388 protein-coding genes, 7 tRNA genes and 1 riboswitch (2 of these 396 only partly in view) are annotated in these 461,373 nt (G+C 43.0%); of the genes, 156 read left to right on the top strand and 239 right to left on the bottom strand.

Annotated elements, in window-relative coordinates; all coding sequences use genetic code 11:
• From PQ469_RS03940 to PQ469_RS03760, 37 genes are all read right to left on the bottom strand, one after another.
• Window positions 1-105 carry the beginning of a glycosyltransferase family 4 protein gene (locus PQ469_RS03940; RefSeq protein ID WP_274211811.1) on the bottom strand. 990 nt of this gene lie to the left of the window's left edge, so the window shows 105 of its 1,095 coding nt (coding positions 1-105); it begins with the start codon at window positions 103-105; the stop codon falls past the left edge of the window.
• A 42-nt stretch (window positions 106-147) separates the two neighbouring features.
• Complete coding sequence (locus PQ469_RS03935; RefSeq protein ID WP_274211810.1) at window positions 148-855, bottom strand: acyltransferase; 708 nt, start codon at window positions 853-855, stop codon at window positions 148-150.
• Window positions 852-1,829, bottom strand: coding sequence for a hypothetical protein (locus PQ469_RS03930; RefSeq protein ID WP_274211809.1), 978 nt, complete (start codon window positions 1,827-1,829; stop codon window positions 852-854). Before PQ469_RS03930 ends, PQ469_RS03935 begins: the two co-directional genes overlap by 4 nt.
• 227 nt (window positions 1,830-2,056) lie before the next feature.
• On the bottom strand, window positions 2,057-2,965 hold the full coding sequence (locus PQ469_RS03925; RefSeq protein ID WP_274211808.1) for a glycosyltransferase family 2 protein: 909 nt from the start codon (window positions 2,963-2,965) through the stop codon (window positions 2,057-2,059).
• A gap of 7 nt (window positions 2,966-2,972) precedes the next feature.
• Window positions 2,973-4,271, bottom strand: coding sequence for a lipopolysaccharide biosynthesis protein (locus tag PQ469_RS03920; RefSeq protein WP_274211807.1), 1,299 nt, complete (start codon window positions 4,269-4,271; stop codon window positions 2,973-2,975).
• A complete protein-coding gene (locus PQ469_RS03915) occupies window positions 4,256-4,876 on the bottom strand; it encodes an acyltransferase (RefSeq protein ID WP_274211806.1) in 621 nt (206 codons plus the stop codon). The genes PQ469_RS03920 and PQ469_RS03915 overlap by 16 nt, the downstream gene beginning before the upstream one ends.
• A gap of 4 nt (window positions 4,877-4,880) precedes the next feature.
• Window positions 4,881-5,771, bottom strand: coding sequence for an NAD-dependent epimerase/dehydratase family protein (locus PQ469_RS03910; protein ID WP_274211805.1), 891 nt, complete (start codon window positions 5,769-5,771; stop codon window positions 4,881-4,883).
• Window positions 5,772-5,774: 3 nt separating this feature from the next.
• Complete coding sequence (locus PQ469_RS03905; RefSeq protein ID WP_274211804.1) at window positions 5,775-6,311, bottom strand: dTDP-4-dehydrorhamnose 3,5-epimerase family protein; 537 nt, start codon at window positions 6,309-6,311, stop codon at window positions 5,775-5,777.
• Window positions 6,311-7,612: a lipopolysaccharide biosynthesis protein RfbH gene (rfbH, locus tag PQ469_RS03900; RefSeq protein ID WP_274211803.1), complete on the bottom strand. Its 1,302-nt coding sequence runs from the start codon at window positions 7,610-7,612 to the stop codon at window positions 6,311-6,313. The genes PQ469_RS03905 and rfbH overlap by 1 nt, the downstream gene beginning before the upstream one ends.
• 52 nt (window positions 7,613-7,664) lie before the next feature.
• Complete coding sequence (gene rfbG, locus PQ469_RS03895) at window positions 7,665-8,741, bottom strand: CDP-glucose 4,6-dehydratase (protein WP_274211802.1); 1,077 nt, start codon at window positions 8,739-8,741, stop codon at window positions 7,665-7,667.
• Between the two features lies 1 nt (window position 8,742).
• Window positions 8,743-9,513, bottom strand: coding sequence for a glucose-1-phosphate cytidylyltransferase (rfbF, locus tag PQ469_RS03890; RefSeq protein ID WP_274211801.1), 771 nt, complete (start codon window positions 9,511-9,513; stop codon window positions 8,743-8,745).
• Window positions 9,514-9,542: 29 nt separating this feature from the next.
• Window positions 9,543-10,583, bottom strand: a complete 1,041-nt coding sequence (locus PQ469_RS03885; RefSeq protein WP_274211800.1) for a ferredoxin--NADP reductase — start codon at window positions 10,581-10,583, stop codon at window positions 9,543-9,545.
• Window positions 10,584-10,766: 183 nt separating this feature from the next.
• Window positions 10,767-13,187: a GumC family protein gene (locus tag PQ469_RS03880; RefSeq protein ID WP_274211799.1), complete on the bottom strand. Its 2,421-nt coding sequence runs from the start codon at window positions 13,185-13,187 to the stop codon at window positions 10,767-10,769.
• A 108-nt stretch (window positions 13,188-13,295) separates the two neighbouring features.
• Window positions 13,296-14,192 carry a polysaccharide biosynthesis/export family protein gene (locus PQ469_RS03875; RefSeq protein ID WP_274211798.1) on the bottom strand — a complete coding sequence of 299 codons (897 nt, stop codon included), beginning with the start codon at window positions 14,190-14,192 and terminating at the stop codon, window positions 13,296-13,298.
• 92 nt (window positions 14,193-14,284) lie between these two features.
• Complete coding sequence (locus tag PQ469_RS03870; RefSeq protein ID WP_274213807.1) at window positions 14,285-14,596, bottom strand: DUF3467 domain-containing protein; 312 nt, start codon at window positions 14,594-14,596, stop codon at window positions 14,285-14,287.
• Between the two features lie 226 nt (window positions 14,597-14,822).
• Entirely contained in the window at window positions 14,823-19,112 is a 4,290-nt protein-coding gene (gene rpoC, locus PQ469_RS03865) for a DNA-directed RNA polymerase subunit beta' (RefSeq protein WP_274211797.1), read from the bottom strand.
• Between the two features lie 154 nt (window positions 19,113-19,266).
• Complete coding sequence (rpoB, locus tag PQ469_RS03860; protein WP_090642973.1) at window positions 19,267-23,070, bottom strand: DNA-directed RNA polymerase subunit beta; 3,804 nt, start codon at window positions 23,068-23,070, stop codon at window positions 19,267-19,269.
• A 224-nt stretch (window positions 23,071-23,294) separates the two neighbouring features.
• Entirely contained in the window at window positions 23,295-23,678 is a 384-nt protein-coding gene (gene rplL / locus PQ469_RS03855; protein WP_073405423.1) for a 50S ribosomal protein L7/L12, read from the bottom strand.
• Window positions 23,679-23,741: 63 nt separating this feature from the next.
• Window positions 23,742-24,260 carry a 50S ribosomal protein L10 gene (rplJ, locus tag PQ469_RS03850; protein ID WP_090642968.1) on the bottom strand — a complete coding sequence of 173 codons (519 nt, stop codon included), beginning with the start codon at window positions 24,258-24,260 and terminating at the stop codon, window positions 23,742-23,744.
• 2 nt (window positions 24,261-24,262) lie between these two features.
• On the bottom strand, window positions 24,263-24,961 hold the full coding sequence (rplA, locus tag PQ469_RS03845; protein WP_090642963.1) for a 50S ribosomal protein L1: 699 nt from the start codon (window positions 24,959-24,961) through the stop codon (window positions 24,263-24,265).
• A gap of 108 nt (window positions 24,962-25,069) precedes the next feature.
• Entirely contained in the window at window positions 25,070-25,510 is a 441-nt protein-coding gene (gene rplK, locus PQ469_RS03840; RefSeq protein WP_090642959.1) for a 50S ribosomal protein L11, read from the bottom strand.
• A gap of 188 nt (window positions 25,511-25,698) precedes the next feature.
• Complete coding sequence (nusG, locus tag PQ469_RS03835) at window positions 25,699-26,241, bottom strand: transcription termination/antitermination protein NusG (RefSeq protein ID WP_076374894.1); 543 nt, start codon at window positions 26,239-26,241, stop codon at window positions 25,699-25,701.
• 16 nt (window positions 26,242-26,257) lie between these two features.
• Window positions 26,258-26,452 carry a preprotein translocase subunit SecE gene (gene secE / locus PQ469_RS03830; protein WP_090642955.1) on the bottom strand — a complete coding sequence of 65 codons (195 nt, stop codon included), beginning with the start codon at window positions 26,450-26,452 and terminating at the stop codon, window positions 26,258-26,260.
• Between the two features lie 18 nt (window positions 26,453-26,470).
• A tRNA-Trp gene (locus tag PQ469_RS03825) sits at window positions 26,471-26,541 on the bottom strand.
• A gap of 76 nt (window positions 26,542-26,617) precedes the next feature.
• On the bottom strand, window positions 26,618-27,805 hold the full coding sequence (tuf, locus tag PQ469_RS03820; protein ID WP_090642950.1) for an elongation factor Tu: 1,188 nt from the start codon (window positions 27,803-27,805) through the stop codon (window positions 26,618-26,620).
• Between the two features lie 67 nt (window positions 27,806-27,872).
• Window positions 27,873-27,944, bottom strand: a tRNA-Thr gene (locus PQ469_RS03815).
• A gap of 94 nt (window positions 27,945-28,038) precedes the next feature.
• Window positions 28,039-28,111, bottom strand: a tRNA-Gly gene (locus tag PQ469_RS03810).
• 93 nt (window positions 28,112-28,204) lie between these two features.
• A tRNA-Tyr gene (locus tag PQ469_RS03805) sits at window positions 28,205-28,285 on the bottom strand.
• 66 nt (window positions 28,286-28,351) lie between these two features.
• Window positions 28,352-28,424 (bottom strand) — tRNA-Thr (locus PQ469_RS03800).
• Window positions 28,425-28,673: 249 nt separating this feature from the next.
• Window positions 28,674-29,021 (bottom strand): ribosome hibernation-promoting factor, HPF/YfiA family, encoded by a 348-nt coding sequence (hpf, locus tag PQ469_RS03795; protein ID WP_090642946.1) that lies wholly within the window; start codon window positions 29,019-29,021, stop codon window positions 28,674-28,676.
• 14 nt (window positions 29,022-29,035) lie between these two features.
• Complete coding sequence (locus PQ469_RS03790; protein ID WP_337993754.1) at window positions 29,036-29,983, bottom strand: tyrosine-type recombinase/integrase; 948 nt, start codon at window positions 29,981-29,983, stop codon at window positions 29,036-29,038.
• A gap of 48 nt (window positions 29,984-30,031) precedes the next feature.
• Window positions 30,032-30,226, bottom strand: coding sequence for a 30S ribosomal protein S21 (rpsU, locus tag PQ469_RS03785; protein WP_090642938.1), 195 nt, complete (start codon window positions 30,224-30,226; stop codon window positions 30,032-30,034).
• A 133-nt stretch (window positions 30,227-30,359) separates the two neighbouring features.
• The gene (locus tag PQ469_RS03780) at window positions 30,360-30,767 is read right to left on the bottom strand and encodes a hypothetical protein (protein ID WP_274211796.1); all 408 of its coding nucleotides are present in this window, start codon (window positions 30,765-30,767) and stop codon (window positions 30,360-30,362) included.
• Between the two features lie 239 nt (window positions 30,768-31,006).
• Window positions 31,007-31,630: a hypothetical protein gene (locus PQ469_RS03775; RefSeq protein WP_274211795.1), complete on the bottom strand. Its 624-nt coding sequence runs from the start codon at window positions 31,628-31,630 to the stop codon at window positions 31,007-31,009.
• A 226-nt stretch (window positions 31,631-31,856) separates the two neighbouring features.
• On the bottom strand, window positions 31,857-33,035 hold the full coding sequence (locus PQ469_RS03770; RefSeq protein ID WP_274211794.1) for an acyl-CoA dehydrogenase: 1,179 nt from the start codon (window positions 33,033-33,035) through the stop codon (window positions 31,857-31,859).
• A 727-nt stretch (window positions 33,036-33,762) separates the two neighbouring features.
• On the bottom strand, window positions 33,763-34,290 hold the full coding sequence (locus tag PQ469_RS03765; protein WP_274211793.1) for an adenine phosphoribosyltransferase: 528 nt from the start codon (window positions 34,288-34,290) through the stop codon (window positions 33,763-33,765).
• Window positions 34,287-35,153 carry a ComEA family DNA-binding protein gene (locus tag PQ469_RS03760; protein ID WP_274211792.1) on the bottom strand — a complete coding sequence of 289 codons (867 nt, stop codon included), beginning with the start codon at window positions 35,151-35,153 and terminating at the stop codon, window positions 34,287-34,289. Before PQ469_RS03760 ends, PQ469_RS03765 begins: the two co-directional genes overlap by 4 nt.
• A gap of 74 nt (window positions 35,154-35,227) precedes the next feature.
• Between PQ469_RS03760 and PQ469_RS03755 the strand changes: the two genes are divergently transcribed.
• Window positions 35,228-36,982 (top strand): bifunctional lysophospholipid acyltransferase family protein/GNAT family N-acetyltransferase, encoded by a 1,755-nt coding sequence (locus PQ469_RS03755; RefSeq protein ID WP_274211791.1) that lies wholly within the window; start codon window positions 35,228-35,230, stop codon window positions 36,980-36,982.
• A 113-nt stretch (window positions 36,983-37,095) separates the two neighbouring features.
• Here PQ469_RS03755 and PQ469_RS03750 read toward each other — a convergent pair whose 3' ends face one another.
• The 11 genes from PQ469_RS03750 to rpsT form a co-directional block, all read right to left on the bottom strand.
• A complete protein-coding gene (locus PQ469_RS03750; RefSeq protein ID WP_143065384.1) occupies window positions 37,096-38,013 on the bottom strand; it encodes a hypothetical protein in 918 nt (305 codons plus the stop codon).
• On the bottom strand, window positions 38,013-38,696 hold the full coding sequence (locus PQ469_RS03745; protein WP_143065383.1) for a hypothetical protein: 684 nt from the start codon (window positions 38,694-38,696) through the stop codon (window positions 38,013-38,015). Before PQ469_RS03745 ends, PQ469_RS03750 begins: the two co-directional genes overlap by 1 nt.
• Before the next feature lie 141 nt (window positions 38,697-38,837).
• Window positions 38,838-42,089, bottom strand: coding sequence for a TonB-dependent receptor (locus PQ469_RS03740; RefSeq protein ID WP_274211790.1), 3,252 nt, complete (start codon window positions 42,087-42,089; stop codon window positions 38,838-38,840).
• Window positions 42,090-42,193: 104 nt separating this feature from the next.
• Window positions 42,194-42,739 (bottom strand): Mpo1 family 2-hydroxy fatty acid dioxygenase, encoded by a 546-nt coding sequence (locus PQ469_RS03735; protein WP_274211789.1) that lies wholly within the window; start codon window positions 42,737-42,739, stop codon window positions 42,194-42,196.
• Between the two features lie 65 nt (window positions 42,740-42,804).
• Entirely contained in the window at window positions 42,805-44,370 is a 1,566-nt protein-coding gene (gene rny, locus PQ469_RS03730) for a ribonuclease Y (RefSeq protein WP_274211788.1), read from the bottom strand.
• A gap of 231 nt (window positions 44,371-44,601) precedes the next feature.
• The gene (locus PQ469_RS03725; protein WP_090642882.1) at window positions 44,602-44,892 is read right to left on the bottom strand and encodes a cell division protein ZapA; all 291 of its coding nucleotides are present in this window, start codon (window positions 44,890-44,892) and stop codon (window positions 44,602-44,604) included.
• Between the two features lie 21 nt (window positions 44,893-44,913).
• A complete protein-coding gene (locus PQ469_RS03720) occupies window positions 44,914-45,204 on the bottom strand; it encodes a hypothetical protein (protein ID WP_090642877.1) in 291 nt (96 codons plus the stop codon).
• A 121-nt stretch (window positions 45,205-45,325) separates the two neighbouring features.
• Complete coding sequence (gene pheT, locus PQ469_RS03715) at window positions 45,326-47,725, bottom strand: phenylalanine--tRNA ligase subunit beta (protein ID WP_274211787.1); 2,400 nt, start codon at window positions 47,723-47,725, stop codon at window positions 45,326-45,328.
• 110 nt (window positions 47,726-47,835) lie between these two features.
• Window positions 47,836-48,246 (bottom strand): hypothetical protein, encoded by a 411-nt coding sequence (locus PQ469_RS03710; RefSeq protein ID WP_274211786.1) that lies wholly within the window; start codon window positions 48,244-48,246, stop codon window positions 47,836-47,838.
• Between the two features lie 64 nt (window positions 48,247-48,310).
• A complete protein-coding gene (gene radC / locus PQ469_RS03705) occupies window positions 48,311-49,009 on the bottom strand; it encodes a RadC family protein (protein WP_274211785.1) in 699 nt (232 codons plus the stop codon).
• 86 nt (window positions 49,010-49,095) lie between these two features.
• The gene (gene rpsT, locus PQ469_RS03700) at window positions 49,096-49,350 is read right to left on the bottom strand and encodes a 30S ribosomal protein S20 (protein WP_090642860.1); all 255 of its coding nucleotides are present in this window, start codon (window positions 49,348-49,350) and stop codon (window positions 49,096-49,098) included.
• Between the two features lie 498 nt (window positions 49,351-49,848).
• Between rpsT and PQ469_RS03695 the strand changes: the two genes are divergently transcribed.
• The 3 genes from PQ469_RS03695 to PQ469_RS03685 all read left to right on the top strand — a co-directional run bounded on the left by PQ469_RS03695 (window position 49,849) and on the right by PQ469_RS03685 (window position 52,518).
• Window positions 49,849-50,607: a class I SAM-dependent methyltransferase gene (locus tag PQ469_RS03695; RefSeq protein ID WP_274211784.1), complete on the top strand. Its 759-nt coding sequence runs from the start codon at window positions 49,849-49,851 to the stop codon at window positions 50,605-50,607.
• 264 nt (window positions 50,608-50,871) lie between these two features.
• Entirely contained in the window at window positions 50,872-51,729 is an 858-nt protein-coding gene (locus tag PQ469_RS03690) for a zinc dependent phospholipase C family protein (protein WP_274211783.1), read from the top strand.
• Between the two features lie 96 nt (window positions 51,730-51,825).
• Complete coding sequence (locus PQ469_RS03685; RefSeq protein WP_274211782.1) at window positions 51,826-52,518, top strand: TapB family protein; 693 nt, start codon at window positions 51,826-51,828, stop codon at window positions 52,516-52,518.
• Between the two features lie 162 nt (window positions 52,519-52,680).
• Here the strand turns inward: PQ469_RS03685 and PQ469_RS03680 are convergent, their stop codons facing one another.
• A complete protein-coding gene (locus PQ469_RS03680; protein WP_274211781.1) occupies window positions 52,681-53,334 on the bottom strand; it encodes a DedA family protein in 654 nt (217 codons plus the stop codon).
• A 309-nt stretch (window positions 53,335-53,643) separates the two neighbouring features.
• Between PQ469_RS03680 and PQ469_RS03675 the strand changes: the two genes are divergently transcribed.
• Window positions 53,644-54,111, top strand: coding sequence for a hypothetical protein (locus PQ469_RS03675; protein ID WP_274211780.1), 468 nt, complete (start codon window positions 53,644-53,646; stop codon window positions 54,109-54,111).
• A 531-nt stretch (window positions 54,112-54,642) separates the two neighbouring features.
• Here PQ469_RS03675 and PQ469_RS03670 read toward each other — a convergent pair.
• The 5 genes from PQ469_RS03670 to PQ469_RS03650 all read right to left on the bottom strand — a co-directional run bounded on the left by PQ469_RS03670 (window position 54,643) and on the right by PQ469_RS03650 (window position 62,943).
• Window positions 54,643-56,454: an AAA family ATPase gene (locus PQ469_RS03670; protein WP_274211779.1), complete on the bottom strand. Its 1,812-nt coding sequence runs from the start codon at window positions 56,452-56,454 to the stop codon at window positions 54,643-54,645.
• 669 nt (window positions 56,455-57,123) lie between these two features.
• Window positions 57,124-58,470, bottom strand: coding sequence for a sigma-54-dependent transcriptional regulator (locus PQ469_RS03665; RefSeq protein WP_274211778.1), 1,347 nt, complete (start codon window positions 58,468-58,470; stop codon window positions 57,124-57,126).
• 170 nt (window positions 58,471-58,640) lie between these two features.
• Window positions 58,641-61,775: a hypothetical protein gene (locus PQ469_RS03660; RefSeq protein ID WP_274211777.1), complete on the bottom strand. Its 3,135-nt coding sequence runs from the start codon at window positions 61,773-61,775 to the stop codon at window positions 58,641-58,643.
• Window positions 61,776-62,138: 363 nt separating this feature from the next.
• Complete coding sequence (locus PQ469_RS03655; protein ID WP_090642816.1) at window positions 62,139-62,342, bottom strand: YqaE/Pmp3 family membrane protein; 204 nt, start codon at window positions 62,340-62,342, stop codon at window positions 62,139-62,141.
• A gap of 61 nt (window positions 62,343-62,403) precedes the next feature.
• Window positions 62,404-62,943 (bottom strand): acyl-CoA thioesterase, encoded by a 540-nt coding sequence (locus tag PQ469_RS03650; protein WP_274211776.1) that lies wholly within the window; start codon window positions 62,941-62,943, stop codon window positions 62,404-62,406.
• A 382-nt stretch (window positions 62,944-63,325) separates the two neighbouring features.
• Here PQ469_RS03650 and PQ469_RS03645 point away from each other — a divergent pair, with 382 nt between their 5' ends.
• The 4 genes from PQ469_RS03645 to PQ469_RS03630 all read left to right on the top strand — a co-directional run bounded on the left by PQ469_RS03645 (window position 63,326) and on the right by PQ469_RS03630 (window position 66,414).
• Window positions 63,326-64,225, top strand: coding sequence for a LysR family transcriptional regulator (locus PQ469_RS03645; protein ID WP_255369793.1), 900 nt, complete (start codon window positions 63,326-63,328; stop codon window positions 64,223-64,225).
• Window positions 64,226-64,300: 75 nt separating this feature from the next.
• On the top strand, window positions 64,301-65,311 hold the full coding sequence (locus PQ469_RS03640; protein ID WP_274211775.1) for an NAD(P)/FAD-dependent oxidoreductase: 1,011 nt from the start codon (window positions 64,301-64,303) through the stop codon (window positions 65,309-65,311).
• Between the two features lie 2 nt (window positions 65,312-65,313).
• Entirely contained in the window at window positions 65,314-65,622 is a 309-nt protein-coding gene (locus PQ469_RS03635; protein WP_274211774.1) for a 2Fe-2S iron-sulfur cluster-binding protein, read from the top strand.
• 69 nt (window positions 65,623-65,691) lie between these two features.
• A complete protein-coding gene (locus tag PQ469_RS03630) occupies window positions 65,692-66,414 on the top strand; it encodes a hypothetical protein (protein ID WP_274211773.1) in 723 nt (240 codons plus the stop codon).
• An 80-nt stretch (window positions 66,415-66,494) separates the two neighbouring features.
• Here PQ469_RS03630 and PQ469_RS03625 read toward each other — a convergent pair whose 3' ends face one another.
• Together PQ469_RS03625 and PQ469_RS03620 are read right to left on the bottom strand one after the other, a co-directional pair.
• Window positions 66,495-67,712 carry an MFS transporter gene (locus tag PQ469_RS03625; RefSeq protein WP_274211772.1) on the bottom strand — a complete coding sequence of 406 codons (1,218 nt, stop codon included), beginning with the start codon at window positions 67,710-67,712 and terminating at the stop codon, window positions 66,495-66,497.
• A gap of 207 nt (window positions 67,713-67,919) precedes the next feature.
• Complete coding sequence (locus tag PQ469_RS03620; RefSeq protein WP_274211771.1) at window positions 67,920-70,436, bottom strand: TonB-dependent receptor; 2,517 nt, start codon at window positions 70,434-70,436, stop codon at window positions 67,920-67,922.
• A gap of 233 nt (window positions 70,437-70,669) precedes the next feature.
• Between PQ469_RS03620 and PQ469_RS03615 the strand changes: the two genes are divergently transcribed.
• The 3 genes from PQ469_RS03615 to PQ469_RS03605 all read left to right on the top strand — a co-directional run bounded on the left by PQ469_RS03615 (window position 70,670) and on the right by PQ469_RS03605 (window position 72,221).
• On the top strand, window positions 70,670-70,891 hold the full coding sequence (locus PQ469_RS03615; protein WP_274211770.1) for a YdeI/OmpD-associated family protein: 222 nt from the start codon (window positions 70,670-70,672) through the stop codon (window positions 70,889-70,891).
• A 326-nt stretch (window positions 70,892-71,217) separates the two neighbouring features.
• On the top strand, window positions 71,218-71,412 hold the full coding sequence (locus tag PQ469_RS03610; RefSeq protein ID WP_274211769.1) for a DUF6438 domain-containing protein: 195 nt from the start codon (window positions 71,218-71,220) through the stop codon (window positions 71,410-71,412).
• Between the two features lie 5 nt (window positions 71,413-71,417).
• Window positions 71,418-72,221 (top strand): MBL fold metallo-hydrolase, encoded by an 804-nt coding sequence (locus tag PQ469_RS03605; RefSeq protein ID WP_274211768.1) that lies wholly within the window; start codon window positions 71,418-71,420, stop codon window positions 72,219-72,221.
• A 15-nt stretch (window positions 72,222-72,236) separates the two neighbouring features.
• On the opposite strand, the gene PQ469_RS03600 is transcribed toward PQ469_RS03605, so the two are convergent.
• Together PQ469_RS03600 and PQ469_RS03595 are read right to left on the bottom strand one after the other, a co-directional pair.
• Entirely contained in the window at window positions 72,237-72,797 is a 561-nt protein-coding gene (locus PQ469_RS03600) for a GNAT family N-acetyltransferase (RefSeq protein ID WP_090642767.1), read from the bottom strand.
• A gap of 39 nt (window positions 72,798-72,836) precedes the next feature.
• Entirely contained in the window at window positions 72,837-73,277 is a 441-nt protein-coding gene (locus tag PQ469_RS03595) for an RrF2 family transcriptional regulator (protein WP_090642764.1), read from the bottom strand.
• A 135-nt stretch (window positions 73,278-73,412) separates the two neighbouring features.
• Here PQ469_RS03595 and hmpA point away from each other — a divergent pair, with 135 nt between their 5' ends.
• On the top strand, window positions 73,413-74,624 hold the full coding sequence (gene hmpA / locus PQ469_RS03590; RefSeq protein WP_274211767.1) for an NO-inducible flavohemoprotein: 1,212 nt from the start codon (window positions 73,413-73,415) through the stop codon (window positions 74,622-74,624).
• A 365-nt stretch (window positions 74,625-74,989) separates the two neighbouring features.
• On the opposite strand, the gene PQ469_RS03585 is transcribed toward hmpA, so the two are convergent.
• Together PQ469_RS03585 and PQ469_RS03580 are read right to left on the bottom strand one after the other, a co-directional pair.
• Entirely contained in the window at window positions 74,990-76,213 is a 1,224-nt protein-coding gene (locus PQ469_RS03585; RefSeq protein ID WP_274211766.1) for an MFS transporter, read from the bottom strand.
• Window positions 76,214-76,370: 157 nt separating this feature from the next.
• Window positions 76,371-77,813 (bottom strand): aminotransferase-like domain-containing protein, encoded by a 1,443-nt coding sequence (locus PQ469_RS03580; protein ID WP_090643965.1) that lies wholly within the window; start codon window positions 77,811-77,813, stop codon window positions 76,371-76,373.
• A 93-nt stretch (window positions 77,814-77,906) separates the two neighbouring features.
• Here PQ469_RS03580 and PQ469_RS03575 point away from each other — a divergent pair, with 93 nt between their 5' ends.
• The 3 genes from PQ469_RS03575 to PQ469_RS03565 all read left to right on the top strand — a co-directional run bounded on the left by PQ469_RS03575 (window position 77,907) and on the right by PQ469_RS03565 (window position 81,637).
• Window positions 77,907-78,368 (top strand): GNAT family N-acetyltransferase, encoded by a 462-nt coding sequence (locus tag PQ469_RS03575; RefSeq protein ID WP_274211765.1) that lies wholly within the window; start codon window positions 77,907-77,909, stop codon window positions 78,366-78,368.
• 136 nt (window positions 78,369-78,504) lie between these two features.
• Window positions 78,505-79,704, top strand: a complete 1,200-nt coding sequence (locus PQ469_RS03570) for an aminotransferase class V-fold PLP-dependent enzyme (protein WP_274211764.1) — start codon at window positions 78,505-78,507, stop codon at window positions 79,702-79,704.
• A gap of 70 nt (window positions 79,705-79,774) precedes the next feature.
• Window positions 79,775-81,637, top strand: a complete 1,863-nt coding sequence (locus PQ469_RS03565; protein WP_274211763.1) for an LTA synthase family protein — start codon at window positions 79,775-79,777, stop codon at window positions 81,635-81,637.
• Between the two features lie 219 nt (window positions 81,638-81,856).
• Here the strand turns inward: PQ469_RS03565 and PQ469_RS03560 are convergent, their stop codons facing one another.
• The 5 genes from PQ469_RS03560 to PQ469_RS03540 form a co-directional block, all read right to left on the bottom strand.
• On the bottom strand, window positions 81,857-84,148 hold the full coding sequence (locus PQ469_RS03560) for a S9 family peptidase (RefSeq protein ID WP_274211762.1): 2,292 nt from the start codon (window positions 84,146-84,148) through the stop codon (window positions 81,857-81,859).
• Window positions 84,149-84,214: 66 nt separating this feature from the next.
• A complete protein-coding gene (locus PQ469_RS03555) occupies window positions 84,215-86,014 on the bottom strand; it encodes a DUF885 family protein (RefSeq protein ID WP_274211761.1) in 1,800 nt (599 codons plus the stop codon).
• Between the two features lie 171 nt (window positions 86,015-86,185).
• Window positions 86,186-87,088, bottom strand: coding sequence for an AraC family transcriptional regulator (locus tag PQ469_RS03550; RefSeq protein WP_274211760.1), 903 nt, complete (start codon window positions 87,086-87,088; stop codon window positions 86,186-86,188).
• A gap of 419 nt (window positions 87,089-87,507) precedes the next feature.
• Complete coding sequence (locus tag PQ469_RS03545) at window positions 87,508-88,893, bottom strand: SusD/RagB family nutrient-binding outer membrane lipoprotein (RefSeq protein WP_274211759.1); 1,386 nt, start codon at window positions 88,891-88,893, stop codon at window positions 87,508-87,510.
• A gap of 25 nt (window positions 88,894-88,918) precedes the next feature.
• Window positions 88,919-91,942 carry a SusC/RagA family TonB-linked outer membrane protein gene (locus PQ469_RS03540; protein ID WP_274211758.1) on the bottom strand — a complete coding sequence of 1,008 codons (3,024 nt, stop codon included), beginning with the start codon at window positions 91,940-91,942 and terminating at the stop codon, window positions 88,919-88,921.
• Between the two features lie 332 nt (window positions 91,943-92,274).
• Between PQ469_RS03540 and PQ469_RS03535 the strand changes: the two genes are divergently transcribed.
• The 6 genes from PQ469_RS03535 to PQ469_RS03510 all read left to right on the top strand — a co-directional run bounded on the left by PQ469_RS03535 (window position 92,275) and on the right by PQ469_RS03510 (window position 100,794).
• On the top strand, window positions 92,275-94,644 hold the full coding sequence (locus tag PQ469_RS03535) for a glycoside hydrolase family 127 protein (protein ID WP_274211757.1): 2,370 nt from the start codon (window positions 92,275-92,277) through the stop codon (window positions 94,642-94,644).
• A gap of 3 nt (window positions 94,645-94,647) precedes the next feature.
• Window positions 94,648-97,053: a glycoside hydrolase family 127 protein gene (locus tag PQ469_RS03530; RefSeq protein ID WP_274211756.1), complete on the top strand. Its 2,406-nt coding sequence runs from the start codon at window positions 94,648-94,650 to the stop codon at window positions 97,051-97,053.
• Window positions 97,054-97,255: 202 nt separating this feature from the next.
• Window positions 97,256-97,858, top strand: a complete 603-nt coding sequence (locus tag PQ469_RS03525) for a hypothetical protein (RefSeq protein WP_274211755.1) — start codon at window positions 97,256-97,258, stop codon at window positions 97,856-97,858.
• Window positions 97,859-98,322: 464 nt separating this feature from the next.
• Window positions 98,323-98,925, top strand: coding sequence for a hypothetical protein (locus PQ469_RS03520; protein ID WP_274211754.1), 603 nt, complete (start codon window positions 98,323-98,325; stop codon window positions 98,923-98,925).
• An 82-nt stretch (window positions 98,926-99,007) separates the two neighbouring features.
• On the top strand, window positions 99,008-99,610 hold the full coding sequence (locus PQ469_RS03515; protein WP_274211753.1) for a DUF1684 domain-containing protein: 603 nt from the start codon (window positions 99,008-99,010) through the stop codon (window positions 99,608-99,610).
• Between the two features lie 23 nt (window positions 99,611-99,633).
• Window positions 99,634-100,794, top strand: a complete 1,161-nt coding sequence (locus PQ469_RS03510) for a M20 aminoacylase family protein (RefSeq protein WP_274211752.1) — start codon at window positions 99,634-99,636, stop codon at window positions 100,792-100,794.
• 84 nt (window positions 100,795-100,878) lie between these two features.
• Here the strand turns inward: PQ469_RS03510 and PQ469_RS03505 are convergent, their stop codons facing one another.
• Together PQ469_RS03505 and PQ469_RS03500 are read right to left on the bottom strand one after the other, a co-directional pair.
• Window positions 100,879-101,502, bottom strand: a complete 624-nt coding sequence (locus PQ469_RS03505) for an alpha/beta hydrolase (RefSeq protein WP_274211751.1) — start codon at window positions 101,500-101,502, stop codon at window positions 100,879-100,881.
• A 2-nt stretch (window positions 101,503-101,504) separates the two neighbouring features.
• Entirely contained in the window at window positions 101,505-102,440 is a 936-nt protein-coding gene (locus tag PQ469_RS03500) for a ring-cleaving dioxygenase (protein WP_274211750.1), read from the bottom strand.
• Window positions 102,441-102,772: 332 nt separating this feature from the next.
• On the opposite strand from PQ469_RS03500, the gene PQ469_RS03495 reads away from it, so the two are divergent.
• The 5 genes from PQ469_RS03495 (at window position 102,773) to PQ469_RS03475 (ending at window position 108,268) form a co-directional block, all read left to right on the top strand.
• On the top strand, window positions 102,773-104,488 hold the full coding sequence (locus PQ469_RS03495) for an IlvD/Edd family dehydratase (protein WP_274211749.1): 1,716 nt from the start codon (window positions 102,773-102,775) through the stop codon (window positions 104,486-104,488).
• 9 nt (window positions 104,489-104,497) lie between these two features.
• Window positions 104,498-105,268, top strand: coding sequence for an SDR family NAD(P)-dependent oxidoreductase (locus PQ469_RS03490; RefSeq protein ID WP_274211748.1), 771 nt, complete (start codon window positions 104,498-104,500; stop codon window positions 105,266-105,268).
• A gap of 9 nt (window positions 105,269-105,277) precedes the next feature.
• Window positions 105,278-106,153, top strand: coding sequence for an SMP-30/gluconolactonase/LRE family protein (locus PQ469_RS03485; protein ID WP_274211747.1), 876 nt, complete (start codon window positions 105,278-105,280; stop codon window positions 106,151-106,153).
• Window positions 106,154-107,225: 1,072 nt separating this feature from the next.
• Entirely contained in the window at window positions 107,226-107,513 is a 288-nt protein-coding gene (locus tag PQ469_RS03480; RefSeq protein ID WP_274211746.1) for a DUF6922 domain-containing protein, read from the top strand.
• Complete coding sequence (locus tag PQ469_RS03475; RefSeq protein ID WP_274211745.1) at window positions 107,510-108,268, top strand: nucleotidyl transferase AbiEii/AbiGii toxin family protein; 759 nt, start codon at window positions 107,510-107,512, stop codon at window positions 108,266-108,268. The genes PQ469_RS03480 and PQ469_RS03475 overlap by 4 nt, the downstream gene beginning before the upstream one ends.
• A 7-nt stretch (window positions 108,269-108,275) precedes the next feature.
• On the opposite strand, the gene PQ469_RS03470 is transcribed toward PQ469_RS03475, so the two are convergent.
• Both PQ469_RS03470 and PQ469_RS03465 read right to left on the bottom strand, forming a co-directional pair.
• Window positions 108,276-108,431 carry a hypothetical protein gene (locus PQ469_RS03470; protein ID WP_274211744.1) on the bottom strand — a complete coding sequence of 52 codons (156 nt, stop codon included), beginning with the start codon at window positions 108,429-108,431 and terminating at the stop codon, window positions 108,276-108,278.
• Entirely contained in the window at window positions 108,421-108,627 is a 207-nt protein-coding gene (locus PQ469_RS03465) for a hypothetical protein (RefSeq protein WP_090642664.1), read from the bottom strand. The genes PQ469_RS03470 and PQ469_RS03465 overlap by 11 nt, the downstream gene beginning before the upstream one ends.
• A 485-nt stretch (window positions 108,628-109,112) precedes the next feature.
• Here PQ469_RS03465 and PQ469_RS03460 point away from each other — a divergent pair, with 485 nt between their 5' ends.
• A complete protein-coding gene (locus PQ469_RS03460) occupies window positions 109,113-113,255 on the top strand; it encodes an NACHT domain-containing protein (protein ID WP_274211743.1) in 4,143 nt (1,380 codons plus the stop codon).
• A 514-nt stretch (window positions 113,256-113,769) separates the two neighbouring features.
• Here PQ469_RS03460 and PQ469_RS03455 read toward each other — a convergent pair.
• The 3 genes from PQ469_RS03455 to PQ469_RS03445 form a co-directional block, all read right to left on the bottom strand.
• Complete coding sequence (locus tag PQ469_RS03455; protein ID WP_274211742.1) at window positions 113,770-115,212, bottom strand: DUF1593 domain-containing protein; 1,443 nt, start codon at window positions 115,210-115,212, stop codon at window positions 113,770-113,772.
• Window positions 115,213-115,224: 12 nt separating this feature from the next.
• Window positions 115,225-118,905: an alpha-L-rhamnosidase gene (locus PQ469_RS03450; protein WP_274211741.1), complete on the bottom strand. Its 3,681-nt coding sequence runs from the start codon at window positions 118,903-118,905 to the stop codon at window positions 115,225-115,227.
• A gap of 228 nt (window positions 118,906-119,133) precedes the next feature.
• Window positions 119,134-120,039, bottom strand: coding sequence for a glycoside hydrolase family 16 protein (locus tag PQ469_RS03445; protein ID WP_274211740.1), 906 nt, complete (start codon window positions 120,037-120,039; stop codon window positions 119,134-119,136).
• A 166-nt stretch (window positions 120,040-120,205) separates the two neighbouring features.
• On the opposite strand from PQ469_RS03445, the gene PQ469_RS03440 reads away from it, so the two are divergent.
• The 3 genes from PQ469_RS03440 to PQ469_RS03430 all read left to right on the top strand — a co-directional run bounded on the left by PQ469_RS03440 (window position 120,206) and on the right by PQ469_RS03430 (window position 123,369).
• Window positions 120,206-121,693 carry a M1 family aminopeptidase gene (locus PQ469_RS03440; protein ID WP_274211739.1) on the top strand — a complete coding sequence of 496 codons (1,488 nt, stop codon included), beginning with the start codon at window positions 120,206-120,208 and terminating at the stop codon, window positions 121,691-121,693.
• The gene (locus PQ469_RS03435) at window positions 121,683-122,948 is read left to right on the top strand and encodes an aminotransferase class V-fold PLP-dependent enzyme (protein WP_274211738.1); all 1,266 of its coding nucleotides are present in this window, start codon (window positions 121,683-121,685) and stop codon (window positions 122,946-122,948) included. Before PQ469_RS03440 ends, PQ469_RS03435 begins: the two co-directional genes overlap by 11 nt.
• A gap of 211 nt (window positions 122,949-123,159) precedes the next feature.
• On the top strand, window positions 123,160-123,369 hold the full coding sequence (locus PQ469_RS03430; RefSeq protein WP_274211737.1) for a hypothetical protein: 210 nt from the start codon (window positions 123,160-123,162) through the stop codon (window positions 123,367-123,369).
• A 221-nt stretch (window positions 123,370-123,590) separates the two neighbouring features.
• On the opposite strand, the gene PQ469_RS03425 is transcribed toward PQ469_RS03430, so the two are convergent.
• The 3 genes from PQ469_RS03425 to PQ469_RS03415 form a co-directional block, all read right to left on the bottom strand.
• The gene (locus PQ469_RS03425) at window positions 123,591-123,722 is read right to left on the bottom strand and encodes a hypothetical protein (RefSeq protein WP_274211736.1); all 132 of its coding nucleotides are present in this window, start codon (window positions 123,720-123,722) and stop codon (window positions 123,591-123,593) included.
• Window positions 123,723-123,830: 108 nt separating this feature from the next.
• On the bottom strand, window positions 123,831-124,676 hold the full coding sequence (locus tag PQ469_RS03420; RefSeq protein WP_274211735.1) for a universal stress protein: 846 nt from the start codon (window positions 124,674-124,676) through the stop codon (window positions 123,831-123,833).
• Window positions 124,673-124,840, bottom strand: coding sequence for a hypothetical protein (locus PQ469_RS03415; protein ID WP_274211734.1), 168 nt, complete (start codon window positions 124,838-124,840; stop codon window positions 124,673-124,675). Before PQ469_RS03415 ends, PQ469_RS03420 begins: the two co-directional genes overlap by 4 nt.
• Before the next feature lie 258 nt (window positions 124,841-125,098).
• Here PQ469_RS03415 and PQ469_RS03410 point away from each other — a divergent pair, with 258 nt between their 5' ends.
• The 4 genes from PQ469_RS03410 to PQ469_RS03395 all read left to right on the top strand — a co-directional run bounded on the left by PQ469_RS03410 (window position 125,099) and on the right by PQ469_RS03395 (window position 129,959).
• Window positions 125,099-126,814, top strand: a complete 1,716-nt coding sequence (locus tag PQ469_RS03410; protein ID WP_274211733.1) for a GMC oxidoreductase — start codon at window positions 125,099-125,101, stop codon at window positions 126,812-126,814.
• A gap of 401 nt (window positions 126,815-127,215) precedes the next feature.
• Window positions 127,216-128,511, top strand: a complete 1,296-nt coding sequence (locus PQ469_RS03405) for a site-specific integrase (protein ID WP_274211732.1) — start codon at window positions 127,216-127,218, stop codon at window positions 128,509-128,511.
• A 12-nt stretch (window positions 128,512-128,523) separates the two neighbouring features.
• On the top strand, window positions 128,524-129,564 hold the full coding sequence (locus tag PQ469_RS03400; RefSeq protein WP_274211731.1) for a PDDEXK nuclease domain-containing protein: 1,041 nt from the start codon (window positions 128,524-128,526) through the stop codon (window positions 129,562-129,564).
• A gap of 62 nt (window positions 129,565-129,626) precedes the next feature.
• Window positions 129,627-129,959, top strand: a complete 333-nt coding sequence (locus PQ469_RS03395; RefSeq protein WP_274211730.1) for a hypothetical protein — start codon at window positions 129,627-129,629, stop codon at window positions 129,957-129,959.
• A 157-nt stretch (window positions 129,960-130,116) separates the two neighbouring features.
• Here PQ469_RS03395 and PQ469_RS03390 read toward each other — a convergent pair whose 3' ends face one another.
• Genes PQ469_RS03390 through PQ469_RS03380 form a run of 3 tightly spaced genes read right to left on the bottom strand, consistent with a single transcriptional unit; the run spans window position 130,117 to window position 132,874 of the window.
• Window positions 130,117-130,824, bottom strand: a complete 708-nt coding sequence (locus PQ469_RS03390) for a Cthe_2314 family HEPN domain-containing protein (protein WP_274211729.1) — start codon at window positions 130,822-130,824, stop codon at window positions 130,117-130,119.
• Window positions 130,824-131,897 carry a restriction endonuclease gene (locus PQ469_RS03385; protein ID WP_274211728.1) on the bottom strand — a complete coding sequence of 358 codons (1,074 nt, stop codon included), beginning with the start codon at window positions 131,895-131,897 and terminating at the stop codon, window positions 130,824-130,826. The genes PQ469_RS03390 and PQ469_RS03385 overlap by 1 nt, the downstream gene beginning before the upstream one ends.
• Entirely contained in the window at window positions 131,894-132,874 is a 981-nt protein-coding gene (locus PQ469_RS03380; protein WP_274211727.1) for a hypothetical protein, read from the bottom strand. Before PQ469_RS03380 ends, PQ469_RS03385 begins: the two co-directional genes overlap by 4 nt.
• A gap of 131 nt (window positions 132,875-133,005) precedes the next feature.
• On the opposite strand from PQ469_RS03380, the gene PQ469_RS03375 reads away from it, so the two are divergent.
• Both PQ469_RS03375 and PQ469_RS03370 read left to right on the top strand, forming a co-directional pair.
• Window positions 133,006-133,488 carry a GNAT family N-acetyltransferase gene (locus PQ469_RS03375; protein ID WP_274211726.1) on the top strand — a complete coding sequence of 161 codons (483 nt, stop codon included), beginning with the start codon at window positions 133,006-133,008 and terminating at the stop codon, window positions 133,486-133,488.
• Window positions 133,489-133,714: 226 nt separating this feature from the next.
• Window positions 133,715-133,975: an XRE family transcriptional regulator gene (locus tag PQ469_RS03370; RefSeq protein ID WP_274211725.1), complete on the top strand. Its 261-nt coding sequence runs from the start codon at window positions 133,715-133,717 to the stop codon at window positions 133,973-133,975.
• A gap of 157 nt (window positions 133,976-134,132) precedes the next feature.
• Here the strand turns inward: PQ469_RS03370 and PQ469_RS03365 are convergent, their stop codons facing one another.
• The 12 genes from PQ469_RS03365 to PQ469_RS03310 all read right to left on the bottom strand — a co-directional run bounded on the left by PQ469_RS03365 (window position 134,133) and on the right by PQ469_RS03310 (window position 140,778).
• Window positions 134,133-134,585 carry a macro domain-containing protein gene (locus tag PQ469_RS03365; RefSeq protein WP_274211724.1) on the bottom strand — a complete coding sequence of 151 codons (453 nt, stop codon included), beginning with the start codon at window positions 134,583-134,585 and terminating at the stop codon, window positions 134,133-134,135.
• A 4-nt stretch (window positions 134,586-134,589) separates the two neighbouring features.
• Complete coding sequence (locus tag PQ469_RS03360; protein WP_274211723.1) at window positions 134,590-134,781, bottom strand: hypothetical protein; 192 nt, start codon at window positions 134,779-134,781, stop codon at window positions 134,590-134,592.
• A 23-nt stretch (window positions 134,782-134,804) separates the two neighbouring features.
• Window positions 134,805-135,629: a PRTRC system ThiF family protein gene (locus PQ469_RS03355; protein WP_274211722.1), complete on the bottom strand. Its 825-nt coding sequence runs from the start codon at window positions 135,627-135,629 to the stop codon at window positions 134,805-134,807.
• Window positions 135,626-136,360: a PRTRC system protein B gene (locus tag PQ469_RS03350; RefSeq protein ID WP_274211721.1), complete on the bottom strand. Its 735-nt coding sequence runs from the start codon at window positions 136,358-136,360 to the stop codon at window positions 135,626-135,628. The genes PQ469_RS03355 and PQ469_RS03350 overlap by 4 nt, the downstream gene beginning before the upstream one ends.
• The gene (locus PQ469_RS03345) at window positions 136,341-137,447 is read right to left on the bottom strand and encodes a hypothetical protein (RefSeq protein ID WP_274211720.1); all 1,107 of its coding nucleotides are present in this window, start codon (window positions 137,445-137,447) and stop codon (window positions 136,341-136,343) included. The genes PQ469_RS03350 and PQ469_RS03345 overlap by 20 nt, the downstream gene beginning before the upstream one ends.
• Before the next feature lie 64 nt (window positions 137,448-137,511).
• Window positions 137,512-137,730, bottom strand: a complete 219-nt coding sequence (locus PQ469_RS03340) for a PRTRC system protein C (RefSeq protein ID WP_274211719.1) — start codon at window positions 137,728-137,730, stop codon at window positions 137,512-137,514.
• A gap of 2 nt (window positions 137,731-137,732) precedes the next feature.
• Window positions 137,733-138,323: a PRTRC system protein E gene (locus PQ469_RS03335; RefSeq protein ID WP_274211718.1), complete on the bottom strand. Its 591-nt coding sequence runs from the start codon at window positions 138,321-138,323 to the stop codon at window positions 137,733-137,735.
• Window positions 138,324-138,330: 7 nt separating this feature from the next.
• Window positions 138,331-138,570 carry a hypothetical protein gene (locus tag PQ469_RS03330; protein WP_274211717.1) on the bottom strand — a complete coding sequence of 80 codons (240 nt, stop codon included), beginning with the start codon at window positions 138,568-138,570 and terminating at the stop codon, window positions 138,331-138,333.
• 18 nt (window positions 138,571-138,588) lie between these two features.
• The gene (locus tag PQ469_RS03325) at window positions 138,589-138,837 is read right to left on the bottom strand and encodes a hypothetical protein (protein WP_274211716.1); all 249 of its coding nucleotides are present in this window, start codon (window positions 138,835-138,837) and stop codon (window positions 138,589-138,591) included.
• A gap of 12 nt (window positions 138,838-138,849) precedes the next feature.
• Window positions 138,850-139,227, bottom strand: a complete 378-nt coding sequence (locus PQ469_RS03320; protein ID WP_274211715.1) for a hypothetical protein — start codon at window positions 139,225-139,227, stop codon at window positions 138,850-138,852.
• Window positions 139,228-139,276: 49 nt separating this feature from the next.
• Window positions 139,277-140,341 (bottom strand): DUF932 domain-containing protein, encoded by a 1,065-nt coding sequence (locus tag PQ469_RS03315; RefSeq protein ID WP_274211714.1) that lies wholly within the window; start codon window positions 140,339-140,341, stop codon window positions 139,277-139,279.
• Between the two features lie 59 nt (window positions 140,342-140,400).
• The gene (locus PQ469_RS03310; protein ID WP_274211713.1) at window positions 140,401-140,778 is read right to left on the bottom strand and encodes a single-stranded DNA-binding protein; all 378 of its coding nucleotides are present in this window, start codon (window positions 140,776-140,778) and stop codon (window positions 140,401-140,403) included.
• 669 nt (window positions 140,779-141,447) lie between these two features.
• On the opposite strand from PQ469_RS03310, the gene PQ469_RS03305 reads away from it, so the two are divergent.
• Window positions 141,448-143,688 carry a histidine kinase dimerization/phosphoacceptor domain -containing protein gene (locus PQ469_RS03305; RefSeq protein WP_274211712.1) on the top strand — a complete coding sequence of 747 codons (2,241 nt, stop codon included), beginning with the start codon at window positions 141,448-141,450 and terminating at the stop codon, window positions 143,686-143,688.
• A gap of 48 nt (window positions 143,689-143,736) precedes the next feature.
• Here the strand turns inward: PQ469_RS03305 and PQ469_RS03300 are convergent, their stop codons facing one another.
• The 8 genes from PQ469_RS03300 to PQ469_RS03265 form a co-directional block, all read right to left on the bottom strand.
• Entirely contained in the window at window positions 143,737-146,082 is a 2,346-nt protein-coding gene (locus tag PQ469_RS03300; RefSeq protein WP_274213805.1) for a sensor histidine kinase, read from the bottom strand.
• 166 nt (window positions 146,083-146,248) lie between these two features.
• Window positions 146,249-148,219, bottom strand: a complete 1,971-nt coding sequence (locus tag PQ469_RS03295; protein ID WP_274211711.1) for a sigma 54-interacting response regulator — start codon at window positions 148,217-148,219, stop codon at window positions 146,249-146,251.
• A 10-nt stretch (window positions 148,220-148,229) separates the two neighbouring features.
• Window positions 148,230-150,476 (bottom strand): tetratricopeptide repeat-containing sensor histidine kinase, encoded by a 2,247-nt coding sequence (locus tag PQ469_RS03290; RefSeq protein WP_274211710.1) that lies wholly within the window; start codon window positions 150,474-150,476, stop codon window positions 148,230-148,232.
• 456 nt (window positions 150,477-150,932) lie between these two features.
• Window positions 150,933-151,769, bottom strand: a complete 837-nt coding sequence (locus PQ469_RS03285) for a sensor histidine kinase (protein WP_274211709.1) — start codon at window positions 151,767-151,769, stop codon at window positions 150,933-150,935.
• 229 nt (window positions 151,770-151,998) lie between these two features.
• The gene (locus PQ469_RS03280; RefSeq protein ID WP_274211708.1) at window positions 151,999-152,226 is read right to left on the bottom strand and encodes a hypothetical protein; all 228 of its coding nucleotides are present in this window, start codon (window positions 152,224-152,226) and stop codon (window positions 151,999-152,001) included.
• Between the two features lie 111 nt (window positions 152,227-152,337).
• Window positions 152,338-153,060, bottom strand: coding sequence for a hypothetical protein (locus tag PQ469_RS03275; RefSeq protein ID WP_274211707.1), 723 nt, complete (start codon window positions 153,058-153,060; stop codon window positions 152,338-152,340).
• 64 nt (window positions 153,061-153,124) lie between these two features.
• A complete protein-coding gene (locus tag PQ469_RS03270) occupies window positions 153,125-153,337 on the bottom strand; it encodes a hypothetical protein (protein ID WP_274211706.1) in 213 nt (70 codons plus the stop codon).
• A gap of 240 nt (window positions 153,338-153,577) precedes the next feature.
• Window positions 153,578-155,707 (bottom strand): sigma-54 interaction domain-containing protein, encoded by a 2,130-nt coding sequence (locus PQ469_RS03265; RefSeq protein ID WP_274211705.1) that lies wholly within the window; start codon window positions 155,705-155,707, stop codon window positions 153,578-153,580.
• A 308-nt stretch (window positions 155,708-156,015) separates the two neighbouring features.
• Here PQ469_RS03265 and PQ469_RS03260 point away from each other — a divergent pair, with 308 nt between their 5' ends.
• The 7 genes from PQ469_RS03260 to PQ469_RS03230 all read left to right on the top strand — a co-directional run bounded on the left by PQ469_RS03260 (window position 156,016) and on the right by PQ469_RS03230 (window position 161,229).
• Entirely contained in the window at window positions 156,016-156,840 is an 825-nt protein-coding gene (locus PQ469_RS03260) for an MBL fold metallo-hydrolase (protein ID WP_274211704.1), read from the top strand.
• Window positions 156,841-156,949: 109 nt separating this feature from the next.
• On the top strand, window positions 156,950-157,690 hold the full coding sequence (locus PQ469_RS03255) for an SDR family oxidoreductase (RefSeq protein ID WP_274211703.1): 741 nt from the start codon (window positions 156,950-156,952) through the stop codon (window positions 157,688-157,690).
• Between the two features lie 6 nt (window positions 157,691-157,696).
• Window positions 157,697-158,893 carry an MFS transporter gene (locus tag PQ469_RS03250; RefSeq protein ID WP_274211702.1) on the top strand — a complete coding sequence of 399 codons (1,197 nt, stop codon included), beginning with the start codon at window positions 157,697-157,699 and terminating at the stop codon, window positions 158,891-158,893.
• 24 nt (window positions 158,894-158,917) lie between these two features.
• The gene (locus PQ469_RS03245; protein WP_274211701.1) at window positions 158,918-159,508 is read left to right on the top strand and encodes a TetR/AcrR family transcriptional regulator; all 591 of its coding nucleotides are present in this window, start codon (window positions 158,918-158,920) and stop codon (window positions 159,506-159,508) included.
• 140 nt (window positions 159,509-159,648) lie between these two features.
• Window positions 159,649-160,434, top strand: a complete 786-nt coding sequence (locus tag PQ469_RS03240) for an alpha/beta hydrolase (protein ID WP_274211700.1) — start codon at window positions 159,649-159,651, stop codon at window positions 160,432-160,434.
• Between the two features lie 10 nt (window positions 160,435-160,444).
• A complete protein-coding gene (locus tag PQ469_RS03235) occupies window positions 160,445-160,804 on the top strand; it encodes an EthD domain-containing protein (protein ID WP_274211699.1) in 360 nt (119 codons plus the stop codon).
• Window positions 160,805-160,809: 5 nt separating this feature from the next.
• Window positions 160,810-161,229 (top strand): hypothetical protein, encoded by a 420-nt coding sequence (locus tag PQ469_RS03230; protein WP_274211698.1) that lies wholly within the window; start codon window positions 160,810-160,812, stop codon window positions 161,227-161,229.
• 82 nt (window positions 161,230-161,311) lie between these two features.
• On the opposite strand, the gene PQ469_RS03225 is transcribed toward PQ469_RS03230, so the two are convergent.
• Both PQ469_RS03225 and PQ469_RS03220 read right to left on the bottom strand, forming a co-directional pair.
• Window positions 161,312-162,346, bottom strand: coding sequence for a zinc-dependent alcohol dehydrogenase family protein (locus tag PQ469_RS03225; protein WP_274211697.1), 1,035 nt, complete (start codon window positions 162,344-162,346; stop codon window positions 161,312-161,314).
• Between the two features lie 14 nt (window positions 162,347-162,360).
• Window positions 162,361-163,503 (bottom strand): alkene reductase, encoded by a 1,143-nt coding sequence (locus PQ469_RS03220; RefSeq protein ID WP_274211696.1) that lies wholly within the window; start codon window positions 163,501-163,503, stop codon window positions 162,361-162,363.
• Between the two features lie 244 nt (window positions 163,504-163,747).
• Here PQ469_RS03220 and PQ469_RS03215 point away from each other — a divergent pair, with 244 nt between their 5' ends.
• Window positions 163,748-165,178 carry an aminotransferase-like domain-containing protein gene (locus PQ469_RS03215; protein WP_274211695.1) on the top strand — a complete coding sequence of 477 codons (1,431 nt, stop codon included), beginning with the start codon at window positions 163,748-163,750 and terminating at the stop codon, window positions 165,176-165,178.
• 77 nt (window positions 165,179-165,255) lie between these two features.
• Here the strand turns inward: PQ469_RS03215 and PQ469_RS03210 are convergent, their stop codons facing one another.
• The 3 genes from PQ469_RS03210 to PQ469_RS03200 are packed head-to-tail and all read right to left on the bottom strand — an operon-like array spanning window position 165,256 to window position 167,894.
• Complete coding sequence (locus PQ469_RS03210) at window positions 165,256-166,377, bottom strand: alkene reductase (protein WP_274211694.1); 1,122 nt, start codon at window positions 166,375-166,377, stop codon at window positions 165,256-165,258.
• Between the two features lie 27 nt (window positions 166,378-166,404).
• Window positions 166,405-166,782 (bottom strand): hypothetical protein, encoded by a 378-nt coding sequence (locus tag PQ469_RS03205; RefSeq protein WP_274211693.1) that lies wholly within the window; start codon window positions 166,780-166,782, stop codon window positions 166,405-166,407.
• A 2-nt stretch (window positions 166,783-166,784) separates the two neighbouring features.
• The gene (locus PQ469_RS03200; RefSeq protein WP_274211692.1) at window positions 166,785-167,894 is read right to left on the bottom strand and encodes an alkene reductase; all 1,110 of its coding nucleotides are present in this window, start codon (window positions 167,892-167,894) and stop codon (window positions 166,785-166,787) included.
• Window positions 167,895-168,165: 271 nt separating this feature from the next.
• On the opposite strand from PQ469_RS03200, the gene PQ469_RS03195 reads away from it, so the two are divergent.
• A complete protein-coding gene (locus PQ469_RS03195) occupies window positions 168,166-168,858 on the top strand; it encodes an alpha/beta fold hydrolase (RefSeq protein ID WP_274211691.1) in 693 nt (230 codons plus the stop codon).
• Between the two features lie 7 nt (window positions 168,859-168,865).
• Here the strand turns inward: PQ469_RS03195 and PQ469_RS03190 are convergent, their stop codons facing one another.
• Window positions 168,866-169,183 (bottom strand): hypothetical protein, encoded by a 318-nt coding sequence (locus PQ469_RS03190; RefSeq protein ID WP_274211690.1) that lies wholly within the window; start codon window positions 169,181-169,183, stop codon window positions 168,866-168,868.
• A 536-nt stretch (window positions 169,184-169,719) separates the two neighbouring features.
• Here PQ469_RS03190 and PQ469_RS03185 point away from each other — a divergent pair.
• From PQ469_RS03185 to PQ469_RS03175, 3 genes are all read left to right on the top strand, one after another.
• On the top strand, window positions 169,720-170,124 hold the full coding sequence (locus tag PQ469_RS03185; protein ID WP_274211689.1) for a nuclear transport factor 2 family protein: 405 nt from the start codon (window positions 169,720-169,722) through the stop codon (window positions 170,122-170,124).
• Window positions 170,125-170,138: 14 nt separating this feature from the next.
• Window positions 170,139-171,041 (top strand): MBL fold metallo-hydrolase, encoded by a 903-nt coding sequence (locus tag PQ469_RS03180; RefSeq protein WP_274211688.1) that lies wholly within the window; start codon window positions 170,139-170,141, stop codon window positions 171,039-171,041.
• Window positions 171,042-171,397: 356 nt separating this feature from the next.
• The gene (locus PQ469_RS03175) at window positions 171,398-174,397 is read left to right on the top strand and encodes a lantibiotic dehydratase (protein WP_274211687.1); all 3,000 of its coding nucleotides are present in this window, start codon (window positions 171,398-171,400) and stop codon (window positions 174,395-174,397) included.
• On the opposite strand, the gene PQ469_RS03170 is transcribed toward PQ469_RS03175, so the two are convergent.
• Both PQ469_RS03170 and PQ469_RS03165 read right to left on the bottom strand, forming a co-directional pair.
• The gene (locus tag PQ469_RS03170; protein ID WP_274211686.1) at window positions 174,394-175,140 is read right to left on the bottom strand and encodes a LytR/AlgR family response regulator transcription factor; all 747 of its coding nucleotides are present in this window, start codon (window positions 175,138-175,140) and stop codon (window positions 174,394-174,396) included. The genes PQ469_RS03175 and PQ469_RS03170 overlap by 4 nt on opposite strands.
• Entirely contained in the window at window positions 175,137-175,766 is a 630-nt protein-coding gene (locus PQ469_RS03165; protein ID WP_274211685.1) for a sensor histidine kinase, read from the bottom strand. Before PQ469_RS03165 ends, PQ469_RS03170 begins: the two co-directional genes overlap by 4 nt.
• Window positions 175,767-176,318: 552 nt before the next feature.
• On the opposite strand from PQ469_RS03165, the gene PQ469_RS03160 reads away from it, so the two are divergent.
• The 18 genes from PQ469_RS03160 to PQ469_RS03075 all read left to right on the top strand — a co-directional run bounded on the left by PQ469_RS03160 (window position 176,319) and on the right by PQ469_RS03075 (window position 191,019).
• Entirely contained in the window at window positions 176,319-176,504 is a 186-nt protein-coding gene (locus PQ469_RS03160) for a hypothetical protein (RefSeq protein WP_274211684.1), read from the top strand.
• Window positions 176,505-176,599: 95 nt separating this feature from the next.
• Window positions 176,600-177,766 (top strand): hypothetical protein, encoded by a 1,167-nt coding sequence (locus PQ469_RS03155; protein WP_274211683.1) that lies wholly within the window; start codon window positions 176,600-176,602, stop codon window positions 177,764-177,766.
• A gap of 107 nt (window positions 177,767-177,873) precedes the next feature.
• The gene (locus PQ469_RS03150) at window positions 177,874-178,707 is read left to right on the top strand and encodes an RteC domain-containing protein (protein ID WP_274211682.1); all 834 of its coding nucleotides are present in this window, start codon (window positions 177,874-177,876) and stop codon (window positions 178,705-178,707) included.
• 153 nt (window positions 178,708-178,860) lie between these two features.
• Complete coding sequence (locus PQ469_RS03145) at window positions 178,861-179,436, top strand: hypothetical protein (protein ID WP_274211681.1); 576 nt, start codon at window positions 178,861-178,863, stop codon at window positions 179,434-179,436.
• Window positions 179,437-179,443: 7 nt separating this feature from the next.
• Window positions 179,444-179,785 carry a DUF4134 domain-containing protein gene (locus tag PQ469_RS03140; protein WP_274211680.1) on the top strand — a complete coding sequence of 114 codons (342 nt, stop codon included), beginning with the start codon at window positions 179,444-179,446 and terminating at the stop codon, window positions 179,783-179,785.
• A 10-nt stretch (window positions 179,786-179,795) separates the two neighbouring features.
• Window positions 179,796-180,209: a hypothetical protein gene (locus tag PQ469_RS03135; RefSeq protein WP_274211679.1), complete on the top strand. Its 414-nt coding sequence runs from the start codon at window positions 179,796-179,798 to the stop codon at window positions 180,207-180,209.
• Entirely contained in the window at window positions 180,209-180,523 is a 315-nt protein-coding gene (locus PQ469_RS03130; protein ID WP_274211678.1) for a DUF4133 domain-containing protein, read from the top strand. Before PQ469_RS03135 ends, PQ469_RS03130 begins: the two co-directional genes overlap by 1 nt.
• A 2-nt stretch (window positions 180,524-180,525) precedes the next feature.
• On the top strand, window positions 180,526-182,979 hold the full coding sequence (locus PQ469_RS03125; protein WP_274211677.1) for a TraG family conjugative transposon ATPase: 2,454 nt from the start codon (window positions 180,526-180,528) through the stop codon (window positions 182,977-182,979).
• A 13-nt stretch (window positions 182,980-182,992) separates the two neighbouring features.
• Entirely contained in the window at window positions 182,993-183,367 is a 375-nt protein-coding gene (locus PQ469_RS03120; RefSeq protein ID WP_274211676.1) for a hypothetical protein, read from the top strand.
• A 62-nt stretch (window positions 183,368-183,429) separates the two neighbouring features.
• Window positions 183,430-184,113 (top strand): conjugal transfer protein TraI, encoded by a 684-nt coding sequence (locus tag PQ469_RS03115; protein WP_274211675.1) that lies wholly within the window; start codon window positions 183,430-183,432, stop codon window positions 184,111-184,113.
• A complete protein-coding gene (locus PQ469_RS03110) occupies window positions 184,100-184,792 on the top strand; it encodes a hypothetical protein (RefSeq protein WP_274211674.1) in 693 nt (230 codons plus the stop codon). Before PQ469_RS03115 ends, PQ469_RS03110 begins: the two co-directional genes overlap by 14 nt.
• A gap of 10 nt (window positions 184,793-184,802) precedes the next feature.
• Window positions 184,803-185,447, top strand: coding sequence for a TerB family tellurite resistance protein (locus PQ469_RS03105; protein ID WP_274211673.1), 645 nt, complete (start codon window positions 184,803-184,805; stop codon window positions 185,445-185,447).
• A 10-nt stretch (window positions 185,448-185,457) separates the two neighbouring features.
• Entirely contained in the window at window positions 185,458-186,645 is a 1,188-nt protein-coding gene (gene traJ / locus PQ469_RS03100; protein WP_274211672.1) for a conjugative transposon protein TraJ, read from the top strand.
• Window positions 186,646-186,666: 21 nt separating this feature from the next.
• The gene (gene traK / locus PQ469_RS03095) at window positions 186,667-187,284 is read left to right on the top strand and encodes a conjugative transposon protein TraK (RefSeq protein ID WP_274211671.1); all 618 of its coding nucleotides are present in this window, start codon (window positions 186,667-186,669) and stop codon (window positions 187,282-187,284) included.
• 4 nt (window positions 187,285-187,288) lie between these two features.
• Window positions 187,289-187,630, top strand: coding sequence for a hypothetical protein (locus PQ469_RS03090; protein ID WP_274211670.1), 342 nt, complete (start codon window positions 187,289-187,291; stop codon window positions 187,628-187,630).
• A gap of 5 nt (window positions 187,631-187,635) precedes the next feature.
• Window positions 187,636-188,745 carry a conjugative transposon protein TraM gene (locus tag PQ469_RS03085; protein ID WP_274211669.1) on the top strand — a complete coding sequence of 370 codons (1,110 nt, stop codon included), beginning with the start codon at window positions 187,636-187,638 and terminating at the stop codon, window positions 188,743-188,745.
• Window positions 188,746-188,750: 5 nt separating this feature from the next.
• Window positions 188,751-189,782, top strand: a complete 1,032-nt coding sequence (locus PQ469_RS03080; protein WP_274211668.1) for a hypothetical protein — start codon at window positions 188,751-188,753, stop codon at window positions 189,780-189,782.
• Window positions 189,766-191,019, top strand: coding sequence for a hypothetical protein (locus PQ469_RS03075; protein WP_274211667.1), 1,254 nt, complete (start codon window positions 189,766-189,768; stop codon window positions 191,017-191,019). The genes PQ469_RS03080 and PQ469_RS03075 overlap by 17 nt, the downstream gene beginning before the upstream one ends.
• Before the next feature lie 146 nt (window positions 191,020-191,165).
• On the opposite strand, the gene PQ469_RS03070 is transcribed toward PQ469_RS03075, so the two are convergent.
• Genes PQ469_RS03070 through dinB form a run of 3 tightly spaced genes read right to left on the bottom strand, consistent with a single transcriptional unit; the run spans window position 191,166 to window position 195,515 of the window.
• Entirely contained in the window at window positions 191,166-191,399 is a 234-nt protein-coding gene (locus PQ469_RS03070; protein ID WP_258141281.1) for a hypothetical protein, read from the bottom strand.
• A gap of 11 nt (window positions 191,400-191,410) precedes the next feature.
• A complete protein-coding gene (locus PQ469_RS03065; RefSeq protein ID WP_274211666.1) occupies window positions 191,411-194,353 on the bottom strand; it encodes a DNA polymerase III subunit alpha in 2,943 nt (980 codons plus the stop codon).
• A 4-nt stretch (window positions 194,354-194,357) separates the two neighbouring features.
• On the bottom strand, window positions 194,358-195,515 hold the full coding sequence (gene dinB, locus PQ469_RS03060; RefSeq protein WP_274211665.1) for a DNA polymerase IV: 1,158 nt from the start codon (window positions 195,513-195,515) through the stop codon (window positions 194,358-194,360).
• Window positions 195,516-195,660: 145 nt separating this feature from the next.
• On the opposite strand from dinB, the gene PQ469_RS03055 reads away from it, so the two are divergent.
• Window positions 195,661-196,149, top strand: coding sequence for a hypothetical protein (locus tag PQ469_RS03055; RefSeq protein ID WP_274211664.1), 489 nt, complete (start codon window positions 195,661-195,663; stop codon window positions 196,147-196,149).
• A gap of 3 nt (window positions 196,150-196,152) precedes the next feature.
• On the top strand, window positions 196,153-196,956 hold the full coding sequence (locus PQ469_RS03050; RefSeq protein WP_274211663.1) for an SOS response-associated peptidase: 804 nt from the start codon (window positions 196,153-196,155) through the stop codon (window positions 196,954-196,956).
• Between the two features lie 36 nt (window positions 196,957-196,992).
• Here the strand turns inward: PQ469_RS03050 and PQ469_RS03045 are convergent, their stop codons facing one another.
• From PQ469_RS03045 to PQ469_RS03035, 3 genes are all read right to left on the bottom strand, one after another.
• Window positions 196,993-197,958 carry a hypothetical protein gene (locus PQ469_RS03045; RefSeq protein ID WP_274211662.1) on the bottom strand — a complete coding sequence of 322 codons (966 nt, stop codon included), beginning with the start codon at window positions 197,956-197,958 and terminating at the stop codon, window positions 196,993-196,995.
• A complete protein-coding gene (locus PQ469_RS03040) occupies window positions 197,945-199,882 on the bottom strand; it encodes a hypothetical protein (RefSeq protein ID WP_274211661.1) in 1,938 nt (645 codons plus the stop codon). The genes PQ469_RS03045 and PQ469_RS03040 overlap by 14 nt, the downstream gene beginning before the upstream one ends.
• A gap of 204 nt (window positions 199,883-200,086) precedes the next feature.
• The gene (locus tag PQ469_RS03035) at window positions 200,087-200,989 is read right to left on the bottom strand and encodes a DUF72 domain-containing protein (RefSeq protein ID WP_274211660.1); all 903 of its coding nucleotides are present in this window, start codon (window positions 200,987-200,989) and stop codon (window positions 200,087-200,089) included.
• A 69-nt stretch (window positions 200,990-201,058) separates the two neighbouring features.
• Between PQ469_RS03035 and PQ469_RS03030 the strand changes: the two genes are divergently transcribed.
• The 3 genes from PQ469_RS03030 (at window position 201,059) to PQ469_RS03020 (ending at window position 202,542) form a co-directional block, all read left to right on the top strand.
• Window positions 201,059-201,289 (top strand): hypothetical protein, encoded by a 231-nt coding sequence (locus PQ469_RS03030; RefSeq protein WP_274211659.1) that lies wholly within the window; start codon window positions 201,059-201,061, stop codon window positions 201,287-201,289.
• A gap of 14 nt (window positions 201,290-201,303) precedes the next feature.
• On the top strand, window positions 201,304-202,077 hold the full coding sequence (locus PQ469_RS03025) for a DNA-formamidopyrimidine glycosylase family protein (protein ID WP_274211658.1): 774 nt from the start codon (window positions 201,304-201,306) through the stop codon (window positions 202,075-202,077).
• Window positions 202,078-202,227: 150 nt separating this feature from the next.
• Complete coding sequence (locus tag PQ469_RS03020; RefSeq protein ID WP_274211657.1) at window positions 202,228-202,542, top strand: hypothetical protein; 315 nt, start codon at window positions 202,228-202,230, stop codon at window positions 202,540-202,542.
• 250 nt (window positions 202,543-202,792) lie between these two features.
• Here the strand turns inward: PQ469_RS03020 and PQ469_RS03015 are convergent, their stop codons facing one another.
• From PQ469_RS03015 to PQ469_RS03005, 3 genes are all read right to left on the bottom strand, one after another.
• The gene (locus PQ469_RS03015; protein WP_274211656.1) at window positions 202,793-206,164 is read right to left on the bottom strand and encodes a DEAD/DEAH box helicase; all 3,372 of its coding nucleotides are present in this window, start codon (window positions 206,162-206,164) and stop codon (window positions 202,793-202,795) included.
• A complete protein-coding gene (locus tag PQ469_RS03010) occupies window positions 206,161-207,030 on the bottom strand; it encodes a Hachiman antiphage defense system protein HamA (protein WP_274211655.1) in 870 nt (289 codons plus the stop codon). Before PQ469_RS03010 ends, PQ469_RS03015 begins: the two co-directional genes overlap by 4 nt.
• Before the next feature lie 68 nt (window positions 207,031-207,098).
• Window positions 207,099-208,565 (bottom strand): alpha/beta hydrolase, encoded by a 1,467-nt coding sequence (locus PQ469_RS03005; protein ID WP_274211654.1) that lies wholly within the window; start codon window positions 208,563-208,565, stop codon window positions 207,099-207,101.
• Window positions 208,566-208,731: 166 nt separating this feature from the next.
• Between PQ469_RS03005 and PQ469_RS03000 the strand changes: the two genes are divergently transcribed.
• Genes PQ469_RS03000 through PQ469_RS02975 form a run of 6 tightly spaced genes read left to right on the top strand, consistent with a single transcriptional unit; the run spans window position 208,732 to window position 214,915 of the window.
• Window positions 208,732-209,361, top strand: a complete 630-nt coding sequence (locus PQ469_RS03000) for an RNA polymerase sigma factor (protein ID WP_274211653.1) — start codon at window positions 208,732-208,734, stop codon at window positions 209,359-209,361.
• Complete coding sequence (locus tag PQ469_RS02995; protein WP_274211652.1) at window positions 209,358-209,960, top strand: hypothetical protein; 603 nt, start codon at window positions 209,358-209,360, stop codon at window positions 209,958-209,960. Before PQ469_RS03000 ends, PQ469_RS02995 begins: the two co-directional genes overlap by 4 nt.
• On the top strand, window positions 209,960-210,997 hold the full coding sequence (locus PQ469_RS02990) for a PD-(D/E)XK nuclease family protein (RefSeq protein WP_274211651.1): 1,038 nt from the start codon (window positions 209,960-209,962) through the stop codon (window positions 210,995-210,997). Before PQ469_RS02995 ends, PQ469_RS02990 begins: the two co-directional genes overlap by 1 nt.
• Complete coding sequence (locus tag PQ469_RS02985; RefSeq protein WP_274211650.1) at window positions 210,936-213,323, top strand: argonaute/piwi family protein; 2,388 nt, start codon at window positions 210,936-210,938, stop codon at window positions 213,321-213,323. Before PQ469_RS02990 ends, PQ469_RS02985 begins: the two co-directional genes overlap by 62 nt.
• A 3-nt stretch (window positions 213,324-213,326) precedes the next feature.
• Complete coding sequence (locus PQ469_RS02980) at window positions 213,327-213,770, top strand: hypothetical protein (RefSeq protein WP_274211649.1); 444 nt, start codon at window positions 213,327-213,329, stop codon at window positions 213,768-213,770.
• Window positions 213,767-214,915, top strand: coding sequence for a hypothetical protein (locus PQ469_RS02975; RefSeq protein WP_274211648.1), 1,149 nt, complete (start codon window positions 213,767-213,769; stop codon window positions 214,913-214,915). The genes PQ469_RS02980 and PQ469_RS02975 overlap by 4 nt, the downstream gene beginning before the upstream one ends.
• Here PQ469_RS02975 and PQ469_RS02970 read toward each other — a convergent pair.
• The 5 genes from PQ469_RS02970 to PQ469_RS02950 all read right to left on the bottom strand — a co-directional run bounded on the left by PQ469_RS02970 (window position 214,907) and on the right by PQ469_RS02950 (window position 223,005).
• Complete coding sequence (locus tag PQ469_RS02970; protein ID WP_274211647.1) at window positions 214,907-216,988, bottom strand: HRDC domain-containing protein; 2,082 nt, start codon at window positions 216,986-216,988, stop codon at window positions 214,907-214,909. The two genes, PQ469_RS02975 and PQ469_RS02970, sit on opposite strands and share 9 nt — an antisense overlap.
• 106 nt (window positions 216,989-217,094) lie before the next feature.
• Window positions 217,095-218,714, bottom strand: coding sequence for a DNA polymerase (locus PQ469_RS02965; RefSeq protein ID WP_274211646.1), 1,620 nt, complete (start codon window positions 218,712-218,714; stop codon window positions 217,095-217,097).
• Window positions 218,711-221,182 (bottom strand): RNA-directed DNA polymerase, encoded by a 2,472-nt coding sequence (locus tag PQ469_RS02960; RefSeq protein WP_274211645.1) that lies wholly within the window; start codon window positions 221,180-221,182, stop codon window positions 218,711-218,713. Before PQ469_RS02960 ends, PQ469_RS02965 begins: the two co-directional genes overlap by 4 nt.
• Window positions 221,183-221,190: 8 nt before the next feature.
• Entirely contained in the window at window positions 221,191-222,270 is a 1,080-nt protein-coding gene (locus PQ469_RS02955; protein WP_274211644.1) for a ComEC/Rec2 family competence protein, read from the bottom strand.
• A 435-nt stretch (window positions 222,271-222,705) separates the two neighbouring features.
• Complete coding sequence (locus PQ469_RS02950) at window positions 222,706-223,005, bottom strand: helix-turn-helix domain-containing protein (protein WP_274211643.1); 300 nt, start codon at window positions 223,003-223,005, stop codon at window positions 222,706-222,708.
• 83 nt (window positions 223,006-223,088) lie between these two features.
• Between PQ469_RS02950 and PQ469_RS02945 the strand changes: the two genes are divergently transcribed.
• Window positions 223,089-223,679, top strand: a complete 591-nt coding sequence (locus PQ469_RS02945; protein WP_274211642.1) for an RNA polymerase sigma factor — start codon at window positions 223,089-223,091, stop codon at window positions 223,677-223,679.
• 301 nt (window positions 223,680-223,980) lie between these two features.
• Here PQ469_RS02945 and PQ469_RS02940 read toward each other — a convergent pair whose 3' ends face one another.
• Window positions 223,981-225,753 carry a hypothetical protein gene (locus PQ469_RS02940; RefSeq protein WP_274211641.1) on the bottom strand — a complete coding sequence of 591 codons (1,773 nt, stop codon included), beginning with the start codon at window positions 225,751-225,753 and terminating at the stop codon, window positions 223,981-223,983.
• A 419-nt stretch (window positions 225,754-226,172) separates the two neighbouring features.
• On the opposite strand from PQ469_RS02940, the gene PQ469_RS02935 reads away from it, so the two are divergent.
• The 4 genes from PQ469_RS02935 to PQ469_RS02920 all read left to right on the top strand — a co-directional run bounded on the left by PQ469_RS02935 (window position 226,173) and on the right by PQ469_RS02920 (window position 233,833).
• Window positions 226,173-227,288 (top strand): FecR family protein, encoded by a 1,116-nt coding sequence (locus tag PQ469_RS02935; RefSeq protein ID WP_274211640.1) that lies wholly within the window; start codon window positions 226,173-226,175, stop codon window positions 227,286-227,288.
• A 162-nt stretch (window positions 227,289-227,450) separates the two neighbouring features.
• Window positions 227,451-231,002: a SusC/RagA family TonB-linked outer membrane protein gene (locus tag PQ469_RS02930; protein WP_274211639.1), complete on the top strand. Its 3,552-nt coding sequence runs from the start codon at window positions 227,451-227,453 to the stop codon at window positions 231,000-231,002.
• A 1-nt stretch (window position 231,003) separates the two neighbouring features.
• Window positions 231,004-232,392, top strand: a complete 1,389-nt coding sequence (locus PQ469_RS02925; RefSeq protein ID WP_274211638.1) for a RagB/SusD family nutrient uptake outer membrane protein — start codon at window positions 231,004-231,006, stop codon at window positions 232,390-232,392.
• Window position 232,393: 1 nt separating this feature from the next.
• The gene (locus PQ469_RS02920; RefSeq protein WP_274211637.1) at window positions 232,394-233,833 is read left to right on the top strand and encodes a TlpA family protein disulfide reductase; all 1,440 of its coding nucleotides are present in this window, start codon (window positions 232,394-232,396) and stop codon (window positions 233,831-233,833) included.
• Window positions 233,834-233,878: 45 nt separating this feature from the next.
• Here the strand turns inward: PQ469_RS02920 and PQ469_RS02915 are convergent, their stop codons facing one another.
• The 9 genes from PQ469_RS02915 to PQ469_RS02875 form a co-directional block, all read right to left on the bottom strand.
• The gene (locus tag PQ469_RS02915; RefSeq protein ID WP_274211636.1) at window positions 233,879-234,157 is read right to left on the bottom strand and encodes a hypothetical protein; all 279 of its coding nucleotides are present in this window, start codon (window positions 234,155-234,157) and stop codon (window positions 233,879-233,881) included.
• A 162-nt stretch (window positions 234,158-234,319) separates the two neighbouring features.
• The gene (locus tag PQ469_RS02910) at window positions 234,320-234,769 is read right to left on the bottom strand and encodes a MauE/DoxX family redox-associated membrane protein (RefSeq protein WP_274211635.1); all 450 of its coding nucleotides are present in this window, start codon (window positions 234,767-234,769) and stop codon (window positions 234,320-234,322) included.
• 11 nt (window positions 234,770-234,780) lie between these two features.
• Window positions 234,781-237,399, bottom strand: a complete 2,619-nt coding sequence (locus PQ469_RS02905) for a lanthionine synthetase LanC family protein (RefSeq protein ID WP_274211634.1) — start codon at window positions 237,397-237,399, stop codon at window positions 234,781-234,783.
• Between the two features lie 245 nt (window positions 237,400-237,644).
• A complete protein-coding gene (gene mobC, locus PQ469_RS02900; RefSeq protein WP_274211633.1) occupies window positions 237,645-239,591 on the bottom strand; it encodes a conjugal transfer protein MobC in 1,947 nt (648 codons plus the stop codon).
• Window positions 239,592-239,600: 9 nt separating this feature from the next.
• Window positions 239,601-240,842, bottom strand: a complete 1,242-nt coding sequence (locus PQ469_RS02895) for a relaxase/mobilization nuclease domain-containing protein (protein ID WP_274211632.1) — start codon at window positions 240,840-240,842, stop codon at window positions 239,601-239,603.
• Window positions 240,809-241,219 carry a plasmid mobilization protein gene (locus tag PQ469_RS02890; RefSeq protein WP_274211631.1) on the bottom strand — a complete coding sequence of 137 codons (411 nt, stop codon included), beginning with the start codon at window positions 241,217-241,219 and terminating at the stop codon, window positions 240,809-240,811. Before PQ469_RS02890 ends, PQ469_RS02895 begins: the two co-directional genes overlap by 34 nt.
• Before the next feature lie 171 nt (window positions 241,220-241,390).
• On the bottom strand, window positions 241,391-241,645 hold the full coding sequence (locus PQ469_RS02885; RefSeq protein WP_274211630.1) for a hypothetical protein: 255 nt from the start codon (window positions 241,643-241,645) through the stop codon (window positions 241,391-241,393).
• 190 nt (window positions 241,646-241,835) lie between these two features.
• A complete protein-coding gene (locus tag PQ469_RS02880; protein ID WP_274211629.1) occupies window positions 241,836-242,441 on the bottom strand; it encodes a ParA family protein in 606 nt (201 codons plus the stop codon).
• A 37-nt stretch (window positions 242,442-242,478) separates the two neighbouring features.
• Window positions 242,479-242,820 (bottom strand): helix-turn-helix domain-containing protein, encoded by a 342-nt coding sequence (locus PQ469_RS02875; protein ID WP_274211628.1) that lies wholly within the window; start codon window positions 242,818-242,820, stop codon window positions 242,479-242,481.
• Window positions 242,821-243,100: 280 nt separating this feature from the next.
• Between PQ469_RS02875 and PQ469_RS02870 the strand changes: the two genes are divergently transcribed.
• Window positions 243,101-243,616: a hypothetical protein gene (locus PQ469_RS02870; protein ID WP_274211627.1), complete on the top strand. Its 516-nt coding sequence runs from the start codon at window positions 243,101-243,103 to the stop codon at window positions 243,614-243,616.
• A gap of 225 nt (window positions 243,617-243,841) precedes the next feature.
• On the opposite strand, the gene PQ469_RS02865 is transcribed toward PQ469_RS02870, so the two are convergent.
• A tRNA-Asn gene (locus PQ469_RS02865) sits at window positions 243,842-243,915 on the bottom strand.
• 86 nt (window positions 243,916-244,001) lie between these two features.
• Between PQ469_RS02865 and PQ469_RS02860 the strand changes: the two genes are divergently transcribed.
• Complete coding sequence (locus PQ469_RS02860) at window positions 244,002-244,916, top strand: PfkB family carbohydrate kinase (protein WP_090643953.1); 915 nt, start codon at window positions 244,002-244,004, stop codon at window positions 244,914-244,916.
• A 101-nt stretch (window positions 244,917-245,017) separates the two neighbouring features.
• Here PQ469_RS02860 and PQ469_RS02855 read toward each other — a convergent pair whose 3' ends face one another.
• The 6 genes from PQ469_RS02855 to PQ469_RS02830 all read right to left on the bottom strand — a co-directional run bounded on the left by PQ469_RS02855 (window position 245,018) and on the right by PQ469_RS02830 (window position 249,603).
• A complete protein-coding gene (locus PQ469_RS02855) occupies window positions 245,018-245,272 on the bottom strand; it encodes a cytochrome b5 domain-containing protein (protein ID WP_274211626.1) in 255 nt (84 codons plus the stop codon).
• Window positions 245,256-245,948, bottom strand: a complete 693-nt coding sequence (locus PQ469_RS02850) for a lycopene cyclase domain-containing protein (RefSeq protein ID WP_274211625.1) — start codon at window positions 245,946-245,948, stop codon at window positions 245,256-245,258. The genes PQ469_RS02855 and PQ469_RS02850 overlap by 17 nt, the downstream gene beginning before the upstream one ends.
• Complete coding sequence (locus PQ469_RS02845) at window positions 245,945-246,490, bottom strand: hypothetical protein (protein WP_274211624.1); 546 nt, start codon at window positions 246,488-246,490, stop codon at window positions 245,945-245,947. Before PQ469_RS02845 ends, PQ469_RS02850 begins: the two co-directional genes overlap by 4 nt.
• 155 nt (window positions 246,491-246,645) lie before the next feature.
• Entirely contained in the window at window positions 246,646-247,182 is a 537-nt protein-coding gene (locus tag PQ469_RS02840; RefSeq protein WP_090642614.1) for an RNA polymerase sigma factor, read from the bottom strand.
• Between the two features lie 266 nt (window positions 247,183-247,448).
• Window positions 247,449-248,468 (bottom strand): UDP-N-acetylmuramate dehydrogenase, encoded by a 1,020-nt coding sequence (gene murB / locus PQ469_RS02835; protein ID WP_274211623.1) that lies wholly within the window; start codon window positions 248,466-248,468, stop codon window positions 247,449-247,451.
• 151 nt (window positions 248,469-248,619) lie between these two features.
• A complete protein-coding gene (locus tag PQ469_RS02830) occupies window positions 248,620-249,603 on the bottom strand; it encodes a glycosyltransferase (RefSeq protein WP_274211622.1) in 984 nt (327 codons plus the stop codon).
• 230 nt (window positions 249,604-249,833) lie between these two features.
• Here PQ469_RS02830 and PQ469_RS02825 point away from each other — a divergent pair, with 230 nt between their 5' ends.
• Both PQ469_RS02825 and PQ469_RS02820 read left to right on the top strand, forming a co-directional pair.
• Entirely contained in the window at window positions 249,834-251,126 is a 1,293-nt protein-coding gene (locus tag PQ469_RS02825) for a sugar MFS transporter (RefSeq protein ID WP_274211621.1), read from the top strand.
• Between the two features lie 77 nt (window positions 251,127-251,203).
• Window positions 251,204-251,791 (top strand): hypothetical protein, encoded by a 588-nt coding sequence (locus tag PQ469_RS02820; protein ID WP_274211620.1) that lies wholly within the window; start codon window positions 251,204-251,206, stop codon window positions 251,789-251,791.
• A 256-nt stretch (window positions 251,792-252,047) separates the two neighbouring features.
• On the opposite strand, the gene lpdA is transcribed toward PQ469_RS02820, so the two are convergent.
• On the bottom strand, window positions 252,048-253,451 hold the full coding sequence (lpdA, locus tag PQ469_RS02815; protein ID WP_274211619.1) for a dihydrolipoyl dehydrogenase: 1,404 nt from the start codon (window positions 253,449-253,451) through the stop codon (window positions 252,048-252,050).
• 474 nt (window positions 253,452-253,925) lie between these two features.
• On the opposite strand from lpdA, the gene PQ469_RS02810 reads away from it, so the two are divergent.
• Window positions 253,926-256,571 carry an MBG domain-containing protein gene (locus PQ469_RS02810; RefSeq protein WP_274211618.1) on the top strand — a complete coding sequence of 882 codons (2,646 nt, stop codon included), beginning with the start codon at window positions 253,926-253,928 and terminating at the stop codon, window positions 256,569-256,571.
• A gap of 246 nt (window positions 256,572-256,817) precedes the next feature.
• Here PQ469_RS02810 and PQ469_RS02805 read toward each other — a convergent pair whose 3' ends face one another.
• Entirely contained in the window at window positions 256,818-257,816 is a 999-nt protein-coding gene (locus tag PQ469_RS02805) for a phosphotransferase enzyme family protein (protein ID WP_274211617.1), read from the bottom strand.
• Between the two features lie 182 nt (window positions 257,817-257,998).
• Here PQ469_RS02805 and PQ469_RS02800 point away from each other — a divergent pair, with 182 nt between their 5' ends.
• The 4 genes from PQ469_RS02800 (at window position 257,999) to PQ469_RS02785 (ending at window position 263,261) form a co-directional block, all read left to right on the top strand.
• The gene (locus PQ469_RS02800) at window positions 257,999-258,610 is read left to right on the top strand and encodes an XAC2610-related protein (RefSeq protein WP_274211616.1); all 612 of its coding nucleotides are present in this window, start codon (window positions 257,999-258,001) and stop codon (window positions 258,608-258,610) included.
• Between the two features lie 103 nt (window positions 258,611-258,713).
• Window positions 258,714-260,384 (top strand): M1 family metallopeptidase, encoded by a 1,671-nt coding sequence (locus PQ469_RS02795; protein WP_274211615.1) that lies wholly within the window; start codon window positions 258,714-258,716, stop codon window positions 260,382-260,384.
• Window positions 260,385-260,602: 218 nt separating this feature from the next.
• Window positions 260,603-262,279 (top strand): M1 family metallopeptidase, encoded by a 1,677-nt coding sequence (locus PQ469_RS02790; protein WP_274211614.1) that lies wholly within the window; start codon window positions 260,603-260,605, stop codon window positions 262,277-262,279.
• A gap of 244 nt (window positions 262,280-262,523) precedes the next feature.
• On the top strand, window positions 262,524-263,261 hold the full coding sequence (locus PQ469_RS02785; RefSeq protein WP_274211613.1) for a head GIN domain-containing protein: 738 nt from the start codon (window positions 262,524-262,526) through the stop codon (window positions 263,259-263,261).
• A 146-nt stretch (window positions 263,262-263,407) separates the two neighbouring features.
• Here PQ469_RS02785 and PQ469_RS02780 read toward each other — a convergent pair whose 3' ends face one another.
• Both PQ469_RS02780 and PQ469_RS02775 read right to left on the bottom strand, forming a co-directional pair.
• Window positions 263,408-264,133: a DUF2490 domain-containing protein gene (locus PQ469_RS02780; protein ID WP_090642582.1), complete on the bottom strand. Its 726-nt coding sequence runs from the start codon at window positions 264,131-264,133 to the stop codon at window positions 263,408-263,410.
• Between the two features lie 93 nt (window positions 264,134-264,226).
• A complete protein-coding gene (locus PQ469_RS02775) occupies window positions 264,227-265,258 on the bottom strand; it encodes a lipid A deacylase (protein ID WP_274211612.1) in 1,032 nt (343 codons plus the stop codon).
• A 171-nt stretch (window positions 265,259-265,429) separates the two neighbouring features.
• Here PQ469_RS02775 and PQ469_RS02770 point away from each other — a divergent pair, with 171 nt between their 5' ends.
• Entirely contained in the window at window positions 265,430-265,894 is a 465-nt protein-coding gene (locus tag PQ469_RS02770; protein ID WP_274211611.1) for a DinB family protein, read from the top strand.
• A 94-nt stretch (window positions 265,895-265,988) separates the two neighbouring features.
• On the opposite strand, the gene PQ469_RS02765 is transcribed toward PQ469_RS02770, so the two are convergent.
• From PQ469_RS02765 to PQ469_RS02740, 6 genes are read right to left on the bottom strand one after another with little or no spacing between them, the layout of a single operon-like run.
• Window positions 265,989-267,110 carry a hypothetical protein gene (locus PQ469_RS02765; RefSeq protein WP_274211610.1) on the bottom strand — a complete coding sequence of 374 codons (1,122 nt, stop codon included), beginning with the start codon at window positions 267,108-267,110 and terminating at the stop codon, window positions 265,989-265,991.
• Complete coding sequence (locus PQ469_RS02760; RefSeq protein WP_274211609.1) at window positions 267,091-268,740, bottom strand: FAD-dependent oxidoreductase; 1,650 nt, start codon at window positions 268,738-268,740, stop codon at window positions 267,091-267,093. Before PQ469_RS02760 ends, PQ469_RS02765 begins: the two co-directional genes overlap by 20 nt.
• 13 nt (window positions 268,741-268,753) lie before the next feature.
• Entirely contained in the window at window positions 268,754-270,262 is a 1,509-nt protein-coding gene (locus PQ469_RS02755) for a polyamine aminopropyltransferase (protein ID WP_274211608.1), read from the bottom strand.
• A gap of 5 nt (window positions 270,263-270,267) precedes the next feature.
• Window positions 270,268-270,453 carry a hypothetical protein gene (locus PQ469_RS02750; protein ID WP_274211607.1) on the bottom strand — a complete coding sequence of 62 codons (186 nt, stop codon included), beginning with the start codon at window positions 270,451-270,453 and terminating at the stop codon, window positions 270,268-270,270.
• The gene (locus PQ469_RS02745) at window positions 270,453-271,877 is read right to left on the bottom strand and encodes a DUF4178 domain-containing protein (RefSeq protein WP_274211606.1); all 1,425 of its coding nucleotides are present in this window, start codon (window positions 271,875-271,877) and stop codon (window positions 270,453-270,455) included. Before PQ469_RS02745 ends, PQ469_RS02750 begins: the two co-directional genes overlap by 1 nt.
• Window position 271,878: 1 nt before the next feature.
• Window positions 271,879-272,232, bottom strand: a complete 354-nt coding sequence (locus PQ469_RS02740) for an S-adenosylmethionine decarboxylase family protein (protein WP_274211605.1) — start codon at window positions 272,230-272,232, stop codon at window positions 271,879-271,881.
• A gap of 218 nt (window positions 272,233-272,450) precedes the next feature.
• A riboswitch (SAM riboswitch) is annotated at window positions 272,451-272,564 on the top strand.
• A gap of 119 nt (window positions 272,565-272,683) precedes the next feature.
• Here PQ469_RS02740 and PQ469_RS02735 point away from each other — a divergent pair.
• From PQ469_RS02735 to PQ469_RS02715, 5 genes are all read left to right on the top strand, one after another.
• Window positions 272,684-273,256, top strand: coding sequence for a peroxiredoxin family protein (locus PQ469_RS02735; RefSeq protein WP_274211604.1), 573 nt, complete (start codon window positions 272,684-272,686; stop codon window positions 273,254-273,256).
• Window positions 273,257-273,671: 415 nt separating this feature from the next.
• The gene (locus tag PQ469_RS02730; protein WP_274211603.1) at window positions 273,672-276,854 is read left to right on the top strand and encodes a SusC/RagA family TonB-linked outer membrane protein; all 3,183 of its coding nucleotides are present in this window, start codon (window positions 273,672-273,674) and stop codon (window positions 276,852-276,854) included.
• A 5-nt stretch (window positions 276,855-276,859) separates the two neighbouring features.
• Window positions 276,860-278,299 carry a SusD/RagB family nutrient-binding outer membrane lipoprotein gene (locus PQ469_RS02725; protein ID WP_274211602.1) on the top strand — a complete coding sequence of 480 codons (1,440 nt, stop codon included), beginning with the start codon at window positions 276,860-276,862 and terminating at the stop codon, window positions 278,297-278,299.
• A gap of 124 nt (window positions 278,300-278,423) precedes the next feature.
• Window positions 278,424-278,496 (top strand) — tRNA-Cys (locus tag PQ469_RS02720).
• Window positions 278,497-278,519: 23 nt separating this feature from the next.
• On the top strand, window positions 278,520-279,461 hold the full coding sequence (locus PQ469_RS02715) for a PIG-L family deacetylase (RefSeq protein ID WP_274211601.1): 942 nt from the start codon (window positions 278,520-278,522) through the stop codon (window positions 279,459-279,461).
• 7 nt (window positions 279,462-279,468) lie between these two features.
• Here PQ469_RS02715 and PQ469_RS02710 read toward each other — a convergent pair whose 3' ends face one another.
• Window positions 279,469-281,196 carry a glycosyltransferase family 39 protein gene (locus tag PQ469_RS02710; protein ID WP_274211600.1) on the bottom strand — a complete coding sequence of 576 codons (1,728 nt, stop codon included), beginning with the start codon at window positions 281,194-281,196 and terminating at the stop codon, window positions 279,469-279,471.
• A gap of 211 nt (window positions 281,197-281,407) precedes the next feature.
• Between PQ469_RS02710 and PQ469_RS02705 the strand changes: the two genes are divergently transcribed.
• Complete coding sequence (locus PQ469_RS02705) at window positions 281,408-281,680, top strand: DUF4242 domain-containing protein (protein WP_090642539.1); 273 nt, start codon at window positions 281,408-281,410, stop codon at window positions 281,678-281,680.
• A 381-nt stretch (window positions 281,681-282,061) separates the two neighbouring features.
• On the opposite strand, the gene PQ469_RS02700 is transcribed toward PQ469_RS02705, so the two are convergent.
• The 11 genes from PQ469_RS02700 to PQ469_RS02650 all read right to left on the bottom strand — a co-directional run bounded on the left by PQ469_RS02700 (window position 282,062) and on the right by PQ469_RS02650 (window position 294,254).
• Window positions 282,062-283,000 carry a DUF1735 domain-containing protein gene (locus PQ469_RS02700; RefSeq protein ID WP_274211599.1) on the bottom strand — a complete coding sequence of 313 codons (939 nt, stop codon included), beginning with the start codon at window positions 282,998-283,000 and terminating at the stop codon, window positions 282,062-282,064.
• Window positions 283,001-283,027: 27 nt separating this feature from the next.
• Window positions 283,028-284,464, bottom strand: coding sequence for a SusD/RagB family nutrient-binding outer membrane lipoprotein (locus tag PQ469_RS02695; RefSeq protein ID WP_274211598.1), 1,437 nt, complete (start codon window positions 284,462-284,464; stop codon window positions 283,028-283,030).
• A gap of 26 nt (window positions 284,465-284,490) precedes the next feature.
• On the bottom strand, window positions 284,491-287,724 hold the full coding sequence (locus PQ469_RS02690) for a SusC/RagA family TonB-linked outer membrane protein (RefSeq protein WP_274211597.1): 3,234 nt from the start codon (window positions 287,722-287,724) through the stop codon (window positions 284,491-284,493).
• A gap of 620 nt (window positions 287,725-288,344) precedes the next feature.
• Window positions 288,345-289,226 carry an ATP synthase F1 subunit gamma gene (gene atpG, locus PQ469_RS02685; protein ID WP_274211596.1) on the bottom strand — a complete coding sequence of 294 codons (882 nt, stop codon included), beginning with the start codon at window positions 289,224-289,226 and terminating at the stop codon, window positions 288,345-288,347.
• 125 nt (window positions 289,227-289,351) lie between these two features.
• On the bottom strand, window positions 289,352-290,926 hold the full coding sequence (gene atpA, locus PQ469_RS02680) for a F0F1 ATP synthase subunit alpha (RefSeq protein ID WP_090642524.1): 1,575 nt from the start codon (window positions 290,924-290,926) through the stop codon (window positions 289,352-289,354).
• Between the two features lie 33 nt (window positions 290,927-290,959).
• The gene (gene atpH / locus PQ469_RS02675) at window positions 290,960-291,508 is read right to left on the bottom strand and encodes an ATP synthase F1 subunit delta (protein ID WP_090642521.1); all 549 of its coding nucleotides are present in this window, start codon (window positions 291,506-291,508) and stop codon (window positions 290,960-290,962) included.
• Between the two features lie 133 nt (window positions 291,509-291,641).
• Window positions 291,642-292,133, bottom strand: coding sequence for a F0F1 ATP synthase subunit B (atpF, locus tag PQ469_RS02670; RefSeq protein ID WP_274211595.1), 492 nt, complete (start codon window positions 292,131-292,133; stop codon window positions 291,642-291,644).
• 104 nt (window positions 292,134-292,237) lie between these two features.
• Window positions 292,238-292,480, bottom strand: coding sequence for an ATP synthase F0 subunit C (gene atpE, locus PQ469_RS02665; RefSeq protein WP_274213861.1), 243 nt, complete (start codon window positions 292,478-292,480; stop codon window positions 292,238-292,240).
• A 54-nt stretch (window positions 292,481-292,534) separates the two neighbouring features.
• Window positions 292,535-293,605, bottom strand: coding sequence for a F0F1 ATP synthase subunit A (gene atpB, locus PQ469_RS02660; protein WP_337993753.1), 1,071 nt, complete (start codon window positions 293,603-293,605; stop codon window positions 292,535-292,537).
• Window positions 293,606-293,637: 32 nt separating this feature from the next.
• Window positions 293,638-294,024 carry a hypothetical protein gene (locus PQ469_RS02655; protein ID WP_090642510.1) on the bottom strand — a complete coding sequence of 129 codons (387 nt, stop codon included), beginning with the start codon at window positions 294,022-294,024 and terminating at the stop codon, window positions 293,638-293,640.
• Window positions 294,021-294,254, bottom strand: a complete 234-nt coding sequence (locus PQ469_RS02650; RefSeq protein WP_274211594.1) for an AtpZ/AtpI family protein — start codon at window positions 294,252-294,254, stop codon at window positions 294,021-294,023. Before PQ469_RS02650 ends, PQ469_RS02655 begins: the two co-directional genes overlap by 4 nt.
• A 78-nt stretch (window positions 294,255-294,332) precedes the next feature.
• Between PQ469_RS02650 and porW the strand changes: the two genes are divergently transcribed.
• From porW to uvrC, 3 genes are all read left to right on the top strand, one after another.
• Window positions 294,333-297,374, top strand: a complete 3,042-nt coding sequence (porW, locus tag PQ469_RS02645) for a type IX secretion system periplasmic lipoprotein PorW/SprE (protein WP_274211593.1) — start codon at window positions 294,333-294,335, stop codon at window positions 297,372-297,374.
• Window positions 297,375-297,379: 5 nt separating this feature from the next.
• On the top strand, window positions 297,380-299,632 hold the full coding sequence (locus PQ469_RS02640; protein WP_274211592.1) for a transglycosylase domain-containing protein: 2,253 nt from the start codon (window positions 297,380-297,382) through the stop codon (window positions 299,630-299,632).
• 218 nt (window positions 299,633-299,850) lie between these two features.
• Entirely contained in the window at window positions 299,851-301,662 is a 1,812-nt protein-coding gene (gene uvrC, locus PQ469_RS02635; RefSeq protein ID WP_274211591.1) for an excinuclease ABC subunit UvrC, read from the top strand.
• A 191-nt stretch (window positions 301,663-301,853) separates the two neighbouring features.
• Here the strand turns inward: uvrC and porN are convergent, their stop codons facing one another.
• From porN to PQ469_RS02595, 8 genes are all read right to left on the bottom strand, one after another.
• Window positions 301,854-302,834 (bottom strand): type IX secretion system ring subunit PorN/GldN, encoded by a 981-nt coding sequence (gene porN / locus PQ469_RS02630; RefSeq protein ID WP_274211590.1) that lies wholly within the window; start codon window positions 302,832-302,834, stop codon window positions 301,854-301,856.
• Between the two features lie 6 nt (window positions 302,835-302,840).
• Window positions 302,841-304,355 carry a type IX secretion system motor protein PorM/GldM gene (porM, locus tag PQ469_RS02625; protein ID WP_090642496.1) on the bottom strand — a complete coding sequence of 505 codons (1,515 nt, stop codon included), beginning with the start codon at window positions 304,353-304,355 and terminating at the stop codon, window positions 302,841-302,843.
• Between the two features lie 37 nt (window positions 304,356-304,392).
• Window positions 304,393-305,202, bottom strand: a complete 810-nt coding sequence (gene porL / locus PQ469_RS02620) for a type IX secretion system motor protein PorL/GldL (RefSeq protein ID WP_274211589.1) — start codon at window positions 305,200-305,202, stop codon at window positions 304,393-304,395.
• A gap of 48 nt (window positions 305,203-305,250) precedes the next feature.
• Window positions 305,251-306,564, bottom strand: a complete 1,314-nt coding sequence (gene porK / locus PQ469_RS02615) for a T9SS ring complex lipoprotein PorK/GldK (protein ID WP_274211588.1) — start codon at window positions 306,562-306,564, stop codon at window positions 305,251-305,253.
• 252 nt (window positions 306,565-306,816) lie between these two features.
• Entirely contained in the window at window positions 306,817-307,581 is a 765-nt protein-coding gene (locus PQ469_RS02610) for a uroporphyrinogen-III synthase (RefSeq protein WP_090642486.1), read from the bottom strand.
• A gap of 12 nt (window positions 307,582-307,593) precedes the next feature.
• Entirely contained in the window at window positions 307,594-308,571 is a 978-nt protein-coding gene (locus PQ469_RS02605; RefSeq protein ID WP_274211587.1) for a DUF4271 domain-containing protein, read from the bottom strand.
• Window positions 308,572-308,780: 209 nt separating this feature from the next.
• Window positions 308,781-308,972: a DUF8506 family protein gene (locus tag PQ469_RS02600; RefSeq protein WP_274211586.1), complete on the bottom strand. Its 192-nt coding sequence runs from the start codon at window positions 308,970-308,972 to the stop codon at window positions 308,781-308,783.
• The gene (locus PQ469_RS02595; protein WP_274211585.1) at window positions 308,950-309,540 is read right to left on the bottom strand and encodes an ATPase; all 591 of its coding nucleotides are present in this window, start codon (window positions 309,538-309,540) and stop codon (window positions 308,950-308,952) included. Before PQ469_RS02595 ends, PQ469_RS02600 begins: the two co-directional genes overlap by 23 nt.
• A gap of 146 nt (window positions 309,541-309,686) precedes the next feature.
• Between PQ469_RS02595 and PQ469_RS02590 the strand changes: the two genes are divergently transcribed.
• The gene (locus PQ469_RS02590) at window positions 309,687-312,191 is read left to right on the top strand and encodes a mechanosensitive ion channel family protein (RefSeq protein WP_274211584.1); all 2,505 of its coding nucleotides are present in this window, start codon (window positions 309,687-309,689) and stop codon (window positions 312,189-312,191) included.
• An 88-nt stretch (window positions 312,192-312,279) separates the two neighbouring features.
• Here PQ469_RS02590 and PQ469_RS02585 read toward each other — a convergent pair whose 3' ends face one another.
• Both PQ469_RS02585 and PQ469_RS02580 read right to left on the bottom strand, forming a co-directional pair.
• Entirely contained in the window at window positions 312,280-312,543 is a 264-nt protein-coding gene (locus PQ469_RS02585) for a hypothetical protein (protein ID WP_274211583.1), read from the bottom strand.
• Window positions 312,544-312,555: 12 nt separating this feature from the next.
• Window positions 312,556-317,142, bottom strand: coding sequence for a T9SS type A sorting domain-containing protein (locus PQ469_RS02580; protein WP_274211582.1), 4,587 nt, complete (start codon window positions 317,140-317,142; stop codon window positions 312,556-312,558).
• A gap of 756 nt (window positions 317,143-317,898) precedes the next feature.
• Between PQ469_RS02580 and hemW the strand changes: the two genes are divergently transcribed.
• From hemW to PQ469_RS02560, 4 genes are all read left to right on the top strand, one after another.
• Window positions 317,899-319,020: a radical SAM family heme chaperone HemW gene (hemW, locus tag PQ469_RS02575; protein ID WP_274211581.1), complete on the top strand. Its 1,122-nt coding sequence runs from the start codon at window positions 317,899-317,901 to the stop codon at window positions 319,018-319,020.
• Window positions 319,021-319,200: 180 nt separating this feature from the next.
• Window positions 319,201-319,749, top strand: coding sequence for a fasciclin domain-containing protein (locus tag PQ469_RS02570; RefSeq protein ID WP_274211580.1), 549 nt, complete (start codon window positions 319,201-319,203; stop codon window positions 319,747-319,749).
• A gap of 231 nt (window positions 319,750-319,980) precedes the next feature.
• Window positions 319,981-320,862, top strand: a complete 882-nt coding sequence (locus tag PQ469_RS02565) for a cupin-like domain-containing protein (RefSeq protein WP_274211579.1) — start codon at window positions 319,981-319,983, stop codon at window positions 320,860-320,862.
• Between the two features lie 195 nt (window positions 320,863-321,057).
• Window positions 321,058-321,612 (top strand): hypothetical protein, encoded by a 555-nt coding sequence (locus tag PQ469_RS02560; RefSeq protein ID WP_274211578.1) that lies wholly within the window; start codon window positions 321,058-321,060, stop codon window positions 321,610-321,612.
• A 100-nt stretch (window positions 321,613-321,712) separates the two neighbouring features.
• Here PQ469_RS02560 and PQ469_RS02555 read toward each other — a convergent pair whose 3' ends face one another.
• Window positions 321,713-322,690 carry a phytanoyl-CoA dioxygenase family protein gene (locus PQ469_RS02555; protein WP_274211577.1) on the bottom strand — a complete coding sequence of 326 codons (978 nt, stop codon included), beginning with the start codon at window positions 322,688-322,690 and terminating at the stop codon, window positions 321,713-321,715.
• Window positions 322,691-322,814: 124 nt separating this feature from the next.
• Between PQ469_RS02555 and PQ469_RS02550 the strand changes: the two genes are divergently transcribed.
• Window positions 322,815-323,675: an AraC family transcriptional regulator gene (locus PQ469_RS02550; protein ID WP_274211576.1), complete on the top strand. Its 861-nt coding sequence runs from the start codon at window positions 322,815-322,817 to the stop codon at window positions 323,673-323,675.
• A gap of 281 nt (window positions 323,676-323,956) precedes the next feature.
• On the opposite strand, the gene PQ469_RS02545 is transcribed toward PQ469_RS02550, so the two are convergent.
• The 3 genes from PQ469_RS02545 to PQ469_RS02535 form a co-directional block, all read right to left on the bottom strand.
• Window positions 323,957-326,683 (bottom strand): PAS domain S-box protein, encoded by a 2,727-nt coding sequence (locus PQ469_RS02545; protein WP_274211575.1) that lies wholly within the window; start codon window positions 326,681-326,683, stop codon window positions 323,957-323,959.
• 260 nt (window positions 326,684-326,943) lie between these two features.
• On the bottom strand, window positions 326,944-327,936 hold the full coding sequence (locus PQ469_RS02540; protein ID WP_274211574.1) for an AAA family ATPase: 993 nt from the start codon (window positions 327,934-327,936) through the stop codon (window positions 326,944-326,946).
• A 58-nt stretch (window positions 327,937-327,994) separates the two neighbouring features.
• Complete coding sequence (locus PQ469_RS02535) at window positions 327,995-328,414, bottom strand: YybH family protein (protein ID WP_274211573.1); 420 nt, start codon at window positions 328,412-328,414, stop codon at window positions 327,995-327,997.
• A 154-nt stretch (window positions 328,415-328,568) separates the two neighbouring features.
• On the opposite strand from PQ469_RS02535, the gene PQ469_RS02530 reads away from it, so the two are divergent.
• The 6 genes from PQ469_RS02530 (at window position 328,569) to PQ469_RS02505 (ending at window position 335,264) form a co-directional block, all read left to right on the top strand.
• Complete coding sequence (locus PQ469_RS02530; RefSeq protein WP_274211572.1) at window positions 328,569-329,447, top strand: carbohydrate kinase family protein; 879 nt, start codon at window positions 328,569-328,571, stop codon at window positions 329,445-329,447.
• 226 nt (window positions 329,448-329,673) lie between these two features.
• Complete coding sequence (locus PQ469_RS02525) at window positions 329,674-330,771, top strand: vWA domain-containing protein (RefSeq protein ID WP_090642439.1); 1,098 nt, start codon at window positions 329,674-329,676, stop codon at window positions 330,769-330,771.
• Between the two features lie 154 nt (window positions 330,772-330,925).
• Window positions 330,926-332,431 carry a sigma 54-interacting transcriptional regulator gene (locus PQ469_RS02520; RefSeq protein ID WP_274211571.1) on the top strand — a complete coding sequence of 502 codons (1,506 nt, stop codon included), beginning with the start codon at window positions 330,926-330,928 and terminating at the stop codon, window positions 332,429-332,431.
• A gap of 18 nt (window positions 332,432-332,449) precedes the next feature.
• Entirely contained in the window at window positions 332,450-333,730 is a 1,281-nt protein-coding gene (locus PQ469_RS02515; RefSeq protein WP_274211570.1) for a metallophosphoesterase, read from the top strand.
• Between the two features lie 27 nt (window positions 333,731-333,757).
• Window positions 333,758-334,645: a UbiA prenyltransferase family protein gene (locus tag PQ469_RS02510; RefSeq protein ID WP_274211569.1), complete on the top strand. Its 888-nt coding sequence runs from the start codon at window positions 333,758-333,760 to the stop codon at window positions 334,643-334,645.
• A gap of 1 nt (window position 334,646) precedes the next feature.
• The gene (locus PQ469_RS02505) at window positions 334,647-335,264 is read left to right on the top strand and encodes a class I SAM-dependent methyltransferase (RefSeq protein WP_274211568.1); all 618 of its coding nucleotides are present in this window, start codon (window positions 334,647-334,649) and stop codon (window positions 335,262-335,264) included.
• A gap of 223 nt (window positions 335,265-335,487) precedes the next feature.
• Here PQ469_RS02505 and PQ469_RS02500 read toward each other — a convergent pair whose 3' ends face one another.
• From PQ469_RS02500 to PQ469_RS02490, 3 genes are read right to left on the bottom strand one after another with little or no spacing between them, the layout of a single operon-like run.
• Complete coding sequence (locus PQ469_RS02500; RefSeq protein WP_090642429.1) at window positions 335,488-336,180, bottom strand: response regulator transcription factor; 693 nt, start codon at window positions 336,178-336,180, stop codon at window positions 335,488-335,490.
• 3 nt (window positions 336,181-336,183) lie between these two features.
• On the bottom strand, window positions 336,184-337,827 hold the full coding sequence (locus PQ469_RS02495) for a sensor histidine kinase (RefSeq protein WP_274211567.1): 1,644 nt from the start codon (window positions 337,825-337,827) through the stop codon (window positions 336,184-336,186).
• Window positions 337,828-337,832: 5 nt separating this feature from the next.
• Complete coding sequence (locus PQ469_RS02490) at window positions 337,833-339,722, bottom strand: alpha/beta hydrolase family protein (protein ID WP_274211566.1); 1,890 nt, start codon at window positions 339,720-339,722, stop codon at window positions 337,833-337,835.
• 153 nt (window positions 339,723-339,875) lie between these two features.
• Here PQ469_RS02490 and PQ469_RS02485 point away from each other — a divergent pair, with 153 nt between their 5' ends.
• Entirely contained in the window at window positions 339,876-341,681 is a 1,806-nt protein-coding gene (locus PQ469_RS02485; protein ID WP_274211565.1) for a tetratricopeptide repeat protein, read from the top strand.
• A gap of 155 nt (window positions 341,682-341,836) precedes the next feature.
• Window positions 341,837-342,139 (top strand): DUF4286 family protein, encoded by a 303-nt coding sequence (locus PQ469_RS02480; RefSeq protein ID WP_274211564.1) that lies wholly within the window; start codon window positions 341,837-341,839, stop codon window positions 342,137-342,139.
• Window positions 342,140-342,359: 220 nt separating this feature from the next.
• On the opposite strand, the gene PQ469_RS02475 is transcribed toward PQ469_RS02480, so the two are convergent.
• The 22 genes from PQ469_RS02475 to PQ469_RS02370 form a co-directional block, all read right to left on the bottom strand.
• Window positions 342,360-343,166 (bottom strand): OmpA/MotB family protein, encoded by an 807-nt coding sequence (locus PQ469_RS02475; RefSeq protein WP_274211563.1) that lies wholly within the window; start codon window positions 343,164-343,166, stop codon window positions 342,360-342,362.
• Between the two features lie 23 nt (window positions 343,167-343,189).
• Window positions 343,190-343,852 carry a DUF2461 domain-containing protein gene (locus tag PQ469_RS02470; protein WP_274211562.1) on the bottom strand — a complete coding sequence of 221 codons (663 nt, stop codon included), beginning with the start codon at window positions 343,850-343,852 and terminating at the stop codon, window positions 343,190-343,192.
• The gene (locus PQ469_RS02465) at window positions 343,830-344,234 is read right to left on the bottom strand and encodes a DUF983 domain-containing protein (protein WP_090642405.1); all 405 of its coding nucleotides are present in this window, start codon (window positions 344,232-344,234) and stop codon (window positions 343,830-343,832) included. The genes PQ469_RS02470 and PQ469_RS02465 overlap by 23 nt, the downstream gene beginning before the upstream one ends.
• Window positions 344,235-344,397: 163 nt before the next feature.
• Window positions 344,398-344,679, bottom strand: a complete 282-nt coding sequence (locus tag PQ469_RS02460) for a hypothetical protein (protein ID WP_090642402.1) — start codon at window positions 344,677-344,679, stop codon at window positions 344,398-344,400.
• A gap of 870 nt (window positions 344,680-345,549) precedes the next feature.
• Window positions 345,550-346,125 (bottom strand): DUF420 domain-containing protein, encoded by a 576-nt coding sequence (locus tag PQ469_RS02455; protein ID WP_090642399.1) that lies wholly within the window; start codon window positions 346,123-346,125, stop codon window positions 345,550-345,552.
• A gap of 5 nt (window positions 346,126-346,130) precedes the next feature.
• Window positions 346,131-346,829: an SCO family protein gene (locus tag PQ469_RS02450; protein ID WP_274211561.1), complete on the bottom strand. Its 699-nt coding sequence runs from the start codon at window positions 346,827-346,829 to the stop codon at window positions 346,131-346,133.
• Entirely contained in the window at window positions 346,829-347,173 is a 345-nt protein-coding gene (locus PQ469_RS02445) for a cytochrome C oxidase subunit IV family protein (protein ID WP_090642393.1), read from the bottom strand. Before PQ469_RS02445 ends, PQ469_RS02450 begins: the two co-directional genes overlap by 1 nt.
• A gap of 13 nt (window positions 347,174-347,186) precedes the next feature.
• Window positions 347,187-347,909 carry a cytochrome c oxidase subunit 3 gene (locus PQ469_RS02440; RefSeq protein ID WP_090642390.1) on the bottom strand — a complete coding sequence of 241 codons (723 nt, stop codon included), beginning with the start codon at window positions 347,907-347,909 and terminating at the stop codon, window positions 347,187-347,189.
• A 21-nt stretch (window positions 347,910-347,930) separates the two neighbouring features.
• Window positions 347,931-348,515: a cytochrome c oxidase subunit 3 gene (locus tag PQ469_RS02435; protein ID WP_255369781.1), complete on the bottom strand. Its 585-nt coding sequence runs from the start codon at window positions 348,513-348,515 to the stop codon at window positions 347,931-347,933.
• A gap of 4 nt (window positions 348,516-348,519) precedes the next feature.
• A complete protein-coding gene (cyoE, locus tag PQ469_RS02430) occupies window positions 348,520-349,401 on the bottom strand; it encodes a heme o synthase (protein WP_274211560.1) in 882 nt (293 codons plus the stop codon).
• Complete coding sequence (locus PQ469_RS02425) at window positions 349,398-350,459, bottom strand: COX15/CtaA family protein (RefSeq protein WP_274211559.1); 1,062 nt, start codon at window positions 350,457-350,459, stop codon at window positions 349,398-349,400. Before PQ469_RS02425 ends, cyoE begins: the two co-directional genes overlap by 4 nt.
• 300 nt (window positions 350,460-350,759) lie before the next feature.
• Window positions 350,760-352,559 carry a cytochrome c oxidase subunit I gene (locus PQ469_RS02420; RefSeq protein WP_090642381.1) on the bottom strand — a complete coding sequence of 600 codons (1,800 nt, stop codon included), beginning with the start codon at window positions 352,557-352,559 and terminating at the stop codon, window positions 350,760-350,762.
• Window positions 352,560-352,681: 122 nt separating this feature from the next.
• Window positions 352,682-353,875: a cytochrome c oxidase subunit II gene (locus tag PQ469_RS02415; protein WP_274211558.1), complete on the bottom strand. Its 1,194-nt coding sequence runs from the start codon at window positions 353,873-353,875 to the stop codon at window positions 352,682-352,684.
• 47 nt (window positions 353,876-353,922) lie between these two features.
• Window positions 353,923-355,185, bottom strand: a complete 1,263-nt coding sequence (locus tag PQ469_RS02410) for a quinol:cytochrome C oxidoreductase (RefSeq protein ID WP_274211557.1) — start codon at window positions 355,183-355,185, stop codon at window positions 353,923-353,925.
• Between the two features lie 13 nt (window positions 355,186-355,198).
• The gene (locus tag PQ469_RS02405) at window positions 355,199-355,774 is read right to left on the bottom strand and encodes a c-type cytochrome (RefSeq protein WP_337993752.1); all 576 of its coding nucleotides are present in this window, start codon (window positions 355,772-355,774) and stop codon (window positions 355,199-355,201) included.
• Window positions 355,767-356,303 (bottom strand): DUF3341 domain-containing protein, encoded by a 537-nt coding sequence (locus PQ469_RS02400; RefSeq protein WP_090642371.1) that lies wholly within the window; start codon window positions 356,301-356,303, stop codon window positions 355,767-355,769. Before PQ469_RS02400 ends, PQ469_RS02405 begins: the two co-directional genes overlap by 8 nt.
• Window positions 356,304-356,305: 2 nt before the next feature.
• Entirely contained in the window at window positions 356,306-357,778 is a 1,473-nt protein-coding gene (gene nrfD, locus PQ469_RS02395; protein ID WP_090642368.1) for an NrfD/PsrC family molybdoenzyme membrane anchor subunit, read from the bottom strand.
• A gap of 27 nt (window positions 357,779-357,805) precedes the next feature.
• Window positions 357,806-360,862 (bottom strand): TAT-variant-translocated molybdopterin oxidoreductase, encoded by a 3,057-nt coding sequence (locus PQ469_RS02390; protein WP_274211556.1) that lies wholly within the window; start codon window positions 360,860-360,862, stop codon window positions 357,806-357,808.
• A gap of 37 nt (window positions 360,863-360,899) precedes the next feature.
• On the bottom strand, window positions 360,900-362,162 hold the full coding sequence (locus PQ469_RS02385) for a c-type cytochrome (protein ID WP_274211555.1): 1,263 nt from the start codon (window positions 362,160-362,162) through the stop codon (window positions 360,900-360,902).
• A 251-nt stretch (window positions 362,163-362,413) separates the two neighbouring features.
• A complete protein-coding gene (locus PQ469_RS02380) occupies window positions 362,414-363,394 on the bottom strand; it encodes a deoxyhypusine synthase family protein (protein ID WP_090642359.1) in 981 nt (326 codons plus the stop codon).
• Between the two features lie 377 nt (window positions 363,395-363,771).
• Window positions 363,772-364,626, bottom strand: coding sequence for a UDP-2,3-diacylglucosamine diphosphatase (locus tag PQ469_RS02375; RefSeq protein WP_274211554.1), 855 nt, complete (start codon window positions 364,624-364,626; stop codon window positions 363,772-363,774).
• A gap of 258 nt (window positions 364,627-364,884) precedes the next feature.
• On the bottom strand, window positions 364,885-365,415 hold the full coding sequence (locus PQ469_RS02370; protein ID WP_274211553.1) for a DinB family protein: 531 nt from the start codon (window positions 365,413-365,415) through the stop codon (window positions 364,885-364,887).
• Window positions 365,416-365,539: 124 nt separating this feature from the next.
• Here PQ469_RS02370 and PQ469_RS02365 point away from each other — a divergent pair, with 124 nt between their 5' ends.
• From PQ469_RS02365 to PQ469_RS02355, 3 genes are all read left to right on the top strand, one after another.
• Complete coding sequence (locus tag PQ469_RS02365) at window positions 365,540-366,727, top strand: hypothetical protein (RefSeq protein ID WP_274211552.1); 1,188 nt, start codon at window positions 365,540-365,542, stop codon at window positions 366,725-366,727.
• A 118-nt stretch (window positions 366,728-366,845) separates the two neighbouring features.
• The gene (gmd, locus tag PQ469_RS02360; RefSeq protein ID WP_090642347.1) at window positions 366,846-367,982 is read left to right on the top strand and encodes a GDP-mannose 4,6-dehydratase; all 1,137 of its coding nucleotides are present in this window, start codon (window positions 366,846-366,848) and stop codon (window positions 367,980-367,982) included.
• A gap of 27 nt (window positions 367,983-368,009) precedes the next feature.
• The gene (locus PQ469_RS02355; RefSeq protein ID WP_274211551.1) at window positions 368,010-369,596 is read left to right on the top strand and encodes a gliding motility protein RemB; all 1,587 of its coding nucleotides are present in this window, start codon (window positions 368,010-368,012) and stop codon (window positions 369,594-369,596) included.
• A 136-nt stretch (window positions 369,597-369,732) separates the two neighbouring features.
• On the opposite strand, the gene PQ469_RS02350 is transcribed toward PQ469_RS02355, so the two are convergent.
• Together PQ469_RS02350 and PQ469_RS02345 are read right to left on the bottom strand one after the other, a co-directional pair.
• Window positions 369,733-371,310 (bottom strand): hypothetical protein, encoded by a 1,578-nt coding sequence (locus PQ469_RS02350; RefSeq protein ID WP_274211550.1) that lies wholly within the window; start codon window positions 371,308-371,310, stop codon window positions 369,733-369,735.
• A gap of 5 nt (window positions 371,311-371,315) precedes the next feature.
• Window positions 371,316-372,188, bottom strand: a complete 873-nt coding sequence (locus PQ469_RS02345; RefSeq protein WP_274211549.1) for an ABC transporter ATP-binding protein — start codon at window positions 372,186-372,188, stop codon at window positions 371,316-371,318.
• A 199-nt stretch (window positions 372,189-372,387) separates the two neighbouring features.
• Between PQ469_RS02345 and PQ469_RS02340 the strand changes: the two genes are divergently transcribed.
• The 6 genes from PQ469_RS02340 (at window position 372,388) to PQ469_RS02315 (ending at window position 379,963) form a co-directional block, all read left to right on the top strand.
• On the top strand, window positions 372,388-373,377 hold the full coding sequence (locus tag PQ469_RS02340) for a glycosyltransferase family protein (protein ID WP_274211548.1): 990 nt from the start codon (window positions 372,388-372,390) through the stop codon (window positions 373,375-373,377).
• A 99-nt stretch (window positions 373,378-373,476) separates the two neighbouring features.
• Window positions 373,477-373,929, top strand: a complete 453-nt coding sequence (locus tag PQ469_RS02335; protein WP_274211547.1) for a nuclear transport factor 2 family protein — start codon at window positions 373,477-373,479, stop codon at window positions 373,927-373,929.
• Window positions 373,930-374,162: 233 nt separating this feature from the next.
• Window positions 374,163-374,723 (top strand): aminoacyl-tRNA hydrolase, encoded by a 561-nt coding sequence (pth, locus tag PQ469_RS02330; RefSeq protein WP_274211546.1) that lies wholly within the window; start codon window positions 374,163-374,165, stop codon window positions 374,721-374,723.
• A 105-nt stretch (window positions 374,724-374,828) separates the two neighbouring features.
• Window positions 374,829-377,267, top strand: a complete 2,439-nt coding sequence (locus PQ469_RS02325; protein WP_274211545.1) for a TonB-dependent receptor — start codon at window positions 374,829-374,831, stop codon at window positions 377,265-377,267.
• A 9-nt stretch (window positions 377,268-377,276) separates the two neighbouring features.
• The gene (locus tag PQ469_RS02320; RefSeq protein WP_090642325.1) at window positions 377,277-377,627 is read left to right on the top strand and encodes a Spx/MgsR family RNA polymerase-binding regulatory protein; all 351 of its coding nucleotides are present in this window, start codon (window positions 377,277-377,279) and stop codon (window positions 377,625-377,627) included.
• A 332-nt stretch (window positions 377,628-377,959) separates the two neighbouring features.
• Entirely contained in the window at window positions 377,960-379,963 is a 2,004-nt protein-coding gene (locus PQ469_RS02315) for a M1 family metallopeptidase (RefSeq protein WP_274211544.1), read from the top strand.
• Window positions 379,964-380,192: 229 nt separating this feature from the next.
• On the opposite strand, the gene PQ469_RS02310 is transcribed toward PQ469_RS02315, so the two are convergent.
• Complete coding sequence (locus PQ469_RS02310; protein WP_274211543.1) at window positions 380,193-381,326, bottom strand: BamA/TamA family outer membrane protein; 1,134 nt, start codon at window positions 381,324-381,326, stop codon at window positions 380,193-380,195.
• A gap of 347 nt (window positions 381,327-381,673) precedes the next feature.
• Window positions 381,674-383,605 carry a 1-deoxy-D-xylulose-5-phosphate synthase gene (gene dxs, locus PQ469_RS02305; RefSeq protein WP_274213859.1) on the bottom strand — a complete coding sequence of 644 codons (1,932 nt, stop codon included), beginning with the start codon at window positions 383,603-383,605 and terminating at the stop codon, window positions 381,674-381,676.
• A gap of 200 nt (window positions 383,606-383,805) precedes the next feature.
• Between dxs and PQ469_RS02300 the strand changes: the two genes are divergently transcribed.
• Complete coding sequence (locus PQ469_RS02300; RefSeq protein WP_090642309.1) at window positions 383,806-384,552, top strand: segregation and condensation protein A; 747 nt, start codon at window positions 383,806-383,808, stop codon at window positions 384,550-384,552.
• 197 nt (window positions 384,553-384,749) lie between these two features.
• On the top strand, window positions 384,750-385,478 hold the full coding sequence (locus PQ469_RS02295; protein ID WP_274211542.1) for a YjjG family noncanonical pyrimidine nucleotidase: 729 nt from the start codon (window positions 384,750-384,752) through the stop codon (window positions 385,476-385,478).
• A gap of 74 nt (window positions 385,479-385,552) precedes the next feature.
• Here the strand turns inward: PQ469_RS02295 and PQ469_RS02290 are convergent, their stop codons facing one another.
• The 13 genes from PQ469_RS02290 to PQ469_RS02230 all read right to left on the bottom strand — a co-directional run bounded on the left by PQ469_RS02290 (window position 385,553) and on the right by PQ469_RS02230 (window position 396,492).
• Window positions 385,553-385,996, bottom strand: coding sequence for a type II toxin-antitoxin system VapC family toxin (locus PQ469_RS02290; protein WP_274211541.1), 444 nt, complete (start codon window positions 385,994-385,996; stop codon window positions 385,553-385,555).
• Window positions 385,996-386,244 (bottom strand): hypothetical protein, encoded by a 249-nt coding sequence (locus PQ469_RS02285; protein WP_274211540.1) that lies wholly within the window; start codon window positions 386,242-386,244, stop codon window positions 385,996-385,998. The genes PQ469_RS02290 and PQ469_RS02285 overlap by 1 nt, the downstream gene beginning before the upstream one ends.
• 145 nt (window positions 386,245-386,389) lie before the next feature.
• A complete protein-coding gene (locus tag PQ469_RS02280; protein ID WP_090642297.1) occupies window positions 386,390-386,953 on the bottom strand; it encodes a DUF3109 family protein in 564 nt (187 codons plus the stop codon).
• A gap of 8 nt (window positions 386,954-386,961) precedes the next feature.
• The gene (locus PQ469_RS02275) at window positions 386,962-387,738 is read right to left on the bottom strand and encodes a DUF3108 domain-containing protein (protein ID WP_274211539.1); all 777 of its coding nucleotides are present in this window, start codon (window positions 387,736-387,738) and stop codon (window positions 386,962-386,964) included.
• Window positions 387,739-387,886: 148 nt separating this feature from the next.
• Window positions 387,887-388,402 carry a DUF2480 family protein gene (locus PQ469_RS02270; protein ID WP_090642291.1) on the bottom strand — a complete coding sequence of 172 codons (516 nt, stop codon included), beginning with the start codon at window positions 388,400-388,402 and terminating at the stop codon, window positions 387,887-387,889.
• Between the two features lie 261 nt (window positions 388,403-388,663).
• Complete coding sequence (locus tag PQ469_RS02265) at window positions 388,664-390,775, bottom strand: peptidylprolyl isomerase (protein ID WP_274211538.1); 2,112 nt, start codon at window positions 390,773-390,775, stop codon at window positions 388,664-388,666.
• A gap of 125 nt (window positions 390,776-390,900) precedes the next feature.
• Window positions 390,901-391,485, bottom strand: coding sequence for an LPS export ABC transporter periplasmic protein LptC (lptC, locus tag PQ469_RS02260; protein ID WP_274211537.1), 585 nt, complete (start codon window positions 391,483-391,485; stop codon window positions 390,901-390,903).
• A 4-nt stretch (window positions 391,486-391,489) separates the two neighbouring features.
• Window positions 391,490-392,806 (bottom strand): BamG family beta-barrel-assembly machinery protein, encoded by a 1,317-nt coding sequence (bamG, locus tag PQ469_RS02255; protein ID WP_274211536.1) that lies wholly within the window; start codon window positions 392,804-392,806, stop codon window positions 391,490-391,492.
• Complete coding sequence (locus tag PQ469_RS02250; RefSeq protein ID WP_274211535.1) at window positions 392,799-393,542, bottom strand: type III pantothenate kinase; 744 nt, start codon at window positions 393,540-393,542, stop codon at window positions 392,799-392,801. Before PQ469_RS02250 ends, bamG begins: the two co-directional genes overlap by 8 nt.
• Entirely contained in the window at window positions 393,542-394,234 is a 693-nt protein-coding gene (purQ, locus tag PQ469_RS02245) for a phosphoribosylformylglycinamidine synthase subunit PurQ (protein ID WP_274211534.1), read from the bottom strand. Before purQ ends, PQ469_RS02250 begins: the two co-directional genes overlap by 1 nt.
• Before the next feature lie 127 nt (window positions 394,235-394,361).
• Complete coding sequence (locus PQ469_RS02240) at window positions 394,362-395,348, bottom strand: DUF6427 family protein (protein WP_274211533.1); 987 nt, start codon at window positions 395,346-395,348, stop codon at window positions 394,362-394,364.
• Between the two features lie 75 nt (window positions 395,349-395,423).
• Complete coding sequence (locus PQ469_RS02235; protein ID WP_274211532.1) at window positions 395,424-396,032, bottom strand: hypothetical protein; 609 nt, start codon at window positions 396,030-396,032, stop codon at window positions 395,424-395,426.
• Window positions 396,016-396,492: an RNA polymerase sigma factor gene (locus tag PQ469_RS02230; protein ID WP_274211531.1), complete on the bottom strand. Its 477-nt coding sequence runs from the start codon at window positions 396,490-396,492 to the stop codon at window positions 396,016-396,018. The genes PQ469_RS02235 and PQ469_RS02230 overlap by 17 nt, the downstream gene beginning before the upstream one ends.
• A 182-nt stretch (window positions 396,493-396,674) precedes the next feature.
• On the opposite strand from PQ469_RS02230, the gene PQ469_RS02225 reads away from it, so the two are divergent.
• The 3 genes from PQ469_RS02225 to PQ469_RS02215 all read left to right on the top strand — a co-directional run bounded on the left by PQ469_RS02225 (window position 396,675) and on the right by PQ469_RS02215 (window position 398,818).
• Window positions 396,675-397,028 carry a YciI family protein gene (locus PQ469_RS02225; protein WP_090642264.1) on the top strand — a complete coding sequence of 118 codons (354 nt, stop codon included), beginning with the start codon at window positions 396,675-396,677 and terminating at the stop codon, window positions 397,026-397,028.
• Window positions 397,029-397,075: 47 nt separating this feature from the next.
• Window positions 397,076-398,311 (top strand): RNA polymerase sigma factor, encoded by a 1,236-nt coding sequence (locus tag PQ469_RS02220; protein ID WP_274211530.1) that lies wholly within the window; start codon window positions 397,076-397,078, stop codon window positions 398,309-398,311.
• A gap of 150 nt (window positions 398,312-398,461) precedes the next feature.
• The gene (locus tag PQ469_RS02215) at window positions 398,462-398,818 is read left to right on the top strand and encodes a TfoX/Sxy family protein (protein ID WP_274211529.1); all 357 of its coding nucleotides are present in this window, start codon (window positions 398,462-398,464) and stop codon (window positions 398,816-398,818) included.
• 181 nt (window positions 398,819-398,999) lie between these two features.
• Here PQ469_RS02215 and PQ469_RS02210 read toward each other — a convergent pair whose 3' ends face one another.
• Window positions 399,000-400,043 (bottom strand): helix-turn-helix transcriptional regulator, encoded by a 1,044-nt coding sequence (locus PQ469_RS02210; RefSeq protein WP_274211528.1) that lies wholly within the window; start codon window positions 400,041-400,043, stop codon window positions 399,000-399,002.
• 5 nt (window positions 400,044-400,048) lie between these two features.
• Window positions 400,049-400,360, bottom strand: coding sequence for a hypothetical protein (locus PQ469_RS02205; protein ID WP_274211527.1), 312 nt, complete (start codon window positions 400,358-400,360; stop codon window positions 400,049-400,051).
• A gap of 123 nt (window positions 400,361-400,483) precedes the next feature.
• Here PQ469_RS02205 and PQ469_RS02200 point away from each other — a divergent pair, with 123 nt between their 5' ends.
• Window positions 400,484-401,269, top strand: coding sequence for a hypothetical protein (locus PQ469_RS02200; RefSeq protein WP_274211526.1), 786 nt, complete (start codon window positions 400,484-400,486; stop codon window positions 401,267-401,269).
• Between the two features lie 38 nt (window positions 401,270-401,307).
• Window positions 401,308-401,529, top strand: a complete 222-nt coding sequence (locus PQ469_RS02195; protein ID WP_274211525.1) for a hypothetical protein — start codon at window positions 401,308-401,310, stop codon at window positions 401,527-401,529.
• A gap of 937 nt (window positions 401,530-402,466) precedes the next feature.
• On the opposite strand, the gene PQ469_RS02190 is transcribed toward PQ469_RS02195, so the two are convergent.
• Window positions 402,467-403,624 carry a beta-1,2-mannosidase gene (locus PQ469_RS02190; protein WP_274211524.1) on the bottom strand — a complete coding sequence of 386 codons (1,158 nt, stop codon included), beginning with the start codon at window positions 403,622-403,624 and terminating at the stop codon, window positions 402,467-402,469.
• A gap of 412 nt (window positions 403,625-404,036) precedes the next feature.
• Between PQ469_RS02190 and PQ469_RS02185 the strand changes: the two genes are divergently transcribed.
• The 6 genes from PQ469_RS02185 (at window position 404,037) to PQ469_RS02160 (ending at window position 412,033) form a co-directional block, all read left to right on the top strand.
• Complete coding sequence (locus PQ469_RS02185) at window positions 404,037-405,068, top strand: IS110 family RNA-guided transposase (RefSeq protein ID WP_274211337.1); 1,032 nt, start codon at window positions 404,037-404,039, stop codon at window positions 405,066-405,068.
• 418 nt (window positions 405,069-405,486) lie between these two features.
• The gene (locus PQ469_RS02180; protein ID WP_274211523.1) at window positions 405,487-406,899 is read left to right on the top strand and encodes a 3' terminal RNA ribose 2'-O-methyltransferase Hen1; all 1,413 of its coding nucleotides are present in this window, start codon (window positions 405,487-405,489) and stop codon (window positions 406,897-406,899) included.
• A 302-nt stretch (window positions 406,900-407,201) separates the two neighbouring features.
• Window positions 407,202-409,763: a polynucleotide kinase-phosphatase gene (locus PQ469_RS02175; RefSeq protein ID WP_274211522.1), complete on the top strand. Its 2,562-nt coding sequence runs from the start codon at window positions 407,202-407,204 to the stop codon at window positions 409,761-409,763.
• A gap of 113 nt (window positions 409,764-409,876) precedes the next feature.
• On the top strand, window positions 409,877-410,629 hold the full coding sequence (locus tag PQ469_RS02170; protein ID WP_274211521.1) for a nucleotidyltransferase domain-containing protein: 753 nt from the start codon (window positions 409,877-409,879) through the stop codon (window positions 410,627-410,629).
• The gene (locus PQ469_RS02165; protein WP_274211520.1) at window positions 410,626-411,696 is read left to right on the top strand and encodes a DNA polymerase beta superfamily protein; all 1,071 of its coding nucleotides are present in this window, start codon (window positions 410,626-410,628) and stop codon (window positions 411,694-411,696) included. The genes PQ469_RS02170 and PQ469_RS02165 overlap by 4 nt, the downstream gene beginning before the upstream one ends.
• Before the next feature lie 43 nt (window positions 411,697-411,739).
• Entirely contained in the window at window positions 411,740-412,033 is a 294-nt protein-coding gene (locus PQ469_RS02160) for a hypothetical protein (protein ID WP_274211519.1), read from the top strand.
• 98 nt (window positions 412,034-412,131) lie between these two features.
• Here the strand turns inward: PQ469_RS02160 and PQ469_RS02155 are convergent, their stop codons facing one another.
• The 7 genes from PQ469_RS02155 to upp form a co-directional block, all read right to left on the bottom strand.
• Window positions 412,132-416,286, bottom strand: coding sequence for a hybrid sensor histidine kinase/response regulator (locus PQ469_RS02155; protein WP_274211518.1), 4,155 nt, complete (start codon window positions 416,284-416,286; stop codon window positions 412,132-412,134).
• Window positions 416,287-417,027: 741 nt separating this feature from the next.
• Window positions 417,028-417,624 (bottom strand): hypothetical protein, encoded by a 597-nt coding sequence (locus PQ469_RS02150; protein ID WP_274211517.1) that lies wholly within the window; start codon window positions 417,622-417,624, stop codon window positions 417,028-417,030.
• Window positions 417,621-419,765 carry a xanthine dehydrogenase family protein molybdopterin-binding subunit gene (locus tag PQ469_RS02145; protein ID WP_274211516.1) on the bottom strand — a complete coding sequence of 715 codons (2,145 nt, stop codon included), beginning with the start codon at window positions 419,763-419,765 and terminating at the stop codon, window positions 417,621-417,623. Before PQ469_RS02145 ends, PQ469_RS02150 begins: the two co-directional genes overlap by 4 nt.
• Window positions 419,762-420,238, bottom strand: a complete 477-nt coding sequence (locus PQ469_RS02140) for a (2Fe-2S)-binding protein (RefSeq protein WP_274211515.1) — start codon at window positions 420,236-420,238, stop codon at window positions 419,762-419,764. Before PQ469_RS02140 ends, PQ469_RS02145 begins: the two co-directional genes overlap by 4 nt.
• A gap of 152 nt (window positions 420,239-420,390) precedes the next feature.
• Window positions 420,391-421,965, bottom strand: coding sequence for a Na+/H+ antiporter (locus tag PQ469_RS02135; protein ID WP_274211514.1), 1,575 nt, complete (start codon window positions 421,963-421,965; stop codon window positions 420,391-420,393).
• 144 nt (window positions 421,966-422,109) lie between these two features.
• Entirely contained in the window at window positions 422,110-422,679 is a 570-nt protein-coding gene (locus tag PQ469_RS02130) for a hypothetical protein (protein ID WP_274211513.1), read from the bottom strand.
• A 115-nt stretch (window positions 422,680-422,794) separates the two neighbouring features.
• A complete protein-coding gene (gene upp / locus PQ469_RS02125) occupies window positions 422,795-423,439 on the bottom strand; it encodes a uracil phosphoribosyltransferase (RefSeq protein WP_274211512.1) in 645 nt (214 codons plus the stop codon).
• Between the two features lie 269 nt (window positions 423,440-423,708).
• On the opposite strand from upp, the gene PQ469_RS02120 reads away from it, so the two are divergent.
• From PQ469_RS02120 to PQ469_RS02110, 3 genes are read left to right on the top strand one after another with little or no spacing between them, the layout of a single operon-like run.
• Window positions 423,709-425,034, top strand: a complete 1,326-nt coding sequence (locus tag PQ469_RS02120) for a glycoside hydrolase family 2 TIM barrel-domain containing protein (RefSeq protein ID WP_274211511.1) — start codon at window positions 423,709-423,711, stop codon at window positions 425,032-425,034.
• Window positions 425,031-428,018 (top strand): glycosyltransferase family 2 protein, encoded by a 2,988-nt coding sequence (locus PQ469_RS02115; protein WP_274211510.1) that lies wholly within the window; start codon window positions 425,031-425,033, stop codon window positions 428,016-428,018. The genes PQ469_RS02120 and PQ469_RS02115 overlap by 4 nt, the downstream gene beginning before the upstream one ends.
• A 5-nt stretch (window positions 428,019-428,023) precedes the next feature.
• Window positions 428,024-429,712 (top strand): glycoside hydrolase family 26 protein, encoded by a 1,689-nt coding sequence (locus PQ469_RS02110; RefSeq protein ID WP_274211509.1) that lies wholly within the window; start codon window positions 428,024-428,026, stop codon window positions 429,710-429,712.
• 181 nt (window positions 429,713-429,893) lie between these two features.
• On the opposite strand, the gene PQ469_RS02105 is transcribed toward PQ469_RS02110, so the two are convergent.
• From PQ469_RS02105 to PQ469_RS02095, 3 genes are all read right to left on the bottom strand, one after another.
• On the bottom strand, window positions 429,894-430,283 hold the full coding sequence (locus PQ469_RS02105) for a nuclear transport factor 2 family protein (protein ID WP_274211508.1): 390 nt from the start codon (window positions 430,281-430,283) through the stop codon (window positions 429,894-429,896).
• A gap of 67 nt (window positions 430,284-430,350) precedes the next feature.
• Complete coding sequence (locus PQ469_RS02100) at window positions 430,351-431,190, bottom strand: MBL fold metallo-hydrolase (RefSeq protein WP_274211507.1); 840 nt, start codon at window positions 431,188-431,190, stop codon at window positions 430,351-430,353.
• Window positions 431,191-431,323: 133 nt separating this feature from the next.
• The gene (locus PQ469_RS02095) at window positions 431,324-431,905 is read right to left on the bottom strand and encodes a Crp/Fnr family transcriptional regulator (RefSeq protein ID WP_274211506.1); all 582 of its coding nucleotides are present in this window, start codon (window positions 431,903-431,905) and stop codon (window positions 431,324-431,326) included.
• 509 nt (window positions 431,906-432,414) lie between these two features.
• Between PQ469_RS02095 and PQ469_RS02090 the strand changes: the two genes are divergently transcribed.
• Both PQ469_RS02090 and PQ469_RS02085 read left to right on the top strand, forming a co-directional pair.
• Window positions 432,415-435,345, top strand: coding sequence for an ATP-binding protein (locus PQ469_RS02090; RefSeq protein WP_274211505.1), 2,931 nt, complete (start codon window positions 432,415-432,417; stop codon window positions 435,343-435,345).
• Between the two features lie 302 nt (window positions 435,346-435,647).
• Window positions 435,648-437,309: a glycoside hydrolase family 28 protein gene (locus PQ469_RS02085; RefSeq protein ID WP_274211504.1), complete on the top strand. Its 1,662-nt coding sequence runs from the start codon at window positions 435,648-435,650 to the stop codon at window positions 437,307-437,309.
• A 39-nt stretch (window positions 437,310-437,348) separates the two neighbouring features.
• Here PQ469_RS02085 and PQ469_RS02080 read toward each other — a convergent pair whose 3' ends face one another.
• The 5 genes from PQ469_RS02080 to PQ469_RS02060 all read right to left on the bottom strand — a co-directional run bounded on the left by PQ469_RS02080 (window position 437,349) and on the right by PQ469_RS02060 (window position 440,811).
• The gene (locus PQ469_RS02080; protein WP_274211503.1) at window positions 437,349-437,807 is read right to left on the bottom strand and encodes an SRPBCC family protein; all 459 of its coding nucleotides are present in this window, start codon (window positions 437,805-437,807) and stop codon (window positions 437,349-437,351) included.
• The gene (locus tag PQ469_RS02075) at window positions 437,788-438,129 is read right to left on the bottom strand and encodes an ArsR/SmtB family transcription factor (RefSeq protein ID WP_090642197.1); all 342 of its coding nucleotides are present in this window, start codon (window positions 438,127-438,129) and stop codon (window positions 437,788-437,790) included. Before PQ469_RS02075 ends, PQ469_RS02080 begins: the two co-directional genes overlap by 20 nt.
• A gap of 327 nt (window positions 438,130-438,456) precedes the next feature.
• Complete coding sequence (locus PQ469_RS02070; RefSeq protein WP_274211502.1) at window positions 438,457-438,870, bottom strand: hypothetical protein; 414 nt, start codon at window positions 438,868-438,870, stop codon at window positions 438,457-438,459.
• A 300-nt stretch (window positions 438,871-439,170) separates the two neighbouring features.
• Window positions 439,171-439,767, bottom strand: coding sequence for a hypothetical protein (locus PQ469_RS02065; protein ID WP_090642191.1), 597 nt, complete (start codon window positions 439,765-439,767; stop codon window positions 439,171-439,173).
• A 462-nt stretch (window positions 439,768-440,229) separates the two neighbouring features.
• Complete coding sequence (locus PQ469_RS02060; RefSeq protein ID WP_090642178.1) at window positions 440,230-440,811, bottom strand: hypothetical protein; 582 nt, start codon at window positions 440,809-440,811, stop codon at window positions 440,230-440,232.
• A gap of 672 nt (window positions 440,812-441,483) precedes the next feature.
• On the opposite strand from PQ469_RS02060, the gene PQ469_RS02055 reads away from it, so the two are divergent.
• From PQ469_RS02055 to PQ469_RS02040, 4 genes are all read left to right on the top strand, one after another.
• Complete coding sequence (locus PQ469_RS02055; protein WP_274211501.1) at window positions 441,484-444,513, top strand: ligand-binding sensor domain-containing protein; 3,030 nt, start codon at window positions 441,484-441,486, stop codon at window positions 444,511-444,513.
• A 52-nt stretch (window positions 444,514-444,565) separates the two neighbouring features.
• On the top strand, window positions 444,566-445,192 hold the full coding sequence (locus PQ469_RS02050; RefSeq protein ID WP_274211500.1) for a response regulator transcription factor: 627 nt from the start codon (window positions 444,566-444,568) through the stop codon (window positions 445,190-445,192).
• A 130-nt stretch (window positions 445,193-445,322) separates the two neighbouring features.
• Window positions 445,323-447,125: an IPT/TIG domain-containing protein gene (locus PQ469_RS02045; RefSeq protein WP_274211499.1), complete on the top strand. Its 1,803-nt coding sequence runs from the start codon at window positions 445,323-445,325 to the stop codon at window positions 447,123-447,125.
• A 415-nt stretch (window positions 447,126-447,540) separates the two neighbouring features.
• A complete protein-coding gene (locus tag PQ469_RS02040; protein ID WP_274211498.1) occupies window positions 447,541-448,053 on the top strand; it encodes a hypothetical protein in 513 nt (170 codons plus the stop codon).
• A gap of 21 nt (window positions 448,054-448,074) precedes the next feature.
• Here the strand turns inward: PQ469_RS02040 and PQ469_RS02035 are convergent, their stop codons facing one another.
• Window positions 448,075-448,284, bottom strand: a complete 210-nt coding sequence (locus PQ469_RS02035) for a hypothetical protein (protein WP_274211497.1) — start codon at window positions 448,282-448,284, stop codon at window positions 448,075-448,077.
• Window positions 448,285-448,775: 491 nt separating this feature from the next.
• Here PQ469_RS02035 and PQ469_RS02030 point away from each other — a divergent pair, with 491 nt between their 5' ends.
• The 6 genes from PQ469_RS02030 (at window position 448,776) to PQ469_RS02005 (ending at window position 455,285) form a co-directional block, all read left to right on the top strand.
• A complete protein-coding gene (locus PQ469_RS02030) occupies window positions 448,776-449,273 on the top strand; it encodes a GNAT family N-acetyltransferase (RefSeq protein WP_274211496.1) in 498 nt (165 codons plus the stop codon).
• 10 nt (window positions 449,274-449,283) lie between these two features.
• Complete coding sequence (locus tag PQ469_RS02025; RefSeq protein ID WP_274211495.1) at window positions 449,284-449,775, top strand: MarR family winged helix-turn-helix transcriptional regulator; 492 nt, start codon at window positions 449,284-449,286, stop codon at window positions 449,773-449,775.
• A gap of 161 nt (window positions 449,776-449,936) precedes the next feature.
• Window positions 449,937-451,961 carry an excinuclease ABC subunit UvrB gene (uvrB, locus tag PQ469_RS02020; protein WP_274211494.1) on the top strand — a complete coding sequence of 675 codons (2,025 nt, stop codon included), beginning with the start codon at window positions 449,937-449,939 and terminating at the stop codon, window positions 451,959-451,961.
• A gap of 203 nt (window positions 451,962-452,164) precedes the next feature.
• Window positions 452,165-452,413 (top strand): DUF4834 family protein, encoded by a 249-nt coding sequence (locus tag PQ469_RS02015; protein WP_274211493.1) that lies wholly within the window; start codon window positions 452,165-452,167, stop codon window positions 452,411-452,413.
• A gap of 6 nt (window positions 452,414-452,419) precedes the next feature.
• Complete coding sequence (locus PQ469_RS02010; protein WP_274211492.1) at window positions 452,420-452,707, top strand: hypothetical protein; 288 nt, start codon at window positions 452,420-452,422, stop codon at window positions 452,705-452,707.
• 91 nt (window positions 452,708-452,798) lie between these two features.
• Window positions 452,799-455,285 carry a YfhO family protein gene (locus PQ469_RS02005; RefSeq protein WP_274211491.1) on the top strand — a complete coding sequence of 829 codons (2,487 nt, stop codon included), beginning with the start codon at window positions 452,799-452,801 and terminating at the stop codon, window positions 455,283-455,285.
• A 62-nt stretch (window positions 455,286-455,347) separates the two neighbouring features.
• Here PQ469_RS02005 and PQ469_RS02000 read toward each other — a convergent pair whose 3' ends face one another.
• Window positions 455,348-456,109 (bottom strand): glycosyltransferase family 2 protein, encoded by a 762-nt coding sequence (locus PQ469_RS02000; protein WP_274211490.1) that lies wholly within the window; start codon window positions 456,107-456,109, stop codon window positions 455,348-455,350.
• A complete protein-coding gene (locus PQ469_RS01995) occupies window positions 456,106-457,365 on the bottom strand; it encodes a glycosyltransferase family 4 protein (RefSeq protein WP_274211489.1) in 1,260 nt (419 codons plus the stop codon). The genes PQ469_RS02000 and PQ469_RS01995 overlap by 4 nt, the downstream gene beginning before the upstream one ends.
• 188 nt (window positions 457,366-457,553) lie before the next feature.
• Here PQ469_RS01995 and PQ469_RS01990 point away from each other — a divergent pair, with 188 nt between their 5' ends.
• Window positions 457,554-458,060 carry a serine acetyltransferase gene (locus tag PQ469_RS01990; RefSeq protein WP_274211488.1) on the top strand — a complete coding sequence of 169 codons (507 nt, stop codon included), beginning with the start codon at window positions 457,554-457,556 and terminating at the stop codon, window positions 458,058-458,060.
• Between the two features lie 16 nt (window positions 458,061-458,076).
• Entirely contained in the window at window positions 458,077-458,832 is a 756-nt protein-coding gene (locus PQ469_RS01985) for a class I SAM-dependent methyltransferase (RefSeq protein WP_274211487.1), read from the top strand.
• A gap of 21 nt (window positions 458,833-458,853) precedes the next feature.
• On the opposite strand, the gene PQ469_RS01980 is transcribed toward PQ469_RS01985, so the two are convergent.
• The 3 genes in view from PQ469_RS01980 to PQ469_RS01970 are tightly spaced (at most 56 nt apart) and all read right to left on the bottom strand, a layout consistent with a single transcriptional unit that may run on beyond the window.
• The gene (locus PQ469_RS01980; RefSeq protein ID WP_274211486.1) at window positions 458,854-459,771 is read right to left on the bottom strand and encodes a glycosyltransferase; all 918 of its coding nucleotides are present in this window, start codon (window positions 459,769-459,771) and stop codon (window positions 458,854-458,856) included.
• Window positions 459,772-459,786: 15 nt separating this feature from the next.
• Complete coding sequence (locus PQ469_RS01975) at window positions 459,787-460,560, bottom strand: class I SAM-dependent methyltransferase (protein ID WP_274211485.1); 774 nt, start codon at window positions 460,558-460,560, stop codon at window positions 459,787-459,789.
• 56 nt (window positions 460,561-460,616) lie between these two features.
• Window positions 460,617-461,373: the 3' portion of an oligosaccharide flippase family protein gene (locus PQ469_RS01970; protein WP_274211484.1), read on the bottom strand. Its footprint extends 740 nt past the window's final position; the window shows 757 of its 1,497 coding nt (coding positions 741-1,497); the start codon falls outside the window, past its right edge — the gene reads right to left on this strand; the stop codon is at window positions 460,617-460,619.

The following is a 461,373-nucleotide window of genomic DNA, read 5'->3' as shown; positions in this document are numbered from 1 at the left end:
TACGTTATGCTCCCGGGCAGCAAAGGCATGAGCCATCATCCAGGCGTGTATCCGACCGCCAGAATAGGTATCTCTAAAATTCTTGCCAAGAAAAGCAACTTTCATACAACTTTAATTAATATAAATCCAAATGATTTATCGCCATTTTTAAAATTTGGAAAAACCCTCATGATCCCAACTTTTAATTTGTCGGCGTTCTGCAGCCGGCGTTCCGCCAACAATCATGTTAGTTTTGTGAAACTTTTTACTCACAGTAGTGTTCGCAGCAACAATACACCCGTCTGCAATATCAGCCCCTTTCAAAATAAGTGATCTACACCCTATCCATACGTTATTACCAACAACTACCGGTACCGGATAATTGCTCACATTTCCATCGAGATCGTATATCTTATGTAGATCAGTATCCATTATCAGTATATCCCAGGAGAGCAGACAATTTTGTCCGAAAGATATTCCTTTTTGACAGACAATAGCTGATTCTGCATTTAAAATAAAATTGTCCCCAAGAGATAAAATCGAATTAGAGCTCACTGAAATCCTGGCACCATGGCCAATTTTAGCAGTTCCTTCAAATACAACGGTTCCTTTTACCCCCCAGATTGTTCGTGATCTGTGTTTATCAAAAATCCCCACATCACCGTATCCTATTCTGATCATCCCTGGTTGTAACCTTGATTTAATTTGTATTCTACCTTTTACACATTTCAAATGCGTTTTACGACTTATATATACCGGCAATAAAATAGCCTGACTAAATGGCAAATATTTAAAATTAAAAAAAAGTGTATTAATGTTAAGATATTGAATTAATACCCTTATCCCTCCCTTGATATCTTTTAACTTATTCATCATTGTAATTCCAAAGTATTGTTTGCATCAACTTTACTCACCTCCCTCTCATAACTCTTTTTATTTATCAGATATAGTACAGATGCAAACAAAATAATACCAGGCCCGTGCCCGAAAGGCCAGCTTATTACATAAAAAAGAGTGATGGCAATCAAGTATGAATTCAATACCGGGTCAACTTTACGACTGTGCTTAATAGCCCGGTACAGCAGCACGCATACAATCAAAAAATAAAAAATTCCAAACCTTACAAACTCACCAATAAAGCCAATATCCCCTAAATAAAATCCCAAATTTTCTCCGATATTTTGAATCTGTATTCCATATTGTGAATGTGAATCTGATACTCCATTTCCGAACAACCATGTAGGAACATCTACGTTATAGGTTGTGAGGTAAAAAGCCGCTGCAGGGATCCTAATATAATCTTCCCCTTGCTGTAAATCGTTTTTTGTTTTTTCGGTAATTGAACTGGTATATTCCTTAGGCAAAAACAGGATAAATGACACCAAAAATACGCCTACGATGAATACCTTTAATCCAAAGCTCAGCGCCTTTGACTTATAACCAGTAAGGCCAATACTAATGGCCGTTATTACCAATAAATACCTAGATCCTGAAAGGAAATTAACCACAACAGCCAATAGAAGCAGCGGATAAAATTGCACCTGTTTATTTAATAGTTTATTAAAAGCAAACGCCGCCAGGAAAATTAGAAACTCAAAACCATCAACCCTGAAGCGAAATGTTGAACGCTCTATCAGAACTTTAGGATAGTAAAATACATCGGCCGGGTACAAAAGAAATTGCAATAAATACATTGAGCCAAAAAATATTGCCACATATTTTATCGCTTTCTCAACATTTTGACTGGATACATTTAACGCAGCAAGTGCAAAATATACCAGGTAAAAATACATGAAACGTTGTTCTATAAGCGTAGTAACAATGTCTTGGCCATGATATGCAGCGGCCATAATAGTACTCAAAGCAACCGCGATAAAAATAAAAATGATTTCCCTTTTAAATAAGAGCGGTATCTTGGGCTTGTATGTAAAAGTTAAATAAGCGAGTACAATAACACTTATTGCCTGAAATGTTACAGAAACTTCAAGTGGAATAGAGCCTATTCGCCAAAAACCAACCCCTAATAAAAATAGGATTGCAATAAATTTTGTGTTATTTACCGATTTCTTTTTTGTCATCAATCCTTATTTAAGTGCAATAAAAAGATACCTGTGAAATATCCCTTCATCATCAATCTGATCTTTGTGAAGTTTTTCTCATGCAAATAAAATTTAGCCAAATTCTTAGCAGCAACCTTAATTGATTTAAGTAGCCCGTAGGTAAAGTTTAGCCCATTACCATGCTTTTTTATCAAATAGAAATAGTTCCGGGCCGTGTAAAACACTGCATGGTTACTTGGCAACCTCGCTGCTGCCGTCAAGTAAATATGTTCGTGCCAGCATTGGGTGCGTGTAGTTGATATGATATCATATCCGGCTTTTTTTACACGAATAAAAAGATCCGACTCATCACCGTACATAAATATTCTTTCATCATACAAGCCAGTTTCTTTGAAAATGTTGGTTTTCATCATGTAATTCCCACCACAAACAAAATCAACCTGCAAATCTTGGGGTATACTATTATCTAAGACCTTGTCCTTATAAAATTTATCTACCGTAAAGTCTTTTTTATTAATATTTCCCCCGTGTTCGCGAATGATATTTGAACGGTTTTCATAAAGATTAACAGCCGCTACTACTCCGTTTTTTTCTGAGGATAACAATAAGTCCTTTAATATCGTTACACCACCTTTAGGGATGTACATATCCTGCATCATAAACAAAATCACATCTGCATCTGTATGTTCTATTACATATTTTATTCCCTCGTTAAACCCTCTCGCAACACCCAAATCTTCATCTTGCCACAAAATTGTAGCATCTGTAAAGTGCTCCCTAATTTTCTGTCTATAAGTTTCGTTTGAATTGTTCTCAACTATAATGTGGTAGCTTATTTCATCCTTATAAGCTTCATAATGCGTGAGCCAATTGTCAAACTGATAATCTTCATTGTGTGAAGTGGTAATTGCTGCTATTTTCGCCATCACTTTGTTATTTTAGTTTTTTTATGAACCGTAATGACCATGTTACTACATATATCGATGGTATAACTGTCCCAATGATATTACCGGTAACAATACCAATCATTCCAAATTTTATACCGCCAATAATTGCAAACGACAATGATAAAAAAGCATTACAAATGGCTGCTCCCATAAACGTGGTTGCTCCTGTAGCTATGATTGAACTTGCGTGTGCATTATGATGGGCATATATTACCCCTAACAGTAACATTAAACCAAATAATGGACTTCCTAAATACCCGCCTTTGCCTAACCATAACGGTACGATATAAGGTGCGAGTAATAATGATGGCAAAGCTATAGCGATACCAATACAAACCGATACAAGCACATTTCTGTAATATAACTTCCTCAAGCTGTTAAAATCTCTGGCGGCAAATTTTTGCGCTATGAACGGATAAATTAATTGCGTAGCTAAACTGCTAACGGCAATGGTAATGTATACAATCCGGGAAAGACCTGAATAGTAAGGAATTATTTTCAGCCCTGCCAATCTTTCAATAATAAAAATGTCAGATTGCATTACAAAAAATGATGTTAAGCTAAGAACCAATATTTTTCCTGACTCTTTAAAAAAATACTTCAATTGTGATATAACAGGCTTCCCTATGCGTTTGATAAACAATTGATTATTGAATCTTTCAAATAAAAACCATGAACATATATAAAACAATACACTGGAAACAAGAAACGACAGCCCTAATGCCTTAAAACCCCAGTTCATTTTCAACACAATGTAATACCCCAATAACGTGGTTATTGAAACCAGGATCTTAACAACTTTATCCCAGCCCACTTCCCCTAATCCATTTATTACATGCAAATATTTGATACCATATATTCTTAAAGCATTGCCGAGACTTAAAAATATCCAACAATACGTACCTTCAACTAGGAAGTTATTTTTGATAAGTACAGTTTTTATATAACTAAAATATAAAACTGTACAGATGAGCAATACAAGAAAAGTTGCAAACAAAAAGGAGTGAGTAATATTTGACCAGATGTTATGATAAAATTCACTTTTTTCCTTCCTTTCCTTTATTTCGGCGCTCAAGCGTATAACAACCGGCGCTAAGCCGGCTTGGCCAAGCAATACGATGCCGGTAAATGACATGAAGAAAACCCAAAGCCCCGCAATATCTTTAGGTAAAAACCTTAACAGCAAAGGCAAAATGGCCAATCCTACAAGGCTGTCTATTACCAAACTAATGGACCCTGTAATAAAGCCAAAAGAAACCTTTTTTAATATTATACTTTTTCCCATAGTTTGGATTCGAAGTTGTACTGTTTAATTACTTTAGCGGGGTTTCCAACTGCTATAGAAAATGATGGTATTATACCTGAAACAACACTATTAGAGCCAATTATTGATCTTTTACCTATATAAGCCCCTCCTAACACACACACATTTTCACCCAACCAAACCCCATCTTCAATAGTTGTAGATCTGAATTTTAATGGTTGTCTCAGATACAAATCTCCCTCAGGATCAATACCATGATTGTTATCCGTTATCATGCAGCCGCTGGCAATAACTACACCTTCCCCAATGGTAACTGAATTGGCACAATAAATATGCACTGCATGTTGCAAAGATGTAAAAGAGCCCATCGCCAGTTTCGGTGCCAATATTTGCCCATTATAGTTGTTGTATGACTCTATTCGGCAATAAGGTCCAATTGAACACTTTGTACCTATAAAAATATTTTGACCCCCTACCAACCAGATTTTACCCTTTATAGAAGCCCCTTTGCCAAGTGTACCAAACTTATTTTTATATAAAAAATAATAGAATCTTCTTTTAAGTCCGTTCGTTAATTTTCGTGGGTTAAAAATTACGCCCGCTATATTTTTAAAGCTATCCGGCATAACATCACTTATCTTCTAAAAAAAACTTCACGCCCTGACTCATGCTTACCTGGCTCGACCATTTTAAAACATCGTTTGCTGTTTTAGTATCAGCAACAGCATACATTACATCAGAAGGCCTATAAGATTTCCCCCCCCAGTTTATGTTTATTTTCTTTCCAGTTGATGCTTCAATTTCAGCTGCTAATTGTTTAATAGTAACGCCCTTACCTGTACCTAAATGAAACACCGAGTTATCAGGTACAGCAGCCTCCTGCTGAATTAAGGTTTTATAAAACTCAACTACATCACGTATGTGGATAAAATCAAGTACCTGTTCGCCGGGAGAAAGGTCAACAGGGGCAACACCCCCAATCGAATCATATATTATATCGATAATTTTCCTTTGGGAGTCCTTTCCTCCATAGATGGTATATGGTATGACCGTAGTTTTTCTAAATCCATAAACATTGCTGTAGTAGTCAAGCAATGAACGGCTTGCGGTTTTTGTAGCCGCGTACAAATATGCAGGCATTAAAACACCATCACCTTTAAAGTATTCAGCAAAGGTTCCCGTATTAATAAATAACCGCAAACCTGCTTCTTTCAAGGCATCTAACAAATTGCAGAAAAAGACAATATTGGCATCAATCAATTTCATCATACTGCCATAATCATCTGCTGAAGTAAGGAAAGAGGCAAGATGTATTACCACCTCTGGCTGAAAAGAATTTAAAGCTATTCTTAAGTCTTCCTGGTCACCGTTAAGGTGATGCTTTTGTGTTGATGAACCATACAATTTCTCAGAAGTTGTTAAGTTTCGAGTAAGTTCCAACAGCTGATGCCCTTCGTTTAAAAGTTCAGGTATCAAATGGCGCCCTACAAATCCTGTTGATCCGGTTACAACAATTTTCATAATTTAAAATATATCTTTATATGATCCTGCATCTGGAAACAGATTATCTCTTTGAGATATTATAGGAGACGTAACCCCCCAATCCATACCGAACGTATCCCATTTGATTCCTTTATCGCAGGTCTGGTTATAAACTGAGGTTTGCAGATACGAAACAATCGTGTTGTCTTCTAACGAAAGAAAGCCATGAGCGCACCCTACAGGTATGTAAACAAGCTTAGGCGCTTCTGATGAGATCTCTGTTTGATAAAACTTACCAAAAGTCGGCGAGCCTGTTCTTATATCTAACACTACATCCAATATTCTACCTTGATTAACATATACCACTTTTGTATGCTCAGCTGGAGGTGTCTGAAAATGCATGCCTCGGATGACGTTTTTATGAGAAACCGAAAAGTAGTTCTCCTTAAAATCAGTTGTTAGAGCATTTTCAACAAAAAAATCTTCGTTGAAAATTTTTGTAAACGCCCCTCTGTTATCTTTGAACAAATTCAAGTTGACAATGAAAAGGCCGCCAATAAAGGTTCTCTCCAGCTCCATTAATTTAAATAATCTTTAATTACATCAGCCATATAATCATAATGATCTTCGTTTAGCCCAGGCCAAACACCCAACCAAAATGATCTGTTCATAATAATATCTGTGTTCGTAAGATCGCCCACTACGCGGTGTTTAATATTGGCGTAAGCCGGCTGACGTAACAAGTTACCGGCAAATAATAAACGAGTGCCTATTTTACTTTCCTCAAGGTGTTGAACCAACATGTGCCTGTCTGCAGCATCACCTTCTCTCAATGTCAATAGAAAGCCAAACCAAGATGGGTCACTGTTTGGTGTAGGCTCTGGCAGTATAAATATATCTTCAAATTGCTTCATCCTTTCATATAAAGCCTTATAATTTTCGCGCCGTTTTTGAACAAACGTATCTACCTTTTTTAGTTGAGATACACCAAAAGCTGCCTGCATATCAGTCACCTTTAAGTTAAAACCGACGTGCGAATATGTGTATTTATGATCGTAGCCATATGGTAACGAACCTAATTGTTGCGAAAACCTGCACCCGCAGGTATTATCTTTACCGGGTTCGCAATAACAATCCCTTCCCCAATCTCTGAAGCTTTCGGCCAGTTTAGCCAATTCCGGATTATTTATAAGTACCGCACCACCCTCGCCCATTGTGATATGATGCGCAGGGTAAAACGAAAACGTGGAGATATCGCCAAATGTGCCCGTCTTTTTACCCCGATAGGTAGCGCCTAATGAATCACAATCATCCTCAACAACCCACAGGTTATATTTTTTTGCCACTCGCATAACCTCGTCCAAATTAAACGGGTTTCCTAATGAATGGGCTATCATGATTGCTTTGGTTTTATCAGAAACCGCAGCTTCAATCAAGTCGGCATTTACGTTGTGTGTCGCAATATCCACATCTACAAAAACCGGCACAGCGCCGAACTGAACGATAGGATTTACTGTTGTTGGAAAACCTGCTGCAACTGTAATCACCTCATCACCAGGCAAAATTGCACGCTCGCCCAATTTAGGTGAAGTAAGCGCATAAAAAGCAACCAGGTTTGCAGAAGACCCTGAGTTGACCAACAAGGCCTTATGAGCCCCAAAATATTGCGCAAAATCTGCTTCAAATTTATTTGCAAAGCGACCGGTAGTTAACCAACCATCCAACGCTGCCTCTACACCGAATAAAATATCATCTTCGTCTAATACTTTACCTGTTACCGGAATGTAATTTTTCCCCGGGATAATGATCTTCTCAGTTTGTGCTTTTGCTATAGCCCTCAGGCTTTTTTCCAACGCTGGGTCGTTTATATTTTTCAACATCTCGAAGTAGTTTTTATATCTTATTTTATCTGGATATTACGTTTTACTTAACTCAATTTACAAAATCTATTATTTGCTTTTCGGTAAACTGATTGATATCATCAGGGTTACTGAAATAATATTTATACCAGTCTATCGTCTTTTTTATTGTCTCTAAAGCCTGGTATTTAGGCTTCCAATTTAGATTATTCACTGCCTTGCTTATATCCAGTTTTAACAGGCCAGCCTCATGAGGCTGCTTATCTGAATTAAATATCTCGACCTCGCCACTACCCCAGTTCCGAATAGCCAATTCAACCATTTCATGTACGGGCAACGCATCACTCAGTCCAGGGCCAAAATTATAAGCGTCGGCAAAAGTCACCGGTTCGGCCACCATTCTGCTTCCCAATAACAGATAACCAAGCAAAGGTTCCAATACATGCTGCCAGGGCCTTACCGAATTAGGATTACGTATAATTATTTTTTGTTCCTTTGACAAGAACCTAACTATATCTGGTATTAACCGGTCTTTTGCCCAATCGCCACCACCAATTACATTACCCGCCCTTGCAACCGCAATAGATTTAAGGTGAGCTGAGTAAGTTGCTGTATTAAAAAAAGAATTTCTATAAGAGTCAATAACCAATTCGGCACAGGCTTTACTGGCACTATACGGGTCATATCCCCCCAGCCTATCTGTCTCGCGGTAAGGGTAAACCCATTCATTGTTATGATAAACCTTATCAGTTGTGATTAATACTACCTGACAGGCTTTATCCAGCATTCGAACACCGTCGAGAACATTGGCGGTACCGATGGCATTTACTTCGAAGGTTTCTGCAGGTATATCATATGATAATCTCACAAGCGGCTGCGCTGCTAAATGAAAAACAAAATCCGGCTGAAATTCAACAATAGCCGCTGTCAACTTTGCCTTATCCCGAAGGTCCCCAATTATCGAATTGGAAATTTTGTCGCCTTCAATTAAATAAAACAAATCAAAATCATTTTCCGGTGCAAGCGCATAGCCCGTGGTATGGGCACCCAGCATAGTTAAAATTTTCAACATCCACGACCCTTTAAATCCGGTGTGTCCTGTTAAAAAAACTTTCTTCCCTTTGTATATAGCTTCTAATTCTTTAAACATATTACCAGGTTTTCCATTTTGCCTTACGTTGTGTCCAGTCTTCCTCAAGTTCTTGTTTATCACGCAGCGTATCCATTGGCTTCCAAAATCCGTCGTGATTAAACGCAACCATTTCACCAGCTTTTGCAATTTCTTCCATGGGTTCTCTTTCCCATATCGTACTGTCACCTTCTATATAATCAAAAACAGCAGGTTCACATACAAAAAAACCTCCGTTTATCCAGGCACCATCACCTTTGGGTTTCTCCATAAATGAATGCACCGAATTATCATCGTTAAGGTTAATTGCACCAAACCTACCTGAAGGTTGAACAGATGTCACTGTACAAAGCTTGCCTTTTTCTTTATGAAATTTAACCAGTTCAGTTATATTAACATTGCTTACACCATCGCCATAGGTAAGCATAAAGGTTTCATTACCAACATGGGGTTTTATGCGTTTAATACGGCCGCCTGTCATAGATTCATTGCCGGTATCAACCAAGGTTATCGTCCATGGCTCTGCCTGGGTATCATGAACCTTTATGGAATTGTCTTTAAGGTCAATTGTTACGTCTGACTTGTGCAGAAAGTAATTCGCAAAATATTCCTTTATTACATACCCTTTGTAGCCTAAACAAATAACAAAATCATTAAATCCGTGCGACGAATATATCTTCATGATATGCCATAAAATTGGCATTCCACCAATTTCAACCATAGGCTTCGGCCTTAAAACTGTTTCTTCGGATAAACGGGTTCCTAACCCGCCAGCTAGTAATACAACTTTCATCTATATTTTCATTAAGTTAAGTAGTGCCATTAAATACTAACTTGGACATCATCTGTCACAGGATAGCTACAACATAACAGACATTCACCGGGGAGTAATTTTTCATACTCTTCGGCAGGCTTGGGCATTTTCACCTCGCCTGTCAAAAGTTTTGCTCTGCAAACCAAACAACTTCCTGTTTGGCACGAGTAATCTATATCAATACCGGCATCAAGTCCCGCATCTAATATGCTCTTACCCTTTACAACTTCCACCTTATTAAAGACCCCATCTTTCTTCACCTCAACAACTTGTGTAGTTATATTTTCAAAGTCTTTTTGATTCAAAACAACCTCAAAATCCTCTGAAAATATTTGATGAGGTTCCACTTTCATATCTTTCAAAACCTCTTTAACTGATTCTTTTAAACCAGCCGGGCCACATATATAATGAACAGTACTTTGCAAGTTCACCTCTTGCTTCATTATAGCAAGCACCTTTTTAGGGCTTATTCTTCCCTCGATTACATCAGGATTAGTTTCGGATATTTTTAGTTTCGAATGAAAATGCCAAGTCTTAAAATCCTGATAATGTTTCTTCCTTAACTCATTTATCTTATCTCCAAAAATTACTGACTCTGAATTTCTATTACCATAAATTAAACTCACTTTATGGCCTGTTTTATGATTCAATATGTATTTAGCAATTGATATCAACGGTGTTATACCACTACCCGCCCCCCACAAAATAATATGCTTATCGTTGCTAATTACCGCTGGATCAAATATAAAATCGCCCATTGGCTGCAGAACTTCCACCACATCACCAATTTTAAGAAAATCAACAATATGGTTTGATACAATACCCCCGCTTACCCTTTTTATAGTAACTTCTAAATGAGGATCGACCCCGGGAGCAGACGAGAACGAATAAGGACGATTATACTTGCGGCCATTTATCCTAAAAACGAGCGTAAGATATTGGCCAGGCAAATATTTGATCTTTTTTAAACCCGGTTGTTTCAAACAAAGTGTAACAACATCCGAAGTTTCCTGCCTAATATCCAGAACCTGTAAAGTAAAATAAAACATTACTGATTAAATTTTTCTAAAACAATATTTATCTTAATCTACAACCATAAAACAAACAACCTTTTCTAATTACACATAAACCAGAATTATATAGTCACAATCGTTTGTTATTAATATAATAACTTTTCTATGAAAAAATCCAAGCCAGGTCCTTCTTACTTAAGAAAGTGAACCTATTATAAACTATTTTCGAAACAAATTGAATAACCAGTTACCTTTAGGCCTTGAATCCTCAACATAGCCATAACCAGCACCATAACCATACCCGTAACCATAACCATAGCCATAGCCATAGCCACCAGACCCATAGTAACCTGCAGATTTAGAGTCAATATCATTTATTACTAAATAAACTTTACGTAACCTGTTAGTCTCTGCCAAATCATTAACTATATCCAACTGCATTTTTAGGGTATATCGTTGACGAACAATGTACAGCGATAAGTCCACATATTTCTCTATCAACAACGCATCAGAAACCAGCCCTATTGGTGCGCTATCTATTATAATGTAATCAAATCTCTTTTTTAATTCACTAATTAAAATTCCAAGTTTATCATTCAACAATAATTCAGAAGGATTTGGAGGAATAGGTCCGGAACTGATTACAAAGCAATTTTCGCTAAAAAACGTTGGCTTTATAATCGAGTTGATATCCATATTATTTGACACCACATAGTTAGAAAAACCAATAGTATTTTCCATACCTAAATTTTGGGATAATTTAGGTTTGCGAAGGTCAAGTTCAATAAAAACCACCTTCTTTCCACTTAATGATAGCACGCTACCAATATTAAGTGATATAAAAGATTTGCCTTCGCCACTCATGCTAGATGATACAAGCATTACCTGGGGCTTTTCATCCGCCAATATATATTGCAAATTTGTCCTCAAAGCCCTAAATTGCTCGGAAATAATCGTACGTGATTTATTATCAACCACTAAATTATCTCCTGATTTATTGTGACTAATCTCTCCTACTACTGGAATCTTGGTATTTTCTTCAACATCAAGTTTTGTGATAATCTTCACATTCAATATCTCTCTTACACTGAGATAAGCTATTGGTGCTAAAAATCCAAATAGTATAAAAAGCACAACTACCAAATTGATTTTAGATTTATCTGGTTGATAATCGCTTTTTGCATGATCTACTACCCTGGCTGTCGAAATCGTTGAGGTTTTTGATATAGCCGTTTCCTCTTTTTTCTGTAATAAGAAGACGTACAGATCTTGTTTAACAGTTTGTTCTCTTGTATAATCTAAAAATATTCTTGCCTGAGACGGAACAGTCTCGATTTTACCATTGAAACTCTTATTCTGACTCTCAAGGTTTTCTTTGCTTACTTGCAGTCCTTTCAGGTAAGAGTTTATATTCTTTAAAATTATAGTTCTGTAACCGTCAATCTGCGTATCTAATGATTGGATATATGGGTTACTATCCGTACTAACCATACTTTGCCTATCACGCTCTAATAGCAACGTGTTGTACTGGTTTATTGCATCACTAAACCCCTGGTTATCAGTCCCAACTGCACCAGCGGGTATTATCTTCTTATTTTTAGGATCGTTCAGGTACTTTAGCAAATCATGAACAACAGAAATTTGCACGTTTATAGTACTCAATTGTTTCTGAAAATCACTGGAAGCTCCAATCAAAGCTTTTGATTGTTCATCTACGTCCGCAATTTTATTTGCCTTTCTAAACTGCTCAAAGTTCTTTTCTACTCCCGAAAGCTGCGTGCCCACCAGTTTTAGTCTATCATCAATAAATGCCAGTGTACTGTCGGCAATCTGAACTTTTATCTCTCTGTCTGCCTTTAAATAAATCTCCATCAATTTATCTAAAATTGCCTCTCCTTTTTTTGCGTTGGGATATTCCAACGAAAGATTAATTGTCGTGGTAGTCTTGCTTGATAAACTGATACTCATTACCTTGGACAAGCTTTCAACTGTAGACTCAGTGGAGTTAATTGCAACCGAATACCCCCTCGGATCAATTGGCTTATTTTTCTTTACAAAAATCAAGCTGTATTGGGGTAGGTTTACACTACGACCATATTTTGTTCTAATATCAATATTGGTTTGGCTATCTTTAATACTGATAGTATCGCCATTAATTCTTACATCATACTGACTGGCAATAATTGAATCTGTTTTTGCGGCGACGATAATATCAAACGGGGCTTCGTTGAAAAGCTCAACATTTTTTATTCGTCCTTTACCAGATACAACAACATTTAACTGAAGAGCATTTACAACACTATTCAATAGTGTTCTTGATTTTAGTATCTCTACTTCATTTTCCGCGTTATTAGGTATTCCAAATAACGATGATATATCAGTAAGTCCGCTTAATCCGCCCATTGCACCACCACCAGACGATTTATCGTCCGGCTGAACCAGCATCATTGCGTTAACTTTGTAATTAGCGGTCCCATATCGTTTATATGCAAAACCTATAATAGAAAATGCAATTACGCTTACCACAAATAAGGGCCAGTTAGATACAATTTTTGATACAAATTTCTTATAATCAAAACCTTGTTCTTCCTGAGTGTTCTTAAAGGATTGATTTCGAGCGGTAGGAACTTCTATACCCATTATAAATTAAATATTTTTGGATTAAAACAATTTAAATAACAAACTCCACAAGTCATACCATTTGTGTAAATATGCAAGTTTGTCTTAAAAGCATTGTACAAACAATTTTTATCGCCTGGTGGCAATTATGATTAATATCGACAATACGGATGCTGCTAACGATATATACTTAGCCTGCGACGCATCTGTTGCGTCAGACTTAGCCATTCTTGGCTCAACATAGATAACATCGTTTTGACGGAGATAAAAAAACGGCCCCGACATAAATTCACTTTTCTTCAAGTTAAATCTATAAGGTGTCTTGGTACCATCTGCGTTCTCTCTTATTAAAAGTACGTTTTCCCTTTTCCCAAAAATAGTTAAATCACCAGCCAGTGCTAAAGCGTCTATTATACTCACCCTTTCATTAGGCATTACATAAACCCCGGGCTTAAGTACCTCACCGGTTACACTTATTTTGAAATTTGCAAAACGAACTATAACTGTGGGGTTCTTATAATATTTTAAAGCCGCTTCATTTATAATTGTTGTCGCCTCCGAAGTTGTATGCCCTGCAACTAATATTTTTCCTAAAATAGGCAAGGTAATAAATCCGTCCTTATCTACCAGGTATCCTGAAGATTGCTGACTTGCGGCACTCAGGCTCGGCGAGCTCGCCGAACTTGCCGAAACTCCAACACTTGATACGGGGATATTTCCCAAATTTATAACAGCAGTATTTTGAGGATCGATAGTTTGAACTACTACAGTTAAAATATCGTCAGTCTGTATCACAGGCGGAGTATATTCGGCCTTTGCAATAGCTTTTAAAGCGCCTGAATCTGGAATATCCTGATAGTATTTAACCTTCTGTGTTGATGAGCAGGAAAACAATCCTACTGAAATGAATAAAATGAAGAGTATTAAATATGAATTTAAAAAGTAGGCTTTTCTCATTGGATTACGTTTCTCATATTTTGTAGGTGCAAGTTTTAAAACATGTGCAATATATGCACAGTTTTTCACAACTCCAATAGATAATTATTATTTTTTTTATAAATAGCCCTTTAACATAACTTTTTTTTAACTAAAAGTGCGTTTTAATGTAATAATCAAAATTATGCCTGCCCCATTGTGCCGCCAAAATTCATCGGGAACCCCGATGGATCCTGTTGAATTTTGATGCGTCCATTCAATGTTTCAAACTTTTCGATATTCTCATCCAATGCTGCTAAAAGGCGTTTGGCGTGCTCAGGCGTTAAAATTATCCTTGATTTCACTTTAGCTTTAGGTACCCCGGGCATAACCCGGATAAAATCGAGCACAAACTCCGAACTGGAGTGGGTAATGATGGCCAGGTTTGAATAAATGCCTTCGGCAATTTCTTCAGAGAGCTCAATATTGAGCTGGTTTTCGTTTTGTTCTTCCATGCTACTAAAATAACAAAAAGACGTACTTTTCATCGTAGTCTCTTTTGTTAGTGTAATTACTTTGTTCTTTTCCCTTTGTTTTAATACCAAGATGCATGCAACGTTCAAAACAAGTTCAGCTTAAACAGGTGTTTGCCTCTTTTGTTTTAACTAATTAAAATTATTTCAAAAAAAAGTCCCCCGGGGTATAAAACCCGGGGGACTTGGATAGTATAAATAGTTTAAACTATGCTTCTACTTCTTCAGCTTTTGAAGCCATTAAGCGGTCAAACTCTTCCTGTGAGCCTACACGGATATTTTCGTATTCGCGTAAACCTGTACCGGAAGGAATAAGGTGACCAACAATAACGTTTTCTTTCAAGCCAAGCATGTTGTCTTTTTTACCTGCTATAGCTGCTTCGTTCAGTACTTTGGTAGTTTCCTGGAACGATGCTGCAGAGATAAACGATTTGGTGCCTAATGAGGCCCTTGTAATACCTTGCAGTATCGGGCTTGATGTAGCAGCGATTGCATCGCGTACTTCAACCAATTTCAAATCTTTACGTTTTAAAATCGAGTTCTCATCGCGTAACCTCCTTAATGATACTATCTGACCAGCTTTTAATGTTGTTGAATCGCCTGGCTCAACTACAACTTTCTTGTCAAATATCTCATCGTTCTCGTTCATGAAATCCCAGCTGTCAACAGCTTCACGCTCCAAGAAACGGGTATCACCTGCATCCTCGATAGCTACTTTCTGCATCATCTGGTGAACGATAACCTCAAAGTGTTTATCGTTAATTTTCACACCCTGCAAACGGTAAACCTCTTGTATACCATTTACCAGGTACTCCTGCACTGCAGCCGGGCCTTTAATAGCCAGGATATCTGCCGGAGATATGGAGCCATCTGATAACGGCATACCAGCCTTCACAAAGTCGTTATCCTGTACAAGGATGTGTTTTGACAATGGAACAAGGTATTTCTTGATCTGGCCATCTTTTGATTCGATGGTCATTTCGCGGTTACCACGTTTAATACCGCCTAAGGTTACCACGCCATCAATTTCGGTTACTACAGCCGGGTTAGATGGGTTACGTGCTTCAAACAACTCGGTTACACGTGGTAAACCACCGGTGATATCGCGGGTTTTACCAGTTGAACGAGGGATTTTAGCAATAACCTGCCCGGTTTGTAGTTTTTCGCCTTCTTCAACGGCAATGTGAGCACCTACAGGAATGTTATATCCTTTTATTACGTTACCTTTTGTATCAGTTATCTGGATAACAGGGTTTTTAGTTTTATCCCTGGTATCGATAATTACTTTTTCGCGGTGACCGGTTTGCTCGTCAGATTCTTCACGGAAAGTGATACCTTCTAATACAGCTTCAAACTGGGTTAAACCTGCAAATTCAGATATGATAACCGCATTGTAAGGATCCCATGAACAAATCCTGTCGCCTCTGGTGATTTTGGCACCATCTTTAACATACAGGTATGAACCGTAAGGGATGTTGTTGGTAACAATAACTTTATTGCTTCCCTGTTCAACAATCCTGAACTCGCCAGAACGACCTAACACCACATCAACTTTACCTTCTTCGGCGGTATTAAATTCAACAGTACGTACGTTTTCAAATTCGATGATACCATCAAACTTAGCGTTGATCTGTGACTCAGCCGCGATGTTTGACGCGGTACCACCCACGTGGAATGTACGTAACGTTAACTGTGTACCTGGCTCACCAATTGATTGTGCAGCAATTACACCAACAGCCTCGCCCTTTTGCACGCGTTTACCGCTTGCAAGGTTACGGCCATAGCATAATGCACATACACCTCTCCTGCTTTCGCAAGTTAATACCGAACGGATTTCAACACCTTCTAAAGGAGAGTTTTCAATTTTCTTGGCAACTTCCTCTGTCAGATCCTGTCCTGCAGATGCCAGCAATTCGCCTGTGATAGGGTCATGAACATCATGCAAGGTAGTACGGCCTAAAATACGATCGTATAATGGCTCAACAATATCTTCGTTATCTTTTAGCGCAGTTGTATAAATACCCCTTAAGGTACCGCAATCCACTTCGCCTACAATCATATCCTGGGCAACGTCATGCAGCCTACGGGTTAAGTAACCAGCATCAGCTGTTTTTAACGCCGTATCCGCCAAACCTTTACGTGCACCGTGGGTAGAGATAAAGTACTCCAATACCGACAAACCTTCTTTAAAGTTTGAAAGAATCGGGTTCTCGATAATCTCGCCACCTGAACCAGATTTTTGAGGCTTAGCCATCAAACCACGCATACCTGCAAGCTGACGAATCTGCTCTTTAGAACCACGCGCTCCGGAATCAAGCATCATATACACTGAGTTAAAGCCCTGGTTATCGTTGCTCAGGATGTCCATCACATTCGCGGTTAAGCGGTTGTTGATACGGGTCCAGATATCGATAATTTGGTTATAACGCTCGTTGTTGGTAATGAAACCCATGTTGTAGTTACCCATAACCTCTTCAACCTGTTTAGAGGCTGTTTCGATCAGTGTAACTTTTTCAGCAGGGATATTGATATCCTTCAGGTTAAATGATAAACCACCCTGGAATGCCATCTTGAAACCTAACTCCTTAATATCATCAAGGAATTGTGCTGCACGCGCCATACCGGTAATTTTCACCACCTCGCCAATAATATCACGCAGTGATTTCTTGGTAAGCAGTTCATTGATATAACCTACTTCAACAGGTACATGTTCGTTAAACAACACGCGGCCTACAGTAGTATCAATAATTTTGCTTACAATATTGCCTTCACGGTCTTTTGTCAAAGCTTTAACTTTTATAAAGGCGTGCAAATCAATTTTACGTTCGTTGTAAGCAATAATAACTTCTTCGGATGAGTAAAAAGTTAAACCCTGGCCTTTTACAACACGTCCATCATCAGTTTTACGGCCTTTGGTTATGTAGTACAAACCAAGCACCATGTCTTGTGATGGTACTGTAATAGGCGTACCGTTGGCGGGGTTCAAAATGTTGTGTGATGCAAGCATCAATACCTGGGCTTCCAAAATTGCCGCGTTACCAAGTGGTACGTGAACGGCCATCTGGTCACCGTCAAAATCCGCGTTGAAGGCCGTACATGTTAATGGGTGCAATTGAATCGCTTTACCTTCAACCAGTTTAGGCTGGAACGACTGAATACCCAACCTGTGCAGCGTAGGCGCACGGTTTAGCAATACAGGGTGTCCTTTCAATACGTTTTCCAAAATATCCCAAACTAATGGGTCTTTACGGTCAACAATCTTTTTAGCAGATTTTACTGTTTTAACCACACCACGCTCAATCATTTTGCGGATGATAAATGGTTTAAACAGCTCGGCAGCCATATCTTTTGGTAAACCGCACTCGTGTAATTTAAGGTTTGGCCCTACAACAATTACCGAACGGGCAGAGTAATCCACACGTTTACCTAATAAGTTTTGACGGAAACGGCCTTGTTTACCTTTCAGGATATCCGAAAGTGATTTCAAAGCACGGTTACCTTCGGTTTTAACCGCGTTAACTTTACGTGAGTTGTCAAATAACGAATCTACAGCTTCCTGTAACATACGCTTTTCGTTACGTAAGATAACTTCCGGCGCTTTAATCTCGATCAAACGTTTTAAACGGTTGTTACGGATAATTACACGGCGGTAAAGGTCATTCAAATCTGAAGTAGCGAAACGACCGCCTTCCAAAGGCACTAACGGACGCAATTCAGGAGGGATAACCGGAACGATTTTAACAATCATCCACTCTGGGTTATTTTCAATCCTGGTTTTTGCGTCACGGAAAGCCTCAACAACCTGTAAACGTTTTAAAGCTTCGTTTTTACGTTGTTGTGAAGTTTCGTTTGCTGCCTGGTGGCGTAAGCTAAATGAAAGCTCATCCAAATCAAGGCGTTTTAACAGTTCTTCCAAAGCCTCGGCACCCATTTTGGCAACAAATTTCTGAGGATCTTTGTCGTCAAGGTACTGGTTTTCTTTCGGAAGAGTATCTAATACGTCAAGGTATTCTTCTTCAGTCAAGAAATCCATTTTGTTGATTCCATCTGCTTCTTTAATACCTGGCTGTATAACTACGTAACGCTCGTAGTAAATAATTAAGTCTAAGCGTTTTGTTGGCAAGCCCAGTAAGTAACCAATTTTATTTGGCAACGAACGGAAGTACCAGATGTGCGCAACAGGAACTACAAGGTTAATGTGGCCCATGCGCTCGCGACGAACTTTTTTCTCGGTTACTTCAACACCGCAACGGTCGCAAACTATACCCTTGTAACGGATACGTTTGTATTTACCGCAATGGCACTCATAATCTTTAACCGGACCAAAAATACGCTCGCAGAATAAACCATCACGCTCAGGCTTATAGGTCCTGTAGTTGATGGTTTCTGGTTTTAAAACTTCACCGCTTGAACGCTCAAGAATGGACTCGGGAGAGGCCAGGCTGATAGTAATTGTGGTGAAATTACTTTTGATTTTATTATCCTTTTTGTAAGACATAGTCTCCTTGTTTTTTTAATGATTGAATTAGTGAGTTAGTGAATTAGTGATTTAAGCAACCTGCCAAACCATTCACATTATTCTTGAATTAGCGAGTTAGCAAATTCTGATCGACTTTATCAATCACTAATTCACTAACTCACTAAATCACTAATTATTCCAGAGTGATATCTAAACCTAAACCTCTTAATTCATGAACCAATACGTTGAATGATTCAGGAACTGATGGTGTTGGCAGGTTTTCACCTTTAACAATAGCCTCATAAGTTTTGGCACGGCCGATAACATCATCCGATTTAACGGTTAATATCTCCTGCAGGATATTGGCAGCACCAAATGCTTCCAATGCCCAAACCTCCATCTCACCAAAACGCTGACCACCAAACTGGGCTTTACCACCCAATGGTTGTTGTGTAATTAATGAGTATGGCCCGATAGAACGTGCGTGCATCTTATCATCAACCATGTGACCAAGTTTCAGCATGTATATGATACCTACTGTGGTTTGCTGGTCAAAACGGTCGCCTGTTAAGCCATTGTATAAATAGGTACGGCCAGATTCTGGTAAGTTTGCCTTTTTAACCCACTCCTCAACTTCGGTATGGCTTGCACCATCAAAAATTGGGGTAGCGAATTTAATGCCTAACTCTTTACCTGCCCAACCTAATACGGTTTCGTATATCTGCCCTAAGTTCATACGTGAAGGTACACCCAGCGGGTTCAACACAATATCAACCGGTGTTCCGTCTTCAAGGAAAGGCATATCCTCATCACGTACAATACGTGCAACAATACCTTTATTACCGTGACGACCGGCCATTTTATCACCCACTTTAAGCTTACGCTTTTTAGCAATGTAAACTTTAGCCATTTGAACTATACCTGATGGCAGTTCATCGCCCACACTGATAGCGAATTTATCACGACGGTAAGCGCCCAGTTCTTCATTAACCTTGATATTGTAGTTATGAAGTAAGGTTTTTATCTGGTCGTTTTTATCATCATCAGTTGTCCATTTAGTTGGGTTAATGTTCTCGTAATTAAGCTCAACTAAAATTTTCTGGGTGAATTTTACACCTTTAGGCACATGAAGCTCTTTGTAAACGTTGTAAACACCTTGCGATGTTTTGCCGTTCACAATCTCAAATAACTTTTCAATCAAAGTGTTTTTAAGATCTTTTACTGCTTTATCATGTTTGTTATCCAGTTTCTCCAACTGTGCTTTTTCTTCGGCTTTCGAAGTTTTCTTAGCACGGCTAAACAATTTGGTATCTATAACCACACCGGCAATTGACGGTGGAGTTTTTAAAGATGCATCCTTAACATCACCCGCTTTATCACCAAAAATGGCGCGTAACAGTTTTTCTTCCGGTGATGGGTCAGATTCGCCTTTCGGAGTAATCTTACCAATCAGGATATCGCCTTCTTTAACCTCGGCACCTACACGGATAATACCGTCTTCGTCAAGGTCTTTAGTAGCTTCTTCTGATACGTTAGGGATATCTGGTGTTAATTCTTCTTCACCACGTTTGGTATCACGTACTTCCAATTCAAACTCTTCAACGTGAAGTGAAGTGAAAATATCCTGTGATACAACACGCTCAGAGATCACGATAGCATCCTCAAAGTTGTAACCTTGCCAAGGCATGAAAGCCACCTTTAAGTTACGGCCCAGGGCAAGCTCGCCTGCCTGTGTTGCGTAACCTTCGCAAAGCACTTCGCCTTTTGATACCCTTTGGCCTTTTTTAACAATAGGCTTAAGGTTCATGGTAGTACTTTGGTTGGTTTTCTTGAACTTGGTTAAACGGTAGCTTTTTGAATCGCCATCAAAAGATATCAGGCGGTCAAGCTCGTTACGGTCATATTTAATCCGGATTTCGTTAGCGTCAACATATTCAACTACACCATCGCCTTCGGCATTGATTAGTGTACGTGAATCTTTTGCCACACGACCTTCCAAACCGGTACCAACAATCGGCGCCTCAGGGCGTAACAAAGGCACAGCCTGGCGTTGCATGTTCGATCCCATCAAGGCACGGTTAGCATCATCATGTTCCAAAAACGGAATTAATGAAGCTGCGATAGAGGTGATCTGGTTTGGAGCAATATCCATTAAATCCAGCCTTTCAGGCTCGATGATCGGGAAGTCACCTTCAAAACGTGCTTTTACTTTCGGTAATGCAAATACACCTTTATCATCGTAATGCGCGTTTGCCTGGCCTATAGTTTTACCATCCTCGTCCTCAGCAGATAAGTAGATAACCGGCTCATCAACCTGCACTTTACCATCAACCACACGTTTGTACGGTGTTTCGATAAAGCCTAAGTTGTTAATCTTGGCGTGTACGCAAAGCGACGAGATCAAACCAATGTTCGGTCCTTCAGGAGTTTCGATAGTACATAACCTACCGTAGTGGGTGTAGTGTACGTCACGAACCTCGAAACCTGCACGCTCACGTGACAGACCACCGGGCCCAAGGGCTGACAGACGACGCTTGTGCGTAATCTCTGCCAGTGGATTGGTTTGGTCCATAAACTGTGATAACTGGTTAGTTCCGAAGAACGAGTTGATCACAGATGATAGTGTACGTGCGTTAATCAGGTCAGTAGGTGTAAATACCTCGTTGTCGCGGATGTTCATACGCTCGCGGATGGTACGGGCCATACGGGCCAAACCAACACCAAACTGGGCATATAATTGCTCGCCCACTGTACGAACACGACGGTTTGACAAGTGGTCAATATCATCCACCTCGGCTTTTGAGTTGATCAGTTTGATCAAATATTTTACGATGGCGATAATATCCTGTTTGGTTAATACCTTAGTTTCATCAGAGGTATTTAATTTCAATTTACGGTTGATGCGGTAGCGGCCCACATCGCCCAGGTCATATCTTTTATCCGAGAAGAACAAACGATCGATGATACCACGTGCAGTTTCCTCATCAGGTGGTTCGGCGTTACGTAATTGACGGTAGATATGCTCAACCGCTTCTTTCTCAGAGTTCGAAGTATCTTTTTGTAATGTATTATATATAATAGTATAATCACCGCTGGTTGAAGCATCTTCCTTGTTCAGGATGATGGTTTTAACGCCAGCATCAATGATCATATCAATATGGTCATCTTCTAATACAGTTTCACGCTCAAGGATAATTTCGTTACGGTCGATAGATACCACTTCACCGGTATCCTCATCCACAAAATCTTCTACCCATTTTTTAAGTACCCTTGCAGCAAGCTTACGGCCAATGAATTTCTTCAGGCCCGATTTGCTAACTTTTACTTCGTCGGCCAGTTCAAATAACTCTAATATATCTTTGTCAGAGTCATAACCAATAGCACGAAGCAACGTGGTAACCGGGAATTTCTTTTTACGGTCAATGTAAGCATACATCACGTTGTTAACGTCTGTAGCAAACTCAATCCATGAACCCTTGAAAGGAATAACACGGGCAGAGTATAATTTTGTACCGTTGGTATGGCGGCTTTGGCCAAAGAATACACCAGGTGAACGGTGTAACTGCGATACAATTACACGCTCGGCACCGTTAATAACAAATGTACCTTTAGGTGTCATATAAGGGATAGTACCCAAATAAACATCCTGTACAATTGTTTCAAAATCTTCGTGCTCCTCATCATTACATGACAGGCGAAGCTTGGCTTTTAATGGTACGCTATAAGTTAATCCGCGCTCGATACACTCCTGTATATCATAACGTGGCGGATCAATAAAGTAATCCAGAAACTCTAAAACGAAGATGTTCCTTGAATCTGAGATAGGAAAATTTTCAGCAAACACTTTAAACAAACCTTCTTTATAGCGGTTGTCTGAGGTGGTTTCCAATTGAAAAAATTCCTGGAAAGATTGTAACTGAACATCCAGGAAATCGGGGTAATCAAGTACCTTTCTACTGGTTGCAAAGTTTACTCTTTGATTAATGTTGTTTGCCAAGGTGTTTAATTTTTAGTTTATTAATAAACTTTTGTAGATGTGAGATTTGAGATGTGAGATTTGAGACCGAATATGTTGCAGAAGGCTGGTAGTTAAAAGTTTAACCGCCAAAAATCTCATATCTTACATCTCATATCTGGCATCTAATATCCAAACCTTTATAAACAGCAATAGACCCCGACCAAAATAGGTCGGAGTCTCATGCTATATTTTATTGGGTTAACTTATTTAACCTCAACTACTGCTCCAGCTTCTTCTAATTGTTTTTTCAAAGATTCAGCTTCTTCTTTAGTTACACCGGTTTTAACTTCTTTTGGTGCACCATCAACAAGATCTTTAGCTTCTTTCAAACCTAAGCCAGTTAAGTCTTTTACTAATTTAACAACTGCTAATTTAGCGCCACCTGCTTCTTTCAGGATAACGTCAAATGCAGTTTGTACTGCTTCAGCAGCAGGAGCGTCATCGCCACCAGCCGGAGCAGCAGCAACAGCAACAGCTGCAGCAGCAGGCTCAATACCATACTCGTCTTTTAAGATCTGAGCTAATTCGTTTACTTCCTTTACTGTTAAGTTTACCAACTGTTCAGCAAACGCTTTTAAATCCGCCATTTTATTTAAATTTTACTTTTAATGCTTTTTGTTTATTGTTATCTAACTTTATTGAGGTGTTAGTTAACCTCTTTCTTGTAATGTTTTTACCAAACCTGCGATAGTATTTCCGCCTGATTGCAGTGCAGAAATAACATTCTTGGCTGGTGATTGCAATAATCCGATAACTTCGCCTATCAGCTGCTCTTTTGATTTCAACTTGATCAACGTATCGATCTGGTTGTCGCCAATAAATATTGCTGAATCAATATAAGCTGCTTTTAAAATCGGTTTGTCACTTTTTTTCCTTAATTGTTTAATCAACTTTGCCGGGGCAGTTGCTGATTTTGAAAAAAGGATTGATGATGAACCTTTTAATACATCAAATATTGGAGTGTAATCGCCACCTGCAGCTTCCATAGCTTTTTTAATCAAGCTATTTTTTGCCACTTTCATTGTGATTTCGCTTTGGAAACACTGACGACGGATATCGTTGATCTTTGCAACTGTTAAATTAGAGGTATCAGTAATATAGAAATTACCGTACTCTTTCATTTGCTCAGTAAGGGCAAGAACAAGGTCGTATTTTTCTTCTTTATTCATGATTAGATCCCCGCTACTGATTTAGTTTCAACTGTTATTCCAGGAGACATGGTTGAAGAGATGTGAATGCTCTTGAAATATGTTCCTTTTGCTGCTGATGGTTTTAATTTTGAGATAGTTTGCAATACTTCTAATGCATTCTCATAAATTTTATCTGCAGGGAATGATGCTTTTCCTATTGAGGTATGGATGATACCTGTTTTATCAACCTTGAAGTCGATTTTACCGCCTTTTACCTCAGTTACAGCTTTTCCAACTTCTGGAGTTACTGTTCCTGATTTAGGGTTTGGCATAAGGTTACGCGGGCCTAAAATTCTACCCAAACGACCTACCTTAGCCATTACACTTGGCATAGTGATGATAATATCAACGTCAGTCCATCCGCCTTCAATCTTGGCAATATATTCATCCAAACCTACGTAATCCGCACCTGCATCTTTAGCTTCTTGTTCCTTATCAGGAGTACAAAGCACCAATACACGTACAGTTTTACCGGTTCCATGAGGTAATGTTGCAATACCACGTACCATTTGATTGGCTTTACGCGGGTCAACACCTAAACGAACGTCTATATCAACTGATGAATCAAATTTAGTTAAGGTTAATTCCTTTACCAAAGCTGATGCAGCTTCTAATGAATACGATTTGTTTGCCTCAATTTTGGAGAGTGCCGCTTTTTGATTTTTTGTTAATCTAGCCACTGTCTTAAACTGATTTTGTATAAATTAATAATTTTTGATCCGAGATCTGAGATCTAAGATTTGAGATTTTAAAAATCCGAAATCGAAAATCCGAAATCCGAAACCAATTTAGTTCCAGGGAGCCGTACCTGATACGGTGATTCCCATACTACGGGCAGTACCTGCCACCATTTTCATGGCTGATTCTACAGTAAATGCATTTAAATCTACCATTTTATCTTTGGCTATAGTTTCAACCTGCTCCCAATTTACATTGGCAACTTTTTTACGGTTGGGTTCAGCCGAACCACTTTTTAAACCTGTAACTTCCAATAACTGGATTGCAACAGGAGGGGTTTTGATGATAAATTCGAAAGATTTGTCAACATAAACAGTAATCAAAACAGGCAACACTTTTCCAGCTTTATCCTGGGTACGTGCATTAAATTGCTTGCAAAACTCCATGATGTTCACACCTTTTGCACCCAATGCAGGGCCAATTGGAGGTGATGGGTTTGCGGCGCCGCCTTTAACCTGCAGCTTTACCATTGCACCGATCTCTTTTGCCATTTTAATTTACTTTAATTATAACTCAATGTTAGTAAGTGGAAGCTAAGTAACATTTAAGGATGTTTAATGACTGAATTATTGAATTAGTGAATTATTGATTTCAGCTTACCCAATTAAAAAGCCACTTATATTTTTTAAACTATCTCCAACTGATAAATCAATAATTCAATAAATCAGTAATTCAATAATTATTCTTTCTCTACCTGCATGTAATTCAATTCAAGCGGCGTACGGCGCCCAAATATCTTTACCATAACTTTTAATTTCTTTTTTTCTTCGTTAACTTCTTCGATAACACCGCTGAAGCCATTGAAAGGCCCGTCCATTACTTTTACGTTTTCGCCTATGTAGTAAGGTACGTTCATTGTTTCGCCCTGGGCACTCATTTCATCAACCTTACCTAAAATACGGTTAACTTCGGCCTGGCGCAGTGGGATAGCATTACCGGCTTTATCGCCTAAAAATCCTATAACACTGTTTATATTTTTGATGATGTGTTCGGTTTCGCCATCTAATACAGCTTCCATCAATACATAGCCCGGAAAGTAGTTACGCTCTTTAGCAATCTTTTTTCCATCGCGCATTTGATAGTACTTTTCGGTTGGTATTAATACCTGTGGTACCAAATGGGTAATGCCCAAACGACTAATTTCGGCATCTATATATTGTTTAACCTTTTTTTCTTTACCACTTATGGCCCTAACTACATACCACTTCAATTGATCACTCATCGCTATCTCCTAAATATTATGTAAGTGAACTATAAAATGCTTTAAGCAAATAAGCTATGATCTGGTCCATACCTAAAATAACCAAGGCAATGATAATTGCAGCAACCAATACCAATATGGCACTGCTTTGCAACTCACGCCAGGTTGGCCAGGTTACCTTCTCAGTTAACTCGATGTATGATTCTTTAATATATTCAGTTACGTTAGCCATTTTTAAACTTTGCTTATGCACGGGAACAAGGATTCGAACCCTGATCAAAGGTTTTGGAGACCTCTATTCTACCGTTGAACTATTCCCGTGTATATTTTATAATAAGAAAACATAAGTTTACTTTTTACAGTAAACTTATGTTTCCAATTAACCTTTTTGAAATTCTTATTTCAAAATTTCAGTTACCTGGCCAGCACCTACTGTTCTGCCACCTTCACGGATAGCGAAACGTAAGCCTTTTTCCATAGCGATAGCGTTGATCAATTTTACAGTGATGGTAACGTTATCACCTGGCATAACCATTTCTACACCTTCGGCCAATGAAATTTCACCGGTTACGTCAGTTGTACGGAAATAGAATTGCGGGCGGTATTTGTTGAAGAATGGAGTGTGACGGCCACCTTCTGCTTTTGATAATACGTATACTTCTGCTTTAAAGTCGGTGTGTGGAGTTACTGAACCTGGTTTGCAAATAACCATACCACGACGGATATCAGTTTTTTCAATACCACGTAACAATAAACCTACGTTGTCACCAGCTTCGCCGCGATCAAGGATCTTACGGAACATCTCAACACCAGTTACAGTTGATTTCAAGTTTTCGGCACCCATACCAAGGATGTCAACTTGCTCACCTGAGTTGATTACACCACGCTCAATACGACCGGTAGCAACAGTACCACGACCAGTGATTGAGAATACGTCTTCAACAGGCATTAAGAAAGGAAGATCTGTCAAACGTGGAGGGATAGGGATAAAGTTATCAACAGCATCCATCAACTCCATGATTTTACCAACCCAGGTAGGATCGCCGTTAAGACCACCTAATGCAGAACCCTGGATTACTGGGATATCATCACCTGGATATTCGTAGAATGATAATAATTCACGAATTTCCATTTCTACTAATTCTAATAATTCCGGATCATCAACCATGTCAACCTTGTTCATGAAAACAACAAGTGCAGGTACACCTACCTGACGTGCCAACAGGATGTGTTCGCGGGTTTGTGGCATCGGACCATCAGTTGCAGCAACTACAATGATTGCACCGTCCATCTGAGCAGCACCTGTAACCATGTTTTTCACGTAATCCGCGTGACCTGGACAGTCAACGTGAGCGTAGTGACGGTTAGCAGTTGAGTACTCAACGTGCGCGGTGTTAATTGTAATACCACGTTCTTTTTCTTCAGGAGCTGAGTCAATTGAATCAAATGAACGAGCTTCTGATAAACCTGCATCAGCTAAAACTTTAGTGATAGCTGCAGTAAGGGTTGTTTTGCCGTGGTCAACGTGACCGATTGTACCGATGTTTAAATGCGGTTTACTGCGGTCAAACTTTTCTTTTGCCATGATTTATAATTATTTGTAGGTTAATTTATACTTAAAAATGTACTCTTTATTATGTTTTATTCTGTTGAGCCAACAATGGGATTTGAACCCATGACCTCTTCCTTACCAAGGAAGTGCTCTACCCCTGAGCTACGTCGGCTTATTTTTTTAGTTTGCAGTTATCAGTTGTTAGTTTGCAGTTGCTAGTTAATAATAACTGTAAACTGCCCACGGCCAACTGCCTACTGTAACCGAGCGGAAGACGAGGTTCGAACTCGCGACCTATAGCTTGGAAGGCTATCGCTCTACCAACTGAGCTACTTCCGCTTGTTTTTAATTAGTGAATGAGCGATTTAGTGAATTGGTGATTTTAGCATTCACTAAATCACTAACTCAATAAATCACTCATTCAAAAAAAAGTGGGGAGAGAAGGATTCGAACCTTCGTAGCCGAAGCAGCGGATTTACAGTCCGCCCCATTTGACCGCTCTGGTATCTCCCCAGTTGTTGTTTTCGGATTTGTGCTGTCCAAGATTGAAGCTAAACATCACACCTCCGAAAAAAACAGAGCCTCCTATCGGGATCGAACCAATGACCTACTGATTACAAGTCAGTCGCTCTACCAGCTGAGCTAAGGAGGCTTATCTTTTATTTTACTCTTTCAATTACCGTAACCCAGGGGTTCCGTTTATCGAGCGGCAAAACTAATAAGTTTTTTATATTTTAAAGAACATTCTTTACAAAAATTTACAAAGTATTTTACTACGCTGGCACCTCTCTGAAAGGGATTGCAAATCTACAAAAAAATACCCCGCTGCAAAATTTTTTATCAAAAAAAATCGACGGGCTATAAACCCGTCGATTTTAACCATAAAATGGCCTTTTTTATATTAAAATCCTTCTTCTACCTCGGTTAGTATTACCTTTTTGGCAGCAGCATCGGCTATTGCTTTCTTCTGTTTATGCTTCTCAATCTGCTTGCGCAGGCTCTCAACCGCCAAATCCGTTGCTTCTTCAAAACTTTTGCACTTCTCTTTGGCAAAAATCTGGTTACCCGGCAATAATAATTTAATCTCGGCAATTTTATTTGCCTCATCTTCCACATTCTCAAGCTTTAAGTAAACCTCGCCACTTATAATATGGTCATAAAACGTATCCAGCTTATCAGCTTTCTTCTGAATAAAATCTAATAATTTCCTGTCTGCGGTAAAATGAATTGATTGCACTGTAATTTTCATGTTTCCTCCTTTAATTACGCCTTTGGATGGGCTTGTTTGTAAATAGACTTTAATCGTTCAACTGAATTGTGTGTATAAATCTGGGTAGCGCTAAGGTTAGCGTGCCCCAAAAGTTCTTTAATGGAGTTCAGGTCGGCCCCATTGTTGAGTAAGCTTGTAGCAAATGTGTGCCGCAGCACGTGCGGGCTTCTTTTTGTTTGGGTTGATATGTTAGAGAGGTATTTTTGCACTATCAAATAAATTAGTTGCCGATAAGCGTCGGTACCTTTACTTGTAACGATTAACATTACCGAAATGTTATGAAAATTTTGATTTTTCTTTAACTCCAGGTACCGCCCAAGTAATATCCGCAGTTCGGTATTGATAGGTATAATGCGTTCTTTATTACGTTTGCCCAATACTTTTAAAGTGCCTTCATAATCGTTAATGTCGCTATCTTTCAGGCCCAACAACTCGGCAAGGCGTATACCGGTGCCAAACAATAATTCAACTACAAGTTTGTTGCGCATGCCTTCAAAGTCATCGTCGGCAACAATATCGTTATCCAGCATTTGAGTAAGGCTTGTGCCCTCAACTACTACCGGCAAGTGCTTAGGTATTTTTTGCGAACGAATTTTTGATGCGGGGTTTTGCGTAATAACGCCCTCCTGCAATAAAAATTTAAAATACTTGCGCAGGGTGGCCATCTTGCGGTTAACCGACCGGCCGGTTAATTTATGGTCAATCATGCTCACCATCCAGTTGCGGATGTCATGATACGTAATTTGGTTGGGATGGGTAATTATGGGTTCGGGAACAACGATGGCATCACCAGGGTTGTTGAGGAAGAGCATAAACTGATCCAGGTCTGATTGATAGGCCGATACGGTATGTGAAGAGTACCGTTTTTCGAACTTAATATATTGGATAAAACGCTCTAAAAACATAAAAACTATTTGAACATCCAGAGATTGAATGTACAAATAGTTTTAATATAGTGTTAAGAAAACTGAAAAATTCTTTTGACAGAATTAAACAGTGGTTTCTAAGTTCATATTTTGCTTGTAGATGGCATGTTTAACAACATGACGACGGGTTACAGATTTTTTTTCAAAAGCCTGACGACTGCGAAGCTCTCTTAAAACACCTGTTTTTTCAAATTTCTTTTTGAAGCGTTTCAATGCTTTGTCTAATGATTCGCCGTCTTTTACGTTAATAATGATCATAATTTCCTAAATACCTCCTTTCAAGGGAGGGCAAAGTTAACTATTTGGTTTTGAATATCAAATAGGGAAGTTGAAATAGTTGATTGGGGTAATGCCTTTATCTACAATATGGTTAAATGTGAGTTACCAATGATTAAAATTTTTTCTTGCCATTAAAAAGGTTATCCGGCCTGCGTGCTTTAATCAAAATGCCAATAAGTTTATCATTAATACCGTAATCTCGTTTTAATTCTTCTGCGGTAAGTAGTGTTAAAGCCAAAAAATTATCGTTATCGATCAAAGCAAGATTACCTGCAAAGTCGCCCTTCTGTATTTTATCATTCACTACATATTGAAAGGTAGTATCGGTATTAGTTGCTTTATAAACACTATCATATTGGGCAGATACCTTTCTTAAAAATCTTATATACCGTTTTGTTGCGAATTTTTTTGACTCTATTAAAACAACACCATCGATAGCTTCTTGTCCATATCCATTTATTGCATCGGAATCGGTGAGTACATGAACTAAGGTAACCTGCTTAGCATCATAGTCCATCATTTCCTGCTTAGATACGCGTACGCTATCTATTATGTAGATAGGATTTGCTCCTAATTTCTTAATTGCTTTTTTGGGTCAAGCCTGAGCAAAAAGGATAAACGGGCTTATACAAAATACAAGTGTCAGTAAACGAAATGACATATAAATTAATAAGCTAACAGGCACTAATATACATTATATGTTTTAATCTAATGCCTTTGGCAAACAGCCTGTTCAACTTTAATTAAAGCATTAACGAACTACCTGCTTTTTTTAGCCTTCCACTGCGAAACCATTACATAATTAGACCATATTATATGCTGGTTTGTCGGTGCAATTGAACTTAGCAACACCTCATCCTTAAGCAAACTGTTAACGAATTTCCTCTGCACCGCCATTCCTATTTTAAAAATTACAGATGCCATTTCTTTGGGAACCAAAACGATAATGTTCCTTATTACAAACTGATGAGGCGGTACCAAACAAGTTATAGGCGAATTTTTATAACAGATATTCGGTGAAAAAACATTTATATTTTGATTATCTGTTCTGTAAATATCCCACCAGGAACATGACATACTGAGATATCGTAAAGTATCGGCAGATGTATTGGTTAACTTTACAAGCACTTGAACATAATATTCTCTTGCGCCATCATAAAGGGGCCCGTGGAGCACTTCTACCTTGGTTTGATCTACAGATAATACAAAACTTTCAATGACAGGACGAGAAGCTGTAAAATAGGTGACACTACTATTTTTACGCAGTGAATCTGCGGCAGTTAACTTTGTTAGAATACGCCGAGGCTTAAAAGTTAAATCCTGGGCATATCCACAATTAACGGCCATCGATAAGATAAAGGTTATGACAAAATGCTTTTTCAATCTTTAAATATAAAGTTTTGAAAAAGCATTTTTTATTTACGAATGTTATTTATTGTTAAATGTAATCTCTTCTGAATCAGAATTTTCAGAATTGCCTACCTTGTCCGCCAATTTCTCACAACTCACAACTCACAACTCACAACTCACAACTCACAACTCACAACTCACAACTCACAACTCACAACTCACAACTCACAACTCACAACTCACAACTCACAACTCACAACTACCTCGCCACCTCCCTGCTTATCACAATCTTCTGGATCTCGCTCGTCCCCTCGCCTATGGTGCATAGCTTGGCATCGCGGTAATATTTTTCAACCGGGAAATCTTTGGTGTAGCCGTAGCCGCCAAAAATCTGTACCGCCTCGGTGGCTGCGCGTACTGCTGTTTCTGATGCAAAGTATTTGGCCATGGCCGATTGTTTGGTAACCGGCTGGTGACGGTTCTTCAGGTCGGCGGCTTGCATAATCAATAATTCAGACGCTTCAATTTCGGTAGCCATATCGGCCAGTTTAAAGGCAATGCCCTGGAAATTGCTTATCGGCTGCCCAAACTGCCTGCGTTCTTTAGAGTAAGCTACGGCTGCCTCGAAGGCGCCTTTGGCTATGCCTAATGATAAAGCTGCTATAGAAATTCGGCCACCATCCAAAACCTTCATGGCTTGTTTAAAGCCTTCGCCTTCGGCGCCCAGCAGGTTTTCTTTAGGTACGCGGCAATTGTCAAATATCAGTTCGGTAGTTTCAGATGCGCGCATGCCCAGTTTGTTTTCTTTTTTGCCGTGGGTAAAACCGGGCGTACCTTTTTCAATAACCAGCGCCGAAATGCCATGCGAATCGCCTTTTGCCCCGGTGCGCACCATTACCACAGCCACATTGCTGCTTTTGCCATGGGTAATCCAGTTTTTTGATCCGTTTACTATGTAGTGGTCGCCATCTAAAACGGCGGTAGTATTCATTCCCAAGGCATCGCTGCCGGTGTTGGCTTCTGTTAAACCCCAGGCACCTAACCACTCGCAGGTGGCCAGTTTGGGCAGCCATTTCATTTTTTGCTCTTCGCTACCAAAGGCCAGGATATGACCGGTGCAAAGCGAATTGTGCGCGGCCACTGATAACCCGATAGAACCGCAAACTTTGGCAATTTCAGCAATAACGGTTACATATTCAAAATAGCCAAAGCCAGAACCGCCGTATTGTTCAGGAACCAACACACCCATCATGCCCAATTCGCCTAATTGCTTAAACAATTCAATGGGGAAATGTTGCGCTTCGTCCCATTCCATTACATGGGGTTTAATGTGGCGCTCGGCAAAATCTTTGGCCATCTGGCCCACCATACGTTGATTTTCACTGGTAGAGAAGTCGAATCCATGCATTGCCGGATCGTCTGTAAATAAGGTTTCCATACTAATTTATATAACTGGTTATACAAATAAACGATTAAAGTATGGGTAAAGTTTCATCCAAAACACCGGGTAATCATAGTACAAAATGGTATACGGTATGAATAATAGGTTTAGTTTGAATAGGATAGTTTTTAGGTAAGAAAAGGCGGCGAAAATATTTTTCAGAAAAATTCAATTCCGTCCTTGCGGGGGTTCCTATACTATTAAATTAAGAGAAGCAGAAGTGTAAAATAATATCGAACACTGAATTTCGAATATCCAACACTGAAGTTTTTCCTTCATTATCCGAAATTGGATATTCGGTGTTCGATATTAAATCGGCCTTAATTTAATAGCATTAGAGAGACCCTCAGTGGGGACAGCAACCACAAGTCAACCGGGATTGTCATTTTTTATTACTTTCTTACAATTATTTGTAGCTTTCTTTAGGTAAAAAAGTCTTGATACTCGATACTAACTACCTGATACTTAATAAGGGCGTTGCCTGTGGCCGGGCTCTTTGCTCATACTGCACAGGCCTTAATCACGCTGGCCGGTATCCGCGCCGATCCCTAACGCAAGAATTTGTCTGAACCAAAATTCACCGAATTAAAGAATTTTCAGAATTTTAAAATTCGGCTAATTCAATTAATTCTAAAAATTCAGTTCAGGCAAAATCATCTGCACATCTGGAATCTGCACATCAAAAAATCTTGATACTTGATACTAACTACCTGATACTTTAAAGTTAATACCCCGCCAATACCACCAACGTATCGCTTATCGGCGCTATCCGCTCGCGGCCTTTCAGAAAGCCCAGTTCAACTACAAACGAGAAGCCGGCTACTATGCCCCCCATCTCTTCAATAAGCTCGCTGGCTGCAGTTACAGTACCGCCGGTAGCCAGCAGGTCGTCATGAATCAGGATGTGCTGGCCGGGTTCAAAAGCATCGGTATGGCACTCAATTACCGCTTCGCCATACTCCAGTTTATAGGCCTTGCGCTTTATGGTATACGGCAGCTTGCCTGCCTTACGTATTGGCACAAACGGAACGCCCAATTTAGAAGCCAGCGTAAGCCCGAATAAAAACCCGCGACTTTCTATCCCGGCAATCACATCTATTTTGGCACCCTTCAATTGCTCCACAAAAGCATTAATAATACTATCGCACAGGGCGGGGTCTTTTAAAATGGGGGTTATGTCCTTAAATATTATCCCCGGCTTCGGGAAATCAGGAATATCGCGGATGGCTTTCTTTATTTGCTCGGTAATCATTTAAAAACTAAATAAGGCCCAATTTTACGCAAAATTCCGTCATCAAGTATGGCAATATTTTTCATATCAGCTATCGATTCATAATCGCCGTGCTGGTTGTGGTACTCTATTATCGCATTTATCTGCTTAAAGCTCAAGTATGGGAAGCGCCGCAGTTGGTCGAAGGTGGCTTTATTGATATCAAGCATGGTAATATGGCTGTTGTTTACAGCAATGCCGTTTTTAATTTCGCCATACTTGCTATCATCTATACCAAATACCTCTTTCAGCTGTTCTTTGCTGTAAAAACCGCCAAGCCTGTCCCGGTACCTGATAATACGCCTGGCGAATGAAGGCCCAATGCCCCTGATCATCGTCAGCTTAGCCGAGTCGGCACTGTTTATTTCTATAATTTCACCGGGCGCTGCTTTCTTAGTGTAATTATCGCTGGCCGGCAGGTTAATGTAGGGTTCCAGCCGTTTGTAGTCAGCATCGGTTATAGCGTATATCTTTTTAACATCGGTTTTGGCATAAAACCGGCCGCCTTTGGCCTCGTAGTTTTTTATTACTTTAACCTGATCTGCGCTCAGCCCCAGTTTTTCCCATTCTGCCTCGGGTAAATTGTTGGGATTAAATGCAAATAGCGCAGCTTTCAGGGAGCTCCTGCTGCTTGCCGGGCCACTTGCTGCGGTGCCTGTACTATCTGCTTTGCTTAGCATTGCAGCGGCTTTATCAAACTCTTTAAAATTTATTGTATTATCTTTGCGGATGGTTAGATACGCGTATGGCGCAGCTAAAATCAATGCTATTAAAATAATCAACACTACCATTCCGTTCCATTCTTTTTTGGTTACCGAAAGATAGTTTTTTACAGGTGTTTTCATTTACAGCATTATCAACCGTAAATTAATAAAAATTTCAGGATACCTATTTGACAATTAATTCATCTATCTAAAAAATGAAAGTAATAACCACCGAAGAGTTTGCCAAAGCCACTAAACTTGATAAGCTGAAAATGCCTGGCCTGGCCGCTTTATTGATGGAAATAATGAAAATTAACCAGGTTAATGAACTGTTTGCCCAGGCACAGCCCAAACAAGGCATCGAGTTTATTGACGCTATATTAGCAGGATGCGGCATCGATATTGAATTTGACGAGCGCGACCTGAGGCACATTCCCAAAACCGGCAGCTTTATTGCCATAGCCAATCACCCCTACGGTGGCATTGAGGGCCTGGTGTTGTTAAAAATGTTATTAACGGTAAGGCCGGATGCTAAACTGATGGCCAACTTCCTGCTTAAAAAAATCCCCAACCTGAGCGATTTTTTTATTGCTGTAAATCCGTTTGAAAATGTTGAGCACTCCTCAAGCATCAGCGGCCTGAAAAACACGCTCGAGCTGTTAAACAATGGTACGCCGATAGGCATATTCCCGGCCGGCGAGGTATCTACCTTTAAAGTAGAGCAACAACAGGTAACCGACCGTTTATGGCACCCCGTAGTAGGTAAAATTATCGCGAAGGCAAAAGTGCCTGTTATCCCAATCTACTTCCATGGCAACAACGGCTTATTGTTTAATCTGCTCAGTATGATACACCCAGCCCTGCGCACGGCCAAACTACCGTCGGAGTTATTTAACAAGCAAGGCCATACCATTAAACTACGCATAGGCAAACCCATTAATGTATTGGATGTGCCCGATTATAATAATAGCGCCAAACTGCTGAATTTTTTACGCGCCCGTACCTATGCTTTGGGCACCGGATTGGAGGAAGAAAAGAAGATTTTTAGCCCGCGTAACCTTTTCAAAATAAAACGGCAGCCAAAGGATATAGTGCCCGAAATAAGCGTGGATATACTTGAAAAAGAGGTTGCCCCGTTGCGCGATAACTATAGAATATGGATAGAAAAGAACTATGAAGTATTTATAGTACCAACCTCGGTGATCCCGAATGTAATCCGCGAGATTGGCCGTCTGCGTGAAATAACCTTCCGCGAAATTGGCGAAGGCAGCAACAAAGCTATCGACCTTGACGAATACGACATTTATTACAACCACCTGTTTATATGGGATTTTGAGGCCAAACTTATAGTTGGCGCTTACCGTATTGGTTTGGGCGATGAGATATTTTACAGCGTAGGCAAAACAGGCTTTTACCTTAACGAATTGTTTAAGTTAAAAGCTCAGTTTACCCCGGTGCTGCGTAAAAGTTTGGAGCTTGGGCGTTCATGGATCCGCAAGGAATACCAAACTAAGCCACTGCCCTTGTTTTTACTTTGGAAAGGCATCCTCAAATTCCTGATTGATAACCCCAGGTACCGCTATTTGATAGGGCCGGTAAGCATCAGTAATTCATTTTCTAAATTCTCCAAATCGCTCATCGTAGATTATATCAACCGCAACCATTTTGATCATGAACTGGCGCAATATGTAAAACCGCGCAAAAAATTTAAAGTTGATTTTTCGAGCATCGATACCGACTTGCTGATGGCCGGCGAAGATAGTTTTAAGGGGCTTGATAACCTGATATCGGAAGTAGAAACGCGCAATATGAAAGTGCCGGTATTGCTACGCCAGTACATCGCGCTTAATGCCAAAATCATCAGCTTTAACATCGACCCTAAATTTGCCGATTGCCTTGATGGCTTCCTGGTGCTCGACCTGGAACAGGTACCACAGGATATATTGGAAAAACTGGGTAAAAATTTATAATGTTAAGTCAGCAGTACTAAGTCTTAAGTTCTAAGTCGGAAGTTCTAAGTCAAAAAAATCAACTTAAGACTTAGAACTTAAGACTTAACAACACTACAAGCATTTTCATATTGTTATTTCCAATCCAGGTATTTTACACCTGCATATCCGGCAAAGGTTTTGTTATTATCCTTAATATCGGTATCCAAATAAACTGCGCCTATTAAATGACTTCCCGAATCATCATCAAACGCTCCAAGCATATATTTAATATTGCTTTGGTAAGCAGGTGTACTTATGGAATTAAAACCTAATTTATAAGTTGGGTACTGGGCCATATTATCAAACAGGTAAACGTTTGATACATCATCACCAGGCCCCTCGAAACCGAGTACCATATCCAGGCCGTTAGCAGCAAAATTAATGGTAGCCATAGGCGGCAAACCCGACTCCTCGGCCCTGTAAAAAACAGGATCGCCGCCGCTTGCCTTTCTTATTACCATTTCGTACTGATCCAATGCATCAAAGTTATATTTGCGCAGCAGGTACACGAGATCGCCGTTTTTTGATACAGCGGCTGATATGAAATTGTAATAGCCGGTAAAATAAATTACACCGGGCACTTTCATGGCCGGCCCGTAAAATGCTACATTATCGCTATTGATGATGTACAGTGTTTTATCATCGGCGCTCCAGTCAAAATTGCGAATATCATTATATTGCGTTAATGATGCCAGCAGTTTACCCGTTTTATCAACTATATCAATAGATCCCGCTAAGTTTTTGTAAGCAAATTTCGTATGATCATGCGACATCCTGATAAACTTCTTAGTCGATCCGTTGTTCGTGATTTTCTGTGGTTTGCTTGTAAAATCAGCTAAAAAGTAAACTTCATTATTGTAAATAAAAGCAACATTTTTTATAGCCGGGTGCCGTATACTATCAATTTTATCAACCTGCGCTTTGGTAATATATGGGTTAACATCTTTTTGGCAGGAGGTAACGGCTGTAATCAACAACGCAATAAAAACCAGGTAAATATTTTTCATCATTAAAATTTATAAATTAAGCCAGCGCCGGTTGATATTGATTTATATAAAGTGCCGGTACGTGAGTTATAGTATGTTTGCCCGGTAGTAGCAAAAAAATTATACGAACCCTGGATATTAAGCTGCAGGTTTTCGCCAAAACTAAGGTTTATACCGGCCTTGGGGGCTCCGTAGAGTTCCTGTTCGTTAATATCCTCGGTCTTATCAAAAGCAGCATCAACCGAATGGGAGAAAAACTTAGTTGCATAAGCCCCTAAATTTACGCCGGCAAAAACCCGGAAGCCATCACTGATTTCAAAATTGTAGGCACCACCCAAATAAAGCATATAGCTCCTGAAGTTGCCATAAGTAGCGGTTCCATAATCGTTGTCGCCCACGGCATAATAAAAAACATCCTGTTTAGGCTTATAAACACGATAGCCGGCGCTTACGTTGGCAGTCCAGTTTTCATTAAAAATATAAAAGCTTGCGCCGTAAGCAGGAGCGGCTTTATAAGTGTACTTGAGGCTGCCCGCGGGCATATCATAGTCGGCATTAATGCCTACGCCAAATTTTTGAGAGCTTTCGCCGTATGAAAACTGGGCCTTTGCGGCAAATGAATTAAGGATAAAAAATAAAAACAGGAGTTTTGGAAAGCGGGGAATAATTTTGGAGTACCGGCGATAACGGCAATAGTTTAAATACATATGTTGTAATAAGGTTTCGGGCCGAAAATATAAATAATTTTCGGTGTTTAAAAAGTATGCCCGCAATTTTAACAAAATGAAAAACGTCCCTGCCGGGTAAACCGGCAGGGACGTTTTAATATTAACTATGTTGTTTGGTTATTAAAATCCGTAACGGATACCAAACTGCATTTGCCAGCGTGAAGCAAACAAATCAACCGAGTAAGGCAATCCAGGATCCTGGAAAGTATATTTAGGATAAGTTGTTGCCGCATTAGCAAACGATGGTGTAGTTTTTGGCGCTAAACCAATGCTTGAAGTTGAGTTAAATGTATTGGCCGAGAAGTAGTACTGACCCCATTTTTTGTTCAGCAAGTTGGTAAGGTTAACAATATCGTAGGTAAAAGTAATAACCTGTTTGTGCTTGCCACCAAATTTAAAGTCTTGCGAAAAACGGAAATCCAACTGATTATTCCATGGCGTAAAGGCTGCATTACGTTGTGTAAAGTTACCACGACGTGACGACAGGTAGCTATTTTTATCGATGAAAGCATCAAAAGCAGCTGCTTGCTGAGCGGCAGTTTGCCCGCCAACTATATCACTAAAGAAATTAACAGTTTCGCCTTGTTTAGGGATGTAAGCTAAGCTAACTTGTTGTCCTGTTCCGTCGATAGCGCTTGGGTAAAAACCGTAAGTGTAAGGGTTACCAGATTGTGCACTAAAGAAGAAGGTAAAGTTTGCAGTATAGTTTTTAGCAGCATCCCAATCGTGCCTTAAGTTAAGGTTTGATACGATACGGTGACGGATATCAAAGTTTGAATTGGCTAAACCCGGGTTGTTAGGGTTTAAAGCCTGGTTTAACTGCCAGTTTGACTCCATTGAGTTACGGATACCATTGGTAACATCTTTTGAATGACCATAAGTATAAGCAACATTACCACTTAAGCCAAACGGAAAGGTTTTACCAACCTGCGCTGTAATGCTGTAACGGTAGCCAAGGCTTGTGTTTGATAACTCATAAGCATTGGTATATGATGAGTTAACTTTTTGATTAACAAATATTGGTTGTTGTTTTTGAGTATCGTAAGTATAATAAGTTACGCTATCCTTGGTATTTACTTGTTGGAATTTCAGGTCATGGATGGTTTTGGTATAAATACCCTCCAAAGTAAATTTCCACTGATCGTCGGTTGTATAATCAAAAGCTAAGCTGCTTCTCCAAACCTGTGGCATTTTAAATTTATTATCAATTAAATCCACCTGGGTTGCACCGGTAGATGCAGTATTAAAGCCCTGCGCGTTAACATAATCTAAACGGCCATTTGCAGAGGTAGAAACCGGGTTAGTATTTGGCTTTTGAGCCGCTTTGCTGTCATAAGCACCGTACGTTGCGCCGTTATTATAAAACGCATAGCCAAACCATGCAAACGGTACACGGCCGGTAAAGAAACCGCTACCGCCACGAATAATCAGACTCTGATCGCCATTTACATCATAATTAAATGATACACGTGGATTTATTTCAACGTTGTTCAAATAATTTTGTTTGATATCGCGGGGCTTGGTATAGGTAAATGTGTTGCCGTAATTCAAGTCAACTTTAGCGCCTGTTGTTTTATCGCTTAATGGTTGTTTGTTAGGTATGCCGGCATAATCAAAACGTAAAGCGGCGGTCAGTTTAAAATTGTCAGTAACCTGAATTTCATCCTGGCCATATAAGCTTAACAGGTTAACGTTAAATTTAGCGGATGGGTTAGCTAATATATAATCGCGGCTGTTGTCGGTATAGTTAAAGTTAGCGCGAACGCGTGACGGAACGTTATTAATAAAGTTCTCGATGCTGCTGTAAGCAACACGACCGTTCCATGAGTTAACAAAGTTATAAGTGATGTTATAAAACTCGTTGTGTGTACCAAATGTAAAAGTATGTCTGCCTTTGGTTAAGGTAAAGTTATCGGTAAACTCAGCAGTTTTTTGGTGCATATCAAATATAGCAGCTTCGCGGTCGGTACCCATAAAAATGGTGGTACCAGGAGTGCGGCCAGTAATTTCTATTTGCGGCAACGATGGATCTGAAGTAGGATCGCGGTAATCATGCACGTTTGAGTAACCAATAACCAGGCTATTGCTGGCACTGTTTGAAAACCTTGATTTTAACTCGGCAACGGTTGAAGTGGAATTGTTATGAGATACATAGTCAATACCACCAAAACGGAAGTTTTGCTGATCGCGCTCTAAGTTTGTAGCTGTTGAACTAATGGTATTGTTACGGATTGTTAACTGGTTGTTTTCGTTGATATTCCAATCCAAACGGTTAAAGAATTTGTTTGATTTGGAGTAGATAGAAGTATTTTGGTAGGTACCAGGGCTTAAACCTCCTGTAAAGCTTTTGAAAGCAGTAGTAAGGTTCTGAGCATCTTGTAAGCTCAGGATCTGGCTCGAACCGCTTGCATCGGCACCGCGGATAACCGGATCGGCACGGCGGGCGATTTCTTCGTTGGTAAAGAAGAATAATTTATTTTTGATGATAGGGAAGCCCACACGGATACCTGTTTGGTAATCATGGAAGCTTGTTGGCAGTTTTGAACCATCGCCACCGGCAGCAGCCGATGCATTGTTGGGGCCTACCAGGAAAGCGCCACGGCCATAACCGTAAATTGCTCCTGTGAGGTCGTTTGTACCGCTGCGGGTTACCGCATTTATACTACCACCCAATACGTTACCAATTTTAATGTCATAAGGTGCAACCAATACCTGGATGTCCTGGATAGCATCTAACGATACCGGGCTTGTACGGGTACTGCTGCCAACCTGGCCCGAAGCATTGTTTTGGCCTCCTAATGAAGGGCTAAAACCAATTGCATCATTATTGATGGCACCATCAAGCGTTACGTTATTGTAACGATAGTTGGTTCCCTGGAATGAGTTGTTATTGCTTTGTGGTGTTAACCTGGTTAAATCCTGCAGGCTTCGGTTAATTGAAGGCAGGTTTTTAATCTGGTTTTGATTAATGCGGGTACTTGCACCTGTTTTGGTGCCACCTGCCGTGCCCTTAATTTTCACTTCCGATAAGGTTGTTGTTTCATCAGCAAGGGCAAAGTTTAAGGTTGTTGTACCTAAACTTAAGGTAATATCAGTTCTTTCATCTTTTTTAAACCCGATAAAAGAAGCAGTGATGGTGTAGGGGCCACCCGGGTTAACGTTGGCAATTGTGTAACGACCATCGCCGTTGGTTTGTGAGCCGTAACGTGTACCGGTACTTGTGTTAAGCACGGTAATGGTTACACCAGGCAAGGTAACGCCTTTTTGGTCGGTAACTTTTCCGCTTACTAACGAGGTGGTAATTTGCGCATTGGCAACATTAGCAACTCCAATAATGAGCAGTGATAAAAGGATAAAGTATAACTTTTTCATTTGTGTTTATTTTGAACACAAAGGTTGCGCTACAATATTACCCCAATGTTAACACAAGATTATATTTATACCCAGCTGTTAACATTAACTATAATTTAAATATATCAGCTATTAATACCAAACTTCTTTAAAAGTATATACACAAGGTAAACAGGGGCTATAGGTAACAGCTTTAAATTAAACCCATATTGCGCGAAAGTTTTTTCGCGGGTGTTACCAATTAATACCAGGCATGCCGAGGGAATAAAAATAATAAGGCACACCAGCCACATTGCCGGGCCGCCTGTTGTTTGCCAGCTTAACAACGTCATGATAACATAGCTAAACCCTAACAATACAAACAGCATGGTGTACGAAATAAGCGGCGATATACGCAGGTAATAATAAACCGCTATCGCGATGGCAAATGACGCCCAGTTAAAATACCCGTTATATGTTCCTAAAAATTTAAAGTAGGGAAAAGGAATAGCCCAAAGCAACCCAAATACGCTAAACATTAACAAGGGCACACATATATAATGTATCACCTGGTTAGCTGGATCCTGGTGACTTAGTGCATACCTGTTAATGTATTGCCGGGCAATACTTTCGTTAGCTTTGGCATCGGCTTGCGCCCTGCCTTTATCGTTTGCTGTTTTTTTGCTGGCCACGGTACAAATATAAAACCCTTCCGGGTATAAGCCGAAAGGGTTTGCATTGATTTTTTTTATTAAAACTATTTAGCAAACGCCACCGAGCGGGTTTCCCTGATCACGGTAACCTTTATCTGGCCGGGATAAGTCATCTCCGTTTGGATACGGTTTGAAATATCTGCCGCTAACACTTCTGATTGTGCATCGCTTATTTTTTCGCTTTCAACAACCACACGCAGTTCGCGGCCGGCCTGGATAGCAAATGTTTTTTCGACACCGGGGTATGATAGCGCCAGTTCTTCCAGTTCTTTCAGGCGTTTGATGTAGCTTTCAACCACCTCGCGGCGTGCACCGGGGCGGGCGCCTGAAATAGCATCACAGGCCTGGATAATCGGCGACAGCATCGAGGTCATCTCGATCTCATCGTGGTGAGCCCCAATGGCGTTACAAACTTCCGGATGCTCTTTATATTTTTCGGCTAATTGCATACCCAAAATAGCGTGTGGCAGTTCGGGGTTATCATCAGGTACTTTACCAATATCGTGCAATAAGCCGGCACGTTTTGCCATCTTCACGTTCAAGCCTAACTCGGCAGCCATCGTTGCGCAAAAGTTAGCAACCTCGCGCGAGTGCTGTAACAGGTTTTGACCGTATGATGAACGATAACGCATCCTACCAACCATACGGATAAGCTCAGGATGTAAACCATGAATACCAAGGTCTATAACGGTGCGCTCGCCTATTTCAACAATTTCTTCTTCAATTTGCTTTTTGGTTTTGGCAACCACCTCTTCAATACGTGCCGGGTGTATACGGCCATCGGTTACCAAACGGTGCATAGCCAACCTTGCAATCTCGCGCCTTACCGGGTCAAAGCCAGACAAGATGATGGCTTCCGGGGTATCGTCAACAATAATTTCGATACCTGTAGCGGCTTCCAAAGCACGGATGTTACGGCCTTCGCGACCGATGATACGGCCCTTGATCTCGTCATTTTCGATATTAAATATCGATACCGTGTTTTCAATAGCACTCTCGGTAGCGGTACGCTGAATGGTTTGGATAACTATCTTTTTGGCTTCTTTAGTAGCAGTAAGCTTAGCTTCGTCCACAATATCCTTAATCTGGATCATGGCCTTGCTGCGGGCTTCCTCGCGCAGATTATCAACCAACTGGTTTTTAGCTTCCTCGGCCGATAGGCCGGCAATGGTTTCCAACTGTTGCAGGTGGGAGTTTTTCAGGATATCAACCTCTTCTTGTTTTTTTACAACAATTTCGGTTTGTTTCTCCAGGTTTTTGCGGGTATTATCCAGCTCACTTTCCTTGCGGTTCATATTCTCCAGGCGCTGGTTTAATGATTGCTCTTTTTGTTTTACACCATTCTCGCGCTGGTTAATGTTGTTATTTTTGTTGGTTACTTCCTGCTCATGTTCTGCTTTCATTTGCAAAAACTTTTCTTTGGCTTCCAGTAACTTGTTTTTCTTCAGGATCTCGGCGTTGTTTTCGGCATCCTTCAAAATCTTTTTCACTTTATTTTGTGCCGATGTTTCCTGGTCTTTAAAAAGCTTCCGTAACAGGAAGCGCCCGATGACTATCCCGAGGCCGAGGCCCACGAGTAGTCCGATAATAACGTATAGTAATATGTCCATTTTAGGTTTATTGGGTATGTATGTATATAAAAAAACCGCAACTAATTTTTAAGTATCATGTATTGAAAAACCTCATTTCGACGTTGGGATCGGGACTACGCTGGTACGTATAGCAACGCATGCCCCACATGATCCGCTCATATTGAAGCGTTAAGTTTTTAATAGTGAAACCTAAAATTTAACTGCGGTTAAATCTTAAATGTGCTCTGTATGTTATGTAAAGAACGTTTATTACTTCGAAAAAAATTCGTTCAGCATGTGGTCTAACTGGTAAACCTTTTCGGCAACATCGGTATCTTCGTTGTTCACCTTCTTCTCTGCCTTTAACGAGGATGTGGCATAATGCAACACACACATCGAAAGCAAGTCCTGCTTATCCCTCACCGCATAATTTTCCTGATATTCCTTTATCCGATCATTAATTAGTTTAGCCGCCCTGCGTATTATTTCTTCTTCCTCCATGTTTACCTTTAAGGGGTAAACTCTGTCAGCAATATTTATTTTTATTGAGATTTCTCCCATTTGAGCTTTTCACTTTTTGTACTATTTTTTTAATAATACAATACACTTATCTATTTCTTGCACAAAGTCGTTAATTTTTTGCTTAATGTCAACACTTTTTTCATTTGTTTCTGAAAATGATTTTGCAAGTTTCAATACACGAAGCTTTTCTTCCAGGTCTTTCGTCTTATTTTTACTTGCATCAAGTGCAACAGTAAGCGCCTCACTCTCCAGCTTCAACAGGTCATTCTCCTCCTGTAAAGCAGCACAAAGCTCAATTAACCTTTCGGTTTTATCAACTATTATGTTTAACTGTTCTGCTAATGAAGGCATGTTTTAATTAGTGAATTAGTGAGTTAGTGAAGTTTTAATTGGTGAGTTAGTGAATTAGCGATTTAGTGAATAGCAAAACAAATTTTAAAATCACTAATTCACTAACTCACCCATTCACTAATTACTTCCTTATCTCCGCTCCTGCTTCTTTTCCTAAATTATAAATTAATTTCTGCATTACCGAGTCGATGGCCTTATCGGTAAGCGTTTTTTCAATGTCCTGGATGATAAAGCTCAGCGCGTACGATTTTTTACCGGCGGGCAGCTTATCGCCCTGGTAAACGTCAAATGCACTTACTTCCTTCAAAAGCTTACGCTCGGTACGCTGGGCAATTTGCTTTAACTGACCAAACGAAACCGACTTATCTATCAGCATTGAAAGGTCGCGCCTTACGGCAGGAAATTTAGAAACCTCCTGGTAAACGATCACATTTTTACGCACTGCACTCAATACCAGGTCGAAGTTAAAGTCGGCATAAAAAACCTCTTTATCTACGTCGGTTTTTTTTCGGGCAGTGCCGCCAACAGGGCCAAACTTAACCAGTTGTTTACCATTCAGCATGTATTGTAAGCCGAAGGCCAGTTTGCTGCAGGTAGCATCTTCAACCACAAAATCGGTAATGTTCAGGCGTTGTAAAATACCATCAACAATTGCTTTTAAGTTATAAAACGAAACCGGCTGTTGCTTTGCGTTCCATTGCTCGGCTGCATCGGCGCCGGTGATGAATACCGAGAAGCGTTGTACCTCGCTATATTTATCATCCTTAACGCTGTATACTTTACCAAATTCATAAAACTTTAAATCGGCAGCACGGCGGTTTTGGTTGTAGGCGATAGCTTCTAATCCTGAAAACAGCAGGCTTTGGCGCATTACATCCAGGTCGCTGCTTAGCGGGTTCAGGATTTTTACAGCCACATCCAGGTTATCTGAGTAGGCCGATTTGGTTAACGAGTTTGAAAGTATTTCATTGAAACCATTGGCTGTCAGCAAATCCGAAATCTGGTTTTGAACCGTATCCTTCTCCTTTTTTTGCGAGTTGTTAAGTGATGCCCTGATTTGGGTTGGGATATGAATATTGTTATACCCGTAAATGCGAAGGATCTCTTCCACAATATCAACCTCGCGGGTTACATCAACACGATATGGAGGAACTTCCAATGATAGCGAGTCCGCAGTTTCACCCACTATCTTAATGTCAAGCGCCTCGATGATCGCCTTGATCTCGCCATGCGTAATTTGCTGGCCGATGAGCCTGTCGATATTTTTATATGTAACCTCGAACGCAAAAGGCGCGACCGGGGCCGGGTAATGATCAGAGATTTGCGACGATACTTTGCCACCTGCAACCTGCTGAATAAGCAAAGCGGCGCGCTTTAAAGCAAACACAGGCATATCCGGGTCGGTACCACGCTCAAACCTGAACGATGCATCCGTTTTTAAACCATGACGCTTGGCCGTTTTACGTACCGATACCGAATTGAAATAAGCGCTTTCTAAAAAGATATTTTTGGTAGATTCCTTAACACCAGATTTGGCACCACCAAAAACACCGGCAATACACATAGGCTCGTCGGCGTTGCCTATCATCAGGTCGTTTTCTGATAGTTTGCGGTCAACATCATCCAGCGTTTTAAAAACTGTTCCTTCGGGGTAGTTTTTAACCAGCACTTTGCCGCCGGTTATTTCATCAGCATCAAACGCGTGCAGCGGCTGGCCCAATTCATGCAACACATAGTTGGTAACATCCACAATGTTGTTGATAGAACGCAGGCCTATTACAGCCAACCGTTCTTTTAACCATTTTGGCGAATCTTTAACCTCAACACCGCTGATAGTTAAGCCGGCATAACGCGGGCTTGCCTGCTCATTCTCAACCACAACCTCAATGGTGCGGCTGGTATCGTCAACCTTAAATGCGCTTACATCAGGTTTCCTGATCCCTATTTTCAAAAACGCGGCAATATCGCGGGCAGTACCCAGGTGCGATACGGCATCGGCACGGTTAGGCGTTAAACCTATCTCGTACATATAATCGTCGTGCAGCTTAAAATAGTTTTTAGCTAACGATCCTACTACGGCGTCATCATCCAGTACCATGATGCCGGCATGGTCGGTACCTAAACCAATTTCGTCTTCGGCACAGATCATCCCTTCGGACAACTCACCACGGATCTTCGATTTCTTTATAGCGAATGGTTCGCCTACGGTTGGGTATATTGTAGTACCTACAGTGGCTACAACCACTTTTTGTCCTGCGGCCACATTGTGGGCTCCACAAACAATTTGCAGGTCTTCGGGGCCGCCTACATCAACTTTAGTAACATGCAGGTGGTCTGAATTGGTATGGGCAACGCTCTCCTTTACAAAACCAATAACCAGCCCTTCCAGGCCACCGGGAATGGGTTGTACTTTCTCCAGGCTCTCCACCTCCAAACCGGTGCCGGTAAGGATGATCGAAATTTCCTGCGGAGTTTTATCGGTATCAATAAATTCTTTAAGCCAGTTATACGATATCTTCATTATTCAGAAATGATAATCGGCAAAGATACAATTTAGGGTGAATAGTGATGTGCAGATATGCAGATTTCAGATGTGCAGATGCAAGGAAACAAAAAAGATACTAAAGGCGATTACTTTGCATTATTCATCCTTTCTTTAAATTCATTTTCTGAAATCATCCCAACTCGACTTAAGGCCATGGAATAATAAGGCTCTAAATCAAGCGTTTCAGTATGATGCGATAATTCGTTTAATACTGTCACTACATCTGAATTACTTTTAAACAAATGTATCCGCTTCAGCGCCGCAAGTTTTATACTTTTATCCAGATCGTAAAAAACAACCCATTTTAATAAATAGAAGTATTCTTTGTTACCAGATTCGCCGTACTTTATAATACTTCTCATTCTATCTACCGGCGTTAACCTCACAAAGTCACGTACAAGTTGCTCTTCCGTTTCGCTCGCATCAAGCAGGCCCGGCACGTCATAAACACGCATTTGATTATCCTTAAATAGTTTTCTTAAAAAATCAAAATTCATAACCTTTGCATATCTATAGTCAAAAGCATCTGCACATCTATCATCTGAAATCTGCACATCTGCCTTACATCATCTCCGCATCTCCCAAACTCATGTATCCATTGTCGGTAATAATCAGGTGATCAAACACGCTTATGTCCAGCATCCGGCCTGCGGCAGAGAGCTTTTTAGTAAGCAAAATATCTTCCTGGCTTGGCTTCAGGTTACCCGATGGATGGTTGTGCACCAATATAATACCACTGGCCTGGTATTGCAGGGCCGCGTGGAAAATTATTTTAGGATCGCACACGGTGGAGGCTAACCCACCCTTGCTAATCAGTTCCTTACCCAGTACCTTCTGCGAACGGCCTAATAAAATTATCCAGAATTCTTCGTGATTCAGGTCCATCAAATGGCGGCGCATAATATTGTAGCCATCTCTGCTGGAGTTGATATAATCGGGCGCCTGGCTTTCGGTATCGTTGCGGCGCCGGCCAATTTCAAGGGCGGCGATGATGGAAATAGCCTTGGCCTCGCCTATCCCTTTAAACTTAGAAAGTTCTGATATAGAAGCTTTTCCAAGCTTATTCAAATCATTTTCGTAATGGTGCAGGATGCGTTTACTAAGTTCGACAGCCGTTTCGTTGCGGCTGCCCGAGCCAATAAGGATGGCAATCAGTTCGGCATCGGTAAGTGCCCGCCTGCCCTGGCCACTGAGTTTTTCGCGCGGACGGTCGGCCTCGGCCCATGATTTTATGCCGATCTTGTTTTCGTAGTTTTCCACGGCATTAAAGTATGAAAAAGCATGGAAACTAAAAAAGGATCATACCGCTGGTATGATCCTTTTTTTATATCGTTAAAAGCTAAGATTTAGCTTAAGCCGTTTACAAATTTAGTAAGCTTCGATTTATTATTTGAAGCTTTATTTTTGTGAATAACATTCTTTTTAGCTAAACGATCAAGCATAGAAATCACTTTACCTAACAATGCAGCTGCATCAGCTTTAGTAGTAGTGTTTCTTAATTTTTTAATAGCGTTCCTGGTTGTTTTTGCCTGGTACCTGTTGCGCAGACGCTTCGCAGCGTTTGACCTGATTCTTTTTAAAGATGATTTATGATTTGCCATCGTATAGCTTGTTATTCTTTTTTATACTTATTTTAAGGACTGCAAATATAGGGCGATAATTTGATTATTGCAAATGCTATTTTAAAAAAGTTTATTGGTTGATTAGGTTAGATTTGGTTGATTAAGTTGGGGTTAGATGGCAAATTAGTTGATTGGTTGATTGGGTTAGATTAGGTTGATTAAGTTGGGGTTAGATGGCAAATTAGTTGATTAGTTGATTGGGTTAGATTAGGTTGATTAAGTTGGGGTTAGATGGCAAATTAGTTGATTGGTTGATTGGGTTAGATTAGGTTGATTAAGTTAGGGTTAGATGGCAAAGTTTTTAAAACATTTCGTACCAATGGCATATTGTTTAGTGTATACAAATCATGGTAATAACTCAAACGAATCAACTTAATCTTAACTCAATCAACTTAATCTTAACTCAATCAACTTAATCTTAACTTAATCCAACTCAATCAACTTAATCTAACTCAATCCAACCCAATCAACCTAAAAATGACCAACAACAGCACAACCAGGTTTAGCAACCGGGTAAACGATTATGTAAAGTACCGGCCACACTACCCCAAAACAATTGTGGAATTTTTGGAAGACGATTACGAGCTATCCGCCGACAAACTCATCGCCGATATTGGCGCGGGTACCGGCATATCCACCGCCCTGTTCCTGGATGCCGGATACAAAGTGATCGCCATTGAACCCAACCAGGAGATGCGTGCTAAATCGTTTGAGCTACTGGGCAATTATCCCGGCTTCAAAGCCATGAATGGCACCGCCGAAAATACCGGCCTGGAAACTGGCAGCATCGATTTCATTATAGCCGGCCAGGCTTTCCATTGGTTCGACCGGGAAAAATCAAGGGCGGAGTTTAAGCGCGTACTAAGGCCTGCCGGGATTGTGGTGCTGATTTGGAACGAACGAAAAACAAGTTCGGACTTTGAGATTGAATATGACCAACTCATCGTTGCCCACGGTAACGATTATGTGAAAGTTGATCACCGGAATATTAATGATGAGCAGATAGGCGCCTTTTTTGCGCCCGAAACTTTCCGGCTCAAAGTATTTGCAAACAAACAGGTTTTTGATTTGGAAGGATTAACGGGGCGCCTGCTGTCGTCATCATATATGCCCACCCGCGAAGAGGCCGGGTATGAGGCTATGATGAACGACCTCAAAATCCTTTTCGCCCGGTATCAGCAGGATGGTTTTATTACCATTAATTATGACACGAAGGTTTATGTGGGGAAGTTGTAATTATTTATCGAAATTATAGCTGATCGTTTTCCCGGATTTCAATTGTTCGATAGATTCCCCCAGGCGTTCCCTGTTTGCTGATGTTGATAGTAGGTGATCTGTTTCGCTTAAAGCGTTACTTTTTCTAAAAATCGAGATAATCAATTTTATTTTTTTCAGCAGATAGCTTGATAACAACTTCATGTTTATTTCTATAAAAGGCAATTTAGCTAAAAAACTAAAATCCACCCAAAAAAACCAAAACTTAAACCCATATTTACCCTCATGAAGCGGGCCATCGTTTTAAGCTTATCGGGTATCGGGTTAATATTACTGTGCTCCTCCTGGGGTTTCTTCGCGCATTACCGCATCAACAAACTGGCCGTTTATACGCTACCTAAGGGTATGATTGGGTTTTACAAGTCAAATATCGATTATATCGTGGAACATGCCGTAAGCGCCGACAAACGCCGTTACGTAGACTCCACCGAAGCCCCCCGCCATTTTTTTGATGCCGACTATTATGGTAAAAAACCATGGGCCGCCATGCCGCAAAAATGGAAGGACGCCGCCAAAAAATATACCGCCGATACCTTAAACAAGTACGGCACCGTTCCCTGGACCATTCAATACCAGTACTATAAACTGGTAAGGGCATTTAAGGCTCACGACACCTTGGCTGTCCTGAATACTTCGGCCAACCTTGGGCATTACATTGCCGATGCCCATGTACCCTTGCACCTTACCATCAACTACAATGGGCAATTTACCAACCAAACCGGCATCCATGCCCTATGGGAAAGCCGCATCCCCGAGCTTTTTGCCGATAAGTACAATTTAAAGGCAGGTAAGGCCCGCTATATAGAAAACCCGTTAGCCGAGGCCTTTCGGATTTGCAGGGCATCATTTAAAAGCGCAGATACAGTTTTGCGTTTCGAAAGGATATTAAACAAAAGCTATCCTCCCGGTAAAAAATACAGCATGGTGCTGCATGGCAAAAAAGAGATTAAAGACTACTCGGAAGCTTACAGTCTCGCCTATCAAAAAGCGTTGAAAGGCATGATCGAGCGGCAAATGCGGGCATCCATACTTTCGGTGGGCAGTTTCTGGTATTCGGCCTGGGTGGATGCCGGGCAGCCATAGCCCCCGGCCCCCTGAAGGGGGAGTTAAAATACATATGGGCTCATATCCACAATATCGCAATGGTTTTGTAGTTTTAATGTTCAACAAATCAATTCCATGAAAAAAATAATTCCTGCTATAATTTTTATTACATCTTTTGTTTGCCAGGTATCGGCACAAAACTGCAGTCCGTTCATTAGCAATGTAAACGGCAAAAAATTCACATACGTTAACCAGGGCGGCGATAGCAAACCCATGGGATCGATGGTGTGCAATACCAACAGGAAAGATGCCGCCACCGTAAACGCCCGGATAGAACTTTTTGATAAAACCGGCAAATCAATGGGTTCCGGAAATTCTGAAATTATATGTACCGGGCAGGCTATAAAAATTGACATGAAAACATTTATCCCGGCGGCTTCATTAAGGCAATTAGGAAACATGGAAATGACCGGCGATACTAAATACCTGAGCTACCCCATAAACCTGAAAGCCGGGCAAAAGCTTGACGACGGAGCCCTTAACATTAACGTTGGCAGCAACGGCACGCAAATGGGCCAGGTACAATTAAATATTAATAACCGCAAAGTCGAAAAGCAGGAGAAAGTAACAACCAAAGCCGGCAGTTTTGATTGTTTTAAAATAACCAATGATATCGTTTTCAGGATTAGTATGATGGGCACATCCATCCCTTTTCAAATAAAAGTTATTGAATGGTTTGCACCAAAGCTGGGCCGTTTTGCCAAATCAGAAACCTATGGCAAGGATGGTAAACTGGTGGCTACAACCTTGCTCGATTCGGTGAATTAAATTCAGGTTATTAATCAATCCGGGGGGTAAGATCCACGGATTCTGAAGGGGAAATGGCAACGATTTAATCCCCAATGTCATGCCGAATTGTTTCGGCACCCCACATGCTAAGTGTGTTTCATGCGGGTCACCTGTCCTGTGGGATGCTTTAAAAGTATTGTATTACCCGGCTGTATTCTTATCCGTTTTTGCTTTTATAGCAGCATAAACAGGCGGCACTACCGATACCAGGATAATTACCATTACCACAATGGTAAAGTTTTCTTTAATCACCGGGATATTACCAAAAAAGAAGCCTATCATTAAAAAACTAAGCACCCAGGCAGCCCCGCCCACAATATTATATAGGCTATAACGCAAAAATGGCATATGGCCAACACCGGCTACAAACGGCGCCACTGTGCGGATGATGGGCAAAAAGCGACTAAAAATTACCGCTTTACCGCCATGTTTGTCAAAAAAAGCTTTAGTTTTAAGGTAATAATCAAGCTTCAGTATCTTATTTTGTTCCTTAAACACCTTGGGGCCAAGGTAGCTGCCCAACAGGTAGTTTACAGTATTGCCCGCAAATGCAGCAATCACCAGGATAATTGCCAGTAAATAGATATCAAGTCCCGATTTGCCGCCGGCTATAAGGGCGCCTGCCGCAAACAGCAGCGAATCGCCGGGCAAAAATGGGGTAACAACAAAACCGGTTTCAGCAAAAATAATGGCAAACAGGATCAGGTATGTCCAACCCTGGTAGGCGCTGGTTATTTGTACCAGGTGCTTATCTATATGCAATATAAAATCGATGATGCTTTTTATTACTTCCACTTTTTTAAATTTTGCCCAAAAATAGGAATATAAACATAAAAGCCCCATTGCAATTGCTTTTAAACTTTTGCTGGTGACGCAAATGGTTGTTATAGGGTAACAGGGTAAATTTATTTTACGCAAAGAGAATTAGCAGAATGGTATTGAATAAATACGTTGGCCGACTCCTTCGGCTTCACAGCAAAGCTGAAAATGAAACCATGTTGTTGCACAAATTAAACACTCGCGGCAGCGATTGGCAGATGAGGGTACTTTAACAAAAAACTCCTCAACTGTATCAGCAGCATCTGTTTGTGCGTAATTATCAATATGAAAACAAAACTTACCCTTATCAAAATTTTCAGCCTTTTAACTGCTGTTTTAGCATTTGCCTTTTCTGCCTGTAAAAAGGATGCAAGCGGGACCATTAATATTACCGGGAAATGGGCTATCCTGCAATTCCAGGGAATTCAACAATATGAATTCAAAAATGGCAACCAGTTTCAATACGATATTATAGCCACAGATTCGGTTACCAAAAAAATAATAGGATACCGCTTTAGAAGCACCGGGAAATATAGCATCAAAAATGATTCGTTAATCATGTTCGACCAGGTAAATTATTCAAACTCCAAAAACAGTTACGGCCCGGTAACCGAACTTACCCCCGTTGACGGCCCCAAAACCGCTGCTTACGGCCTGTCGCTCAACGGGCCTAAAAATAAACTTTCACTTTACTTTACCTGCCCATTTAATGCCAGTTGCGTTGCTTCACCCATGGTTTTTGATAAGCAGTAGGAAAATTGAACGCTGTAGGGCTTTACAGTTCAGTTGAAAGCTGAAACCAGTTTAGCCGAACTCCCGCGAGGTTAGCGTAGCGTAACTCGTGGGTAAGCGGGTTGAAGCCTTTGGCTTCACAGTTCAGTTGAAAGCTGAAACCAGTTTAGCCACAGGTTAAAACCCCGCCGCAGCTGGAACGGCCCGTTGTTAAGTTGATCTTTTTTGTCTGAACCTTGATTTTTAGGATTAAAGGATAGCCAGAATTTTAGTTGCGCTGTTTTGTCTTGCTACTTGATACTAACTACTTGCTACTAAAAGGGCGTTGCCTGCGGCCCACGCTTTCCGCTTATACTGCACGGGCATTCGGCGCGAGGCCGGTATCCGCTGCAATCGTTAACGCGAATTCACCTTAATACAAAAACAATGGCTTCTTTGAAGCCACAAGCCTACTATTAACCCCTATATTTCCCGCAAGACATACGCGAAATAAGTCAATATCGACGAATAAATACTACGGATATACTCAGAAGTAAATAATGTTGTTCAGATTTAAACCTTTTCAACAATTTCCCTGATAATAACGGCTAAATCCGGCGGCGGAGTTCCAATATTATAAATTAGGGCATTACGCAGTTGCTCATATTTCAATTGATTGTTGCGACAAAACTCTTTGAGAACGTCCCTGCCTTTGCATTTTTGCTTCCAAGAACCATCTTTTAAGCATTGTTCCATTATCACTTTAGAATTATTCATCAAGGATTCGAAATGAATTTTTTCAATATTTTTAAGATCTTCAAACTTTCCCTGGAAAATGAGATTTTTTGCATTTTCCGCTTGGGCATAAATTTGGCTATCCAACAAAGATCTTGTATATGATCTTAAATGCTGGTCTGACATAACTGCCTCGTGGAGTTTCGCCGTAACATCCGCAACGGTTTCTACTGCAGATTTGGCACCCAAAAGCATTCGGCAAACCTTTAGTATGCAAACTTCTTCTAACAGATAATTTTCCACATGATAAACGGGCAACTTGAAAAGACGGTCCGTGGCCTGATGTCTGTTTTCGATGTCCCCATCAATAATACAATAGAACTGCTGAAACCCGTCACCCTGTTCTAATAAGTAGAAAACCTTGTCTGAAACTGCTTTAAGCATTGTTGAATCCCCGGCTGGTACAAAGGTAGTGTTGTATTGGTTAGCCGGGAATAATTTACTATAAAATTCAACATCTGTCGAGGCGGATTCGCCCTCAATAAATATAATTTTGCGATTCAGACTCACAAAACCACTGGTTCCCATGACTTCCGTTAATGCCTGATGAAGTTTTTCATTGCCAGAAACCTGGACAAATTGATTTTCATTAATGTCTTTCGGAAATTTAATAACGGTGTACAAAGCCTCGGAACCAGCGGCTGCCATCATTTCGGGTGAATGAGTTGTGAGCATAAGCTGATTACCTTGTCCAATGTTTTTTAAAACTTCAAGGTAACGCTTCTGCAACTCGGGATGCAAATGAGCATCCGGCTCGTCCATTAATATAATAGAACCTTTGGTTGCCAATTGATGAAAATGAATATAGGTATTAAGTATTTCTTTCTCTCCTGAACTTAAGTCATCAATATCGATTGAGCCCGCCGGCGTTTCAATCTCGAAATAAAAAGGCGTTCTATCAATGTACACGTCATTGAAGCGCATTGGTGAAAATATTCCGTTAAAAAAGACGCGAATCTCCTTAAGGGAATCAAAGCTTTTTATTTCGCCAGCAAGCTGGCTCCGCTGTAAGTTTTGCAAGTCTCCCATTTTCAACGCGGAGAGATAATTTTTAACCTGGCTATACTTATTGGAACCATTGTCCAAATTCCCATAAACATTTTGAGCATTGGTTGAAGCAGGATTCCACAAACTTATTTCTGTTCGCTTGTTTTCCCGATGTGCACTGAAATAATCAAAAAATCCGGAATCCTTCGATATACCAGTCAGCGTGTTTATTGTAAAGTTATTAGGCTCTGTTACAATACTGGAAGCTCCGTTTTTGGCTATTGTCAGTTTTATAGTGAATTTTTTTTTATTCTTTGCTTGAAGATGAGGAGCCATCCCGCTATTAGTTTCAGTAATTTCCTCTTCAGGTAGTTCAATATTTAATTCGACTTCACTCTGATGCGCGTGGCCTGATACGTAATTTTTATAAACATTGGCGTCTGCCTTATTGGAGGCTGTGCGTTTTGCTGCCATTATCGCCTCAAGAATTGAGCTTTTTCCTGAGCCGTTACTCCCGCAAATAACAAGGAAATCAGGCACATCATCACATTTGGCAAAGCGGATATTTTTGAAATTGCGAATCGTAAAACTTTTAATTTTCATGATAAAGCGGCTTATAGTTTCGCAAATTACAGCTTATATTGCCGAAAACAAATAAAGCTCGTTTCATAACTACAACCTCAACATTATACCCTCTAACTTTTTTAAACAACCTTTTACGTAAGAAACCCTATAGCAACAAAAGCAGCCTTCCCCTTTTCGCGCAGTCTTGTGTAAAGAACTAGGCTAGGGACTTGTGATCGTTTCTTTACGAAATATCTTACCCCTCCCCGTCAGCAGAACAGCTTCGGGTGAAAACGGGCAAAACAATGCGGGACTATGCTGCTGCAGGGCATAGGAAGTTTTGCCCGTACGTGGGGCTAAGCGGCATTACAGCAGCAACCTTAAGTTTCATATCGGAGCAATACGAAAAACGCAAAAATCATGGTTAACACATGTTAACCATGATTTTATTATAAGTCATTTATTATAAATCACTTAAGCAAAAATAAATCGAAATTATGTTAACCGTGTTTGCAAGTTCAGCTGAAAGCTGAAACCATGTTTTACCACGAGTTTAAACTCGCGGCAGCGGCGCGGCAAGTTTCATTTTCTGTCATCCTGAGCGATAGCGAAGGATCTATTGTACGCCATGCACAACCACCAGCAAAGTTCGCGAATAGATGCTTCGTACCTCAGCATGACAGTGGGCAGACGATAGTTTTCCTCCCCTTATTCCAACCCATACTCCTTCAACTTTCTATACAACGTAGCCACCCCAATATTTAACAAATTGGCAGCCTCGGCCCGATTGCCATGGGTGTGGTTGAGTACCCGCTGAATATGGAGTTTCTCTACAGATGAAAGATCAAATGCCGAGATAGGTGCCCCGGCCTTTACCTGTTGCTGCTGAATTTCGTAAGGCAGCAGGCTCTCGTCCAGAATATTATTATCGGTAAGTATTACGGCGCGTTCAATTACGTTTTTAAACTCCCGGATATTGCCGGGCCAGTTATAGGCTTCCAATTTGCTTACAAACTCGTCGCTAAGCTGGTTTACCTGCTTTTTAACTTTCAGGGCAAAGTATTGCATAAAATACTCGCCCAGTAACTTGATGTCTTTTTTACGCTCGCGCAATGGTGGCAGCGTGATCTGGAAAACGGATAAACGGTAAAACAAATCCGACCGGAAATGGCCGTCGTTAATTTCGGTTTGCAGGTTGCGGTTGGTGGCCGCCAGTATGCGCACATTAACCTGGGTAGGTTTGGTATCGCCAATTTTTAAAAACTGCTGTGATTCCAGCACACGGAGCAGTTTGGCTTGCAGGTCGTGGTCAAGCTCGCCAATTTCATCTAAAAATATGGTACCGCCCGATGCTTCCTCAAACAATCCTTTTTTATCCTTAACAGCGCCGGTAAATGAGCCGGCTTTATGGCCAAACAGTTCGCTCTCCAGTAACTCTTTGGTAAAAGCACTACAGTTTACCGCCACAAACGATTTGGTATTACGGTTACTGGCCTGGTGAATGGCCTCGGCAAAAATCTCTTTCCCGGTACCGGTTTCGCCCAATAGTAAAACAGTGGTATCGGTTAAGGCTACTTTTTGGGCCAGCTTAATAACATCGCCGATGGCTGTTGATCTGCCTATCAGCCTGTCGAACCCAAATTTATCGTTCAGTTTACTTTGCAGTTCCAGTACCTTTTGCTGCAGCAGGGCCTTATCCATGGCTTTACTTACCAGCGGGATTATCTTTTCGTTATCATCGCCCTTGGTAATATAATCAAAAGCGCCCGCCTTAATGGCCTTTACGCCATCGTTGATGGTGCCATAGGCCGTAAGTACAATAACCTCGGTAGATGGGTATGCTTTTTTAATGGTATCGGTAAGCGTAATACCATCGGTATCGGGCAGCTTAACATCGCTCAAAACAACCTGGATATTCTCCTGCTGTAATTTACGCAGCCCTTCTTTGCCTGTACCTGCGGTAATTACCTCATGGCCTTCCAGTTGCAAAATGCGGGCCATCAGGTTACGCAGGCGTTCCTCATCGTCAATAATTAATAGCTTACCTTTTTGCATCGGGGCAAATATGGGAATTTTTGGTGAATGGTTGATTAGGTTGGATTAAGTTGATTGAGTTGGATTGGGCTTAAACCTTGCGTGTGCGATGGGGCTTTTTTTCCAAACCGGCTGTAAAACACAAAAGCCGACCTTACGGCCAGCCTTTGCACCTGATAAAGCTATCTCAATCAGGGATATACCCTGATCTCGCAGATCTTATCGTCCTGTTTTTCGTTTACAAACACCGCTATCGTCCAGCGCTCTTTGCAGGCGCGGGATACCAGTTCGCCAACAGATTTTTCGGTGCATTTAAATAAATGCGGTCTGGTACAGCATTTATCCAGTGCAAAACCCTCCAGGTCGCCAAAGCAACTGTAAACAACTTCGCTTACCTTGCCGCGGTACTCCACCAGTTTTTCGTGGACAGCTATTTTGGTTGGCACACCATCCAGCGATGGTTTAACAGATACCGAATTGCCGCCAAAACCATCAACGCGCATGGCAACATCCCTAACGTATCTTTCCAGCACGGGGTACCAGCGGTTTTGTTGCGGCATGTTTTCCAGCCTCCATTTTAAAATGGCCAGCGTATTTTCTTCGGGGCCAAGCAGGGCTTTATCGGTACCTACCGGTATTTTAACCTGGAAGGTGCCGGTAATATATCGCCAGTTGCGCATGGGCTTGCCCCTGCCGCCAACGTTAATGGCCCCGTGGCTCTCTTTGAGTACGGTAACAACATTAATTTGCTCGGGCTTGCGCGAAGTTACACGGCGCACCTTGATGTTAAATTCCTGGCCAACTGTTATCCCTTGCGGTAAATCGAGCGTAAACAGGCCGGCAAAATTTTTGCCCGTGCCAACCGGAATTGGGATGTAGGTAACACCCTTGGTAACCTGGCATTTAATGGTGTTGGCATCGGCTGCGGCTAATAAATGAGTGCTGTACAGCGTTGATGCCAGCTGCAGCACATCGGCACTGTTAATTTGCGGCCAGTAAAGGCTGGCTACGCTGCCATGCGGCGTATTGCCCCAGTCAATCATCAGTTCGTCGGGATAATCAAGCAGTAAGCCGGGTGTGGTAGCAACGGCCTCGCTTGCGCGCATATCAAAAGCCTGCGGGATACGATGTGTTTCGGGATAACTTGGATTGCCCGATGAAGTGATCTGCAAATTGCGCTGTGCCAGTTTATCTGAATTTTCGGGGCTCATGGTTACCCCGCCTGAGTTGATGATAGGCGCATCGTCATAAGCAATCTCGGCTACAATACAGTGGTGTGTTCCGGGGAATTTGGCTTGATTGCCGGCATCATATACATCCAGGTAGCAGCCAAAATAGGCCCAGGTTTTATTGTGCCCCGCCGGGATAACTATATTGCGGATATTAGCGTTGGCTACCGACGAATCGTAATCATGTGTACCGGCGGCATCCGTAGCAAAAAAGGGAATAGTTTTAACGGCCTGGCCCGATGGATCTGTTATACCATCGCCCGACGCTAACGGGAATATGGGCTTGCCATTATCGGCCCCGCTGGTTCCCAATGTACTTTTGTAAGTAGTTGCAGGCTGAAAATCGGTATCAAATGAGGGGGCTACAAAAAGCCGGAAAAACACTCTTACGTTATCGGCAGAGGCTAATGCGGCATCCTGTAAGCGTACCCGGGCGATGGCAAAATTGTAATTTTTTTGCGACGCCCCATCCAAAGGTGTAACCGACGAATCGCCGGTTTCGTAACCCGACTGGCCCGGCAGGGCATTCAAAGGATCAGCCGCACCCGGATTGGTAAAGGATGTGTTTGAATTTAAAAATCCTAAAAAGTTTTGAATGGAGGTGTACGGATCACTGGTAAATGCCGGCGCGCCCGAAACCGGGCTATGGCCCGCGCTTACCGAAAACACCCGCAGGTCCTGGCTCAGGTAAAATACATCATGGGTATTTGAAGGATCGAGGTTAGTGAAATATGGATCGGCGCCCGATACCAGCTCAAATAAAGTGATGGCGCTTAACGTATTCCCCTCAATAGTTATAGTGGCATTCAACTGCTCAAATATGGGGGCCGAGCCTACAGCAGGGAACATACTTGTTGATGTGAATGTTACATCAAAAGGGTACCTGATGCGCTGTGGGGTATACAAATCCGCAGGGTCCTCATACTCCACATTAGCCGGGTTTGGCGTAATAGTAACACCGGCAAGGCTATTAAATGCTCCCGACAGGGCCGGATGAAGGGCCGATGGCTGATCTTTGGTAACCTGGTCTTTGGTAAAACCTTCGAGCACCAGCCAAAATGCATCGGTAAATTTACCGCCGGCTGTCGAAATTACGTCGGCTACTTCGTCTTTACCATAGGTGCTTTTATCGGTTACAAAATACATGCCTTGCGTTACACCCCGGTAATACAAATAAACTTCGCCCGCGGGGCTATCGTTGCTTACAATTACGCATTGCTGGCCGTTATCCGTTACGCTGTTATCGGCCAGCCAATTGATGTTAGCTTCCACATCGGTTACCGGCGAATTGGATGTTCTTAGCTTTATTTCGATATCGTAAAAGGCTGTCAAATCGGTATCCGGATAATCAGAAAATGCCGAAAATCCGTAACATTCAAGGGTTTCATTGGCCCATTTAAGCTCGTCGATACCGGTAACTGTTAAGTCGGCAGTTGGATTGCCAATAAATGACGACTGGTAATCACATGTACCGCCCGATTGCCCTGTTAAAGTCATCACTCCCTGCAATTCATCGCCGGGGTTTACATTTACCAATGAGCCATGTAAAGCAAGGCCGCCCTGCCCATCAACATACCAATTGGTAATTGCCCAGTTGCTGCCGCCGCCGGCCGGCGAATTGCCCCATTGTAAAACGGGCTGGAGGATAAACGGCCCCGAATTGGTTTGCTGGATGCCATTAAAAAGATAAACAAGCTGCCCGTTATCTGTAGCAGGCGCCGGCGGAACAACCCATTTTGAGCTGAAGTAGCTTATCGGGTTGCCGGTAGTATTAGTCCATTCGGAATTTATTATCCAGCCATCGGTTATAGGGCCTGGCGTAGCGCCACCACCTAACTTATTTAAAGGCTTTGCCCTAACTACCCGGCTTTCTGATTGCTTATTATGTTTGGGTATTTCGCCAAAATCTTTAACCACTTTGGCAGTGGCCGTGTGGATCATTTTTAACCGGCCGCCTTCGCTGCTAACATGATGCCCCGGTTCAATATAATGAACCATTGATTTTGGACGTGGCCCGCCCGGCGTAATAACCATTTCTTCATCGCCGGCATTTTGTTGTACACCTGTTTTGCCGGCGTTTGTGTGGATCTTTCCCATAAGATAGATAATTTGGTGCCTACTCTAATTCCCTTTTCGGCTCACGGGTGCTACTCTGTTTAATGATGTATTACAGGTACAATTAACATCAAGGGATTTTTGCTTACTCCTGGATTATTTACGGGGTAAAATTAGGAGGCAATACAAAGCACGAAAAGAGGGGCACTACCTAAGTACACAGGTAGTAATACTAATTATTAGTTAAGTATAATTACGTAAAGGAATTTTTATTATCAAAAAGAAAATAAAAAGGAATAGCCAGCAAAGCAGGAAAATATCCCGATAAAATACAACAAGCCAGGGCAGCCTGTTTAAAACATATTAAAAACCACTCAGCTCATCAACCATTCACATGAAACCCAATTACCAATATCGTGCCCTGCGTGTGGCGCGCATTAACTGGCGGTGCCTGCGCGCATCATAATAATCGCTGGTGACCAGTATGGAGTGAATTACGCCGGGGATCCAGAAAAACAGGGTTAAAAATATATTGAGTATAAATGCGCCAATGCGGCCGGTTGTTAAAATGGCCAGCGGCGGAAATAAAAAGCACAGAAAGTATCTCATGGCCGGTTAATTTTTAAGTTGATATCCTTTTGACTCAGCCGGGCCGCAATTGTTACTAAAATTAATCTTTCAAATTCAGGGGCAATTGCTCGCCAAAAAACAAGGCTTTCAGTTCGGTTGCGTCGTTGGCCTGCATTTTGCCACCCAGTATTAACCGCAGCTGGCGGCGGCGAAGTGCGCCTTCGTACAAAGCTATTTCTTCGTCAGTTTCGGGCAATGATACCGGCACCTGGGTTTTTTGTCCGTCGTTATCTAAGGCTACAAAAGTATAATAGGCCTCGTTGCTTTTAACTTTGGTCCCCGATGGTATATTTTGCGCCCAAACATCCATTCTCACTTCAACCGATGTGGTAAAAGCGCGGGTTACCCTGGCTTCAATACTAATTACATCGCCCAGTTTAACCGGCGCCTGGAACGAAACATTATCAACCGAGGCCGTAACCACAATACGGTTACAATGCTTTTGTGCCGATATGGCCGCCGCAATATCCATCCAGTGCAGCAGGCGCCCACCCATCAGGTTGTTTAATGTATTGGTATCATTGGGCAATACCAGTTCATTCATGATGGTATATGATTCTTTGGGCGATTTTCCTGTCATGGTGCAAATATAGGGAGAAGAGCCAAGAGTTAAGAATCAAGAGTTAAAGTGCGGTTGAAATTGAGCGCAAAGGCAGGGATGGGTTTCGCCGCACAACAGATTACAAGGCGACCTGACCGCCTGATTTAACCCCTACCTCCCCTTTGCAAGTGAGGAATCGTGCTATTCCCTTGCTCTTTTTAATATTTTAAAATCCAACAATTGCAGGTGTACCTGGGTGTTTCACCCCGTACCAGGGTGTTTCAGGGCGTACCAGGGTGTTTCAGGGTGTACCAGGGTGTTTCAGGGTGTACCAGGGCGTCTCAGGGCGTACCAGGGTGTTTCATCCCGTACCGGTACACACAGTTTCCCGGTTAAAAATTAAACCCTTACCTTTAACCCAATGATCTTCGATTTTCGGTTAAAGGTATTTTATACGGTTGCGCAGCGGCTTAGCTTTACCAAAGCGGCTAACGAGCTGTTTATTACCCAGCCTGCCGTTACCAAGCATATTAAGGAGCTGGAGCAGCAGCTTAATGTGCAGCTGTTTAAGCGCAACGGAAACAACATTGTGCTTACTACGGCCGGCAAAGTATTGGTGCACTACGCCGATAAGATTTTTCAAACTTACAGCGCTCTTGAAACCGAACTGGCGCAGCTCAACAACATCGAGGCGGGAACCCTGCACATCGGGGCCAGCACTACGGTAGCCCAAACCATTTTGCCCAAAATATTGGCGCTGTTCAAGAAAACTTACCCCGAGATCACCTTCAACTTCATACAGGCCAATACCGACCAGGTTTCGCAAATGATTATGGACGAGAAGCTGGACATTGCCATCATCGAAGGCTCGTCCCACTCACCCCAGCTGGCCTATTCGCCATTTGCCAAGGATGAGATAGTGTTGGTAACCAGGGCAAACAATAAGTTATCAAAAAAGGCCGAAATAAGCCCGAAGCAGTTATTGGATATTCCCCTTGTTTTGCGCGAGGCCGGATCGGGTACCCTGGATGTAATCTACGACGCACTGGCAAGTGTACAAATCAGCCCCAAAGATCTGAACATTGAGATTCAGCTGGAGAGCAGCATCGCCATAAAACAATACCTTTTATACTCAGATACAGCTACTTTCCTGTCTATCCAATCGGTAGTAAGCGAGTTGAAGTATAACGAACTGAGCATTATCGATATAAAAGGGCTCGAGATTTTCCGCACCTTCCAGTTCATCCAGCTCCATGGAAAAAACAGCAAACTGATTGAACTTTTTAAACGTTTCTGCCTGGCCAATTATAACTTAAAGTAATCGGATATTACTTTATATCATTTGTTTGTCACCCGCTTTACAGCCACATTTGAGTGCTGAATTAAAGAGCAGGTTATGGAACATATTGATACTGATATTTGCATTATTGGCGCAGGGCCGGTTGGTTTATTCGCGGTTTTTGAAGCCGGGCTTTTAAAAATGCGCTGCCACCTGATTGATGTACTACCCCAGGTAGGTGGCCAGCTTTCTGAAATTTATCCGCACAAACCTATATACGATATCCCCGGCTACCCCGAAGTTACCGCGCAGGAATTGGTAGACAGGTTGATGGAGCAGATAGCGCCCTTCCATCCCACCTTTAGCCTGGGCGAACGGGTTGAAACTGTTAACCGGAACCACGACGGCTCATACACTATCCAAACCAACGATAATACCACCGTACACTGCCAGGTAGTAGTAATAGCCGGCGGCCTGGGCTGCTTTGAACCCCGCAAGCCGGAGATTGATCGCCTGCTTGATTTTGAAGGCAAAGGCGTGGCCTACATGGTAAAAAATCCCGAACTGTTCCGCGACCGTAAAGTAGTTTTGGCCGGTGGTGGCGATTCTGCGCTGGATTGGGCGATATTCCTCGCCAACGTAGCCGAACGTGTTACCCTGGTTCATCGTGGTGATACCTTCCGCGGTGTGCCCGACTCTGCCGAAAAGGTTTTTGAACTGGCCCGCGAAGGCAAGATAGACCTTATCCTGAAATCAAACGTAGTAGCCTTAACCGGCGAAGGCCATTTGCAGGAAGTAACCCTGCTCGACAGGAACAACGAGGTAAGCCATATAGCTGCCGATCACCTGATCCCGCTGTTTGGCTTGAGCCCCAAACTGGGCCCGATTGCCAATTGGGGCTTAAACATTAGCTTTTCGGCTATTGAGGTGAACACCAGGGATTACAGCACCAACGTGGAGCGCATTTATGCCATCGGCGATATCAATACCTATCCCGGTAAACTAAAACTGATCCTTTGCGGTTTCCACGAAGCAGCGTTGATGGCCCAAAGCGCCTTCAAGTACGTTTACCCCGAGCAAAAACTGAGTTTTAAATACACCACCGTTTACGGCGTAACCGAATTTTAACCATGATCAACTTAATTATTGAAGACCGCCACGGCGCCCGCCAGCCTGTTGAAATCCCCGAAGGCATCAACCTGAGCCTGATGGAGGTTTTAAAAGCATCCGAATACGATGTGCTGGCCACCTGCGGCGGCATGGCCCTTTGCGCCACCTGCCACGTACAGGTACTTGGAGGCCCCGAACAATATTTTCATGCCACAGATAATGAGCTCGATATGCTGGATACCCTGCCCAACGCCGACGAACACAGCCGCCTGGCCTGCCAGATGCGGGTTACCGAAGAAATGGATGGACTGGTGGTAAGATTAAAGTAGCAAGTAGTTAGTATCAAGTAGCAAGACAGAAAAATTCTTGCGTTATACATTCTAATACAAACCTTATCTATGGATATAATTAAAGTGATCCAAGAAACCGCAACGTGGATAGAAAAAGTCAATAATAACTTTAATACCAACCTGTTTCGTTCAGAGGAATTATCGCCGCATTACTTTTATCCTGAAAATTCGGATAGTGAAAAGTCTGCTGTTATTGACAAGATTATTTCAACACGGTCGGCCTTGTTAGTTGAATCTGGAGTGGAATTGATTCCTGTTTCTGAATTGCACCATTATGGCCGGATTATGATATTCGACCCGGATTCAACAGTTGTTGATGGTGCACCCGAAGCCGAAAGCGCAGGATATGTTGATGGTGGCGATGCCCCGCCATGGGATACCTGGATGGCACTTGGATGGCAATTGAGCATGATACAGTTTTATGATTATGGGCACGATATAGGTCCTGGCTTTTTAATAGCCTGGGTTCCTGAATCACATTACTTTTATGCCAATGGTGCGCTGGAAGTTGCTTGTATGGATAACTTCGCATGGCCTTCAAACGAGTTTATACGTAGCAGATATGATTCCATAAAGGAATTATTTAGCAAGCCCGTTATTATAGAGCCGGGTGCTCATCTTTTAAATTATGGCAAAACGCATGACGAACATAACGTTATGCACCAGGAATTAGAGCGAAACTCCAAATTATATTATGGCGATATCAAGACCCAACATGAGGTTAAAAAATCATTTTGGAGTAAGCTGGCCATTTGGAAATCGAAAAAATGAACTTGTACTTTTGTCTCCTGGCGGAGCCCCACCCAAACCCTCCCCGGAAGGGAGGGCCCCAGAAAATCAAAAAGTCTCCCCTACCGGGGGAGGTTTAGAGGGGCGCTGAAGGGGTTTCTTTTATAAAAGAGCCAAACCGCCATCCCCAGCCCTATCATCACCATAACCATACTAAACGGAAAAATATACATCAACCCGAACTGGCTGGCCACAAAGCCCACCAACGGGCCGGTTAAGCCTAACGACATATCGATAAACAGGCTGTAGCCGCTAAGTGCCGCACCTTTATTAGATGCAGGAACCAGTTTAACCGCCTCGACACCAAGGGCCGGGAATACCAGCGAAAAACCAAGCCCCGTAATACCAGCACCTATTACAGCCAGGTATGGCACAGGGGCCAACCACAGCACCAGTAAACCAATCACTTCTACCGAAAGGCAAACAAGGCTGGTTTTCATACCGCCATATTTGTTGATGGCTTTTGAAAAAACCAAACGCCCCAAAATAAACATACCGCTAAAGGCCGACAGGCACAATACCGCGCCCTGCCATTTAAGGGCCATGTAATATAGTGTTATAAAGGTTGATATGGTACCAAACCCCAGGCCGCCAAGCCCCATAGCGATACCATATGGCGATACTTTTTTTAATACCTGTAAAAACCCCTGGCGGGGCGCTTTGCTGCTGCCTTGCAGCGCCGCTTTGTTTTTGGCATATAAAAAGCCGCCAAAGGCAAGCATTGCAATCAGCAAACTTATGGCACCTAAACCAAAGCTATTGCTAATAATTACCCCAAGCGGCGCACCAACGGCGATACCTCCGTAGCTGGCTATGCCGTTAAATGATATTGCTTTAGCAGTGTGCTCGTCGCTGGTTGCAAATATGGCCCAGTTAATAGGGCTCGATCCTACAAAACCTTCGCCAATGCCGGTTACCAGGCGGGTAATTATCAGCATGCCCAGGCTTATCAGCGGCATGTCGCGCAGCAGCCAGGCAAAAAGCAGCATTATGCCGCTTGCGGTAAAAGCAGCCATGCCCATGGTAACCGCAGGCTTCGGCCCCCGCTTATCTACCATATTACCGGCAAACATGCGGCACAAAAAAGTAGTGATATATTGCAGGCTGATTACTATGCCCGCCACCACAGCGCTAAACCCCAGTTTTTGATGAATAAATACCGGCAGCACAGCCAGCGACAACCCGATGGAAACGTAGGCAATAAAAGTGAATGCTACAAAGCCTATAATAGTTAAGCTGACCTTTGATGATGTAGTATCCGCGCTAATTTCTGCCTCCATGCGTATTTGATATTGTTAACGGCGCAAATTTAAGGATATGAGGGCCATCAGGCTAATTTAGTTGGTGTGTTTTTTACACTTTACATTGATATAACATTTTCAGGTCAAGTTCTAAGTCATAAGCACTTAGTCGTAAGTCCTAAGTTTGAATTGTCATTTTTGACTTAAAACTCAAGACTTTCGACTAAATACTTGTCCCTGCATCCTTTAAAACTTAATACTCAGGCTTAACGTTCCGCGTGTTGGGTTTTGCGGCGCCAACCGGAACGACCAGTATTTTTCATTCGTCAGGTTATCCAGCTTAAATCCTACGCGGTATTTGGGCTTATCGTAAAATACGGTGGCATCAATGGTGATATATGACGGGATAACAAATTTAAAAGTTTGTGTATTGGTTTGGTACGATTGACTGCCGTAGTTGCCCCCCACCCCTGCACCCAGGCCCTGCAAGCCGCCGTTGGTAATACGATAGCTCATCCACAGGTTTGCCAAACGCGCCGGGCCGGCATTAGCCGGGCGTAAACCCTGCAGGCCGGTACCTGCAGCGGCATTGGTTATTTTACTATCATTATAGGCAAAACCTGCAACAATATTAAAGTCCTTAAACGGATTGGCAATTAACTCCGCTTCGATACCCTTGCTTAGCTGCGTGCCTGCCTGGGTCGAAAAGCCGGCGTGCGCAGGGTCGTCCATGGTGGTATTGGTTACCGAAATATCGTAATAACTCACGGTCGAGCTGATTTTATGATCCCAGGCATCAACCTTTACGCCGCCTTCCCACTGGTTGGCATATTGCGGCTTAAATGGGGTATTATCAAAACTGGTGGCACTTACGTTGTTAAACCCATTCATATAGTTACCAAATAACGATACCTGCCCTTTAACCAGTTCGTAAACCATACCCAATTTTGGCGACCAGGCCGTTTGCTTAAAATTGCCGGTTATTTTGCCATCAGCCGGGGTATAAGCGCCTTTGTTATCAAACCTGTCAATACGGATGCTGGCCATGGCGTTTAGCCTATCGGTAATATTAAATACATCCGATACATAGGCCGCGTATGAGCTTTGGTTATTCTGAACGTAATCGCTGGCTTTAGGCGTAGCTGCCGCAACCAGTGCCGAAAGTTTATCGGCAGTAAAATTATTGTACGCCGCTCCGGGGTCAAGGTAGCTTATAGCGGGCATGGTTACAGTAACATTGGCATTATTGCTTTTTTGGTTATAATACTCTACCCCGGCCACAATACGGTTACGGAACTGGCCGATTTTGAAATCGCCTATAAAATTTTGCTGAACGTTGGTAATGTAGTAAGGGTAATCTTCTTTGGTAGCCTGCTGTTTAATCTTCTTTACACTATCAACCAGGGTTAACAGGGTAACAAAGCCCTTGGTGCTCGAGTAGGTTTTGTTAAACATGGTTTGCGATTTCCAGTTATCTGATATCTTGTATTTTATCAGCCCGTAAACGTCAATTTGCCTGCTCAGGTAGTCGACATTGTTATTGGCGAAGGATCGTTTGTAATCAATCCCCAGGTCTTTAACATTATATATTTTCCCCTTGGTATCAGGTGCCAGGCGATAGGCCGATGTAGCATTTGAATTGCCTATTTCTAAATTTAAATCAACCGATAAACGATCGTTTACGATATAGGTAATGCTGGGGGCCACAAAAAAGCTGCGGTTAAAACCGGCATCCTGAAAGCTGTGCTCGTTATGCAAGGCGGTGTTAATCCTAAACAATACGGTTTTATCTGTATTTAAGGGCAGGTTAACATCGGCGGTAAGCCTGTTAAGGTCAAAGCTACCGGTTTGGTAGGTAATTTCGGTGCGGGCGGTTTCAAAGGGTTGTTTGGTAACCCGGTTAAACAAACCGCCAAACGATGCAAGGCTGCTGTTAAATAAGGTACCGGTGGGGCCTTTAATGGCCTCTATTTTTTCAATATCTGCCGGATCGATACTGTTAAAGTTATAACCGGCAACACTATTACGGATAAAATTGCCGGTTACAAAACCGCGCGACAGCAAGGTTGTACGCCCGTTGTTATATACCAGCGGAACGCCGGTACCCGGGATATTTTTGAATCCATCTACATAGCTGGTTACCACCTGCTCTTTCATCAGTTCGCTGGTAACTACGCTGTAAACCTGCGGGTTCTCAAGATTTTTGAGAGGCAGGCGGGCAACATCTTCGGTTTCTTTTTTCAAAAACTTGTTATGCTTGGCGCTTTGTATGTAAACTTCCTGCAATTGCTTGCCGCCTTCGCTTAATACAAAGTTTATAGTAGTGGTCTCGCCAGCGGTTACGGCTACCTGCCGTGTTTGGGTTTGCAGACCAATAAAACTGGCTACCAATGTGTAGTTGCCTGGTTTAATGCTTTTAATCAGATAATGACCACTTTGCGTGGTAACCGCCCCCTGGCTGGTTTCGGTAATGGTAATATTTACATATTCGGCGGCTTTACCGTCGGCTGTTTTTACTGTTCCTTTTACAGCTCCGTTTGATGCAACCTGGGCAGATGCCTGGCAAGAGACAATAAGGAGCACAAATAAAGAGGCGAGTTTTATACCATTGAATACTTTTAATAAAACGGGGCGGTATTTAACGAATGTTGAGGGGCAAGTAGCGGTAAAATGCATAGTTTTACTTAAATAATAAATTTTAACAGGTTTGTTATTTGCCCGGTATGAAGTTTGGCGACCAAGTGCCGGGCTATTTTTTTGCAAAGTTATTTTTATTTAGATTAATTACAAATAATAAGGGCTACAGCCGCCTATTATTTTATTACTGAATCTATTCTCGGATGCGGATATTCTCAACTTTTTAAACGCCGTTTGCCAAACCTTAATCTGGTATTTTTACAGCGACTATTTTTATTGAAATTGAAATGAATTAGTTAGCTTTAAGGATTGGCCAGCTACTTTTAGCTTCCAAATAACTTTTACAAACACAAAAATTCATGTTAAAAAAAGGCGAACACATTGAAGGTACCCCAACCGAGCTACAGGTACTGCTTGACCAGGAACCCGCAGCTATGGAGTTTTTTGAAAGCCTGTCCAAATCATACAAGCAGGGCTATTGCGATTGGGTAGGCTCGGCAAAGCAGGAAGACACCCGTAAAGTGCGGGCCGATAAGGCAATGATCATGTTGCGAAATAAGCAAAAAACGCTGAAGACTTAAGATGCTACCATCTTTGACGAGCTGCCTGTTGAAAAAGCGTTAACATTCTTAAAAATAAATAAATGAGGTATTTGGTATTCCGGCTAAGGTGTTGCTTTTTGATTACTCTCTTTATAACTGCCTTCACATTTAGTTGCCAACAAAAGTCAGTCGAGGGCCGCTCCATCGTTAAAATCGAATCAAATTTGAGCAATTTCGGCGTGGAATCAGATGATTACCCATCAATCCATTGCCTTATAAACCTGGCTGATAATTCAAGTAATTGTAAAAAATGGTACTATAGCCCTAAACATAAAGATTCTGCTTATTCGTTAAGTAATAACGAAATGAAGCAAATTTATAAGATACTTCAGCGCGCTGATTTAAAAAATCTCAAAAGAAAATATACTGTTAACATGTCAGATCAGCCCAAATCAACCATAACATTTTATACCAATACCGGCAAAATTGTAATTGAAGATTATGGATTACAGGGAGAATATCCTTTGCAGGACTTATATAAAATAATTTACAAGCTCTGACCAATATGCCACTTATACCCTATATCTGCACTACTTGCGGCGTACAATACCCTCCATCTGCCACGCCACCATTAGCCTGCAAAATTTGCGAAGACGATCGCCAGTATGTAAACCCCAAAGGCCAAAGCTGGATTACGCTTGCCGGTTTAAATCAGCAATATAAAAACAAAATTGAGCAGGTTGCCCCAAATTTGTATGCCATTTATACCAAGTCTGCTTTTGGCATAGGCCAGCGTGCCCACCTGCTGATAACTCCAGGCGGTAATGTTTTATGGGATTGCATCAGCAATATTGACCAGAAAACTATTGCCGAAGTGAATAAACTTGGTGGCATCAAAGCCATCGCCCTATCGCACCCGCACTATTTTACCACAATAGTGGAGTGGAGCAAAGCCTTTGGCAATGCACCTGTTTACATTAATGCACTGGATGAAGAGTGGCTTTGCCGGAGGGATGCATCATTACATTTATGGGAAAAGCAGGAAATTACCTTGTGGGACGACATTAAATTGATATGCAGCGGCGGTCATTTCCCAGGCGGCAGCGTTTTGTACAGCCCGCAAAATGATGGCTTATTATTAGTTGGCGATGTGATACAGGTAAGCCCCGACCTTAAATCGGTATCATTTATGTATAGCTATCCTAATCTTATCCCACTATCCAAAAAGGATATTTTGCAAATACAGCAATCTGTCAGTCACCTTAAATATCAAGCTATGTATGGTGCCTTTGGTCGTTATATTTTAAAAGGCGCTATGGCGGTGATGGATTTTTCGGTAAGCAGATACCTGCGCATTTTTGAAGCGTAATGTTTTAAACCAGCCTTATTTCTCAAACCTATATTGCAGGTGCTCGTACATATCCCCCACAAAAAACCGCTCGTCCACCACCTTAAAACCCTTGCTGGTATACATAGATTTCGCCCCGGGATTACTTTTGCTAACCAACAGCCCGGTTGTAAAATATCCTTTATCAGCCGCGTGTTCAATAAGTGCCCCAATCAGTTTTTTGCCTATCCCCTTACCCTGGTGACCGGGCAACACGCTTAAGCAATCAATATAATATTCGCCGGGCTGGGTTTCGTCTTCCACAGATTGCTCAAATCCATAAGTCGCTTTAATGTATTTTAAAAACGGCTTTCTTAAAGTAGCCAGCTTAGCGCCATCATACCCAGTGATCATGCCGCAAATGCCGCTTTCATCTTCGTAAACTAAAGCATTCTCATAACTGTATTGATTGCCTGTTTTACCGGCGAACAACTCAAAAAGGGAACAGGCCTCGCTTTCATCTCTGCCGTTTACAAATTTTGGGGCAAGGTTGCCCATAGCCAGGATAATGAGCTTACTAAGCAAGATCGCGTCAATTGGTAATGCCTGGCGTATCATAAGCGGTTTGGTAAAATGTTAAATAGGCCGACTGGAGTTTTATTTCTTTAAGGACAATAAACCATCTATCAACTCTGTGTTAAACTCGCCTATGGTGGTAGTATTTAACAACACGAATATCCGGGTCCTGATATCTTTAAATTCATTGTGCAGTGGGCAGGGCTTAATTTCCGAACATTGCTTAAGCCCTAAACCGCAGCCATGAAACAAACTGTCGCCATCAACAGCCTCTACAATATCACTCAAGGGCCTTTTTAATGCGGCCGGTTCAATAAAAAAACCGCCATGCGGGCCTTTAGCCGAGCTAATAAGACCTTTTCTACTCAAATCCTGCAATATTTTGCCTAAATACAACTCGGGCGAATCAATTCCGGCAGCTATATCCTTGATACCTACCCTGCTGCCGTCGGCCACCGTTTTATGAGCTATATAAAACACGGCCCTTATTGCATACTCACATGTTTTTGAAAAAATTGCCATTGTTAAAAACAAAGATAATAAATTAATAAAGGATATTTTTGTCTTTTATTAATTATAAACTTAGATTTGCCCCGTTGAACTATTTATCAGTCTTAAACAATTCAATTTAATATAAAAAGATATTAATATATTATTATGACAAACGATCAAAAAGCGCTCATCCTTGCCACAGTTCCAATCTTGAAAGAACATGGCGTACCACTAACTACTCATTTTTATACCAGGATGTTTAAACACAATCCCGAGTTAAAAAACATGTTTAACATGGGAAACCAGCAAACAGGTAAACAACAAACCGCCCTGGCCATGGCCGTACTTGCTTATGCAGAAAATATTGCCAATCCATCTGTAATGTTACCCGTGGTTGACAGGATTGGCCAAAAGCATATCAGTTTAGATATCCGGCCAGAGCATTATGCCATAGTGGGCAACCACCTGCTGGCATCTATCAGCGAGGTTTTAGGCGATGCTGCTACCCCCGAAATTTTAGAAGCCTGGAAAGTAGCTTATAACCAGTTAGCCGCATTAATGGGCGGCCATGAGGCAAATTTATACCAGGACCAGGTTTTAAAACCGAACGGTTGGACAGGCTGGCGCTTATTTAAAGTAGGACGCAAAGAAATGGAATCGGCAGAAATATGTTCTTTTTACCTATACCCTGCCGATGGCGGGAAAGTTCCGCACCACAAACCGGGGCAGTACATCAGTATCAAGTTGTTTCTTCCGCAGCTAAATATAAGCCAGATACGCCAATACAGTATTTCAAGTGCGCCAAATGATGATTATTACCGCATTTCGGTAAAACGGGAAGCAGGTGCAAACGTTGATGTTAATGGCATGATAAGCAATTTATTGCATGACGAAATTACCGAAGGCAAACAGGTGGAACTTACCTCGCCGGCAGGTAATTTTACCCTGCCCGATAATTTAGATACGCCGGTAATGTTTATTAGTGGCGGTGTTGGCTTAACCCCCTTAATGAGCATGGTACAGCACTTAACCCAAAAAGGAACAAAACAGCCCATCACCTGGCTTCATGGCTGCCGTAATGAATCGGTACATGCTTTTAAAGACAATATCAATGAGCTGGCAATTAATAATTCAAATTTTAACCAGCATATTTTTTATGATGCACCATCGCCCGAAAACATAGCCGAAGATATTCATGACGGGTATTTAGATATAAAAAGGATTGAAGATCTGCAGCACCATCCACAAACCCGTTATTATTTGTGCGGGCCATCGTTTTTTATCCAAAAACAGTTTAATGACCTGAGAGAATCGGGAATAAATGCCGATAAGATATTTTTTGAAGAATTTGGGCCGCAGCTATTACAGTTAAATTAAATCTGTTAGAAGCTGTCTAAACTTAAAAAACAGGCCATCACTGCATGGTACCTACCTATACCTAAATGTAACTTACATAAACGTTAGTTTGAATGTATGCTAAAACTCACCCGGTTGAGACGAAGCCCATCCCTCTCTTCACCTGCGGGTGCAGGGAGGGATTTCTAAATCAGGCTTTTACATTCGATTAGTAGCGACCCCACAGTCCACAAACCCTATCCCCCGCTTTCCCAGGGAAGGAATAACACATCCTCCGCTTTTTATAATCTTCCGAACAGCTATACCTCCTACACCTGGTTGATTGATTTGAAACAGTGCAGATTGTTGCGTAGGCAGGTTATAATCACTGGCACCATGACTCTTACTTATACCCCTTCGCTCAGCAGTTCCTTCTTCATTTTTAATATCAGCATCACTATAACCGATAGCACGATCAGTATAAAATAGCTGTATCCCAGGTTATGTTCATCTTTAGCGGGCAGCAGAAAAACAATGCCATAGCTAAAAAACGATACGATAACGTAATTTATCCCGCCCGAAAGTCCGCTGGCTATACCGGCGTTTTTTGGGAAGCGGCTTAAGCAATAGGTAAAAAAGTTATTAAAAGTAAACCCTGCCGCTATATGGATTATAAAAGCGAAAAATATAATGGTATATAAATTGGCTATATACCTCATGCTTATCAGCATAACTATTACAAATATTACCTGCAGGGTAAGGTTAACCACCATGCGGTTAAAAAATGGTTTGTTGATGGTGGCTTTACCAATAAGCCCACCAATAAGCCAGGCTATGCCCAGCACCAGGGAGCTATAACCCGCTACAACAGGCGATAGATGCAAAGTATGTTCTATGATAAAAGGGCCCGTCATGTTATAGATCATCACCATACAGTATGCAAGCCCCAACATAATAAGACCGAGGGTAAAACTGGTGGTTTTTATCATGTCGGCATAAATGCCACCGATCTTTTTGATATGGAATGTCGAAAAGTTTTTCAAAGTTTCACCGCTGAAGATCAGCTCCAAAACCACAAATACTGCTGCAAATATGGCCAGGAGGTAAAAGTTTGATTTCCAACCGTAACCGGTTTGAAGGTATCCGCCAATAAAAGGCGCTACAATTGGCCCGGTAGACCAGATGATAGAAAACATACTAAGATAATGCTTCAGCTTTTCGCCCGAAAAAAGATCGATAAAGTAAGCGCGCTTGGAAACAATTACACCAGCTACGGTAATACCGTGTACTATCCGCATGAGGTATATTACATAAATATTGGTAGAGGTGGCTATAACAATACTGGCAACCGCAAAAAGCACCAGGCATGCCAGGCTTATGTTGTATCGGCCAAAACTATCAAGCACGCTGCCAATAAATAGTTGGGTAACGCCGTAGCTTATTAAAAACAAGGTTAAAGTAAGCTGCACCTGGATACTGCTCACATGCAATTCGGCAGCCATGGTAGGTAACGACGGGATGTATATATCAGTTGCAAAGCCCGAAAGCGGTATTAATGCAAAAGCCAGTAAATTGGCAATACCCTGGTGCCGTTGTTTAATTGTTTTTGGCACAGAAAGCGTTGAGTACATATTAATTAAATTTACTGAACGGGTGGAAAGGGCTATCCAAAGCTCTTTTTTCCGGTCAATTATTAAATAAGTCGCAAAGATACCCCGTTTGTGTAAGCGGTTATATATTTACCGTTTTTTATGATCTTTTGACGACAGTTGAAACCGGGGTAGCATTTCATCCCAATTGCCTTATCAAATCTCCTAAAACTTTAAAGCTATTTTCCACTGCGCCATCAAAGGTTAAACCAAAACTAATGCGGATAAAATTGGTGAAGCGGGCATCGGTGCTGAAAATTTGACCGGGCGCAATGCTGATGTTTTGGGCAATGGCAAGCTGGTAAAGCTCAAATGCATCAATATTTTTATCCAGCTCAATCCACAGGGCATAGCCTCCCTGGGGCTGGCTTATTTTGGTGCCTGGCGGGAAATGAGTAGCAATAGCCTGGGTATAACGCAGGCTTTGGGTGTACAATGTTTTACGCAGGTTGCGCATATGCAGATCATACCGGCCTGTTTCAAAAAAATGAGCAACAGCTGCCTGGGTTGGCGTGGCCGAGCTGATAGTATGCATCATTTTGATATTGATAACCTGGTCCTTAAACCTGCCCGGTATGCACCAGCCTACCCGGTAGCCCGGCGCAATTGATTTGGAGACTGATGAGCATAACAGCACCCAGCCTTCGGTATCATAGCTTTTACAGGTACGCGGGCGACTTTTGCCAAAATAAATTTCACCGTAAATATCATCCTCAATCAAAGGGATCTGCCTTTTTGTTATTAGTTTAACCAATCGCTGTTTACTATCATCGGGCATGCAGCTGCCTACCGGGTTACTAAAGTTGGTTACAAACAGGCATGCTTTAATATCCACTTTATCCATAGCCTCGGCCAGGTAATCAATGTCGATACCTGTATCAGGATTAACCGGAATCTCCAGCACCTTCAGATCAAGGCTGAGCATTATATTAAAGATCCCGAAAAAGGTTGGGCTCTCAATGGCAACCGTATCGCCCGGTTTGGTAAGCGCCCGCAGGCAAAATATCAGGGCTTCAAGGCAACCCTGCGTGGTTACCACATCGTCCCCGGTAATGTTGCCGCCCCAATTAAAAGCGTTTTTGGCCACATGCTTGCGTAACGAAATATTACCCTGCAAATTTTCATAATTGATATTACCCGTGGGGCTTTTACGGATAGATTCCATCATGGATTTACTGAGCTTAGCCATAGGGATAAGGCTTAGCGGCGGCGATGAGCGCGACAAACGTATAACACTTTCCTCGCTCATGTTTTGGTAAACCATCGCGATCATCTGGGTAACAGTGGCCTGCTCTATTTTTTTCAGCGGAGGTTTGGTTTCGGGCGCTTTGGTTAACCTTGCCGGTGAAAACTTAACGTAATAGCCCGATTTGGGCCTGGCCTCTATCATGCCCATGTTTTCCAGTTCTACATAAGCTTTGTATGATGTGCTGATGCTGATACCCTGCTCAAGGCTTAATGCCCTTACAGATGGCAGCTTATCACCGGATTTTAACAGATTCTGTTTTATCTGTGTTTCAATACGGGCAGCTATCTGCGCATATAAAAAATCATCGTTAACCCCGGCAATCAATTTCTCCATTTTAAAATCTGTTATGGTCAAAATTAACAAATCTGAATCTGTTTTGCTATACGCAGATGCTTTTACTTTGTAATGATCAAAATTTTATTAAAAATGGAACTTCAATTAATTGATTATCAGCCAAAGTATCAGTCGTACTTTGAAAAATTCAACAAAGCATGGCTCGAAGAATTTTTTGTGGTTGAGCCGCTGGACAAATGGGTTTTGGAAAACCCCGACGAAGCCATGCTAAAACAAGGTGGTAAAATTTATTTTGCAGCCGCAGGCGATACTATTATTGGTACAGTAGGACTGCGCTTTATTGAGGATGGCGTTTATGAGCTTACCAAAATGGCTGTTGATAAGGCTTATCATGGTGGTGGTGCCGGTCAGTTTTTATGCCAGGCTGGTATTGATAAAGCCAGGGAAATGGGTGTTAAAAAACTCATCCTTTTTTCGAGCCGCATACTAAAAAACGCTGTTCACATTTATCACAAATTAGGCTTTACAGAAATCCCGGTTACGCCAGGCACTTATGGCCGCGCCGATATTATGATGGAGATAAATTTTCAATAACTATTAGTCCCCTCAGGGTCTCTCGAAGCGGGCCCTGAAATAGCACGCAGGACTTAGCAGGCGCCCTCAGGGTCCCTTTTCAAGGAGACCCTGAGGGTACAGCGATAACATACTTTACACACCAAACTAAAACACGATGCAAGTTAGCCCTATAAGCGAACAGGAAATACAGCAACTACGTGCCGAAACCAACGGCACAACTCAAAAAATTCATTTCAATAATGCCGGGGCTTCTTTTAACCCCGATGTGGTGGTTGATACTGTAATTAACTACCTACGTGAAGAAGCCACCCTTGGCGGCTATGAAATTGAAGATAAATACCGGGAGCAATTAAATAATACCTATAGCCTGGTTGCCAAACTCATTAACGCCGATGCTGACGAAATTGCCATTGTTGAAAATGCAAGCACCGCCTGGGGCATCGCCTTTAACGGTATTGATTTTAAACCCGGCGACGAGATTATTACCTGCGAAATGGAATATGTAACCAATATCATCGGCTTTTTGAACGCTCAAAAAACGCTGGGTGTAAGCCTTAAAATAATATCGAACAATGCGCAGGGCAATTTCCCGCTGGATGTTTTTGAACAAGCAATATCACCAAAAACTAAATTGATAGCCATGACGCATATCCCTTCAACTGCAGGCGGGATGATCCCGATTGTGGAGATTGGGAAAATAGCCCGCCGACACAATATTTTATATTTGGTTGATGCCTGCCAAAGTGCCGGACAAATCCCGCTGGATGTAAAGGAGATTGGTTGCGATATGCTATCGGTAACCGGCCGTAAATATCTGCGGGCACCAAGAGGTACAGGCTTTCTGTTTGTGCGTAAGGAAATCCAGGACTCGTTGAAGCTCTTGTTTATGGATGGCTACAGTGCGCCAACCGTAAGCCTGCATGATTTTAAACCACGAAGCGATGCCCGCCGATTTGAGCTGTACGAGAAAAATCGCGCCCTTACCCTCGGGATTGGTAAAGCGGTGGACTATGCCTTAAACATCGGCGTAGACAGGATTTGGGAGCGCATACAGTATTTAGCCACGCTGTTGCGCCGTGAACTGGCCGCGATTGATGGTATTACCGTTCATGATTTTGGCGCGCAGCAATGCGGTATAGTAACTTTTTCGGCAAAGGGATTAGAGAGCGCGTTTGTAAAAAATAAACTGGCCGAAAAAAATATCAATGTATCTGTTGGCAAAGCCATATCCACCCTTATTTATATGGATAAAAACCATTTGCAAAGCAATGTAAGGGCTTCGGTGCATTATTATAACACGGCGGCCGAGATACAGGTACTATGTACCGAGCTAAAAAGCATGCTTGTCAGCTAAAGTCCATATTACGTTTACCTTACATTAAAGGCTTCTTAACATCAGGTTTAAATAGTTATTTTTGAAACCGATGTTGAGAAGCCTGTTTAGTTTTTGCCGCTTTTTTATTTTCTGGATCATACTGGCCCTCATTACCCGTGTGGTATTCGAAGTCTATTTTCGCAACAAACTTAGTGGTGCCAGTTTTTCGGAGATAGCCCAAACCTTTCAATACGGCCTCCTGATGGATGCCTCGGTTGCAGCATACATCAGTTCTGTCCCCCTGCTGGTATTTTGCGTTAACTGGTTCACCAAAAGGCATATTGGTAGTAAATGGCTCAGGTTTTACGTTTACCTGGCTGTAGTTATCATCGCTATAGTAACGGTTGTTAACCTCAATATTTTCCGCGAATGGGGTACCAAGGTAAATTTCAGGGCATTTGATGTTTTCTTTAACGCGCCATCTGAGGCTTTTGCCGCATCAAGTTCGTCACCACTGTTTTTAACTTTTGTGCTGTTTGTGGCTTTGATAGCCGGAGGTGTTTTTCTGTCGAAATACATTATCGATTTTGATTTTAAAAAGCCCAACGCGCCACTGATTGTAAAGCCCGTTATCGTTGTTTTGTTGCTGGGCATAACCCTGCTGATTATCCGTGGCGGCCTGCAGGTAGCGCCTATAGCCCAAAGCAATGCCTATTTCTCGCCAAAACCCATCCTTAACCAATCAGCATTAAACACCGAATGGAACCTGATCCAGAACGTAGTAGAAAACCTGGAATCGCCGGGTAATCCTTACGTGTTTATGCCTGCCGAAAAGGCTTCGGCGATGGTTGATAGTATGTACGCCGTAAAAAAAGACAGCACTTTACATATCCTAACAACCAACCGCCCAAACGTGGTTATTTTTCAACTGGAAAGTTTTACTGCCGATTTAATTGAATCATTAGGCGGCGAAAAGGGCGATGCACCCAACTTTGAAGATTTTATAAAACAAGGCGTTTTGTTTGATAGCGTATATGCGGCCAGCGACCGTACCGACAAAGGCATTGTAGCCATTATGAGCGCTTTCCCGTCGCAGGCCACGCGCACAATTATCATTGATAACGAAAGGCAGGAACGCCTGCCGGCACTATCCACTGTTTTTGCCGACCAGGGATACCGAACATCCTATTTTTACGGCGGCGAAAGCGAGTTCATGAACTTTAAGGCCTACCTGTTAAGCCACAAAATAACCGACCTGGTAGATAAAAGAGATTTTGAAGCCAAAGAAATGAACTCCAAATGGGGCGCACACGACGATATTTTATTCAGGCGGAATATCAGCTACCTGAACAAAGTACAAAAGCCGTTTTTTAGCTACGTTCAAACGCTAAGCAACCACGAGCCCTTTGAGCTTCCCGTTCCTCCGCATTTCCCCGGCGATGATATGGGCAACAAATTCAGGAGCACGGCCTACTATACCGATGCCAGCCTGAAACAATACTTTGATGCCGCAAAAAAACAAAGCTGGTACAAAAACACCCTGTTTATTTTAGTGGCCGATCATGGGCACCGCTTACCGCTCGATAAATCGGAACCTTACGAACCACGTAAATATCATATCCCCATACTGTTTTTCGGCGATGCTATCAAACCAGAATACCGCGGCCTAAGGATAAAAAAGCTGGGCAACCAAACGGATATAGCCGCCACCCTGCTGGCACAATTAAACCTGCCGCATCAGCAATTCAAATGGTCGAAGGATTTACTGAACCCCTATAGCCGCGATTTCGCGTTTTTTGACTGGGATAACGGCATGGGCTTTATGCTGCCCAACCAGGCTGTTACTTACGATAACGCAGGCCAAACGGTTAGCTATATCCAAAACAAAAACGCTCCAAAAGCTTATACTGATAAAACGTTGGATTATGCCAAGGCTTTTATGCAACAAGTGTTTTCGGATTATTTGAAGTAACAGAGTTTCAGCTGTTTCTTAAAGATTGTAAGGATTAAAAAGCTTCTACCTGCAATCCTTTTAAAATCCAGGGTGTTATGTTAAATCGCTGACCAAACCTGGTGCTTACTACCTGATCCTGGTTGACAGATTTAAATCTCTCCGGTACCTGTTTTGGCCGTCAACAGGCACAAAAAGTGGATGCGTTTTATGCCCTGTCTCTTCCACCCGGCCTTTGCGTTAATTTACACTCAATGTTTCGCCACTATTCCGGGCGGGCGGCTCGGCGTTTAAGAGATGTTTAACAAAGAAATCGCGCTTTTTTTGACGGCCGTAAACACCGCCATCGCCGTGGCCCATTCCCGGCACGGTAAGAAAATCAAAAAACTTATTGTTTTTTATCAGCGCATCAGCAAAACGATAGGTGGACTCGGGAGGTACGTTGGTATCGGCCTCGCCCACTATCAGCATTAAATTGCCCTGTAGTTTTGCAGCATTGGTAATGTTTGATTGTTCGGCATAATGCGGGCCTACAGGGTAACCCATCCATTGCTCGTTCCACCACTGCTTATCTATGCGGTTATCGTGGCAGCCGCAGGCAGATACCGCCGCTTTATAAAACTCGGGATGAAACAATACCGCACCGGCCGAATTTTGCCCGCCTGCTGATGTGCCATAAACGCCCACCCTGCTGATATCAGCTTGCGGGTATTTTGCCGCCAGCGCTTTCATCCATAAAATACGGTCGGCAAAACCTGCATCAGCAAGGTTATGCCAGCATACATCATGAAAAGCTTTGGAGCGGTTTGCTGTGCCCATGCCATCAATTTGTACCACAATAAAGCCAAGCTGGGCTATGCTTTGCATTTCGTTAACAGCTGCAAAGTTTTTAGGCACAAATGAATCTTGTGGCCCGGCGTAAATATTTTCAATTACCGGGTAGCTTTTAGCGGAGTCCATATTGGCAGGGCGATAAACTACGCCCCATATATCGGTTACCCCATCGCGCCCCTTTGCTACAAACACTTCGGGCAATTTTATGCCGGTATTTAATAAGGGCGCTATATCAGGATGTTCCAGTTCCATAACAGTTTTCAGCGTAGCTGTATTTTTGAGCACCATACGCGGCGCAATATTTACCTCCGAATAAGTATCGATATAATATTTCCTATCAGGTGAGAAAGTAAGCCGGTGATTCCCTTTTTCCGGGGTAAGGTCAACCATGTTCTTACCATCGAGGCCTATACGGTAATAGTGAATAAAATAAGGGTCTTCGCCCGCGTTTTTGCCGCTGGCAGTAAACCATAGCTGCCTTTTATTTACGTCAATGCTATCAATATCACGTACTACCCAATTGCCTTTGGTAATTAGCTTTTCTTTGCTGGTGAACTCATCAACCAGGTAAACATGCCGCCAGCCATCTTTTTCGGTTATCCATACTACTTCATGGGTTTTGGGCAGATAATGCGTATATAGCCTTTGCTCGTAAATAAAAGTATTCGTTTTCTCGTCGATGATGTTGCGGGTTTTGCCTGTTTGTACATCAACCTCAATAACCCTGAACCGCTGGTGTCCCCTGTCAACTTTTTCATAAGTGTAAAAGCGGCTGTTAACATCGCGCCAGTGCAGTATGGGCGCCCCAAAAAAATCAATCTTTTCGGCATCAACGGGCAGTTTACTTTTATCGGCAATATTAAAAACAAAAGGCTGGTACGATGTAAATTCATCGCCCGGCTGGTCGTACTCATGCGATTCGAGCTGGCCCCTTGTAGTGCCGGGTACCGAACTTAATACATAGTATACCTTTTTTGTTTTTTTAGGATCGGTAAGGTAAGCCACTAAATGCTTACTATCCGGCGACCATGTGATTTCGGCATACGGCTTATCATTAGTACCGTCAGTTGTAAACTGTATTTCGGCAGAGCCCTTTAAGGCCCTGGCATACAAATTCCCGTTCCTGATAAAAGCCGTCCATTGCTTATCGGGAGAAACCGAATCGGTAACATTAGCCTCCCAGCGATAGGTGCGTTTTTGCAGCGGGGCGGTTGGGTCGAAATCCTTAAAAACGGTATCGGTAGTTTTTTCGCAATGGTAATTACTTAAATCGCATTTAAGCCAGTTTTTGCCGGTTTTAAAAGTAATCTGCTTTTCATCGGCGCCATAAAACATAGCCGTGATGCGCAGTTTATTTGCGGGCACAGGTTTCCCTAACGCGGCAGCCACTGCATTGGCCATTTGTTTGGTATCAAAGGCCTGGTGTTTGGTTTGCTTTTCGGCATTAACAAAGTAATATTCAGTAGCATCGGCCCCGGCACGCTTGTCATACCAAAATTGCTTGCCGTTTGCCTGCCAGTTGGGCCTGATGTTGGTTACAACCGGGATCTTTTTCCAGGCAGAATCCAGCCTGTCGGCATTGGCATAGGCCTGCAGCATTTGTTGATGGGTTGGCAAATATGGTGTAACCGCCGGTTTTTGGGCGTAGCTAAAGTTAGCTAAAAAAACCAGCAACAAACAAAAACGAGTGTATCGCATTTAGAGACAGATGAAAATTGATGAATGTTTTTAATGCAGCCCGGCGCTAAAACCAGGCCGCATTTGTTATTTATTAAAATCGTAAAACTTCCAGCTGGTGGTAAAATCCCTGGTTAATGGCTGGTTGATAAATGTGGCCCGCATCATTTCAATAGGGATAAGATTCTGCTTCATAAACGTATCATGAAATTGCTTGTAGCTCATTTTACCACTATCAACCATCTCCTTTTTAAGCTCCATTATTTGCAGACCGCCCAGCAGGTAGGCTACCTGGTAAAGTGGGCTGTAGCCACCTTCAAAAGAACGCCTTACTTCACCGGCGGCATTGGCTTTTTCGTGCCCTACACGGTCAATCAAAAAGTCGATACATTGCTGCGGCGTCCATTTACCCAGATGGTAATTGAGCGAGAAGATGATTCTTGCGCAACGGTGCATGCGCCAAAATAGCATCCCAACCCTTTCTTCGGGAGTTTTGGCAAAGCCCTTATCATACAGTAATAACTCCCAGTATAACGACCATCCCTCTACCCCAAATGGCGTCACAAAATCCTGCCTATAGGCTTTGTACCGGCTGTTCATGAAGTATTGCAGGTTATGGCCGGGTATTAATTCATGCTGAACTGTGCCTCTTGAAAAATAAGGGTTATTGCCACGCATGCTCATGAGCTTATCCTGCGCTTCCATACTATTGGTTGGGTACGATATCATGATCTCTTTACCACCCAAAAAGAACGGGTTAACCAATTGTCGCTCGGGCGACATCATTGTCATGCCCCAGGTTTCTTCGGCCAATGGCGGTATCGTAATCAGGTCACGTTCTTTGATAAAACTGATGGCATCGTTATATAATTTCACAATCAGTTCCGGCTGATGGCCTACTGGTACATAGCTGTTTTTTACCTTCTCCAAAGCTTTTTTCCAATCGGTACCGAAACCCATTTCCTGCGACGCCTTTAACATTTCCTTATCGCACCAGGCAAATTCTTTATTGGCCAGCTGGATCAGTTCTTCGGGTGTGTAGGGGATCATTTCGGCCTGTAGCTGGCTTATTAGGGCATCGCGGCCAATAGGCACGCCCTTTATACCGCTGCTATCGGGCTTTTGGGTTGTAATTACTTTGCCTTTGCTTAATGCCATATCGCTGTACTTGCCAAGGGCGGCATCAAGGGCTTTATAGGGCCCGGGCACCCACCATGTAAAGGCAGGATCGTATGTATTGTAAAAGCTATAAAAGTCTCTTAGGCGCCCCTTAAGGCCTGCCAGCGCTTCTTTGGTAATTCGCGCCAGGGGCATATCCAGGCTGGGCAGTTTATGATATGCCGCGGTGTCGGCTTTTAGCTGTTTCAGTATAGCAGTTAACTCGGTTGCCACTTTTTCGCCGTCCATAAAATCGCCGTGGCGGCGTCTCTTTTCCAGGGCGTAAATACCATCGGCACATGACAGGTATTTGGCAACCTGGTTATACTTTTCCTCTTCATTTTTCAGGTCGTTCAGATCGAATTTTATCCTTTTTTTTAGCAAAATATAATCTACTTTGCCATAAATACTCATCGATTCAAAATCGGCCTGTTGCAATTGCTTCAGGTAATCGTTGTCAATTTCAACCAGCCTTTTGCGCTGCTCGGGCGAGTTAAGCACATTCATTTTATACTCATCCTCGTTATGCTCGTTAACATAATAAGGCGAGTAAAAATCTTTAATGGCATTAATATCCTGCCCATAACGAATAATGGTGCCCGCCATTTCGCTGGTTTGCTCATAAAGGGCATTGTTAGCGGCAGCTGTTTGTGCCTTGCCCGCCAATGAGCAGGTGGCTAAACAAAGTACAGCGAAAAAGGTGGTGGTTGTTTTTGTGGTAGTGAACACAGGTTGTTTTTTTAGATGGTAAGTTTGAAAGCCTAAAGCAGAAAGCGCAAAGCTTAAAGCTAAAGAGTTGTTGATTTATTGACAAGTTTAAAAGCTTAAAGCTGAAAGCGCAATGCTTAAAGTTAAAAGGGGTGTGTGATATTGAATTAAATGACACGGCCTGGCGGCATATTAACTTGCCGCCCTGCTCAGGCTTACCAGGTTATTGTTATATGAATCGAGGTAGCCGCGGGGCGAGTTACCTATTACAAATTTAAATACCCGGTTAAAATTGGTGATACTTTTAAAACCACATTTGTAAGCCACGGTATTAATACTCTCAAACTTGTGGGCTATCAGTTTTTTGCAGGCCTCGTTTACCCGTATCTCGTTTAAAAAGGATATAAAGGTATGCCCGGTATGCTTTTTAAAATACCGGCAAAACGATTCGGGCGTCATAAAGGCTACTTTGGCAACATCTTCCAGCGTTATTTGCTCGCTATAGTGCTGCATAATAAAATTGTAAATATTGCCTATCCTGATCCCCTCATTCTCGGTAATGCCCGGCAGGTTACCATAGGTTGATAAAGGATCCAGCTTTACTTTCATATTGACTAACGCCTTAAGCAGGTTAAAAAACTGAACAAGCTGATCTGTGCCACCGGCATTTCGTAAAGCTATCATGGTTTGCGATACCTTATCAGCAGCACTATGGGGTATTTTAAAACCCTGCTGGTGTTGCTGCAAAAACATCTTGCTCGATTTTAGCTCGGGTAAATCAAACAGCGGGGCAAGGGTTCCTTCGGGGTTAAAAAAAATAGATATGGCCTCAATCTGCTTATCGCCCCCGTTTACAAAATATTCGGGGTTGCTTTTAAACACATGCGGTAAATTGGCGCCCAGTAAAAAAATGTCGCCCGATGAATAATCGTGCATGTTGTTGCCGGCAATCAGGGTTCCTTCTCCTTTCTGGATCCAGGTAATCTGTATTTCTTTATGGCGGTGCAGATAAGGATAATGGTATGGAAGAGAAACTTTTTCTGCTATCACACTCTTATCATGGGGTACAGGGATAGTAAATTGTAAAACTTTCATATGAACGATTGTTAATGTTCCCTGAATTTACAATTACTTAACTCTAAAAACCAACAATCGGCCCTAAACGGATAAAATGCTGCTATCATCTGTTAATTTCATGCAGATGGAGCGATGAAAACTTTAGCCATTAATGCCTTTTTGGACCATTTCAATACTAACATTAAATGTTATTTATACAATAATAAACCATTCCTTATAACTATCCTTCACGTGTTTACGCGCATTATTTTATAAGTTAATTGTACCGTGAACAATTAAAATAAATTTGACAGAAACGACCTCTTTTGGGAAGAATTTAAAAAGGTCAGGCATTTTTGATAACCCTGCCCCAAAAAAAATCCCCAGGGAAAAAAAAACCCGCATCCTGTTAAGGAATACGGGTGTAATAGTTATGCTATTAACAAGGGGGTGGCAAATTATTTAACATCCCACCAAACCCTGTCGGTAAGCTTAGCTGTTTGCTGTGGCTGTGGATTTGATGTTATTTCAGCCTGCGGGTATAATACCCTCCGTGGTATGGCCGACAACGCGTTTGGTACGGCGGGCAAAACAGGATAACCGGTGCGTCGGTAGTCCGTAAAATTTTCCAGCGAGAGGAAGTTGGCAATACCTTTTTCTTCGATGATCAATTGCTCGGCATTGCTGGCGGTTAAGGTTCTTGAGGCCAGGTAAGCGTTGGCTTTGTCTGTACTAACACCAAGCTTTGTCATGTGCGATAAAACCGCGCTTTGGTAAACAGGCGCCGCGCTTGTATAGCCCGATGTTATCAGTGTAGCCTCGGCCTTTAAAAACAATGCTTCCGAATAATTTACAATGTAATTGGTGGCTCCGGTGGCGCCATAAAAGTCGCCGGGACGTGAGTAGTCTTCCAACTGGCCAATTGTATTTAGGCCCTGTCCCAGCCCGGTGTAAAGGCCCGTTGCTGTAGCCGGAGCTACCATAGCACTTAAGCGTGGATCGCTACGGGTTGAAAAACCATTAACAAAAGTACTACCCAAAACAACCGTACTGGCCGATATAAAGTTTTGCTGCCATGGATTTTCGCCACCAGCCGCGCCTGTATAAGCCATTTTAAAGTCATCATCGTTTGATTGCATGCCTTTTTCCAAAGCTGTAAGTGCCAGCTGAGCCTGCGTTGAGGCGGTGTAACCCGGCGCTTTAGTTAGGTGCATATAATAACGCGCTTTTAAAGTGTAGGCCAATTTTGTCCATTTACTCATATCGCCGGCGTAAAAAAAGTCGTCGCCGCCAGGTTTTACCGTACCGTTTTTGGCAATATCGGCAATACCGGCGTCCAATAAACTTTGTATCTGGGTATAGATATCTTTTTGGGCATCATATACGGGCGTAAACTCAGCGCTTCCTTTAAAGGCCTGCGAATAAGGCATATCTCCCCACAAATCAGTTCCGGTACCCAGGCAATATGCTGTTAATATTTTAGCTATACCTGCATAATTTGATTTACCATCGGCCGTAGCTTTCTGATTTAGCGTTACCAGGTTATTCAGGCAGGTTACATACAGGTTGCCCCAGTCGCCATCCATATCCGAGTTATACATTAGGTACGTGCCTGCATTGGGTGCTACCTGGTTAAGGGCAGCAACCTGCATGTATTCCTGTACAATTACGGCCACGTTACCCGCATACAGGCTTGATGATATATCCAGTTCAACCGGCGCCAGGATCTGGGCCTCGGCCACGTCAATGGGCTGATTGGGGTTTTGATTTACATCGATATATTTTTTACACCCCGAAGCACTTATCAGGATACATGATATTAAAATCATTGATATTTTTTTCATGATACTTTTTTGTTTGATAAATGGATTAAAGTGTGAATTTTAAGCTAAAGTCGATTGAACGGGAAGTTGGGGTAGAGAAGGAATAAATACCCTGTGCACCGTTTGACGCGCCAAATGAGCTTACTTCCGGATCGCCGCCGGTAAAGTGCGGCGCATAAATCCACAGGTTACGACCGGTTACACTAAAATTAAGCGTTTTAAAAGGTGTGCTTTTTAACCACAACGGTTTTACAGTATAGCCTACACTCACATTCCTCAATTTAATATAGGTACCATCCTGTATTACCGATTCGGTGATGCCGTTTATACGCTGGTAATATGCCTGGCCGTTAACAGAGATAGTATTTGGCTGGCCTGTTACAGCGCTTATACCGTCAACCACTCTCGGGCCGCGGTTTTCGGTAACTTTGGGCGTACCATAAAAGTATCCGTAGCCATCAACATTGTTCTGAATATCGCCGCCTTTTTTCACATCAAAAAAGAAGCTCAGGTTAAATTGTTTATAACGCAGATTACTGCTGAAACCGCCGGTCCAATCAGGATTGGTGTTACCAATTATACCCTGTGTATCGTCGGCATAAGGCAGGCCACCGGCATCAATCAATAATTTACCCTGTGCATTACGTGCATAGCGTGTGCCGTATATAATACCATAAGGCTGACCTACAATAAGTGAGGTAAAACCGTTGCCCAGTTGTTGCAAATCGCCATAAAGGTTTAACACCTTATTACGGGTACGGGTAAAGTTCATGGTTACCGACCAGTTAAAGTCCCTGGTTTTAACGGGCACCACAGTAAGCAACAATTCAATCCCCTTGTTTTGCATTACACCGGTATTTACCGTTGTACCGCTATAACCGGTAGAAGGGGCTATACTTACGCCTGGAATAATACCGTCTACGGTCTTCTTAGCAAAATATGATGCTTCCAGGCTTATCCTGTTGTTAAAAAAGCCTGTTTCGAAACCTGCTTCAAACTCGTTTATCCTTTCGTTTTTCAGGAAAGGGTTACCCAATGTCGAACTTAGCAAGAATCCAGACTGGCCCTGGTAAGGGAAGGTAATATTGCGGATGGTTTGGCTATAGTAAGGTGTAGTAAGTGAATAAGCACCTACGTTACTGCCACCAACTGTTGCATACGAAACCCTGAATTTACCCAGGTTCATCACATCCTGGAAATCTTTGGAGAAAAATTCCGAAAATATAAAGCTGGCTGCTGCCGATCCGTAAGGATAAAAATTATTGGATGTTGAAAGTACCGAACTTCCATCATACCTGCCGGTAAGAGAAAGTATCAGGAATTTTTTATAATCGATGTTGGTTTGCAGGTAAAAACCTATTCTGCGCACCAACGCATGGCTTTCAGAATAACTTACCGTAGATGCCGAACTGATGTTATCTAAATCGGCCACCGAAAGACCAACGCCGTTGGCATATGAATTTTCGGTATACTGCGAAAAAATATTGTTTCCCAAAACACCATCAATGTTAAAATCGCCAAACTGATGGTTACCGCTGATGATCAAATCGTTATTAATCTGCCTGAAATTGGCGTTATTAACTACAATACGGCCGTTGGGGTTAGATACTGAGTTGGCAGATTCATGGTATTTATCCTGTTCAACGTATACATCGGCACCAAAACGCTCAGTTACGGTAAGCCATTTTAAAGGCTTGTAATCTGCGGTAAAAGTTGGCATAAAGCGGTTTACCCCAGATTTGTTCGAGATATTATTTAATACCCAGTAAGGATTGTTCCTGGAGTAACGGTACAAGCGCTGCGTTCCGTCGCCATTTTCATAAGGTAACAGGTTGTACGATATGGGGGCAGTAAAAATTGTCCATACCGGGCTCTCTAAAGCCCATCCTTCGGGCAGCCTGTCGTTTTGCGAATTGGAATAATTTAACTGGAACGTGGTGGTCAGGTTAGGCAGAATCTTTGCACCATACTTTGCAAACAACGAATTACGGATAAACGAGGTAGTTGGTACCGTGCCTTGCTGATTAAAATTAGAATACGATATATAGTAGTTTGAAGCTTCACCGCCGCCATTAATGCTCACCACATTATTATAGGTATGGCCGGTTTTAAAGAACAGGTCTGATTGATTATATTTTTTTGCAGCCTGGCCGTTTATCTTCAGGGTATCCATCAGCGGCCCCCAGGAGGTGCTGGTTTTTAAAGTTGTACCATCATAAAACTGTCCGTTTGTTCCCTGGGCATATTTGCTCTGGATTTGTGGCAGTAAAGGATTTTCCGACGAAAAATCAGACGAGAAACTGACGGTAGCTTTTTTGCCGGCCGACCCGGTTTTGGTGGTAATGATAATAACACCATTGGCACCCAGCGAACCATATAATGCAGTTGCAGCCGCACCTTTTAGCACGTTGATGCTTTCAACAATGTTAGGGTCCAAATCGGCAATCCTGCTTGTACCCGGGCCGGAGTTAAGGTTACCTGTTTCGCTGTTATCAATCGGGATACCGTCAATAACCATCAGCGCGTTGTTATCGCCATAAAATGACGATGCGCCCCGAACTACAATACGGGTAGAGCTGCCCGGGTTACCCGATGAACTGGTAATTTGCACACCAGATACTTTACCGGCAATGTCGTTAACAATGTTAGGATCTTTTCCCTGAACCAGCTCGGCGCCTTTTACTTCCTGGCTGCTGTAGCTTAGCACCCTTTTATCGCGTTTTATGCCAAGTGCCGTAACCACAACTTCGCTAATCGCCTGGTTGTCTTCGGGCAAAACAACATTAATCTCGGTTTGGCCGGTAAGCTTAATTTCTTTGGGGATATAGCCAATGGCCGAAAAGTTAAGCGTGCCGGTACCCGGGTAGCTGATGCTGTAGGCACCATTAATATTGGTACTTACACCTTTGTTGGTGCCTTTTAATCTGACGGTGACGCCAGGCAGGGGTAAGCCTTTATCGTCAGATACTTTTCCTTTTACTGTAACTGTTTGTGCATTAGCATTTAAGCAAAATACAAACAAGGCTACTAAAGGCAAAATGAACTTTTTTAGTAATTGTTTCAACTTCATAAATTAAAGTTTTGGGGTTAAAATCTATTTATTTACAACCTGATTTTCAGATATGTAAATCTATTTGCCCCCAACACTGCATTTTTTACAAAATTTTGCCAAAGCTGCCCGTATATTAACTTTCTTATTACAATGGCATTAATAAATTGTAATTATTGCATAAAGCCCGGCAATAATGGCTACTTTACTGTTAACATTAATAAAACCTCAAAAACGCCAATACCGCAAAAAAAGAGCTAATATCCGGCTAAAACCTGCCAATTATTATCCATAAACATTCATTTCATCCCGGTAATTTTATAAATTGAATTTATAGTGTTAACCTTATGCTAATGTTTGTAAACAAGTATTTTAAAATAAGCTGCTATGCCGTTGCATGCTTTATTGCTGCCGAAAAAACGCAGGCGCAATCTTACGTACCTGAATGGAACGATACCCGCTTTAAAGTAAAACCTGTTGTTCCGGTTAAGGCCTATAGCTTTGACTTAAAAGATGTACAACTTTCAGAAAGTCCCTTCAAAAAGGCTATGCAGGTTGACGCCGCTTATTTATTAACTATCGAGCCAGATCGATTACTGTCGGGTTTCCGTTCTCACTCGGGCCTACAGCCTAAAGGGAAAATATACGAAGGCTGGGAAAACTCGGGCCTGGCCGGGCATACTTTGGGGCACTACCTATCGGCCATTGCCATGCACTATGCATCAACCCGCGACCCAGAGTTTTTGAAACGTACAAACTATATAGTAAGCCAACTGAACGAATGCCAGGTGGCGCGTAAAAGCGGCTATGTTGGCGCTATACCCAAAGAAGATACCATTTGGGCCGAAGTAGCCAAAGGCGACATCCGTTCCCGCGGGTTCGATTTAAATGGTGGCTGGTCGCCGTGGTATACTGTACATAAGGTTATGGCCGGGCTTTTGGATGCCTATTTATATACTAACAATACACAGGCCCTCAAAATATGCCAGGGCATGGCCAACTGGACAGGCGAAACCATCAAAAACCTTGACGACGACAAGCTGCAAAAAATGCTGCTTTGCGAATACGGGGGCATGGCCGAAACCCTGACCAATTTATACGCCATTACCGGCGACAAAAAATACCTGGATCTATCGTACAAGTTTTACGATAAGCGCATATTAGATCCGCTTGCCCAAAAGAACGATATATTACCCGGCAAGCACTCTAATACCCAGATACCTAAAATAATAGCCAGCGCCCGCAGATATGAACTTACCGGTGATGGAAAGGACAAAGCCATAGCTGATTTCTTTTGGGAAACCGTTACCGGCTTTCACTCCTACGCAACCGGCGGTAACAGTAATTACGAGTACCTTACCGAGCCGGGCAAACTAAATGACAAGCTTACCGAAAACACTACCGAAACCTGCAACACCTATAATATGCTAAAGCTTACCCGCCATTTATTTGCGGTTGAGCCTTCGGCAAGGTTGATGGATTATTACGAAAAGGGCTTATACAACCACATCCTGGCATCGCAAAACCACCAAACAGGCGGGGTATGTTATTTTGTGCCTTTGCGCATGGGCGGTAAAAAAAGCTACAGCACCCCCTTTGATGATTTTACCTGCTGCGTAGGCTCGGGTATGGAAAACCATGTAAAGTATAACGAAAGCATCTACTTCAGGGGTGCCGATGGGAGTGTTTATATCAACCTGTTTATTCCGTCGGTATTAAACTGGAAGCAGAAAGGCCTGAGCATTAAACAGGAAGGTAATTTGCCTTCGGCAGATCGGATGGCTTATACTATCACCCTTGCAAAACCGTCTACATTTGCTATCCGCATCCGCAAACCCAAATGGACAGGCAACCCTACAATCAGTATCAACGGAAAAACACAACAGCTTACTCCTGATGCGGAAGGCTATTTTGTATTGAACCGTAAATGGCGCAATAACGATAAAGTAACGTTTACTACGCCCGAGAGTTTATATACCGAGGCCATGCCCGATAATGCCAACAGGCGCGCTATATTCTATGGCCCGGTTTTGTTAGCCGGCGTTTTGGGCAACACCGAGCCCGACCCGTTAAAAGGAGTACCAGTTTTTGTAACCAGCGAAACCGACCCTAACAAATGGCTGCAAATGGTTGATAAAACCCAGTTAAGCTTCCGTACCGAAAAAGTTTCAAAACCCGAAGAGGTGAAGCTGATCCCCTTTAACCAAACCAAAGATGAATATTACTCGGTTTATTGGGATGTATTTACACCGGATGCCTGGGTAGTACAACAAAAAGCCTATGATGAGCAAAAGAAAAAACAACAGGAACTGGAAGCCCACACTACCGATGTTTTACGCATAGGCGAAATGCAACCCGAGCGCGACCATAATTTTGCCGGCGAGAACACCACCACCGGCGAGGACCATCAAAAGAAATGGCGGTCGACAGAGAACGGCGGCTATTTTACCTACGATATGAAGGTTGATGCCAATACCCAAAACACACTCATTAACACGTATTGGGGTATGGATAACCGCGGCCGCACATTTGATATTATGATAGATGGCACCAAAGTGGCAACCGAGGATTTAAACAAGTACAAAGAGAGCCGTTTCTACGACATCAGCTATCTGATCCCCATTGAGTTAACCAAGGGCAAGCAAAAAGTAAGCGTTAAATTATTACCTAAAAAAGATAACAGTGCCGGCCCCGTATATGGCAGCCGCATGGTAAAAAACTAAAATATGATGACCAGTAAAATTAAAATAGCCTGCCTGTTGTCGGCATCGGTATTAGGTTTAAGCAGCAACTTATTTGCCCAGCAAAAGGATTATCCTATTCAACCTGTAGCATTCACCAATGTGCAGGTAAACGATAAATTCTGGCAGCCTAAAATGGCGGTAAATGCCAATGTAACTATCCCGTATGTACTTGCCCAGTGTAAAAAGAACGGCCGCATGGATAACTTTTTACGCGCCGCCAAACAATTAGATGGCGATAAGCTAAGTGAGTTCCCGTTTGACGATACCGACGTGTACAAAGCCATTGAAGGGGCATCCTATTCCATGCAAAACAAAAAGAACCCTACGCTGGATAGATATATCGATACGCTCATTGGTATTATTGGGGCCGCGCAGGAACCGGATGGTTACCTGTATACCTTCCGCACGGTACACGCCAAAAAACCTCATGAATGGATAGGCGACAAGCGCTGGGTGAATGAAGAAGTATTAAGCCACGAATTGTATGATTGCGGGCATTTATACGAAGCCGCCGTAGCACATTACCAGGCTACCGGCAAACGTACTTTGCTTAACATCGCCATAAAAAATGCCGATCTTTTGGTAAAAACCTTCGGGCCGGGCAAAATTGAAGAGTATCCCGGTCACCAGATTGTGGAGATAGGCCTATCCAAAATGTACCGTGTTACCGGCAAAAAAGAATACCTTGACCTGGCCAAATTCTTTTTGGATGTACGCGGCCCCAAAGGCGAATCATACAACCAGGCCAATAAAAAAGTGGTTGACCAGCACGAGGCCGAAGGCCACGCCGTACGTGCAGCCTACATGTATACCGGTATGGCCGATATTGCTGCCTTAACCGGCGATACCAAATACCTGAGCGCAATTGATGATATCTGGGGCGATGTGGTTAACAAGAAATTATATATAACCGGCGGTATTGGCGCAACCGGCAATGGCGAGGCTTTTGGTGATGCTTACCAGTTGCCCAACATGTCGGCCTATGCCGAAACCTGTGCGGCCATTGGCAATGTATACTGGAACAACCGGATGTTTTTACTTCATGGCGATGCTAAATATATTGATGTGCTGGAACGGACGCTGTACAACGGCCTGCTTTCGGGCGTTTCACTGAGTGGCGACCGCTTTTTTTACCCCAACCCACTGGCATCCATGAACCAGCACCAGCGCAGCGCCTGGATAAGCTGCGCATGCTGCATCAGTAACATGACACGCTTTTTACCATCGTTACCCGGCTATGTTTACGCCAAAAACAAAAACGACCTGTATGTTAACCTCTTCATGAGCAATACCAGTAACATTAAGCTAACATCGGGAAATGTAAACATTGTACAAACCACCGATTACCCCTGGAAAGGCAAGGTTGATATTACCGTTAACCCGGCAAAAGCAACAGTCTTCACCTTAAGGATACGCATCCCCGGATGGGCCAAACAGAAGCCTGTTCCCGGCGATTTATATTCATTTATGAATAATGTACAGCTGCCTGTTGTACTATCTATCAATGGCAAAGCAACCTCATTTGTAACCGAAAAAGGGTACGCCGTACTAAAACGCAGCTGGAAAAAAGGCGATAAGGTAAGCCTTAACCTCCCTATGGAAACTGAAAAGGTATTAGCCAACCAAAAGGTAAAAGACGACAGGGATCGTTTTGCCTTTGAGCGCGGCCCTATTGTTTATTGCCTGGAAGGCCCCGATAACCGCGACAGCCTGGTGCAAAACATCATGATAGATAAAAACGCCATAGCAAACGCCAATTACCAGGCCGACCTCTTGAACGGCGTAGATGTTATTAATGCCGAGGGCAAAAGCACCAAAAGGCAACTCAACAGCGATAAACTGACCGAAACCAGCCAACAGGTAAAGGCCATCCCCTACTACGCCTGGGCTAACCGCGGGCCAAGTGAAATGACGGTTTGGATCCCTTATGAGGCATCAGCTTCAAGGCCGCAGCCGGCACCTACCATTGCAAGTACCAGTAAAGTAAGTGCATCATTAAAAAATAAAAAGATGTTTGCATCTATAAAAGACCAGTATGAACCGGCCAGTTCAAACGATAACAGCTTTCCCTTTATGCACTGGTGGCCAGCTAAGGATACCAGCGAATTTGTTCAGTACGATTTTGACGCGGCACATACCGTAAGCGAATCAAAAGTTTATTGGTTTGACGATGGACCCTGGGGTGGTTGCCGCATCCCGGCATCGTACAAAATATTGTATAAAAAAGATGGGCAATGGGTACCGGTAAAAAACACAACGCCTTACACCATCAGCAAGGATAGCTTTAATACGGTAAGTTTTGAGCCGGTAAGTACTACCGCTTTACGGATGGAAATTCAGCTTCCGGTTGATAATTCGGCCGGTATCCATGAATGGGCGGTCAAATAACATTGAATAATATTCCAGCCCCCCTTTAATCATTAAGAAATATTTGTGCCCGAAACGGAACATTGCAATTGTAAATCAATTGCAATGTTCCGTTTTCTTTTCACACTTTATTTACAATTTAATCGGAAACTAACCAAAATAACATCGCGACTAAAATTCGATGTTAAACTTGTCTCTTCATTATTATGAAAGGTGGAGAGATATGGACAAAAGAATTTACCATACGGCTATCCCGGGCATCAGGACAGCCCTATTTATCATCGTTGGCTGCCAATGGTTTATGGCACATGCCCAAACACTTAAAACGGGTTCTCTTAAATACCTAATGGCCTCCAATGGATTCAATGGCTGCATTGCTTTGGGCAAAGCTATCGGCACACTGCCATACGGTAAATTAACATACCTCGACGGAGATAGCCGCATTGATGCCGACAGTTGCATAAAATATGCCTATAACGAGCCTTATGCTTTTACCCTTGGCGATAGCATAGACCTTGACATGGTAGCTGTCCGTGCCTATAAAGATAGCATAGTGAACATTTACCTGTTTTTTAAACTTTCGGATGCATATAAAGTATTAAAAAAATTCATCAGCCTATATGGCCAGTTTACCGAGAAGCCAGATAACTACTCGGATATTTATAACTGGAATTCAAGCCAAGTAAGCCTTTCGTTACGCTACCAGTGTAAGGCCGATTTGGGAGTTGCCATTTTTACATGCAAAAAGCTGGAAACCGAAATAGAGGCCGATAAACAAAGAGCAATCAGGCGGTATTATAAACAGGCATTATCCCTCAATTACTAAACCGCTTTTTTCATTCAGTTCGGCTTTAGGCATTGTACTTATATATTGTCATTAACTATTAAGGCATGTATTGCCTTAAATATATCTTACTGAAATTCACGCTACCGGCAAGCCGATGGAACTCCCCGGTTTACAAAAGCATTTACCTGTCGCAAAATCCAATATTCAGCAATTATTTGTTTCTGCTTTTACCCATGACCCCAACAGACAGAACCCAATAGCGGCGGCCGGCACATCATTTATCAACGGGCGGTTAAATAGGTGCTGAATATTATTTTGTACAGTATTTAACCCACTGTAAACCAGTGTACAAAAAACCAAACAAGGCAAATGAACAGAAAAACGCCTGTTTATTTCATTTTTTATAAATAAGTTTATTAATTAATCAAAAGTTAATAAAAATAAATACCGATTAAAGTTCGGTATTAAACTTGTCTCTCCAACATTATGCAAGGTGGAGAGATATGGAAAAAAGAATTTACCATAGGGCTATTTCAGGGATTAAAATAGCGCTGTTTGTCATTATTAGCAGTCAGTGGTTTATGGCAAATGCCCAGGCGCTTAAAACAGGCTCCATATCGTACTTAACATTAAATAACGGACCCGGCAACAATGTTGTTTTAGGCTCTGATATCAAAGACCTCCAGGCTGCCAACTTATCCTACCTTGATGGCGATAGCCGTGCTGACGCCGACAGTTGCTTAAGATATGCCTACACTGACCCAAATGTGTTGGACCTGGGCGATAGTTTAAACCTTGATATGGTGGGCATCCGTGCCTATAGGGATAAAATTGTGAACATTTACCTGTTTTTTAAAATGACAGATGCATATAAAGTTTTACAAAAATTCATCAGCATGTATGGCCAGTTTACTGACAGGCCCGATAACTATTCGGATATTTATAACTGGAATTCGAGCCTGTTAACCCTTTCGTTACGGTACCAGTATAAGGCCGACCTGGGTGTTGCCATTTTTACCAGCAAAACGCTGCAAAACGAGATAGCTGCTGATAAACAAAGAGCGATAAGCCGGGATTACAGCCAGGCATTATCGCTTAATAATTAAACAGTATCGTTCGTTTCATTCGGCATTAAGTTTTGTAATTTATATATTGCCATCAACTAATAAGGCAATAGTTATAAAACTTATGAGATACCTCCTGATCCTGATATTAATGACCGGCTTTAACTGTTTTGCGCAGGACTATAAAGCGCAAATAGATCAGTTTCGCCAGGGCTATATGAACGATTTTTTAACGGACACTCATTCGCCCTTAAAAAAGGATGACCTCAAAAACCTGCGCTTTTACGATGCCGACAGTACTTACAGGGTTACCTGTAAAATAACACTGCTGAGCAACGAAACCAATTTTATAATGCCCGTTTTTCATGGTACAGGCAGCCAGTACGTTAAATATGCCCTGCTGAAATTCACATTGCAGGGCAAACCGATGGAACTTACGGTTTACAAAAGCATCTACCTGTCGCAAAATCCAATGTTCAGCAATTATTTGTTTTTGCCTTTTACTGATGACACCAACGGGCAGGAAACTTATGGCGGCGGCCGGTACATCGATCTCAAAACAACCGATTTTAAGGAAGGCAGTCTTATTGTTGATTTTAACAAGGCTTATAACCCATATTGCGCATTCAGCCCCAATTACTCCTGCCCCAAACCGCCCGGCGAAAACAAGCTGAGTATTGCCGTAAAAGCCGGCGAAAAGCAGTTTGCGGGCGGCACCAATCATTAACCTGCTTTCATCCACATCAAAAAATGAGCAGCTTAAATATGCAAGCTTTACGTGCAGAGATGTGTTCCTGGCGACAGGAATTACACCAACACCCCGAATTTGGTTTTGAAGAAAAACAAACCGCCGCTTTCATAGCCGCCAAACTACGCGAATTTGGCATGGATGAAGTAACCGAAGGCATAGGCGGCACCGGTGTAGTTGGAACGCTAAAAAAAGGCATCGGTACAACATCCATAGCGTTGCGTGCCGATATGGATGCGCTACGCATAACCGAGCAAGGCAATTATCCATACAAATCAAAGAACGATGACGTAATGCATGCCTGCGGTCACGATGGGCATACCAGCATGCTTTTAGGCGCTGCCAAATGGCTGGCAACCGAAAGCACGTTTAACGGCACCATATATTTCATTTTTCAACCAGCCGAAGAATGGGGCCAGGGGGCGCTGGCCATGCTTAACAATGGCCTGCTTCAACGCTTTCCGTTTGATGCTGTTTATGGCCTCCACAATTGGCCGGGCTTGCCCATAGGCCATTTTGCTACCTGCGCAGGGCCGCTTATGGGTGCCGAAGACCTTTTTGAAATTACGTTAACCGGCATTGGCGGCCATGCATCCCGCCCGCATGCGGGGCGCGAAGTTTTGGTAGCCGCAAGTTCGCTGGTGATGGATTTGCAAACTATCGTTTCCCGGCGGATAAGCCCTGCCGATATAGCCGTTGTATCTGTCACCGAGTTTATTACCAATGGTACCCGCAATGCTTTGCCCGGCCAGGCAATATTAAAAGGCGACGCCCGCAGCTTTTTGCCCGAAGTGAGCCATACTATCCAAACCGAAATGAGGCGGTTGGCAGTCGGTACCGCCCTGGCTTATGATTGCATCGTCGACGTAAAATACACCCACGAATTTATCCCGCTTATTAACGATGAGCAATGCACAAAAGCTGCGTTACAAGCAGCTGCCACCGTATTTGAGTCAGATAATATTGATAGCAACATTAAACCGGTAACCGTATCTGAAGATTTCGCGCGGTTTTTAAAGCATGTTCCCGGCAATTTTGCTTTGATTGGCAATGGCGAAAAGTCGATGCCGCTGCATCATCCGGCTTATGATTTTAATGACGAAGCTTTAATTTACGGCGCTAAATATTTTAAAGCACTGGCCGAATCGGTATTAATTGCATAGATAAAGCTTGATTATAGCCATGCCACGTTAAACTTCCGGCGTATTAAAACGCGGAAGTTTAACGTGGCTATTCACTATCGCTAATTATTTAAACACAAGCTGGTTGGCCAGGTCAATCTCCTGTTGAGTTATGGTATGGGGCCTGCCAGGATATACTTTAAGGGTTACATCGGCACCAAGGTTTTTGATGATGGCAACACTTTCCTCAACCCTTGTTAAAGGTACATGCGGGTCGGGGTTACCGGTGGTGATCAGTATGGGTGTTCCGTTAAAGTTACCCTGGTAATTGTTAAGATCGAGGCCATCACCTATCAGGCCGCCGGTGAACGCTACAGCACCGCCGTATGTTTTGGCATGGCGGGTAATATAATCCAGCGTTAAACAGGCACCCTGCGAAAAACCGAGGAAATAAATTTTCTCTTCGGGGATGCCATCAGCTTTAATCTGTTGCACCAACTGGTCTATCGTATCCAGGGCCGAGTTTAAAGCCGGCTGGTTCATTTTATCGCCTGCCATAAAGCTATAGGGGTACCAGCTATTGTTAGTGGCCTGTGGGGCGCAAATAGCCATGCCCTGCACATTTAAGCTATCGGCCAGGCTGGCAATGTTTTGGGCGGTGCCGCCGCGACCGTGAATCATGACCAGAGCTGCCCCGGCTTCGGTTGCCGGGGCGCCTGTGGTTATATAATTTTTTTGATGTGTGTACATGATCAATATAATTGAGGTAATGTTTTCTCTAAAGTGCTGCGGAACCTTTCGTGTTGTGCAGGCAATTTTAAATGGGTACCCAATTCGTCAACCGGTTCGTCAACAGCAAAACCGGGATTATCGGTAGCCAATTCAAACAATACACCGCCCGGTTCGCGGAAGTACAGCGAGTAAAAATAGTTCCTGTCTATTTTATCGGTAGTGTGCAAGCCAAGGGCGGCAATTTTTTCGCGGTATTGCATCAATACTTCCTCGTTTTTAACCCTAAACGCTACGTGGTGAACCGATCCGCCGGCCACATGGCCGGCAACTTCGCCGGCAACCTCAACCAGGTCAACAATGGCTGCGTTTTCAACCGCATCGGTAATAAAGCGGTAACGGTTTACATGCTGCTCCAGCAAGCGGTAGCCAAATACGCCGGTTAAAATATCGGCAGTAGGCTGCATTTTGTTGGTAGTGATAGTTACACTGTGGAACCCTTTGGTAGCATTTTCGGCCTTTACATCGGCTGTTTCCCATGGCAAGCGGTTATCGGCAGTTTTTGAAGCTATCAATTCCAATTTTAAACCGTCGGGGTCTAAAACGGTAAGGTATGGTTCGCCAAATTTTTCAGATACTTTATTGTAGATGATATTGTTGGCATCAAAACGTTTTAGCCAAAAATCAAAACTGCCTTCAGGAACCGAGTAACCAATTTCGGTAGCCTGGCGTGCGCCCCTGCGGCCAGCAGTAATACCTTCCCAGGGGAAAAATGTAAGGATAGTACCAGGCGTACCTTCTTTATCGCCATAATATAAATGGTAAGTTTCAGGATCGTCGAAGTTTACTGTTTTTTTAACCAGGCGTAAACCAAGTACGTTGGCATAAAAATTATAATTGCGTTTGGCATTGCCTGCTATTGCTGTAATGTGGTGAATGCCGTTTACTGTATTTTCCATGATGTTGATTATTTTATGTGTTGCTGTTTTATTTACATCAAAAGTAAGGCGCTATTCGCCGGGGAAACTTGACCTACAACAAGAAATAAAAAGGCACGCATTTTTTTCCGTAGAGACGCATAATTGCGTCTCCCGCAGGATATTAAAAACATGCAAGTTCGAATCTGCATTTTGGCAACCCTGCAAATCTTAAGCCTAAACGCGGTAGACGCAATTATGCGTCTACAAAAGAAAAAAACAACAAACGAATGCGCACCCATAATTAAATTTTGCGGTTATATTTGTTCAACACCAATTGTAAATGCCCCCGGGCTGCAAAACTATATCAACCAATGGACCAACAAGAACTACGAAGCAGGGCATGGTTTGGCCGTAAAGGCAAGGATGGCTTTATTTACCGCGCCTGGATGAAAAACCAAGGCATTCCCGACTATGAATTTCAAGGCAAGCCGGTAATAGGCATCTGCAATACATGGAGCGAGCTTACCCCCTGTAACGCTCATTTTCGCGAGCTTGCCGAATCGGTAAAACGGGGCATTTTAGAGGCGGGCGGTTTCCCGGTCGAGTTCCCGGTAATGTCGCTTGGCGAAACTTTAATGAAGCCCACGGCTATGCTTTATAGAAACCTGGCAAGTATGGATGTGGAAGAATCTATCCGCGCCAACCCATTGGACGGGGTAGTATTACTTTGCGGCTGCGATAAAACAACACCATCGTTGGTAATGGGTGCCTGCAGCGTAAATATCCCCACCATCGTGGTAAGTGGCGGGCCGATGCTTACCGGCAACCACCGCGGCAAACAAATAGGTACCAGCGACGTTTGGCGCTATCATGATGATGTACGCTCGGGCAAAATCATGGAAGAGGAATTGCTCACCATCGAGGCGGCCATGTGCCGTAGCCAGGGGCATTGCGCGGTTATGGGCACAGCTTCATCCATGGCTTGTATGGTTGAGTCATTGGGCCTTTCGCTGCCGGGCAACGCAGCCATCCCTGCTGCCGATTCCAGGCGGAAAGTGTTGGCTCAGCTATCGGGCTTACGCATTGTGGAGATGGTAAAGGAAGATTTGAAACTTTCGGATATACTTACCCGGCAGGCTTTTGAAAACGCCATCATAACCAATGCCGCCATAGGCGGATCAACCAATTTTGTGATCCATTTGCTGGCAATTGCCGGCCGCATTGGCGTACCGCTCGAACTGAAGGATTTTGATCCCTTATCTAAAAACATCCCTCTAATAGCCAACCTGCAGCCTTCGGGCCAATACTTTATGGAAGATTTGTTTTATGCCGGCGGCCTGCCTGTTGTTTTAAAGGCACTGGATGGCATACTTCACCGGGATGCCATCACGGTAAACGGTAAAACCATTGCCGATAATTACAGCAATGCCGTGGGTTATAACAGCAACGTTATTACCACGGTTGATGCGCCCTTTAATACAGCCACCGGCCTGGCTATTTTGACAGGTAACCTGTGCGAGTCGGGCGCGGTTATCAAGCCATCGGCGGCCAGCGGGCATTTAATGCAGCATACAGGCAAAGCCGTAGTGTTTGAAAACATTGAAGATTTTAAAGCCCGTATTGATACCGACGAACTGGAGGTTGATGAAAGCAGCATTTTGGTATTAAAAAATGTAGGGCCGAAAGGCTATCCCGGTATGCCCGAGGTTGGCAATATGGGCATCCCTAAAAAGCTATTGGAAAAGGGAATTACAGATATGGTGCGCATATCCGACGGACGCATGAGCGGAACCGGCTTTGGCACCGTGGTATTGCACGTATCACCAGAGGCAGCGGCAGGCGGCAATTTTGCCCTGATAAAAACCGGCGACCTGATTACGCTTGATGTGCCCAACCGCACGTTAAATGTAGCTATCAGCACCGAAGAGTTTGCCGAACGAAAACGACAATACGTCCATCCGGATCCGGTTACCAATCGTGGTTATGTAAAACTGTATCTTGATCATGTGCAGCAGGCACACCTGGGGGCCGATATGGATTTCCTGGTAGGTGGTTCGGGCAGTAAGGTTTTAAGGGATTCACATTAAGTTTATATCATGAGTTTTAAAAATAAAGTAGCCATAGTTACCGGTGCAGGCCAGGGCATAGGGTTCGAAATTTGCCGCATGCTGGCCCAAAAAGGCGCTACCGTAATATTGAATGATATAGATATCGGTTTAGCAAAAAAAGCGGAAGACCTGATCAACCAAAACCACCCGGAAAGTTGTTTGGCCATGCCCGGCGATTCAAGCGACGTGGGTTTCATCAATACCATGGTAGATACTGCGATAAAGCAATACGGCCGACTGGATATTGCGATAGCCAATGCCGGCATTACCTTATATGGCGATTTTTTTGCCTACACCAAAGAAGCATTCTCCAAAGTATTGGATGTAAACCTTGGCGGCTCATTTTTCCTGGCGCAGGCGGCAGCCAAACAGATGAAGGCGCAGGCCAATGGCGGGGCAATACTTTTTACCTCGTCGGTAGTGGGGCACCAGGCGCTCAAAAGCCTTGCCGCCTATGCCATGACCAAAGCCGCTTTGGAGATGCTGGCCAAAAACCTGGTCATCGAACTTTCGCAGTACCGCATCAATGTAAATACCGTTGCGCCGGGCGCTACCTTAACCGAACGTACTATGGAAGAAGCGGACTATGAACGGGTATGGTCGAACATTACCCCCATGGGCCGGCCGGCTTATGTTACCGACATTGCCAACACGGCACTGTTTTTAGTATCCGACGAGGCCAAACACATTACCGGCCAAAGTTTAATTGTTGATGGCGGCTGGACATCGGTAAGTACTTTGCCCGATGGCATTAAATAACACAACACAATGGTACAAGTAGCAGTTAACCACGCCAGCTTTTTGGGCGAAGGGCCCGTTTGGGATTGGCGCAGTAACATTTTATACTGGGTTGATATTATGGGCGGCCATATCCACGAATACAATCCCGAAAACAAGAATTTCAGAACCATTGATGTTAAGCAGATGGTTGGCGCGGTAACTATTTGCAACGATGGGCAATTACTTGCCGCATTAAAAAACGGCCTGGCCATAGTAAACCGCGAAAGCGGTCAACCGGCATTTTTTGCTCACCCCGAAGCTCACCTCCCGCAAAATCGTTTTAACGATGGCAAGTGCGACCCGGCCGGCAGGTTCTGGATTGGATCCATGGCTGTTGACGAAACCCCGAACGCCGGGAATTTGTATATGCTGGATGGCAACCTGCAAATCACGCCCAAAATACATGGTACCACCATATCCAACGGAATGGCATGGAGCCCCGACCACAAAACTTTTTACTATATCGATACACCGACCATGAACGTGGTGGCTTATGATTTTGATGTACACAGCGGCACCATCTCCAACAAAAAAACGGTGATCACTATCAACGAAAAAGATGGTTACCCCGATGGCATGACCATTGATACCGAAGGCATGCTGTGGATTGCCCACTGGAACGGCTGGCAGGTAAGCCGCTGGAACCCGCGCACCGCAACCAAATTATTTACCCTGCCCCTCCCCGTAGCCAATGTAACCTCCTGCACATTTGGCGGCCCCAACCTAAGCGACCTGTACATCACCACCGCCCAAAAAGGCCTTACTGCCAACGAACTGATGCAGCAGCCACTTGCAGGCATGCTGTTTGTTTGGAACGATTGCGGATACCAGGGGGCGAGGGCTTTTGAGTACAAAAGCAAATGATTTGAAACACGCTAAAAACGTTTTAAAAAAATAAGCGATTTGTACAAACGAACAGGCTATGGGCTATCCGCAGCGGTGAGGATAAATCTGATGCAATTTGCACTCCGTGATATGCTGTAGTGCAAATTGTATAAAATTCTTTTTCGCCCCTCGCCCGGTACCGTAATATTTACCCGATGGGGTACGAATGGGATTAATTGCAAGTGTGTGTACCGGTACGGGATGAAACAGGGTGACACGCCCTGACACGGGGTGAAACGCCCTGAAACACCCTGGTACACCCTGGTACGGGGTGGTACACTACCAATGGTTAATATTTTTAACCCGGGAAAAATTCCGGATTGGAAATATTGCACAAGTGGTGGCGCAAAGGGTGACTGGTGATCAAAAAGCAAAGTACCGAAATAATGGTTTATTATGGTAAATGATTAAATCAGTGAATCAAAAAGCGCACGGGTAAACGCCGGACCATGTTTTTGAGTGATAAAATTTCACCAACCATGTTGTATAATGGGCTGTCATGGTGAGCCTGTCGAACCATCGCGGGCAAAGGCCTCTCCACGCAACCCTTCTACAGGCTCAGGGTGGTACGCCTGCACAATGACTTGTCATGCTGACGAAGGAAGCTATTAACGAACTCTTCTACCACCCGAAAACAAAGAAAATAATTGCATCCTTACCTACCGAACATTTTTGTCTTGATTCTTGACTCTTGATTCTTAACGTCTTTTCCCGCCGTTGCCTGCGGCCCGCGCTTTACACTCATACTACACAGGCCTTAGCCGCCTGGCCGGTATCCGTTTCAATCGCTAACGGGGGTTGCGGGAATTGAGGGGTTGGGGGTTACAACAAAATTGTGATTTGCGTGTGAGGCACATGTGAGATGTGTGCGCCAGCTTCGGGGTTAGAGTCCACAACAAGATTTGTGATTTGCGTGTGAGGCACATATGAGATGTGTGCGCCTGCTTCGGGTTAACCGTACGTAAACATAGCAATTTAGCTAAACTTTAATTGAATTACTGGCATAACGCTATTATTAAAATAGCTCAATAGATTTGTATATTTGTATACCATGATAAGAAATATCCATATAGATGAACTATTTCCAAAGCATCTGTTTTGGGATGTGGATATGTCATGCCTCGACATTGATAATGATCGCGATCTCATTATTCCAAGAGCATTAATGGCAACCACGCCATTAACATTTACAAATGATATTGCTAAACTTGAAGTGCTTTATCCCAAAGCAGTTATCGCTCGCGAACTAAAAACCACAAAGGAAAGGGTTAGTAATCAAATTTGTCGCTTAGTTGCAAGACGTTATCACGTTAAACAATTCGCCCGTTTTTCTAAATGAAAGCCGTTTCCGATAGCCTACTTGAAACTATTCTTGAACTTCAACAACTTCCTTCCCTATCTTCAAGCAGCCTGGGTGGTGGAACGAACCTGGCAATTCGTTACGGTCATCGCAGATCCTACGATATAGATCTATTCTTTCCAGGCATCATTGGAAAACGGGGTTATGAGCTTATCAAAGAAGAAGTAATTGCTTTTTACGGTAATGACGTTTTCGCTATAGACTATCCATGTGATGAAGATGACCAGCTTTTATTTCAACGTTTTTTTGTCCGTAAAGGCGAAACGGCTATTAAGGTAGAAATACTGCAGAATATGCAAACGCATCTCGAACCTGAAATTATTAATGGCGTCAAGTTGATGAATGTATATGACATTGCGTCATTAAAATTAATGAGTGCTTCCAATAGAGCTAATCATAAAGATATCTATGATTTGGATTATCTTACAGATCATATAGTACTCGACGAATTGATGGCTTTACTTAAAACCAGGCAACAAACTTACAATCAACAAGAGCATCAAAATATTTTCGATCAGGATGGCGAGTTTAGTCCCATCGATAATCCGGATTTGTTATTAAAGTTTGAAGAGCCGATGAAAGGCAGTTCTTCGCGGCCTGGCCACTCCAATCCTCGTGTCGACTTTATTGAGGGAGGAAAGAATTGGGCAGTAGCAAGAAGTAGCTGGAGGCGCAAAGTCAGAGCATATTTTAGGAGTATAGATAAGGACTTTCCAAGCGCACAACCCTCGTGATAACACATTATTCGCACTCATTACCAAATGCAGTTCCCTGGGTAGGTTTTTTTTTAAGAGTGGTGAGTAATAATGAAAAGTCGGCCTTAAGCGATGGGTACTTTTTTGCCAGTCGCTTTAACTCCTTTTCAAACTTAGGAATAAATTTTACCCTATAACTCATTTAGCAAATCATCGGCGTTACGGGCTTCTAACTTACCTGCCAAAACCAGGTTCAATTCGTCAACGGCCTCTTTAACGCCTTCCAATACTTTAGCTTTATAAGGCGTAAGGGGTTTTGTCTTTACGTAAGGCAAATCGTTAAGTAACGCCAATAGCGCAGCTGCCTTACTTTCTTTAACTTCCAATACAAACTTCATAATAACAAAAATACAATATTATTACTGCTGTTACTTATATAACAAGAATATAAAAAGCACTTATTTCCCCAGCCCCACTTACAGAATATCACATATCCGTCTTGATTCTTAACGTCTTTTCCCGCCGTTGCCTGCGGCCCGCGCTTTACACTCATACTACACAGGCCTTAGCCACCTGGCCGGTATCCGTTTCAATCGCTAACGGGGGTTGCGGGAATTGAGGGGTTGGGGGTTACAACAAAATTGTGATTTGCGTGTGAGGCACATGTGAGATGTGTGCGCCAGCTTCGGGGTTCCTAACGAATTTAGCGAAGTAACAAACTTAAGCGTGAAGCCTTAGCAATTGATTGGCAAGTAAATGGTTTTTTGTAGATAATGTAATAATTTAAGGCCATTTCGTTACCGAATATTTCTCCAGGCGAACAATTGCCATATCCAAAATTTTTAGCAAAATTTACATACCGTTACTTATCACGGTTTGCTACATGGAAAAAACGCTACTTGACTGGGATTTTATCAGCTGGGAAGATTTTGAAACTCTAACCGTTTACCTTGCTCAAGACTTTTTTAAAAAGCCTTTTTTCGAAAAATACCTTAGGCCCGGCAATAAACAGCGCGGAATAGATATACGGGACACCAATCCGGATACAAACCAACCAATTTATCTTCAGTGCAAGCATGAAAAATTAAACACAAATAAACTGGAAACACTACTTGAAAAGTTTACTAAAGAGCCTCAGTGGGAAAAGCCATGCCAGTTTATTTTAGCTACTACATGCAATCTGCAAACAGAAGAAATTCAATTATTTATTGATAAGCAAAAACAGTTGCTGAGCAACCAGTTGGAAATTGATTGGTTTGTATGGGATGTGCATTTTCTTGAACAAGAACTGCGCAAACAGTTTCGGCTCGTCCAACGCTATTTTAGTCTCGAAGTTGCACGTCGTCATTGTCTGCCACCAAATGCTCAACTTATAGAGTACAATCCTTACCCTAACTTTATTCCCCGAAAAGTGAGCCTTTCAGCAACGTGGGGAGCACCCAAAAATCCATATGGCATAAGAGAGCCTCAAGATACATTTACACTCATGGAACTGTTATCTGACCCTGTAGCATCAACAACTCAAATATGTCTGATAGCCGACGCTTATGAAGGGAAATCGATTCTTTTAGATCAAACTGCTTATGAGCTGACACAAAGCGAATCCCGCCTTGTTCCACTTTTAATTCGTTTAAAAAATACGGCTATTGAGCCTATTGAATCTTTACTGGAAAATACATTTGATGGTTGGTTATCTATTCCGTCCCAGCAGTTAGTAATTATTATCGATGGTTTAGATGAAGTTCCCGGAGACCGTTTCATTGATGTAGTAAATAATCTCAATGTTTTTGTTCGCCGCTACAGCCATATACGTTTATTATTTGCATGCCGCAAACTATTTTACAATCAATATGAACTTCCTAAACGCCTTACAGGTATACGATTTTACGAGCTTGAGCCGCTTAATATGCGTCAAACCAATGAATATCTTCAGCAACATTTAGGTAGCAGAACAGATGAATTTTATAAAGGGATCAGGCGACTGGATTTAGAGCCATTTTTAGCCTATCCATTCTACCTTTTGAATTTAGTAAAATGGTACTCAGAAGGAGTATCATCTATGCCTGGTAGCAAGATCGATGTTGTTAATCGTTTTATCACTGAGTCTTTAGATACGTCAGCACAACGCCGTTTGTCAGCAGGAGTTGACCTAGACCAGCGCCGGGATCGTTATAAAAGACTAATCCGTCAATTCGCGCTGGCGTTACAACTTTCCGGTACTAACGCCTTGCACTATGAAACTCTCCAGCAATTATTTGAACCAGCTGACTTAGAATTGTTACAAGCCGGCTCCATACTGTCCATAGAGGATCGATTCTGGTCGTTTAGTAATGCAATATATCAAGAACAATTAGCGGCATTAGCGCTTAAGGACTATCCTACAGATACCATTGTGGGAATTGTCTCTATCGGTAAAAAACTTCGAAAAATACGTCTTAAATGGGTGCAAACCTTAGCTTCTTATATATCGCTACTACCTGAAGAAGACCCAGGCCGTGAAGCCGTTATCCAATTGATAGAGCAAGATAATATTGAATTACTTACTGTTAGTGACGGTAGCAAGTTCAGTACCGAATTCAGGCTTGACGTATTTCGCAAAATATTTGAAAAATACATTCGAATGAGTGCAAGGCCAATATTGGCAAGTGACACTATGCTGGGTGCATTTTCTCGCAATGATGCTGCAATCATTTCTTATTTATTTGAACTTCTGCAAAATGATATTCCCGAGGCACTTAAAGTCACGGTTTGTCGAACACTATCTAATATTAGATTAAGCAGGCGACAAACTATTGAGTATGGAGAAATTGCTTTTAACCAGTTGCAATCACTTTTAAACCCATACTATGCTGAACTCCTAATGGATCATATGGGTTTACAACGTTTGGGTTCTGCGGAATTTACTGAATTAATATTTAGCCGAAAAGATATGCTTCAATTACAGGAGTATCGTGATGGCGTTTACAAATATCTGACTGCTCATGAAGAGGTAGACCGTTATTATGATTTCGGACTGGAAGGGCTCAAAGTTTTGTATTTACACAATAAGGATACCAATCATTTTGGGTCTGAGCTAGATTTGCAGGATTTTTTGCTTTCAACTAAAGATCCTAAAAATTTAAAGAAGCTGTTTGGGGAACTTTCAGAAAGTGGCTGGCAGGAATTTTATCAGTATAAAGCCAGCGAAACCACACGATTTTTGAACCGGTTGACTAATATTGCTATAGATTGTTATTATAAAGATTCTTCCATACTAGCAGATATTGTAAAATTTGTACTGGCTCTTGGCCGTAATCATCTTAAGGAAGAATTTAGAAATATTGACCGATTCTTTTTTGAAACCGGTACTAATAGGGAGGCTTTAATAATATATCTTGATCTGGATCGGCAGAGGCTTTATAGCTGGGAATTAGCCGACCTGATTACACCTGATTGTTTTTCATTACTTATCGATTATGTAAATAACAAAAGGCTCACGAAGGATGATTTAAGGTCATTTATCGGTGGTCTTTATTATCGCAGAAAGCACACTGAAGCGAAAGAATTGCAAACCTTAACTGATGATACATTTGGAAAAGAGCCGATAAATGAAAACTCGCCCGCAAATCTTTGGCATCGCGCAGAGGAAAGTCGCAAATTAAATGACCAACGTTATATTCAGTCAGTAGATGCGTTTCGTGAGGGGATTGTTAAATATTTTCAGGCTTTTGGAAGGCAGGAAATTGAGGAGGACGAGCTTTATTTAGAGCCTGAAGATAAACCCAACCTTATTGATGTTGATTCTTATTTTGTCCAGAGCTATCTCCGAAGAAGCAGGGAAGAAGAGCAGCGAATTTATCTTAGCGAAGTTCTTAGGCTATTGGGGGGGCCGAAAGATTTTTTCTATTGGCGGGCGGAAAAATTGCTACACTATGAATTTAAGGGGCTCTCAGATGATTCTATTTTACTTACAATTTTAGAAGAATATTATAATGAACATATAAGCCATGCTGTATTTGAAAATGCCTATTACTTCGATGAGTCTGGTCAACCAATGAGGAAACGAATGGAATATCAGCTTTGTGAAATCTGGAAAAAGCACAGTTTTAAAACTCCTGATGAAATCTTGTTAGAAATGACTTGGATGGAAATAGGTGGAATACGCGGTGTTGAACACGACCAGCTTAACAAACGTACTTCACTTTCTGAATTATTGCTGGAACATTTTGCTGACCGACCAGCATTACTCGCCGAACGTATTATTGCCCATCTTAGATTGGAAATTAGCCATGATAATGTTTTGGCCTCTCATATTGGATTTTGCAAATATTTGAAATTGTACGAATCGGTAACAACGATTTTGGATATAATATTGATCGATCGTTTTGACCATTATTTTCAATACCAGGCAATTGATGTATATGTTGCACTTGATGGGGATAAGCGTAATTTATTGGATTATCTAGTCGATTTTAAAGATTATAACGATTACGTTTTTATTCATTTAATTAAACTTTTACGTGCTGATTTTCCTAATGAGGTAACCCAATTAATGTTACCTGCGATTAATTACATTAATACCTCACCAGAACGTAAAATGGACTTAGCTCAACAGCTATCAAACAGCGGAGTCATAGAAGGTTTTGATTATATCATAACTGAATTGGAAAAACGAAGTGTTGCACCACTTCATATACAGCATTCAACCATAATATGGCAAGTGGATACCTTGACCGCTTTAAATCGATTAAAAGCGGTTGCTCATATGCTTGTTGATCCTGCGTTTGATCATAATCAATTTTGGGAATCACCTAAACAGTTTATTATAGAACTATTGTTCGGCTTCTCAAAGAAAGGAGAGGATGATTTGCTGCTGGTGGAAGATTTTATGCATCGAACCGCGGAGCAATTTTTATCTGATTTTCCGGTGCAGTCAGCTCATCTTTTATGGCACGCGGAAAGAGCAATAGATCAATTTCGGGAAAGTCAGCAAGCTGGTTTTTCAGTATCATTCATACGGCAATTATTGAAAGAGCAAATTGCATAAACTATGCTACAAACCAAATGAGATACAAACCCTTGCTCTCTTTTGGTTATTCAATATAACCTTTACTAAAGATCCTCAGTAAAACAGATTATCAACTATTTATTCCCTCGAAGCAAATCAGTTACATATTTAACGATAGTTATCTATTTATTATCAATTATCTAATAGGTGTCTACTAAAAAATCTTAGTAATTTATAGTTTGAAAGTTCTTTATAGTTAGATCTTCCCTCGCTACCGCAAGGGCCCTTGTGGTCCGCATGCTAAGTATACGCCATGCATAGCCACCATGCACAGCCCGGAGATTGCTTCGTACCTCGCAATGACATGGTGGAGATAGGCACCGTTAAAACCTTGTCCGCCTATCCAACCACACCCAACTCAACCGGGCGAACGGAGACCGCACAAAACAAAAGGCCGCATTAACCGCGGCCTTTGGATGCAAGCTGAAATGAAATTTTTCGCCCTCGCCTTTTTAACTGTTATTGGTTGTAAAAAATGTCCTGTTGTTATTGTTTATTGCTTTGGAAGAATGGTTACAATTACTCTTTTGTACCGGGTTAGCCGGGGCGTTCCTTTATCGGTAACCTTCAAAATGAAGTGAGTAGTTTGGCGACTACTTACCTCCGGCGCTTTTAGTTCCGGAATGACAGACATGTTTTCTGCCGGAGTAACCGCTATTGTATCATGCAACGTTCCCGCTTCCCGGTACTGAAACCAGTGAAAACTCAGGGCATCTCCATCAGGATCATAGGATGCACTGCCGTCAAGACTAAATGTCTCGCCGGATTTTACCGTAAGCTGTTCGGGCATATTGAGTTTGGCAACCGGTGGGTGATTGGCAGCTTTATAATCCGTATTGCACCAGGCCATTCTTGCCGCAAAATCATGCTGGATTTCTTCTCTCCATCTCCAAATGGTTACATGGTTGTCTTTGTATGTGCCTGTGTCTTTTACAATGGCACGCCCCCATTTGCCCTGTACCCAGGGTGTATATTCGTCTTCGGCATTTGTCCAAAATGGTCTCGTCTCTTCTTCCAGCGGAACAATCCATTTCAGCTTGGGGTCAAAGGGCGGTTTGTAAAATTCATAACGTCCGCCCCAACCTCCCCAGTTTGGATGCTCGGGGTTGTTCAGTCCATTGGGAATCAGCGAGAGCCAGGACGGGGTATCACCTTCCATGCCAAAAGACACATCCGGATAGATTGCCCCCAGCGGCCCATGTCCCTGCTGGATATTTCGCATAAGCCAATCATTGCTCACAACTTCGTTGTTGGCGCCGGGAAATACCCTCAAGATGGCCGACCATGTAGCCGCATAATAATTTCCCGGGCTTGCGATGTAGAACAGGCCGGGGAAATTCCTGCGTATCCATGGCCCCGAATTATCCTGGTCCGAAATCGTGTATACCCTGAGCTTGCTTATCAACCTTTTTGCTTCCCCTTCGCTTTTAGTCTCCCTGATTTTCCAGAGTGCCTGCGCCAGTACATTCGGGCCGCCCCAAACAGTCACCCATAAAGGGCGGCTGTCATTCTTTTCAAGCATTTTGATCACCCAGTCCGACCCTTCCGAATCTTTGCCTTTTCCTACGCCTTCCATCCCATAAACCGGAAGACCTTTTTTTACCAGGCTTAATAATTTTTGCGCTGTTGGAAATCCGGGTTCGTGTTTTAGAAGATTAGGTTGCACCTTCTCATAACTACGAATAACTTTTTCAATGAGTTGCGGGCTAACTTTTTTTGATTGATGAATGGATGTTGAAGCGATGAGCCCTTCGATGTCGATTTGATTTGTGTATAGCATTAACCGGACCATCGACATAAAATCATCAGGCTCGTTTCCGATGTCGGTAATTACAATCAGGCGATGTTTGGCAATTGTTTGTGCAGAAGCCGTAATCTGTGTTGCCAGTATAATACTTAATACAACTTGCGCAACCAGCATTAGTTTTGTTTTCATTATTTCCCTCCTCTATTTCCCCACGCTAAACACATAACTCCCGGATGCCAGTTCATAAACAGCCTTCCCATCGGCATACTTTAAAAATTTGATGCCTTTTGCTTTTGCAGCGGGTTTGCCGCTTTCGGTTACCGCCGAAGCTGACGGAGCGGGCAAGTATAAAGTAGCTTTGGTATTTGCCGGTACGGTTGCGGTATAAGTTAGGGTATTCCCTGCCGTTTTCCAGCTGCTGTTTATCCTGCCGTAGGGCGAATCGTAGTAGCCTTTGGCGTAGGTCATCTGGCCGGTTGGGTCGGGCTCGGGTTGCAGGATAAAGTTTTTAAAACCAACCTCGCCGCGCTGGATGCCCAGTGAGTAGGCCATCATCCACTGGCCAATGGCACCAAAGGAATAATGGTTAAAGGAGTTCATGCTGTTGTTGCCGCCAAAGCCGTTTTCAACCGTGTAACCATTCAAACGTTCCCATATGGTGGTTGCACCCTGGTCAATGGCGTATAGCCATGAGGGGTAATGGTTGTTTTGCAGCACCTTGTAGGCAAGGTCGGTATGCCCGTAATCGGATAGCGATTTGCTGATCCAGGCCGTACCGATAAAGCCGGTCATGAGGGAGTATTTAGGGCGGGTAATACCGCCATCGTCCTTGTTTTCGCGTTCTACAACTGCCTGCAGGTTCTTGGCCATATAAGGAATGTTCTCGTCGTTAAAAACCCCTAACGACAAACCGACAGCATATGCAGTTTGTATATCGGCTACTTTAAATTCCTGTTTGGTACCCGGCGGGTCAAACGCTCCACGACCAACAAGTCCCATCGCTTTTTTATCGGCATTAATAAAGGTTTTGTTAAAAAAGGCTTTGCGCTCAAGATACCTTTCCTGGTATTTTACAGCGTCGTCGGGCTTGTTTAAAGCGATGGCAACCTTTACCATAATACCCAGGTCGAAAATATGGTAAGCCGTTACCAGGTAATCGGTACCCAGCTGGTTATTTTGAGGACCAAGCCAATCGCCTAATTGCGAATCGGAACTGAGGCCTGTTTTTTTGCTGATGGTGGAGTCGATAAAGCTCATGTACCTGGCCATGGCCGGGTAATGCTCTTTCAACAAGGCTACATCCTCATATTGCTGATATGCTTCCCAGGGGATAGTAATACCCGCGCTGCCCCAGAGTACGCCGCCAAAGCCGCCGCCCACGGGAGCAATATCCGTAAATTTTCCGTTGGGCATTTGCAAATCGCGCAGAGCAAAAAGGTGCCGCCTCAAAAACTGGTCGCTGTTGGACAGGTAGGTAGCCGTACGCGAAAAAATACTGATATCGCCCGACCAGCCCATGCGCTCGTTACGCTGCGGGCAATCGGTAGGGATGGTTAAAAAGTTATCGATATTTGACCAGGTAAGGTTCGACCACAACTTGTTTACTTTAGGGTTCGAAGTCACGTAGTCGGCCGTTAGCTTGTGGATAGAGCTCATGGCTAACCCCTGCACGGCGCTTAACGGCAGCGGTTCATCAACCCCGGTAACTTCAATATATTGATACCCGTGCGATGTAAAGTGCGGCTGAAACGTTTGCCCGCCATCCTTCATGGTATACACATCCTGGCTCAGGGCCCCGCGGTAATTCTCGGTCATGATCATCCCCACATTCTTACCCGATTCTTTGAGGGCCGGGTATAAAACTTCGGCATAACGCAACAATAACTTTTTACCGGCCTTGCCATTTTTGATATAGATTTTGGGCACGCCCACCATATTTTGCCCCATGTTGTACACATACACGCCTTTGCGTACTTCTTGCATACTTTGTGCGGTAAGTGTTTTGTAAATGCCGGCGGGCTGGCCAATTTGTCCAATCAGCGATAGCTTATCGTAATTAAGATCGTCCTTATGACCAAAAAAGTCATAGGATATACCCGAATAGGCGGTACCGTCTACCGGTACCTTAACCGCTTTTTGCCATGCGTTATCGTTATAATTAACGGTGCTCCAGTTGCTGATACCGGTTTCTAATGATGCATCATAAACTTCGCCCATATCCAGGCTGCTGTAAACTATGGGCCCTTTGTTGTAATATTTCCAATCCTTATCGTTGGTAGTAATTACTTTTTTTGAACCATCGGTGTATTTAATCACCAGCTTGGCTAAAAGCGATTGCCTGTCGCCAAAGTGGTTCCAGATGGTGCCGTAGCTTAACAAACCGCTCCACCAGCCTTCGCCCAGCATAGCGCCTATGGCGTTTTGCCCGTTGTTTACCATGGTGGTAACGTCATAGGTTTGGTACAGGTGGGTAATGTTGTATTGCGTTAAACCGGGATTGTAGTAATCGTTACCTACGCGTTTGCCATTCAGGTAAACTTCGTAAATACCACGAGCGGTAACATACAGGCGGGCGCTTGCAATTTTTTTGCTGTTTGTTTCAAATTGGGTACGTAGCATGGGCATGGAGTTATGGCTTGGGTCGGCCACCGCAAAAACACCCTGGCTACCGCCCGAAACCAGGAAGCGGTTGTTTTTTATACTGATGTCACCGCTGCCTATGAAAGATTTATAAATACCCGCATAATTTTGTGCCGACAAGTCCTCTTTAAACAAGGTATTTCCCGGTTTGCGCGCGTTGGATACCTCCAGCCCCGAAAATGCGGCCTGCTGCCCGGCATCCACGGCATAACCAATATCGCAAAGCAAACCGAACGAGATTACATCACGCGCGCCCAGCGGGTTAAGGGTTATTACCGCCCGGTGCGGCCCGCGGGGCGGAAAAACAGGCTGGGCGGCGGCAGGGGTTTTATCATTATCTACCAGGAAATCATAGTCGCCGTCTACGCTAAAGGTTAAAGTGCCCATTTCGTTATTGATTGCAAAACGGTGCTCTTTGTTTTTATTGCCTTCGTTAATTACGCTTGTTTTAATATCAAACGATTTAAGTACACGTGTAGCGGTATCATTGCCGGTATAACCGCTACGGTATATGTTAATTTTGGCGTTACCCGTACCGGCGCTGCCCACCTTTGAAATATCCAGCTCGATTTTAAAATAACTCTCGTCCTTTTTATTCTCAACCTGGAAAATATTTTTGTTTTTATCCATTAACCGGGCATCATTGGCACCCATGATGATGCTTGCACGGGTGCTGCCGGGCGCAATGGCCAGTTTGTAATTCATATTAAAAACAGGCAGGTATTTGGAGTATAAAACCAAATCGTTGTTGCCGCCGCCAATCCAGGTGGCGCCATCCCAGGCCGATAATTTAGGGTTGGGATCCATTAAGCCCGTTTCAAACCAGGATGTATTGGTTAACATGGCACCTGTTTGGTCCCAAACGGTAACTTTCCAGGTGTAACGGGTGGCAGCTCTAAGCTTTTTGCCCGCATATTCAATACCCGATGATTTGCTGCTGTTTATCTTCCCGCTGTTCCAAACGGGTTTGCCTGCGCCATCTTTTACTTCAAGCTGGTACGATAGCTGCACATAGCCCCTTGCCCCTGCCGGTGCTTTCATTTGCCAGCTAAAGCGCGGTGTTTCCACATCAATACCGATGGGTTTATCTGTATACTCTACCTGCAGGTTATCAACGCCGGCCGCGGGATTGGCCTTTAACGGCACGGCCAATGCGGCTGCATTATTAACAGGATAAATGAAAAAAAACAAGGCGAAAACAAGCGTAATACTTTTAACAGCGAACAGGCAACTCTTTTTCATGAAGGGGTATAAGTTATACTAAGGTTAATAATGTCAAAAATAAAACCACCCGTTTGGTTTGTACACACCAGCATAACCTATCGCAACCATTGCGGCCCCGATAGCCATGTATCAACCCAATTAAAATGCAGACTGTGGTTTTATAATTATTTACACAATAATACGTGTTGAAACGGTGAAACCGTCATGAACTGTCTTGTATATTGATAAAGCTGGTTATCCGGCTTTTTATTTTTGATACACGCGCACATAATCAACCTCAAACCGCTTTGGAAAAGTGGTTGCCGATGGTTCGCCGCCGTTATCGCCGCCAATGGCCAGGTTTAGGAGGATGTAATGCGGCTGCTTAAACGGATTAAAGTTGCTGCCGTCCTGGTTAACCAGGTTTTTTAAAGCCACATGGTTAAGTAATATGTCATCAACATACAGGCTAATAGATGTTTCGTCCCAATCCATTCGCCAGGTATGAAAGCGCTGGTTCCAGCCGGGCTCAAATTCATCGAGTTTTTTGATATTGCTGTACCATTTGGCCTGGTAGGGTACATCGGTGCCACAAGCTATGTTGGCCAACAGTTTATCCTGGTAAAATTCCATAATGTCAATTTCGCCGTTTGATGGCCAGGGCTTGTTAAGGCCTAAGGTCCAGAAAGCCGGCCATAAGCCGGCATCGGTATTTATCCGGCCGCGCATAATCAGCCGGCCATATTGCCAGCTTTGCAGGCCACCGGTATTCATACAGGCCGATGTATATTCAATAAACGGTCGGCTGGTCTGCCAGTCGGTACTGTTAGGCACATACGCAGGGTTGGGCAGGTGCACCTTTTTAGCTTCTATTACCAGCAACCCGTTGTGGCAGGTGGCATTGCCGGCCTGGTACCATTGGTCTTCATGGTTGCGTACAAAACCCTGCTCAAACTTCCAGTTGGCGGGGTTTGGCGCCCCCTCGTTATTAAATTCATCGGCCCAAACCTGCTTATACCCGCCAACGGTATCAGGCTGAATTTGCTGGCCTTGTGCTATTAAAGGTACCAGGAATGCTAAGCTTAACACCATCCGTTTCATCGCAACAAAAAGAACACTTGCTTTATGGTAATGCTTAGTGGTAAAAAGCGTTGTATTCGGGGCTATTTCCATCGTATTATTTTTATTGTTCAATATCGGGTTTTATATCTGTAAGCTCCTAATTTATGGGCAGCCAATGAGGACGGGGTTGTTTACGACTCCCCCCTACCTCTCCAATGAGCTGTGATTTTAATGCGGTGCAAATTTTATATATTGTAGCCAGATATTGAAACAGCCCATGACCCGATTGCTACCGGTAATTTATCTTCTTTGCAGCGCTCCCCTTTTTTTAAAAGCACAAAATAAAAACACTGCACCGCCATTAGCCTATCATCTTGGCTGGGACGGAAAATCGGCCATACTGCAGGTAAGCCTCGACTATATGCCCGCAAACAAAGATAGCACCGTATTTATTTACGGCGACCTCAATTTTGGCGGCCAAAAGGAGATTTTTAACGTGCTGCAAAACATAAACACTAAAGACAAAATAAAGCTTACACCACGCGAAAGGAAAATAACGGTTTACCATACCGGCGCGGGGCCAACTAAAATAAGCTACACCATTAACGGCCAATTGGTTGGCAACCCCAAACGGGCAACAGTTGATGAATTGTTTCGCCCGCTGATAACGCCCAATATATTATACCTGGTGCCCCAGTTTTTTATGATAAACCCGGTGGGGCATCCGGCCAGCGAGGCAAGTATCCAATGGGATACATTTCCGGCGGGTTTACCTTATTTTATGTCGACCGCGGCCGGCGCCGGCCCGGCTGTTAAACAAACCATTACGCTTAAACAGGAGCAGGACGTATTGATGCTGATGGGCGCCAACCTGGTTATTAACACCTACAAAGTACACGGCATCCCCTATTATTCCATTACATCAAAAAGCGATACCATTAACAACTTAAAAGCCGAGCTTAAACCCTTTTTCGAGCTCTATTTTCCGGGGCTGCGCGATTTTTGGAAGGACAACGAAGCGCCTTACTATTACATCAGCGTGCTGCCGCTTTTATCAATTGACAAGCCATGGGCTACCGGGTACAGCCAAAAGCATGGCTTTGTTATGCGTTATTCGGGAAAATTTGACGACGATAAAAAGCGGGTGCTGGCCCATGAAACCTCGCATTCATGGATTGGCAATAACATGCAAATTGGCAACGATGAATTTGACAACCAATGGTTTGGCGAAGGGTTTAATGATTACGTGACAATGATTAACCTGGTAAAATCGGGCATACAGGATAAGGCCGCCTTTTTGGGCTATGTGAATAAAAACAATTTGCACGACCATTATAGCAGCCAGGTAAAAAACGCGCCAAATGACTCCATCGCTGCCAAATTCTGGATTGATAAAAACTACCAGACCCTGCCTTATAAAAGAGGTTTCATTTATGCCTTTTACTTCGATAACCAAATCCGGCTGGCCTCGGGCGGCAAACTTTCTATCAGGGATTTCCTGCTGACTTTATTTAAAAGAAACCGGCAGATTCATGCCGCAAACCCGGCCGCCAATTTAACTTTGGACGATTATATTGCCGCGGCATCAAAATTCATCCCCAAAAAGCAGGTACGTAACGAAATACAAACCTACCTGATTAAAGGCAAACCGCTCGACTTTAAAACCATCCGGCTGATTGATGGCTTTAAGATGAATTACCACGATAGCATACCGGTGTTATCAATAGGCAAAACAATCAATTTAAAAAAAATCTATGCCCAATAATTACAGCCCATCGCGCAGGAGCCTGCTTTCTATTTTGGGCGTGCTACCCTTTGCACCGGGATTATTAAACAGTTTGGCCAAAAACCAGGCTGACGAGCCAGGCACCGGGTTAGTAAACGACAACCCACTCCCCGCCAGGGATCAGTTTGCAATTAAAGGAACATTTTTAAACGCTGCTTATACCCACCCTATGAGCATTGGCAGTGCCAAAAACATCAAAAGCTACCTTGATTTAAGGTTGGCAAACGGAAAAGCAACAGATACGATTGACCAGGACAGAAACACCGCCCGCACCTTATTTGCCCGCCTGATAAATGCCGATGCCGACGAAATTTCATGGGTGCCCAGTACCATGGCTGGCGAAAACCTGGTGGTAAATGGCCTTGGCTTACCAGGAACAGCTGCCAGGATAGTTACCGATGCTTACCATTTTGATGGTTCGTTGTACTTATACTCGGAAATGGCCAGGCAGGGTGCAGATGTAAAAATGGTTATGCCCAAAAACAATAAAATTGAACTGGCCGATATGGATGCCGCCATAACACCGGGTACAAAATTGGTAGCCGTTTCGCTGGTATCGATGATTAACGGCTTCCAGCACGATTTGAAGGCGCTTTGCGATATAGCCCATGCCAGGGGAGCCCTGGTGTACGCGGATATTATACAGGCAGCAGGCGCGGTGCCTATAGATGTGCATGCCATTGGTGTTGATTTTTGTGCGTGCGCCACCTACAAATGGCTAATGGGCGATTTTGGCGCAGGTTTTTTATATGTGCGAAAAGACAGACTACCGTTAATTAAACGCAGCCAGTTTGGCTACCGCCAGCTAAAAGATATGCAATCGCACGTTTTCCCTTTTGATACTGCCGGAAATGCCCCGTTTGAATTTGTGCAGGGCGACAAAACCCGCAATTATTTTGAAGTGGGTACACTGGGCAATGCCGCCGTGCCGGCGCTTATATACTCCCTAAACTACCTGCTGCAAACCGGCGTGGATAACATACAAAAGTACCGCCAGCCCCTGCTTGATAAACTGCAACAGGAATTGCCTAAGCTGGGCTACCAACCCATGACGCCAACTGAATCAACATCGCCGATAGTAAGCTTTGCCCTGCAAGGTGCCGAAAAAAAACTGCACCAAAAACTGGCTGCGGCCGGTATTAACATACAGCTTTATGAAAACCGGTTCCGGGTATCGCCGTCGGTATACAATACCATGGGCGATATTGAGCACCTGGTTCGCGTACTTTCCTGATTTAGGCGAACTGTGCTTATTGGCTACCGGCACCAATGGTTATGGTTGCTTATTGGCCATAACAAACGCTGCTATTGCATATCGCTGAATTATGTAACCAAAAAATTGGCCAAAAGCTTCATTATTGGTGATCAACATCAAGGGGAATAATGATACTAATCATCCATTGAACGCCTTAAATTCAATTACTTTACTTGTAAAAATCCAGACGATGACCATCAAAAGAAATGGGGATATGCCGCTGCCCACAGAAGCGCCCGCAGTACAACCACAACCCGAAGTAAAACCTCCGGTTGAGCCCACACCACCACCCACTCCGGCGGAGGACCCATATGCTCAACCCGAAGAAAGGCCACAGGAAATATCGCCTTATGATTTACCGCCTCCGGGTGACGGCTTTTTCCCGGAAATTTTTGATTGAGGGAACCCGTCCCGTCAAGTTAAACTGGCAATGTCCTGGAAAAAAATATATCACTAATAAAGGTGCGCATTGCGCAACAGGGCATGTTCCTGATCTTTGTTCTTTTTCCTGCCTGGTTCGGCCTTGTTTTTATTTTCCTGCTGCTCAAAAGGGAATGGTGGCTATAAAGATTTTACGGCCCGTCGCCGTTATCGTCCGGCTTTGTCGCCCAGGTATACCTGTTAAAAAACCTGGTTCCGAAAAATAAAATGGAACACCATAAATAGGATAATCATGACCACCGCTACCAGGATCAGGAAGGGATACGGATTAATTTTCCCGTCGGCTCTTCTTATCTTTACTAACCTTTTCATAGCCGGTAATTCGTCATTCCTTGTTTTAAATTATTCATTTTTGAATAAATGCGCCTTTTCGTCAGTTATTAAAATGATCGGAGTAAATCCGTCGTCATGCTGCCGGGCTTATTTAAAACCGGGTGGGAAAACCAGCACCGCCAGTCGCTGATCAGCGATCATCGCCCGGGACTCGCTATGGCCGAACATCCTGGCAATGAAAGAATGTTCTCCATGAGACATGGCTAACAGGCTGGCACCGTTTTCCTCGCAGTAATGCTGTAACCCCTTGTGTACATCTGTTTCCTGCACCTGGTTGTAGCTGAGCTCATGGCGAACCAGGTAATTTCGAAAGGCAACCTCGGCACCGATCCCGGTTACTACTTCATTACGAGGGATGATATGAACAATATCCAGGTAGAAACCCAGCCGCACTGCCAGATTATGCAGAAAGCTTACTGCCGGTATATCAGATGTTCCAAAATCGGTGGCAAAAACAACCTTTTCCGGCACGTTTACAATTGCATTCATGGGGATGATAAGTACCGGTTTCCGGGCCTTCCGGATAACAGCAGCGGTGTTGCTGCCAGTGATCAGATGTTCCAGTGCGCCCCCGGATCTGCCTCCCATAATCACCATTTCAATGTCCGGTTCTTCGGTAAGGTCCCCGATGACGTCGCCAAGGCTGCCCTCACCGTTTCTTTCTTCAATGTACAGGCAATGGCCCATTACCATTACCGAAACCTCTCTTAATTTGTCAGCCTCCTGGATCAGGCGTTCTTTGCTATCCTCAAAGAGCATGTTGGCCGTTTCGGCCACATACGGGCCGCCGCTATCGCCGGGTATCAACGGAATATAAGGCAAGGTATGGTATAAACAGATGCCAGCATCCATCTTGGCGGCAATACGGAGCGCCGCCGCCGCCGCGTGCGAGGCATTGGCTGTAAAATCGGTGAGTACGAGTATTTTTTTCATTTACGTTTCTCTTTTAATGCGTGCCATAGTTTAAGCGCTTCGCTTTGCAATTTTCGCATGCGTTCCATACAACGGGCCTGCTCATCTTTTTCAGAAAGCGGAATCTCCGTTTCCAGCGGACGCCGGCCGCCGGCAGAAGGGCCCGGGTTATTCCTGTTAATCATAACCTTTGTATTTGATACCTTCAAAAGTATTTAAAGAGCTGGCATTAAAGAATGATAAATAGCACCCAAATAATTGATGTTAAACACATTAACCAGGCATAAACTGCAGGCGATATAGAAAGCCAAATTCATTTGCTTTAACGTTTAGGAGGATAAAGTAAAATGGGAAACAGGAGGCAGCGCAAATCTACATCGGCAAAAACGGTGTTCCATTTTATGCATTCCGTTATTATCTTGCATTGACAAACTTAAGTCACCATGGCGAACGTAAATTTTAATGAACTTCCGAATAACGCTTTTGATGCAATTGTCATCGGTTCGGGCATCAGTGGCGGATGGGCTGCTAAAGAACTTTGTGAGCAGGGCCTCAAGACCCTTCTGCTGGAAAGAGGTAAAGACGTAGTACATATCAAAGATTACCCTACTGCAACCATGAACCCCTGGGATTTTCCGCATCGCGGACGTTTGCCACTTCAGATAAAAGAAAGTAACCCTATTGCAGAGCGTTGTTATGCTTTCAGCGAAGCAAGTGAGCATTTTTTTGTTAAAGATGCAGAACATCCCTATGTGCAAGATAAACCATTTGATTGGATACGGGGTTACCAGGTAGGTGGCAAATCATTATTATGGGCGCGTCAAACACAGCGCTGGAGCAAATTCGATTTTGAAGGTCCAGCCCGGGATGGGTTTGCTGTTGATTGGCCGATCCGTTATGAAGATATTGCTCCCTGGTATAGCCATGTTGAGCACTTTGTTGGTATAAGCGGGAATCATGATGGCCTCGAAACACTGCCTGATGGCGAGTTTCTGCCAGCCTGGACCATGAATGTGGTTGAGAAGGAGATACAAAAACGGATAATGTCTAATTACAGCGACCGGAATGTGATTATAGGTAGATGTGCTCATCTGACACAACCCAAAGAAATTCATTTACAACAAGGCAGAGGACAATGTCAGGCACGTAGCCTATGTGAGCGGGGTTGCCCGTTTGGAGGCTATTTTAGCTCTAATTCATCAACCATACCTTGGGCCAGTAAAACAGGAAAATTAACGCTCCGGCCAGATTCCATTGTTCATTCCATCATTTATGACGAAAGCAAGCAAAGAGCAATAGGTGTTCGCATAATTGATGCTCATACTAACAAGGCTGTGGAATATTTTTCTAAGATTATATTCGTGAATGCATCTACGTTGAATACTAACCTTATTTTACTCAATTCTACTTCTAAGCGTTTTCCTGACGGATTGGGGAATGACCACGGCCTGTTGGGTAAATATATTGCATTTCATAATTATAGGGGTTCGATGACGGCAAGTTTTGACGGCCCCATGGATAAGTATTATTACGGACGTAGGCCAACCGCAGTGATGATGCCAAATTTTCGAAATTTGTACAAGCAAGAAACAGATTTTTTAAGGGGTTATATGGTTTTTTATACGGCTACCCGTGCTGCTTGGGGACATAATACGGATGGACCAACAGTGGGGGCAGGGTTTAAAGAGGCAATAAGTGAGCCCGGGCAGTGGAACGTTTTTATGATGATGCAAGGCGAAACCATTCCTAAGGTTAACAATATGGTGCAATTGAGCAGCAATCTCAAAGATAAATGGGGCATACCGCTATTGCGAATTTCAGTTGGCTATGATGACAACGATGTGCGATTATTAAAAGATTTTTTAATACAAGGCGCGGAAATGTTGGATAAAGCGGGGTGCAAAAACATTATTACCGCCGACAGTGGGCAAAATCCAGGACTTGATATTCATGAAATCGGCGGGGTAAGAATGGGTAAAGACCCTAAAACATCAATGCTCAATAAGTGGAACCAGCTACATACCTGCAAGAACGTATATGTAACAGATGGTGCCTGTATGACTTCAACCGGTACACAAAATCCTTCGTTAACGTTTATGGCACTAACTGCCCGTGCGGCCAATCATGCGGCAGCAGCGTTACAACGCGGCGAAATATAGTTATTATTTAGGCCACCATGCCCGACGGAAAGCATAGTATTTGATAACCATACGAAATGTGAATTTTTCAAAAATTGTGCGAGAAAAAAAAAATCCCCACTCGCCAGAGTGGGGATAAATCATTGATTTTGTGGCTCCTGAGGCTGGGCTCGAACCAGCGACCCTCTGATTAACAGTCAGAAACATATCCTTTTCAATGTTTGCTTTTTTCTATTTACTTATTGATAATCAGTATTTTATTAATTTTGAACATTTCGATATTTGTCGATTTTTACCGTTATTTATGTCCAAAATATGCGAAAAGTATGCGAAAGTTTTTTACCAAAAAGTGCATTTTTAATATCATTATGCCTATTTTTGTACTGTGAAAATAAAAATAGTATGCGAAAAAACGTTGAAATATGGAAAAGATAACGAAGAAGGCGGTAATTTCATTATATCACGATACTAGAAAACCAAATGCGGATGGTTTATATCCAATAAGAATTCAGGTTTATTACGGTAAACAAAGGTATTTCCCAACCAATATTCGCCTGTCTAAAGAAGACTTTGAAGACTCCTATAAAACACAAAAACCAAAGGGAGATCGCCTTAAAGATTTAAAGATTGAGCTTAATTCAATTGAATCAAAAGCGAATGAAGTTGTTGACGAGTTAAAGATATTCACTTTTGAAAAATTCGAGAAACTATTGTTTGCGACAAAAATATCCTTAACCAATATCATTGATCATTACAATAATTACATAAAAGTTCTGGATAAAAATGACCAAACAGGCACTGCTTCCAGCTATTCATGCAGCATTAATTCTATTAAGGAATATATTAATTCCAGCCGAAAAAATCCGATTGAGGTTATTACGTTCGACATGATCACTCCGGATTTTCTTAATAAATATGAAAACTGGATGATTGCACAGGACAACAGCAAAACAACTGTTGGTATTTATTTGCGGGCGACCCGAAAGATCTTTAATCAAGCAATTGAAGATGGCTTAATTGATAAAGAAATCTATCCTTTCAAGAAGTACAAGATTCCAACAGGCAAAAACACAAAGAAGGCAATTGAGTCTCCCGATCTGAAAAAACTCTTTAACGCCGATACAAAAGGAAATATATTCCAAGAAAAAGCGAAAGCATTCTGGTTCTTTAGTTACCAGTGCAATGGTATGAACATCAGGGATATTTCTGAACTCAAGTTCAAGGACCTGCATGGCACTTACTTCTCCTTTCTAAGGCATAAAACTATACGTACTACTAAAGAGGATCCCAAACCGATTATCGTACCCATGACTGATTATGTCAAATGGGTAATAGAAAAATATGGAAATAAAAAGGGCAGGCCGAATGATTATGTATTCCCCATTTTCACTCCTGGCATGGATGCTAAAGAACGTCATCGAGTAAACCAGAACTTCGTTCGCTTTATCAATCAGCACATGAAAAAACTGGCCAATAGTGTTGGCATGGACATTAAAGGAACCATGGAGGCCCGACATTCTTTTACAACGCAGGTTACGAGGAAACAGGGAATGGAATTTGCTCAGGAAGCTTTGGGGCACACTACACTTAACACCACTCAAAATTATTTTGCTGGCTTTCAAAACGAAACCAAAAAAGAAATGGCAGATATGCTAATGAAATTTGAAGAGCCTAAAACAAAAGGAAGGCCAGCACGCCGTAAACAAGTTGCGGCTTAAATCCCGAAAAGTATGGATAATGATCAAAGTTATTTATCGCTATTAAGCAAGCTTAAAACTGATATAGCTGACGCACGGCTAAAAGTTGCCTTTACTGTTAATGAGCAGTTGCTCGAATTGTACTGGAAAATTGGTAACAATATCCAGAATCAAAGAAATAATGAGGGTTGGGGAACCAAAATTATAGACAAGCTTTCTAATGATCTTAAGCAATCTTTTCCAGATATGAAGGGGATCTCTCCACGTAACTTAAAGTACATGCAATCATTTGCAGAGGCATATCCCTTATTTTTGCAAGCACCACTTGCAAAATTAGAATCCACATCGTCAATTTTGCAAGTGCCACTTGCAAAATTGCCCTGGTACCATCACATCACTTTATTGGATAAAGTTAAGGACGGTAATGAAAGGCTATTTTATATCGAACAATCAGTCAAAAATGGATGGAGCCGGAATATGTTGGTTAACCAGGTTGAAAGCAATTTATATCTTAGAAAGGGTAAGGCAGTCACCAATTTTTCTACTACCCTTCCTCCGTCACAAAGTGATCTTGCAAAGGAAATTTTTAAAGATCCTTATAAATTCGACTTCTTAAACCTGGCCGATAATCATTTTGAAAAAGAGTTAGAAGATGGGCTTGTTGGCCATATGACCAAGTTTCTTCTGGAACTTGGAAATGGTTTTAGTTATGTTGGCAGACAATATCCACTGGAAATTGGCGGCGAAGATTTCTATATAGATCTTTTATTTTACCATTTAAGACTGCGTTGTTATATTGTAATAGAACTCAAAGCAGGGAAGTTCATACCGGAATTTGCTGGCAAATTGAACTTTTACTTAAATGCCGTAGATGGAATTTTAAAGCACCAGCATGACCAGCCGACTATCGGAATCTTAATTTGTAAGGAGAAAAACAAAATTGTGGCCGAATATGCACTTAAGGGTTTAGAGAAACCAATCGGAGTATCTGAGTATAATTTAACGAAAGCGATACCATCAAACTTAAAAGGTAGCCTGCCATCTATTGCTGAAATTGAAAAAAATCTTAAATAGTATATTGGCAACAAAGATTTTATCATTGAATATCATTAATAAACGGTTTATTATATTTGAAAATGAAACGAAACTTTCAAAAATTCCCTTATCTCAATGTTGAAATCGCACTGGAGCCGGTTGCTGCTTCAAAGGATTTTGCGGTTGTTTTAAAGAAGCACGTTTTGGATAATCAATCAGCCGCCTTTATCTTACAACGACTAATTGATAGCGGACGCAAAGCCGGTGTTCAAGTTTTTCTCACAGTTGAACATCCTGAAAGTGCCCTACCGGAAGCCCATCGTCTAACCAGTGCCATACTATCATTACCCTTACAAGACGATATATATTTTACACCACAAACCACCAATTATCAACCAAATAAGTTTTATAGTTTGTTCGGACTTGAGTTTTAATAATAATGTTCAAAGAACAAGCCTAAAACCTGTTTAATAGGGCAATCGCAGATTAGAAAATCCGCAAAAATGTAAAGTCCCAATCACTGATTGGGATTTTGGCAAGTTTTCGAATTTGATCTTCATTGTGTAAGTTCATTATATTTAGGTTGCAGAATCAGGGTAATCTGGAGAGTGAATTTAAGATCGGATTAAATTCTTCTTCCAAAGCTAACAATAGTATAATAACTGCCTGCTTCAGTATTCCCTGGTTCTTTTCAAAGACTTCTGCTTTGCTAATCATGATTCTAAGGCGCATTTCATAAACGTCATTATCGTATGGCGCTAACTGGTACGATGTCAGCATGGTCATATCTGAATCTGCTAAATCGCCCCGGTGGGCAATTGTATCACGAAGCGGTTTGATCCTGGCAAAAGCTTCTTCAAAATAATCCAGGAAAAGATAGAGTTTTTTATTTTGAACTACCGGGTGGGCACGTACCTTCTTTTCCAGGCCCTGAGATTGTGATAACCCCATTCGGAAAACCTTATTCAGCAATTGCAGCACCTGGTCTTTTAATTTCGGCAGGCGAAAAAAGTAATTCTCGAAATGGTACTTTATATAATCGCCGCGATCAGCCTTCGTCATTTTAAATGATTTAATTTTTGGATGAGCAAAACGGATCAACTTAATGGTTAATGTAATATCATCAAAACTCTGGCTGATGCTGGTCATAATGTCGTTAAGATCTTGCAGGTATAGCGCGTATTCACTGGTCCGTTCATGTTTTTTCAAATACATGTCGGTAATGAATTGTTGCACTATCCTTCCAACGGGCGTTGTATAGAGGGAAAGTGTATTGAAATCTATATTTGTCTCATTCATTATTTGATCTTTGGAAATACTGTTTGCTTGGAACGGTCCAGATCCCATTCTATAAAGGCATTATTTTTATTGCCCTGAAATTTATAGTAGATCTCTTCATAAGGCATTCCATCGTGATCAAACAAACAAAATAAATGAGGGCAGGACGTCATTTCATCTCCATCAGGAATAAAGGCGGCAATACCTGAATAAGGAATCCTGCCAATACATTTAACAGGTACTACCTTGTATAAAGGGCTTTTTAACCGTTCATCATCAGAACTGCGTATAGGTTCCCAATACCCATCTTTGTCCATAATGATATCGGCCCCTATCGCAGCGGAAAGGTGAAGCTCTATGCCATTATGGTAAGTATCGTAAAAGAACGAACGAAACCAGGGACTGATTTTAGCCTTTTCCTTTTCGGGCATTTTGGGATAGGTGCGGTCATCTACTGAACGGATGTAAACGTCTTCACTGATAAATTTCAGGCTGGGATCTTTCGATATTCTGGCCCTGTTTGCCGGGTCTTTTATGGCTTTATGATTAATGATCGCTTTGAGCAATTTTTCTTTTAATTTCAGTCCTCTGATAACTTGCCGGGCGTTGGCTTGCGTTGTTTTTTCTTGCGCCGGATCATGACCAAACGCGATGGCTTTGATTTTCGGATGAGCATATAAAAATGACTCCAGGGTGGTAGCTGTCCAAATAATTAATTCAGGTACACCGAGGCTTGTGCAATAGGTATTAATATAATCATATTTAGCTCTCGTAAGGTCACAGGACACGATTAATAAAATGACATCAGGCATCCGGTAATTGGTGATAATTTTATCGACCATGGATTTCAATTCGCCCTGGCTGACCCTGGCATGGCGCTTACATTGGATCAGCCAGCTTTCCTTTTTGCCGCCGGGTTCTAATTTTATTCCCTTAATATCGACCCCACCATCTGTTCCTGTCCTGCCGATATGTATCAGTTCATGCCAGGTGTACATGGCTTCAAGGAGCATAAAGGAAATATCTTCGAAACGAGATGAATCAAGATCGGAAAAGTGGGGTCTGTTAGTGGTTTGCGTAGGTTTAATATTCATGGCTTATAATCCGGGACACTGGTATAACGACACTCAACGGCATCTTTTGAACGATAATCTGAAGGAAGCTGAAACTTAAAGGTTGTCCCTTCCGGTTTAATTTTCCATGAGTAGTTAAAGATAAATAATTGCAGACAGCACTTTGTCATTTCAGCTTTTTGGACCAATATATCCAAATTGAAATTGGGCCAATCAGCCGGGTAAACCAGTCGCAGGTAATTATGCTCTTCCCCTAACTGAGACATAAAGGGCATGACATTCTCCGTAAAACCCGGCATCATAATTCCATGGGTAGTTTTCACCGTCCCTTTTTTTAACCCTGCTGCAATACTCAGGTTATCATAAACGGACAGATAAGGCGACATTTCCCCGGCTTTGTCTTTCGCAACCTGCTCAGCGTTAAAAATATTCCCAAAGGGCCGCATTGCTACGGAAAGGCCGTGCTTATACTGGTTATAAAAAAATTCATAATCTTTATAAAACTGCACAAGTTCTGCCATATAACCGGTTAAACGTTCGGCCCCGTCGAAATACTTTTTCTGATCACTTTCCTTGTCATAAGGCAGGTTATCGGGAAAATGGAAGGCATTTGCCACGTATTTTCTTTCTGCCTTAAAAGTTTTAATAAAGTTGGTTACTTCGCCCGCTTTGTATGTTATGATGTTTCGTATAAAAAATTCCGGTTGTTTGGAAGCCCGGATCAGGGCGAACAGATCCTCAATATACTGAATACATTGCGCGATAGCATCGAAATATAAGCCATTTTGGATCTCCTGGGCAATGGTAGCTTCGCCAGTATCGTCCCGGTTACTTTTAACCTTGCTGGTAAGATCTGCATAAAACTCATACCGGTTATCGATAAGCTTCTGAAGGGTCAATACTTTGGTATACCGCCATTCTGAATAATAATTGTTCAGGTATGTTAAAGTTAAATCTACAGTAGCTAATCTTCTTTGCTCATTGGTTAGTTTAGGCATATTCCGATTCCAGGACAGATAATTCCTGTCTGTAAAAATAAACGATTTCGATTGGCGATCGATGCTTTGTTATCCACAAAAGATATATGGAATAAATATAAGCCTTACCTTGTAATTGAATTAATCAATCCATGAGCGATCACGTAATCCAGTTACTATCCCCGGCCGAATGTTCCAAAGAACAATTGGCAGCCTTTTATGAATTGGTCCTTTCGGGAAAACAGGTCGATCCGGAAGGGCTGGAAGATCGGATAGCCCGGGCCGATACGCTTGCTTTTTTTTATATCGGCGGTCAGGTGGCGGGTGTTGCCTCTGTTAAAAATCAAAAACGAAGTTATATAACCGGGATCTTTTTAAAAGCCAAAGTTCCGGGGATGGCGGAAAGCTACCGGTACGAAATAGGTTATGCAGTTACGCACCAGGATTTCAGAAGACTTGGCATCAGCACGAAATTAGTTACCGCATTGCAGGCCGGAAAGCCTGGTGTTAAATTATACGCAACGACAAAAAACGATGACATGCGTGATCTGCTGGTGAAATCCGGTTTTACGCAAGCAGGCAGTTCCTATAAAAACGCCAAAGATGAAAATTTGAGCTTATTTGTTTCTGCCTGATATTCCCTTATTTTCAATCCCTGCATAAGCAGTCTCAACCGGTGGTTTAAGGTTTTAGTTTAACAAAAAGTCCCGTGCACTCGCTGCCGGGACTTTTAACCTAAACCTTATCACAATTAGTGGCAGGAATGCCACTGTTAGATGGCCAAAATTACTGAATAATGTTCACAAAAGAACCATCTTTAAAGGGGTACCAGGATTCCATAACGTTCTTTAATTTCCGGGCATGATTTCAAACCAATTCAATATTATCGACGGAGTTGACCCCCAGGTTGATGCGCTCAAAAAATTAGGTAACCGGATTAAGACGCTACGAATGAAAGCAGGCCACCATCATTATGAAAGGTTCGCTTTTGAAAATGACATCGGCAGAATCCTGCTTCGCCGTGTAGAACTTGGCGGTAATGTGAAGTATAATAGCCTGCTAAAGATCATTGCAGCATTGAGAGTAACGCCAGCAGAATTTTTCAGCGAAGGTTTTGATTGAGGGAAATCCCGCCCATTTAAATCAGTCGGTCAGGACAGAAGCAGTTTTAGCAATGGAGCGCCCCGTATTTTCACCAAAGTTATCAATGATATGAAAATACGGGGCGAAACGGGGCTCCCCGGTTTGCCGGGGAGCCCGCCGGGCGTTTTGGCTGGTATCAGGCTGGTTCGTAAACAATGATCTCCATTGATAATTCGGACAGCATACCGGTAAGCATGGGCTTGATAACTTGCCAGTCCAACCCGCCATTTCCACAGCCTAAGGCGGGTAAAGCAATACTTTTGAGCTTACTTTGTTTCAGGTAAGAAAGCAGTTCGATTAGTCCCGAAGCGATATATTCATTTTTCGCCGGGTTTCTCCAATCCTGCTTGGTAGGAAAGTTGATAATCGTTTTTTCACCTGTCAGCAGGTTGCTGTCTTTAACTACAAGCAATTTGCCTGTGACCAGTTCGCCTTTCCTACACGCTTCTTTGTATTTTTTATAATTAAAGGGGAACGCCTGTTTGAATTGCAGGGCGATTCCTTTCCCCATTACCCCAACAGTATTGACCGTATTTACCAACGCTTCAGCGCCCGATTCCAGTAAATTGCCTTTTGTGAAACGTATCATTGCCCTAACTCCCGCTTTTTATTTCTGTGTCCAATAATAACAGTTTTTGATAAATATCTTCCCAATATTTATATAAATACAAATCATATTCAGAGGGCTTGCTTACCCGGTAGTGGCGGAAATCATCCGCCTGCAAAACGGCTATCGGCAAATCAGTTACTATAATTTCCTTGCCATCCAAATCTATAATTTTCATCACTTGGTTCTTTTGATATGAAATCAGGCCACTTTCAATGGCTGTGTTTTAAACTCCTTTAAGTTCAGGAAAAAGCCCCTGTTGAACAGTATGCCCTCCCGGAATACCTGCCATAAGAGGGAAGCGCCTAAATTGGCTAATGCAGAATTAATAAATAAATCCTGTTTGGTCAGGGCTTCGGCTAAAGAGCAGCTTGGCGTATTGTCCGTACTTTCCGAGGTTTCCAATAATTCTCTGAATTCCGAAGTAACCATAGGCAGTGTTTCCACCACCCTGAACTTTTTGCTTTCGGGTTGCTTGATGTCTGTCAGCGTTGACAGGATAACCTGTCCCGTATCCCTGCTGTTCCCGAAATCCATCCAGTAAAGCGGACGGTTACGCATATAGGTAACCCGCTCATCCAAATTGAGCAGTAATTCCGCAATCTCGAAACGTGCGGATACGGTATCAACACAGGATATGGTGAACTCCGCCATTCTTAAATCGGGGGAGACTGCAATCGTTTCCTTATTGTACTTATCGGTGATGGCTTTCCAGTTCGTTCCGAAAAACAGGTTAATCCGGTTGACCAGTGCCACTGCCTTGTACATACCCAATTCAGCAGTAGCGAACAGTTGCCTGCCGAGGTTCGCAACCTCAACCATATCATCATCAAATACCCGCACCATTAAACCGGGATGATGCAGTGCGATCAATGCGTGGTTCATTCTGCCTAAAGCGGTAAGGAACTGGCTTCCTGTTCCCCCTGCACCAATTAAATTAATCTGTATCGGGTTATAAGGGTTGAGCAATGTTTTTTCTACGATATGCACGCTCGGCCTGACGGCTTTTAATTTTTTCGTTTTCATGTCATTAAGCTTTGTAAGGTGTCATTGGTGGATTTCAACAGGTGAGTTGGAAAGGCATTTTCTGATTTAACCAGTGTTTGCCATAACTGGACGATGTTTTCGGTTACCGGGTTAAAGTCATCCATCAGGTGGCTGAAATAGCTGTTCCAAAAGTAATTTTCCCATTGTGCCATGAAATCTTCCAAACGGGCGGACTCGCTGATATTGATTTTAACCGTCCCCATACAAACCCTGCCTGTACGGTAAATATTAAAGAATGGTGCATGGAACAATTTGGTGTTGCCTGTTGGTTTTTTACCGGCTTTCAGGGCAAATACTGCTAATTCTTCCCGGCCTGCTTTCCAAAGCATTGCCGGGACTTTCCCCCTCCCTGATTTAATTCCCAAAGCGGATGCGAAATATAACGGCACTTCCTGCGGTGGGGTAAACCAAACTGCATACCCGCCCTGTTGGGGATTAACATACAGCACCTGATTAGGTATGATGCCCCTGCTTCGCAGGAAGCCCGTTTTCATTTCCTCGGCGGCTTGAAACAAGCCGCTTAATTGCAGAGTTTCCTTAAAGGTAAGCGGGTGGGCGTTTATCGGCTTTCCGAATTTGCCAATATCATAGCTTTCCACGTAAATATTGCTTTCTTCCCCGCCATCTTCAACAGTTGTTTGTTTCTGACAAATCAGCAGGGCTTTAACCGGCTGATAGGAATTACAAAAGTTATTCGTTAGGTTCTTCATAATCGTAATCATTTAATATTTCAGATAGTCGGTCTATCAGTGATAAAATCCTCGGTTCAAAATCGAAAACATGGCAGGGCTTTTCCTGCGGGCGGTCAAACCATTGCATGGTTACGGGTTCTTCCTGGTAACCCATTTCCTGAAATTCATCGTTTATCATCCTGAACAGCATTTTTGCAAGCCTGTCTTCCCCGCTCCAGTAAAAGGAAATATACTGTTCCCAATAAATGGTATTGTTATCCTCCGGCTCATCCTCGTAGTACATGCTTTCCCTTAATGCCCGTTTAGGGTAGTCCTTAATCAATTTGATAAACTCCGTAACCAACTCCGTCAGGTATTTATCAGCCCCCCCCGTATTTTGGTATTTAAGGCAAAGCCGTTCCAAATCTTTCAATTGGAATTGCTTTTGAATTTCAGACTGTAGTATCTTCCCCGCCTGCTCCAATATTTTCAATTCGTTGACTTGCTGATTTCTGTAAATAACATCTTCTTCATCCTCGTCACCATCGACCTCTTCCAGCCAGTTTTTAATCGTGTCATAATTACTGTCAACCGTTCCCGGTTCATTAAAGAACGGCACTCCTGCAACCTGATAGAGGTAGGCGAAAAGCACAATAAATAATTGGTACCGGGGACGCTCCGCCTCTATGTCCCGCATTTTCCAAACCGGCCTCACCGGGATATAAAATAAGTGATAGCCTGTATCAAATGATTTCAGGGTGGTCATGCAACAGGCATGTTGTTTATCCTGTCCGATTTTAACCTGTAAATCGAAGTTGCGTGTTTGCTGTTCAGTAACCTTATTATAAGCTTCCCTGATATTTTCGGGAAAGGACAGGCCGGAAACATCCGGCTTTGTCCATCCGTAGAGTCTGCACAGGTTTTCGACGGAAATAAAAAACTCCTGTTCAGCCTTTTGCCAGTCATTAAAGGCTACACCCCAAACAGGCTGAAAGGCATGGTTCAAAAAACCATTCCGGTGCATTCCTGCGGTGCGCTCCTTAACGGGTTTTGCTGTACCTCTCTTGCGTCCGGCAAGCGGTCTAACCGCTCGGTGAACTGACCGAATAGCTGATGTATTTTCCATTGTTTACTGTGTTCTATGACGGTTACTTTTCTTTTTTTGATTAGCTTTTCCATGGTGAATCGTTTTAACCCTTAGTACCCATTGTGCTTTCAAAGCGGTACTGTACTTCATCATTCCTGATTTCAGGCCCGATAATCCGTGCGTTGGTCAATACCGGATATGTACTCGCATAAAAGTTGAGTACCATATCGGGGTCGAATGTTTTACCGGGGTCGGTTAAGCGGACTTCCTGCCCGTTCTCCTTATGGATAAAAATCCTTTCTAATTGCGTTGTCTGTAACATGGCTAGTCTTGATTAAATAGTTGCAGGGCTTTGTCCATTTGTTCTTTTTTCCGGGTCAGGTCGGTTTTTCGCTTGTTCAGTTCCTCCGCCTTTTCAGGGTAGTCGGTCACGGATGGTAAAACATCCAAGGCTTCTGCATATTTACATGCATCGTTCAGTAACACGACTTTTCTGATAGCTTCCGTATAAATTCTCTTTTTTTCCTCGGCTGAAACTTTCGGCTCGGTAACCTCCAAATCATCCTCACCGTCTTCGTCACCCTCTGATTTCACCTTGGCGGGCTGACTTTTATTATTTTGCGCCAGTTTCTTTTTAGCACCCTCTAAAGATTTACGGTAAGCATCAAGATTGCTGTATAAACCTGCGGTTTCCTGTACGGGCTTTTCAATGGCTTCAAAAAAGCCCTCATCCATTTCTGTAGCAGTTCCCTTGAAAATCAGGGGGGCTATGGTTTTCAGGGCAGGGTCGTTATTTTCGGTTGGCGCATAAAGCGCAGACACTACAAAACGCCCGTTTTCGTCATTTTGGATGCCTATTTTCCAAATGCCCGGGGCATTCAGACTGGCTATATTTTCAAAGAAATTCGTTTTCATATTTTGATTATTTAAAGATTAAAAGGAATGCACCTGCAAGAATGGCCAACACGGCTAACAGGTTAAACAGGCTTTCTATCCGTGTGGTAATCCACCATTTTTCATAGGATGAAAATTGCTGCAGACCTGCTACACCCCTGCGGTTGAACCTGCGCCTGCTGATTAGGTAGCGGATAGCCAAGCCTATGCCTATCAGGCTATAAGCATGCAGGCTCGTGTTATTCAGATGAATGATTAATAGTTCCATTGTCGTATACTTTAATGATTATAAAAACAGGGATAAATTTTGCGCCTCCTTGCGGTTGTCTGGATGATACGGAACGCTTTCCTCTCTTAATTTTAAGATAATAGCGTACCAAATAATCTTGGCGAGGCGGTAATCATCCCCTGATTCCCTTTCCACATCGATTGCCCCGCTGTCTACCGCTTTTTGATATAACCGTTCGATTTGGCCGGACAGGTCATATTCCGTCAGCAGTTCATCAAAACGTTTTTTTAGCAATTGCTTTTCCATTTTCTGCGTGTTTTAAGGATTAAAAAATAATTCGACGGCTGTTTTAAATTTGGGATCGGTATGCTTGCCATGTTCGGTGTAGGTGGTCAGGCAGTGATTCAGGTATAATGCGCTGTAGCCGTCAAATAACTGGTCACTGAATACCGCACTGCTCTTTTCCAGTTGCCTGCCGTATTTTTTGATTTTGCGGTCTGCCTCGTCGGCTAACTGAAACCAAAAATCCACCCCGAACAATTGGTTAACCCAAACCCTGCGCACTTCATCGGGGTTCTCCCGCATATAGGTGCTTAACTGTTGGGTATAGATTAAAAATGCGGGTATCTCGTGCATCAGTAAAGCGTGTAATAATCTTGCTTTCTGTACATTGTTCATGGCTCTTAAAGGTTGCATGATGTTAAATTTTGAGTTGGAAAATAAGGGGGATTGCTCCCCCGTTAATTTATTTGATTTGGTTCAGCGCATTCACGCCATGACGGGCGAAGTCACGGCAGAGGTCAAAAGCTACCTGCCCGCGTTGTTTGCCTGTGCCGTCCATGATCGATTTAAATTTGGCTTCCTCATTCCCGTATTTACGCACGTTTTGAAAATACCCGGTAATGGCATTGTAAGCGCCAAATACTGTACCTGCGGTAGTGTCCATTTGCTGGGTGGGATTTCCCAAAGCATATTCGTAAACACTATCGACGATATTGGTATAGGTAGTTGACAGCTTATCCAGTAAGCCCAGTTCCAGATTGGTGATGACTTCCTTATTTGGAGCCATAGCCACCTGTATCAATTTTTTCACCTGCATGTCGGTGATACGCACCTGCGACCAATGGTTAAAAATATCTTCCAGTTCGTTTGCCATCGTACCGCTGATACCCATTAAAGTATGCGCCTGTTTCAGGCGGTCATTAGCTGAAGCGGTATGCCTTATTTTAATAGAATTGCTATGGTTTCGCATGGCAGCGTTCAGGGTATTGTTGCAGACAATGCGGATGGGGGTAAATGCTGCGGTGATACTGCCGAAACCATCGTGCGAGGTGGTTAAAAACAGGTATTGCTCAATCATATCCTGTCTGCCTACCCTGATATAGCCCGGTAGTTTGGCGGTGATAAAAATACGTTCGCCTTTGCCCAATGCCCCGGCAGTTTCGTATAAAATGCCATCCCCGCCACCTACAATGGCGTCGAAGAATTCAAAGGCGTTCACATTCTGCACTACCTCATAATCTTTGCCGACTACACCCAACACCTGTTCGGTGTCATTACGGATAGTAGCGAAATAATTGGGTACTTCGATTTCAGGGATTAGAATATCATTGTCCGGGTCGCCTGTATGGTTCTCGGTATCATAGGTAAACAGCGGGCGCTTTTCCACGAAATAATCCAAACCCGCATATTTTATAGCTTCTGCGCTTGTGGGGTACTGTTCAACAATCTGACCTAACCCGTGCCATGCTTTTTCCTTTACACTGAAAAAGCTGTGTTTCCCGTTTGCTTCATTGATGTTATGTGACATGACTTTAATTTTTTAAGTGATTACTGAATTGCTCTCGGTTATATATTATGTTTCCGCCCTCAAAAAGGCAGGTCGTCGTCTTCCGGTGCATTGCTTTTGCTTTTTTCCGGCTTTGCGGAGGTGCTGTTTGATGAGCCGCCCAAAAATTTAAGGTTGGAGATATTGCAGGTTAAATAGCTTATAGCATCCCCATCCTTGTTGACCCATGCACGGCTACCCAAACGGCCACCTAATTGTACCAATAAGCCTTTTTTAAGGAATTGCCCTACTTTCGGGTTAATCCAGTAAGCACATTCCACATAGGTGGTCAGTTCCACCCGTTCACCATCTTTGGGTTTGTAGCTGTCGTTAATAGCGATACTGAAATTCACTACTTTTTTTCCTCCCTTAACCTCGCTAACCTTAGCATCAGAGGTTAATCTTCCTGTTAGTTCCATTGCGTTTTTAATTTTTAATTGTTTAAAAAATCTGTTCTTCAAAGACCATTTCGACGGAACCCTCATTTGGCCTTTGATAGAGGCAAAAAACTTGCGCGGGGGGCGAGCGGGGCAAGGCTGCCGCAAAAAATACTACCCGAAGCGCAGCGAGGTGTGGAGATTTTTTAAAGCGGCATTCACATGGCCTTGACCGCTGAAGAGGGGTAAATTTGCCTCAAGCAAAGGCTAAATGAAAAGGAATTAAAACCTGACAGCAATCCGGGGACTGCGATGGAGAAAAGCTTCAGCATAATTATGAAATTGATTTCAACCGGCTGAAGGGAAACTGCCCATCCGGCTACTGTTGCCGGACGAGGCACCCGCAGGGCCTGGTTATTCCTTCGGCCTGGTCGATTGCAATAACTTTTTTGGTTTAAATGCATATCAGGAACCTAACCAAAAAGCTTTCACCGGAATCGGGTAGTCTGGTTCATCAGAATCTCCGGCCTAATACCTAATTCAACTATCTGGATAAGTCAAAAGAGAAATTGGTTATATTTAACAAGCTTTTCCGTCAAGCATTTTTTTACAGGCTATAAATGAACAAGTTAAAACTGGCATTAGATTAGCTTAGTTACTGCAACTAACAGGCCCCATACAAATACGCTTCCTTTAAGACTATATTCCAAAATGAAAAAAATACTCGTCTGCCTGTTCTTGCTTAATTGGGTATTTACAGTCAATGGACAAGTTACATCCCGCCAAAAGGCAGATTCCCTATTGAAATTGGTACCAGGCCTCACTGCGTCAACAACCGGAGCGGGCACTGCTTTGAATTTGGCAGATTTTTATATAAGAAAAGAAGGTTCATCAAAGCAAGACCTTGATAGCGCCGCTTACTTCATTAATAAAGCAAAGAAGTTGCATCCACGGTTCGGTTCGCCATGGACGGATGGTTACATTCTACTTGTAGAAGGCCGTTTAGCAGATAAGAATGGAAAGAAAACAGAAGGAATGTCGCTGGTAGCAAAAGCGGTGGAACGTCTTAAATTCACCGGGGACACGATATTTTTCGGTAAGGCCTGTTATGAATTATCACGCTACTATACAGACCTGACCAATCAACCCCAGTTAGCTATCAGGGTATCCCTGGTGGAGAAAGCAATTGCTCTGCTCAGGCAATCTCCAGACCGGGCTGACCTCGCTGCGGATATGCTCATGCTCGCCGACCTGTATCAGCAACAAGGAAAATTCACGAAATCTCTTGAAGCTGCAAAACTGGCATTGGCTCACTTAAAATCGGCGCATCAACAGCTGCAGGGTATTTATATTTTAATGTGTACGGATGAGCTTTGGTTAGGCAACTATCAGCAGGCGCTCACTTACGGCCTTTGGGCAATAACCGCCAGTGAGCAGGTGCATGAAGAAACCGGCCCGCAACGATTGCAAATTGAAAATACGGTTAGTGTGGCCTATTACTTCCTGCGTAATTGCCCTAAATCTTTAGAGCATGGCAAAACGGCAATGGCAATCGCCGTGCAAGCTCGCGATACCTCAGATACCTATATGATAGCCCAAGGTTTATGCAGAACTTATTTGTCCATGCATCAGCCTCAGCTGGCCATCAATCTACTAAACCAAACTATCGCTCAATATTCAAGCTTTGCGGACTTCGACGTTAACTATAATAATCAGATCATCTATTTGCAGGCATATCTTCAAGTGAAGGATTATAAAAAGGCAAGCCCATATTTCATTTCCAATAAAAGACTCCTTAATGATCCAAGATTAAATGATTTTAAAAAAGCGGGCATTTACCTTATGTTAGAAACCTACGAGAAAGCTTTGCATAACTACGCAGCAGCTTATGTCTATCTGCGTACTTTTTCAGCGTACGCCGAAAAAGAGCATAATAATTTCTACCGCCAAAATAGTTACGGCGAACACGCCAAATTGGATTCTCTTACCCATGACTACAGGTCAGCTTACTTTTACACGATCCGATTCAGAAAATTATCCGACTCTCTTCTCAATTTAAGCAAAAACAAGCAACTCCAGGAGCTGGAAGTTGTTTATAAAACTAAAGAAAAGGATAACTCGATCGAATTGCTACATCAAAAAGCTAAACTTCAGGATGCGGAATTAGGTAAAAGCAGGCGAACAATCAATGAAACAATTGCAGGTATCTGCGTTCTTTTGATCGGTGGTGGTTTTTTCGTTCGTCACTATAATATACGGCAAAAAACGTTTCGGATAATTGGGAAGCAGCACGCTGTGATCACGACTAAAAATGAAGAGATTCTAATAAAAAACAAGGAACTGGAAGGCCTTATTCAGGAAAAAGAGTACCTGCTCATAGAAGTTCATCACCGGGTAAAAAATAATTTGCATACGGTACTCAGTTTCCTTTCGCTTCAGTCGAAATATCTTAAGGGTGAGGCATTAGCAGCAATAAAGATCAGCAGGCAAAGAATCTATGCCATGTCCCTGATCCATCAGAAACTTTATATGGCAGAAGACATAAAAACGATCGACATGAAGTCTTACCTGGAAGAATTCGTTGGCTACTTTCTTGATAGCTTCAGTCCCGACCTCCAAATCAAATTTTCAACGAATATAGAGTCTCTGCGCCTTCCGGTAAATAAGGCTATTCCCGTAGGGTTGATCATAAATGAAGCGATCACTAATTCTGCAAAATATGCGTTCCCTGCGAATACAGAACCTAAAATCACCCTAAGCCTTCGCCAAAAGGAAGAACGAATAGAGTTGATCATCAAAGATAATGGGATCGGGATACCGGGAGATGTCAACCAGGCCACTTACGATTCTCTTGGGATAAAACTGATCAAAGGGCTTTGTAATGACCTGGATGGAACATTATCATTTGAGTCTGCCACCGGCACCATGATCACTATTTTGTTCCGCATATAAATTTTGAATTTCACGCCATTCCACTGCTGCTGTCGTAAAAACAGACCATCAATTCACGATCTCTTCGTGAATACTCCTTTTCACTTTGAAATTAAAGATCAGGCTGGTTCCATTTCGTCTGTCTATCGTAAATTCCCCTTCCAGTTGCTCGCACAAACCCTTCATTAAATTCAATCCCAGCGTATTTGTAGCTTTTTGCTCTGAAGATTCCGGTATCCCGATCCCATCATCGTTGACTTTAAGAATATATGTATAATCAATCATTGCTGTAAGTATAACATCGACATTTCCTGTCCGGCCATCGGGAAAAGCATATTTAATCGCGTTGGTTACCGCCTCGTTCACAATTAGACCTATTGGAACGGCTTCAGCTGCATCTAAGGTCAGCTCTTCTATCCGTAAATTGAAGGAGATATTTCCGGCACCATTAAAACTTTGCTTCAGATAACTGATCAATTCCCTGATATATATATCCATATTTATATACGCGACAGTGTCGGATTGATACAATTGCTGATGGATCAGGGACATTGCCTGCATCCTGTGTTGGCTGCTCCGGATCGCGTCAAGCGCGGCATCATTGTCGATATAATTCGACTGCATGTTCAGCAGACTCATCGTTGTCTGGAGGTTATTTTTCACCCGGTGATGTATCTCCCGGAGCAATAGTTCCTTTTCAGTTAATAATACGGTTTGCTTATGATTCAGTAATTGAAGGGAGTGGTTTTGTTGATCAATCTCTTCTTTTTGAAGTTTCAAAAGGTTGTTGCTTTTTTTATTAAAGTGATAGCGGTTATAGATCATAAATATCACAAATAACAAAATAACTATGGCTGAATAAGTTATTCTCCGGGTGGTCGCTGCCCGTTGTGTTGCCAGTTGGCTTTGAGCCGTAAGCAATTGGATATCTTTTACTTTCTGCCCTGTTTCATATTTTATATTGAGTGTCGTTATCTCCTTATTTTGATTTTCTGAAAATATAGAGTCCTGAAGGGATGAATATTTATTTAAATTATTAAGCGATGATAAGTAATTCCCTGAAACAGAATCGATAATATGCAAAGAAAAGTATGTATGCATCAATGTTTCCTTGTTGGCAAATGTTTTATAAGGTTCGGTTATAATCTTTGAAAGATAAATTTTACCTTTCCTGTAATTTTTAATTTTGACATAAAAACGCCCCAGGCGATATAAGATATTTATATTATCTATCCCGCCCTTTAACATCGGATTGTACTTTTGCAATGCTTCCGCTTTAGCGTAATAGCTTTCGGTGGCTTTATAATCTTTTAAAAGTTCATAGCCGTGCCCCAGGGCAAGATAGGCGAATTGCTGGTCGACGGCATTAGCGGGTGGGTTTTTCTTAATCGCCGTTTTTATTAAACCAATCAGCTCCGCGCCGGATTGATCATTGGGATCTGTCTGTGCAATATCGATGAGCACCGGGTAAAGTTCTGTACTGGTGCCGTGCCTTGCGTATTCCTGGAGTGCCTTTTCTTTCCATTTTTTACTTTCGCTGCTATTTTTTAGAATAGAGTAAGATAGTGCTACTTTCGAATAGAAATTTCCAAGCGCAAGACTATCCCGGGTAAGCTCGGCGCAGTTGATAGCAGCAAGTGCATAGGTTAATTGTTTACTGAAATCGGCCCTTAAGTCCATCAGATAAGCTAAAAGATCATAGGTGTATTGACTATTGGCAAAGTGATAGGCTTTTTGCAAATACAAGGATGCGTTAGCTGCGCTTAGCGCGTCATTTACTTTTTGATTGGCAAAACTTAAATACGCGGTGTTCATCAACGTATTTATTTGGTTAGCAGTATCAGCAAGCTGTTGGTAGAGATGTAGTGCTTTGCTGAGGCATTCCAGCCGGTAGCCTGTAGTATTAGCTAAAAAAGGACAGTACATACCTTGATAGTTAAACGATTTCGCTTGTAATGCCGGGTCAACGTTTTTTTGATCAGCAACCCATTGAAACCATTTTTTACCGGCAGCAATGTCATTCCGTTTATAGTAACATTTTCCTAATAAAATGGCGCATTGTGATGACCATTGTGGTTTATTTAACTCGTCGCATATGCTCTTAGAAAAAGAAAGAAAAAAGATGCCGCTGTCAATGTATTTGGTCCGGAAGCCGGGATAAAACGCGTAGTAAGCGCCAAGCAGCAAGGAAAGCCGAGCCTTGTCATTTTTATTTTTTATCCGGCCCAGGCTTTTTTTAACACTATCCACATTGCCATTATCCATCCACCCGCAGTTTTTTAAGGAATAAACAGGCTCTATGCCTTCTGCAATTACCGGAACACGGCTCAGCCTAAAAGACTTACTGGTTATCGATAAGCTACTGTCCAGGTCTACCGTTGCATTTTTTGCAACGGTGTAATACCCCGAACTCACTTCTAACAAGGTCAGTGTATTCGGTTTAGCTCTTTGCGCAAAGGAGACGCAGGGATACAGTAAACAGAAAAAGAATCCTGCAAGAGGTACCGCGCTTTTTACAACGCAATGTAATAGCCGTTTATATTTTAAACCCATCACGGGTTAGTTAATTGTAACTTCTTCATTATTCAAAATCCTTTAAAATGCCTAATTTCTTAATTCTGGCAAACAACGTATTGGCCGGCATATCCAATAATTCAGCAGCCCCACCGACTCCGGACACTTTTCCATTACAATAGTGCAGTGTTGATATGATATGTTCCTTTTCGAGTTCCCTGATAGTTTTGATCCTGCCGGAAAGCTGCTGGGTCTGTTTTTCTGTATTCTGATTTTGAGGCGCTTCGATTTGTTCAATAATATCCCCCCTGTTAAATACAAGGCTGCGCTCAATGATATTTTCCAGTTCGCGGATATTGCCCGGCCAGTCGTAAGCCACGAGCGCTTTTAATGCGTCCTCTGAAATATCCTTTGCACGCCTGTCCATTTTTTTGGAAAGATTAGCTACAAAATAGCGTGACAGCGCGGGAATGTCTTCCTTTCTGTCCCTCAGAGGCGGCATGGTTATAGGAAATACATTGAGGCGGTAATATAAATCCAAACGGAAGCGCCCTTCTGCAATGGCTTTTTCAAGATTTTGATTAGTAGCCGCAATGACCCTTACATCTGTTTTTATGACCTGGTTTCCCCCTAATCTCACAATTTCTTTCTCCTGCAAAACGCACAATAACTTAACTTGCAGGTCCATAGTCAGCTCACCTATTTCATCTAAAAAAATTGTCCCGCCAATTGCCTGTTCAAATTTACCTATCCTGCGGTCTATTGCACCAGTGAATGCTCCACGCTCGTGGCCAAACAACTCAGATTCGATCAGCGTTGCAGGAATCGCAGCGCAGTTAACTTTAATGATGGGTTTTAAAGCCCGTGAAGATAATTTGTGAATAGCCTGGGCTAATCTTTCTTTACCAGTCCCGCTTTCTCCTAAAATGAGCACCGAAATATCAAAGGGGGCAATTGTGGCCAATTGTTCTTTTATTAGTTTAAAACATTGGCTTTCGCCGATTAAACCCAAACTTAACCCATCGGGCTTTTTATCAGCAATTGAATCTGCAACTGACGGTTTCAGTACCAGGCTGACCCGATCTAATGGCTGGTCTGATTGTTTTTCAACAAATTGCTGGTATGTTGGTATATTATCAAGCAATTGAATTAAAAGCAAGCTTAGCCGGTCCAGTAATATTGTTTGATTTTGATTAAAACCTGTTTTGCTATGACTATAAAATGAAAAGTTAATTTCGCTGGATCCATTACCCGGGAATGTTTTTATCAAAGCGGACTTCAGGTCAAACGTGCGGCCCAGAAATTGGTCGAATGAATGCGTTCGGCATAAGCCTGCGAAGTCATGCTCAACAAAAATCTTTGTTTTTGACGACGGGGTTGAGAATTTTTTAATTGGTTCGAGTTCGCTTTTATCTTTCCCGGCTTTTTCTAAAAGACTGGCATTACCGATTGGCTTAATCTCTTTATCCAGGTTTTTAACAAACCCCTGACCGCCCTGAACCTTTGTTTTTGGATCAGTCCAGCTAACATAAAAAAAGTCAAAAGGTATTTGAGATAATATTGCTGAAACGATTTTTACGCCCTTATCTTCTTTGGTGCCGGTATCAGCGAGGATTTTCACCACTTCATCCTGCAACTTTATTTCGCTGAGGATTTTTGATTCAATATCGTGCTCATACCTGTATTTGGCAATATCAAAGGTAACCAGCACGTCTTTTTCCCGAAAAGGCTTTACTAAAAATCCGTAGGGCTTTGTAGCCTTCGCTGCTTCCAGGATGCTTTGATTGGAGTTTGCGGAAACATAAACAAATGGAATGTTCATTTCTACCAAGTGTTTGGCCAGGTCAATACCCGTAAGTGTCCCTGATAAATAAATATCTAAAAACACCCAGACGGGCCTTTTTAAATTGATTATTTCCAGTGCCTTGGCAACTGAAGGAGCAATTCCTGCAATTTCATAGCCCGCCCCTTCCAAAATAATGCGAAGATCACTAGCTATAATAAACTCGTCTTCAACAATTAGTATTTTCCCGTCCATAACACAATGATTAAATTAAAACCTCTTTTGGTGCAGCAAATTCGTGTTCCAGTATATCATGATACTGAGCCTCAATCATCACGCAGGTACCATGATCATTATTCAGGAAAAAATCGCCCTGTAACTGATCACTAAGCCCTTTCATTAATTTTATTCCGAGGGAATTGATGCTTGAAATATCAAAAGAATCAGGTAGCCCGATTCCATTATCCGTTATTGTTAGCCTAAAACGGTTTTCCTTAGTTCGATTCAGCGAAATCGCTATATTGCCTTTCATGCTTTTTGGGAATGCATATTTAATAGCATTTGTAATAGCCTCATTAATAATAAGCCCCAGGGGTACCGCCTGCGCCACATCAAGTTCGATTGATTGTATTTGTAATTTAAAGCTGATATTTCCTGTTCCTTTGAAGCTTTCTTTCAAATAGTTGACCAACTCGTGAATATAAACATCCATGTTTATATAGGTTAAGTTACAGGACTGATAGAGTTTTTGATGGATCAGGGACATGGCATGCATGCGCCGCTGGCTGCTCCGGATAGCTTCCAGGGCATCTTCATTTGATATATAAGAGGACTGCATGTTTAGCAAGCTCATCGTGGTTTGCAGGTTATTTTTAACCCGGTGGTGTATTTCACGCAGCAGCCAGTCTTTTTCACCGATTAAGCTTTGAAGCGCCAGGTTCTGTTTGTTGATTTCAAATTGTTTCACCTCTAACTTCAGGTTACTTCGTCGTTTGTTCCGGTAACCATTATAGGCCAATGCCGCTATAATTAACAACATGACGATCCCTATAAATGTTATATTCCTTTGCAGGTTTGCCTTTTGCAATTCGGTCCGCTGAACCAGGCCCCTGCTTTCCAATGCCGCAATAGATTTTTCCTTTTGGGCGGTTTCGTATTTTATCCCCAGCTCCGCTACTTGCTTGCTTTTTGTAGCGTTAAATAAGGAATCATTTACTTTTTTATATAGTTCAAAGTGCCCGATAGCAGAAAGGTAGTTACCAGAAGCTGAATCAACTTTAAACCTCATCAACTCAATTTCGCGTAAGTTTAATGGGCCAATCAGGCTGTTCGGAAAACCCTGTAGTTTTTTCAAATAGAAAGCTGCTTTTGTAAACTGCTGAGTAATTATATAAAAATTAGCTACTGTTTGGTATTGTGTTTCGTCGGCGAGGGCTTCATTTATTTTTAGCATTGCCACGTAATATTTTTCAGCCAGGTCATATTGTTTGAGGGCTGTGTAGCAGTTTCCGAACAGCTTAAATAAAACCCTCTTTTGATCCAGATTCAGTAAATCACCCGGTTTAAAATTTTGTTTCAAAAGGCGAAGCGCTTCCTGGCTTCTATTTGTTAATATTAAATCCTTGGTCAGCCATGATAATTCATTTATGAAATATGCACTTTTACCCTTTTTCGAAGTGCCTAGTGCCTTGTAACAATAGAATTCTTCTTTATCGTGCATTCCTAAGTCGGCATAAACCAATACAGCTCTCAGGTAAAAATATTCCCTCCCGGAAGGGGGTATCGTAGCTTCAGCGTATTTTATAGCCTCTAATTGATAATACAATCTTTTTTGCAGTTCCCCTTTTAAATTATATAAAGATGCAAGCAGATCATAAGTGTATTGCAATTTTTGGTAATGAATAGCCTTTAACTGGCCCAGTACATCAAATAATTCCTTTTCGGAAAGGTCAAGTTTGCCCTGATTAAGGTGCATATCCGCCGCGTTTTTCAGCATTGTGATGACACTTAATTTGTCATTAAGTGTTCTGAATAAAATTCTCGCACGGCCATAGCAAAATGCTTTGTCATCTAAAAGATTTGGAAAACCGGGAATATTGTCACCTAATCTGACCCAGCTCTCCGCTTCCAGTTTCATTTGACCGGTTTTGTGATAATAGTTAATCACCTGCATAAGGCAAGCCTTTCCGGATTTAATATCATTCCCTTCCAGGAAACAATTTCCTTTAAGGATCAAAGCGGCATTTTGCCACTTTATAGAATTTAGCACGGTACTTAACTGCATGGCCTGGGTAAAAAAATTAAGAGCGCTGTCCAGGTCATTTTTATATTCACCAGATTTAAAAAGGTAGTAACTTCCCAATTGCAATTGGAGCTTAACCCTGTTCGTGTCCGGTTTGCTTTGTTGAATAAGCGCCATTATAGTGCCGGGCGAGTCTTTTGGTTGTGACCGGGCCGTAACCCACCCGGTTAGCAAAAAAAAGATCAGGCATATTGTTAGTGTCCTAAGCATAACCGACTTCCATATTAAATCAATGATTTACAATTCCCCTATAAAGATACCGTTAAACTATTCGTTAAATGATATTTAAACTAAAACCTCATTTGATGCTGCAAACTTATGTTTCAGTATATCATGGTATTCAAAGTCGACCATTTCGTGAGTCCCATGAGTAATTATTTCTCCAATCAATAAGCGTAAATCATCGCTCAATTTCGGTACCTGGTTTAAAAAGGAAAGCCGCCTAAATCCTTTTATCGTCGTTGGGCTTATCAATATTATATCCGCTTAATTGCAACCTTAGTTTAATTCTATTGGTATCTGGCTGGCTTTTTTTACTATGCATGATTTGAATACCCCGGGGAATTACCTGGTAGCGGCTGGGCATAACCCATTCAAGTGAAAAAAATAAAGCATATTATCAGTAATTTAACCATAACCAGCTTTTATTGGGGGGGGACAAAAAAATCATTTACTATTCAACAATTTAAAAACGATCGATAACTGTGTCCCGAAATTATTTTCCATTATCAGTTCACCCTGCAATTGATCCGACAACCCAATTATCAAATTCTTTCCCAGTGTATTATTATTGTCATTGAAAAAGTCGGGTAACCCAACGCCGTTGTCTTTTATGATCAATGTTATATTTTTTTTCTGATCCCGTTCTAATCTGATCATAATCTTCCCCTTCTTTGTGACCGGAAATGCATACTTAATCGCGTTGGTAATTGCTTCGTTGATAATCAGTCCTAAAGGTATTGCCCTGGTTAAGTCAAGCATTATAGGCTCGGTTAATAATTCAAATTCGATAGCATTTTGTACATTGAAAACATCCCTTAAATAAATAACAAGTTCCCCGATGTACTCCTTCATATTAATCGCCGATGAACCATCAGAGCCGTTACGCTTTTTATTAATTAATGAAATCGCATATATACGCCGCTGAATATTTTTTATTGCCTCAGACGCGTCCTCATTGGAGACATATACTGATTGCAGATTAAGTAAGCCCAGCGTTGCCTGAAGATTATTGTTTACCCTATGATCTATTTCGTTATGTAACCATTCATTTTCAGAAAGCAGCCGGCTTTGCTCATTATTCAGGTGCTTTAATTGTTCTTCTATTTTAAGAATGGAAAGATCTTTAGCATCAATTTCTAACTGATGCCTGTTAATTTCTGCTTTGCAGCGCTGTTTATTAAGGTAACGGCACCGAAAAGTTCTTACTAAAAAATAAGCAATAACTAAACCGGATATGATTACAACACCAGCCAAAACATTATTTTGTGCGAACTCAAACATTAACTTGTTTTGGTTTTTAAATTAGGCCTGCATATTTATATGCAAGGCATTGGGCTATTACAATGCCAATTTGCAAATGCCTGGCTTACAGAAATTTGATGCTAAACTCCCCGGTTTTTGTTGTTTTATATCGCTATTTTACCAAGGCTAATGAATAAACCGGGTGGAAAATGAGCGTTGGAGGCGAGATGAATAAAATGGGGCTTAGCCTGGAGTATTGAATTCAACATCATTTGTATATTAAAAGAAAAACATCTTGCACCATCAGGTAGATAGTAAAACCACGCTTCCATAATTGCACAAAAAATTGTTTTCCGGACGCCTGGAAGTTTTTACAATCCTCTTTACGGACGGCAAACGGTAAATGAATTCCGTTTATCCATGGCCGGGGCGGCTGATCATTTTGTTTGCAAACAAGGAATGTATCCTTACTGCCAAAAGATCTAATATCCTTCATGACTTCTGATTTTAATACGCGAACGATTAATTCTAATTAATTCAACCAGGGTTTGATAGTGAAATAAATTGCCACTTAATAGAACCCTGATCGAACACTTGATGCGTTACCTTATTTATCATTAAAATTGGTTTCCCCCATATCAATTGCAACCAACAATGGTTCTTTAACCACTATATGATCTCCTTGATAAGCATAAACACGGCGCGTAGCAGGGACAATTATTCCATTTATATCGCGGTAATCTGCGGCATAATTAGCGCCGGTAGCCCCGCCGAGTATATCAACCTTGTAGTCATGACGGCGAAGTAACCCATCCGGCCCAAAAAAGGAAATCTGTTCACGGCTGTGACTGGATATATAATCGGGGAAAGTTACTTTTAACCGTCTCCAGGTTTCCCCGCTTTCCTGCCATGGCTCAATCTCCTCCGTTACAAAACCCGGATAAGCGTACAGAAACGGTATGGTTAAATAGGTCCACAATGCTTCCCCACTAAAATAAGCAACGTGTACATCTTCCCACGCCGTTTCTCTGGTGTGTCCGGCAAAGGAAGAAATTGGATTTTCCCATGATTCTAAAACGCTGCCATCGCTTTCTGCAATGGAGATAAGTTTTGGTTCAAAAATTGTCTTTTTGTTTTGGCCTGGAAAATCCATAATCAGCTTTTCATTTTGGGTTTCAGCATATACGGAAATATTTTTAAGTACATCCGGCCTTCCTTTAACATACCAAACGCCGCCGGTTATTGATGCCTGCACATTTACGGATTTAATCTGGTTCCAGCGGTCCATGCCGCCATGTGCCGATATAGCGAGTTTTAAAAGATCATTCATTGTGTTTAATTTATTTAGTTCGATGAGTTAATGATGTTGATTTTATATAAATATCAAGTGAATATCAGCCGATAAATAAGGCCAGCAGGCTGCATGCCACGCGATAAAAGGAATTGGTGGAAAATTGGGGCGGCCCGACTTTTTTTCTCCCGGCAACCGGGAAAGAAAATGTCCGCCGTTTCTCGCGGATAGGATCAGGTATTGATATCGAAGCGTAGACGATGGCTATTGCACAAGCGGCCATCATGGTGTGCGTAAGTACAAAGACTGTTTCCATAGCGTTGTGATTTGAACGATGGAATGCCAAACAAGTGCCAATGTAATAATGTCCTGTATATCAATTGTTTAATAATTTTTATTTTTGATTCCCTATTTTATATCGTCAATTACCGATGGTGGGCGTTAATATGGGATAATAAAAAGGATAGGATCGCTTTTAGCCAGGTGATGGGCTTGTGTTAATGGAGAGGAGGTTGATTGAATTTAAAAAAAAGATTTTGATGCTGGTACCGATTATCTAACGGCTGTTATAGGCGCGTTTGATGTTGAGGCGCCTCATTTTGGAGTTTAAAGTAGAAGCTGGTATTTGCAAAACATCTGCAGCTCCTCCGATCCCGGCGACCTTATTGCTGCATTTCTTCAACACCATCATAATATGCGCTCTTTCAATCTCATCTATCGTCCTTATACGCATATCAGGTACACCATCGCCCATATTTTCCGCATCTGTTAATACAACCGGAATTTGGTTGATGACAGGCCCGCTGGCCATCAGTACGCAGCGTTCAATCAGGTGTTCCAGTTCCCGAATGTTGCCGGGCCAGTTATAAGCGCCGAGCTGCTTTAGCACCCTGGAAGAAAAGCCGGTAATCCGGCGTGTCGCCTTTTTCTTATGCTTCTCTAAAAAGTGACTGGCAAGCAACGGGATATCCTCCTTGCGTTCCCTAAGCGGAGGTAGTATGATTGGAAATACATTCAGCCGGAAATAAAGATCACTCCTAAAATTTCCCGCATGTACTTCCTCCAGGAGGTTTCGGTTAGTGGCCGCAACTATCCTGACGTTTACTTTTATTACGGCGGTCCCGCCGATGCGTTCTATTTCGCGCTCCTGCAGGGCCCGGAGCAGTTTACCTTGTAAATCCATTGGCAATTCGCCAATTTCATCGAGGAATAAGGTGCTGTTATTGGCGAGTTCAAACTTTCCAATCCTCCTGTCTGTCGCACCTGTGAAACTGCCTCTTTCATGTCCAAATAATTCGCTTTCTATCAGGTTTGCGGGCAACGCGGCGCAGTTGATCTTTACCATCGTTTTCTTTTTTCTGGAAGAGGTATTGTGCAGTGCCCTGGCGATCAGTTCCTTTCCAGTACCCGTTTCACCTAAAATAAGTACTGAACTCATTGTGTCGGCGACCTGTGAAACCATATGAAAAACTCGTTGCATTATCGGGCTCAGGCCAACGATGTCATTGTAGTTAAAGGCAGTGGCTATTTCTTCCTGAAGGTAATTGTTTTCAGTCTCCAGCTGTTGTTTATATCGTTTGATTTCGTCAAACTGGTCTTCGATTTTTTCGCTGGTAATGACGTTGTTTAAGGCTACTGACAATTGCTTTGCTATCTCCCTAATGCCCTCTGCAAATAATAATGGGATTTCAAATGAGTCTTTAAGAAAAAATAGCAATAGCCCCGTATTTCGGTTCTTGCTTTCCAGTAATGCGAAAACAACTTTCGTCCAGCCCTGGTTTAGCAAATTATTAAACAATTTCGGCGCATTTCGTTTACCTGCCAGTTCATTCAGTGACAAAGTAATCGGACTTGATGCAGATAAGCTGCGATCAAACCAGTTTTCCGCGAAAAGCAATTCTTCTTCGCTGAGTATATCCGAATCAGATGAGCCATTTACCGGCTGGTATGACTTTCCGCCATTCTCCGTTCTTAAGATCAGTATTGCCAGTTCCGGAAACAGGGTCTTAATTTTTTGCTGAACCAGTTTATTCAGATCCTCTTTATTATGTGTTGCTGCAATGTCGTTGCTAAAGGCAAACAATTCCAGTTTTAACAGGTCAAGGCCTGCTGTTGTGAGACCGTTGGTTTTGGCGAGCGCGCTTCCTCTTAGTAAAGTATCCAGTTTAGGCGCCAGTAATTTTCCTGTCAGGGTTAATACATCCTGGTCAGCAAGGCTAAATCCATCCGGCTTGTTCGTTCTGAATTGAAAAAATCCGGCAAGAACCGTTTGCTGAAAAAAAGGAATATAAAAAGTGTATTTATATTCTGTTTCCTTTTTAAAAAAAAGGGACGCTTCAGGCACGCTATTTATCCAATAGGACCCGGCCATCTGTCTTGATAATCCGGGCAGAAACAGGCTGTTTAAAGTGGCCCTCCCCTGGGCGGAAAAGAAATGCGGATCTGTTACACCTGCAAATTCATATAATTTCCTGTTTTTGAAGGTGTATCTTGATTGCGTCGCTGTTGCATCGTCATTAAAAATGAAAACGTCCGCTGCTTCAAAATCTACAATCTCCTGTAGTTCTCCAGCCAACAATTTAAACGTTTCTCCGATGCCGGCCAGTGGCCAGACCGCGATAGAAAGATTCAGCAGCCGGGCAGCATAGCTGTTATCCTTTTCTATTTCGGTAAGATGCTTTTCCATTTCAATAAATATACGGCTTAAATCTTATTTACCACATTAATCTACGATACTTCACCAGCCTTTGGCCGGTCGATCTCTGCACTCATTTCCATTTTAATGCCTGGATATAATGAACTGATAATCTATGCGTTAACAAAGTAATGAATTAGTTTATATGTTTTATTTCGCGGATTTACCAAAACTGTATATGAATGCATTAATTGATAATCAAATAGCTCTTTCGGTAACGTCATTCATCAAAATGACGAAATAAAACAGCAGATAGTTTTCAAACCCACAACAAGTATTTGATTACCAAATACATAACAATGGGCATGCAAATGGCATTTGCTGTGAAAATTAATCATATGAATGAGTTAAAAATAAAAACGTCTGTTCAGGTTATTTACCTTGGCGGCCCGACCGTCATTTTTGAGATCGGCGGTTTGCGTATCATGACAGATCCAACGCTTGATCCTCCCGGAGATTTTCCCGCCGGGCCTGATTACATTATCAAAAAGCTATCAGGGCCGGCTCTTCAAAACATTGGCGAGATCGACCTCGTTCTCCTGAGTCACGATCAGCATGACGATAATTTAGATAAAGCTGGTCGTCAGCTCTTAAGTATTGTACCTCAGGTTCTGTCTACGCCAGCCGCTGCCCAACGACTTGGAGGCACAGTCAAAGGAATGGAACCATGGCAAAAAATAACTATTAACGCACCTTCGGGCGATGAAATCACCATTACAGCAACGCCTGCAAGGCATGGTCCAGCCGACGTTGAAAAACTTGCAGGAGACGTTACCGGTTTTATAATTACGATCAACGGTGATAAAGATTCGGGTATATACCTGACAGGAGATACCGTTTTTTACCAGGGTGTCACCGAAGTAGCCGGGAGATTCAAACCAAAATATGTTTTTGTATTTGCAGGGGCAGCTAAACCACGCACACCATTCAGTCTGACCATGGACAGCAATGACGTCGTAGATACCGCTGCGGCCTTTCCTGATGCTATGATCATTCCTGTCCATTATGAGGGCTGGTCACATTACTCTGAAGGTGGCGATCTTTTAATAGGCTCCTTCGGTGCACTTGGAATCGCTGAACGCCTTAAAATTCTCTTGCCGGGTGTCGCAACATTACTTTATTAACATCTCTCGCTCAATTGCAATTAACAGGTCATATAAGCTTACAATAGACTGAATAGTCTAAATAACAAACTATTTAGTCCATTTTCGCAACACATTTTTAAATTAAATCATGAAAGATCAAAGAATAGCCCTGATAACCGGATCAAATCGCGGTATTGGGTTTGAAACCGCCAAACAACTTGGTGAAGAAGGTATCACTGTAATACTTACTGCACGCCAACTGGACGTTGCACAGCGCGCAGCAAGGGACCTGATCGGTCAGGGTATTGATGCATACGGTATACAGTTGGATGTAACCAACGAGGACGAGCGCAAAGCTGCCGCCTTATACATCGCGGAAAAATTTGGAAGACTGGATATTCTCATTAACAATGCAGGTGTTGCTCCGAAAGAGTCTCTTTTCGTAAGCAAAACGCTTGAAACTTCCAAAGAAGAATTTGCACACATCTATGAAACTAATTTTTTCAGTGTAGTTTATCTTACCAGGGAATTGTTACCCCTGATTAAAAAGAGCACTGCCGGCCGGATCGTCAACTTATCCAGTATCCTCGGTTCATTAACTATTCACTCACAGCCGGAAAGTCCTATTGCAGGATTCCGGGTGCTTTCCTATAATTCTGCAAAGGCCGCGCTGAATATGTTCACTATCCAGCTTGCTGATGAACTTGCTCCGCTGGGGATAAAAGTCAATTCAGCACATCCCGGATGGGTTCAAACAGAACTGGGTGGTAATGATCAGGCTCCAATGAGTATTACCGATGGCGCAAAGACGAGTGTAGGCCTGGCGCTGCTTGGAGAGGACGGACCGACCGGGAAAATGATCCATATGGGTGAAGAAATGCCATGGTAATCTAAGGTGAGAACATTTGAAAAAGAACATCAGGGAGTAAGCACGGTGCTTGCATTTGCGCTTATTCCCCTTTCGGGTTTTGCCACAGATATTTATATCCCTTCTCTGCCTGCCATGGCACATAGCCTTGGGGTAAAATCTACCGATGTGCAGCTCACCTTGATAATCTTTATGGTTACTTCCGGACTAGCCCAGCTCTTTGTCGGCAGTTTGCTGGATAGCTTTGGCCGTTACCGGCTTGGGCTTATTTCACTGGCTGTATTTACCCTTGCCAGCTTCGGCATTGCATGTACAACTTCGATTACGCTGATATACGCAATGCGGGCAATTCAGGGTATAACCGTCGCCTTAATCGTGGTTGGTAAACGTGCTTATTTTATAGATCTCTATTCCGGAGCAAAATTAAAAAGTTATACAAGCTTATTTTCAATTGTATGGGCAGCATCTCCGATCATCGCTCCGTTTCTGGGTGGTTACCTGGAATCCTGGTTTGGCTGGAGAAGTAATTTCTGGTTTTTAGGAATTACAACAACGCTGATACTTGTTCTGGAAATACTATATGGTGGCGAATCATTACAGACGAGGAATCCATTCCGGTTTCAAAATATATTGAACATATACTTTGAAACATTAAAGGCCCGCGACTACATGCTTGGCTTGCTGATGATTTCGATCAGCTATGCCATGCTGGTGGTTTACGGAATGGTTTCTCCGTTCATCATCGAGCATGTTTTTCACCTGCAACCTGTTGTCACCGGATATTGTTCACTGATTTCCGGGCTTTCGCTGATGACCGGCGGTATTATATCCAGGTCATTGATCAGCAAACCATTGAACCAAAAACTACCAGGTGGGATAAGCATCCAGCTTTTGCTTGCATTGCTCATGGTTGCCAGCAGCTATGCTTATAACAGTCTAATAATTCTCGTGCTATTTACCGCACTCATCCACCTTATATCCGGGTTTTTATTTAACAATGTATTCGCCTATTGTCTGGGTAGATTTTCTTCATACGGAGGAATAGTAAGCGGTATAACCGGCGGCGGCCTCTTTATTTTAACTTCACTGATCAGCTACGGTACGGTCAATCTCATTACGATCAGGAATGAAACCTGGCTGGGCGGAACTTTTTTGTTTTTTGCTTTGATTTGGCTGACCATTTATCTATGCTTTGCCAAAATCGTAAAAAAACAAACCGTTTAGTCTATATTTGTACGGTAAATTACAATGGGAAAATCGGAACAAAAAAGGCAATTGATTGTCAGTAGGGCAGCCGTGCTGTTTAATGAAAAAGGTATCGCCGGTACATCCGTGGATGATATCATCGAAGCTACCGGCACCTCAAAGGGCTGTTTTTACGGACACTTTGAAAGTAAGGAAGCTTTATCTTTTGCTTCAGTCGACTATTTACTGGAAAAACTTACTGAGCGTCGGCATACCGCGCTTAATAAACATACGAAAGCATTTGACAGGATCTGTTCATTTATGGAAATGATCAAAAATCCATTAAAAAGCTACTTTGACGGCGGATGTCCAATAATAAATCTGTCTACGGAATCCGATGACACCAGTCCTGTCATTAAGAAAAAAATGAAAAAGATGATCAATGGTGCGATCAGTGAATTCACGGAGGTGCTTAGTTCAGGAATAGCCACGGGAGAGTTTTCAGCGTCACTCGATGCGAACGAATTTGCAACTAAAATGTTCCTCGGAATCGAGGGCGCGAATGCAATATGCAGAGTGCTCGGCACCGCTGCCCCTATGCATACGTTGACCAGCAGTCTCAGAAAAGAGCTGGCAGGCCATCTTAACGGTTGACAGGTTGGTGGATTAACGAAATAAAACGGGTCAATCCTGAAGAAAAATCATAAAATATTGAATATCAAATACATGCAGTTTGGTATCGCTCTTGTATTTCGTGTTTGAATAAATATTTAATAAAACTTAAAAAATCAAACATGAAAACAGAATTCTTCAAAAAGGAAACGGCACGAGCGTTATTAACGATTGCCATCATCTTCTTCTCCGGATTACTTTTCGGTGAAAGCGCTTCAGCGCAGGTTAAAAACATTGTACTTGTACACGGTGCCTGGGCCGATGGTTCGGGATGGTCAGGGATTTATAAATTACTGACCGCTAAAGGATACCATGTAGATATTGTGGCCAATTCCAATCTGACCTTTACCGATGATGTTGCGGCCGTTAAAGCCGTGCTGGCCAGGCAGACCGGACCGGTGATCCTCGTCGGCCACTCTTATGGCGGAGCAGTGATCACGGAGGCGGGTGACACATCCAGCGTCGCCGGCCTGGTTTATGTATCAGCATTCGCTCCTGATGCCGGGGAGTCTTTACTCGGCCTTTTAAAGGCAGGCCCTCCAAACCCCGAATCAGGGATTGTGCTTCCGCCGGTCAACGGACTGGTGTGGTATGACGTAGCAAAGTTTCCTAAAGATTTTTGCCCGGACCTTCCAGCAGCACAAGCAGACTTTATGGCTCACGCGCAAACCCCATCCGGCCTGGCCACATTTACGACTGTGCTGACAAAAGCTGCCTGGCGTAACAAACCAAGCTGGTATATCGTGTCAACCCAGGACAGGATGATTCCGCCTGATGCTGAACGTTTCATGGCCAAAAGAGCTAATGCAAAAGTTACGGAGATAAAGGCGAGCCATGTGGCTTACATGACGCATCCTGAAGAGGTTGCAGCAGTGATCGAAGCCGCGGCAAAAGGTGCGGCAAAATAAGTATTGGGCCATGATCAAACTATCCATACTTGTCCCGCGAAGGTCAGACCTTACGCTCGAAGAATTCAGCGCACACTGGAAAAATATTCACGGCCCTTTGTTTTCAAGCCAGCCGGAGGTTAAACAATATGTTAAAAAATATATCCAGGTGCATAGTACAGGCGCGCACCTGGATCAGTTCCCGGTAGCGCCCTTTGACGGCATTGCTGAGATCTGGTTTGAAAAAATGGAGGACATCAACCAGGTTTTCGGCACCGAAAACTACCTGAAGAATATAGCTCCGGATGAAGCCAAATTTATTGACAGAGCGCATATTCTTTGGATATATGCTACCGAAAACGTAGTCATCGATCTTAAAAATCAGCAATAAACATCATGACAGATCAACTATTAACAGATCAGAATAAGGCATTGGTGCATAGTTTTTATGCAGGCGGTACAAACAGCGAAGCCAAGGAATATGGGGAGATTTTTCACCCTGAATTTAAAGTGACCGCTCCCGATTATCTGCCCTGGGGCGGCACAAGCAATCTCAAAACCTACCTGGAAGATGTATTGCTGCAGGTAACAGCAGTGCTTGATTTTAAGCGTTGCGAAATCATTTCACTTATCGGTGAAAATGATAACGTAGTTATTGTAATTGATATCGGGATCATGGATACACCACATACCGTAAGAATATCTGAGCACTGGTCGATCCAAAAGGGCAAGGCCATTAATTTGTGGGTAGCTTATTTTGAGCCTCAAAACCTTATGGACTTGATTGAAAAAAGTGCCACCACACGCACTATCTAAAAAGCTCATAACTTAGCTGTTAAAATAAAAAAAGGAACGAGGCCAAAGCTTCGTTCCTTTTTTATTCCTATAGTCTGCTTGCTTAGATAGTAACCACGATCTTCCCTATCTGCTCGTTGGATTCCAGGAAGCGGTGCGCTTCAACAATCTGCTCAAAAGGAAATACCTTGGCAATTACGGGTTTAAGAAAGCCTTCCGCAAGTCCCTTAAAAATAAATATCCGGGCTTTTTCCACACGTTCCGGGTCCTTAGTTGTATCCCAAACCGTATGGCCGCGAATCACGGGAATCTTGTTCAGCACCTCTATCAATGGCAAGGGCGTAACCTCATCACTTAGGGCGCCATATAAAAATATTTGACCGCCACGAGCTAATGATTCCAGCAATTTGGCAAACACAGGCCCGCCTACCGGGTCGAAAATGACCTCAGCACCTTTGCCATTCGTAATCTTCATTACTTCGGCTACTATATCCTCCTCCTCCGTTGCGATCACGTAGGTTGCACCTGCAGCTAACAATCTTTGTTTTTTTGAACCGGAACGCGTTATGGCAACAGGCACTGCTCCTACCATATTGGCTACCTGGATCGCAGCAAGCCCCACGCTGCTTGAAGCAGCCGGAATCAACACAAACTCTCCTGCGGAAAGTTTAGCTACATCAATAAGGGCGCTGTATGAAGTAATAAAGGGATTCCAGATAGCAGCAACCTGCTCAAAAGCAAGCAAAGGCGGATTTTTGATAACAGCATGCTGCGGCATCAAAATTAACTCCCCATATACGCCATAATCATTTTGTGAAAAAGCCGGGATGGTGCCCACTTCATCGCCTGCCTTTAAATGTTTTACATCACTTCCTACAGCATCTACAATACCCGAGGCATCATAACCCAAACGGGCCGGCAATACCGGGGCTTCAATATAATTCCCTGACCTCCACATGGATTCGGCACGGTTCAGCCCGATGGCTTTAACCCGTATCCTGACCTCATGACTTGCCGGAGCCGGAATTTCCAAACTCTCGATCTGAAGTACTTCCGGGCCGCCGGTTTTACTAAAACGTACTACCCGGGCTATTTCCGTCCCACTTGTTGCGGATCCTGATTTATCTGTTGTTTTCATTTGAATCGGGTCCATCAGGCTGAAATTGCTTCTTCTTTGTAAAACGGATAATCGTTATACCCGTGTGCATCGCCTCCGTAAAACGTATCCCTGTCATAAGGATTAAGCGGCAGGTTATTTTTAAGACGGAAAACCAGATCGGGGTTGGCAATAAAATGCCTTCCGAAAGCTACCAGGTCAGCGTTCCCCTTTTGAAGGATATCATTGGCTTTTTCGCCGTCAAAACCGCCGGCGGCAATAATGGTGCCCTTGAAAATTTGACGCAGGTGCATTGCCGCTACAGGCTCCAGGTCTTCTACTTCTTCAACAGAACCTTTAACACGCGGTTCGATCAGGTGCAGATAAGCCAGCCCAAATTTGTTAAGCTGCTCTGCTGCATAGCTGAACAACGCGATAGGGTCGCTGTCGAACATGGAAGCAAATGTTCCGCTTGGCCCTAAACGTACTGCGACACGATTGGCACCCCAAACCTCCACAAGTGCTTCAACAATCTCCAGCATAAAACGTATGCGGTTTTCAATCGACCCACCATAGCTGTCTGTACGTTGATTAGATCCATCCTGAAGAAACTGATCTACCAGGTAACCATTCGCGCCGTGTAATTCCACGCCGTCAAACCCGGCCTCTTTAGCTTTTATAGCCGCTTTCCGGTAATCTTCTACCATAGCCTTTACTTCTTCCGTGGTCATCGCCCGGTTCAGGTCGGCGGGGACCCAGCCGGTGGGGGTATACACAAAATCTTCAAATTCAATAGCAGATGCGCCTACTGGCTGACCGCCATTTGGCTGCAGGCTACGGTGTGATTGACGGCCAACATGAAAAAGCTGATCGAAAATAATCCCGCCCTTGTTATGTACTGCGGTAGTTACTCTTTTCCAGCCTTCTACCTGCTCATCGGTGTAGATGCCAGGAGCACCATAATAGCCATGACCGGTTTCGGAAATGACTGTACCTTCGGCCACGATATACCCGCCCGGGGTAGCGCGCTGGGTATAATGCTCAACCAAAAGATCGTTAGGAACAAAATCAGCGGCTGTGCGCATACGGGTTAAAGGAGCCATAACTACACGGTGAGTAAGCTGGTATGGCCCTAATTGAACAGGTGTAAACAGATCTGTACTACTTACAGCTGTTTCAGTATTATTATTTGTTTGCATTTTTAAATGAATAAATTTTACACATTGATCAATCGAAATAACCTGACTATTTCGATTGATCTTCGGGTCAAAGTTCGGGTTTAACAGGGCACACAAAAAGATACAGTTGGCATCAAAAAAAAGAGATCAGTTGCATATTTGATCCTTATTTTTAAAACTGTTAACTAATTGCCATATTCCTGCTCAACAGGCCACCCTCCCGTTTATAAGGCGTATTTTTGTTACGTATTTATAGAAATCTCTAATGAGTCACAAAGCATTCCGCTATGAACAGGTAGTTCGTAAATTAGAAGAAACAATTATCGGGCTAAGGCTGCAACCGGGAGATAAACTTCCCTCGGTACGTAAGGTGAAGGATGAACTAAAGGTTAGTTTAACCACCGTAAACCAGGCTTATGCTATCCTGGAAGCAAAGGGAGCCGTTATTTCAAGGCAGGGTTCGGGTTATTACGTCAACTCTTTTAACAAAAACCCGTTGGCCAGAGCGGCGGCCAACAATTTCGTCCCGCTGCCCGAAATTGTTGAAGTAAGCAGCATGGCTGCGACCATGGTAAAAAATACGGCCAAACATAGCGTGATCAATTTTTCTTCACTTGCCCCTATCAATGAGTATCTTCCGATTACCAAACTCAACAAGGCCATGCAGGCTTCGGCAAAGGAGGAAAAAGATATTTTTCAATACTCCTTTTTAGAAGGCCATCCCCGCTTACAGAAACAGATAGCGTTACAGTCATTTGAATGGAAAACAAGCATCAAACAGGAAGAGATCCTGATAACCAACGGGTCAACAGAGGCCATTGGGCTTTGTCTTGATGTACTGACCAAACCCGGGGATATTGTTGCCGTTGAATCGCCAACATACGCCGGCCTCCTGCAATGCCTGGAAAGTAAAGGCCTAAAGGCTTTAGCCATTAGCATGGATCCCGTTACCGGGCTAAACCTTGATGAACTGGAAACCGCATTAGCTACCAATAAGGTTGCCGCTTGTTTGTTTATGCCGGTTTGTCAAAATCCGTACGGCTGCTCGATGTCAGAAGAAAGCAAAATAAAGCTGGTAAATATGCTGGGTGAAAAAGGCATTCCCATGATTGAAGATGATACCCTGGGCGAGCTTAACTTTGCCAGATCAAGACCCTTACCTGCCAAAGCCTATGACAGTTATAACAACGTGCTCTATTGTTCTTCGTTTTCCAAATCACTGGTTCCCGGGTTCAGAATTGGGTGGGTAGCCGGAGGCAGGTATCATGCCGAAATTGAAAAGCTCAAGTTCTCGGCCAATATTTCAACCAATGGCCTGTTGCAGGATACCATTGGCCGATTTTTAGAGAGCGGCAATTATCACGCCCATATTAAAAAGCTGCGCGAGTTTGCGCAAATTCAAATTATAAAATACAGGAATGCTATACAGGAGTATTTTCCGGATACTGTAAAAATAAGCTGCCCGAAAGGAGGCTACAGTTTATGGATAGCGCTGCCCGAAAACTTAAACGCGCTGGTACTACAGCGCGAAGCCCTGAAATATGGTATCGGGTTTTGCCCCGGCCAAATCTTTTCGGCTTCAGACCGTTATAAAAATTGCATCCGTATCAATTGCTGCCCTTTGTGGGGCAATAAAATAGCCGATGCCTTAAAAACACTGGGAAAATTGGTTCATGCGTTGTCTGACACAAATTGATCATACCGCCTCCATAAAAAAAAATTACCATTGTGCCGTAAAGGCGCAATGGTAAATAAAAGACCGTTTGCGGCTTGTTATGCATCGGCATACGCTTCGTAAAATGCGTAGTCTGTATATCCTTTTTCGTTTCCGCCGTAAAATGTTTCCCTGTCATATGAAGCGAGCGGAATACCGTTCTTAAACCGGAAAACCAGATCCGGGTTGGCAATAAAATGTCTCCCGAAGGCGACCATATCGGCATATCCTTTTTCGAGAATGTCTTCTGCTTTTGCCTGGTCAAATCCCCCGGCGGCGATCATTTTGTTTTTAAAGATCCCCCGCAGATGCATTGATGCAACGGGCTCTAAGCCATCAGCTATCTCGATATTACCATTTATTCTTGGTTCAATAAGATGCAGATAAGCCAGGTCAAGCTCGTTCAAACGTTCTGCAGCATATCCAAACAACGCTATGGGATCACTGTCTGACATAGAATTAAAGGTACCGCTTGGCCCCAATCTTATCCCAACAGCGTCCGATCCCCAAACATCAACCATCGCTTCCAAAACTTCGATCATCAAACGGACCCGGTTTTCCATACTACCGCCATACGCATCCGTTCTGTGGTTAGTACCGTCCTGCAGGAACTGATCAATCAGGTAACCGTTTGCCCCGTGCAGTTCAACGCCGTCGAAACCCGCCTCCATGGCACGTAACGCTGCCTGGTGGTAGTCTTTAACCAAGGCTTTTACTTCTGCGGTTTCCAGTGCGCGGTTTGGTTCTGCCGGAACCCATCCCTGCTGCGTAAATACCAGGTCTTCATGTGGAATCGCCGATGCACCGATGGGCTCCGCACCATTCGGCTGCAAGCTGCGGTGAGACTGGCGTCCCACGTGGAAAAGCTGATTAAAGATAATGCCTCCTTTTTCGTGAACGGCCGCCGTTACCTTTTTCCATCCTGCTACCTGCTCATCGGTGTAGATACCGGGTGCGCCATAGTAGCCATGGCCTGTTTCGTTGATCACCGTACCTTCAGTAACCAGAAAACCTCCTTTGGTCGCACGCTGCGAATAATATTCCACCATCCAATCGTTGGGAATAAACCCGTTGACCGTACGCATTCGCGTAAGCGGCGGCAGCACGATCCGGTGCGCAAGCTCGAACTTGCCCAGCTTAACAGGGGTAAATAAGGTTACTTTTTTTGATTGATTTTCCATATATGATTGTTATTTAATTGTTTCATTTCATCGGGCACCAAGTGAATGATAGAACACCGCGGCAGCAGTAGATAGCCGGGCCGCAACCCTCGCCAGCCCCGCTTCCCTTCTGAGTACATTGTCATTTGTTAAAACTAATTCGAGATAAGCTGCCAGCTCGTTTCGAAATAGTAGTTGTCCATCAGTGCTGGCATTTAGTGTTATCGCAGTGCAAGTATTTGCAAACTTGTGCTGCCCGCTTAGTTTATCACAGCTGATAAATTCCTCTGATACTTCTCTGACGACCATATAGACAGCTTGCCGGTAATTAATGACCTGCTGTTCCCGGCTGACATCGGCAATCTCATCTTGTATGCCCGTTTTCTTTTGTTGAAGTACCGGTTGCATATTGCATAGTCTTTTCATGATCATTGGTTATATCGTGGGAAATCAATGTAATCAGTTTCGTTTCCACCCCAGAAAGCTTCGCGGACATAAGGGTTTAGTGGAAGGTTTTGCTTAAGACGTTCCGGCAGGTCAGGATTTGATGTAAAATATCTCCCGAAGGCGACCAGGTCGGCATCCCCTTTTTGGAGAATAGCTTCGGCGCCCTGCCGGTTGAATCCACCGGCAGCAATGATCGGACCTTTAAACACTTGTCGCAGAAAAGAGGACGCAACAGGCGGCAGGCTTTCATCTATGGTTTCTGTTCCCATTACCCTTGGCTCTATAATGTGCAGGTAAGCCAAATCATAGCTATTCAGTTGCTGAGCGTAATGCCCAAACGTGGCTTCCGGGTTTGAATCAGATATGGAGCCCCATTTTCCACTCGGAGAAATCCTGACGCCGACCCTGCTTCCTCCCCAGACAGATACCAGGGCTGCTACGAGGGCCAACGAAAATGCCGCCCTTTTTTCAATCGTTCCCCCATAAGCATCAATTCGTTTATTAGTGCCGTCCTGCAAAAAGGTATCGGCGAGGTAGCCATTGGCGTTATGCAGTTCGACTCCGTCGAAACCAGCTTCTTTCGCACGTTCCGCTGCTTTGCGGAACTGTTCGATAAGGCCCGGAACTTCACCGGCATCAAGAGCCCGGTGAGGTGAAACGGGAACCCAGCCATTCGCAGTGAATGAGAGTCCCTCAAATGGAACTACTGATGGGGCGATTGGCGCTTTTCCTCTGCTTAGATCGACATGGGACTGCCGGCCGTCGTGTGAGAGCTGCATAAATATATAAGCGCCTTTTTCGTGAACAGCATCCGCCAGTTTCTTCCAACCGGCAACGTGGTGATCTTCATAGATACCAGGCGCGCCAAAATAGCCGCGGCTTTCATAGGAGGGATGCACCGATTCGGTAATCATGAAACCACCTGGGGATGCCCTTTGGCGATAATATTCAATCATGATATCGCTGACACTATCGTCGGGGTTAGCTCTGAGCCGGGTAAGCGGCGGGTGTACCACACGATGGCTGAGCGGCAAATCCCCAAGCCGGAAGGGGGAGAAGAGCAGCATCGAATTTGTTTTTGAAGTTCCCATTTGTTTTGCTTTTGCAGGCTGGGTTGCCACTTTGATGCCACTGATTAAATGTTTGTTTATCAGATATATACAGATTACCTTAAATAGTTATCCCGTTTTATTTCGCTATTCTCCTCACTATGCTTTTTAATTTTGCACCGGAAATCCATCAGTAAAATGACGATATAAGACTACTTTTCTTAATGAATCCATCAACAAATCCCTGATTCCAAACCATTTGCAATACGGCTCGCAGATTGCAACGGTCAGGCAAAGCTTAAATGATTTTATTATGAAACAAAAATTGAATGTGGTGCTGGTACACGGTGCCTTTGGTGATGGCTCACACTGGAAAAAAGTTATTCCGCTACTGGTAGCCGAAGGCTACAATGTGAGAGCGGTACAATTGCCGCTAACTACTCTGGAAGATGATGTGAAAAGGGCTGGCGACATGGTAGCGGCAATGGATGGGCCGGTCTTACTGGTAGGACATTCTTACGGCGGTGCGGTTATTACGGGCGCCGGTAACCAGGAAAATGTGGTTGGCCTGGTCTACATAGCGGCTTTTGCGCCTGATGCGGGCGAATCTGCCGGAGGGCTTTTGAGCCTGCGTGAAGCGCCTGCGGGTATTGCTTTTGTAAAACCTGATGCGCAGGGTTTTCTTTACGTAGATCCGGAACACTACCATGATGTATTTTGTCCGGGTGTATCGGACGAGGATGCGCTTGTAATGGCGCTTTCGCAAAAACCTATCAACGGAGCTGCTTTCGGCGGGCCGTCAGGTGCCCCGGCATGGAAATATAAGCCAAGCTGGTACCAGGTATCGGCCAATGACCAGATGATCCCCCCGGAAACAGAAGCGATGTTTGCCGAACGGATGAAAGCCCGCAAAACAATAACGCTTGCTGCCGGCCATGCCTCCCTTGCTTCACATGGTGCCGAGGTGGCTGCCTTCATTTTAGAAGCAGCAGCAAGTTTATCCTAATTGCAGATCAACGCATTGCATACAGAGAATGGCGATCTGTCCCAGGACAGTCGCCATATCCTTTATAATGGTTTAATGTCAATATACCGTCCGTTAACAGGATCCCTTTTTCACCGCTGCCCGTTTCAATGGTATGCAGGTATTTGAAGGAATGACTCAGGCAATCGTATTGCTGGTCTTCTAACCGAAACGCCACCCCTGCCATATCATAATATTTATCCGTTTGAATACATACCAGCAGATTATCACCTGCAAACCGGAAGTCCTGTTCATACCCATGTTCATGCAGGGCAATGATTTTTTTGGTTAAAAATGCGTTTGTCATTACTTTGTTTTTTAGGTGATCATATGGTGAAATTGAATGGGATATAAAAGGTGAAGCGGGTGATAAGCTAAGGGAATATTAAAGCCAGCTATCGCTATCCTCCCTTGATTTGAAACGCAGAGGCCTTACATTATAAAACAGTGTGACAATGCAGCAAAATGAAACAGCCTTGGTAATCAAAAAGATAAATGTTCCCATAATGAATTGAATTAATGATTTATCTGGTTGTTCCAAAACTCATTCCTTTTCGCAATGCATTGATAATCAACACATAATAAATACTCTTAATCTTTCCCTGGCGATATATCGCTGATTAACAAGGTTATTTGCCAAAGCCTTCCGCCAAATAAGATTAGGAACGGTATAAACCCGTACCATTATAAAAGACGGAGCATGACCATCATTGTCTGACTTTGTCGCGTCGGGAACGCTTGGTAAAAAAATGATATATCAAGACATTACTTATTGACTATATGTATATATAATTGAAAATCAGTAAATTAATACAATGGCATCTCGATTGCTTTACCTATAACATGGAAAAGACAATTGAAGAAAAGAATAAATCATTGGCTCTTGAAGCTTTTGATGCGGCATTTAATAAGCGTGATAAAGCGGCTTATGAACGCTATTGGTCACCGGATTATATTCAGCACAGTGCGCATATTTCTCCTGGCCGGGATGGACTTAAAGAGCTGATCGCATCGGCTCCAGCGAACATGAGGTACGAGCCGGGGTTAGCAATCGCAAAAGGAGATTTCGTGATGATCCATGGCCGCTTTACCAATATTGGTCAGCCTAAAGCCTGGGTTGTTGTAGACATTTTGCGCATCGAAAACGGCTTGTTAGCGGAGCATTGGGACGTAATTCAGAATGAAGCAACAGCAGCAGAATCAAGGAGCGGAAAACCAATGTTTGGAGATCAATTTAGCGAGGTTTAAAAATCTTTATTATTATGAAAACAATCAAAGTAAAATTAATACTGGCAATTGTTGTGACGGGTCTCAGCTTCACGGTGGGCGCTCAGGAAATCAAAACTATCGATACCGCCCCTTTAAAATTGACCTATTATAATGCCCCCGAGTCTGCATTCGGAGTAACCTCCGTTCTTGTTTCCGGAAAATCAGATGCCATATTAATTGATGCCCAGTTTACGCTACCCGATGCTGAAAACGTGGTTAAGGAAATTAAGAACAGTGGTAAGAATCTAAAGGCCATTTTTATCAGTTATGGGGATCCGGATTTTTATTTCGGCCTGGAAGTATTTAAAAAGGAATATCCTAACGTGCCAATCTATGCTACTGCAACTACGATAGAACATATTAAGGCAACCTATAAAGGAAAATTGGCTTATTGGGGGAGCATATTTAAGGACGTTATCCCAAAGACAATCGTCATTCCCAAACTACTGACCGGAAACTCCCTGACATTGGAGGGAAAGACCCTATCTCTGATTGCTGTTCCAAATGCTCCGGCCCGCAGCTTTATATGGATACCATCCATCAAAACAGTTGTTGGTGGCATCAATGTTTTTGGAAATAATTTCCATTTGTGGATGGCTGACGATGCAACTGCTACAAAAAGAGCATTGTGGACAGCGGCACTTAATAAAGTCATCGCCTTGCACCCCGCTATAATCATCCCGGCTCACTTTCGGAAAGGAGCGGACCTCACGGTCGTTTCTGCCGAATACACCAAAACTTATATTGAAGCCTATGAAAACCGGTTAAAAAAGGATAAGACCTCCGCTGCGTTAATAAGCGACATGAAAGCTAAATACCCAAAAGCGACTTTTCTGACCGCGCTTGAACTTGGGGCGAAAGTGAATACAAGAGAACTGCAGTGGCCTTTAAACTAAAAGATTATGAACATACTGATTGTACTTCTGTAAATCAACCTGATATTTACAGGATCATTAAACCCGGCAAACCAAATGATAATAAGATCAAGCCCGTCTCTTGATTGCCGAAACGGTTGGTGGTCCTTAAATAATGGTTGATCGAAACAAATAGTCCGGAGTGATAAATTCCGCTTAGAATACATTATGATAAACGGCATTTGTTTAGTAAAAGATTGAGTTGACACGGATTCGAAGAAAACCGGCTCCGCTAATGGTAAATTATTACATCGGCATAGCATTTCTTTTACCGAAATCCGGTTTCCTGAAAGGAACAAATACTAAATTACCGTTTCAACATCTATCTGAACTTATCCATGCGTTATACCTTTGCAAACCACCTGCTTTTGCGGATGCCTGTTAAAAATCAGGAAGACTATATTGGTGACACTCAATTGTTTTTGGATGATTTACACTTCAGGAGTGCCGTTTTCCTGGCGAGCCCCGCGTTTTACGAAACACTCGAGAAACAACAATTTGTAACCATAAAATTATCGGCGAGAGAAGAAGGCACGCTTAAAAGATATATTAATCGCTACTGTTTTCGACCCACACCCTTCGGTATGTTTGCATCGGTTTCCCTTACCGAATGGAAGACCGATTCGGTTCAGCCATTATTTGAAACCCAGGCTTATCAGACCCATCTTTATACCGACCAAACCTACCAGGCGAAAATTAGCCAAATACTGCTCAATGGAGCAATGAAGACGAAAGCCAGGTTCGAGAGCAACCCTTCGTTATACCGGGTTCTGAATGAATACCGTTTTTTCCGAACGGGGATTGACGAAAGCTTTAAGCAGCGGGAGTATCTCCTGCAGGCCATCGCCTTTTCCAAGTTATTGAAAGACTTGATCGCTTTTTGTATTAAGGGGCGTACACTACCGGAAATCACAGGCCATATCAGAAATTCCGCTGGTTGCTCATTGACCGAAGCAATCGAATATGCCGATTTTCTGATCGATTCACAACTGCTTGTGAACTGTTTGCGGCAGCATATTACTGGTCCTGATTATCTGGACAGCTTACTTAAACAGCCGCAATTCTTAGCGTCTGAAAGAGGGCTTCAGCTGCAAAAAGAGTTGCACTCCCTTTCAGAAATTTTACCAAATCCTGATAATATTCAATGGCTTAACAAGCAGCTTCAGGCCTTCCTGCCAAGAGAACAGGCATTACCGCAAACAAACAATTTCAGTGCAATTCTCCAGAAAAAATCTAATGTGACAGGACCCGCCATTCGGTGGCAGGAGATGTTAAGGGATGGGATTTATGCCCTGGATCTACTCGCCCCGATTGACCAGTTGCCTGCGATGGATCATTTTATGAATTCCTTTCAGCAACATTTCGAAGGTCAGTCCCTGCCATTACTTATCGCGCTTGACCCGGAAGCCGGTATCGGCTACCAGCAGGAAGCCCCGGATAAGCGTAATCCCTTATTGGAAACGCTGCATATTCATAACAAACCAAAACCAGGACCATCGCCGGGATGGACGCCTGCCCAGGGATTGTTGTTAAAATCTTGGCTTAGGGCTAAGCAGGAGCCGTTGCCCGTCATAGAATTGAATACAGCGGAATTGCAGGAGCTCCAAACATCCGAAGGACAACAAACGACCGGCATGTCGGTGTTGTTCCGGATATATGGTGATCAACTATTTATAGAAAGTGCCGGCGGCAGCAATGCTCCCGCGCTAATAGGAAGATTTACCGTGATCGATGAAGCCATCTTCGAAGCGGCCAGAAATATGGCGCAACATGTGGAACGACAAAACCCGCAATTGCTTTTCGCGGAATTGCTGCATCTATCAGATCCGCACGTAGATAATGTGAATCGAAGAAAAAACATTTACAGCTACGAAATACCGGTAACTGCTGCTTCGTCACTTCAAAAAGACCACCAACTGGAACTGGCAGACCTTTACATCCGTGTTGTTCAAAATAAAGTGGTGCTCTTTTCAAAAAAACATGGCAAACAGGTTATACCAAGGCTTAGCTCTGCCTATAACCACAGTTTGAATAAGCTCCCCCTATTCCGGTTTTTAGCAGATCTTCCATACCAGTATGGCCGGTTCAATCTCAGCCTCGATCTCCGGCAATATTTCCCCGGTCAGGAGTTTTACCCCAGGGTGGTTTATCGAAACACAATCCTTTACCTGGCCACCTGGGTGCTTACCAAAGATGAGATAGCGGCTTTACAACAGGAGAGTTTTGGTAAAGCCTTAATGGCGTTCCAACAACTTAGCAAAAAAGTCAAGCTATGCCGAACCTTTTCGCTGGTGGAGGGCGACCAGCAACTTGTTTTTGACCAGGAAAGTGAGGACGAGATTGCTTTCTTTTGCAGTTGTATCCGGCAAAAGACAGAGGTGATTTTAAAGGAATTTATACCACAGCCGGAAATAAGGCAATACAATGCGTTCGTTCTTCCGGCGGAACCATTAGCCTCTACGTATGGGGAAATAAAGCAATCCGGTCAACGAATTAAGATCAAAAGAAAGTATCTACCAGGCTCCGAATGGCTTTACCTGAAGATATATGCGCCCCGCCCAGGAGCCGCCGGCCTTTTGCTGCGATTGCAACCATTGCTTAATAAACGATACAGCCACGGAAAAATCAGTAAATGGTTTTTTATCCGGTACGATGACCACGCACCACATATCCGGCTCCGTCTGAAAGTAGCCCCGGAGGACATCAGCGAGGTACTCCTTGCGTTCAAAGCCAAACTGGAGGACCGCATCCAGCAACACGTTATCCGGGAGTACCAGATCGAAGTGTATACCCGTGAACTGGAACGTTATGCTGAAGCCGGCATAGAAAAAACAGAAGACTTTTTTTGGTCGAGCAGTGAATTGGTATTATATTTTTTAAAAAAGAACCGTTATGATATGGCAGGCACCGCCCACCATTTTGCCATTGTCACCGTGCAGTCAATGATCAAAGTATTCCTTACTCGTCCTGACGATCAGTTGGCCTTTACCCTGGAATCCTACCAGCAGTTCCTTCCCGAATTCGCGGAGGGCAAAGTAAAAGTAGAACTGGATAAAAAGTACCGGGAATTGTCAGGAGGCATCTATTCTGCATTGAATGCGAATGATAAGGGGCTTCTAAGTGGATCACTCAGGGCAGGACAAAGATTTATATCCATCGTTAAAGAGATCAATGAAATTTTATCACGGGACAACAGCGACAAACTCAATTATCTTCGAAGCGTCATTCATATGCATCTTAACCGCCTGTTTACAGATGAACCGCGCAAGCAGGAAATGATTACGTATTACCTGATTTACAAATATTTGCTCTCCCTTAAAAGCCGGAGTAAAAACTAATCGTCCTTATCCGGCTTACGGTTTGTTTTAATCAAATATGCATCCATCAGATCCAGGAAACGTTGTTTATAATTATCGCCCATGTCCAGGGACTCACCGTTTTTTAGTTTGATCTGCCCGCGTTCGGTCACCTTCACAAAATTGACATTCACGATAAAGGAACGGTGAATTCTGGCAAACAACGGTTTGGGAAGGTGATGCTCAATCTCCTTCATGGTCAAATAGGTCATGTGCTTGCCGTCGGTAGTATGGATCTGAATATAGTTAACCGCGCCCTCGATGTACATCACCTCGTCAAAGGTGATCTTCACCATTCTGCCCTTGATTTCGCTTTTGATATTAAAAAAGTCCTCCCTGATCGGATAATCGTTTTTAGCGGCTTGTTTTCTTTTACGTTTTGCATGCTGGATACATTTCAGGAAGCGATCATAGGTTATGGGCTTTAATAAATAGTCAAACGCTTCCTTTTCAAACGCCTGAACAGCGTACTGCGGGAATGCCGTGGTAAATACAACAGTGGTATACAGATTTACCATACCCGCGAGATCAAGACCCGATAGCAGGCGCATATCGACATCAACAAAGGTAATATCCGGCGCGTTTACACCCGTCAGGTCATCAAGGGCTTCAACGGGATTGAGCGAAGTTCCTACCAATTCTAACTCCGGAGTTTGTTCTATGTATTCCTCCATTAAAGCAATCGCACCTGATTCATCATCTACGACATAGCAACTGATACTCATAAGTCTGTTAAAGTTAAGGTAACGGTAAATAAATCCTCCACATCCCTGGTCAGCATGGTGTATCGTTCATGGTAATAATTGTTCAATCTTTTTTTAATATTCTTCAACCCGAGTCCGCCTTTAGGGTACAGATTTGTATTTCGTTTCCGGTTACGCGTTTCAAAAAACAGGGTGTTTTCCTTTATCTCCAGTGTAATCCTCGCCGGCACTTTCTTTTCTCCGAGATCACCATGTTTCATCATATTTTCGACCAGGGTAATGAGTATAAGCGGTATGATGCGAATGCCGCCCAGCTTACCCTTTTTCCTGAACCGGAGATAAAACTGCTCACCAAAACGCATGCGGCACAATTCCACCAGGTTTTCCAGCTGCGCTATTTCCTCGGACAGGGATACCGTGCGGGTATCGTCGGCGCTTACCAGCGAATAGCGCATCAGTTCGGATAAGCGTGCTACACCCTGACCCGCATTTTCAGATAGACCGCGTACAGTGGTATAGATAAAGTTCAATGAGTTAAACAGTAGATGGGGGCTGATCTGATTTTGCAGGTAAGCATTCTCCACCGACATATACTTATTCTCCAGCTCGAGATTCTTTGCCAGCGTTTTCAATTGCGCTGTTTCCATCAAATGGTTGCGTTCCTTGAACCTGACCATATAAAGCATAGACCAATAAGCAATACTAAACCCTATAAAATATACCCCCCGCCAAATATTAGTGAGGACATATTTCTGATCTCTTTTGATCTGTAAAATAAGTGTGGTTTTAGGGTCTGCTATTACATAGTCAATTAAAAACTTAATAATTAAGTAGGCAACGATTTCAATTAATATTAAGGCAATTGAAATCAAATATGGTTTGGAAGTTTTGAAAAAAGCGAAATCCAGAATGATATGTGCATTACAATAAAACAGGCAAATGTTCAAACCGTAGAAAATCACAAAATCCAAAATATTCGAGTGTATTCCTACCGTAAATTTCACGTAGGCGATCTCATAGCTAATAAAAATCAGCCAGATGAGCACGTGAAGAAAAATGGTTGGTCTCTTTACCAAAATCAGGATTTTTATGTCACTTGAATATCATTCTTAATTTTCTACATATACCAAATGCCTCCCGGCGTAACAAAATTCACAGACTTCCTATCGCGAAATAGTTTTGACCAAAAATCAAATGCTATGAAAACGACAAAATCAAAAAAACTCAACAGGAGCATCAGTACGATTTGTGATTTCAATGATGTTTATCCGAAGAATTTTTCCGGAGAAACTGATCCACCAACAGGTACTGATCCAACCAATACAACGATAACAATTATCACTACAGTCAATACGCATTTTGGCAACCAAAAGTTAACGGCGTAGTTAAATCCCATCTATGGAATTAACTAAAAATGCCCTTTCAGTCAATTAAATGCATATTTAATTATTAACTAAATGTTAATCAACTTGTTTGCATTTTGCTTAAATCAGCATTATACCGGCTTGAAAAACTCATTGGAGAAGTCCTGAAGAATTTCAGGACCACTACTGACCCTGACAACTTTAAACGGTTGCCGGACCAGGTAAAGTCCGTCCAAACGTTATCTGCGGAAATAAAGGAAAAATGGGTGCACGAGCTTTTCAGCTCCGCCAAAGAACATGTAATCACAAGGTATGTACAATACCACCAGGCCGGTATCACTCAGCTATCTAATCAAATCAGCCGAATCATACCGGTTGGTGGTGCTCATTCGAAGAACGCAACCGGCCCAGATCCTTTTGAGCAAATTTTAAGCGAGCTTGAGCAGCTTTTGAATTTCCTCCGCCATCAATGCTACCATTATTTTGATCTGGATTACAAAATAACTATCCATTCCTGCCGCCGGCAGTGCGCCCAAATAGACGAATTCAGGAAGGAATTGCTCTCCTATTCAGGTAAAGAGATAGCAATCCCGCTGGTAGAAGTGATCGGTATTTCCGTACAGGAAATGACCGATGACGCTGTACAATCCGGGATATCATACCGGCAGACGGAACAAACACTGAACCTGCTTCGAATGGTACAGCAGCTTATGTATACGATTCATGGTATAACAACGAATCGTTTAGCCCAGGCACTTTACCGGCAAAACCTGAACACGAAGTGGTTTTTAAACTGGTATCGTGAGCATATCCTGCTTCAATTCAATAAAATATCCGGTAAACGGGAACAGACAATTTTTATCAGTCAGCAAATTAAAATGTTCACAGGGATGTTTGTGGACCCTGAAAAAGCATTTGAACCGGAACTTCCTTCTGCCGATCTTGTATTGCTGCCCTGGCTCTATGAAAAAAGCGGGAACCAGGATAAAACTATACGGGCAATCAACAAATCCAATATTCCGATCCAGCTTCCGCTTAATCTTTCCGTACCACAATTTGCCTTGTTTATCCGCATCTTTTCAAAGGCAGGATGTTTCCCGGATACGAATGTCTCGAAGATCACCAGGTTCTTTACTCAATACTTTACCACTAAAAAACAAATCCATATTTCACGTGAAAGCTTTAGAAAGGCCTTTTACAGTCTCGATCAGGCAACGGCAGCAATCGTAAGAGACTACCTGCAAAAGATGATCAACTATCTCAATAAAACCTATTTTCCCTGAACTAAAACCGAAAGGGCTGCTATGAAAAACTGATACAATTAAGGCTTTGTTTGCGACACCGGTTTCGGCTAACCGGTGGCAAAGCCATTTATCAAAAAGGTAACAAGATGATAACTAAATTTAGCGACCGGCTATACGCGGACCTTAACAAAGATCTTAACGCACTGACGCTCGAAGAAGATCAGGTAATAAAAAGGCTGGAAAAATCCATTCACGCCTGCTTGAAATACCTCCGGAAATTAAAAGACTATTGCAAGCTTAATGATCCTGGCACACCAGCTGAAGAAATTGTTTTTTTTAAGCACATCAAACCCAAATTTAAGTCACAACTCATTTTTTACCAATCGCTGCTGAATATGGAGATCAGGAAGCCTATTGGTGACGGCAAAGTGGTATCGGATTATTTCGCCAATGAAATTAAGATCCTTTATCATTTTTTTGAAAGTAATCTCTCCTTTTACCAGTATGTACGTACCCAGGCAACCTACCTTGATGAATACTATTTTGTCCGGGGCAACTACGATGTACATCTTGACCCGGATCAATGCGTCATTGACTTTGATCCAACTTTTAGTACCACGCATGATCATAAACTTGCCCAGGTATTAGCCAGCGAACTGATGCAGGAACACCTGGAACACGCTATTCAGAAGATCAGTCAGAGAGACGCCATTATACAAATTGATACTGAGTTCCGGGATTTTGACTGGAAACAAACCAAATGCGCCCTGATCGAGCTGATCTATTGCTGGCATGCCACAGAAGCGTTCGGCAAAAAAAACCTGAAAAGCATCGTCAAATTCATTGAAAAGTCCTTTAATATTTCCCTTGGGAATTTCTATGATACCTACGACTGGCTTTGCGGCCGCCCCAGTCCGACGGTTTATATTGACGAAATGAAAAGCGCCTTTTTACTCCGGATTCAAAAAAAGCTCAGGTAGAAACTTTGTTTAAAGCGGCTAAACGCCGCTTTTTTCATTTTTATAAAAAAAGTTGCTATCCGAGTCGGACAAACTCGGATAAGATTGAAAGCCCATCTTCGGAATTTTGTCCTGTCGCCGTCAGTAATTAAGCAGGCGGATAAATTAAAGATTATGCTTCATTCAATTTCATGGTTCAATTATGGGTCAGCAGTAATTTTTATAGCGATCGCCTACTATGGTTATGTAGGCCTGACCTTTTACAGATCGGAACTTCAGGCAGCGATCTACCGCCTGACAGGAAAAAAGCCCGCAGTAAATCAATTTGCCGGCGGAGATTTCCAGCTACCGGATTACTCGATAACAGGGTCAATAAAACCGGAAGGCATAGATTTCGTGGCGCAGGAAGAATTATCTTTTGGCCCGACGGATGAAAATGAGTCGCCTGTAATACCTCATCCCTCAGCAACTATTAGCAGCAATCCAACGGATACCCATCTGCTTGGTGATTTTTCAGAAATGATCTCTGAGGTTAAAACGTTGATCCGCGTCATCAATGAATCCAGCGAATCAAAGGAAAATTTTGAAATGCTTTTTCGGCTGATCGTCCAAAAATACGCTTCGCTGACGGGATCCATGTATGAAAACCAGATCAACGATTACCTGATCAACGAAGGTGCTGATGAGTTCCCTTTTCCCCTGGCTTTAACCGAACTGCAATCTTACTGGAATAACGACAACGATAAATAAAACGGATATGAAAACGAACCTATTAAAATTCAAAACACTTTGGACAAAACAGGCAAAGTGGATCTCAGCGGTAATCAGCTTGCTGATATGGAACCTACAGTCCGCACAGGCACAGGATGGCAATGCCGGGATCAACCAGGCAACCTCACAGGTAAAGAGTTATTTCGATACCGGGACGAACCTGATGTATGCCATCGGGGCAATTGTGGGACTGGTGGGTGCAATCAAAGTATTTAAGAAATGGAACGATGGAGAACATGATACGGGCAAGGTCGCATCCAGCTGGTTCGGCAGCTGCATCTTCCTGGTAGTGGTTGCCACTGTCTTAAAATCATTTTTTGGAGTATAAAAATTAAATCATGGCGGATCACAAAACATCAAAAGGCATGGCGCGCAAGCTGCCTGAATATGTAATCGGCGGTACACTGTTCACTGTGGATGCACGTATTTACGAGTTCCGGGAAACAGCAGCTCCCTGGAATATAATATCTATGAAGGATTTTTGGGAAGATGATTCTACGGTTATTCCTTTCGATAAAGAGAAAAAGAATATTTACGACGGTAATATAAAAGCCGGCGAACGTCCCGAAAACGTCGAAATAGTTACTGTTCCACCGATCATCGAACTGGACCCGATCGGCTTGGCCCGCCACTATAACCTGCCTGATGGAACCTTCATTTCAAAGGAAAACCGGGAAAAGACTTTGTCGGAACAGTTAATCGGTTTGCAGCAAAATACCAGGACACGAAAAAATGGAAGGGGGGTCAAGTAATGCCGGTATATCAAATCAATAAAGGGATCAATAAACCAATAGAGTTTAAGGGCCTTAAAGCACAATATATCGGCTACCTCGCCGGTGGATTGGTTGGATTGCTCGTCCTGTTCGCAATCATTTATATCATCGGTTTTCCGGTCTATCTCTGCATTATCATCATCAGCCTCCTTGGCACTGGCCTGTTTATGCAGGTCTATAAACTCAGCCATAAATACGGCCAATACGGTTTGATGAAGCGCGGTGCGAAAAATTACCTGCCGGGTTACCTAAAATTCCGTTCACGCAAATTGTTCACCCGATTAATTAAATAAAGATGTCAGTATTCAGTAACGCGGAAAAAATTTTCCCGATCTACAAAGTTGAACATGATTGCATGGTTTCGGTCCACGGAGATCTTACTGTAGCTTATCAGGTTTTCTTACCGGAGATATTTACTTTATCAGAGGAGGATTATGAAGTTTATCATCAATCCTGGGTACGCGCGATCAGGGTTTTACCCAAGCATAGTATCTTACATAAACAGGATATATTCATCCGTAATTCCTATAAGGGCGCAGGTGGACTGCCCGAGAATTTTTTGACGGCAGCGGCAGACCGGCATTTCCGTGGCCGCCCCTTCCTTGATCATTCCTGCTACCTGATGCTCACGCAAAAGGCAGCTGACCGGAAACAAGCCAGCAGCGCCTTTTCGGGTATTCTCCGGAAGAACGTGGCTCCAAAGCAAACTACCGATGAACGGATGTTACCTGAGTTCCTTGAAAAAGTCGGGCAGTTCGAAAGGATCCTGGGCGATTGCGGACTGATCAAATTAAGCCGCCTAAAAAATGATGAACTGGCCGGTACCGAAGTTAGACCTGGCATTTTGGAACAGTACTGTTTTTTGCTATCTGCCAAAGATCGTCCGATGATCAAGGATATCCATCTGAAAGACAGAATCCAGGTTGGTGACCAGCACGCCCAGCTGTTTTCGCTTGGCGATACGGAAGATCTGCCGGCGCTTTGCGGCAGCCGGATGACCTACGACAAATACAGTTCGGATAAGACTAAATTTCCAATAGGTTTCACCACACAGCTGAATCTGTTATTGAATTGCAATCATATCTACAATCAATATCTTTTTATAAGCGATACCGGGAAAACCCTGAAAGCCCTGGAGGCCAAAAAGCTCCGGCTGCAATCCCTATCCGCCTATAGCCGGGAAAATGCAATCAGCCGTGACGCAACCAATGATTTTCTGAATGAAGCGATAAGCCAGCAAAGGCTGCCCATAAAAGCCCATTTCAATGTACTGGCCTGGACGGACGATAAAGATGAATTACAGGACATCAAAAACCAGGTAGGTTCCGCAATGGCACAAATCGGCGCGAGTTGCAAACAGGAGTCGGACGGGGCCGCACAGGTATGGTGGGCGGGCATACCGGGCAATGCCGCAGATTTTCCGGAAAATGACACCTTCGATACTTTTTTGGAACAGGCCGCTTGCTTTTTAAACCTGGAGGGGAACTATCGAAGTGATCCACCTGCGGAGGGCATCCGATTCTGTGACCGGCTTACGGGAAAACCGGTTTTTATAGACCTCTTTGACGCACCCCGGAAAACAGGGATCACCTCCAATATGGGCATGCTGGTTTGCGGCACCTCAGGTGGCGGTAAAAGCATGACGGTAAACCATATCTTAAGAACATTATATGACCAGGGTGCGCACTGTGTCACCGTGGATATAGGCGGCAGCTACAAGGGTTTATGTGAACTGGTTGGCGGTTATTATTTTACCTATGAGGAAAGCAATCCTATCCGATTTAACCCTTTTTACCTGCCAGCGGGACAATCTTTAGATACGGAAAAAAAGGAAAGCCTGAAGGCACTGCTGGTCACACTCTGGAAACAGGAAAACGAAAGCTTTATGCGCAGTGAGTACGTCGCGCTTTCCAATGCATTACAGGGGTATTTCCAATTCCTGGAGACCAACCGTAAGGTTTTCGCCTGCTTTAATTCCTTTTATGAATACCTGCAAAAAGAATATGTACAGATCCTGAAGAACCATAACGTAAAGGACAAGGATTTTGACATCGATAACTTCTTATATGTCCTGCGGCCCTACTACAAAGGAGGTGAGTTTGACTATTTATTGAATGCCACGGACAACCTGAACATCCTGGAGCAGCGATTCGTGGTCATAGAGTTGGACAATATTAAAGACCATCCCATACTTTTCCCGGTAATTACGCTTTTGATTGCAGAACTTTTTCTTTCCAAGATCAGGAAATTAAAAGGCATCAGAAAAGTGCTGACGATTGACGAAGCATGGAAAGCGATTGCAAACTCTGGGATGGCCGGATTTATCCAGTATGCCTTTAAGACTATCCGGAAATTCAATGGTATACCTAATGTAGTTAGCCAGGAACTGGACGATCTGATCAGTTCGCCTGTAATCAAGGACGCTATTATTAACAACGCGGACATCAAGATCCTGATGGACATGCGCAAGTTCATGAATAAGTTCGATAAGCTGCAGGATGCACTTGGGATGTCTGATAAGGGAAAAACACAGGTCTTGTCCGTGAACAAGGACAACCGGGAGATCTATATCGACCTCGGAGGTCAGGTTATGAAAGTCGTTAAAAATGAACTTTGCCCGGAGGAATATTATGCCTATACGACTGAAGGAAAAGAGCGGGTCAAAGTTCAGGAATATGCCGACAAGTTCGGCAGCGTGGAAAAAGGCATTGCCGCACTGGTCCAGGAATTAAAAGAAAAAGTAGCTTAATAAATCACATAACATGAAAACTATCAAATTGCTCATTCTTATTTGCTGTGCAGCAATCGATACTGCCTGCAATAACAGTAAAAACCCCGCTTTATCTGGCGTTTATATTAATCAGTCTCAAAGTGAATATAGCATGGCCTTTGACACACTGATCATTGATGCGGTAAATCTCACTGCCAAAACGTATAGTATTGAATCCAGAACTGGGTTTCAAAAGATCAGGAACGGTCAAAAACTGCCCATGCAGTTCAAGAAGGAAACCTGGCAGGCAGTCTGGAATTCAGAACAACAAATGCTGTCGGAAGGTGAATATGGCAGGCAGATCCGTTTGTCACCGGATACACCCGGAGTATTAATAAAAAAGACCCTGTTCCGGAAGATCCGGTAAGTCTTAATCGTAAATTTTATTTGGATTGACTTCCGCTTTTTAGCGGGAGAAGGGAGATTATTATGAAAAAAATAAAGCTAATACTGCCTGTAATGATCTTGTTTTTGGTCATGAGTATTCATCCGCAACAAGCCAAGGCTCAGTTTGTGGTTGGCGACATCATCAAGCTAACGGTGACCAAGGTAATCAAGGCGATTGACCTCAAGGTACAGCGGATGCAAAATCAAACCATCTGGTTGCAGAATGCACAAAAGGCGCTGGAAAACGAACTGTCTAAATTGAAACTGTCGGAGATATCCAGCTGGTCAGGTCAACAGCGCCAGCTTTTCGGCAGCTATTACGACGAGTTATGGAAAATCAAATCAACGATTGTCTATTACCAGCGAATTAAGGATCTAACGGTAAAACAAGTCGCACTTGTCACGGAATATCAACAGGCATGGTCGCTGATGAAACAGGATCAGCACTTCTCTGCTGCTGAGCTGCTCCAGATGGAATCTGTATATACGGGCATACTTACGGCAAGCGCGAAGAACCTCGATCAGATCATGATGATCGTGAGCAGTAACCAAACCCAGATGTCCGATGAGCAGCGCCTGGAACTCATCAACCGTGCCGGGGACAAGCTGGATGACAATTACAGTGATATGCGCCGGTACAATACAGAGAACGAAATGCTGAGCCTACAGCGCAGTAAAGATTTAGGAGATACACAAACCACAAAAGCATTATATGGAATCAATTGATCAATCACTCAGAAATTCCTGCTGGCTGAAGGGCAGGTCGAGATCGTTGCTGGTGTTTGCACTTTTTACTGCGATCTATTCCGGAATGGCGGCAACCGTCAAAGCACAAACTTTTGGCGAATGGTTCCAGCAAAACAGTACGCAAAAAAAATACCTTTTACAGCAGATCGCCGCTTTACAGGTCTTTTCTACCTATCTGAAACAGGGTTACAGGGTTGCCCATAACGGGCTGGGCTCGATCTCCGGTTCTTTAGGTTCTGAAAACAGCCTGCATGCCGCTTATTATAACCGTATGGAAATTGCCGGCGCACCGGTAAAAAATGACGGACAGGTAAAAGAGATACTCAGCTGGCAAAAAGATATCCTGACTATACTGGAGGTCATAGACCAGATCGATGGCCTGACCAATGAGGAAAAAAGATACCTGTCCGGTGTTCGCAGCGCGGTATTGAAGGATTGTGACCAGCAGATCAGCACGCTTCAAAGCGTGGTCACTGATGGCAAAGTAAAAATGAGCGATGCAGACCGCATCGTCCTGATCGGTAAGATACACGCCGCCATGCAGGAGAATTATCATTTCGCTACCGGGTTTACCAAACAGGCCAAAGCTTACGCTCTACAGCGAAAACAGGAACAAAAAGACGTTTTGGTCGCCAAACAAATGAACGGAGTTAATTAAATAGGATGTTATGAAAACTGCCTCCAGATTATTACTGATCGCCGCTCTATCCGTAGGGGGCCTTTTGAAAACTGTTTCCTGCAAGGCACAAGCGCAGGAAATGCAGCAGCTTATCCTGGATATTGAGAAACTGACCCAAATGAAAAGTATCCTCACCGATATGAAGACCGGGTACCAGATCTACCAGCAGGGATATGGCAGCATCTCATCTTTATCAAAAGGTAATTTTGACCTGCATGATTTATACCTGACCGGGTTGCTGGCCGTAAGCCCAGCTGTACGCGACTACGGACGTATTGCCGATATCCTCCTGATGCAGGCGAGTTTGATTAAACAATACAAAACTCAAACCAGCCTCTTTCACCAGAGTGGCAGCTTTTCCGTTGCAGAGCTAAGCTACATGAGCGACGTTTATACCAGGCTGGTCAGTCAGACGCTGGATGATATCGGGGACCTGACCAATATTATAACGGCAGGTAAACTGCGAATGTCGGATGCGGACCGCATTAAAGGCATAGACCGGATCTATTCGAGCAGTTCAGATCGGTTACAGTTTCTGCAATCCTTCGGTAACCAGGGTATCACCCTGTCCCTGCAACGCAGTAAAGACGCTGCAAACACCCAAACACTTAAACAACTCTATGGAATAAATTAAAACAACTGCTATGAAAATACAATTCATCAAGACTACGATTTTAATGCTGGCGATCGCATTTATCCCGTCGTTATCTCATGCCGCGGGACTGGCTGACGATATTAAAGGGCTACAAGGCACATTGGATGGGGTATACAACGACATGCTGCCCATGTGCAGCCAGTTGATTGGTGTCGGACAGGGTATCGCCGGTTTTGGGGCGCTATGGTATATAGCAGTAAGGGTTTACCGCCAGATCGCCAGTGCAGAACCCATCGATTTTTACCCGTTGATGCGTCCCTTTGGTTTAGGCCTTGCCATTTTATTATTTCCAACGGTTATCTCCGTGATCAACGGCGTCATGCAACCGACGGTAAGCGCTACGGGCGGAATGGTCCAAAATTCTGATGCGGCCATCGCCCGGTTATTACAGGCTAAGGAAGCGGCTGTTGAAAAAACCGATACCTGGCAAATGTACCAGGGGGCAGATGGTGATGGCGATCGTGAAAAATGGTACAAATATACCCACCCGAATGATCCTACAGGTGACAAGGAAGGCATGCTGGCCAGCGTGGGTAACGATATGAAATTTGCCATGGCCAAGGCTTCCTATAATTTTCGCAATACGGTAAAGCAATGGATGTCAGAAGTATTACAGGTTTGTTACGAAGCGGCAGCACTTTGTATCAACACCATCCGGACATTCTACCTGATCGTGCTGGCTATTCTCGGGCCGCTGGTAATCGGTCTTTCCGTATTCGACGGCTTCCAGCACACGTTGACTTCCTGGCTGGCCAAGTATATCAATGTCTTTCTCTGGCTTCCGGTAGCAAACATCTTTGGAGCCATCATCGGAAAGGTGCAAGAGAACATGCTGAAGATCGACATCTCTCAGGTTCAGAATTCTGGCGATACTTTTTTCAATTCCACAGACACAGCTTATCTCATATTCCTGATTATCGGCATTATCGGCTATTTCACGGTGCCGAGCGTTGCCAATTATATCGTTAACGCCGGAGGCGGCCATGGCTTACTTCAGAAAGTAAATACAATGGTCATCAGCACAGGGAATACGACAATGAACGCCGCTTCAACTGTAGGTGGCCGGATGGAACAAGGTGCATCGAATATCCGGAATATGCCATCCGACTTCATGGCCGGTTACAATGGAGCCGGTAAATCCGCAGATTACCAGGAAAAGAAATTATCAGGAAAATAAACATTTATTAAAACGAAGAACATGTTCACACAACTTAAAAACATAGACACTGCATTTAAGCATATCAAACAGTTCAGCATTTTTCTTATTATCGGCAATGTGCTGACGATGTGCTTTTGCATTTACAAAAGTACCCAGGCAGTTAGCCTGGCACATAACCAGGTACACATCCTATATAACGGAAAACTACTGGAAGCGATTGCCGCTGAACGTAAAACAAATCTGCCGGTAGAATTACGGGATCATATTAAAACGTTCCATGAGGATTTTTTCGACCTGAGTCCGGATGATAAAGCTATCCAGGCCAATGTTGGCAAGGCGCTTTATCTCGCAGATGAGTCCGCGAAAAGGCAATATGATAATTTGCGGGAATCGGGGTACTATAACAACCTGATCTCCGCAAACATCTCTCAGGAGATTTCCGTGGATAGCACACGACTGGAAGGAAATCAATGGCCCTATATTTTTACCTGTTATGCGACCGAAAAACTGGTGCGCTCCAGCGGAACGGTTTACCGGAAACTGGTAACCCAGGGAGAGGTAAGGGATATAGCGATACAAACCGACAATAATCCACATGGATTCCTCATCCAGCATTGGGAAATATTGGCAAACCGTGATACCGTCGTTCAAAAATAAGGTTATGCAATTCCTAAACAAAAAACGAGAAGAGGGTGATCCGGGCGCAGAACGAATCGCCGCCCGCATTGCTGCGCAGATCATCAGGTGGCAAATTTCTGTTGTCACAACAATCAACCGCAGGGTAAACCGGTATACCAAAGCCGGGCAACGAAAATTCCTTTGGATGTTTTGCGCGGTATGGATAGCGGTCATCTGCTTCAACTTCTTTCATGCACAGCAAACAACAACGATAGGCAAAGTGAGACCAGATTACCTGCCGATTCATATCGGGCAACCATCCGATATACCTGAACCGGACAAAAAACCTATCCTAAGAACAGATTCATTAACCATTAAAAAGTAAATACAATGGAAAATCAAAACCAAGGCGGACAATTCCCGCAACATTCACCCGAATTTCAGAAGAAAAGGAAGTTCTATATGGCCATTCCCGTTCTAATCATTCCATTTCTGACTATGGCTTTTTGGGCGTTAGGCGGAGGTAAAGACGGGTCAAAGGCCGTCGCTGCAGCACCGCAGAAAGGAATCAACCTGGCGTTGCCTTCTGCCCAGTTCAAGGAAAAAACGGCACCAGATAAAATGGGCATTTATCAATCTGAAAAGAAAGACAGCACCCATACCAAAGATGGTGTGAGCAAATCATTCATGCAGGCCATGGGCTTTGACCCTAACAAGGCAGATAGAGATTCCGCACAGGTGAGAAAGCCGGCGACACCTCGATACGCCAATAACGCCGATCAGCAATCCGCCAAGATACAGGAGAAGCTGGCACTAATCAACCGGCAGATCAGTCAGCCGCAACCGCAAAGCTATACACCGGCCCCGCCGGATCCGGAGGTGAAAAGGCTGAATAAAATGATGCAGGCGATGAATTCTTCGGGCGGAAATGATCCCGAGATGAAACAGTTGAATGATATGCTGACGAAGATCCAGGCCATTCAAAACCCGCAATCAGTTAAAGAAAAACCTAAAAATAAAACCGAAGACACTGCTTTCAAAGCAATCCCTGCAATCATTGACGGCAGGCAAAAAGTAATGAACGGCGGAACGGTTCGGCTTAAACTAACCGATTCGGTGATATTAAGAGGCGTCACCCTTCCTAAAGGACAGTTGTTGTTTGGAGCCTGCCAGGTCACCAACCAGCGGCTATTGCTGAATATCCAGAACATCAGGATCGGTAAGGACATCCTGCCGGCCGACTTGACGGTTTTCAGTTTGGACGGGATGCCGGGTATCCCTGCGCCAGAGGCGGAGCTATCGGGTGCGGCGGGCGATGGTGCAAACTCAGCGGTTGAAAGCATGCAGTTTTTGAGTATGGACCAATCGCTGGGCACACAAGCGGCGACGGGTGGCATCAATGCCGCAAAGGAACTGTTTAGTAAAAAAGTAAAAAAGATCAGAGTTAAGCTGAAGGATAATTTTGCTGTGCTCCTGCGAGATAATACCCGTAAACGATAACAGTCATGGAAAAAGCAGCGAACCGTGTTCTCCTGGCATTTAAAAGCTGGGAAGACCGCAAAAAAGAAATCGAACCCCTGCTCAAGGCGGGCACAATCGATGTAACTGTATTATCACGCCTGCAGCTTGACCACTTGCGGCTTGCCGCCCATCGTTTACGCTCAACTGCTAGACCCGATGAAAAGCCATTTATGCTATTGCTGAACAACCAGATTATCAGGCTTGAAAAGCAGTTATTTCCCAACCTGTTACGGAGGATCTTTTCTCAACTGAAAGACCGGCTTTTTGACGGCCCGGCTTACCTAAAGAAAGATCAGCTGCAGCGGGACAACAATATGGCAACTCTCAAAGTACAGTTGAAGGAAGCCGGACTCGGTTCCTTCGCCGGGCGGCTGGAGCAACACCTTGACCAGGATCAAAAGAATATCCGCGTACCACTGGATTGCCAGCTTGGGCCGGAAAAGCGGGTGAGTCTCGATCTTCATTTTGAAAAGGACCCTTATGGTAATTTTCAGCTGAACCGTATTGGGGGAAGTTTGGTGCAGAACGGCAAAATTACCAAAGCCCAGGAATTTGAACTCAGCGACTGGCCCAACCTTAAAACCAACCAGATCTGGAGCCTGCTGGAAGGACGTGCGATGAAGCAGCAATACACCGACGCCTCCGGGCACGAAAACCACAGGTGGGTTGAACTCGGTCCAAACGGGGTACAGCACTACGACCCGGCACACGCTTTTGACATTAAAACCGCGCTGGCCGGTATGCCAGCTATCATCCGCAACAAGGAAGAGCTCACCCGCTACCTGGAAAACGGCCAGCAAATCCCGACCTATTGGAAGCAGGGTAAACAATATCAAAATATTTATGTCCAGGCTGATCCTGCCAACCGTTGCATCAAATTGCTGGATGATAAGCTGCGTCCGATCACCGCTGAAAAGCTGAATCAGAACCTTGCAAGGCAAGGGTTCAAAGTCAAGACGCTGGACACAACCGCGCAAAAAACAAGAAGGAGGGTCAAAAATGGACAGCATCAATAACCGGCCGGCAAGCAGGGATGCAGGCATTAACTTCTATGAATTGAAAACCCAGCTAGCTGATCTTGGCTTTGTCAAACCGGAACTCGTGGACCGTCTGCGGGAAATTGTCCTAAGTGACCGGTCACAATTTTCTATTCAGTACCGCGAAGTTTTCGAGCGTCTTGCGCTTGACAGCTGGTTCAGCCTGTATCGTAAGGACGCTGATGGACCCATCGTGCTCGATCACTATGACACCGCTTTATATCAACAAGGTACGATGAACATCAGCTACCGCGCTTTTGAGCCGGATATCCCTAAAGAAATAGCCTGCCAGGTACTGGCAAAACAGCTGGCCCAACAATTACCGGGAAGCATGACTATACCCTGGACGCTTGATAAAGTATCGGCTGTTGCATACCTGACCGAAAATAATCCTCAGCAAATCGATTTTTTCAATCAATTAAATTTCAATAATATGAACACACAGAATTTAGATTTCTTAAAGAAAAGCCTGCTGAATCTTGGATTTGGCGAACAGGTAAATGAAGCGTTAGAAAAAAACATCAATAAAAAAGTACCGGAATTCAACCTGATGGCCAAGCATGAGTTTAACCAGCAAAAGGTGGATTACAACTTGCATTTTAAAGCCGGGGATAACCAGGATATGTATTTCTTCAACAAGTTCGACGCCACCATGAATAAGGGAAAAGAAAAAGAAATGAATCAAACCTTTTATATTAATAAAGGCAATGGGATCACCGCGAAAGAAGCTTTCAACCTGATGGAAGGGCGCGCCGTACATAAACAGCTGTTTAACAAGGATGGTGAGAAATACCAGGCCTGGCTGCAACTGGATAACGATAACCTGACCCAAAACGGCAACAAGGAGATCAAACGATTCAGCGAAAACTATGGGTTTAAGCTGGAAGATGTGCTTGCTGGCAAAGGCATTAAAGAACTAAATACCCCGGAAGGTACCGAAAGTCTGTTCCGCTCTTTAAAAAAAGGTAATACCCAACAGATCACGGTTGAGCGTAACGGTGAGGAAAAGAAATATTTTATTGCCGCCAGCCCGCAATTCAAAACCGTTGACCTTTTTGATCATCAGCAGAAAAAGATCAAACGGGAAGAGCTGCTCAACCCGGAACAGAAACAAAGTAGCAGTCAAAAGCAGAATGATAACCAAAAACAAGGAAAGCAGCAAAAGGAGGAGCTGCCCGGAAAAAAGCAAGGGAGTAAACGTAAAATGACCGTCTAAAATGAAATTAATACCTAAATACCTCAAATAGTTCATATTCTTATCTGCCATGGTGATAAGGTTTAGTTTGGAGTCCTCTTGCAGCAAGTGCGAGGGGACTCCTTTTTTAATGCCATTTCCAATGTATTATTAAGACTGCCGAAATATCACATGACTTGTTTTCTCAAATGTTCGGCGATCACCTGCAGATCCTCTGCGTTATAATAAGAGGTGCCTATTGGCTGATAACCACCATTCTTTTGCCTGGCTATATAGCCTTTAAAGCAGCCATAAGCGGATATCATAAAACACGGCCCGGCTTCACCGGGCATGGCTTTTTTGTCAAATTGCAGGTCCAGTTCCTGGCCCTCAACCGCGCATTTAATATTGATTCTATCCATGTTTTAGAGGTTTAAGAAATTACGGGATTTGGTAAGATTGGCAGCTTAGCAAACTTAAGAACTTCAAGGCTGGCAAAACCGAACTCGGCGACAACCTTACCGAGTATCAGGTAGCAGCCTGCGCCACGGAAAGGATACATGGGTGTGTTATTGGGAAAATGTACCGTATCAAAAGTATTGCCTTCGACATCCAAGAAATTGCCGAACCACATCTTTTGATTGTTTTTGGTAAGTACTGTCTTCTCGCATACATACTGTCCGACCATCCTAACCACTTGTCCCACATGATTGATCAGGTCATTGGCACCCACTTCGCCGCGATAATCGGTTTGCAACAGTTCGAACATAGTCATACTTAAGGGAAAGCCGAGCAATTCCAGTTCATGGTAGGCATTCTCCAATTGGGTATTGACCAGTACAGGCAGGGAATAGTTCTTTGCCTCCAGGCAAAATAGTTCCGCATTATTGTTGGGCTTTGCCTTAGCTCCGAATAAAAGATGTATGCCCCACAATAATTCCTTTTTGCTCTTTCCGGTAAACCGCAGTGCACCCACGCGAATAAGCGTGATGGCCTGCTCCAAACCAATGCCGGTTCTTTTGATAAAATCCTCCAGGCTATGGTAAATACCGTTCTTTCGGCGTTCTTCAGGGATCAGTTCAATGAAAGTTTCATTTAAACCATGAATACCCACGAAGCCGAGGTAAACATCTACGCCAATGATATTAACAATGCTATCGCTGTTGTTCACACATGGCAGATGTACGATTCCCCCTGAGCGCTGCAACTCCTGCACATATAGCGCCCGGTTATAAAATCCCCCGTAATTGTTTAACACTGCCACCATAAATTCCCGTGGGAAGTAGGTTTTCAGGTACAGACTTTGGTAGCTTTCCACCGCGAAGCTGGCAGAATGCGCTTTGGAGAAACTGTAACCCGCAAAGGAAGACACCTGACGCCATACTTCCTTCACGATATCTTCCGGACGACCTAATGCAATCGCTTCCTGATGGAATCTTTCCACCAGTCTCTCAAATTCCTTTTTTGAGCGGTACTTGCCGCTCATGCCCCGCCGTAAAATATCGGCGTCCGTTCCATCCATTCCCGCAAAATGGATACAAACTTTGATCACATCTTCCTGGTAAACCATCACGCCATAAGTTTCCTTTAATATTTCTTCCATGACCGGGTGCAGGTATTGCACGGTATCCGGGGCATGGTGATATTTGATATAAGTGCCCATCATTCCGGAACTGGCCACACCGGGCCGGATGATAGAACTGGCGGCGACAAGTATCAGGTAGTTATCGCAACCCAGTTTCCGGTTGAGCTGGATCATTGCCGGCGATTCGATGTAAAAGCAACCCTTTGTATTCCCTATCCTTAGATTGGCATTGACCGCCGGGTCTTTCATGAAGTTCTTGACCTGGTGGATATCGATCTTGCGCTGCTGGTTTTCTTCGACCAACTTTACCGCCATCTTGATATGTCCAATACCCCGCTGGCTAAGAATATCGTATTTATCAAAGCCGATCTTTTCGGCTTCATACATATCCCACTGTACGGTCGCCATTCCCTTTGGCGGCAGATCAAGTGCTGTATAATAAGTGATCGGGTCTTCGGTTATCAATACTCCACCGGCGTGGATGGAGCGTTGGTTCGGCATATTCGCCATTCGTTCATGGATGGCGACGATCTTTCTGAATGTATCGTTGTTTTGATTAACCGCCGCCCGCGTCTGATCAGTAAAGCCGTCGATCTCGGACTTAGGCAACCCCATGACCTTACCGATCTCGCGAATAATGCTGCGATCCTTAAAGGTAGACATGGTTCCCAGCAAAGCGGTGTGTTGACTGCCGTAGCGTTTAAAAATATAATCCTGCACATCTTCCCGCTCATCCCAGGAATAATCAATATCGAAATCGGGCGGTGAAGTTCGCTGTGCATTCAGGAACCTTTCAAAATATAAGTCCAGTTCAATAGGGTCAACATCCGTTATTTTCAGACAGTAGGCCACAATGCTGTTCGCCCCGGAACCCCGGCCCACATGATAATAGCCTTGCGAGCTGGAGTAGCGGATAATATCCCAGGTAATCAGGAAATAAGCACAGAAATCGAGTTCGCAAATAACTTTAAGTTCATGTTTAACCCGGCGCAGCGCTTCTTTATTGGATTTGCCGTAGCGATACTCCATACCGCTGATAGCCAGTTTTTCCAAAAGCTCCCGGTCATTTTTCTTATTGCCGGTAAAGGTTTTGCGGTTTAAATTAACCCTGCCTTTGGGATAATCCATCACACAGCGGTTCATCAGGTTCCGGGTATTGTCCAGTATAAAGGCATACCTGGAAAATTTAGCTTCCAGTTGGCCGGGTGCTAAAAATTTATCGGTGGAGGCACATTTATCTTCAGTGGTTACTTCTGTCAGTACCACGTTCAGATCAATGCCCCGCAAATATTCATGTAAGCGGTATTCAATTTTATCAGCGATAAAGACCGGCTGCAAAGCCAGCAGTTTTTCCCTGACAGCGCTAAGGTCTTTGTTAAATAAGCTGTTAAGCTGACCATAACGGATGCCCAGGTATTCGTTTTCCTTCAGCGGCGGCTCATGCCCGTAGGGATAAACAATAAAAGCATTTGCAAAAGCCGGCGCGAGATCAGGTAATGGCTTTTGTTCCAGGTTATGCTCCGTCAGGAAATCATTTAATTCCTTCATGCCCTCCTTATTGCGGGCGATGCCAAAGTAAAGCAAGCGTTTATCCCGTCTGAATTCCAGGCCTGCAATGGGCTTAATACCTTTTTCGTCGCACTCCCGCATAAATTCCATGATGCCGGTGGAATTGTTGATATCCGTGAGTACCATCTGGGTTACACCGCAGGCAATAGCTTCCTCCACCAATGCCGGGATTGACATGGTGCCAAAGCGAAGGCTATATTGGGAGTGAACGTTGAGGTACATGGCATTAAAGATTAAGATTGATACCGGAAGCCAGTTTAATGGAATCAGGGCCGAAGCGCCGACGTATTTTATCCATTGCCTGGCAAAGACTGTATTGCTCCTCGGATTCCGCATAAAGGTCGATCTGCTCAAAACCATTGACCAGGTTGGATAAGCGAACGCCCACCAATCGGATCAGTAATCTTTTTTGATAAGCCGCCTTGAATAATTCTTTGACCTTTTTAATGAGCGGTCCATCTAAAGCCGTATAAGGAATAACAGCCTGTTTAGTAACGTCTTCCCTGGTGGAATAGCGGACCGTCACGGTGATACAGGCTGTTTGTTTCTTTTTTTGGCGCAGTTCAAAGGCCAGCTCCATGACCATGGAAGTTAATAAGTAATTGATGGCTACGAGATCAATGCTGTCATTTTTGAAAGTTGTTTGTGTACCAATGGATTTTTGCTCCTGATAGGGAATAATCGGCGAATCATCTATTCCTTTGGCTTTTTGTAGCAGCCAGATTCCATTCTTCCCAAGAATACTGTTCATATATTCAGGGTGAACCTGTGAAAGTTCATAGATCTTCTTAATGCCCATGTCGCTCAGCTTGATAAAAGTTTTCTCTCCTAAGCCGGGAATTTTGCGAATAGACAAGGGGTTCAGGAAGGGCTGTACAACCGCTTTTTCGATATTCAGTTCGCCATTTGGTTTACATTCGTTAGTCGCCATTTTGGAAACCGTTTTATTGACCGAAAGACCGAATGAAATTGGCAACGCCGTTTCCCGCATGACTTTGGCTCGCAATTCCCTGGCATAAAGCAGCGTACCAAAATGTTTATCCATGCCTGACATATCAATATAGTGTTCATCGATGCTGGCCTTTTCAATGAGCGGCACATTTTCTTTCAGGATTTCCGTGATCTCGTGCGAAGCCTTGGAATATTCATCCATGTTGCCCCTGATCCAAATGCCGTGCGGGCAAAGCATACGCGCCATACGGGCTGGCATAGCAGAATGAACACCGAATTTACGCGCCTCGTAACTGCATGACGCCACCACCCCGCGATCCGACAGGCTGCCTATGATCACTGGCTTTCCAGTTAGTTCCGAGTTTTTACGGACTTCAACGGATACAAAAAATGCGTCCTGATCCATGTGAATGATCTGGCGGTCTGCGCTCATTATGCCTTCGGATTAATTAGTAAAATGAACAATTTTTTATCTCATCATTTTTTGCTTTTATTCGTTCAGAAAACGGATAACAAAACTAATACTAAAAATATTAGCATTTTGTTTATATTTGAAAATAATTTTAGAGCAGAGCTAAATGACTGATAGCTTGTTTTATAACCCATTTCTGCGCATAAAGGAAGACACCCTGAAGAAACTCATGGGGGTAGGCAAGCCTTTTGTGGTTATCCAGCGCTTTCAATGGCCGGGCCAGCCATTACAGAAAACCTTTTTACTGTCTGCTTATGCTGATCAACAGGAAGCACGTCACCATGAACAGGAATTACGGCCCAACGAGGGTAAAGCGCAGAACCTGCTTGATCTGAACCAGTACCAAGCGATTGTTAAACTCTTAAAAAACGAATCCGGCATAACGATGTTCTTTAATGGAACAATAGATGCCCGTCACGAAAAAAGGCTTCAAAAAGCCTATGTCAAAAGTGTTTCTGCGTATATTCACTATATCCGCATGAAAAAAGAAGATCACTATGATGTGCGTATATTTGTGGAGCATGGGCGTTTAAAAGCAGAGATCACCTCCGGTGAACAAAGCCATACCGCCCTTTTTTATGATATGATCAAATAGCTTATGTGCAGAGATATCAGCTTTCATTCAGAAATTCAAATCGTAACGCAGGACTTTAAAGGCATCCAACTTGCCCCGAATCTGGCTCATTATCCTAATAATATGGTGCACGTGACCTGTGAGATATTGCCTACACACCCGATTGTGGTTAACAGGAAAGCATTAGTACTCGCCAATATGAGCTGGGGGGTAGTTCCTACTTATATCGATGATCCGCGAGAACGGCAGTTACAGCGATCCAATATGGTCAATGCGCGCTCGGAAAGAATCATCGGCGATAAAAAATCGTATTGGTACAGGTTGCGCAACAATCGTTGCCTGATACCTGCTACCGGGATCTATGAACACAGGGAAGTAAAAGGCTTTAGGAATAAGATCCCGTATCATATCAGCCTGGAAGGCCGCAAGGGTTTTTATGTTCCGGCACTCTACCAGGTCAGCCAGGAAGTGGACCAGGACACCGGCGAGATATTTAATTTTGCCTCATTTACTATGATTACTCGCCATGCTAACGATAAAATGATGTGGATACACAATTCCGGTGACAATAAGCATCGAATGCCGCTGTTCCTGACGCCGGAAATGGAACATGCGTGGGTACTGGATGATCTGAGTGACGATGATATGGAGGAGTTTTTTCATTTTGAAATGCCTTCGGATAACATCGCGCATTACCCGGTATATTCCATTCGCAGCCGTAAACCGGTACCTGAAGGCATAGTACCGGACGCTTATTATGACTGGGGCAAAAAGTTGCCGGTGTATGGTCAGGAAGAACCGCCAGCCGAACAAGTGAGCCTTTTTTAGTTTAAAAACACTTTATAACAATAGCTATTCGCTCAATTATGGTGTCGGCTTCTTTTTGATCAGGCCAAGCTCCAAGCCGATATCCCGGTAAAGTTTGGACAGCGGGCGCTTGTGGAGTTCATCGTTCCCTGCATAGGCACCCAGGATCATACGGTCGATCTCGTCTTCCGCCAGCCCCAACCCTTTGTACCTTTTCTCCAGGGACCGTTTATAGTGCGGTGGATATTTTGTTTTGTCTTTATAAACCAGTTCGGCAACATGGTCGGTATGCAGGGAATAGAATTCTTCCAGTTTAAAAACCGATAAATGCTCTTTTTCCTGCCTGGCGAAACTCAGCGTATAAGCACCTTTTGCTAAAGCTTTTCCGATATGCGCCGGGTTAATGCCATAGGTAAACTGAAAATGCTGATCCTCGATCTGGTAAGGATTGATCAGTGCTGTTTTGGCGTCCAGCGGATCGCTTTTGCTCTTGCAGTCGAAACCGTTGCAGGTCTGGCAGGCCGGGATCAAGTTGTAATAATTAAGTCCCAGGAACGGGTAAAGATGCTGCGGATAGAAGTGATCGATCTGCGGTTTAACGATCCCGGATTTATCGACCGCGTAGATATAATTACGGTTACAGTAAACGCAGGTATCGAGGTTCAGCCTTTTAATAAATTTAAGTTTATCAAAAGGCGTATAGCCTCTTTCCAAAAAGATGTATTTAATGATCCGGTGCGTGCTCTTCCTTTTGTTTCGGAAACTGCCGACATCTTTTTTAAAGTCTTTGATCAGGTCTTCCAACTCATCGGCCGGGGTAATGATGTATTTCTTCAGCTCACCCGGCTGCTGTAGTTTTTTTAAAAAGGTCAGCAGGTCCGGCTCTATTTTGCGTCGCCGCCTGCGCCCGTGTTTAGGCAGGCCCCCGGCATTGACGATGCGGCTGATCTCGGCGGAAAGTTTAGTGCTGATCTGGTCGTAATGCTGCCCGGCCAGGGTATCGTCCCGTTTAATTCCGATCATTGCCCTTATTGTTTAAACGATCCATTTCCTGCTGCAGTTCCGCCAGCCGCCTCCGGCGCAGGGTATCATCGTTCATTTTTTCCTCGTATAGATCGGCCAGCTTTTCCCGTAGGAAGGGTTCGCCCACATTCGCGATCAGCTCCCTTATGGCCCCCGGCTCCATCGGCGGCTCACCGGGTGCGCCATTAAGGATATTGATTACATTCTCAATTTTCCGGGCGGCAAACTCACCGATGAACCCCTTATCAAAAAAGAAGCTGTCGTTCAGCAGGTCGTAGATATTTGCCCCAAAGGTCGGCAGATCAACCTCCTGCGGTTCCGCTTTATTATTGGCATTTGTCTTCATGTAAAGAATGTTGGCACGCGGTATATCGGAAAGGATGAACGGCGAATGGGTAATAAATGTAAAATTGATACACTTGATGTTCTCCAGTTCGGTTTTCTCGATGATCTCCAACATGTCATTCACATAGGTTCGCTGCAATTCAGGATGGTAGTAAAGTTCGATCTCATCCATCAGGCAGTTGATATGCCTGTATTTGTATTCGACCGTATCAGCCACAGAATCCAGGTTGAGTAGATGGTATACAACCGAATAAGTGCTGTAGATCTTTTGCTTTTCGCCGGAACTAAGCTCGTTGAAGCTACCGTTATCGAAATAAATGTCGGTTTTCAAAAATGACGGAGGCAGCAGGTCCATGACGTCTTTTTTATAGAGATTGCTCCAGTTAATAATGTCGATACTCAGCTGTTCTATACTTATCTCCTGCGCACCACCTTCTTTTGGCAGGAAATTATAGGTCAGGAAATTTACTGCCCTCCGTAATTTGAATGTGATATGGCTGGTATCTGTTTGAAGATCATTCAGGTAGTCCCGCAGGATCAGTCGCCTTCTTTCATTAGCGCTAACGGTGAGCGGCGAGTTTAGTGCCGTATCATCGATAAAGGCCTGGCTATATTTATAATAGCGGGCGTAAGTACGGGTGATGTTCCGCAGTTTACCCATAATATACCGTTGGGCAACCTGGTTCCAAGGTTTCTCCTCCGGCACAAAATATCGGTCATCAAGCAAAAACTCGTATACCTCATCCAAGAACTGCACATCTTCAAAACCCGGGTCCACCGGCTGGCTCCATCCCTCGCCAGACTTCTGAAACTTGGATTCATTCAGCTGAAGCTCCAGGTGCCGGGCCGTTTTATTAGGTGCAAGCGTGCGCAGCCGATGTTCAGGGTCTTTTTTAGAGCGCCTGAGCAGACTATATAAAAGCCGTGACTGCACTAGGTCATCCTCAATATTGATATCAATGATGCCCCGGTCGCGGAACGGGTTGATCACTACCGGTGTCTGGTAATTATCGTTCTTGTGAAATAAGGCCCCCAGCCACTCGCCCTGGTCTTTGGTATTCAATGCATACAGCGAATAATTGATAATGATGGAATAAAAGAGGGTGATGTCTTTTAGCGCGATCGGCTCCGCTTCCAATATAAAGATCAACGCCCCGTCAGCGACCGGCGAATAACGGCGGGCGGTTATCTCCTGGCCCTTGAACTGCACCAGGAAAATATGCTGGTCCAGTTTATACCATAGGTCGAATATGACCCCTTCAGGCGGTTCAGGTATCTCGTCTTCCGGTTGTTTGAGAATATTTTCTGAAACGGAAAGATTGTACAGCCCGGCAAACAGCAGGTCGAATAAGGTACTCTTGCCTGAGCCGTTCCTGCCGGCAATGGCTGATACATGGACGGCCAGGCCGCCGGCATTAAAAAGTTCCTGGGGATAAGTTGGTGTAAAAGTGATCTGCCCGTCACCGAGTTCAAAATCCTTACAGAGCTGGTAGATTTTACCGCCGATCAGTGTTTTAAGGAATTTCTGATTGCATTTCAGCCCCGGTCGGATAGCAATAATTTTAAAATCGTGATTCATGGTTTGAGGTACATTACCAGCGCCAAGATAACAGCAAAAAACCGATTTATAAAACTATGAATCCGTAGTGAATCTCTGTTTATTTAAAGGGCTGACTATTTTAAAGCTTCTTCTTCGGTTAGCGGTGGTAAACCCTTTTGCGCACGGGTTTTGTTCATCAGCTCAAGTATTTTAGGAGAGATAGACTAGCGCTATATCCGCCCGTTATAAATTTTCCGTCAGAAACCTGGGCCTGGCAATAGTTGTTCCTAACTTATCGTTCAGTTGTTTGATCAGATAATCGCACGCTTCAGGCACAAATCTTTCGTTGTTCTGATGCATAAAGAACCACACCGCTTTCAGACCCATGGATTTCCAGACTTTTAGTCTTTCCACCCACTCATCCATTCTGGTGTAATCGCTTGGCGCCAGATCGTTGCCGACAAAACGTATGAAGGCTTCGTTGGTGGTCAGTTCCATATGTACAACATCCCTTCTTCCGGATGTGTCCGATATGACCGTGCCTATGTTCAGGTTATGGAGCAATTGAAACAAATCGTTACGGCTTGACTCGATGCTAAACCAATCTTTATGACGTACTTCTACACTGACTTTAATAGACGGCGGTAATGCCTCCAGGTAAGCTTTGAGGTTTGGTAAGCTTTTCGGCGAGAAATTCTCCCCCAACTGCAGCAGCAAGGGTCCCAGGTGGTTCCCGAAGCCTGCCAGGCTTTGATAAAACTTAGCCGTTTGTTCTTCCGCATTGGATAGCCTGCGTATATGAGTGATGTTCTGCGGAAACTTCGGACAAAACTTAAAAGCCGGCGAATCATTTACCTGCTGCACCCACCGTGTAAGTTCATCTGCGGTGTAGATATTATAGAAAGTGGGACCAAATTCAACGGTATTAAAGTTCTGACTATAGAAGGGAAGAAGGGCATTGTCGGGCGTTTTTTTAGGATAGATTTTGCCGATCCAGCTTTTCTCACCCCACTTCGAGGCACCTATAAATACCTGTAGTTCGTCATTAGGGCTGGCTGCTTTAAGTGTGCGCTTTGTTCTTGCTGTATCCGGGGGCAATGAAAAATCAATATCGGCAATTGCGTCTTGAACGTGTCCAAATTCCATTTCGTAAAATTAAAGATTAAGGCAGTTCTTTAGCACAACTTCTTATTTTAAATGTTTTATTTTGTAACGATGGATGACATGGAACACCCAGTGATCGGGTTCGGCTTAGCCTATGGTAACCAATTGATCTATTGTGAAGCCGTGATGAAAGATAATCAATATGACATTCTGTTCGACGGTCTTTGGGTGGCATCTATTGCGCATAATGATGACTGGGACTGGATGCAGGCATCCGGTGTGATCCTGACTGAGGATATTATCGCCGAAATCGGTTTAAGAATAGAAAGTCATTACCAATAACTACCAAAAAAGATATGCCTGAAATACCCGACCTAAATATATTCAGCAGCAACCTTGCCAAGCGGCTTGTTGGCAAGACGCTAACCACTATCGGCATCCTGGTTCCCCGAAAACTCAAAGAACCCGAGGCTGCTTTTAAGGCAGCCCTTGAAGGATTGCAACTGACGGCGATCAACCGGGTTGGCAAGCAATTGTATTTTGCTTTCGGCAATAGGCACGTCTTGGGCCTTCATCTGATGCTTTACGGGTCGATGCATTGGTATGAGAGCAAAAACGAAAACAAGTTTACCATCGCCGAATTGCTGTTTTCGGATGGAACGGGCCTTGCCATTACGGATTGGCAGAAATCAGTGATGCTGATGCTCGACCCGGAGATATCAAAGGTACCTGACGCCATGGAGCTACCTGCAAACTATTTGGAAACAGCGCTGAAGAAAATTGGCCGCCCGATCAAAACGGTACTGACCGATGGAAAGGTAGTTCAGGGTATCGGTAATGCTTATGTTGACGAGATTCTTTACGCCGCGAAAATCTCGCCGTTTTCCATAGCCAACAAAATCCCTGAAGAGAAAATTAATATCCTGACCTATGCGATCAAACAAGTGTTAATGGATGCTGAGGCACATATCCTCAAAAACTTCCCGGATACCATTACTGAGAAGGAACGGGATTTTCTAAAGGTCCACCTGCCTAAACAAAAGCTGACACCAAATGGCGAAGCTATTCTCGTAGCAGAGATCGCTTCGCGAAAAACGTACTACACCGAAGGCCAACAATTATTTGAATGAGTCGGAGCATAGTAAGACGACATTCAACAAAGTATTAACATTATAATCCAGTTGGTATAGCTATTCTTCGCCAGCTGTGTTAATGAAATATTAGCGACAGAGATTATCCTGGGCACAAGGAAATCAAAAAGTTCACCGAAAATTATGGCTATGACCTGGAGCAGACCCTTGAAGGAAAAGGTATTAAGGAAATGGCCGATCCAAAAACCAAGGAAAATCTTTTTTCGCTCCTTAAAAAAAGGAAACTCCCAGCAAGTCACAGTAGAAAGGGATGGCAAGGAACAGAAATATTTCATATCAGCAAATCCTCAATTTAAAACCGTCGATGTTTTGGATCACCAAATGAAAAAGATCAAACGAGAAGAATTGCTAAAACCGGAACAAAAACAAACCACCGGCAAAAAGCAAGGTGAGCAGCAAAAGGAGGACGCTCCAGCAAAAAGCAGGTTAACAAGCGTAAAATGACGGTTTGAAATTTTAGATAACTGATATTTGGATGGGGTTTTACCAGCCCTGTTCTTTTTAGACTTGAGTTTGTCAAGCGACCCTGAAGGTTAAAGATTGGCATATTATCCTGTTCGGTCAAACCAACGAATGATAGTAAATAGTTATCTATTGTCGATTTTGATACATCAACCAGCTATGCGCCTTATAAGTAAATCAATGGCGTTAATAGGATAACGAATTGAAGCTCGTGGCGTTGCAGAATACACGATCATCGTTTGTGTCTATACACCCATAGGTCTTTTCTTCGGTAATAATAACCGTCAAACCTATTTGCTACCGACCACAACGTACTATCTTTTGTAGTCAGTAGTGAAACCCGCTCACTATAATCAGGGGAAACCAGGTATAAGGTTTGGTCGTCAACTGATCTGACCAATAACACATCGGTTTCAAATTCCTTACGCAGTTTGAGGTTTTTAATTTTCTCCCTTCTGCGTGGCTTATAATTTTGCGCTTCATTCGCGAAATTAATAAGCCATGCATGGGTCAAGGGCTTTTTAGTTTCATCAATAAGTTCTTCTATATTTTCCAGCAAAAATTCACGCAACTCATTGACTTTGATCTCATCGGAAATATTCGACAGTACTTCTGTGTCTTTAATCTCCATGGCTGCCGTCCGCGAACGCAGGCCGCTTAAGTAAATTTTTGAGGTTACCAGATCAGGCAGTCCCATTTCAGCGGAAATAGCCAGCTCCTCGAATAAGCTGGCATGCTCGTCATCATCCCTGCTCTTGCATTTATTGGCAAAGGCTCCCATTACCCAGGTAATAGTATAAGCATAATAATTGTTGCACGCTTTGACCGCATCATCAATCACTTTCAAAAGCGAGAGTGATTTTCCGCCAATCCATACAGACCGGATCACGTCGTATTCTGCTTCTGTAAATTTGGGCGTTCCATTTGACTTTCGAAGTGGTTCAAAAGGAGAGGATGGAAAGCCGACAACGATATGCTCTAATGCCTTCAGCAATTCAAGCTTATCATCAATTTCCATTTCGGATGACAGATAAAGATCGCACAGTTTCAGCGCGTCTTCAAACACCTCATCCAGTTTAATAGCTGCTGCAAGCGGCAGCCCTGAGGAAACAAGCCCCAATCTGCGCCCTTCTTCTGGCACCACAACTTCCTTAAGTGATTTTAAACGCGCCTTTAAAAAATCAAAGACATTATCCTGGCTTATTCCTTCGACATCTTCAGCCTGGATGTAAGCCAGCGTATTTCGCAGGTGATCATCGAAGTCGTCCTCATCACCTCCCAGGCGGATATCAAGGGAAAGTAATGTGTCATCCAGCCAATCCATTATTTCTAAGAATTCATGGTCAAGCCGCACCTGTGTGGCAACCAGTTTTCTCTTTCTGAAAACATTAAATTTGTTTTCCGCGATCAGGCCCAACAACGTGTCAAAATCGACATCGGCAGCTTTAGCAAGGTCCTTGACCCTTTTAATTTGGCTGAGTACACCACTTTGGGCGTTATGGGGTTCATTTTTTATATAAATCTCAGCTTGCTTGCGGTCATCCAAAGTTTCTACCGCAAATAATATTTTTCCTTCAACATCTTGGAACGCCCTGCCAGCCCTCCCAAGGACGTTCCAAACTTCGCTATTGGTAAGCTTTGTTTGTTTTTTACGAACAGCATCATAATATTCGATGTCAGCCATAATAACCGTGCTGACGCCAAGATTTACCCCTTGCCCCAACGTTGTAGTCGCCACAATAATTCTGGGTTTGGCATTCCGCATCAGCCTTTCCAACACCAACCGTAATTCCTTGTTTAAATCCCCTTTATGGCACAAAATTCCATGTTTCGCATATTCCATGATCTGACTGTTTTCGGGTGATTCATATTCTTGACAAACAAGTTTCAACTCCTGCCATTCCGGGCAATCCTGCCAGTCGAAAAGTTCTTCATCATCGGTTAGTTTTATCCCTTTTAATAAAGCTTTGGCATAAGTGTACACACTGATTGCCCGCGCTGTAAAAAGGAGTACGGACTGTTTATTGTCACTCAGCTTGAGGGCCGTCAGGGCCACGGCCAATGCTTTGTCATTTGGCTGTGTTAAACCTCCTTTCCGCGTTGAAGGAATAGGCCGGATAAACCCTGGGTTAAAACTTTTTTCTTCGCCAAACCATTCCAAGTTAACACTATGATTACGAAAGATCATCAAACCGAGGCGTTGCCTTGCCAGCCGCTCTTTTCCCTCGGCACAAGCTTTTTCATCGCCACAAAGCCACTTCGCTATGGTATCGGCATTAGGTAGTACAGCTGATAGCAAAACTAACTTGCCGCCGTTACGAGATAGTAACAATCTGATTTCCTCGATGAAAAATTCATTAATAACGTTCCGTCGTTGTTTACCTAACAAATGACCTTCATCGATAATGACTAATTTCACCGCATCAAAAATATGCTCATTCCCTCTTAATATGACCTTGGCCTTTTCGGGCGTAGCGATAAGAATACTGGCCTCGTCCAATACCAATTGGTCAACCTTGCTGAATTGTCCGGTGCCATATAATTGCGAGACCGAAAAATTCAACGGCCCGAAAAGGGTTTTGAGCGACACTTCCACCTCATAGGCCAAAGACCTGTACGGTGCAAGATAAAGCACCTTTGCATTGGCATCCTGGGAAAGGGTCTCCAGCGCAGCTATCGCTGCGATCTGTGTTTTTCCGGAACTCGTGGGTAAACTGACAACTGCACCCTGCGGAGACAGGATCTTTGGCAATGCCGCTATCTGTGCGTTAAAAAGTTCTACAACAGGGTTTTTAGCAAACAGTAAATTATGTATGTAACTTTCCTTTGTGCTTTCAAGGTCATCAGTAATCTGCTCATGAATAGTGGCCCACAAGGAATTTGTTTCAAACCCGGTCGAAATGATCCGGAACAATCTGACCACCCACCAAAGTGATGGCTCTCGTTCGATGCTTAGTAATTCCAATAAGTCCTTTTGAATATCGATTGCCTTTTCAAGGCTATCGATATGACCGGAAAAAAGATAATCCATCAACATTGCAATAGACTTGGCGAAAAGAATTATTGCAAGGGAGTTTTCGCGATCTTCCTCCTCAAAAGATTCAGAGTACGCCCTGGAGTTGATAAGGATGCGGTTCAAAATGATGCCTACCTCATCAAACCGTTTCCTTAAAAAGGCGCTGACCATAACCGAAACATCGGTTTTGTATCCTTCAATGCCCTGGAGAATAATAAAAGCCTTTGAATATTGGCCTGATGCGTAGTACGCCAATCCGCAGGTTAAGATGCAATAAGGACTCAGTTGAGACCTGTTCGCTTCAGGCGAGTGGTTATATTCAAGGAATTCCGCCCCCTTCTCCAGGCACCTGCCAATAATTTCCGATTGAGAAATATTTTCATAAAGGGTGCAGCCAATGTTTAAATAATAAAATGCCAGGCTGTCTGAACCAAGAGTCAGGTTCGTCTCTAACGTCCGTGGAAAGTTTTCACGTGGTTCATTAACCCCAAGTAGTATGTAACGAGCGTTTGCCCGTGCAAAAAGGTTCTGCGCATCGCCATCTTTTTCAAGACGGTCAAAATTTTCTATTGCTCTTTCAGGATTCATTTGACAGAAGCTTTAAGGAATTTATAAGCCTCATCAAAAGTTTTATCAACGATCTCGTCAGGATCGTCTATTCCCAGCGATAAGGCCACCAGTTGGGGATTATTAGTTTTTAAATAATGATCCAGCTGTTGCCCCGCGTCCTGGCCTCTATTAGCGGATTTGGTGCTTATAATCAGGCCAACGTTGACCACGTTTACTTTTCCCGTGGTAAGCTCGTATAACAAATCATCAATTTGCGCTGCCATTTCCTCATCTCCAATGGCTGTAAAATGCTGCGAAATAAAAGGGAGAGAAATAGGTAATTTCTTTGCGCCCTCCAGATTTTTGATCATCTCCTTAATGGCTTTATTATCCGGCGATCTGCCACGGAATTTTGCTTCTCCTACTATAACTTTGCGTGTAAGGTCTTTTACGTCAAAAAGCAGGCAATCGTCACCCTTGATAGCTTGGTCGACATTTGGGTTATAAGTGAGTTTAAAAGCCAGCAAGGATAAACCACTTGTAACCTGTAAATAGTTCGATAAGATAACCTCCGCAGTGTTCCCGTTTCTTGTATTTTTTGCTTTGGGAAAATAAGTTTGCGTGTCTAAATATTCTTCAAAGGATTTTAGCTTGTATTTTTTTAATATCTCCTCTTTTCGTTTTTTTGCCCTTGCAAGCTTTTTAGGATCTACATGATGGTCTAATAGGTACTGGGCAATGCCCTTTATTGCTATGCCCCTTTTTCCAGCAATTTCGCTGAGTTTACGATGTTTTTTGTTGGGATCGGCAGCCGGAACAGCTTCATCCAGAAAGTCCAGCCACTCGGCAAAAAAGTTACCTTTTGCGGGATGCTTGCCGATTAGAATATCTTGTGGAGTAGGCATAAAACTATAAGGCTTTAATAAAAATTAAATGTAGTAATTATGCCATTAACATGAGCCTACGTAAAAATTTATTGAAAATCCCAATAAAAACGTTCGCCGGAGACCCGTCGGCGCAAATTCCTGGCTTCGGGACCATGCCCGTGCCTTGTCGCCGCAAAAATATCGTTGATCAATGTTTTACTCTGCGCAAAATAGCCATGCCCTAAAAAATCTGTGCTCTCTTTAGAAGCATCGACGGTATCGATCCCTGGAAAAACGGCCAGCAGTTTTCCGGCGAACCCGGCCCGCTGGATGTCCCCATGAATGGTATTGGAAAGCCGGAGTGCTTTGTCGTGAAGCGAGGTGTACAAGGTGACCTGCTCGCCAGCATGGGCGATCTTCGGCGCGATATTTTTGACAAAAACTTCCGCATCGATATCCGGCGCTGCCAGGATGATCTGGTTGAATTGGAACTCTTGGGTGAATCCCTGGTCGCCAAGTGTTTTCAGAGCGTCGGTCAAAAACCGGTTGCCCATGCTATGCGCGATCAGGTGAACACGCTCGGCGCCTGTCCTGGTTCTAATGGTCTTGATCAATTCAATAATATTATCGATGGAATAACCTGTGGACGTCGCTTCGTCGGCTGCGTACTTGAAAACGCTTTTACGCGAGGGCCAGCTATAAACGATAGGCGCTCCCCGGAAACCGATGTCCGCGGTGATCTGCGCGGTACGCAGCACGCTCTCGGTAAATCCGACATTGAAGCCGTGGATGAACAGCAGGGCGTCCTTCTCCGGCGAGCCGCCGACCTTTGCGGTGACCTGCGCGAAAAAGTCATCGGGCCGGAGCTGGTCGGTACGCTTGACGGACATATGCAAAGCATCGTTCGTATACAGGCCGAAAAGATACCAAGGCGGAAGCGGCAATTCGCCCTTTTTGCGGTTACCCGGCACGTTGACCTGGCATACCCCTAATTCCAGGTCACCCCGCTTGTTCGTATAGGCAATTTCACCGCTTTTATTTTGTTGCCTGGCGCGATCGGTCGCGTAGAATACATCCACCAGGGTGTTCTGCGGTTCATCGGCCCTGGCGGTCAGCAACTCATCCCGCGTCGGCTGGGCGAACGATTGATTGGCCGAATATTTCTGCTCGACGAACTGGATTTTCGCCCTGATCTCTTTGATCTCATTCCGGCTCGGCCGCCTGACCGGTACCATATTCGGCATTAACCGGCCGCTATCGGTTATCCGCTCGATCCGGCTCTCCAGCAGGTCGATCCGCAGCTCAGCGGCTTCGTCCGGTTGCTCCAGTGTTTGCCAGTCAGACAGGATATTCTGTCCGGCATCACTATGAACGGAAATGATCACCGTCACTGCTTCGGATAGGTTTTGGATGCGGAGCGCGATGGACCTTTCCTGGTAATTACGCAATTCATAGACATAGATGCGGTGACCTGCCACCACTTCGGTCTGCAAACCGACATTTTCCCCATTCAGCGACACGCCGATCAGCTGGCGCTCAACGGCCTTGAATTCGAAGTAAATGCGGTAGTTCATGCGTAACGGGTTAGTTCATTAAAATTAGCAAATATCAGCTACTTACTAACATCCTATGATTTCAGGTTACCGAAGGTATTTTTAATCAACGGAATAAATTAATTTTAATATTTATTTGTGCCGGCTGCCATTTTTGGTAACCTCAATACATATAGATAAGTAACGCATGGAAGCAAAGTATCTTCAAGTCATCGCCAAGTACCAGGAAGACCTCAAAGGAGGCCTTTCGCTCCTGTATGAGTTATACGGGCGCTCCTTGTACCAGTATTCCTTAAAGAACTGGGCGCTGGATGAGGAGGAATGTTATGAGGTGCTTTATAAGACCTTGGAAACGGTCGGCAAAGTGATCCTCCGGAACGAGTTCGATTCCGAAAGGCATTTCCAGAACTGGCTCTTTAAGATCCACCGGAACAATACGCTGATGGCGGTCCGGGCAAAAATGGCGAAAGAGCAGATCGAATTCAAGCTGGTTGACTGGCAGGATGAGTTCGCCGCAACGGAAGAGGATAGCGAGGGGCTCGAATTTGAGCATAGCCCGGTATTGAACATGGGCAGCACCGAGGTTTATGAAGAGGAAACATCACAAAGCCCCTTATTCCTAGCCCTCGAAAAAGCGCTGCAGGAGATCAGTGAGACGGACCGAGATATTTTATTGCTGCGGATGAATAACTACAGTTATGATGACATCGCCGCCATGCTGGGGATCGAGAACAATCAACTGAAAGTACGTTTCCTGCGGGCTAAAGCGAAAGTAGAAAAGAAAACATTGGGCATTATAAAAGAAAACATGTCATGAAAAAAGATAAGCAATTATTGCCGTTCGAGCATATACTGACCGCTTACGCCAGCCGGACGGACCAGGCCTCGGCTGTTTCTCCGGAAGCAGAAGCCGCCTTTGTATTCCAGCGGGCCGTGGATGTACATCTGCCCGAGGAAAAGGCCGGCCGGATGCTGGACGCATTGACAGCAGAGCTCAGCAAAGCTTCATTGGGCAGCATGGTGACCCAAAGTGTCGCCGTCAAACAGCTGACCAGCCTGGAACTGCAGGAAAAAACAGGCTTGACCCCATCGCTGATCGAAGCGATCCAGGCAGACCGCGTGTTTACCAACAGCGTGCCTGTCAAGTCGCTGGTCAAACTCCTGAAACTGCTGGGCCTGGGCATAGACAGCGCGATGGATGCGATCCAGGTCACCTTTGACCGCCTGCAGACGGAAGCCCGGAATATGGTCATGCCATCCGGCAGTTTCCAGCCGTCTTACCGGAAAGGGATGATCCGCGGTGAACTGGGCAAGGACCTTTCGGGCATCAAGTCGGACGAGAGCTTTTTGTACCAGAACGAAGAGGCACTGAAGAATTATACAGATCGTTTAACAGAACTTTATCATACTTTGTAATGGCGAACAGGGATTGGAATATCAGTAAATTGCAGGTGCTGCGGCAGTGCCACCGCAAGTTCTACTTCGCGTACGAGCTGGCATCGCGCAGTTTTGCCGATCCCTTCCGGCGCAAAGCGCATGAGCTGTCCAAAATGAAGAACTTGAAAATGTGGCAGGGGACTATCGTCGATTGGATGATCACCAACGAGATCCTGCCCTATTACCAGGAACGCGAGGTCCCCGATTATGCTGCGATCGCCAAAAAAGGGGTCGATATGGCTAAAAAGCAATTCGAGTTCTCCGCTAACAGGTTCTATCACGACCCGGAGATCTCTAAAACGGAATCCGGTACCGATTACGCGATCCTCGATGTCCATGAGTCCAATATGCCTTATACGGAAGCAGAGCTACAGGGCGTCTACCAGACCATCGAAGAGATCCTGCTGGCCTTTCCGAATTTTCAAAGCCCGGTGCCGGGCAGGAACATGGAACAGTACCTGCTTTCCGCCCGCTTTCTGCGCCCTGACGCCAAGACGCTGAAATACGAATATGAGGGTATCAAGATCCAGCCGCAGATCGATTTGATCAGCTATATGGGTAAATCCATGCATGTCATCGACTGGAAGGTCGTGGAAAAAGCCGACGCCGACTACTCGCGCCAGCTGCTGCTGGGCGGTATCGTAGCGCTCCATTTTTCGAGGGAGCGTTATAAAAAGGAGCAGTGGAAGCCGCTGCCCGCCCTGGAGGATGTGCGCCTTTTCGAATTCAACCTGCTCAATGGCAAATTCAAAGAGCATGTGATCAACAAGGACTCGGCCGCCAACGCGCTGGACGGGGTGTTCCTGCTCAGCGACGAGCAAGAGGAACTTTCCCAATCTAGGCCCTGGGACGAACTGGACATCGAAGATTATGAACGTACGGACAAAGCGGCAACCTGCGCGATATGCAATTTCAGGTTCCTGTGTAAACAAATTATCCTAAATGATTTAAATTATGACGAAGGACAATACACTCAATTGGTTCAGCATCAGCAATTGCAGCCAGTTACGGTTTAGCTACCGGCTGATGGCCGTGTCTGTGGAGGGCGGAAAAACCGAGGGTAAAGATTACAATACCTCGTTCAACAACGCGATCAAACACATGGCCTCGGTGACCCGTGGCGTGGTATCGGAAGCCTGGTACGACCATAAAAAATATATCGCTGTCCGTTCGGACGCGGAGCTTTGCGCGATCACCCTGGTCGGTACGCCGCTGGACGTTTACCTGGAACCGGTCGAGCAGGTCTTTCAGTTCGATCCGGAAGACCGTTCCTACGAGAATATGGCCCTGGCCGTGCGGTTCCTGGAGAATGCCATCGAATTTCAGCTGAAGCGCAAAAAAGGTTTATGGAGCGGCGGGAATAATTCCTTCCTCAAAAAGAACCCGACCAGCAATTCGGTAGATATTCAAACGGATATCTACCAGGGCTTCAAATACCGCGTGCACCAGCAGAACGGGGAGTTCTTCGTCTGCGTTGACCTGGCATACCGCTACGCCGATAAAAATACACTCACCGAGATCCTAAAAACCCTGCCGAAGGAGCAGTGGGCCGGCTATGTGCTCGGCCAATCGTTCCTTTATCTGAACGGTGACGAATGGTATACCGTCAAAGGCAGCGCCATCGGCGGGAAGATCGGCGAGCAGCCTTTTACCAAGGATGATTTCTCCGGTACGATCTACGACTATATTACGACCAAGGGTTTGTATGCCAATGCTGCGGAACCGCCGAAGCTGAGCAAGGATTCCCTGACTTTTTATCATACCTATACCAAGGACAGCGATAAGAAAATGGAAGGTGCCGCGGACCTGGCCAAGCCGATCACGCTGGCCGAGGACGGCCTGCACCGCCTTTCGATCAATCAGCCGCACCGCCGCTTCGCCAGCGCCGAGTTCTTCGTTCAAAAGTATTTCCAGAACTTTAGCTTTGCCGGGATCAAATTAGCGATCGCTACAGTGCCGTTTATCCAGCAATGCCGGATCATCGATTTCCCGGCCCTGAAATATGCGAACGGCCATATCCTCGATCCCTACCAGGCCGCCTCCGGCGTTCACGGTGCCGAACTTTACCTTTTTCCGAAAAGGCGCCGGAAGTTCACCTATGATTATGGCCTGCTGAACGAAGACGAATACATGAGCCAGTACATCTTCGTGCCTGATACCATGCCTTTCGCTATGCAAAAGAGCATCAAATATTACTTCAACCGGGCGATGATGCAATTGGATAAAACATTCCGCGGCTTTGAACTGATGACCTATCCGATGAAGCAGCGGCCCTTTGCAGAAAAGGTCTGCCGTGAATTTGAGGCCATGGTCAACGCCAAACAACTGAACGGCAGTTACGGGTTGTTCGTGCTGCCGCAGCTGGAAGGCAATAACTGGTTCAGCCAGAACCTGCATAAGCTGGTCAAGAAAGAGCTGTTCGATACGATCAACCTCAAGTGTATCAGTGAAAAAAGTTTGAAGCGATATATGCGCTCGGCGATGGATGCCCGTGGCGCCAAGATCTACGATGTGCCTGACCATAAGATGCAGGATTTTAAATCGTACCAGGTCAATACGCTGTTCAAATACCTGGTGGTGAACAGGAAATGGCCGTATGCCCTGGCCAAGAACCTGAACTACGATCTGTACATCGGGATCGACGCGCATGAATTTTATGCGGGCTTCTGCTTTCTGTTCAAGAACGGTGAAAAGATCGTCTTCGATATCGAAAAGACCGCTAAGAAGGCCGGAAATACCTTCCGGACCGAAAAGGTCAATTCCGGCCTGATCCGGGATAAGATCGTTGAGGTGCTCAGTCGCCACCTGGATGCAGGGGAGGAGTTTCCGAAAAGCATCGTCGTGCTGCGTGACGGGACCTCCTGGGGAGAAGAGCAAAAGGCCCTGATGGCGGCCATTGATAAACTGCGGGAGGACGGCAAGATCGACCAGTCGGAAGTTAAACTGGCCGTGCTCGATGTCGCCAAGTCTTCGGCCATCCCGATCCGTGCCGCCGTCCCCGATCAGAACAATATGCTGGACAACGCGGATGCCGGTACGGTCGTGCCGATCCGTGAGGGAAAAGAATGTTATATCTTCAACACTGGCTTTCCCTATAAGATACCCGGCTCATCCAACCCGATCCGCGTCAGCCTGGCCTGGGGCGACATTGATTTCGATAAAGCCGTCGATGATGTTTTCGCGATGACCCAGCTCAATTTCACGGCGCCGGACCGGGCCAGCTCATTACCGTTGCCGCTGAAACTGATCGACCTGATCATCCGTGATGTGGCCCATGAGTACACCTATGCGAACGTACAGGCCAAGGAATATAAACTGTTGCAGGATACGATGGAGGAATAAGCGATGAGTGATTTCACTTTATTATATAAAAAATACAGTTCGGTCTCCAGCCTGACGAACGAGCTCAACGGCTCTGTGATCGTGCTGAAAAGGCGGAATATGGCCGCCAATAAAAAGATCCTGGAAACGCATCCGCGGCTCCAGGTCGCTGATGAGGAGGTCGCCAAAGCTAACCGGGAACTGCTGAATATTCTAGCCACGCTGGAGGCTTTCTACGATAAGCAGGAGTCATCGAGTTCGCTATACCAGTTATCGGAGAACCAGCTATTCCGTAAGTATATCTTGGAGAACGTGGAGTACCGCGAGCAGGTGAAGCAGGCCGCGGCCAAGCTGCGTAACCATCAGCATCTGACGAATAAGGACCTGGGCGATATCGACCGGTTTATTTCAATCCTGGATAATGAAGCCTCCGTGCTTTACCGCAAACTAAGATCATCGCGGGGATGAAGAATTTCGTCAAAGCCTTATATGCCGACCTGCTGCACCGCATCGACCTGGTGATCGCTGAGATCAACGGGATGGAGCATCATGAAGATTACCGCACCCGCTTCATCGAAAGCACGCTTTTAAAGATCCGGGAGATCCGTAAGCCCATCCAGCAGGCGCTGGAGATCGGCGGCCTGGAGTATGATAACCTTTCGGGGAATTACCTGTTTCAGTACAACCGGCTGAACCGGGAATTCAACGCGTACCATACTTACCGCTTCCTGGCGATCAAGAACTACGGCGACCCGGAGATCTTTTTTTACCGGCTGATCAAGAAGATCTACAAAGAGCACCGCATCACTTCCGTGCCGCCCATCGTTTCGACGATCAGTAACCATGACTATTATTACTGGGCCGTACCCATGCTCGAGATCATCGCCATCCCTTCGGGTGAGGAGAACAGTTTGCTGAACCTGCCCGACATGTACCACGAGATCGGCCATTTGCTGTACTCGATGTACGAAGGCCGCAGTTGTGAGCTTTCCGCCCCGGAGATCGAAAAGCACTTCAAACGAGAGATCGCGACCCTGCATGATAAAAAGCAGCACGCCCATTTTGGAGCGGAAGTGGAGCGCGCGAAATACCTCTGGCAGGTATCCTGGCTGGAGGAGTTTTCCTGTGACCTAGCCGGTACCTATATGACCGGTGCGGCCTACGCCTGGACGAACCTCAAACTGATCTCCGCGGATCACGGCTCCTCCAAGATCTTTGAATATAACGATACCCACCCGGCCAATGAGGCCAGGATGCGGATCATCCTGCTGATGCTCGAAAAACTGGGCCTCGCCGAAGAGAAAAAGCAGATCGAGGAGACCTGGCAGCGCTTTCTGAGCGAAGCGGAGATCTTCCGGCCGTCCGCCTATAAACTGATCTACCCGGATAAGCTGTTCAAGCTGATCATTGACGAGTTCATCGGCTTTTATGATAACGCCGACCTGGCGCCCTGCACAGAACTTCTGGGCGCGCAGAATAAGTCTGTGTCTGAATTACTGTCGGCCGCCTGGCAAACTGCCCAGACCGACCCGCTAAACTTCTATCAACATGAGACCGACGTGATCAACGGGTTGAAAGCACAGTTCGGCCTGAACACAGCCGGCTCAAAATAGTCTATCGCCTTCCCCCAGGAATTCCCTGACCATCCGGAGGATCGCCTCACCATATTCCTGCGCGCGCTGCTCCCCGAAATTCTTGATCGCGGATAACTGGCTGAAGGTCTTTGGTAGCTTCTTGGCGATCTCCCGCAAGATTTTCTCCGAGATCAGTGAATATTCAGGCGTGCCTTTCTGCTGCGCCGTTTCCCCGCGCCAATCCAGCAGTGCTTTGTATAGCGCGGGGTTTTCCACGTCGGCATCTTTAGCCGTTGTCTTGGGCCGCCAATTCTTAAAGACAGGTTTATAGCCGACCAGTGCATCCCGCGCATAAAGTAAGATATCTGCCCCGGTAGAAAAGTGAACGGCCCCATGCAGCATCGCCAGTTTTTGCCGGATGTTCGCCTGCAGGTAATTATAGCGGTTATAAAATTCGGACTCCAGCTCGCTGCCAGGCAATTGCAGCAGGATATGCTCCAATTGCGCTTGCAGGCCTGATAGCTTGGGCTGGAAAAACGCCGCCGCCGCATTGATGCGCTCCTGGAGCACGGCCCGCGGCAGGCCCTGCCGCAGCTCTTTTTGAATAAAACGGTCACCAACGGCCCTGAGCTCGCTGCCGAATACTTTGGTCATCGCGACGGCTTCCTGCGCATTGATCGTCCCGGCGTCCCCGGCTTGTTTTTCCAGCTGGTCTTTAAAGCCTGTCCAGGCATCTGACAGCACTCCGAAATTGAAGGCGTCGCTGATCACGTTAAATTCCGATATTTTTTTGGCTACGGCTAAGGTGGCCAGGTCCGGCGAACCTGATGTCGCCGCTGTCATGAAGTCCACGATGGCCGGTGCGGTCTTTACATTTTCAGGCCTGATCGGGGAACGCAATACGATCCCTTCCAGCGTCCGGCAGCGACTGAGTGCGACATAGGTTTGTCCCGCTGCAAAAGCCGAGGTAACGTCTATGACCGCTTTATCGAAGGTCAGGCCCTGGCTTTTATGGATCGTGATCGCCCAGGCCAGCCGCAAGGGATACTGCGTAAATGAGCCGGCGCTGGTCTCATTAATCTTCTTTTCTGAAGCCGACAAGGCGAATTTTACGTTTTGCCAGGTTTCTTTGAGCACTTCGAATTCGCTGTGGTCATCGAGAAAGGCCACCTGGATGCTCGTTTCCTGCAGCCCGGTGACCCGCGCCGTACGCCCGTTAAAATATTGCTTTTTTCCCGACAGGTCGTTCTTGACGAACATGACCTGCGCACCCACCTTGAGGACAAGTTCTGCTTCGGCCGGGTAGGCATCCGTGGCAAACTCCCCGGTAACATCAGCTTTATAGACGAACGCAGCGCCCTCCAGGCCTTCCAGGCGCTGCGTATTGATCCGGTCGACCGATTGCACGTGGGTCGAAAGGGTAACGTAATCCTGGAGGGTGCCGATCTCTGCTTCAGAACGGTAATGCTTGTTCAGCGGTTCCAACAGCTCAGCAGTCACCTGGCCATGCCGGATCTCATTGAGGATGGAAATAAAAGCCTGGTCAGTTTGGCGGTAGACTTGGCTAAGTTCCAAAGTAAAAAAATCATGCTTTTGAAGGACGAGGCTGTTAAAAAAGTAAGGGCCCTGGTAATAACGGCCAAGGATCGGCCAGTCGCGTTCCCATACCGGCGGCAACTGAAAAAGATCGCCGATCATCAGCACCTGGACCCCGCCGAAGGGCTGGGCCGAACCTTTCACATAGCGAAGCAGCGTATCGATGTAATCGAGCGTATCGGCCCGGACCATACTGATCTCATCAATGATCAGCAGTTCAAGCTTAATGAGCAGCACTGTTTTTTCACGGCTCATCCGCAGCGCCAGTGGCTCGCCGCTGTTCGGCGGCAGGGGGCCGATAGGCATCTGGAAAAAAGAATGGATTGTCGTTCCGCCTGCATTGATCGCAGCCACCGCTGTCGGCGCGACAACAGCCATATTTTTAGTGTTCGCCGTTTTAATCCGGTGAAGCAGTGTCGTTTTTCCCGTTCCGGCCTTGCCCGTCAGGAATACTGGTGCGTTGCAATCCTCTAAAAATTTAATAGCCAGATCCTGTACGTTGAAGCCTGTTTCCACGCATCTAAATTAAGGATATTATTAAGTTCTGGTTCTCGATCAGTATTTTTTAGGAGTTTCAAAACAACATTAACGACGAAAACAGGACGGTTTATTTAATAGTATGCTAATCGCAAAAGTTCTTAAACTTTGCAGAAACCTTCAATGAAGGACATTCTTTTAGAAATTCCTCTTCAAAAATCCGTTGAATAGTATCTTCCTTTTCTTTCGCAGTCTCTTTTGGCACCTGAAATAAAGCTGCGTCATGCATTGGAATTAGAAATTCTATTTCGTTATCAATGGAACGCAATTTTATAATTGCTCGTTTAATGATTAGGGAAGCGGTTCCCTGAATTCGTTGGCTCATCGCCCAGGATACGTTTTTCTCATTTTCAAGTCGATAGCGATAGTTTCCGTCGCGGGTTCCGATTTTATTCTCGGTCAATGCTTTTTCTTTAATTGCTGTCCTGTAGGCATCCAATGTAGTAAAAGAACTAAAAGCATCAACAATCAATTTGGAAAGCGTCGGGGCATGTGCTTCTAATTTAAAGTCCTTCAGGATACCGATGTTATTGCTGATATCCATACCGTAGGAATACTTATAAAATAAGCTTTTGCAAAATTTAAGTTGTTCCACTTTATCTGTAATGTATTTTTCTACTTGGATTTTTTCACCAATCGAATCATAAATGTAGGAAGTATTGTATGCATTGATTAAGGCGACATCCTTTGAATCATCAGCAAGTATCCCGGCTTCAAATTGCGCATAATCGATATATAATAACTCTTTCTTTTTATCGGCGCTTACAATACTTCTGAATTTCCTTGTCAGGTTCTGCAAGTTGGGCGTTACTACTTTTGTCCTGGCGGTAATGGTGCCGAAAGAGTCGTAAACTGGATATATCTTTTGCTGCGTAGGGTTTAGCGCACCTATTGATAATAAAGCGTTCAGGTCAGTAGTAGACTTTTTCTCCTGATACAGCAACTCTATTAAGGGGTGCCTTAATTTTGAGTCCTTTAAAAAAAAATAATAGCCTTTTTCTTCTATCAATTCTCTTGCTTCCCGGATCAACGCTTTATCTTCAATTTTGCTCAGCACCGTCTTTACATCCGTCGGAGATACAATATCAAATTCCAATTGAAGCCGGTTCCGGAGTTTATATACCTCATGGCTAAGCTGACTTACCCAATTAGAAACACTGCCGGTATTGATAGTAATTCCTTTATAAGTACGCTCTAAGTTGATGACACGTATAGGTCGTTCAACATGATAAAATCGGTCATATTCACCTTTCGCATTCAACTCTTTGAGTTGCTGTTCATAGCAAGTGTACATCGCTGAGAGCATTCGATAAAAAAGCCGCTGCCGTTCCGGTTCATCCGCATCGGCGAGTCCCTGATACAATTTCTGTGTTTTTTTAAAATCATCCTTTTCGGTATCCTCATTATAGAATGCTCTTAAAATATTCCAAACGGACCACGGCAATAAATCCTGCCTGGCTTTTTTTTGCCCGTACAACTGTTTTGCAATTTGTTCAATATCAATGATGTATTTGGGCATCGCCTCTTTGCGTGCGCTTAGCCAGGAAATAACATTATCCCAATCGAAAGATATAATATTCGTCTTTTCTTCTGCTATCAAAGCCATAGAAGTTACTGTCTTGTAGGCTGAGCCGTCATAAACGTAAAAGGTGGAATGCCCAGCACCACTCGCTACTGATAAATTATTGATGACAAATTGGTTCATAGCAACGAAATGATTTGTGGTAAGTCCCTGGATATTTGATTGACCTTCAATTTTGGCAAACCGTAAACAAATGACTGTTTCCCGAATTCTGTAAACTTATTATATGCTTTCAAATGAATCTCTTTATCTACTGCATCCAGGTAGCTATTATTTAGATCACCCGGGGCAATGGATTGAAGGCATATTAACGCGCATCTTTTTGACAGATGGCTTTGAAAATAGCCGCGATTGAATGAAGACTTGATTAAATTGATGGAGGTCGTATCGACCGATGCCAGGTAAAGACAAGCACCCGCAACAACAGGTGCTTTTTCTACTCCCTGTGAATGGTTGATTATTTTCTGAGCAAACTGTTGAAGTTCCGTATCGGCAACCTGGTGAAAGGCTAAAAGCTTCAGGATCAAATAAGATTGCCAGGTGTAGATGTTCTTACTCGCATTAATTACTAACGGGATTAAAATGGCAAGCAAATCATTGGTAATGTACTGCCGGTCTACTGTCAGCAAAAAGCGGGTATAAATTTCAGAGTACCAGGGATTATCTTCAAAACGCTCAATGATCGCTTTTACGATTTCTGAAAAGTTGATCAGATCCTTTAACAATGGGGTACGGGAAAACCGTTGTAAGCGCTCTATCGCGAATTTGAATTTCTTGCGTTTGGTCAAATCGTGAATATCGGATAGTGACTCATGGAACATTTTATTTACCATGATCACTGATATTTGCACCTCCCGTGATTTTCCCGAATCCATCAGACTGCAGATTTGTTCGATTTCTTTATCCAGCGCCGGGGTGTATTCTTCAATTTTGCCTCTGTCTGCACCGTCATTATAATTAAGAATCTTTGTCTTTTGTGAATTTAAATTTAAACCTATTTCCGATAATTTGTCGATCAGGAACATCAGGGCTCTCCGGGCCTCAAACTTATCTTTACAAGTAATGCGGATATCGTCCATATACCTGTAATAGTGTGGGAAGTCCGCTATCATTTGCTTATCCACATTGGCGAGCAGGAGATTTGCTAAAAATGCAGACGGCTCCCGGTTTTGCGGTATCCCATCACTCAGCGGCCCGGTGTTGCTCTGCCATTTTCTGATTTGTTCGATAACAATTGCACAAGCGCTGTCATAAGCGGATTTATCGCTCACATTGATCCTGTGTTCTGTTAAGGCTGTTTGCAAGCTATGCGCAGCGATGTTATCGTAAAAATTGGTAATATCGGTTGCTACAAGGTACGGCATAGCTGGATTAATGGTATCATGTATCTGATACTGGAATTTTCGCCACTGTTCTACCGTATGAAAAAAAAAGTAATCGTGATTATTAGTGACGTTATAATTATATCGCACAGAATAGACATGACTGGAGATGACCTTGTTATCCAGTTCATTGGCCAGATGGTCAACTGCGGCCTGGTAAATCACCCTGTCTAAAAATGCAGTTTGTACCGCCTTTCGTGTGGTAAATCCTTCCTTTGGAATCGCGTATAGTTCAGGGTCTTTTGGCTGGTATTTGCCATTAGCCAGGTTTGCTTTGATCAGCTTATAAATATCTGCAGAGTAAAGGATGTCTTTAAATCGCAAAGGGTCCTGAAACCAATCATCTGCCAGATCTTTCCTGATGTTACCGACAGCCTTCCAAATATTCAATTTGACACCATTCACTTCCACTTTACTTAAATCGATGAGATCGCCGTCTTCATTAATGATAATATGGTGAGCATCGCTGGTATACCTGATCTTCTCATTAGTCGAATCATGTGTGTTGAGCAATTCGTTGATTGGCAAATAGCTCAGGTCTTTCACATGAACATTTCCGGCAAATGCAGTTTCATCATTGAGTTTGGTTACCAGGCCGCACAAAACAGGCACCTTTTTCATCATTAAACCGCTACCAGAATAACCTCCGATTTTTGCAGTGGCGTCTTCTCCATCAATGCCACCCTGTGTGGTAACGACGAGCATCTTATCCGGCGATGCGCCCGCATAATTGAAATTGATAAATGTCAGGTTCTTCCGGTCATTTGATGATAAGAACCCGGCCGATCTGAACGTTCCCTCCTTGCGCTTGTTTGAATGAATGACGATTTCTGGGAAATTGGGGATATGGGAAACCAGCATTTTTTCAACCTTCAGGATGCAAAAGTCGTTCTGGGAGTCAACGATAATCTCCGCCACCGCCACTTTTTCGCTTTTAAAGGCAGATGAATCAAGATTGGGATTATGCTCTACCAATACATGGTCAACATCCTTTATAGCATATTCATAAGTATTACCCTCTGCTGAATGTGTTCTTCTGCCAAGAACGCAATGAAGTGCTGTAAATACATACATATAGCCGCAATCCTTTGTCGTATAATAGATGACGCCACTACCATGCACATCCGGACGTACTTGCCCGGCAACAAGGATTTTGGTGGTCAGCCGTACAGCGATATTATTGAGCAGAAATTCAGTTGTAGTCGTCAATAGTTCGGTTATAAGGGTAAACAATAACCATGTTCGAAGTTAGCATCATGGCATGAAAAATTATACAGCGTTTTTTCCTCTTCCGTAAAATTTAGACGGTTTGAAAAGTCAGGATAATTAAAATAAAATTCAATGTGTTTGCTCATATCGCGTTGAGGATGGAGGAGTATTTTCGCAAAAGTCGACTTGTTAGGCAATCTGGCCTTCAATCCATTCGCGCAGATAATGTATTTTGATGTACTTACCATGTCCAGGAATTTAAAACTGATGCTTTTCCGGCTGGCATGGTGAGATAATTTAACCACATCTACTTTTAGGGGGGAAATCTTTCGTTTTGTTAAAAGTTGAGCTATCGCTGCATCAATAACCACGGGTATGGCATCACCCATATGAAGTAAAGATTTTCCTGCATGTTCAAACAGAAAGGCAATACTGGTGGCATTTTCAAGCTTTATATCCAGGTCTTCATCACCCTTATCGAATCTGTTTTGCTCACTATCATAAAGCTCTTTAATGGAATACCCATAATCGTTACCGGTTGCGCCCACATCCAAATCAGCGTATTCATCGGAAAACAAACGGAGCATGTCCTCATTTGGGGATAAAATGGTTATGGCTGCACCTAAGATATTTTTTACCAGCGGAAACGTTATTTTTTCTTTGATATTCCAGCGATGGTCGGGTTCGTTATGAAGAAATTCTTCCAATTCCTTCATTTCTTTCGCACTGATATCAAACTGCTCCGGTGCTTTGCGATAAACTTTTTCAGAAAAGGCAGAGTTAAACCAATATTGGCCAACGCTTTCTTTTTTGATCGGGCTTTGGGCGTCTTGTATATCTCGTGTCAAATAAATTATTCCCTTAATATGGTCTTGATCCAAATGGGTAATTATCGCCAAATTAATAAGCTGTTCGCTATTAACGATTTTTTCTACTACTTTTTGGAGGTGATCCTGGTAAATAGACTTACCGTTACCGCCATCAATCATAATATTGACAGTGCCGTATTCCTCCGAATAATAGTTAATTATTAGGCAATCTCCGTTTCCGGCCAATAAGGCGTTGATGATAAGATTTGAGCCGGCCATTTATAATGGTTTGTGTTGAATTAAAATATAAAGCTAAAAAAATAATCAGGTATATTAACATGACGGCCATTGAAATGCAGTTCTAAGAAGTTGTTTTTTAAACCCTTATTAATCAAGTTAATATAAATATCCGCATGCGGATATTTATACATTGTTCCATAAATGATAGATAACTGAACATTATCAATGAGTGAATTAACTAAAGGAAATATTTATAAAATGTTAGAGTGACTGCCCTATTGCGTGTTTGGAGGGTGCCGATAAAACTTCAAGCAATGTAATTACTATATAATACGGGAAAACTCTCTAAATTTCCCTTTCCATATAATTTAATAACACCGCGTTAAGGACTGTATTGAAAAACCCACAGCGAAAAGGGGACTTGTAGCGAAAAGCTTGGGCCGAAGGCAACGCTAAAAGCATATTTAAATGGCGTTAATTTGTCTTTTCCGTTGGTAGTTTTACACCCTCACAAACAAATTCAAGTAATTCTGAGGGATTCACTTCTATAGCAAGTGCAATTAAAAAAAGCTCTTTAGCCCTTAAATGAGATTTTGAGTTAATTGATAATTGGCTTAACCGAAATGTGCTGATACCAGTCATCTTCGATAGTATTGCTTTGTTTATAGCTTTCTTAGCTAAATACAAACCTAAACGTGTCAATGTCTCTTTGGCCAAATCTATCTTTTTCCTAAAAATATTCCGATTAATTATGAATAGAGAGAATTTTTGCATTTGATTGGTTTATCTCTATATTTATAGATTATTTCTCTATAATTGAAAAATAATATCCATTCAAGAACTTTTGAAATGGTAGCATGGGAACTTATTCAGGCCTTTCCGATAATGAATTGATCAATCTCATAAAAGAGTCGGACCACTCCGCCTATAACGAAATCTACCATCGCTACTTCTACTTGATCTACACCCATGCCTATAAAAAACTCCGAGATGAAGAGCAAGCAAAGGATATTGTCCAGGATATTTTTGCCACCATTTGGTTTAAAAGAGAGTCCGACCTGCCAAAGGCCAATCTTGCCGGTTATTTATTTACCGCGGTAAGAAACAGAATATTCGACCTCTTCGCCCATGAGCACGTGAAGACGAAGCACATCGATTCCCTTAAAGATTATCTGAACGGGAATGCTGGTGCACCTACTGACCACCGGGTAAGAGAGAACGATATGAAAGCCCATATCGAAAAGGAGATCCGGGCGCTGCCGCTCAAAATGCGTCAAATATTTGAGATGAGCCGAAAGGCCAACCTATCGTATAAAGAGATAGCCGAAAGGCTGAACGTTTCAGAAAACAATGTTTCCAAACAGGTTAATAATGCTCTAAGAGTACTTAAGACGAAATTGAACCTCATTATTTTTATCCTTTTCCTACTGAAGTTATATTTCCGTTGAATATGCAGTCTCATAAGGCCCCGCGTGTCTGCATGCGATATAACGACGCGTACCAAGTAGTGGTAACATGATAATATTGACCGGGTATATACAACAGACTAATCAGTATTTAGAAAAAACCAACCAGGGTTGGTAACAGTCGGTCAACATTAACGAACGAATACTAATAACCTGATGTGTAACATAGATATAGCCTCTTACATATGACAGACAACGTTTATTTATAAAGTACAGTTGATTTTCATAGATATCTTTACTAATAATAGCATCGACAGAATGGTGAAAAATCTGGCAACGGGTATTAGAGCGCACGAGGTTCATATTTTACCCTTGTTTCCCGTTCCTTAACAGGATCGTGAGATTCTGATCGTTTCATCCATTCTTGCGATCTTTTTTCCATCTCCATAGTAGCATAATCCGGTATGATAAAATCTTTCCCCGGGCCGTGCCGTTCAAAAGCTTTCTCAGCAATTCTATATAAATTGAACTGCTTTGCTAATGTGTTCAAACGTTCGGGATCTGCAGCTAAGGGTGTGAGTTGTGCTTTATCTATCCCTTTGGCTTGGTTAGCTAGTTCTTTTAATTCGGCCGATATATCTTTTCCGTTTTTCATCTTTATCCAGGCATTGAACTTCTCTGTGACCTTCTGGTCCCCGCCGTTTGGAAAATCTTCAAGATAAGCCGCGAGCGCTGACTCGTCGCCAACGTTGATCACGGCATCATGTTCTATTTTATACGTTCTGCAAATATCTATAAGCCGGTTGTGATATTCATTGACAGAGACGATGAATTTTGCAATGGCATGGACAGGTTGAGTTAGAGGCACCTCCCACTCGTTGATACCGTAATTTATCGCTTCGGAAATCTGCTTGCCGGAGACCTTGGCCTGCTTAAAAAGATAATAAAGCCCTTTTGTTACTAATACATGCAAGTGGTCATTCACTATATCACCAAAAAAACCGGCAAACGGGATCTTGTCTTTAATACCAACTACTTCAAACGTTTTCGCGACCAGGCTTTCGACCTCATCCCGGTAAAGCTCCGCGCTTAAACTTTCTTCCTCGTTTGCAAAGGACTTCCTTTCATCAATCAGTAATTTTAGAATATTAGCCAGGTTTTCGAAAGTTGCAGCATGAGCTGAATTATAAAATGGGATTTCGTCACCTGGGTTTTCAGCTGGTTTCTCCTGGTTATTAAAAGCTTGAAATAGTTCGATATCATATTCCTCTCGGAACGGGTTCACCCGGTTATGGGTGAAATTGGTGATAGCCACCCGCCCGTTTTCCGTTTGAACATTTTTGATATTTTCATACATTTCAGTCATCTGATCATGAAAGTGTTTTTTTTCTTCTGGTGAGGTGGGAACATGACACTCCCGATCGTTAATCAAAGCGCGATGCAATAACACAACGACGTAATTTTCGATAATATTTTTGATCATTTTTTCTTGTTCCGGCGCGTACCGGAAGCTCACCTTTTTTTCTGTTTTAATCGGCTCATTGTCCATTCTGAAGGCAATGGTTTTGTTTACAATACGGCTGTCCAGATGTAAAAAGCAAACGAGGATAGCAATTACTTTAAAAACATAGCTAAACCCGCTGGTCAATTTTTTAACTCTGATGGAGAAACCAATGGAGACAATATCCAGAAGTGTAAAGAAAACAACTAGCGAAACCAAGCCCCATATGAAGCCAGCGAGGTACCGTTCATTCAATTCATTTAGGTCATATATCGGCTGTGAAAACAGGTCGAATCCCAGCAGTAGCCCTACTTTGACAAGGAGAAGGAAAGCACATGCGTACAGAAAAGACAGGCATAAAGGTTGAACAACTTCAAAACTCAGGTATAACCAGGCATTATCTTTGATTTGCTGCCAGGACGCGAATTGTAACGGGGCTGTGTTTTTTTTTGCAATCAGCGAGGAGGCTGCATACTTCGCCACAAGGAATAGTGAAGCACAAATGAACAATAAAGTTTCCACTAAAGTATCCGGAGTAAACATACTTCTTTGGAATAGACAAATCAGAAGCCCTGTAATTCCACAGCAGCAAACAAACTTTATTTTTGTTTTCATTTTTAGCATTAAAATTAACGAGACAGGTCAGGCTTGGCGACTCAAATACATGATAAATTTAGTATTTATATATCTAATATACAGTTAATTATGCGTATTTTTATTGCAAATAAAACAGTGTGCATTCCTTTCAAGGCTTTGAAAAGCATTATATTAAAGCAGCCCAGTTAGTCTGAAAAATAATTACAGGGCAAGCAACTTCTATTCCTTCAAAAATACCGTGGCCACGAATTCATAGCGTACGAGGGTTTTCAAAAAAATAATTTTAAAAAACACGAGTTCCTGTTTACGGTCTGCTTAGAAGCAACTACATTCAAATACACAGACTTTCAAATCTTTTTAACGATTTTATCAAAATTTCTTCCTTTTCAAAAGCCTGAACCGTCATGTATTAAGAATGACAATTCTCAATCTTAATCATGGAAAAGGAACAATTAAAGGAATTATTCAAAAAGTACCACGAGGGCAAATGTACCGAAGAAGAAAAAGCTTTGCTGGAAGCCTGGTACCTGCAATTTAACGAGCATGATTTGGATATTACGCCAAAACGGATAAAAGCCATAGGAAACAGAATCTTCAGGGAGTTGCCAGGAAACCATACCACTTTTTTAAAAATTGGCGTAAGGCTGTTAAGCGCCGCAACAATCATTGGCATAATAATAACCCTCACCATAAGAATTTTGTTTCCCATAGGAAAGCCGGAGAGCATGCTGACTAGACGAGATATAGCGCCCGGCACGAATACGGCCGTACTGACGCTGTCAAATGGAAAAAGGATCAATTTAAGTAAAGCAGGAACCGGGCAGCTTGCGTCACAGTCAGGTATCCGAATCTATAAAACAACAAGCGGTCAAATTACCTATAAGACAGTTGGAAACAGCGAGCGGGGTCATGCAAACACAATAAATAATATTTCTACTCCCAAAGGCGGGCAATGGCAGGTGGTGTTACCCGACGGGAGCAAAGTCTGGCTCAATTCGGCTTCATCCTTTAACTTTCCGGCTTCATTCGAAAACCAAAAGGAACGTATAGTTCAATTGAGCGGTGAGGCTTACTTTGAGGTAGCAAAGGACAAGCTGCATCCATTTATTGTCAAAACAGATAAGGAGTCTGTCCAGGTATTGGGCACCCATTTCAATATCAACTCCTATCCCGATGAGCCGGCTGTTAAAACCACCTTAGCAGAGGGCAGAATTAAGGTTACAGACTTAGCCGGTGAAACTAAGCAGCTTGTCCCCGGGAAAGAATCTGTTTTAAGAAACGGTAGCTTAACGATAGCTGACGCAAATGTCGAAGAAGCATTGGCCTGGAAGAATGGTTATTTCCGCTTCAATGACGAAAAAATCCAGAGTGTGATGAGACAACTTGCGCGCTGGTATGATGTAGATATTAAATACGCCGGGAACGTTCCAACCGATGGATTTAATGGTAAAGTTTCCCGATCCAAAAACATTAGCCAGGTGCTGAAGGCCCTTGAAGCAACCCAAACAGTTCATTTTAAAGTTGAAGGAAGGAGAGTTACCGTAATGAAGTAAACGATCAGATCAGTTAGTTAATTAAAAGCCAGGGAACCGATTGTCGTCGGCGACCTGGCTTTAAGCCTGATTCTTTAATACTATTTAAACTATTAACGAACCGCGAAGTGCCCCCGCATCTTGGAAAATGAATGGCACGACGCATAACCATGCTCAAAACAAATGTACAATTTTTACCCTAAAAAATTGGTGCAGCCGCCTGGCTGTACCCCTAACATTCTGTTGATTATGAAGCTAACGACGCTCATTTTAATCACAGTGATTCTGCAGGTAAGTGCCAGCACTTATGCACAGAAGATTTCGTTAACTGAAAAGAATGCTCCCCTGAACAAAGTCTTTGAAAAGATCAGCGAACAAACCGGTTATGATTTTCTGGTATCTACTGAGAACCTCAAACAAGCAAAATCAGTAACCATCAATGTACAGGAAGTAGATTTAAAAGCTGCGCTGGATATTATATTTTCAGATCAGCCTCTATCCTTCGTCATCCAGGAGAAAATGGTGGTCGTCACCAAAAAGGCCCCGGCTTCAGCCGCAAAAAACAAAAATGATATTGACCTGCCAATTAAAATAAAAGGCAGGGTAATGGACACAGCTGGCACACCTTTGCCAGGGGCTACAATCAAAATCAAAAATTCTGCTAAAACTTCGCTTACCGATGCAGATGGCCGCTTCGAGATCGCGGCAGTAAAAGGTGATGAAGTGGAGGTCACGTTTATAGGATATGCATCATTTACCTTTATTGCAGAAAAGGACGAATCCTTCCTGCAGGTCATTTTGCGCTCAAGTACTGCTAAACTAAAAGAGATAAGCGTAATTTCTACAGGCTATCAAACCATACCAAAGGACAGAGCTACCGGTAGTTTTGCAACCGTAGATAATGAATTACTGAATCGCCGTGTGAGCCCCGATCTGCTGAGTCGGCTTGAGGGAGTAGTCCCTGGTTTGCTATTTAACCGTAATACGGCGAATAGTTCAAAGGGGCTGGCAGATATTAGCATAAGGGGTAACAGCACTTTGTTTGCGAATAGTCAACCGTTGGTAGTATTGGACGGCTTTCCATATGATGGTGATCTCAGCACTATCAATCCAAACAACGTAGAAAACATTACTGTCCTGAAAGATGCGGCGGCTGCATCTATATGGGGCGTTCGTTCTGGAAACGGTGTAATCGTTATTACAACAAAAAAAGGTTCGCGGAACCAACCCCTGAAAGCAGAGTTCAACGCCAAAATCACCCTAAGCACCAATCCCGATCTTAAATACAATCCGAATTATTTGCCATCTAGTACATTCATTTCTATTGAGCGAAACCTTTTTAATGCAGGATATTATGATGGCGACTTGAACAGGATAGCGCCGGTCTCACCAGTCGTTCAGCTTTTGGCGAACGAGCGTTCCGGAACAATAGACAAGGCTGCCGAAGAGGCTCAAATAGCAGCACTCGCACAGAATGACGTCCGGAACGATCTAAGCAAATATTTTTACCGAAAATCAGTCAGTCAACAATATGCTTTAAGCCTGAAAGGCGGGGGAGCCAACGATGATTATTTTATCAGCGCAGGATATGATAAGGGCTTAAGCAATTTAGTTAAAAATCAAAATGACAGGAAAACGATCAGCACGACCTATAATTATTATGTTTTGCCCGGTCTTACAATTTCTTCAAATATTAACTATGTCCAATCCTCATCTACAAATGACAACACGATCGGTCAACTGACATTTGGCAATCACAATACTATCTACCCCTATGCGAAGCTGGCTGACGCCAGCGGTAATCCTTTAGCCATCATTCACAAATATCCTCAATCCTTTCTGGATACAGTTGGATCAGGAAAACTGCTGGATTGGAATTACAAGCCTTTGGACGAACTAAACGAGGCTAATAATACCGTGAAGACGAGCAGTGCAAGATTGCAATTTGGGGCAAAATATGACTTCCTGAAATACTTAAGCGCCTCGATCAACTATCAATATTTAAGGGAAAGCAGCCTCGCCGAAAATGATTATAGCCTGAATACGTATTACGCGCGCAGCCTGATTAACCAATTTACACAAATCGGCAGCGGCGGTAGCCTGACGTACCCAATCCCTGCCGACGGCATATTGGAGCAGGGAAATAGTTTGCTGCGTACCAATACCGTGCGTGGGCAAATCAATTACCACCGATCGTTTAACCGCGGGAATGAGTTGACCGCGATTTTAGGCGCTGAAATCCGCAGTACGGTGACATCCGGAAATAGCAATACCATTTATGGCTACGAAGCCGCCACAGTAGCCAGTAACCAATCGATTGACTACACCACAAATTACAATTTTACTGATGGCGGTGGCGGAATGATACCAACGGTCTTATCGCTTTCACAGATAACGAACCGCTATATATCTTACTATGCCAATGCTGCCTATACCCATCTTGGCAGATATACCCTGTCAGCGAGTGGGCGTATTGATAAATCGAATCTTTTCGGCGTAAACACCAACCAGAAGGCCGTACCGCTTTATTCCGGCGGCTTTTCCTGGAACCTGAGCAAAGAGCCCTTTTATAATGTTGAGGCCCTGCCATATTTAAAAATCAGAAGCACCTACGGGCTGAATGGCAATGTGAATACAAATGCCACAGCTCAAACAACCATCCGGGAGTTTTACAACCTGAATCCCTATTCACCCATACCATTTGATCTGATCATCAATCCGGGTAACCCTGAATTACGATTTGAAAAGATCAGGATGATCAATCTCGGACTGGACTTCTCCTTAAAAGACAATATCATCAGTGGAACCCTGGAATATTACCTAAAAAAAGGGAATGATCTTTTCGGATACAGCCCGCTCGCACCTTCTACAGGTCTAACTTCCTTCTTTGGGAATAACGCGGACATTGAAGGCCACGGCTTTGATATCCAGATCAATGCAAACCTAAAAAAAGGCTCATTCGGCTGGAACGCATTATTCTTGCTCAGCCATGCTACCGATAAAGTAACCGGTTATGGTACAGCGATGAGTGGTAACGACTATGTCGTCACTGGCAATGCCAGCAGCGTTACGCCGCTGGAAGGAAAAAGTTTGTATGGGATTTACAGCTACCGTTGGGGAGGATTGACGCACGACACCGGAGATCCCCAGGGCTATGACGCTACAGGAAAGGTAACTACCGATTACAATGCCATTATCAATGGAACAACCCTCGGCAATATGGTTTATAACGGTTCTGCGCGCCCGTTATATTTTGGATCATTTAGGAATACCTTCAGTTATCGGCAATTATCCTTATCACTGAATTTTACCTACAAACTGGATTATTATTTTAGAAGACAATCCTATACTTCGTCCGCTTTACCCTATGATGGCAACAAAGATTACTTCAAGCGCTGGCAGAAACCAGGAGATGAGGTAACCACAAATGTCCCGTCCTATCAACCTCCTCCTTTCGATAACTCCCGTGATGATTTCTACTATTATTCATCTGCGCTTATTGACAGGGGAGATCACATCAGATTGCAGGACCTTACGTTAAGTTACGACTGGGATAAAGCCAGCGTTAAGCACCTGCCTTTTTCTCACTTGCAATTATACGGCTATATCAACAATATAGGCATTATATGGCGGGCGAACCATGATGGTCTTGATCCGGATCTCCTGGTCGGATCCTATTTATCGCAGTATCCTTTACCAACTACATTTTCGATTGGATTTAAAATAACCCCTTAAAATGAAAAACTCGAGCAATATTTCCATCATATATATATTAGTGTTCGCGGGGTGGCTCTTTACTACAACAGCCTGCAAGAAAGAAAACAATTTCCTTGCCGCGAAACCTGATCAGCAACTCTTTATTCCAAGCACGTTGAACGATCTCGCTAACCTCGTACACAACGAACAGGTTTTCAATACAACCGATCCCGGCTTGGGGGAAATAGGAACGGATGATTTCTTTGTAACTGATGCAGTTTGGACTGGTTTAAGCACAACGATCGACAGGAATGGCTACATCTGGGCAAAAAAAGTTTATGACGCCGGACAAAACGTATCAGATTGGAGCCTGACTTATTCGCAGGTATATTATGCAAACACCGTCTTAGACAACCTGCCGCTTATTTCCGTCTCCAGGGACCAGCAAGCCCTGGCTGATGAAATAAAAGGAGATGCGTTGTTCTTCCGCGGTAAAGCGTTTTATACCCTTTTACAAACGTTTTCTTTACCCTATGATAGTAAGACAGCGGGGTCAGATCTGGGCATCCCATTGCGTCTGACATCGGATCTCAACCAGAAATCCGTCAGGGCCAGCGTTCAGGCAGGCTATAATCAGGTCATTTCCGACCTACAGGCATCCGTTAATTTACTGCCGACTACTACGCCATTTAAAACACAGCCTTCACAGGCGGCTGCAAACGGCTTTCTATCACGGGTATATCTCGCTTTAGGTAATTATCAAAAGGCCCTTGATTGTGCGAACCTGGCCTTAAATCAGTATTCAACGCTAATGGATTTTAACGTCCTCAGGCCCAGCTCGTATAATATCAGCTCAACGTACCTGCCAGAAGATATTTTTCATTGCGTACTGCAAAGCCATGCGGTTAACACTATCAGTTATCTGTCCATTACCGACACGCTCCTGTATAAATCCTACGCGCCCAATGATCTCCGTAAATCGGTGTTCTACCGAATTAAAAACGGCTCACCCTATTTTCGCGGTAATTATGATTATAAGTACTTCAACTATAGCGGGGTCGCTACGGATGAACTATACCTGAATAAGGCTGAATGCCAGGCGAGGCTGGGTAATCCGGATGATGCGATGAATACACTGGATACCCTCATGGCGACCCGCTGGGCGAAAGGAACATTTATTCCTTATACAGCAAGTTCTTCAGACGATGCCTTGATTCAGGTTTTAAACGAGCGGCGAAAGGAACTGCTTTACCGTGGGCTGAGATGGACAGATTTAAGAAGGCTGAACAAAGACCCAAGGTTCGCCATCACCCTGAAAAGGATCATTAATGGGGTGACTTACACGCTGCCACCCAATGATAACCGATATGCCTGGCCCATTCCTGACAACGAAATATCCTTAACCAATATGCCTCAAAACGAAAGATAAGATGAAAAAGATACTTAACACCGCTTGCTGCTGCTTACTAATGCTGTACGCTTCAGCGCAACAAAAATATGCCACGATAACCTGTAAATTATATAGCTTAAACAGTAATGAGGCTATAAGCCTTGTAAGTGATAAATACGGAACAGCGGCAATACCCGGAATCCAGCAGATCTACACGCAAAACCTGGTCAATCATGTGACCCTATTCAAAATACCGGTGGGCAATTTCCCTATGCGATTTCATTTAAGACTTAACCGGATCGATCTCCCTCCGAGTCTCGATGTGTACCGTCGTATGAACTCTAATTATTATTTAGAAGCCGGCGATAATATTTTATTAACCGAAACGAACGGCAAACTGAATATTTCCGGGAAAGGAGCTACCAAATTTAAAGTTGCCGATCACATTGACAGCCTATACTTTAAATATGATATTCCGGTGAGTATCGCAAGTTCAAAAGGTTTTTGCAGATATGCCTTTAAAGCGGATACTGCTTACCTGGAAAAAATCAAATACCTGGAGAGCAAGCAAAACTTGATAAGTCCTGCAATTAAAGGAATGTTTGAAGCTGATATTCTGGGCGATTATCTGAGTAAGTATTATGTATTGGGGTTCAGTAAAAAGGATATAATCAAACAGGTTATTGACAGTCTCCGGGAGTGTCGGCCGGGTCTTCCTGATAGTCTGATCAAAAAAAACAAAGTATATGAAATGCCTGAATCGCCTTACAGCTTAAATCTTGCTTTTGGAATATTCGCCACGTATTCTTTTGATTCTTGTTTCGTTGCTAATAAACCTTTTAGTTTGATAAAAATGTATAATGACATAAAATCAAGTTATTCGGGGATGTTGAGAGATCGGTTAATTGTGCAATTGCTTTATCGAAATACAAAATCAAATGTTGATTTTACCCAGTTGGCCAACGATGCATTAACATATGTTGAGGAGGCAGATCTTACAATTGCACTAAAAAAATTAATTGCCAACCATGCTGTTGGAAATCAGGCTTTCAATTTTGAACTACCCGACACAAGTGGGAAACTACATTACCTATCCGAATTTAAAGGAAAAGTAGTCTTACTGGATTTTTGGTATACCGGCTGTGGTAATTGCCGCGCTATTTTCCCATATCTTAAAGTCATCGAAAAAAAATTCGCCGGACAACCTGTTGCTTTCGTAAGTATCAGCGTCGACAAGGAAAAAGATCGTTGGCTGAGAGGCATACAATCCGGTGTTTATACGACCAAAGCGCGTACAAATTTATACACGGCAGGTCGCGGCGACAAGGATGCAACCATAACTCATTATGATGTCGCCGCATCTGGTTATCCGACGCTCATATTAATCGATAAAGAAGGGAGAATGATGCAAAATCCTACAGATCCCAGGGGAGATGGTGGAAAAGATTTGACTAAATTAATTGAGGATGGGATAAAATAAAATATACGGGCTTGTCTCCGGACAGCCCGTATAGCCTACAAAAAATTAGTTATTATAGGCTTCTTGCGAAGGGTTTACCTTACTAAACTGAGCTGGATAGGTGTCGTCCGGTAAACTGGTGACACCGCTACTGGTCGACGTAATAGTACAGTTTAATTTCAACGTAGCCGTGCTACAGGCTATACCAGGTCCGGTAGGATGTACTGCTGTCCATCTGGCATGGTTGCCCGTGGTTTGGATGGCATAGTACGTTGTTCCAACTTGGTGTTTGGGTGCATTGAACGCAAAGGCACTGCCGATACCAGTGATTGAGACCATGGCCATCAGGCCAACTTTTAACTTTTTCATAAAATTTTTGTTTTAAATTTAGTCTTCCGGTTGTTACCCAGGTGCCGGTTAAAACCTGATTTCGCGCGTGAAATATCTTGGTATGCATCCTTTAGATGCATATGGTAAGTGTTCAACTATTTTTATGTTTACCAGTCGTTAATTTGAGAGACCATGCAACTTCGATTTTATGACTGATTGCGTTGTTTTTAAGCAGTAAATCCCGAATGCCGCCAGGAATACAAATGCTAAATTAAATACGAGGTGCTGCCACCAGCCGAGTAACTGGATAACGCCGCCGCAGGTACATGGCACATAAGGAAAGAAATGCAACAGGATGGCACCGATGTAAAGCGAGAACGCGCTCATGAGTCCGATAAATAAATAGAACCCCAACAACCTCGTCTTTTCAAAAACAAGCATTGCCGAAACGGCGATTTCTGTCGCGGGGAGCGTCCAAATAATCAATGTCGCAAACCATTTCGGGAAAGGTTGATTCTGCATCGAATGCACAAACGCGGATATATTAACCAACTTGCTGAAGCTGGCATATAGGAATAATAAGATCATTAGGGCTGTGATTACCTCAATTAATACTTCTTTTTTCATGACTCATTTTATTAAACTTGTAATAGTGGGAAACTAAATTTGTCCGGATTTGACTGGCGTATTAAAAAGTGCAATATGCCCGCATGTCCGTCGCAAAGGCCAACTTTTTGCTCGAAATAATCGTCGGGGTGCCAATAGTGAAAACCGTTTTTAGACCTGTTGCCTGTATGATGGAAGAACAATGCGATGTGGTTTGCCCGTTCCCGCCATTCCGTTTCGTTAAATACCTGGCCGGCTTCAATATACACCTCGCCAAGACCGGCTAAGCCGTTGGAAAAACTTGTAAAATAGCTTGAAATAAATGTCGGATGTGCCAGCAGCGCTTCACTCGCGATTTCTTTGTACAAAGGGTCCTGAAAATACCGGTAAGCCTCAATGAAAACATAGGCAATTCCCGTAAACCCACATTCCACCCAGGGATTAGCGTTAGAAACGTTTGGGTTTACCGTCCATATCTGATGTCCATTTTGCAGCGTTCTGACTCCGGCCAGGTATGACAGCGCTTTCCGGGCAGCTTCGCCTGCTTTATGATGATCCAGTTTATCCGCACAGGAAAACAAAAAAAGAGCAATACCTGCAATGCCGTGAAATAATCCCGGCACCTTTACCCGAGAGTTCCTTGTTTCCTCGTCATCCAGCAGCCAGGACCCGTCGGCCTCTTGCCGAGCTAATATTGTTTGAATGATATCGTTCAACCGGCCATAGGCTTCGCGTGAGTTTATTATATACTGGTAATTTAAAATAGCCAGCCCCTGACCAGCTAATCCATTCTTTAACCCCAGGTAAACAGGTGACACATCTAATAAATCAAGCGCCGATTCAGCAGTATAATTTCCTGGCAATAATTTTGCCACTGAAAGCGCTGCAGTTGACACTATTAAGTCAATCTTACCGGGAAAGAAATTGCCCTGAACCTCGTTCTTTTTTAAATTTTCTAACTGCAGCATTTCGCGCAGGTGATGTCGCACCATACTTTCATCTTCACTATCAAACAGGTCTGTACTTGCATATTTAGCAAGGGCATACATCATACCCCACCGGCCTTCAGCTAAACCAAAACTTTCTGATAGCCAGTTTAATTTATCGTCAATGAAAAGCGGTGTGGCCAAAGCTTTAACAGCCTCTTTTAAGTTTTGCGATCTAAAAGTTGGATGAATAGATATTTGGGATGAACTTTCTGTCGATAATAAATCCGATCGAAACGATTCGATCGTTTTATTAATGAAATATAATGTTGGCCTTTCTGTAGGATCCGGGTGCAGGCATGCTTCGATCAAACGGCAAATCGTTTCATTTGGGAAAAAGTATTCAAGTTGTTCTGCCAAATACAGGGTGTATTGCGTACTGAACTTTAAAGGTGGCAAGCCTGTAAATATTTTGATTAAAATCCCTCCCAGGCTGTATATGTCATCACTGTGTTGCGGGGGCAAAGAATTCTGTTGTTGTGGAGAAATATATCCAGGTGTTCCAAGTAAAAATGGTGGACTGGGAAGTTGATGTGCTATTGAGTAGCACAATTCCAGATCTGTGAGATATACTTTTCCATTAGGTAAAACAATAAAATTATCCGGATTCAAATCCCGATGCAAAAACTCCTGTCGATGGAGATTCGCAATGATGTCTATGACCTTCGTCGTCAGGGACAATAATTCGAATTGTTGGCGAGCTTCCTGATTAATCCAGTTTTTGCCTGAGAAGATCGAGGTTACGATATCGCTCAATGAAGTTCCTTCAAGAAACTCCATTGATAAATAAGTTCTATGACCATACTCAAAAATCTCCTTTATTTGAGGCAAGGGCACCGCCCGAGTTAGTTTTTTCTGCACCTCGAACTGCCAATTCAGCCTATCGCGGATGTCCCTCCCTGAATCGTCAAAGCATTGGTGTGGATTGCCCTGTTTCAACAAACACAATTCACTATTATAAATCAGGTTTAGTTTAATGCATTTCCAAACTGATCCTTTGGGGTCTTTTTTAATTTGCTGCAGGGGCAGATAACGTCGTGCTATGAGCCGGGTGGTCTTTTCTTTTTTTAGAGGGAACAGGTCATTGAAAGGCCAGTCAATTTTTCGCGCCTTTAAATGATCAATAAGAATATTTGTACCACTGACCGGTACACCTCTCCTGATTCTTAATTTTGATTCCCCGGGGATTAATGTTCCATAAGAAAGATAAACACATGTAGAAATGCCGGCCGCATCAAGAACTTCCGGACCCTTTAAATCCTTCGTCAACCCGATTAAAGTTTTGGTAAGATGTTTTACCTGGTTTACATCCATAGATATTACCGATATCACCTTACCTACAAGATCTAATCCCCTTCGGCCGTCAAGAATTTCGTTATGCAGTAACGACCCAGACGGCATGAGAAACGATACCTGAGCATTCATTAATTCACTGATAATCCGAGGGGCAGCAAGCATAAATTGCTGGCGGACGATTGAGACGTGAATCAGCCAGCCTTCCTTGAGTGTATGCTTGCCAACTACGATATAAGGTTTAGTAAAACAATAGGTTATGCCTTGGTTGGCAATTAATAACTCATAATCAAAAAACTCTTCAGTTTTAAGACTTGCTGGTGACGTAGTATAAACTGATACATCGCTGTCCTGATTTACTTCACTTTTCATATGTAGGTATTCGCTTATGTTTATGACTTACACAGCACAAACTTTAAATGAATTATATGAAGTAAAATAACGCCATATATTATGACCGAAACAGGGACAAAAGGGTAGTAGAAATCTATGAGTATTAACTATTGATTAATCAGCACTTACGCATTGCGTAAGGAGAAAAAATTCATAAATGCAGTTATTTCAACTAATCGGCCATTAAAATTATCGCAACCCTTTACGCCCTGAAGTTGTATAAACTAGGCTCGCGGCTCTTTTGAAGTAAGTTCCTGAACCACGATGTTTTGGATATCATTTTTTATACTCAAGTAATTGGCCATGAGCATATCACTATCCGTTTTTCTAATCTCCGGTATGCTCCTATACCCATTCTCCTCAGTCTTAATGGCGTCATGATCATTAATGATCGAACTATGAAAAACCTTCAAGTCTATTTTGTTATCAGGGTTATCAGCAACCAGCCCGACAAATTCTCCCGACGATAACGTAGCTATCTTTGAAGCAGGTATGGCAAAATCCAGTTGTGTTGATTTACTAATTGAAGTATCCTGACTATTAATGGTTACACTTTGACGCTCCTGCATAATCTTTCCAAACCGTTCACTCAATTGTTTTGCGGTATCACCGGTAACCTGGCCTGATATAATATTGCCGACAATATTCATGATCACCTCCGCCTGTTCGCGACCATAGTCCTTTTTGAGCTGGCTATAATCTTGTACGGCGAGCGTGGTAGCAACCTTATTAGAACGTGCTGTAGCGATAAGGCTATCCATATTGTTAAAGTATATGGTAGGAAACTCATCAAAAACCAAGTTGCACTTCAGCCTGTTTTTTTGATTCACCAGCTTTATCGTTCTTGAAATATAGAGAGATAATACCGCACCGTAAACTTGCTGTTTCATTGGGTTATTACCCATGCAAATGATTTTTGGATCTTCCGGGTTATTTAGATCCAGGTTGAAATCATTTCCCGACAACACGTAATATAGTGCCGGCGAAACCAGGCGGGCCATGCTGATCTTTGCGCTGGCTACCTGCCCCTCCAACTGATCATACGCCTCGTTTTGCCAGGCAGATATAAATGGATTGATCAACACTTCAATTTCAGGTTCCATTTTCAGCAACGCAAACAGGTATTTATAATCTACCTGAGCTAATTCAATCGCGTGAGGCAGCGTACAATATTTACCATCCTGATACTTTTTCAAAAACCAAATAAGTGCAGTGACAAAATTGATCGGAGATTCTACGAAGAAGTCACCTTGCTTTTTGATCCATTCGCGATTCAACCCGAGCATAAAAGTACGGGATGATTCCATCGCATCTGTGATGTCTGTCATGCTTCCCGGCTCCAATGGATTGCAGCGGTGTTTGATCTTATCAAAATCGATAAACCAAATACTGGGCTTTTTCTTATAATTTCCTGCATGCTTTAGTAAGGCATTATAGGCAATGATTGAAAGATCAGGGAATTTAAAATCGTAGATCAGCATGCTAAAACCCTTTTTAATGTGCTGTGTAATTACATGCCGAATTACAAAATACGATTTGCCCGCTCCAGGTCCCCCGCAAACAAGCAGTGATCTGAACGGGTTGATCACGTTTATCCAGCTCTGCCTTTTCTTATTTTTGAGGTGATATTCAGCAGGCAGGTTTACTGAATATTCATTTTCCAGCAGGCGCTCCTCCTGTGGAAACGTTTCGTTTTCCTTATTAAAAATGTCTCCCGTTAAATTGATATTAATGATCCTGAACAATAAGCTGACCCCAGAAATGAAAAGAAGGAACCCCAGGCTTGTTACGCTGATATAAATGATCCCAATTGCCAAAATCGACAAACGGAGGCTAAATAAAATTCCACTTAAATAATAAAACAATAATCCGAGTATTATATAGGTTATAGCATTGACTAAACGAACCTTTTGATCTTTCTTTCCCTTACTACCAATCAGCGAGGCAATCAAAAAGACGATAGCAAGCGATTTTGTCAGCAGTGAATTTCTAAAGACAGGAAGCTTATAAATGTTGACTAATATTCGATTGACAATCGGGTATGTCAAGTGCATTTGTTCAAATGCACCATAACAGCTAAAATAAAAATGAAGGATCAATATCAGTATACCTAAATATCTGGTAAAGTCCATGATCTTTCTGAGCGCTTGTTCATTTTCACCAGTTTGCATAACTTTTAATTAAAGGTTCAACTTCCTGCGTTTTTTCTTTTTCCGGCGTTCGAAAAGGTTTTCGCTACCAGATAGATCCGTTGGGCTAAGCAGCTCATCCAAAATTGATCGTGAGAATTTGCTATTTGAATCAAGAGAATTTTCAATTTGTAGATCTTTTTCTTGATCGCCTATGCTTCCATAATACTGGCTGGTTGCTTCGTCGTTATTTTGTATCATGTTAATAGTAGAACCGGCACTGTAATTCTTTCCAAGATCACTGCCGTTAAAAACGACCTTGTTTTCAAGGTCAACATAGGTCACACCGTAAATCCTGCCTTCTGCATTTTCGCGGAACATACCTTTAATACCGCGCCGTTTCAATTCATCAATGAACTTATCTTTAGTGGATGCCTTCGAAATGGCACTGTCAATTCTGGACTTGACCTTATCTTTAAAGGGCTTTCTTAAGTATTCTCCTAACCGGAACTGGTCTTCCAATAATTTAAGCGTTGGTTTCCTATAAATTGCACTTGCCTTAATTGGCACACCGACCCTTATTCCATGGTTATCTAAAGCCCAATAACGCAGCCCCGCTTTATCAAACATGACAGATTCTTTGGTTCCTCGGTCGGCTTCTATATTGTATAGTTTCAATATGGCATTAAACTCGGGGAGGCTCGTGAATTTGTATTGTTGAATTACTTCGTTCACAATATTTGTCATAGCTCGTTTGGTATCAGTTGAACCATATACTAATGGTTTTACCAGAGCGCGTTCGATTTGCTTATTAAGGTCTTTTTTGGAGTCGGCCTGGATCAATCCAAATTCTAACTCGATTTCCTTTCTTGCAGGTTCTGAAACTAAGCGGCCGATATTATGCAGACTGATGCGGCTTCCATCGGCTTCAATGTTTGTCGTAATAATATGTATGTGCGGATGACCGGCATCGAAATGTTTATAGATCAAATAGGGCTGCCATTCAAACCCGATCTTTTTCATGTATACATCGGCGATGGCTGTCAATTTATCATCATCAATTTGCTCGCTTACATCAAAGTTTAGTGAAAGATGGACCGTATTTGTTTTAGTCCGGAAATTCCTTCCGGCCAGGTCTTTAAGCCGGAAAAGTTTATCATAAAATGATAACTTTTCGTGACTTTTAACGTAGCCGTTCGTGGCAATTAACTTTGCTTTTCCGGCTTTGACCTTATTTTCATTATAGTGCAAAGCGCCGATCAGGCTCTTTCCACTTTTAATTTTTGCGACCATAGATCAGAATATTTAGACATACGTTCTTTGATTTCGCTGATTGATGGTTCCAGTTTTCCGTTAATTATCGTTAATAAATTCATCCATAATCGTGTATCGGGGAAACCATGTGCACTATTAATATTCCGGACAGCCTGGTTTAAATTGTTGCCGATAGCGTTTAATTCACGTCTTAGCAAAGCCAGCTCCTCCAATATTTCATCCATTGATTTGTCCCGGTGAATTACAGTTACCGGCTTACCCAGGATCATCGCTCTGCCGAACTCACTTAAGTTTTGAAAGGTGGTTTTTTTAAAGCTTTTATTTAGCTGTTCTTCTTCACTTGGTTTCAGCCGAACCTTGATCCACTTTGAACGATTTTCATTACCTGCTTCCATATTAAAAAGTTTAAACAAACCGACTTCGGAGGGTTTGACGATGGTCCCGAAACGACTTCGGAGTAGAGGGCAAGATTCGTTTGTGGTACAAACGTACATCTTGCTAACTGCGAAAAGACAGCAGTTTAATCCCTTCCATTTTCCATTACAGGCATATATTACTTATTAACTTTAGTTCCCTTTATTTTTTAAAAAATCCTTTAAAGCTTCGATGGTGATATCCTTCTGCGATATATCATGTTGAGCTCCGTATGCCTTGATCCTTCTTTTAAGTCCCTTGGGGATCCAGTTGTTAAAACGGGCCTCTTCTTCATCGGCAGATACTGGCTGATGCTTTATTGGCAACACCTGTTGTATAGGTGCATGAGGTGCATCATTTTTAATTTTATCAGCCAGTGAGCCCAGCTTTTTTTTATAATCATCCATAGCATTTTTTACTACGTGAACATTTGTAGGAAACTGCAAATGCAGCAATGAATATTTGAAGATTACTTCAAATGAACATTTGAACACATGAACATTTAGAGGTTTGTACAAATGAATATTTAAACAAACCTACATTTCTACAAATGCAGCTTTATTCAAATGAACATTTGTACAAATGTTCATTGCTACATTATACACTGATCAGGTCAACAATCTCTTCCGCGAGAAACGTAACCTCCTCAATTGCCTTTTGATCATTGCTTTTTAAAATTCCGGCAGTCATTGACGATCTCGCGAGACTTACACGGTCAAATACCCGAGTGTTTAAAAGAGGCGTACCAAGGGTCTGGATTAGCTCAACAACCTCTGCTGTTATCCCTGACCGGGGTTTAAGCATATTTAAGACAATTCCAGCCTTCAACCGCTGATTTTGAGCCTGGGAAAATTTAACAAGTGCCAAAGTAGACTTGATGGCCATAACATCAAAAAAGCCAGCTTTTGTTGGAACCAAAACGTAATCTGAATAACTGAACAATTCGTTCAACCGATTTGATAAATAGGGGGGCGTATCGACGATAATCAGGTCATAATCCAATGTTGGAATCTCACTGATCTTTTCAGGAGCCAAAATATCAAGTTCTGGAAAATCCTCCTTTAAATGATAAATACTCCCCTGTAAATCCGAGTCGATTAAAGCAACTCTTAACTGATCTTTAAAGCATAAAGCCAGGTTAAGCGCCAGGGTGCTTTTGCCAACTCCGCCTTTCTGGTGCGCTAATGTGATGATCTTTGCCATGATGTATCTTTTTTAATAAAATGTTTGGGTGATTCCATTATCGTTGAGCACGCCTTGATGGAGTTAATTGTACCGAATCAGCAACTTCAGCCAGCGTTCTCTTCCGGCCTGATTTTATCCAATCAAGTAATTCGGTTTTATTGAAATACAGTTTCTTCCCTTGTTTACTTACCGGAATTTCCCGTCGGCACACTTTTCCGTAAATGGTTGAAATCGACAAGTTTAGAAATATAGATGCTTGCTTGATTGAGAATAGGCTGTCAGCATCGGTGTCAGCATCATTTGGATGATTATGACTGAGTATATCTTCTATTTTAGATACTTTCTCTAAAAGCTCGCCCACCGCTTTAGGTAATTGATCAAAAGTTAATATTTCCATAACAGCTTTTTTTAATCGTTATGGAGGCAAAATTATCTCACTATTGCCACTCAATACTCCGAGTTTATCCGACTCGGACAGCAAAAAAATCAAAACAACGGCAAGAAAAGGAAAAAATTTAGGCTGGTGATCTTAATTGATAGGAGTTTGTGCAGAAATAAATAAATTCATAACCGCTACGCAAATAGGCTGCGCAGAATAGTTTGTATTTTGTTTCAGTTACTTAAACGAAACTCAAAAACGACTTTTATTCAGGCAAGAAAATTAAATTTCCAATTATATGACAGGCCTTCAAGAAATGATTTTTATAGGTGAGATTGCCCTACAATCTAAAATTGCACAAAGAGCCGCTGAACGTTTGCAGGCTACCCATGACAATTTTGATCATGTCGAAACCTGGTGCTCTATTCAATCTATTCTTGTAGCAGCAGGAAATGTATCAAAGATTCTTTGGCCAAAACAGAAATATAAAATACGCGGAGAAAAATTAAGGCGATTGCTCAAAGTTGAAAATGACAATCCTCTTTCCAACCGTAAATTTCGTAATAATTTTTTCGAGCATTATGATGAGCGCGTTGAAGAATATTTTCAAGGTAATTCGCAAGGGGTATATATTGATTTGGCAATGAACCCATCTTTAAGGAGCGGGATATTCAATGATCCCCCTTTAAATACCCATAGAGGATATAACTCGTTTAATAATTCGTTGGTTTTCCGTAATGAAACACTTTATTTGGATGAAATATTTGAGGCACTTGATGATTTACTTGATAATTGCAAACCATACTCTTTATGAAGTTGCGCCTCCACATTGAAGGATATCTTCTCTAAAATTAATATAGATTAGAAACACCAATCTGAAATTGCTATGGGTTTTTAAAGCAAATGAATGCTTGAAAAACGTCTACCGTCAATTAAAGTAATTTCGACTGCGGTATACAAATACTGAAAAAATATGCGAAAACTATGCGAATAAAAAAACCCCACTCGCCAGAGTGGGGTTAAATCATTGATTTTGAGGCTCCTGAGGCTGGGCTCGAACCAGCGACCCTCTGATTAACAGTCAGATGCTCTAACCGGCTGAGCTACTCAGGACTATTTTTCCGTTTGGAGTGGTGCAAAAGTATAATTTCTGCGGTAATTTCACAATATTTGCGCAAAAAAAAATTAAAATATTTTCCATGAGTTTGTTAGTTATTGGTACTGTGGCATTTGACGCAATTGAGACCCCCTTCGGGAAGACGGATAAAATCGTCGGCGGGTCGGCAACCTTCGCAAGTTTGGGCGCTTCTTACTTTTTTGACGATATAAATATCGTTGCCGTGGTGGGCGATGACTTCCCACAAAGCGAGATTGAAGACCTCAACAAACACAATGTAGATACCGAAGGGCTGCAAATTAAACAGGGCGAGAAATCGTTTTTTTGGAGTGGCAGGTACCATAACGATATGAACAGTCGTGATACATTGGTTACTGAGCTAAACGTTTTGGCCGATTTCGATCCGATAATTCCCGAATCGTACCAGGACTGCGAATACCTCATGCTGGGCAATTTATCACCACAGGTTCAGCAAAGCGTTATCGAACGTCTTAAAAACCGCCCCAAACTCATTGTAATGGATACCATGAACTTTTGGATGGATATTGCCCTGGATGAATTGCTGAAAACTTTGAAGCTGGTAGATGTACTAACCATCAACGATGCCGAAGCACGCCAGTTATCAGGCGAATTTTCGCTGGTAAAGGCTGCCCGTAAAATTTTAACAATGGGGCCGCAATATCTTATTATTAAAAAAGGCGAGCACGGTGCCTTACTTTTCCATGAGGATAAAATATTTAGCGCCCCTGCCCTTCCCTTAGAGGAGGTTTTTGACCCCACAGGCGCAGGCGACACGTTTGCCGGCGGGTTTATCGGCTATATGGCCAAAGCGGGCACCGTGAGCTTCGAAAGCATGAAAAACGCCATCATCTATGGCTCGGCCCTGGCGTCATTCTGCGTGGAGAAGTTTGGATCTGAAAGATTAAGAAACCTGACACAGGAAGAAATTGCTGCCCGCATAGCCCAATTTGTGGGATTGGCCAAGTTTGAGATATAAGAGCCTCACCTAAATCCTCTCCAAAGGAGAAGACTTTTGAATTGCGGGTTAAAAATATAGGCTGTTTCTTTGGAGAGCAGCCTATATTTTTAACTCCCCCTTCAGGGGGTTGGGGGGCCTGCGCTTAGCCTGCCCACTTTCTCAAACTTTTCAAACACCGTTTCGGTATGCGGGGCATCAACAAGCTCGGGGGTCAAATCCTGGCCGGCCCAATGCTCATAGTGTTTGCCATTACGCCATAGGCGGCTTTCGGTTACATCATATATAATACCTTTATAAGCCACCCAAATCCGGGGCTTATCCTGCCCGTTGCGCAGGGCCAGTTGCGATTTGGTGTATTCAGGCAGATCGGTCATCCGTTTTTTTTCTTGTTTTAAAGTACTCAAAAAAGCCGATATTCATAAGTAACAGCGCCATTAAGTAAAAATGATCTTCTACGGGTATAGTCCCTACCCTTTTGCCCATATTTTGACTATTGTTGTATATAACCACCGGGATGGCTGTTAAAATTCCATTAACAAGGTAAAATGGGACCAGCGCAACTACGTATGCCATGTAAAACCGGCTAAGCCATTCTGTTTTAATTACATACTGAAGCATCAGTAGCAAGATCAGCAAAAGCCCGAAAGTAACTCCTGTATAAATCTTATTATAATAAAAAATAAGCCCCAAAACAGATAACATAATCACCAGGCTGCTAATGATACCGGTTAACCGCATATCTATTTGCCATTTTATATAATAATTTAAACAGGCATAGATAAAAATACATGCAAACGGCACGGTTAAAAAGAAAAGCACTTCCTCAAACGGTAAACCCCACATTGTAACACCGGTAATATACTGCGGATTGAATGACCATACGCCTTTCATGGTAAATAGTACATCCCAAAACAAAAAGAAAAGGCCGGTTGTAGCCATGCCCGGCCATATATATTTCCAGCTTTTATAAAAATACACCTTCTTATCAAACGATAACACAAACGGAAAAAATACCGTCAATATATTGATGATGAGGTAAGTGTATCTCACTTTAATTCGGCTAAGCGTTTGTTCAGGTCTTCATTTTGCGCGGGGGTACAGCGTTTAGAATTCAGCAGAAATTTGATGATGGCTACCGTTAAATCCTTATCGCCGGTACCATAATTCTTTTTACCGAGCTGAGTTATAATTTCATTGCGGTCGGTAACCAAATCCTTGTTAAAACCTAAAAAACCAGGCACATTGTGCTCAACGGAGAAGCGCAAAAAACGGATCTCGATATTATGCGGATCAGCGTTTACGGCTGTTTTATAGGTTGCCTCGGCATTATTCAGGTGCTTTACCTTCATATAAGGGTTCCAGCTGAGCTTGGCCTTACATGCCGATAAGGTAGCCAAATATGCTGTAATTACCCCCGCGGGGTTCTTAATTACCGCCAGGCTTTTATATAGTGAATCGGTTGTTTTGCTGTTATTCATGCACACCATCAGCAAACTGCGGATATGCCTCAGGTTAGGCTCGTCTGCCCGGCTTTGTTGGGTAACAAACAACATCAGGATAACGGATGCAATAAAATAGATACGGTTGTTCATGAGGTGCAATTTAGCCGTTATTGCGATGTGTTAACAGTTGCTGATGACTGCCACGGCTTAGTCAAAAGTACAAATTGAAACCCATAATGTTTCAAAACAAAAAACCCGCCATTGGTAAGCGGGTTTTTTATTTATATATGGTTGAGTTTATAAATTTAGTTTTCGGCGTAAACGGGTTTGGCAATGCCGTTATCGTATGCTTTCAGGTTTTTCTTCAATAGCTTACGTGCCACGTGAATGCGGGTTTTTACAGTACCTATAGGTATCTCTAAATGATCGGCAATCTCATGGTATTTGTGTCCTTCAAAATACATGGTAAATGGCACGTAATAATCGCCTGGCAACCTATCTAAAGCTCTTTTAATATCATCCATCACAAATTTAGCTTCGCCTTGATTTTTTGTTGAACTGAATACCAGGTTTGGCGAAGAGATTTCATCGCTTTTGGTAACAAATGTGCTCATTTTAACAAAACGGCGATAGTTGTTAATAAATGTATTTTTCATGATGGTGTATAACCATCCTTTTAAATTGGTACCTTCTTTAAACTTATTGTAATAAGTTATGGCCTTCAACATTGTATCCTGAACAAGGTCGTTAGCATCGTCTGCGTCGTGCGTAAAATGTAAGGCATATGATCTTAACGAAGTTGCCTGGCGCAGTACAAGGGTGTTAAACTCAATCTTTGTCATTTTGTTAAAGTTTTGTGTTAACAGTTAGGCAAGCATAGTGCCAGTACTGTATTAAATACAGCACAAAACAGGCTGCGGACCCAAAAATCAGCAAAGCAAACATAAGTGTAAACTATACACTTATACCAAAACCAACAACCTGCCTGTCAAGACATTAACAGCAACAAAAACAACTATTGCTTAGAATATAAAAACAAAGATTATTGCAAAATTTTTATTGAAAACAAATGAAAACAAAATTGAAGATTTAGTTAAAATTTAAATTTTTAACTAATAATATTCACCTCGCGTTGTAGCATAACGCCAAATTTAGCGTACACACTGTCTATAATTTGCGACGAAAAGTTGTAAACTTCCGTTCCGGTGGCACCTCCGTGGTTCACCAATACCAGCGCCTGGTTCTTCCACGTTCCCGTGTGGCCAACGGTTTTTCCTTTCCAGCCGCATTGTTCAATAAGCCATCCGGCAGCCAATTTCACCTGCCCGTCGGCAGCCGGGTAATTAACCACATCGGGAAACTTAGTGTATACAGCTTCAAATTCGTGCTGACTAATTACCGGGTTTTTAAAAAAACTACCGGCATTGCCTATGGTGGTAGGATCGGGCAGTTTAGATACCCTGATATGTGAAACTACCTGCGATACATCTTTTATAGTAGGCGATGTAATGCCGCGGCTGGCCAGTTCCTGCCCTATTGCACCGTACTGGGTATTGATGTTGGGGATAAGCGATAAATGGAATTTAACCGATACAATGATATATTTGCCCTTCAGCTCGCTTTTAAAAACACTTTCCCGGTAGCCAAATTTACAATCGGCTTTGCTAAACGTTTTAAACGTACCGGTGGCAATTTCAAAAGCTCGGCAGCTTACAAACGCGTCCTTAAGCTCTACACCGTAGGCACCAATGTTTTGAATGGGTGATGCCCCTACCGAGCCCGGAATCAGGCTCAGGTTTTCAATCCCGGCATATTCACGGGCAACGCAAAAGTTTACCAAATCGTTCCATACCTCGCCGCCGCCGGCCTCTACAAATACATCGTTATGGCTAATGCGGTGTTCAATGCCTCTGATATTCATACGGATAACCAGGCCATCAAAATTGGTAACCAATAACAAATTGCTACCTCCACCTAAAACCAACCGCTCGGTTTGTTGCCATTGCGGGTCGGCAAATAGTTCAACCAGGTCATCCTCATGGGCTATTTCCACAAAATAACTCGCCTGGGCATCTATGCCGAAAGTATTAAAGTTTTTAAGTGATACGTTTTCCTGTATTTGCAGCATGGTGTTGATTTTTAACAATTAGTCTATTTTTCAAAGGTGTTAAAGAGGGTTTCACCGTTTCGGATGCCGGATGTTTGATGCCGGAATTATTGGGGGCGAATTTCGGAATTTTAATTGATTTGGTTAAACAGGTACTAAAAGGAAAACTATTCTAATCACTCCAGGGCAAATACTTCACCGTGTTGGCAACCTGTAATGTTGGTAATCCCAAATTCAATTGTTCGCCATTTAATACACGCTCATACAACTTAAGATATTTTTGTACCATGGTATGTACCATAAAGTTATCCATGGCATATTCGTAACAGTGCTGGTTGCTAAATTGATTTATCGCCTTAAGTGCGTTCACCAGGTCCGATTTACTATCGCTTAATAACCCCACTTCTGCCGGCACCAGTTCGGGCAGCGATCCGTAGGGCGTACCTAATACCGGGCAGCCAAAATACAGGCTTTCAATAATAGCCAACCCAAAAGGCTCGTGCCATAATACCGGGAACAACAATGCTTTGGAAGTATTCAACACGGCGGCCTTTGCATCGTTATTAACCATGCCCTTAAACCTTACATTTAAGTTTGGTGTAAACCGCAGCCCCATTTTTAAATTGAGGCGTGTGCCGCCCAATACAATCAGCTTATTGCCGCTTTGGGTGGCTACATCAATAGCGCCCTTTACGTTTTTAACCTTCCAGGCGGCTTTGGCCAGGAAATGGACAAGTGTCCGTTTTTTCGATAGATCGGGCTTGTGGTAATCGTCCGGGTCGAGGCCGTGGTGTACAAAAGCTTCGCCGCTGTAGCGCGATGCCTGGTTGGCAGATACAAATACCGAATTTTGATTTAAAGCCTGGCCAAAGCCCGGATTATCATGTACGTTAATCAAATAAGGTTTTTTGCTAAATCCATTTACCTGGAAGTGAAAGTGTACCACATCTACATCATCGGGTACCTGCAGGTTAATGTCAACCGCCGGGTCATAAACCAATACTTTGGCAAAGGGGCAGGTTGAACCAGGCGCAACAAGGTATGTAACCACATGGCCTAATCGTTTTAGCTCTTTACCCAGCCACCAGATAACACGTTCGGTACCGCCATATTTAGGCGCCGGGATGCGAGTGTTGTTTACTATTAATATCTTCATTTGAAAATGCAAGCGCCCGAATTTCGGAATTTAAATCGGATTGTTGTATTTTAGTGATATCCGGCTTTTTTCGTATCCATTGTCTCACCGATTGGTCTATTTTAGTAAAAACACTAATAAAACCATGATAAAATATTAATTTGTTAAATTTTTAACATCAACATTGCAAATGCTAAACTTTTTTAATTATTTTAGAAACTTAATTAACTTCTTAACGATTTAAATAAAAAATGACATCCATTACCAAACCCGAAATATCGGCACAAAAGAAAACAATTGTAAGTCCGGTAATAATCATCGGCGTTCTATTCTTCATTTTCGGGTTTGTAACCTGGTTAAACTCGGTATTGATACCTTATTTAAAAATAGCCTGCCAGCTAAATAACCGCGAATCGTACCTTGTGGCAAGCGCATTTTATATTGCTTACCTGTTAATGGCAAAACCATCGGCATGGTTACTTAAAATATTTGGTTTTAAAAATGGTATGGCCGTAGGGCTTATCATTATAGCCGTGGGCGCACTTATTTTTATACCCGCTGCTTTAACCCGTACCTACGCCATCTTTTTAATTGGCTTGTTTGTACAAGGCAGCGGCCTTGCGGTTTTGCAATCGGCATCAAACCCTTACATTACTATAATCGGGCCGGCTGAAAGCGCCGCAAAGCGTATCAGCGTTATGGGTATATTTAACAAATTTGCCGGCGTATTGGCGCCAATAGCGCTTGGTGCAGTGGTTTTAAACAACATCGATGCTTTTAACGCCAACCTTGCCAAATTAGATATCGCCCAAAAAACAGCCGAACTGAACGAATTAGCATCAAGGGTAATATTGCCTTACGTATTAATGGTGATCGTATTAGCCATATTGGCGGTGCTTATTTATTTTTCGGGCCTGCCCGAAATTGATACCGATCACGAGGACGAAACTGTAGCTGCCGCAAATTCGGGCAAAACAAGTATTACGCAATTCCCGCATTTAATATTGGGAGTGATAGCCCTGTTTTTTTACGTGGGTGCCGAAGTTATAGCCGGCGACTCGATAATTGGTTACGGCATAGCACACAATATCCCGCTATCTACGGCTAAATATTTTGCATCGGGTACCCTAATTTGTATGGTACTGGGATATATCGCCGGCATCGTGTTTATTCCCCGTTATATTTCGCAGCAAAAAGCGCTGGTATATTCGGCAGTATTGGGAGTTATTTTAACTTGTTTAGCTTTATTTACACCCAAATACGCGTCTATTAGCTGCATCGCTTTATTAGGTTTGGCAAACTCATTAATGTGGCCTGCTATTTGGCCGCTGGCACTTTCAGGGTTAGGCCGCTTTACCAAAATTGGTTCCTCATTACTGGTAATGGGCATTGCAGGCGCAGCGGTATTCCCTCCTATTTACGGTTTACTGGTTGATAAAATATCGGCCCAAACAGCTTATGTAATCCTAATCCCTATTTACCTGTTCATCTTTTATTTTGCAACAGTTGGGTATAAAAAGGGTAAACATGTGATAGCGGTATAGATAAAAATCTTATTTCCATCAACTGATAAGGCAGCGATATTGATTATATTGCTGCCTTATTAGTTTAACCTTATCCGATGAAATTACGTTTGAACTACTGGCAGCTCATCGCCCTTTTCTCACCTTTCATATTAGTTATCGGCTGTACATTTATGCCTAACCACATCCGGGCAAAATATTATATTAATACCGAACTGATATGCCTGTTATTGTGTATCGTTTTTCTGTTAGCCATCAGTTATCAAACCTACCTGGTAATTTCTTTCAACAAAAAGATAAAGGGTACCATATGGATAATTATTAATAATGTCCCGCCGGTTTTATTGACGTTTTTTTGCACATATGGTTGCGCACTTTTATTGACAGAGGATTTTAATGGTAAGAAATCGCCTGACGGCCCCGCCTCAGGGTCAGATTTCTGGCTGGTCAAAATGATTGTGGGCGTCTTTTTCATCCATGAGCTCATTACTTTCTTTGTGGTAAACAACCTGTATGTATCAGCTAAAATTGAAAAGGTGAAAGATAGCCTCCTGCGCCAAAGGTTATCCGATGATTTTTGGGAGCCCATGAAAAAGCTATTGATCATATCTATACTTAGCACAGCGGGCAGCTTTGTTCTGGCAATAGTTGCCGTGATTATTAAAAGCAGATTTTTGAAGAATTAGTGGCTCTATTCCAAATCAGCATTAAGTACAATCCCAATTAATAATTGGAGTGACTAATGTTTTCTGAACCGGAATTTATCGAATTAAAGAATTTTTAAAATTTTAAAATCCCTGGCAGCTAAATTCTGCCCATTCAAAAAATCCGTTTAATTCAGATTCACACAATTCCCCCATCAAAACAAAAAAGCAGAAACAACCTATATTGTCCCTGCTTTTAAATATTCTAACTGCAAACTCAAAACTGCCAACCGGCAACTTATATATGTATCGCTCTATTCTCCGTAGCTGCTAAACAAGCCTCGCGCATAGCCTCGGTATAAGTTGGGTGGGCATGGCTGATCCGGGCGATATCTTCGGCACTGGCACGGAACTCCATCGCAACCACAGCCTCGGCAATCATATCTGCCGCACGGGGGCCAATCATGTGTACCCCTAAAATTTCGTCGGTAGTGGCATCGGCCAGTACTTTAACAAAACCATCCAAATCGCCGCTGGCACGCGCACGGCCGCTGGCTTTAAAGGGAAACGATCCTGTTTTATATTTCACACCGGCAGCTTTCAATTGTTCTTCTGTTTGGCCGACGGCTGCAACTTCAGGCCAGGTGTATACTACGCCGGGGATCAGGTTGTAATCAATATGCGGTTTCTGGCCGGCAATAATCTCGGCAACCAGCGTACCTTCATCTTCTGCCTTGTGGGCAAGCATGGCGCCTTTAATTACGTCGCCAATGGCGTAAACACCTTTAACGCTGGTTTCCAGGTGATCGTTAACGGTAATTTTGCGGCCACGTTCTTCAACGGTGATGCCAATTTTATCTAAAGCTAAACCATCGGTATAAGCTACACGGCCAACAGCTACCAGGCAGTAATCACCTTTTAATTCTTGTTTCTCACCTTTAGGGGTATCAAAAGTTACGGTTACTTCTTTACCTTTTACGGTAGCGCCGGTTACTTTGTGGCCCAGGTAAAACTCCATCCCCAGTTTGGTTAATACCTTTTGCAGTTCGCGGCCAAGGGCTTTGTCCATAGTTGGGATAATGCCATCCATAAACTCAATTACAGATACCTTGGCACCCAAACGGGCATATACCGAACCCAGCTCCAGGCCAATAACGCCGCCGCCAATCAGCACCAGGTGCTTAGGCACTTCGGTAAGCGACAAAGCCTCGGTTGAGGTAATGATGCGTTTTTTATCGATCTGTAAAAATGGCAATGCCGATGGTTTTGAACCTGTGGCAATAATTACATTTTTACCGGTTATCTCTGTTTCGGTACCATCGGCCTTTTTAACAGTGATGGTATTTTTATCTTTAAAAGATCCTACACCAAAATGCGTGTCGATCTTATTTTTCTTCATCAGGTAGCTGATACCGCTGGTATTGGCATCCACCACTTCCTGCTTGCGTTTAACCATCTGTCCAAAATCGATACTTAAGTTTTCGAGGTTGATACCATGGGTTTTAAATGCATGGGCAGCATTATGGTAATGTTCGGATGAATCAAGCAGGGCCTTGGATGGTATACAACCTACGTTGAGGCAGGTACCGCCAAGGGTACTATATTTTTCGACGATAGCGGTTTTTAAACCCAACTGGGCGCAGCGTATAGCGGCCACATAGCCACCCGGGCCCGAACCGATAACGATAACATCATATTGCATAGTAGTGTGTTTTATGGTCGGCAAAGTTAGGAGTAATTATTGAATTAGTGAGTTAGTGAATTAGTGATTTGGTGAAAAGTAAAACGGCCTAATTTCTTGTTTACTACCGGCGACGGCATTATGGAGATAGGATTGAAAGCCAGGCGCTATATGGCACGGCGCAGACTACTCGCTCCCGTCGCGCTACGCTGGCCACCATCTTTCCCCAATAAAATCATTTTGCTTTATCACCTGCATGGTTAACGGCGTAGGCTTTTAATTTGCGCAGCAGGTTGAATTTATTGTGAATTTTCTTTGTTGATATAAAAGATGGAGAGGAAACGCCGGCATATTTGCCCTGTTTTGATTGTTAAAAATAATTTTATAGTTCCACCATTTATCTAACGGATTAAATATATTTGAACTCATAGTGTCAAGCTATAATTACTTAGCCTTAATCAGACCCTTTCAATATTTAGCATATATTATGCACGAATGAATAAATTTATACTTTACCTAAATCTTTCAATATCACTTCTCTTTTTATTTGTCAAAGCAAAGGGCCAAAATCAAACAGTTACCAATGGATCTGCTACCACCGCTATTAATTTTGGTGGAACAGGGTGTGTGTACAATTGGGTGAACAATACACCAGGCATAGGTTTGCCTGCAACGGGGACAGGCGATATACCTTCCTTTACGGCGATTAATACGGGTGATACTCCCGTTAAAGCATCTATTACAGTTACGCCGGGACTGGCGGGATTTGCGTATATAGCCCACATACAAAATAATACGGTATCTGTAATTAATATAGCAACCAATGTAGTTGTAGCTGTAATACCGGTAGGAGTCAGACCAGAATACGTTTCAGTTAGTCCTGATGGCAGCAGAGTATATGTAACAAACGGTGTGGATGATACAGTTTCGGTGATTGACACTAAAAACAATACCGTGATTGCTACAATTCCTGTAATGTTTTATCCCATAGGAGTTACTGTTAGCCCCGATGGAAGCAAGGTGTATGTAGTAAATCATAATGTCGGCAACATATCCGTTATCAGTGCGGTATCAAATACCGTTGTCGATAATATTTCTGTACCGTCAGATATATGGGCCGCAAGGATAAGTCCTGATGGTAGCAAAATGTACGTTACGGATTATTCATCAAATACGGTAACTGTTGTAGATTTAAAAACAAATACAATAATAACAACAATCGCAGCGGGTCCATTTCCCCTTGAACTATCATTGAATCCTGACGGTAGCAGGTTATATGTAACAAATATCAAATCCAACACTGTTTCAATTATTAATACATCCACCAACAGCGTAATATCTGACGTTACAGTAGGGCTTAATCCTAAGGGTATAATCGTAACTCCCGATGGCCATAATGTTTACGTTTCAAATTCTTCGCCAGGAACGGTTTCGGTGATAAGTACAACAACAAATACTGTAATTAAAACAATTGACGTGGGCGGAAATCCTTATGGGATATCTGTAAGCCCCGATGGAAGTAGGGTATTTGTGGCAAATGAAGCTTCAAACATCGTTTCAGTGATCAATACAGCGACCAATAAAGTAATAAATACAATTGACGTAAAAACTTCTGTTGAATCGCCGGGAAATTTTATTTCGCCGGGTTCTGGCTGTAACAGTTCTCCCGTTACTTTCACCATTACTGTTAATCCCTCTCCAAACATAACATCTTCGGGCAATTTGGCAGCGTTAAACACCACCTATGGTACGCCTTCGTCATCAATCAGTTTTTTGGTATCAGGCAAAAATTTAACTAACGGCATTGTGGTTACACCGCCAGCGGGTTTTGAAGTAAGTACTGATAATGTCAGCTTTGCCAGCACAGTCACCGTCGGTGCTGCGGGCAGCGTAACCTCCATACCGGTATATTTAAGATTGACCGCGGTTGCCAATTCTGGCAGTTACTCAGGCAATATTACTTTGAGCAGCAACGGAGCCACCAATGTAAACATCGCTGTTCCCAATAGCATAATTAGTCCGGCTGCTTTAACTATCCGGGCTAACGATATTGATAAAACTTATGGTTCAACCTTAAACGGGGTTTCCGGATCAGTGGCCTTCACATCAACGGGGTTAAAAAACCAGGAAACGATTGGAAGTGTAACGCTTAATTATGGTACAGGATCGGCAGCAACTGATCCAATTGGGTTATACCAAGGATCAGTAATACCATTATCTGCTACAGGCGGTACTTTTAATACCAGCAATTACAATATTACCTATACAAATGGCAATATTAATGTTCAACCACCGATTGCCATTACAGCAACGGGGACTTTGACATCATTAGAGACTATCTATGGCACTGCGTCATCATCTATAAGTTTTACAGTATCCGGCGAGGGTTTATCAACAGGGATTTTAATAACGCCACCAACTGGTTTTGAAGTAAGTACAAACAATATTCAGTTTTATCCAACGGTAATTATTGGCAGCGGCGGCACCATTGCTCCAAGTGAAATCTACATCCGGTTATCTGCTTTAAGTGTAGTGGGTAATTATACAGGCAATATATTACTTAGCAGCGCCGGTATCACTAACACTAACATGATTATGCCGTTAAGTTATGTAAATGTTGCCCCATTAAGTATAGTAGCTAATGATAAGACCAAGGTTTTTGGAACCGGCAATCCTACCTTAACCGTAAGTTACACAGGCTTTGTAAATGGCGAAACTGCCACAAATTTAATAACCAAACCCATAGTTATTACTACTGCAGCAACAACATCACCCGTAGGGCAATACATCATAACTGCCAGCGGGGCCGCATCGCCTAATTATGACATAAGTTATGTACCTGGCATTCTTACCATTACACCTCTTCCGCTATCTATCTCAATTCCAAATACGTTTACACCAAATGGGGATGGTGTAAACGATTCATGGGAAATTTCGGCCCTGGCTTTTTATAACAACAAGATTGTAAGCGTGTATAACCGTTTTGGAACGTTGGTTTTTCATTCTGTTGGTTACAGCATCCCATGGAATGGGACCTTGAACGGAAGGAGATTGCCGGTAGGTACTTACTATTATGTTATAGCTGTTGATGTGAATAAAAAGACAGAAACTATTTCGGGTTCGCTCACGCTCATCAGGTAGATGAACTAATTTCACGGTTTGCAAACTTAGTTCCCTGGCCCTTCCTCGCATAGCTATCATTGCAGCATATGGCTCAGAAACACCTGCGATATATATCGGGACGCCCTGCTCCGGTTTCGCGCGTGGTGTGGCTAAAAATAAAAAATGAAACTCACCCTCTATGCGGCTCTTGCCGGTGTGGGGTTGGCCAGCGTAGCGTAGCCTGGGTGAGTAGTGACCGGCGTTCAAACAATCATGCGTTTCAGATCAAAACTCACAATACTTATCCACCCACACTTTTATCAGCGCTACCCTGTCTTTAATAAACCTCGGCCCAAAAAACGGGTTCGACCAGTCATCAAAATGTTCATACTGAAACCCGAGGTAAAAAATCCAGAAGCCTACGCCAAGGTAAGGGATGGCTTTGAGTTCCTCGTCGCTAACCGCTCTTGTTTCGCGATAAGCAGCCACAAAAACAGCAAACATCCGTTCGGCTTCCCCGTCCTTTAATCTACCTGTATACACATGCATAAAGAAATGGACGAAAAACGACATCAGGTCGTTAACAAGCAACCCTTTACCTGCAAAGTCGAAATCGAAAAATGTTAAATTACCGGCATCGTCAAAATGAAAGTTTTTCGGTAAAAAATCGTACTGGCAATAGCCGTAGCTAAAGTTAGCGGTATCCAACGAGCTTAGCTTTTGAGCTACCTTAACTGCCAGATCCTGTAAATAAGCATACTCATCAGGCAGATCTTTAAACGCAGGTTCAAAACTTTTTAGGGGATTGATAAGCGTAGTTTCAATATTATATTCCCTGCGGGGATAACTAAGCCGGGCCACCGATGTGATGTTGTGAACCATAGCTATCTGCCGGCCAATGGTTTTTAACTGATCGTCGTTGAAATCCATAACCGGGGCGCCTTCGGCGTACGAGAAAAGGATGCCGTAACGGGTACCTTCGGGTGCGTCAAATTGTTGCAGCTGGCTGCCATCGACAGCAGTTATAGGGTAAGCTACGCTTGCACCGCCGGTCTTCAGCAAATTAAGCAGTTCAATTTCGCCTTGTATTTCATCGTGCGGGCGGTGTTGTTCGCGGTAGATCTTTAGTACGTATTTGGCGTCAATCGCCTCGATGATATAAGTATCGCTTACGCCGCGCAATAAAAACCTGCAATTAATTAGCTGCAGGCCATAAGCCACCCCAATATACTTTTTTAAAGCAATGGCAGATAATGTGGAATATTGTACCGGAAAATGTGCCATTGTTTTATTTATTTGAAAAGGGCTGCAATGATACGAAAATGAATGAAATCAGGCCCGGGTTTTATCCTATTTTAGCTAATATTGGTTATTTATTAGCTGCTTCATGTAACAGTGTTGTATTAAATTATTTGTTAGCATTTATGTTGCTAAATTAGGCTGTTATTTTGACTGATTAACAACTCATGCTGAAAAGAATATTATTGGGATTAGCTTTAATAATGGCATTGGGCTGCTATGCAAATGGGCAAGCACACACCTATTCAAAATTATCACATAAATTTGTTTTCAAAATTCAAGCAACTTGGTTTAAAGATACCGACGATGTTGCAAGGGTGTCGAATGTTAAATTATCTATTCTAAACAAGACAACTAATGATCAACAAGTTATTAGCTTTTTACCAGGCTGGTTTTTTGAGGGTGTTTTTAAATCAGATAGCGCATCGCGATCATACGTCACAGGGTACAATAAATCATTAGAAGTTATCGATTATGATTTTGGAGATCTCGTAATTGCTGACCTAAATTTTGACGGCAAGGAGGATTTAGCGATAAAATATGATTCTGGTGGTAATGGAGGCCCTATTTATAACTTTTACTTGCAGGATAACAAGGGTTATTTTCATAAAGATAATTATTTAACCGACCGCGTAGGTTCGTTCCCACGAGAAATCGACATCAAGCATAAAACGATAACCACACAGGTACACGCCAATGTAAGACATGAGGGGCGAAAAACATTCAAGTATTATCCCAAAACAAAACAATGGCGATTGGTTAAGTGGATAATGGTGTAATCATGTAGAACTTGATAGCCATAAAGACAAAATTAAACATACGAAATATCCACACCATTAAGTATTGTTTGGAACTTATCCCTAATGAGGAACTCAGTAACACATGAATATAAAACAACTATACCACACCGCGCTGCTCCTGTTAAGCACAGTAGCATTTTCGTTACCGGCCCATGCCCAACTCTTACAGGAAAAAGAAACCTTTACCCATGCCGATAGCCTGCGCGGTAATCTAACGCCGCCGCGTACCTGTTACGATATTAACTACTACCACCTGGATGTTAAGTTTGATATCGACCATAAAGCTATCAGCGGCAGCAACATGTTTAAGTTTACCGCCACACAAGATTTTACATTGCTGCAGTTTGATTTGTTTGCTAATCTTAGTGTAGATAAAGTAGTTTACAAGGGCAAAACACTGCCCTTTAAACGCGATGCCAATGCCGTGTTTTTAACTTTTCCAAAAACCGTTACCAAAGGCAGTAAAGATCAGTTCACCGTTTATTACTCGGGTAAACCAACCATTGCCATAAACGCGCCCTGGGATGGTGGCGTTGTTTACAAACAGGATTCGCTTAAAAAACCATGGGTGGTTACCGCCTGCGAGGGTGTGGGCGCCAGTATCTGGTGGCCCAATAAAGATCACCTGAGCGATGAGGTTGATAGCATGCTCATCAGCATCAGCGTCCCCAAGGGTTTAAAAGATGTATCTAACGGTCGCCTGCGCAAAGTTACGCCGTTAAAAGATGGTTATACCAAATTCGATTGGTTTGTGGCCAACCCGATCAATAATTATGATGTGGTTGCCAACATTGGCGATTACGTACATTTTGGCGATACCTACATGGGCGAAAAAGGCAAACTTACTATGGATTACTGGGTACTGCCCACCAGTTTGGAGAAGGCGAAAAAACACTTTAGTGCCAATGCCAGGCCCATGCTTAAAGCTTTTGAGCACTGGTTTGGCCCCTACCCTTTTTATGAGGACGGCTACAAACTGGTAGAAACCCCGCACCTGGGTATGGAGCACCAGGGCGCCACGGCTTATGGCAACCATTTTTTAAATGGTTATTTGGGCTACGATATGTCGGGCACAGGCTGGGGACTTAAATGGGATTACATCATTATCCACGAAAGCGGCCATGAGTGGTTTGGCAATAACATTACCGGGAAAGATTTGGGCGATATGTGGGTCCACGAAAGCTTTACCTGCTATTCCGAATCGTTGTTCATTGAAGATAACTGGGGCGAAAAAGCCGGGCAGGATTACAACTTCGGGCTAAGAGAAGGCATTAACAACGATAGCCCGGTGGTGGGCCCATATAATGTAAACAAAGAAGGCTCGGGCGATATGTACCCCAAGGGTGCGGTAGTGCTTAACATGGTGCGCACCATTATTAACGACGATGAAAAATGGCGCACTATCCTGCGCGGCCTCAACAAAACTTTTTACCACCAAACCGTTACATACGACCAGGTGGTAAATTACATTACCGAACAATCGGGCAAAAACCTGTTACCGGTATTTGACCAGTACCTGCGCTATAAGGATCTGCCCATCCTGGAGTTTGCAACCGTAAGGGGCAAATTCAGCGCCAGGTGGATAGCCAACGCCAAAGATTTCGCTATGCCCGTTTTAATCCGCGCAAAAGGCGGCGAGTATAAATTTATTACGCCTACAACCCGCTTTACACCGGTTGATGTTGAAGGGGTAAATAAGGATAATATTGAGGTGGATAAGTTGAATTTTTATGTGGGGGTGTTGGTTGATTGAGTGAGTGGTTGATTGGGTTGGATTGAGCTGATTAAGTTAAACCCGTTGTCATTTCGAACGAGGTACGAGGAGAAATCTTAGACAATTTGCATCGCGATAAGCCTCTCGAATGCAAGGCGTATAAGATTTCTCCTCACCCCATCGCTCAAAACCGCCCTTGGTTCGTTCGAAATGACAAATTTATTTTTTGATTTAGACAGGGCTTTACAATAATATATATGCAAAATAAGAACATGATTAAATACGCACTCGGCCTTTTGATGGCTGGTGCAAGCTTTTTGCCGGCAAAGGCACAATTAGGCACAGTTAAAGAAAAATTTACCCGGGCTGATACTTTACGCGGATCGTTAACAACGCCGCTGCGTACTTGTTACGATATCAATTATTATCACCTGGATGTGAAGTTTGATGTCGATAAAAAATTCATCAGCGGCAACGTGCTGTTTAAGTTTACCGCGGTTAGTGATTTTGATAAGCTGCAATTTGACCTTTGGAATAACCTAAAAATTGAAAAGGTGGTTTACAAAGGGCAGGAGTTAAAATATACCCGCGAGTTTAACGCCGTGTTTTTAACCTTCCCCAAAAACATCAGCAAGGGCAGTAAGGACGAGTTTACCGTTTATTACTCCGGCAACCCAACCATTGCCAAGCGTGCCCCATGGGATGGCGGTGTGGAGTATAACACCGACTCGTTAGGCCATGCCTGGGTATCAACAGCCTGCCAGGGCATGGGGGCCAGCGTATGGTGGCCAACTAAAGATCAGCAGGAGGATGAGGTAGATAGCGCCCTCATCAGCATCAGCGTACCAAAGGGTTTAAAGGATGTATCAAACGGTCGTTTACGCAAAGTTACCGACCTGAAGGATGGCTATACCCGTTTCGATTGGTTTGTAACCAACCCTATCAACAACTATGATATTGAAGCCAACATTGGCGACTACACCCATTACGAGGGCATATACAACGGCGAAAAAGGCAAGCTGACCATGGATTTTTGGCCCTTAAGTTATAACCTTGATAAAGCCAAAGCACAATGGGGGTTTGATGCGCCACGCATGCTCAAAGCATTTGAACATTGGTTTGGCCCTTATCCTTTTTACGAGGATGGCTATAAACTGGTAGAAAGCCATCACCTGGGTATGGAACACCAAAGCGGCACAGCTTACGGCAATCACTATAAAAACGGCTACCTGGGCCGCGATCTTTCGGGTACGGGTTGGGGACTAAAATGGGATTTCATCGTAATACATGAAAGCGGGCACGAGTGGTTTGGCAACAACATCACCTCAAAAGACCTTGCCGATATGTGGATCCACGAAAGTTTCACCAACTACTCCGAATCGTTATTTGTAGAAACCTTTTACGGCAAGCAGGCCGGCCAGGAATATGTACACGGCACCCGCATGGCCATTGCAAATGACAGGCCTATTGTAGGCGCTTACGGCGTAAACAAAGAAGGCTCGGGCGATATGTATTACAAAGGCGGTAACATGCTTAACATGATCCGTACTATTATTAATGACGATGAAAAATGGCACGGTATCCTGCGTGGCCTTAACAAAACATTCTACCACCAAACAGTTACTTACAACCAGGTAGTTGATTACATCAGCAAAGAGGCGGGCATGAACCTGGCGCCGGTATTTGACCAATACCTGCACTACAAAACCATCCCCATCCTCGAGATCATGTTCCGTGAAGGTAAAAGCTATGCCCGCTGGACCAGCACCGATGCTAAAGACTTTGCCATGCCCGTTAAAGTGCGCGTAAAAGGCGGCGATTACAAATTTATCACCCCAACCAAACAATTCAAACCTTTTGAGTTAGACGGCGCCACAAAGGACACCATTGAAGTTGACACATTTAATTATTATATTGGGGTGTTGGTGGAGTAGATGTTGGTGAGTGGTTGATTGGGTTGGATTAAGTTAAGTAGTTGATTGAGTTGGATTGGGTTGATAAGTTAGAATAAGGATATTCTTTTCAGATCAATCCGCGTCCCTACTTAACTCAATCAACTACTTAACTTAATCCAACCCAATCAACCACTTAACTTAATCAACCGAATCAACTTTTTTACAACTCCATGCAACCTCGCCAAATAACTTGCGTCATATAGCTACATAAGAGATAATTAAGATGAAAACATTAAGCAAAATATTACTGATTGCTGCTTTGATAACAGGTACTGCAGGCTATACAATTGCAAAAACAAATACCCCAACCGACGAGGTTACCCAAAACACAGAAGACCGCCATTTATCCGGCTTTACCTCGGTAAGCGTCGCCGGTTCGTTTGATGTGGTTATCACCCAGGGATCAACAGAATCTGTTAAGGTACAGGCGCCATCTGACGTTATCAGCCGCATTATTACCGAAGTAGAAGGTAACACCCTTAAAATTTATACCAAAAGCGATAACGACTGGCACTGGTTTGATGGCGGCCACAAAAAGATCATGATCTACGTTACGATTAAAGAAGTAAACGGTGTATCACTTTCAGGTTCGGGCGATGTATCATTCAGGGAAGGTTTGCGTGCCGGTTCATTTAAACTGAAACTAACCGGATCGGGCGATGTAAGCGGCAAACTTTGGGTTAAAAGCCTTGATGTGAATCTGGCAGGATCGGGCGATATCAAACTAAGTGGTACCGCCGATAATTCAAACATCAGCGTAGCCGGTTCTGGCGATTATACCGCAAGGGATTTAACAACTAATACCGCATCGGTACGTGTTGCAGGATCTGGCGATGCAAGGGTGAATGTAAGCCAAAAACTGGAGGCATCAGTAGTAGGCTCGGGCGATGTATACTATACCGGCAGCGTTAAAAGTGTGAGCAGCTCTAAGATAGGAAGCGGCGATGTGAGCAGGATGTAAGAGCCTCACCCAACCCTCTCCAAAGGAGAGGGCTTTTTGATTTGCATGGAGCATTAATAGAAAAAGCGATGAATTGAACTCATCGCTTTTTCTTTTTTGAACATTTTTCTTCCTCCCTCTCCTTTGGAGAGGGCCGGGGTGAGGCTTTAAAACCTTGTATAAAAAGCCAGCTGTGCTACGTGGTTAATCGTGTAGGCTTCGGCTTGTTTTATGTATTGGTTAAGGTAGCCGGTTTCCACATCAATCATTTTGTTAATGCGGTAACCAATAGCTACATAGGCGCGGTTTTGGTCGAAAAAGTGTTTGTTTACCTTGTTTTTGTTTTGGATGTTTACAAACACCTCATTTTGTAAGGCTACAAAAGGGCCTTGCGCAAACACAGCCGAATCCCTTTTCAAAGGCACAATGGCCCGTGCAAAATATCTGAAGCGTTGTGCAAAGTAGTTATCGTTTTTGGTAGCGGCAGTGTTACCCAAAAAGCGCTGCTCCAAACGCAAACGGTGCGCAAGGTTTACATTTTTGCTCAGTTTATGGGTGTAAGTATATTGCTGCCAAAGGCGGTGTTCGGGGCGAAAGGTTTGATCGCCGGCAGTGGTGCGGCCATATGTTGCTATGTAGGCATAACCCAAAGCGCCAACCTTATTTTTGGCAAAGTAGTAATTGGCCGATGGGCGCAGCAAAATATGTTTCAGGTAACTCAGCTCGTCATGTGAACGTAGCTGTCCGTCGAACGAGTAGCCCCAATGTTCAGATAGTTTTTGCGAGTGAAACACTGCTGCCCAACCCGAAAACTGGTTATCCTGCGCAAACAAACGGGCAGGTATAATGAACAATAAAGCGGCAAAAATCAGTAACTTTTTTTTTAATTGCATAGATGTATTATTTATAAAGTGATGATAAGATTGTTTTTAATCTCCATTTGCAGGGGAGATCTTTATACTAATATTTACCTATCAGGACGTAATTTAATTCTTCATCCTGATTAATGTCTTGCGGCCCAAATCAACAGTGATCCTGAAAGCCTCCTGGTTACTCATCCTGAAACCCGGCGTTTGGTGGAAGCTTAAAATAAACTGACCTTTTACCCGGTTATATAAAAATGGTGTCCAGATGATATCCATCCGGTTATAAGTTTTCTTTTCAAACCACGAATCGCCATAGGTAATTTCATGTCCCTGGCCTTTGTAAAATTCATCAAATAAGGCAAACTTATTGTAGCTCAAATAAACATTGGCCACAAAGCCTGCCGGTTTATGAAACCCGTCTACACCACGCACCCGCTCTAATGACATCATGCCGCCGGCTTCAACTGATAACGAATCTAAAAAGGTTTTATGACTAAAGTCTAAACCTAACCTGATTTGCCCGGCACCGTTATCCCTGATATTATCATTAGGAACAGCAATTTCGGCACCGGCATCGTGCATCAGCATAAAGTAATGGGATACATAAAAAGGCCCTTTAACCGATGGCTTGTATTTGCCCGAAAATCCAAATAAAAACTGTTCCCTGTCGGTTTGGGTTTGGCGGCTTACCCAGTCAATCCAGCCGGTTTCGGTAAAGTGTTCGTTGTGCACACGGGCCAGCAAGCCCTCAATATTAGGCCGGTAGTAGCGCAGGGTATCATTTAAAATAGCACGCGGATAATCGTCAAGTAAACCTTCGCGGGGGAAAGCACCGGCGTAAAACAGCCAGCTTTTACCTGTAAAATTGTAATAGGCTACCGGGTTCACTTTTAAAAAGTAGGGTTTGGCGCCAAACTCGTGAATGCCGTTGGCCCCAAAAACAAAATGGTTTAAGCTATCAATGTTCCAGCCTAAATCAAGCTCGGTACGCATGCCGCTATAGGTGCGCGAGCGGGGGATAAAAGCCTTGTACTCGCGGTTATCCAAAAAGCCAAGGGCATTAAAATGAATATCGATGGTTTGTTCCTGGGCCAGAGTAGTGGTTATAGTAACTATAGTGAAGATGACGAGTATGTAAATCTTTTTAATCATATCTTTTGATGTTGTAAATCAAGCGGTATTTAGCTAACGTAACAGAAGCCGCAAAGGTATAATAAAAGCCTAAACACCTAAAACTACACTATCACCATTAAGTAATTTGATAAAATAATACACCAAATCTTCATACTTTAGCCGCGCCATAAATCAACTAAAATATCTCACATGCGTAAATCGATAGAAATTATACTTAAACCGCGCCTCATGGTACTTAACTCCATAAAAGACCTAAGTCCCGAGCAATTGAACCTGGTACCACAGGGATTCAACAACAACATTATCTGGAACTTAGCACACATGATATCGGCCCAGCAAGGCATTTGCTATACCCGGGCGGGTTTGCCAATTGTCACCGATGATAAATTTTATACCCCATACCGCCCAGATACCAAACCCACTGATTTTATAGGCGAAGAAGATATCGCAACCATCAAAGAGTTATTCGTATCTACTATAGAACAACTGGAAACCGACCTGGATAACGGCATTTTTGCCAATTATGGTGCCTTCACCACCCGATATGGTGTCGAGCTTGATTCGATAGATACGGCGGTGGCATTTTTGCCTTTTCATGAGGGTTTGCATGCCGGGTACATCATGTCGCTGAAGAAGTTTATGCCGAAGGGATAAGGTCAGGTGTTCGGATTTGCGTGGGGATGCGTTCGCGTTTTTAGCCGAACACTTAAGATACTGATATAAAACAGCTTAAGTGTTCGGATTATTTTTAGCCCGGATACTCTTTATTGTAAAGTACTGCCCTCTCGCCGGCATCCTGTCTCTTCATCTTCCAGATAAAGCCATCCAGTACATAGTGGGTAGATTGTGGTAGCGCCAGCAGAGGTACAATAAGCGCCAGCAGCATGTCGCTGTTGATGGTGGGCAGGGCGGCAAAGGGTTTAAAAACCGAGGCGTGTTCTTTCCACACCAGGCCATCCCACAGGCCTTCTTCAAAATAGGCAAACAGGATGAGCAGGCCCACAAAGGATAGCACACCATACTTGCTGAAGGTAATTTTAAGGAAGGTTGTTTTGGGCTTAGCTTCACCTGTAAATTTCTTTTGCTCGTAAATCCATACCAGGGCCATGTAGGGAATGCCGTGCGAAACCACGTTGAGAGTGGTAAAAGCCATATCGCCGTTGTAGTAAATGATGCCGAAATACCACGACAAAAAAGTGCCAAAAACCAATACATTTTTGGCAATATTAAACTGTTTGGTGGTATTAAAAACCCAAATTTCTTTAACAAAATACAACAAAATGGTGAGCAGGTAAATCGCCTTGCAAACCACCAGGATATGGTCAAAATGGAAAAGCACAAAATCGCCATCGACAAACCAGTTGAAGTTTTTTTTGTAGCCGGTAAAATGCCAGTATAATAAGGGGTAAATGGTAGCGATGTAAATGGCCGCGTTATCAATATACCTAAAAATCCAACCTTGTTTTTCCTGGCGCGAGTAAATACGCATAAAACCATACTGCTGCCTGATGAAATGGAACACCGCCAGGTAGGCCAGCGCGCGCCAAAAATAAATGCCGCCGCCAACGTACAGCATCACCCCGCCTATGTAGCAAAACAAGGGGATGGCCAATAGTAAATGCCGCTGCTGCTTAAAAGATACCGGGTTAAAATAAGTACGATAAAGCGTGCTGTACACATGGGCTACATCTATCATCACAATAAGTACCACCCAATATTGAACCGGCATCAGGCCCGAGTTTTTAAATTGCGCCGGGAACAGCGCCACAATAAGCAAAGCGATAAACGGGGGCGACAGGATAAAAACACCATCCACCAGGCGGCTTTTTATCCAGGGCTGTTCCTGGTTATTATGCTGTTGTATGCTCATGTGCTAAAACCTGTTGTGCTGCCCTAATGCCCTGGTGAAATGCTTCCTCGAAAATAGATACCCCGCTCAGATCGGTATGCGCAAAAAATACCTGGTTGTTGATGGGCAACCGCGCCTGCTGCCTGTTATCGCCCCAAATATAACCGACCGACGGACTAATCATGCCGTGGCCCCACAGCCAAAACTCCACCTGCTCAATACACTCAGTTATACCGGGGTGCATTTGCTCCATTTCGGGTACCACAATATCCATCCATTGCTCATAGGTGCGGGTATAAGCTGCCAGCCGCGCAATGCGGGGTTCTTTATCGCAAAGGGGCAAATAGTAGGTAAGCACCTTTTGTTGTTCTACCAGTTTAATATCCTGTTGGTTGGCATTTACATACCCTACCGACGCCGTATTGTAGGCCACATTATCCCAGCACAGCACCATGCCTTTGGCTGCCGAGGGTAATTTATTAACCGTAATATTAGCAATAAGCCATGGCGAATAATGCAGCTTACCCGCATCAAACCCCGGACGTATAGTATTTTTCAGCAACTTTTGGTTAACATACTGTGGCGATGCCATGATCACCTTATCCGCATAAATAACAGCGGATGTATTTTGTTTCAGGTCGAGCACCTTTACCGCGACCTTGCCACCTGCTGCTATTTGGACATCGTAAGCCAGGTGGCCCGTTTTAATATGGTCTTTTACTGTTTCGCGCAGGCGTTTCATAAGCCAGCCGTTACCTTCGGGCCAGGTAATTACAGCGTTTGGATCGGCGTTGGACGCAGTGCCTTTGCGGGCCGAAAAATAGTGCAGCCCTGCCCAGGCGCTCACATTTTGTGCCGGTGTACCATAATCGTCCTTACAGCAATAGTTTAGATACCAGAGCAGGTAAGGCGAATCGAAGCTGTTATCTTTGAGGTAATCCTTGAACGAGATCCTGTCCAGTTTCCGGTAGGCATCATCGGCCGAACTGTTATCCAAAGGGATATCAAAGGCATACTTACTATCATTCCCCTTCGCATTTTTCAGTTGAGTAACCAGGGCAAAAAAGCGGATGATCTGTTTCCTGTCATTATCAGTCACACCAAAATCGGGTACTATGCCCTCCTGCCAGTGGCCGTTTATCAGCAGCCGCTCTTCGGGGTCAAAGCACAGGTAAAACTCGTTATAAAAGGGCAGCCCTTTTTCGTCAAAATGGGTAATTACCTGGTGCTCCTGCAAAAAATCAATTAGCAGCTTATCATCGTTATTTACAATGGGGATATAGTGCGCACCTAAGGGATAGGCCGATACTTCATTCGATCCAAAGTAAGCATTACCGCCAGCATGATCTTCCAGCTCCAGCAATTGAAAATCTGTTTCGCCCTGCTTTAACAGCCACCTCGCGGCCGATAGGCCCGAAATACCGCTGCCGATAATTAATGTTTTAACCATTTGCTGTGTGGTGGGTGCCGGCATGGGCAGTTTATCGCGCAGGGCATGGCCGGCTTTGGCGTTGGGGCCGGCCAATTTGCCTTTAATATGGGCATACTCCGGTTTGCCGCCGCTTAACCTGCGGATGCAGCCATTAAGCAATATGGCCCCGGTAACCAGGCCCGCCTGCAAAATAAACGCGCGGCGACTGGTTGGCTTCATCCCGCTGCTGCGGCTATAAAACGGTCGACCACTCATCCTCAAAATATTTTACCAGTATCTGGTTGTTCAGTTTGTTAACCTGCGCCGGTACCCTGGCCATATCCGCCGGAAAGTACAACATCTGCTCCAGGCAAGCTTTCGACATAAAACGCAGGCCCGGCAAGTAATGACCGGGCACTTTGTATACCGGCTTGGTCATGGCCATAATATAGCCCCACTCGCCAAACGAGGGCACATAGTTATGGTAGGGTACGGTATGCAAACCAACTGATTGCAGGGTTTTCTCCACCGTCCAGTATGATTTTGGCGCCACATAGGGCGATGTGGATTGTATCACCATAATACCATCTGGATTAAGCAAATGCTTTACAATGGCATAAAAAGTATTGGTGTATAGTTTACCAACCGAGTAATTGGAAGGATCGGGAAAATCAATAATAATGGCATCGTAGGTTTTGTGCTGTGCCCGGGCCCATGAAAAGGCGTCGGCATTCATTACGGTTACTTTAGGCGATAATAACGAGCGGCGGTTCAGCTTCAGCAGCATATCGTTAGTGCGGAACAGTTTGGTCATTTCCTTATCTAAATCAACCAGGGTAACGGTTTCAATCTGCGGATACTTTAAAATTTCGCGCACGGCAAGCCCATCGCCGCCGCCCATCACCAAAATATTTTTGGCATCGGGCAGGGCCTGTAATACAGGGTGAATGAGCGCCTCATGGTAGCGGTATTCATCAACCGAACTGAATTGCAGGTTGCCGTTTAAAAACAAGCGCAGGTCGCGGCCTTTTTTGGTGATGATGATGCGCTGGTATGGCGTACTTTTCGAAAAAATGATGGTATCGCTATACGTTAAACTTTCCGAAAAACTGGTAATGGTATTGGCATACACAAAACCAACCAGCAAAGCCAGCATACTGATGATGGATGCGCTTTGCAAATATTTAGCCCCTTTAATTTCGTGCCTGAAATTGATACAGGTTATTAAAGCTACCAGTACATTCAGCATACCAAACAGGTAAGCTGTGCGCACCAAACCCAGGTAAGGGATAAGCAGCAGCGGGAATACCAGCGAGGCTATTAAAGCGCCTATATAATCAAAAGTGAACACCTTTGATACCAGGTCTTTAAACTCAAACCTATTTTGCAAAATACGCATCAGCAACGGAATTTCCAGCCCTACAAGGATGCCGGTAAGGGATATCAGTCCGTATAATATAATACGGAACGAACTTACACTTTCAAAAACAAGGAACAGGATAGATGAGCTTGTACCGCCCACCAGGCCAACCAGTATTTCGATCCGGATAAACCAGGCCAGCAGGTTTTTATCAAAGTATTTGGATACCCATGAACCCAGTCCCATCGAAAAAAGGTAAACCCCGATAATGGTAGAAAACTGGGTAACCGAATCGCCCAGCAGGTAGCTGGCCAACGTGCCTGCTATCAGCTCATAAATAAGCCCGCAGGTGGCAATAATAAAAACCGATACGAGTAAAAGAACGGGAAGTTTTTTGTTCATGACTGTTATTTATGATAAAACCTAACCCCGTAACCCGAGTGCGCTACGGTGCCGTTGTAGCTGGCGTTGCGTTGCACATCGTTACTTTGCCAAAAGGCCAGGCCATCAAAAGCGGCATATGAATAATAGCCTACAATTGCAGCCACAATGGCTATGTATATTGCGTTTGATCCTATGGTTCCTGTTTTCATTATTCGTCATCTTTTTGATAGGGTGAAAAATCGCTGTTCATCCAGCGGTTTGTTTCAAATTTGCGCATCCGGTACCAGCAGTATAAGGGATAAAGGCAAAGCAGCAGTAGCGTAACCAATACATTGCGCCATAGGGTAACACTTTCGGTAACCTTAATAAACAGCGATGAAACATCCCTTGTGCCTGCATAAGGATAAATGTTGATGTGGTACTTACCGGCAGGAATCTCTGACAAAAGCACAGTTTGTGTATATGACCCTTCCGACCAGCTTTCGCCGTCCTCATAACCATGATAATACTCAATATCCTTTGATATGCTCCAGGTTTGGTTGTCCTTTTCGCTTACCAGCTCCACCGTTGCCGACAGCCAGTTGTTATCAACCTGCGAGTTCAACTCAAACTCTAAAGGTACAGGTCCATCAGGTATGATAAATGTGGGGGTTTTAAAGGACTTAAACTCATAATTGCCATTAGCATCAGGGGCAAAGGAGTTTAAGGAATCGGCCGGCGCAGGCGCTGTGCGGTTTCTTAAAGAATCAAGCGCGGTGCTTACATGTTTTGACGTATCCGGCACATGGGGAGGCATAGCTAATGCATAAGTATCAGATAGTAATACCTTTTCGGGCCTAAGCCAAATAACAGAAAGCTGCACCAGCAGGAACGCTAATGCGGCAATGCCGCTTATTTTATAAGCGGCCAGCCACCTGGCTTTGTATTTTGATGGCTGGTTTGCACCAATACCAATTTTTTCGGGAAGGCTTTCAACAGGTATATTAAAAGCCGCCGCTATTTCCGCCTCTTCCAGGTATTCGCCCAGGTACCAATCGGTAACATACTTTTTGATGTTTTCCTCGCTGGTGAGCATATAAGGCGGATCTATGAACTCTTTAGCTCTTAATTTTTCGGCGGATATATCCCAGTCGAACTCACCTATCATGGCCGTTATAACCGGGCTGTAAGCGTTATATTTAAGATAGGTATTGCCTTCATATTCGGCCTCGTTGCCATAAATACAATTTACACTTGCCAAATCGGGGTAAAAATTGGCGCCGGCTATCAGGCTCCAGTGGCCATCATATTCCGATAAAAAGGCATAGCCTTTGGCATAATTGTATAGCATGTATTCGCGCCACTCATACCGGGTTGCCCCCTCCTTCTTTTCCATGTATGCAATCAGCTTGTACTCCACACCTTTTAATGTACCTGTAGTGCCTAAAGGCATAACAGGTTTAAATTTTAAAACGTGAATTTTCTCCTCAACATAAGGCCTGCCCGCATCATTAAAAAGCAGGTAAGACCGGCATTGCGGGCAAACTACAGCCTCACAGCCTATCTGATCATACAAAGTAATACTGTGCTGGCAACCGGGGCAGGTTATTTCGCCCGAAAAAGGGAATGCTTTGGGGTTTAGTGTAGCTGCCATATTACCTTTTCACTTCGTTTTTCTGTATCTCCACGCCTTCAAAAAAAGCGATAACACCCTGGTAAATAGCACGTGCCTTATCATCGTTCTCTTTTTGATAGTTAGATAAAAACACATCAAAAGTGGCCATACCATACTCTGGCCAGGTATGGATAGACATATGCGATTCGGTTAAGCAGACCACAGCCGTAAAGCCGCCGCCATCAAAATCGTGGTAAACTTCGCCAACTTTGGTTAGCTGATAGGTATCGATGAGCTGATTAAACAACTGCCTGCAGGCCGCACTTGATTGTAACAGGTTAGGTTTATCGGTACTGAATTCAGATAATAAATGTAATCCGGGTTTATAAGGCATCAAGGTTATTCATTTTCGGGAATAAATATATAAAAATTATTTGATGGGAATATGGGCGAGGCGAAAAACAAGTATGGCGGAGCCTCGCCGGGGTGAGTCGTGACCAGCGTTCAAAACCGGCGTTCCCCCCTTCCCATTTCATGACAATTAAATTATACAATACCTATGTATTTAGTAGAATATATTATATATTTGCATCATCAAACAGTTCTTTAATTTAATTATCAAGAAAGACGGAGGGAAAGGCCCTGTGATGTCTTAGCAACCTGTAAGCCCAATTGTTATAAAGGTGCTAATTCCTGTCCGCTATTAATTCGCGGAAAAGATAATGTATGTTACGTTACCGGCAGCTTTATAGCTGCACCCATCATATCGTTATCGTCTAAATTTCTTGTTTAATTAAGTTTCAGCGCTTTTAACCCTGCATTAAATGCAGTTAAAAATTTACGTTATGAAAATTAAACAGCTACTCATCACCTGCTCATTATTAATAAGCGGCTATTTGGCCGGGGCGCAAACCGTAACGCCGGCTCCCCTACCCGTATCAACTGATCGCGGTTACATTGTTAAAACCGGCGATCAGGCTCCCGACGATTTTAAACTGGTGCTTGCCGATGGCACCCAAACTTCATTAAAACAGCTTCGGGGTAAGGTAGTTATCCTGCAATTTACCGCCAGCTGGTGCAGCGTATGCCGCCAGGAAATGCCCCACCTTGAAAAAGATGTATGGCAGGCCTATAAAAACAAAGGCCTGGTGCTTATCGGGGTTGATAGGGATGAGCCGCTTGAAAAAGTGCAGCATTTTCAGCAGGAAATGAACATCAGCTACCCGCTGGCGCTTGATCCGGGTGCCGATATTTTCGGGCGCTTTGCCAACAAAAAAAGTGGCGTAACCCGCAACGTGGTTATTGATAAAGACGGTAAAATTGTTTACCTCACCCGCCTTTATGATACCCAGGAGTTTGCATCGATGCTAAAAGTAGTTGATGCATTGGTGAACAATAAAACTGCATCTGTAAACTAACTAAAAGCTAAAAGCAGAAGGCATAACGCTCAAAGCTTTATATTGATTTTCGGGGTTAAAAAACCTTTTTACTCAAAACTCAGCACTATCTACTCAATACTACTATCTATATATCAAATTGTTATGAAAACAACAAGGACACCTTTCCCAAACGTATTCCCTGCCCGCAAATTCGTATCATCCTCTTCCGCTTCTGTTTACCTGTATATGCAGGGTATGCGTTGTTGCTGTTAAATAACGGCAACGGTTATTAGCCCCGGGTCCCCTGCTGCAGCTGGCCGTTCCGGCTTATAACCAACACAATCAACAATCAATTTACCGGTACTAAAAATTCAACAGCGGGCATTGCTATGCCCAAAATATTGTTGGCTGGCTTTGCTGTACTGGCAATAAAAACTATTAATCATTAACTATCATGTTAAAAAACTACAAATTTTTACTGGCAATCCTGTTGCCTTTTTTTCTCATCCAAACAGTTGCAGCGCAATCTGTTAAAATAAGCGGTACGGTAACCGCTAAATCCGATGGCTTGCCCCTACCCGGTGTAAGTGTAGCTGTTAAAGGCACCACCAATGGTGCACAAACCGGCGCCGATGGTAAATTCAGCCTGAACGCAAATATTAACGATGTGCTTAAAGTGTCCTACCTGGGTTTTGCAACGCAGGAAATTACGGTTAAACAAGCCGAAACCAACCTGCAAATTGTGCTGCAGGATGCCCCCAACTCGCTTAACGAAGTGGTGATAACCGCGCTCAACATCTCTAAAGATAAAAAGACACTGGGCTATTCGGTTCAGGGCTTAAAATCAAAAGACATCTCCGAAGCCAAAGAAACCAACCTGGTGAACGCTTTGGCAGGTAAAATTGCCGGTGTACAGGTTACCAACAGCCAGGGCGATATGGGTTCGTCGCGTATCATTATCCGTGGCGAAACATCCATAGGCAATAACAACCAGCCCTTGTTTGTGGTTGATGGCGTTATTGTTGATAACAGCCAGTTTTTGGGCACCAACGGTTCCAGGGATTTTGCCAACGCCATAGCCGATCTTAACTCCGAGGATATCGAATCGGTAAGTGTGCTTAAGGGGCCAAACGCGGCGGCGCTTTATGGTTACCGGGCCGCAGCGGGCGTTATCCTTATTAAAACCAAAACAGGTAAAGGTGCAAAAGGGCTTGGCGTTACCATCAACTCCAACACCAGCTTCTCTACCGTAAACATTCTGCCCGATTACCAGAACGAATACGGACAGGGATCAAACGGCAAGTTTAGCTATGTTGACGGCAAAGGCGGCGGCGTTAACGATGGCGTTGACGAAAGCTGGGGCCCCGCTTTGGATGGATCGCTTATTCCGCAGTTTTACTCCAACGGCCAGGCTGTTCCGTTTGTAGCCCATCCGGATAATGTAAAAAACTTTTTTAATACGGGCGTTACCTTAAATAACGGCGTAGCACTGGCAGGCAGCAGCGATAAGGCCGACTACCGCCTGTCGTACAATAACCTGCACCAAACGGGTATTGTTCCTAACACCTCGCAGGGCCGTAACTCGTTTTTATTAAACTCCACCTTTAAGCTTAGCCCTAAATTAACGGTTACAACCATTGCCAATTATATTAAAGACGACGCCGATAACCTGCCCGGCGCCGGTGGCAGGCGTGCAACCAGCACCATGTTACAGTTTACATGGTTTGGCCGCCAGGTTGATATCAGCCAGCTTAAAAATTATAAAGATGCCAACGGCAACACCTTTAACTGGAACAACAGCTACTATAGTAACCCTTACTGGCTGGCTTATGAAAACACGGTAGGGCAACACAAAAACCGCATTATAGGAAGTGTGGAGCTGAATTATAAGATCATTGAAGGCTTATCGGCCAATTTCCGTACGGGAACCGATTACTATAACGACCGCCGCAAAATTAAAGTAGCTTACGGAACAAACGGCACACCATTTGGATCATACGAGGAAGATGCCTACACCGTAAACGAAACCAATACCGAAGCCAGGCTGCAATACACCAAAAAGCTGAATAACGATTTTTCGTTAGATGTTTTGGGCGGTGGCAACATCAGCACCATATTAAATGAGCAAAACGACCAGGTAGCTCCCAAACTGGCGGTAGCCGGCTTGTACACATTAAGTAACTCGCGCGATCCGCTGGTATCGTCCAACTACTATGGCAAGCTTAAAACTTACAGCTACTTTGCATCGGCACAAATAGGTTTTAAAAACTACGCCTTTATTAACCTTACCGGCCGTAACGATTGGTCGTCGACCCTGCCTGCGGCCAACCTATCCTACTTTTACCCTTCGGTTAACGGCAGTTTGATACTATCAGAGGCGCTTGATATTAAAAGCGACATTTTAACCTACGCCAAGTTACGCGGCGGATGGTCGAAAGTGGGTAAGGCTACAACTCCTTATCAACTCATCAATTACTACAATTTTACAGCGCCTTTTGGGTCGAACCCGCAGCAAAGCCTGGGCACAGTTGATTTAAACAGCAAACTGAAACCGGAAACCACCACATCGGCCGAGGCCGGTTTTGAACTGGGCTTTTTCCAGGACAGGGTTCACCTGGACGTAAGCGCTTATAATACCAATAGTATAAACCAGATTGTTACCGTTGATGTAAGCCCATCAACCGGATACAGCCAAAAACTGATCAATGGCGGCAGCATCAACAATAAAGGTATCGAGATACAGTTGGGCCTAACGCCTGTCAAATCAAAAGATTTTACCTGGGATATAACCACCAACTACTCGCTTAACCGCAGTAAAGTAGTTAAGCTGGATGATGAAGGCCGCCTGCAAAGCATCATTTTAGGAAGCGACCGTACCGTACAGGTATTGGCAGCCCTTGGCCAGCCTTATGGCACCCTATATGGCAACGCCTACACCCGCGATGCATCCGGGCAAATTGTAATAGGCGCCAATGGTACCCCGGTTATCAATCCAACCAAACAATACCTGGGCAAATTTACACCTAACTGGCTCGGCAGCATCAATAACAGCTTTACCTACAAACACATAAACCTTGGTTTCCTTGTTGATGCCAGGTTTGGCGGGTCTATCTATTCAAACACCAACCGCACAGGTACCTATACCGGCGTGTTGGCCTCAACCCTGCCGGGGCGCGGGGCGGCAAATGGCGGTATCAGCTATTATTATCCGGGCAATAACGCATCAGCAGGTGCGGTACAGGTAAGCGGCAACGCACCCGCCGGCGTAACCGTGTACAACGATGGTATGATATTTAAAGGCGTAAAAGCCGATGGTACCCCTAATACCACCATATTACCTGCCCAATCATACTACAAAGGGTTTACCAATGTTGATGAAGCTTTTGTTTACGATGCATCGTACATTAAACTGCGCGAGGTTAAACTGGGTTACACTTTCCCTTCAAACTGGGTAAAAAGCGTTGGCCTGCAATCTGCAACCTTATCTGTGGTTGGCCGTAACTTGTGGATAATCCACAAAAACGCGCCAAACATCGATCCTGAAACCGCCTTTAACAACGGCAACGGCCAGGGCCTGGAAGACCTTACCCTGCCAACCGTACGCAATATTGGCTTTAACATCAACCTTAAATTTTAATAACCATGAAACTTAAATATACAACCCTCATATTATCAGGCGCGCTGTTGTTACCGGCAGCATCGTGCAAAAAAGACCTGGTAGATATTAACAAAAACCCCAATAACTCGCAAACGGCACAGCCCGATTACCTGCTTACAGCGGCCAGCAAGGTTACCGCCGATACCTATTGGGGCACGGCCAACAACATGGACGCCAGCCTGCTGTTTGTACAATACTGGGCCAAAATTCAATATACCGATCCCGACAGGTATATATACAGCAACAGCGCTTTCCAGGAGCTATGGACGGTAGGTTATTCAAAAAGTATAGTTAACCTTAACCAGATCATTAAACTGGGCGACGCGCAGGGAAATACCAACTACAAAGGCGTAGCGCTGGTGCTGCGTTCATGGGTATTTACTTTGCTTACCGAGGCATACGGCAATATCCCTTACAAGCAGGCGGCCAATATTGATCAGTACCTCACCCCGGCTTATGACACCCAAAAGGATGTTTATTTTGCCCTGCTTGATGATTTAAAAGCCGCCCAAGCCGCGCTTGACCCCTCAGGAAAAGCCATTGCCGGCGATGTTATCTATGGCAACAATATAGCCTTGTGGAAGAAATTTGCCAACTCGTTGCGCCTGCGCATTGCGTTAAGGATTGCAGATAGGGAGCCCGCGAAAGCAAAACAGGTTTTGGCCGATATACAAACCGAGGGCGGCAGCTTTATAAGCGCCAATACCGAGACCGCGCAGTTTACTTATGTAGATTCGCCGAACCAAAACCCCATAAGCAATTTATTTGATACCCGCGACGATTACCGCATCAGCAAAACTATTGTCGATAAGTTGTTTGCGCTGAATGATCCGCGCCTGCCCGTGTACGCCAGCAAAACCAAGGATGCCACACCGCAAACCTATGTGGGCATACCCAACGGTCTGCTGGTTGGCGATGCCAGCAACCTGGGCTTCACCAAAACATCAAAACCAGGCACTTACTTTTTAGCGCCGCATGCCCCTGCGGTGATCATCAGCTATGCCGAAACCTTGTTTGATCAGGCTGAAGCAGCCGCGCGTGGCTTTACCACCGGGGATGCTGCCGACTTATACAAACAGGCTGTAACTGCGGCATTAAAACAATACAGCATTGCCGATGCTGATATTGCTACTTACACAGCGCTGCCTGCTGTGCAATATGACGCCACCAATTACAAAAAATCAATTGGCGAGCAAAAATGGATAGCCCTGTTTGGACAAGGACTGGAAGGCTTCACCGAGTGGCGCAGGCTTGATTACCCGCAGCTACAGCCTGCTGTAGCGGGTACGTTAAGCGGCAAACTGCCCGTACGGTTTATTTACCCGGGCACGGAGCAATCGTTAAACGGTGCCAACTACAAGGCGGCGGTAGCCAGCCAGGGCGTCGATGTGCTTACAACCAAATTATGGTTTGATGTAAATTAAAAATGATAAACGGCCATGTTTGGGGTTGATACCCGGCATGGCCGCTTTTAAAGCGGAAAGCAGAATGCTAAAAGCTTAACGCTGATTTGCTTTAAGTGGCATTAATTGAAGGCATTGTAAAAAAGGCGGAGTGGCCGAGTGGTTCAGGCGGGGGTCTGCAAAACCCTTTACGGTGGTTCGAATCCACCCTCACGCCTCCGGATTTAACGTTAAATATGCTATGAAAAAACTGGCTGTACTATTAACTGTCGTATTTTATTTGGGAGGATTAAAACAGGCAAACGCCCAGGCTACGGCCCACAGCCCGCGTGTACTGGTAGTAATGGCACATCCAGATGATGAGAGCACATTTTCGGTAACGCTATACAAAATTGCCAAAGAGCAGCATGGCATTGTTGATTTGTTTGTAATAACCAACGGCGAAGCGGGCTACAAATACGCCACCCTTGCCGAAGCCTACTACGGCATTGAGCTAACCGACGAGAAAACCGGCCGCGCCAACCTGCCACGCATCCGCAAACGCGAGTTGGTAAACGCCGGCCATATTTTGGGTATAAACGAATATTATTTCATCGATCAAAAAGATGCCCACTATACCCTGAACGAAAAGGAACCGCTTGATACCAGCTGGAATGTTAATACGGTAAATACCCGCCTGCACCAGGTTTTAACCAATAATCACTACGATTTTATATTTACCCTTTTGCCCGAAGCTGGCACCCATGGTGCCCATAAAGCTGCCACATTGATTGCCTTAAATGCTATAACCACATTGCCTGCCGATAACAGGCCGGTTATTTTAGGTGCGGCTACCTGCAACAAGGCCGATACCGTTACCCGGTTCAAGGGCTACAGCAGCTATGCGCAAACCGTGCCGTTGACGGATACGGCAAATTTTAAGGTAGACCGCACAGCATCCTTCAGCTACAAAAACAGGGTAAGCTACAAAGTAATAGCCAACTGGGAAATTGCCGAGCACAAATCACAAGGCGTTACCCAAATGACAATGAATGATGGCGATATGGAAGATTTCTGGTATTTCGCCGTGAATGGTAATGCCGGTTTACAAAAAACAAAGGCTTTGTTCCGGGCGCTTAGTTATATGCCTTATGTGCCCAAAACCTACCAGGATGCAAAGCCATTGTACTCAAAATCCAGATAATCTGCGTTTATTTCACGGTATAGCTTATCGCTTTGCTGTTACGCCCGCCGTTAAACGGATCGGTTAGTAACGAAAACACCAACTGGTACTTACCCGGCTTGGCTGGCGCGGTTACATTAAACTTAAAGTGGGTTGTTTCACCCGGTTTCAGGCTGATGTTGTAAAAGCTATTGTCGGCCCTTTGGCTGCTGAACACGTCGGTATCAACAATAAAGCTGGCTTCAAAAATAACCTGGTGAAGCTGGCCTTTGTTGCTGAAGCTAACAGGCACGCGGTAAGGGTTTTTAAAGGTAAGGTCAAATTCCTTTTGCTGGCCGGGAGCTACAACCAGTTCCTTTTCTGTTGCTTCAAATTCAATTTTCTGATAGGTGCGCACATCATTTACCCAGCCGCCGTACCAGGTACCTGCGGGTGTATTGATGGTATCGGTGCTGAAACCCGGCTGAGGATGTTCTAATATATAATAGGCGCGTTTGTGCTGCAGGCTGTCTTCTATCGGCCAAAACTCGTATTGTGTGCGGCGGTAATAGCGCGGGTCGTAATCAAAGCCTTTTAAGGTATTGTTATAAAAATTATATTTCGATGGGTTTTGGAAGCCCTCGTTAAAAATTACGTAGTTATCGCCCGCCTTGTCATGTACCAGTTTTGCCCAATCTTCAAAATCGTAAAAAATCCTCAGCGCGTGCATTTGTTTTAGTATAGGCGGGCCCGCGATAATCAGCAGCCTTACAAAAACAATCAGCCCGATGTTAATCATCGCCAAACGGTTAAACCAGGCCGGTTTACCACCCGGCTGTGTAAAATGAATGAGCGCCAGCATGCACAGCGGCACATAGGCTATGAGCGTCCAATGCAGCTGCACTTCGCCCTTAAACGATGTCAGGAAAAAAAACAGCAGAATGCCAATACTATTTACCAGTAGCACCCTGGCAAAAGCATCTTTTATACGCAGGGTAAAGCCTTTGTAAAACAGCAACCATCCAATTAAAGGGCCGGCCATCAGCAACTGCCCCAAAGGATAATTATAGGAAAAAGACAGATCGTAGGGCTTATCCGAGCGCTCGGCCAGGTGGTAACTTATAGACGGGAATTCGTTATTAACCTGCCATAAAATATGGGGTATAAACAGTACCAGCGCCAATACCACTATGCCATAAAACGATGCCCGCTTAAACAATTTAGGGCTTGATATCACCGTACAGCCCAATAGCAATATGCCATGGTATTTACTGTACAGCAAACATGCAGCTATTATGCCCAGTATCAGCGCCAGCTTCCAGCCATCCTGTTCGAGGTATTGCTGTAAAAAAAACAGGAACAGCACCGTAAAAATAAGCAGTGGCGCATCGGGCGTGGTAATAAAGCCATAAATATGAAACACAAAAATACCGGATACTACCAGGATAAACGTAAGCGCATCTACCCTATATTTTTTAAGCGTGAGCCAGATAAACCAAAGTGATAAACTGCTGCATATAACGGTAAGCAGCCTTAGGCCGAAACTGTTGTGGATTAATCCGTAGCCCGCACGGATAAATACAGCCACCATGGGCGGGTGGTCATAATAACCCCAATCCATAAATCGCGAATAGAGCCAGTAGTAGGCCTCATCGGCGTGCACCTCCAGGGTGGCGGCCTGCAGGATGTTCAGCGCTGTCCATAACAATAAAAAATAGATAATAAGCTTGTTTTGCTTAGCAACGGGCTGCACATTATTGATGGCGGTATCCTGCATTAATTTTGTTAGCTATTAATAACGTAAAGGTATAATAAAACCGCCAAGCCGAAAAGGCATGGTTTACGAGATATTTTTTGAGTATTGCTTGCCGGCTTATAAACCTAACTCATTGATTAGCAGAAAAAAAGTAGTAATTTCTCCAATTAACCATTAATTGTTTTATAACTTTAATGTGTTATAAACATATAATTAAAAATCTAAAAACATTATGCCAAAGTATGTAATTGAAAGAGAAATACCCGGAGCGGGTAATCTTTCGGCCGAACAGTTGAAAGCCATTTCGCAAACATCATGCGGAGTATTGAGCAGTATGGGCCCGCAAATTCAGTGGGTGCAAAGCTATGTTACCGATGATAAAATATATTGCATTTATAACGCACCCAACGAGGATATGGTTAGAGAACATGCCGCACAGGGCGGATTCCCGGCAAACTCGGTAAGTAAAGTTTCAACTATCATCGACCCAACAACTGCCGAATAATTGATTTTGAAATAAAACAAGTAAGGAAATTAACGTCAAATAAAATGCAGCTATTAACAACAGCATTTGCTTGGCCGAAATGAATAATATTGTTGATGGCTATTGATGATAAGGGCTCTATAAGTTAAGAAACACCAAGCTATAGTGGCTAAATGTGGAAAATCTTCACAAATAAAAAAGGACTACCCAAACCGGGCAGCCCTTTTAATTAACTATAGAACAAGATTTTATTTATGGGCAATATCTTCCTGAACAATCCAATAAACGCCCAGAACACACTTATTTTAAATTATTGTCTCGGGGTGTCATTTTATATTTATTGGCCAGGGAAAAGAAAGGCACTATACTTTCATATAGCACCTTCCCAAATGTTTAGCTAAATTATCTCGGTCCTTTATAAGTCAAAGTTCCAACAACAATTCTTTTGTTAGTAGCATTTGCTCCCCAGTCAAACCCTAAATAAAACGTCTTGGTAGCAGGATCATAATAGTTATCGACACCAGGCGTATTTTTAACTGCAGGGTTGCCGCTTGCACTAACGGTAACTTTATTAGTGGCGGGATCAACAGCTAATTGTAAACCCGCTACCCCACCGACACCACCACCGTCATGCCAGAATATCTGGAAAGTGTTGGCATTAGCTGCGATAGTTGCAACCTCAGATTCCTGACCGTCAGGGAAGTCACCACCTAAATTGGTATCCGCTTCGCCATCTACAAATCTTTTTATATTACCGGCAAGCGTATAAATACCATCATATTTATTTTTCACACTGTAAAAAGCATACAAGGTATCTTTAGATGCAGCATGCACTGCTAAACCATCAGACTTAGTGATTTTATACGCCAATGCGTAGCTTTTTGAAAGATCCAATTTGCTACCATCAAGCTTAATAGCAAACTCCTTCTGAAAATCACCAGGAGCAAAGTTAAAGGTAAGGGAGCCATCAGCTGCCTGGGTTGCGTTGGTATTTGCAAGTGTGTAAAATGACGATGGCAGAAGCACATATGAAGCATCATTAGCCTTATTGTAAGCATCGATTGCGCCCGGTAAAGCTGTCACTATAACAGCCTGTCCGATTTTCAGATCAGATGGTTTGGCTGCATCCTTCTTTACAGAAAATACACTGATAGTTTTAACATCGGTAAACGGATCAAAAAACGTTGCGCTTTCCATTGAACCTGTAAAACCAATATACGAGGTACCTGCTGTTGGGTTCTCATTTGATAAATCGCCCGCCGGCACCTTACGGCAGGCAGAAAACATTACCAAAACAGAGCAGGCGAGAAGAATATGATTTAAAAATTTATTCCTTTTCATGTCTTTTTTATTAATAATTATAACTGATTAGTCTACATCCCACCACACGTGAGCGTCCTGGGTATCACCACCTGTAAGCCTGGCAACAGCAGCTTTAACGTTAACTTCGTTTGAGCTATACTCGTTTGTAGGATATACAAAGCGGCTTACAATCTTTTTAGAAGCGTTAACAGCATCTGGCGCAGGGTTTAGTGCAGGGTAACCTTTTGGATTAGCAGTAGTAGCCGACTTTCTCCAGATAGCCCATGCCTGGTGCCCATCAGGGTAACTTGCAATCCACCTTTGGATGGTGATGTTGGCAATGGTTGGAGGTGCAGCTGCAATATAGGCAGCGGTTGGTGCAGCTAAGCCCCATTGACCGTTTGAAGCTGTGATACCAGCCACGTAATCAGTTGCAACAACTTCTGAGGTCCATCCTAATGACGCCGCCTCTGCCCTTGCAAGGTAAACCTCACCCGCAGTAACAATAGTTACCGAACCGGTAGTTGTACGGAAATCGCCACGCATTACACGCGCCCAGTTGGGGTTAGCTTCAATAAATGCTAACACGTTGTTACGGGCCAAACCGTAGGTTACACCAATATCAGATGATTCTGTGTTGCCGATGGCCTCGCTTTTACCACCGTATACGCTAAGCCTGGTATCATTAAGGCCTTTAAGTATATCGGTCATGGTAGCAGATTCTGCAAAATCCTTACGGCCATCGTACAAGTTATACCAGGGGCTTTTGATACCGCCACCGGGGAAAGTTACTTTCATATTTTGGCTGTTTGATTCGATAACGCCGGCAGCAATCGCCTCTTTAACGGCTGTTGCAGCGTAACCGCTTGCAGCAGGAACAACCTTTGACAGCTGAACAGCAGCTAATAGTTTAATAGAGTTTGCAGCACGTTTCCATGAAGCAACATCACCACCGTAAATTACATCACCTGCTAATGACGAGCCATCAAGCTCGGCCTGGGCAGATGTTAAAGTGGCTATTATGCCCTTATAAATAGTCTCCTGCGTATCATATTTCGGCTGAATAGCAGTTAAGCCCTTTAAAGCGTCGCTGTAAGGAACTTCGCCCCATGAATCTGTTACTACCCAAAATATATATTGTTGCAAAATTTTGGCTACCGCAGATGATGCCTTGCTTTGGTTAAGGTTAATGATATTCTGCAAATCATACAACGGGCCGGAGTAGTAAGGTGTAAAATCATTCTGAGGCAAAGTATATAACGATGTACCAGAATACTGGGTTTCAGTAAAAAATTGCGCGTACTGGCCTCCTGATATTGCAGGGGTACCTGTTGACGACAGGCCGGTAACACTTACCTGGGCATTGGTTAACAACCCAGCTATAATAGGCTGTGTTGTTGCGGTAGGGTTTTGGTTAACGCTACCAAAGTCTTTCAACTTGTTACAGCCCGTGCCTAACCAAACAAACGCGGCTGTTAGTGTATAAATATATCTCTTTTTCATTTTCGTTGAATCTAATTTGTGTTTGCTTAGAAGGTTACCTTAAGATTAAAACCTAAGCCCCTTGTGCCTGGCAGCTGGCCGGTTTCACCTTGTTGTGAGCTAATTTCAGAAGGATCGTAATCTTTTGATTTGGCATAGATCAATAACAAGTTACGCCCTGTGATATCAAACCTTGCCGACTGGATAACTTTTCCTAAACCTAATTTAGCTACCGGTATTTTATAACCGATGGAAACCTCACGAAGTTTAACAAATGTTAAATCATAGATATATGAATCGTAAGTTTTGTTGTTAGTTAAACCCTGGAAATAGGTTTTAGCATCAATGTAGTTAGAAACAGATTTACCATCCGCGTCAACACCGCTAACTTTAACACCACCACCGTCGGCTACAGGATCACGAACCGGAACCCCTTTATCATTAAGCGCGGCAGTTGCAGCAGTTAACCCGCTAAACTGTCCCCACCTGTTTGATAATGAAACAAATTTACCGCCAACCTGGTAATCGATATTGGCATTAAGCACAAAGCTCTTAAAAATGGTGAATGAGTTTTGGATACCACCGGTCCATTTTGGAAGCACGCTGCCAAAATACACATTCGGATCATTAGCATACATACCGTTAGCGGCAATAATTGGAACGCCGGCTGCATTACGTTTTATGCCGTTGCCATATATCTGGCCCCACTCTTTACCTTCCTGGAACACCATGTAAGGCATATCTGTTCCCCAAACCTGGTCACTCGGATTAGTGTAACGGGTTACACCATATTTTTTGCTAACCTCTACAACTTTATTTTGTAGCTGGCGCGCGCCATTGATGGTTACATCCCAGTTAAAGTTGTTGATGCGTACCGGTGTGCCACTTAAGGTAAGCTCAATACCTTTTCTTTGAATTTTACCAAAGTTGGTTAATATGCTTGAAAAACCGCTGGCAGGGTTAACGGTAACTGATGCTGGGAAATCAACATCGGTACCTGCATAATAAGTAGCAGATAAACCTAACCTATCGTTAAGGAACCTTAAATCCAAACCTACCTCTGTTTGTTTGAACACGGCACCGTGTAAGGCCGGGTCAACACTTTGGTCGGGAGTATTCATTAATATATTTGTACCAAATTTGTATTGGTTAACACCGTAAACAGTGTTATTCCTGTATCCGCCGTAGTTATCGGTAGCAGTTGCAAGCGCTTGCGGGGTTTCACCATAAGATAGCCTTACCTTACCAAAACTTAACCAGTTATTAAACTGTGGCAATAGCTCGCTGAATACGAATGAACCACCAAATGACTTAGCTAATACGCTGTTATCCTGAGGGAATAATGAGGAAAACCAATCGTTACGTACAGTTCCATCTATAAATAAAAAGTTTTTGTAACCTAATGTAGCCTTTGCAAATAATGCCCTGTATTGCTCGTTTGTACGGGTGTTAAAAACTGATGGCGCGCTAACCGAGTTAGTTATATTATAAAGATCGGGGATGCTTAAACCATCAACAGTGTTACCACCATTATCCTTGTAGCTCCTGTTATAAATATCGCTACCTGCATTTATATCAATTTTAAAATCAGCGATCTGTTTGTTGTAGTTTGCCAGTAACTCGTAGTTTTCACGGTTTTCATAAACATTGTAAGTACGGTAATAATTTTTTACACCTGTTTGCGATCCGCTTTTTTGAAGAATAGCAGGAATGAATTCTTCTTGCCATTCGCTTCTTGAGTTTTTACGGTAAGTTGCCTTAATATTAAAATCCTTGTTAAGCTTGTACTGTAAATACACGTTACCATAAAAACGGTCACGTTGATTATCCTTGGTATTAAGCTCGGCTATTTTGTACATGTTATACCAGTAGTTACCAGCATAAAAATAACCCGGGTTTGAAGCATCGTAAGAAGTTGGGTTCTGGTGGTTCCAGCTCACCAGTGTGCCATCTGGGCTTGTCAGGTCTTTTAACTCCTTCATGATCCCCATATCAAGGTCGCGGTGCATCCACTGGTTAAAGTTACCGGTAGAAGCATTGGCGTAACCATCGCTTATATTACCATGTACCTTTTGGCTAACAAAATTAACGTTGGCGCCAACAGTAAAGTGTTTTCCTAAATCGTAGTTAACATTTAAATTAAATACGTTTTTCATCAGGGCGGTATACGGTACTATACCATTTACATGTTGATTGTTGTACGACATCCTGATGTTATAATCGTCGGCCGATTTTGTGAAAGCAATGCCATTATTAAGGGTAGTACCTGTTTCGAAGTAATTGCGCGCGTTGTTTGGCTGGGCAACAAGGCTGGCCGTTTTAAACGAATATTTGGTTCCCGGAGCCCATGCATACCATGGAATATACTCCTGGCCTACCATTTTAGGACCCCAGCTGCTATCGTCTGTATAATCCGGGTAGAATTTACCATCCAAAGCTTTCCATCCTTCAGGATCGCCCGCTTTGTAATGGTATTGCATTAAATCTGCAGCGGCACCGCCGGCATAAGTGTTTTGGTAGTTAGGCAATATGTAAACCTTATCAAAGTTTACACCGGCATTTAACTCGATGCCAACACCTTTAACTTTGCCACCTTTTTTAGTAGTAATAACGATAGCACCATTTGCCCCCGCAGAACCAAACTGCGCTGAGGCAGCAGGACCTTGCAATACAGTGATATTTTCAACATCATCGGGGTTAAGATCATCGGAGTTTGGCAGAATAGTACCATCCACAACATACAGTGCACCTGAGCTGTTACCGAAACCGGTAGCACCACGAAGCCTTACCTGTGTGTTACGACCCAAAGCACCTACCGACTGGCTGCGAATCTGAAGGCCTGCAACCTTACCTGCCAAAGCATTGTTAACGTTTGGCTGGCGAATAGTGTTTAAGGCATCGGACTTTACAACCTGTGCTGCATAAGAAATGGAGCGTGAAGTTTGCTTGGTGTTAAACGCACCCGTTACCACAACCTCGCCCAACTGGTTACTTACCGATGTAAGCACTACAGTAATAGGATCTACGGCAGGCATTTCGACTGTTTTGTAACCAATAAACTTAAAAGTAAGGGTAGCGTTTGCCGGAACGCTTAACGAAAATTTACCGGCGGCATTGGTTTGGGTACCCAAGGTAGTACCTTTTACAATTACTGTTACCCCCGGGATGGGTAGGCCATCGTCTTTGGCTGTAACCGTACCAGTAACGGTACGGTTTTGTGCGTGCACCTGCGTTAAGCATAACAACAGAAAACACAAACTCGTGAATAGAAGTTTTTTCATTGTATAAAAAATCAGTTAAGTTAATTTTCTAAATTATGATTTTCGCACCAACACGCAAACAATAAAATAAAATTTTTAACAGTACCGACTTTTTATTAAAAATAAAGAAAAATTAACCCGTTTTTAGAGTAAAAAAAGCAAAACTTTTTAAAATATTAAAAATTCATAAAAAACTCATCTTAATTAACGATAAAACATGAAGTATTACACCTTTTTAGCGCAAATATGAGTCTTTTTATCTTAAAAAGCCTTAAAACTGCGAATTTCAGGTCAAAAATTGAATAAAAAGGCTATTAAATAGTTAACTATACCCAAACTTCTACCAGTAATTTAAGCCTTAGTTAAGTAAAACAAGATTTGTAAGGGTTATGGCTATCACCATTTTCTGCCAAAATTCTTCGTATAAATCGTTTTACCTATATCTTTTTTATATTTTAATCCTCCCTTCGGCGCAATTCCGTGGGATTATACTTCCGTATTTAATTTCGTATCAGTTCAACTATCATTGTCATATAGATTAAGTACGATCGCATATCTATCAATCAAGAATCTGCCTATAAAACACAAAAAAGCCCCCTTTTACAAGGGGGCCATATAAAATAAGTTTATAAAGGGCTTGTTTATCCGGCCAGTGCTGCGGCGCCGCTTACAATTTCGGTAAGCTCGGTAGTAATAGCCGCCTGGCGGGCCTGGTTATATGAAAGTTTTAAAGCTTTCAGCAATTCGCCGGCGTTTTCGGTTGCTTTGTCCATAGCTGTCATACGGGCGCCATGTTCAGATGCATTTGAATCTAATACCGCACGGTATAACTGGATTTTAATGTTTTTAGGAATCAGCTGCTCTACAATTTCCCGTTGACTTGGCTCCAGGATGTAATCAACATTGGCGGCCTTTATAGCCTCTTTTTTCTCGGGTTTCGGAACCGGTAATAACTGCTCTGCAATTAAAAACTGTACAGCAGCATTACGGAAATGGTTATATACCAACTCCACCCTATCATATTTGCCATTCACAAAACCTTCCATAATGCTTTCAGTAATTTTTGAAGCATTCTCGAAGTTAAGGTCAAGGAACAGGTCGTTATTGTTGCCAATTACGTTATATTTCCGCCTCTCGTAAAACTCCTGCCCTTTTTTACCAATCGCTACTATCGAAACGTTGCCGGCTGCCAGTTGCTTGCTGTATTTTTCGGCAATAAGGTTGTTGGCCGTTTTAATAACGTTGGCATTAAAAGCACCTGCCAAACCGCGGTTTGATGATACTACAACCACCAATACACGTACGGGCTCACGCTCCTGTAGATATGGTGATGCGCCATCCTCCAAACTTTCAGATAAGTTTGCTAAAAGGTCTTTTAGCTTATTGGCGTATGGGCGCAATTGAACAATAGCGTTTGTAGCACGTTTCAGCTTAGCTGCCGAAACCATTTTCATGGCCTTGGTGATCTGCTGGGTCGACGTTACAGACTTTATCCTGTTTCTTACTTCTTTTAAATTAGCCATTCTTTAAGATGTGCAAATTTCAGATGTGCAGATGTGCAAATTGCTACACCACACTGGTTATTATTTATGTTTAGATTCCGGATGCGCAAATCATCTGCACATCTGGAATCTGCACATTTGCATATTTAGTACTTTCCTGCCAGTTCTTTAGCTACTGTTTCCAGTACCCCTGTTATCTGATCGTCGAATTTACCTGCTTTAAGGGCAGCTAATACTTCCGGATGACGCTCTTCTAACTGACTGGTGAACTCCAATTCAAATTTCCTGATATCTTTTACCGGTACATTACGCATCAGGTTTTTGGTACCTAAGTAAATGATAGCTACTTGTTTTTCAACTGTCACCGGCGAAAATTGTCCTTGCTTCAATACTTCTACGTTACGAACACCTTTATCCAACACCGATTTTGTTGAAGCATCAAGGTCTGATCCGAATTTAGAGAAGGCCTCTAATTCGCGGAACTGAGCCTGGTCAAGCTTTAAAGTACCAGCCACTTTCTTCATCGATTTGATCTGCGCGTTACCACCTACACGTGACACCGAGATACCCACGTTGATGGCCGGACGGATACCAGCGTTGAATAAGTTAGACTCCAGGAAAATCTGACCATCGGTAATCGAAATTACGTTGGTTGGGATGTATGCAGATACGTCGCCAGCCTGTGTCTCGATAATAGGTAACGCGGTTAACGAACCACCACCTTTTACGATTCCACGGATAGACTCCGGAAGATCGTTCATTTGCTGCGCGATAGAATCATTGGAGTTGATTTTAGCGGCCCGCTCCAATAAACGGCTGTGCAGGTAAAACACGTCACCCGGATAAGCCTCACGGCCCGGTGGACGACGTAATAACAACGACACCTCACGGTAAGCTACTGCCTGTTTTGATAAATCATCATAGATGATCAATGCAGGGCGACCAGTATCACGGAAGTACTCGCCAATAGCAGCACCCGCGAATGGGGCAAAGAACTGCATGGTAGCAGAGTCGGAAGCATTTGCAGCAACTACGATAGAGAATGGCATAGCACCATTTTCTTCCAATGTGCGAACAATGTTTGCTACTGTTGATGCTTTTTGACCGCAGGCAACATATATACAGATAACCGGCTTGCCGGCATCATAAAATTCTTTTTGGTTGATGATGGTATCGATACAAACCGCAGTTTTACCAGTTTGGCGGTCACCGATAACCAACTCACGCTGGCCACGGCCGATAGGGATCATCGCATCGATAGCTTTAATACCAGTTTGCAAAGGCTCGGTAACCGGCTGACGGTAGATAACGCCTGGCGCTTTACGCTCCAAAGGCATTTCGTAAGTTTGGCCAACAATCGGTCCTTTACCATCAATTGGGTTACCTAAAGTATCAACAACACGGCCAAGCATGCCTTCGCCTACGTTTATTGATGCAATACGGTTGGTACGTTTAACGGTATCACCTTCTTTAATATCGTCAGATTTACCCAACAATACCACACCCACGTTATCTTCTTCAAGGTTAAGTACGATACCCTGTAAACCTGTTCCAAATTCAACAAGCTCACCTGATTGTACTTTTGTTAATCCATAAACGCGTGCAATACCGTCACCCACCTGGAGTACGGTACCCACTTCTTCTAATTCAGATTCTGACTTGAAGCCTGCCAATTGCTGACGCAAAATTGCCGATACTTCGTCTGGTCTTACCTCTACCATTGTTTAAATTTATTTAGAGTTTTGTTTTTACTATTATTGAATCACCTTCAGGGCAAATTCTTTTTTTAATTTTTTCAAGCTTGCTGCAATGCTGGTATCAACCTGCCTGTCGCCAACGGTTAATACAAAACCACCAATCAGCGACGGATCAACATGTGCATCCAGTATTACGGTACCACCAACAGCTTTTTGCACTTCAGCGGTAAGCACGGCTTTGTTAGCAGCCGATAATTCGGTAGCCGATGTAACCTTAGCTTTAGTGATGTGCTTTTTAATGTTAAACTGGTTTATATACTCATGCGCAGTTGTATATAAAACCTCGCCACGGCCTTTATCAACCATCAGTTTAAAAAACGCGATGGTAACCTTATTCACTTTACCTAAAAATACGGCATCAAGTATTTTGGTTTTTTTGCTGTGGGCGATGATCGGGTTGCTCAAAACCGCTTTAAGCTCCGGGCTTGCCTTTAAGGTATGGATAAAAAGATCCATATCAGCCTTAATCACGTCAACACTGTTTTGTTCCTGTGCAAGATCAATAAGGGATTTAGCGTACCTGGTTCCTACCGTTAATTCTGACATATTTTTCTTATTTGGGATTTCGGATTTTCGATTTCGGATTTATTTTCCGATCCTCCAACCCAAATCTCTATTTAAATAATAATTCTGAAAATTGCGATTTCCAAATCCGAAATCCCAATTCCGAAATCCGAAATTATAATTTAACTTCTTTTAATAACTGGCTTACAAGCTCGTCTTGTTTTTGCTGATCTTCAAATTGCTTGCGCAACACTTTCTCGGCAATTTGTAGCGACAGGGTGGCTACCTGGTTTTTAACATCGGCCATGGCTATGGCTTTCTGATTGTTAATTTCAACACGGGCAAGCTCAATCATGCGCGTACCTTCTTTGTGTGCCAGTTCTTTAGCATCAACAATCATCTGGTCTTTAACCTTGCGGGCATCAGAAAGGATCTGATCGCGCTCGGCACGGGCTTGTTTTAGTAACGATTCATTCTCGTTAGTTAAACGGGACATTTCTTCTTTGGCAGCTTCGGCTTTCTGAAGCGAATCTTCAATAAAACGTTCACGATCGCTTAACGCGCCCAAGATTGGTTTCCAGGCAAATTTTCCTAATATAAACAACAGTATCCCAAATGATATCGTTGTCCAGAAAACTAAGCCTAATGCGGGAGTAACTAAATCCATAATTCTGTATAGCTATTACTTGTATATTATTCTTTTAACGGGGATTAAAACAAGCCCGGAGCCAATCGCCCCGGGTTGTTCTTTTCTTTTTTGCCTAAAACTAATTAGAGCAAAGCTACTACCACGGCAAACAAAGCAACACCTTCAACAAGGGCTGCAGCGATGATCATGTTAGTTTGAATTTTTGAGGCAGCTTCTGGCTGACGGGCGATACCTTCAACGGCTTTACCACCGATTTGTCCGATACCGATACCTGCGCCAATTACAGCTAAACCTGCGCCAATTGCACCAAGTTTTTGAAGGCTAACAACACCTGTTGCAGCAGCTTGAGCAATTGTTCCAATCATTCCACTCATTGTTTGATAATTTAAAACGTGTATATTAATTATAATTAATTCAGATTAATGGTGATGCTCTTCAACAGCCATACCTATAAACAGGGATGTAAGCATCGTAAAAATAAACGCCTGTAAAAATGCCACAAGCAATTCTATCATATCCATAAACACCACAAACGGGACAGAAACTGTTGACATCCATGCGGTTTTAAAGATAAAGATCAATGATATTAAGCTTAATACGATAATGTGGCCCGCAGTAATATTTGCAAACAAACGGATCATTAACGCGAAAGGCTTAGATATGATACCAATAAGCTCAACCGGAACCATGATAGGGTATAACCAAAAAGGGATATCAGGTGTAAAAATGTGTTTCCAGTAGTATTTGTTACCGCTAAAGTTAATAACGATAAGCACAATTACCGATAACACCATAGTTACTGCTATATTACCCGTTAAGTTAAAACCTCCCGGAAAAAATGGAACCAGGCCCAACAGGTTATTGATCAATATAAAGAAGAATATAGTAAGCAATAAAGGCATGTACCTTCCGTGCTTAATACCTATATTAGGAATAGCCACGTCATCGCGTACAAAAAGGATAACCGGCTCCAATAACGCCTGGATACCTTTTGGCGCTTTACCAACATTTTTCTTATAACCCGATGTAACAGCGAAGAAAACAATTAACAAAATAATCATCCCCATCCACATACTGGCTACGTTACGGGTGATTGAAAAATCGTAAACTTTGGCAGCTTTATCCACCTCGCCGGCTTCGTTTACAGCAACTATTTTGTTGCCTTCAAGTTTATAGTTATAGTGCGTACCTTTATAAACCGGACCTTCTTCTTTACCCTCTTCCTTTAATAAGGAACCCGACAAGAAAATTTCCAGCCCTTTATCGGTATACAATATTACAGGCAACGAAATAAAGTGCTCGCCCATCAACGGAATTGATACTGGCCAGAAATGCGAATCGCCGATATGTTCAAATACTACTTCTTTCGGATCGAAAGGTTTTGACTCTTCTTTTTTAGCATTTTCTTGCGAGAATGATAGTGTAGGCATTACACCTAACATCAAAAAAAGCGCGGAAATCAGGAATGTTTTAAATATTTTTGAGTTCAAAATCGAGCTGTTATACATCTAAATGAAGTTTTCTACCTTATTTTTTGGTTGCGCAAGTTACGTAACAAACCATAAATTTCAAAGGCCATATTTAGAAAATATACGTAAAAAAAATCGCCGGCAAAAACGTACCGGTTTACTACGTTTTTCTTCAAAAAAAAGAGCACAAAAAACAAGCAGGCCAATATCTTAACCGTAGTAGCCGCCAAAAAGGCCTGCGCGTACATTTCTTTGTTAATTTGGCCTACAAAAACAATGGCCATTACCGTAAAAAAGGTAAGCCCGCCAACAAAAAAAAACAGCAGCCAAAACTTCTCTATAAGTAAACCGGGATATCCGGCATAGCCCGAAACCAACGGAGGTAACGAAATAATAACAATAAATACAAGAAAAGATAATGCGGTAGGAAGTAGTTTCAACTCTTTACGGATCTGATAACAATGTACAATGAAATAAATACGCCAACAAGCGATAAAGCGGCCGTGGCCCATTTGGTTTGGTGGTTACCGGCCTGGTCTATTTTGTAACCGGCAAAGGCAAACACGCCAATAACGGCTATCATCTGGAAAGCCACACCGCTAAATTTGGCATAGCTGTTTACTTCCTTACCAGCGTTATCCTTATCGTCACCTTTTTCGTTTTGGGCCATGCGCAAATTTATTAAACCTATTGTATAATCTTTAGTATTTTAGCAATGCTTTTATAACCAGAACATATTTTGAGGCGAGTGAGCATATTTTCCCTATCTACACCACGTAAATTATTATTGCCCGCGCTATTATTCATCATAGCAGGTTGCTCGCTCGAAAAGGAAAGCGGTTTTAACCGCCAGATGCAAAACCTTACGGCGCATTACAATATACTGTTTAATGCCAACGAACTGCTGCGCCTTAAGCAGGAAAGCTATGCCGCCGGTTTTGTTGACTCGTATAACGAACTGCTAAATGTTTACCCCGATACCGTATCACAAAGCGCCACTGCCGATAAAGACCTGGAACTGGCCTTTAGCAAAGCCAACAAGATCATCAATATTAAAGAACAAAGCCATTATTTAGGCGATGCTTACCTGGTTATGGGCAAAGCGCGCTTTTTGGAAGGTAACTACTTTGATGCCGTTGAGTACTTTAACTACGTGATTGCATCATACGGCAAGCAGGCTAACCTTAAGCAGGAAGCTTTGATATGGAAAGGCCGGGCGCTCCTGTACCTCAATAACCCGGCTGAAGCCAAAGTGGCCATAGATACCGCCATCAAAAACATCAACCCTAAAAAAAGTATTCCGGCAGGCATTTACGCTACACAGCTGCAATACTATATAAATACAGAAGATTACCCTGCCGCCGAGGAAAGCGCCAAAACCGCCCTAAAACTTTGCCGCGACGGTGAGCTGAAACTTCGCTGGACGTTCATTTTGGCCCAGTTACAGGAGCTTAATCAAAAACCCGATGCTGCTATAGTTAATTACGCCGGCATTGCTAAAAGCAATTCATCGTTCGAGATGGCTTTTAACGCCAACCTAAACCGCATCCGCCTGCAAGACCAGGAAAACGGCGTCAAACAAAATAAAATTGAACGGCTGCGCAAGCTGCTTAAAAACCAAAATAACAAGGAATTTACCGATCAGATTTACTACCAGGTAGCGCAGCAACTTTACGCCGCCGGCGATATTGACGGTGCTGTAAAAAACTATCAGCTATCGGTACGTAACAGCGTTAAAAACCAAAATCAAAAAGGCCTCTCGTACCTACGCATCGCCGATATCGATTTTAAAAATAAGGCCGATTATGCCGGGGCCAAGCTTTATTACGATAGTACACTTACCTACCTGGCGCCAACCTATCCCGGTTACCAAATCATCCGCAAAAAAGCCAATAACCTGCAAATACTAACCGGCCTGCTGCAAACCATCGGCCGCGAGGACACTTTGCAAATGCTTGCCGCACTTGACGAGCAAACACGCACTGCCCGAATTGATGCCATGGTTAACCATAAAATATTGCAGGATAAAGCGGCTGCTGTAACTATGGCAGCCAACAACGGCCAGTTTGAAAATAGCCGCGGCAGCAATAACCTCAATAATCAGCAGGCAAACAAAAGTGGCAGCAGCACATTTTATTTTTATAACCCAACTGCCATAGGCCTTGGTGTAAATGATTTTAAAAGGCAATGGGGCAACCGCAAACTGGAAGATAACTGGCGGCGCAGTAAACGATCGGCTACAAATATAGCGGCCAATGGAGCCGCTGTGATGTCGTCGCCTGTGGAAGACCCCTTTGCACCAACAACCCAGGACGCAGCTACAAAAACTAATGGCGACGCGGGCAGCTATCGGCAGGATTTGATTAAAAACCTGCCATTAACCCCTGATTTGCTCAACAGGTCGAATATTCGCGTTTACAACGCCTACATGGATATGGCCAATTTTTACCGCGATTTATTGGGCGATAAAAAAGAAGCTATTACAACGTACGAAGCTATATTAACACGCTTCCCTAAAAGCAGCGATAAAGCGGCTGTTTATTATAACCTGTACCGCCTTTATGCCGGTGTGGATGTAACCAAATCCGAGGCTTATAAGAATATGATCCTGAAAGAATTCAGTCAAAGTGTTTTTGCCAAAATCATCCTCGATCCTGAATATAGTAAACACCTTGACGACGCCGATGCCGGGTTTACCGCTTTGTATAACAGCGTTTATGACCTGTATGTGCAAAGAAAATATGCGGAAGTGATTGCGCAGGCAAACGATTTATTGACCAAATACCCCGATAACCGCTTTGCCGCCCAGCTATTTTATTTACGCACCATAGCTGCCGGCCACCAGGAAAAGCTGACACCTTTCATGACCGATTTGCAGCAGATAGTAGCGAAATACCCGGATGATAAACTGGTAACACCGTTAGCCACCCAGCATTTAACTTATATCGACTCGAACAGGGTAGAAATGGAAACGCGTACGGTGGTATTAACAGGTAACGATGTTAACGATATACCGTTTACCCCGCCGGTGGCTTTTCAAAAACAAACAGAATACCGCCCGGAGTATCATCCGTCGCCCACGGTTGCGTTGATACCCGAGGTGCGGAAACCGGTAACACCACCGGTAGCCGTAGCAAAACCAGCTCCGCCAGCCGATAAGCCTAAAACAACAGTACCTGTTAAGCCGCCGGTTAGCGCTGTGGTGGTATCCCGCAAGGATTCCGTTAAAACATCGGTAAGTACCAGAGTTTTATTACGCAAGGATTCGATTAAAACAGTTGTTCAGCTACCCAAACAACAGGTTGCCGCCAACACAGCGCCAAGCGTTGATTCGGTAAGGAAATTACTTGACCAGTTTGCCGCCGCCAAACAAGCCCAACAGCAGCCGGCGCCGGCAAGCCCGCTGCCGGCAGCCGCGGCAACATATATATTTAGCTTACGCGACAGCACAAATTACTATTTTGTGGTAAATGTAAGTACCGGTACAACTAACCTGTCATCATCACGTTTTGGTATAGGGCAGTTTAACCGGACCCGTTTTTCGGGCAGCGCCATTAAGCACGACTTGAAACCTGTTGGCGACGATAGTCAGCTGATATTTGTAGGCCGTTTTTATAGCCTGGACGATGTTAAAAATTACGCCCGTTCCATTATCCCGCTAATGGCCGATATTATGAAGGTACCAAAGGATAAATACAGTTTTTTTATCATTACCCGGGAAAATCTGGATAAATTAGCCAACCAAAAAACTTTGGATAGTTATATTGAATACTATCAAAAATATTATTGAAAAAAATGAAAATCTACAATAAAAAACCTGCCCTTAGTCCGCAGGAAATACGACACTACAACTGGTATATATGGCGCGCCGTAATAGCCCTTTTTGCTTTTGTGGCGTTGATGATAACGCTCACTGTTTTTGATGTTTTTGGGCAGCTACCGGCCTTTCGCGACCTGGAAAATCCAAAAAGCAACCAGGCATCAGAGGTTATATCATCTGATAAACAGGTTTTAGGCACTTATTATATACAAAACCGATCAAATGTTACCTTTAAAGAGTTATCACCAAATGTGGTCAACGCATTAGTTGCCACCGAGGATAAACGTTTTTACGATCACTCGGGCATCGATTTTGGCCGTAGTTTCACTATTTTTCTGCACTTACTTATCGGGCAAAAGCAAGGTGGCAGTACCATTACACAGCAGTTGGCGCTTAACCTTTTTAGCGAAAGAGCCGCTAACCCGTTTAAACGTGTAGTACAAAAAATGCAGGAATGGGTAACCGCGGTAAAACTGGAGCGCCACTATACTAAACAGGAAATCCTGACTATGTATTTAAATACTGTTGATTTTGGTGCTTACAATACCTACGGTATCAAATCGGCGGCACGTACCTATTTTAATACCACACCTGATAAGTTGACGCCCGATCAGGCTGCCTTATTAATAGGTATGGTGAATGGCCCTGGCATTTATTCGCCAATCAGGCACCCCGGCAATGCGCTTAAACGCCGCAACCTGGTGCTTAACCGAATGGAGGAGCAAGGCTATTTGAGCAGCGGCCAGGTTGCCGAGTTTAAACAAAAGCCACTTGGATTAGATTTTCATCAGAATAACCATTTTGATGGCCCAGCCCCTTACTTCAGATCGGTGCTAAAAAAAGAGATTCAAAAGATTTTTAAAGAACAAAACATAAACCGCCCCGATGGTACGTCCTATGACCTTGACCGCGACGGCCTGAAAATTTATACAACCATTGATGCCACCATGCAGCAATACGCCGAAGAGGCGCAACAGGAGTACATGAAAAACCTGCAGGTGCAGTTCAATGATCACTGGCGCGGGCAAAACCTGGCCAAAAACATCCACAATTTTAAATTCCTGATTAACCAGGGGATGTTGAAAAGCGACAGGTACAAACAGCTGAAAATGCAGGGCATGAGCGATGAGGATATCAAAACCAATTTTGATACCAAAGATACCCTGAACCTGTTTACCTGGCATGGCAATATTGATACTGTAATGCGGCCAACCGACTCTATCATTTACTGTAAAATGCTTTTGCGCAATGCCCTCATGAGCATGGACCCTACCACCGGCTATGTTAAAGCCTGGGTAGGCGGTACCAACTTTGAACATTTTAAGTACGACCAGGTTAAAAACGGTACCCGCCAGGTAGGTTCAACAGCCAAGCCATTTACTTATGCCGTGGCTATTGATAATGGCTACTCGCCCTGTTTAAAAATCAACAACGTGCCCGATACCATCCGCGGCTACGGCGATCCCTGGTGCCCGCGATCGTCGCCGTCAGAAACTTTGCCGGGTTTTATAACCCTGCGCCAGGCACTGGCACACTCACAAAACTGGGTAACCGCCCACGTAATGAGTGAGGTAAAGCCCGAACCTGTGGTAGAACTGATTAAAAAGATGGGGATAACCAGCGCTGTACCTGCATACCCATCCATCTGCCTGGGCACATTTGACGCATCCGTATTTGAAATGACGGCAGCATACTCCGTATTCGCTAATCATGGCTTATGGACCGAACCTACCTATATATTACGTATTGAAGATAAAAACGGCAACGTATTATATAGCCACACCCCTAAAGTAGTACAGGCCATGAACCCCCAAACTGCCTACGTAATGACTTATATGTTAAAAGGCGTAATTGAAGATGGCACAGGATCAAGGCTGGCTTATAAATACGGCCTGCATAACCCCATAGGTGGCAAAACCGGCACAACTAACGGTAATTCCGATGGCTGGTTCATAGGTATAACTCCACAATTGGTAACCGGCCTGTGGACAGGTTGCGAAGACAGGGACATCGCCTTCCAATCAACCCGATTGGGCGAAGGTGCCAATAGCGCCTTGCCTATATTTGCGCTATACATGAAAAAAGTGTACGCTAATGCAGCCCTCGGCATCAAAAAAACGGTTGATTTTGACGCCCCAAAAACCGGGGTAAGCATTGTTTTGGATTGCGGCCAGTATAACCAGCAACAGCAAGGGACTAACGATGTTGATAAGAAGCTGGATTTTTAAAAGATGATTGTCATCTCAAAACTACAATTAAAATATGTCATTGCGAGGTACCAAGCAATCGCGATTTTTGCAAATCAAGCGGCGAAGACTTACGAAGTTTTAAAAACTTCGTAAGTCTGGAATTCATCAGTACTTTAGTAATAAATCATGCAATTCCATTATTTCCTGCAATGAAATATCTGGCATAACGTGACCAAACAATCAGTGACGATTGAAATATGAGTGAGAAATTCGACTACCGGGAAGCATTAAAAAACATCCCTCACAAACCGGGTGTTTACCAATATTGGGATGAGGAGAAAGAACTGATATACATCGGCAAGGCTAAAGACCTCCGTAACCGTGTTGGATCTTATTTTAATAAAGACACTAATATCAATGCCAAAACACGGGTTTTGGTATCCAAAATCCGAAACATAACCTTCACCATCGTTGATACCGAGGTGGATGCCTGGCTGCTGGAAAACAGCATGATCAAAAAGCATCAGCCAAGGTACAATGTACTGCTTAAGGATGATAAAACCTATCCATGGGTGATTATCAAAAACGAAAATTTCCCCCGTATTTTCTGGACCAGGCGTATTGTTAAGGACGGATCAAAATACCTGGGCCCTTACGCATCTATCAGCATGATGCATAATATTTTAGGGCTGATAAAGGAAACGTACGCCCTGCGCACCTGCAACCTGGCACTTACCCGCGAAAATATTGACAAGGGCAAGTTCAAGGTTTGCCTGGAGTACCAGCTGGGTAACTGCAAGGGCCCTTGCCAAAACTACCAAACGGAAGAAGATTATGATAACAGTATTGCGGATATCACCGATATTCTGAATGGTAAAATAGGCGCCATATTGCGCCGCCTTAAAGGCGAGATGGAAGCCGCCGTGGCCGAATACAACTATGAGTTGGCCCATCGTCTGAAACGCAAGTTTGACCTGTTGGAGAATTACCAGAGCAAATCAACCATCGTTAACTCATCTATCACCGATGTGGATGTATTTAATATCGCATCCGAAGAGAAACTGGCTTTTGTGAACTATTTAAAGGTAATGAACGGCACCATCATCCAAACGCAAACCATCGAGCTTAAAAAACGCCTTGATGAAAGCGACGAGGAGCTGCTTACCCTGGCCATCATCGAATTCAGGAGCAGGTATAACAGCACGTCAAAAGAAGTGATTGTACCATTTGATATTGATGTGGAAGACCATCCGGGTATTAAATTCACTGTACCAAAACTGGGCGAAAAACGCAAACTGCTTGATTTGTCGCAAAAGAATGTACAATATTTCAAAAAGGAAAAAATTGATCAGTATGAAAAGTTGAATCCTGAAATCCGTACCGAGCGATTGCTGACGCAGATGATGAAGGATTTGCGGATGAACCAGCTGCCCCGCCACATCGAATGCTTCGATAACTCTAACTTCCAGGGCAAATACCCGGTTTCGGCCATAGTGGTATTTAAAGATGGCAAGCCATCTAAAAAAGACTACCGCCATTTCCACGTAAAAACGGTAGAAGGGCCGAATGACTTTGCCACCATGGAGGAAGCGGTGCACCGCCGCTACCGCCGCATGCTGGACGAAGGCACCGAATTGCCACAACTTATTATCATTGACGGCGGCAAAGGGCAGCTATCAAGCGCGATGCATAGTTTAAAACTTTTGGGTATAGATAAAAAGGTAACCGTAATTGGTATTGCCAAACGCCTGGAAGAGCTATATTACCCCAATGACCAATACCCCATGTACCTGGATAAAAAATCAGAAACACTTAAAGTGATCCAGCACCTACGGGATGAGGCGCACCGTTTTGGTATCACCTTCCACCGTAAAATACGCGACAAAGGCACCCTGGCTACCGAACTTGAACTGATAGAAGGCATTGGCAAAACCACCGCCGAAAAGCTGTTGAAGTATTTTAAATCCGTAAAAAAGATTCGCGAGGCAAATGAAGAATTATTGCTTGAAGTGGTTAATTTAAAACAGGCAAAGGCGATTTTAGGATACTTTGATCAAAGTCAAAATTAAGTTATTGACTGGCTATATCAAATATCTGTCATTGCGAGGCACGAAGCAATCCCCTACATGCTAAGTCCCAAATAGTTCGGGATTGCTTCGTGCCTCACAATGACGGGAGTTTTGAATATGATTTACATAAAACGCAAAAAGTCAAAACCAGAACAGCTTTGACTTTTCACCTTTGAATTTTCATTTAACAATTAGTATTGCCAAAGATTAAGCTCCCAATCCATTAATGTCTTTTTTATTCTTTCCGATTCGTAAAGCTTGTCTATCCCCTGGGCGTAATCTTTCACACGCTCATCTTTATCATTGCTTTGTTTCACAATATAACTGGTAAAGATACGCTTCATGAAAACATCATCGAAACTTAAGCCTGTTGCATCGCTGGCGCGGCTAACAACCTCTTTGGTTGCAAGTATCTGGCGGGCTTCGGGAAAATAAATCCAAAAAGCCGGCTGATAATCCACATCTGCAGCACCTACACCCTTTGGTTTAACAAGCGGCGCTATCCCAATAATGCGCGGTTCAAAAATAGAGCGCTGGCGATCAAACACCCAATCTTCTTTTATACGATATTTGAGTACGCTATCGGGGTTAAATTCGCTGGCTACCATTGTAGATCCAATCTCATTGCCGTTGGCATCAAATTTCTTCACCACGCTGCTATCTGCACCGGATAAACGGCCCTTGGCCTGAGCCCCATTTAGCGGCGTACTGAAACTGTCGCCATTAATATCGTCCTTTTTACCCGGTGTTGGGTCATAAGCTGTTAGTTCGCCTGCCGTAATAGCATCCAGCAACACATCAATTAAACGGCGTTTTGGCGATGCAAGGTAAGTGTTCATTTTATCGCGTACATCAATTTCGCGCCATACCCTTTTAGCAAATGCTACGTCGCTTTCGCGCAGGTTGGGGTACGGGGTTACTTTCGCACTTAAAATGTTACTCTTTTTATAATAGCCATCAAGCGGCCTTTCAAAAGGCTTCATTGGCTTTTTGGTTGTATCCGGTGATGGCTGGCTGGCCACGGTATTTGAAGGCTGGGGCGGCGGCGGGGTAGCCCTCCGTCCTGCAGCAGCATTATTTGTTTTCCTGGGCGATTTCTTCGGTTGTTTTTTTTGCGCATAAGCGCCAACGCAGGCAATACAAAGCAAAACAATTAAAATTCTCTTTTTCATACGCGTTTAATTTGCGGATAATACAATAGCGTCCAGCCCGCGTGGCGTGCCGTCCGGCCCAACGGCCACAACATCTTTAAAAACAACTGTTGTACCCGGTGTAACAGTATTTAATGCCGATCTCATTGCACCGGTAAGTTCGCCGCTCGAGCCCGAATATATAATAGCATCCTGGCGTGGTTTTATAATTAATATGGTAAAACGTGTAACATTAAATTTAGCATCAAAATCAAAGTTGTCCAGTTTAGCAAAAAGCCTGTCCTGCGCCCTGATGTTGGCAGCGCTGGTTGTACCACCACTTTTGCCGCCAAACTGTGCTTTAGGATCTGGAATACGTTTTACCCGAAAATCAGAAGATCCTAAAACCATGCCCTTTTCGCCGGTAACGGTAATTTTCGCAGCGCCGACACTACTCACCCTAACCGTGTAATGACCGGCAGATCCACTGATAGAACCACCGCTCATGCTTACATTTAAGCTTGAAGTAGGTACACCCGGAGCCGATACCGATACCGGGTTGGACACGCCTATATACAACACGTTCATTTTATCGGGCGACACTACGGCCGATGGCCTTGCAACCATGTAGTCCTGAGAAAATGTATACCTTTTATCGGGGCCGCCATCAACTGCTTTAACAACCAATTCGCCACTCATAGTATGTTTGCCTTCGCCGCTTGCTGTAGTTGTATAAGTTCCAATACCATCTTTAGTCGGAACGGACGATCCCCCCACCGTGATAATTGGATTTGTATGCGAATCGTAAGCTGTTAAATAAATATCCGCTTTAAATTGCTGCCCGGCCAAAACGTAACTGCTTGGCGACACGGCTACAGCCCTGAATGCATTCAGCGTTACTTCGGCTTTATCAACGTTGCTGTATAATTTTTTAACCACTTCATTTTCGGCATTTTTTGTATCTGCCTGTATTTTGGCCAATGTGGTTATAGTTGCTCCCAATGGGATACCTTCGCCAAAGTAAGCTTGCTGCCATGTTTTTTGCTGCATCCCTACATTTGCTTTTGGCGCATCCGCATTTAAAGAAAAGTTTACGCCTTCGGCATCCTTGCCTAACAATTGCAGTAGTTTGGCACGGGTAGCTTCTATTTTTTCTTTTAAAACATCTGCCTTCTTGCCGTTGATCATCACTTCTGATGATATATCCAAATTGTCGCGTGCAGTAATATCATCAATCTCCTTATTGATACCGCCCCCCTTTTCAGTCAATTCAACTTTCAAATCATCGATGTATTTATTTAAGTCATCGGTCATTTTACTTGCCTCTTTTGCCGCGTTAAGATATTTAGCTTTATCAGGCTGAGCTTTTATTTTTGTTTCAAATGAATTATAAGTTTGCTGTAAACTGGAGTTTACATTCTTGGTAGATGCATCCAAACTTTTGGTAATATTTTTAAAAGCATCCAATAGGTTCTCTGGTACGTTTAGCGCAATTAAGCCTAAAAGCACCAGGTATAAGATACCTATCATTCGCTGTCTTGGGGTTTCCTTACCTCCGGCCATCTATATAAATCTTAGCTTTTAAAAAATCTGTTTATAATTAACTAACACGCGGCTGGTTCATCGCAGTAAGCATGTTGCCATATATAGCATTCAATGACCCCAGGTTTTTAGCTAAACGGCCAACCTCTTCCTTAAACTGTTTGGAATCATCTAACGATTCGTTAAAGTTGTTCATGGTTAAGGCCATATTTTGATAAAACTTGCTCATTGATTTTAAATGCGCGTTTGAATCCTGTAATTCCAGTTCATACACCGCGTTTAACGAACCCAAGTTTTTGGCCAGTTTATTTACCTGTTCATGGTACGCCTTTGAATCTACATTGGTATCAGCCATTTCGGCTAAATTGGCAGATGCTTTTTCGAATGCAGCACTCAGGTTATCATAACTTGCGGTTGCTGTTTTTACTTTAGCGGTAAAAGCTATAGTGGCTTCGCCAGCATCGGTTACCTTTGATATCGCTGCAACTTTATCGCCAAAGGTTCTTAAACCATCACCTAAGCTGCGTACCAGATCGGGCCCTATCTTGGCATCTTCAAGCATTTTATCCAGGGCAGCGGTGGTATTTGTTGCACCTATAGCACCCGGATGCGATGATGATTTGGGCAATTCGCCCTGAAAATCCTCATTCAGCTCGGGGTATACACGTACCCAGTCAACCTCTTTATCTTCGCGTTGTAAACCCAAAATAAAAAAAAGTATGGCCTCGGTGCCTAAGCCCGCAGTGATAAATTCAGAAGCGAATTTCCAGTGTTGTATTTTAAATAACAAACCAATGATAACTACCGTTGCACCGATTGAAATAATGTTTCCTATTCCAAATGGTTTTTTCTTTCCAGTTCCAGCCATAATAATCAGAAATAACTTTGTTTAGATGATTTTACGTTTTTGTTTTGTTTATCGTTTGTCTTTGATATCCCGGCCCAGGTAACTTGTAACGCAGCGGAAACCGATGTATGATTTTGCGGTGTCCTGGTACTCGTAGGTACGGGTAGAGTTTTGAAGGAAGTAACCGATATCTTTCCATGATCCGCCCCGTACAACTTTACGTTTAAGCACTTCGGGATCAGAAGACTTTGCCTCAACGGCGAAGGTTGGTGCAAGGTCATGTACAAATGTTGAAGCAGATTCGTCAAAGGCAGATGATGTCCATTCTGCTACGTTGCCGGCCATATTATATAAGCCGTAATCATTAGGGAAATACGAACGCACGTTTACTGTGTAAGCGCCGCCATCATCGGTATAATTACCGCGGCCTGGTTTAAAGTTGGCCAATAAACAGCCTTTAGCATTTTTTATGTAAGGGCCACCCCATGGATAATCGGTACCTAACCTGCCACCGCGGGCCGCATATTCAAATTCGCCTTCTGTAGGTAAGCGGTAATCGGCGCGTGGGGGTAAATGTCTTGAATTTTTATAAGCCTCATTGTAGCGGGTACGCCAAACAGTGAAAGCCCTTGCCTGTCTCCAGGTAACGCCTACTACAGGATAGTTGCGAAAAGCCGGATGCGAGAAATAAGCCTCGACCATTGGCTCATTGGCGGCATATGAAAAATCACTTAGCCATACCAATGTATCGGGGTATACGGTAACGGTATCGCGCAAAATGAAATCCGAACGCCTTGATTTTGGATCGTTGCGGTGGTTTGCGGCATCACGCAGTACCATTAGTGCGTAATTGTATTTTAACAGCCGTACATCAATCTCGTCGCGGTCAAAAACACGGTCTTCATTCTGGTAAAACATACCCTGAAGTTTCGATCTGTTGCTCGCAGCGCCCTTTCTATTGCTCCAAACCGGGTTCTTTTTTACATAAGCCCAGTTAATATATTTTTTGCCGCTTGCATTGGCCGGACGGCCACCTTTGGACTGCATGTAATATTTATTATCATTTACGTAATTGGTAATAGCGATAGAATCGCGTACCCAAAACACAAATTTTTTGTATTGGCTGTTGGTAATTTCGGTTTGGTCCATAAAAAACGGCGCCTCGGTTACCTGTTTTGGCTGCGCTGTTTGGGCAAAGGTTACGTCCTGATCGGTTTGCCCCATCATAAATGAACCACCTGGAATATAAACCATACCGTAAGGTACTTCGGCCTTAAAGGAACGCTGCGGCACGCCGGCTACTTCCCCCCTGTCGCCGCCACTACCGCAACCGCTTAATACACCACCAGCTAAAACAACTATTAAAAAGTATATCTGCTTCATTTTAAAATCAAAAATCAGTTATAAAAATATAACATTATAAGACCCCCGAATATATCAAATTTGCTTTACCGTGCCAAAAAACATTTGAATTAAGCAATAAAAAGCCCTTTTAAATGCCAACGGCATTGTTTTATCAATAAATTACAGTGTAAAAAACAATGAACTGACTAACTACTTAGATGTAAATTAGATGTCACTAATACGCTATTGCCGACAAAAATGTTTCAAACTGATAAATAAATTTCCTTTTTTTTATTTATTTACCAATTTACAATATTGTTCGATAGCCATTGTCATTGAAGGAGCAGCCGGTGTTGGGGCCGGAATATCGAGAATCAAACCAGCCTCGAGCACTGCTTTATGTGTAGTTGCGCCAAAGGCTGCTATGCGTGTATTGTTCTGTTTAAAATCGGGAAAATTTTTATAGAGCGACTGAATGCTTGACGGGCTGAAGAAAGCGATAACGTCATAAAATACTTCGGCCAGGTCTGAAAGATCGCTGCAAACGGTGCGAAAAAGCACTGCAGGGGTAAAATTATAACCATTCTCCAACAAAAAGCGCTGGGTTTCTTCGGCGGCCACATCTGAGCAGGGATAAAGGAATTTTTCGGCAGAATGTTTCTTTAACACTTCAGCCAGGTCGGCTGCAGTTTGCTTACCAAAAAAGATTTTGCGTTTGCGGTACTGTATATATTTTTGCAGGTAAAGCGCAATGGTTTCTGATAAACAGAAGTATTTCATTTCTACCGGCACCTCAAAACGCATCTCTTCGCAAATGCGGAAGAAATGGTCGGCAGAGTTGCGGCTGGTAAAAATAACCGCGGTAAAATCACCCAGGTTAATTTTTTCCTTCCTGAAATCCTTTGCCGGTACGCCCTCAACATGAATAAATGATCTGAAATCAATTTTCAAGTTCAGCTTTTTTGCCAGCTCGGCGTACGGATTTTTGTCGTTTTCGGGTTTTGATAAAGTAACTAATATACTTTTAACCTTTTTCTTTCTGTCTTCCAAGTCAATTCTTTTAACTACCTAAATCCTAATGTTTAATGCCTTTATCAAAATTAAAATAGGGCAAATTTCGAGGGCACAAAGATACGTAAATAAATAAAATTTGTGAAATCTAAAAGTAGAAATTATGCTTACGCTACTTCTGAGGTACTGCCATAAAAAAATAACAATAACAACGATGATTGTAAGGTTGAGCAATATGGGTATATACTGCACGCCCAACATGCTAAAACATATTACCACCGGTAAAAACACAAAAGCGATATTAAAGTAAGTAAGGTGCAAGATGTTCAGGTATTCGTTTACCAGTTTATTGATATCAAACACAAAGCCCAGCAGCTTAAGCACTACAAATTTAAGGGCAAATAAAGCGATAACACCTATTGTGAGCAGGACGAACAGCCTGCTGCCGCTTACTACATAATAAACACCCTTAAAAGCAGCCAGCTGATACAAAAACAGGCTAAAAGTTAAGCAGAAAAGCAAAAACAACCCCAAAAAAGCCCATAGGCTTACTACCCCCTCTTCTTTGCCGGCCTGCGATAAAACGCGCTTGCTATAAAATGACTGCCATACAAAATTTACATCGCTGTGGAGCGTGATATTTAGTATTGCTGTATATAGCAGCAGGCAAATAATAATGGCAATAATCCAGGGGTCGCGCTGCGGGCGGCTAAGGCCATCCCTTACCCTGCCTTTTGTTTTTAAATGAATATCTAAAAAGCCATACCCTTTATATTGGGTATGCGCAAGTATGCTATCAGTAAATTCGCTGGTAGTGGTTGAATCGGGTATCCGGATGAAACGCATTGCCATGGAGTCGGCCACAAAAAGCTTCCGGGCCTGCATGGCGTTAGCCACAGAATCGAGCAGGGAATTGCCGCCAATGCTGATATGCCTGTAGGACGGGGCCTTGCGGCCCGCCGAAGTGTCCTGCTGGCTAAAGGCGGCAAAGACAACGCACCACGTTAACAAAAAACTCAAGGCAGCTAAACGCATCTAAAAATCGACCCATTAAAATTCGCTGCAAAATTAAGGTAATAATTGGTTGTTTTGTAATGCCCGGTAATTAAAGATAAACGTTGCCTGATCGTAGCCATAGCAGTCAAAAAAACAGGAACCTGGGCTTGCTTTTTTTAACGGTGACACGTTTAAATACGGTCTGGGTCTGGCAAAGAGCAAAAAAACCAATACAGCGCCGGAAGTAATTATTTAGGCAGTTTTTTTAACAACTCTTTTGCAGGAACAGCTTTAAAGCCGTCTCTATCATCGCCAACAATGAGGCTTCTGTCATTCAAAGCGGCGTTTTCAACCAATTTACGGTTAGCCCTTTTCAAACCCTCCATAACCTTTGATGACAATTCATCAATATCCATATTAGTATTTGCTTTCGTTATCATCGCTTTGCTTTAAAATAGTACTCCAAATATCGGCTTTTATTATACTTGTTTCAAACCGAAGCCCACCCCTGGCAACAAATATCGGTTCAACATTTGTATTATTGACAACCAGCCACTTGTCGCAGATGGGAATATATAGTTGTATCAAATTTTTTAATCCCCCGTAATATCTGCGAATTATCACATCTTTGGGTATATTATGCCCTCCCTCGCTTACCCGTAAGGCTACCCGTTGCATCGCCATTTGAGGCGATTTTAACCAAAAATAAAGCGGGGTTACATTATACCCGTTTTGCTGAACTTTTTTTATCATCGATACATAACTTCTGGTGGATAATGTTGTTTCGATGGCAAAATCAACCTTCTGCTTTAAAAGTTCATCAATACGTTGTAACATAATCCTACCTGCCCCCAAAGCCACGCTTTCGGGGCTAAACGGCGAAATCCCTGCCGCAATATTATCGGCATTAACAAACTCGTAACAGTTAAGCAGTTCGGGTAAAACAGTGTAACTTGCCGTTGTTTTACCAGCACCATTGCAACCCGCAATAATATATAAATTTGGCATTAGACTAAAAATAATAAAGATAGACCCAAAAAAAACACATTTGGGCTATTAATTCCGTTATTGTTATAATTGCCCAATTAGCTGCAGCGTTAAAACAATTTGGTTGCCGGCTATACTTCAACAACATCTATTGCGTATAATTGATAATGCAAAACCTATTTAAAACCATCTGTTTATTTTTGATCGCCGCGCTGGCGTTTAACCAGGATTGCCCTGCACAGGTAAAAAAAAAGAAGGGGCACTTATCGGTAAGAGATTCTTTGAGGCAGAAGGTTTTGCGAAGGGACTCCGTAATCCGGTCGTTCAAGAATGTAGATGGCTCGGTAAATATGCTGCTTGGCAAAATTGAAGATTATACCACCTCATACGTCGAGACCAATTCCGACCTGTCGCGCGGGTTTGATACTTTAGAGATTAGCCAGGAATTACCAACATTAGAAAAACGGATGGCCTTGATGCGTAATGCTATTGACCGCTCATCTACTTTAGGAAACCTGGTTACCATAAGAGATATCATTGATCATCTTAAAAACCAGATGGACTCCTGGGAAGATCAGGTAACCATTTACAATAATCAGCTTGATGCCATTCATGGTAAGATAGCCGACTTTAAAGCGGATACCGTTTTGCGAAATGCCCCATCCGATAGCAGCCTGAGAGCTAAAACGATTGTGCAGGTGCAGGACCTGGATGCAAAATGGCAAACTTTAGATAGCAATGCAAAAAAATCCATGATCAGGATTGGCCTGCTCGAAAACAGGATATCGGCCCTCTCTATTTTGCTAATAGACCTTGACGACAGGATAGATTTAAAAATTCACGAGTTTACTGTTAAAGCGCTTACAAACGAATATGGCTTTATCTGGAACCCCCATAAAAGTAAAACACCGAATGACTTAGGCACTGCTTTTGCAAAAACCAGCCGCCTGGTTTCCCTGCTTTACGTTTACTTTATAACCAACAAATCTAATTACGTTGGGCACGTGGTAAACCTGTTGATACTGGTTGCTTTTTTTGCCTGGATATATAACAGCCGTAAAAAAATTGCCAGTTTAAACACCGGGTATAATGACATTTTTGAGCAAACAAATTATATTGTCAAGCATCCTTATCTATCAACACTAACCGTTTTTGCCATTATATCTCCTTATCTGTATGATCATGCTACACTGGCATTTGCACATACTATGTTTTTGATTATGATGGCAAGCATTGGTATTTTAATTAAAAACAACTGGCCACGGCCGCTATATAAATTTTATGTTGTTTTGTTTACAGCTGCCATATTTTTGTGCGCAAGCAGTTTAATGGTGCTTATTACCTATCCCGACAGGATTATGCTGCTCATATTATCTTCGCTGGTTATTTATTACTCGTTGCAATTTCTTAAGGATGTAAAAAGGAATAAAGAAGAGTACCCTCCATACACGCTCCGGGCTATACAGATATTTATTGCGTTACATATTTTTTCGGTATTGTTAAACATTGCCGGGCGGTTTAGCCTGGCCAAATTATTAGCTGTAACCGCTACTTTAAACCTATGCCTGGCTATGGGCTTCTATTTACTGTTTCAAATATTAATGGAAAGTTTGTTTTTGCAGTTAGAGGGCAATAAAAAAACGGAAAACAGCTTAACCTCTTTTCTTGATTTTAAGGAGCTGCAGAAAAAGTCAAAAGGTTTTTTGATTAAAATAACCGGAATATTATGGCTGGTGGCTTTAGCTAAAAACCTAACCATCGACGATTATATATACGACCAGGTTAATGATTTTTTAAACTCGCCGCACCAGGTAAGCAGCACAGCTTTCACTTTTCGCAGTATACTGGTGTTTGTAATTGTAATCTGGATTTCGGGGTTGATAGCCCGGGTAATAAGCTACTTTTATGATTTTGCCGGCCAGCAAACCAAACTAACACCACAAGCTAAAAAAACCAGGTCGTCTATATTACTTATCAGGTTAACCATTTTTGTTGTGGGCTTTTTTGTGGCCATAACCGCCGCGGGCATCCCAATGGATAGGGTAACCATTATTATTGGCGCTTTGGGCGTTGGTATAGGCTTTGGTTTGCAAAACATAGTAAACAACCTGGTATCGGGTGTAATACTTGCTTTTGAAAAGCCTGTACAGGTAGGCGATATTATTGAAGTAAGCGGCAAATCGGGCACAATTAAAGAAATTGGAATCCGATCGAGTAAAATTGAATGCGGCGATGGATCTGAACTTATTGTTCCTAATGGCGACCTTATTTCCCAACACGTGGTAAACTGGACTTTAAGTAACAATAACCGCCGTGTTGAGCTAATTATCCGGGTGGCTTACGGAACAGACGTGGTAAAGGCCGAGCAAATACTTAAAACTATCATTGAGGGCAATGACGACATTATGAAAACCCCGGCGCCTTCTGTTTTTCTTTATAATTTCAGCGATACAGCTATCGAATTCCGGGCCTGGTTCTGGGCGGCCGAAATATCGAAATGGCTTAGTTTGAAAAGCAGTGTAATGCGTGCTATTTATATTGAATTTGATAAAGAGGGGATAGAAATACCAAAGGGACAAAAAGACATCCAGGTTAATTTTCCTGGCAACTTTGATAACCAGGCCCCACCAAACCAGGCAGGCGGTGCGGCGGTGCCCTCCCAGGGTCATTAAAATGATATGTTTAAATTTGTGTGGGTTAACAAAGCTTATTTTATTAAGCCCGTTAAAAAAATGGCCGGATTATTACGGTTTTCTGATCCTATTTTTCGTTGTTACTGATAACCCTATCGTACCCGCCTGCGGATTTGCCTTTGCGCTGTAAATAAATTACGGTAAATAAGCACGTTGCTATAACAAGTAAAAAAACCCAGGTATCAAGCGGGCAAGCTATATCATAGGGGTCCTGGCCGCCACAACCTTCATCGGCTTGGCCCCTACTGATGAGTGGACTTACCAACAGAAGTGAAAATATTAATATCCTTTTTAAGCTATTTAAACTAAACCTGCCTCTTTCCATCTTCATTTATTAAGGTTTTTACTTCTTTACAAACTTTGCTTTACCTAACGAATTACCACCGGCATCTTTCAGTTCAACAATGTAAACGCCAGGTATAAACTGCGACACATTTTCACTCCAGGTATCTTTAACAGATGTTTTTTGAACTACAAGCGCCCCGGTTATATCATAAATATTTAATTTATAGGCTGTTGGAACCGTTGTAATTTTGCCGTTGGTAACATTTACATTTAAAGTCTCGGCTGTTGGATTTGGATAAACACTAAACATATCCGCGTTTCCATTTTTATCAAAATAGATGCTTACGGGGTTTGAGTAGGAAATATTGCCAAATAAATCAACCTGTTTTAACCTGTAAACGTTATTGCCTGTGTTAGGTAACTTATCGGTGTATTTATAAATAGTACCGCCATTGCTTTGTACCTGGTAAACAGGAGCATAACCGCTGCCATCGGCTTCTTGTTTTTCTACAGTAAAAAAATAATTGCTGCCCTCGTTATAAGTTCTCCAGGTAACTAAAACGCCGTCAGTAGCTTTTTGAGCGGTGAAGGTAACTAACTGATATTTTGATGCCGGTTGCTGCTGAACAGATAACTCAAAGCGGCTGCCCCCAAAAGTAGCCGTATCCGCAGTTACAATATTAAAGGCATATGATTTGTATCTGCCTATATCAAGCGAGTCTTTCTTGAAATGATCAATCAGGTAAAATTTATACTGTACGGTGTCGGTATTAATATCAACCAGGTCAAGGTTATAAAGACCGCTTGCAGTGGCCCTCACAAACAGTTTGACCTTTTTCCCGGTCTCCTTATAATCGGCAAGCTGGTTTATTGATGTCCTTACGCCATCTGCAGAATAGCTGGATAGGTATACCTTAGGCGATGCTCCATCTAAATCAAGGGCATCTTCGGTGTTGTGAAACTTATCATCCCACTCTTTGGCAAAGTATATACCACATTGTGTATTTACCATACTATCTTTAGTAAGCTGTAAATGCATACCGGCAGGGGTATTTTCCCGGGCAGGCGTACTAAAAGATTTTTTTAACATCCTGATATCGTTTTTAGTACTCATCAGTAAAGCCGGGGTGGTTGATTTGGTTATGGCGGGATAGCTTACCTTTTGGTCTTCTTTAAAAGTTGCGGTTTGCCCGGTTGCTGTGGCATCTATGATAAAGCCCTGTCCGCTCACAATATATTTACTGGCTTTGGTATTTGATGTTGTATGAGTTAAAGCATTATAGGAGATATAAGTTTGTGCCGGCTGGCTCATTTCCCAAAAAATAGGGCTTATAAGGCTGGGTGTAAGTAAATTATCGGCATAAAACACATCAAGGCTAATGGTGCTTGCGTACGGGTTGCCCACCTGGTTATAGCCCGGCAATATAGCGCCGGTACCGGTATGGTAAGGTATTGATGTGCTGTTGGTATTCCAGAATTTTACCGGTACATTTCCCTGGTTTAAATAACCTATTGCTGTAATGGTTGTATTTTCGGGCGTACGCACTGCCGATGCGGTTTGCGTGCTGCTGTTATCGCCAATAAAAAAGAATAAAAAGCTGTTGCCTACAGGTATGGTTACCCCAGTGGTTAAAACAGCAGGATAACCTGAACTGGTTGTTACCCCGGTTGCTGTAATATCATATACCCCTACGTTTTTGCCCGAAACATAGGAGTTAGAATTATTTGTAGTTAAGGCTTCGTTATAAAGATATAATGAGGGATTCCCATTAAAAACAAAAAAACCGGTACCCTGCCCGCCTGTTAAAGCGCCCCGGTACGTAACGCCGCCAAAAGTTTGCGATGTACTGATATAACTAAGGCCGATGTTGCCCGCGCCCGAAGTATTGGAGCTGATATTAACCGGCGGCGACATCAGGCGGTACCCTCTGAACCCGGCGCCGCCTGTAAGATAGCGTTGCGCGTTTACGTTGCCGGTAATAACAGCGCCGGTAGGTATTTGGGCCACGGTAGCTGTTGACGAGGCATTAGACATTAAAGTTAATACCCCGCCGGCATCAAGTTTTGTGGTGGCATTGGCCATGGTAAGCGTACCGGTGCTGGCTACAGCAAAGCCACCCGAACCAGACATGGTTTTGGCATTGGATAACGATGTGCCGCTAAAATTCACGTTGCTAAAAACGGTACCTGCGGAGCTTAAATCGCTCAGGGACTGTGCAGCCGAGCCGTTAAAATAAGTTGTACCGGTACTTTGTGAGTACACGCCGCCCGAATTATTGGTATAGTTGCCGGCGATGCTTAAATTGCCCGATCCTAAGGCAAGTGTACCGCCGCTGTTGTTGGTGACGTTGCCGCCAATAGTTATCGGACCGCTGTCTTGCGTTACCGTTGTAGAGTTTGTCCAGTTACCGGTGACATTTACAGTGGGGTCATTTGTATTTAAATCAACCGCGGCGCTGGTGGTAGTTAAATCGCCGCTGACTGATAGCGTGCTTCCAAGTACCGTTTTAACACCCGAGCCGGATGTTTTTAAGTTATAGTACGACACCCCGTTAGTCAGATTACCCGTACCGGAGCCCGATGCACCGGTAATGGTTGCGGTGGTATAAATGGTTTGGTTGGCTCCGGCATACTCAACCGTTGCGCCCGCATTATTAAATGACATTACGTTCGTCCCCAATGAGGATAATGCGCTTAACGCAGACGGTCCGATCAACTTTAATGTGCCCGTACCACTTATACTCACGGTTGAGGTATTATCAATCTGCGTTAAATTTTGGGCGGTTTGATTAGACGATGCGATACTGTTCGCGCTTACGATACCACTTATAATGCTTATTTTGGCATCAAAGTTTCTTTGACCGTTATCAAGGGTCGAAAGTAAGTTAATATTGCCCGTTATAGTCATCTGCGGTATAGATGTTGTGAACGAAAATGGGGTGTTATTGGCTTTTGGCAAGCTATAATCGCCAATATTTAATGCACCTGTTACCGTTAATGAACCCGTTCCGGATAAGGTTAACGAATAGGTGCTGCCATTGGTGCTGTTAACGCCAAGCGATGCAGTTACAGTTACATCGCCATTAACTGTAAAAGGGGTGTTTACGGCAAAAGTTGTGTATTGAGAATTATCAGTGCCAAAGATTATACTACCTACAGAGGTAGCAGCTGATGACACCGGTATTATTGGATAAAATTTGCTCCCCGATAAAGCAACAACACCAATGCGTGCGGCATCAATAGATGTTGGTACGGTGCTTGAGCTCCAGTTACTTGTATTGTTCCAATCGGTGCTTGTGCTACCCGTCCAGTCATATGTTTTCACTACCCCAACCGTGGCGCCTGTTGTTGACGCGCCGTTATAAGGAAAAAATCCGCTGGTATAAAAGCTTTGAAAATTATCGGCAGCTGCGGTACTTACAGAGTAAGTGATACTGGTAGGCGCAGATGAACTAAAAGTACTTAGCGCCTGTGCAACAAGAAAATAATTAATTACATTTACCGTAGTACCATCGGTATTGCCTGCCGAATAATAATATTCGGACGTGGGCAATGTCATTTGCGAGGTGTTAGTGCTATTCATGCTTACACCCGTTACCAGTGATGTTCCTGTTGCAGCTGAAAGCACACTATTAGTAGTTTTAAAAAGGGCACCACTCGAAAATATGAGTTGCCCGTTTGTTGTCGAATTGAACCGCAACATCCCAAAATTGATATCTCCCCTAATGTTCGCGTTTACACCATACGGTATAACATTGACCTGCCCCGGAGAGATAGTGGAAGAAATGCCGTTAGCAGTGCTTGTAATGGGGATATACTCCACTTTTTGCTGGTAAAAATTAAAGTTATCCCACTGAAAACGGTTGGCGGCCGAAGTTGAAGATTCCAGGTACGAAAAATTATAGGTATTTAAATCAACACCACTTACGGTGGTGCCTACGTTGGTTGGCCCCGAAGTAGTGGTGACTCCGGTAGATCTGTTTAAAATATAAATGTAATAATAGCCGATAACCGACTTTACAATACGTACCTGGTAAGTTGTTGTACTACTGTTTGGCATCGATACGGTTGCATAGTTTGTGACCTGGTTATTGGCAGTACCATATTTAAGTCTTAAAACCAGGTTACCATTATATTGGGTAACGTACAGGCCTTTGGTGTAATCAGTAGCGCTGTTAGCAGTATAAGTATTTGCAATGAGCCAATAACGCCAGGAATCTGTAGCCGATGAACTGCTTGCCGCCATGGTGACGGAGTTATCGGCAGTTGCGGCACCGGTTACATTCTTGTAATCAAACTCCCATTCGTAGGTTCGGCCCGACATGCTAAGCGCTGCAGCAGAGCTTCCGTTGCTCATGAAATTCCAACGAAGGTAACCAACAGCGCCCAGGGCTAATGAAGATAAGCTTTTAGAAGAATTTAAGGATGAGCTTGAAACCAAATCAATAGTAGCCGATGACGAATTCCGGGTAGAGCCCGCCGCCGGTAAAAATGTTGACACCGTACCGGCAGTGGCCGACTCCAAGCTGTTATAGTAATATTGCCTCGGGGTATTAGTTCCATCGTAGTATTCTTGCGCAACAGCCATATGGGCAATGAAAACAATACATACTATCCATAAAGATTTAAGTAAGGTTATTTTCATATAAAAATAATTAATAAAGTCATGGTAAAAATCAGGGGTGCGGCGCACTTTTGAAAACCTCAATAGTCTTGATACGTAAAACATTGGTAATAAGGTTTCTTTTGCAAAAGAAAAATTTATTGAAAATACCATGAAAAATTGTTTTTCGCTGATTTTAAGGGAGAAATATTTCTTGTAGGGAAACCAATAGCGATAAAACAGGCTTAAGCAAAAGAAAATGCCCAATAGTTACAAAAATATCACTCATTGACAATTTCTTTTATTTTACGACTTATTATTTTAACCAAAAAAAGTTAGTGCAATGTATTTTAATACAGATTTCCTGTTTATTTACTGTATATTTAATAGTTTATAGCAAAAAGGTAAATATAGTTGGGAATAACTATTCCGAAACACCCATTTTATTAGCGATGAAAAGCAATAAAAGATTAAAAATTTGCCAATACGGCATATACGCCAATTAATGCCAGGCATTATTCCCATCCTGAAATAATGAGTGAATAACAAACAGCCTCCCGATATTTAAGCTGGATTGGCTAAAGCCTTGGTATTTTAATTATTAGTCCGTTGATTAAAGTCAACGGCAATGATTTTTGTATCACACGTAAATATTCTCAATCAAATTTAAACTGCTCCCAAGAAATCCATAATTGCGTTTACCTTTGCCCTGTTTTGCATTGCTCTAAAAGTTTACAAAAAACCAAAGGCAAATGGACAAAGCTTTAAGCTAACAGCAATTTACCATCAATTTAAAACATGGCCGGCATCTACATACATATCCCCTTTTGCAAACAAGCTTGCCATTACTGCGATTTCCATTTCAGCACCTCGCCGCAATATAAGAATGAGCTGGTGCAGGCATTGGTAAGCGAGATTAAACTGCAAAAAAGCTACCTGAATGGCGAAACCGTAGAAACCATCTATTTTGGAGGCGGCACTCCGTCTGTTTTGGAGGCCGACGAGATCCACCTGCTTATTAACACGATTACCCAACTGCATACAGTTGCCTCCAACGCCGAAATTACACTGGAAGCCAATCCCGACGACCTGGATGTTGCCAAAGTGAAAGCCCTGCGCCAAACAGATGTAAACCGTTTCAGCATTGGCATCCAATCGTTTTTTGATGAAGATTTAGTTTGGATGAACCGCGCCCATCGCGCCCGCGAATCCGAGTCGGCCGTAAAGCGGGTGCAGGATGCCGGCTTTGAAAATATAACAGCCGATTTAATTTACGGCTACCCATTGCTTACCGATACCAAGTGGAAGCAAAACCTGGATAAAATTTTTGAATTATTTATTCCGCACATATCCGCGTATTCCATGACTGTAGAACCGCAAACCGCGCTGGCAGCCTTCATCAGCAAAAAAAAGCAGCCGCCCATGAACGACCAGCAAAGCGCTGCCCAGTTTATGGTACTGATGCAAGCGATGGCCGATCATGGTTTTGAGCATTATGAAATATCAAATTTTGCCCTACCTGGTAAATATTCAAAACATAACTCCAACTACTGGCAGGGTATTAAATACCTGGGTATTGGCCCTTCGGCACACTCCTACAATGGTGAAGTAAGACAGTGGAACATTGCCAATAACGCTAAATATACTAAGGCCATCATAGCCGGTAAAATACCAGCCGAAACGGAAACCCTTACCGAAAATAACCGACTGAACGAATACATCATGACCTCTATCCGCACCATGTGGGGCCTTGATTTAAACAGGCTAAATAACATTGCCAAAGGCGCTACAGACCAACTGCATATTGAAGCCCGCGAATTTTTTGATAAAGAGTGGATTACCGAAAAGGATGGTATCATCTATCTTACAGCCACCGGCAAGCTATATGCCGATAATATAGCCGCTGGTCTGTTCTTTTAATTTACACTACCCTAAAATAGTGTAAGAAACCTTCCCCGCTGATAAAACCGTTTTTCAAAACTGGCCGTATCTTCCAATAAATAATAATTCAACTGTCAAGAGCTCGTGGCGGCTTGGTTATTAAAAACACAAACAATCAGGCGCGCAGGCGCCATTAAAAAAATTATAAAAATTACCGAAATGAAAAAATTAATTTTCGCAGCCCTTGTATTAGCAACTTTTGCAACAGCCCCCGCAGTACAGGCCCAAACCAAAATGGTAGGTGGCGCAGCAATGTATCCAACCAAAAACATTGTTGAAAATGCAGTTAACTCAAAAGACCATACAACTTTAGTTGCAGCTGTAAAAGCGGCTGGCTTGGTAGAAACATTGTCGTCAAAAGGCCCGTTCACCGTGTTTGCACCAACAAACGAAGCTTTTAACAAATTGCCTGCCGGTACAGTTGATAACCTGGTTAAACCCGAAAACAAGGCAACTTTAACTAAAATTTTAACTTACCACGTTGTTGCAGGCAAACTAAGCGCAGCCGATTTATGGGCAAAAGTTAAAGCAGGTATGGGCAAAGCCGAATTAACCACTGTAAGTGGCGGCAAATTAACTGTTATGGCAAAAGGCAAAAAATTATACCTGGTTGACGAAAAAGGCGCCCAGTCGTGGATTACTATTGCCGATGTTAACCAAAGCAATGGCGTTATACACGTAGTAAATACGGTTTTAATGCCTAACTAAGCATTTTTGAGTTTGTTATTTGCAGCCCATTTCAGTCAAAGTTCGTCGACTGGTGCAATGGTTTGTGAAATGATAACTTTAAAATAGACAAAGGCCGGAGCTAAAAAGCTTTGGCCTTTGTTTATTTTGACACCTGCCGGATACCTTTTGAAATTTTATTTCGTTCCTTTGTTTACTTTTGGGTAATATTAAAGATACCTAATTAAATTAGCACAACCGGAAGGTGATATTATGAGTTTTATACTTAACCCGATTGATACTGTTGAAAATATTTCTCCTGAGGATTTCAAGAAGAACTATTTAACCCCACGCCGCCCTTTGGTGATTAAAGGCCTCACAAAAACATGGCCTGCCCGCGAAAAATGGACTCCAGAATACCTAAAAGAGGTTGTTGGCAATAAGGTGGTGCCGTTGTACGATAACTCTAAAGCCGATCCATCAAAGCCGATTAACTCATCGGCTACCGAGATGCCTTTTGATGAATATATTGATCTGATACGCAGTAAACCAACGGAGCTGCGCATTTTCTTTTTTAATATTTTTAAGCAGGCGCCGCAATTATTAAATGATATTGTATTGCCTAAAGACCTCATGGGCGGCTTTTTGGAAAGCATGCCCGGCATGTTCTTCGGCGGATCAAACTCGGTAACGTTTTTACATTACGACATCGACCTGCCACATATTTTCCACACGCATTTTGGCGGCCGCAAGCATGTAATATTGTTTGAAAATAAATGGAAGCGCCGCCTGTACTGCATCCCTAACGCTACCTATGCGCTGGAGGACTATGATGTATTAAACCCCGATGTAAAAAAATTCCCAGCACTTGATGGTGTAGAAGGTACCGAAGTATTTTTGGAGCATGGCGATACCCTGTTTATGCCTACCGGCTATTGGCACTGGATGAAATATATTGATGGCTCCTACTCATTAAGCCTGCGCGCCTGGGATGCATCTATGACCCGCAAGGCCGCAAGTTTATACAACCTGGCTATTAAAGGCGGCGTAGATAGCCTGCTCAAGATGGCTTTTAAGGAAAAATACGCAAAATTCCGCGAGGGATTGGCTGTTAAATGGGCTAACAAAGAGTTGGCGGCGGGCAAGCCTTTTTGATTTCTGTTGCCGGGTTCGTGATGCGGGGCTCGGTTTTCTGAATAAAAATTATTTATAGCGGTGAGGTTTCTTCACCGCTATTTTTTTGCCATTCAGATAGTCCTCACAACTGTCCCGTCGCCTGTATCCTTAAAGACAACTTTCCACGGTCAATCGCTGCAATAATTTATATCTTTAAGGCAAATCTTATCCTCAATGATCGCTGATAAATTAAAACTTCATCTAGGTAATTATGTCAAAATAACGCGAACGGTAGCCCAGGGAGTCGACGAAGCAAGCAGCGGATATATTCTTAATTTTTCTGATAATCTTATTTTACTACACGAAGCAGGCGACTTTACATTGCAGGGATACAGTGTAATACCTGTTAAACAGGTAAAGAAAATACGGCATAACAAATTTGACAAGTGTTTTAAACAAATCATGATAGCCGAAGGCGAGGCGGATAAAGTAGGCATTAGCTATAAAATCGATTTGAGCAGCTGGCAATCCGTTTTTAAAAGTATACAAGCTACCAGGCTGAATGCTATTGTAGAGGTTGAAGATCCGGCCGACATTATTTTTAGCATAGGTCCAATCTTAAAAATCACCACAAAAAAAGTCCACATTGAGTATTTTGACGCCGAAGGTTTCATCTCAGACAACCCGGATAAAATTGATTTTGAGGATATAACCAAAGTAAAATTTGACGATAGGTATATTAACGTTTTCAGCAAGTACTTAAGAAAGAAAAAAGCTAAAAAGGAATAAATACCAATACGGCAAAAGTTGGCTGTGGGGACACAGCCAACGGAAAAGGAAAAGTTGGCTGCGAGGAAACAGCCAACGAAAACCAAAGCACATCATCCTTCTACCATCTCTCCAATCCCAGGAGCTTCTTTCCTAAATCAGATAATTCTGCAACCGGATTTTGCTTTTCGCGTTCCATCGGGTCGCCGGGGAAGGCGTAGCCTTGCATAGCTTCGCGGCTTCGCCAGCTATTAATGCGCCACTGCCTCAATTCTTCATTGTCTTCCTGAGCGGGCATCATAGCAATGTATTGGGCTATCCTTACTTTGTTATTACTGGTATTGGGGCGAATACCATGGGGCTGCAGGCTGTTAAATATCAGCAAGTCGCCGGCTTCCAGTTTCACCTTCTCTATCTCAAAGCCGGTAGTATCTGGTTTGTAATGATCTCTATCTGCGGGCTGGGTAAGTTTCCAGGTATCATAGGTACGGTACAATTCGGGGATGCACTGAAAACCGCCCATCGTCTCGTCAGTCTGGTCGGCCAGCGCAAGTACACCCTGTACGTTTTGCGGCCTGGTTTCGGGATCATAATCCCAATGGATAAAACCCTTGTATTCGAAACCTGGCTTAAGCGGAAAGTTCAGGTTAGCCCTGTCAATAGTAACCCAAAGTTTTTCGGTGCCCCAAATATCGGCAAATGCAGCATGAACCTTGGGGTACTGGCGATTATCCCACATCAATTGCTGGTTATAAATCTCAACCATACCCGTGTTATTCAGCTCGGTCATTTGCATTTGGGCGTTGGGCCTCTTATACCAGGTTTCTATATTATCGGCATCCTTGCCTTCATATTCCCACAGGTAAGCGGCCAGTTTGGCAACCTGTTCTTTAGGTACTGCATTTTTAATGATCACGTATCCATTGTCTACCCAAAACTTCCAGTCAGCTTCGCTGAGTATGTGCAATGGCTCGTTGTTCTTGCGTTCGTTGAGGCGTATGGTGCTTGTTTTTGCTGTAGACGGATTGCCAGGAATTTCTTTATGAGCGTTTTCCGGTCCGGGTGCCATAGTCATGGGTGCATCTGTTGTCTTCATCATTTGTATTGGTTTAATAATACAAATCTACCGCCCCTTGCAAAGGTGGCTATTCTTTGCAATGACCAATATTTGCTCTGTATTGACCAAATATGTATCTTTATTAAACATCAATGGATAATAAGGAATGGATAAAATACAATTGGAGGTAGTTGATTTTGAACCGGGCAAATCATTCAAGCTATTTTCGCCCAGGCTCCGCAATACCTTTTTATGGCATTACCACCCCGAATATGAATTGGTATACGTAGAAGCTGACACCGGGATAAGGCATGTTGGTTCGCACATATCAGGGTATACCCAAAGCGATTTGGTTTTAATCGGCAGTAATTTGCCTCATCTTAATTTTGATTACCGCCTCCGCAGCGAATATCACCAGATTGTTGTTCAATTGAGAGAAGATTTTTTGGGCACGGCCGTAAGCACAACGCCCGAGTTTACCCCCATCAACCAACTATTTAAAAAAGCAGCCAATGGCATTGCATTTCATGGCGAAACCAAAAGCATAGCCGTACAAAAGTTAAAGCAGTTGCCGACGTTAACCTCATTTGGCCAATTATTGGCGTTGATGGAGATTTTCCAGGTGCTGGCCAATTCTGACAAAATAACCATTTTAAATGATGAGGATATTAGCCTGCAATTTTTCTTGAAAGATAAAATCAGGATGGGTGCCGTGTATGAATACATCGGCGGTAATTACAACCGCCACCCCGATGTAAATGTGATAGCCGCCAAAGTAAACTTTACCACGGCCGCCTTTTGCAGGTACTTCAAAAAACAAACCAACATCACCTTCACCGATTTTGTAAACCAGTACCGCATTGATGTTGCCAAAAACCTGCTGATGCAGGATAAAAATGTAACCGAAGTGTGTTACGCTGTTGGCTTCGAAAGCTTATCCTACTTTAATAAACTATTCAATAAAATGGTGGGCCAAAATCCGTTGGATTTTAAGAAGAGTTGGGTGAGAAAACAACAATTACGCTGATAGTTTTTAATTCAGGATTCCTTGTATTTTTCCAATACCGTTTTAACCGCCGGCTGTATGCTCCAAACTCTTCAAGGGAAATTCTTTAAATATCCTTATTAGGGACACTAAGATAACTTTTTATTTTAAGGGTTAACTTAAACCCGCGGGAGATGCAATTATGCGTCTTTACTACCATTTGCAGTCATTATTTTTTTACAGTTGAGCTGGTGGGTACCCGCAAAGGCGGTCTGTTTTTTTTTAGACAGCTTCTGAGCTATTGTATAACGGGATATTGTAACTTATTTAACCGGCAATGAAAACCAAAAGGTGCTGCCGGCTCCGTATGCGCTATCAACCCACAGTTTTCCGCCATGCCGTTCGGTAATTTCTTTACAAATGTAAAGCCCTATTCCTAACCCGGCCATACTTGGATTAAGGTCCTCGACCCGGTAAAAGCGATTGAAAATATTCTTCTGCTTATCTGGTTTTATACCTATTCCCGAATCTTTAACTCCAATCTTAACTTCGCTGCCAAGATCTTCCAGTACAACGTCTACTTTTTTGCCGGCAGGTGAATATTTGATAGCATTGGTTAGCAGGTTAATAATCACCTGCTCAATCCTTTGAGGGTCGGCTGTTATAGTTAAAACATCTACGTTTGATTTAAAATTGATTTGATGGCTGATTTGCGCATCCTGAATGAGTTCGATCGCTTCTTCCACTATTCTTTTTATATTAAAATGCCGTTTGTTCAGCTCCAGCTTTCCAGCTTCAATTTTGGATACATCTAACAGATCAGATACAAGGGACGAAAGTTTTCTGACCTGCCGCACTGTTTTGGATACAAACCTTTTGCTTTTTTCATTGGTTTCTAACCGGTCTAAAATTTGCAGATATCCGGAAATACTGGTTAGCGGCGTTCTTAATTCATGGCTGGCCATCCCAATAAATTCGTCTTTCTTCAGGTTCAAATTTACCACCTCTTTATATAACCGGGCATTTTGCAAGGCAATTACGGCCTGCAGGGATATGGCCTGTAAAATAACTTCATGTTCCCTGGTAAACATACCGGCTTCTGCATGTACAAAGAAAAGGCCGGCAATAATATTTGCAGAACTTTCAGTTAACGGAACGCCCAGGTAACTTGCAACAGGCGGATGCCCGCGAGGCAGGTCTTTGCTGGCCAGGCTTACCTTGTTAATATCATCAATGCGTATAATAGCATTGCTTGTAAATGCGAAGTTAAACAACCACGAATTTGCTATAAAGTTAAACTGCTCAAATTCCTGCTTAGATGCGCCGGATGATGTACATAATGTATAAACTTCGCCGGTGGAGAGCTTACGGTCGGTATAAATAAAGGCACCAAATTGCGCGCCTGTTAATTGTGTGGTTATATCCGTAATTTTTTGTAAAATAACCTCCATGTCAAGGTCTTCCGAAATCGTTCTGCTTAAAGAATTAATCACTTCAAGATGCTCAGCATAACGTTGCGTTTTAAGCAAAGCTGTTTTTAAGGCGCTTATGTCGCGTGCTATTTTCGAGGCCCCAATTACTATACCGTTATCGTCTTTAATTGGCGATACTGAAAGTGAAATTGGTATGGGTTGCCCGCTTTTGGTTAGCCTAACAGTTTCAAAATGATCTACTCTGATGCCATTGGCCACATTCCGGATAATAATTTCTTCTTCCTGCAACCTGTCCTTGGGGATTAAAAAGGATATGTGTTTCCCTATCACTTCGTTCTCGGTATATCCAAAAGTTTTTTCGGCAGCTTTATTCCAGCTGGTAACGATGCCCTGCAGCGTTTTACTGATGATAGCGTCATCTGATGTATCTACAATTGCTGCCAGCATAGCTTGCTTTGCTCCGGCAATTTTTCTTTCGCTGATATCGCGGGCAATTTTAGATGCGCCGATAACATTGCCGCTTTTATCTTTAATCGGAGATACCGATAGTAAAATGGGGACGGTATCCCCGTCCTTTTTTATCCTTATCGTTTCAAAATGGTCGATACGGTTACCGGCCGAAATATTTTGTATTATAATTTCCTCTTCACTCAACCGGTCCTGTGGGATGATTAAAGAAATGTGTTTGCCAACAGCCTCGTCCTGCGAATAACCAAAAGTTTTTTCGGCAGATTTATTCCAGCTGGTTACAATGCCCTGCATATTTTTGTTGATTATAGCATCGTCAGATGTATCAACTATGGCCGATAATACGGCCTTTTTTTCATCGGCAGCATATACATCGGTAAGGTCCCGTGCAATTTTAGAAGCACCCGTTATTCGTCCGTCCTGGTCTCTTATCGCCGAAACAGAAAGCGAAATGGGGATTTCTTTTCCATATTTTGTTAACCGGTAGGTTTCAAAGTGGATTATCGCATTCCCCTTGGCTATATTATTTATTATCGTTTCTTCCTCGGCTATCCGGTTGGCGGGGATAATTATTGATATATGTTTACCAAGCGTTTCGGCCTCGGTATAACCAAACATTCTTTCTGCCGCCTTATTCCAGCTGGTAATAATTCCCTGGAGCGTTTTACTGATGATGGCATCGTCCGATGTATCAACTATAGCAGCCAGCATGGCCTGCTTTTGATCCATTTTTACTTGCCCGGTTATATCTATCAACGTGTTTATGCCGCCAATTAATGTCCCACTCAAGTCAAAACGAGGCACAGGATATGACAGCACATTTATCCTTGTACCGTCCTGCCTTTCAATAATTATTGGCTCTCCTTCAATGCAAACCCCCTCTTTAAGGCTACGGGCCATAGGGCATTCATCGGGTGCAATTGGTTCATTATCGTTATTTAATATTTTCGATGATCCACACCATAAATCTTTTCCTATATCCGGTTCGCGACCCCATAGTGTTGCAGCAGATTTATTGTAATCGGTGATGTATCCAAGGTTGTCGCATGCATAAACAGCTACCGGTAAATAGTCCAGAACATCAGATGCCTGCAGGCTGTTACTAACATCACTGAACTTGCCCGAAACCTGGAATCTTTTTATGCTCATAATTAGTTGTAAGAGGAAACACTTATGCGCAAAATTTGTTCTGCAATTTTAGCCCCTTTTTGTAAAACAAAGTTGTGTGAATGTAAGTATAATTAACCGTTAAATTATTATACCCAAGTGATTGCCCCGGCAGGCTACAAATTGTGCTTTGCCCTTGGTTATAGCAGTCTGTTTTTAATGAAGGTTATAAAAATGAATTATTTAAGACGATGGCTGACCTTAGGGTTATAGGCAGCTGAAATACAACATTTACCTGGCAATTAAACAGTTCCTGTTTTTATAAACTGCACCACTGCTTTCCCGGCTTTTTCAAATCTTTCGTCCCAACTATCACCCTGTATCAAAACATAGTGAATACCATGATTGGCCAATTCCTGTTTGTGGCTTTCGTCCAGCCTGTTCCTGTCTGTCTCGTTAAGCCGGGTGCCGTCCTGCACATATGGGGCATCAACATCCAGGTATATATACAAATCGAAATGATTGGCTGCCTCAACCCATTCCGGCACCTCTAAATCCTTATCAAACAAAAAGTGACTGTATGACCGGGTAGTGTTCAGATCAGTATCTACAAACAAAATCTTGTTGGCATCTTTTATCTTTTCGTTGATGGTTTTGGCGTGCAGCTCGGCTATCCGCTGCAAATCATCCTCAGTACATTCGTTGGTATGTTCCAAAATATCGCGGGCCATTTCGGCCACCTCGACTGTATGAAAATGATGCGCCAACCGTTTTGCCATGGTGGTTTTGCCGGTAGACTCGGTTCCCAGCAGGCATATCTTTTTGGTAAAGTAAGGCTTGGCAGCATCTGCCAAAAAATTCCAGAAAGCAAACGGCTTATCCCTTATCTGCGTGGCCGTTACCGGTACTATTTTGCGTGGCTCGTCAAATATCATGCTTTCGCAATTCAAAAACCTTCCCATATAGGCGCCATAAGGTTCTGATGCAAATATAATATCAATAGGGGGTAATTCCTTTTGCAAATAATTGGCCCAGATGCGGGATACACCTTCAGACGATGCAGAAGTGTTTGGCAAAACGGCTTCATCATAATTTAACAGCCACGGCCTCACCTTATTATTCTCTTTATAAGTTTCCTTAACCCACTCCAGCCTACGGCTTCCCCATATGGGCTCATCATAGCTGGCACTTACCAAAACAATAAGATCATCGCAATGCTGCAAAGCAAAGTCAATTAACGCGATGTGCCCTTTGTGCAAAGGCATAAACTTGCCTATAACCAAACCTCTTTTCATCCATTAAACCCCCGGGGGCCAAATGTAAAAAGGTTTTGAGCAAATCTCAAATCCGGAACTAACTTGTGTGGTCGCAAACTATTTTCCATTCGCCTTTAATTTTGCGGAACCAAAGGGTATAATAACCGCCCAACTCATCTTTAATGCGCTTAAGGTGCCAGCCTCCCAAAACAAATGCATTGGTGGCATCAAGCACTTTTACCTGTAAAATGGTAAATTTAAGCCGGCCCATAGCAGCCTTGCCCGGGTAACGCTTTTTGTAATGATCAAGCGTGGTTTGCCAGCCATAGTCGGGCCCGTTTTTTCCTACAAACACCAGCGAATCTGATTTCCAGTAGCCCTGCATAAACCCTTCAACATCGCCACGGTTCCAGGCTTTTTCCTGGGTGTACATTAAATTCACTATAGATTGCTTATCCTGCGCACGGCATAAGTAAACGCTCAACATTAGGAGGATTGACAGGAGGAGTTTTTTCATAATTTGAAGATAGTTAAATTATCTGACCCGGAATTCACCGAATTTACGGAACCAGCAGAGTTAAAAAAAATTGAAAATTCTTTAATTCGGTGAATTCCGGTTCAGACAAAAAATAAACTATCTTTGAGTTTACTGCCTTTAAAAAAACTCTTTTATGAAAAACCAGGTATTAAGCTTCGGCGAAGTTTTATGGGATGCTTTTGGCGATGGTAAAAAAGCAGGCGGCGCGCCTATGAATGTGGCCAGGCATCTTGTACAGCAAGGTGTAAAAGTTGCCTTTGCAAGTTCGGTTGGGATGGATAACAGTGGCGACATGCTGATCGAATTCCTGAAATCAAACGGGCTGTACTCCGGCCTCATCCAACAGGACGACGAATACCCAACCTGCGAGGTTACCGTGCAGCTGGACGAGAACAACCAGGCAACCTACATTATACCCGAACCTGTTTCATGGGATTGTATTGAAACTACCGATGCGCTTAACGCTGCAGCTAAAAATTCGGCGGCTATTGTTTACGGCAGCCTGGCCTGCCGCTCGGCCAAAACACGCGAAACATTACTTAACCTGCTCGACGAAACCGACGCGCTCAAAATATTTGATGTAAACCTGCGCCCGCCACATTACACACTATCTACCATCGAAACACTGGTTGCCCGCGCCGATGTAGTGAAAATGAACGAAGACGAGGCTAACTTGTTAATTGGCGGCAGTAGCCGCTCCTTACGCGACCAGATAACCGAATTCCGCTCCAAATATCATAACCGCACCATCTGCGTAACGCGCGGCGAACACGGCGCCATAGTATGGCACGATTACGAGTTTTATGAAAGCCCCGGCTGCCCCGTAAAAGTTGGCGATTCGGTAGGCGCAGGCGATGCATTCCTGGCCACCTTTGTAGCTGGGTTGCTGGCTAAACACCCTATGCAAATGGTTGTTGATAAAGCCTGTACCGTAGGTGCATATGTTGCCAGCCAGCGCGGCGCCAACCCTATTTACCCTACAGAACTTTTGAATAGTTTGGTGTATATTTAATTCAAAAATAAAAATTCAAAATTCAAAAATATTTAAGGACTGGCAGACTTCGCATCTTCCAGTTCTTAAACTTTTAGAGCATTCATTTTCAAATTCTCAAATTTTCAAATCCTCAAATTAAAAACCTCTAAATTGTCATTCTTACCTAACAATTTGTTTTAATCCCTCCTGCTCCAAACTTTTCATAATAATTATCCGTTCCTTTATAGTACAGAAAGGACAAGATATGCGTGGTTTTGGATTTTCCAGGTTTACCCCCAACCAGATCCCTAAAGGCGGATTTGAAGAATTATTGAAATTATTCCTCGAATTGCTCAACTATACATCGGGCGATGCAGGCGAAGCGTTGGCCTGGCTAAATGAACTTGATAAGCAATATAACCTTACCAACGATGATTATGGTATTGGCGACTTTATTGATGAACTTAAGCAAAAAGGCTATTTAAGCGATGATCAGCAAACCGGTGGTTTTAATATCACCGCTAAAACCGAGCAAAGCATCCGCCAATCGGCATTGGAAGAAATTTTTGGTAAGCTTAAAAAATCGGGGAAGGGTAATCACCGCTCGCCACAATCGGGGCAGGGCGATGAAAAAAATGCAGAACGCCGCGAGTTTGAATTTGGCGATAGTTTAGATCAGATAGATATGACCCAATCTATCCATAATGCCCAGGTTAACCATGGCATCGGTGATTTTATGATGACTGAACGCGACCTGGAAGTAGAGGAAATGGATTATAAAACCCTTACCTCTACCGTGCTGATGATAGATATCTCGCACTCCATGATTCTTTATGGCGAAGACCGGATAACCCCGGCCAAAAAAGTAGCAATGGCGCTTGCCGAGCTTATCCGTACCAAATACCCTAAGGATACCCTGGATATTGTTGTTTTTGGTAACGATGCCTGGCCTATAACCCTGCAGGACCTGCCCTATTTACAGGTAGGCCCTTATCATACCAATACCTATGCAGGGTTAGAGCTGGCTACTGATTTATTGCGCCGCCGTAAAACGCATAATAAGCAAATATTCATGATTACCGATGGTAAACCTACCTGTTTAAAGGAAGGCACTAAATATTATAAAAACAGCATAGGGTTAGATAGGAAAGTGGTTAACAAAACCCTTAACATGGCCGCGCAGTGCAAGCGCTTAAAAATACCGATAACCACATTTATGATAGCCAAAGACCCTTACCTGCAACAGTTTGTACGTAAATTTACAGAAACTAACGGCGGCAAGGCTTTTTACAGTTCGCTGAATGGTTTAGGCGAGTATATTTTTGAGGACTATATTAAGAATAGAAGAAAAACGGTACGCTAATTTGAAGATGTGCTAATTTGAAGATTTGAAAATGCTATTTTCCAATTTCAACAAGCATAGCTTCCACACAAAATAAAGACATCAGATGGCAATTTGAAGATCATGGGTTTTCCATTTTCAAATCTTCAAATCCTCAAATTTTCAAATTCAACAAATGAGTAAATTATTAGATATTAAAACCCTCGGCGAACTAAAAAAAAGTGGTTACAAAAGCCGTTCGGTGAAAGATGAATTACGTGCCAACCTTATAGAACAGCTAAAAAAACGCGAAGGCGGTTTTGCAGGTATTATCGGATTTGAGGATACGGTTATACCCGATTTGCAAACTGCCATTCTATCGCGCCACAATATTTTACTGCTTGGCTTACGCGGACAGGCAAAAACCCGCATAGCGCGCTTGTTAATTAATTTGCTTGATGAATATGTGCCATATATTACAGGATCAGATTTGTTTGATGATCCATACAACCCTATATCATGGTACGGCCATAGTGTTATCGAAGAAAAAGGAGACGAAACGCCTATAGGCTGGATTCACCGCTCGGAGCGTTATACCGAAAAACTGGCTACGCCAGATGTTACCGTAGCCGATTTAATTGGCGATGTTGACCCTATTAAAGCCGCCACCTTAAAACTGACCTATTCTGACGAACGCGTTATCCATTTTGGGTTAATCCCACGCGCCCATCGTGGTATATTTGTGATCAACGAGCTGCCCGATTTGCAGGCCCGTATCCAGGTATCGCTATTTAATATTTTGCAGGAAAGGGATATCCAGATACGCGGTTTTAAACTGCGTTTGCCTTTAGATATCCAGTTTGTATTTACGGCCAACCCTGAAGATTATACTAATCGCGGCTCTATCGTTACACCGCTAAAAGACCGCATTGAAAGCCAGATTTTAACGCACTATCCGCGTACGGTAGAAATTTCAAGGAAGATCACCCAACAGGAAGCATCATTAACCAACGATCAACGCAATGCCGTTGAAGCCGACGACCTGGTAAAAGACCTGATTGAGCAAATTGCTTTTGAAGCCCGTAACTCCGAGTATATCGATAAAAAATCGGGTGTATCGGCGCGCTTAACTATATCGGCCTATGAAAACCTGATTAGTAATGCCGAGCGCCGGATGATCATGAACCATGAGCCCGGCACTTTTGTGCGCATTACCGATTTTTTGGGCGTTATCCCGGCCATTACAGGCAAAATTGAATTGGTTTATGAAGGTGAACTGGAAGGCCCGGGCAAAGTAGCCAATATCCTGATTGGCAAAGCTATCAAAACCTTGCTGCTAACCTTTTTCCCCGACCCTGAAAAGGCTAAAAAGACTAAAGGTGTAAACCCTTATGCCAGCATTATCAATTGGTTTGGCGAGGGCAATAACCTGGCTTTGGTTGATGACATGTCGGCAATTGATTATAAAAAAGAACTATCCGAGGTTGCCGGCTTAAAAGACCTGGTTAAAAAATCACATCCGCGCCTGAGTGAAAATCAAACTTTATTGCTAATGGAGTTTGTGCTGCACGGCCTATCAGAATTTTCGCAATTAAACAAAGGCTTTTTAGATAATGGCTTTGCCTTCTCTGATATGTTTAACAGTTTATTTAACCTGCAGCCTGATGAAGACGACCTCGATTTAGATGATGACCGTTATTAATTTGGTACATTTGTGTAAATGACGGACACCGCGCTTAATATCATCCTGATCATTTCGGCACTTTTGCTAATTGACCTTTATGTATTAAACGGCATTCGAGGGGCTTTCCCAAAATGGCATTTTTTGCAAAAAAAGACGTTTACCTTTTTATATTGGGCGGCTTCCATTATAGTCATTTGCGGTTTGCTCACCGGTGTTTATATATATTTTGCGGGCCTTGGCGTTCGTGCAGCCGGCCTGCTCATATTTTCACTATTATTTATAGGCAAGCTTACCTTTTTGCCCTTCCTGTTAATTGACGATATAAAACGTTTGCTGGTGTGGCGTAAAAACAGGTTTAAAAATCAAACACCTGCGCATAATACCCTCGTTCCGCCGGATGCCATCCCCCGGTCAGAGTTTTTGTTGAAGGCCGGTCTGCTTGCAGGTGCCATTCCCCTGGCTGCCATAAAAATCAATATGCCAAGGGGGCTGTATGATTACCATGTACGTTATCAAACCCTATATTTACCCAATTTACCAAAAGCTTTTGATGGCATTAAGCTGGGGCAAATTTCTGATATCCATTCCGGGAGTTTTTATAACAAAAAGGCGGTACTTGGCGGCGTAGAAATGCTATTGAAAGAGAAGCCCGATTTTATATTTTTCACCGGCGACCTGATTAACGGACAGACCAGCGAAATGAGGGATTACCAGGATATTTTCGGCAAAGTAAAAGCGCCGCTTGGCGTTTATTCATCTTTGGGTAATCATGATTACGGCGACTATGGCGACTGGCAAAGCCCGGCCGATAAAATAAAAGACCATCAAGACCTGATTCTCACCCACCAAAATATGGGCTGGGACTTATTGCGCAACGAGAACCGCCGCCTTAAAGTAAATGGCGAAGAAATAGGCATTCTCGGCATCGAAAACTGGAGCCTGCACAGCCGCTTCCCTAAATATGGCCGCATGGAACTGGCCGCCAAAAACACAGACGACCTGCCGGTTAAACTCTTGCTGTCGCATGATCCGTCGCATTGGCGTGCACAGGTTTTAAATGACTATCCACAAATAGATGTAATGTTCTCGGGCCATACCCATGGTATGCAGTTTGGCGTTCGTACAAATGATTTTCAGTGGAGCCCTATAAAATATGTTTATACTGAATGGGCGGGCCACTATCAGCAAGGCATGCAACAATTATATGTAAATGTAGGTTTTGGCTTTGTAGGTTTATATGGCAGAGTTGGAATATTACCAGAGATTACGATATTTACATTAAAAGCCGGGCATGCTCCTTCGGGTAAGCTTACATAACATCACCCCCAGGCACATTCATTACCAATGAAAAGATCGCTTCAGTCTGTTTTTGATTTCCTGCTGTTCAGTAATATCTTCATGTCGCTTTGCGCGGTGGCGCAGGCATTGGTAACATTCCACTTAATAGGGTCAAAACCGGTGTTGCCGGTATTGGGTTTGCTATTCACCTCCACTTTAGGCATCTACAATTTCTGTATCATCATTACCAAACCTCAGAAGCCCGAAACATCTCCTTATAAGCGCGTACGTTGGTTTTTTGCCCACTATCGGCTTATGGTTACATTTACCATAGTTTCATTATTATCGCTGGTACCGTTATTTTTTTTGATCTCCATTGAATCAAAAATTCTTCTGGTTTTTTTGGGTATTTTATCATTTGCCTATGGCCTGCCGCTGTTTGCCGTGGGCGAGCAAAAATTCGGATTGCGCAATATACCCGGGTTAAAACCATTCCTTATTACCCTGGTGTGGACAATGAGCTGCGTACTGTTTCCTATACTGGAGGCTATGCATTTTCATGCCGCCAGTGTATCCATGCGCGATACCACTATACTGATAGCTAAACGTTTTTTGTTTATAGGCGCACTTACTATTCCCTTTGATATTCGCGATCTTTTTGACGACCGCAAAATGGGATTGAAAACCATCCCGGTAGTTTGGGGCGAAAAAAATGCCTACCTGTTTTGCCAGGTGTTATTGGCCGGTTATGTGGTACTATTATTCATTTTCAGGAATAACGGCTTTAGCCTGGATTTTTTTGCGCTAACTTTTACGGTATTTTTAACCGGTTGGCTTATCTTTAAATCGGCCTGGAAAAAAGACGAGTACTATTACTTTTTCTTTATGGATGGCGTACTTATCCTTCAATACGTAGTGTTATTAGCTGTTAACCTCATATTCAAAGGCCATTGATATGGCTGCCAGTTTTAATAACTCGGCCCGGTTTTATGACCTGCTTTCGCGTTTAGTTTATGGTAAAGCCATAATCAATACACAACTTTATTTAATCAATCACATCCAACCAAACAATAATATACTCATAGTCGGAGGCGGTACGGGCTGGATACTTGATGAAATTACAAGGTTACATCCGACAGGCCTAAAGATAACTTATGTAGAGGCTGCAGAGCGAATGATGGCGCTATCCCAAAAGAGGAATACCAGTGGCAATGAAATTATCTTCATAAACGATGTTATTGAAAACGTAAACCTACCCGTCGGCTTTAATGTAGCAATAACCCCTTTTCTGTTTGATAATTTCACTGAAGCAACATTAAGAACAGTATTCAGTAAGATTCATTCGTTACTAAAGCCTGGTGCACTTTGGCTCAATTGCGATTTTCAGTTAACAGGAAAATGGTGGCAGGGTCTCCTTTTAAAAAGCATGTTTTTATTTTTCAGGCTGATTGACGGTATAGAAGCAAGCAAGCTACCGGAAATTGAGGCTTGCTTTAATCGGAACAATTACTCCCCAAAAAACGAAAGAACTTTTTTTGGTGATTTTATTGTAGCGAGGGTTTATAAAAAGTAGTAATCAGATTTACTGTCAATATCAAATATCCGTCATTGCGAGGCACGAAGCAATCCCCGACATTGCCAATTCTCACATAGTTCAGGATTGCTTCGTGCCTCGCAATGACGGTAGTTTTGGACATTAGTTTAACTATATTTCGTTGCTCGTTGTAACGATTTTTTGTTCAGGTTTTACCTACTCAATTCACTCAATGACAACCAGGGAATTACTTAACTCTTTGTTACTGATTGTACACAAACTTATATCCTATCCCCCGTACAGTTTGTAAATACTGCGGCGAATCGGCATTTGTTTCTATCTTTTTACGCAGGCGTACAATGTGCATATCCAGGGTGCGGGTGTTTACATCGGCGTTGTAGCCCCATACTTCCATCATCAGTTCTTCGCGGTTGATAACCTTATTTTTGTTTTTAAGGAAATACAGTAATATCCGGTTCTCCAATATGGTAAGTTCAATTTTACGGCCATCACGAATGAGCAGGTGGGTATTAGGCAGATGCTCCATGTTGGCAAACTTATATGATTCGGCCTTCTCACTATTCAGGCTGAATTTAATTTTGCTGTCAATCATAGCCACCAGCACATCCATATTAAAAGGTTTGGTGATGTAGTCTGATACTCCAAAATTGTAAGCTTCAATTTTATCAACATCCTGGGCTTTGGCGGTCATCATAATCACCAGTTTATCGTATCCGCTTTCCCTGATATTACCACAAACTTCCGATCCGGTTTTTCCGGGCAACATCCAGTCAAGCAGTACAATATCAGGATATTCGGCCAGTATCATTGTTTCCGCATCCTCGCCATTGTCGGCTTCCAGCACTTTGTAACCTTCGGTTTGCAAACGCTCGGCAACCAGGAAACGCAGGTTTTCATCATCTTCAACCAGCGCAATTTTGATTTCTTTGTTCATACTTTAATTTTCGTTTGGAAGCGTAACTATAAACTCCGAACCTTCATTAACTTTACTGTTCACCGTTATCTCGCCGTCCATAAAATTAACCAGTTCTTTACAAAATGCCAAACCCAAACCTACGCTCCCGTTTTGGTTATATTGGTTTTCTATTCTGTAAAATTTTTTAAATACATTATGCTGTTCATTCCTGGGAATCCCTATCCCCTTATCTATAAAGGAAAACACGATATTGCCCTTTTTTCGTATAATATTGATGTTGAGCTGCCTTTTTTTGGGGTGCGAATATTTGTACGCATTCTCAATCAGGTTTTGAAAAACACTACCCAAAAGCACCGGGTCGGTATAAAAAGTATGCACCCCGTTACTGGTATAATTCAGCTTAAAATCGGGGTACTTAATTTTAAAAGTATCTATATAGCGCTCCACAAAATCATCCACTGCAATTTCTTCTTTTTTAATATTGATCGATTTATTTTCCAACTGGGTGAATGATAACAACTTGTTCATCAAATCGTTTAGTTTATCTGCTTCTTCATCTAAAATTTTTCCATAATGTTTGCGCTGCCGCTCGGTAAGCTCGCCATCACCTTTTAAATTTGACCCTGCAATTTTTATTACGCTTACAGGAGTTTTAAACTCATGGGTAAAGTTGTTTATAAAATCGTATTGTAGTTTAAACAGCTTGATATTTACGTTCAGGTTACGATAGATAAGCCATCCTATGGCAACCAAAAAAAGTGTTATAACCAATACCGCAGCTCCAATGGGCATAAAGCGCCGGTTGGTTTCGGCAGTAAGGTACCCTTCTTCCGAGCTGAAAAATAACTTATAATCAGAAAAAGCGCCCGGAAACGGCACCTCTGTTACCAATTTATTTCCTTCGCTGTCAATAGGGTCATATACAACCGGCTGTATAGACACATTCTGGTAAAGTTCATGATGGGTGTTTTTTACCTTCAATAAAACAGGATCAAGGTAAAACGTCATCATGTTTTGTTTATATGGTGCAGATACCGTTTTACCCCGCAACAGTTCCCGGTAATTTTTAACATCCAATGGCCGTAAAGTATTGGTGTAGGTTATTTTATTGGGCTTAACGTCCCAAAATGTTTTATACATTTCATCCTGGGTGGGCGCTCGTGTGGTATCCGAAAAGGCTATATAATTACGCAATTTTGCCGACATCTCGGCAAAATCCGGCTCATCGCCGATGTGGTTTTGCCGGGTGCCCAATATTTTGCCGTTTTGATGCCCATATTGATAAATTGCCTTAACAGATACATCCAGGTTATTGTCATAGCGGGTTACCGGTAACCGGGTGCCTATTTGTACATCATAAAAAACAACTTTTGTTACAAATTCATATTCCTTAAAAACCGATGAAGCGTATTTACGCGCCGATGCCGAATCCAAAAAGCCGCCGTAAAATTGTATTTCGGGAATTTTGTTGTAAAAAAAATCATAGTAGGGCTTCATGGTTTGCTCCAGTACCTCAATTTTTTTTGAGGAAAACTCATTTTCAACGTATTTGGAGGTAAGACTATACGATATAAAAAGCGCCACCACAAATGTGATAGATATGAGCACCAGGAATACGATGATCAGCAAAAAGTTTTTCCGGTAAGCAGTTTTTTGTGCCGGCATAACCGTTATGGTTTAACCCTCATGTTGTAATCCAGGAATTTTTCTATCTCGGTATACATTTCAAAGCGATTGCGCTCACTCCTGAAAAAAGCGCGTTCATTGGGTTTCAAAAAATATTTTACATCCACATCATGCTTGCGTAATTCGTGCACAAATTGGTTCAGTTCGCTAATATTGGCGCGCTGATCTTTAGCGCCCTGGAAAATAATTAAAGGCACCTTTATTTTATCAGTATGAAACACCGGCGATATAGCCCTTAGCCTATCGGCATCTGTTTCGGGATTGCCAACCATTTCATAAGTCATTTTTAAATAAGGTTTAAAAAACGGCGGGGCATCTTTGATATAGGTAAAAAAGTTAATGAGTCCGTATTGTATAACGGCGCAATTATATAAGTCGGGATGAAAAGACACGCCGTACAATGCAGAGAACCCGCCAAAACGGCCGCCAAAAATGGCGATTTTTTTGGGGTTAGCTATTTTTTTATCTATCAGCCAATGTACGCCATCGGTTATATCATCCTGAATTTTACCCCCAACCTGTTTGTAGCCCGCACTTCTGAAAGCTTTGCCATAACCGGTTGATCCACGATAATTCATCTGGAAAACAGCATAGCCCCTGTTGGCCAAAAATTGCACCTGCTCGTCGTACCCCCAGGTATCGCGGGCCCAGGGGCCGTCATGCGGCATTACTACCACAGGTAAATTAGTTTTTTTATTACCCAAAGGCATGGTCAAATAGCCATTGATGGTCAGCCCATCGCGGGATTTGTAGGCTACCGGCTGCATCACGCATAATTCTGTAGGTACCAGCGATGGATTAGTATCGCCCAGTTTAATTAGTTTACAGGTGCTGGCCTCATACAGGTAGTAAGTGCCGGGGCTGCGATCTGTATAGGTATACAATATAAACTTATTTTCCGAACTGTCCCGGTCAACCACTCTTACCTCATTACCTTTCAGCAACTCCTCCAACTTTTTATAAAGACGTTGTATATCAGGCGATAAAAAATATTTCCGTGGCTTGGCCTCATCCCAGCTGGCAAACTCAAGCCGGTGTTTATTTTTATAATATTCAACATACATTAAGTCGGCATTGCTGTTGCTAAAAATGGTACGTTCTTCTTTCCCGTTTTCAGCATTAATTTCAACCAGCGCCATTTTATCGCGGTTTACGTTTGATAAAGCGTAAAAATTATTTTTTTGTCCGGCAAAAGCAATCGGTCTTACCGAGTTTTTAAAATTGTTTTGAATAATGGGTTTAAAAGGCGCATTATCATCGGGCCTGTATAAAATAGTTTCGTCTACCCCGTCTGACGATTTTACCAGCCGGATTTTACCATCGGCATCCGGGAACCATTCGGTTATATTGCCTGGGTTTATGAGGTATGGCGATAGCTCCCCGGTTTTGATATTCAGTCGATAGATATCAAAATTGGCCGGATCGCGCTTGTTCATCCTGATGGTAATGATGTTTGGCTGCTGCTTGTTACGGTTAACCAGGTTTACTTTTACTTTTTCGAGTGAGAGGATTGTACGTAGCTGGTGCGTTGATATGTCAAGCGCATACATTTTAAACCCATCGTTTGCCACAATATCCTGGTTAAAAACAAGTTGGTTATTATAGGTCCAAAAGTACCAGCCGCTTACGGGATAATCATCAAATGATGTTTCCATATGTTCGGTACCATCGGCCAACGATTGTGTGAATAGGTTTTGTTTATCCTTGTATGGTTTCAGGTATGCTATATACTTACCGTCGGGAGATATTTTAAAAAAGGTTTTCTCAGGGGTTTTAAAAAAATCGGCAAGGGGGATTTGCTTTATATGTTCTTTGCATGAGCATATAACTGTGAAAAATACAATAAAAAGAAAAATCCTCGAGCGCCCAAACATATTTGCTTATGCCATTTTTATTAATCAGGTCAAATTAGATAAAATTAGTTAACGTTATCAACATGTCACTACAATTTTACCCGGTGTTATCTTTATACGGATATTAACTAAAAATGGCTGCGGCATTCGTATTAATTACCTATTTTTGATTAGATGAGGGTTTTATTTACAACTATTATTTTTGTTTTGCTGGGCACTGTTACACTGTTTGCACAGGATAACGAACTCCAGCTGGCCATGCAATATAATGCCAATGGCGAAACTCAAAAAGCGCTTGAAATTTACGAAAAACTATATAAGCAAAACAACGAAACCTATTATTCTTACTACGTAAACACCCTGTTAAACCTCAAAAAATTTGATGAGGCCGAAAATATTACCAAAAAACTGCAGCGTAAACACCCCGGCATAAACCAATACCAGATTATGCTGGGCACCATTTACACCCAGCAGGGTAAGCTTGATAAAGCAAACACCATATATGATTACCTGCTGAAAAACCTGCCTGCCGATCAAATGGAGATTGCCAGCCTGGCCAACCAATTTTACCAGAATGCCAATATTGATTATGCCATAAAAATATTTATACAGGGCCGTAAACTGCTTAAAAACGATGAAGCTTTTACTTACGAACTCATCAACCTCTATCGTTTTAAACGCGATAAGGTTTCACTTACCGATGAGTATCTTAATTTTTTGCCGGCAAACCCAAGCTTCATTACCCAGGCCGAAAGCAATTTTGCCATAGTGTTTGAAGGTGCAGCCGATTATGACCTGCTTAAGGCAGCATTGCTAAGGCGTATTCAAAAAGACCCGCAGCAAACCATCTATGTTGAATTGCTTACCTGGCAGTATATGCAGCAAAAAGAGTACGACCTGGCGCTTAACCAGGCCCTGGCACTCAGCCGCAGGCAAAATGACGATGGCAACAACATTTATGAGTTGTGCCGTACCCTTACCGCCAGCGAGGCTTATGACGCCGCCATTCGTGGTTACGAATATATTATTGCCAAAGGTGCAGGCAATCCTTTATATATCCCGGCTAAGATCGAACTCATCAACACCAAAAATTTAAAGGTTACTACCGGCAAATACCTGCCTGCCGATTTGCTGGGGCTTGAACAGGATTACATAGCCCTGCTTACCGAATTTGGGCGCAACAACAATACCGTTTTTGCCATGCAAAAGCTGGCCAATTTGCAGGCTTTTAAACTCCACAAGCTTAATGATGCTCAAAAATTATTGGAGAGCGCCATCGCAATCCCCAATATCCGCACCGAGCTGCTGGCAAGCTGTAAACTCGATTTGGGCGATGTGTATATGCTGAATAATCTGCCATGGGAAGCCACCCTGACATATAGCCAGGTTGAAAAAGGTTTTGAGAATACCAACATCGCCCAGGATGCCAAATTTCGGAATGCAAAAATGGCCTATTATACCGGCGATTTTACCTGGGCCAAAGGACAGCTGGATGTTTTGAAAGCGGCTACATCACAATTGATAGCAAATGACGCCCTCAACCTGTTACTGCTAATTAATGATAACACCGCGGCCGATAGCGCCGGCGCTGCGTTAAAAATATATGCCCGGGCCGACCTACAGATTTTTGCCGAACAACCCGAAAAGGCTTTAATGACCTTAGATAGTATCGACAAAAAATTCCCGGGCAATAGCCTTAGCGATGATATATTAATGGCCAAATCGCGCATTTTCATTCAGCAGAAAAACTATAACGACGCGGTACCTCTGCTCAAAAAAATCTTCAACGATCACCCTACCGAGCTTTGGGCTGATGACGCCGTTTTTATGCTGGGCGATATTTACGAAAACCACCTTGACGATAAAACAAGTGCCAAAGCATGGTACCAAAAAATAATCACCGATTATCCTGGCAGTCTCTGGATCAACGAAGCCCGCAAACGGTTCAGGTTGCTGAGGGGCGATAAAGCCGACTCGTAGTTGGTGAGTGGTTGATTGAATTGAATGGGTTAAGAAAGCATCTAATAAGTTTTTTAAATGTATAACCCAATTCAGTCAATAACCAGTTAACTTAATCAACTAAATCAACCACTCACCTAATCAACTCAATCAACCTAATTAACTAACTTTGCCCCATGATTGTATACAACGATACTATAATACTTGACGAAGCCATCCATAACGAATGGCTTCATTATATGAAAACCATTCACATCCCGGCTGTAATGGCTACCGGGCATTTTAGCTCGCACCGCATTTTAAGGGTTATCGATTCTCCAAACGAAGGGGTTACCTACTGCATCCAGTACAATGCCGATAGCATTGATCAGTTTCAGCAGTATTACATGAACCATTTGCACAAGTTACAGGCTACCCATCAGCAAATGTTTGATGAAAAGTTTGTGATTTTTAATACGCTAATGGAAGAGATGGAATAAACTTTAAATAATCAGGGCGTTGCCTGCGGCCGTGCTATCCGCTCATACCTCACAAGCTTATTCGCATGGCCCGTATCCGCTGCACTAACGCAAACTGCGGGTTGATCATTTGTTTGAGATAGTTCAGCTGAAAGCTGAAACCATAATCACCGCGGGTTGAAAACCCGCGGTGGCAGCAGCAAATAACAAAAAAGCTCCCAGGATTCGGGAGCTTTTGTCTTTATTTACTTATCAGGTTATAAAGTTCATCCAGTTTCGGAGTGAGCACAATTTCAATCCTACGGTTTTTGGTGCGGGCTTCGTCGGTATTGGCTGTATCAATTGGTTGAAACTCGCCTTTACCTGTAGCGGTGAGTCGGTGCGGGTCGACCATCTCAACCTCGGTAAGGTAACGGGTTACTGATGTGGCGCGCAGTACGCTCAAATCCCAGTTATCTTTTATCTGGCCAAGATTTTTCACTTTTTTATCGTCGGTATGGCCTTCAACAGCCATGTTGATGTCTGGTTCTTTATTCAGTACCGCAGCCAGTTGTTTTAAGGCTTCTTTTCCTTTGTCATCAATAATGATACTCCCCGACGGAAACAACAGTTTATCTGTAAGCGATACATATACTTTGCCGTTACGAATATCCACCGTTAAACCGCTTTGCTGAAAGCCCAGTAATGCTTTTTGCAATTTATTTTTTAGTGCATTGGTAGCCTCGTCGCGCTTTTTCAGAATTTCTTCTACCTCTTTTAACCGTGCCTCGCGCTTTTGCAGGTCAACAGCCAGTTGGTTTGCTTTGGTTGATGTAACATCCAGGTTGTTATTTAAGGCGTTGTTATTGTCGCGTAAATCGTTAATCTGGCGGTGCAGGCGCGCGGTATCGTTTTGCAGGCGCGAAAGTTCTTCTTCCAGGTTACCGGTACGGGTATTCAATGAATCGCGCTGCGCGACTAACGACCTATACTCTTTTGGCGATAATATTTTACATGAGTTAAGGGCCACACAAAAAATAGCGGCTAATAAAAGATATTTGATTTTCATAAAACAGATATTAAATGGGTATACTATGCAAGCGCATTTTTCAGAAAAACATTCAACGGGTATATTTTGCTGCAAATATCGGCTACCAGTTGCACGACTCCCCCTGCAGTTATTTCCTCGTCGGTTATTTTGTGCCAGGCAACAAAGCTTTTCAGTTTTAGCAGGTCGATGTTTTCATTTTCAGCACCATATTCACGAGGAACAGACTTTAGCTGTTCTTGTTTTCGGAAGTCGCCAAACAGCTTCACAAACTCCTTATCGTCAATAATATTCTTCAACTCCGAAGCATTATAATCAATTTCCTGGCGGATAACTTTCAGGTGGGGCGCCTCGGGCATCCAGTAACCACCGCCTATAAAAGAATTGCCCGGCTGAATTTGCAAATAAAACTCCACCGTACCTCCTCTTGAACCGCCGGACGGAATGCTTACCCCGAAATTATTTTTATATGGCGTTTTATTCTTACTGAAACGGATATCGCGGTAAATGCGCATCACGCGTTTTTTGGCGTCGATGGTTTCATCAATGGCCGGGTCAATCTTTTGCAATTTGGCAAGCATCTGGCCGGTAAAATCAATCACGTTTTCACGCGCGGCATCGTAGCGTTCTTTATTGGCCGTAAACCACTCGCGGTTATTGTTATCGGCCAGATCTTTTAAAAAATCAAGACTTTCCTGGTAAATCATCGGTATCTAAATAAGCCTGGTAATGTATCTTTGGCGATAACCAATACAACAACAGTACCCGCGAATATCTGAAATTTATAGGTGCCAGTAAAATACAGCCGGCTATTAATACACCAAGATATAACCAGGGTGAATCGGAATTGTGCGTAACTAAATAAGTGAGCCAGGCAAGGCCCAGGGCCTCCAGCACATTAAGCGCGTAACTAACATACATAGCCGCGTAAAAATAGCCGGGCTCAATTTCAAAGTACAGGTTACAATGCGGGCAGTTTAAATTTATTTTGTTGGCAAAACTATAGGGCCCACCCTGGAACATATCGCCCCTGCGGCAACGCGGACATTTACAGTTGAGCATAGCCCATGATTTTGGCGTTTCGGGCATAGTGGGTAATGGGGAAAATGTTAACGTAAAGCCTTCTTTATTTCGATTACTATCCTAACATATTTCTCCGTCATTGCGAGGCACGAAGCAATCCCCGATAGGCATGGTGATGTGCATGTAGGGGATTGCTTTGTACCTCGCAATGACGATCTTTCTCTGTATGTTAGTTAAGATTAAGCGTCTCGTGCCTCATATCGTTAAGGTTAACGTTTTTGCGGCGATATTTTTTATACCAGATATAACCGCCAACAGCAACCACAAAATAAGGAGCACCAAGCAAAAACAAAATGCCCTTATTAAGGCCTTTAGCCGCGTTACCGCCGCTTTTGGTGTTAGTCTCTACAGTTGCAGCACATTGCGCGCACTGGGCCTTTACAGGCTGCCTTACGCCTACCATTAAGCCAAGGGCTATTACGAAAAGAATAATTTTTGAAACCCGTTTCATGAAGGCAAATTTACGTAATAAATTGGGATAAATGGTATTGGCTATTACGCCTAAAAAATTGCTTACGACTTTCTAATTTTAAAACTCCGTAGGCTCCGGGATTAATAACCAAACTTATCAAGTGGTTACATCAAATGGCTATGAATTGAATACAGGTTGTTTTTACAAATTTTCGGTACTATGCATAACCAACAAAGTGTGTGTACCGGCAGGAATGAGACAGTGTGAAACACCCTGGTACGCCCTGAAACGCCCTGAAACACCCTGAAACACCCTGGTACACCCTGAAACACCCTGGTACGGGGTGGCACACTTGCCTGGTTATATCGGGAGCATGCTAAAAGCAGTAAGCATAAGGTTTCAACGTTTATTTTTTGTTCGATAAGAGCAACGCACCTGAACAAAAAATAAATAAATCTTTCTATTCGAACAGATGCAGCGGGATTGATGCGAATACCAGCCTGAGTTGCTGAATTAAGAAAAACAGGAGGCCAAATAATATCGAAAACTGAATTTCGAATGCGCAACGCCGAAGTGTTTACTTCATTATCCGATATTGGACATTCTGTGTCCGATATTAAATCGACCTTAATTTCTTAACTTATACATTGGGATACCTATTGAGGAGAGTAACACTGGCGGTGAGCATAAAGATATAGTCTGAACCGGAATTACTCATAGAATTAAAGAATTTCCGGAATTTTTAAAATTCGTGTAATTAAGTTAACTCCATAAATTCCGCAGTTCAGACAAACGCGATAGGGATGGAAATGGATACCGGCCGCGAGCGCAACGCCTGCGGGCGTATGAATGCACAGCCCGGGCCAAAGGCATCGCCCCAATAAGCATGCCGGGCTATATACCTACCTGTTAAAAATTATAATAAGGCTTTATCATCAAATAAACAATTACCCCGGTAATGGTTACAAACAGCCATATCGGGAACGTCCAGCGTACCAGTTTACGGTGTTTTTCAACCTGCATTTGCAGGCCGCGGTAAAAACTTAATAATATTAGCGGCAATACACCTGCCGCCAGTATGATGTGTGGCGTTAAAATAGAAAGGTACAAAGTACGCATTCCACCAGCCTGCGCTCGTTCCGAATCAGACAGGATGCCGTCGAAATTGGCATCGCCATACAAGGTATCATGGCGCATAAGGTAATGAAACAGGATATAGGATACCAGGAATGTTGATGACAAACAAAACGTAAGGATATTAAGCCGCTTATGCACCGTGATGTTGCCTTGCTTAATAAAGTATAAGGATAGCAATAAAAGCACCGTACAGGCGCCATTTAGCACCGCGTTAAGCATAGGCAGGTATGGCGTAAATGCCGGTGCAACCGCGGGGCCCGGAATCAGGTGCCTGTTTAATACTACAACAACCGCTATTACAAATATGGTAACGGCTGCAACAAAACGGAGTATAAATTTATCGGTCATATTTGTTAATATAAGGCTTTATCAACTTTGCGCAGTTCTTCGGCTATCAGCACTTTTATCTCGTCGTTAAGGCGGTTTACATCATTGGTATTAGCGCCCGAGTAATAACCGCGGATGTGCTTGTCCTGGTCAATCAGTATCAGCTTATCGCTGTATATAAAATCGTCTTTGCCCGTTTGTACCGCATCAACCAAAAAGCCATTGCGGGCCAGGTTATATACCGATGTGGTATCGCCGGTTAAAAACACCCAGCGGTTTGATTCGGGCTTAAAGCTTTGCAGGTATTTTTTTAAAACATCAGGTGTATCCCGGTCGGGGTCAACCGTGATGGATGTAAAATACACCATTTTGTTTTTCCAGTAGGTACCTACCAGGTAACTTAAGTTATTATTGATAGTACTGCAAACGGTGGGGCAATGGGTATAAAAAAAACTTGCTACAAAAATCTTTCCCTTAAGATTAGCTTCTGTAAAAGGTTTACCATCCTGATCGGTAAGTTTAAATGATGGCAGCTGGTAGTAATTGGTATCAGGAATATCCTTACCGTGAAACCTGTGGGTGGTTTTGGCAACCTCTTTAGGGCCAAAATGAGCAAGCGGTTTATACCTGTTTTTCCCCTTAGCGGTTAGTAAATAATACAAAAATCCTGGTACTGCTAATATGAGCACCAGGACTGTAATTTTTTTCCAGATGGCAGCTTTCATTACCCCCGAAGATCAATCCAGTGGTGGCTTTCGTTAGTAAGTACCAGGATTAAACCGATTATAAATAAAATTGGGACAATAATTGCCAAAGCCAAACCAAGCTTCTCGAACTTTAAGTGCATAAAGTAAGCTACGATGTAAAATGCTTTAAACAGCGTTAATACGATGTATACAGGATTAGCAAAATGTATTGGAAGAATACCTTTTGGCACCATATACAATGCAATAATGAATTCAATCGCTGTAATAATCGACAAGATACCAGCTACTTTTAGTATCCTTCCCTTGGTCATTGATTGATGATCGCCACCTTCGTGGTGAACTTCGTGTGATTCTGTTGACATATATGTAATATTTTTAAACTAAGTAAAAGAAGGTAAACACAAATACCCAAACAAGGTCTACAAAGTGCCAGTAAAGGCCAACCTTCTCAATCATTAAGTAGCTACCTCTTTTTTCGTAGGTGCCTAACAACACGTTAACAGTGATAATGATATTGATGATAACACCCGTAAATACGTGGAAACCGTGGAAACCGGTGATGGTGAAAAACAGGTTGGCAAATTCCTGCGCGGTCATATGCCTTGCAGCTTCGGTACCTCCTGCATTAAAAAATTCACTTAAAGCTTCTTTGCCCGGAGTGCTGCCCCACCAAAAACCTTCGTGATGTAAGTGAGCCCACTCTAACGCCTGGCAACCCAGGAACATGAAGCCAAAAACAATAGTTAAAATCATCCACCCTACAACTTCTTTTTTAGCGTTACGATGACCTGCCTCAACTGCCAATACCATCGTTACAGAGCTAACGATCAATATAAAAGTCATGATACCCACGAAAACCAACGGAGCACCGTGATCGATAAGACCTGGAACCGATTGGAAAACTTTATCTGCAGCCGGCCAAACACTTGCGCTGAAACGCAGTGAGCCGTAAGAAATTAGTAATGACGAAAAGGTAAATGCATCCGAAAGGAGAAAAAACCACATCATAATTTTTCCGTACTCAACATTGAAGGGAGACCTCCCTCCAGACCACGGAGTTGTTTTTACTTCATCAATTTGTGATACTGTTGTACTCATTTGTACTTAAATAATGGTGTGTTAATTTTGGTTCAAAAGTAAAAAAACATACAGATAAATCCATATAATTCCGAGAAAATGCCAAAAAATAGAAGTCATTTGCATTTTATACAGGTTACGTACCTGCGGAATGTTCTTATATGCCCCTGTAAGTGTGCTCAATAACAATAATATTGCTGCAAATATGTGAGCCAGGTGCGCGCCCGCAAACACATAAACAAACGAACGTGATGCATTATCGTTTACAAAGTAAACCTGCATTTTGTAGGTAAGTATATACATGGCGTAAATTTGCATGGCAAAAAAGGCAATACCCAATGCCAGTGTAAGCCATAAATAGGTACGCTGCTTTGCAATTTGCAGGTTTTTTGCGGCCTTTGATGCTAAAAACAAGGTACCGCTGCTTAGTACTATAATTACAGTACTATAAAGAAACGCGGCCGGCATAATTACATTGAGCCCATGCCCCTTGCCGCCGCTATAAACAATAAACCCGCTGGTTAAGGCCGCAAAAAACATACACGATGTGAATATAAAAATCCACATATTGAATTTCTTGGGTTCCAGATCAAGCCTGTCGGGATTTTTTTGAATCGAAGCCATCATACTTTCACTTTCCTATAAAATCAAATAAAAACATTAATTGCACTATGGGCAAATACATAAACGACCCAAACATTAATTTACGGGCCGCCTCAATTTGCTGTGTACGCAACAGGTTATAAGCCTGGTATAAAAAAACAATACTGCATACTAATGATACCGCGCCAACATAGTAACCGCCGTAGTGGTAAATGGTTGGCAATAAACTTACCGGTACCAATATCAGTGTAAATATAAAGGTAATTACCGCACTTCCTAAATTGCGGCTGCCTGTAGGCAACAGCCTGAAACCGGCCAATTTATAATCATCATCCAACACCCAGGCAATAGCCCAAAAGTGCGGAAACTGCCACACAAACTGAATGGCAAATAATATTAGCGCTATTTCGTCAATGCGCCCGTGTTGTTGCGCGGCAACATATCCAATAAGTGCGGGCAATGCGCCGGGGATAGCCCCAACAAATACCGCTATCGGCGATTTACGTTTTAGTGGCGTATATGCAAACGCATACAGTAATATCGAAAACACCGATAGCAAGCCTGTTAGCAGGTTAAGGCTCCCTAATAAATAGGTACCGGCCATACCCATACCCAGGCTCAAAACAAGCGCCTGTCCGTTAGTCATTTTACCTGATGGTAATGGCCGGTCCATAGTACGTTTCATTAGCTTATCCAGGTCTTTTTCAATCATCTCGTTAAAGCCGTTGGCTGCTGAAGTAACCAAAAAACCACCCACAATTAGTTTTATCCAGTTTATCCAGTTAATACCGCTTACCCAATGTGCGTGGTTATTAGCCATACTGCCTATCAAAAAAGATATCGAGGCAGAAAGGGTAACCATAAAGGTGAGCCTCAATTTTATAAATTTTGAATAATCACTCCATTTCATTTGCTTACCCCCCTAACGTTAACCGATTGATGTAAATTCAACAGCAAATAAAACTGCGCCCCAAATATTAAACTTGCCAATAAAATATGTGCTGCCTGCGCTACCGGTGGCAAAGCCGAATACGAAAGCAGGATACCGGTAACAATCTGCAGCATGATCATTAAAAAATTAAAGCTCATTAACTGCTGGTGAATTGAATGCCGGTTAAACTTTTTACGGATCAATGCATAAAGCACCACGTTTATCAAAAATATCAAAATAGACATATCGCGGTGATGCGTGAAAATTTCGCCAGCGCCCTTTATCCAGTTACTGCGATAACCACCCTGAAAATGAGCAGCAACCGCATCTATTTTCTCCCGTACCTCGGTGCCAAACGTTATCTGCAATACGCTTAGCACCAATGCAGCCAATGTTACTATATATATAACCGGGCTTGTATTTAATTTACCATTGCCATAAACCCGGGCCAAATGATAAGTGTAAATGCATATGGCAAGTATGGCCAGGGCCAATAACATATGTACCGTAACTATCCAGGCCACCAGGTTGGTTGATACCACGATAGACCCAAGCCAGGCCTGGAAAACTACCAGGATCAAATTAAATATGCTTAAAAGGGTAATCTTTTTATCTATTTTCCAATATCCCAACGAATACACTGCAGATAGCAACAAAAATATACCGGATATAGCACCGATTAAACGGTTTATATATTCTGTCCAGGTTTTGCCGGCATTAAACTCCTCAGGTACCAGGATTGACCTGTCTTCACGAATCCTGCGGGCCAACTCACTGTAACCAAATACATCCAGTGTTTTGGCAAAACGCTGATTTTTGGCCAGCCGCTTTTCAACATAGGTTTGCTTGTAATCTTTGGGCAAATCGGCGCTGCTTGTTGGCGGTATATAACGGCCAAAGCATTTAGGCCAATCGGGGCATCCCATTCCCGATCCTGAACTACGTACAACACCGCCCGCAAGTATCAAAACAAAAAGTAGAACAATTGTTATGAGGCCTGTTTTTTGAAAACGTTTGTTGGGTGCGGCTGTGTTCATTTAAAATATCTTCTAAAAATTTAGGGGAACCTTTCTATTTGAAAATTTGACGATTTGAAAATTTGAAGATGCTATATTTTCCAAATCTTCAAATTCAGTACGGCGCCCTAAAAACCAGATAGGTATTAATACTGTACACGCATTATTTTAAAATTTGAGAAAACAATATTTTCAAACTCCCAAATTCAATACATCCCCTGTATATTTGAAAATTTGAGAATTTGAAGATGCAATATTTTCAAATTCTCAAATTTTCAAATCCTCAAATTCAGTACGGTACCCTAAAAGATCAGATCAGTATTAAGATTCTTTTGGTGTTTCGCTGTCGTTTGCTTTCAGCTTGTCGTTAAACTTATTCAACTCGTCCATACCAGCAGGGTTATCTTCAAAATCATGAGGTAAGTTCGAGCTCATGGTTTGCGAGAAAGGTACTGTTTGAGGTATAAAGTCCTCTTCGGCACCCGGTTTGCTGTAATCATATGGCCAACGGTAAACAGTAGGAATTTCGCCAGGCCAGTTGCCATGGATATGCTCCACTGGCGCTGTCCACTCCAGGGTGTTCGACTGCCATGGATTTTGGGTGGTTTTTTTACCTGCAAATATCGATACGATAAAGTTATATATGAAAGCCACCTGGGCCAAAGCTGCCATGATAGCGGCCCATGTAATAAAGGTGTTTATGGTTAACCACTTTTGCATCGAGGCAAACTCGGTAAACGCGTAGTAACGACGGGGTACGCCATCCAGACCCATAAAGTGCATCGGGAAGAATACCAGGTAAGCGCCAATGAATGTTAACCAGAAGTGCAGGTAACCCAACTTTTCGTCCATCAGTTTACCAAACATTTTAGGGAACCAGTGATAAACACCGGCAAGCATACCGAATATAGCTGCCGACCCCATTACCAGGTGGAAGTGGGCTACAACAAAGTAAGTATCGTGCAAATTGATATCCAGGGCAGCGTTACCCAGGAAGATACCTGTTAAACCGCCAGAGATAAAGAATGATACCATCCCGATAGCGAACAACATGGCAGGTGTAAACCTGATGTTACCGCGCCATAGTGTAGCCAGCCAGTTAAAGGTTTTTACTGCAGATGGCACCGCGATAATCAACGTAGTGATCATGAACACACCACCAAGGAATGGGTTCATCCCGGTTACAAACATGTGGTGGCCCCATACAATGAACGACAACACAGTGATACCTATCAGCGAGTAAACCATTGCGTGGTAACCAAAAATTGGCTTCCGTGAGTTTACCGACATAACCTCAGATGAGATACCCATTGCAGGCATAATAACGATATATACCTCGGGGTGGCCCAGGAACCAGAATAAATGCTGGAAAAGGATTGGGCTACCACCTTCATAAGGTTGTTGCACACCATTCAATACAATGTCAGATAAATAAAAGCTCGTACCAAAGCTACGGTCAAATATCAGCAGCACCACACCTGCAACAAGCACAGGGAATGCAAGGATACCTAAAATAGCAGTAAGGAATAAAGCCCAGATAGTCAAAGGCATTTTCCAAAGGTCCATACCTTTTGTACGCATGTTTAATACAGTACTTACGTAGTTGATACCACCCATTAATGATGATGCAACAAACAAAACCATACTAATTAACCATAGTGTCATACCTTCACCTGAACCTGGCATAGCTTTAGGCAAAGCAGATAACGGCGGGTAAATTGTCCAGCCACCGCTTGCAGGGCCGCTTTGAACAAAAAATGACGATAACATAATCACACTGGCCATAAAGAAGAACCAATACGATAGCATGTTCATGAATGGCGAAGCCATATCACGTGCACCAATCTGCAAGGGGATCAATAAGTTGGCAAAAGTACCGCTTAAGCCGGCAGTTAATACAAAGAATACCATGATGGTACCGTGAATGGTAACCAGCGACAGGTAAAACTCCGTACTGATACGGCCGTTAGGGGCAAAGTGGCCCAGTAATGTAGTTAATAAAGGGAATGTTTTATCTGGATAAGCCAGTTGGATCCTGAAAAGGATGGATAAAATCATTGCGATAACCGCCATAGTAATACCTGTAATAAGGAATTGCTTGGCGATCATTTTGTGATCCATGCTAAATATGTATTTAGACACGAAAGTTTCGTTATGGTGATGTTCGTGACCGTGCTCGTCGTGGTGTGCTACTACGTGATCGTGAACTGCTACTGTTGACATAATCGCTCTTTTATCTTATATTAATTATTTAACGCTAACCTGTTTTGTGACACTGCTTTTTGCGGTTCCGCATCAGCGAAATGCAACTCCTTTTTCAACCCATCAGTCAAATAAGGTTTTTGGCGCGACAACCATTCCAGGTACTCGGCTTCAGAAACTACACGTACAACCTTTTGCATGTTGTAGTGACCACCCCCACAAATTTTATTACAGTATACAATATATTCAAACTTAGGGTCATCAAGTCTGTGACGCATATCTGCAGTAGTAATGGTCGGCGTAAACTTAAAGTAGGTTGGCAATCCCGGTACCGCATTCAACTGCACCCTGAAGTGCGGCATATAAACACTATGGATTACATCCTGTGCCTGTATATTCAATTTGATCGACCTGTTTACCGGCAGATACATAGTATCGGCAGATAAATCGTCGAAGCTGCTTTTCTTGGTGAAATCGACACCCAGTTTATTTGCCGCGGTTGTCAGCTTAAAACTTTTTGGTCCCAGCTTACCGTCCTTACCTGGGTAACGTAGTTCCCATGCAAATTGATGCCCGGTGATATCAATGTTTATAGATTTTACTTCGCCTACGGCATCGGTATCGTCCATAATTTTTTGCCAGGTAAAGAAACCAAACACCACCAGGATAGTAAGTACTATAGCAGGTATAATTGTCCACACCTTTTCAATAGTATTGTTGTGGGGCAAAAAGTGTGCACGGCGTTTGTCTGAATGACGGTATTGAAACAGGAAGCCAAACAACAATATCTGGGTGATAAAGAAAACGATCATGGTTAAAATAGTAGTAACCGTGAACATCTCATCAATCTTCACACCGTGTATTGAAGCGGCTTCGGGCAATGTCATGCTACCTTGAACAGTAAACGACCAATATGCACCATATAAACCTGCTATCAGGAATATAAGGCAAATAGCGCCCATTACATTGTTCCACTTTAAACCTTTTTTACCTTGAATTTTAAGGGTAAGGTCGTAAATCTTTAAAATTTTACCTATTACAGCTACACCAAGGCATATCAGAAAAAATATCAGCACATAATAGGCAACGCCCGTCCAGTCAACCTGGTTGGCATCTTCGCCCGTACCGGCTGCAGCAGCCGGAGTTTGCGCCATCAGCAGGTTTGTGCCAAAAAGCATAAACGCTGCAAAAAACGATAGTATGGTTTTAGAATTTATTAATTTTTTGAATGCCATTTTAATGTTTGTTTGGTATTCTGTATTTGATGCAAAAATAACAATTATTATATGTGATGATGAAGACTCTCCTGCAGGAAAGGGTGTTTCTTAGGTATTATTGATTTGAACTTGCTCAAAGCGTTCATCGTCAAAAATATAAACAAACCTACAAAGCCTATAGCAACACCCACCTCAATCCAGAGTATCTCTGTATACCAGTGTGCTGTTGGGCCTACCGTACCAGGCATTACCATCTGGAAATAATCTAACCAGTGACCGATGATCAGAATAAAGCAGGTAACTTTTAACACACTGGTAGTACGTTTTGAATCACGTGCCATGATAATCAACAATGGCGCTAAAAAGTTAATTACAATATTTAACCAGAACCATGGTTTAAATTCGGGCTCCCATCTGCGTATAAAGTAAACTGTTTCTTCAGGGATGTTGGCATAATAGATAAGTAAGAACTGTGCAAACCATACATAGGTCCAGAAGATAGAGAAACCAAACATCAGCTGGCCCAGGTTATGCAAATGATCTTGGGTAATCCACTGCATGTAACCGCTTTGCCTTAAATAAATAATTGTTAAGGTAATGATGGCTAAACAGCTAACCCACATGGCAGCAAAGTTGTACCAGCCAAACATGGTTGAGAACCAGTGCGCCTCCAAAGACATGATAACATCAAATGCAAATATTGGCGTTGTGAAACCGAATATTACAAGGAATAAGCATGACATTGCAAAACTCTTTTTATAGTAGAACATACCACCTAGTTCGTCTTCGCCTTCAGAGTATTTTACCAGCATCTGGCCGAAAATAGTGTAGCTACCTAAAAACACAAACAACCTTGCAAAAAAGAACCCTTTATTTAAAAAGACATGTTTCCCGGCTATGATAGGGTCGAAATTGGCATTGCCTTTAACTTCGACACCGGCAATAGCCCATAATTTATATAAATAAGGGGCAACTACCTGTTTGCCTTCAATTTCGGTAGTGTGGGTTATAAATAAACCCGCTGCTATAACGCCTACCAATATAGTGGCGGCAATTGGTAATGTTTTAGCAAATGCCTGCGGAACGCGAAGCAGTGATGCCGACCAGCCTGCCTGGGCCACATATTGCAACGCGCAGAAAAATACACCGGCCATACAAACGCAGGCAAAGTAATACCCCATTAGCAATAAGTTTGCAAAGGTACGTTCACCATCTGTTAAAAATCCGGCAATTATGGTTACAACCCCCACTGCTATCGCAGCAAGGCTCAATGTCTTTACCTTACCGGTAAACACAAATTGCTCGTCGAAACTATTATGAGTGCTCATTAAATATTATTTCTTATAAAGTTTGTAAATGGTGAACATACATGATCACTTTCCAGCGTTCTTCGGGGTTTAACTGAGAAGCATAGGAGCCCATCGCGTTTACACCGTAAGTAATGGTATGATAAATTTTACCGTCAGTTAAATCCTTCATAGCGCCACCGCGTGATGATTGCCCTTTTGAATATGATGGCGGCGGCGGGTAACCATGCGCAACCACTAAACCATCACCCTGGCCGGTTACACCGTGACAAGGCGAACAAAAATGGGTGAACAGTAATTTACCTTCTGTATAATTTGCCTGGGTTTGCGCAATTACGGTTTTAACCTCAACGCTTGCCAGCTCATAACCTTCTTTGGTGTTAGGATAATCAAACTTAGTAAAACCTACCGGGATTGTTCCGGCTGGCGGTACTTGTGCAGTTTTACCATCTTTAAATTGGCTGTTCTTTTGATCAGGATCGTAAGCAGTATGCTCATACATGTTAGGCGCATATTCCCAACCTGTACTCCTTTTATCTTTACATGATGTTATAACTATCGAAGCAGCGATAATCATAACCAATGTTCCTATTATTTTAATCTTATTCATAGCTAACATATTTTCTGTCGTTATGCTTAACTTCTACAGCTCCTGCTTCTTTTAATATACTATCAATATCTGCGTGTGGCGTATTACCTTTTGCATCAATGGCGATAACAAATTTATCATTGGTAGCACGCAGGTCCATCACCCTTGGCGCACGGCCGGGGAAAAGGTGCGTGGCAAAAAAGAAAGTAAATGTCATACCAAAGGCAGTCCACAATACCGTCCATTCAAAGGTTACCGGTACAAAATCGGGTATGGCGAAAAAGTTTTTGCCACCGATGTTGATTGGCCAATCGTGTACAAGCATGTAATAAACCATGCTGAACATGATGGTACCGCCTAAACAGCCAAACATGAAAGCTGCATAACCCAGGCGCGAATCCTTTATGCCTAATTTAGCATCGATACCGTGAATAGGGCATGGCGAATAAACATCGTAAATAGGGACACTATTTTTTTGTAATTTGTCGATACCGTGCATCAGATCATCGGGATCATCAAAAATTCCTAATATATATTTGGTGCTACTCATTTTTATACTTTTTCGTATGAAGACTGTTCAACACTATCAAACTTACCTAATGAATTGATGTAGAACTCAGCCTCGGCAGGTTCAACATGGCCGTTTTTAAGTAATTTTCTCTTAGCTTGCTCACTTGAGCTTTTCAGGATCAGTTTTACCTCGGCCATAGCCACTGAAGGCAGCACCCTTACAAACAAAAGGAACATGGTAAAGAATAAACCGATAGAGCCAATAAAGATGCTCACATCAACCCAGGTTGGATAAAACATAGCCCAGCTTGAAGGGATATAGTCACGGTGAAGCGAGGTTACGATAATTACGAAACGCTCAAACCACATACCGATGTTTACTACTATTGACAGTGTCCAGGACAAAGGTATATTGGTACGGATTTTTTTGAACCAGAACAACTGCGGCGTAATAACGTTACAAGTCATCATGCTCCAGTATGCCCACCAGTACGGACCCGAGATACGGTTCATGAAAGCGTATTGCTCGTACTCGGCCTGAGAGTAAAATGCGATGAAAAGCTCGGTTAAGTAAGCTACACCCACTATTGAACCGGTTAAAAGGATGATTTTATTCATCGATTCGATGTGGAACATGGTGATGTAGTTTTCTAACCCTAATACTTTACGCGCTACTAATAACAGCGTTTGTACCATGGCGAAACCCGAGAAGATAGCACCCGCAACGAAGTATGGAGGGAAGATGGTAGTGTGCCATCCTGGTTCCAGTGATGTTGCAAAGTCCATTGATACAATGGTGTGTACCGATAGTACCAGTGGTGTTGAGATACCGGCCAGGATTAATGACACGGTCTCGAAACGTTGCCAGGTTTTAACTGAACCTGTCCAGCCAAATGACATTACAGAATATATACGACGACGTAAACCTGTTGCACGGTCACGGATGGTAGCAATGTCAGGCAATAAACCTGTATACCAGAATACCAATGAAACCGAGAAGTAAGTTGATATCGCGAATACGTCCCAGATAAGCGGAGAGTTCCAGTTTACCCATAATGAGCCGTATTGATTTGGCAATGGCAATGAATAAACAGCCATCCATGGGCGGCCCATGTGCGCGCCGATATAGGTGGCGGCGCAAATTACCGCGAAGATGGTCATCGCCTCGGCCGAGCGGTTGATAGAGTTACGCCAGTTTTGACGGAACAACAGCAACACTGCCGAGATAAGTGTACCGGCGTGACCAATACCTACCCACCATACGAAGCCGGTAATATCCCAGGCCCATCCAACTGTTTTGTTTAAGCCCCAGGCACCGATTCCAAACCAGAATGTGTAGCTAATGGCAACCACCCAAAGGAGGGCGCCCAATGATGCCACGCTAAAACCGATCCACCAGGCCTTACCCGGCATATTTTCTACGGGGCGCAACACATCGTCAGTAATCTGACCGTAGGTGATGTTTTCACCCGTAATTAACGGTTCCCTTATTATTGATTCACTATGAGATGACATATATTTTGTTATCTGTATATAAAAAATTTAAGCCTCTAATTCTGATAAATTTCTAACCTTAACCTGGTAACCAATACCTGGTTGTACGTTTAACTCTTCAAGCACGTAGTAAGTTCTTTCGCTCTTTAATGCTTTTGAAACTTCAGAGTTAGGGTCATTTGCGTTACCGAAAACGATAGCGTTTGCAGAACAGGTTTGCTGACAGGCAACCTTTATCTCGCCATCTTTAAGCGGACGTTTTTCGATTTTGGCTTTTAACTTACCAGCCTGGATACGTTGAACGCACATCGAGCATTTTTCCATTACCCCACGGAAACGTGTAGTAACATCAGGGTTTAATACTAATTGTGTGTGCTCGTTGTTCAGGTAGTTATCAAAACGCGAGTCGTTCCAGTAGTTAAACCAGTTAAAGCGGCGTACTTTATAAGGGCAGTTATTTGCGCAATAACGTGTACCTATACAACGGTTGTAAGCCATTTGGTTTAAACCTTCTGATGAGTGAACGGTTGCTAATACCGGGCAAACTGTTTCGCAAGGTGCGTGATCGCAGTGCTGGCAAAGCATTGGCTGGTGAACAACCGATACATTATCAAAATTGGTAAGTTTGGCAATATCTTTTTCTTTGGTTATCGCTTCTTCGCTGTCGCCATGATCGTTAAAGCTGTAATAACGGTCAATACGGATCCAGTGCATTTCACGACGACGTTTTACCTCGTCTTTACCTACAACCGGGATGTTATTTTCGGCGCTACAAGCTACAACGCAAGCGCCGCAACCGGTACAAGCATTAAGGTCGATAGCCATAACCCAGTTATAAACAGGGCGGTCATGATCATCCCAAAGCGATGTTTTGTTGTAATCTTTATGTTCGCCCTCGTTACCGCTACCGGCAGCAGGGTTCTTTTTGTATGCTGTAAATGAAGCCTCGCGGATAACGCTCCTGCCCTCGTATGAGTGGTGAGTTTGTGTTTGCGCAAGCGGCGATATAATACCTGTTTTTTTGAAATCGGTAATAACCGCAGTAGTTTGGAAAGTACCGTTACGATAGCTGTAGAAAGGGAAAGCGTTTTTACCAACGTTGTTACCTACAAGGCCTGCGCTAACGCGGCCGTAACCAACAGCAATTGATATAGTGCCCTGTGCCTGGCCTGGTTGTGCCAATACCGGAACTTCAACCGAGTAGCCGTTAGCTTCCACTTTAATTACATCACCTTCTTCGAAACCCAATTTCTGAATATCAGTCATCGACATGGCCGCGAAGTTATCCCAGGTAACTTTAGATACCGGATCTGGCAACTCCTGTAACCATGGGTTATTGGCGCGTTTACCATCGCCCATTGCTACCGATTGATAAACCTGTAATTCAAATTTATCGCCCGATACCAGGCTGTTGCTATGATCAACAATAGTTTGTGCTACTGCATTTAAATCGTGGCTGAAAGTGTAGGCTCCGGCAGTTGCAGGGGCAGCTTTTATTAAACCTGCCTGCAATAAGCTTTCCCATCCTTTTTGACCAGATAAGCCGCCTTTAGCTAATAAGCCTTTATCCCAGGTGTTACGTACATAAGTGTAGTAATCTTTAACCGGGTTTTCGGCCCAAACCAATAAGCTATGCTCGGCCTGGCGGGTATTGTAAACCGGGTTGATGGTTGGCTGTATTACGGTATAATAACCTTCAACAGCGTTTGCATCACCCCATGACTCTAAATAATGGTGGTTTGGTGCTACTACTTTTGATAGTAAAGCGGTTTCGTCGCCATGATCAGAGAATGATATAGTTAAACGTGCTTTTTTAAGCGCTTCTGTAAATTCTTTTGCTTTAAAGTAATCGTATGCAGGGTTGGCATTCAGGAATAAAACCGCGCCAATTGAGCCGGCGGCTAATTCGGTTACAAAACCAACAAAATCCTGATCGTTACCGGCGTATTGTTTTGATGGGTTATCCAAATCAATAGTGTTGCCGTAGCTGCCTAATAAGGAGTTGATGGCATTTACTAAAGTTTGTGTAGCAACATCATTTGAACCTGCAACTACCAGCGCTTTGCCTTTTGCAGCTAACAATTCTTTAGCAACTAAAGTGATAGCGGTATCGGCTGCCTTATTGCTTAATTTTTTTGCACCTGCCAGGCTTGTACCGGCAATGGCATTATATAAGCTTAATAAAGCGATACCTTCTTCAGATGGTTTAATAGGGAAACGGTTATCGGCATTGGTACCGGTTAAGCTCATTCCAGCTTCAAACTGAATATGACGAGACATTTTCTTTGCCTCAAGCGATTTGCTGTTACGGTTTGATACGTACTGGCGGGTAAACTCCTCAGGCGAGATCCATGAACCAAGGAAATCGGCGCCGAAGCTTACAATCACTTCTGCTTTATCAAAATTGTAATGTGGCAATACCGCTTTACCAAAGCTGTTTTGATTAGCCTGGATAATACCGGTGTATGATACCGCATCATAATTGATGTGTTTTGTAGTTGGGTATTTTGCAACAAAATCGGCAATAACACCTAAGGTAGATGGGCTGTGTACAGTTGATGTAACTATGCGGATGCCTTTACCTGATGCTGCAACAGCCGCAAGCTCACGCAATACATACGCATCAACTTCGGGCCATGCTGCATCAGCGCCATTAATTTTAGGATCCTGGGTGCGGTTAGCATCGTACAGATCAAGCACCGAAGCCTGGCCCTGCGCGCTTAAACCACCTTTTGCAAAAATATCGTTAGGGTTACCTTCTACTTTAATAGGGCGGCCTTCACGGGTTTTTACCAAAATAGCCTGGCCTTCATAACTTGAAGAGTAGTAGTTAGCTACACCAGGTGTAACTTCCTCAGGTTTTATAAGGTAAGGGATTGATTTGTGTACAGGCACTTTTTGACAAGCAGCCAGCGTAACAGCACCAACACCAAAGCCAAGCGCCTTTAAAAAGTCGCGGCGTGGGGTTTTAGCCGATAAACCAGATCCGCTCAGCACATCCTCAATAGGGATAGGCTCTGCAAACTCGTTTTTATTTTTCTCAACAAATTCTGGGGTTTTGTTTAGTTCTTCTAAACCTTTCCAGTATTTTTTATTGCTGTCCATTTAAGCTATATAAACTGTAATGCTAAATTCTTATTTATTAATAGTGGCACTTACCGCACTCGATACCACCTAAAACAGCGGCAGTAACTTTTTCGCCTTTTTTAATCTTATCATGTGCTGCAAGTATGCTGTCGTAATAAGCGTTGCCTTTGGCGTTAACCTCGGTGCGTTTGTGGCACTGGATACACCATTTCATGGTAAGCGGCGAGTATTGGTATACCTCTTTCATGGTTTCAACAGGACCGTGGCAAGCCTGGCATTTAATACCGGCAACCTTTACGTGTTGCGAGTGGTTAAAGTAAGCCAGATCGGGCAGGTTATGAACACGTATCCATTGGATTGGCTTGGCTGCTGTGCTATCGTATTTATCAGTTTTAGGATCGTAACCCAAAGCATCATAAATCTTGTGAATCTCTGCCGATTCGGTTTTAACAACCTTGTGACAGTTCATACATACGTTTAATGATGGAATAGAAGCATTTTTTGATTTGTAAGCACCGCCGTGGCAATACTGGCAATCAATTTTCATTTGACCGGCATGCAGCTCATGCGAGTATTTGATAGGCTGTACCGGCTGGTAACCTGTATGCACGTTGGTGTTCCACAAGGTAACCCAACCCCAGCTGCCCATGGCAATGGTACCGCAAACCAGTATAAAGAATACCAGTTTTTTGTTTTTAAGGATCTTTTTAAGCAGTACGTTTTTATCAGCTTCGGCAACAACCGCTTCATCTTCAACTACAATGTTTGGGTTGCTGGCTAACACGCGCTCTAATGAACCAGCAGCCTTGTTCAAAACAAGTATTAAAATGAAAGCAATAATAACAATGCCGACTAAACCCCAAACAACCAGTTCGCTCGGGCCTTTTGCCTCAACTGGACCGCCTACCGGACCTTTTGCTTTTTCGTCCTGAATTCTTTTCCAATCGGCACGGATGTAAGTAATTACATTACTTACGTCGGCATCTGAAAGATTGGTAAAAGTGGTCATTGCCTTACCATCAAACTCCTTAACAATTTTAAGAGCCTTAGGGTTACCGGCAGCAATTAAGGCCTGGTTATTCTGAATCCAACTGATAAGGTACTTATCATCGGTTTCAGAGGCAAGCTGCGGACCAAGTGCAGGGCCGGTCATTCGCTCTGCTATCTTGTGACAGGCCGTACAATTGGCTTTAAAAATGGTCTCGCCCTTAGCAGCGTCTGTTTGCGCGTAAGCAGCAGAAAAACCCCAGAAAGCAAACCCAACAATCAGTAAAACCGACCTTGAGAATTGTTTAAAAATCAATGAGAAACTTCTCATAAAGTGTATTTATGCTAAATAATTTTTATATTAATGTTTTATTCTGCTGTAAAGATGTGTAACCCATCTGCTTTTTACAGCCACAAAAGTAAAATTTATTACAGTATCGCTGACACATAAATGACAGTAACCTATAATTTATAATCGTTCTAAATAAACACAAAAATGTCATTTAAATACTCTTTAAAGCATATTAATGCCATTTTGAAAATTTATTAACGGTTTTACCATCAATATCGATTATAAACTTTTTATTGTTTTAATATCCAGGCAAATATAAGCGGGGCTACAATGGTGGCATCGCTCTCAACAATAAACTTAGGTGTATGAATGTCCAGCTTGCCCCAGGTTATCTTCTCATTCGGAACAGCACCCGAGTAAGAACCGTATGATGTTGTTGAATCAGATATCTGGCAAAAGTAACTCCAGAAAGGCACATCATGCATCTCCATATCCTGGTAAAGCATAGGCACCACACATATCGGAAAATCGCCTGCAATACCCCCACCTATCTGGAAAAAGCCTATGCCCTTGCCCGATGAGTTTTTGGTATACCAATCGGCAAGCCAGGCCATATATTCGATACCGCTTTTCATGGTTGAAGCTTTAAGCTCGCCTTTAATAATGTATGATGCAAAAATGTTGCCCATAGTGCTATCTTCCCATCCTGGTACCACAATAGGCAGGTTTTTTTCGGCAGCGGCCAGCATCCATGAGTTTTTAGGATCTATCTCATAATACTGCTCCAGTTCGCCGCTTAGCAATATTTTATACATGTACTCATGCGGAAAATAACGTTCGCCGCTGTTATCAGCATCCTTCCATATTTTATGGATGTGTTTTTGCAGCCTGCGGAAAGCTTCCTCTTCGGGAATACAGGTATCGGTAACGCGGTTGTAGTGGTTTTCCAGCAGATCCCATTCTTCCTGCGGGCTTAAATCACGGTAGTTGGGCACCCTTTTGTAGTGCGAGTGCGCTACAAGGTTCATGATGTCTTCTTCAAGATTAGCCCCGGTACAGGAGATAATGGCAATTTTATCCTGGCGGATCATCTCGGCCAATGAAATTCCCAGTTCGGCGGTGCTCATTGCGCCGGCAAGGGTAACCATCATTTTACCGCCTTCATCAAGGTGGGTTTCATACCCCTTAGCGGCATCCATTAATGCTGCGGAGTTAAAATGCAGGTAGTTGCGTTCAATAAACTGCGAAATTGGTCCTCGTGTGATGCTCATAGTGTATCAATAAAAATTCAGGTGCAAAAGTAGGAATTTTGACGGATTATGATTTTTAAATGAAATTTTATTGCTGTTAAACATTGTTTATCATTTTAATAGGGAATAACAAAGGAAATTAACACCCGTATTACAATATCAATAAAAAAGGAAATTGAGATTGAGGGATAAAGAGTATTACCGCAATAGGAAACCATCTTATGAGTACCCCGAAAAATCCTGAACAATTAGTATCAAACAGGCCTCAAAATGCAGGTAGTGCACAATTTCTCCCGCCGCATGAGTACAATCCCCTCCCGGTTAGTTCGACGGTCAGTTTAAATTAACGGATCTACTCATAGGGTAGCTTAATAACATTAAAAAGTTTTGCTATTCCGTTACTCCATTTCCTGCCTGAACCTGTTTAAAAGGTTTTTAACATCCATTTTAGCGTCAAGGTCCTCGGCGTCGGTTTTGTCGTCTTCGTCGGCATCGGTGTTAAATTCTTCGGGGTTATATTTAAAGATAGTCCAGTTACCATTTTGGTATTCAAGTGACGAAAGGCTTTCAACCCAATCGCCCGAGTTAAGGTATAATACAGAACCTGTTTTGTCGGTATTTTCAATCTCCCTGATCTCGGCGTGATGGATATGGCCGCAAATTACGTATTGGTAATTTTTATCAACAGCCAGGTCTGCAGCAGTTTGTTCAAACTGGTTAATGAATTTTACAGCTTCCTTAAACCTGGCTTTAACTTTTTGTGAAAAACTCATTTTTTGGCGACCCAAAGCGGTCAAAAACCAGTTAGTCATGCTGTTGATGAGTATAAGGGTATCGTAGCCTACCGCCCCCAGTTTGGCCAGCCATTTGGAGTGCTGCATGGTAAGATCAAAAACATCTCCATGAAAAATCCAGGCCTTTTTGCCATCAATATTTAACACTACTTTATTGAGCAGTTTGAAGGAACCCAGGTCAAAATCGGCAAACTTGCGCAGCATCTCATCGTGGTTGCCGGTTAGGTAATATACCGGAATGCCCTCGGTAACAAATTTTAATATGCGCCTAATCACTTTCATATGCGCCTCAGGCCAGTATGATTTACTGAACTGCCAGATATCAATAATATCGCCGTTAAGGATAAGTATCTTAGGCTTAATGCTTTTTAAATATTTAAGCAATTCTTTTGAATGACATCCATAAGTACCAAGATGCACATCGGATATTACTACAATATCTACTTCACGTTTTGCCATTAAAATTAGGGGGTTAATTGCACAGGCGGCAGGTTTTGCCGGTTATTGAATTTTAAATAAATACTAAACAAACGATTATTCGTCGTCTTCGTCCTCATTAACAGTTAATTCATAAGGGCTGATATAGAAGATGCCTACCAACAGCAGCAAAGCTATAACAACCAAATAAGTGTATTCAAAATTCATCACAATGATTTTTACAAATATCCGAAACCTAACATTATCACACTGTTAAGACTCTGTTAAATGTAAAAGGTTTCAAGCCTGCGATAATTTATTTTTGATGCGTTCCAACTGTTTTAAATGATGCTCCAGGTGTATCCGGATAAACCTAAACCACTGCCTGGCGTTAAGCATACCCAGCCGCGGATGTTTATATCGGCTTGCAGCAGATGATGCATCAATAAGCGGCGCGGTAGCATCTACCCGCTTGCGGCATTTGATAATCAGATTTTTGGCATCTTCCTTACTGATTTTACCGGCAACCATTTTATCTGCAACAGTATCCGGAATTTTAACTTTTACTGGCGGAAACACGCCCAGTAATAGCAACAGCCTGCCTGCCCAGGTCACACCATCTTTAGTAGGCGGGCAGCTGCCGTGTGTACACCGCTCCAAGGCGATTGAAGAACCTAAAGTAGCTTGTAATATATGGCTGTAAACTTCGGCATATGACCATCCCCCGCCGGGCGGCGTTTCGGTAAACTGCTCATCAGGAATGGTATCCAGTATTTCGCGGTAGTTATCAAGGGCGGCGTTAATGTAGCGGCGTTCTTTTACGGTGCTCATGATGTTAAAGGTAGTGCTTTTAAATGATGTACCATAACAAACCCGGGCTATCTCATTTTTCAGTTATACGCAGGTATGCTTATATTTGGCTTGTCGCGTTTTAATCAAATCATCCAACCTAAGCATGAAATACATTTGCCTTTTCCTATGTTTTTTAATAACCCAGCAAATCCTGGCACAATCAAAATTGCCTGTTATAAAAGCTACATCTAAAAGTGTATCTATTAATGATGGTGGCTATTTTGATAAAAATGCATGGTCGCTTTCGCCAACAGCCAGGCCCGATATTTTTACTGCCGACAGAACCCGAAAAACAAAATGGGTTACATTTTATACCGATATTGATTCCATCAGGGTAAAAGTAAAACCGGGTACAAGGTTCAATTTTATCATCCTGCTAAATGGTACGGATTCCTGCTACACTCAAATTGCCAGTGCCATCCCGCCCGGTGATAAAATAAAGAATACGGCAGTTACCCACGATACCATTCCTTTTACCCTAACCGGCTTTAATGCCATTAAGATAGTTGCCGTTATTAATAATACCGATACATTGAACCTGCACTTTGATATCAGCTCATTTGATTTCCATTTAACCAGGGATGCCATTTTGCACAAAACAAAATTATTATCAAACCAGCCCGATGCTATAGCCGGTAAAACCAGGCCCAATTACAACAAGCTTAACAAGGTTTTTAAGCTGCAAATGGGTAGCCTGGTGGTAAACAACCCCGAGGTGCTTACCACCAACATAACGGCACATGAAATGGATGGCCGTATTGGCTGGAACGTATTTGAAGGCAAACAGGCAGAGGTGGATTATGATCATAACCTGCTGATTATCCATTCTGATTTACCTCGCTATTTAAAAGGTTATATTAAATCAAAAATGATGTTCGCACGTTCGTTTCCGTACATTAAAGGCACCTTTGTAATAAACGGCAGAAAACATGCGGGTAATTTCAGTATGGATATAGGATCTGAACAAGCCATTATTTTAGATAGTACCTGGGCCGCGCGAGAAAAATTTGCCGCCAATTTAAAACTCATCCGCACCGTTGTACTCCACGATCCGCGGGGAGCAGAATATCAAACAAAGACTGTATTATCGCCGGCCTTTAAATTGAACGGCTTTAACCTTACAAATATCCCTACCCTGATATTAGGCTCTAAAAATCCGCTTGGTTTTGAGATAAACTATTTGGGCAATGATTTGTTAAAACGTTTTAATATGATCCTTGATTTCAAAAACGATTACCTGTACCTAAAGCCAAATAAGTTAGCCAATATGAAGTACAGGGATAACTCCTGACGCCGTAAAATAACCATATGTCAATTTACTCAAAAGAACTTATGTATGGCCCAATGGCTGTTTTTACAATTAAATTGGATAATATTGTATTTATAGAAGTATTAGCACTTTAATATTGATGAAAAAAGCTTTAATAACGGGCATTACTGGTCAGGATGGCGCATACTTAGCTGAGTTTTTACTCAAGAAAGGTTACGAAGTACATGGCGTAAAAAGAAGATCGTCGTTATTGAATACGGACAGGATTGATCATTTATACACCGATCCGCATGAGGCTGATGTAAAGTTTAAACTTCATTACGGCGACCTTACCGATTCTACCAACCTGATCAGGCTGGTTCAGGAGGTACAACCCGATGAAATTTATAACCTGGCCGCCCAAAGCCATGTTAAGGTAAGCTTTGATACCCCCGAATATACCGCCAATGCTGATGGTATAGGTACACTTCGCATTTTAGAAGCGGTAAGGCTGCTTGATCTTACCAAAAAAACCAAAATATACCAGGCATCCACATCCGAGCTTTATGGGCTGGTGCAGGCCGTGCCGCAAAGCGAAACCACACCTTTTTATCCAAGATCGCCGTATGCGGTGGCAAAAATGTATGCCTACTGGATAATAGTGAACTATCGCGAAGCTTATGGCATGTATGCCTGCAATGGTATTTTATTTAACCATGAAAGCCCTATACGGGGCGAAACATTTGTTACCCGCAAAATTACGCGGGCAGCTTCAAAAATTGCATTAGGCTTGCAGGATTGCCTGTATGTAGGCAATCTGTCGGCACAACGCGATTGGGGGCATGCCAAGGATTATATTGAGGCCATGTGGCTAATGCTGCAACAGGAGAAACCCGAAGATTTTGTAATAGCTACCGGTGTAACTACCACCGTACGCGATTTTATAAAAATGGCTTTTAACGAGTTAGGCGTCGAAGTTGAATTTAGCGGCCGGGACGAGCACGAACGCGGCGTGATTATTGATATTGATGAACAGCGGGCTTTTGAACTTGGTTTAAACCTCGATTTTTTGAGATTTGGGCAAACGGTTGTTAAGGTTGATCCCAGGTATTTTAGGCCTACAGAGGTTGACCTGTTAGTTGGCGATGCCACAAAGGCATTCGAAAAATTAGGCTGGAAACCTAAATATGATTTAAAGGCCCTGGTTACCGATATGATGCATTCTGACTTGCATTTGGTAAAAAAAGACGAGTATTTAAAAAAGGGTGGCTTCGCAACCCTAAATTATTTTGAATAACAAAAAATTGATTGATCAATTCTACATATGAAGAAAATATTTACCGCTATCATATTATTTGTTTTAACAGGCGGAATTGTAAAAGCCCAGTCTGATTATCAACCTTATTCGTACCAGTTTTACCAAAAACTTAACGAAGATGTGTACTCTACCAAAACCCGGGTGCATAGTTCTTTAAAACCGTTTTTGGACGATTCATTGCTGAAACATCACTATGATTCGCTGATGAACAGCGCAGGTGGTTTTAAAGGCCGCTTTTTTAGTGAGCATCAAATAGACGTTAAAAGTAATAAGGCCACATTTTATGCCGATCTGCTGCCCGATTTTAATCTGAGCCGCGACTTTTCGGGTAAAAAAAATACAAGTTTTGGCTCATTGGGCTTGCAGATTGGCGGTACCGTGGGGAGCCAGTTATCGTATAACATAACCGGTTACGAAAACCGGGCGCAGCTGCCAGAATATCTTGCTACTTACACTAACCAGGTGGGCATAGTACGCGGCCAGGCATATGGCAGCCTTTACGGCAGCGAGTATCGGTGGTCGTACATTACAGCATTGGTATCTTACACTCCAAATAAATATTTAAATGTAAGCGCCGGGCGCGATAAAACATTTATTGGTGATGGTTACCGGTCGGTACTTTTATCTGATTACGCATCGCCCTATCCGTTTTTTAAAGTAACGGCCACACTGGGCGATGTAAGGTACATGGCCATGTGGACTTATATGGACGATCCTTTATCGGCACGGGTTGACAACAACGATCGTAAGAAATTTGCCGTATTCCACTATTTAGACTGGAACGTAAGCGACCGCCTGGCTTTAGGATTTTTTGATTCGGTTATATGGGGTGCCAAGGACGATGAAGGCCACCAGCGCGGGTTTGATTTTACCTATATCAATCCGCTGATATTCCTGAGGCCTGTTGAGGCATCCAACGGATCGCCGGATAATGCCTTATTGGGTTTTACCGGCAGGTATAAAATTACCGACGGTATAACGGCTTATGGCCAGTTTGCATTGGATGAATTTGAAAGTAAAAACTTTTTCTCCAGTAACGGCAGCTCCCGTAACAAATATGCCTGGCAAATTGGTTTCAGGGGAGCAAACCTTTTTGCCGTTAAAGGCCTTAACTATTTAATTGAAACCAATAACGTTAAGCCATATACCTATTCGGAACGCAGCTCGGTACAAAACTATGCCGATAATGGCGAGCCGTTGGCACATCCCTGGGGAGCGAACCTGCGCGAGGTTGTGGGCTTGCTGAATTACTCGTACAAACGGTTTGACTTTAGCGGAGAGCTTGATTACGGGCATTATGGATTAGATATAAACGGCATGAATTACGGTAAGGATCTTTTTCAGTTATACGTCGACCCATCAAGGCAATATGGTAACTATACCGGCCAGGGCCTAACCACCAACATGGTTTTCCTGGAGGGGAAAATAGCTTATTTACTGAACCCCAAATATAACCTGCGTATCGAACTTGGCGGCCTTTACCGCACTGAAAAAAATGATCAGTTTCATGACAAAACTGCTATGCTGAGTTTTGGTATCCGCAGTTCGTTCAGGAGCATGTATAATGATATTGCAAGTTATAAGGCGCATTAATGAGTTGGTTACGCAAGTCATGATTCCAAAAAAACTACCTGCCGGAGAAAGACTTACGAAGTTTTAAAACCTCGTAAGTCTGAATTTTTTCAACTTGCTGCGGGTATTTTCTTGTCTGGCGAAAACAATCAGCCTCCTACAAATGCCTCGATTGATACCCCCTCACCCAAAAACTAACCACTGCCAAAAATACGTTCAGCCCTAAAATAACAGCGATATAAATGATGTGGCTATCGTGTGGTATGGCACCCAGGTAGTCAACAACGGGTATAGCCTGGGTAAGCGCGTAAGTGAGCAAAAAGAAAATAATCTCGAACAGTTTTTTACCCTTACTTATAATTCCTATGCAAACAGCTAATAAAACAATGCAAACAGCCCCGCTGATGATATTGAAGATGGCGTAGCCGTTGCCGGCAATTACATAACGCAATATCAACGGAAATGCTAAAACGATACCTAATATCACCCCAGCCAGTATTTGTGCAGGCAACATACGCTGTAACGGTTTGTAGGATGCATAAGTAAAATAATGCAGGCGATAGGTTTCTTCCTTAGTAGCCAGTTCCGATAGGCGTGTTACCTGCAAAAACCAGAGTACAGGTAATATATACAGGTGCGAAATAGCCACCGGCGCAAACAGCATACTTAACGATGCTCCAGCTATAATTAGCCACATCCATTTAGATCCTTTGCGCACCAGTAACAGTAATTCGGTTTTAACGAACGGTAATATGCTATAGTCGGTAACCAACGGCGGCATAAGCGCACGGTTAATGCCGGTGGCTGCAAACGCAGGCGTTGCCGGCTTCTGCTCGTTAGCAACCACTTTTTTCTTTTTACTTACAGCTTGCTTAAAATCAAACCGGTGAAAAAAGAACGACGAGAGGTAAACCAAACCCACTGATAGCATAAGCCATAATAACCGGCTTGCTAAAAACAGGCCGGTTATAGTTATACCGTTCCACTCAAATATCCGGAAGCCTCGTTTACTGTTGAAAGTGAAACCGAGGTTAACCCCATCAATATGCTGATGATATTGAGTATTTACCTGGTTTTTGATGCTGGTTGTCATGGTGCGTACACCATACGGATCAATAATAACAGCAAGTGTTTCGTTTTTTTGTCCATTTACATTGGCCATCAACGCGCCGAAAAAGAAAAAAAACGCAATATATTGCAGGATGCTTTTTCGGCCCAAAAAAACTTCGGCTACTATCGCCAGCGACGATATAAAAACCATGGCAGGCACTACAAACAGCAAATAAGGAATAATGAAATTGCTGATAATAAAGGGCGAGCCACTGGTGCGCACAAAAAACATAATAATACTAACCACAAAAGTGCAGCCGGCAATGGTGAGCAGCACCAGTAAATTACTGAGCATTTTGCTAAGCAGGTAACCAAAATTGGTAATGGGCGTGGTAGCTATTATTAAGCCTACCTCGGTATCAATATCTTTTTTAATGCCGCCGTTTACCAAAAAGAAACCATAAAGCGACAGCATAATAGCGGTCATCATCCCCGAAACATAACCCACCCAGGCCGAGTTATAAACACCTTTAAAGCCAACAACGTTTAAGGTGGTATATGAAGCCGAAGGCGGCGGCACAAATGAATATGCCGCGTAAAAAGTAATAGCAAGGGTAATCAGGAAAGCGTAGCTGCGCGTGCGCTGCAGGTAGTCGGCTTTAATAATGCTGTAAATGTATCTCACGGCGCTTAGTTGTTATTTTGTGTTAAAAACAAATAAGCATCTTCTAAACTGGCATTTACAGCTATTGCACCGGTTTCGGGTTGCCCGGTCCTGGTAATAAAACGAACCCTGGTTTTATCCTTTTGCCGGCTTGTATCAATAACCTGGTGTTTGGCGCGGATGCCGGCAATTTCATCATTACTCACCAGCACTTCAAATACTTTACCATCAACCAGTTTTATAATATCCGGCTGGGCAGCCTTATTAAGCAGTATGCCATTTTTCATGACAGCAACTTCATCGGCAATAGTCTCAATGTCCGAAACGATGTGCGATGACAGGATGATGATACAATCGGTGGCCAGGTCAGATATCAACTGCCGAAACCTTACCCGCTCCTCAGGGTCGAGGCCAACGGTGGGTTCGTCAAATATCAGTACTTTAGGGTCATTAAGCAGGGCCTGCGCTATGCCAATCCGTTGTTTCATTCCTCCCGAGTAGGTACCTATTGGGCGTTTGGCATCCGCGGTTAAATTAACCCCTTCTAACAGCAAATCTATCCGCTTGCGCAAGCCATTGCCACCTACGCCTTTCATCGCTGCTATATATTCTAAAAACTCGTAGGCGTTAAGGTTGGGATAAACCCCAAAGTCCTGCGGCAGGTAGCCCAATATTTTGCGGATTTTATCCGGGTTGGCAACAATATCCTCGCCATCTAAAAATAAAGTACCCTTTGTAGGTTTGCTAATAGTGGCAATAATTTTCATCAGCGTTGATTTGCCCGCGCCATTGGGGCCAAGCAGGCCCAATACGCCTTTTTCAATAGTGATGGAGTAATCGGTAAGGCCGCTTTTATGCTGGTTATATTGTTTGGTGAGATTTTTTATGACTAAGGACATGGGTATGTTTTTTATGCCCTGTAAGATGCGCGTTGCGGATTTAAGTTACATGCACCGGCGAATTTAAAATCCTGGTGCTTGTTCAGTTGAAGTATTCAAATCAAACTTTTTGACAGCGTCTTAATGCCACAACAATCTTTAGCCATTTAAATATCCCTAAAACATTTCATTTTACTAAATTGCCCCTAATTCTATTTACATGAAAATATTGTTTGCCATACAGGGAACCGGCAATGGACATATAAGCCGGGCCCGCGAAATTGTGCCTTTATTACAGCAGTATGGCGAGGTTGACCTGCTGGTGAGCGGTACCGAGGCCGAGGTATCATTATCACAGCCTCTGAAGTACAGGTTTCACGGGGTTAGTTTTGTTTTTGGCACCAATGGCGGGGTTGACAACTGGGCAACCTGGAAAATTATGAACCTGCGCCAGTTTTGGCACGACTTGCGCCACCTACCCCTAAAACAATACGATTTGGTAATTAATGATTTTGAACCAGTAAGCGCCTGGGCCTGTAAGTTTCAGCGTGTGCCCTCGGTATCGTTAAGCCATCAATGTTCATTTGTATCGCCCAATACCCCCCGGCCAAAAAAAAAAGATCCTTTTGCGCAATGGCTGTTAAAAAATTATTCGCCCACCACCTATCATGTAGGCTTCCATTTTGAGCGTTACGATACTTTTATAAATACGCCCGTAATCCGCAGCGAAATACGCCAGATGCAAACCAGCAACCTGGGCCATTACAGTGTTTACCTGCCCGCTTATGATGATAAAACATTATTAAAACATTTAGGCGCTGTAAAAGACGTAAAATGGCAGGTGTTTTCAAAGCGGCAAAAAACGCACATGCAAGCCGGCAACGTAGAGATTTTCCCGGTAAATAACGAAGCCTTTAACAAAAGCCTGGCCAGTTGCGAAGGCCTGCTAACCGGTGGTGGGTTTGAAGGCCCCGCCGAGGCGCTGTTCCTGGAAAAGAAGGTAATGATGATACCCATGAAAGGCCAATACGAGCAGCAGTGCAACGCCCTATCAGCCTCAAAGCTGGGCGTTCCCGTAGTTGCCGAAATCAATGATACCTTTGGGGGCCATTTAACTAAATGGATTAACGACGATAAAAAGATCATTGTTGATTTCCCGGATGAAACCGCGCAGATAGTTGATAAGCTGGTGAAGCAGTATGCGAGATAGTATCAGCTGGTAATTGCCTCTTATGTAATTTGTTGTAATGCTAATTATTGATTTATCTATTGATTTGAAACAAATTCGATAGCTTTACATCTAAATACCATGGAAGGCAATAAAATAATCAATACAGTTACTAATTTATTTAAAGGTGCAGACGACCGGGACTGGGCGTTGATAGAAAGTACATTGGCCCCTGTGGTTATGATCGATTATTCGTCAATGAGCGGTTTGGGCCCAATTGAACTTTCTCCTGCACAGGTAGTAGATAACTGGGCTTCGTTTTTGCCCGGTTTTGATAAAACCAACCACCAGCTTTCGGCATTCAGGGTTCAGCTTAATGGTAAGGCAGCCGATGTTTTTTACAGTACCGTAACCGATCATTTTCTTGACGACCAGGTTTGGACCGTTACTGCAACTTACCACACCAAGCTGGCAAAGCATGACGATACCTGGTTAATTACCTATCATAAAATCAATTTTGAAAGCCATAGCGGCAATGTAAATCTGCCTAAGCAGGCGCACCAGGTTATAGCCGATAGGAAAGCTGCGCTGTAAACGATTTTCGGCCAGATTGTTAAACAAAACGACTCGTGGCTTTTTAGCATTCCTGCGTCTTTGCGTAAAACAAATTCCCCTTTTTGCAGCCTCATACCTTTGCCTGGAAAGAACGGTTCCTTTTGATAGAGGCAACTTTGTTTTTATCTGAAATATTAAAAAAACGATTTCCCGGCTTTACTTCGCCCAGGCAAAATCCTTAATCCAAAAATCTTTTATCTTTGCTCCCTCAAATGAAATACTTAATAGTAGGACTTGGAAATATAGGCCCCGAATATGCAGACACCAGGCATAACATCGGTTTTATGGTGCTTGATGAAATGGCTAAACAGGAAGGTGCCAAGTTTTATAATATGCGGCTGGCCTATTATACCGAGGTATCCTTCAAAGGCCGTACCCTTTGCCTCATTAAACCTACTACCTTTATGAACCTGAGTGGTAAAGCGCTTAACCATTGGATGAAAGATTTAAAGATCCCGCTGGACAATGTGCTGGTTATTGTTGATGATATTGCCTTGCCCCTGGGCACCCTGCGCTTAAAACCTAAAGGCAGCGCTGCAGGGCATAACGGCTTAAAACATATCGAGGCCACCCTTGGCCATAACAATTACGCGCGCCTTCGTTTTGGAGTAGGCGATAACTTCCCTAAAGGCAGGCAGGTTGATTACGTTTTGAGTGGGTTTGATGAAGATGAGAAACCCGAACTGCCTGCGCTGATTGATCGCTCGATAGAAATGGTTAAGAGTTTTTGTACCATCGGCACCGAACTAACCATGACCAGGTTTAACAAATAAAAAAATTACCGCCTCACAACTAACTAATTAGTTAAATAATGTTAAATACTTTCCATGTGTTGCAACACATGGGTATCTTGCTGCGTCATATCACCTAAATTCCTTATGTATAAATTTGTACTAACTGTAATTTGCTGTTGTTTCTCTATACTTGCGATAGCCCAAAGCCCCGTCCCTTCCAATATTACCGTTAAAGGTACTGTTATTGATTCGGCGGCAAATAAGCCTTTGGGCTATGTTACCGTTGTTTTACAGGATGCTGGTACAAAAGCATCGGTAAAAAGTACCCTTACAAAAGACGATGGCAGCTTTGAACTTAAAGCACCCGAAGGTAAAACCTACCAGATGGCGGTGGCATTTATTGGCTTTGCTACTAAAACGTTTCCGATAAAACCTGCCGGTACAACGGTTGATGCAGGCAAAATATATATGTCGGCAGCCAGCAAGCAACTGGGCGAAGTGAGTATTACGGCCGTAAGGCCCGTAATGAAACAGGAGGTTGACCGGCTCACTTATGATGTGCAGGCCGACCCGGAAAGTAAAGCGATATCTGCACTGGATATGATGCGTAAGGTACCTTTGCTATCGGTTGATGGGGACGACAAGATCAAGCTAAAAGGGAGCGGCAATTACAAGATATTGGTAAACGGAAAAGCATCAGCGCTGATGGCTAAAAATCCGTCGGATGTGTTAAAAGCGATGCCAGCTACCAATATTGAAAGGATAGAAGTGATTACCACACCACCGGCAAAATACGACGCGGAGGGTTTATCGGGCATCATCAATATCATCACCAAAAAAAATGCCGACCAAGGCTATAATGGCAGTATCAATTCGCGCTTTAACAGCATTTGGGGCCCAGGATATAACTTAAATGCTACAGTAAAACAGGGCAAGTTCGGTTTGTCGGGCTATGCGGGTTTTGGTAATCAAAACCGGGTTAGCAATAGTACTCAAAGTTCTCAAACACAAAATCTTACACAATCGGTATTGAATCAAAACGGCGATGGCTCGTTTGAAGGTAAATACAAATATGCCAATGCCGAATTAAGTTACGAGTTGGATAGTTTGAACCTGCTTACCGGTTCGTTTGAACTCTTTAGAGGGAATTTTAATCAGGCAGGCGATCAGACGTCTACACAAATAAAAAGCGATGGTAGTGTTGCCCAGGCTTACCGCAGCTTAAATGACGGGATAAACCATGATAAGGGGACAGACATATCTGTTAATTACCAGTTAGGCTTCAAAAATAAAAAGGACGAGTTGCTTACCGCTTCCTATAAATACAGCTACTCGCCAAGTAATCAATACAATAGTAATAGTTTTAGCGAAAGGGTAAATTTTGATGTCATCAATAATCCAAATTTCAGGCAGTATAATAACGCTGGTAACAAAGAGCATACCTTTCAGTTAGATTATGTTTACCCCTTTAAAAAGGTGAACCTGGAAGCCGGCGGTAAAGTTATACTGCGTAATAATTTTAGCGATTACAGGCGCGAGAACCAGGATGCCGGTACCGGGGATTATGTTGTCGATGCCAATCAAACTAATACATTTGATTACCACCAGGATGTGTACAGCGCATACAACTCGTACCAGGTAAAATTTACCAAATGGACCGCCAAGGGCGGTTTACGCCTGGAGCATACCCAGGTAAACGCCGATTTTACCGGTACGCCGTTGGACAGGGGATACAACAACCTCATCCCGTCAATATCCATACAACGCAGCTTTAAAACAAGCAGTTTCAATTTCGGATTTACCCAACGCATCCAGCGCCCGGGCATATACCAGTTAAACCCTTTTATTGATAATTCAAACCCTAAGTTTGTAACTACCGGTAACCCGCAGTTGCGGCCCGAACTTAACAATACATTTGAGCTTACTTACAGTAATTTTTCAAAAGGATCAATCAACGCCGGGCTAAGCTACGCGTTCTCCAATAACTCTATCCAAAATGTGAGTACCCTGATTGATACCGTTACTTATACCACCTATCAAAATTTAGGCAGCAATCGTACTCTTGGCTTGAACCTGAATACCAATTTTAATATTACCAAAAAGTTTACAGTTAGTATCAATGGCGAAATTTCGCACATTTGGCTCAAGGGCACCTATAACGGCAGCTTTTATACCAACGACGGCTATACCGGCCGCGCTTTCGGAAACCTTGCCTATAAATTTGATGGCGGCTACCGGCTGGCGCTTGACGCAGGTTTCTTTAGCGGCGATGTAACGCTGCAAGGAAAATCCAGCAACTTTATATTTAACTCCTACGTAGCCTCGAAGGAATTTTTCAAGAAGACTTTTACCGTGTCGCTGGTTGCTAATAATCCCTACAGTAAATACCGTACCTATCATGGCTACACCCGCTCAAATGATTTTTATAATACTTACAGCGGTACCAACCCTTACCGTAATTTTGCCATCAGGCTTAATTATAAATTTGGCAAGCTTAACGGCGATATTAAAAAGAACCAGCGTGGTATCAATAATGATGATACCAAGGGTGGCGGTAGTAAAAGTGGTGGCGGAAATCAATAGCTTCGCGATATGAAAGTTTACGGAATTACCAATTGCAATACAGTAAAAAAAGCCCTCGACTGGCTTAAAGCAAACAAAGTAGATTACGATTTCCAGGATTTCAAAAAACTGGGGGTCAGTACCGAAAAGCTACAGGAGTGGGACACAAAAGCAGGATACGAAAAATTCATGAACAAGCAAGGCTTAACCTGGAAACAGCTTGACCCGGCGGTTAAAGAAAGCATAAAAACCAATACCGATGCCCTGCAACTACTACAGCAAAAAACGAGCATGATTAAACGCCCCGTTATTGAAGATGGCGGTTTCTTGTTTTTCGGCTTTGATGAAAAGGTATATGCCGATCATTTTTTGAAGAAATAGAAGAAAAAGGAATTAAGGCTGTAAGTTTTTGTATTACCGGGTGCAAATAGTGCGGCAATGGTGCACGAAAGGTGCTTTAAAGGTATTGTCAATGGTAACAAAAGGTGTATGAAAGGTGCATCATCGGTAATATTCGAAAAATCAGGCAAAATTCTCATTCCACGGTTTACTAAGGCAATTAAACCTACCTGACTGATAGCCTATTGCCGGGCAAATCAATAATTCACTAATTCAATAATTCACTAATTAATAAAAGCGTAACAATCATTTTACGGGCTGTTTAAAAAAGCTTTTTTGTGTATACTTGCTTTGTATTCTCAAAATTGACTGAAATGAATTTAAAACTAATGGCCGGTTTAAGTACGGCCTTTATGATGGCTATTGCTGCCGTTAACGCGCAACAGGCACCAACCCCTCCTCCAGCCGCCGTACCGGCATCTGATTACAGTTATCATGAAGCTTTTGGCCCGCCGTTTTATACTAAAAATGGTACCGAGTTTCGTGCAGCCGACGGACAACCGGGCGCAAAATACTGGCAAAACCGCGCCGACTACAGCCTGGCCGCAACCCTTGACGATAAAAGCAACCTGATTACCGGTTCGGAAGTTTTAACCTATACCAATAACAGCCCGCAAAACCTGAGCTTTTTATGGATGCAGCTGGATCAGAATTTATTTAAGTTAGATTCCCGCGGTACGGCAATTGTACCGCCAACCGGCAGCCGTAACTGGGGCCGTGGCGAAGCATTTGATGCGGGCTACAAAATAAAATCGGTAAAAGCTGTTGACGCAAAAGGCGGCACTACCGATGTTAAATTCCTGATTAGCGATACCCGCATGCAGGTATTTTTGCCAAAGCAGGTAACTGCTAATGGCGGTAACGTAAAGCTGAAAATAGAATATTCGTTTGTATCGCCCAATTACGGATCAGACCGTATGGGATACCTGGACGATAAAAAATCAAAAAACGGGAAAATATATACCGTGGCCCAGTGGTACCCACGCATGTGCGTATATGACGATGTAATGGGATGGAATACCCAGCCTTATACCGGCCCGGGTGAATTTTACCTGGAGTATGGTGATTTCGACCTGAGCATTACCGCCCCGGCAAATCACATTGTAGTGGCTTCTGGTGAATTATTAAACCCAACTGAAGTGTATACGCCCGAGCAGCAAAAACGCTGGGCACAGGCTGCCACAAGCGAAAAAACGGTAATTATCCGTTCGGCTGCCGAAGTTACCGATCCTAAATCCCGCCCGGCTGGTAAGGCTACACTTACCTGGCGCTTTAAAATAAAGAATGCGCGCGACGCTTCATGGGCTTCGTCTGCTGCGTTTATTATCGATGCAGCTAAAATGGACTTGCCAAGCGGTAAAAAATCTATCGCAATTTCGGCCTACCCGGTTGAAAGTGACGGACAGGATGCCTGGTCGCGCTCAACTGAGTATGTGAAAAAATCTGTCGAATACAACTCGGCAAAATGGTTTGAATTCCCTTACCCTGCTGCTACTGCCGTTGCCGGTATTGTGGGCGGCATGGAATATCCTGGCATTGTTTTTTGTGGGTACACGGCAAAAAAAGGCGGCCTCTGGGGCGTAAATGACCACGAATTTGGCCACACCTGGTTCCCGATGATTGTAGGATCAAACGAGCGTTTATATGGCTGGATGGACGAAGGTTTTAATACGTTTATCAACACCTTATCAACCGCCGATTTTAATAACGGAGAATACAACCGCAAGGCCGGTGATATGCATAAAACGGCGTTAACGCTTACAAGATCTGATTTAGAGCCGGTATTAAGTCAGCCGGCAAACCTTAAAGAAAAAAACACCGGTATTCTTTTATACTTTAAGCCAGGCGTTGGTCTTACTTTACTTCGCGAGCAAATTTTAGGCCCCGAGCGTTTTGATTTCGCTTTCAAAACCTATATCAAGCGCTGGGCATTTAAACACCCAACACCTGATGACTTTTTCCGCACTATGGAAAATGCATCCGGCGAAAGCCTGCAATGGTTCTGGAGAGGCTGGTTCCTAAACAACTGGCGTTTGGATGTTGCTGTAAGCGATGTTAAATATGTTGATAACGATGCTACTAAAGGCGCTATGGTCACCATTGATAATCTTGGTAAGTTGGCCATGCCGGTTACCCTGGAAATAAAAACCAAAAGCGGCAAAGTGGATAGGCTGAAACTACCTGTTGAAGTTTGGGAACGCAATGCTACCTGGACGTTTAAATATCCATCAACAGAAGAAATTGAATCTGTTACCTACGACCCGGACAAAGTTTTACCGGATTACAACCCTGACAACAACGTTTGGACAAAGAAATAAATATACAGAAACCCGGTTAACGCCGGGTTTTTTGTTATAAACACGGCCACCTATTGGTATTTTAACTTTGGCATATGGAAGACAGACAGATGCATATGCGTTGTTCTACTTTCCAGGCAATATTACAGCCGCCAGGCCGAAGCAGAAATGCCGCATATAAAGGCGGCCGACGAGAGTTTCCCGGCGTGCCAAACGACAATTAAGCAAAACAAAACCCGCAGCTAAGTAATTAGAACGCCTGTCCCAATGCGGCGTAGAAGCCACTTTGCCTTTTTTCGCCAGGATTTTTCTGGCCCACCCCATAGTCAGCGCGAATGCTGAGGCCCTTTTCAATGTCGAAAAAGTATCGTACACCACCGCCATAATTAGGTTTTAGTTGCGCCCAGCTAAAGCTTTTGTTGAATACCTCGCCTGTGCCTGCAAAACCTACGAGGCCAATACGCGGACTTAGCCGATAGCGTAGTTCGGTTTGGCCGGCAAGCAAATTCCGGTCGCGGTAACGGCCATTGTAATAGCCGCGCATGAGTTCGTCATTCCCTAACGCCGGCAACCAGTAAAATGGCGAACTACGACCGGTAAGGCTCTGTTCCTGTATATCTACACCTAAAACCAGCTTTTTTGCCAAAGCGAAAAACTGTGAATACTCTATATTTAAAAAGCCTCCATTATAACCTTTATTGCCAAATCCCTTAATTATTTCAAAAGAGCTGGTAATTATCATACCTTTTGTAGTATAGGTGTTGTTATTGCGGCTGTCATATGTGATGCTTGGGCCAAGATATATATTACTGCCCCCGCCATGGTTTTCTACCCTCCGGTCGGTGTAAAAAATAGTATTCTTTGGTTCGGGAGGGATTCTGTATTGAATACCCCCCGCTACAATACCCGCATAAAGCCTGTCAGACAGTTTTTTTTCTACACTTAAGTATCCCTTAGTCCGTTTTTGACCAATACGCACCGCGTCGGCGCTGCGGGTATTATTACCAATACCATAAAAGTTGAAAGGAAAGTTCATGAAACTAATGCCAGCAGTATAATGGTAGCCATTATCGGGCGTCCAATAGCTAATATTTAAACTTAATCGGCTTTGGCCTTTGGTGGTTACGGTGCCATATCCAAAAACACTTGATACCCGGGTGTTGCTTTTTAATGAGTCGCTGTAAAAAGAATATAGGCCTGCACCGCCCACTTCGAGGCCGGTTTCGGGGGCCGAACTCAGCGCAGGTAAAATTACGAAGCTGCTTTTTTTTGTGCTATCCTTGTTTAAATACATTTTACGCAAAAATTTTGGAAGAATTTGCGTTTGCGAAAAAACACTTTGCAGGCAAAATATCAGCAGCAATGAGATAACAAATGTTTTCATATAATCGCAGCTAATATAACCTCAATTTTTTTATAAGATTGCCATGGCTTTGGCATTTTAAACTAAAAAGCTGCACGTGTGGTATGCCCAGTTTCCTAAAACCCGGGTATCTGTATATAAACAGGTAAATATATTGATGGTATACCGAAGAAAAAGCCCAGACCTCCTGAATTCTGATAAGCTAATTATAGTTAGTTGTAGCGTACAGAATATTTTCCCTATACTCAGAAATTAGTTTTTCTTTCGCTCTTTACACTCGCCAGCTCAACTGCTCAGCGTTCGATTGCAGTTTTAAAGATCATGCCATGCCACCTTTTAGGGACTGGCCTAATTACATCTTCAACTTTTTACGACGCTATTGTATGTGCATTGCGCTGGGCACCTAAGCTTTTAACCTGCCTGGCAATTCCATCGGCATCAAAACCGCATTCGGCCCAAAGTTCGGGTTGTTCGCCATGCTCAACTATCCTGTCGGGTATACCTAAGCGTTTCACCTGGGTTTTCTGATAACCGTTATCGGCCATGAATTCCAGTATCGCACTGCCCATCCCGCCTTCAAGGCATCCGTCTTCAACGGTAATCACCTTATCAAATTTCCTGAATACTTCGTGTAACAACGCTTCATCAAGTGGTTTCACAAAACGCATATCGTAATGAGCAGGATAGTAACCCTCGTTATTTAACGCAGCTATGGCTTTTACAGCCTCGTTCCCGATGGCCCCAATAGATAGTATCGCTACATCCTCGCCGTCGCAAATTTTCCGGCCTTTACCTACAGGTATCGCTTTGAAGGGGCGTTGCCAGTCAACCATCACACCATTACCGCGCGGGTACCTAATTACAAACGGGCCCATGTTTTCCTGCTGGGCTGTGTACATCAGGTTACGCAGCTCTTCCTCATTCATAGGTGCCGATACCGTCATATTAGGAATACAACGCATATAGGCCAGGTCATAAGCGCCGTGGTGGGTTGGGCCATCGGCGCCTGCAAAACCGGCGCGATCAAGGCAAAGCACCACATTTAGTTTTTGTATGGCCACATCGTGTATCACCTGATCATACGCCCTTTGCATAAAGCTGGAGTAGATATTACAAAACGGAACCAGGCCCTGTGTTGCCAAACCTGCCGAAAAAGTTACGGCGTGCTGCTCGGCAATACCCACATCAAAAGCCCGGTTAGGCATAGCCTTCATCATCAGGTTTAATGAACAGCCTGATGGCATTGCCGGCGTAATACCCATTATTTTAGGGTTTTGCTCAGCAAGTTCAATAATGCTATGGCCAAACACGTCCTGGTATTTAGGTGGCTGTGGTTTATCGTATTTAGCTTTCTTTATCTCACCGGTAATTTTATCAAACAAACCGGGGGCATGCCACTTGGTCTGGTCTTTTTCGGCCAGGGCGTAGCCCTTACCTTTGGTGGTAACGCAATGTAATATTTTGGGTCCCGGAATATCGCGCAGGTCTTTTAAAACTTTCACCAGGTGGTTTACATCGTGGCCGTCTATCGGTCCAAAATACCTGAACTTTAAAGCTTCAAAAAAGTTGCTTCGTTTAAGCAGGGTACCTTTTATGCTTTTTTCTAATTTCTGGGCAATTTTAAACGCATCGGGGCCAATTGCCGATAGCTTGGCCAGCACGTGCGCGATGTCGTCCCTGAAACGGTTGTAGGGCTTGGATGTAGTAATATCCGTAAGGTATTCCTTCAAAGCGCCAACGTTAGGGTCGATAGACATGTTATTGTCGTTCAGGATCACCAGCAGGTTGGAATTTTCGATACCTGCATGGTTCAAAGCTTCAAAAGCCATACCTGCTGTCATGGCGCCGTCGCCAATAACAGCAACATGCTGCCTGTCGGTTTCGCCTTTATAATGCGATGCCACAGCCATTCCCAAAGCTACAGATATAGATGTTGATGAGTGGCCAACACCAAAAGTGTCATATTCGCTTTCAGATCGTTTAGGAAAACCGCTGATGCCTTTATAAATCCGGTTGGTGTGAAATGCATCCCGGCGTCCTGTGAGTATTTTATGGCCATAAGCCTGATGCCCTACATCCCAAACTAATTGGTCATAAGGGGTGTTTAAAACGTATTGCAATGCAACAGTTAGCTCAACAACACCCAGGCTGGCGGCAAAGTGGCCACCATTTACCGATACTACATCGACGATATACTGGCGCAGTTCCTGGCAAACTTGTTCAAGTTGATCTTCGTTAAGTTGCTTTAAATCAGAAGGGTAATTTATTTTTGATAATAAATCGCCGGCCGGTACCTGCATTGACATTTGTAATCTGTATTTAACTTACAAAGTAAACTAATTATTTATAAATAAAGCATATCGATTTGTATTAAAAAAGCGTCAGGAATTAAGCATCAAGAGGCAAGGCAAAACAGCCTTTTGTTTATGTTACCTGTCTACTCAAAAAATCTTGGCTCCTGATTCTTCATTCTTGATTCTCCTTCCCTATTTTTACAGTCATGACCGACGACAGCTTTGCCATAAGATTACCCCAGTTTGAAGGCCCGTTTGATCTGTTGCTGTTTTTTATTGAGCGCGATGAACTGGACATCCATGATATCCCCATTGCCAAAATTGCCGACGATTTTTTGAACTACATTCACCAGATGACCAGCCTGAACATGGAGCTGGCCAGCGAGTTTATTTTTGTTGCCGCAACGCTAATGCGCATTAAAGCCAAAATGCTGTTGCCCCGTTACGAAGCCGAAAATGCCGCAGATGATACCGATACCAAGGAAAACCTGATCCGTAAGCTGATAGAATATAAAAAGTTTAAGGAACTGTGCGACGAACTGCGTCCTTACGAGGAGGAGCGTTTTAAACAGGAGAAACGCGGTAACATTAAGCACGACCTGGAGCAGGTAGAAAAAGTAGTACTTCCGGGCGAAGAGCTATCAGAAATAAGCCTATACAAGCTGATGATGGTGCACGAACGCCTGATGCGCAACTATCTTAACCGCAGCGAAGAGGTAAAGCATACCGTAGTTCAGTACCCTTACACAATCGAAAAACAAAAGCAAGCTGTTGCCGATCTGCTTAAGATCAACAAAATGCTCGATTTTAAGGCCTTAGCCAAAGAGTCGGAAAATAAGGTGCATTTTGTGTACAATTTTTTGGCTGTATTGGAGATGCTGCAACAGGAACTAATAGAAATACAAATAGGCTTGGGATATAATAACTTTTGGATATCGCCGAAACAGATATGAGATGTTAGATTTGAGACAAAATATAGTCGGCGAAACGAAGGCTTATTTAAGCCCGGGTTGCCGCTGTTATATTGAGGGCAGATCAGTTTTTAATGCTAAAAAGGTAACAGCAACCAATCTAATAACGACCTTTGCAGCGCGATGGGCAGTTGACTGGCGGATGTTGCTCTTTCGTATCGCAAATGCATAATATCCAAATGAAAAATCAATCAGAAACTCCCCCTCCGAAATCCGAAATCAAAAAGCATATCTTTTTCGATCTTGATCATACCATCTGGGATTTTGATAAAAATGCCGAGGAGGCTTTGCATGAACTTTATCACCTTCACCAGCTTGAGCGCGTCGGCCTTACTTCCGCAGGCCTGTTTATTGAAACTTATACGCGCAATAACCACCAGCTTTGGGCACAATACCATACCGGACAAATTACTAAAGATGAGCTGCGCGATGCACGTTTTAAACGCACCTTTACCGATCTTGGCCTGCACCCCGACCTGATGCCTGTTGATTTTGAAGACGCTTATGTGCAATTGTGCCCCACAAAAACAAACCTGTTTCCGCACGCCCATGAAACGCTCACTTACCTGCAATCAAAATATACGCTACACTTGATTTCCAACGGGTTTAAAGACTCTACCCGGATAAAAATTGCAGGCAGCAACCTGGCAGGCTATTTTAAAAATATCATCATCTCTGAGGATGTAGGGGTCAACAAACCCGATAAGGCTATCTTTCAACACGCGGTAGACCTTGCGGGTGCAACCAAGCATGAAAGCGTAATGATTGGCGATAGCCTGGAAGCCGATGTTTATGGCGCTTTGAACTTTGGTATGGACGCTATTTATTTTAACCCCTTTAATGTGCCAAAGCCCGACGATGTACCCGTACAGATAGGGCATTTGAAAGAGTTGGTGGGAATGTTTTAGGCTTTGGTATGCCGACAGTCAACGTAGAGCTTCAACTTTAAGCAAAATAGGACGGACCCGTTTACAATACTATTTTACAATGTTGGTGTTAACTTTTGCACGTCAAAAAACACTCCGTTTAAATGGTCAAAATCTCCATCGGTGGTAACTAGTTGTAACCCAAGCAACGCAGCTAATGAAGCGATCCATAAATCATTTTTGCCCATGTTCCGATGGGTAGAGAAAGGATAATCAACAAAAGCAGGATTTCGACATTGAGAATAACTGTCGATCTCCGTGTATGTATTGACAAACATTTGGCTGATCTCAACGATATTAACGTTATCTAAAAACAAATTAAGTTTATTACGCCGGTTGATACCCCAGTTATTTTGTATTGCTATTGATTTGATCTCTGCTTCTGAAACTACAGAAATATAAATAGGAACACTATCAGGATTTAGTAAGCCAATGATATCATCGTAATTATTTGAGCGGATTAGAATTAAAATGATGTTGGTATCAAATAATAAATTCACTACTTAGAATCTTTTAGATGCTGCATGGTTTGATCCCATTCTTGTTGGGTGAAGGGTTCAGCCGGGGGGGCATTTTTCAGAGCCTTAATTAAACTTTTATTGTTTTTGCCTGATTTTTTACCGAAGGCAGTTGCCCCGCCTGCAGCAAGTATTTCTTCGGGCGAATATGCCTTATGGGTTTTGAACAACCCGTTAGGTGGCAGCGTAATTTCAGGTTTCATTAAGACCTCCGTTTTAGTATCAAACAAATTTACAGAATATTTTGTGCAAAAGCCATAAGTCGCTTAAAACACATTATAGGTTTTTAAACAGAAGACATAGGCAAAGTGCAATTAAATCAACCTCAGCGCCTTAAAAGCAGCAAAGCAGTTTAACCCCAGACAGTAGCTCCCTTTACCTTCCGGCCACCTCATTTTCCAATTCCTGGTACCAATCTGCACCATATTTGCGGATTAACGGGCCTTTTAAGAATTCGTGAACACGTACCTTTAGTTCATCGCCAAATGTGCAGGCGGGGCTGCAAATGCTCCAGCGGTCGTAATTTAACACATCAAACTCCGGGTACGCTGTGATGCGGATGGGATATAAATGGCAGGAGATGGGTTTTTTCCAGGTAACAGCGCCTTCTTCATAAGCTTTTTCGATGCCACATTTAGTGATTCCGTTTTCCCAAATTACATAAGCGCACTCCTTGTTGGTGTCTACACAGGGGGTGGTGTAGTCGCCTTCAAAATCTTTCACATAAGTACCCACCTTTTCGATGGTTTTGATACCCTTGGCGGTTAGGTAAGGCTTTACTTTTGGATATATTTCTTTTAAAATATCAAGTTCGTCGGCATTCAGGGGAGCGCCCGAGTCGCCTTCCAGGCAACACGCGCCTTTGCATTTGTTTAAATTGCAAACAAAGTTTTCCTTTATCACATCCTCGTGCACCAACACGTTACCTACCTCTATCATATTTTAATTTAATTCATTACGGGGTTTAACGGATACTTCAATCCGCTTGCCGATTGAAGCTCCATTGTTATACTGCCTAAAATAACTTCAACATGTGCCTTTACAGGTATCCTGTTGCCATCATTAGTTATCCAAAGGTACAACTTACTATCCTTACGGAAAATACGGCCAGGGATAATTGTGGGGTTAAATTTCAAACAGTTAAAAGTACCCATATCACATTTAATAGTTTCTGTACCTACGTAAGTGATATTCATTTTATGAAAGCCATCCTCTAAAAAATATTGCAGGTCAAATGTCTCCCCTTTTTTAAGTTTGGATACATCTATAGTACGGGCAAAATAATAAGCCGATACAAAATCATATGAATCGCCCTTATATGAAAATTCGCCTTTATTAGCGGTTACTTTATTGTCTTTTTGATCAAAGGTAGCCTTGTCGGTATGCTTCCATTTACCTTCGTGCCGGTCTTCACTGTAAAAGTAAGGCAACAATGTATTTTGATCTACATAAGAATCGTAGCGGTTGCGCACCTTGTAAAATATATCAAAGGTACCTGCTGTTTTTCCTTCGGCAATCAAATGGAAGGCGTTGCCCGGTAATTTTTTGTCGCTGGCTTCAATCCTTATATTGGCTTCGGCTGCCTTAAAAAAACCGTATTGCATTTTGTAGCTTAGTTTTTCGCCAACTTTAAACACAGGCCCGGTAACTTTTGCAAGTTCCTGTGCAAAGCCCGAAGCGTAAAACAATACAAAGAACAAAGAGCACGAGAATATTTTTTTCATTAATATTTGCTTTTTAACTGCAGCCAATTTATTTATAACCAGCACATGAATAGGACAATTGATACTATAAATGGTTTAAACCCATTTTTATTGCCTGAGCCGGAAACTATTGATCAGGGGGATTCAATCAAAAAGCAAATAGTTAATATTAATCCTTACGCTTATAAATTGGCACTGTAGAGCATGGTTCGCCAAACATGATGCTTTTTACTATCGGGGTTAATTTTTTGGTAAGCTCCACATAGGCCGAAACTGGGACTGCTATATCTCCGCATCCTTTTAATACAATACGCTGGCCAGCGTATTGCTCCAGATCGGCTTTCGCTATCTCCTTTTCAAACAAAACCGTTTCTAATACATCCGCGTTCCCAAAAACAACCTCACGGGCATAAGGGGCCATCCGGTTTGCCAGCAGCATGTAGGCCCAGGTTGGTACAATAGCGTCAGCGCTGCAGGTAATGCCTACGTTTTTGTCCTGGTATTGGGTAAAATCGTGTTCCTTTATAAAATCGCGCAAATCTTTCTCACGCAGCATCAGGCCATGGAACAGGTTATCTTTAATGTCGTAAATAACACGTTCGCCTGCGGGATAAAACGATGCGGGATCTAAAGTAACCAAACCACTTTGGGCTACTTTGTTTACGATGTTTTCCTGTATATCCATAAGTTTAAATTCTAAATCCTAATTGCACTAAATTCTAAATCCTAATTTTAAAAATCTAAAAGTAAATTGAGTTTAATTTTGCCTTGTAAATCCTGTACCTATAATCTATCAGTTGTGCATGACCGATAGCAAAGTTCGCAAATAGATCCTTCGTACCTCAGGATGACAGTTTTTTTTCACAGCTCTTAAAACCCCAGGGCAAAAAAAATCCGGGAGACAGTTTTAACGCTGCTCCCGGATGTAAAATTACTTTAATTTATATTATAACAGTTTAGCCCTGTTATCTTTTACATTAGCATTATCTTTCAACGCATCCAATACCTGTCCGTCTGCACGTTGTATTAAGGTTTGCGCTATTTGCTGTTTTTGCCTTAAGTTGTTTGTTAGTGGTGCCGGATTGGTAAAGCCATCAACAATATAAACAAATACACCTTGTTGCCCGTTAATCGGTTTTGAAAGCGTACCCGGTTTCGAACCGAAGATAGAGCCCACAACTTTGTATTCTGCACCTTGCTGGCCCGGAATAATTGGGTTTGCAAAAACAATGTTTTGAACCGGAACTGCTTTGGTACCCGCTTTTTGAGCTACCTGGTCAATTGATGATGCCCCGTTCAGCGCAGCCGCAAATTTTTCGTTCAGTTGTTTTGCTTTTACTTCGTTACGTACAGCAGGCTCAATTTGCTTTTTAACAACATCAAGCGGTAAAATGCCTTTAGGTTTAATTTGAGTTAAACGAGGGATGATATATTGATCGCCAACCGTAAATACTTTATCGGCAAGGTCGCCTTTGTCGGCCTTAAATGCCCATCTTACAACTTCACGGGCATTATCCAAGCCTGGCAGGCCTGCAGCGGTGCCGGTAACATCATCAGCAGTAAGTTTTTTAACACCTTCTTTTTTAGCTTCGGCATCAAAATTATCTTTTGTTAAAGCAGCTAAAAATCCCTGGGCTTTACTGTAAGCTACAGTTTGCGTTTTACTGCTGGCAACAATCGGTTTATCAACAATAGCAACTTTAATTACTTTTACCGATCCTTTTTGATCCTCAACCTGGATAAGGTGAACACCAAACTGCGAGGTAACCACAATCAAGCTACCTTTGCTTGCTTTAAAAGCCGCATTTGCATATTCGGCGGTTATCTGGCCCTGGCCACCGGCCATTAAACCATTAACATCAAATGAAGGTATTTCGCCACCCTTAACAGCGCTGCCTTTATCTGTCGAGAAAGTGGCTACAAAATCAGTAAACGGCCTGCCGCCTTCAATTAGCTTTTTAAGTGAATCGGCTTTCGCCCTTGCTTTTTCGATGCCGCCTTCAGCCTGAGGGTTAATCAAAATATGCCTTGTCCTAACAGAATCAAAAGTGGTTTTAACATCGCTTAATTTGGCAATTTTATAGCTTCCGTTTGATACGTAAGGACCATAAACAAAGCCTTTGGCAGCGTTAAACATTAAAGTATCTAATTTAGGCTCAAAAGAACCTTTTTTCTGGAATACAAGCGGTGTTTTTGTTTCAGAGTTAATTTGTACAAAAAGCGAATCGTTGGTGCTTACTTTAATGCTGTCAACCAGTTTGTTCACGTCGGCTTTAATAGCAGCGCTATCCTCTTTAGAGGGAGATCCATTAAAAGCAACGTAATCAAATGATCTTGTTTCCTGCTGATTTTTAAATTCAGCTTTGTGGGCATCATAGTAGGCACTGTAATCGGCGTCAGTTAACGTAACCTTAGCATCGGGGATTGATGCGTAATCAAGTGTAGCATATTTAAAGCTAACCAACTTGTTTTTTGCCTGGTAATCATCATTGGCTTCCAACGAGTTTACGTACAAGCCATTGGTAACAATAGCCATGTACTTTGTTTTTTGTTTGGCCTCAAATACCTGCTTCAGAAATTCCCCCCACTGGCGTTTTGAAGCAGTATCGGCTTTTGATGACGATATAAAGCTTAAATACTGGTTTAGCTTGTTTTTATCAAACTGCCCGGTTTGCTGATCGGCAAATTGGGGTACGCGGGTTATCTGCTGGTCGGGGTTATTACCGGTTACCATAGCTGCAGCTTCATCGTCGCCAACTGTTAAGCCCAATTTTTCAATCTCTTTATTAAGCAACAGTTCGCTTATCACCTGGTTCCAGGTAGTTTCCTGAACATAGTTTAATATCTGGGGCGAAAGACTCTGCCCTGATTGTTGCCTAAACTGATTTGTGTTTTGGTCGAGCCTTTTATTGAACTCATCTAATTGAACCTTTTCGCCGTTTACTTCGGCAAGTTCGTTGCGGTCGTCTCTAAAAAAAGACCCACCTGATCTTACTACCTCGCTCACGATGAATGCAAAAAGTGCAACCCCAATAAAGATTGCCAGGATTTTTCCCATCCGTTCGCGCAAGAAACCCATTATACCCATATACTTCTGTAATTATTATATTCTTTTAAAAGAGGGCGCAAGATACAATTTTTAGTAAAATTCTATAACACAAAATTTTCCTGAAAAAAACAACATTATTGTGTCACTTTTTCGTCCACATGAAATATGCCGGTACTACTTTTAAGTGTAGGGTGCAGGAAAGCGTCATCGCTTTCAAAACTATCACCATTCATCACATTGCCGCCGTTCATAGTTACCTGTACAGGTTTGTGCGAATAAACTTTTTTTGTGGTCTGGTCCCAGTAAAGTTCGTCAGATTTATAGGTTTCGCCTTTGGCATTGGTTGCCACAACGTTTTTGTGAAACTCAATAAGCTTTTTAGTATCGCGGGAAATGCCCGTATCTGCAACAATATTACCCGATTCCTGCTGGGTTTGTTTATCGTAAAGTATAACCTTTACGCCTTTGGGCATTACCTTATAAGGATCTTTTGTTTGGTACTGCAACATAAGCGGGGCTAACAAGTGCAGCTTTACTTTTGCCGAGTCGCTCATAATCAAATCAACCCCGGTTGTTGGTTCAACTACTATCCCTACTTCGTTAGATGCAATCTCTTTAACCTTGTTCAGGTCGTTTTCGCAGGATGATATGAAAAAGACAAGCAAGGGCAATAACAGCAGGTCTAAGCCTTTTACATATTTTGCCCCGTGGTACATCATGTTATTAATCAAATTTATATTTGGTAAACCACCTGTCGTTAAGCGTAAAGCCCAAGTGCAGGTTAACATAGTTTTCTTTAACCAGGCCATTAGCCAGCGTACCTCTTTTACCAACCTCGGCCGAGAAGTTGATTTTGTAAAAGCTACCGTTGTTAGGGCGTAATGGCAAGCCAAAACCGGCGGTAACAGCCACCCTTTTAATACGGGTATTATTTACAACCATGTAGGTTTCATCATAAATACCCCCAATACGGTAATCAACAGTAGCCAGGTAGTTGCGGATGGTACCAATGTTTGGGGTAATTTGCGCGCCAACATTAATGGTGCGACTGTTTACCAAACCCTGGTTTTGACCATCAATACTGTAGTTTGACCATTGCCCCATCGAATAATCGGCGCCAACTAAAAACTTGCCATCATTTTGGAACGATATCCCGAACCTGTTTATTTGAGGAAGTTTCAGCTTTACTGATGAGCCTTGTTTGTTTATAACGCTATCAACCGCAATGTTAGGGTTGCCATTGGCATCATTGGTGTAATGGCTTACAATAAAGCTGGACTGTGAATTAAGCTTTGACCCCGCTGATGCCGAGTAACCCAAAATAACGTGCTTTGTTTGGGAAAGATCAATGGAATATTGTAGGCCATAATCGTAATTTAAACCGCCGATAGCATTGGTTTGTTCAATTTTGGTATTTAAAAAGCCCGCAAGTCCGGGTGTTTCGGTGGTTGTGTTATCTTTTAGATTACCAAATATATAAGACACATTACCACCTATTAATAAGTGCTTGGCTACTGTAAAGCCGTAGCCGATGTATGCTTTTGACAAGCCGCCATCGCCATTATAGGTATAGTTGGTAGTATTGGTATCTGCCGGCGAAGATGTACCAAGGCTGCTAACCGACTTTTTATAGTTGTAGCCACGTTCGCTGTAAGGCAACAAGCCAAAACTCAATGCCGAATGCTTACTAACAGGAATACCGAAAGCGATGTGGCTTAACCTGAAGTTTTTATTGCTTTGGCTGGTTTGCCCGGTTTGGCTCAGGGTTGAAAAATTACTGTAGATACCAATATCAATAGTAGTTAAATTAATAGCCGCGTATGATGCCGGGTTAAGGAAGTTGATGTTATTAAACAAGCTGATCCTGTTGGTTGCAACGCCAATACCACCGGTACCAAGGCTTTGGGCTGTTGACTGTGGGCTAATATCGCCCAAACCGAACCTTGAATATGGAGAGCTGGTGGTAGATTGCGCGTTTGCTGCAAATACAATTACTGCAGAAAATAGAAGTGTTAAAAGAAACCTGGTATATTTAATCATTATGCTTTTGTATAGCTGCGTTTAATCCTTTTAAAACCAAATAAGGTTCAATTTTTATGTAGGGGGCAAAGATGCTATTTTTTAACAGCGTATCAAAAAAAATACTGTCGCCCCCGCTTAGCACAATATTTAGTTGGTTATCAATGGCTTTATAGCTTTCAATAAACCCTGTTAACTCATATTTTATACCGTTTTGCACCCCCGAACGTATGGCGGTTTCGGTATTGTTTCCGTAGCCGGGCGTAAACCCCGCATCGGCATTTATTAGCGGCAAACCGGCGGTATAATAGTTTACAGCCTTATAACGCATATTTAAACCCGGTGATATGCTGCCTCCAAAATAATTCCGGTTGGTATCAACATAGTCGTAGGTTATGCAGGTGCCGCCTGCTATTACCAGGCTATTTTGCCCGGGGTATATATGGCTTGCCCCTATAACAGCAGCCATTCTATCAGTACCAAGTGTTTCGGGGGTTAGGTAGTGGTTTTGTATTCCACTGGTCATGGTGTTGTTAAATGTAACCAACGGTATTTTCGATGTTAAGCTTTTTTGCCAGGGCTCCACATTTTTTTTTACCGACGATACAATTCCCCTGTCAACTTTATACTCACTGATCAGTTCATCCGGCCTGGTTATGGGTACATCTTCAAATTGCTCAACCGTAAGTAACTCATCAAGCTCAAATACAGCAATCTTTGTAAATGTGTTACCTATATCGATAACCAGGCTGGTCATCAGGCCCTAACTACTGATAATATTGATTCGAAAATAGCCAGTCCGTCTTCGTTAGCCAACAACGCGTCAGCAGCCCGTTCAGGGTGAGGCATTAAACCAAATACGTTGCGGGCAGCATTGGTGATACCGGCAATATTTTCCAATGATCCGTTAGGGTTGGCGTCAGCCGTAATATTACCGGCTTCATCGCAATAACGGAACATTACCTGGTCGTTATCATTTAAGCGTTTTATCACGTCGGCACTGGCAAAAAAGTTACCCTCGCCGTGGGCAATAGGAATTTTGTATGCCTGGTTCTGCTCTAAACCAACAGTAAGCAACGATTGGGTTGTTTGCGGTTTAAGATAAATGTTGCGGCAAATGAATTTACGATTTTCGTTATGCAGCAAAGCGCCATCCAGCAAACCGGCTTCGGCTAATATCTGGAAACCGTTACAAATACCCATTACGTAACCGCCTTTTGCAGCAAACTGGATAACTTCCTGCATAATTGGCGAAAAACGGGAGATAGCACCTGAACGAAGATAATCGCCAAAGGAGAAACCGCCGGGTAAAACAACAAAGTCTACACCTTGCAGGTCATGGTCTTTGTGCCATAACCTTACAACCTGCTGGCCCATTATTTTTTCTAATACATATATAATGTCTTCATCACAGTTAGAGCCCGGGAATATAACTACGCCAAATTTCATCTGATTTGTTTTTTTGTGTAAGTTTTTATGATACTACAATCGCCTGGTTGTTTGTTTAAACAGCAGCCAATAATAGTTTCACGCTACAAAACTAATATAACCGCTGAAATTTGGACGAATGTAAAAGTTAAAATTTGTTAAACTGAAAGTAGATAATGCTGATTAACAGCAATAAAAACAAGCTTTCGTAAAACCATTTTTTGGTTGCGTATAAAAAATAATAGGCAAAAAACACTGCGGCGGGTGCTATACACAACAAAAAATGATTAATGTGAAAAGAAGCACTTACATAAAATGAAAATCCTGCAATCAAAAAAATAAAAAATAACAGCTGGAAAGATTTACGGGTTTGCACGTAACTTTTAAAGAAATTTTGCTGCAATTTAAAAATGCAAAGTACCAATATCATCAAAACGGGTATCAGCAGCAGGTAATTATAGGAGTTGATGCTGATATGATCAGGAAATTTTTTACCCAGTGGCAACCAGATATTATAAAAAACAGTAATCTTATCATTCAGATAGTAAAACACCGCTAAAAAGAAAAAGATGGTGACATACCCTAAAATGCCCGATACCCAATCGCGCCAGTTAAAGGGTTTAAATAATATGAGCGCTATCCAAATAGCCAAAAACAAATAAATAAACGGGAAGTAAATAAGCGAGCCAAGGGCAACTATCATACCTGCATCATAGGATATTGATTTGGCATTATCTCCTTTGTACAGGCTAAATAGCTTAAATAGCATCCATATCAGCAAAAAATTACATATCAGCGGCGCGCTTAATATTAAAAAAGGCGAAAACAGGCCCGAAAGCGTTACATACATCAATGCAGGCAAAAAAGAGGGCTTGCTTAATAAATTATAGTGGTTTATTAAATAGTTAAGCAGCATTGCCTGTATCAGTATCAACACGCCGGCAATCAATATATTCAACCCGGGCGATAGCGCATATTCGTAAGCAACAGGTACCAGCAGGCGTGCAAACGGCTCAACAAATACAAATTCCAGTTTGTCGGGTACATGAATGATATAGCCAAGCCGGGTGATAAACAGCACAACCACCAGCCACAAAACATTCAAAGGATTAAAAGACCGGAAAACCTGGATCATAGCGGGCGATATTTTGCGGCGGTAAAATTAGCACAAAAAGCGAAAAGGACGACAAGAGATTTAAGCGCGAACAACTTACTCCGTTTCTTTAGATGCCTCCAATTGCTTATTTATAGCCTGCAATTTTTCGATAGCGCCGCTCATTTCGGCCTGTTGTTTTTTAAACTGCCTTCGGCCTAAATAAAAATAAGCAAAGGCCACCCAGCCAAAAGAGCATAAAAAAGTAATACTTGCCCATAAAACGCTCATCCTATTTTCAAACTCCATCATGTACAAAAACAGGCCAAAGCTCAAAAACACAAAGTATAAGCTCATTACTTTGGTTTGGATGAACTGCTGTTTTTTTTGTATCGAAATCAATTCGTTCAGGTAAGTAAAAGTATCAGCTTCGGGATGGCTTTTAAACAGCCCCATATGCAAACCGCTGCTTACCGCCACAAAAGCAACTATCGAACATACAATCAGGATAATACCTGCGGTGGTTGTAAATACCCGCGTACTCAAATTGGCCCATATTACAATTACAAAAATGGCAGTTGCCATTAATACCAGGTTGGCCCATACTAACTTGTTTTTTGTTTTACGTTTTAAATCAATCGCTTTTTTTATCACCGCGTTAATATCGGGCTTATTGCCGGCGGGCTGCTGTTGCCAAAGGGCTTTAAAATCAATACTGTGGCTCATACTTTTTAAATTTTCGAGATAGTTTTTCTTTAATCCGGTAAACCTTTACCCTGATGTTGGTTTCAGAAAGACCAGTAATAGCGGCTATTTCGGCTTGCTTTATATCTTCCAGTTCTAATGAAATGATGATGCGGTCAATCTCGGGCAGTTGGGCTATACATTTATACAGCAATTGCACCTGGCCTTCTGTATCGGGTGGCGCTTTATCTTCCAGTTCGGCCGGCATCTCTCCTATCGGCATCCGGTTTTGTTTTTCCAGCTGGCGCAGGCAATGGTTTGATGCGATGCGGAAAATCCACGTACCTATGGCCGATTCGTTCCTGAACTGATCCAGTTTTTGCCAAACGGAAATAAATGTATCCTGCGTAACATCGCGGGCACGGTCATGATCGTTCATGTAGCCCATGCATACACGGAATATCTTGCTGTAATATGTATCGTAAATTTCTTCGAACGACATGCCCTTATTTTGTTTTCGGTTGTTTAGATACAGGATTTTTTAAAATGCTACATTTATTTTTCGATTGCAAATTTGGCGTATCTTGAACCGGTAATTGAAATATATAAATATTTTTCGGACCGTTGTCCTATCCGGCAAAACCTGATCGTCTTATAGCTTTAATCACCAAAATTTAAATCATCATGAACGAATTTTTATTGATCTTCAGACAAGTTGAGGAAAACGCTACAGAGTCACGGTCGCCAGAGCAAATGCAGGCAACCATGAAATTATGGATGGACTGGCTGGGCGGTGTTGCCGCACAAAACAAGCTGGTTACCAATGGCAACCGCCTGTATAACGGCACAGGATCTGTAATAAGGCCAGATGGGATAGTTACCAACGGCCCTTATGTTGAAATTAAAGAATTAATAGGCGGCTACTCCATCATCAAGTGCGATACTTTGGAAGAGGCTACCGAAATTTCAAAAGGCTGCCCAATTTTGCTGGTTGGTGGTAATGTTGAGGTGCGCCAGATTGTACCCATGAATATGTAATTTTATGCTGCCACCTCCTGCATGCGGGAGGTGGCATTATGCTTGCCATGAACAATACCGAACTGCTGCCGCATTTATTCCGTACCGAGTACCGTAAAATAGTATCGGTGCTATACAAGCACTTTGGTTTTGAGCATCCCGAAATTGCCGAAGATATAGCCAGTGAAACTTTTTTAAGCGCCGCCGAAACCTGGGGGCTTAAGGGCCTGCCCGAAAATCCGGTAGCCTGGCTTTACGCTGTTGCCCGCAACAGGGCCAAAGATTATTTAAAGCGCAATAAGATCTTCGACCAAAAAGTCACCCCCATCCTGCAGTCGGCACAGCCGGATTATGCTGAGTTTGAAATAGACCTGTCGGACAAACACATTAATGACAGCCAGCTACAGCTGATGTTTGCCATTTGCCAGCCGGTATTACCTGCCGAGGCACAGGTGAGCCTGGCATTAAGAATTCTTTGCGGGTTTGGGATTGATGAAATTGCCGACGCTTTTTTATCCAACAGAGCCACCATCAATAAACGCCTGTTCAGGGCGAAGGAAAAATTACGGGAAGAAAAAGTGAAGATTGAATTCCCGGCCACTTCCCAAATAAGCAAAAGGCTGCAGGCGGTTTTAACTACCCTGTATTTATTGTTTAACGAAGGCTATTACTCTACCAGCCAGGATGCACCTTTACGCAAAGACCTTTGTTTAGAGGCCATGCGCCTCACCTACCTGCTTATTGAAAATGAACTAACCAACCTGCCCGAAACTTATGCCCTGATGGCGCTGATGTGTTTCCATTCCTCGCGTTTTGATGCCCGTACCGATGAACATGGCGAAATGGTGCGGTATGACGATCAGGATACCCGCCTTTGGGTTGATGAGCTGATAGATAAAGGAAAATACTACCTGGAACTGGCCTCCAAAGGCAGCCAGGTAAACAAATACCACCTGGAAGCTGCCATTGCCTACTGGCATACCGTAAAGGAGGATACTATAGATAAATGGGAAAGCATCCTGCAGTTATACAACCGCCTGCTGCAAATTGCCTATTCGCCCGCTGCCGCGCTCAACCGCACCTATGCCCTGTACAAAGCCCGTGGCAAACAGGATGCCATTATTGAAGCCGAAAAATTAAAGCTGAACGATAACCACCTGTACCACGTGTTATTGGGCCATTTGTATAAAGATGCAGATAACACATCTGCCATAGCTCATTTACAAACCGCGTTAAACCTGGCCAAAACTGTAAGTGAGAAAAACCGGATTAAAAAAGATTTGGCGCAATTGAAAGTAACCTGATTTTCGTTAATTTCATAAAATTATCTAATAACACCTATTACTTTATTAATCATGCAATTACGATAGTTTTAGTCGAAAGTCTTAAGCTCTCAGCAAAAAAGAATAAATTGACTTTTGACTCAAGACTTAGTACTATTAACTTAACACCACATGGCTTACGACGAACAATTAACCAACCGCGTGCGCGAAGCGCTAAGCGAACAGCCTAAAATTGACGAGATAAAAATGTTCCAGGGATTGTGCTTTATGGTTGATGACAAGATGTGCGTTTGCGTACGCGATAACGGCCTGCTTTTCCGCATTGGCCAAAACCAGGCAGCTGTTGAACTGGAAAATGGCGATTGCCGCCAGATGATAAACGGCGGCCGGGTAATGAAGGATTATGTTTGGGTTGATGGAGACGACATTGGCTCCAATAAAAAATTTGACTATTGGATAGGTTTGGCTTTGGAGTTTAATAAGGTAGCTAAGGCATCGAAGAAGCGGGGAGGAAAGGGGAAAGGCTAAAGGTGATGGGCAAAAGGTCAAAATGTTTTCCCGAAAACTGTGTCCTCACAGGCATCTTCCCAATATATAGTCCGGTTGCCCAGTCCGAACAAACTGCCATTGGAATAGTGGTTTGTAAGGACACAAACCGATGGAAAGGGATACAAACCGGAGGAAAACTTTTACAACTGAACATTGCCCTTTATTCTTCCGAACTAACCTGTATAGCCGAGGGAACTTCATATCTGTTGAGCGATTTTTGCAATAATATCTTCATCTGTTTAACCAAAATCCTGGGTCCTAATACCTTTATTTTGGGGCCGAAACCCAGCAGTTCGCGTTCCAGCTCAAAATTCATGATTACGCGGATAGTAAAAACTTTGCCGCCGTTCTCTTCGCTCACTACTTTTTGAGTATGGTGCAGGGGCTTGGTAATCACGTAGGGTGCGTTGGCATCATCAATCCAGAACACAACCTGTGTATCGCGCTGTCCCGGCGATTTGGTTACACCGATAACATCACTATAATAAGTGCCAAAATCTATCGATTTATTTTCGCGGTACTCATCGGAATGCTCTTCTATGGTTTGAATCCTATCGAGTGCCAGGTTTAACATTTGGGCATTTCTTTTATGTGGCATGCCCAATACAAACCAGCGGTTGCGGTACTCTTTTAATAGGTACCCGCTAAAGCAAAAGGTGTTAGCCTCGCGCGCTTTGAACGATTGGTAGGTAATGCACATGGTTTTTTTAGCTACGATGGCCTTACGGATAACCTCGATATACTCCAGCCCCTTCAGGTTGTCGTTTTTTTCAAAATCGATAACCGGTGTGCTGTGTGTTTTTTGCGAATAGATTTTATCCTCCAGCTTGCTCACCATTTCGTTCAGATCGGTAAAGTGGTTAAAGCCTTTAAATTGTTTTAGCAGGCTTGATACCTCACTCAAAACTTTTAAATCCTGCTGGTTAATGGGGCTGTTCGTAATGCTGTAGTTTTTATCGGCATAGGTGTAGTACTTTTTATCAACTACAATAATTGGTGCCTCATAGCCCAGCTTATTGCTGCGCATCATCTCGATATCAGCCTGTACTGATCGGCGGCTTACGCCTTTATCAATGCCTTCAAATTCGTATAAGGCATCCGAGCAGGCATCAATTAAATCGTCAAGCGTCCATTTTTTATAGCGGTTTTGCAGGCAATTGTCAATAGTACGGTAGCGGATAAGGGCATTGCGGTTTACAGGCATACTATTTAGTTTGGCGTGTTAAACTGCATTTTCATAATGAATTCAACATTTAAAGATCCCTTGTGCAAGGGAACAGGTATGGCTAATACCACCTCCCACCCTATTGACGACATGTAGTTTAAGGCATCTACCAGGGTGTAGTATTCTGTCACTTTTAATGTAGCTTGTATTATGGCATCGTTTTCCTTAAAAACGGGATTATCTTTTAATCCGAAATCAATCACTACATCTTGTTCGCTACTGTAAAACAACTTATTCTCAATTCTTAATTTACAAAATTGTACTGTGGTAACTGGGGGTGTTGTAGGTTGATCCATTGCGATAAGTTTATTTAGACCGTTAAAATAATAAATTATTTTTTACTGCGCAAAAAGACTGCGCAGTGGCTGTTTTATTTTGTATCATCAACAAGATAATAATTAACTACTTTAGAATTGGCTATGACTAAATATCAATCAAAATTTACTGTTGCCGATGCTGCCCGAATCTTAAAAGTAGATAAGGTGATCATTCAAAAATGGGCATTTATGTTTTCTGAATATATGGGCGTCAAAGCTAATCCATCAAAAGGGATTACGAGGGAATTTCAATTAGAGGATATAAGAGTTATGGCACATATTTATACGGAATGGGAAGACGATCCCGATATCGAGTGTATAAAGATTGGCTTAAATAGAAAAGATCAATTTGAGAATCCATATATTACTGATTTGATAAGTTCATTAACTCCTATATTCATTGACCCACCTGAGGATATTGACGAAACATGGACACACGGGGCAATTTTTGCTGGATTATCTTCATTTGCAGATTTATTGCCACTGGCAAGGGCCTATAAACTTGCCGGCGATCGATTGACCGAAATTGCTGTAGAAAACGAGGAGGCTTGGCTGCTAATATGCCCTATAATGTTCAATTACAGACATTCTATCGAATTATATTTAAAAGTTATTACCGGTGAGTATAAGCAAAATCACAATCTGATCCATTTATATAATAAGCTAACGGTGTTATTAAAAAATGAGTTTAATTTAAAGCCTCCCGAATGGCTTGAAAACACGATAGTATCTTTTAATGACTTTGACCCAAGCAGCACCACATTTAGGTATGGCGGTGGTTCTGAAAAAGATGAGGTATTCATAGATTTTGTAAAACTAAAAGGTCGAATGGGATGGCTATCTAAAATATTCCAAAACATATTACATCATAAAGGAATAACATATTAAGTGATATAATTATTTGCTTTCACTAATAATTAAGAATAATGTCATCTTTTATAAACATAGCAAAAGACATCTTATACCTAATAGGCTCTATTTTAGGTATTATTGGCTTTTTTAGAACGATTAAAAAAAGAGAAAACTCTGGATTTAACTATAGAACCGATTTTGGAAATGAAGTTGAGCCGTTTGTTATCTGCATAAGAGGCAATATTTACAATTTGGAAGTAACTAACAAAGATCGATCAGTTATGGTACAAAAATAGGCCTCAGATATTATCCCCAATTACAATGCGCTTAAAGCCAACAAGTATATCCCCGAGAGATCTGCATATTTTACAGTGTTTAAAGAGGATGAATTTTTAAAAATAGACAATAACAGTCTTAAAATGGAAGACTTACATCTAAAATATGAAGATAGATTTCAAAATCGGTATCATCAAATATTTTCATTCGATAAAAAAGAAATCGGCAATCAAGATCGCATAAAAAGAACCAATAGGAGCTGCTATAAATTAACCACAAGAAAATATCGTTTTTGTTATCTATGGTTTCCACTCATAACAAGACATCTAAAATCATAACGTGATTTTCTTGCTTCAGATAAAAGTCTTTTTTCTTCTTATTCAAAGTGGAAAGCATCTCTTATTAAATAATATTTTTTTCTTCTCAACCCTATTGTAAATGAGCGATTTTGTGCTTAACTTCATACTACCAATTTCAAATAAACCAAAATATCAGGAGAAGTCGTCATGAAGAAAAATGTCACTGTAGTTAACCAGCCAGAGAAAGCTGAGGCTACAAAATCTGAATCAGTACCCTGCCAAAGTCTTAACCCCAAAATGTACCGCGATCACACGCGTTGCGACCATTCGTATGGGCGGGTTAATAAGTTCCCGTTCGGCAGCAGCCACGGGCCGTTCTCATTTTAGGAAGAACTTTATAACGACCTCTTTGCGCAGGCAGATCATCTCTTGGTCTGTGTGTTTAAGGGTGCACACTTACGTGCTTAAAAAGTATGCGCCCTTAAATTTTTAGTCTTAAGTCTAAAGCCTTAAGTTCTAAGTCAGAAAAGAATTAATTAGCTTTTGATTATACACCTTAATACTATTAAGCGGGCTGCCTTTCATCGAAACCTTCAAATTCTACATCAACAAGAATAAATTGACTTTGGACTTAGAACTTAAGGCTTAAGACTTAGCCCTAATTCCCCCCAACCGGATCGGGCTTAGCCGGACTGGCCGGATCATAAACCGCCACCCCTACCCTCGAATCGGCGCAGCCATAGTACAGATACCATTTCTTTTTAAAGTAAACCATCCCCTCAATAAACACTGTTCCGTTAACGTATTGCCCGCTTTTTTCAAATGGCTCCATCGGCCGCAAAAAAGGCAGATCAAGCCTGGTAATATTTTTAGCCGGGTCTTTACTATCAAACAAAGCCTGCCCCGCGCAGTACGAATTGGGGTTAAACCTGGTATCCCTGCCTTCTGCTGGTTTGTTTTTGCCGTTATAAAACAATATGATTCCCTTATCGGTCATCAACGCGGGCGGGCCGCACTCGGTAAGGTCGCTGTCAAAATAGCCTGGGCGTGGCGATATCAGTTGTTTCAATTCCATGTTCTTATCCACCACCGGCGCCCAGTCAACCAAATTGGTTGATGTTGCGGCGTACACATGCTGCTCGCCCCAATACAGCCAGTATTTCCCATTGATTTTAATGATCACCTGTTTGCCATTCACCACCTTGGTGAGTATTGATGCCGATTTACTGGCGATGTTAAAAAATTGGCCACGATAAGCCTGTTCGAAAATAGGCCCGTGCTTTTTCCAGTGAATCAGGTCGGTTGAGGTAGCTACGCCCAGGCGGGGCAGTTTACGGTTCCATTCGGTATAAAACACAACGTATGTACCACCGGCAGTAACGGCCACCCGCGGGTCTTCACAGCCCCCGGGCCATTCGTAGGGTTTGGCAGCGTCGTTAGCAGGGTAAAGCACGGGGGCTTTTCGCCTTGTAAAATGCAAGCCGTCGCTGCTTTCGGCATAACCCAGCCGCGATGTGCGGAAACCGATGCCAATACCAAACTTGTCTTCGGCCCGGTATAAAACTACCACCTTGCCATTTTTAACGGCTGCACCAGGGTTAAAAGTATCGTTAGCCTCCCAGGCCACCGGCTTTTTACTCATCGGGTCAATAAACGTGAGGCTGGTATCGGGCGATATAATAGGGTTCAACTTTGCAGGGCGCGCAAAACCGCCAAAAGCCCAGTCGGGCAGCACATTGGTTGTAGCCTGCCCAAAACATGTCTGGCTTAACAGCAGCAAAACAAAAGCCCTGGCTATTTTAAAAATTGGTTTCATAAACGGATTATATTGGTTTACAATAGTACGTGGTATTGCGGGGAATAAAAATTAAATGTTTGAGGGGGGATAGCTATTGGTTAATTCTGATGTGTATGGTTTTACACGAGCATTGGCTTTGAACGCTGGCTAAGACTCACCCGGCGAGGCTTCGCCCGCCACCCTCCTATGTTTGTTATCATAATATAAGCAAATAGATTTGCATTATAAAGTGAAAAGGAAATGAGAGCAGATGGCGACCCCAACAACCATTAAGGTATGTTCAGAGAGAGATCCTGCCTCATTTCTTTTTACCCTTTAGAGTTTGAACAGAATGTAAGGAATATTGCATAGCGATATATCCAGGATATCCAACCAGGAGAGCAAACGAAGAGGGGTTATTCACTTTTGATATTATTAATCAAATCAGGTGATGACAAAGATTTTAAAACAGGTAGCCGGCATTGACGTGGCGCAAAATGAACTGGTAGTTTCTTTAGGACGGATGGATCGATCCCTTCATAAAGAAGTGTATGCTTACAAAACATTTGCCAACAAGCCGTCGGGGTTTACAGCGTTATTGGTATGGATAAAGAAACATACAGATAACCAGGTAAATGTCCATTATGTAATGGAAGCAACTGGTGTTTACCATGAAAAAGCAGCTTATCATCTTAGCGATCAGGGCTTTGAAGTAAGTATTATACTGCCGAATAAGATCAGTAGTTACATGAAAACATTGGAGATAAAAACGATCACAGACAAAACAGCATCGGAGGCTATTTGCCAGTTTGGATTAGAAAGAAACCTTAAAGTATGGCAGAAGCCTAAAAAGATATTCCGGGATTTGAAACAGCTGACACGGGAACGGGACCAGATTGTAGCCGACCGTACAATGACTAAAAATCAATTGCATGCAGAACAGGCAGAAGCTTTTCCTAACGATAGGAGTTTATACCGGGCAAACCAACGGATTAAACTACTCAACGGGCAGGAAAAGGAGATCAAGCGGGAAATAGCCGAACTGGTAAAATTGGACAAAGAGCTTCATAGAAAGATAAACCTTATCATGTCAATACCAGGAGTAGGAGGTTTAACGGCCGTAACAGCAGTTGCCGAGACCAATGGATTTGAACTGATCCGGAATAAGAAGCAAGTTGTAAGTTTGGGAGGTCTGGATGTGATCGTAAAAGACTCAGGTACATCAGTCAAGGGAAAACCAAGGATATCAAAGCGGGGGAACAGACATCTGAGGAAAGCGATGCACATGCCAGCTTTAACCGCTATAAGGCACGACGAGCGCTTTAAAGCCATATTCATCAGGCTGGTATCTAAACATGGGATCAAAATGAAGGCAGTAGTAGCTGTACAACGAAAAATACTGGAAATGATCTATACGATCTGGACAACGGAAAAGAAATATGATAAAGAATACTTACAAAAAGAAAATATAGCAACCGCTTAAAAGAGTTAGGGCGAATAAAACACGAAGTTATACCGCCCTAAACAGGCTGACATAAAGCCGCCTTAAGAAAACAAAATTAAAAAGAATTTGATAATTAACACAGAATCTCTCTTCAACCTGCGGTTGGAAAGAGGGGCTTGAAAATTCATCATTTATTTTTCTCTGAGAAAGTAATAAAACAACTTCCAACCTTCAAGCCCCTCTTTCCTGCGCAGCAGAAGAGAGAGGGTGCCCCAGCGCAGCGTCGGGCGGGTGAGTCTTCGCCGCCATACTAAATGCACCATTCATCCCCATAATAAATTCACATTTCACAACTTTTCCATCTACTACGCAAAAAGGCTGCGCACTCCCCTCCTTACTTTGTATCCTATTACAAAACATCAATAAATAATTATACATTAAGCGCAGCTATCAATTTATGTTACTCACTATATCCACCACCCATTTCCCGGCCGATGATCTGAGCTTTTTGCTGCACAAGCATCCGGCGAAGATCCAGTCTGTCGATATTTCTTCGGGCAAGGCCCATATATTTTACCCGGAGGTAAGCGCGCAAAAATGTACTGCCGCTTTGCTGCTGGACATAGATCCTGTAGGCCTGGTACGCAGCGCAGGCCCGAAAGGGAACGGTTTTGCACTGGAGCAATACGTGAACGACAGGCCTTATGTAGCCAGTTCGTTCATGAGCGCAGCCATAGCCAAGGCCTATTCATCAGCCCTTAACGGCCGTTGTAAAGGCAAGCCTGAACTGGTTGATATAGCCATGCCCTTTACCGCAAAGCTTGCCGTATTGCCTGTTAAAGGAGGCGAAATACTATTAAAAGCGCTTTTTGAACCTTTGGGATATACCATTAATGCTGTACAACATCCGCTGGATACAACTTACCCTGACTGGGGCGTTAGCCGATATTTTACCGTAGAGTTAAGCAACCAGGTAACCCTGCAGCAATTGCTATCGCACCTGTATGTGTTAATCCCGGTATGTGATAATGATAAACACTATTGGGTAAACCACGAGGAGATTGAAAAATTGCTGGCTAAAGGCAAGGGCTGGTTGGAAACACATCCCGCAAGCGAACTCATAGTTCGCCGGTACATGAAAGACCAGCGTTCATTGGCAAACCAAACACTGGATGTTTTACTGAGTAAAGACCAGGCTGACCCCGATGCTGCTGAAATGGAAGCTCCCGGAATAAATGATGCGGAAGAGCCGCAGTTACGCATCCATGACCTGCGTTTACAGGCTGCCAAAGATGAATTACTATCTGCCGGCGCTAAACGCGTGGTTGATTTGGGTTGCGGAGAGGGCCGCCTCATCAAACTGTTATTAGCCGAAAAGCAATTTGAGTTTGTTTTGGGGATGGATGTAAACTACCGCTCGCTTGAAATTGCCAAAGATAGGCTGAAGCTGGACCGGATGACCGAAAGGCAGCTGCAAAGGGTGCAGCTGATTCAGGGCTCATTAACCTACCGCGATAAACGCCTGCAAGGCTTTGACGGTGCTGCCCTGGTAGAAGTAATTGAACACCTGGACGAGCAGCGTTTAATCGCCCTGGAAATATCGGTGTTTGAATACGCCAAACCAGAAGTGGTTGTAATAACCACGCCCAACGCCGAATATAATGTACGTTTTGCCGCTCATGAAGCAGGTAAAATGCGCCATAACGATCATCGCTTTGAATGGACAAGGCCCGAATTTGAAGCATGGGCAAACCGGGTGGCCGCACAATTTGGCTACACCGTATCATTTAAACCCGTTGGCGAGGTTGACCCCGAGGTAGGTGCATTAAGCCAGATGGCGGTATTTAAGCAAGAGGAAAGTGGGTTATAACTCGGATTTGGCGAAATTCTGAAGGGGAATGACGTATATCGCATGGCGGCGACGACTCACCCCGACTAGGCTGCGCCCGTCTGCCCCTCCTCCGACTACGTCGCATAGAGGGGCTCGAAAAAATAATAAAATAAAAATGGGGTTACCCTCTTTGCGGCTTCAGCCGGAGAGAAGGTCGGCCAGCGCAGTGTAGCCGGGTTGAGTGGTGGCCTGCGTTAAAAGCCGATGGTTATTTGAACCAAAACACCTCATGGATAACCTGTTTAAGAATCGCGGCATAGGAATTAAAATAAAAAGAAGAAATGTCAAGAGATAAAAATATAAAAATACCCGAATTGGCTTTAGTAGTGCTGATAGGTGCAACCGGCTCGGGGAAATCGAGTTTTGCCCGGAAGCATTTTAAGCCAACGGAAATCATATCGTCAGATACCTGCCGTGGTATGGTAAGCGATGATGAAAATAACCAGGCTGCATCGGCAGATGCTTTTGCGCTGGCAAGGTACATTACCGGCCTGCGTTTAAAAAACGGCTTGCTTACCGTGATAGACGCTACCAATGTACAGGAAGAAGCACGCCGCGACTGGGTGAAACTGGCCAAAGAGTATCATTGCCTGCCGGTAGCCATCATCCTGAATATGCCCGAAAAAGTTTGTGCCGCCAGGAACGCTCTGCGGCCCGACCGTAATTTTGGCGCTCATGTTATCCCGCAGCATATATCGCAGTTAAAGCGCAGTTTTAAAAAGCTGAAGTATGAAGGTTTCCGCAATATCATTGAATTACGCTCGCCAGAGGAGGTGGATGCGATAACCGGCATCGTCCGCGACCCATTGTATAATAATAAAAAGCATGAAAACGGCCCGCTGGATATTATAGGCGACATACATGGATGCTACGACGAACTGGTAACCTTGTTGGGCAAATTAGGCTATGTAAACAATGCAGAAACCTGGGCGCATCCCGAAGGCAGAAAAGCTGTATTTGCAGGCGACCTGGTTGACCGCGGGCCGAAAACGCCCGAAGTGTTAAAATTGGTAATGGCGATGACAGCAGCCTGCACGGCGTACTGCGTACCCGGCAACCATGATGTTAAACTGATGCGCTGGCTTAATGGTAAAAATGTACAGGCCAAGCACGGCTTAGAAAAATCAATCGAGCAATTAGCCGGCGAAACACCTGAGTTTAAGAACCAGGTAAGCAAATTCATTGATGACTTAGTAAGCCATTATGTATTTGACGATGGCAAACTGGTGGTTGCCCATGCGGGATTAAAAGAAAGCATGCAGGGCCGGGGATCTGGCGCTGTACGCGAGTTTTGTTTATATGGCGATACAACGGGCGAGATAGATGAATTTGGCTTGCCTGTAAGGCTTAACTGGGCTGCCGAATATACCGGCAAGGCCATGGTGGTTTACGGGCATACACCGATACCGCATGCGCAGTGGTTAAACAATACCATCGATATTGATACCGGCTGCGTATTTGGCGGTTCGCTTACGGCGTTGCGTTATCCCGAAAGAGAATTGGTTACTGTAAAAGCGAAGGAGGTTTATTGCGAACCGGCAAAACCATTAAATTATGTTAAGCCATCGGCAGAAAGCTTAACCCTGCAACAGGAAAACGACCAGGTACTGGATATTGCCGATTTTATGGGGAAACAAATTGTAGAAACACGGCTGGGCAACAATATCACCATCAGGGAAGAGAATGCCATTGCAGCCTTGGAAGTGATGAGCCGCTTTGCCATCAACCCAAAATGGCTTATTTATTTGCCGCCGACCATGAGTCCAAGCAAAACAAGCATTTTGGATGATTACCTGGAGTTCCCGACCGAGGCTTTTGATTATTACCAGGCTGCAGAAATAGGCCGGGTAGTTTGCCAGGAAAAACATATGGGGTCAAGGGCAGTAGTTATTGTGGGTAAAAACGAGGCGGCTATCAGCAAGGCTTTCGGCATCAGCAATGAGGGTATCGGCAGCATTTATACCCGTACAGGCCGGGCATTTTTTAATGATAAAAATACCGAGCAGGCTTTGCTGAGCAGGTTGAATGCCGCTTTGATCAATTCGGGATTTTACGAGCGTTTTGATACCGATTGGGTTTGCCTGGATACCGAGCTAATGTCATGGAGCGCCAAAGCGCAAGCCTTATTGCAAACGCAGTACGCCGCTGTGGGTACGGCCGCCACGCATGCTTTAGCCGAAGTAACCGACGCTCTAAAGCAACTGGCCGCCAGAGATGCCAATGGCGAAACTCTTTTGGTTGAGTACGGTGAAAGGCAAAAAGAGGCAGAACATTTTACAGCCGCCTACCAACGCTATTGCTGGCCGGTAAACAGTTTGGACGATTACAAGCTGGCCCCCTTCCACATCATGGCATCCGAAGGGAAGCTATGGACGGGCGAAAATCATGAGTGGCATATGGAGCAGATTGCGAAGATCTGCTCACATGATCCGGCCATATTGCTAACAACGCCTTATAAAGTTGTGGACCTGAATGATGCTGCCAGCATAAACGAGGCAACAGAATGGTGGTTAGCTTTAACAGCTAAAGGCGGCGAGGGCATGGTAGTTAAGCCCTATCATTTTATCGAAAAAGATAAAAAGGGGCTAATACAGCCTGCCATTAAAATACGGGGCAGGGAATACCTGCGCATTATTTACGGCCCGGAATATACCGCGCCCGAAAATATGGAACGGCTAAAATCGAGAGGGCTCAACGCCAAAAGAGGCCTGGCCCTGCGCGAATTTTTGCTTGGCGTTGAAGGCCTGCAGCGTTTTACCGATAAGGAGCCGTTAAGGCGTGTGCATCAGTGCGTGTTTGGTGTACTGGCCATGGAAAGCGAGCCGGTCGACCCAAGATTGTAATTTTTTGTAGAGACGCATAATTGCGTCTCCCGCGTTTAAGTGTAAGATTTGCAATTGAGACTGTCCTGCGGGAGACGCAATTATGCGTCTCTACATTTGAAAAATATTTTAACATGAAACAAATCATCCTCCAAAAACTGCTCGAACTGGAGCAGTCGGAAAATATAAAAATCCTGTACGCCTGCGAATCGGGCAGCAGGGCATGGGGCTTTGCCTCGCCCGATAGTGATTTTGATGTGCGGTTTATCTACTCCCGCCCTGCCAACGATTATCTGAGCATTGTTGAAATGCCCGATGTGGTTGGCCTGCCGGTTAACGAGGTATTGGATATAGGCGGCTGGGATTTAAAGAAGACTTTAAAACTGTTCATGAAATCAAACGCGCCCTTATACGAGTGGCTGCAATCGCCGATAGTATACCGGCAGGATGATGTTTTTGCTGATGAGCTGCGGAGCTTGATGCCCGGCTATTTTTCCTTACGATCTGCCGGGAACCACTATTTATCTATGGCGCATAATACCCTTCGGAATGATTTGCAGGCTGAGGAGGTAAAACTTAAACGATATTTTTACGCTTTGCGCCCGGCGCTTGCCTGTAGATGGATAGTGGAAAAACAAACCGTACCGCCAATGGAATTTGATAAGCTGCGTGTGTTGTTAGCCGATAACAAAATACAGGATGCAATAGACGTGTTATTGGCACAAAAACAAATGGCCGATGAAAAAGCGATGATAAAGCCGGTTAATATCTTAAATGAATGGCTGGCAGATACGCTGAATCAGTGCAGGGAACAATTGCAGCAATTTACATCAGAACAGCAACCGGCGCAGCCGTTAAATGAGCTATTCAGGAGGCATATACTATGATGGACTACAAGGAATTAAAACTACGTAAAGAACTCATCCTGCTGGATTGCATAAGCGGCAGCACCGCGTATAACCTCAACGTGGCCGGATCGGATGTAGACAAAAAAGGCATCTTCATGATGCCGCAAAAACAACTGTATGGCTTTGAGCGGCAGGAGCAGATAGCCAACGCCAGCAATGATGAGGTTTATTTTGAGATAGGCCGTTTTCTTGATCTGCTGATTAAAAACAACCCCAATATCCTGGAGTTGCTAAACACTCCGGCTGAACATGTATTGTTTTGCCATCCACTAATGGATCTGGTTAAACCCGCCGATTTTTTATCAAAACTGTGTATGGATACCTTTGCAGGCTATGCGCAAACGCAAATAAAAAAAGCACGGGGCCTCAACAAAAAAATAAACCGGCCAATGGATGGCAACCGTAAATCGGTATTGGATTTTTGCTATGTGATACACAACAACGGCAGTATCCCGCTAGAGGAATGGCTCAGGGAAAACAGTTACACCCAGGAACAATGCGGCCTTATTAACCTGGACCATTTCAGGAATGTATATTTATTATACCATCAAAGCCAGCTGACAGAAGGCCGGTTAAAAGGAATAGCATCGGGCACCGAGGCTGATGATGTTCAGCTAAGCCAGGTACCCAAGGGGATTGAAAACCTGGCGGTGATGAATTTTAATAAAGATAGTTATTCCATTTACTGCCGGGAATATAAGGAGTACCAGGAGTGGGAAGATAAACGGAACGATTTGCGGTACCAAAGCACGCTGGCTCACGGTAAAAGCTACGATGCCAAAAATATGATGCACACTTTCCGCTTGCTCAATATGGCCGAAGAAATAGCCCTGCATCAACAAGTAATAGTGAAACGCAATGACCGTGATTTTTTACTCAAGATCCGCACCGGCGAATTTGAGTTTGACGAGCTGATGAAAATGGTGGAAGAAAAAATGGAAAGCGTAAAAGCCGCCTATGAAACATCAGCCCTGCCCGAAAGGCCGGACATGGATAAAGCCGGATTGCTTTTGGTGCAGATAAGGGAGGCTTTTTATACAGGCTGAGTTTATTAACAACTTAAATTGCCACTTATAGTGAGTAAAAAATATGGCTATAGATTTTTATGATTTGTTCGACGGAAATAGAAAAAAGATATTATTCGAAATCGGCCAGAATGATTTTGATGAAATTGAATTTGCTTTCTCACACCTCAGGAAAAAAACAGGCGTGTATATAGATGCTTATGGCAAAAGCAAAATTTACAGGAACCATGTTGAACTGCTTGTTTCTTTTATGGCTGAAAGCATGAAAGAAGCAACTTCGGACAAAAGAAAAATCCTATCTGAAACTATAGCAAAGTTCAAAATAGTTGATAAGGGATTTTTAACCGAGGGCGATTAATACACCCCGGCAGGTAACCCTGCATAATAACCGGAACTATTTAGGATGTTATTAATTGCCAATTACCACATCCCGCAAATCATTCTATATTAAGCCATTCAAAACTTGCCTGGTTTAATATCTGCATTATCCTTCAAAGCCCACTTTTCCAGCTTGTTCACCAAATCATCCAGTTTAAATGGCTTGCTTATATAGTCGTCCATACCGGCGTCTATACAAATTTGCAGGTCGGTTTGCAGCGCGTTGGCTGTCATCGCGATAATAAAAGGACGTTCGGGGAAACGTTTTTTTATTATTCGCGTGGCTTCCAGGCCATCCATTTTGGGCATTTGTACGTCCATCAAAATCACATCGAATGTTTTCTTATTAACCAAATCGAGGGCTTCCAGGCCATCGGCCGCCAAATCGGCTTCATATCCCAGTTTACTCAAAACCTTCATAATTAATTTCTGATTCATCTGGTTGTCTTCGGCAACCAAAATATGCAATGGGTACCTTTCCGAGAAATTATCGGGCAGTTTATGTTTGGCGGTATCGGCCTGCTGCGGTTCGTTACTGGTTGAATTTACGTGCCTGGCAAGCTCTTTTATGATGTGTTTATATAAATTGTTTTGCTTGGCGGGTTTAGTTAATATGGAACAAAAAAGATCCGGATTATCCTTATGGAAAATATAACTTATCGAACTTAAAAGCATTATTGGTAAATCTGGAAATTTGGCCCTTATTAAATTGGCCAACTCAATTCCGTCCATAAACGGCATTTGCATATCGGTAATAACCAGCTTAAAATTATGGGGACGCGACAAGATGTCAAGCGCCTGCTCGCCTGAATTTGCTACTACAGGGCTTAGCTGCCACTGCTCCAGCTGGCCTTTTAAAATTCTGCAGTTGGTATCGTTATCGTCAACAATCAAAATCTCGCTTTTTTCAAAACCATTCATACTATGGTTTATTTGCACGGCATCTTGCAGTAAACTCCTTTGCGTATGAATATTAAACCTGAAAGTACTCCCTTTATCAATTTCACTCTCCACGCTAATTTTACCGCCCATTAGCTTCACCAGCTGCTCACTTATAACCAGCCCAAGCCCGGTACCGCCATACTGACGCGTGGTTGATGAATCGACCTGCGAAAATGCTTTAAATAACCGGTGCAGCTTATCGGCAGAAATACCAATGCCGGTATCTTTTATCTCGAAGCTTAATTCGATGTGATTATCTTCTGAAGTACTGAGCAAATGTACAGCCACATAAATTTCGCCCTTTTTGGTAAACTTGATAGCGTTACTTATCAGGTTAATCAGGATCTGTCGAAGCCTTAAACTATCGCCAATAATTTGCGCGGGTACATCATAGTCAATCTGGTAAACCAAATCGAGCTTTAGGTGGGCCGCTTTTAAGGCAAAAACATCAAAAACTTCTTCAATACAGGTGCGCAGGCTAAAATCCTTTTCCTCCAGTTCCATATTGCCCGATTCTATTTTAGAAAAATCTAAAATGTCGTTAATAACTGCCAGCAAATCTTCGCCACAGGTTTGTATAGATTCGGTGAAGGTTAGTTGTTCTTCATTCAAAGGTGTTTCGGCAAGTAAAGAGGCCATCCCGATTACCCCATTCATTGGCGTGCGGATCTCGTGGCTCATGGTAGCTAAAAATATACTTTTCGCCCGGTTGGCTTCCTCGGCTTCAAGCGCCAATTTTTTCTCCACCTCTATTGCCCGCGCCAGCTGCTCGGTACGTTCTTTTACCTGGCGCTCAAGCTCGGCCTTTTGATTTAATATAGAACGGGTTCGAATAATATAAAATGCCGGTCCGCTAATAATAAAAGCTAAAGCCACAATTAATTTAAACCACCAGGTGAGCCAAAAAGGAGGCGCAATATAAATAGTAATGGCTGTGCCTTTGTTATTCCATTTTCCGTCGTTGTTTGATGCCTTAACCCTGAATGTATATGTACCCGGATCAAGGTTTGTATAAGTGGCTGTCCGCTTAGTGCCAACGTAGTTCCAATCCTTATCAAAGTTATCCAGCTTATAAGCATATTGATTTTTTTCGGGAATGGTATAATTCAGTGCCGCAAATTCAAATGTAAGTACCGAGTGTTTATAGGACAGGTTTATAGCGCTTGTCTCGCTGATATCTTTTTGAAGCGGTGAGTTTTTATCGCCAGGGATAACAGGTTTGTTAAAAATCTGCAGCCCGGTTATATAAACAGGAGGAATAAAGTCATTATCTTTTAAACTATCAGGATAAAAAGTGCTGAATCCGTTTACGCCACCAAAAAAAAACTCTCCGTCTGCAGTTTGAAAAGCAGAGTGGCTTTTAAACTCATCTCCCTGCAACCCGTCTGAAATGCCATAGTTTCTGACGACTTTAGTTTTTGGATTAAACCTGGCAATCCCTTTGTTGGTACTTAGCCAAAAGTTTCCCTTATGATCTTTCAAAATAGTGTAAATCACATTATTCGGCAAACCCTCCCTTTCGGTGTATATCGTAAATGTTTGGCTGCGCTTGTTAAAAAGGTTAAGCCCGCCGCCGTTTGTACCTATCCACATATCACCGTCAGCAGTCTGGGTAATCGACTCGACAGTGTTGTTTGATAAGCTGTGTTTCTTTCCCTCATCGTGCCTGTAATGTGTAAAACGGCCGGTTTTAGGGTTTAATATATCCAAGCCATTATCGGTACCTATCCACATATTGCCCTGTTTATCCTGGTATACGGTAGTAACAATATCGCTGCCTACGCTGTTATCATCAAGCGGATTGTTCCTGTATCGGGTAAAGAGACCGGTTTTTACATTAAAATAATTAAGCCCCCCTTTCCAGGTACCTAACCATATGTTGCCATCATGGTCTTTATACATATTGTTAATATCTGAAAGGGAGAGGCTGCGCATATTATTTGCCTGGGGCATATAATGTATAAAAGTCCCCTTTTTTTTATCAAACAAGTCGAGCCCGCCAATATGGTAACCAATTGCAATAAGATTTTTATCTAACGGCACTATAGCCATTGGATAATTATTACTTATAGTGTTGGTATTATTATCATTATGCAGGTAATGAACAAAGGTCTTTTTCCTTCGGTTAAATAAATTCAGGCCACCTCCATCGGTGCCAATCCAAATATTTTCGTCGGTATCATCGCCGGATATGGCCAGCACATTATTGTTGCTTAAACTATTGGGGTTGTTTGGGTTTTGGCTGTATGAATTGAATTTGTTGCCCAACCCCGGTAAAAAATCAACTCCGCCCGAATAAGTGCCTATCCAGGTGTTCCCTGCGTCATCCTTATATAAACAGTAAACAGAGTTACTGCTAAGGCTGTAATGATCATTTGCATCAAATTTGTAACAAACAAACTTGTTGGCCGAATAATCGAGCACGCTTATTCCGCCATTTTCGGTCCCTATCCACAGTTTTCCATCGCTTTCCAGCATCGAAAGAATATCATTATGGCAAATACTGTTACTATTATTAGGGTCGTGTTTAAAATTTATAAATGAATCATTTTTACTATTATACAATGCCAGCCCTCCGCCATGAGTACCCACCCAAATATTACCCTTGCTATCTTTATATACGGCTTTTATCCAACTGGCGCCAATACTGTTGTTGTTTGCAGCATCATGAACATAACGGATAAACTCACCGTTTTGGGGATTAAAATGACACAGGCCATCATCAGTTCCTATCCATAACCAGCCATTATTATCTTCGGTAACCTGATATATAAACCCGTTAATTAAACCGCTTGTATTTTTGCCTGCGTACGTAATTTTTTTAAATGAACCATTTGCAGCATTAAATAAATATAAACCCTTACTGGTACCCAGCCATATCCTCTTTTTGCTATCCAAAAAAACAGACCTTACGGAGAAAGTTGAATGATCGGAATAATGAATAAACGTGTTTGTGGCGCGGTCAAATCTGTCAAGTCCGCTTTCGGTCCCAATCCATAAATTATGGGAACCGTCTTCCATTATAGATAGTACATAATTGTCAATGATGGTTGCTTTGTTATTCTGATCGTGCTTATAATGGGTAAATTTATAACCATCGTATTTATTAAGGCCGTCCTCGGTCCCGAACCACATAAAGCCACGGCTATCTTTAATGATGGTTACTACATGGCTTTGGGAAAGGCCTTCGTTTGTACTAAGTTGTTTAAATTTAAGATCGCGTGTTTGCGAATAACACAATCCGGAAAAAAGCTGGCATAAACACGAAATAAAAAGAAAAATTCGCCTCATTTTGCTGTGTTGATACTTTTACTGCAGATTATTTTTTATTAATATCGTAAACCTTATAAGTCAAAACAAAAGCGCTGCTTCAGTAAAATAATACTTTTGATTGTGGTTGGATTATTAATTCGGTTCGGAAATTTAATCTCAGCAATTCTACCGTCCGGCATATTCTCATTTGTTATTGATCACCCCATCGTTTAATATTTATCACCAACCCCAATAGCCCAAAAGATTATTTTAAGATTGTTTGGTTTCTGTTTATACGTTTTTCATGCCAAATAGTTTCATATAACATTAAACGCATGCCTTTATTTAACTTGCTAATTATTTAATTTACAAGCAGTTTAAACATAGTCGCGCTAAATTTCGGCAAAAGAAATTGCAAGGCGATATATTTAGTACTGCAAAAGCAATCATATCCCTATTTAACTGCTAAAAAACCATGATAACTATGGTTGATACCCAAGGCAGTTCCCCTAATGCTATTAAGCCCGGCAAAACAGGTGTACACATAATATCAGATAATGCGCGGCACCGGGGATATGGCTTCACGCTTATAAATTAGACATTGTAACCCTGGTATTTAATTGTGCCTAATTATTTAACCAAAACTACGGCCGGTTTCTGGTGCTATTATCTAATTCAGAAAAAGACGATTAAATTTGGCAATGAGGGTTATTGCTGCTTAATGATATTGCCCATGCTGATGATTGCATCAACACAGGCAATTGTTAAATTAAATATAAGTTATTTAGCAGGAGCGTAAGCGCCTGTTGTAAGCCATGTTATCCACGCTTTTTTGAATGCAGCATGGCTCATAGGCGGCAACGTACGGCCCTCGCCGGGGTTCCAGCCAGATAGTACTAAGCCATCATCAGCATGGGCAATCAGTTTTTTCAGGTCTTTATGGCCGTTTTGCCTGGGGTTTATAAGTTGTTTAGCCAGTTGGCGCGGCGTTCTGCCCTGGAAAACCATTTTCATATCTGCCGGTGGTAAATGCCAGTTGGGATTGCCCGGCGGCGTATGCAGCCCGGGTGTATTGGTTGACTGATGACAATTAGAACATTTCATGGCATAAACGCCCTTACCATCAACTCCCCTTTGGGGCGACATGGTGTGCAGATGATTATCATCGCCCTGTAGCGGAATGTTTCCCGAGGGATGGCAATTCATGCAGCGAGCGCTCGTTAATACGGCATATACCTGCTTAAAGGCTTTAACAGAGGCAACGCTATCTTTGATAACCACCGGCTTGCTGACCAGTTTAGCATCATCGGCCTTAAAGGATAATACTATTGAGCCTGCGATAAATAAAGTAATGCTGATGAAAATTAGTTTTTTCATGCCTGGGTTAATTTATGGTTCATGATAGGCAAATTATATATCCGTTTACCAGTAGCAGCAAAAATAGCGTTGACAATAGCAGGCGCCGTTGGCGGCACTGCGCACTCGCCGGCACCTCCCATTTTCTCGTTGCTATCGGCAATAAACACGTTAATTTCCGGCGACTCGTTCATCCGGGCAATGCGGTAATCATAAAAATTACTTTGCTGTACTTTGCCGTTTTCCAGCGTTATTTCGCCATATAAGGCCATGGTGAGGCCAAAGATGATACCACTCTCCATCTGCGCTTTCACCCCATCGGGGTTAACGGCCAAACCACAATCTATAGCGCAATCAATTTTATGCACACGCACCTGGCCATTATTAATACTAACCTCGGCAATAATGGCTACATAGCTGCCAAAAGCTTCGTGTACCGCAACGCCTTTATGCCGTCCCTGGGGTGCCGGTTTTTCCCAACCGCCTTTATCGGCAACCAAATTGAGCGCCGCCAGGTGGCGTGGATGATCTTTAAGCAGCGCCCGGCGGTAATCTACCGCGTCGCGGCCGGCAGCATGTGCCAGTTCGTCAAGCATGGCTTCCATTACGTAGCCGGTGTGGGTATTTCCTACAGAACGGAACCACAGGATAGGCACTACCTCTTTGGTGGTATGCAGCCCTATAAAATGGTCAGGTACTTTAGTAAGATAAGGTGAACCTTTTACGCCCTCTACAGAGGTATCATCAACAGCCGGAGGGGGGCCAAACATTGGAGCACCTGCCATAATAGATTGCCCCGCTATATTATGCCTCCAGGCTATAGGCAGCCCCTGCTCATTCAATCCCACCGAAACATCGTGCACACAAGCCCCGCGGTAATAGCCGCCTTTCATATCATCTTCACGTGTCCACACCATTTTTACCGGCTTACCGCTGGCTTTGGCAATATGAACAGCTTCAGAAACAAAGTCGGAAGTTGGCGTAGCCCGGCGGCCAAAGCCGCCACCCAGGAAAGCAACATTCATTGTTACCTGTTCGGGCTTCATGCCCAGTATTTTGGCCGCTGCTAACTGGTCAACGCCCGGTAACTGCGTGCCGGTCCATATTTCGCAGCTATCTTTTTGCAGGTTTACGGTGCAATTCATGGGTTCCATAGGAGCATGCGCCAGGTACGGAAACACGTATTGTGCCGAAATTACTTTATTTGCTTTGATTAAGCCAGCCGCGGCATCTCCTTTTTGTTGGGCCACCAACCCGTTGGTAGCTGCCAGCTTTTTGTATGCTTCTGTTTGTTTGGTTGTAAATAAATCTGCACCGGCTCCATTATCCCAGTTTACCTGCAAGGCTTTGCGCCCCTGCTGCGCCGCCCAAAAATGATTGGCAATTACGGCAACGCCTGTTGGAATTTGTACTACCTGTACTACGCCGGGTATCGCCATCGCTTTGCCGGCATCAAACGATTTCACTTTACCGCCAAAAACCGGCGCGTGCGCCACAACCGCGGTTAATAAGCCCGGGAACTGGATATCAAGGCCAAATTTGGCTTCACCATTGGTTTTTACAATAGCATCCATACGGCCGGCGCCTTTGCCTATGTATTTCCAGTCTTTTTTGGGCCGTAAGGGTACCTGCTGGGGTACCTGCAAAAGTGCAGCTTCTGCCGCCAGTTCGCCGTAGGTGTATTTTTTGCCGGCAGCAATAACATGTCCATTCTCGGTTTTACAGTTTTCAACCGCAACGCCAGATCGTTTGGCAGCCGCTTGTGTTAACAACATCCGGGCGGTTGCGCCTGCATTACGGTACCTGTCAAACTCCGACCAGGTAGAGCTGGAGCCACCGGTTATCTGGATACCATATACCGTATGATTATATGCCTTGCCAACACCACTGTGTTTTACAGTTACCTGACCCAGGTCTACATCCAGTTCGTCGGCCAGTAACATTGGCAGCGTTGTCCATATACCCTGGCCCATTTCCACATGGCTTAGGTATACGGTTATGGTGTTATCGGTTGCAATATTTAAAAAAGCATTGGGTGCAAAACCCGCGTCGGCCGTTGTTTTGACCATCGCTGCCAGCTTATTGGCTTGTGGAATGGTAAAAGAAATAAGCAATCCTCCGCCCAGAATAGTACCCGATTGTAAAAATGCGCGACGGTTCATGATTTTACTCCTTCCCGCTGCATTTGAGCAGCTTTATGTATGGCGGCCCTAATACGCGGATAGGTACCACAGCGGCAGATATTGCCCGACATAGCGTCGTCGATGTCCTGATCGGTCGGATTACCATTTTCTCTCAGCAATACCGCTGCCGACATTAATTGCCCCGATTGGCAGTAGCCGCATTGCGGTACATCCAGTTGGGCCCATGCTATTTGCAAAGGGTGGTCGTTGCCCTTCGAAAGTCCCTCGATGGTGGTTATCTGCTGGCCTGCCGCACGGCTCACTTTGGTTACACAGGAACGTACGGCTTCACCATTCAGGTGAACAGTACACGCGCCGCATTGTGCTACGCCACAGCCAAATTTGGTACCGGTGAGCCCTAACAGATCACGAATGACCCAGAGCAGGGGCATGTTAGGATCGGCATTCACCTGTTGCTGCTTTCCGTTAATAGTAATAGTTAAACTATCCATAATCGGTTAATTTGGAAGTAAGTTGAAATATACTATAAAGCTAAGCAATTGAACACGTTAGGGGTTACAATATTCAAACCAAAAGTTACAATATTCAAACAATCGCCCATGAATGGGCTAAGCGGGGATTATGTTATGATAGAAAAACCGACCTAAATAAATTGCAGTTTTTCTTCTTCCAGGTCAAGGTACAAGAGGTGCCGCCGGATAATCTCTTCGTCAATATTCACATCTTCCTTGTTCTTGTTTATCAGCCATTTCCTTTGCAGGTCCAGCACATCGCGGTAAACGGATTTAGATTCTTCGGTCATCAATAAACCATCGGCTAATTGATCGTTATTTTGCCACTTAAGCGCCATTTGCTGAAGCATTGGCTGCCTGCTCACTTGCTCGCAGCAGTTTGAATTTAAATATAGCAGCGCATGCTGGTTTAATTGTTTCCTGATATCGTTATAAACTTCCTCATCGGGCGCCACTTCATCGGGATCGGTTAAATTTAGTTTCCTGATCAGGTAAGGCAACGTTAGACCCTGCAGCAATAAGGTGGTTAAGATGACTACAAATGTGATGAACAAAATAAGGTTCCGCTGCGGAAAAGCCGATCCGTTGGCCATGTAAACCGGTATTGATAAAGCGGATGCCAATGACACTACGCCACGCATACCCGACCAGCCAATCAAAAAAGGAAGCTTAAAGCCAGGATTTCTACTATCGGCAACAGTTATAAAATTCCGGGCTACCAGGGTAACCAGCACTGCGGAAAAGGCTGATAAAATGCGCCCGGCAATTAAAACCCCGGTTACCAATAAACCGTAACCAATAGCTGTAGCAATAGACACACTTTCGAGCCCGGCCGTAATTTGGGGCAGATCGAGCCCTATGATCATAAACACCAAACCGTTGAGCACAAAGCTAAGGCTGTCCCAAACGTTTAAACCACCCAGCCTTGAACTGCTGCTCAGGTAACGTAGCCGGTAGTTGGATAGCAGCAGGCCGCCACTCACCACAGCCAGCACGCCCGAACTATGCACGGCCTCGGCAGCTATATACATGATATACGGCGTTAACAGCGATAATGCAATATCTGTATTGGTATCTGTTGGCAGGTATTTATGCGTTTTCATAAATGCGTAGCCAACAATAAGGCCGATGCCTATACCGCCCGCCAGCATCCACACAAAGCTTAAAGCAGCCTGGTGCCAAACAAAACTGCCTGTTGCTACAGCTATCAGCGCAAAGCGGAAAATAATGAGCGAGGACGCATCATTTAATAGGCTTTCGCCCTCCAAAACATAAGATAGCCGTTTGGGTACTTTTACAAATTTTAAAATAGCGCCTACGCTTACCGCGTCCGGCGGCGACACTATTGCGCCCAATAAAAAACCCAGGGCCAGCGTAAAGCCGGGAATAAAATGATTAACAACCAATGCAACCGCCAACGCTGTAAAAAACACAACCAGGAAGGCAAAACTTCCGATAATCCGTCGCCAGTGCCAAAGCTCTTTCCATGAAATATGCCATGCCGCGTCATATAACAGCGGAGGTAAAAACAAAATAAAGATCAGTTCCGATTCGATATGCAATGTAGGCAGGCCCGGGATAAAACTAATCCCCAATCCGGCTAATACCAGCAAAACAGGATAGGCAACTTTTATTTTCCTGCTCAGCATGATTAGTAATAATATCACAATAACCAGGCATAAATAAAACGGAAAATCGTCCAGCATTTGTACAATATTTAAACTACAGACTAATTTATAAAAAATGCGGATGTATTTTATGGAGATTGAAAAAATCCGGCTACCGGGCCTGGAATTGGAATAAATACATATTATTGTCAGACCTGTAATTTGTTGCTCCTTTTCTGGCCATTAAACACTATTAAGATATCTGGCCTTAATAAACGTTGTGCAATCATTTTTAAATTCGTCACAGTGATCTATCAATATGGCGGCACCACCAGAATTTACCATCGCTTTAACAATTCCATAAATATCCTGCCCTCCCTTAGGGCCAATGCCTGCCAAATCAAAAACAATATTATTTGTCCACGATAATGTAGTATAAAGCGAAATGAGCCTTCTTAAAGTATTGTCTACCGTTTTTAGCTTAGTTTGCTGAGTAAGCCCTTCTGTTTTATAGATATTTTGATAAGCTGGATTGGCCCTATTAGCATTCTTATTGTGAAGGCTATCAATTGTAGTAGGAAAGAAGCGGTATCGAAAATAAGACTCCTTAAAATCTGCAACAAATTTCAGCGGCGAAACAATTTCAATACTATCATTGACAACCTTACCAGTAAGCACTTCCACTATTTGCTGCTTAAGAGGATAAAAAAGGGCTCCCTCCGGAATCTGAATAATTACGATTTCGCCTTTTGTCAAAGAAAATGACGGCACTAAAAGATTATTTATTATTTGCTCAGAAAAATGCAGTATCATCAAAAGCCGGATTAATTGCCTGTTTTATAAACCTTTTTAATCCGCAATTAGTATCTGCAAACTATTCCAAAATCCGTTAAATCCGACATCGAAAATTCCAGTTCCGAAATCCCTTCTACACCTTCTCGCCAAATGCCAAATCGCCCGCATCGCCAAGGCCGGGCACAATATAGGCTTTACTGGTCATTTCCTCGTCAATAGCACACACCCATAGTTTGGCTTTAGGCAGGTTGGCGCGTACATGAGCTATGCCTACGGTGCTGGCAATTACGGCGGCTATGTGCAGCTCTTTAATGTTATATTGTGCCATCAGCTCCTTGCAAACAGATACCAGGCTTTGGCCGGTAGCCAGCATGGTATCGCACAGGATCAGGATTTTGTCGTCAAGGTTCGGGGTCGAGATATGGTCTACCTGGATCAGGAACGAGCCTCCCCTTTTTACCTTGCGGTAAGCGGTTATAAATGCCGACTCGGATTGGTCAAAGTAATGCATAAAACCTTGATGAAATGGCAGCCCGGCCCTCAGGATGGTACCCAACACAGGCTGGTCGGCAGGGGTATTGACGTTGGCTATGCCTAAGGGTGTTTGTATCTCTTTAGTTTCATAGTGCAGGGTTTTGCTGATTTCATAAGCTAAAATTTGGCCCAGTTTTTCCTGGTTACGCCTAAAGCGGGCTTTGTCCTGCTGTATTTCGGCATCGCGCAATTCGGCCAAAAACTGGTTGGCAATAGTGTTGGTTTTATTGAGGACGAAAATCATGTTTAAAATTAAGCTATTTTAGATGAAAACCGGGCGATTTATTTCGGAATAACCACTTAGGGGTGCCTTGTTTAAATCAAAAATTGGTTGTTGTATTAAACCAGCAATTATTTAGTTTTTTATAACAATTAGCCCGGCAAAACCCAATCACAACATAAAACGTTTAAATTCCGTAAAAAGCCGTATGTTTAGTTTCAAGAATGTAGCGTCTAAAATCAACCTTAAACACTAACCAAAACTCCATTTGTGAGCGAATTGGCCTAAAATTTATGATATTTTACTCTTTCAGATTAGTCGTCATTCATTTAATTTTATTATCCTGCTTTTTTTCCTTTGGCTGTAATAAAGCGCAACCTGCTGATAACGCCGGCAAAACAGTTTACATTAAAAATGAAAACGGCAAGTATACTTTATACCGCCAAGGCCAGTCTTTTTTGGTAAAAGGTGCGGCTGGCTATACCAATCTTAAACGTTTAAAAGAAGCAGGCGGCAATACCATAAGGGTTTGGGATACTGTGAACCTGGCTAATATTTTAGACTCAGCACAGGCAAACAATTTAGCGGTAATAGTGGGCTTGCCCATGCCGCCAAGCCTAAGGATGGATGAGTTTTACAATACCCCGCAGGCTGCCGTTTTTACGAAAGAAATTACCGCTGTAATTAATAAATATAAAAACCACCCTGCCCTTTTATGCTGGTGCCTGGGTAACGAGCTCACATTCCCCTTCAGGCCCCGGTTTAACCGGTTTTATACTGTTTTTAACAACCTGGTTGATATCATTCACCAGAACGACCCGCAGCACCCGGTTACTACAACGGTTATGACCTTTCAAAAAGAAAACATTTTCAATATAAGGTATCGTACCAATATCGATTTTATCTCTTTCAATATTTTTGGCTCGATACAAACCTTAAAGCAGGATCTGCAGGATTTTAAATGGCTTTGGAGCGGGCCGTTTTTAATAGCCGAATGGTCTATCGAAGGGCCCTGGGTAGCAGCCAAGCAAAATGCATGGGGCGCCTATGTAGAAGATGCCAGCACAAAAAAAGCCGAGCAATATTTAGCCACCTACCGTAACTATATGCCGGTGAATGATCCAAGGTTTTTAGGTTCGATGGTCTTTTATTGGGGGCAAAAGCAGGAACTTACACCAACCTGGTTCAGCCTTTTTGATGATCATGGAGGCCAAACCGAAATAGTAAACACCATGCAATATTTATGGACAGGAAAAAAGCCGCCCGTCAAGGCGCCTGATATAAAATACATGCTGGTGGAGAATAAAGGCGGGCGCGATAACATTTTGCTTAGCCCTAAAACCACTTCTTTTGCAATTGCCTATATGAATGAACCCGGTACAGCCAAACTTACCTATAAGTGGCAGCTGTTTGCCGAGGATTGGTTTAAGCCAAATGGTATTTTTAACGATAAGCCGTTAAAGGATATCAAAAACGCAGTTACCGAAAATAATGGGCCTATAATGAAATTTAAAGTACCGGAAACCGAAGGCCCATACCGCTTATACGTGTATGTATATAACAATAACGGCTATTTCGCCACTGCTAATGTCCCTTTTTACGTGCTGTATAATCCATGAATAATAGTAATATAAAACCACCTTCAAAAAAGCAACTGCTTAATTTAAGGCTGATGATTGTGATAGGGCTGGCCTGCATGTTTTTTTTCATGTATAGCTTACTTCACGAATCGGTTATTGGTTATAAGCCCCTTTACTGGTTGCTTATTGTAACCTTTGTTTATACCTTTTTTAAAGTAATTTATGAGTGGTACCACTATTGGTCTATCAGCGTACCGGCTACGCCGCCGGTTACCAAACAATACACGGTGGATATTTTTACAACATTTTGCGCGGGTGAACCTTACGAAATGATTTTAGAAACCCTTACTGCTATACAAAATATAACCTATCCCCATGAAACCTATTTATGCGATGAAGCCAACGACCCGTATCTGAAAGAGGTTTGCGAGCAACTGGGGGTGCACCATGTTACCCGAGTAAAAAAAACAAATGCCAAAGCGGGCAATATTAACAATGCTTTGGCGCAATCGTCCGGAGAATTGTGCCTGGTACTTGACCCTGACCATGTGCCTTTTCCTGAATTTCTTGATCCTATTGTATCACATTTCGATAATCCCGAAATAGGGTACGTACAGGTAGTGCAGGCATATTATAACCAACATATTGGCTGGATAGCAAAGGGCGCTGCACAGCAAACCTACCATTTTTACGGCCCCATGATGATGTGTATGAACAGCTATGGTACTGCACAGGCTATCGGAGCCAACTGTACCTTCAGGCGTACCGCGCTGGAGTCAATTGGCGGGCACGCCGCGGGGCTGGCCGAGGATATGCATACCGCTATGCAGCTACACGCCAAACAATGGAAATCTGTTTACGTGCCGCAGGTACTGGCCCGCGGCCTGGTGCCTGCTACATTATCGGCCTATTACAAGCAGCAAATAAAATGGTCGCGCGGGGTGTTCGAGCTTTTGGTTACTTCCTACGTTAAGCTGTTTACGAAGTTTACCTGGCGGCAAAAAATTCATTACGGGTTGTTGCCACTTTTTTATTTATCAGGCTTTATTTTCCTGATCAATTTTTTAATCCCGGTATTGTCGCTGTTTATGAATGTCTATCCGTTAAAAATTGATTTTTCGGATTTTTTGGTTATCAGCGTCCCGTTTATTACTTCGGTTGTTTTAATACGGCACTTTGTACAGGAGTGGGTAATGGAGGATAACGAAAGGGGATTTCATGCAGTTGGCGGACTTTTACTTATTGGAACCTGGTGGATTTTTATATTGGGTTTTGTTTATACCATTATTCGTAAAAATGTGCCGTATATTCCTACTCCAAAGGATGTAAAAGATGAGAAAAATCTAAAAAACAACCTGCCCAACATCGTGGTGCTGGTGGTTTCATTGGCTGCTATCGTTTACGGGCTTTATACCGACTGGAGCCCTTTTACCTTTTTCATGTCGGCGATTGCTTTGCTTAATTGCATGTTTATGGTATTTATGCTTATTGCCAGTTCTGAGCTCAAGCTACAAATGTATTTGGGCAATCATAGCACCATGTTCAATATAGCAAGTAACCTAAAAACAGGCAAAAAATATTTTTGGTTACTAAGAAGGAAAGTTTACACCGGGGTAAGAAAAGTTAGCCTGATACTTACAGTACTTGTTATTTGCATAAGCGTTTATGTTTCAAACGAGAATGCAGACAATGCGGCGGATAATGGCGGTGCCGGCTACGGAGGACTGCACAACGGCGAAAACTCCATTATAAAAAATAGCACCACTGATACTGCGGGCCTATGGCAAATTGTTGATCAAAACAAATTATATGCGCCGGTAACGAGGCCTGCACTGTTACCTGCTGATAGCGCTAAAACTGAAAAAAATAAGCTTGCTGAAGTTAAAAACTTGTTGTTAAACCCGCATTTTTTCACAGACGTTAAGGGTGTTATTTATACTAAAGGATACTATTGGTATAAAAACATATCGCCACTCACAAAAAAAATAATCGTCGATGATTTTGAAGAAATACATAAGGCCGGCATAAACACTGTAAAGATATACGGGCCTAATATTTACGATCGCTCTACTTTTGATGCTGCCGCGCAACAGGGGCTTAAAATTCATTACGGCTTTTGGATACCCGACGCCCAGAACTTTATTGACGATACCAATAATTTAAATGACATAGCCAGGCTTATTTTAAAAACGGTAACCAAAAATAAAGATAACGCCAGCATTACCGCCTGGAATTTGAGCAATAGCAGCTATCAGCAATTAAACCGGTTTTACCGCGCACCCCAATTATATTATGCGCAATACCACTATATTAAGTGGTTAAAGCAATTGGTTACCAACATAAAGCTTGCCGATCCGGCCAGGCCTGTAACTTTTGACGTGTTATCGGTACCGGCATTGGCCGCAACTGTAAATTTACTGCACGCGCAAATACCGGCTATAGATGCCTTTGGACTTATTATAGACGATAAGAGATCGTTAAAATACGTTACCGCCGGTATTGGCGCCCCATACTTTATCAGCAATGCCAATCCAAAAAGTTTAAAAGATGTTATATGGCCGCGGGGAGGCATTTTTTATGCCAGCTGGCAGGATCAGCAAAGTGGCTCAATTACCACTTTTGATGGCTTAAAAGATGTATGGGGCCGTAATAAACCCTATGTTCATCAAATAAGTACAACCTGGCATGGTACCGAACCTGTTAATAATTTGCCGCCTGTAAGGATTTTGAAACCTGCTTTAACAACCAATGCCGGCGCATCATTGCCTTACAGCGCATTGATATACGCTTATAATAAATGGAATATTGCTGCCTATTTAAAAACCGACCTGCGTTTTGAATGGTACCTGGTTAAAATTGATGCACTTGGTACCGCCACAAACATGAATAAGGTTGGCGAAGGCGCCATTGTGTATGTTAATATACCGCCAAACAGCAACAGTTACCGTTTATACATGATAGCGGTAAGCGGCAATAATGTTAATGACGATTATGTTACGTTAAATACGCCACTTAAAAATTAACAACCTTGAAAAGTACCCGTTCAAAACGTTATTTATTTATTGGTTTGGGCATTGTATTGCTTGTTGTGGCCCTTTGGCTGCTTAACCCCTGGTACCGGTCGTATTATCTTAATATTTATTACCCGGCAGACGATCGTTTGGTTGCCGTTTTCAACGCTAACAACGCAGGCAGCGATTCACAACCGGCTAACGTAGCATCATATAAGGCTGTTTGGCGAAATACCGCGCAGTGGACAGACAAAGGCGACATTGACAAGGAACTGGCAAAGCACGATGTAATGTTAACTGTAGAAACCTGGCTATCAGGCGTAAACTATAATACCAACGTTTTAACAGAACTTAAAAAAGGGAAATTTGATAGCCAGATAATTAAATTAGCCTCTATAATTTCAAGGGCACCGCACCAGGCATACATCCGCTGGAATCCCGATATGGAAGTACCTACCAATTTTTATCCCTGGCAATACCAATCACCCGCATCATACATTACCTCGTTTAATTACTTCGCAAAAAAGCTAAAGCAATACGCACCCAAAGCTAAGGTGGTGTGGGCCCCATCCGGATACCCCGGTGATACTGAATACTGGCCCGGAAATAAATACGTTGATTATGTAAGCATCACCCTTGGTAGCCCATCCGAATACAGCGTTAATTATTATCCGCTTGCCAAAACGCCACAGGAAATGATAAGGCAAAAGCTGCACCGCCTTCGGTTTATTAATAAGCCCGTATTAATGGTGGATGCGTGGAATATTACAAAGGGGGCTTTTCAGCCGTCATGGCTGGCCGAAGAGAAGGCATACATTAACAAATACCGCCAAACGGTATACTCCGATAGTAATTATACCGATAGCTGCAAAGCCAAACCGATCAGAAAAGTGCTGCAGGTTGGTGTGTTTGACCCGAATAAACGATTGCTTAATCAAAAAGCTATTAGTGTAGAGCATTTATTTACCGATTTGGGCGAAGTAGAACGTGGCGATTTTGGAAAGAAATTTTTGGAGGTTACCGGCAGGCACCATGACGTTATTGTTACTATGGAGCCCTGGAAAGATGCTGCCCACAAAGCCGATACCCTTACATTGGAGAGGATATTGAACGGCACATTTGACCAGCAGATTAAAAAATTATTCGGCATTATTTCGGCAACCAGGCAAACAGTGTATTTGCGGTGGATGCACGAAATGGAGATTCCGATTCACCGTTATGCATGGCAAAGTCAGGACCCGGTTACCTACATTGCCGCCTACCGCTATTTTATGCAGTTTAACGGCGGCCCAGGCAAAAATGTAAAAAAAGTTTGGGGCCCCGCGGGCGACAGAGGTTCGGCTGATTTTTGGCCCGGCAGCGATGTGGTTGATTATATAAGCATTGCCATTTATGGCCTACCCGATAAAAACATAACCGATCCGGATAAGCAGGAAGCATTCAGCACGATATTCAACCGCAAATATTTCAGGATGAGATTTTTGGATAAACCCTTATTTATAACCGAGTTTGGCGTTAAAGGCCCGGAAAGTTTTCAGGACCAGTGGCTTGCCAATGCCGCCAAAACAATAAATGCCAACCCGCATATTTTTGGTGTATGCTACTTTAACTTATATGATAACCCTAAAGCATGGGGCAGCATTAAAGCGCCTGACTGGAGTATGACACCCAAATCGATGGCTAAATTCTGTAGCCAGTTGAAATAGTAATGTGAATCGGATATCTATGTAAGCCGCCAGGTTTAGGCTATGATCAAAGTAATTGGCTGGTGATACCATGGTGTACTCTGCCAAAATAACTGTTGTAGCCGGATATTTTACGGAGGCTTTTCGGCCGCCTTAGGTGTAAGTTACCTGAGAGTTGGAATAACCGTGAATGGTTAGTTTGTTACCTCATGGCATTATTTACAGGCTGGCTGTCTACAAATTGTTCAAAACCGGTAATTTTCCCGTCTTTTAATTTCCAAACATGGGCTACCCTTGCTTCAAAGTATTTTCCGGTAGTTTTGTACGTGCCGGTATAAGTGCCGTAGGCAACAACCTTATCCTCGCTGGCCACGTAGTCTTCGGGCGTAAACTTATAATCCACCCATTCGCTTCCTAAACGGCTGAAAACGTTTTTTTCAACATTTGCCAAACCAATATAAGTTCCGGCATAGGGAAAGCCTTTGGCTTCTGTCCAGGCAAGGTTTTCTGCTACGTGTATAGCTAAATTTTTTCCATTCTCTTTTGAAGTTTTGCCTTCATAAGTGCTTTTTATAATTTCCAGATTGGTCATTTTATGTTTGCTTAAAAACAGCCTGGCGATGCTTTTGGCACCGCCAGGCTAAATGTGAATACTGATTTTACCATTTCATTTCGCCGGTGTTTACTTTCGCGCCTATTTGCAAGGCAATGTCGAAAGTAAGGGCAGGATATTTGGCTTTTAAAGCGGCAATTAATGTTTCGGAAGTTTTGTTGGTTTTTAAAGCTTCTTCATACACCTGGATATAGCTTTTGGTGTGCTGCACAGCGCTCAGGTCAAACGCACTTTCAGATTTAGCGTGGGCCGGAACTACAATAACCGGCTGTAGCGCTTCAATTTTATCTAAAACATTTATCCATTGTTTACGGGCATCGGCTGTTTGCGCATCGGCCATCCAAAGATGGAAAGTTGTTCCAAATACGTTGATGCCCCCCACAACCGCTTTGGCCGACGGGATCCAGACAAAGGTTTTGGAAGGAAATTCTTCCAGTCCGATAATTTCTAATTTCTCACCTTCCAGTTCGATGCTGTTGCCTTTTAATACCTGTGGCAAAACAACGTTGGATGTAATGCCTTTGCCCAGCCGCTCGCCCCACACTTCTAATTTTTTTTGTGCTGTAGCTTTAATATGCTCAACCGTTGCAGCCGCTGCATAAACGGTAACTTCGGGAAAATACTTTTTGAATACTTCCAGGCCAAAGTAAAAATCAGGATCGCCATTGGAAACATAAATAGTTGTTAGTTTTTTACCTGATTTTTTGATTTCGCCGGCTACTTTTTCGGCATCTTCCAATGTAAATTGCGCATCAATCAAAACAGCGTCTGTTTTTCCTGATACGATGACTGATGCTACCCCAAAACTGTTTTCTGATGCATTATATACCTCGAATTTAAAACTGCCTGTTTCAATAGTTTTGAAACCTTGTGCTTGTACGTCCATTTTGAATGAAATTAAGATTGTTAAGAATATTACAGAAAGAATGTGTTTCATTTTATCGTTTTTAATAATGCTGTAAAGATGCTATCATCCACAGCTCAAAAACATTGAACAAGTTCAATAAATGAAATACGGCTTATTTCTTACCGGCAATTTTCCGTCTTATTTTACTCAAAAATTCGTGGCTGATGCCCAGGTAGGCAGCTATTTGCAGGTTAGAAAGGCGCTGGTACAGGCCCGGATATTTTTCGATAAAGTCAAGATAAAGCTGGTCGGCGGTTTTACCCAGGTTGTCAATCATTCTGCGTTGTAAGGCAACATGTGTTTTTTGGGTCATCACCCTGAACAGCTTCTCTATTTTAGGCAAATTTATGTAGGCAAATTCCTTATCCTTTTTAGAAATTAAAAGCACTTCACTATCCTCCAGCGCCTCAATATAAAGTTGAGATGGTAAACCATTGGTGAAGCTATCAATATCTGTTATCCACCAATCTTCCATTGCAAAATATAGTATTTGTTCGAAGCCATTTTTATCAATATGATAAACGCGAAAAAGCCCTTTCACAACAAAGCCTTCAAATTTGCAAACTTCGCCCCCACGTAATAAAAAGCTTTTCTTTTTGATGGTTTTATGTTGAAACAAATCACAGAACGACTCCATTTCGGCATCCGAAAACGAGATGTGTGTGTTTATATTTTTCTTTAGAAGGGTTGTCATCACATGTTGGCTTAATATTCCTTAAAGTCATGTTAAACAGCAAACTACTGTTTAAATTAACCCGCAGATAAAAATGTGCGGTTAAAGATAAAGCTATCTTACTTACTTTATTGAACCAAATCTGTGCGAAGGCCTGCTATTTTAAGCTAAGATAAGCCAGTAACAGGTTATATTGCCTGATCTTTTTCATTGGAAGCAATAAATAAATATTAATATTTATTGTGCGGCAATTCAAACAATGTCCATACCTGGTTAATAAATTATTACATACAAAATTAACATGCCTACACCTCCTGCCGGGGACGCTGGAATTATCACATTAAACATGATTGATTAAACAAAAGGCTGTGACACTGGCAGTACAATAAAAACACCACAGAAAGGGCATGGTAAAAAAAATAACTACCAGTTAAACCAGCCTGTTTATAAAATGCCTTTGATTCCCGGCCCGAAAGTATTATTTTTGAGTGATAAGAATTATTTCTCATTTTCTGCCTATTATCGGAAATATGTTTTTAAACAAGCCTTTATGGCGCACCCTGCTGTGGTGTATGTTGCTGTGCGCCGCTAACGGGGCATACGGGCAGGATACTGTGGTAATACGCGGCAGCAGTTTTGGAACATTACACGAAGTATCCCTTCGCGATTCCCTATGGTTTTTTCATGCCGGAGAGTTGCCCCAGGGGAAACTGTCCTTAAACAGCACCAACGGCTGGAATGCGTTGCACTATACTGCTTTCGGAAAATCTGATCCACCACCTGGGTGGCAGGGGCTTGGCTGGTTTGGCCTGTGGCTAAAAGTTGACACAAACCTGGTGGGCAAAAAACTCTCCTTCCGCATCAATCACGATGGGGCATCTGAAATATTTATCGACGGAAAACAAGTAGGGGGCTATGGTAAGGTTGGCCATTCGGCGCAGCAAATGGAAGCTATACGCGCCCCAAGAGACCTTATCCCGCTGTGGTTCAATGACACACGCCCCCATCTCATCACCATGCATTACTCCAATTATTTTGGCGTTTACGCCAACTTTTTGGGGTTTGAGGCTTTGATAGGCGACTATGAACCGTTTTCAAAACACATTACCCACAGCAGGCAACTTTTTAGCTTTGTGCCCATGTGCGCGGCTGCCGAAATTATATTGGGCGTTTTACATTTTTTGTTGTTCCTTTTTTATCCCAGGCAAAAACTAAATTTATACTATGCACTTTTTGTGCTATTGGTGGGTATTAACAGCATATGTATTTACTTGTTTTATTTTACAAGTTTTCCGTTAGTGCAGTATTATGCCGACTTTTTAACACAAGAATGCAAAGTTTTGATGATGTGGGGGGCCGTGATGCTACTTTATGTGCTGGATTATGGCCGGGTACCACGTTGGCGTGTGGTTGCATTAACCGGCGTGAACATGCTTTATTTCATAGGGTACTTTTTAAATTATTTTATTTTACGGGCCAATGTACACGACGATTATTTTTCTGTGGTTTTCTTTGTTTGCATCATGGATGGTTTTTGGTCTGCATTCCATCTAATCAAAAAAAAGCAGCGGGGTGTATGGCTTATCGCTACAGGCGTGGTAGCAGTTGTACTGGTTTACTTTTTTGCCTGGGCCGATGTGTTTCATCTATGGACCTATGAACTCAATTCTGTACGGGTGTTTGTAATGAGCATAGGCCAATTGATTCTGCCGCTTTGCCTGTCACTTTACCTGGCGCTTGATTTTGCCCGCACCAACCAAAACCTGGCAGCTAAACTGGCCGAAGTAGAAAAGCTATCTGCCCAGGCGCTTGCACAGGAAACCGAAAAAAGAGAACGAATAGCAGCCGAAGCTAAACGGCTTGAGGAAATTGTGCAACAACGTACGGCCGAACTTAGCGAAAAGGCTGATAAGCTGCGGGAAATGGATGTAGTTAAATCCCGTTTTTTTACCAATATAACCCATGAGTTTAAAACACCGCTAACACTTATTATCAATCCGGCCAATGAGCTGCTATCTGTCGCCACCGGCACGGATGCCACAAAATACATACGGCTCATCCTGAGTAACGCCGCGCGGTTGCTCCGGCTTATCAATCAATTGCTTGACCTGAGTAAGCTGGAAAGCGGCTTAATGGAAGTGAGCAGGGAACCATTAGATTTTGTGGCCCTTATCAGGATGCATATACACTCATACGAATCATTGGTTGTGCAAAAGGGGATCAGGCTGCATTTTGCATCAGACTGGGATAAGCTTTGGATATCGGGCGACCGCGACAAGCTGGATAAAATTATCCTCAATATACTTTCAAATGCCATCAAGTTTACCGACAATGGCCGGGTAGAAGTACTGCTGCAAAAAGATACCGGTGCACCTGGCAATGTTTTGAGCATAACAGTAAGGGATACCGGGCGCGGCATTCCTGCTTCAAAACTGCCGTACATTTTTAGCCGGTTTTACCAGGCCGACCCTTCAGATACCCGATCGGCAGAAGGTACGGGCATAGGGTTGGCCGTAGCTAAGGAGCTGGTAGAATTGATGGGAGGCCAGATAAGGGCAGAAAGCATGGAAGGGCTGTTTACAGAAATTAATATCCGCATGCCCTACGAGGTTGCCGAAGCTGGCGGGAGCCCGCTGGCAGAAACCGTGTACAGTGAAGCATTATATTCCACCAATGCGGACGACAGTGCTCTGCCGGTTGTCGACACCGACAAACCACTGGTATTGCTCATCGAAGATCATGATGAGCTGAGGGAATTTATGCAGCAATCGCTTACCGGTAAATACCGGGTTATAAGCGCGGCCGACGGGGATGCAGGCATTGCCTTAGCATTGGAGCACATCCCCAACCTTGTTATTACCGATTTGATGATGCCCCGAAAAGATGGTTACCAGGTGAGCGCCACACTCAAAAAAGATGAAAAAACCAGCCATATACCCATCATCATCCTCACAGCGAAAGCTGATATGGACAGTAAGGTGCAGGGTATCGAAACCGGTGCGGATGCCTACCTGGGCAAACCTTTTGATAAACGCGAATTATTTGCCCTTATAGAAAACCTGATCAATGTGCGCAATCAATTGCGCGAACACTATAGCAGCCGCGACCTCTGGTTTAGCGATGTACTATCGATGCCCTCAATTGAGCAAGACTTTATCGCCCGGGTACGCAACGCGGTAGAAAGCCACCTGGATGAGGAGGGCTACAGCGCCGACCAACTTGCCCGCGACATAGGCCTCAGCCGCACACAGCTGCATCGCAAATTAAAGGGCCTTATCGGCCAGGCGCCGGGCGAACTGATCCGTATTATTCGCCTTCAATACGCACATAATCTTCTCCAGCGCCGCGTTGCCACCGTATCTGAGGTGGCTTATATGGTGGGCTTCAGCAGCCCGGCCAGTTTTTCGGCCAGTTTTTCCCGTCACTTCGGTTTTGCGCCCAAAACGGTGGGGGTAATGTAATTACCGCAGGTTGCCGGCCGGCAATTTGCACCAAACTCGAAAGCATTTGCAACGCACACTAATATACTTTGCCCGTTTTCGCATTTTAAGGCTTCACCCCTAAAAATGCCCCCCAATATGTTGCCCGGCAGGAAAAAAATACGGCCCGCCTTAATTATGACAATCGGGATTATTGTTTAGCCAAAACAGGTTAATATCCCCATCAAAATAAACCTAATTTTGATTTTGGCCGATACCTTAATAACCAATTATAGCAAGTTAAACAGGCCTGGGAAACATTTTATTTTATTACCTGACAACCAATGGAACCTCACGACGATAATTTTTCAAGGCGCAACTGGTTAAAAACAGTTACAAAAGCATCCGCAGGCGCCGGCATGATTGCTGTAGCGCCCACTTTTTTACACGCACAGCCTGCAAACATTCAAAAAACCGATCCGATGTTGGGTACCCGCATTTATAACATTATGGACTATGGCGCCAAAGGCGATGGTGTAACACTTAATACCAAAGCACTGCAGGCAGCCATTGATGCCTGTAATAAAGATCAGGGCGGCACCGTGCTGGTGCCGGCCGGGGTATTTGTTATCGGCACGGTTGAGCTGAAAAGCAATGTTACCCTCCATATAGCCGCACAGGGTAAATTACTGGGCAGTGCCGATGGTAAACAATATTACGCAGCCCAGGCCATCCCGCTTACCGGCGATACTACATTAAATGATGGCAATGTAGGCTTGTTATTTGCCGTAAAGGCCGAAAACATCCGCGTTGAAGGCCCAGGCACTATTGACGGGCAGGGTGCGCAGTTCCGTAGCCCCACAAAGGGCGCGCCATCGCCGGCCGGCATCAGCGGCAATCACCGCCCCTATCACCTGCTTTTTTACCAATGCCAAAATCTTGTCGTTAATGATATATATCTTAAAGACTGCGCCTATCACTCTGTACGCATTATTCAAAGCAGTTATGTAAAGCTCGATGGCATCCACATCCGTGGCCGGGTAATCCATAATAACGATGGTTTTCATTTCATCAGTTGTCAATATGTTCATATGGTTAACTGCGATGTGCAATCGCAGGACGATGCCTGCGCGCTGTTTGGCAGTTGCAGGTTTATAACCATTACCAATTGTACATTTAGCACACGCTGGTCGGTTTTCCGTTTTGGCGGCGGGGTTGCCGAAAATATTACCATCTCTAACTGCATCATTTTAGAAGCCTATGGCTGCCCTATAAAAATGCGTTGCGAACGGCACTCGCGGATGGAAAACATCTCGTTCTCCAACCTGATGATGCATAAGGTAACGGGCCCTATATCAATTGGTATGGGCTCGGTAGATGATCCGGGAACTGCGCGTAATATATCTTTCAATGGCATTCATGCCAATGTGGTTATCCCGGTGCAACTTGCTGATGCCGAATTTACCAGCAACTATCACCCTGGCGAAATCAAATCATGTATAGCCATTAACGGCGCCGAAGGCTTTTTGCTCGAAAATATTAGTTTTAACGATGTTCATATCACCTTTGCCGGAGGAGGAACTGCAGAAGACGCGGCCGTACGCGATGTACCTAAAAACGCGGGCGAATATTATGCCGACGGAGTTTTCCCGGCTTATGGTTTATATGCCCGTTATGCCAAAGGCCTTACGCTAAATAACGTAAGGTTTGAAGTTGCCACGCCCGAATTGAGGCCCGCCCTTGTTTTTGACCAGGTAACAGATGCAGCTATAAATGGCCTCAGCGCGCGGGGCAATAAAGAAGCCGAATCGGTACTGCGGATGATTGATGCGCAAGATGTTTTACTAACCGCAACGCGTGTACTTAGCCCGGCAGCCGTTTTTATGCGCGTTGAAGGCGCCGCCTGCAGCAATATTAAAATAGACGGCGGCGATATTTCAAAAGCCGGCAGCCCCTTATCCTTCGCGGCCGGGGCTACCAAAAATGCAGTAAAATTGCGCGATTAGCCTTTTTTTAAGGTGTTTCGCCACAGGCTACGTTTAAAACTAACTTATACCTTTTACGTATTGGTTTAGCTTTTCTATATTTTGCTTTAATCCTTCATCGGCTTTAAACGTTTTTACCACCTGTATAAATTGCTCGTGCGTTTCAAACAGCATATGCCAGCTCAGGTGTGTTTGGTCGCCCTGTGCCTCAAATTCAATAGTGGCAACAAACTTTGGGCTGCTCACATGCTCATATACAATTTTTTTGAGCCGGATGACCTCCTTAAATACACTTTTGTTTTTATAATCTGTTCCGTCGGGGCCATGCATTACCAGGTCCCATTCGCCGCCGGGTTCAACATCCATTTTACTTATGGTGTTGGTAAAACCATTGGGGCCCCACCATTGGGCAATATGTTCGGGCTGGGTCCATACCTCCCATACCAGTTCAACCGGGGCATCCAATGTGCGTGTCAAGCGTAATTCGCGGTCGGCAGTGTTACTTGTTGTGTTTTCCATTTCGTTCATTTTTTAATTGTACTACATAGTTTTCAAGGTTATCTAATTTACTTTCCCAATGCTGGCGGTACTGGTCTACCCAGGCCGATACCTCGCTGAGCTGATCGAGCCGGGCTTCGCAAAACCTGTCGCGCCCTTGCTGCTTAACGTTAATAAGGCCGCAATCGGCCAGGATCTGGATGTGCAACGATATAGCCTGGCGTGTAACATCAAAGTTTGCAGCTATAGTGTTTACATTATGCGGCTGTGTAGCAATCATGTTAATTATAGCCCTTCGGGTAGGGTCGGCTATGGCCTGGTAAACATCTCGTCTGGTTTTCATTTGCGCAAGTATTTACTTGCAAATATAAATGCAAGCTTTTACTTGCGCAAATTTTTTTAAAGTAGATTTGAGAAACAGCCAGGGAGCAGAACTAAACTGACAACATAGAGGCGGGCTTTTGGTACCAAAGTATGTGTACCACTACGGACGAGACACCCTGAAACACCCTGGTACGCCCTGGTACGCCCTGAAACACCCTGGTACGGGGTGGTACACAACTGGTAGTTTATATTTTTAAGTAAAACAAAATATCATAAATTAATACCAGCAAAAGACCTTGCAGTAGCTGAAGGCGGCAGCGACAAAACGCTTGCGATAGCTGGGGAATTATAACTTATTTAGCTTTCTCCATTTCAATAAAGAAATATATTGCCCATTTAAGTCAGCAATTTCAATATGGTTTTGAATATTATGTAGATAAACAAAGGTTTTATTTATGCGGAAGTTATAATAAACCTCAAATCTAATTTTACTCGAGTATCCCACTTGAATGTCATAGTTTGGGTTAAGAGTTGAAGGCCTTGATCTTATCAAAATAGAAATTCGCGCCTTAGCTCCTTTGATTTTAGTTAAAAAAATAGCTTTCTGCCTAACTTCCTTAAGCTTATAAACATTATCAGATATCCAAGATTCCTCTTTTGTTGAATCGGCAATTATCTTGTAATTTGCGTTTGCTTTGGCTGAAAATTGAGTAGTTAATAAAAAAACAATGCCCACGTATGTGATAGTTAAGAGTTTCATAAGTGATTTTAGATTTTGTATATCCTCTTTATCTTTTTCAAGTTTGCCCTACCGCTACCGCAAGGCTCCAGCCCTGTGGCCCACATGCTAAGTATACTCCATACCTTTAGGCCAATTAACCATGTTTGTTGTTTAACCTTAATACTTTTATATTACTCTTTTGCTCTGTTTAAAAATACAAAATCCCGGATGAAACGTGCATCCAGGATTTGCATATTCATTACTTAGCATGGCGTTTACCTATCAGCGGGCCACAAGGCTGGAGGCAGCGAAAAACGCTTGCGATAGCTGGGGGAATATTTATCGATATCTATTCAAAACCGGAGCATTAACGTAGTTTGCACGCAAACTGTCAAAAAGCAGAAAATCTTTATATAAATATTGAGAATTAATTTGATTTTTCTGAAAAAATGGACTCTTATAATATACGGCTTGCCCCACAGTTACATATCGGGGGACGTCAAACTCGAGCCTTTCAATAAATGACGATCCAGGTTTTATATCGCGCATTGGCAGAACCCGAAATTGATTAAAAAATGTTACCTGCGATTTATATTCTTCTACAGAATCGGCTTTAATGCCATTTATTTCCCGGGTTGTATAAAACTCAAAAGCCAATACATGCTTATATCGATAATAACGGGTAACACCATATTTAAATTTGTTAATCGTTTCAAAATGAAGCGTATCATCATTGTTTGTAAAGTCCGGCATATATTTTCCCGGGATATAAATGGTGCTATCGGTGTTATTTGTAATCTTAACATAAACCGTATCATTCTCTTTGAGGCAGAATAATGAAACGCGGCGTTGCCTTACTTCTTTTTTAGGAGTTGCGAAATTACATGAGGCCATGAACGTGCATAAAACCAAATAAAAAAATACATTTTTTTTCATATTCTAAATACATATTAAAACTAATGATTGAAGTTACTTTCTTTATGCAAGGGATCAAACGGTCTTAAAGGTAGGTTGAGATCTTGCCGAATTTCGTTTTCATCGTCAACTGCATTCCCTTTAGTTGATCCTTCGCACCGCAAGCCTCCTGGCTTGTGCCTCAGCTACCGCAAGCCCCCCGCTGCCGCAAGCCTCCTGGCTTGTGACCCGCATGCTAAGGTACACGCCATGCCTTTAGGATAATCAACAATGTTTATTGTTAACCTTAAAGCTCTTGTATTACTCTTTACTCCGTTTAAAAATACAAACACCCGGATGAAATTAAACATCCGGGATTTGCATATTTATTACTTAGCATGGCGTTTACCTATCAGCGGGCCACAAGCATGGAGGCTTGCAGCAGCGAAAAACGCTTGCGGTAGCTGGAGATAGCGGTCACGCCGCCGTTTACAACCAATCTAATCAATACCACCTGATTGAACCATTTAAGGGATAAATTTTCCTTTCCCTTGCGACAGACAATCCTACAGTCTTAATTTCGGCAAACCACTGTCGATATTGAGCATAAGCCTTAGCTATACCTTTTTCATTCATCGTTAATATAGACTCATCTCTTTCATCAAACAATGCCGGAAATGGAGAGTAATTAAATGGGTGACTAAAATATAATTGGTTAATTATGAACAAAGCCTCAACCTGCAACGAGTATTGCTTTGTTTCGCCCATGAAGATCTCAGACCTCAAAGAATTATAGCAAATGACTGGTAAAATACAAGGTCTTTTATCTCCTTCAATTTTTAACAATTCACTAATCATTGCAATCGTGTCTTTTTCGGAGTATATATCAATACCCATCTTTATCGGATAAGACATTTCAACGGTTTTACTCTTTCTATTTTGAATTTTAAATGAATGATCCTTACTCTTAATGGAAAAACCATCTTTGTAACTATAATCAAATTCTATTATCTTAAAATATTGTCCAAAAGATGTTTTATACATTCCTATACAAAAGAATAGTATAAAAAATAGGCGTCGCTTCATTATTATTTCTTTTTTGCTTGTTTAACAAATTCTGCTATTTCTTTTTTATCTGTTATCATCCTGTTTCCCCCACCCGCTGCCGCAAGGCTCCAGCCTTGTGGCCCACATGCTAAGTATACGCCATACCTTTAGGCCAATCAACAATGTTTGTTGTTAACCTTAATGCTTTTGTATTACTCTTTTGCTCCCTTTAAAAATACAAAATCCCGGATGAAACGGACACCCGGGATTTGCATATTCATTACTTAGCATGGCGTTTACCTATCAGCGGGCCATAAGGCTGAAGGCGGCAAAAAACACTTGTGGTAGCTTGCCAGACATTCCAATAGCGATAGACTACGAATAACCGGGAAGATATAAGCATCAAACGATACCTTGTTTTTATTGCCTGATCGGGGTCAAATGATCCCGGTACCAAAGGGACTTGTATTGGCCAACAACAGCATAAATATTTGGATGCTTCTAATTTGATCGATCAATTTAGTGTTAACCATGTTAAAATACAAATAATTGATTATTAAGTATTTACAAAAAATATATTTGAAATATGTTAAGTTATGTTAACCCTATTAGCTGCGTTTGCCCTGATGGTACCAGGCTGTTTGTATGTTAAAATATTTTTTAGCCAGGCAAACAATTAGCTGAATACCATATCTTTAACTATCTCGAAAAATGTACCGGAAATTCATTCTACTTTTACTGCTGAATGGTGTGCTGCTTGTCGTGCACGCACAAAAGCTGGATAAAATCCGGCCGGCTTATATTTCTGTAAAAGATGGTTTGCCTGATGCCACTATCAATACAATTTGCCAGGACGATGATGGCTTTTTATGGCTGGGCACCAACTACGGCTTAAGCCGGTATGACGGGGTTGAGTTTAAAAATTTTCATCATTCCAGAGCAACAAGCTCGCTGCCGGGCAATAATATCATCTCCGTACAAAAATTCCCCGGGCACCGGTTACTGGTAGCCACATCAACCGGCTTATGCATGTTTAATACAAGGGCCAATACATTTAAAAACCTGCTGGTGCCGGCTTCGGCAAAAATGTTCCCTTTCGAAAATAATTTCTATATCGTATCGGTAGATAAGCAAAATAATATCTGGGCGGCCTCGCAAACGGGACTTTATAAACTTGATCAAAACCTTAACATACTTCAATTTATCAAAGGGCCTAATGACCAGGGAGCAACCTGGGTTATGTTCGTAGAAAGCATCCACGCCCTACCCAACGGGAGCGTTCTTTTCAGATTGGTGAAGGGTAAAAAAATTCAATATCATATTTATACTCCCACAAGCAATAAAATTATTCCGTTAAACCAGTTAAAGGGGTATCCCCTATCGGTGATAGATAGTTTAAATGTCAGGGATATCGCATTTGATAAAAACGGAAATCTGTGGTTTGTGAAACACATGGTTGATAGTGTTTTCTTTTTGAATTCCATATCAGGCCAGGTAACGGCCTCAACTTTCAATCATTTGCCCGGAAAAGGCCAGATATATTATAACACGCACATCAACCTGCTAAACAATGGGCTTGCAACTTGTACCCTAAGCGATGGTGGGCTGGCGTACTGGAACACTGATACACCGGCCATTGGGCATAGCGGCTTTAAAAGCGGCATATTATTACCCAAACAACATGTGTTTTGCACGTTGTTTGATACCGAAGGCAACCTTTGGGTGGGCACCAACAATGGTTTGTATAAGTTTACGCTGATAGCCAACGGGGTTTCTACAATTGAGCTGCCGGCATATAACGCCGAAGATCAGCGGGGGATAGATCTATCGGGCACTTTTGTGGTTAAGGACCATATTTTTTTAACCACCACCGGTGGCGGGGTATTTTACACCAATCAGATCAATTCGCCATGGAAGGAAATATTAATGGGGGAAACTGCCGGCGTAAATGATACCTGGAATATCAGGGCTGCGGGCAGGGATAAATTTTGGATAGGTACGCAAAGAGGTATATATGAATGGAAAAAAGGCCAGGCCGTGCCCCGGCCGGTAAATGTGCCATTGATTGGAAAATGCCCCGTGGTAACCCAATTTACCGACAAAGAAAACTTTCTTTGGATGGGCCTTGGCGAAGGGAATGGTCTTGCCGCTTATAATTTAACCAATAATAGGCTACAGCTTTATTCAAAAAAGGATAAAAACAATCCACTGCCCATCAGGTTCCCCGTTTGTATTGCCGAGGATGAATTTGGCGATCTGTGGATGGGCGGTACCGAAGGCCGCGGGCTGGTAAAATGGAGTCGTGCTAATCATAAATTTGTGCTGTTCCCCACGGCTTATAATACCGATTTTGATAATGGCGTTATCAACGCCATCTATGCAGATGGCAGGGGTAAAATATGGATGGGCACTAATGCTGGCCTGGTGAAATTTGACATCAGCAGCCAAAAATTTAAAAAGGTTGATATGCCCGAAGCCCTATCATCAAACACCGTTTACAGCCTTGCTGCCGACAATAAAAGCCGCCTATGGATTGGCACTAAAAACGGGTTAAACTGCATGGAACCCGGTACCGGCCATTTTTTTTTATTTGGCGGTTACTACCCATCGTCAGAAGATCCTGTGTTAAGCGTAAAGTACGATAGCACCGTAAATAAGGTGTATTTTAATACCGCACATATATTTTACAGTGCAATACCAAACCAATTGCTGCGGCCGCGCCGTGCCACGGGCGTATTAATTACCGCTGTAACTTCATCGGGCAATAATTTAAATCCGGCCCAAAGCATTAGCCTGCCGGCAAACGACAATAATATCAGTATTGCTTTTAGCGCGGTTAACCTGGTTGACGGCATGCAGAACCGATATTATTACCGGCTTAATAACTTGAGCAAAAATTGGATCTCGGTAGGTCGAACCCGGCAAATATCGTTTTCAAACCTGCTATCGGGCAAATACACTTTCAGGGTTAAAGCACAAATGGCAGATGGTACAATGAGTACAAACCAGGCCACTTTGCTTTTTTCGGTGCAAACTCCTTATTATAAAAGCTGGTGGTTTATCGTTTTAGCAATCATAACCGCCGGCGGCATTATTTATTTCGTCTACCTTAACCGCATCAGGCAGCTATTGCGGGTTCAGGCTATCCGCAATAGTATCGCCACAGATTTACATGACGACATCGGCTCAACCCTCAGCAACATCAATATACTTACCGAACTCAGCAACGCCAACCTATCGGCACCAGAACAAGCCCGGCGATTTTTGAAGCGGATAACCGAAGAAGTAAATACATCCAACCAATCATTAGATGATATTGTGTGGAGCATAAACACCCTAAATGACAGCTATGAGCAAACCGTGGCGCGGATGAAAAGATACACCGCCGAATTGTTTGAAGGTGCAAACATTGCCTATCATTTCCATTTTGACGAAAAGATAGCCCACAAAAAGCTGCACATGGAAAAAAGAAAAGATATTTACCTGGTATTTAAAGAGGCGGTAAACAACATTTACAAACACGCCGCCGCAACGTATGTCGACATTAGCCTGCAAACCAACCAAAACCATTTGCAAATGATTATTAAAGACAATGGCAAAGGCTTTGATACAACACAGCCTACGGCACGTAACGGTATAAAAAACATGAAAATAAGGTTAGCAAAGTGGAAAGGGAGTATTTCAATTTTGTCGGCCAGCAATGAAGGTACTTTACTTACCATTATAATACCCCTGCTTTAATCACTCAAAAGAGTGATAGGCCTGTTGAATAGTAAACCGTAATTTAGCACTTATGCCGGTAAGTATAGTTTTATTTGAAGATAATGACCGCCTGCGCGAATCATTGGCCTACCTGCTTAACAGCGACCCTGAGTACGCAGTTAAAGGCGATTTTGATAATTGTAACCAGGCGGCAGAGATCATAGAACGGCTTAAGCCTGATGTTGTGCTGATGGATATAGATATGCCGGGCAAAACTGGTATAAGCGGGGTTGCTATGGTAAAACAAGCCCGCCCGGAAACTGCCGTAATCATGTACACTGTTTTTGAGGATGATGAGAAGCTTTTTCAGTGCCTTTGCGCCGGGGCCAACGGTTATTTATTAAAAAAAACGCCGCCGGCCCGGCTGTTTGATGCTATCCGCGAGGTATTGGATGGTGGTGCGCCCATGTCGCCCGTAATTGCCAGAAAAGTGCTCATGTCATTTCAGCAAAAAAACGACAACCAATACAACCTCACCTTGCGCGAAACTGATGTGCTGCAGCTTTTAATAAAAGGGAACAGTATTAAAATAATAGCCGATGAGCTGAATATGGCTTTTGACACCGTACGCTCGCACCTCAAAAAAATATATCTAAAACTTCATGTAAACTGTGGCAAAGAAGCGATAGCCAAGGCGCTGAAGGAAAAAATATTGTAATAGGCTGATCAGGAAGGTTTGCCCGCAATTCACTCAAAAAGAGGATTGACCACCATCCTAAATATGCTCAATTTCATAGGCAAGTAAATGCGGTTTTAACACTTCGCGCTAAAACATCAAACTATACCTTATGAAAACAAAGCTCAGCTACTCCATTTGTATATTTTTTGCGATACTTTTTGTTTCGCCTGGCTGTAAAAAAAGCAGCCCGATAATCATACCTGTAAAACTGCCCGCGGTTAATACCATCAGCCCCGCTTCCGGCATTGCAGGCACTGTTGTTACTATCAGCGGCGCAAACTTCAGCGCTACGGCCGCCGATAATACCGTAAAATTTAACGGAACTGCTGCAAGTGTTACATCAGCTACCGCAAGCACTTTGGTTGTAACAGCGCCCGCGGCTGCCAGCACCGGGGCCATAACCGTAACCACAACAGGCGGAACCGCCACCGGGCCGGTATTTACCTACTTAATGGCGCCAACAGTTGCCACAATCAGCCCTGTTTCGGCCAAAGCAGGGGCTGCCGTAACAATTACCGGGACAAACTTTGATGCAACTGCTGTTAATAACACCGTAAAATTTAACGGTGTGGCAGCAACTGTTACATCGGCTACAACCACAAAATTGGTGGTTACCGCGCCGGCTGCGGCCACCAGCGGGGCCGTAACTGTAGCCACATCGGGCGGAACCGCTACCGGGCCTGTATTTACCTACATTGTAGCCCCAACTATCACGGCAATTAATCCGACATCGGCTGCCGAAGGTGCATCAATTACCATTACCGGGACCAACTTTGATGCCGTAGCTGCTAATAATACGGTTAAATTTAACGGGACCGCTGCCACCGTTACCACCGCAAGTACTACGCAACTGGTTGTTAAAGTGCCAGGCGGCGGCAGTTCGGGTAATGTAACCGTTACCACTGTTGGCGGCACATCTAATGGTATAGCTTTTACATACACCGTAGCCGGCCCAAGTGTGTATGTACTTGGGTCTGATATCGTCAAAGGCTTTGGTTATTGGAAAAACTCATCCTTCACGGCCATAACCGATTGTACAACCCCTTACGCTATGGTTGGCTCCGGTACCGATATTTATGTAGCCGGGCCTGCATCTACCAATACACCAACTTATTGGAAAAATGGCACAGCTGTGCATCTATCTTCACAAACAGGGTACACGTTTTCGATAGTTATTTCGGGTACCGATGTTTATTGCCTTGGCCAGATTAATGGTACTTACTATGTATGGAAAAATGGCACGGCTACCCAGTTAACAACTACAACAGTCACTAATATCGGAGGCTCGGGTACAAGTAATTATTTAAACAACGCTTTAGCCGTGAGCAATGGCGACACATACGTGGCAGGGGCGCGATACCTGGGAACTTCTACCATTTTAAAAGCCACTTACTGGAAAAACGGCACCCCAATTGACATAACCGATGGCATACACTCAGGTAACGCGTTGGCCACGGCAATAGCTGTTTCGGGCGGCGCCGTTTACGTGGCCGGCACTGAAGAAATAAGGGACCCTGGTACGGGCGGAATCATAAATAAAGCACCACGCCTCTGGAAAAATGGCGTTTCTATCCCGTTAAACACACCTGGCAACAGTTTATTCAACAGCGTTTCCAGCATACTGGTAGCGGGCAGTGATGTATATGTAGGCGGGCAATACAATGGGGCAGGGGCAGTTTGGAAAAATGGCACCATGCTTGCTCCATCGGCCTATGCAGTTGCCGAAAACGTATCTTCGCTATTCTTATACAATAACACCGATTTGTATGCGGGCGGTGCATCATCGTCATCGGGCGAAAACGGTTACTGGAAAAATGGCAGTTTTGTTGAAATGGATCCCGGATGCACCGTACTGAGCTCAGGTTGTGCGCGTACATCGGCTAACCAGGTTGTTTCTGTGTATGTTAAATAGCGTGAAGGGTATACCCAAGCGGTAAATTATAATCATTAGCGGATTAAATCACAAAAGCCTCACGTACGTACGTGAGGCTTTTGTGATTTAATGGGTATACAAAAAAGCAGTTACCTTTTATCCCGAAGGTTACTCATCAATAAAATAAAAGTATAAGCTTCGTCGTCATACCTTCTTACGTCTGCCACCAAAGCAATGTTTTTTATAATATCTTTTTCAATTATAACATCATAGCCTCCCGAATTTAACTCATTGCAATGCCGGCAAAGTTCATTTACAGGATTTATTGAGGGAGCTGTTGTCGCTGGCATCCACTGTTCTGCAAGAAATAATTTACGTGAACATTCGTTATTTTTGAATTAAAAAAAGCTTACATTCATACTAATAAATCAACCCGAAAATGAAAGCAATGCAGATGAAAAAACTATTCCTTTTTGCTGTTTGTTTGGCATTTATTTGGCAATCGTGCAACAAAAACACCGCGCCTGTGGTGGCTGCCAGTAGTGCTATATCGGCAACTATCGACGGAACCAATGAAAGTTTCAATACTATTGATAGTTCGGGGTATCGCAATACAGCAACATATTACTCGGCTTTTATTTCGGCAAAAACCGCCACCTCCGCTACCGCCGATAAAATGGAACTGGATATATATTCGCCAAATCCCATTGCCGTGGGCACATACAGCCTAACTAAAAATTACAACCCGCCATTCGGAATTTTAATCATCTATAAAATTAACGGCAGTAGTAATTTTGCCAATGATTATGTTATTGATTACACCGGCAACCATCCGGCATCTATAACCGTATCATCCATCAGCAGCACCAATATACAGGGCGCTTTTAACGGAACTTTAATAGCAGCCAACAACTCCGGCGCAACCAAAACTATTACCAACGGCAAATTTAACGTCGATGTTAAATAGATGTCCAGCAAAGCTCGTGCGTTACCTCATAATTATCGTAATAAGCCCTATGGCAGCACGATAAAGCTGGAGCCGGGTTAACCGGATAGGTTTCAATTTGAACGAGGCAAAAAGCGCAAGCCATTGTTTTATTTCGGTATGCGGATTTGTGTCCTTTAATGCGGATGTATATATAATAGCGAACATGCATACAGCCATAGTAATGTGGGTGAGTAAAAAAAATGTGTTCATGGCGATAGTGTTAAGTGTAAATATTTTTTTGTTTACACCCATGATTACCAAATAAATGCCAGCCACTCAAATACCTAAAAATCAAACAGTTAATTAATATTGTTTTATAACAGTGCTGCGATATATCGTTAAAACACGGCCGGATGCACGTTATTTGATTAACGGGCAATGAAGTTGCGGTAGCAAAACACCGGAGTTACATTTTGCCGGAGCATAATCAATGTACAACAATATTATTTAAGCCATTTCCCGGAACTCCCTACAAGGCCCCGATTCTGCCCCTATCTAATTTTTAAATGTATGTTGTTTTGATATCAAAATCTGGTACTCTCCTCACAACCGGTTAATTTGTTCCTGGTAAAATCAGGCTTTAAAAGGAGCGTGATTTTAGCCATCATTTATTAGTGTTATGTCATAAAATGCATCACAAGTAAATTTTTATTTGCAATATATGTAGTTAACTACGTAGATTTGTACATAAATTAATTGTTATGGATACTTCGCTTGAAATTACCCCTCTTGATAATGCTTACTGTGAGCAGATTATTGACATTATACTGCCCATACAGCAGATAGAATTTAACGTACCCGTAACGCTGGAAGGCCAGCCCGATTTGCTGGATATTGAAAGCAATTACCACCAAACCGGCGGCACTTTCCTGGGCGCCAAAATTGATGGCGAACTGGTGGGCACCATAGCCCTTATTGCCATTGACGGTAAGGCCGGGGCATTGCGCAAAATGTTTGTACGCAAAGAGTACCGGGGCAAAGAATTGGGCATTGCGCAGCGTTTACTGGATGAATTGATTGCTTATTGCAGGCTACAGGATATTACAGCTATATACCTGGGTACGGTGGATATGCTGAAGGCCGCCCACAGGTTTTACGAAAAAAATGGCTTTACCCAACTGGCCAAACAGAATTTGCCGCCATCGTTCCCGCTGATGGGCGCCGATAATATTTTTTATGAGCGACATTTGAACAATTAACCACAAGCGGATGAACGTTATTGATGAATCGGGCATTTTAGCCATCAGCACTCGGCTGCAGCGCCTGGCCGATACCCTGCGCAAAGACGGCGTGCTGATTTACAAGGCCAACAATATTGATTTTGAACCGAAGTGGTTCCCGGTTATTTATACCCTGCATTTTAAACCCGTGCTAAGCGTGGTGGAGCTGGCAAACGAAATTGGGTACACCCACCCTTCCACCATCAGCCTGCTCAAAGAGCTGGAGAAGGAAAAGCTCATCCGGTCGAAAAAAGATAAGGCCGACGAGCGCAAGCGCCTGGTGATGCTCACCTCCAAAGGCCAGGAACTGGTGGAGCGCATGCGCCCCGTTTGGGACATATTCAAAGCCGCTGCCACCGAACTTACCAACACCCAAAACAACCTCATGAAAGCCATTGACGAGGTAGAGGAACAAATAAACCTGCAAAGCTTTTTCGCAAGGGCGCAGCGGTTAAAGGGTGTGAAACAGCAAATGGAGTGATCGTTTTGCGTCAGTCCAGGTCGAACATAAATCGGGAACACCTGTTGTAAATAAATATAAAAGATCGGCATCAACTGTTGTTGACATACTGTTGTCATTATTGCCTGCTTAATTTGATCTGTAAACCCTATTGCGGGATTATTTGTATTTTTACATTACACATGGATTTTAATTTAACTTCCCAATACTTCCCAACCGGCGATCAGCCCGAGGCCATCAGGCAACTGGTTGAGGGCGTAAACAATGGCGATCCGTTCCAGACTCTTTTGGGCGTTACGGGCTCGGGCAAAACATTTACGGTGGCCAATATTATCCAGCAAACGCAAAAACCCACGCTGATACTAAGCCACAATAAAACCCTTGCGGCCCAGCTTTATGGCGAGTTTAAGCAGTTTTTTCCGGAGAACGCGGTTAACTACTTTGTATCCTATTACGACTATTACCAGCCCGAGGCTTTTATACCCACTACTAACACCTACATTGAGAAGGACTTACAGATAAACGAAGAGATTGAAAAGCTACGGTTGCGTACCACTTCAGCCCTGATGTCGGGGCGCAGGGATGTGATCGTGGTGTCGTCTATATCGTGCATTTATGGTATGGGTAACCCGGAGGATTTTGCACAATCAGTATTTAAATTCGCGGTGGGTACGCGCATCAGCAGGAATGCATTTTTACACCGGCTGGTTGAAATACTGTACGCCCGCACTACTGCCGATTTTAAGCGCGGCACCTTCAGGGTTAAGGGCGATACGGTGGATATTTTCCCGGCCTATATGGACTATGCCTACCGCATTTCCTTTTTTGGCGATGATATTGAGGAACTTACAACCTTTGATGTAAGCACCGGCAAAACCATCGAGAAAATGACGCACATGGTGGTTTATCCCGCCAACCTGTATGTAGCCCCGCGCGAACGCTTTGTGCAATCAATCTGGGCGATACAGGAAGAACTGGAAACCCGCAAAAAGCAATTCATAAACGATGGCCGTTTCCTGGAAGCCAAACGCCTGGAAGAACGGGTTAATTACGACCTGGAGATGATACGCGAATTGGGCTACTGTTCTGGCATCGAGAACTATTCGCGCTTTTTTGATGGCCGGCTGCCGGGTGCGAGGCCCTTTTGCCTGTTAGACTACTTCCCGGATGACTACCTGATGGTTATCGATGAAAGCCACGTTACTGTCCCGCAGATCAGGGCGATGTATGGTGGCGACAGGTCGCGCAAAATGTCGTTGGTTGACTATGGTTTTAGGCTACCAGCCGCATTGGATAACCGGCCGCTCAACTTCCAGGAGTTTGAAAAGCTGGCGCCGCAAACGGTTTATGTGAGCGCAACACCCGGCGATTTTGAGTTGGAAAAATCGGAAGGCGTAGTGGTACAGCAAGTTATACGCCCTACGGGATTGTTAGATCCTGTTATAGAAATACGGCCGGTGATAAACCAGGTTGATGATTTGTTAGATGAAGTTGACCGCACCATAAAAATGGGCGACCGCGTTCTGGTAACTACTCTTACCAAACGTATGGCCGAAGAACTGGCTAAATACATGGACAGGCTGGGTATTAAATGCCGTTACATCCACTCCGAAGTAAAAACCCTGCAAAGGGTAGAAATTTTGAGGGGATTACGCCTTGGCGAATTTGATGTACTGATAGGGATTAACTTATTACGTGAGGGACTGGATTTACCGGAAGTATCGCTGGTTGCCATCCTGGATGCTGATAAGGAGGGCTTTTTAAGGTCAGAACGTTCGTTGATTCAAACCATTGGCCGCGCCGCCCGTAATGATCGCGGCCGGGTTATCATGTATGCCGATAAGATTACTGATTCGATGCAGATAACGATGGATGAGACCAACCGCCGCCGTGAAATCCAAATCGCATACAATACCGCACATGGCATTACACCAACCACAGTAGGCAAATCCCGCGAAGAGATCATGGAACAAACATCCGTTGTCGACTTTAAAGGGGGTGTTCAAAAAGCTTATGTAGAAGCAGATATGGCAACGTTGGCAGCCGACCCTATTGTTCAGTATATGACCAAGCCCGATCTGAAAAAATCAATAGATAATACCAAAAAAGAAATGCTGGCCGCCGCCAAAAATATGGACTTCCTGTTGGCAGCCAAACTACGCGATGAAATGTTTGCATTGGAGAAAATGATGGAGGAGAAGTTTTAATTGGATGTGCAAATTTCAAATATGCAGATATGCAGATGAGTGATTTTAAACACCGACGACAATGTATTGATTGTAAAATGATTGCAAGATTTTTCCATCTTTATACATAAAAAACATCTGCACATCTGAAATTTGCACATCTGCACATCTAAAAAACAATTTATCCGTTATATACTTATATTTGTAAGCTTAAAATTAATCAGATGTTACTTATTCGTTTCCTGATCATATCAATTTGTGTTTTATACATTATCCGCAGTTTAATGCGGTACCTGATACCTGCTTTATTTCAAAGCGTTATCAATAAAGCACAGCAACAGGCGCAGCAGCAGCAAAACTATCAGCAAAGAAAGCCGGAAGGCACTGTAAAGGTTGACTATATTCCCGAAGGCAAAAAAGGTAAGTTACCGGATACCGAAGGTGAGTTTGTTGATTATGAAGAAGTAAAATAACCCTGTATGTTGCCAGACGAAGTATACAAACGACGCCCAAACCACAATAACACGCCGGAATCAATTACCCTGATCATTGCAAACTTTATTGTTTTTGCTGTGGCTACACAGTTATTTGTATCTGCTGCCAAAATTGGTACTTTTTTTTGGGTGGTGGTTGGCGCACTGGCGGTTTATAACTTTTTTAATATCCGTAAATACCGCGAGGATTATAATAAAGGTCAGGTGATAAGTTACATTTTAAGCCTTATTATCATGGTTATTTTCTTTTTTGTAATGCGCGGCCGTTCCTAAAATTGTAAAGCAATTCGTTTGCAACTAATAATTCCTATTCCCGTTCAAATTTCTATTTTTGAGGAATTAATCTCCATTTCAAAAAATATAAATGAATAACTGGTTCAAGCGCAATAGTATTCACCTCATTATTGCGGCAATTTTTATAGCAATTTCCTTTGCTTATTTCATCACTCCGTTAACACAGGGCAAGGTTTTATTTCAAAGCGACGTATCTCAGGCGCAGTCCATGCAAAAAGAGATTAACGATGTCAGGGCGGCAACCGGTAAAGCGCCGTTATGGACCAATCAGATGTTTGGCGGGATGCCTGCCTATCAAATCTGGGCCGCATTCCCATTAAACCTCACAACACATGTGATTAGCGTTTTGAAAACCGTGTTCCCCAACCCGGTTGATACGGTATTGCTTTATTTGCTGGGAGCCTACCTGCTATTCAGCGTATTGCGGCTTTCGCCCTGGTTGGCGGCAGCAGGGGCAATAGCTTTTGCGTTTTCGTCATATAACTTCATCTATATCACCGCGGGCCATAGTAACCAGGCTTATGCTATAGCATTTTTTGCCCCTTTGCTGGCAGGCATTATTTTAACCCTACGTGGCCGCTACCTTTTGGGTGCTTCGCTTACAGCGTTTTTTCTTGCTATGGAAATCCGCAGTAACCACGTGCAAATGACTTATTACCTGTTGTTATCAATAGCTATATTATTGGGCATCGAACTTTATCACGCTATAAAAGACAAGCAAACCAAGCCATTTTTAAAATCGATAGGCTTTTTGGTGGCCGGTATTGTGTTGGCCATCGCGGTAAATGCAAGTATATTGTGGACCACTTATGAATATAGCCAATATACCATCAGGGGCAAAGCAAATTTAACTGCCAAAGGCACAGCGGGCCCTAACCATGGTTTGGATAAAGATTATGCTTATACCTGGAGCCAGAGCGTTGGCGAGTGCCTTACCTTTTTGGTACCAAACGCCTATGGCGGTGGCAGCAGCACAGTTGTTGATGACGACTCCAAAGCAGTAAAAATATTAACCGATAAAGGTGTTGATGCAGGCCAGGCACAGGGTTTTGTTGCACAATCAATGTACTATGGTAATAAGCCGAGTACATTTGGCCCGTGGTATTTTGGGGCTGCCATATGCTTCCTGTTCATTTTAGGGCTGCTGATTGTTAAAAACCGTATTAAATGGTGGGTTTTAGGAGCAGTATTACTGAGCATGTTATTGTCTTTTGGCAAAAACCTGCCTTTCCTGTCCGATTTCTTTTTCAACTACGTACCCATGTACAACAAGTTCAGGGCGGTTGAGTCGACACTGGTGATAGCGGCATTTTGTTTCCCAATACTGGCTTTACTTGCAGTGAACGAAGTTATCACCAATACCGATAAGGCATTTATTTTAAAGCGTGCTAAAATCGCCTTTTACATTACCGGCGGTTTATTATTACTGATGATAGCCATTCCGCAGGCGCTATTGAGCTTTAGGGCAGATGAGCACCAGGCTTTTGTGGCTAACCTTACACAAATTTTTAAAGGTGATACAGGGATGGCAAACTCGGTTGCCAACGCCGTAGTGGATGACCGGGTGAGTTTGGAGCGTGCAGATGCCATTCGTTCGTTAGTTTTCGTGTTGTTAACAGCCGGTCTGTTATGGTTAATTATTAAACAAAAAATTCAAGCGAATATTGCTGCCCTGCTATTGGCTGTTATTGTTATAATTGATATGTGGAGCGTTGATAAACGCTACCTTAAAGATGCCAATTTTGTGGCCAAATCCGACCTGGAGCAACAATATACACCGCGCGAGGTTGATCAATTTATCATGAAAGATACCGATCCTAACTTCCGCGTATTTGACATGACATCCGGCGATCCTTTTCATGATTCGCATTCATCATATTTCTACAAAACAGTAGGCGGTTTCCACTCGGCCAGGCTAAGACGATTTGATGAATTGATTGAAAACCAATTTACCAAAAGTGTAAACCACGACGTGCTTGATATGCTGAATACCAAGTATATTATTACCGCAGATCCTAAAACCGGAAATGCTGGTATGCAGGCCAATTCCACGGCTTGCGGAAATGCCTGGTTTGTGAAGAGCGTAAAATTCGCCGATAACGCCGACCAGGAAATGCAGGCCATCAGCAGCTTTTCGCCAAAAGACGAAGCCATTGTTGATAAACAATACAAAAGTATGATTGATGGAAAATCAGTAGGAATTGATGCTTCATCAACCATAAAACTAACAAGTTATACGCCGGAACACCTCACGTATGAAAGTGGCTCAACTGCGGCACAAGTAGCCGTGTTCTCCGAGATCTATTATGATAAAGGATGGAAAATGTTTATAGACGGCAAAGAAGAGCCTTATTTCCGGGCCGATTACCTGTTACGTGCTGCTGTGATTCCGATAGGCAATCACAAAATTGAATTTGTTTTCCACCCTACGTCTTATTATGCAGGCGAGAATATATCATTAGCAGGATCTATCCTGCTGGTATTGGCTCTTGGTGGAGCAGCGTATAACGAAACAAAAAAGAAAACGATTGCCAAGCCGGCTACAAAAAAGGCTTAATCAAATTTTGAATCTTATATGAAAAAGCGATGGGCAGACCGCTCATCGCTTTTTTGTTAACATCAATCATTTGTCCGCTTATTTTTCAGCCAATACCACGCCAAATTGAAAGCTATAACGAAATGGTTTAAAATCGTAGGAATTAATCCATAATATCGCTTCATAATAGCAAAACGCTCCTTCAAACTTTGCCGATGCTTTTTTTTAGACATCCCCCCTACCAGGTATTTGGCAACATACCTGTTTACGTTTATTATCTTTTTTGCTTTTTTTGCGGCGCGGATGATCCATTCAATGTCTGCACTTAACTGATATTGCATATCGTAAGGCTCGGCTAATGCCCGCCTTACGTAAATAGCCTGGTGACTAATACTCATGCCGTATTTGAACCCGCGCCACGTAAACTTTTTCGGGGCCTTATGTCGGCGCTGGCCTAAGCTCTCGCCGTTGCCTGCTATCATTTCGGTTTCGCCGTAATAAATATCGGCATTATCAGCTGCGGCAAAAACAGTGGCTACAGTGTCTGCATCAAAAAACTCGTCGCCAGAATTCATGAAGATAACGTAGTCACCAGAAGCCAACGCCAACCCTTTGTTCATGGCATCATAAATACCTTTGTCTTTTTCGCTTATTAGTTTTGCAAGTTTGGGTTTGTATTGCTCAATGACCTGTAAAGTGCCATCGGTTGATTGGCCGTCAACAACAATATACTCAATTGCAGGGTAGCTTTGCCCCAGCACCGACAGCATGGTGCGCTCAATATCCTGCACGTTGTTATAAACCACGGTAATCACTGTTAATCCCGGCTGAGTGTTTTGGATCATGCTTGTAATATGGAGTTGTAAAGCTGAATGTATTGTTCAGCAACCCGTTTATTGGTGTAGTTATCCAGCACTTTTTGCCGGGCATTTTGCGCCAGTAGAACACGATCAGCAGCCATGATAGCAGCTATGCCATTTGCAATACCTTGTGCCGAACCTAAAGGCGCCAGGTAGCCGTTTTGCATGTGATCTACCATTTCAGGAATGCCGCCGGTGTTAAACGCCACCACGGGCGTACCGCAGGCCATGGCTTCCATTACCATGTTGGGCAAATTATCCTCAAGCGATGTGGTAACAAATACATCTGCCATACTATATACTTCAGCCAGTCGGGCCTCGTCTGTAATAATATTAAGCTGATGAACCGCAAACGGGAGCGTTGTCACATCAAAATGCCTGTTCTTACCGAATATCACTATCTCAACGTTTTCCGGGCTGTCTTCCTTTAATAAATGCAGGGCCTCCACCAGGTAGGTAATACCCTTGCGTCTGTCATTAATATTTGCCGCGCCAAACAAAATCACTTTTGCACCGGCGCTAACGCCATGTTTTGCGCGGGCAAAAATTTTATCCTGCGGAGAAAACACTTCGACGTTAATGGGATTAGGAATGGCACGCATAATAAACCGCCCGGTGAGCGAGCTTTGTTTAGCCACGCTGGTTAACCATTGGCTGCAACCAACAAAAGTGAGGTTCTTTGCCCCTGTATACATAGTTTTTTTACGCTTCCAACCTTTGTGAGACAGATCATTAGGATCAGGATCACGCAAAAACGGGCAATTACCGCATTCCTGTTCAAAGCGAGTACACACGCCGGAGTAATGGCAGCCACCGGTAAACATCCACATGTCATGCATGGTCCACACAATGGGTTTGCCTGTATTAATGAGTTCGGTTAAATCAGTGATTGAAAGAAACCCGGAGTTTGTCCAGTGAAGATGCAGTACATCCGCCTCTTTTATCAACAGGTGATCAACTATGCTGGTTCCTGCATTTGCTGTCGAAAACGCAAAACGCACCGTTTTATCTTCTTCATCAAAAAGTATAAAGGGTATGCGCTCGGCCAAAAAGGTGTAGTTTGCCTTTAGTTTGCTCGCGGTATCTTTTACAATCCCCGTTACAGCGCTATTGCCGGTCTTTTTATACTGTACCAGCATTTGCGCATCAACACCGTTTTGTCTGAGTGCGTTGAGCAGGCGCGCGCTTGCTGCAGGCGCACCGCCTCCGGCATCTGACGTGTTGATGAGCGTTACTTTCATTTAGTACAAGTATAGTAAAAAACCTGAAACACCCAGGAAAAGGCCGGAAGACTAAACTATTATTCAGAAAAAATTTTACTTTTGGGGAGAAGCGCGTTTTCATCCTGAGCTTGTCGAAGGATATGCGGGCGGGCCTTTGCGCTCTACCCTTCGACGAGCTCGGGGTGACATCCATTTTAATTGAATTAATGAACGCAATAGCCTACTTATTTCAGGATCGCAAAGCCAACCGTAATAATTTTAAGGGGCAACTGGTGCTGTTTTTATTCAGGCTGGCATCATTAATAAACCGCAGTATGATAGCCAAAATACTGCTTTATCCCTACCTGCTTTGGTACCGCTACATGGTTGATTGGGTTTGGGGCATTGAATTGCCGCGCAAGCTACAGGCCGGCAAGGGCCTCATTGTTTATCACGGGCATGCGCTGGTAGTAAATCAAGGAGTAATTTTGGGCGATAACTGCGTGCTGCGCAACTCGGTTACGATAGGCCACAAAAAACTGGCCGACGGCGGTTTTACCCGCTGCCCGCGCATAGGCAATAATGTTGACATTGGCGCTAACGCCATAATTGTCGGCGATATTGAAATTGGCGATAACGTGATCATAGGTTCGGGGTCCGTAGTAGTTAAAAGTGTACCCACCAATTGTACCGTCGTGGGTAACCCGGCAAGAATTTTAGAGAAAAATATTTAGGAGGCTGACCTGATAAATGGAGAATAAGTTAACCGACCGCGCGTTTTGGAAATCATTTTGGGAGTCAAGGATAGGCCTCATCTTCAGTATAAAACCCGATTATGTTTTTGGTAATATCCTGGCAAAGATCATCAAACAAAAAAACACAAAAACAGCTATTGAGCTGGGCGGTTTCCCGGGCTATTACGCTATTTACCTTAAAAAATATCAACAGTTAAATACCACCCTGCTCGATTACTTTATACACCGGGACCTGGTAAACCAATTGCTCGCTGCCAACGGAATGAACTGGGATGATATCAATATTATTGAGGCCGACCTGTTTAATTACATTCCCGCCGAGCAATATGACATGGTGCTATCATTCGGTTTGATAGAACATTTTGCCGATACCAAGGGCATTATTGCCACCCATCTTCCGTTTTTGAAACCCGCCGGCACGCTTTTTATTACGCTGCCCAATTTTACCGGTGTTAACGGATGGGTGCAGCGCAATTTTGACCGCGAAAACTACGACAAGCATTACATTGCCAGCATGAACCCAACCCTGCTGGCCGAATATTGCCGCCAGTTGGGTTTAAAAAATGTAGAGGCTTATTACCATGGCGGGTTCTCCATCTGGCTGGAAAATAAGGCGCATCAATCCGCAATTACAAAGGGTTTTGTTAAGGCGCTTTGGCTGGCTGGAAAGATGATCAGTAAGGTTGTACCGGTGGAAAGTAAGCTGATGTCGCCTTATATCGTGGTAAAAGCTGAAGCCGGAAATCAGTGATTAGTTAATTAGAGATCAGGGTTATTTTTTTGCTACGTACTTTACCCGCCATTGTTTTATCAAACGTATACAACGCTGCAATAAAGTCCCTTTGCGGTTTTTCAGAAAATGCCAGATGGCCTGATGGGCTTTCAGATCAGCTACTACCTCAAACGGGAAATTTTTAATCGGATTTTGCGCTATGCTCACGCCGTACATATGCTCAATGTTGGAGTGTACACCAGTGCCGTCATGCCCAATGTTATGAACCAAAGAATGCGAGGGGTGCAGTGCAACACCGCCTTTTAAAAACATAGATGCATACCAGCGTATGGCCCATGAGTTGTTTTTACGCGCCTTAAATTCAAGCATCTGTTTCCAGAAATTCCCTGCGCCGTTTATAGAGAATTGCTGGATCTTTTTTTTGTCGAAACCTGCTATCAACTTGTCAATATCAGGTTCAAAGTTTTTCCATGCCCTGTCCCAGGTGGCCCAGCCCCAACTGGTGGCTATAGGGTGAAAAAATGTTTCGGGCAAGGTTATATCGGCCAGCGGGAACATGTACGCACCTATGTGCATCGCTTTTTCTTCATGCTGGTAACGGCTAAGCGCTTCGTTAAAATATTCTAAGGTGTAAGGCGACGATAACAGGTCGTCTTCAAAAACTATCACCTTACCAAACTCATTTACCAGCTGGGTAACCCCGCTGATGATGGATTCGGCCAGGCCCAAATTATGATCGCGCAAAATAACTTTTACGGTTTTAAATCCTGTGGTTTCATTAGCCACCTGTCTTACTTCCTCAACTTTAGCACGGTCGGCTTCAGTTTTTGGCGCATCGCAAAAAATGTATAGCCGCGATTCATCTGCCAACACATTTTTTTTAAGATAGGTAATGGTACGGCGTGTATGATCGGGCCGGTTATATACAAACAGGGCTATTGGGGCAAGTTTTTGCATCGATCACGTTAAAAGTCAGAACAATTCGGGTTGATGGTCGGCTTTCTTACACAAAACGGTATAAGCGTTGGCAAATTGCTCGCGTACCTTTTTTCCCATCAATTTACTTAGAGCTTGCTTAACCGAATATTCGGCTGCTATGCTTATATTTTTCAGCAAGCTTTTGGTTTTCTTTTGATTAACGTAGGTATTAAACCTGGTAACCTCGGGCTCAATCATCGATGTCAGGTCATTCTCTATCTCAAAACCTTCGGTACTTAACAGGTAACGCAGGGAAGTTGGCGTATATACATTGATATGCCCGTAAGCCAAAAAGTGCTTTATCCGTGCATCAACTCCTGCTTTATAATCGCGTGGAACCTCAATAACACAACGTTTTGCCACACGTTTTATCTCGCGCAGCAGCATGCGTTCATGCTCTACATGCTCCAACACATGCGACAGGATGATCAAATCAAAACTATCTGTTGCAAAAGGCAATTTGTAGCCATCAAATACCTGCACAGATTTGAGGTTTTTTATTTCGCGCGATTGAATATAGCTAACCCCGCTTTCCGAAATCTCGACAGCATGATATTCGGAGGCAAAATTATTGTCAGACAAAATTTTCAAGATACTGCCATCGCCGGCGCCTACTTCCAATACTTTGGCAAAAGCAGGGCCTTTGCACACATCCACAATATGCCGCGCTTTGTATTTGGCACCCAGCATACGCCATGCCTCATCGTGCTTTTGATAAAATTTATCGTAGGCGGTTTTGTAATCGCCGCTTATAATTGACTCCTGCATTGTTTACGAAGGTAAAATTATAGCTTAAGTTTTTAAACAAAAAGGTAAACTTATAGCTAATTGCGTTTATTAATTGTAGCCACTCTTTTTAGTACCGAATCTACTTTTTCATTCACATCATCAGAAATATGAAGATAATATGTCATCAATATATAAATCAGGGTTGTTACTCCACTGCGTACCGCTATATCCAGGTATAAATTGGGCATACGCCAAAAGTACTTACCCACAAAAAAGCTTACAAGGGCAATAGCCACTGCCAGGAGGTGTTTATAATGGAACGGCTGCATTTTAAACCGTACCTTAATGTAAAACCAGTTGCCCAAATTAAAAGCAGTCATTGTTATCAGGTATGCCAAAGCGGCGCCGGCACCTCCGAATTTGGGTATTAGCAGGTAATTTAAAATTACGCATACTACTCCTGAAGTAATAACAAAGCCCATCGCCAGGCGGTATTTATGAGATGCCGCAATAATAGCGGTATTTAAGCCCCCGGTGATATCAACCAAAAATCCTAAACCTATTATGATAAACACGTTAAAGTGATCGCTATATTCTTTTTTGTGAAGAATACCTGTCAAATTATCTCTGTTAATAATAATACCGATAAACAACAGCAAGCCAACAACCAATTGTATAATAGAAGTTTTATAATAAAGGCCGGCAATAGTGGGCATATCTTTTGATTTCCAGGAGTCGGTTACTATTTGATAGGTTGTACGGCTTAACGCTTGCGCCGGAACCCCTATAACTACGGCTATATTAAAGAAAAAACTATAAACCCCCTGTTCAGACAGCCCGGACATTGAACTT

It is taken from the genome of Mucilaginibacter sp. KACC 22773, assembly GCF_028736215.1.
Taxonomy (GTDB): Bacteria; Bacteroidota; Bacteroidia; order Sphingobacteriales; family Sphingobacteriaceae; genus Mucilaginibacter.
Note: the sequence above shows the minus strand (reverse complement) of the source record. Positions and strands in the feature narration are given on the sequence as shown.

Excerpts from the sequence above, each read along its gene's own strand:
- PQ469_RS03305 (WP_274211712.1), top strand. The coding sequence starts at position 141,448 with ATGAAAAAAATACTCGTCTGCCTGTTCTTGCTTAATTGGGTATTTACA.
- PQ469_RS03510 (WP_274211752.1), top strand. The coding sequence starts at position 99,634 with ATGAGCAGCTTAAATATGCAAGCTTTACGTGCAGAGATGTGTTCCTGG.
- PQ469_RS02855 (WP_274211626.1), bottom strand. The coding sequence starts at position 245,272 with ATGACCGATCTGCCTGAATACACCAAATCGCAACTGGCCCTGCGCAAC.
- PQ469_RS02090 (WP_274211505.1), top strand. The coding sequence starts at position 432,415 with ATGTTTTTAAACAAGCCTTTATGGCGCACCCTGCTGTGGTGTATGTTG.
- PQ469_RS03720 (WP_090642877.1), bottom strand. The coding sequence starts at position 45,204 with ATGCCTTCATTAGCAGAACAGTTAAACATAATAGTTGATAAAACCGAA.
- PQ469_RS02185 (WP_274211337.1), top strand. The coding sequence starts at position 404,037 with ATGACAAAGATTTTAAAACAGGTAGCCGGCATTGACGTGGCGCAAAAT.
- PQ469_RS02465 (WP_090642405.1), bottom strand. The coding sequence starts at position 344,234 with ATGCCCGAAACGCCAAAATCATGGGCTATGCTCAACTGTAAATGTCCG.
- PQ469_RS03930 (WP_274211809.1), bottom strand. The coding sequence starts at position 1,829 with ATGGCCGCTGCATATCATGGCCAAGACATTGTTACTACGCTTATAGAA.
- PQ469_RS02890 (WP_274211631.1), bottom strand. The coding sequence starts at position 241,219 with ATGGAAGCAGGTAATGAAAATCGTTCAAAGTGGATCAAGGTTCGGCTG.
- PQ469_RS02940 (WP_274211641.1), bottom strand. The coding sequence starts at position 225,753 with ATGAAAACAAAAATAAAGTTTGTTTGCTGCTGTGGAATTACAGGGCTT.
- PQ469_RS02495 (WP_274211567.1), bottom strand. The coding sequence starts at position 337,827 with ATGCCGGCACAAAAAACTGCTTACCGGAAAAACTTTTTGCTGATCATC.
- PQ469_RS02405 (WP_337993752.1), bottom strand. The coding sequence starts at position 355,774 with ATGAATAAGATTAAAATAATAGGAACATTGGTTATGATTATCGCTGCT.
- PQ469_RS02375 (WP_274211554.1), bottom strand. The coding sequence starts at position 364,626 with ATGGCAAAACGTGAAGTAGATATTGTAGTAATATCCGATGTGCATCTT.
- PQ469_RS02420 (WP_090642381.1), bottom strand. The coding sequence starts at position 352,559 with ATGGATCACAAAATGATCGCCAAGCAATTCCTTATTACAGGTATTACT.
- PQ469_RS02830 (WP_274211622.1), bottom strand. The coding sequence starts at position 249,603 with ATGAAGATATTAATAGTAAACAACACTCGCATCCCGGCGCCTAAATAT.
- PQ469_RS02180 (WP_274211523.1), top strand. The coding sequence starts at position 405,487 with ATGTTACTCACTATATCCACCACCCATTTCCCGGCCGATGATCTGAGC.
- PQ469_RS02760 (WP_274211609.1), bottom strand. The coding sequence starts at position 268,740 with ATGAAGCCAACCAGTCGCCGCGCGTTTATTTTGCAGGCGGGCCTGGTT.
- PQ469_RS03540 (WP_274211758.1), bottom strand. The coding sequence starts at position 91,942 with ATGAAGTTGAAACAATTACTAAAAAAGTTCATTTTGCCTTTAGTAGCC.
- PQ469_RS02385 (WP_274211555.1), bottom strand. The coding sequence starts at position 362,162 with ATGAGAAGTTTCTCATTGATTTTTAAACAATTCTCAAGGTCGGTTTTA.
- PQ469_RS03675 (WP_274211780.1), top strand. The coding sequence starts at position 53,644 with ATGAAAACAAAACTTACCCTTATCAAAATTTTCAGCCTTTTAACTGCT.
- pheT (WP_274211787.1), bottom strand. The coding sequence starts at position 47,725 with ATGAAGATATCGTATAACTGGCTTAAAGAATTTATTGATACCGATAAA.
- traJ (WP_274211672.1), top strand. The coding sequence starts at position 185,458 with ATGAAAATACAATTCATCAAGACTACGATTTTAATGCTGGCGATCGCA.
- PQ469_RS02840 (WP_090642614.1), bottom strand. The coding sequence starts at position 247,182 with ATGACAAAGATTGAGTTTAACACCCTTGTACTGCGCCAGGCAACTTCG.
- PQ469_RS02120 (WP_274211511.1), top strand. The coding sequence starts at position 423,709 with ATGATATTTTACTCTTTCAGATTAGTCGTCATTCATTTAATTTTATTA.
- PQ469_RS02745 (WP_274211606.1), bottom strand. The coding sequence starts at position 271,877 with ATGGCAGCTACACTAAACCCCAAAGCATTCCCTTTTTCGGGCGAAATA.
- PQ469_RS03325 (WP_274211716.1), bottom strand. The coding sequence starts at position 138,837 with ATGGAAAAGCAATTGCTAAAAAAACGTTTTGATGAACTGCTGACGGAA.
- PQ469_RS02485 (WP_274211565.1), top strand. The coding sequence starts at position 339,876 with ATGAGGGTTTTATTTACAACTATTATTTTTGTTTTGCTGGGCACTGTT.
- PQ469_RS02040 (WP_274211498.1), top strand. The coding sequence starts at position 447,541 with ATGAAAAAACTATTCCTTTTTGCTGTTTGTTTGGCATTTATTTGGCAA.
- PQ469_RS02215 (WP_274211529.1), top strand. The coding sequence starts at position 398,462 with ATGGCTTACGACGAACAATTAACCAACCGCGTGCGCGAAGCGCTAAGC.
- PQ469_RS02550 (WP_274211576.1), top strand. The coding sequence starts at position 322,815 with ATGGATAAAATACAATTGGAGGTAGTTGATTTTGAACCGGGCAAATCA.
- PQ469_RS03320 (WP_274211715.1), bottom strand. The coding sequence starts at position 139,227 with ATGCAACCTTTAAGAGCCATGAACAATGTACAGAAAGCAAGATTATTA.
- PQ469_RS02230 (WP_274211531.1), bottom strand. The coding sequence starts at position 396,492 with ATGTCGTTCGAAGAAATTTACGATACATATTACAGCAAGATATTCCGT.
- PQ469_RS02990 (WP_274211651.1), top strand. The coding sequence starts at position 209,960 with ATGGCGAACAGGGATTGGAATATCAGTAAATTGCAGGTGCTGCGGCAG.
- PQ469_RS03760 (WP_274211792.1), bottom strand. The coding sequence starts at position 35,153 with ATGAAAACACCTGTAAAAAACTATCTTTCGGTAACCAAAAAAGAATGG.
- PQ469_RS02975 (WP_274211648.1), top strand. The coding sequence starts at position 213,767 with ATGAAGAATTTCGTCAAAGCCTTATATGCCGACCTGCTGCACCGCATC.
- PQ469_RS03690 (WP_274211783.1), top strand. The coding sequence starts at position 50,872 with ATGAAGCGGGCCATCGTTTTAAGCTTATCGGGTATCGGGTTAATATTA.
- PQ469_RS02370 (WP_274211553.1), bottom strand. The coding sequence starts at position 365,415 with ATGAGCACCGTAAAAGAACGCCGCTACATTAACGCCGCCCTTGATAAC.
- PQ469_RS03290 (WP_274211710.1), bottom strand. The coding sequence starts at position 150,476 with ATGCTTAGGACACTAACAATATGCCTGATCTTTTTTTTGCTAACCGGG.
- PQ469_RS02030 (WP_274211496.1), top strand. The coding sequence starts at position 448,776 with ATGGATACTTCGCTTGAAATTACCCCTCTTGATAATGCTTACTGTGAG.
- dinB (WP_274211665.1), bottom strand. The coding sequence starts at position 195,515 with ATGAGCGCAGACCGCCAGATCATTCACATGGATCAGGACGCATTTTTT.
- PQ469_RS03370 (WP_274211725.1), top strand. The coding sequence starts at position 133,715 with ATGATTTCAAACCAATTCAATATTATCGACGGAGTTGACCCCCAGGTT.
- PQ469_RS03440 (WP_274211739.1), top strand. The coding sequence starts at position 120,206 with ATGACCCGATTGCTACCGGTAATTTATCTTCTTTGCAGCGCTCCCCTT.
- PQ469_RS03120 (WP_274211676.1), top strand. The coding sequence starts at position 182,993 with ATGAAAACTATCAAATTGCTCATTCTTATTTGCTGTGCAGCAATCGAT.
- PQ469_RS02165 (WP_274211520.1), top strand. The coding sequence starts at position 410,626 with ATGATGGACTACAAGGAATTAAAACTACGTAAAGAACTCATCCTGCTG.
- PQ469_RS03445 (WP_274211740.1), bottom strand. The coding sequence starts at position 120,039 with ATGGAAATAGCCCCGAATACAACGCTTTTTACCACTAAGCATTACCAT.
- PQ469_RS03935 (WP_274211810.1), bottom strand. The coding sequence starts at position 855 with ATGATGAATAAGTTAAAAGATATCAAGGGAGGGATAAGGGTATTAATT.
- PQ469_RS03460 (WP_274211743.1), top strand. The coding sequence starts at position 109,113 with ATGGAAAAAACGCTACTTGACTGGGATTTTATCAGCTGGGAAGATTTT.
- PQ469_RS03335 (WP_274211718.1), bottom strand. The coding sequence starts at position 138,323 with ATGAAAACGAATTTCTTTGAAAATATAGCCAGTCTGAATGCCCCGGGC.
- dxs (WP_274213859.1), bottom strand. The coding sequence starts at position 383,605 with ATGCAGGTACCGGCCGGCGATTTATTATCAAAAATAAATTACCCTTCT.
- PQ469_RS02570 (WP_274211580.1), top strand. The coding sequence starts at position 319,201 with ATGAAAAAATTAATTTTCGCAGCCCTTGTATTAGCAACTTTTGCAACA.
- PQ469_RS02870 (WP_274211627.1), top strand. The coding sequence starts at position 243,101 with ATGACAGGCCTTCAAGAAATGATTTTTATAGGTGAGATTGCCCTACAA.
- PQ469_RS02355 (WP_274211551.1), top strand. The coding sequence starts at position 368,010 with ATGAAGAAAATATTTACCGCTATCATATTATTTGTTTTAACAGGCGGA.
- PQ469_RS02600 (WP_274211586.1), bottom strand. The coding sequence starts at position 308,972 with ATGATAACGAAAGCAAATACTAATATGGATATTGATGAATTGTCATCA.
- PQ469_RS03195 (WP_274211691.1), top strand. The coding sequence starts at position 168,166 with ATGAAACAAAAATTGAATGTGGTGCTGGTACACGGTGCCTTTGGTGAT.
- PQ469_RS02565 (WP_274211579.1), top strand. The coding sequence starts at position 319,981 with ATGAGTTTTATACTTAACCCGATTGATACTGTTGAAAATATTTCTCCT.
- PQ469_RS03375 (WP_274211726.1), top strand. The coding sequence starts at position 133,006 with ATGAGCGATCACGTAATCCAGTTACTATCCCCGGCCGAATGTTCCAAA.
- PQ469_RS03315 (WP_274211714.1), bottom strand. The coding sequence starts at position 140,341 with ATGTCACATAACATCAATGAAGCAAACGGGAAACACAGCTTTTTCAGT.
- PQ469_RS02095 (WP_274211506.1), bottom strand. The coding sequence starts at position 431,905 with ATGACAACCCTTCTAAAGAAAAATATAAACACACACATCTCGTTTTCG.
- PQ469_RS03380 (WP_274211727.1), bottom strand. The coding sequence starts at position 132,874 with ATGCCTAAACTAACCAATGAGCAAAGAAGATTAGCTACTGTAGATTTA.
- PQ469_RS03765 (WP_274211793.1), bottom strand. The coding sequence starts at position 34,290 with ATGATTACCGAGCAAATAAAGAAAGCCATCCGCGATATTCCTGATTTC.
- PQ469_RS02805 (WP_274211617.1), bottom strand. The coding sequence starts at position 257,816 with ATGGCACATTTTCCGGTACAATATTCCACATTATCTGCCATTGCTTTA.
- PQ469_RS03255 (WP_274211703.1), top strand. The coding sequence starts at position 156,950 with ATGAAAGATCAAAGAATAGCCCTGATAACCGGATCAAATCGCGGTATT.
- PQ469_RS02920 (WP_274211637.1), top strand. The coding sequence starts at position 232,394 with ATGAAAAAGATACTTAACACCGCTTGCTGCTGCTTACTAATGCTGTAC.
- PQ469_RS03110 (WP_274211674.1), top strand. The coding sequence starts at position 184,100 with ATGGAATCAATTGATCAATCACTCAGAAATTCCTGCTGGCTGAAGGGC.
- PQ469_RS03075 (WP_274211667.1), top strand. The coding sequence starts at position 189,766 with ATGGACAGCATCAATAACCGGCCGGCAAGCAGGGATGCAGGCATTAAC.
- PQ469_RS03180 (WP_274211688.1), top strand. The coding sequence starts at position 170,139 with ATGAAAACAATCAAAGTAAAATTAATACTGGCAATTGTTGTGACGGGT.
- PQ469_RS03395 (WP_274211730.1), top strand. The coding sequence starts at position 129,627 with ATGAAACGAAACTTTCAAAAATTCCCTTATCTCAATGTTGAAATCGCA.
- PQ469_RS02845 (WP_274211624.1), bottom strand. The coding sequence starts at position 246,490 with ATGAACAACCGTATCTATTTTATTGCATCCGTTATCCTGATGTTGTTT.
- PQ469_RS02930 (WP_274211639.1), top strand. The coding sequence starts at position 227,451 with ATGTACAATTTTTACCCTAAAAAATTGGTGCAGCCGCCTGGCTGTACC.
- PQ469_RS03500 (WP_274211750.1), bottom strand. The coding sequence starts at position 102,440 with ATGGAAAATACAGTAAACGGCATTCACCACATTACAGCAATAGCAGGC.
- PQ469_RS03435 (WP_274211738.1), top strand. The coding sequence starts at position 121,683 with ATGCCCAATAATTACAGCCCATCGCGCAGGAGCCTGCTTTCTATTTTG.
- PQ469_RS03455 (WP_274211742.1), bottom strand. The coding sequence starts at position 115,212 with ATGAAAACAAAACTAATGCTGGTTGCGCAAGTTGTATTAAGTATTATA.
- PQ469_RS03925 (WP_274211808.1), bottom strand. The coding sequence starts at position 2,965 with ATGGCGAAAATAGCAGCAATTACCACTTCACACAATGAAGATTATCAG.
- tuf (WP_090642950.1), bottom strand. The coding sequence starts at position 27,805 with ATGGCAAAAGAAAAGTTTGACCGCAGTAAACCGCATTTAAACATCGGT.
- PQ469_RS03295 (WP_274211711.1), bottom strand. The coding sequence starts at position 148,219 with ATGGACGGGAAAATACTAATTGTTGAAGACGAGTTTATTATAGCTAGT.
- PQ469_RS03910 (WP_274211805.1), bottom strand. The coding sequence starts at position 5,771 with ATGAAAATTGTTGTAACCGGATCAACAGGATTTGTAGGGCGCCATTTG.
- traK (WP_274211671.1), top strand. The coding sequence starts at position 186,667 with ATGTTCACACAACTTAAAAACATAGACACTGCATTTAAGCATATCAAA.
- PQ469_RS02000 (WP_274211490.1), bottom strand. The coding sequence starts at position 456,109 with ATGATCCAAAACACTCAGCCGGGATTAACAGTGATTACCGTGGTTTAT.
- PQ469_RS02435 (WP_255369781.1), bottom strand. The coding sequence starts at position 348,515 with ATGATGGCTTCGATTCAAAAAAATCCCGACAGGCTTGATCTGGAACCC.
- PQ469_RS02980 (WP_274211649.1), top strand. The coding sequence starts at position 213,327 with ATGAGTGATTTCACTTTATTATATAAAAAATACAGTTCGGTCTCCAGC.
- rplL (WP_073405423.1), bottom strand. The coding sequence starts at position 23,678 with ATGGCGGATTTAAAAGCGTTTGCTGAACAGTTGGTAAACTTAACAGTA.
- PQ469_RS02780 (WP_090642582.1), bottom strand. The coding sequence starts at position 264,133 with ATGCAATTAAAAAAAAAGTTACTGATTTTTGCCGCTTTATTGTTCATT.
- PQ469_RS02740 (WP_274211605.1), bottom strand. The coding sequence starts at position 272,232 with ATGCCTTATAAACCCGGATTACATTTATTATCTGAATTCAGTACCGAT.
- PQ469_RS03210 (WP_274211694.1), bottom strand. The coding sequence starts at position 166,377 with ATGGAAAATCAATCAAAAAAAGTAACCTTATTTACCCCTGTTAAGCTG.
- PQ469_RS02010 (WP_274211492.1), top strand. The coding sequence starts at position 452,420 with ATGTTGCCAGACGAAGTATACAAACGACGCCCAAACCACAATAACACG.
- PQ469_RS02875 (WP_274211628.1), bottom strand. The coding sequence starts at position 242,820 with ATGGAAATATTAACTTTTGATCAATTACCTAAAGCGGTGGGCGAGCTT.
- PQ469_RS02160 (WP_274211519.1), top strand. The coding sequence starts at position 411,740 with ATGGCTATAGATTTTTATGATTTGTTCGACGGAAATAGAAAAAAGATA.
- PQ469_RS02320 (WP_090642325.1), top strand. The coding sequence starts at position 377,277 with ATGAAAGTTTACGGAATTACCAATTGCAATACAGTAAAAAAAGCCCTC.
- PQ469_RS03165 (WP_274211685.1), bottom strand. The coding sequence starts at position 175,766 with ATGGAAACAGCGCAATTGAAAACGCTGGCAAAGAATCTCGAGCTGGAG.
- PQ469_RS03685 (WP_274211782.1), top strand. The coding sequence starts at position 51,826 with ATGAAAAAAATAATTCCTGCTATAATTTTTATTACATCTTTTGTTTGC.
- PQ469_RS03025 (WP_274211658.1), top strand. The coding sequence starts at position 201,304 with ATGCCTGAAATACCCGACCTAAATATATTCAGCAGCAACCTTGCCAAG.
- PQ469_RS02205 (WP_274211527.1), bottom strand. The coding sequence starts at position 400,360 with ATGGATCAACCTACAACACCCCCAGTTACCACAGTACAATTTTGTAAA.
- PQ469_RS03525 (WP_274211755.1), top strand. The coding sequence starts at position 97,256 with ATGGACAAAAGAATTTACCATACGGCTATCCCGGGCATCAGGACAGCC.
- PQ469_RS02730 (WP_274211603.1), top strand. The coding sequence starts at position 273,672 with ATGTTAAAAAACTACAAATTTTTACTGGCAATCCTGTTGCCTTTTTTT.
- PQ469_RS03740 (WP_274211790.1), bottom strand. The coding sequence starts at position 42,089 with ATGAAAAAGTTATACTTTATCCTTTTATCACTGCTCATTATTGGAGTT.
- PQ469_RS03360 (WP_274211723.1), bottom strand. The coding sequence starts at position 134,781 with ATGAAAATTATAGATTTGGATGGCAAGGAAATTATAGTAACTGATTTG.
- PQ469_RS03055 (WP_274211664.1), top strand. The coding sequence starts at position 195,661 with ATGACTGATAGCTTGTTTTATAACCCATTTCTGCGCATAAAGGAAGAC.
- PQ469_RS02195 (WP_274211525.1), top strand. The coding sequence starts at position 401,308 with ATGTCATCTTTTATAAACATAGCAAAAGACATCTTATACCTAATAGGC.
- mobC (WP_274211633.1), bottom strand. The coding sequence starts at position 239,591 with ATGCAAACTGGTGAAAATGAACAAGCGCTCAGAAAGATCATGGACTTT.
- PQ469_RS02425 (WP_274211559.1), bottom strand. The coding sequence starts at position 350,459 with ATGAACACAGCCGCACCCAACAAACGTTTTCAAAAAACAGGCCTCATA.
- atpE (WP_274213861.1), bottom strand. The coding sequence starts at position 292,480 with ATGATTGGAACAATTGCTCAAGCTGCTGCAACAGGTGTTGTTAGCCTT.
- PQ469_RS02340 (WP_274211548.1), top strand. The coding sequence starts at position 372,388 with ATGAAAATATTGTTTGCCATACAGGGAACCGGCAATGGACATATAAGC.
- PQ469_RS03245 (WP_274211701.1), top strand. The coding sequence starts at position 158,918 with ATGGGAAAATCGGAACAAAAAAGGCAATTGATTGTCAGTAGGGCAGCC.
- PQ469_RS03750 (WP_143065384.1), bottom strand. The coding sequence starts at position 38,013 with ATGATGAAAAATATTTACCTGGTTTTTATTGCGTTGTTGATTACAGCC.
- PQ469_RS02505 (WP_274211568.1), top strand. The coding sequence starts at position 334,647 with ATGGCTGCCAGTTTTAATAACTCGGCCCGGTTTTATGACCTGCTTTCG.
- PQ469_RS03215 (WP_274211695.1), top strand. The coding sequence starts at position 163,748 with ATGAGTCACAAAGCATTCCGCTATGAACAGGTAGTTCGTAAATTAGAA.
- PQ469_RS03285 (WP_274211709.1), bottom strand. The coding sequence starts at position 151,769 with ATGTTTGAGTTCGCACAAAATAATGTTTTGGCTGGTGTTGTAATCATA.
- PQ469_RS01985 (WP_274211487.1), top strand. The coding sequence starts at position 458,077 with ATGGAGAATAAGTTAACCGACCGCGCGTTTTGGAAATCATTTTGGGAG.
- uvrB (WP_274211494.1), top strand. The coding sequence starts at position 449,937 with ATGGATTTTAATTTAACTTCCCAATACTTCCCAACCGGCGATCAGCCC.
- PQ469_RS03640 (WP_274211775.1), top strand. The coding sequence starts at position 64,301 with ATGGAACATATTGATACTGATATTTGCATTATTGGCGCAGGGCCGGTT.
- PQ469_RS02700 (WP_274211599.1), bottom strand. The coding sequence starts at position 283,000 with ATGAAAAGGAATAAATTTTTAAATCATATTCTTCTCGCCTGCTCTGTT.
- PQ469_RS02455 (WP_090642399.1), bottom strand. The coding sequence starts at position 346,125 with ATGACCGATAAATTTATACTCCGTTTTGTTGCAGCCGTTACCATATTT.
- PQ469_RS03480 (WP_274211746.1), top strand. The coding sequence starts at position 107,226 with ATGATAAGAAATATCCATATAGATGAACTATTTCCAAAGCATCTGTTT.
- bamG (WP_274211536.1), bottom strand. The coding sequence starts at position 392,806 with ATGATTAAATATACCAGGTTTCTTTTAACACTTCTATTTTCTGCAGTA.
- PQ469_RS02445 (WP_090642393.1), bottom strand. The coding sequence starts at position 347,173 with ATGTCAACAGAATCACACGAAGTTCACCACGAAGGTGGCGATCATCAA.
- PQ469_RS03005 (WP_274211654.1), bottom strand. The coding sequence starts at position 208,565 with ATGAACTACCGCATTTACTTCGAATTCAAGGCCGTTGAGCGCCAGCTG.
- PQ469_RS03585 (WP_274211766.1), bottom strand. The coding sequence starts at position 76,213 with ATGTACTCAACGCTTTCTGTGCCAAAAACAATTAAACAACGGCACCAG.
- PQ469_RS03530 (WP_274211756.1), top strand. The coding sequence starts at position 94,648 with ATGATGACCAGTAAAATTAAAATAGCCTGCCTGTTGTCGGCATCGGTA.
- PQ469_RS03755 (WP_274211791.1), top strand. The coding sequence starts at position 35,228 with ATGAAAGTAATAACCACCGAAGAGTTTGCCAAAGCCACTAAACTTGAT.
- PQ469_RS03520 (WP_274211754.1), top strand. The coding sequence starts at position 98,323 with ATGGAAAAAAGAATTTACCATAGGGCTATTTCAGGGATTAAAATAGCG.
- PQ469_RS03260 (WP_274211704.1), top strand. The coding sequence starts at position 156,016 with ATGGGCATGCAAATGGCATTTGCTGTGAAAATTAATCATATGAATGAG.
- PQ469_RS02820 (WP_274211620.1), top strand. The coding sequence starts at position 251,204 with ATGAAATTACGTTTGAACTACTGGCAGCTCATCGCCCTTTTCTCACCT.
- PQ469_RS03135 (WP_274211679.1), top strand. The coding sequence starts at position 179,796 with ATGGCGGATCACAAAACATCAAAAGGCATGGCGCGCAAGCTGCCTGAA.
- PQ469_RS03885 (WP_274211800.1), bottom strand. The coding sequence starts at position 10,583 with ATGTTTTATTTTACTTTACAGGTTCTGGATATTAGGCAGGAAACTTCG.
- PQ469_RS03240 (WP_274211700.1), top strand. The coding sequence starts at position 159,649 with ATGAAAACAGAATTCTTCAAAAAGGAAACGGCACGAGCGTTATTAACG.
- PQ469_RS03185 (WP_274211689.1), top strand. The coding sequence starts at position 169,720 with ATGGAAAAGACAATTGAAGAAAAGAATAAATCATTGGCTCTTGAAGCT.
- PQ469_RS03280 (WP_274211708.1), bottom strand. The coding sequence starts at position 152,226 with ATGAAGGATATTAGATCTTTTGGCAGTAAGGATACATTCCTTGTTTGC.
- PQ469_RS03610 (WP_274211769.1), top strand. The coding sequence starts at position 71,218 with ATGAAGCAAATTTATAAGATACTTCAGCGCGCTGATTTAAAAAATCTC.
- PQ469_RS02490 (WP_274211566.1), bottom strand. The coding sequence starts at position 339,722 with ATGTTTGGGCGCTCGAGGATTTTTCTTTTTATTGTATTTTTCACAGTT.
- hpf (WP_090642946.1), bottom strand. The coding sequence starts at position 29,021 with ATGAAAATTACAGTGCAATCAATTCATTTTACCGCAGACAGGAAATTA.
- PQ469_RS02785 (WP_274211613.1), top strand. The coding sequence starts at position 262,524 with ATGAAAACATTAAGCAAAATATTACTGATTGCTGCTTTGATAACAGGT.
- PQ469_RS02520 (WP_274211571.1), top strand. The coding sequence starts at position 330,926 with ATGAGTAAATTATTAGATATTAAAACCCTCGGCGAACTAAAAAAAAGT.
- PQ469_RS02400 (WP_090642371.1), bottom strand. The coding sequence starts at position 356,303 with ATGAGTAGCACCAAATATATATTAGGAATTTTTGATGATCCCGATGAT.
- PQ469_RS03070 (WP_258141281.1), bottom strand. The coding sequence starts at position 191,399 with ATGGATAGAATCAATATTAAATGCGCGGTTGAGGGCCAGGAACTGGAC.
- PQ469_RS02100 (WP_274211507.1), bottom strand. The coding sequence starts at position 431,190 with ATGGACGTACAAGCACAAGGTTTCAAAACTATTGAAACAGGCAGTTTT.
- PQ469_RS03400 (WP_274211731.1), top strand. The coding sequence starts at position 128,524 with ATGGATAATGATCAAAGTTATTTATCGCTATTAAGCAAGCTTAAAACT.
- PQ469_RS02220 (WP_274211530.1), top strand. The coding sequence starts at position 397,076 with ATGAACAATACCGAACTGCTGCCGCATTTATTCCGTACCGAGTACCGT.
- PQ469_RS03745 (WP_143065383.1), bottom strand. The coding sequence starts at position 38,696 with ATGTATTTAAACTATTGCCGTTATCGCCGGTACTCCAAAATTATTCCC.
- PQ469_RS03310 (WP_274211713.1), bottom strand. The coding sequence starts at position 140,778 with ATGGAACTAACAGGAAGATTAACCTCTGATGCTAAGGTTAGCGAGGTT.
- PQ469_RS02715 (WP_274211601.1), top strand. The coding sequence starts at position 278,520 with ATGAAAAAACTGGCTGTACTATTAACTGTCGTATTTTATTTGGGAGGA.
- PQ469_RS02270 (WP_090642291.1), bottom strand. The coding sequence starts at position 388,402 with ATGGATATACAGGAAAACATCGTAAACAAAGTAGCCCAAAGTGGTTTG.
- PQ469_RS02825 (WP_274211621.1), top strand. The coding sequence starts at position 249,834 with ATGACATCCATTACCAAACCCGAAATATCGGCACAAAAGAAAACAATT.
- PQ469_RS03080 (WP_274211668.1), top strand. The coding sequence starts at position 188,751 with ATGGAAAAAGCAGCGAACCGTGTTCTCCTGGCATTTAAAAGCTGGGAA.
- PQ469_RS02450 (WP_274211561.1), bottom strand. The coding sequence starts at position 346,829 with ATGAAAGCTGCCATCTGGAAAAAAATTACAGTCCTGGTGCTCATATTA.
- PQ469_RS02335 (WP_274211547.1), top strand. The coding sequence starts at position 373,477 with ATGGAAGGCAATAAAATAATCAATACAGTTACTAATTTATTTAAAGGT.
- PQ469_RS03580 (WP_090643965.1), bottom strand. The coding sequence starts at position 77,813 with ATGGAGAAATTGATTGCCGGGGTTAACGATGATTTTTTATATGCGCAG.
- PQ469_RS03660 (WP_274211777.1), bottom strand. The coding sequence starts at position 61,775 with ATGGGAAAGATCCACACAAACGCCGGCAAAACAGGTGTACAACAAAAT.
- PQ469_RS03485 (WP_274211747.1), top strand. The coding sequence starts at position 105,278 with ATGGTACAAGTAGCAGTTAACCACGCCAGCTTTTTGGGCGAAGGGCCC.
- PQ469_RS03385 (WP_274211728.1), bottom strand. The coding sequence starts at position 131,897 with ATGAATATTAAACCTACGCAAACCACTAACAGACCCCACTTTTCCGAT.
- PQ469_RS03000 (WP_274211653.1), top strand. The coding sequence starts at position 208,732 with ATGGAAGCAAAGTATCTTCAAGTCATCGCCAAGTACCAGGAAGACCTC.
- PQ469_RS03225 (WP_274211697.1), bottom strand. The coding sequence starts at position 162,346 with ATGAAAACAACAGATAAATCAGGATCCGCAACAAGTGGGACGGAAATA.
- PQ469_RS03235 (WP_274211699.1), top strand. The coding sequence starts at position 160,445 with ATGATCAAACTATCCATACTTGTCCCGCGAAGGTCAGACCTTACGCTC.
- porM (WP_090642496.1), bottom strand. The coding sequence starts at position 304,355 with ATGGCCGGAGGTAAGGAAACCCCAAGACAGCGAATGATAGGTATCTTA.
- PQ469_RS03160 (WP_274211684.1), top strand. The coding sequence starts at position 176,319 with ATGAAAACGACAAAATCAAAAAAACTCAACAGGAGCATCAGTACGATT.
- PQ469_RS02200 (WP_274211526.1), top strand. The coding sequence starts at position 400,484 with ATGACTAAATATCAATCAAAATTTACTGTTGCCGATGCTGCCCGAATC.
- PQ469_RS01975 (WP_274211485.1), bottom strand. The coding sequence starts at position 460,560 with ATGCAGGAGTCAATTATAAGCGGCGATTACAAAACCGCCTACGATAAA.
- hemW (WP_274211581.1), top strand. The coding sequence starts at position 317,899 with ATGGCCGGCATCTACATACATATCCCCTTTTGCAAACAAGCTTGCCAT.
- PQ469_RS02225 (WP_090642264.1), top strand. The coding sequence starts at position 396,675 with ATGAACGAATTTTTATTGATCTTCAGACAAGTTGAGGAAAACGCTACA.
- PQ469_RS02595 (WP_274211585.1), bottom strand. The coding sequence starts at position 309,540 with ATGCCAAATTTATATATTATTGCGGGTTGCAATGGTGCTGGTAAAACA.
- rplK (WP_090642959.1), bottom strand. The coding sequence starts at position 25,510 with ATGGCAAAAGAGATCGGTGCAATGGTAAAGCTGCAGGTTAAAGGCGGC.
- PQ469_RS03015 (WP_274211656.1), bottom strand. The coding sequence starts at position 206,164 with ATGAATCCTGAAAGAGCAATAGAAAATTTTGACCGTCTTGAAAAAGAT.
- PQ469_RS03470 (WP_274211744.1), bottom strand. The coding sequence starts at position 108,431 with ATGAGTTATAGGGTAAAATTTATTCCTAAGTTTGAAAAGGAGTTAAAG.
- PQ469_RS03190 (WP_274211690.1), bottom strand. The coding sequence starts at position 169,183 with ATGACAAACGCATTTTTAACCAAAAAAATCATTGCCCTGCATGAACAT.
- PQ469_RS03535 (WP_274211757.1), top strand. The coding sequence starts at position 92,275 with ATGTTTGTAAACAAGTATTTTAAAATAAGCTGCTATGCCGTTGCATGC.
- PQ469_RS03220 (WP_274211696.1), bottom strand. The coding sequence starts at position 163,503 with ATGCAAACAAATAATAATACTGAAACAGCTGTAAGTAGTACAGATCTG.
- PQ469_RS02070 (WP_274211502.1), bottom strand. The coding sequence starts at position 438,870 with ATGAAACTCTTAACTATCACATACGTGGGCATTGTTTTTTTATTAACT.
- PQ469_RS03430 (WP_274211737.1), top strand. The coding sequence starts at position 123,160 with ATGACCATCAAAAGAAATGGGGATATGCCGCTGCCCACAGAAGCGCCC.
- PQ469_RS03040 (WP_274211661.1), bottom strand. The coding sequence starts at position 199,882 with ATGAATCACGATTTTAAAATTATTGCTATCCGACCGGGGCTGAAATGC.
- PQ469_RS03230 (WP_274211698.1), top strand. The coding sequence starts at position 160,810 with ATGACAGATCAACTATTAACAGATCAGAATAAGGCATTGGTGCATAGT.
- atpA (WP_090642524.1), bottom strand. The coding sequence starts at position 290,926 with ATGGTAGAGGTAAGACCAGACGAAGTATCGGCAATTTTGCGTCAGCAA.
- PQ469_RS03275 (WP_274211707.1), bottom strand. The coding sequence starts at position 153,060 with ATGAATGATCTTTTAAAACTCGCTATATCGGCACATGGCGGCATGGAC.
- gmd (WP_090642347.1), top strand. The coding sequence starts at position 366,846 with ATGAAAAAAGCTTTAATAACGGGCATTACTGGTCAGGATGGCGCATAC.
- PQ469_RS02210 (WP_274211528.1), bottom strand. The coding sequence starts at position 400,043 with ATGCCTGTAAACCGCAATGCCCTTATCCGCTACCGTACTATTGACAAT.
- PQ469_RS03880 (WP_274211799.1), bottom strand. The coding sequence starts at position 13,187 with ATGGGTATAGAAGTTCCTACCGCTCGAAATCAATCCTTTAAGAACACT.
- PQ469_RS03270 (WP_274211706.1), bottom strand. The coding sequence starts at position 153,337 with ATGGAAACAGTCTTTGTACTTACGCACACCATGATGGCCGCTTGTGCA.
- PQ469_RS03065 (WP_274211666.1), bottom strand. The coding sequence starts at position 194,353 with ATGTACCTCAACGTTCACTCCCAATATAGCCTTCGCTTTGGCACCATG.
- PQ469_RS03205 (WP_274211693.1), bottom strand. The coding sequence starts at position 166,782 with ATGAAAAGACTATGCAATATGCAACCGGTACTTCAACAAAAGAAAACG.
- PQ469_RS03115 (WP_274211675.1), top strand. The coding sequence starts at position 183,430 with ATGAAAAAAATAAAGCTAATACTGCCTGTAATGATCTTGTTTTTGGTC.
- PQ469_RS03650 (WP_274211776.1), bottom strand. The coding sequence starts at position 62,943 with ATGACAGGAAAATCGCCCAAAGAATCATATACCATCATGAATGAACTG.
- PQ469_RS03050 (WP_274211663.1), top strand. The coding sequence starts at position 196,153 with ATGTGCAGAGATATCAGCTTTCATTCAGAAATTCAAATCGTAACGCAG.
- PQ469_RS02510 (WP_274211569.1), top strand. The coding sequence starts at position 333,758 with ATGAAAAGATCGCTTCAGTCTGTTTTTGATTTCCTGCTGTTCAGTAAT.
- PQ469_RS02545 (WP_274211575.1), bottom strand. The coding sequence starts at position 326,683 with ATGAGCATAAAAAGATTCCAGGTTTCGGGCAAGTTCAGTGATGTTAGT.
- PQ469_RS03915 (WP_274211806.1), bottom strand. The coding sequence starts at position 4,876 with ATGCCGGATAGCTTTAAAAATATAGCGGGCGTAATTTTTAACCCACGA.
- PQ469_RS03265 (WP_274211705.1), bottom strand. The coding sequence starts at position 155,707 with ATGGAAAAGCATCTTACCGAAATAGAAAAGGATAACAGCTATGCTGCC.
- PQ469_RS02710 (WP_274211600.1), bottom strand. The coding sequence starts at position 281,196 with ATGCAGGATACCGCCATCAATAATGTGCAGCCCGTTGCTAAGCAAAAC.
- PQ469_RS03600 (WP_090642767.1), bottom strand. The coding sequence starts at position 72,797 with ATGATACGCCAGGCATTACCAATTGACGCGATCTTGCTTAGTAAGCTC.
- PQ469_RS02945 (WP_274211642.1), top strand. The coding sequence starts at position 223,089 with ATGGGAACTTATTCAGGCCTTTCCGATAATGAATTGATCAATCTCATA.
- nusG (WP_076374894.1), bottom strand. The coding sequence starts at position 26,241 with ATGAGTGATCAATTGAAGTGGTATGTAGTTAGGGCCATAAGTGGTAAA.
- PQ469_RS02380 (WP_090642359.1), bottom strand. The coding sequence starts at position 363,394 with ATGAGCATCACACGAGGACCAATTTCGCAGTTTATTGAACGCAACTAC.
- PQ469_RS03035 (WP_274211660.1), bottom strand. The coding sequence starts at position 200,989 with ATGGAATTTGGACACGTTCAAGACGCAATTGCCGATATTGATTTTTCA.
- PQ469_RS02535 (WP_274211573.1), bottom strand. The coding sequence starts at position 328,414 with ATGAAAAAACTCCTCCTGTCAATCCTCCTAATGTTGAGCGTTTACTTA.
- PQ469_RS02480 (WP_274211564.1), top strand. The coding sequence starts at position 341,837 with ATGATTGTATACAACGATACTATAATACTTGACGAAGCCATCCATAAC.
- PQ469_RS02695 (WP_274211598.1), bottom strand. The coding sequence starts at position 284,464 with ATGAAAAAGAGATATATTTATACACTAACAGCCGCGTTTGTTTGGTTA.
- PQ469_RS03010 (WP_274211655.1), bottom strand. The coding sequence starts at position 207,030 with ATGCCTACTCCACAAGATATTCTAATCGGCAAGCATCCCGCAAAAGGT.
- PQ469_RS02130 (WP_274211513.1), bottom strand. The coding sequence starts at position 422,679 with ATGATACTGCATTTTTCTGAGCAAATAATAAATAATCTTTTAGTGCCG.
- PQ469_RS03390 (WP_274211729.1), bottom strand. The coding sequence starts at position 130,824 with ATGAATGAGACAAATATAGATTTCAATACACTTTCCCTCTATACAACG.
- PQ469_RS02365 (WP_274211552.1), top strand. The coding sequence starts at position 365,540 with ATGAAATACATTTGCCTTTTCCTATGTTTTTTAATAACCCAGCAAATC.
- PQ469_RS03710 (WP_274211786.1), bottom strand. The coding sequence starts at position 48,246 with ATGAATTTTGATTTTTTAAGAAAACTATTTAAGGATAATCAAATGCGT.
- PQ469_RS02525 (WP_090642439.1), top strand. The coding sequence starts at position 329,674 with ATGCGTGGTTTTGGATTTTCCAGGTTTACCCCCAACCAGATCCCTAAA.
- rpsU (WP_090642938.1), bottom strand. The coding sequence starts at position 30,226 with ATGATCATTATTAACGTAAAAGACGGCGAATCATTAGACAAAGCATTG.
- PQ469_RS02755 (WP_274211608.1), bottom strand. The coding sequence starts at position 270,262 with ATGAACAAAAAACTTCCCGTTCTTTTACTCGTATCGGTTTTTATTATT.
- PQ469_RS03145 (WP_274211681.1), top strand. The coding sequence starts at position 178,861 with ATGCTTCATTCAATTTCATGGTTCAATTATGGGTCAGCAGTAATTTTT.
- PQ469_RS02155 (WP_274211518.1), bottom strand. The coding sequence starts at position 416,286 with ATGAGGCGAATTTTTCTTTTTATTTCGTGTTTATGCCAGCTTTTTTCC.
- atpH (WP_090642521.1), bottom strand. The coding sequence starts at position 291,508 with ATGTCAGAATTAACGGTAGGAACCAGGTACGCTAAATCCCTTATTGAT.
- secE (WP_090642955.1), bottom strand. The coding sequence starts at position 26,452 with ATGGCTAACGTAACTGAATATATTAAAGAATCATACATCGAGTTAACT.
- PQ469_RS02750 (WP_274211607.1), bottom strand. The coding sequence starts at position 270,453 with ATGAAAACAGGAACCATAGGATCAAACGCAATATACATAGCCATTGTG.
- PQ469_RS03125 (WP_274211677.1), top strand. The coding sequence starts at position 180,526 with ATGTCAGTATTCAGTAACGCGGAAAAAATTTTCCCGATCTACAAAGTT.
- PQ469_RS02105 (WP_274211508.1), bottom strand. The coding sequence starts at position 430,283 with ATGACCAATCTGGAAATTATAAAAAGCACTTATGAAGGCAAAACTTCA.
- PQ469_RS03030 (WP_274211659.1), top strand. The coding sequence starts at position 201,059 with ATGGATGACATGGAACACCCAGTGATCGGGTTCGGCTTAGCCTATGGT.
- PQ469_RS03570 (WP_274211764.1), top strand. The coding sequence starts at position 78,505 with ATGCAAGTTAGCCCTATAAGCGAACAGGAAATACAGCAACTACGTGCC.
- PQ469_RS03345 (WP_274211720.1), bottom strand. The coding sequence starts at position 137,447 with ATGGAAAATACATCAGCTATTCGGTCAGTTCACCGAGCGGTTAGACCG.
- PQ469_RS02885 (WP_274211630.1), bottom strand. The coding sequence starts at position 241,645 with ATGGATGATTATAAAAAAAAGCTGGGCTCACTGGCTGATAAAATTAAA.
- PQ469_RS02250 (WP_274211535.1), bottom strand. The coding sequence starts at position 393,542 with ATGACCAGCCTGGTTATCGATATAGGTAACACATTTACAAAGATTGCT.
- PQ469_RS02135 (WP_274211514.1), bottom strand. The coding sequence starts at position 421,965 with ATGCTGGACGATTTTCCGTTTTATTTATGCCTGGTTATTGTGATATTA.
- PQ469_RS02560 (WP_274211578.1), top strand. The coding sequence starts at position 321,058 with ATGATCGCTGATAAATTAAAACTTCATCTAGGTAATTATGTCAAAATA.
- PQ469_RS03565 (WP_274211763.1), top strand. The coding sequence starts at position 79,775 with ATGTTGAGAAGCCTGTTTAGTTTTTGCCGCTTTTTTATTTTCTGGATC.
- PQ469_RS03340 (WP_274211719.1), bottom strand. The coding sequence starts at position 137,730 with ATGTTACAGACAACGCAATTAGAAAGGATTTTTATCCATAAGGAGAAC.
- PQ469_RS02150 (WP_274211517.1), bottom strand. The coding sequence starts at position 417,624 with ATGAAAAAACTAATTTTCATCAGCATTACTTTATTTATCGCAGGCTCA.
- PQ469_RS03605 (WP_274211768.1), top strand. The coding sequence starts at position 71,418 with ATGCCACTTATACCCTATATCTGCACTACTTGCGGCGTACAATACCCT.
- PQ469_RS02895 (WP_274211632.1), bottom strand. The coding sequence starts at position 240,842 with ATGGTCGCAAAAATTAAAAGTGGAAAGAGCCTGATCGGCGCTTTGCAC.
- PQ469_RS03365 (WP_274211724.1), bottom strand. The coding sequence starts at position 134,585 with ATGATACGTTTCACAAAAGGCAATTTACTGGAATCGGGCGCTGAAGCG.
- PQ469_RS01990 (WP_274211488.1), top strand. The coding sequence starts at position 457,554 with ATGAACGCAATAGCCTACTTATTTCAGGATCGCAAAGCCAACCGTAAT.
- PQ469_RS03630 (WP_274211773.1), top strand. The coding sequence starts at position 65,692 with ATGGATATAATTAAAGTGATCCAAGAAACCGCAACGTGGATAGAAAAA.
- PQ469_RS03450 (WP_274211741.1), bottom strand. The coding sequence starts at position 118,905 with ATGAAAAAGAGTTGCCTGTTCGCTGTTAAAAGTATTACGCTTGTTTTC.
- PQ469_RS03495 (WP_274211749.1), top strand. The coding sequence starts at position 102,773 with ATGGACCAACAAGAACTACGAAGCAGGGCATGGTTTGGCCGTAAAGGC.
- PQ469_RS02015 (WP_274211493.1), top strand. The coding sequence starts at position 452,165 with ATGTTACTTATTCGTTTCCTGATCATATCAATTTGTGTTTTATACATT.
- PQ469_RS03545 (WP_274211759.1), bottom strand. The coding sequence starts at position 88,893 with ATGAAAAAAATATCAATGATTTTAATATCATGTATCCTGATAAGTGCT.
- PQ469_RS03670 (WP_274211779.1), bottom strand. The coding sequence starts at position 56,454 with ATGAAAATTAAAAGTTTTACGATTCGCAATTTCAAAAATATCCGCTTT.
- porK (WP_274211588.1), bottom strand. The coding sequence starts at position 306,564 with ATGAAGCAGATATACTTTTTAATAGTTGTTTTAGCTGGTGGTGTATTA.
- PQ469_RS02055 (WP_274211501.1), top strand. The coding sequence starts at position 441,484 with ATGTACCGGAAATTCATTCTACTTTTACTGCTGAATGGTGTGCTGCTT.
- PQ469_RS02950 (WP_274211643.1), bottom strand. The coding sequence starts at position 223,005 with ATGCAAAAATTCTCTCTATTCATAATTAATCGGAATATTTTTAGGAAA.
- PQ469_RS03515 (WP_274211753.1), top strand. The coding sequence starts at position 99,008 with ATGAGATACCTCCTGATCCTGATATTAATGACCGGCTTTAACTGTTTT.
- hmpA (WP_274211767.1), top strand. The coding sequence starts at position 73,413 with ATGACAAACGATCAAAAAGCGCTCATCCTTGCCACAGTTCCAATCTTG.
- PQ469_RS03420 (WP_274211735.1), bottom strand. The coding sequence starts at position 124,676 with ATGAAAAAAATACTCGTACTCACCGATTTTACAGCCAATGCCTCGCAC.
- PQ469_RS02910 (WP_274211635.1), bottom strand. The coding sequence starts at position 234,769 with ATGAAAAAAGAAGTATTAATTGAGGTAATCACAGCCCTAATGATCTTA.
- PQ469_RS03920 (WP_274211807.1), bottom strand. The coding sequence starts at position 4,271 with ATGGGAAAAAGTATAATATTAAAAAAGGTTTCTTTTGGCTTTATTACA.
- PQ469_RS03045 (WP_274211662.1), bottom strand. The coding sequence starts at position 197,958 with ATGATCGGAATTAAACGGGACGATACCCTGGCCGGGCAGCATTACGAC.
- PQ469_RS02025 (WP_274211495.1), top strand. The coding sequence starts at position 449,284 with ATGAACGTTATTGATGAATCGGGCATTTTAGCCATCAGCACTCGGCTG.
- PQ469_RS03550 (WP_274211760.1), bottom strand. The coding sequence starts at position 87,088 with ATGAAAGTTTTACAATTTACTATCCCTGTACCCCATGATAAGAGTGTG.
- PQ469_RS02415 (WP_274211558.1), bottom strand. The coding sequence starts at position 353,875 with ATGGCATTCAAAAAATTAATAAATTCTAAAACCATACTATCGTTTTTT.
- PQ469_RS02985 (WP_274211650.1), top strand. The coding sequence starts at position 210,936 with ATGACGAAGGACAATACACTCAATTGGTTCAGCATCAGCAATTGCAGC.
- PQ469_RS02190 (WP_274211524.1), bottom strand. The coding sequence starts at position 403,624 with ATGAAACCAATTTTTAAAATAGCCAGGGCTTTTGTTTTGCTGCTGTTA.
- atpF (WP_274211595.1), bottom strand. The coding sequence starts at position 292,133 with ATGGATTTAGTTACTCCCGCATTAGGCTTAGTTTTCTGGACAACGATA.
- PQ469_RS02035 (WP_274211497.1), bottom strand. The coding sequence starts at position 448,284 with ATGAACACATTTTTTTTACTCACCCACATTACTATGGCTGTATGCATG.
- PQ469_RS02115 (WP_274211510.1), top strand. The coding sequence starts at position 425,031 with ATGAATAATAGTAATATAAAACCACCTTCAAAAAAGCAACTGCTTAAT.
- PQ469_RS01980 (WP_274211486.1), bottom strand. The coding sequence starts at position 459,771 with ATGCAAAAACTTGCCCCAATAGCCCTGTTTGTATATAACCGGCCCGAT.
- PQ469_RS02315 (WP_274211544.1), top strand. The coding sequence starts at position 377,960 with ATGAATTTAAAACTAATGGCCGGTTTAAGTACGGCCTTTATGATGGCT.
- PQ469_RS02390 (WP_274211556.1), bottom strand. The coding sequence starts at position 360,862 with ATGGACAGCAATAAAAAATACTGGAAAGGTTTAGAAGAACTAAACAAA.
- PQ469_RS02280 (WP_090642297.1), bottom strand. The coding sequence starts at position 386,953 with ATGATAGAGGTAGGTAACGTGTTGGTGCACGAGGATGTGATAAAGGAA.
- PQ469_RS02905 (WP_274211634.1), bottom strand. The coding sequence starts at position 237,399 with ATGAAAAGTGAAGTAAATCAGGACAGCGATGTATCAGTTTATACTACG.
- PQ469_RS02810 (WP_274211618.1), top strand. The coding sequence starts at position 253,926 with ATGAATAAATTTATACTTTACCTAAATCTTTCAATATCACTTCTCTTT.
- PQ469_RS02935 (WP_274211640.1), top strand. The coding sequence starts at position 226,173 with ATGGAAAAGGAACAATTAAAGGAATTATTCAAAAAGTACCACGAGGGC.
- PQ469_RS03330 (WP_274211717.1), bottom strand. The coding sequence starts at position 138,570 with ATGGAACTATTAATCATTCATCTGAATAACACGAGCCTGCATGCTTAT.
- PQ469_RS03105 (WP_274211673.1), top strand. The coding sequence starts at position 184,803 with ATGAAAACTGCCTCCAGATTATTACTGATCGCCGCTCTATCCGTAGGG.
- murB (WP_274211623.1), bottom strand. The coding sequence starts at position 248,468 with ATGCTGCAAATACAGGAAAACGTATCACTTAAAAACTTTAATACTTTC.
- PQ469_RS02005 (WP_274211491.1), top strand. The coding sequence starts at position 452,799 with ATGAATAACTGGTTCAAGCGCAATAGTATTCACCTCATTATTGCGGCA.
- PQ469_RS03695 (WP_274211784.1), top strand. The coding sequence starts at position 49,849 with ATGACCAACAACAGCACAACCAGGTTTAGCAACCGGGTAAACGATTAT.
- PQ469_RS03645 (WP_255369793.1), top strand. The coding sequence starts at position 63,326 with ATGATCTTCGATTTTCGGTTAAAGGTATTTTATACGGTTGCGCAGCGG.
- PQ469_RS02140 (WP_274211515.1), bottom strand. The coding sequence starts at position 420,238 with ATGGATAGTTTAACTATTACTATTAACGGAAAGCAGCAACAGGTGAAT.
- PQ469_RS03475 (WP_274211745.1), top strand. The coding sequence starts at position 107,510 with ATGAAAGCCGTTTCCGATAGCCTACTTGAAACTATTCTTGAACTTCAA.
- lptC (WP_274211537.1), bottom strand. The coding sequence starts at position 391,485 with ATGATGTACCACGGGGCAAAATATGTAAAAGGCTTAGACCTGCTGTTA.
- PQ469_RS03870 (WP_274213807.1), bottom strand. The coding sequence starts at position 14,596 with ATGGAAGAACAAAACGAAAACCAGCTCAATATTGAGCTCTCTGAAGAA.
- PQ469_RS03200 (WP_274211692.1), bottom strand. The coding sequence starts at position 167,894 with ATGGGAACTTCAAAAACAAATTCGATGCTGCTCTTCTCCCCCTTCCGG.
- PQ469_RS03020 (WP_274211657.1), top strand. The coding sequence starts at position 202,228 with ATGACCTGGAGCAGACCCTTGAAGGAAAAGGTATTAAGGAAATGGCCG.
- rpoC (WP_274211797.1), bottom strand. The coding sequence starts at position 19,112 with ATGTCTTACAAAAAGGATAATAAAATCAAAAGTAATTTCACCACAATT.
- PQ469_RS03615 (WP_274211770.1), top strand. The coding sequence starts at position 70,670 with ATGTTAAAAAAAGGCGAACACATTGAAGGTACCCCAACCGAGCTACAG.
- PQ469_RS02965 (WP_274211646.1), bottom strand. The coding sequence starts at position 218,714 with ATGAACCAATTTGTCATCAATAATTTATCAGTAGCGAGTGGTGCTGGG.
- PQ469_RS02725 (WP_274211602.1), top strand. The coding sequence starts at position 276,860 with ATGAAACTTAAATATACAACCCTCATATTATCAGGCGCGCTGTTGTTA.
- PQ469_RS03150 (WP_274211682.1), top strand. The coding sequence starts at position 177,874 with ATGATAACTAAATTTAGCGACCGGCTATACGCGGACCTTAACAAAGAT.
- rny (WP_274211788.1), bottom strand. The coding sequence starts at position 44,370 with ATGGACATATTACTATACGTTATTATCGGACTACTCGTGGGCCTCGGC.
- PQ469_RS02530 (WP_274211572.1), top strand. The coding sequence starts at position 328,569 with ATGAAAAACCAGGTATTAAGCTTCGGCGAAGTTTTATGGGATGCTTTT.
- PQ469_RS02475 (WP_274211563.1), bottom strand. The coding sequence starts at position 343,166 with ATGAAAATCAAATATCTTTTATTAGCCGCTATTTTTTGTGTGGCCCTT.
- PQ469_RS02065 (WP_090642191.1), bottom strand. The coding sequence starts at position 439,767 with ATGAAAAAAAATGTATTTTTTTATTTGGTTTTATGCACGTTCATGGCC.
- PQ469_RS03415 (WP_274211734.1), bottom strand. The coding sequence starts at position 124,840 with ATGATTAACAGGAATAACCCGGGCCCTTCTGCCGGCGGCCGGCGTCCG.
- PQ469_RS02085 (WP_274211504.1), top strand. The coding sequence starts at position 435,648 with ATGGAACCTCACGACGATAATTTTTCAAGGCGCAACTGGTTAAAAACA.
- PQ469_RS02500 (WP_090642429.1), bottom strand. The coding sequence starts at position 336,180 with ATGAACAAAGAAATCAAAATTGCGCTGGTTGAAGATGATGAAAACCTG.
- PQ469_RS02880 (WP_274211629.1), bottom strand. The coding sequence starts at position 242,441 with ATGGCAAAGATCATCACATTAGCGCACCAGAAAGGCGGAGTTGGCAAA.
- PQ469_RS02580 (WP_274211582.1), bottom strand. The coding sequence starts at position 317,142 with ATGAAAATAACCTTACTTAAATCTTTATGGATAGTATGTATTGTTTTC.
- PQ469_RS03905 (WP_274211804.1), bottom strand. The coding sequence starts at position 6,311 with ATGGAGCTGGAGAGAACCTTTATTGGCGGCCTTTTCATTGTCAACTTG.
- PQ469_RS03625 (WP_274211772.1), bottom strand. The coding sequence starts at position 67,712 with ATGGAGGCAGAAATTAGCGCGGATACTACATCATCAAAGGTCAGCTTA.
- PQ469_RS03635 (WP_274211774.1), top strand. The coding sequence starts at position 65,314 with ATGATCAACTTAATTATTGAAGACCGCCACGGCGCCCGCCAGCCTGTT.
- PQ469_RS02860 (WP_090643953.1), top strand. The coding sequence starts at position 244,002 with ATGAGTTTGTTAGTTATTGGTACTGTGGCATTTGACGCAATTGAGACC.
- PQ469_RS02410 (WP_274211557.1), bottom strand. The coding sequence starts at position 355,185 with ATGAGCACTCATAATAGTTTCGACGAGCAATTTGTGTTTACCGGTAAG.
- PQ469_RS02555 (WP_274211577.1), bottom strand. The coding sequence starts at position 322,690 with ATGATGAAGACAACAGATGCACCCATGACTATGGCACCCGGACCGGAA.
- porL (WP_274211589.1), bottom strand. The coding sequence starts at position 305,202 with ATGGCTGGAACTGGAAAGAAAAAACCATTTGGAATAGGAAACATTATT.
- lpdA (WP_274211619.1), bottom strand. The coding sequence starts at position 253,451 with ATGCAATATGATGTTATCGTTATCGGTTCGGGCCCGGGTGGCTATGTG.
- PQ469_RS02345 (WP_274211549.1), bottom strand. The coding sequence starts at position 372,188 with ATGTCCTTAGTCATAAAAAATCTCACCAAACAATATAACCAGCATAAA.
- PQ469_RS03560 (WP_274211762.1), bottom strand. The coding sequence starts at position 84,148 with ATGCGATACACTCGTTTTTGTTTGTTGCTGGTTTTTTTAGCTAACTTT.
- PQ469_RS02770 (WP_274211611.1), top strand. The coding sequence starts at position 265,430 with ATGCGTAAATCGATAGAAATTATACTTAAACCGCGCCTCATGGTACTT.
- PQ469_RS03595 (WP_090642764.1), bottom strand. The coding sequence starts at position 73,277 with ATGGCAATTTTTTCAAAAACATGTGAGTATGCAATAAGGGCCGTGTTT.
- PQ469_RS02795 (WP_274211615.1), top strand. The coding sequence starts at position 258,714 with ATGAATATAAAACAACTATACCACACCGCGCTGCTCCTGTTAAGCACA.
- PQ469_RS02925 (WP_274211638.1), top strand. The coding sequence starts at position 231,004 with ATGAAAAACTCGAGCAATATTTCCATCATATATATATTAGTGTTCGCG.
- porN (WP_274211590.1), bottom strand. The coding sequence starts at position 302,834 with ATGAAAAAGAGAATTTTAATTGTTTTGCTTTGTATTGCCTGCGTTGGC.
- PQ469_RS02145 (WP_274211516.1), bottom strand. The coding sequence starts at position 419,765 with ATGAACCGTCGCGCATTTTTACAATCGGGTACTATTCTGGGCGGAGGA.
- PQ469_RS02470 (WP_274211562.1), bottom strand. The coding sequence starts at position 343,852 with ATGATTTACCAGGAAAGTCTTGATTTTTTAAAAGATCTGGCCGATAAC.
- PQ469_RS02640 (WP_274211592.1), top strand. The coding sequence starts at position 297,380 with ATGAAAATCTACAATAAAAAACCTGCCCTTAGTCCGCAGGAAATACGA.
- PQ469_RS02440 (WP_090642390.1), bottom strand. The coding sequence starts at position 347,909 with ATGAGTACAACAGTATCACAAATTGATGAAGTAAAAACAACTCCGTGG.
- PQ469_RS03090 (WP_274211670.1), top strand. The coding sequence starts at position 187,289 with ATGCAATTCCTAAACAAAAAACGAGAAGAGGGTGATCCGGGCGCAGAA.
- atpG (WP_274211596.1), bottom strand. The coding sequence starts at position 289,226 with ATGGCTAATTTAAAAGAAGTAAGAAACAGGATAAAGTCTGTAACGTCG.
- PQ469_RS02295 (WP_274211542.1), top strand. The coding sequence starts at position 384,750 with ATGAAAAATCAATCAGAAACTCCCCCTCCGAAATCCGAAATCAAAAAG.
- PQ469_RS03425 (WP_274211736.1), bottom strand. The coding sequence starts at position 123,722 with ATGAAAAGGTTAGTAAAGATAAGAAGAGCCGACGGGAAAATTAATCCG.
- PQ469_RS02515 (WP_274211570.1), top strand. The coding sequence starts at position 332,450 with ATGACGGACACCGCGCTTAATATCATCCTGATCATTTCGGCACTTTTG.
- PQ469_RS03140 (WP_274211680.1), top strand. The coding sequence starts at position 179,444 with ATGAAAACGAACCTATTAAAATTCAAAACACTTTGGACAAAACAGGCA.
- PQ469_RS02775 (WP_274211612.1), bottom strand. The coding sequence starts at position 265,258 with ATGATTAAAAAGATTTACATACTCGTCATCTTCACTATAGTTACTATA.
- PQ469_RS02790 (WP_274211614.1), top strand. The coding sequence starts at position 260,603 with ATGCAAAATAAGAACATGATTAAATACGCACTCGGCCTTTTGATGGCT.
- PQ469_RS02690 (WP_274211597.1), bottom strand. The coding sequence starts at position 287,724 with ATGAAAAAACTTCTATTCACGAGTTTGTGTTTTCTGTTGTTATGCTTA.
- PQ469_RS03655 (WP_090642816.1), bottom strand. The coding sequence starts at position 62,342 with ATGAGATACTTTCTGTGCTTTTTATTTCCGCCGCTGGCCATTTTAACA.
- PQ469_RS02765 (WP_274211610.1), bottom strand. The coding sequence starts at position 267,110 with ATGAGCATACAACAGCATAATAACCAGGAACAGCCCTGGATAAAAAGC.
- rpsT (WP_090642860.1), bottom strand. The coding sequence starts at position 49,350 with ATGGCAAATCATAAATCATCTTTAAAAAGAATCAGGTCAAACGCTGCG.
- PQ469_RS02175 (WP_274211522.1), top strand. The coding sequence starts at position 407,202 with ATGTCAAGAGATAAAAATATAAAAATACCCGAATTGGCTTTAGTAGTG.
- PQ469_RS02705 (WP_090642539.1), top strand. The coding sequence starts at position 281,408 with ATGCCAAAGTATGTAATTGAAAGAGAAATACCCGGAGCGGGTAATCTT.
- PQ469_RS02995 (WP_274211652.1), top strand. The coding sequence starts at position 209,358 with ATGAAAAAAGATAAGCAATTATTGCCGTTCGAGCATATACTGACCGCT.
- PQ469_RS03410 (WP_274211733.1), top strand. The coding sequence starts at position 125,099 with ATGGCGAACGTAAATTTTAATGAACTTCCGAATAACGCTTTTGATGCA.
- PQ469_RS02045 (WP_274211499.1), top strand. The coding sequence starts at position 445,323 with ATGAAAACAAAGCTCAGCTACTCCATTTGTATATTTTTTGCGATACTT.
- PQ469_RS03505 (WP_274211751.1), bottom strand. The coding sequence starts at position 101,502 with ATGTACACACATCAAAAAAATTATATAACCACAGGCGCCCCGGCAACC.
- pth (WP_274211546.1), top strand. The coding sequence starts at position 374,163 with ATGAAATACTTAATAGTAGGACTTGGAAATATAGGCCCCGAATATGCA.
- PQ469_RS03130 (WP_274211678.1), top strand. The coding sequence starts at position 180,209 with ATGCCGGTATATCAAATCAATAAAGGGATCAATAAACCAATAGAGTTT.
- PQ469_RS03405 (WP_274211732.1), top strand. The coding sequence starts at position 127,216 with ATGGAAAAGATAACGAAGAAGGCGGTAATTTCATTATATCACGATACT.
- PQ469_RS02605 (WP_274211587.1), bottom strand. The coding sequence starts at position 308,571 with ATGCGTTTAGCTGCCTTGAGTTTTTTGTTAACGTGGTGCGTTGTCTTT.
- PQ469_RS02460 (WP_090642402.1), bottom strand. The coding sequence starts at position 344,679 with ATGAAACGGGTTTCAAAAATTATTCTTTTCGTAATAGCCCTTGGCTTA.
- purQ (WP_274211534.1), bottom strand. The coding sequence starts at position 394,234 with ATGAAATTTGGCGTAGTTATATTCCCGGGCTCTAACTGTGATGAAGAC.
- rfbF (WP_274211801.1), bottom strand. The coding sequence starts at position 9,513 with ATGAAAGTTGTATTACTAGCTGGCGGGTTAGGAACCCGTTTATCCGAA.
- upp (WP_274211512.1), bottom strand. The coding sequence starts at position 423,439 with ATGATTTTCGTCCTCAATAAAACCAACACTATTGCCAACCAGTTTTTG.
- PQ469_RS02650 (WP_274211594.1), bottom strand. The coding sequence starts at position 294,254 with ATGGCCCAAAACGAAAAAGGTGACGATAAGGATAACGCTGGTAAGGAA.
- PQ469_RS02080 (WP_274211503.1), bottom strand. The coding sequence starts at position 437,807 with ATGGAAAACACAACAAGTAACACTGCCGACCGCGAATTACGCTTGACA.
- uvrC (WP_274211591.1), top strand. The coding sequence starts at position 299,851 with ATGAGTGAGAAATTCGACTACCGGGAAGCATTAAAAAACATCCCTCAC.
- PQ469_RS03780 (WP_274211796.1), bottom strand. The coding sequence starts at position 30,767 with ATGATGGACTATGATGCTAAGCAGGTTACCTTAGTTCATGTACTCACC.
- nrfD (WP_090642368.1), bottom strand. The coding sequence starts at position 357,778 with ATGTCATCTCATAGTGAATCAATAATAAGGGAACCGTTAATTACGGGT.
- PQ469_RS02050 (WP_274211500.1), top strand. The coding sequence starts at position 444,566 with ATGCCGGTAAGTATAGTTTTATTTGAAGATAATGACCGCCTGCGCGAA.
- PQ469_RS02300 (WP_090642309.1), top strand. The coding sequence starts at position 383,806 with ATGACCGACGACAGCTTTGCCATAAGATTACCCCAGTTTGAAGGCCCG.
- PQ469_RS03665 (WP_274211778.1), bottom strand. The coding sequence starts at position 58,470 with ATGCAAAAAGGTAAGCTATTAATTATTGACGATGAGGAACGCCTGCGT.
- PQ469_RS03175 (WP_274211687.1), top strand. The coding sequence starts at position 171,398 with ATGCGTTATACCTTTGCAAACCACCTGCTTTTGCGGATGCCTGTTAAA.
- PQ469_RS03725 (WP_090642882.1), bottom strand. The coding sequence starts at position 44,892 with ATGGGAGAAATCTCAATAAAAATAAATATTGCTGACAGAGTTTACCCC.
- PQ469_RS02540 (WP_274211574.1), bottom strand. The coding sequence starts at position 327,936 with ATGAAAAGAGGTTTGGTTATAGGCAAGTTTATGCCTTTGCACAAAGGG.
- rfbG (WP_274211802.1), bottom strand. The coding sequence starts at position 8,741 with ATGTTTAAAGAATTAGAAGCTATATACAAAGGGAAGAAAGTTTTTTTA.
- rfbH (WP_274211803.1), bottom strand. The coding sequence starts at position 7,612 with ATGTTGAAAAATATAAACGACCCAGCGTTGGAAAAAAGCCTGAGGGCT.
- PQ469_RS03085 (WP_274211669.1), top strand. The coding sequence starts at position 187,636 with ATGGAAAATCAAAACCAAGGCGGACAATTCCCGCAACATTCACCCGAA.
- PQ469_RS02265 (WP_274211538.1), bottom strand. The coding sequence starts at position 390,775 with ATGGGAAAAATCCTGGCAATCTTTATTGGGGTTGCACTTTTTGCATTC.
- PQ469_RS02275 (WP_274211539.1), bottom strand. The coding sequence starts at position 387,738 with ATGAAAAAAATATTCTCGTGCTCTTTGTTCTTTGTATTGTTTTACGCT.
- PQ469_RS02325 (WP_274211545.1), top strand. The coding sequence starts at position 374,829 with ATGTATAAATTTGTACTAACTGTAATTTGCTGTTGTTTCTCTATACTT.
- PQ469_RS02590 (WP_274211584.1), top strand. The coding sequence starts at position 309,687 with ATGCAAAACCTATTTAAAACCATCTGTTTATTTTTGATCGCCGCGCTG.
- PQ469_RS03170 (WP_274211686.1), bottom strand. The coding sequence starts at position 175,140 with ATGAGTATCAGTTGCTATGTCGTAGATGATGAATCAGGTGCGATTGCT.
- PQ469_RS02735 (WP_274211604.1), top strand. The coding sequence starts at position 272,684 with ATGAAAATTAAACAGCTACTCATCACCTGCTCATTATTAATAAGCGGC.
- cyoE (WP_274211560.1), bottom strand. The coding sequence starts at position 349,401 with ATGAAATGGAGTGATTATTCAAAATTTATAAAATTGAGGCTCACCTTT.
- rplJ (WP_090642968.1), bottom strand. The coding sequence starts at position 24,260 with ATGAATAAAGAAGAAAAATACGACCTTGTTCTTGCCCTTACTGAGCAA.
- PQ469_RS03355 (WP_274211722.1), bottom strand. The coding sequence starts at position 135,629 with ATGAAAACGAAAAAATTAAAAGCCGTCAGGCCGAGCGTGCATATCGTA.
- PQ469_RS02915 (WP_274211636.1), bottom strand. The coding sequence starts at position 234,157 with ATGGCCATGGTCTCAATCACTGGTATCGGCAGTGCCTTTGCGTTCAAT.
- PQ469_RS02310 (WP_274211543.1), bottom strand. The coding sequence starts at position 381,326 with ATGAAAACATTTGTTATCTCATTGCTGCTGATATTTTGCCTGCAAAGT.
- PQ469_RS03770 (WP_274211794.1), bottom strand. The coding sequence starts at position 33,035 with ATGGAAACCTTATTTACAGACGATCCGGCAATGCATGGATTCGACTTC.
- PQ469_RS02075 (WP_090642197.1), bottom strand. The coding sequence starts at position 438,129 with ATGAAAACCAGACGAGATGTTTACCAGGCCATAGCCGACCCTACCCGA.
- PQ469_RS02955 (WP_274211644.1), bottom strand. The coding sequence starts at position 222,270 with ATGGCCGGCTCAAATCTTATCATCAACGCCTTATTGGCCGGAAACGGA.
- PQ469_RS03490 (WP_274211748.1), top strand. The coding sequence starts at position 104,498 with ATGAGTTTTAAAAATAAAGTAGCCATAGTTACCGGTGCAGGCCAGGGC.
- PQ469_RS02800 (WP_274211616.1), top strand. The coding sequence starts at position 257,999 with ATGCTGAAAAGAATATTATTGGGATTAGCTTTAATAATGGCATTGGGC.
- PQ469_RS03575 (WP_274211765.1), top strand. The coding sequence starts at position 77,907 with ATGGAACTTCAATTAATTGATTATCAGCCAAAGTATCAGTCGTACTTT.
- PQ469_RS03465 (WP_090642664.1), bottom strand. The coding sequence starts at position 108,627 with ATGAAGTTTGTATTGGAAGTTAAAGAAAGTAAGGCAGCTGCGCTATTG.
- PQ469_RS02060 (WP_090642178.1), bottom strand. The coding sequence starts at position 440,811 with ATGAAGCGACGCCTATTTTTTATACTATTCTTTTGTATAGGAATGTAT.
- PQ469_RS02585 (WP_274211583.1), bottom strand. The coding sequence starts at position 312,543 with ATGAAGATGGAAAGAGGCAGGTTTAGTTTAAATAGCTTAAAAAGGATA.
- PQ469_RS01995 (WP_274211489.1), bottom strand. The coding sequence starts at position 457,365 with ATGAAAGTAACGCTCATCAACACGTCAGATGCCGGAGGCGGTGCGCCT.
- PQ469_RS03350 (WP_274211721.1), bottom strand. The coding sequence starts at position 136,360 with ATGAAGAACCTAACGAATAACTTTTGTAATTCCTATCAGCCGGTTAAA.
- PQ469_RS02170 (WP_274211521.1), top strand. The coding sequence starts at position 409,877 with ATGAAACAAATCATCCTCCAAAAACTGCTCGAACTGGAGCAGTCGGAA.
- PQ469_RS02235 (WP_274211532.1), bottom strand. The coding sequence starts at position 396,032 with ATGAGCCACAGTATTGATTTTAAAGCCCTTTGGCAACAGCAGCCCGCC.
- PQ469_RS02240 (WP_274211533.1), bottom strand. The coding sequence starts at position 395,348 with ATGATCCAGGTTTTCCGGTCTTTTAATCCTTTGAATGTTTTGTGGCTG.